The organism is Acinetobacter wuhouensis (genome assembly GCF_001696605.3).
In the GTDB taxonomy this organism is placed as follows: Bacteria; Pseudomonadota; Gammaproteobacteria; order Pseudomonadales; family Moraxellaceae; genus Acinetobacter; species Acinetobacter wuhouensis.
Window position 1 is genome coordinate 403,699 of record NZ_CP031716.1, and the last position, 461,373, is coordinate 865,071.

417 protein-coding genes, 12 tRNA genes, 6 rRNA genes and 4 pseudogenes (2 of these 439 cut by a window edge) are annotated in these 461,373 nt (G+C 38.4%); 244 read left to right on the forward strand and 195 right to left on the reverse strand.

The annotated features are described in order from the left end of the window. Both BEN71_RS02535 and BEN71_RS02540 read right to left on the reverse strand, forming a co-directional pair. Nucleotides 1-15, reverse strand: partial view of a hypothetical protein gene (locus BEN71_RS02535; RefSeq protein ID WP_068973776.1) — the beginning only. Its footprint begins 507 nt before the window's first position; the window shows 15 of its 522 coding nt (coding positions 1-15); the start codon lies at nt 13-15; the stop codon falls past the left edge of the window. 33 nt (nt 16-48) lie between these two features. Continuing rightward, the gene (locus tag BEN71_RS02540) at nt 49-825 is read right to left on the reverse strand and encodes a class I SAM-dependent methyltransferase (protein ID WP_068973775.1); all 777 of its coding nucleotides are present in this window, start codon (nt 823-825) and stop codon (nt 49-51) included. A 115-nt stretch (nt 826-940) separates the two neighbouring features. Here BEN71_RS02540 and BEN71_RS02545 point away from each other — a divergent pair, with 115 nt between their 5' ends. After that, entirely contained in the window at nt 941-2,203 is a 1,263-nt protein-coding gene (locus tag BEN71_RS02545) for a hypothetical protein (protein WP_068973918.1), read from the forward strand. A 23-nt stretch (nt 2,204-2,226) separates the two neighbouring features. Here the strand turns inward: BEN71_RS02545 and BEN71_RS02550 are convergent, their stop codons facing one another. Then, the gene (locus BEN71_RS02550) at nt 2,227-2,658 is read right to left on the reverse strand and encodes a hypothetical protein (protein WP_068973774.1); all 432 of its coding nucleotides are present in this window, start codon (nt 2,656-2,658) and stop codon (nt 2,227-2,229) included. Nucleotides 2,659-2,805: 147 nt separating this feature from the next. Beyond that, nucleotides 2,806-3,924: a fatty acid desaturase gene (locus BEN71_RS02555; RefSeq protein ID WP_068973773.1), complete on the reverse strand. Its 1,119-nt coding sequence runs from the start codon at nt 3,922-3,924 to the stop codon at nt 2,806-2,808. Nucleotides 3,925-4,006: 82 nt separating this feature from the next. Here BEN71_RS02555 and BEN71_RS02560 point away from each other — a divergent pair, with 82 nt between their 5' ends. Together BEN71_RS02560 and BEN71_RS02565 are read left to right on the forward strand one after the other, a co-directional pair. After that, complete coding sequence (locus tag BEN71_RS02560) at nt 4,007-4,705, forward strand: TetR/AcrR family transcriptional regulator (RefSeq protein ID WP_068973772.1); 699 nt, start codon at nt 4,007-4,009, stop codon at nt 4,703-4,705. Nucleotides 4,706-4,769: 64 nt separating this feature from the next. Then, on the forward strand, nt 4,770-5,723 hold the full coding sequence (locus tag BEN71_RS02565; protein WP_068973771.1) for a 2-hydroxyacid dehydrogenase: 954 nt from the start codon (nt 4,770-4,772) through the stop codon (nt 5,721-5,723). Between the two features lie 15 nt (nt 5,724-5,738). On the opposite strand, the gene BEN71_RS02570 is transcribed toward BEN71_RS02565, so the two are convergent. The 10 genes from BEN71_RS02570 to BEN71_RS02625 all read right to left on the reverse strand — a co-directional run bounded on the left by BEN71_RS02570 (nt 5,739) and on the right by BEN71_RS02625 (nt 16,125). Continuing rightward, nucleotides 5,739-6,404 carry a hypothetical protein gene (locus tag BEN71_RS02570; RefSeq protein ID WP_068973770.1) on the reverse strand — a complete coding sequence of 222 codons (666 nt, stop codon included), beginning with the start codon at nt 6,402-6,404 and terminating at the stop codon, nt 5,739-5,741. A gap of 194 nt (nt 6,405-6,598) precedes the next feature. Further along, nucleotides 6,599-7,306: a hypothetical protein gene (locus tag BEN71_RS02575; RefSeq protein ID WP_068973769.1), complete on the reverse strand. Its 708-nt coding sequence runs from the start codon at nt 7,304-7,306 to the stop codon at nt 6,599-6,601. Nucleotides 7,307-7,602: 296 nt separating this feature from the next. After that, nucleotides 7,603-7,986: a hypothetical protein gene (locus BEN71_RS02580; RefSeq protein ID WP_068973768.1), complete on the reverse strand. Its 384-nt coding sequence runs from the start codon at nt 7,984-7,986 to the stop codon at nt 7,603-7,605. Between the two features lie 756 nt (nt 7,987-8,742). Further along, the gene (locus BEN71_RS02590) at nt 8,743-9,141 is read right to left on the reverse strand and encodes a hypothetical protein (protein ID WP_171404983.1); all 399 of its coding nucleotides are present in this window, start codon (nt 9,139-9,141) and stop codon (nt 8,743-8,745) included. An 8-nt stretch (nt 9,142-9,149) separates the two neighbouring features. Further along, nucleotides 9,150-9,743 (reverse strand): DUF6036 family nucleotidyltransferase, encoded by a 594-nt coding sequence (locus BEN71_RS02595; protein ID WP_068973765.1) that lies wholly within the window; start codon nt 9,741-9,743, stop codon nt 9,150-9,152. After that, nucleotides 9,743-11,812 (reverse strand): glycine--tRNA ligase subunit beta, encoded by a 2,070-nt coding sequence (gene glyS / locus BEN71_RS02600; RefSeq protein ID WP_068973764.1) that lies wholly within the window; start codon nt 11,810-11,812, stop codon nt 9,743-9,745. Before glyS ends, BEN71_RS02595 begins: the two co-directional genes overlap by 1 nt. After that, nucleotides 11,812-12,789 (reverse strand): glycine--tRNA ligase subunit alpha, encoded by a 978-nt coding sequence (glyQ, locus tag BEN71_RS02605; protein ID WP_068973763.1) that lies wholly within the window; start codon nt 12,787-12,789, stop codon nt 11,812-11,814. Before glyQ ends, glyS begins: the two co-directional genes overlap by 1 nt. A 549-nt stretch (nt 12,790-13,338) precedes the next feature. Beyond that, nucleotides 13,339-13,773 (reverse strand): hypothetical protein, encoded by a 435-nt coding sequence (locus BEN71_RS02615; RefSeq protein ID WP_068973761.1) that lies wholly within the window; start codon nt 13,771-13,773, stop codon nt 13,339-13,341. Between the two features lie 84 nt (nt 13,774-13,857). Continuing rightward, nucleotides 13,858-15,270 carry an SLC13 family permease gene (locus BEN71_RS02620; protein ID WP_068973760.1) on the reverse strand — a complete coding sequence of 471 codons (1,413 nt, stop codon included), beginning with the start codon at nt 15,268-15,270 and terminating at the stop codon, nt 13,858-13,860. A 96-nt stretch (nt 15,271-15,366) separates the two neighbouring features. Next, a complete protein-coding gene (locus BEN71_RS02625) occupies nt 15,367-16,125 on the reverse strand; it encodes a sulfite exporter TauE/SafE family protein (RefSeq protein WP_068973759.1) in 759 nt (252 codons plus the stop codon). A gap of 286 nt (nt 16,126-16,411) precedes the next feature. Here BEN71_RS02625 and BEN71_RS02630 point away from each other — a divergent pair, with 286 nt between their 5' ends. Next, nucleotides 16,412-17,515, forward strand: a complete 1,104-nt coding sequence (locus BEN71_RS02630; protein ID WP_068973758.1) for an HPP family protein — start codon at nt 16,412-16,414, stop codon at nt 17,513-17,515. An 86-nt stretch (nt 17,516-17,601) separates the two neighbouring features. Here BEN71_RS02630 and BEN71_RS02635 read toward each other — a convergent pair whose 3' ends face one another. Continuing rightward, on the reverse strand, nt 17,602-17,862 hold the full coding sequence (locus BEN71_RS02635; RefSeq protein WP_068973757.1) for a PspC domain-containing protein: 261 nt from the start codon (nt 17,860-17,862) through the stop codon (nt 17,602-17,604). Nucleotides 17,863-18,270: 408 nt separating this feature from the next. On the opposite strand from BEN71_RS02635, the gene BEN71_RS02640 reads away from it, so the two are divergent. Next, nucleotides 18,271-18,885, forward strand: coding sequence for a hypothetical protein (locus BEN71_RS02640; protein WP_227542647.1), 615 nt, complete (start codon nt 18,271-18,273; stop codon nt 18,883-18,885). Nucleotides 18,886-18,977: 92 nt separating this feature from the next. Here the strand turns inward: BEN71_RS02640 and BEN71_RS02645 are convergent. The 5 genes from BEN71_RS02645 to BEN71_RS02665 all read right to left on the reverse strand — a co-directional run bounded on the left by BEN71_RS02645 (nt 18,978) and on the right by BEN71_RS02665 (nt 25,413). Then, nucleotides 18,978-19,053 (reverse strand) — tRNA-Lys (locus BEN71_RS02645). A gap of 344 nt (nt 19,054-19,397) precedes the next feature. Beyond that, a tRNA-Lys gene (locus BEN71_RS02650) sits at nt 19,398-19,473 on the reverse strand. A 114-nt stretch (nt 19,474-19,587) separates the two neighbouring features. Next, nucleotides 19,588-19,663 (reverse strand) — tRNA-Lys (locus tag BEN71_RS02655). A gap of 214 nt (nt 19,664-19,877) precedes the next feature. Continuing rightward, on the reverse strand, nt 19,878-21,719 hold the full coding sequence (locus BEN71_RS02660; protein ID WP_068973755.1) for a long-chain-acyl-CoA synthetase: 1,842 nt from the start codon (nt 21,717-21,719) through the stop codon (nt 19,878-19,880). Between the two features lie 283 nt (nt 21,720-22,002). Beyond that, complete coding sequence (locus BEN71_RS02665; RefSeq protein WP_068973754.1) at nt 22,003-25,413, reverse strand: Rne/Rng family ribonuclease; 3,411 nt, start codon at nt 25,411-25,413, stop codon at nt 22,003-22,005. Between the two features lie 802 nt (nt 25,414-26,215). Between BEN71_RS02665 and BEN71_RS02670 the strand changes: the two genes are divergently transcribed. The 5 genes from BEN71_RS02670 (at nt 26,216) to dmpG (ending at nt 31,387) form a co-directional block, all read left to right on the forward strand. Then, the gene (locus BEN71_RS02670) at nt 26,216-27,166 is read left to right on the forward strand and encodes an RluA family pseudouridine synthase (protein ID WP_068973753.1); all 951 of its coding nucleotides are present in this window, start codon (nt 26,216-26,218) and stop codon (nt 27,164-27,166) included. A gap of 253 nt (nt 27,167-27,419) precedes the next feature. Next, nucleotides 27,420-28,088 carry an HAD-IA family hydrolase gene (locus tag BEN71_RS02675; RefSeq protein ID WP_068973752.1) on the forward strand — a complete coding sequence of 223 codons (669 nt, stop codon included), beginning with the start codon at nt 27,420-27,422 and terminating at the stop codon, nt 28,086-28,088. A 487-nt stretch (nt 28,089-28,575) separates the two neighbouring features. Next, entirely contained in the window at nt 28,576-29,385 is an 810-nt protein-coding gene (locus tag BEN71_RS02680) for a fumarylacetoacetate hydrolase family protein (protein WP_068973751.1), read from the forward strand. A gap of 71 nt (nt 29,386-29,456) precedes the next feature. Further along, the gene (locus tag BEN71_RS02685; RefSeq protein WP_068973750.1) at nt 29,457-30,356 is read left to right on the forward strand and encodes an acetaldehyde dehydrogenase (acetylating); all 900 of its coding nucleotides are present in this window, start codon (nt 29,457-29,459) and stop codon (nt 30,354-30,356) included. Nucleotides 30,357-30,367: 11 nt separating this feature from the next. Further along, entirely contained in the window at nt 30,368-31,387 is a 1,020-nt protein-coding gene (gene dmpG / locus BEN71_RS02690) for a 4-hydroxy-2-oxovalerate aldolase (RefSeq protein WP_068973749.1), read from the forward strand. 119 nt (nt 31,388-31,506) lie between these two features. Here dmpG and BEN71_RS02695 read toward each other — a convergent pair whose 3' ends face one another. Continuing rightward, complete coding sequence (locus BEN71_RS02695; RefSeq protein WP_068973748.1) at nt 31,507-32,691, reverse strand: porin; 1,185 nt, start codon at nt 32,689-32,691, stop codon at nt 31,507-31,509. Between the two features lie 141 nt (nt 32,692-32,832). Further along, entirely contained in the window at nt 32,833-34,173 is a 1,341-nt protein-coding gene (locus BEN71_RS02700; protein ID WP_068973747.1) for an amidohydrolase, read from the reverse strand. Between the two features lie 500 nt (nt 34,174-34,673). Between BEN71_RS02700 and BEN71_RS02705 the strand changes: the two genes are divergently transcribed. Beyond that, complete coding sequence (locus tag BEN71_RS02705; RefSeq protein WP_068973746.1) at nt 34,674-35,966, forward strand: OprD family outer membrane porin; 1,293 nt, start codon at nt 34,674-34,676, stop codon at nt 35,964-35,966. Nucleotides 35,967-36,403: 437 nt separating this feature from the next. Continuing rightward, nucleotides 36,404-37,261 (forward strand): alpha/beta fold hydrolase, encoded by an 858-nt coding sequence (locus tag BEN71_RS02710; RefSeq protein WP_068973745.1) that lies wholly within the window; start codon nt 36,404-36,406, stop codon nt 37,259-37,261. Nucleotides 37,262-37,357: 96 nt separating this feature from the next. On the opposite strand, the gene BEN71_RS02715 is transcribed toward BEN71_RS02710, so the two are convergent. The 4 genes from BEN71_RS02715 to hcaR all read right to left on the reverse strand — a co-directional run bounded on the left by BEN71_RS02715 (nt 37,358) and on the right by hcaR (nt 39,914). Then, nucleotides 37,358-37,621, reverse strand: coding sequence for a Txe/YoeB family addiction module toxin (locus tag BEN71_RS02715; RefSeq protein ID WP_068973744.1), 264 nt, complete (start codon nt 37,619-37,621; stop codon nt 37,358-37,360). Beyond that, complete coding sequence (locus BEN71_RS02720) at nt 37,605-37,868, reverse strand: type II toxin-antitoxin system Phd/YefM family antitoxin (protein WP_068973743.1); 264 nt, start codon at nt 37,866-37,868, stop codon at nt 37,605-37,607. The genes BEN71_RS02715 and BEN71_RS02720 overlap by 17 nt, the downstream gene beginning before the upstream one ends. Nucleotides 37,869-38,034: 166 nt before the next feature. Next, nucleotides 38,035-38,715, reverse strand: coding sequence for a DUF1345 domain-containing protein (locus tag BEN71_RS02725; protein ID WP_406565258.1), 681 nt, complete (start codon nt 38,713-38,715; stop codon nt 38,035-38,037). Nucleotides 38,716-39,008: 293 nt separating this feature from the next. Continuing rightward, nucleotides 39,009-39,914, reverse strand: coding sequence for a DNA-binding transcriptional regulator HcaR (gene hcaR / locus BEN71_RS02730; RefSeq protein WP_068973741.1), 906 nt, complete (start codon nt 39,912-39,914; stop codon nt 39,009-39,011). Nucleotides 39,915-40,196: 282 nt separating this feature from the next. Here hcaR and hcaE point away from each other — a divergent pair, with 282 nt between their 5' ends. The 6 genes from hcaE to hcaD all read left to right on the forward strand — a co-directional run bounded on the left by hcaE (nt 40,197) and on the right by hcaD (nt 45,630). Beyond that, complete coding sequence (gene hcaE, locus BEN71_RS02735; RefSeq protein WP_068973740.1) at nt 40,197-41,564, forward strand: 3-phenylpropionate/cinnamic acid dioxygenase subunit alpha; 1,368 nt, start codon at nt 40,197-40,199, stop codon at nt 41,562-41,564. Continuing rightward, complete coding sequence (hcaF, locus tag BEN71_RS02740; protein ID WP_068973739.1) at nt 41,561-42,079, forward strand: 3-phenylpropionate/cinnamic acid dioxygenase subunit beta; 519 nt, start codon at nt 41,561-41,563, stop codon at nt 42,077-42,079. Before hcaE ends, hcaF begins: the two co-directional genes overlap by 4 nt. Further along, complete coding sequence (gene hcaC, locus BEN71_RS02745; RefSeq protein ID WP_068973738.1) at nt 42,079-42,405, forward strand: 3-phenylpropionate/cinnamic acid dioxygenase ferredoxin subunit; 327 nt, start codon at nt 42,079-42,081, stop codon at nt 42,403-42,405. The genes hcaF and hcaC overlap by 1 nt, the downstream gene beginning before the upstream one ends. A gap of 2 nt (nt 42,406-42,407) precedes the next feature. Further along, nucleotides 42,408-43,223, forward strand: a complete 816-nt coding sequence (gene hcaB, locus BEN71_RS02750; RefSeq protein ID WP_068973737.1) for a 3-phenylpropionate-dihydrodiol/cinnamic acid-dihydrodiol dehydrogenase — start codon at nt 42,408-42,410, stop codon at nt 43,221-43,223. A gap of 180 nt (nt 43,224-43,403) precedes the next feature. Beyond that, the gene (locus BEN71_RS02755) at nt 43,404-44,366 is read left to right on the forward strand and encodes a 3-carboxyethylcatechol 2,3-dioxygenase (protein ID WP_068973736.1); all 963 of its coding nucleotides are present in this window, start codon (nt 43,404-43,406) and stop codon (nt 44,364-44,366) included. A 16-nt stretch (nt 44,367-44,382) separates the two neighbouring features. Further along, nucleotides 44,383-45,630, forward strand: coding sequence for a 3-phenylpropionate/cinnamic acid dioxygenase ferredoxin--NAD(+) reductase subunit (gene hcaD / locus BEN71_RS02760; protein WP_068973735.1), 1,248 nt, complete (start codon nt 44,383-44,385; stop codon nt 45,628-45,630). Between the two features lie 84 nt (nt 45,631-45,714). On the opposite strand, the gene BEN71_RS02765 is transcribed toward hcaD, so the two are convergent. Then, nucleotides 45,715-46,170, reverse strand: coding sequence for a GNAT family N-acetyltransferase (locus tag BEN71_RS02765; protein ID WP_068973734.1), 456 nt, complete (start codon nt 46,168-46,170; stop codon nt 45,715-45,717). A gap of 127 nt (nt 46,171-46,297) precedes the next feature. On the opposite strand from BEN71_RS02765, the gene BEN71_RS02770 reads away from it, so the two are divergent. From BEN71_RS02770 to BEN71_RS02785, 4 genes are all read left to right on the forward strand, one after another. Beyond that, entirely contained in the window at nt 46,298-47,236 is a 939-nt protein-coding gene (locus BEN71_RS02770) for a cation diffusion facilitator family transporter (protein ID WP_068973733.1), read from the forward strand. Nucleotides 47,237-47,238: 2 nt separating this feature from the next. Then, the gene (locus BEN71_RS02775) at nt 47,239-48,399 is read left to right on the forward strand and encodes an MBL fold metallo-hydrolase (RefSeq protein ID WP_086322672.1); all 1,161 of its coding nucleotides are present in this window, start codon (nt 47,239-47,241) and stop codon (nt 48,397-48,399) included. Nucleotides 48,400-48,425: 26 nt separating this feature from the next. Next, nucleotides 48,426-49,001: a hypothetical protein gene (locus BEN71_RS02780; protein ID WP_068973732.1), complete on the forward strand. Its 576-nt coding sequence runs from the start codon at nt 48,426-48,428 to the stop codon at nt 48,999-49,001. 75 nt (nt 49,002-49,076) lie between these two features. Then, nucleotides 49,077-49,727, forward strand: a complete 651-nt coding sequence (locus BEN71_RS02785; RefSeq protein ID WP_068973731.1) for a hypothetical protein — start codon at nt 49,077-49,079, stop codon at nt 49,725-49,727. On the opposite strand, the gene BEN71_RS02790 is transcribed toward BEN71_RS02785, so the two are convergent. Together BEN71_RS02790 and BEN71_RS02795 are read right to left on the reverse strand one after the other, a co-directional pair. Continuing rightward, nucleotides 49,717-50,121, reverse strand: a complete 405-nt coding sequence (locus tag BEN71_RS02790) for a DoxX-like family protein (protein ID WP_068973730.1) — start codon at nt 50,119-50,121, stop codon at nt 49,717-49,719. The two genes, BEN71_RS02785 and BEN71_RS02790, sit on opposite strands and share 11 nt — an antisense overlap. After that, the gene (locus BEN71_RS02795) at nt 50,114-50,590 is read right to left on the reverse strand and encodes a thiol-disulfide oxidoreductase DCC family protein (protein WP_068973729.1); all 477 of its coding nucleotides are present in this window, start codon (nt 50,588-50,590) and stop codon (nt 50,114-50,116) included. Before BEN71_RS02795 ends, BEN71_RS02790 begins: the two co-directional genes overlap by 8 nt. Before the next feature lie 340 nt (nt 50,591-50,930). On the opposite strand from BEN71_RS02795, the gene katG reads away from it, so the two are divergent. Together katG and BEN71_RS02805 are read left to right on the forward strand one after the other, a co-directional pair. Further along, nucleotides 50,931-53,120, forward strand: coding sequence for a catalase/peroxidase HPI (gene katG, locus BEN71_RS02800; RefSeq protein WP_068973728.1), 2,190 nt, complete (start codon nt 50,931-50,933; stop codon nt 53,118-53,120). Nucleotides 53,121-53,334: 214 nt separating this feature from the next. Then, a complete protein-coding gene (locus BEN71_RS02805) occupies nt 53,335-54,285 on the forward strand; it encodes a helix-turn-helix transcriptional regulator (protein WP_161553505.1) in 951 nt (316 codons plus the stop codon). Between the two features lie 27 nt (nt 54,286-54,312). Here the strand turns inward: BEN71_RS02805 and BEN71_RS02810 are convergent, their stop codons facing one another. Beyond that, a complete protein-coding gene (locus BEN71_RS02810; RefSeq protein WP_068973726.1) occupies nt 54,313-55,647 on the reverse strand; it encodes a hypothetical protein in 1,335 nt (444 codons plus the stop codon). A 123-nt stretch (nt 55,648-55,770) separates the two neighbouring features. Continuing rightward, a complete protein-coding gene (locus BEN71_RS02815) occupies nt 55,771-56,391 on the reverse strand; it encodes a TetR/AcrR family transcriptional regulator (protein ID WP_068973916.1) in 621 nt (206 codons plus the stop codon). Between the two features lie 80 nt (nt 56,392-56,471). On the opposite strand from BEN71_RS02815, the gene BEN71_RS02820 reads away from it, so the two are divergent. Then, the gene (locus tag BEN71_RS02820; RefSeq protein ID WP_068973725.1) at nt 56,472-58,160 is read left to right on the forward strand and encodes an acyl-CoA dehydrogenase family protein; all 1,689 of its coding nucleotides are present in this window, start codon (nt 56,472-56,474) and stop codon (nt 58,158-58,160) included. Between the two features lie 228 nt (nt 58,161-58,388). On the opposite strand, the gene BEN71_RS02825 is transcribed toward BEN71_RS02820, so the two are convergent. Beyond that, entirely contained in the window at nt 58,389-58,583 is a 195-nt protein-coding gene (locus BEN71_RS02825; RefSeq protein ID WP_068973724.1) for a hypothetical protein, read from the reverse strand. Between the two features lie 471 nt (nt 58,584-59,054). Between BEN71_RS02825 and BEN71_RS02830 the strand changes: the two genes are divergently transcribed. Together BEN71_RS02830 and BEN71_RS02835 are read left to right on the forward strand one after the other, a co-directional pair. Further along, a complete protein-coding gene (locus tag BEN71_RS02830; RefSeq protein ID WP_068973723.1) occupies nt 59,055-59,351 on the forward strand; it encodes a hypothetical protein in 297 nt (98 codons plus the stop codon). Nucleotides 59,352-59,486: 135 nt separating this feature from the next. Further along, nucleotides 59,487-59,675, forward strand: coding sequence for a DUF7230 family protein (locus BEN71_RS02835; protein ID WP_068973722.1), 189 nt, complete (start codon nt 59,487-59,489; stop codon nt 59,673-59,675). 52 nt (nt 59,676-59,727) lie between these two features. Here BEN71_RS02835 and ptsP read toward each other — a convergent pair whose 3' ends face one another. Further along, nucleotides 59,728-62,022, reverse strand: coding sequence for a phosphoenolpyruvate--protein phosphotransferase (ptsP, locus tag BEN71_RS02840; protein WP_068973721.1), 2,295 nt, complete (start codon nt 62,020-62,022; stop codon nt 59,728-59,730). Nucleotides 62,023-62,103: 81 nt separating this feature from the next. Further along, entirely contained in the window at nt 62,104-62,604 is a 501-nt protein-coding gene (locus tag BEN71_RS02845) for an RNA pyrophosphohydrolase (RefSeq protein WP_068973720.1), read from the reverse strand. A gap of 184 nt (nt 62,605-62,788) precedes the next feature. On the opposite strand from BEN71_RS02845, the gene BEN71_RS02850 reads away from it, so the two are divergent. After that, the gene (locus BEN71_RS02850; RefSeq protein WP_068973719.1) at nt 62,789-63,439 is read left to right on the forward strand and encodes an HAD family hydrolase; all 651 of its coding nucleotides are present in this window, start codon (nt 62,789-62,791) and stop codon (nt 63,437-63,439) included. Nucleotides 63,440-63,617: 178 nt separating this feature from the next. Continuing rightward, nucleotides 63,618-63,860 (forward strand): DUF2789 domain-containing protein, encoded by a 243-nt coding sequence (locus tag BEN71_RS02855; RefSeq protein WP_068973718.1) that lies wholly within the window; start codon nt 63,618-63,620, stop codon nt 63,858-63,860. A 112-nt stretch (nt 63,861-63,972) separates the two neighbouring features. Here BEN71_RS02855 and BEN71_RS02860 read toward each other — a convergent pair whose 3' ends face one another. Then, the gene (locus BEN71_RS02860; protein ID WP_068973717.1) at nt 63,973-64,830 is read right to left on the reverse strand and encodes a LysR family transcriptional regulator; all 858 of its coding nucleotides are present in this window, start codon (nt 64,828-64,830) and stop codon (nt 63,973-63,975) included. Nucleotides 64,831-65,340: 510 nt separating this feature from the next. Here BEN71_RS02860 and BEN71_RS02870 point away from each other — a divergent pair. Beyond that, a complete protein-coding gene (locus BEN71_RS02870) occupies nt 65,341-65,928 on the forward strand; it encodes a glycine-rich domain-containing protein (RefSeq protein WP_227542648.1) in 588 nt (195 codons plus the stop codon). A gap of 20 nt (nt 65,929-65,948) precedes the next feature. Here the strand turns inward: BEN71_RS02870 and BEN71_RS02875 are convergent, their stop codons facing one another. Next, on the reverse strand, nt 65,949-66,197 hold the full coding sequence (locus BEN71_RS02875) for a DUF2061 domain-containing protein (RefSeq protein ID WP_171404985.1): 249 nt from the start codon (nt 66,195-66,197) through the stop codon (nt 65,949-65,951). A gap of 235 nt (nt 66,198-66,432) precedes the next feature. Here BEN71_RS02875 and leuC point away from each other — a divergent pair, with 235 nt between their 5' ends. From leuC to leuB, 4 genes are all read left to right on the forward strand, one after another. Next, nucleotides 66,433-67,881 carry a 3-isopropylmalate dehydratase large subunit gene (leuC, locus tag BEN71_RS02880; protein ID WP_068973713.1) on the forward strand — a complete coding sequence of 483 codons (1,449 nt, stop codon included), beginning with the start codon at nt 66,433-66,435 and terminating at the stop codon, nt 67,879-67,881. 14 nt (nt 67,882-67,895) lie between these two features. Beyond that, nucleotides 67,896-68,546 carry a 3-isopropylmalate dehydratase small subunit gene (leuD, locus tag BEN71_RS02885; RefSeq protein WP_068973712.1) on the forward strand — a complete coding sequence of 217 codons (651 nt, stop codon included), beginning with the start codon at nt 67,896-67,898 and terminating at the stop codon, nt 68,544-68,546. A 124-nt stretch (nt 68,547-68,670) separates the two neighbouring features. Further along, entirely contained in the window at nt 68,671-69,243 is a 573-nt protein-coding gene (locus tag BEN71_RS02890; protein WP_068973711.1) for a hypothetical protein, read from the forward strand. 40 nt (nt 69,244-69,283) lie between these two features. After that, nucleotides 69,284-70,363, forward strand: a complete 1,080-nt coding sequence (gene leuB / locus BEN71_RS02895; RefSeq protein WP_068973710.1) for a 3-isopropylmalate dehydrogenase — start codon at nt 69,284-69,286, stop codon at nt 70,361-70,363. Between the two features lie 86 nt (nt 70,364-70,449). Here leuB and BEN71_RS02900 read toward each other — a convergent pair whose 3' ends face one another. After that, a complete protein-coding gene (locus BEN71_RS02900) occupies nt 70,450-70,857 on the reverse strand; it encodes a hypothetical protein (protein ID WP_068973709.1) in 408 nt (135 codons plus the stop codon). A gap of 160 nt (nt 70,858-71,017) precedes the next feature. Here BEN71_RS02900 and BEN71_RS02905 point away from each other — a divergent pair, with 160 nt between their 5' ends. Continuing rightward, nucleotides 71,018-71,386 (forward strand): lysozyme inhibitor LprI family protein, encoded by a 369-nt coding sequence (locus tag BEN71_RS02905; RefSeq protein WP_068973708.1) that lies wholly within the window; start codon nt 71,018-71,020, stop codon nt 71,384-71,386. 76 nt (nt 71,387-71,462) lie between these two features. On the opposite strand, the gene infA is transcribed toward BEN71_RS02905, so the two are convergent. Next, a complete protein-coding gene (infA, locus tag BEN71_RS02910; protein ID WP_004718087.1) occupies nt 71,463-71,684 on the reverse strand; it encodes a translation initiation factor IF-1 in 222 nt (73 codons plus the stop codon). A gap of 228 nt (nt 71,685-71,912) precedes the next feature. On the opposite strand from infA, the gene BEN71_RS02915 reads away from it, so the two are divergent. Next, nucleotides 71,913-72,923 carry an AraC family transcriptional regulator gene (locus BEN71_RS02915; RefSeq protein WP_068973707.1) on the forward strand — a complete coding sequence of 337 codons (1,011 nt, stop codon included), beginning with the start codon at nt 71,913-71,915 and terminating at the stop codon, nt 72,921-72,923. A 100-nt stretch (nt 72,924-73,023) separates the two neighbouring features. Here BEN71_RS02915 and truA read toward each other — a convergent pair whose 3' ends face one another. From truA to asd, 5 genes are all read right to left on the reverse strand, one after another. Then, nucleotides 73,024-73,821 carry a tRNA pseudouridine(38-40) synthase TruA gene (truA, locus tag BEN71_RS02920; RefSeq protein ID WP_068973706.1) on the reverse strand — a complete coding sequence of 266 codons (798 nt, stop codon included), beginning with the start codon at nt 73,819-73,821 and terminating at the stop codon, nt 73,024-73,026. An 8-nt stretch (nt 73,822-73,829) separates the two neighbouring features. Then, nucleotides 73,830-74,816, reverse strand: a complete 987-nt coding sequence (locus tag BEN71_RS02925) for an asparaginase domain-containing protein (protein WP_068973915.1) — start codon at nt 74,814-74,816, stop codon at nt 73,830-73,832. A gap of 79 nt (nt 74,817-74,895) precedes the next feature. Continuing rightward, a complete protein-coding gene (locus BEN71_RS02930; RefSeq protein WP_068973705.1) occupies nt 74,896-76,191 on the reverse strand; it encodes a hypothetical protein in 1,296 nt (431 codons plus the stop codon). Nucleotides 76,192-76,241: 50 nt separating this feature from the next. Beyond that, nucleotides 76,242-77,762: a type IV pilus assembly protein FimV gene (locus BEN71_RS02935; RefSeq protein ID WP_068973704.1), complete on the reverse strand. Its 1,521-nt coding sequence runs from the start codon at nt 77,760-77,762 to the stop codon at nt 76,242-76,244. A 161-nt stretch (nt 77,763-77,923) separates the two neighbouring features. Then, entirely contained in the window at nt 77,924-79,042 is a 1,119-nt protein-coding gene (asd, locus tag BEN71_RS02940; protein WP_068973703.1) for an aspartate-semialdehyde dehydrogenase, read from the reverse strand. 189 nt (nt 79,043-79,231) lie between these two features. Between asd and BEN71_RS02945 the strand changes: the two genes are divergently transcribed. Next, nucleotides 79,232-80,371 carry an endonuclease/exonuclease/phosphatase family protein gene (locus tag BEN71_RS02945; protein WP_068973702.1) on the forward strand — a complete coding sequence of 380 codons (1,140 nt, stop codon included), beginning with the start codon at nt 79,232-79,234 and terminating at the stop codon, nt 80,369-80,371. Nucleotides 80,372-80,682: 311 nt separating this feature from the next. Then, nucleotides 80,683-81,000: a hypothetical protein gene (locus tag BEN71_RS02955; RefSeq protein ID WP_068973701.1), complete on the forward strand. Its 318-nt coding sequence runs from the start codon at nt 80,683-80,685 to the stop codon at nt 80,998-81,000. A gap of 123 nt (nt 81,001-81,123) precedes the next feature. Here the strand turns inward: BEN71_RS02955 and BEN71_RS02960 are convergent, their stop codons facing one another. From BEN71_RS02960 to BEN71_RS02970, 3 genes are all read right to left on the reverse strand, one after another. Further along, nucleotides 81,124-81,645, reverse strand: a complete 522-nt coding sequence (locus BEN71_RS02960) for a hypothetical protein (RefSeq protein WP_152033027.1) — start codon at nt 81,643-81,645, stop codon at nt 81,124-81,126. Between the two features lie 66 nt (nt 81,646-81,711). Then, on the reverse strand, nt 81,712-82,272 hold the full coding sequence (locus tag BEN71_RS02965) for a hypothetical protein (RefSeq protein ID WP_068973699.1): 561 nt from the start codon (nt 82,270-82,272) through the stop codon (nt 81,712-81,714). A 189-nt stretch (nt 82,273-82,461) separates the two neighbouring features. Further along, on the reverse strand, nt 82,462-83,397 hold the full coding sequence (locus BEN71_RS02970; RefSeq protein ID WP_068973698.1) for an LpxL/LpxP family acyltransferase: 936 nt from the start codon (nt 83,395-83,397) through the stop codon (nt 82,462-82,464). Between the two features lie 113 nt (nt 83,398-83,510). Here BEN71_RS02970 and BEN71_RS02975 point away from each other — a divergent pair, with 113 nt between their 5' ends. Both BEN71_RS02975 and BEN71_RS02980 read left to right on the forward strand, forming a co-directional pair. Next, nucleotides 83,511-84,062, forward strand: a complete 552-nt coding sequence (locus BEN71_RS02975; protein WP_068973697.1) for an O-acetyl-ADP-ribose deacetylase — start codon at nt 83,511-83,513, stop codon at nt 84,060-84,062. Nucleotides 84,063-84,088: 26 nt separating this feature from the next. Next, nucleotides 84,089-85,066, forward strand: a complete 978-nt coding sequence (locus BEN71_RS02980; RefSeq protein WP_068973696.1) for an acyltransferase family protein — start codon at nt 84,089-84,091, stop codon at nt 85,064-85,066. Nucleotides 85,067-85,168: 102 nt separating this feature from the next. Here BEN71_RS02980 and BEN71_RS02985 read toward each other — a convergent pair whose 3' ends face one another. Next, entirely contained in the window at nt 85,169-87,079 is a 1,911-nt protein-coding gene (locus BEN71_RS02985) for an ATP-binding cassette domain-containing protein (RefSeq protein ID WP_068973695.1), read from the reverse strand. A 36-nt stretch (nt 87,080-87,115) separates the two neighbouring features. Here BEN71_RS02985 and BEN71_RS02990 point away from each other — a divergent pair, with 36 nt between their 5' ends. From BEN71_RS02990 to BEN71_RS03015, 6 genes and pseudogenes are all read left to right on the forward strand, one after another. Continuing rightward, a complete protein-coding gene (locus BEN71_RS02990) occupies nt 87,116-87,361 on the forward strand; it encodes a SlyX family protein (RefSeq protein WP_068973694.1) in 246 nt (81 codons plus the stop codon). Nucleotides 87,362-87,478: 117 nt separating this feature from the next. Next, nucleotides 87,479-88,507 (forward strand): hypothetical protein, encoded by a 1,029-nt coding sequence (locus BEN71_RS02995; RefSeq protein WP_068973914.1) that lies wholly within the window; start codon nt 87,479-87,481, stop codon nt 88,505-88,507. A 289-nt stretch (nt 88,508-88,796) separates the two neighbouring features. Next, the gene (locus tag BEN71_RS03000) at nt 88,797-89,246 is read left to right on the forward strand and encodes an ammonium transporter (protein ID WP_068973693.1); all 450 of its coding nucleotides are present in this window, start codon (nt 88,797-88,799) and stop codon (nt 89,244-89,246) included. A 27-nt stretch (nt 89,247-89,273) separates the two neighbouring features. After that, nucleotides 89,274-91,916, forward strand: coding sequence for a type I DNA topoisomerase (topA, locus tag BEN71_RS03005; protein WP_068973692.1), 2,643 nt, complete (start codon nt 89,274-89,276; stop codon nt 91,914-91,916). 187 nt (nt 91,917-92,103) lie between these two features. Continuing rightward, a pseudogene (locus BEN71_RS03010) lies at nt 92,104-92,862 on the forward strand (hypothetical protein). 130 nt (nt 92,863-92,992) lie between these two features. Then, nucleotides 92,993-93,556, forward strand: a complete 564-nt coding sequence (locus BEN71_RS03015; RefSeq protein ID WP_068973691.1) for an HdeD family acid-resistance protein — start codon at nt 92,993-92,995, stop codon at nt 93,554-93,556. Between the two features lie 107 nt (nt 93,557-93,663). On the opposite strand, the gene BEN71_RS03020 is transcribed toward BEN71_RS03015, so the two are convergent. Further along, complete coding sequence (locus BEN71_RS03020; RefSeq protein WP_068973690.1) at nt 93,664-94,113, reverse strand: carboxymuconolactone decarboxylase family protein; 450 nt, start codon at nt 94,111-94,113, stop codon at nt 93,664-93,666. Here BEN71_RS03020 and BEN71_RS03025 point away from each other — a divergent pair. From BEN71_RS03025 to BEN71_RS03040, 4 genes are all read left to right on the forward strand, one after another. Further along, nucleotides 94,112-94,390, forward strand: coding sequence for a hypothetical protein (locus BEN71_RS03025; RefSeq protein WP_086322670.1), 279 nt, complete (start codon nt 94,112-94,114; stop codon nt 94,388-94,390). The genes BEN71_RS03020 and BEN71_RS03025 overlap by 2 nt on opposite strands. A gap of 87 nt (nt 94,391-94,477) precedes the next feature. After that, the gene (locus BEN71_RS03030) at nt 94,478-95,623 is read left to right on the forward strand and encodes a glycerate kinase family protein (protein ID WP_068973689.1); all 1,146 of its coding nucleotides are present in this window, start codon (nt 94,478-94,480) and stop codon (nt 95,621-95,623) included. Nucleotides 95,624-95,642: 19 nt separating this feature from the next. Next, nucleotides 95,643-96,296: a hypothetical protein gene (locus BEN71_RS03035; protein ID WP_152033028.1), complete on the forward strand. Its 654-nt coding sequence runs from the start codon at nt 95,643-95,645 to the stop codon at nt 96,294-96,296. Between the two features lie 105 nt (nt 96,297-96,401). Then, nucleotides 96,402-98,393, forward strand: a complete 1,992-nt coding sequence (locus BEN71_RS03040) for an ATP-dependent helicase (RefSeq protein WP_068973687.1) — start codon at nt 96,402-96,404, stop codon at nt 98,391-98,393. A 49-nt stretch (nt 98,394-98,442) separates the two neighbouring features. Here the strand turns inward: BEN71_RS03040 and BEN71_RS03045 are convergent, their stop codons facing one another. Genes BEN71_RS03045 through BEN71_RS03065 form a run of 5 tightly spaced genes read right to left on the reverse strand, consistent with a single transcriptional unit; the run spans nt 98,443 to nt 102,483 of the window. Beyond that, nucleotides 98,443-100,473 (reverse strand): hypothetical protein, encoded by a 2,031-nt coding sequence (locus BEN71_RS03045; protein WP_068973686.1) that lies wholly within the window; start codon nt 100,471-100,473, stop codon nt 98,443-98,445. A gap of 13 nt (nt 100,474-100,486) precedes the next feature. Further along, nucleotides 100,487-101,164, reverse strand: coding sequence for a PilW family protein (locus tag BEN71_RS03050; RefSeq protein ID WP_068973685.1), 678 nt, complete (start codon nt 101,162-101,164; stop codon nt 100,487-100,489). Continuing rightward, nucleotides 101,161-101,586, reverse strand: coding sequence for a PulJ/GspJ family protein (locus BEN71_RS03055; RefSeq protein ID WP_068973684.1), 426 nt, complete (start codon nt 101,584-101,586; stop codon nt 101,161-101,163). The genes BEN71_RS03050 and BEN71_RS03055 overlap by 4 nt, the downstream gene beginning before the upstream one ends. Beyond that, nucleotides 101,564-102,055: a pilus assembly FimT family protein gene (locus BEN71_RS03060; RefSeq protein WP_068973683.1), complete on the reverse strand. Its 492-nt coding sequence runs from the start codon at nt 102,053-102,055 to the stop codon at nt 101,564-101,566. The genes BEN71_RS03055 and BEN71_RS03060 overlap by 23 nt, the downstream gene beginning before the upstream one ends. Then, entirely contained in the window at nt 102,049-102,483 is a 435-nt protein-coding gene (locus BEN71_RS03065) for a type IV pilin protein (RefSeq protein WP_068973682.1), read from the reverse strand. Before BEN71_RS03065 ends, BEN71_RS03060 begins: the two co-directional genes overlap by 7 nt. A gap of 314 nt (nt 102,484-102,797) precedes the next feature. Between BEN71_RS03065 and BEN71_RS03070 the strand changes: the two genes are divergently transcribed. The 3 genes from BEN71_RS03070 (at nt 102,798) to BEN71_RS03080 (ending at nt 104,147) form a co-directional block, all read left to right on the forward strand. Beyond that, complete coding sequence (locus BEN71_RS03070) at nt 102,798-103,049, forward strand: RNA recognition motif domain-containing protein (RefSeq protein ID WP_068973681.1); 252 nt, start codon at nt 102,798-102,800, stop codon at nt 103,047-103,049. Nucleotides 103,050-103,256: 207 nt separating this feature from the next. Continuing rightward, complete coding sequence (locus BEN71_RS03075; RefSeq protein WP_068973680.1) at nt 103,257-103,760, forward strand: DUF6586 family protein; 504 nt, start codon at nt 103,257-103,259, stop codon at nt 103,758-103,760. Between the two features lie 108 nt (nt 103,761-103,868). Next, on the forward strand, nt 103,869-104,147 hold the full coding sequence (locus tag BEN71_RS03080; RefSeq protein WP_068973679.1) for a hypothetical protein: 279 nt from the start codon (nt 103,869-103,871) through the stop codon (nt 104,145-104,147). A 69-nt stretch (nt 104,148-104,216) separates the two neighbouring features. Here BEN71_RS03080 and BEN71_RS03085 read toward each other — a convergent pair whose 3' ends face one another. From BEN71_RS03085 to BEN71_RS03100, 4 genes are all read right to left on the reverse strand, one after another. After that, nucleotides 104,217-105,935, reverse strand: a complete 1,719-nt coding sequence (locus tag BEN71_RS03085; protein ID WP_068973678.1) for a cation:proton antiporter — start codon at nt 105,933-105,935, stop codon at nt 104,217-104,219. Between the two features lie 183 nt (nt 105,936-106,118). Next, nucleotides 106,119-106,274 carry a 50S ribosomal protein L33 gene (gene rpmG / locus BEN71_RS03090; protein WP_004976146.1) on the reverse strand — a complete coding sequence of 52 codons (156 nt, stop codon included), beginning with the start codon at nt 106,272-106,274 and terminating at the stop codon, nt 106,119-106,121. Between the two features lie 12 nt (nt 106,275-106,286). Next, on the reverse strand, nt 106,287-106,523 hold the full coding sequence (rpmB, locus tag BEN71_RS03095) for a 50S ribosomal protein L28 (protein WP_000048256.1): 237 nt from the start codon (nt 106,521-106,523) through the stop codon (nt 106,287-106,289). A 165-nt stretch (nt 106,524-106,688) separates the two neighbouring features. After that, nucleotides 106,689-108,137: a coniferyl aldehyde dehydrogenase gene (locus tag BEN71_RS03100; protein ID WP_068973677.1), complete on the reverse strand. Its 1,449-nt coding sequence runs from the start codon at nt 108,135-108,137 to the stop codon at nt 106,689-106,691. 111 nt (nt 108,138-108,248) lie between these two features. Between BEN71_RS03100 and BEN71_RS03105 the strand changes: the two genes are divergently transcribed. The 5 genes from BEN71_RS03105 to BEN71_RS03125 all read left to right on the forward strand — a co-directional run bounded on the left by BEN71_RS03105 (nt 108,249) and on the right by BEN71_RS03125 (nt 112,019). Then, nucleotides 108,249-108,941: a TetR/AcrR family transcriptional regulator gene (locus BEN71_RS03105; protein ID WP_068973676.1), complete on the forward strand. Its 693-nt coding sequence runs from the start codon at nt 108,249-108,251 to the stop codon at nt 108,939-108,941. Nucleotides 108,942-109,028: 87 nt separating this feature from the next. Beyond that, on the forward strand, nt 109,029-109,895 hold the full coding sequence (gene purU, locus BEN71_RS03110; RefSeq protein ID WP_068973675.1) for a formyltetrahydrofolate deformylase: 867 nt from the start codon (nt 109,029-109,031) through the stop codon (nt 109,893-109,895). A gap of 236 nt (nt 109,896-110,131) precedes the next feature. Then, nucleotides 110,132-110,968 (forward strand): energy transducer TonB family protein, encoded by an 837-nt coding sequence (locus BEN71_RS03115; RefSeq protein ID WP_068973674.1) that lies wholly within the window; start codon nt 110,132-110,134, stop codon nt 110,966-110,968. A gap of 23 nt (nt 110,969-110,991) precedes the next feature. After that, nucleotides 110,992-111,615: a MotA/TolQ/ExbB proton channel family protein gene (locus BEN71_RS03120; protein ID WP_068973673.1), complete on the forward strand. Its 624-nt coding sequence runs from the start codon at nt 110,992-110,994 to the stop codon at nt 111,613-111,615. Further along, a complete protein-coding gene (locus tag BEN71_RS03125) occupies nt 111,615-112,019 on the forward strand; it encodes an ExbD/TolR family protein (RefSeq protein WP_068973672.1) in 405 nt (134 codons plus the stop codon). The genes BEN71_RS03120 and BEN71_RS03125 overlap by 1 nt, the downstream gene beginning before the upstream one ends. Nucleotides 112,020-112,102: 83 nt before the next feature. Here BEN71_RS03125 and msrA read toward each other — a convergent pair whose 3' ends face one another. Continuing rightward, the gene (gene msrA / locus BEN71_RS03130) at nt 112,103-112,624 is read right to left on the reverse strand and encodes a peptide-methionine (S)-S-oxide reductase MsrA (protein ID WP_068973671.1); all 522 of its coding nucleotides are present in this window, start codon (nt 112,622-112,624) and stop codon (nt 112,103-112,105) included. Between the two features lie 242 nt (nt 112,625-112,866). Continuing rightward, nucleotides 112,867-113,205, reverse strand: a complete 339-nt coding sequence (locus tag BEN71_RS03135; protein WP_068973670.1) for a TIGR01244 family sulfur transferase — start codon at nt 113,203-113,205, stop codon at nt 112,867-112,869. Nucleotides 113,206-113,330: 125 nt separating this feature from the next. Here BEN71_RS03135 and BEN71_RS03140 point away from each other — a divergent pair, with 125 nt between their 5' ends. The 3 genes from BEN71_RS03140 (at nt 113,331) to BEN71_RS03150 (ending at nt 115,115) form a co-directional block, all read left to right on the forward strand. Continuing rightward, nucleotides 113,331-114,227: an alpha/beta hydrolase gene (locus BEN71_RS03140; protein WP_068973669.1), complete on the forward strand. Its 897-nt coding sequence runs from the start codon at nt 113,331-113,333 to the stop codon at nt 114,225-114,227. Continuing rightward, nucleotides 114,228-114,659, forward strand: a complete 432-nt coding sequence (gene trxC / locus BEN71_RS03145; protein ID WP_068973668.1) for a thioredoxin TrxC — start codon at nt 114,228-114,230, stop codon at nt 114,657-114,659. 87 nt (nt 114,660-114,746) lie between these two features. Continuing rightward, nucleotides 114,747-115,115: an acyl-CoA thioesterase gene (locus BEN71_RS03150; RefSeq protein ID WP_406565271.1), complete on the forward strand. Its 369-nt coding sequence runs from the start codon at nt 114,747-114,749 to the stop codon at nt 115,113-115,115. A gap of 420 nt (nt 115,116-115,535) precedes the next feature. On the opposite strand, the gene BEN71_RS03155 is transcribed toward BEN71_RS03150, so the two are convergent. The 3 genes from BEN71_RS03155 to BEN71_RS03165 form a co-directional block, all read right to left on the reverse strand. Next, entirely contained in the window at nt 115,536-116,057 is a 522-nt protein-coding gene (locus BEN71_RS03155) for a nuclear transport factor 2 family protein (RefSeq protein WP_068973666.1), read from the reverse strand. Nucleotides 116,058-116,206: 149 nt separating this feature from the next. Beyond that, nucleotides 116,207-116,710 carry a DUF4442 domain-containing protein gene (locus BEN71_RS03160; RefSeq protein ID WP_068973665.1) on the reverse strand — a complete coding sequence of 168 codons (504 nt, stop codon included), beginning with the start codon at nt 116,708-116,710 and terminating at the stop codon, nt 116,207-116,209. Between the two features lie 28 nt (nt 116,711-116,738). Beyond that, nucleotides 116,739-117,227, reverse strand: coding sequence for a YajQ family cyclic di-GMP-binding protein (locus tag BEN71_RS03165; protein WP_068973664.1), 489 nt, complete (start codon nt 117,225-117,227; stop codon nt 116,739-116,741). Nucleotides 117,228-117,317: 90 nt separating this feature from the next. Between BEN71_RS03165 and BEN71_RS03170 the strand changes: the two genes are divergently transcribed. After that, nucleotides 117,318-117,632, forward strand: coding sequence for a rhodanese-like domain-containing protein (locus BEN71_RS03170; RefSeq protein ID WP_068973663.1), 315 nt, complete (start codon nt 117,318-117,320; stop codon nt 117,630-117,632). 44 nt (nt 117,633-117,676) lie between these two features. Here the strand turns inward: BEN71_RS03170 and mnmC are convergent, their stop codons facing one another. From mnmC to BEN71_RS03190, 4 genes are all read right to left on the reverse strand, one after another. Next, nucleotides 117,677-119,644, reverse strand: coding sequence for an FAD-dependent 5-carboxymethylaminomethyl-2-thiouridine(34) oxidoreductase MnmC (mnmC, locus tag BEN71_RS03175; protein WP_068973662.1), 1,968 nt, complete (start codon nt 119,642-119,644; stop codon nt 117,677-117,679). Nucleotides 119,645-119,705: 61 nt separating this feature from the next. Next, nucleotides 119,706-120,233, reverse strand: coding sequence for a hypothetical protein (locus BEN71_RS03180; RefSeq protein ID WP_068973661.1), 528 nt, complete (start codon nt 120,231-120,233; stop codon nt 119,706-119,708). A 4-nt stretch (nt 120,234-120,237) separates the two neighbouring features. Further along, nucleotides 120,238-120,540, reverse strand: a complete 303-nt coding sequence (locus BEN71_RS03185; RefSeq protein WP_068973660.1) for a YciI family protein — start codon at nt 120,538-120,540, stop codon at nt 120,238-120,240. A 26-nt stretch (nt 120,541-120,566) separates the two neighbouring features. Then, nucleotides 120,567-121,181, reverse strand: coding sequence for a septation protein IspZ (locus BEN71_RS03190; protein ID WP_068973659.1), 615 nt, complete (start codon nt 121,179-121,181; stop codon nt 120,567-120,569). A 45-nt stretch (nt 121,182-121,226) separates the two neighbouring features. Here BEN71_RS03190 and BEN71_RS03195 point away from each other — a divergent pair, with 45 nt between their 5' ends. Continuing rightward, a complete protein-coding gene (locus BEN71_RS03195; RefSeq protein ID WP_068973658.1) occupies nt 121,227-122,078 on the forward strand; it encodes a PHP domain-containing protein in 852 nt (283 codons plus the stop codon). Nucleotides 122,079-122,098: 20 nt separating this feature from the next. Here the strand turns inward: BEN71_RS03195 and BEN71_RS03200 are convergent, their stop codons facing one another. The 4 genes from BEN71_RS03200 to miaB form a co-directional block, all read right to left on the reverse strand. Then, nucleotides 122,099-122,524, reverse strand: coding sequence for a hypothetical protein (locus BEN71_RS03200; RefSeq protein ID WP_068973657.1), 426 nt, complete (start codon nt 122,522-122,524; stop codon nt 122,099-122,101). Between the two features lie 101 nt (nt 122,525-122,625). Next, nucleotides 122,626-123,111, reverse strand: coding sequence for an rRNA maturation RNase YbeY (gene ybeY / locus BEN71_RS03205; protein WP_068973656.1), 486 nt, complete (start codon nt 123,109-123,111; stop codon nt 122,626-122,628). Between the two features lie 21 nt (nt 123,112-123,132). Then, nucleotides 123,133-124,239, reverse strand: a complete 1,107-nt coding sequence (locus BEN71_RS03210; RefSeq protein ID WP_068973655.1) for a PhoH family protein — start codon at nt 124,237-124,239, stop codon at nt 123,133-123,135. A 38-nt stretch (nt 124,240-124,277) separates the two neighbouring features. After that, nucleotides 124,278-125,732 (reverse strand): tRNA (N6-isopentenyl adenosine(37)-C2)-methylthiotransferase MiaB, encoded by a 1,455-nt coding sequence (gene miaB / locus BEN71_RS03215; protein WP_068973654.1) that lies wholly within the window; start codon nt 125,730-125,732, stop codon nt 124,278-124,280. Nucleotides 125,733-125,997: 265 nt separating this feature from the next. On the opposite strand from miaB, the gene BEN71_RS03220 reads away from it, so the two are divergent. From BEN71_RS03220 to BEN71_RS03240, 5 genes are all read left to right on the forward strand, one after another. Then, complete coding sequence (locus BEN71_RS03220) at nt 125,998-127,971, forward strand: lytic transglycosylase domain-containing protein (RefSeq protein WP_068973653.1); 1,974 nt, start codon at nt 125,998-126,000, stop codon at nt 127,969-127,971. Between the two features lie 35 nt (nt 127,972-128,006). Next, entirely contained in the window at nt 128,007-128,666 is a 660-nt protein-coding gene (locus BEN71_RS03225; protein ID WP_068973652.1) for a ribonuclease T2 family protein, read from the forward strand. Between the two features lie 171 nt (nt 128,667-128,837). Further along, on the forward strand, nt 128,838-129,824 hold the full coding sequence (locus BEN71_RS03230; RefSeq protein ID WP_068973651.1) for a malate dehydrogenase: 987 nt from the start codon (nt 128,838-128,840) through the stop codon (nt 129,822-129,824). Nucleotides 129,825-130,026: 202 nt separating this feature from the next. Continuing rightward, entirely contained in the window at nt 130,027-130,263 is a 237-nt protein-coding gene (locus BEN71_RS03235) for a DUF2789 family protein (protein WP_068973650.1), read from the forward strand. A gap of 196 nt (nt 130,264-130,459) precedes the next feature. Further along, nucleotides 130,460-130,711 carry a DUF2789 family protein gene (locus BEN71_RS03240; RefSeq protein WP_068973649.1) on the forward strand — a complete coding sequence of 84 codons (252 nt, stop codon included), beginning with the start codon at nt 130,460-130,462 and terminating at the stop codon, nt 130,709-130,711. A gap of 116 nt (nt 130,712-130,827) precedes the next feature. On the opposite strand, the gene BEN71_RS03245 is transcribed toward BEN71_RS03240, so the two are convergent. Further along, entirely contained in the window at nt 130,828-131,355 is a 528-nt protein-coding gene (locus BEN71_RS03245; RefSeq protein WP_068973648.1) for a hypothetical protein, read from the reverse strand. A gap of 111 nt (nt 131,356-131,466) precedes the next feature. Next, nucleotides 131,467-132,069: a 2OG-Fe(II) oxygenase gene (locus tag BEN71_RS03250; RefSeq protein WP_068973647.1), complete on the reverse strand. Its 603-nt coding sequence runs from the start codon at nt 132,067-132,069 to the stop codon at nt 131,467-131,469. A 115-nt stretch (nt 132,070-132,184) separates the two neighbouring features. On the opposite strand from BEN71_RS03250, the gene BEN71_RS03255 reads away from it, so the two are divergent. The 8 genes from BEN71_RS03255 to rrf (BEN71_RS03295) all read left to right on the forward strand — a co-directional run bounded on the left by BEN71_RS03255 (nt 132,185) and on the right by rrf (BEN71_RS03295) (nt 141,047). Continuing rightward, nucleotides 132,185-133,042 carry a 23S rRNA (adenine(2030)-N(6))-methyltransferase RlmJ gene (locus BEN71_RS03255; protein WP_068973646.1) on the forward strand — a complete coding sequence of 286 codons (858 nt, stop codon included), beginning with the start codon at nt 132,185-132,187 and terminating at the stop codon, nt 133,040-133,042. 153 nt (nt 133,043-133,195) lie between these two features. Continuing rightward, nucleotides 133,196-134,023 (forward strand): CDP-diacylglycerol--serine O-phosphatidyltransferase, encoded by an 828-nt coding sequence (gene pssA / locus BEN71_RS03260; protein WP_068973645.1) that lies wholly within the window; start codon nt 133,196-133,198, stop codon nt 134,021-134,023. Nucleotides 134,024-134,069: 46 nt separating this feature from the next. Then, nucleotides 134,070-135,155 carry a DUF6670 family protein gene (locus tag BEN71_RS03265; RefSeq protein ID WP_068973644.1) on the forward strand — a complete coding sequence of 362 codons (1,086 nt, stop codon included), beginning with the start codon at nt 134,070-134,072 and terminating at the stop codon, nt 135,153-135,155. Nucleotides 135,156-135,590: 435 nt separating this feature from the next. Further along, nucleotides 135,591-137,129, forward strand: a 16S ribosomal RNA gene (locus BEN71_RS03275). A 59-nt stretch (nt 137,130-137,188) separates the two neighbouring features. Beyond that, a tRNA-Ile gene (locus BEN71_RS03280) sits at nt 137,189-137,265 on the forward strand. Between the two features lie 73 nt (nt 137,266-137,338). After that, nucleotides 137,339-137,414: transfer RNA gene (locus BEN71_RS03285), tRNA-Ala, on the forward strand. Nucleotides 137,415-137,844: 430 nt separating this feature from the next. Further along, nucleotides 137,845-140,736 (forward strand): 23S ribosomal RNA (locus BEN71_RS03290). 196 nt (nt 140,737-140,932) lie between these two features. Continuing rightward, nucleotides 140,933-141,047, forward strand: a 5S ribosomal RNA gene (gene rrf, locus BEN71_RS03295). Together the 16S, 23S and 5S rRNA genes with 2 tRNA genes alongside form the textbook arrangement of a ribosomal RNA operon. Nucleotides 141,048-141,190: 143 nt before the next feature. Here rrf (BEN71_RS03295) and BEN71_RS03300 read toward each other — a convergent pair. Beyond that, the gene (locus BEN71_RS03300; RefSeq protein ID WP_068975499.1) at nt 141,191-142,564 is read right to left on the reverse strand and encodes a dihydrolipoyl dehydrogenase; all 1,374 of its coding nucleotides are present in this window, start codon (nt 142,562-142,564) and stop codon (nt 141,191-141,193) included. Between the two features lie 140 nt (nt 142,565-142,704). Between BEN71_RS03300 and BEN71_RS03305 the strand changes: the two genes are divergently transcribed. Then, entirely contained in the window at nt 142,705-144,417 is a 1,713-nt protein-coding gene (locus tag BEN71_RS03305; protein ID WP_068975500.1) for a hypothetical protein, read from the forward strand. 311 nt (nt 144,418-144,728) lie between these two features. On the opposite strand, the gene BEN71_RS03310 is transcribed toward BEN71_RS03305, so the two are convergent. From BEN71_RS03310 to thyA, 4 genes are all read right to left on the reverse strand, one after another. Then, entirely contained in the window at nt 144,729-145,169 is a 441-nt protein-coding gene (locus tag BEN71_RS03310) for an META domain-containing protein (RefSeq protein ID WP_068975501.1), read from the reverse strand. A gap of 92 nt (nt 145,170-145,261) precedes the next feature. Then, on the reverse strand, nt 145,262-146,323 hold the full coding sequence (locus BEN71_RS03315) for an Lnb N-terminal periplasmic domain-containing protein (protein WP_068975502.1): 1,062 nt from the start codon (nt 146,321-146,323) through the stop codon (nt 145,262-145,264). A gap of 29 nt (nt 146,324-146,352) precedes the next feature. Further along, nucleotides 146,353-146,865, reverse strand: coding sequence for a dihydrofolate reductase (locus tag BEN71_RS03320; protein ID WP_068975503.1), 513 nt, complete (start codon nt 146,863-146,865; stop codon nt 146,353-146,355). A gap of 118 nt (nt 146,866-146,983) precedes the next feature. Beyond that, nucleotides 146,984-147,826, reverse strand: coding sequence for a thymidylate synthase (gene thyA / locus BEN71_RS03325; protein WP_068975504.1), 843 nt, complete (start codon nt 147,824-147,826; stop codon nt 146,984-146,986). Nucleotides 147,827-148,044: 218 nt separating this feature from the next. Between thyA and BEN71_RS03330 the strand changes: the two genes are divergently transcribed. Together BEN71_RS03330 and BEN71_RS03335 are read left to right on the forward strand one after the other, a co-directional pair. Continuing rightward, nucleotides 148,045-148,845 carry a YwqG family protein gene (locus BEN71_RS03330; protein WP_068975505.1) on the forward strand — a complete coding sequence of 267 codons (801 nt, stop codon included), beginning with the start codon at nt 148,045-148,047 and terminating at the stop codon, nt 148,843-148,845. Nucleotides 148,846-149,268: 423 nt separating this feature from the next. Next, nucleotides 149,269-149,508, forward strand: coding sequence for a hypothetical protein (locus BEN71_RS03335; RefSeq protein WP_068975506.1), 240 nt, complete (start codon nt 149,269-149,271; stop codon nt 149,506-149,508). A 17-nt stretch (nt 149,509-149,525) separates the two neighbouring features. On the opposite strand, the gene BEN71_RS03340 is transcribed toward BEN71_RS03335, so the two are convergent. Next, nucleotides 149,526-150,658 (reverse strand): IS3-like element ISAba14 family transposase gene (locus BEN71_RS03340; RefSeq protein WP_223155595.1). Its coding sequence is split into 2 segments (ribosomal slippage): nt 149,526-150,406 and nt 150,406-150,658, totalling 1,134 coding nucleotides; the frame shifts between segments, so codons are not numbered across the junction. Between the two features lie 112 nt (nt 150,659-150,770). On the opposite strand from BEN71_RS03340, the pseudogene BEN71_RS03345 reads away from it, so the two are divergent. Beyond that, nucleotides 150,771-151,079, forward strand: a pseudogene (locus BEN71_RS03345) (CHAP domain-containing protein); the annotation flags it as partial. A 530-nt stretch (nt 151,080-151,609) separates the two neighbouring features. On the opposite strand, the gene BEN71_RS03355 reads toward BEN71_RS03345, so the two are convergent. From BEN71_RS03355 to lgt, 3 genes are all read right to left on the reverse strand, one after another. Then, nucleotides 151,610-151,981 carry a hypothetical protein gene (locus tag BEN71_RS03355; protein WP_068973130.1) on the reverse strand — a complete coding sequence of 124 codons (372 nt, stop codon included), beginning with the start codon at nt 151,979-151,981 and terminating at the stop codon, nt 151,610-151,612. Then, nucleotides 151,981-152,379, reverse strand: coding sequence for a hypothetical protein (locus BEN71_RS03360; protein WP_068973046.1), 399 nt, complete (start codon nt 152,377-152,379; stop codon nt 151,981-151,983). The genes BEN71_RS03355 and BEN71_RS03360 overlap by 1 nt, the downstream gene beginning before the upstream one ends. Nucleotides 152,380-152,467: 88 nt before the next feature. Continuing rightward, nucleotides 152,468-153,286 carry a prolipoprotein diacylglyceryl transferase gene (lgt, locus tag BEN71_RS03365; protein ID WP_068973047.1) on the reverse strand — a complete coding sequence of 273 codons (819 nt, stop codon included), beginning with the start codon at nt 153,284-153,286 and terminating at the stop codon, nt 152,468-152,470. 95 nt (nt 153,287-153,381) lie between these two features. Between lgt and BEN71_RS03370 the strand changes: the two genes are divergently transcribed. Beyond that, complete coding sequence (locus tag BEN71_RS03370) at nt 153,382-154,164, forward strand: NRDE family protein (protein ID WP_068973048.1); 783 nt, start codon at nt 153,382-153,384, stop codon at nt 154,162-154,164. Between the two features lie 61 nt (nt 154,165-154,225). Here the strand turns inward: BEN71_RS03370 and BEN71_RS03375 are convergent, their stop codons facing one another. The 4 genes from BEN71_RS03375 to tatA form a co-directional block, all read right to left on the reverse strand. Further along, nucleotides 154,226-156,406, reverse strand: coding sequence for a PhoX family protein (locus tag BEN71_RS03375; protein WP_068973049.1), 2,181 nt, complete (start codon nt 156,404-156,406; stop codon nt 154,226-154,228). A 359-nt stretch (nt 156,407-156,765) separates the two neighbouring features. Beyond that, nucleotides 156,766-157,548 (reverse strand): twin-arginine translocase subunit TatC, encoded by a 783-nt coding sequence (gene tatC, locus BEN71_RS03380; RefSeq protein WP_068973050.1) that lies wholly within the window; start codon nt 157,546-157,548, stop codon nt 156,766-156,768. After that, nucleotides 157,545-158,000, reverse strand: coding sequence for a Sec-independent protein translocase protein TatB (gene tatB, locus BEN71_RS03385; protein WP_068973051.1), 456 nt, complete (start codon nt 157,998-158,000; stop codon nt 157,545-157,547). The genes tatC and tatB overlap by 4 nt, the downstream gene beginning before the upstream one ends. Nucleotides 158,001-158,017: 17 nt before the next feature. Further along, nucleotides 158,018-158,242, reverse strand: a complete 225-nt coding sequence (gene tatA / locus BEN71_RS03390; protein ID WP_068973052.1) for a Sec-independent protein translocase subunit TatA — start codon at nt 158,240-158,242, stop codon at nt 158,018-158,020. 173 nt (nt 158,243-158,415) lie between these two features. Here tatA and BEN71_RS03395 point away from each other — a divergent pair, with 173 nt between their 5' ends. Then, on the forward strand, nt 158,416-159,291 hold the full coding sequence (locus BEN71_RS03395) for an AEC family transporter (protein WP_068973053.1): 876 nt from the start codon (nt 158,416-158,418) through the stop codon (nt 159,289-159,291). A 474-nt stretch (nt 159,292-159,765) separates the two neighbouring features. On the opposite strand, the gene rdgB is transcribed toward BEN71_RS03395, so the two are convergent. From rdgB to BEN71_RS03450, 11 genes are all read right to left on the reverse strand, one after another. Then, nucleotides 159,766-160,392, reverse strand: coding sequence for an RdgB/HAM1 family non-canonical purine NTP pyrophosphatase (gene rdgB, locus BEN71_RS03400; protein WP_068973054.1), 627 nt, complete (start codon nt 160,390-160,392; stop codon nt 159,766-159,768). A gap of 185 nt (nt 160,393-160,577) precedes the next feature. Further along, the gene (locus BEN71_RS03405; RefSeq protein ID WP_068973055.1) at nt 160,578-161,747 is read right to left on the reverse strand and encodes a zinc-binding dehydrogenase; all 1,170 of its coding nucleotides are present in this window, start codon (nt 161,745-161,747) and stop codon (nt 160,578-160,580) included. A 224-nt stretch (nt 161,748-161,971) separates the two neighbouring features. After that, nucleotides 161,972-162,568, reverse strand: a complete 597-nt coding sequence (locus BEN71_RS03410) for a tetratricopeptide repeat protein (RefSeq protein WP_068973056.1) — start codon at nt 162,566-162,568, stop codon at nt 161,972-161,974. After that, nucleotides 162,565-163,158 carry a methionine biosynthesis protein MetW gene (metW, locus tag BEN71_RS03415; RefSeq protein ID WP_068973057.1) on the reverse strand — a complete coding sequence of 198 codons (594 nt, stop codon included), beginning with the start codon at nt 163,156-163,158 and terminating at the stop codon, nt 162,565-162,567. Before metW ends, BEN71_RS03410 begins: the two co-directional genes overlap by 4 nt. After that, nucleotides 163,158-164,318: a homoserine O-succinyltransferase MetX gene (gene metX, locus BEN71_RS03420; RefSeq protein ID WP_068973058.1), complete on the reverse strand. Its 1,161-nt coding sequence runs from the start codon at nt 164,316-164,318 to the stop codon at nt 163,158-163,160. The genes metW and metX overlap by 1 nt, the downstream gene beginning before the upstream one ends. A 399-nt stretch (nt 164,319-164,717) precedes the next feature. Then, a complete protein-coding gene (gene leuA, locus BEN71_RS03425; RefSeq protein ID WP_068973059.1) occupies nt 164,718-166,415 on the reverse strand; it encodes a 2-isopropylmalate synthase in 1,698 nt (565 codons plus the stop codon). A gap of 288 nt (nt 166,416-166,703) precedes the next feature. Further along, nucleotides 166,704-167,810 (reverse strand): alpha-hydroxy acid oxidase, encoded by a 1,107-nt coding sequence (locus BEN71_RS03430; protein ID WP_068973060.1) that lies wholly within the window; start codon nt 167,808-167,810, stop codon nt 166,704-166,706. A gap of 2 nt (nt 167,811-167,812) precedes the next feature. Then, a complete protein-coding gene (locus tag BEN71_RS03435; RefSeq protein ID WP_068973061.1) occupies nt 167,813-168,496 on the reverse strand; it encodes a Fe2+-dependent dioxygenase in 684 nt (227 codons plus the stop codon). Between the two features lie 116 nt (nt 168,497-168,612). Continuing rightward, on the reverse strand, nt 168,613-170,829 hold the full coding sequence (locus BEN71_RS03440; RefSeq protein ID WP_068973062.1) for a TonB-dependent siderophore receptor: 2,217 nt from the start codon (nt 170,827-170,829) through the stop codon (nt 168,613-168,615). A gap of 353 nt (nt 170,830-171,182) precedes the next feature. After that, the gene (locus BEN71_RS03445) at nt 171,183-173,495 is read right to left on the reverse strand and encodes a TonB-dependent receptor (RefSeq protein WP_068973063.1); all 2,313 of its coding nucleotides are present in this window, start codon (nt 173,493-173,495) and stop codon (nt 171,183-171,185) included. 406 nt (nt 173,496-173,901) lie between these two features. After that, nucleotides 173,902-176,079 (reverse strand): TonB-dependent receptor domain-containing protein, encoded by a 2,178-nt coding sequence (locus tag BEN71_RS03450; RefSeq protein WP_068973064.1) that lies wholly within the window; start codon nt 176,077-176,079, stop codon nt 173,902-173,904. Nucleotides 176,080-176,346: 267 nt separating this feature from the next. On the opposite strand from BEN71_RS03450, the gene tig reads away from it, so the two are divergent. From tig to BEN71_RS03470, 4 genes are all read left to right on the forward strand, one after another. Beyond that, nucleotides 176,347-177,678 (forward strand): trigger factor, encoded by a 1,332-nt coding sequence (gene tig, locus BEN71_RS03455; protein WP_068973065.1) that lies wholly within the window; start codon nt 176,347-176,349, stop codon nt 177,676-177,678. Nucleotides 177,679-177,865: 187 nt separating this feature from the next. Then, nucleotides 177,866-178,477 (forward strand): ATP-dependent Clp endopeptidase proteolytic subunit ClpP, encoded by a 612-nt coding sequence (gene clpP / locus BEN71_RS03460; protein ID WP_068973066.1) that lies wholly within the window; start codon nt 177,866-177,868, stop codon nt 178,475-178,477. Between the two features lie 36 nt (nt 178,478-178,513). Then, nucleotides 178,514-179,824: an ATP-dependent Clp protease ATP-binding subunit ClpX gene (gene clpX, locus BEN71_RS03465; RefSeq protein ID WP_068973067.1), complete on the forward strand. Its 1,311-nt coding sequence runs from the start codon at nt 178,514-178,516 to the stop codon at nt 179,822-179,824. Between the two features lie 181 nt (nt 179,825-180,005). After that, nucleotides 180,006-180,755: a DUF2846 domain-containing protein gene (locus BEN71_RS03470; RefSeq protein WP_068973068.1), complete on the forward strand. Its 750-nt coding sequence runs from the start codon at nt 180,006-180,008 to the stop codon at nt 180,753-180,755. Between the two features lie 45 nt (nt 180,756-180,800). Here the strand turns inward: BEN71_RS03470 and BEN71_RS03475 are convergent, their stop codons facing one another. The 3 genes from BEN71_RS03475 to BEN71_RS03485 all read right to left on the reverse strand — a co-directional run bounded on the left by BEN71_RS03475 (nt 180,801) and on the right by BEN71_RS03485 (nt 183,540). Continuing rightward, nucleotides 180,801-181,334 (reverse strand): DUF2059 domain-containing protein, encoded by a 534-nt coding sequence (locus BEN71_RS03475; protein ID WP_068973069.1) that lies wholly within the window; start codon nt 181,332-181,334, stop codon nt 180,801-180,803. Nucleotides 181,335-181,382: 48 nt separating this feature from the next. Then, nucleotides 181,383-181,931, reverse strand: coding sequence for a DUF2059 domain-containing protein (locus BEN71_RS03480; protein WP_068973070.1), 549 nt, complete (start codon nt 181,929-181,931; stop codon nt 181,383-181,385). An 82-nt stretch (nt 181,932-182,013) separates the two neighbouring features. Continuing rightward, nucleotides 182,014-183,540, reverse strand: a complete 1,527-nt coding sequence (locus BEN71_RS03485; RefSeq protein ID WP_068973071.1) for a fumarate hydratase — start codon at nt 183,538-183,540, stop codon at nt 182,014-182,016. 526 nt (nt 183,541-184,066) lie between these two features. On the opposite strand from BEN71_RS03485, the gene BEN71_RS03490 reads away from it, so the two are divergent. The 4 genes from BEN71_RS03490 (at nt 184,067) to BEN71_RS03505 (ending at nt 186,632) form a co-directional block, all read left to right on the forward strand. After that, nucleotides 184,067-184,699 carry a class I SAM-dependent DNA methyltransferase gene (locus tag BEN71_RS03490; protein ID WP_068973072.1) on the forward strand — a complete coding sequence of 211 codons (633 nt, stop codon included), beginning with the start codon at nt 184,067-184,069 and terminating at the stop codon, nt 184,697-184,699. Nucleotides 184,700-184,755: 56 nt separating this feature from the next. After that, on the forward strand, nt 184,756-185,403 hold the full coding sequence (locus BEN71_RS03495; protein WP_068973073.1) for a DUF6348 family protein: 648 nt from the start codon (nt 184,756-184,758) through the stop codon (nt 185,401-185,403). Between the two features lie 219 nt (nt 185,404-185,622). After that, nucleotides 185,623-186,231, forward strand: a complete 609-nt coding sequence (locus BEN71_RS03500) for a M17 family peptidase N-terminal domain-containing protein (RefSeq protein WP_068973074.1) — start codon at nt 185,623-185,625, stop codon at nt 186,229-186,231. 14 nt (nt 186,232-186,245) lie between these two features. After that, on the forward strand, nt 186,246-186,632 hold the full coding sequence (locus tag BEN71_RS03505) for a hypothetical protein (RefSeq protein WP_068973075.1): 387 nt from the start codon (nt 186,246-186,248) through the stop codon (nt 186,630-186,632). 347 nt (nt 186,633-186,979) lie between these two features. Here BEN71_RS03505 and BEN71_RS03510 read toward each other — a convergent pair whose 3' ends face one another. From BEN71_RS03510 to BEN71_RS03525, 4 genes are all read right to left on the reverse strand, one after another. Continuing rightward, on the reverse strand, nt 186,980-187,441 hold the full coding sequence (locus BEN71_RS03510; RefSeq protein ID WP_068973076.1) for a DUF2147 domain-containing protein: 462 nt from the start codon (nt 187,439-187,441) through the stop codon (nt 186,980-186,982). A 165-nt stretch (nt 187,442-187,606) separates the two neighbouring features. After that, nucleotides 187,607-189,745: a phosphate acetyltransferase gene (gene pta, locus BEN71_RS03515; RefSeq protein WP_068973077.1), complete on the reverse strand. Its 2,139-nt coding sequence runs from the start codon at nt 189,743-189,745 to the stop codon at nt 187,607-187,609. Between the two features lie 179 nt (nt 189,746-189,924). Further along, nucleotides 189,925-191,142 (reverse strand): acetate/propionate family kinase, encoded by a 1,218-nt coding sequence (locus BEN71_RS03520; RefSeq protein ID WP_068973078.1) that lies wholly within the window; start codon nt 191,140-191,142, stop codon nt 189,925-189,927. Nucleotides 191,143-191,490: 348 nt separating this feature from the next. Next, on the reverse strand, nt 191,491-192,756 hold the full coding sequence (locus BEN71_RS03525; RefSeq protein ID WP_068973079.1) for a glutamate-5-semialdehyde dehydrogenase: 1,266 nt from the start codon (nt 192,754-192,756) through the stop codon (nt 191,491-191,493). Between the two features lie 302 nt (nt 192,757-193,058). Here BEN71_RS03525 and BEN71_RS03530 point away from each other — a divergent pair, with 302 nt between their 5' ends. Continuing rightward, nucleotides 193,059-194,405 carry an alpha/beta fold hydrolase gene (locus BEN71_RS03530; protein ID WP_068973080.1) on the forward strand — a complete coding sequence of 449 codons (1,347 nt, stop codon included), beginning with the start codon at nt 193,059-193,061 and terminating at the stop codon, nt 194,403-194,405. A 75-nt stretch (nt 194,406-194,480) separates the two neighbouring features. Here the strand turns inward: BEN71_RS03530 and BEN71_RS03535 are convergent, their stop codons facing one another. Both BEN71_RS03535 and nagZ read right to left on the reverse strand, forming a co-directional pair. After that, the gene (locus BEN71_RS03535) at nt 194,481-195,323 is read right to left on the reverse strand and encodes a class I SAM-dependent methyltransferase (RefSeq protein WP_068973081.1); all 843 of its coding nucleotides are present in this window, start codon (nt 195,321-195,323) and stop codon (nt 194,481-194,483) included. A 149-nt stretch (nt 195,324-195,472) separates the two neighbouring features. After that, nucleotides 195,473-196,492 carry a beta-N-acetylhexosaminidase gene (nagZ, locus tag BEN71_RS03540; protein WP_068973082.1) on the reverse strand — a complete coding sequence of 340 codons (1,020 nt, stop codon included), beginning with the start codon at nt 196,490-196,492 and terminating at the stop codon, nt 195,473-195,475. 197 nt (nt 196,493-196,689) lie between these two features. On the opposite strand from nagZ, the gene BEN71_RS03545 reads away from it, so the two are divergent. The 8 genes from BEN71_RS03545 (at nt 196,690) to BEN71_RS03580 (ending at nt 207,936) form a co-directional block, all read left to right on the forward strand. Further along, on the forward strand, nt 196,690-198,873 hold the full coding sequence (locus BEN71_RS03545) for a carboxy terminal-processing peptidase (RefSeq protein ID WP_068973083.1): 2,184 nt from the start codon (nt 196,690-196,692) through the stop codon (nt 198,871-198,873). 212 nt (nt 198,874-199,085) lie between these two features. Then, nucleotides 199,086-201,161, forward strand: coding sequence for a bifunctional diguanylate cyclase/phosphodiesterase (locus BEN71_RS03550; RefSeq protein WP_068973084.1), 2,076 nt, complete (start codon nt 199,086-199,088; stop codon nt 201,159-201,161). A gap of 167 nt (nt 201,162-201,328) precedes the next feature. After that, nucleotides 201,329-202,921, forward strand: a complete 1,593-nt coding sequence (locus BEN71_RS03555) for a peptide chain release factor 3 (protein WP_068973085.1) — start codon at nt 201,329-201,331, stop codon at nt 202,919-202,921. Nucleotides 202,922-203,050: 129 nt separating this feature from the next. Next, nucleotides 203,051-203,845, forward strand: a complete 795-nt coding sequence (locus BEN71_RS03560; RefSeq protein WP_068973131.1) for a hypothetical protein — start codon at nt 203,051-203,053, stop codon at nt 203,843-203,845. Nucleotides 203,846-203,990: 145 nt separating this feature from the next. Further along, nucleotides 203,991-204,959, forward strand: coding sequence for an RsiV family protein (locus BEN71_RS03565; protein WP_068973086.1), 969 nt, complete (start codon nt 203,991-203,993; stop codon nt 204,957-204,959). Between the two features lie 11 nt (nt 204,960-204,970). After that, complete coding sequence (locus BEN71_RS03570) at nt 204,971-205,801, forward strand: TatD family hydrolase (RefSeq protein WP_068973087.1); 831 nt, start codon at nt 204,971-204,973, stop codon at nt 205,799-205,801. 386 nt (nt 205,802-206,187) lie between these two features. Continuing rightward, nucleotides 206,188-206,958: a tRNA threonylcarbamoyladenosine dehydratase gene (locus tag BEN71_RS03575; protein ID WP_068973088.1), complete on the forward strand. Its 771-nt coding sequence runs from the start codon at nt 206,188-206,190 to the stop codon at nt 206,956-206,958. Between the two features lie 42 nt (nt 206,959-207,000). Next, complete coding sequence (locus BEN71_RS03580; protein ID WP_068973089.1) at nt 207,001-207,936, forward strand: SEL1-like repeat protein; 936 nt, start codon at nt 207,001-207,003, stop codon at nt 207,934-207,936. Nucleotides 207,937-207,949: 13 nt separating this feature from the next. Here the strand turns inward: BEN71_RS03580 and dusA are convergent, their stop codons facing one another. The 6 genes from dusA to BEN71_RS03610 all read right to left on the reverse strand — a co-directional run bounded on the left by dusA (nt 207,950) and on the right by BEN71_RS03610 (nt 214,601). Next, on the reverse strand, nt 207,950-208,969 hold the full coding sequence (dusA, locus tag BEN71_RS03585) for a tRNA dihydrouridine(20/20a) synthase DusA (protein ID WP_068973090.1): 1,020 nt from the start codon (nt 208,967-208,969) through the stop codon (nt 207,950-207,952). 270 nt (nt 208,970-209,239) lie between these two features. Then, on the reverse strand, nt 209,240-209,719 hold the full coding sequence (locus BEN71_RS03590; RefSeq protein ID WP_068973091.1) for a Csu type fimbrial protein: 480 nt from the start codon (nt 209,717-209,719) through the stop codon (nt 209,240-209,242). Between the two features lie 189 nt (nt 209,720-209,908). After that, nucleotides 209,909-210,931, reverse strand: coding sequence for a Csu type fimbrial protein (locus BEN71_RS03595; protein ID WP_086322739.1), 1,023 nt, complete (start codon nt 210,929-210,931; stop codon nt 209,909-209,911). Beyond that, nucleotides 210,922-213,318 carry a fimbria/pilus outer membrane usher protein gene (locus BEN71_RS03600; RefSeq protein WP_068973092.1) on the reverse strand — a complete coding sequence of 799 codons (2,397 nt, stop codon included), beginning with the start codon at nt 213,316-213,318 and terminating at the stop codon, nt 210,922-210,924. Before BEN71_RS03600 ends, BEN71_RS03595 begins: the two co-directional genes overlap by 10 nt. An 8-nt stretch (nt 213,319-213,326) precedes the next feature. Then, on the reverse strand, nt 213,327-214,055 hold the full coding sequence (locus BEN71_RS03605) for a fimbrial biogenesis chaperone (protein WP_068973093.1): 729 nt from the start codon (nt 214,053-214,055) through the stop codon (nt 213,327-213,329). A 78-nt stretch (nt 214,056-214,133) separates the two neighbouring features. Next, on the reverse strand, nt 214,134-214,601 hold the full coding sequence (locus BEN71_RS03610) for a Csu type fimbrial protein (RefSeq protein ID WP_068973094.1): 468 nt from the start codon (nt 214,599-214,601) through the stop codon (nt 214,134-214,136). Nucleotides 214,602-215,456: 855 nt separating this feature from the next. Here BEN71_RS03610 and BEN71_RS03615 point away from each other — a divergent pair. Further along, nucleotides 215,457-216,101 carry a HEPN domain-containing protein gene (locus BEN71_RS03615; protein WP_068973133.1) on the forward strand — a complete coding sequence of 215 codons (645 nt, stop codon included), beginning with the start codon at nt 215,457-215,459 and terminating at the stop codon, nt 216,099-216,101. Nucleotides 216,102-216,145: 44 nt separating this feature from the next. Here BEN71_RS03615 and BEN71_RS03620 read toward each other — a convergent pair whose 3' ends face one another. After that, a complete protein-coding gene (locus tag BEN71_RS03620) occupies nt 216,146-217,345 on the reverse strand; it encodes an MFS transporter (protein WP_068973095.1) in 1,200 nt (399 codons plus the stop codon). A 37-nt stretch (nt 217,346-217,382) separates the two neighbouring features. After that, a complete protein-coding gene (locus tag BEN71_RS03625; RefSeq protein ID WP_068973096.1) occupies nt 217,383-217,829 on the reverse strand; it encodes a RidA family protein in 447 nt (148 codons plus the stop codon). 150 nt (nt 217,830-217,979) lie between these two features. Between BEN71_RS03625 and soxR the strand changes: the two genes are divergently transcribed. Then, the gene (gene soxR, locus BEN71_RS03630; protein ID WP_068973134.1) at nt 217,980-218,474 is read left to right on the forward strand and encodes a redox-sensitive transcriptional activator SoxR; all 495 of its coding nucleotides are present in this window, start codon (nt 217,980-217,982) and stop codon (nt 218,472-218,474) included. 8 nt (nt 218,475-218,482) lie between these two features. Here the strand turns inward: soxR and BEN71_RS03635 are convergent, their stop codons facing one another. Next, nucleotides 218,483-219,358, reverse strand: a complete 876-nt coding sequence (locus BEN71_RS03635) for an LD-carboxypeptidase (protein WP_068973097.1) — start codon at nt 219,356-219,358, stop codon at nt 218,483-218,485. A 76-nt stretch (nt 219,359-219,434) separates the two neighbouring features. After that, nucleotides 219,435-220,361, reverse strand: coding sequence for a DMT family transporter (locus BEN71_RS03640; protein WP_068973098.1), 927 nt, complete (start codon nt 220,359-220,361; stop codon nt 219,435-219,437). Nucleotides 220,362-221,290: 929 nt separating this feature from the next. Here BEN71_RS03640 and BEN71_RS03645 point away from each other — a divergent pair. The 4 genes from BEN71_RS03645 to BEN71_RS03660 all read left to right on the forward strand — a co-directional run bounded on the left by BEN71_RS03645 (nt 221,291) and on the right by BEN71_RS03660 (nt 225,043). Beyond that, complete coding sequence (locus BEN71_RS03645; protein ID WP_068973099.1) at nt 221,291-222,418, forward strand: Re/Si-specific NAD(P)(+) transhydrogenase subunit alpha; 1,128 nt, start codon at nt 221,291-221,293, stop codon at nt 222,416-222,418. Between the two features lie 11 nt (nt 222,419-222,429). Beyond that, nucleotides 222,430-222,750, forward strand: a complete 321-nt coding sequence (locus BEN71_RS03650; RefSeq protein ID WP_068973100.1) for a proton-translocating transhydrogenase family protein — start codon at nt 222,430-222,432, stop codon at nt 222,748-222,750. Between the two features lie 3 nt (nt 222,751-222,753). Beyond that, the gene (locus BEN71_RS03655) at nt 222,754-224,208 is read left to right on the forward strand and encodes an NAD(P)(+) transhydrogenase (Re/Si-specific) subunit beta (RefSeq protein WP_068973101.1); all 1,455 of its coding nucleotides are present in this window, start codon (nt 222,754-222,756) and stop codon (nt 224,206-224,208) included. A 136-nt stretch (nt 224,209-224,344) separates the two neighbouring features. Beyond that, nucleotides 224,345-225,043 (forward strand): XAC2610-related protein, encoded by a 699-nt coding sequence (locus BEN71_RS03660; protein ID WP_068973102.1) that lies wholly within the window; start codon nt 224,345-224,347, stop codon nt 225,041-225,043. A gap of 64 nt (nt 225,044-225,107) precedes the next feature. On the opposite strand, the gene secF is transcribed toward BEN71_RS03660, so the two are convergent. From secF to queA, 10 genes are all read right to left on the reverse strand, one after another. Further along, nucleotides 225,108-226,094 carry a protein translocase subunit SecF gene (secF, locus tag BEN71_RS03665; RefSeq protein WP_086322740.1) on the reverse strand — a complete coding sequence of 329 codons (987 nt, stop codon included), beginning with the start codon at nt 226,092-226,094 and terminating at the stop codon, nt 225,108-225,110. A gap of 8 nt (nt 226,095-226,102) precedes the next feature. Then, complete coding sequence (gene secD, locus BEN71_RS03670) at nt 226,103-228,004, reverse strand: protein translocase subunit SecD (RefSeq protein WP_068973104.1); 1,902 nt, start codon at nt 228,002-228,004, stop codon at nt 226,103-226,105. 54 nt (nt 228,005-228,058) lie between these two features. Beyond that, on the reverse strand, nt 228,059-228,388 hold the full coding sequence (yajC, locus tag BEN71_RS03675) for a preprotein translocase subunit YajC (protein ID WP_068973105.1): 330 nt from the start codon (nt 228,386-228,388) through the stop codon (nt 228,059-228,061). 134 nt (nt 228,389-228,522) lie between these two features. Further along, nucleotides 228,523-229,653 carry a tRNA guanosine(34) transglycosylase Tgt gene (gene tgt / locus BEN71_RS03680; RefSeq protein ID WP_068973106.1) on the reverse strand — a complete coding sequence of 377 codons (1,131 nt, stop codon included), beginning with the start codon at nt 229,651-229,653 and terminating at the stop codon, nt 228,523-228,525. A 341-nt stretch (nt 229,654-229,994) separates the two neighbouring features. After that, nucleotides 229,995-230,819 (reverse strand): hypothetical protein, encoded by an 825-nt coding sequence (locus tag BEN71_RS03685; protein ID WP_086322741.1) that lies wholly within the window; start codon nt 230,817-230,819, stop codon nt 229,995-229,997. A gap of 360 nt (nt 230,820-231,179) precedes the next feature. Beyond that, nucleotides 231,180-231,746, reverse strand: a complete 567-nt coding sequence (locus BEN71_RS03690; RefSeq protein ID WP_068973107.1) for a LemA family protein — start codon at nt 231,744-231,746, stop codon at nt 231,180-231,182. A gap of 50 nt (nt 231,747-231,796) precedes the next feature. Continuing rightward, nucleotides 231,797-232,822, reverse strand: a complete 1,026-nt coding sequence (locus tag BEN71_RS03695) for a hypothetical protein (RefSeq protein ID WP_068973108.1) — start codon at nt 232,820-232,822, stop codon at nt 231,797-231,799. A gap of 130 nt (nt 232,823-232,952) precedes the next feature. Beyond that, entirely contained in the window at nt 232,953-233,951 is a 999-nt protein-coding gene (locus BEN71_RS03700) for a hypothetical protein (protein WP_068973109.1), read from the reverse strand. A 90-nt stretch (nt 233,952-234,041) separates the two neighbouring features. Next, nucleotides 234,042-235,037 carry a hypothetical protein gene (locus tag BEN71_RS03705; RefSeq protein WP_068973110.1) on the reverse strand — a complete coding sequence of 332 codons (996 nt, stop codon included), beginning with the start codon at nt 235,035-235,037 and terminating at the stop codon, nt 234,042-234,044. Nucleotides 235,038-235,173: 136 nt separating this feature from the next. Beyond that, entirely contained in the window at nt 235,174-236,208 is a 1,035-nt protein-coding gene (queA, locus tag BEN71_RS03710) for a tRNA preQ1(34) S-adenosylmethionine ribosyltransferase-isomerase QueA (protein ID WP_068973136.1), read from the reverse strand. Nucleotides 236,209-236,392: 184 nt separating this feature from the next. Here queA and BEN71_RS03715 point away from each other — a divergent pair. Beyond that, nucleotides 236,393-236,479: transfer RNA gene (locus tag BEN71_RS03715), tRNA-Leu, on the forward strand. Between the two features lie 151 nt (nt 236,480-236,630). Then, nucleotides 236,631-237,884, forward strand: a complete 1,254-nt coding sequence (locus BEN71_RS03720; RefSeq protein ID WP_068973111.1) for a tyrosine-type recombinase/integrase — start codon at nt 236,631-236,633, stop codon at nt 237,882-237,884. Here the strand turns inward: BEN71_RS03720 and BEN71_RS03725 are convergent. Next, nucleotides 237,881-238,156, reverse strand: a complete 276-nt coding sequence (locus BEN71_RS03725) for a helix-turn-helix domain-containing protein (RefSeq protein ID WP_068973112.1) — start codon at nt 238,154-238,156, stop codon at nt 237,881-237,883. The genes BEN71_RS03720 and BEN71_RS03725 overlap by 4 nt on opposite strands. A 138-nt stretch (nt 238,157-238,294) precedes the next feature. Here BEN71_RS03725 and BEN71_RS03730 point away from each other — a divergent pair, with 138 nt between their 5' ends. The 4 genes from BEN71_RS03730 (at nt 238,295) to BEN71_RS03745 (ending at nt 243,635) form a co-directional block, all read left to right on the forward strand. Further along, the gene (locus BEN71_RS03730) at nt 238,295-239,299 is read left to right on the forward strand and encodes a hypothetical protein (protein WP_068973113.1); all 1,005 of its coding nucleotides are present in this window, start codon (nt 238,295-238,297) and stop codon (nt 239,297-239,299) included. A gap of 275 nt (nt 239,300-239,574) precedes the next feature. After that, a complete protein-coding gene (locus tag BEN71_RS03735; protein WP_068973114.1) occupies nt 239,575-241,989 on the forward strand; it encodes a hypothetical protein in 2,415 nt (804 codons plus the stop codon). Between the two features lie 385 nt (nt 241,990-242,374). Further along, the gene (locus tag BEN71_RS03740; protein ID WP_068973115.1) at nt 242,375-243,277 is read left to right on the forward strand and encodes a YagK/YfjJ domain-containing protein; all 903 of its coding nucleotides are present in this window, start codon (nt 242,375-242,377) and stop codon (nt 243,275-243,277) included. 91 nt (nt 243,278-243,368) lie between these two features. Continuing rightward, the gene (locus BEN71_RS03745; RefSeq protein WP_068973116.1) at nt 243,369-243,635 is read left to right on the forward strand and encodes a hypothetical protein; all 267 of its coding nucleotides are present in this window, start codon (nt 243,369-243,371) and stop codon (nt 243,633-243,635) included. A gap of 87 nt (nt 243,636-243,722) precedes the next feature. Here the strand turns inward: BEN71_RS03745 and BEN71_RS03750 are convergent, their stop codons facing one another. The 6 genes from BEN71_RS03750 to BEN71_RS03775 form a co-directional block, all read right to left on the reverse strand. Continuing rightward, entirely contained in the window at nt 243,723-244,262 is a 540-nt protein-coding gene (locus BEN71_RS03750) for a hypothetical protein (RefSeq protein WP_068973117.1), read from the reverse strand. A gap of 105 nt (nt 244,263-244,367) precedes the next feature. Then, a complete protein-coding gene (locus BEN71_RS03755; RefSeq protein ID WP_068973118.1) occupies nt 244,368-244,919 on the reverse strand; it encodes an Lcl C-terminal domain-containing protein in 552 nt (183 codons plus the stop codon). Nucleotides 244,920-244,952: 33 nt separating this feature from the next. Beyond that, complete coding sequence (locus BEN71_RS03760; RefSeq protein WP_068973119.1) at nt 244,953-245,177, reverse strand: hypothetical protein; 225 nt, start codon at nt 245,175-245,177, stop codon at nt 244,953-244,955. Further along, nucleotides 245,174-245,308: a hypothetical protein gene (locus BEN71_RS19420; RefSeq protein ID WP_264757106.1), complete on the reverse strand. Its 135-nt coding sequence runs from the start codon at nt 245,306-245,308 to the stop codon at nt 245,174-245,176. Before BEN71_RS19420 ends, BEN71_RS03760 begins: the two co-directional genes overlap by 4 nt. Before the next feature lie 3 nt (nt 245,309-245,311). Then, entirely contained in the window at nt 245,312-245,566 is a 255-nt protein-coding gene (locus BEN71_RS03765) for a hypothetical protein (RefSeq protein WP_068973120.1), read from the reverse strand. Between the two features lie 549 nt (nt 245,567-246,115). Next, nucleotides 246,116-247,123, reverse strand: a complete 1,008-nt coding sequence (locus BEN71_RS03775) for a hypothetical protein (protein WP_068973121.1) — start codon at nt 247,121-247,123, stop codon at nt 246,116-246,118. A gap of 113 nt (nt 247,124-247,236) precedes the next feature. Between BEN71_RS03775 and BEN71_RS03780 the strand changes: the two genes are divergently transcribed. From BEN71_RS03780 to BEN71_RS03810, 7 genes are all read left to right on the forward strand, one after another. Continuing rightward, a complete protein-coding gene (locus tag BEN71_RS03780) occupies nt 247,237-248,298 on the forward strand; it encodes a DUF932 domain-containing protein (protein ID WP_068973122.1) in 1,062 nt (353 codons plus the stop codon). Between the two features lie 131 nt (nt 248,299-248,429). After that, nucleotides 248,430-249,482: a YqaJ viral recombinase family nuclease gene (locus BEN71_RS03785; RefSeq protein WP_068973123.1), complete on the forward strand. Its 1,053-nt coding sequence runs from the start codon at nt 248,430-248,432 to the stop codon at nt 249,480-249,482. A 203-nt stretch (nt 249,483-249,685) separates the two neighbouring features. Then, nucleotides 249,686-250,669, forward strand: a complete 984-nt coding sequence (locus tag BEN71_RS03790; RefSeq protein WP_068973124.1) for a recombination directionality factor — start codon at nt 249,686-249,688, stop codon at nt 250,667-250,669. 145 nt (nt 250,670-250,814) lie between these two features. Beyond that, nucleotides 250,815-252,041, forward strand: coding sequence for an ABC-three component system protein (locus BEN71_RS03795; protein ID WP_068973125.1), 1,227 nt, complete (start codon nt 250,815-250,817; stop codon nt 252,039-252,041). Beyond that, nucleotides 252,034-252,714 (forward strand): ABC-three component system middle component 1, encoded by a 681-nt coding sequence (locus BEN71_RS03800; protein ID WP_068973126.1) that lies wholly within the window; start codon nt 252,034-252,036, stop codon nt 252,712-252,714. Before BEN71_RS03795 ends, BEN71_RS03800 begins: the two co-directional genes overlap by 8 nt. Continuing rightward, on the forward strand, nt 252,671-255,016 hold the full coding sequence (locus tag BEN71_RS03805) for an ATP-binding protein (protein ID WP_068973127.1): 2,346 nt from the start codon (nt 252,671-252,673) through the stop codon (nt 255,014-255,016). Before BEN71_RS03800 ends, BEN71_RS03805 begins: the two co-directional genes overlap by 44 nt. A gap of 129 nt (nt 255,017-255,145) precedes the next feature. After that, complete coding sequence (locus BEN71_RS03810) at nt 255,146-256,393, forward strand: site-specific DNA-methyltransferase (RefSeq protein WP_068973128.1); 1,248 nt, start codon at nt 255,146-255,148, stop codon at nt 256,391-256,393. Nucleotides 256,394-256,424: 31 nt separating this feature from the next. On the opposite strand, the gene BEN71_RS03815 is transcribed toward BEN71_RS03810, so the two are convergent. Then, a protein-coding gene (locus BEN71_RS03815; RefSeq protein WP_223155595.1) for an IS3-like element ISAba14 family transposase occupies nt 256,425-257,557 on the reverse strand; the annotation gives its coding sequence in 2 pieces (ribosomal slippage) (nt 256,425-257,305 and nt 257,305-257,557; 1,134 coding nt in all). Nucleotides 257,558-257,664: 107 nt separating this feature from the next. Between BEN71_RS03815 and BEN71_RS03820 the strand changes: the two genes are divergently transcribed. The 9 genes from BEN71_RS03820 to BEN71_RS03860 all read left to right on the forward strand — a co-directional run bounded on the left by BEN71_RS03820 (nt 257,665) and on the right by BEN71_RS03860 (nt 270,480). Further along, nucleotides 257,665-258,180 carry a hypothetical protein gene (locus BEN71_RS03820; RefSeq protein ID WP_227542649.1) on the forward strand — a complete coding sequence of 172 codons (516 nt, stop codon included), beginning with the start codon at nt 257,665-257,667 and terminating at the stop codon, nt 258,178-258,180. A gap of 3 nt (nt 258,181-258,183) precedes the next feature. Further along, a complete protein-coding gene (locus BEN71_RS03825) occupies nt 258,184-258,780 on the forward strand; it encodes a DEAD/DEAH box helicase family protein (RefSeq protein WP_068976128.1) in 597 nt (198 codons plus the stop codon). A gap of 35 nt (nt 258,781-258,815) precedes the next feature. After that, a protein-coding gene (locus BEN71_RS03830; protein WP_117276768.1) for an IS3 family transposase occupies nt 258,816-259,975 on the forward strand; the annotation gives its coding sequence in 2 pieces (ribosomal slippage) (nt 258,816-259,050 and nt 259,050-259,975; 1,161 coding nt in all). Between the two features lie 34 nt (nt 259,976-260,009). Then, entirely contained in the window at nt 260,010-262,112 is a 2,103-nt protein-coding gene (locus BEN71_RS03835) for a restriction endonuclease subunit R (protein WP_227542650.1), read from the forward strand. Between the two features lie 24 nt (nt 262,113-262,136). After that, the gene (locus BEN71_RS03840; RefSeq protein ID WP_068972845.1) at nt 262,137-263,645 is read left to right on the forward strand and encodes a DUF6035 family protein; all 1,509 of its coding nucleotides are present in this window, start codon (nt 262,137-262,139) and stop codon (nt 263,643-263,645) included. After that, a complete protein-coding gene (locus BEN71_RS03845; RefSeq protein WP_068972846.1) occupies nt 263,645-264,664 on the forward strand; it encodes a Fic family protein in 1,020 nt (339 codons plus the stop codon). The genes BEN71_RS03840 and BEN71_RS03845 overlap by 1 nt, the downstream gene beginning before the upstream one ends. A 683-nt stretch (nt 264,665-265,347) precedes the next feature. Then, nucleotides 265,348-266,625, forward strand: coding sequence for a sensor histidine kinase (locus BEN71_RS03850; protein WP_068972847.1), 1,278 nt, complete (start codon nt 265,348-265,350; stop codon nt 266,623-266,625). A 151-nt stretch (nt 266,626-266,776) separates the two neighbouring features. After that, entirely contained in the window at nt 266,777-269,527 is a 2,751-nt protein-coding gene (glnE, locus tag BEN71_RS03855; RefSeq protein ID WP_068972848.1) for a bifunctional [glutamate--ammonia ligase]-adenylyl-L-tyrosine phosphorylase/[glutamate--ammonia-ligase] adenylyltransferase, read from the forward strand. Between the two features lie 26 nt (nt 269,528-269,553). Beyond that, nucleotides 269,554-270,480, forward strand: a complete 927-nt coding sequence (locus tag BEN71_RS03860) for a branched-chain amino acid transaminase (protein ID WP_068972849.1) — start codon at nt 269,554-269,556, stop codon at nt 270,478-270,480. A 97-nt stretch (nt 270,481-270,577) separates the two neighbouring features. Here the strand turns inward: BEN71_RS03860 and BEN71_RS03865 are convergent, their stop codons facing one another. Further along, a complete protein-coding gene (locus BEN71_RS03865; protein ID WP_068972850.1) occupies nt 270,578-271,600 on the reverse strand; it encodes an NAD-dependent epimerase in 1,023 nt (340 codons plus the stop codon). After that, nucleotides 271,597-272,766: a nucleotide sugar dehydrogenase gene (locus BEN71_RS03870; RefSeq protein WP_068972851.1), complete on the reverse strand. Its 1,170-nt coding sequence runs from the start codon at nt 272,764-272,766 to the stop codon at nt 271,597-271,599. Before BEN71_RS03870 ends, BEN71_RS03865 begins: the two co-directional genes overlap by 4 nt. A gap of 213 nt (nt 272,767-272,979) precedes the next feature. Here BEN71_RS03870 and BEN71_RS03875 point away from each other — a divergent pair, with 213 nt between their 5' ends. The 3 genes from BEN71_RS03875 to BEN71_RS03885 are packed head-to-tail and all read left to right on the forward strand — an operon-like array spanning nt 272,980 to nt 275,540. Continuing rightward, nucleotides 272,980-273,747, forward strand: coding sequence for a glycosyltransferase (locus BEN71_RS03875; protein WP_068972852.1), 768 nt, complete (start codon nt 272,980-272,982; stop codon nt 273,745-273,747). Between the two features lie 38 nt (nt 273,748-273,785). Beyond that, nucleotides 273,786-274,769 (forward strand): Stealth CR1 domain-containing protein, encoded by a 984-nt coding sequence (locus BEN71_RS03880; RefSeq protein ID WP_068972853.1) that lies wholly within the window; start codon nt 273,786-273,788, stop codon nt 274,767-274,769. Nucleotides 274,770-274,781: 12 nt separating this feature from the next. Then, entirely contained in the window at nt 274,782-275,540 is a 759-nt protein-coding gene (locus tag BEN71_RS03885; RefSeq protein WP_068972854.1) for a glycosyltransferase family 25 protein, read from the forward strand. A gap of 17 nt (nt 275,541-275,557) precedes the next feature. On the opposite strand, the gene BEN71_RS03890 is transcribed toward BEN71_RS03885, so the two are convergent. Continuing rightward, nucleotides 275,558-276,769: a glycosyltransferase family protein gene (locus BEN71_RS03890; RefSeq protein ID WP_068972855.1), complete on the reverse strand. Its 1,212-nt coding sequence runs from the start codon at nt 276,767-276,769 to the stop codon at nt 275,558-275,560. A 161-nt stretch (nt 276,770-276,930) separates the two neighbouring features. On the opposite strand from BEN71_RS03890, the gene BEN71_RS03895 reads away from it, so the two are divergent. Continuing rightward, nucleotides 276,931-278,097: a capsular polysaccharide export protein, LipB/KpsS family gene (locus BEN71_RS03895; RefSeq protein ID WP_161553506.1), complete on the forward strand. Its 1,167-nt coding sequence runs from the start codon at nt 276,931-276,933 to the stop codon at nt 278,095-278,097. Nucleotides 278,098-278,176: 79 nt separating this feature from the next. On the opposite strand, the gene BEN71_RS03900 is transcribed toward BEN71_RS03895, so the two are convergent. The 5 genes from BEN71_RS03900 to BEN71_RS03920 all read right to left on the reverse strand — a co-directional run bounded on the left by BEN71_RS03900 (nt 278,177) and on the right by BEN71_RS03920 (nt 283,309). Then, complete coding sequence (locus tag BEN71_RS03900; RefSeq protein ID WP_068972857.1) at nt 278,177-279,085, reverse strand: VirK/YbjX family protein; 909 nt, start codon at nt 279,083-279,085, stop codon at nt 278,177-278,179. Between the two features lie 212 nt (nt 279,086-279,297). Further along, on the reverse strand, nt 279,298-280,170 hold the full coding sequence (locus BEN71_RS03905; RefSeq protein ID WP_068972858.1) for a lysophospholipid acyltransferase family protein: 873 nt from the start codon (nt 280,168-280,170) through the stop codon (nt 279,298-279,300). A gap of 12 nt (nt 280,171-280,182) precedes the next feature. Further along, nucleotides 280,183-280,410: a hypothetical protein gene (locus BEN71_RS03910; protein WP_068972859.1), complete on the reverse strand. Its 228-nt coding sequence runs from the start codon at nt 280,408-280,410 to the stop codon at nt 280,183-280,185. Between the two features lie 155 nt (nt 280,411-280,565). Continuing rightward, nucleotides 280,566-282,353, reverse strand: a complete 1,788-nt coding sequence (gene aspS, locus BEN71_RS03915) for an aspartate--tRNA ligase (protein ID WP_068972860.1) — start codon at nt 282,351-282,353, stop codon at nt 280,566-280,568. Nucleotides 282,354-282,538: 185 nt separating this feature from the next. Next, entirely contained in the window at nt 282,539-283,309 is a 771-nt protein-coding gene (locus tag BEN71_RS03920) for a DUF4184 family protein (RefSeq protein WP_068972933.1), read from the reverse strand. Nucleotides 283,310-283,443: 134 nt separating this feature from the next. Between BEN71_RS03920 and znuD the strand changes: the two genes are divergently transcribed. Both znuD and BEN71_RS03930 read left to right on the forward strand, forming a co-directional pair. Further along, nucleotides 283,444-285,579, forward strand: coding sequence for a zinc piracy TonB-dependent receptor ZnuD (znuD, locus tag BEN71_RS03925; RefSeq protein ID WP_068972861.1), 2,136 nt, complete (start codon nt 283,444-283,446; stop codon nt 285,577-285,579). Between the two features lie 84 nt (nt 285,580-285,663). After that, entirely contained in the window at nt 285,664-287,127 is a 1,464-nt protein-coding gene (locus BEN71_RS03930; RefSeq protein ID WP_068972862.1) for a phospholipase D family protein, read from the forward strand. Nucleotides 287,128-287,212: 85 nt separating this feature from the next. On the opposite strand, the gene BEN71_RS03935 is transcribed toward BEN71_RS03930, so the two are convergent. After that, nucleotides 287,213-287,671: a hypothetical protein gene (locus tag BEN71_RS03935; RefSeq protein ID WP_068972863.1), complete on the reverse strand. Its 459-nt coding sequence runs from the start codon at nt 287,669-287,671 to the stop codon at nt 287,213-287,215. 171 nt (nt 287,672-287,842) lie between these two features. On the opposite strand from BEN71_RS03935, the gene BEN71_RS03940 reads away from it, so the two are divergent. Then, nucleotides 287,843-288,364, forward strand: coding sequence for an RcnB family protein (locus BEN71_RS03940; RefSeq protein WP_068972864.1), 522 nt, complete (start codon nt 287,843-287,845; stop codon nt 288,362-288,364). Between the two features lie 85 nt (nt 288,365-288,449). On the opposite strand, the gene BEN71_RS03945 is transcribed toward BEN71_RS03940, so the two are convergent. The 6 genes from BEN71_RS03945 to BEN71_RS03970 form a co-directional block, all read right to left on the reverse strand. Then, a complete protein-coding gene (locus tag BEN71_RS03945) occupies nt 288,450-288,944 on the reverse strand; it encodes a phosphate-starvation-inducible protein PsiE (RefSeq protein ID WP_068972865.1) in 495 nt (164 codons plus the stop codon). Between the two features lie 187 nt (nt 288,945-289,131). Further along, nucleotides 289,132-289,803 (reverse strand): tetratricopeptide repeat protein, encoded by a 672-nt coding sequence (locus BEN71_RS03950; RefSeq protein ID WP_068972866.1) that lies wholly within the window; start codon nt 289,801-289,803, stop codon nt 289,132-289,134. Between the two features lie 203 nt (nt 289,804-290,006). Beyond that, nucleotides 290,007-291,788 (reverse strand): acyl-CoA dehydrogenase C-terminal domain-containing protein, encoded by a 1,782-nt coding sequence (locus tag BEN71_RS03955; protein WP_068972867.1) that lies wholly within the window; start codon nt 291,786-291,788, stop codon nt 290,007-290,009. Between the two features lie 192 nt (nt 291,789-291,980). Next, the gene (locus BEN71_RS03960) at nt 291,981-293,783 is read right to left on the reverse strand and encodes an acyl-CoA dehydrogenase C-terminal domain-containing protein (protein WP_068972868.1); all 1,803 of its coding nucleotides are present in this window, start codon (nt 293,781-293,783) and stop codon (nt 291,981-291,983) included. Nucleotides 293,784-294,236: 453 nt separating this feature from the next. Beyond that, the gene (locus BEN71_RS03965) at nt 294,237-295,883 is read right to left on the reverse strand and encodes an acyl-CoA synthetase (RefSeq protein ID WP_068972869.1); all 1,647 of its coding nucleotides are present in this window, start codon (nt 295,881-295,883) and stop codon (nt 294,237-294,239) included. Nucleotides 295,884-296,114: 231 nt separating this feature from the next. Further along, nucleotides 296,115-297,164 (reverse strand): AraC family transcriptional regulator, encoded by a 1,050-nt coding sequence (locus BEN71_RS03970; RefSeq protein WP_068972934.1) that lies wholly within the window; start codon nt 297,162-297,164, stop codon nt 296,115-296,117. 136 nt (nt 297,165-297,300) lie between these two features. On the opposite strand from BEN71_RS03970, the gene BEN71_RS03975 reads away from it, so the two are divergent. From BEN71_RS03975 to BEN71_RS04010, 8 genes are all read left to right on the forward strand, one after another. Further along, a complete protein-coding gene (locus BEN71_RS03975; protein ID WP_068972870.1) occupies nt 297,301-299,049 on the forward strand; it encodes a neutral/alkaline non-lysosomal ceramidase N-terminal domain-containing protein in 1,749 nt (582 codons plus the stop codon). A 12-nt stretch (nt 299,050-299,061) separates the two neighbouring features. Beyond that, nucleotides 299,062-300,366, forward strand: a complete 1,305-nt coding sequence (locus tag BEN71_RS03980) for a D-arabinono-1,4-lactone oxidase (protein ID WP_086322730.1) — start codon at nt 299,062-299,064, stop codon at nt 300,364-300,366. A 291-nt stretch (nt 300,367-300,657) separates the two neighbouring features. After that, nucleotides 300,658-301,818, forward strand: coding sequence for an alanine racemase (locus tag BEN71_RS03985; RefSeq protein WP_068972872.1), 1,161 nt, complete (start codon nt 300,658-300,660; stop codon nt 301,816-301,818). 429 nt (nt 301,819-302,247) lie between these two features. Beyond that, entirely contained in the window at nt 302,248-304,170 is a 1,923-nt protein-coding gene (thrS, locus tag BEN71_RS03990) for a threonine--tRNA ligase (protein ID WP_068972873.1), read from the forward strand. Nucleotides 304,171-304,175: 5 nt separating this feature from the next. Further along, on the forward strand, nt 304,176-304,727 hold the full coding sequence (gene infC, locus BEN71_RS03995) for a translation initiation factor IF-3 (protein WP_086322731.1): 552 nt from the start codon (nt 304,176-304,178) through the stop codon (nt 304,725-304,727). 291 nt (nt 304,728-305,018) lie between these two features. After that, entirely contained in the window at nt 305,019-305,636 is a 618-nt protein-coding gene (locus BEN71_RS04000; protein WP_068972874.1) for a glutathione S-transferase N-terminal domain-containing protein, read from the forward strand. 65 nt (nt 305,637-305,701) lie between these two features. Continuing rightward, the gene (locus tag BEN71_RS04005; RefSeq protein WP_068972875.1) at nt 305,702-305,986 is read left to right on the forward strand and encodes a hypothetical protein; all 285 of its coding nucleotides are present in this window, start codon (nt 305,702-305,704) and stop codon (nt 305,984-305,986) included. A gap of 29 nt (nt 305,987-306,015) precedes the next feature. Further along, complete coding sequence (locus BEN71_RS04010) at nt 306,016-306,441, forward strand: YqaA family protein (protein WP_068972876.1); 426 nt, start codon at nt 306,016-306,018, stop codon at nt 306,439-306,441. Here the strand turns inward: BEN71_RS04010 and BEN71_RS04015 are convergent. From BEN71_RS04015 to BEN71_RS04025, 3 genes are all read right to left on the reverse strand, one after another. Beyond that, nucleotides 306,438-307,160 carry an energy transducer TonB gene (locus tag BEN71_RS04015; RefSeq protein WP_068972877.1) on the reverse strand — a complete coding sequence of 241 codons (723 nt, stop codon included), beginning with the start codon at nt 307,158-307,160 and terminating at the stop codon, nt 306,438-306,440. The two genes, BEN71_RS04010 and BEN71_RS04015, sit on opposite strands and share 4 nt — an antisense overlap. A 102-nt stretch (nt 307,161-307,262) precedes the next feature. After that, a complete protein-coding gene (locus BEN71_RS04020; RefSeq protein WP_068972878.1) occupies nt 307,263-308,015 on the reverse strand; it encodes an energy transducer TonB in 753 nt (250 codons plus the stop codon). A gap of 125 nt (nt 308,016-308,140) precedes the next feature. Continuing rightward, nucleotides 308,141-309,400, reverse strand: a complete 1,260-nt coding sequence (locus tag BEN71_RS04025) for an MFS transporter (RefSeq protein ID WP_068972879.1) — start codon at nt 309,398-309,400, stop codon at nt 308,141-308,143. 224 nt (nt 309,401-309,624) lie between these two features. Here BEN71_RS04025 and rpmI point away from each other — a divergent pair, with 224 nt between their 5' ends. Further along, complete coding sequence (gene rpmI / locus BEN71_RS04030; protein WP_002054552.1) at nt 309,625-309,819, forward strand: 50S ribosomal protein L35; 195 nt, start codon at nt 309,625-309,627, stop codon at nt 309,817-309,819. 11 nt (nt 309,820-309,830) lie between these two features. Beyond that, nucleotides 309,831-310,190 (forward strand): 50S ribosomal protein L20, encoded by a 360-nt coding sequence (rplT, locus tag BEN71_RS04035; RefSeq protein WP_004723060.1) that lies wholly within the window; start codon nt 309,831-309,833, stop codon nt 310,188-310,190. Nucleotides 310,191-310,271: 81 nt separating this feature from the next. Here the strand turns inward: rplT and BEN71_RS04040 are convergent, their stop codons facing one another. Next, the gene (locus BEN71_RS04040) at nt 310,272-311,435 is read right to left on the reverse strand and encodes a hypothetical protein (RefSeq protein WP_068972880.1); all 1,164 of its coding nucleotides are present in this window, start codon (nt 311,433-311,435) and stop codon (nt 310,272-310,274) included. A gap of 53 nt (nt 311,436-311,488) precedes the next feature. Here BEN71_RS04040 and BEN71_RS04045 point away from each other — a divergent pair, with 53 nt between their 5' ends. The 4 genes from BEN71_RS04045 to BEN71_RS04060 all read left to right on the forward strand — a co-directional run bounded on the left by BEN71_RS04045 (nt 311,489) and on the right by BEN71_RS04060 (nt 313,245). Beyond that, on the forward strand, nt 311,489-311,869 hold the full coding sequence (locus BEN71_RS04045) for a hypothetical protein (protein WP_068972881.1): 381 nt from the start codon (nt 311,489-311,491) through the stop codon (nt 311,867-311,869). 112 nt (nt 311,870-311,981) lie between these two features. After that, a complete protein-coding gene (locus BEN71_RS04050; protein WP_068972882.1) occupies nt 311,982-312,188 on the forward strand; it encodes a hypothetical protein in 207 nt (68 codons plus the stop codon). Nucleotides 312,189-312,192: 4 nt separating this feature from the next. Beyond that, a complete protein-coding gene (locus BEN71_RS04055; protein ID WP_068972883.1) occupies nt 312,193-312,684 on the forward strand; it encodes a GNAT family N-acetyltransferase in 492 nt (163 codons plus the stop codon). Nucleotides 312,685-312,696: 12 nt separating this feature from the next. Continuing rightward, entirely contained in the window at nt 312,697-313,245 is a 549-nt protein-coding gene (locus tag BEN71_RS04060) for an NADAR family protein (RefSeq protein WP_068972884.1), read from the forward strand. Between the two features lie 34 nt (nt 313,246-313,279). Here the strand turns inward: BEN71_RS04060 and BEN71_RS04065 are convergent, their stop codons facing one another. Further along, nucleotides 313,280-314,311, reverse strand: a complete 1,032-nt coding sequence (locus BEN71_RS04065; protein WP_068972885.1) for a hypothetical protein — start codon at nt 314,309-314,311, stop codon at nt 313,280-313,282. 217 nt (nt 314,312-314,528) lie between these two features. Here BEN71_RS04065 and pheS point away from each other — a divergent pair, with 217 nt between their 5' ends. From pheS to BEN71_RS04080, 3 genes are all read left to right on the forward strand, one after another. Further along, entirely contained in the window at nt 314,529-315,509 is a 981-nt protein-coding gene (gene pheS / locus BEN71_RS04070; protein WP_068972886.1) for a phenylalanine--tRNA ligase subunit alpha, read from the forward strand. 131 nt (nt 315,510-315,640) lie between these two features. Beyond that, nucleotides 315,641-318,022 carry a phenylalanine--tRNA ligase subunit beta gene (gene pheT, locus BEN71_RS04075; RefSeq protein ID WP_068972887.1) on the forward strand — a complete coding sequence of 794 codons (2,382 nt, stop codon included), beginning with the start codon at nt 315,641-315,643 and terminating at the stop codon, nt 318,020-318,022. Continuing rightward, entirely contained in the window at nt 318,019-318,315 is a 297-nt protein-coding gene (locus BEN71_RS04080) for an integration host factor subunit alpha (RefSeq protein WP_004723042.1), read from the forward strand. Before pheT ends, BEN71_RS04080 begins: the two co-directional genes overlap by 4 nt. Before the next feature lie 412 nt (nt 318,316-318,727). Here BEN71_RS04080 and BEN71_RS04085 read toward each other — a convergent pair whose 3' ends face one another. The 3 genes from BEN71_RS04085 to trxA form a co-directional block, all read right to left on the reverse strand. After that, the gene (locus BEN71_RS04085) at nt 318,728-318,988 is read right to left on the reverse strand and encodes a hypothetical protein (RefSeq protein ID WP_068972888.1); all 261 of its coding nucleotides are present in this window, start codon (nt 318,986-318,988) and stop codon (nt 318,728-318,730) included. Between the two features lie 382 nt (nt 318,989-319,370). Then, nucleotides 319,371-320,639, reverse strand: coding sequence for a transcription termination factor Rho (rho, locus tag BEN71_RS04090; protein ID WP_068972889.1), 1,269 nt, complete (start codon nt 320,637-320,639; stop codon nt 319,371-319,373). 347 nt (nt 320,640-320,986) lie between these two features. Then, nucleotides 320,987-321,313: a thioredoxin gene (trxA, locus tag BEN71_RS04095; protein WP_068972890.1), complete on the reverse strand. Its 327-nt coding sequence runs from the start codon at nt 321,311-321,313 to the stop codon at nt 320,987-320,989. Between the two features lie 293 nt (nt 321,314-321,606). On the opposite strand from trxA, the gene ppx reads away from it, so the two are divergent. The 6 genes from ppx to BEN71_RS04125 all read left to right on the forward strand — a co-directional run bounded on the left by ppx (nt 321,607) and on the right by BEN71_RS04125 (nt 327,295). Beyond that, nucleotides 321,607-323,127 (forward strand): exopolyphosphatase, encoded by a 1,521-nt coding sequence (gene ppx, locus BEN71_RS04100; RefSeq protein ID WP_068972891.1) that lies wholly within the window; start codon nt 321,607-321,609, stop codon nt 323,125-323,127. A gap of 103 nt (nt 323,128-323,230) precedes the next feature. Next, entirely contained in the window at nt 323,231-324,055 is an 825-nt protein-coding gene (locus BEN71_RS04105) for an acetyl-CoA carboxylase carboxyltransferase subunit alpha (protein ID WP_068972892.1), read from the forward strand. Next, a complete protein-coding gene (tilS, locus tag BEN71_RS04110) occupies nt 323,992-325,344 on the forward strand; it encodes a tRNA lysidine(34) synthetase TilS (RefSeq protein ID WP_086322732.1) in 1,353 nt (450 codons plus the stop codon). The genes BEN71_RS04105 and tilS overlap by 64 nt, the downstream gene beginning before the upstream one ends. Before the next feature lie 24 nt (nt 325,345-325,368). Further along, nucleotides 325,369-326,199 carry a pyrroline-5-carboxylate reductase gene (gene proC, locus BEN71_RS04115; protein ID WP_068972894.1) on the forward strand — a complete coding sequence of 277 codons (831 nt, stop codon included), beginning with the start codon at nt 325,369-325,371 and terminating at the stop codon, nt 326,197-326,199. A gap of 51 nt (nt 326,200-326,250) precedes the next feature. After that, complete coding sequence (locus BEN71_RS04120) at nt 326,251-326,820, forward strand: YggT family protein (RefSeq protein ID WP_068972895.1); 570 nt, start codon at nt 326,251-326,253, stop codon at nt 326,818-326,820. A gap of 103 nt (nt 326,821-326,923) precedes the next feature. After that, nucleotides 326,924-327,295 carry a hypothetical protein gene (locus BEN71_RS04125; RefSeq protein WP_068972896.1) on the forward strand — a complete coding sequence of 124 codons (372 nt, stop codon included), beginning with the start codon at nt 326,924-326,926 and terminating at the stop codon, nt 327,293-327,295. A 129-nt stretch (nt 327,296-327,424) separates the two neighbouring features. Here the strand turns inward: BEN71_RS04125 and polA are convergent, their stop codons facing one another. After that, entirely contained in the window at nt 327,425-330,184 is a 2,760-nt protein-coding gene (polA, locus tag BEN71_RS04130) for a DNA polymerase I (protein WP_068972897.1), read from the reverse strand. 162 nt (nt 330,185-330,346) lie between these two features. On the opposite strand from polA, the gene BEN71_RS04135 reads away from it, so the two are divergent. Continuing rightward, a complete protein-coding gene (locus tag BEN71_RS04135; protein WP_068972898.1) occupies nt 330,347-333,070 on the forward strand; it encodes a DUF2339 domain-containing protein in 2,724 nt (907 codons plus the stop codon). A 70-nt stretch (nt 333,071-333,140) separates the two neighbouring features. On the opposite strand, the gene BEN71_RS04140 is transcribed toward BEN71_RS04135, so the two are convergent. Both BEN71_RS04140 and BEN71_RS04145 read right to left on the reverse strand, forming a co-directional pair. Continuing rightward, nucleotides 333,141-334,316 (reverse strand): thiolase family protein, encoded by a 1,176-nt coding sequence (locus tag BEN71_RS04140; RefSeq protein WP_068972899.1) that lies wholly within the window; start codon nt 334,314-334,316, stop codon nt 333,141-333,143. A 174-nt stretch (nt 334,317-334,490) separates the two neighbouring features. Then, on the reverse strand, nt 334,491-335,018 hold the full coding sequence (locus BEN71_RS04145) for a GspH/FimT family pseudopilin (RefSeq protein WP_068972900.1): 528 nt from the start codon (nt 335,016-335,018) through the stop codon (nt 334,491-334,493). A gap of 375 nt (nt 335,019-335,393) precedes the next feature. Between BEN71_RS04145 and omp38 the strand changes: the two genes are divergently transcribed. The 3 genes from omp38 to BEN71_RS04160 all read left to right on the forward strand — a co-directional run bounded on the left by omp38 (nt 335,394) and on the right by BEN71_RS04160 (nt 337,637). Further along, a complete protein-coding gene (gene omp38 / locus BEN71_RS04150; protein WP_068972901.1) occupies nt 335,394-336,425 on the forward strand; it encodes an outer membrane protein Omp38 in 1,032 nt (343 codons plus the stop codon). A 117-nt stretch (nt 336,426-336,542) separates the two neighbouring features. Continuing rightward, complete coding sequence (locus BEN71_RS04155; RefSeq protein ID WP_068972902.1) at nt 336,543-337,010, forward strand: OmpA family protein; 468 nt, start codon at nt 336,543-336,545, stop codon at nt 337,008-337,010. Between the two features lie 93 nt (nt 337,011-337,103). After that, entirely contained in the window at nt 337,104-337,637 is a 534-nt protein-coding gene (locus tag BEN71_RS04160; RefSeq protein ID WP_068972936.1) for a cysteine peptidase family C39 domain-containing protein, read from the forward strand. Nucleotides 337,638-337,749: 112 nt separating this feature from the next. On the opposite strand, the gene BEN71_RS04165 is transcribed toward BEN71_RS04160, so the two are convergent. The 4 genes from BEN71_RS04165 to BEN71_RS04180 all read right to left on the reverse strand — a co-directional run bounded on the left by BEN71_RS04165 (nt 337,750) and on the right by BEN71_RS04180 (nt 343,304). After that, nucleotides 337,750-338,955, reverse strand: a complete 1,206-nt coding sequence (locus tag BEN71_RS04165) for an RtcB family protein (protein ID WP_068972903.1) — start codon at nt 338,953-338,955, stop codon at nt 337,750-337,752. 369 nt (nt 338,956-339,324) lie between these two features. Beyond that, nucleotides 339,325-340,788, reverse strand: coding sequence for an amino acid permease (locus BEN71_RS04170; protein WP_068972904.1), 1,464 nt, complete (start codon nt 340,786-340,788; stop codon nt 339,325-339,327). Then, nucleotides 340,788-341,822, reverse strand: a complete 1,035-nt coding sequence (locus BEN71_RS04175) for a class I SAM-dependent methyltransferase (RefSeq protein WP_068972905.1) — start codon at nt 341,820-341,822, stop codon at nt 340,788-340,790. Before BEN71_RS04175 ends, BEN71_RS04170 begins: the two co-directional genes overlap by 1 nt. 108 nt (nt 341,823-341,930) lie before the next feature. Then, nucleotides 341,931-343,304, reverse strand: coding sequence for a uracil-xanthine permease family protein (locus BEN71_RS04180; RefSeq protein WP_068972906.1), 1,374 nt, complete (start codon nt 343,302-343,304; stop codon nt 341,931-341,933). Nucleotides 343,305-343,478: 174 nt separating this feature from the next. Between BEN71_RS04180 and typA the strand changes: the two genes are divergently transcribed. The 5 genes from typA to BEN71_RS04205 all read left to right on the forward strand — a co-directional run bounded on the left by typA (nt 343,479) and on the right by BEN71_RS04205 (nt 349,147). Next, on the forward strand, nt 343,479-345,314 hold the full coding sequence (typA, locus tag BEN71_RS04185; RefSeq protein WP_068972907.1) for a translational GTPase TypA: 1,836 nt from the start codon (nt 343,479-343,481) through the stop codon (nt 345,312-345,314). A 107-nt stretch (nt 345,315-345,421) separates the two neighbouring features. After that, nucleotides 345,422-346,870 (forward strand): DKNYY domain-containing protein, encoded by a 1,449-nt coding sequence (locus BEN71_RS04190; RefSeq protein ID WP_068972908.1) that lies wholly within the window; start codon nt 345,422-345,424, stop codon nt 346,868-346,870. A gap of 160 nt (nt 346,871-347,030) precedes the next feature. After that, on the forward strand, nt 347,031-347,462 hold the full coding sequence (gene mscL, locus BEN71_RS04195; protein WP_068972909.1) for a large conductance mechanosensitive channel protein MscL: 432 nt from the start codon (nt 347,031-347,033) through the stop codon (nt 347,460-347,462). A 142-nt stretch (nt 347,463-347,604) separates the two neighbouring features. After that, on the forward strand, nt 347,605-348,219 hold the full coding sequence (locus tag BEN71_RS04200) for a hypothetical protein (protein WP_227542651.1): 615 nt from the start codon (nt 347,605-347,607) through the stop codon (nt 348,217-348,219). A gap of 4 nt (nt 348,220-348,223) precedes the next feature. Further along, nucleotides 348,224-349,147 (forward strand): hypothetical protein, encoded by a 924-nt coding sequence (locus BEN71_RS04205; protein WP_227542652.1) that lies wholly within the window; start codon nt 348,224-348,226, stop codon nt 349,145-349,147. Here the strand turns inward: BEN71_RS04205 and BEN71_RS04210 are convergent. Next, nucleotides 349,144-349,428, reverse strand: a complete 285-nt coding sequence (locus BEN71_RS04210) for a peptidylprolyl isomerase (protein WP_068972910.1) — start codon at nt 349,426-349,428, stop codon at nt 349,144-349,146. The two genes, BEN71_RS04205 and BEN71_RS04210, sit on opposite strands and share 4 nt — an antisense overlap. Beyond that, nucleotides 349,425-350,279: a bifunctional DNA-formamidopyrimidine glycosylase/DNA-(apurinic or apyrimidinic site) lyase gene (mutM, locus tag BEN71_RS04215; RefSeq protein ID WP_068972911.1), complete on the reverse strand. Its 855-nt coding sequence runs from the start codon at nt 350,277-350,279 to the stop codon at nt 349,425-349,427. Before mutM ends, BEN71_RS04210 begins: the two co-directional genes overlap by 4 nt. A gap of 389 nt (nt 350,280-350,668) precedes the next feature. On the opposite strand from mutM, the gene BEN71_RS04220 reads away from it, so the two are divergent. The 4 genes from BEN71_RS04220 to BEN71_RS04235 all read left to right on the forward strand — a co-directional run bounded on the left by BEN71_RS04220 (nt 350,669) and on the right by BEN71_RS04235 (nt 356,368). Next, on the forward strand, nt 350,669-351,967 hold the full coding sequence (locus BEN71_RS04220; RefSeq protein ID WP_068972912.1) for a carbohydrate porin: 1,299 nt from the start codon (nt 350,669-350,671) through the stop codon (nt 351,965-351,967). A gap of 46 nt (nt 351,968-352,013) precedes the next feature. Then, entirely contained in the window at nt 352,014-354,149 is a 2,136-nt protein-coding gene (locus BEN71_RS04225; RefSeq protein WP_068972913.1) for a TonB-dependent receptor, read from the forward strand. A 39-nt stretch (nt 354,150-354,188) separates the two neighbouring features. Continuing rightward, on the forward strand, nt 354,189-355,322 hold the full coding sequence (locus tag BEN71_RS04230) for an NADH:flavin oxidoreductase/NADH oxidase (protein WP_068972914.1): 1,134 nt from the start codon (nt 354,189-354,191) through the stop codon (nt 355,320-355,322). A gap of 122 nt (nt 355,323-355,444) precedes the next feature. After that, the gene (locus BEN71_RS04235) at nt 355,445-356,368 is read left to right on the forward strand and encodes an AEC family transporter (protein ID WP_068972915.1); all 924 of its coding nucleotides are present in this window, start codon (nt 355,445-355,447) and stop codon (nt 356,366-356,368) included. Between the two features lie 260 nt (nt 356,369-356,628). On the opposite strand, the gene BEN71_RS04240 is transcribed toward BEN71_RS04235, so the two are convergent. The 5 genes from BEN71_RS04240 to BEN71_RS04260 form a co-directional block, all read right to left on the reverse strand. Then, nucleotides 356,629-357,441, reverse strand: coding sequence for a tetratricopeptide repeat protein (locus BEN71_RS04240; protein WP_068972916.1), 813 nt, complete (start codon nt 357,439-357,441; stop codon nt 356,629-356,631). Nucleotides 357,442-357,936: 495 nt separating this feature from the next. Continuing rightward, nucleotides 357,937-358,644 carry a DsbC family protein gene (locus tag BEN71_RS04245; protein WP_068972917.1) on the reverse strand — a complete coding sequence of 236 codons (708 nt, stop codon included), beginning with the start codon at nt 358,642-358,644 and terminating at the stop codon, nt 357,937-357,939. 139 nt (nt 358,645-358,783) lie between these two features. Further along, nucleotides 358,784-359,047 (reverse strand): hypothetical protein, encoded by a 264-nt coding sequence (locus BEN71_RS04250; RefSeq protein WP_068972918.1) that lies wholly within the window; start codon nt 359,045-359,047, stop codon nt 358,784-358,786. Between the two features lie 89 nt (nt 359,048-359,136). Further along, on the reverse strand, nt 359,137-359,754 hold the full coding sequence (locus tag BEN71_RS04255; RefSeq protein WP_068972919.1) for an L-threonylcarbamoyladenylate synthase: 618 nt from the start codon (nt 359,752-359,754) through the stop codon (nt 359,137-359,139). Nucleotides 359,755-359,840: 86 nt separating this feature from the next. Further along, the gene (locus tag BEN71_RS04260) at nt 359,841-360,503 is read right to left on the reverse strand and encodes an elongation factor P hydroxylase (protein ID WP_068972920.1); all 663 of its coding nucleotides are present in this window, start codon (nt 360,501-360,503) and stop codon (nt 359,841-359,843) included. A 97-nt stretch (nt 360,504-360,600) separates the two neighbouring features. Here BEN71_RS04260 and BEN71_RS04265 point away from each other — a divergent pair, with 97 nt between their 5' ends. The 6 genes from BEN71_RS04265 (at nt 360,601) to lysM (ending at nt 364,432) form a co-directional block, all read left to right on the forward strand. Beyond that, entirely contained in the window at nt 360,601-361,164 is a 564-nt protein-coding gene (locus tag BEN71_RS04265) for a YceD family protein (protein WP_068972921.1), read from the forward strand. 73 nt (nt 361,165-361,237) lie between these two features. Next, the gene (gene rpmF, locus BEN71_RS04270) at nt 361,238-361,423 is read left to right on the forward strand and encodes a 50S ribosomal protein L32 (protein ID WP_004723964.1); all 186 of its coding nucleotides are present in this window, start codon (nt 361,238-361,240) and stop codon (nt 361,421-361,423) included. Nucleotides 361,424-361,597: 174 nt separating this feature from the next. Continuing rightward, entirely contained in the window at nt 361,598-362,584 is a 987-nt protein-coding gene (gene fabD / locus BEN71_RS04275) for an ACP S-malonyltransferase (RefSeq protein ID WP_068972922.1), read from the forward strand. After that, the gene (fabG, locus tag BEN71_RS04280) at nt 362,581-363,327 is read left to right on the forward strand and encodes a 3-oxoacyl-ACP reductase FabG (RefSeq protein ID WP_068972923.1); all 747 of its coding nucleotides are present in this window, start codon (nt 362,581-362,583) and stop codon (nt 363,325-363,327) included. Before fabD ends, fabG begins: the two co-directional genes overlap by 4 nt. A gap of 86 nt (nt 363,328-363,413) precedes the next feature. Next, on the forward strand, nt 363,414-363,650 hold the full coding sequence (gene acpP / locus BEN71_RS04285; protein ID WP_004723957.1) for an acyl carrier protein: 237 nt from the start codon (nt 363,414-363,416) through the stop codon (nt 363,648-363,650). 308 nt (nt 363,651-363,958) lie between these two features. Then, nucleotides 363,959-364,432 (forward strand): peptidoglycan-binding protein LysM, encoded by a 474-nt coding sequence (gene lysM / locus BEN71_RS04290; protein WP_068972924.1) that lies wholly within the window; start codon nt 363,959-363,961, stop codon nt 364,430-364,432. A gap of 173 nt (nt 364,433-364,605) precedes the next feature. On the opposite strand, the gene BEN71_RS04295 is transcribed toward lysM, so the two are convergent. Then, nucleotides 364,606-365,244 carry a peroxiredoxin gene (locus BEN71_RS04295; protein WP_068972925.1) on the reverse strand — a complete coding sequence of 213 codons (639 nt, stop codon included), beginning with the start codon at nt 365,242-365,244 and terminating at the stop codon, nt 364,606-364,608. Nucleotides 365,245-365,586: 342 nt separating this feature from the next. Between BEN71_RS04295 and secA the strand changes: the two genes are divergently transcribed. From secA to BEN71_RS04335, 8 genes are all read left to right on the forward strand, one after another. Further along, nucleotides 365,587-368,298 (forward strand): preprotein translocase subunit SecA, encoded by a 2,712-nt coding sequence (gene secA / locus BEN71_RS04300; protein WP_068972926.1) that lies wholly within the window; start codon nt 365,587-365,589, stop codon nt 368,296-368,298. 159 nt (nt 368,299-368,457) lie between these two features. Beyond that, on the forward strand, nt 368,458-368,838 hold the full coding sequence (locus BEN71_RS04305; RefSeq protein WP_068972927.1) for a hypothetical protein: 381 nt from the start codon (nt 368,458-368,460) through the stop codon (nt 368,836-368,838). 199 nt (nt 368,839-369,037) lie between these two features. Beyond that, complete coding sequence (gene argJ / locus BEN71_RS04310) at nt 369,038-370,258, forward strand: bifunctional glutamate N-acetyltransferase/amino-acid acetyltransferase ArgJ (protein WP_068972928.1); 1,221 nt, start codon at nt 369,038-369,040, stop codon at nt 370,256-370,258. 165 nt (nt 370,259-370,423) lie between these two features. Beyond that, the gene (gene nadA / locus BEN71_RS04315) at nt 370,424-371,491 is read left to right on the forward strand and encodes a quinolinate synthase NadA (protein WP_068972929.1); all 1,068 of its coding nucleotides are present in this window, start codon (nt 370,424-370,426) and stop codon (nt 371,489-371,491) included. Between the two features lie 151 nt (nt 371,492-371,642). Beyond that, nucleotides 371,643-371,719 (forward strand) — tRNA-Pro (locus tag BEN71_RS04320). Between the two features lie 44 nt (nt 371,720-371,763). Further along, nucleotides 371,764-371,840 (forward strand) — tRNA-Arg (locus tag BEN71_RS04325). A 38-nt stretch (nt 371,841-371,878) separates the two neighbouring features. Beyond that, nucleotides 371,879-371,954: transfer RNA gene (locus tag BEN71_RS04330), tRNA-His, on the forward strand. Between the two features lie 22 nt (nt 371,955-371,976). Further along, nucleotides 371,977-372,053: transfer RNA gene (locus BEN71_RS04335), tRNA-Pro, on the forward strand. Between the two features lie 157 nt (nt 372,054-372,210). On the opposite strand, the gene BEN71_RS04340 is transcribed toward BEN71_RS04335, so the two are convergent. Genes BEN71_RS04340 through BEN71_RS04350 form a run of 3 tightly spaced genes read right to left on the reverse strand, consistent with a single transcriptional unit; the run spans nt 372,211 to nt 374,385 of the window. Next, nucleotides 372,211-372,690, reverse strand: coding sequence for an OmpA family protein (locus BEN71_RS04340; protein ID WP_068972930.1), 480 nt, complete (start codon nt 372,688-372,690; stop codon nt 372,211-372,213). Nucleotides 372,691-372,725: 35 nt separating this feature from the next. Continuing rightward, nucleotides 372,726-373,943: a sensor domain-containing diguanylate cyclase gene (locus BEN71_RS04345; RefSeq protein ID WP_068972931.1), complete on the reverse strand. Its 1,218-nt coding sequence runs from the start codon at nt 373,941-373,943 to the stop codon at nt 372,726-372,728. 4 nt (nt 373,944-373,947) lie between these two features. Further along, nucleotides 373,948-374,385 (reverse strand): YfiR family protein, encoded by a 438-nt coding sequence (locus tag BEN71_RS04350; RefSeq protein WP_227542653.1) that lies wholly within the window; start codon nt 374,383-374,385, stop codon nt 373,948-373,950. Between the two features lie 592 nt (nt 374,386-374,977). Here BEN71_RS04350 and BEN71_RS04360 point away from each other — a divergent pair. The 5 genes from BEN71_RS04360 (at nt 374,978) to rrf (BEN71_RS04380) (ending at nt 380,422) form a co-directional block, all read left to right on the forward strand. Beyond that, a 16S ribosomal RNA gene (locus BEN71_RS04360) occupies nt 374,978-376,516 on the forward strand. A gap of 59 nt (nt 376,517-376,575) precedes the next feature. Further along, nucleotides 376,576-376,652: transfer RNA gene (locus BEN71_RS04365), tRNA-Ile, on the forward strand. Nucleotides 376,653-376,713: 61 nt separating this feature from the next. Beyond that, a tRNA-Ala gene (locus BEN71_RS04370) sits at nt 376,714-376,789 on the forward strand. Nucleotides 376,790-377,219: 430 nt separating this feature from the next. Continuing rightward, nucleotides 377,220-380,111, forward strand: a 23S ribosomal RNA gene (locus BEN71_RS04375). Nucleotides 380,112-380,307: 196 nt separating this feature from the next. Next, a 5S ribosomal RNA gene (gene rrf, locus BEN71_RS04380) occupies nt 380,308-380,422 on the forward strand. 432 nt (nt 380,423-380,854) lie between these two features. Here the strand turns inward: rrf (BEN71_RS04380) and BEN71_RS04385 are convergent. Beyond that, nucleotides 380,855-381,840, reverse strand: a pseudogene (locus BEN71_RS04385) (IS3 family transposase). Between the two features lie 148 nt (nt 381,841-381,988). Here BEN71_RS04385 and BEN71_RS04390 point away from each other — a divergent pair. Both BEN71_RS04390 and BEN71_RS04395 read left to right on the forward strand, forming a co-directional pair. After that, complete coding sequence (locus tag BEN71_RS04390; RefSeq protein ID WP_068974066.1) at nt 381,989-383,101, forward strand: hypothetical protein; 1,113 nt, start codon at nt 381,989-381,991, stop codon at nt 383,099-383,101. Nucleotides 383,102-383,166: 65 nt separating this feature from the next. Further along, entirely contained in the window at nt 383,167-384,363 is a 1,197-nt protein-coding gene (locus tag BEN71_RS04395) for a hypothetical protein (protein WP_068974065.1), read from the forward strand. A 156-nt stretch (nt 384,364-384,519) separates the two neighbouring features. Here the strand turns inward: BEN71_RS04395 and BEN71_RS04400 are convergent, their stop codons facing one another. From BEN71_RS04400 to BEN71_RS04410, 4 genes are all read right to left on the reverse strand, one after another. Then, entirely contained in the window at nt 384,520-385,803 is a 1,284-nt protein-coding gene (locus BEN71_RS04400; protein WP_068974064.1) for a ribonucleotide-diphosphate reductase subunit beta, read from the reverse strand. A gap of 142 nt (nt 385,804-385,945) precedes the next feature. Beyond that, entirely contained in the window at nt 385,946-386,077 is a 132-nt protein-coding gene (locus BEN71_RS04405) for a preprotein translocase subunit YajC (RefSeq protein ID WP_086322764.1), read from the reverse strand. Nucleotides 386,078-386,130: 53 nt separating this feature from the next. After that, entirely contained in the window at nt 386,131-386,253 is a 123-nt protein-coding gene (locus BEN71_RS19425; RefSeq protein ID WP_257220019.1) for a hypothetical protein, read from the reverse strand. Nucleotides 386,254-386,517: 264 nt separating this feature from the next. Next, entirely contained in the window at nt 386,518-389,331 is a 2,814-nt protein-coding gene (locus BEN71_RS04410) for a ribonucleoside-diphosphate reductase subunit alpha (protein WP_068974063.1), read from the reverse strand. Between the two features lie 602 nt (nt 389,332-389,933). Between BEN71_RS04410 and bfmR the strand changes: the two genes are divergently transcribed. Together bfmR and bfmS are read left to right on the forward strand one after the other, a co-directional pair. Further along, on the forward strand, nt 389,934-390,647 hold the full coding sequence (bfmR, locus tag BEN71_RS04415; RefSeq protein WP_068974062.1) for a response regulator transcription factor BfmR: 714 nt from the start codon (nt 389,934-389,936) through the stop codon (nt 390,645-390,647). A 78-nt stretch (nt 390,648-390,725) separates the two neighbouring features. Beyond that, a complete protein-coding gene (bfmS, locus tag BEN71_RS04420; protein WP_068974061.1) occupies nt 390,726-392,375 on the forward strand; it encodes a sensor histidine kinase BfmS in 1,650 nt (549 codons plus the stop codon). Between the two features lie 97 nt (nt 392,376-392,472). Here the strand turns inward: bfmS and BEN71_RS04425 are convergent, their stop codons facing one another. Further along, a complete protein-coding gene (locus BEN71_RS04425; protein WP_068974060.1) occupies nt 392,473-392,823 on the reverse strand; it encodes a hypothetical protein in 351 nt (116 codons plus the stop codon). A 736-nt stretch (nt 392,824-393,559) separates the two neighbouring features. Between BEN71_RS04425 and BEN71_RS04430 the strand changes: the two genes are divergently transcribed. The 17 genes from BEN71_RS04430 to BEN71_RS04510 all read left to right on the forward strand — a co-directional run bounded on the left by BEN71_RS04430 (nt 393,560) and on the right by BEN71_RS04510 (nt 411,555). Next, nucleotides 393,560-394,108, forward strand: coding sequence for an NADH-quinone oxidoreductase subunit A (locus tag BEN71_RS04430; protein ID WP_068974059.1), 549 nt, complete (start codon nt 393,560-393,562; stop codon nt 394,106-394,108). 7 nt (nt 394,109-394,115) lie between these two features. Next, a complete protein-coding gene (locus BEN71_RS04435; protein ID WP_010115110.1) occupies nt 394,116-394,793 on the forward strand; it encodes a NuoB/complex I 20 kDa subunit family protein in 678 nt (225 codons plus the stop codon). Between the two features lie 86 nt (nt 394,794-394,879). Then, entirely contained in the window at nt 394,880-396,667 is a 1,788-nt protein-coding gene (gene nuoC / locus BEN71_RS04440) for an NADH-quinone oxidoreductase subunit C/D (RefSeq protein ID WP_068974058.1), read from the forward strand. Between the two features lie 12 nt (nt 396,668-396,679). Continuing rightward, nucleotides 396,680-397,189 carry an NADH-quinone oxidoreductase subunit NuoE gene (gene nuoE / locus BEN71_RS04445; protein WP_068974057.1) on the forward strand — a complete coding sequence of 170 codons (510 nt, stop codon included), beginning with the start codon at nt 396,680-396,682 and terminating at the stop codon, nt 397,187-397,189. Continuing rightward, complete coding sequence (gene nuoF, locus BEN71_RS04450) at nt 397,186-398,517, forward strand: NADH-quinone oxidoreductase subunit NuoF (protein ID WP_068974056.1); 1,332 nt, start codon at nt 397,186-397,188, stop codon at nt 398,515-398,517. Before nuoE ends, nuoF begins: the two co-directional genes overlap by 4 nt. A gap of 11 nt (nt 398,518-398,528) precedes the next feature. Beyond that, nucleotides 398,529-401,210, forward strand: coding sequence for an NADH-quinone oxidoreductase subunit NuoG (nuoG, locus tag BEN71_RS04455; protein WP_068974055.1), 2,682 nt, complete (start codon nt 398,529-398,531; stop codon nt 401,208-401,210). A gap of 2 nt (nt 401,211-401,212) precedes the next feature. Next, nucleotides 401,213-402,226 (forward strand): NADH-quinone oxidoreductase subunit NuoH, encoded by a 1,014-nt coding sequence (nuoH, locus tag BEN71_RS04460; RefSeq protein ID WP_068974054.1) that lies wholly within the window; start codon nt 401,213-401,215, stop codon nt 402,224-402,226. Nucleotides 402,227-402,244: 18 nt separating this feature from the next. Beyond that, a complete protein-coding gene (nuoI, locus tag BEN71_RS04465) occupies nt 402,245-402,787 on the forward strand; it encodes an NADH-quinone oxidoreductase subunit NuoI (RefSeq protein ID WP_068974053.1) in 543 nt (180 codons plus the stop codon). Continuing rightward, nucleotides 402,787-403,305 (forward strand): NADH-quinone oxidoreductase subunit J, encoded by a 519-nt coding sequence (nuoJ, locus tag BEN71_RS04470; RefSeq protein ID WP_171405010.1) that lies wholly within the window; start codon nt 402,787-402,789, stop codon nt 403,303-403,305. Before nuoI ends, nuoJ begins: the two co-directional genes overlap by 1 nt. Further along, entirely contained in the window at nt 403,305-403,613 is a 309-nt protein-coding gene (gene nuoK / locus BEN71_RS04475; protein WP_068974051.1) for an NADH-quinone oxidoreductase subunit NuoK, read from the forward strand. Before nuoJ ends, nuoK begins: the two co-directional genes overlap by 1 nt. Further along, nucleotides 403,610-405,499, forward strand: a complete 1,890-nt coding sequence (nuoL, locus tag BEN71_RS04480) for an NADH-quinone oxidoreductase subunit L (protein ID WP_068974050.1) — start codon at nt 403,610-403,612, stop codon at nt 405,497-405,499. The genes nuoK and nuoL overlap by 4 nt, the downstream gene beginning before the upstream one ends. 7 nt (nt 405,500-405,506) lie before the next feature. After that, complete coding sequence (gene nuoM / locus BEN71_RS04485; protein ID WP_171405011.1) at nt 405,507-407,111, forward strand: NADH-quinone oxidoreductase subunit M; 1,605 nt, start codon at nt 405,507-405,509, stop codon at nt 407,109-407,111. 2 nt (nt 407,112-407,113) lie between these two features. After that, complete coding sequence (gene nuoN / locus BEN71_RS04490) at nt 407,114-408,616, forward strand: NADH-quinone oxidoreductase subunit NuoN (protein WP_068974048.1); 1,503 nt, start codon at nt 407,114-407,116, stop codon at nt 408,614-408,616. Nucleotides 408,617-408,737: 121 nt separating this feature from the next. Beyond that, nucleotides 408,738-409,373, forward strand: coding sequence for a uracil phosphoribosyltransferase (gene upp, locus BEN71_RS04495; RefSeq protein WP_068974047.1), 636 nt, complete (start codon nt 408,738-408,740; stop codon nt 409,371-409,373). A gap of 68 nt (nt 409,374-409,441) precedes the next feature. Beyond that, nucleotides 409,442-410,593: a hypothetical protein gene (locus BEN71_RS04500; RefSeq protein ID WP_068974046.1), complete on the forward strand. Its 1,152-nt coding sequence runs from the start codon at nt 409,442-409,444 to the stop codon at nt 410,591-410,593. A 44-nt stretch (nt 410,594-410,637) separates the two neighbouring features. Further along, entirely contained in the window at nt 410,638-411,168 is a 531-nt protein-coding gene (locus BEN71_RS04505; RefSeq protein ID WP_152033029.1) for a hypothetical protein, read from the forward strand. 93 nt (nt 411,169-411,261) lie between these two features. Then, entirely contained in the window at nt 411,262-411,555 is a 294-nt protein-coding gene (locus BEN71_RS04510; protein ID WP_068974045.1) for a cold shock domain-containing protein, read from the forward strand. Nucleotides 411,556-411,638: 83 nt separating this feature from the next. Here the strand turns inward: BEN71_RS04510 and gigC are convergent, their stop codons facing one another. Then, on the reverse strand, nt 411,639-412,520 hold the full coding sequence (gigC, locus tag BEN71_RS04515; protein WP_068974044.1) for a LysR family transcriptional regulator GigC: 882 nt from the start codon (nt 412,518-412,520) through the stop codon (nt 411,639-411,641). An 82-nt stretch (nt 412,521-412,602) separates the two neighbouring features. On the opposite strand from gigC, the gene BEN71_RS04520 reads away from it, so the two are divergent. Beyond that, nucleotides 412,603-413,364, forward strand: a complete 762-nt coding sequence (locus BEN71_RS04520; protein ID WP_068974043.1) for a ferredoxin--NADP reductase — start codon at nt 412,603-412,605, stop codon at nt 413,362-413,364. Nucleotides 413,365-413,767: 403 nt separating this feature from the next. On the opposite strand, the gene BEN71_RS04530 is transcribed toward BEN71_RS04520, so the two are convergent. Continuing rightward, nucleotides 413,768-414,190, reverse strand: a complete 423-nt coding sequence (locus BEN71_RS04530; RefSeq protein WP_068974069.1) for a hypothetical protein — start codon at nt 414,188-414,190, stop codon at nt 413,768-413,770. A gap of 556 nt (nt 414,191-414,746) precedes the next feature. On the opposite strand from BEN71_RS04530, the gene BEN71_RS04535 reads away from it, so the two are divergent. The 3 genes from BEN71_RS04535 to BEN71_RS19175 all read left to right on the forward strand — a co-directional run bounded on the left by BEN71_RS04535 (nt 414,747) and on the right by BEN71_RS19175 (nt 416,938). After that, nucleotides 414,747-416,363 carry a mechanosensitive ion channel gene (locus BEN71_RS04535; RefSeq protein ID WP_068974041.1) on the forward strand — a complete coding sequence of 539 codons (1,617 nt, stop codon included), beginning with the start codon at nt 414,747-414,749 and terminating at the stop codon, nt 416,361-416,363. 82 nt (nt 416,364-416,445) lie between these two features. Beyond that, on the forward strand, nt 416,446-416,604 hold the full coding sequence (locus tag BEN71_RS19170; protein WP_162994950.1) for a hypothetical protein: 159 nt from the start codon (nt 416,446-416,448) through the stop codon (nt 416,602-416,604). 190 nt (nt 416,605-416,794) lie between these two features. Then, entirely contained in the window at nt 416,795-416,938 is a 144-nt protein-coding gene (locus BEN71_RS19175; protein ID WP_165383021.1) for a hypothetical protein, read from the forward strand. A gap of 13 nt (nt 416,939-416,951) precedes the next feature. Here the strand turns inward: BEN71_RS19175 and BEN71_RS04540 are convergent, their stop codons facing one another. The 5 genes from BEN71_RS04540 to BEN71_RS04560 all read right to left on the reverse strand — a co-directional run bounded on the left by BEN71_RS04540 (nt 416,952) and on the right by BEN71_RS04560 (nt 422,601). After that, nucleotides 416,952-418,151: a BaiN/RdsA family NAD(P)/FAD-dependent oxidoreductase gene (locus BEN71_RS04540; RefSeq protein WP_068974040.1), complete on the reverse strand. Its 1,200-nt coding sequence runs from the start codon at nt 418,149-418,151 to the stop codon at nt 416,952-416,954. Nucleotides 418,152-418,232: 81 nt separating this feature from the next. After that, nucleotides 418,233-419,096 carry a 1-aminocyclopropane-1-carboxylate deaminase/D-cysteine desulfhydrase gene (locus BEN71_RS04545; RefSeq protein WP_068974039.1) on the reverse strand — a complete coding sequence of 288 codons (864 nt, stop codon included), beginning with the start codon at nt 419,094-419,096 and terminating at the stop codon, nt 418,233-418,235. A gap of 103 nt (nt 419,097-419,199) precedes the next feature. Next, nucleotides 419,200-420,318 carry an HlyD family secretion protein gene (locus BEN71_RS04550; RefSeq protein WP_068974038.1) on the reverse strand — a complete coding sequence of 373 codons (1,119 nt, stop codon included), beginning with the start codon at nt 420,316-420,318 and terminating at the stop codon, nt 419,200-419,202. A gap of 74 nt (nt 420,319-420,392) precedes the next feature. Beyond that, a complete protein-coding gene (locus BEN71_RS04555) occupies nt 420,393-422,045 on the reverse strand; it encodes an MFS transporter (protein WP_068974037.1) in 1,653 nt (550 codons plus the stop codon). A 7-nt stretch (nt 422,046-422,052) separates the two neighbouring features. Then, on the reverse strand, nt 422,053-422,601 hold the full coding sequence (locus BEN71_RS04560) for a TetR/AcrR family transcriptional regulator (RefSeq protein WP_068974036.1): 549 nt from the start codon (nt 422,599-422,601) through the stop codon (nt 422,053-422,055). Nucleotides 422,602-422,871: 270 nt separating this feature from the next. Here BEN71_RS04560 and BEN71_RS04565 point away from each other — a divergent pair, with 270 nt between their 5' ends. The 3 genes from BEN71_RS04565 (at nt 422,872) to BEN71_RS04575 (ending at nt 424,470) form a co-directional block, all read left to right on the forward strand. Then, nucleotides 422,872-423,498: a D-Ala-D-Ala carboxypeptidase family metallohydrolase gene (locus BEN71_RS04565; RefSeq protein ID WP_068974035.1), complete on the forward strand. Its 627-nt coding sequence runs from the start codon at nt 422,872-422,874 to the stop codon at nt 423,496-423,498. 6 nt (nt 423,499-423,504) lie between these two features. Then, nucleotides 423,505-424,155, forward strand: a complete 651-nt coding sequence (locus BEN71_RS04570) for a hypothetical protein (protein ID WP_068974034.1) — start codon at nt 423,505-423,507, stop codon at nt 424,153-424,155. A gap of 135 nt (nt 424,156-424,290) precedes the next feature. Continuing rightward, on the forward strand, nt 424,291-424,470 hold the full coding sequence (locus tag BEN71_RS04575) for an NF038215 family lipoprotein (protein WP_068974033.1): 180 nt from the start codon (nt 424,291-424,293) through the stop codon (nt 424,468-424,470). A gap of 47 nt (nt 424,471-424,517) precedes the next feature. Here BEN71_RS04575 and BEN71_RS04580 read toward each other — a convergent pair whose 3' ends face one another. Beyond that, entirely contained in the window at nt 424,518-426,137 is a 1,620-nt protein-coding gene (locus BEN71_RS04580; RefSeq protein WP_068974032.1) for an oleate hydratase, read from the reverse strand. A gap of 438 nt (nt 426,138-426,575) precedes the next feature. Between BEN71_RS04580 and BEN71_RS04585 the strand changes: the two genes are divergently transcribed. Both BEN71_RS04585 and BEN71_RS04590 read left to right on the forward strand, forming a co-directional pair. After that, nucleotides 426,576-427,157: a LysE family translocator gene (locus BEN71_RS04585; RefSeq protein ID WP_171405012.1), complete on the forward strand. Its 582-nt coding sequence runs from the start codon at nt 426,576-426,578 to the stop codon at nt 427,155-427,157. A 59-nt stretch (nt 427,158-427,216) separates the two neighbouring features. Continuing rightward, on the forward strand, nt 427,217-427,699 hold the full coding sequence (locus tag BEN71_RS04590; protein WP_068974030.1) for a hypothetical protein: 483 nt from the start codon (nt 427,217-427,219) through the stop codon (nt 427,697-427,699). 46 nt (nt 427,700-427,745) lie between these two features. Here BEN71_RS04590 and BEN71_RS04595 read toward each other — a convergent pair whose 3' ends face one another. From BEN71_RS04595 to BEN71_RS04610, 4 genes are all read right to left on the reverse strand, one after another. Continuing rightward, nucleotides 427,746-428,489, reverse strand: a complete 744-nt coding sequence (locus BEN71_RS04595; protein WP_068974029.1) for an amino acid ABC transporter ATP-binding protein — start codon at nt 428,487-428,489, stop codon at nt 427,746-427,748. A 13-nt stretch (nt 428,490-428,502) separates the two neighbouring features. After that, nucleotides 428,503-429,180 (reverse strand): amino acid ABC transporter permease, encoded by a 678-nt coding sequence (locus tag BEN71_RS04600; protein ID WP_068974028.1) that lies wholly within the window; start codon nt 429,178-429,180, stop codon nt 428,503-428,505. A 2-nt stretch (nt 429,181-429,182) separates the two neighbouring features. Then, nucleotides 429,183-430,025 (reverse strand): amino acid ABC transporter permease, encoded by an 843-nt coding sequence (locus BEN71_RS04605; protein WP_068974027.1) that lies wholly within the window; start codon nt 430,023-430,025, stop codon nt 429,183-429,185. Nucleotides 430,026-430,117: 92 nt separating this feature from the next. Then, nucleotides 430,118-430,969, reverse strand: a complete 852-nt coding sequence (locus BEN71_RS04610) for an amino acid ABC transporter substrate-binding protein (RefSeq protein WP_406565272.1) — start codon at nt 430,967-430,969, stop codon at nt 430,118-430,120. 577 nt (nt 430,970-431,546) lie between these two features. On the opposite strand from BEN71_RS04610, the gene BEN71_RS04615 reads away from it, so the two are divergent. The 7 genes from BEN71_RS04615 (at nt 431,547) to hisC (ending at nt 438,783) form a co-directional block, all read left to right on the forward strand. Beyond that, on the forward strand, nt 431,547-432,998 hold the full coding sequence (locus tag BEN71_RS04615; protein ID WP_068974068.1) for an RNA polymerase factor sigma-54: 1,452 nt from the start codon (nt 431,547-431,549) through the stop codon (nt 432,996-432,998). A gap of 188 nt (nt 432,999-433,186) precedes the next feature. Then, complete coding sequence (hpf, locus tag BEN71_RS04620; protein ID WP_068974025.1) at nt 433,187-433,528, forward strand: ribosome hibernation-promoting factor, HPF/YfiA family; 342 nt, start codon at nt 433,187-433,189, stop codon at nt 433,526-433,528. Between the two features lie 140 nt (nt 433,529-433,668). Further along, nucleotides 433,669-433,920, forward strand: a complete 252-nt coding sequence (gene ibaG / locus BEN71_RS04625; protein ID WP_004830087.1) for a BolA family iron metabolism protein IbaG — start codon at nt 433,669-433,671, stop codon at nt 433,918-433,920. Nucleotides 433,921-433,926: 6 nt separating this feature from the next. Further along, nucleotides 433,927-435,192: a UDP-N-acetylglucosamine 1-carboxyvinyltransferase gene (gene murA / locus BEN71_RS04630; protein ID WP_068974024.1), complete on the forward strand. Its 1,266-nt coding sequence runs from the start codon at nt 433,927-433,929 to the stop codon at nt 435,190-435,192. Continuing rightward, on the forward strand, nt 435,192-435,887 hold the full coding sequence (hisG, locus tag BEN71_RS04635; RefSeq protein WP_068974023.1) for an ATP phosphoribosyltransferase: 696 nt from the start codon (nt 435,192-435,194) through the stop codon (nt 435,885-435,887). The genes murA and hisG overlap by 1 nt, the downstream gene beginning before the upstream one ends. Before the next feature lie 196 nt (nt 435,888-436,083). Further along, complete coding sequence (gene hisD, locus BEN71_RS04640; RefSeq protein WP_167443672.1) at nt 436,084-437,388, forward strand: histidinol dehydrogenase; 1,305 nt, start codon at nt 436,084-436,086, stop codon at nt 437,386-437,388. A 297-nt stretch (nt 437,389-437,685) separates the two neighbouring features. After that, complete coding sequence (hisC, locus tag BEN71_RS04645; protein ID WP_068974021.1) at nt 437,686-438,783, forward strand: histidinol-phosphate transaminase; 1,098 nt, start codon at nt 437,686-437,688, stop codon at nt 438,781-438,783. Between the two features lie 30 nt (nt 438,784-438,813). Here hisC and BEN71_RS04650 read toward each other — a convergent pair whose 3' ends face one another. Beyond that, nucleotides 438,814-440,175 (reverse strand): anthranilate synthase component I family protein, encoded by a 1,362-nt coding sequence (locus tag BEN71_RS04650; RefSeq protein ID WP_068974020.1) that lies wholly within the window; start codon nt 440,173-440,175, stop codon nt 438,814-438,816. Between the two features lie 260 nt (nt 440,176-440,435). Between BEN71_RS04650 and filA the strand changes: the two genes are divergently transcribed. From filA to filF, 6 genes are all read left to right on the forward strand, one after another. Further along, complete coding sequence (filA, locus tag BEN71_RS04655; protein ID WP_068974019.1) at nt 440,436-441,473, forward strand: putative pilus system protein FilA; 1,038 nt, start codon at nt 440,436-440,438, stop codon at nt 441,471-441,473. Between the two features lie 198 nt (nt 441,474-441,671). Further along, the gene (gene filB / locus BEN71_RS04660) at nt 441,672-442,505 is read left to right on the forward strand and encodes a putative pilus system C39 family peptidase FilB (RefSeq protein ID WP_068974018.1); all 834 of its coding nucleotides are present in this window, start codon (nt 441,672-441,674) and stop codon (nt 442,503-442,505) included. A gap of 52 nt (nt 442,506-442,557) precedes the next feature. Beyond that, on the forward strand, nt 442,558-443,841 hold the full coding sequence (gene filC, locus BEN71_RS04665) for a putative pilus system protein FilC (RefSeq protein WP_068974017.1): 1,284 nt from the start codon (nt 442,558-442,560) through the stop codon (nt 443,839-443,841). Between the two features lie 13 nt (nt 443,842-443,854). Then, nucleotides 443,855-445,519: a putative pilus system OmpP1/FadL family transporter FilD gene (gene filD / locus BEN71_RS04670; RefSeq protein WP_068974016.1), complete on the forward strand. Its 1,665-nt coding sequence runs from the start codon at nt 443,855-443,857 to the stop codon at nt 445,517-445,519. Further along, nucleotides 445,519-446,859, forward strand: coding sequence for a putative pilus assembly protein FilE (gene filE / locus BEN71_RS04675; RefSeq protein WP_068974015.1), 1,341 nt, complete (start codon nt 445,519-445,521; stop codon nt 446,857-446,859). The genes filD and filE overlap by 1 nt, the downstream gene beginning before the upstream one ends. Before the next feature lie 10 nt (nt 446,860-446,869). Continuing rightward, nucleotides 446,870-448,813, forward strand: a complete 1,944-nt coding sequence (gene filF / locus BEN71_RS04680) for a putative pilus system protein FilF (protein WP_068974014.1) — start codon at nt 446,870-446,872, stop codon at nt 448,811-448,813. 79 nt (nt 448,814-448,892) lie between these two features. Here the strand turns inward: filF and BEN71_RS04685 are convergent, their stop codons facing one another. Then, entirely contained in the window at nt 448,893-449,441 is a 549-nt protein-coding gene (locus BEN71_RS04685; protein ID WP_068974013.1) for an NUDIX hydrolase, read from the reverse strand. 127 nt (nt 449,442-449,568) lie between these two features. On the opposite strand from BEN71_RS04685, the gene BEN71_RS04690 reads away from it, so the two are divergent. From BEN71_RS04690 to BEN71_RS04745, 12 genes and pseudogenes are all read left to right on the forward strand, one after another. Next, nucleotides 449,569-450,183, forward strand: coding sequence for a CoA pyrophosphatase (locus BEN71_RS04690; RefSeq protein WP_068974012.1), 615 nt, complete (start codon nt 449,569-449,571; stop codon nt 450,181-450,183). Nucleotides 450,184-450,240: 57 nt separating this feature from the next. Next, on the forward strand, nt 450,241-450,774 hold the full coding sequence (locus BEN71_RS04695; protein ID WP_068974011.1) for a gamma carbonic anhydrase family protein: 534 nt from the start codon (nt 450,241-450,243) through the stop codon (nt 450,772-450,774). Between the two features lie 174 nt (nt 450,775-450,948). Beyond that, the gene (gene tsaB / locus BEN71_RS04700) at nt 450,949-451,614 is read left to right on the forward strand and encodes a tRNA (adenosine(37)-N6)-threonylcarbamoyltransferase complex dimerization subunit type 1 TsaB (RefSeq protein ID WP_068974010.1); all 666 of its coding nucleotides are present in this window, start codon (nt 450,949-450,951) and stop codon (nt 451,612-451,614) included. Between the two features lie 33 nt (nt 451,615-451,647). Then, the gene (locus BEN71_RS04705; protein WP_068974009.1) at nt 451,648-452,472 is read left to right on the forward strand and encodes an undecaprenyl-diphosphate phosphatase; all 825 of its coding nucleotides are present in this window, start codon (nt 451,648-451,650) and stop codon (nt 452,470-452,472) included. Beyond that, nucleotides 452,466-453,296, forward strand: coding sequence for a class I SAM-dependent methyltransferase (locus BEN71_RS04710; protein ID WP_068974008.1), 831 nt, complete (start codon nt 452,466-452,468; stop codon nt 453,294-453,296). Before BEN71_RS04705 ends, BEN71_RS04710 begins: the two co-directional genes overlap by 7 nt. Before the next feature lie 121 nt (nt 453,297-453,417). Beyond that, nucleotides 453,418-454,851, forward strand: a complete 1,434-nt coding sequence (locus BEN71_RS04715) for a C13 family peptidase (protein WP_068974007.1) — start codon at nt 453,418-453,420, stop codon at nt 454,849-454,851. A gap of 213 nt (nt 454,852-455,064) precedes the next feature. Further along, nucleotides 455,065-455,505, forward strand: a pseudogene (locus BEN71_RS04720) (alpha/beta hydrolase-fold protein); the annotation flags it as partial. Nucleotides 455,506-455,697: 192 nt separating this feature from the next. Next, the gene (fghA, locus tag BEN71_RS04725) at nt 455,698-456,528 is read left to right on the forward strand and encodes an S-formylglutathione hydrolase (protein WP_068974006.1); all 831 of its coding nucleotides are present in this window, start codon (nt 455,698-455,700) and stop codon (nt 456,526-456,528) included. A 47-nt stretch (nt 456,529-456,575) separates the two neighbouring features. Beyond that, nucleotides 456,576-456,995, forward strand: a complete 420-nt coding sequence (locus tag BEN71_RS04730; protein WP_068974005.1) for a DEAD/DEAH box helicase family protein — start codon at nt 456,576-456,578, stop codon at nt 456,993-456,995. A 53-nt stretch (nt 456,996-457,048) separates the two neighbouring features. Then, nucleotides 457,049-458,181, forward strand: a protein-coding gene (locus BEN71_RS04735; protein ID WP_223155595.1) for an IS3-like element ISAba14 family transposase whose coding sequence is annotated in 2 segments (ribosomal slippage) — nt 457,049-457,301 and nt 457,301-458,181 — 1,134 coding nt in all. Because the reading frame shifts where the segments join, the coding sequence is not laid out codon by codon here. 61 nt (nt 458,182-458,242) lie between these two features. After that, a complete protein-coding gene (locus tag BEN71_RS04740; protein ID WP_068972737.1) occupies nt 458,243-459,190 on the forward strand; it encodes a hypothetical protein in 948 nt (315 codons plus the stop codon). Nucleotides 459,191-459,225: 35 nt separating this feature from the next. Next, a protein-coding gene (locus BEN71_RS04745) for an IS3 family transposase (RefSeq protein WP_117276768.1) occupies nt 459,226-460,385 on the forward strand; the annotation gives its coding sequence in 2 pieces (ribosomal slippage) (nt 459,226-459,460 and nt 459,460-460,385; 1,161 coding nt in all). Here the strand turns inward: BEN71_RS04745 and BEN71_RS04750 are convergent. Further along, nucleotides 460,345-461,373, reverse strand: the 3' portion of a protein-coding gene (locus BEN71_RS04750) for a hypothetical protein (protein WP_068974880.1). 135 nt of this gene lie beyond the right edge of the window; 1,029 of the gene's 1,164 nt are visible here — the last part of the coding sequence; its start codon lies beyond the right edge, outside the window — the gene reads right to left on this strand; the stop codon is at nt 460,345-460,347. The two genes, BEN71_RS04745 and BEN71_RS04750, sit on opposite strands and share 41 nt — an antisense overlap.

Sequence of the window (461,373 nt, forward strand, 5' to 3'; positions counted from 1 at the left end):
CAAAGCGGTTTTCATATTGGCATCCTGAAATGATAAAATTAGGGTATCTTAATCTTGCTTTATAAAACTATAAACATAGGTTGTATAGGGAAAATCAATCTCATCTTCAGCACATTTGCCTGTATATTCAAACACTATTTGTTCGAATCGTTGTTTGAGTTTAAGTTGTTCCGCATCCGACATTGCAGCGATAAAACTGGTGGAAAGTAAACGTTTACTCACGACATTTTCCACTGTACCTGTTTGTAACTGGGTAAAGGTTTTGCTACTGACCAATTCAAATAGTGATTGATCCTCAAAGACCTGTTTCCATTGTCCACTGTGGTAACGAGGTGTGTCACCTTCCATGGTGGCGAGCAAATCTGCCAATGCTTTGACCCAATCGACATTTTCATCACGTTGATTCCAGACCAGTCCGAGATGCCCTTGTGGTTTTAAAATACGATGAATTTCAGTGAGGGTTTCAGTATTGGCAAACCAGTGAAATGCTTGAGCGCACAAAACAGCATCAACACTGTTACGATCTAGTGGAATTTGATCACTCTTGGCTTGAAGCGTTTGTACATCAGGATGTACTATTTTCAACTGTTCCAACATTTCTGTGACAGGTTCGACAGCTGTGACATTTGGTGTGGCTTGTTTTAGATAGGCTAAGAATTTTCCTGTGCCTGAACCTAGATCAATCGCAGTGGAATGAGGATTGAGTTTTAAGTCATCCTTTAACCAATCAACCACTGCTTGTGGATAATTTGGTCGTACTTGTTGATAAAGTTCAGCAGCAGAACTGAAACCTTTTTGAGCAGCAGGATGTAAGGAATGTGTCATATTTTGCGCTTTTTTATCTGACCAGACTCTATAAAATATGACACTTGAAGCAATGAATAGGCAAGTGCCAATTCATTTAATTTCAGCCAATGAGAGAGCTTTGCTCGGTGTGCGAATGGATAAGCAAATAATTTTTGAAGACGAACATATCAGAGCAATCTATTTACAAGGAAGTGCCGACACACTGGTTCTGTCTTTTGGGGACTTGATCACCCGTGCCAAGGGTACGTCGATCAATGCTGAAAAGTCTTTGATGAAATATGATTATGCTGTGGTAGGCATCATGCCGAAGCAAAAATCATGGTTTCCTGCTTCAAGCATGACAGCTTTGCTTGAGCACATTACGCCAATTTTAAAACAGTATAAAAATATCGTCGGTTATGGTGGTTCGATGGGGGGCTACGCTGCAATCAAATATGCGCGTGCTTTGCAAATGAATCGTGTGGTGGCGATGGTGCCACAGTATTCAATTGATCCAACAGAAGTTGAAGATAAACGCTATACCGACTTTTATGATCCTGAGCTAAATTCAGATATGCGTATTCAGGCGAAAGATATTGTTGCTGAGTGTGAATATATTATTGTCTATGATCCTTATTTCGAACATGACAAAGAGCATTATTTAAAAATAAAACCGTTAATTCCTCAGTTACATACTTTGCATTTGCCTTATACAGGACATGATGCGATTGCGGTGTTGGCAAACTCTGCATTACTACACGATTTTATTGAACGTCCTTATGATCAGACTTATTTTTATAAGCAGATTCGTGAGGTGAAGAAAAACAGTAAATTTTATTATCGTAGTGTGATTGCGCATTTACTCGGAACACATAACGAAGCTTTAGGGAAAATTTTAAAAGGTTCAGATATTCAATTAGACAGTGCTTTTTTTGATGCCAGTTTAAAGCAGACCATTACCCGTATTTTACTCACCAATAAACGTGTCGATGAGCAAGATCTACAAAAGTTAGGGATTCAGGTTAATTTTGCCTTTGAGGATAAATCTCAACTTAAAGATAGTTATGGCAATATTCTAGTGTTCAATGTGATTACACAAAAACTGGAAAGTTATGATCAGCAAGTGATTGATGTGAATGGTAAATACATTATTCCGCTACATGTTGAAAATAATGGATTGGCGCAGGTTGAGATTAAGAAACAAAACTATTTGATTTGTATGAATGACCGCCGTGTCACCAAGCTATTTAAACACGATGATGCTTTGTCTTTGGATATGAATCCAATCGTGATCAAAAAGACCACGGACTTTTATGTGCTGAGTTATAAAAACTTTTATATGAGTTGTGATATTCAAGGACAAGTCAGTTTTGATGATGAAAGTTTGAATGAGTTCTGTCACTTTAAGATTGCTTAAAGTGACATGTTTTAGCGTATTGTTTAGGTACATTGCTTGAGATAAGTGCTAGGAAATAATGACTTAAAATATTTATACCGTTTTAGCATTTCAGCATCAGTCAATGGATAAACTTCACTTGAACTTTGATAAATACCAGTAACAGCGCCTAAAGAACCTTCTTCCCCTTTCTTATAGCGATATTGGAAAGTCTTACGTGTTGCTTTATATAATGTTTGATTGTTAAAGTAATAATTGTAAATATGCTGTTGATTAGATAGGTAAAACTTAGCTTCGATTCGACAACCTTGTTCTATTCGAATGAGTTTGAAATAATTACCTTCATCAGTATGGATGTCCTCGTTATCTAAGTTATCAATAGATTGCAAAACTTTTTCACTTGCAGAAACATTTGTTGCACATACACAAAAGCAAAGTGTAAATATGGATAGTGGTTTGAGTATTTTAAAATTCATTTTTTATGGTGATTCGACTGTGGTGCTTAGATTTTATTCAATCTAATATAAAGCCAAACCAATCGATTTAAAATAAAAAAGAGAGCACATGCACGAGCCCTCATCAATCGGAAAGTTCCTTACTTTTTTATTTATTGTTGTTATTTCTCATGATTTTCCTGATTCAAATCTACGGTTAGCACGTTTGAATGTACCAAAGTCATTAAAACGCACGCCATTTTCTTTCATCACTGGGTAGCAGTCCTGTGCAATCGCTTGGCGGATATAGAACGGATCACGTACCACAAAGTGATGGATTGCATGTGTACCTGCAAAATTAAAACAGAAAGCTTGTAAAGGTTTCATGCGCCAATCTGTCCACACTTGGCATTGCTGAACGATATTGCCATCTTCAACATCACCGTAATAATGCATATTTGAGCTGGTGAAATGTAGACTCAGTGTTCTGAGGAAATTCGGTGCAGCAATACTGACGGCATAGAACTTGGTTGTCTTATCCGCCAATTTCCATAGTTTATTTTTAGGTTGCTTTATACCAACCGCTTTCATTGCCAGTTTTGCAACTGACATTAGTAAAAAACCATGCCATAAAGCATAGTGAATATGCCCCAAAGGCGTATAACCTGATGAAACTTTGGCTTTTAATTTTAATTTTTCAGTTTTTGTTAAGTTTTTCTGGGCATTAACATAGCGATTGGTGGTTTTCATCATGGTGATTGGGCGTAGATAAACCGCCAACATATTGTCACCAGTCATGATCAGACGTTTAAAGCCCCATTTGTCACCATTGTTAATACCACGTTCTTCAAGATCACTCTTTGTGCCAGATGACTTGTGATGATGCATATGAATATCACGACGAATCCACGGGCTGATGGTACTTGGACGGAACATATAGACCGCACCCATCATCAAATTATGCATATTTTTATTTTTACGGAAATACATTTGGTGAATCAGATCATGCTCAAGTTCATGCAAGATTGACATCCAAAATGCAGAAAGTGGAACTGCCACATACCAAGGCATTTTCCCTCTAGCGTATTGTGTTATATTGAAAATAATTCCAGTGACAGTTAGGGTTAAAATACCCAGACCAATTTGATCTTGGTGCTGAACTAACCACGGATGACGTTCACGTAATTGATCACCGACCTCTAAAATCCCTTTACGGATTTTTTGATTGCGTAATGCATCTTCTGGATCTGCAAAAAGTTTAATTTTGCTTTGTTTTGACATTTTTACATCGGAAAGGGGTAAATTCATTTCCGTTTTCCTCTATATTTTTTGTATGACTGCAAGGAAGATATAAAACCAACATTTGTTGGATTTTTAAAGAGATTAGCTGATGATCAAAATACCGTCAACATCTGTATTAAAAAAAGTGACGAAGAAAGTGAACAAGCCTAAACAAGAACGTTCACAAAAACGTATGGAAACGATGTTAGAAACAACTGAAAAATTGTTGTTATCCATTGGAATTGAAAAGATTTCTATTCCTGAAATTGCCAATGCTTCTGGCGTGCCACGCACCAGCATCTATCAATTTTTTCCGACGAAATACGATATTTTACGTCATATTGCACTGGCGCATTTGAATGATTTGGTCAAGCAATTGGGGCAAACTGCTGTACGAGTTCTGACTGAAAACCCGAAAGCCAGTATTGATGAATACGGACGATTATTGACTGAAAGTATGATTCGAGCGACGGCTAAATTTTTTAATGAATCTGAAATTGCCAGCTTATTGATTCTGAGTGGCCCATTTACACGACAGGCTTATTTGGAATATCAAATTGAATTGAAAAAGGTCAGTGAGGGCGTTCGTAAAGCGCTTGAAATGATTAAAGTGGATAATTATGTGCCACAACAGCCAGATACCTTAACCATCCTTATGGAGTTGATTTTTACTTGTATGAAACATGGTTACTATAATGAAAGTTATATTTCTGAAGCAATTATTCAAGAAGCCTATCGGATGGCAGTTGCCTATTTAACGGCATTAAAAAATAGATCTTTTAACTTTATTCCTACAACAGTTCAGTAGCTTGTGATAAAAACCTGATATATTTCATACTTGTAGTTTTGTATGTTTAGAACAAGGAATGTAAATGAAAGCTGTATTTTTAGATTATGAATCTTTAGATAAAAATGACTTGGATTTTAGTGGGCTAAAATCAGCTTTTGATGATCTTGAACTATATCCTGCGACAACCACAGATCAGGTGTTTGCACGGGTACAAAATGCTGATGTGATTATCACCAATAAAGTCGTTGTCGATGCGTCGATAATTGAACAATGTCAAAATCTTAAGCTGATCTTGATCTCTGCAACTGGAACAAATAATGTTGATTTATTCGCAGCGAAATCAAAGGGAGTCGTGGTCTGTAATTGTCAAGGTTATGGCACGTCTGCGGTAGCACAGCATACACTGACATTGATGTTAGCTTTAGCAACTTCATTATTAAAATATGATCGTGCAGTCAAACAAGGTGAATGGAACACATCGCCAATTTTCTGTTTACTTGATTTTCCTATTGTCGAACTCTCAGGGAAAACTTTGGGGATCATTGGCTACGGAGAATTGGGCAAAGCTGTTGCCAAGTTAGCAGAAGCATTTGGTATGAATGTCTTGGTCGGTGCTTTGCCGAATCGTCCGCAAAGTGAATCACGTATCCCATTTAAACAGTTGTTACCTCAAGTAGATTTTTTGAGTTTACACTGTCCATTGACCGATGAAACTCGAGATTTGATCGATCATCAAGCATTTGATTTGATGAAGCAATCAGCATTTCTGATCAATTGCGCAAGAGGTGGTATTGTCAATGAGCAGGCTTTAGCGGATGCTTTACGACAAGGAAAAATTGCAGGGGCAGCTACAGATGTGTTGTCTGTAGAACCGCCAAAGGATAGTAATATTCTACTTGCTGAGGATATTCCAAACTTAATTATCACACCACATAGTGCGTGGGGCAGTGTCGATGCACGTCAGCGGATTGTGAATCAAATGCTTGAAAATGTTGAAGCATTTAAACAAGGTAATCACACTCGCCAAGTGAATTGACGATTGATTTTCACCTTATCTCGGGACACCAGAATCATCATCTGTTGAATCTTTTGCACTGCTTGTACTCGAATTATTGGTTGTTGTATCACGCTCATTCGAAGCATTTGGTGTAGCATTATTTTCGATTGGCAAAGATTGCTTTTTAATCTCTGGTTCTTCTTGTGCATTTTGTACATTGTTTTGAGGAAGTGGAATTTGCTGAATCGGTTGTGTGCTGATCGGTGCTTCCTGAACAATCGGTGCAGTATAAGGCACAGTATTATTTTGACTTGGATTAACGGTTGTTGAAGATTGGCTTAAACTACCTGATTCAATCGGAATGTTATAACTGTTTTTTCCTGTGATTCTATCTTTGGTTTGTTCCACTTTTTTGACAGCAGTATCGATGCCTTGACGGGTATTGTCACGCGCAATAGTCGCCTGTTCAGTGGTATAGTTTTTGGTATTTTCAATCGTCGCATCAAATGACGGTTTAATTTTTTGAATGCCTTTTTCAGTCGCAGTGCCAACTTTTTCAGCTGTATTTTGCACGGCTTCACTGGTTTTATGTGCTAAAACTCTAAAAATATTCGGATTATCACCATAGGCTTGGTTTTGATTTGCGCTATCCGTTTGAGCATAGAGTGATGGTGCTGTGATTACAGCGATCATAAAACATGCACTTTTCATCATCTTCATTTCGTTGTTCATCCTTCACTGATGAGACTTAGCTATGAGCTAAATATATTGTTGTTATCATACTGTTTTATTTATATAAAATGTTTGGTAGTTAGAAAAAACCTACAGCAAAATACATAAGGATACATAGTTGCCAAAATGTTGAAATTAAAAAAAACTCACCGAAGTGAGTTTTTTCATGTGCCAAATATAGATTATTTAGTGCCTGCATTTGCATTGGCAGATACACCAACTTTAGCACTACCTACAGGGGTTTTGACTTGAGCATTGGTATTTACTTTCGCACCTGCTTGAGATGATTTAGGTGTGACTGCTTTTTTGGCTTTCTTCAATGTTTTCTTGGTGTTATCTTTTGCTTTTGAACCAAGTTCTTTGGTATTTTCCCAAGCGCCTTTGCTTGCTGTTTTGCCTTTTTCAACACCTGTTTCAACTTCGCTACCTACTTTGTTCGCAGCTTCTTTTGTACCTTCCCACGCATTGCCTGAAACTTCACGGGTTTTGTCTACGCCAGTTTCTACACCTGCGCCAACTTTACCTGCTGCATTTTTTGTACCTTGCCATGCATCTTTAGATACATCACGGGTTTTATCTACACCTTTTTCGATGCCTGTTCCTACTTTATCTGCTGTATTTTGGATGCCTTGACCTGCTGAATGGGTTGCGTCTTTTGTACCTTCCCAAGCATTTCCTGAGACTTCACGAGTTTTGTCTACGCCTTTTTCAATGCCTGCACCGACTTTATCCGCAGTGTTTTGGATGCCTTGACCGATGTTGTGCAGTAGACCACCTTGGGTATTTACATTGGCTTCTACTGATGCGTTTGCACCTACATTTGTATTGGCAAAAATAGAGCCACTTGCTAGAAGTGTGCTTACGAGTACTGTTGTTTTAAGCATTTTCATAATTCGTTTTATCCTGTGCTTGATTCTGTTTCAAGTTTTGAGTCATGCCCATCTTAATGTTAAAAATGGTTTTGAATAGCGCTTGAGATAAAACAGCAACAGCTTAGCTACAGAATTTTAACAATTATGTAAGATTTGTGAATAAGATTGAGCTGATTTAATTTTTTATGCCTTTGTTATTACAGATGTTTTAATTTTGGCTAATTTTTATTTTTTACAAAGCTAACTTTTGAAAATATTGTTCATCCTCGCTCTTTTGAATATTTTGAGGAGGATGAACGTATTGTTTTATGTGCTTATATGCACTTTTCTAGGTTTGCTGTTTTGAAATTCTTTTTCAGTAATTCAAAGTTTTTCACTTTTTCAGCATCGTTTGGATCAAATACAGTTTGTTTGTTTTCTACTTCGGCATCGATATTTGAAAATGCTGAAATGAGTTGATCACCTTTAAAGATCCAGTGTTCTGTGGCTTTGCCTGTTTCAAAGTTGCCTGTAAATTCGATCACGCAGTTGTCAGTTTGTTTGATCAGGCGAGCAAGGTTGTGTTTAGTACTTGGTTCAGCAGAGATGTTTTTGTGCTGTTCTAAGATGACAGGGGCGTTGGGATTTGTTGGTGTCGTTGAGCAAGCGGTGATTGAGGAAGCGATCAAAATAGTAGAGAAGATAGTTTTTGCATTCATTGCTTTTGGTCTTGGCTGAATCTAATGGATTGATTTTATACAATCCATTGAGAAGATTCAGGTTTATTTAGTTTTAGATTGTTACTTTTACTCTATTTTAAAAATCTAATTTGAAGTATTTATACTGAATTAATAAAAAATTATTGAGTAAAAAAAGTATAAAAAAGGAATACTTGCTAAAAATATGATTAAGATAGATTTACGATTTTTAAATTTAACTTTGTAGAGTATTGAAAAGTACACAGCAGTATAAAATAGTATTGTAGTAAGGATGATTCGTAAAATTAATTCATGACGTAGAAAGGAAGTATCTGCAATATATACCATTGCAATTGTACATAGTGTGCCATAAATACATCCAAGTAGAATTTTACCTATATAAATAGTTTCTTCATTACTTTCAGACTTAAGATTACTAAGACCAATTAGGGTTATTAACAATGAGGAGAATGCAAATAAAGCACAAATAAACAGATCTTCCACAACAGACATTTCTCGTTGTCTTGAAATATATGGTGCATATTCTTGCCATTGAATTGAAAAAATAACTGTAATGATATAAAAAATAATAAGATACAAATCATTTTTATAATACGTTGTTAAACTAGACATTATTTATTCTTAATATTAAAAAATCCTACTTATTTAAGCAGGTTTTTCATTTTATTTCAAACATTTAGCTTGGTGCTGAAACGGCGAAATATCCGCAACACTTATAAAGAAATCACGTAACTGCGCAAGGATACAAAAACATTTTTAAGTAAATGATTGCTGATGATGACGTGTTTGTAAGCTAAGTAATTGTGGCTTGAGATGATTTAAATCTTCATCCAAACCAAGTTTTTTAGCGAGAGGGTCAGTTGCAAAAGTATTCTGTAAAATATTTGAGGATGTGAATCGTTCAGATAAATTCGTTGAATAGGCTTTTAATTGAGTACGTCTAAACACAGAAGAACATGAATAACGACTAAATTTTTCCAATAAAAAAACTAATCGACGTGTTTCTAAAGCATTGAGTTTAGAAAAAGCAGTAGGTAAAAATTCTGAATATAGCAAAGCTTCAGCCACAGGTTTAACTTCTTCAAAAGTTGCAGAACTTAAAGAATGTGCAAGTAATTGTTGTAAAGCTATTTCAAACTCATGCTGATTCATCATCCTCTCACTTATTCAGATAGCTCAGATAACAACGAAATCATATAGCGAATATTCGATTCCAATTGTTCAGGAGTCGCATAATAATCTTTAGCATTATTCGCTGAAATTTTAAACTGATCAAGTGAAAATTTTTTGAGCTGAAATAGGATTCGAATATCTTCAATATCTCGATCAGACAGCCGTGCTAATTTTGAAATAGCCAGATCAAGCGCTGAAACCAAATAAACTTCTACAATATTTTCAATGATGAGAGGAATAGTGCGGTCAATATAATCAGGATCAATAGAAGCTAAAGCGGTGTTAAAACCACGATCAAATTCTAAATTCGTTTCTAAATTATTTTCATCAATATATTCGATATCATTTTGTTCAAGAAAAATGATGATGTCTTCTTTTTTTAATAAAGGAATTGCTTGAATTTCAGCATCTACATCATTGCTACCACGAGCATTGGTATGGATATGAAAAGCACAACCACCAAAAATATAAGCTTTTACAGCGCCATAAGGTAAATTTTGATGATTCGTAGAAATATAATTCTCAAGCTCATGAAAGAGCTTGAGAATCGCTTTACTCATTGGAGAATGAGTAAAGATTTCCATTAGTGCTGCAACACCGAAATATCCGCAACACTTGTAAACAAATCACGCAACTGTGCAAGGATACGCAAACGGTTTGCTTTCAACTCAGCATCTTCCGCCATGACCATAACACTGTCAAAGAAAGCGTCAATTGGTGCACGTAACGCAGCAAGTTTAGACAGCGCTTCGGTATAATCTTTTGCAGCCAAAAGCGGTTGAACCACAGGAAGCAATTTTTGAATCTCTGCATAAAGCGCTTTTTCTGCATCTTCAATCAATTTAGATTCAACGATTTCACCAGCCGGTGCAGCTTCTTTCGCCAAGATATTCGCAACACGTTTATTCGCAGCAGCAAGTGCAGCCGCTTCAGGCAAGTCACGGAAATGATTCACTGCATTGACACGCTTATCAAAATCTAAAGGAGATTTTGGAGAAAGCGCTTGAACGGCTTGAATTACATCAACCGCAACGCCTTGATCTTCGTATTTTGCACGGTAACGACCTTCAAGGAATGCAACAGCATCCGCCAAAGTCTTGTCATGATCTTTAATCACATCGCCATACGCAGTTAAAGCAAGCTTGATGAGTTCTTCAATCGAAACATCAAGATTGTTTTCAGTCACTAAACGTAAGATACCAATCGCAGAACGACGTAAAGCAAACGGGTCTTTCGAACCTGTCGGTGCTTGACCAATCCCGAAAATACCTGTGAGCGTGTCTAAACGGTCGGCAAGGGCAATGGTTGTACCAGTTTTAGTTTGTGGTAAAACATCACCTGCAAACTTAGGCAAATATTGCTCACCTAAAGCTTCCGCAACTTCGTCATTTTCACCTTCAATACGTGCGTAGTAAGTGCCCGCAATACCTTGAAGTTCTGGGAATTCACCCACGAGCTCAGATGTTAAGTCACATTTTGCAAGTAAAGCTGCTTTTTCAGCATCAGTAGGGTTTGCACCTGTGATTGCAGACAAAGCCACAGCCAATTTTGCAATACGTTCAGATTTATTCCAAAGCGTACCCAATTGAGCTTGGAACACCATATTGGCTAATTTTTCTTTACGAGATGCAAGCGGTTGCTTTTGATCCTGTAAGAAGAAGAATTCAGCATCAGACAAACGAGGACGTACAACTTTCTCATTCCCTTCAATGATTTGAGTCGGATCTTTAGACTCAATATTTGAAACAGTAATGAAGTAAGGTTGCAGTTTATTGTCCGCATTCACCAAACAGAAATACTTTTGGTTGTCTTGCATTGTTGTGATTAACGCTTCTTGCGGAACAGCAAGGAAACGTTCTTCAAAACTTGCACGAAGCGCAACAGGCCATTCAACCAATGCAGTCACTTCGTCACGAAGATCACTTGGTACAATCGCAATCGCATTCACTTCATCAGCAAGTGCTTTAACTTGTTGGTCAATGATCGCTTGGCGTTCTTCAAAAGACGCCACAACATGTGCTGCTTTTAGTTTTGCTAAATAGTCTTCTGCATTTGCCAATGTAATTGCTTCAGGCGCATGGAAACGATGACCATACGTCACATTACCTGCTTGATGATCCTGAATGGTTGCATCAACAACATCATTGTCTTTTAACAATACAACCCATTTTACAGGACGAACAAATTCAGTACGGCTTGCCGCTGAACGCATACGTTTTGCAATTGGAAGATTATCCAAAGCTGTTTGCAAAATTTGTGGCAATAAAACGTCAAGGCTTTGACCTTTCACATCTTTCAAATAACAAACTTTTTCAACTTTACCTGCTTGGAAAGTGGTTACTTGATCTACAGTGATGCCTTGACCACGCATAAAGCCTTCAAGTGCTTTAGTCGGGTTGCCTTCAGCATCAAAAGCCGCTTGTTTTGCAGGACCATCGAAACGTTTTTGTGTATCTGCTTGCGCACCATCAACATTGACAATTTTCAATGCTAAACGACGAGGAGCTGCATAAGCTTCGATAGACTCAAACGCTAAGCCTGCATCATTTAAGCCTTTTACAGTTTCAGCTTGTAATGCATCACGTAAAGTTTTTAAGCTTTTTGGTGGTAATTCTTCACAGCCAAGTTCGAATAAAACGGTATGTTTAGACATTACTTATTCTCCTCAGCTTTTGCTTCTGCTTCAACTTGTGCTTTTAACTGTGCCAATACTTCATCACGTAAGTGTGGTTCAGCCATAGGGAAACCAAGTTTTGCACGTGCTGCCACATAACTTTGTGCAATAGAGCGCGCCAAAGTACGAACACGTAAAATATAGCGTTGACGTTCAGTTACAGAAATTGCACCACGAGCATCGAGCAAGTTAAAGCTGTGTGATGCTTTGATGACTTGTTCGTATGCAGGAAGTGGAAGTTCAGCTTCCATTAAGCGAGTTGCTTCAGCTTCATAGAAATCAAACAATTCAAACATTTTTTCGACGTTGGCATATTCAAAGTTATAAGTCGATTGTTCAACTTCATTTTGATGGAATACATCGCCATAAGTCACAGTACCAAATTGACCTTTAGTCCAAACAAGATCGTAAACAGAATCTACACCTTGTAAGTACATTGCCAAACGTTCAAGACCGTAAGTGATTTCACCAGTCACTGGGTAGCATTCAACACCACCAACTTGTTGGAAGTAAGTGAACTGAGTCACTTCCATACCGTTTAACCAAACTTCCCAACCTAAGCCCCATGCACCAAGTGTTGGAGATTCCCAGTTGTCTTCAACAAAGCGAATATCGTGGACGAGTGTGTCGATGCCGATTGCTTTTAATGAATCTAAGTACAACTGTTGAATGTTGTCTGGGTTTGGCTTAAGTACCACTTGGAATTGGTAATAGTGCTGTAAACGGTTTGGGTTTTCACCATAACGACCATCTTTCGGGCGACGTGACGGTTGAACATATGCTGCGTTCCATGTTTCAGGTCCAAGCGCACGTAAGAATGTTGCAGTGTGGAATGTCCCTGCACCCATTTCCATATCGTAAGGTTGTAACACGACGCAACCTTGTTCAGCCCAGTAGTTTTGTAAGGCAAGAATTAAGCCTTGGAATGTATCAATATGCGATATGGCGCGACTCATGCAGCATCCACTATAAGTATTAGAAAAATTGGTTCTAAGTATAAGGATTTTGGGGGAGAGTGGCAAAGGCTCTGCTTAGTTTTTATCGTTTAATTTAAGATTTGAAAGTTTTAAAAAGTGAACAATGCTCAGGAAACTTATAATATTGAATAGGCTAAAAATATAGAGTGGAGGGAAGTAGGCTAAATCAGCATGTGTATTCGTATTATTGGCTAAAAAATCGTATACATAACATAGTACTGTGATTGTTGTAGCCATAAATGTGATTGCGAGGCTATTGAAAAAATTGTGTTTAATGAGTTTTAAACAAAGCCAATAAAAAATAGGGCAACAAATAAAAATGTAGATTGCAAGAAAAAGGCTGAAAAAGATGGATAAGCTGCCTAAGGCTTCTAAAATGTTATAGTCATAAAATAATCCCTTATAAAAATAAAGGAGAAAGGCTAAATAAGGAATTGGTGTTAGGAATAAAGCTGTGATCAGTTGATGCTTTGTGATTTGAATATTATTCATAGTGTTTTTGAGGTCTTTTATAAACATTCATAAATCTCAATATCTTGTTGTTTCATTTCTTTGTCTATTTTCTAATAAATATAAAATTCCCCAATAACAACATCCAACAAACATAGCTAAACAATAGAAAAACCAATCCGTAAAAAGTTTCCAAAACGGTGTGGGAAGTGTGCCTGTAAATAAAAGATAACCTATCATTGAAACAATAGCCCACATCAACCAAGAGCCAAAGATAATACTAAAGAACGTCAGTCGATTTTTACGAGAAAGTAATACCGATATTGCATAACTGATCGGGACTGTAACCACGCAGTACGAGAAATAAATTAGTAGCGTAACTCCTAAAACAGTCAAAATTGCTTGTAAGTTATATTCATGATTCATCACAATAAATAAACAAGCCAAGATGACCAATAAAGCGATCGGTGCTAAGAGAAGAGCTTTTAAAATATATTTTGGATGAAATTGCATAGAAGCATCCTTTATTTGATGCCCGTTGAATTAAAACTAGACATCCAAATGGATGTCTAGCGGTTATATATTTGTTTCTAAAGCTTATATAAAGAACCAATATACAAACAAAGAAACAATAAATATGCACAGAATATTCAGTACAAAACCAACTTTCATCATTTCACTTTGTTGAATATGTCCAGTACCAAATACAATAGCATTCGGTGGAGTTGCGACAGGAAGCATGAATGCACATGAAGCACCAATCCCGATTACAATAACCAAGATTTCTTTAGGCATCCCCATTTGATCTGCAATCGCTGCAAACACAGGAACCAATAGTGCGGCAGAAGCGGTATTACTGGTAAATTCGGTCAGGAAGATAATAAATGTTGCGACAACAAAAATAATTAGTAAAGGTGAAGCATGCCCAAAAGCATTCGCAAGCGTTTCACCCAATACCAAAGAGCTTCCTGAATCCTTTAAAACAGCACTTAAAGTTAATCCCCCACCAAAAAGGAACAATACGCCCCAGTCAGTGTTATCAGAAATTTGTTTCCATGTGGCAGTACCTAACACAACCACAAAACAAGCAGCGAGCACAGCAATCCAAGTATCAGGTTGGCTGATGTTAAAGATATCAGTTAATTTTTTACTAAAAATCCAAGCCAATGCAGTACATAAGAATAAAATCATGGTGGCAATACGCGTGCCAGTCCATGGAATATTTTCAGTTGAAAATTGAACTTTATGATTGAGTTTTGGACGTAGTACAAGATAAAGGCTAACCAGCATTGCAGGTAAAATGATCAGCATCATTGGTAAACCGATTTTCATCCATTCAGCAAAGTCATAACCTAAGGCTTTAGCTGCAATCGCATTCGGTGGTGAGCCAACTACGGTACCTAGCCCACCGATACTCGCTGAATAGGCAATCCCTAATAAAATAAAGACAAAAGTTTTACGTTCTTTTGCTGCATCCAAATGTGACAGTAAGCCCATTGCCAAAGGTAACATCATGGCTGCGGTTGCTGTATTGGAAATCCACATCGACAATACTGCTGTGACGATAAAGATCGCCAAAACAGAAATCCCTAGATGACCGCCAGATAATGAAATAATCCACATCGCAATCTTACGATCAAGTTTTTGGATATGTAGCGCTGTTGCGAGTGCAAAACCACCAAAAAATAGGAAAATAATCGGATCTGCAAATGTTGCTAAAGCCGCTTGAGTGGTAATCGGCACTATTTCACCAGCTTTCATCATTGGCATTGCAAATAAGACTGAAAGTACTGGAACTAATAAGGCAGTAATGGTGATGTGAATAGCTTCAGTGAGCCATAAAATTCCAATAAATGCGAGTAGTGCTAAACCTTTATTGGCATTTTCATCATAAGGTAAAACCTGAAAAAGGGTATACGCCAACACTGCTGCAATTAGAATAATGATCCAACCTTTTATCATGCCTTTTGGCATGACATTGGTGGGTGTTTGTAAATTGCTAGGATCCATAAGCAAAGCTCCTTAGGTTGTTTTCGTCCAAAAAAATCATTCGTTGAATTGTGAAAATAAATAATATTTAAAATATTAAGTTATTGTTTTATATTGCTAAAACAGTAAATACGCTTGCCAAAGTGCATTACAGCCCAATAAACTAAGTAAGACCAAAACAATTTTCTTAAACAATTTTTGGGAGATATGCTGCCGAATTTTGCTTCCAATCCATGCAAATAAAAGACAAATGACGCAAATCAATACTAATAGCTTATTTTGAACTTCATTAAAGGTCAAAATAACAGGATAGAGAATAATTAACTGAATCAGTTTACTGACAATAAAACTCAAATTGCTAATAATGACAACTTCATCTTTAGAATGTTCAGAACTAAGCAAGTACATCATTAAAAATGGAGCCATCGCATTGGTTGCACCACCTATAACGCCAGCAAATAGTCCAAAAATCAGCATATTGGTTGGTGTTGTTGCAATATGGAGGGGCGTTTTTCGAAGTTGATCGGCAATATAGAATAAAATTACACTGCCTAAAGCCAGTTTAAGGTATTGCTCTGGAATTTTTAATAGCAGATGGACACCAATATAACTCCCAATCACACTGCTGAGAATCAGCATCCAGTTTTTTTGAAGAATAAGGGTAATGCTTTTAATAAAACCTTGAGAATCATTGGTTTTAAGCATGAATATATTCAAAATAAGACAAGGGATTAGGACTAGGGCAACTGAGGTACTTAATGAATAGATTGAGGATAATGCTGCAGTACTGATCATGGGGAAACCCATGCCACTTAGTCCATGTAAGATGGCAGCAATACCGCAAAGTAAAAGTGCTATCACATCGGTTCTATTCATTATATTTCCATTGGATGCACTGCAAAATTGGAAAATAATGTTATACATTAGAGCACTTATTAAAGTCAAAAAAGCACGAAGTGGTTCACGTAAAAGTAATATGAAAGCTCATTCTCTTAGGATGCTTTATTTCTCATGGTTTGAAAAGAGAGGTGTTTTATTCTGAGTAATGGTGCCTATAAATGACCTGAGATATTATAAAAACCAATAAAGGTGTAATAGTAATATATCTTTTCCTAAGAAATTCGTACAATTGTATCTCTAAGTGTAATAGCAAAGGAACGACGTGTTTCATACCCAACTTGAATGGTTAAATACCTTAAAACCCAATTTTAAAGTTTTACCGCTAAAAGACCGATTGTTGTGTGGACTCGGCGCATTACTGGGCTTGGCAATATCTTCACTTATCAGTTGGTATGTACTCGGTGACTTTAACGCATGGTATATCGCACCAATGGGAGCTTCATCCGTATTGCTCTTTGCTGTACCTGCAAGTCCATTGGCACAACCGTGGAATATGGTGGTGGGGAATACAATTGCAGGGATTATTGGGGTAACTTGCGCACTATTTATTTCCAATCAAACAGAAGCATTTAGCATTGCAGTTGCTTTAGCAATCTTTCTGATGATGACTACAGATTCATTGCATCCACCAAGTGGTGCTGTTGCGATTACGGCTGTATTGGGAGGAGAGTCAGTTCACCAGCTGGGCTACAACTTTATTTTCTATCCTGTTTTATTAAATTCTGTTTTATTGCTGGTTGTGGCGATTATTTTCAACCGTTTGTTGGGGAAACAATACCCACAAGTTGCACAAGTCAATACACGTTCCAAAGACCCAACCCCGACACAGAAAGTCACTATTCAACCTCAAGATATTCAAGAGGTTTTAGAGCATCAAACTCAGCTTTTGGATATTAGTGAATACGATCTACAAAAAATCATTTTAGAAGCACAAGAAAAAGCCAATGCTCGAAATGTCAGTCAATATCTTTGCCAAGATATTATGACCAAAGATGTGATTAGTTTAGATGAGCAAGATGATATTCATAAAGCCTTAGATAAATTTAAAAAAGTGAATTTGATGAGTCTGCCTGTGATCAATTCACAACATGAATTGGTTGGAACATTGGCACTTTATGACGTCGTGGAGTGGTTTAAGCGTGCGGCAGATCCTCGTGCATCATGGGAGCATCTGGTTAAACAAATCATGAATCGCAAAGTGATCACTGCACAACCGCAACAACCCATTCAGGACTTAGTGCCTTATTTTGTTGAGCGATCATTTAACTATATTCCTGTGGTCGAACAGCAAAAACTGGTGGGGATCATTAGTCGTGCAGATATGATTGCTGTATTACAACAGCAGTTAAATCAATCTAAACTTTAATTGAGAATAAAAAAAAGCTACAGCAGTTTGGGGGAACTGGTGTAGCTTGAAAAAGGGAAACTATTTAAAATTTAAAACTGTTGAAATTAATGCGTTTTCTCTTCGTAAATGGTACGCGTAGGGCGTTGGTAGCTGTATGTGCTATCTAAGCGTAAATCTTGTTTTGGTATTAGCAACCAAAGAATTAAATAGACAAGAATCCCTGGAAAAGCCGCACTCATACATGAAACAACAACGAAGATAATTCGTAATAATGTCACATTCCAACCAAAACGTTCAGCAATACCGCCCATTACACCGGCGATCATATTGTGTCGGTTAGAACGATATAAACCAGAATTGGCCATTTAACTCTCCTTCAGTGATTTGTTATCAATCATTCTATAAATGAATCTTGATAATTTAATAATGGGACTTTTACTGAATTCTTCAAGTGAATCACACATTAATTTTGTTAATGCTATGTAACAATAAAGATTTATACCATCCAGAGTATTCTAAAAAACGAAGTAAATATAAGCATTATTCGGCGGAATAGATCAGTTTTTTATACTTTTGTAAAAAATAACCGCTTAAGATTTCGAGAAATGTGACAACACCCTAAAATATACAGATAAATATGAATATTTGATGTGTATCGCAGTTGTGCTTTGCCAAATGGGTAAATCTGTCGATTTAATTGTTGGGTTTTTTGATTTATGTATGTTGTATTCAATGGAATAAATTTTGTTCGAGTGATGACATTCAGTTGCTGTGTGGCACTTACTGCATGTGATTCCTCAACAACAAATAATAAACAAGATCGTTCGGGTTCAGCGAGTTCATCGAATGACGTGCTTAATCAGGGAGCGTTGACGCAACATGATGAAGTGCAGCATGGGAAAAAGCTCACTGAAGTGGCTGGGCAGGCGACTTTACCCACGGCTTCAGAAGTCAATGCTCTAGATCAACCTTCAGAAATGATGACTCCAAAAGCTCAGCAGCTTGTTGGGCGTTATCATGTGCAAATTAATTGTGAAGACCCATTTGCAATGTGTGATCAAGGCAATTCAGAATTTATTATCAATTTATTGCCAGATGGTACTGCACATAGAACCCTTGTTTATATGGGGAAAATGACTTATGAAAATAATGATATTAAGTCGAATCGATCTTATCAAAAAAATACATGGGCCTATGATGAAGCGAATCGAGAGATTATTGTGAATCGTATAGAAGGCATTCAATTTTATTATAAAGTAGATGCACACAAGAATTTAGTTATGGATTTAGATAAAATCTTGAACGGTACTGAAACAAATAAAGTGTATTTTCAACAAAATAATATAGCACCAACCAAAGCTTATGTATTGACACGATTTGATCAATAATAAGATAAAGCATTATTGTATTTAAAGTAAGAAAATTATTTTAGAACGAATGAGGCAGATGTGAATATCTGTTTTTATTGAGAATAAAAATATGGTGGGTTGTGTGGGGTTCGAACCCACGACCAATAGATTAAGAGTCTACTGCTCTACCAACTGAGCTAACAACCCTGAGTGAGGATGAGTGAAACAACGTTTCACCCGAACGCAAGAGAAAATCTATGATTTTCTATCGATATATTACAAAGCCCATTGTTTTGTATGAAAAGCTAAAGAGCTTTTTGCAAGACAAGCGAAGCGCGTAGTTTTGAATACTAGAGAATATTTGTTATCTAACATTTTGAATGTCAAATACTTGATCTAGTAAGACAAGAATAATACTTTGCAACATCGATGTAGCAAAATTTCGAGAATGGCGAAGCATCTGAAAGGAGATGTTTGGTCTTGGTCGGAACTTGCAGGTTTCGTTTCTATGGTTGTACTGAAGTCGTACAGAAAGAAGCCTTAAGAAAGAATGGTGGGTCGTCCGCGATTCGAACGCGGGACCAACGGATTAAAAGTCCGCTGCTCTACCAGCTGAGCTAACGACCCTGAGAAAATTTTAAAATAACATTTTAAAATTTTTGCAAGACAAGCGAAGCGCGTAGTCTTTGATGTTGGATAACTTGTGTCATCTAACTGCTTTCAGGAAAAGCTTAAACAAAATGGTGGGTCGTCCGCGATTCGAACGCGGGACCAACGGATTAAAAGTCCGCTGCTCTACCAGCTGAGCTAACGACCCTAAACAGATATTCAAAAGTATTGAATACGCAGTGTAAGAAACTAAAAAAGTTTTAAACACCACTTTGTTTGATGGTGCGTATTTTAGCAAGATATTGATAGAGCGCAAGTAAAAAATAAGAAAGTTTGCAACGTTCGGTTATAAATAACACAAATTAAATAAAAAAAGCCCTGAAAACAGGGCTTTTTGTTTGAATCGTCATATTTATATGAATTTAGAAACGGTATTGATACGCTTCAATATTGGCATAGATTTCAGAAGTGACATCGCAATAGGCATTGGCATTCGGTAATAAAACCAATAAACGATCAGAAGTTTTTGCAGGATCAAAGGCTTGTTCCTTCAATTTATTCTTCTGATATTTAAAAGTACCCGTCGTTTCAACCACTTCTTGAATGCGTAAGAACACGGGAACTGCATAAGCAGGGAGGTTCTTTTTGAAGTCTGAAACCATTTGGCTAAGATCTTGTTCTGTAAGTTCTTGTCCATCATGTAAGGTGATGGCTGCCATACCTGCACGACCATTGGTATTTGGAATTTCTACACCATAAACCACCGCTTCAGTGATTTTTGGATATTCACTGCAAATATTCTCAACTTCTGTGGTTGAGACATTTTCACCTTTCCAACGGAAGGTATCACCTAAACGATCGACGAATTGTGCATGACGGAAACCAATATCACGAACCAAATCACCTGTAATAAAGTACGAGTCGCCTTTTTTAAAGACGTCATTCATGATCACAGATTTATTCTTTTCAGGGTCTGTATAGCCATCAAAAGGAGAGCGTTTGGTAATTTTACCAATCAATAAGCCCACTTCACCCTTTTGAACTTTTGTGCAGAATCCTTTGTTATCACGAACGGCTTCATTCTTTTCTTTATCAAATTGAACGATTGCATAAGGTGTAGGAGAGAAACCAACCGTATTGTCAAAGTTAAAGATATTACTAAAACCGACATTACCTTCACTTGATGCATAAAGTTCAAGAATTTCTTGGATACCAAAACGCTCTTTGAATTTGCCCCAAATATTTGGACGCATACCATTACCAATCATCTTGGTCACACGATGTTTATGGTCATTTTCAGAGGCTGGTGCATCCATCAAGTAACGACAGAGTTCTCCGACATAGCCGATTGCAGAAGCATTAAATTTTTGTACATCTGTCCAAAATGCTGAGGTTGAGTATTTGCGACGAATTGCAAAGGCTGAACTCCCTGCGATTGCACCACACCAGCACACCACCATACCTGTTGCGTGATAAAGCGGTAGGGTACAGTACATTACATCATCTTCATTGAGATTAAGTACGTGACCGTATGTACCGTATGCCAGTGTCCAACGGCTGTTTGAGAAAATCACCGCTTTAGGTAAGCCTGTCGTTCCAGAAGTATAAATATAAAATAAGCCGTCTTTGCCTTTGACACTATGTGTCGTAGGCACATTAAATTTTGGAAATTGTTCTAAAACTTCAGCAAGGTTGATATAACCTTTTGGTGCTTTTCCTGCATCTTTTTGCGTTTCTTGATCTGCAAACCAGTGGAAATTTTCAGGTTGAATCGCTAAGTCTTGACGAATTTCATCGACGGCTACTCGACATTCTTCACCAACAACAATAGCAACGGGTTTTACAAGGTTAATGCTATGTGCCAGTACCTTACCAGTTTGCGATGTATTGACGAGCGCTGAAGTCACGCCGAGTTTAGCAAAGGCAATAATGGTCGCTAAGAGTTCAGGACGATTCTCAACCATTACTGTAACGGTATCGCCTTTTTTTATCCCAATTGAAAGATAAAAATGTGCAATTTGATTCGCCCAGTTATTGAGCTCTTTATAGCTGTAGCGTTGCTCTTCAAACAATAACGCATCACCATAAGGATTGTTCTTTGTTGCGCGTTCAAATGCAAGACCAAGACCAGCAGGCGAGTTCGGCGTTCTGATATAAGCTTGTTTCAGCCCGCTGAGTAGATTGGGAATTTTATTGATGAATTTTGGCAAGCGCTCTGCTACATCAGCAAAACCGATCAAATCGGTCTGTGTGGTTTGGCTCATATCAATCCTATTTATTTTTCGTCATCCGATACAATTTATTTGCTTCTAATTTGCAAACCATAATTATGCTTAATATTAGACCGAACACTAAGTATTTTCATGTTAAGCATAATATAAAGAATAAAAATAACTCTATACAGCTGTCTTTTTAATAGATTTGGTCTAGTGCAATCAACCTAATCTGACAAATGTATTTGTAATTTATTCAAAATAACAAAAAAACCTAGCCATCGAAATGACTAGGTTCTTTTTAAACAACAGCATTTGAGCAAATAATTACTAATTATTCAGTTGTTGGTGGTGTTGCTTTTTTGGGTGGACGACCACGTGGGCGACGTGGACGAGCAGGTTTTTCATCTGTCGCAACAGTCTCAGCTTGTTGCGTTGCTTCATCTTTCACAGTTTCAGCTGTTTCCAATGCAAGCGATTGCTGTGGTTTTTCAGCTTCGGCTTCTTTTGTTGTATCAACAACAGCATCAGTTTCTACTGAAACTTCAACTTTTGCTTCTTCAACCACTGGTGCAGCTTCTGTTTCTACTGCTTCAACTGGTGTGGTTGCTTCAGTCTCAGTTGCGATAGTTTCAGTTGTTGCTTCAGCTTGAACAGGTGCTGCTTCAATAACATCAGATTCAGCTGTTTTCACAACTTCAGCTTGATGCTCTTGCTTTGCTTGAGCAGCCGCTTGTTTGGCTAAACGACGACGTTCACGTGGATCATTGGCTACACGACGGTCATTTTCTGGCTTTGGTGGTGTTAGGTCTAACACTTCCGCAGGCTCGGCTTCAGGTGCAGCTTTAGTCACAGCAACATCACGTGTTACTGGTTGTTTAACCGCAGGTTCAGAAGTTTCTACAACAGTGAGCGTTGCAGCATATTCTTCTGTGAACTTCGCCAACGCACGGTTGAACGTTGGGATTAATCCAAACTGTTCAATCAATACAGCACAATCATCACCATAAACATGAGTAATCAAGCTACGTACAGTATACTGACCTAAGGTCGGTACTTGAGACGGATTAAGTTTTGGTGTGGCAGCTTTGGCTTGAGCGGCTTCACGTTGTTGACGGCGCTTTTGACGTGGGTCATTACTCGCACGTTGAACAGGTTGTTGAGCTTGAACTTCTACAACAGGTGCTTGCTCTACAGGTGTTGTATTTGCTACTGGTGTAGCAGTTGGTGCTTCAACGGCAACTTCAGCTTTAGCTTCACGACGATGCTTTTGTTGCTTCGCAGGTGCAGGTGCTTGTTGTGGTGGTGTTAATGCCACAATTTCACTTTGCGCTTGATCAATATTTACAACCAAAGCTGTAGTTAATTGCGCCTGCTGAGGTGCATCGACGAATTCAACTTTAGGTTGTTGATTTTGAGCCGCTTGTTGTGTTTCAACAGCAGGTGTATTCACTTGAGCAGGTTGTTGCTCACCATTAAACACGCTGTGGTCACGATGACGGTTTGGTCGTTGTGGACGCTGTTGTTGATTGCGGTCACGACGTGGAACAGCTTGTTCAGCATTATTGTTCGCATCTGCATGTTGTTCATGCTGAGGACGTTGTTGTTTTTGCTGACGACGTTGATCACGTTGTTCTTGGCGATTGTCCTGACGCTGCTCTTGGCGTTGTTCCTGACGAGTCACCTGAACAACTTCTTCAATCACCTGATGTTGATCATTTGATTGATCGCGTTGCTCTTTGTGCTTATTGCGATTTTTGTTTTTGTTGTTACGTTGAGGTTTGTCCTCACGTTCAACATGCTTTTCATACTCACGAGGTTCTTGCTTTTGAGCAGGCGCGTGTGAAAGATAAGCATTGGTTTCAGGTATAACACGTGCTTCAATCGTTGGTGCAGAAGGCGCTTGATTGACTTGACCAAATTGACCACGGCTTACCGCACCACCATTGACCATTTGTTCAATAGAAGCTGCTGCATTATTCGCAGTACGTGACTGATCTACAGTTGCTGCTTGTTTTTGAACAAACAAGTTTTCTAACCAAGCGCATGGGCTTGATGATGGTTGCGCAACTTGAGCTTGAACAGCTTGTTGTCTTTGCTGTTGCTGAGCTTGTGGTTGGCTTTGTTGTTTTTTGCCTTGCTTATTGTTTTGAGTTTGAACAGGTGCAGCAGTGTGCTGATGTGCTTGCTCTTCTTCTAAATGCCACTCAGATGACTCATAACCCAATTCTTTTTCGCTTGAACGAGTTGCTTCAGTACGTTCATAGCTTGTTGGCGCAAAGCCTTCAGGGTTATACGAAATTTCGTAATGTGGTGTTTCTAAATGTGGATGTGGCAATACAGTCACACGTACATTTGAGGTTTGTTCTAAGTAAACAAGACTGTGACGCTTTTCATTCAATAAGAATGCTGCAATCTCTACAGGCACTTCAACTTGAACTTCACCATGACGTTCTTTGAGTGCAATCTCTTCAACTTTACGCATGATTGAAAGAGAAAGCGAACGTAAGTCACGTACCATACCTGTGCCATGACAGCGCGGGCAGACATAACCAGTTGCTTCTTCAAGTGATGGACGCAAGCGTTGACGGCTCATTTCCATTAAACCAAAACGTGATAATTGACCAAATTGGATACGTGCACGATCGCTTTGCGTCGCTTCACGAAGTTTCGCTTCAACCATACGTTGGTTGCGTTCTTTGGTCATGTCGATAAAGTCGATCACGACTAAACCGCCAATATCACGTAAACGCAATTGACGAGAAATTTCTTCAGCTGCTTCTAAGTTAGTACTTAATGCTGTTTCTTCAACATCATGACCACGGGTAGATTTCGCAGAGTTAATATCAATAGAAACCAATGCTTCAGTTTGGTCGATGACAATAGAACCACCGGAAGGAAGTTTTACTTCACGTTCATAAGCAGTTTGGATTTGGCTTTCGATACCAAAATGAGCAAATAATGGTTCATTTAAAGTATAAGTTTTGAGTTTGTCGAGTTGGTTTGGCATTACCGCTTTAACAAAGTTATATGCTTCGTTATAGGCTTGCTCAGAATCAATTAAAATTTCTGCAACATCATCACGTAGATAATCACGAATCGCACGTGTCACTACACCTGCTTCTTGATGTACCAACATTGGTGATGGACCAGAATTTGCAGTCCCTTGGATTTGTGCCCAAAGGTCTAATAAATGTTGTAAGTCGAGTTGTAATTCTTCTTGTGAACGACCAATACCTGCGGTACGAACGATGACGCTCATCCCACGAGGGGTATTTAAAGACGCCAACATTTCTTTCAACTCTTCACGAACTGAACCTGAAATTTGACGACTGATACCGCCACCTTTAGGGTTGTTTGGCATAAGTACCAAATAACGACCTGCAAGTGAAATATAAGTAGAAAGGGCAGCACCTTTATTGCCACGTTCTTCTTTTTCAACTTGAACAAGAAGTTCTGTGCCTTCAGTGATCAATTCACGAATATTTGAAGTTTGGCGAGGGTCTGCTTTGTAATAAGTATTGGCAATTTCGCGCATCGACAAGAAGCCTTGACGACCTGCACCATATTCTACAAATACAGCTTCTAAAGAAGGCTCTACGCGAGTGACATGACCTTTATAAATATTGGCTTTCTTTTGCTCACGTGTACGATTTTCTAAGTCGAAATCGTAAAGACGGTGACCAGTGATGAGTGCAACGCGAACTTCTTCGGCATGTGTTGCATTGATCAACATACGTTTCATGGGTGTAACACCTAATAGTGATCCACACCAACAACTCGCTATTTATATAAATAAAGCGAACATCTAAAATATTGGATCAAGACTTAAACCAAAAACATCCAGTATGATTTAAGTTGCTGACTGAGTTGTGAGCTCAGGCGAGGGTTTGATACCTGTATTTCCGTATTGATGTTGCAATACTTTCTTTAATCTTTGCACAATTAAAGTTTTGAGGTTTTCACTGGCACTGAAAGTGGTGCATTGGATGACGGATTTGATCGTCTTTCACTGCGACATTGCTCGAAGATCATCTCAACTTTGGTGAGTGCGTCTTGATACGGAATTATCATCGTATCTTTACAAAATGTGCAGTTCCAATACCTCAGACACTTATGTCCTGAATAACACTCTAAAGCGACTTGGCTGATGTGTATCAGTTTATGTTTAAAAACCAAATGCTGGATAATGACCAGTTTGGCGACATATATTTTTAAACAAACCGATTTCTGTACTTTAAGTACAATTAAACGCAACAGTTTGTCTTTTTGCCGATATAATAAAGCCTTCGGCGTCGGCGTATTCTTTTGGGACCATTCCGAGCTTTGGGTGAATGCTTTATTCTGTCTGTGCTTTCAAAAAGTTTTTTGTTTCAAAAGTTTCTGAAATACAGATAATAAAGTTCACTTACGGTGGTATCCGTGCGCTGACTATAGCAAACCTTGCATCATCTGCCTATGGGCTATACGGTTATTTTGTATGAAATGTATAGTCTAAGTGATCAGTTTTTAATCAAAATTTCGTTTTATTAGGTCATCGTAACTGTATGAATTCTACGCAAGACTGGCAAAGTGTCACCTGGTTTGAAGTCGACGAACATCAGGAAGCTCAACGTATTGATAATTTTTTATTTTCACGTTTAAAAGGTGTGCCAAAAAGTCGCATCTATCGTTTGATTCGTGAGGGGCAAGTTCGTGTTAATAAAAAGCGCGTTAAAGCTGAAACCAAGCTCGCGATTGGCGATCAGATCCGTGTTGCACCGATTCGTTTTGAGCAAAAAGATGAGTCTGCTGTGCCTGTGTCAGATAAGGTGGCGCAAAGTTTATTAAGCCGTGTGGTCTATGAAGATGAAGGTTTAATGGTGGTCAATAAACCTTCAGGCATCGCAGTACATGGCGGTAGCGGTGTTGCTTATGGTTTGATTGAAGGGTTGCGTGCTGCAACAGGTAAAAAATATTTAGAATTGATTCACCGTATTGACCGTGATACGTCTGGTTTGGTGATGATTAGTAAAAAGCGTAGCGTACTGAAAACACTGCAAGACTTGTTGCGTGAACATAAAATTCGTAAGACTTATGCTGCAATTGCCAAAGGTCAAGTGAGTTTGGATGATCAATTGATTGATCAACCTTTATTGCGTTATGAATTGGCAAATGGCGAACGTCGTGTCCGTGTGTCAAAAGACGGTAAAGAATCTAAGACACAATGGAAAGTCGCTGAGCGTTTTATGCATGCAACGCTTGTACATGCTTCACCGCTGTCTGGACGCACGCATCAGATTCGTGTGCATGGTTTGAGTATTGGTCATCCACTCGTTGGGGATGATAAGTATGGACATGAAACTGAATATCGTGGACCTAATCCACGTCGTTTGTGTCTGCATGCGATGCGTTTGGAAATTCCAAGCTATCCTGTGATTGAAGCACCTTTGCCTGAAGATATGCAGAGTTTGGTGGCGCAGTTAAGATCGCAGAAAGCGGATAAGCCTGTTGTTTAATTAATAGCTTTTTACCTCTCCCGAACCCTCACTTGCACTTCGTTTTAAAGCAGTGCTTTAAAACTTGCTCAGGAGAGGGGATTTCAATTTTAAAATTGATAGTATTTGTCGAATAATGAAAGGTCCTCTCTCCTTTTTTTAAAGGAGAACTCTTTATCTTCCTGATGGGAAGGGATGTAAGAAAGAGTCAAATTTAGGCTTCACCTCTCCCTAACCCTCTCCTGAGAGGAGAGGGAACTTATTGGAAATAAACATGCAAAAACCTGTAGAACTGATTATTTTTGACTGGGACGGAACACTGTTTGATTCTGTCGGGCAGATTGTGGCGAGTTTATTGTTTGCTGCTGAGCAATTTGAGCAACCTTTAACACCTGAAGCTGCAAAAAGTATTATCGGTTTAGGTTTACCTGAAGTGGCTCAGGTTTTATTTCCAACTGTGCCTGAACTGCATACAGAAATTTTAAAATGCTATGGTGATCATTATGTGGAGCATTCCAAAGGTGATCAGTGGTTCGCTGGTGTTTCTGAAATGCTATATGATTTACATGCACAAAACATCAAATTGGCAGTGGCGACAGGTAAAAGCCGTAAAGGTTTAGATCGTGTGTTGGGGCAAACCAACAGTCATGAATTATTCACCGTGACCCGTGCAGCGAGTGAAACCAAGTCCAAACCTGATCCATTAATGTTGGCTGAAATTTTACAACACACAGGGATTCAGGCTGATCGTGCGATTATGGTCGGTGATACTTCTTATGATCTGGAAATGGCGAAAAACATTGCGATGCCACGTGTAGGCGTGAGTTATGGGGTACATCGGATTGAAGTTTTACAAAGCTTTAATCCATTAACGATTGCGAATGATGTCAGCGCTTTGCATGATTTTTTACTTCAACAGGTTCAGCTTAAAGACGTGGTTTAATCAATATCCATCGTCGCTTCATTCTCATAAAGAAAAGGGCAAAGTCATTCACTTTTGCCCTTTTTTCATATTTAAAAGATTGTATGGTTCTGTTATTTTTTGGCTGAAAAGCCATTTTCTGTTCATCGCTATATTAGCTTTTAGTCGTAGAACAAAGTTCCCTCAAAAATAACAACGACCTGAATTCTGAGTAGTTTACTGGTATTTCTAATTGATTTATAACGCTTGTTTATTCATCTAAAAATATGGATAAAGATTTATAGGTTCTAACTATTGTCATAAATAAAATAAGTATTGGCACAAAAACAGCAATTTACCGATGCTTAAACTGTTCATAAAAGTACACGTTTTAAAGAAAAATGGTGTTCAGATGCAGTAGAACTGCAGAGATTGATCTGATCATCCCAGCAAAATCTCTCATTGGGTAATGTCGAGATTCAGCCATCTAAAACGGTATTCAGTCCATTTTGCAGTTTAAGGAAACATGATGTCGAATTCTGCTGTTGTTCAAACAAGTGTTGAATCGGTTGCTTTGGCTTTAAGAGAAGCTGAATTATCAAAAACGGCGATTGCGCCTGTTCGTCCGCAACTTGGGGGTGAAAGTGCCGATGTAGATATCGCCTATGCCGTTCAGGAAGAAAATACTAAACGTGCGATCGCTGAGGGTCGTCGTTTAGTAGGGCGCAAAATTGGTTTGACTTCAATTGCCGTACAAAAGCAGTTAGGTGTTGATTCTCCTGATTTTGGAATGTTATTCGCTGATATGGCATTTGGTGATGGTGAAGCCATTCCTGCAGGTTTGCTCATTCAACCGAAAGTTGAAGCTGAAATTGCGTTAGTGATCAATAAAGATTTAACCCAGGAAAAACACACTTACGCAGACATTATCAGTGCGACTGAATATGCCTTGCCTGCGGTTGAAGTGGTCGATAGCCGTATCGAAAACTGGAAAATTTCACTGATTGATACTGTTGCTGATAATGCGTCTTCTGCGGCGTATGTACTCGGCTCTAAGCCTGTCAAACTTGAAAATCTTGACCTTGTAAATTGCAAAATGACCATGACGCGTAGTGGTGAAGTGGTTTCTCAAGGTGTGGGTAAAGCCTGTCTTTCAAATCCGCTCAATGCAGCCGTTTGGTTAGCAGATGAAATGGTACGTCGTGGTCGTCCACTTTTGGCAGGTGACATTATTTTGACTGGTGCATTGGGTCCAATGGTTGTGGCACATGCAGGTGATGAATTTGTTGTGGAAATTGAAGGTTTTGGTTCAGTGACTGCGGCTTTTGCGGCTGAATAAATCTGAATTTTACCAGGTCTTAAGTTTTACAACGCCTGCATTTTACAACGTAGCGTTAAGAGATATTGTTCATGAAAAAGATTAAATGTGCATTGATCGGTCCAGGGAATATTGGTACTGATTTACTTTATAAATTACAACGCAGTGAGTTTTTAGAACCTGTATGGATGGTAGGGATTGACCCAACATCTGAAGGTCTGGCACGTGCTGCAAAAATGGGCATTAAAACCACTGCTGAAGGTGTCGATGGTCTGCTTCCTCATGTGATTGCTGACGACATTAAAATTGCTTTTGATGCGACTTCTGCATACGTACATGCTGAAAACAGCCGTAAGCTCAACGAGCTTGGCGTACAGATGATTGACTTAACGCCTGCGGCGATTGGTCCATTCTGTGTACCACCTGTAAACCTTGAAGCTTTGCTTGAAGCAGGTGATTTGCCAAATGTAAACATGGTGACTTGTGGTGGTCAGGCAACCATTCCGATGGTGGCTGCGATTTCACGTGTACAGGCGGTTGAGTATGGTGAAATTATTGCCACTGTATCGACCAAATCAGTCGGTCCAGGTACACGTAAAAATATTGATGAATTTACCCGTACGACTGCGGGCGCGATTGAGCAGGTGGGCGGTGCAAAAGCGGGTAAAGCGATCATTATCATTAACCCAGCTGAGCCACCACTGATGATGCGTGACACAGTGCATTGCCTGGTGGAAGGCGAACCTGACCAGGCAGCAATCACTGAATCTGTGCATGCCATGATCAAGGAAGTTCAGAAATACGTACCAGGTTATAAACTGGTCAATGGTCCTGTATTTGATGGCAACCGTGTATCTATGTTCCTGGAAGTTGAAGGTCTGGGTGACTATTTACCCAAATATGCAGGCAACCTCGACATCATGACCGCAGCTGCTGCACGTACTGCAGAAATGTTTGCAGAACGTCTGATCGCTAACCAAGTAGAAGCATAAGGAGCATCTTCATGTCTAAGATTATTATTAATGATATGACTTTACGTGATGGTATGCACCCGATGCGCCATCAAACTACCCCTGAGCAAATGGTTGCGATTGCAATTGCACTCGATGATGCGGGTGTCCCGTTAATCGAAGTGACGCATGGTGATGGTTTAGGTGGTAACTCGGTTAACTACGGTTTTGCTGCTGCAACTGATGAAGAATACTTAAAAGCCGTTATTCCGAATTTAAAACAAGCTAAAGTATCAGCTTTACTGTTACCTGGAATCGGTACGGTTGACCATCTGAAAATGGCACATGATGTGGGTGTCGCAACGATTCGTGTGGCAACGCATTCAACTGAAGCCGATGTTTCTGAACAGCATATTACTGCTGCACGTAAACTTGGTATGGACACCGTGGGCTTCTTGATGATGGCACACATGGCTACTCCTGAGAAATTACTCGAAGAAGCACAGAAAATGGTGTCTTACGGTGCAAACTGTATTTACGTGACTGACTCAGCAGGTTATATGCTTCCACAGGATGTGACTGATCGTGTCGGTATCTTACGTGCTAATCTTGCTTCTGATATCGAAATCGGTTTCCACGGTCACCATAACTTAGGCATGGGCGTAGCGAACTCTGTGGCTGCAGTTGATGCAGGTGCAAAACGTGTCGATTTAGCATCTGCAGGTTTAGGTGCAGGTGCGGGTAATACACCACTTGAACTGTTTGTTGCTGTGGCGAACCGTATGCAGATGGAAACAGGTGTGGATCTGTTCAAAGTACAGGATATTGCTGAAGAGTTGATTGTACCGATGATGCAACAACCGATTCGTGCGGATCGTGATGCAGCGACTTTAGGTTATGCAGGCGTGTATTCTTCATTCCTGTTGTTTGCTAAACGTGCTGAAGCAAAATATGGTGTATCAGCTCGTGAAATTCTGCTTGAACTGGGTCGCCGTGGTACGGTGGGTGGTCAGGAAGATATGATCGAAGATCTTGCATTGACTATGTCTAAAGCTAAAGAGGCGAATGCTTAAAACGCTGATGAGCAATATTGTTTAAGAAAGAAAAAGTACAGGATTGATCCTGTACTTTTTTATGGATTGGAAAATTTAACACTAATTATCAGGTCAAGTACCAAATCAAGTCTTAACGATTAGAAAAAATATCCAATTGAAAAAGCAAACATTTTATTGGTGTCCTGATTGTCACCTTGAGCAAGTGAAGTGCTACTACCACCGACAGCAGGGTCATTTTTACTGATGATATATTCTGCTTGAACACCAATGTCTTTATAGAAGAAATATACACCCGCATTGATTCGTTCTGAATCTAGATATCCTTGTTGATCCTTATAGTATTTTCCATAAGACAGATAAGGCTTAATTTCAGGAACATTTTCAAAAGGTTGTTTAATTGAGTAATTGATTTCACTCAACATAAACTTTCCATCATTTGCAACTTGATAAGAGTAATCTCGAGCACCTAAGGTCGAATCATTTGGACGTAATGCATCTGCATTATCTACTTTTTGTTGCCCTGCGATAATCAACCACTGCCAGTTTTGATAATCCGTTGTTGCAAATGCATTCCAAGAGTCTCGTTTACCCGTTTCACCACTGATTCGATTGTCTAAGTCAGAGTGCAAATATGAAGCACCAACTTCAGTTTTAAAGTTTTTTTCTGAATCTATGTTAAATGTTTTGGCAAAGCGTGTAGCCCATATATTTTCTTCCTCAATATGTGTGCCATTTTCAATGTCATCCGCCTCCACATAACTCACACCATAACGGCTTGAATCTTTACTGACACCTTTAAAATTTCCACCATCTTTTGGATAAAATCCGAGTGTAAACGCATAATCATTTTGATTTAACTTGTACTTAACACCGACGTTTTCTACACCTTCAAAGCCCATTGATGAAAAGAGCGAACCATAGTTGGTATTCCCCCAATATCGACCAAAACCAAACTCAACATCTTGTTGTCCAGCTGAAATACGGCTATGTTCATTGAGTTTATAGCCAAGCCAAGCATCACGGACAAAGATCGCATCACATAAACGATCATATTGGTAGCAACGCGCTTCAAAAGAGGCAAGCCAATTGGGATTTTCATAATTTAACATCAGCTTGATATCAAGAAATTTGAATTGCCCATTGGTTGAGCCTTCACTCACATCATCGGCAAAATCTTTGTAAACATAAGCACCACGAACAGCACCTCCAATATTTAAGCCGCCTAAATCCGTTTTTGAATCACCAATATTGATTGTTCCTGCATATACAGAACTTGTAGCAATGAGTGTAGAAAGCGCAAGTAGAGTGAAAATTTTATTCATCTTAATAAGTCCTTTGTTAAGATGTTTTGAAATAAATTACCTAAAAATAGGCAAAGTTAATCCACTCAATTTCATTTTGAAATTGAGTGTTCATGCAGTTAATGAGCGAAAGTTAGATGTGAAAAGCTTTGAATAAAGAGCTTATTGTGCTTTCCATGAAGCTTGAACTTGCTTGGCAATAGATGGGTAATTCAAAATAAAACGGACATGTGTTTCTACCCCAGTTTTTAGGGTTGCATCATCGACAACAAATTCTGAACTATGGTTAGGTGCTGCTTTTGCCATATCTTGGTCAGCAGGTGTTGCGCCAAGGAAAACAAAAAGTGATGGCATTAATTTCCCATAATAGGCAAAGTCTTCGCTTGGACTCGCATTATTATCCAAGAGGTGTAATTGAGATTTGCCAACCGCAGTTTCGAGCGCTGGTGCTGTAAGTTCAGTCAAAGTTTTATCATTTGTGGTCACAGGTGCATAAGATGAAATGTCTACATTGGCTTTCACATTATTTGCTAGTGCCGTAAATTTCACCATTTCTGGGAGTTTTTTCAAAATATTCTGACGGATAGCTTCGTTATTTGTACGAATTGTTCCCGCCATTGAAACTTCTTCGGGAATAACATTGCTCACAGTTCCGCCAGAAATTTGTCCAACACTCACAACACCCATGCCTTTGGTTAGATCAGACTGGCGACTGATGAGTGTTTGTAAATTGGTAATCACCTGAGCAGAAGTCACGATTGGATCCGTTCCAGCCCATGGCATAGATGCATGAACTTGTTGACCTGTTAATTTAATGCGGAATTCATCTGCGCTATTTAAAATTGCACCACTTTTATAGAACAGGTTGCCAGTTGGCATGCCTGAAATCACATGAATGCCAAAAATAACTTCGGGTTTGTTCTGCTTAAAAGCACCATCAGCGATCATTTTACGAGAACCAATTTGGTCACCTTGGGTAAAATTATCAATGTCTGCTGCGCCTTCTTCAGCAGGTTGGAAAACAAAAACGACAGTACCCACAAGTTTATCCTTATTTTCAGCGAGAACTTTGGCAGCACTCAGTAACATTGCGGTATGTGTGTCATGTCCACAAGCATGCATCACTGATTCTTGCTTTCCTTGATAGAGCGCCTTAACTTTACTGGCAAAACTTAAACCAGTTTTTTCCTCAACAGGTAAGGCATCCATATCTGCGCGTAAAGCCATCACTGGTCCAGGTAAAGCACCTTTGAGAACACCGACTACCCCAGTTTTTGCATATCCAGTTTTAACTTCAATCCCGTATGATTTGAGTTCTTTTTGAACTAATTTAGAAGTATTAAACTCCATGTTGCCAAGTTCAGGATGTTGATGAATTTGATGGCGTAATTGAATGGTTTGAGGTTCTGTTTTAATGACAGCGTCTTTGACCCAATCCGCAGAACTGATTTGAGATAAAATCAATAAAGGTGTTGCAAGTAATGCTGCCTGAATTCTTTTCATAAGGTTTTACATCCTGTAAGTAGTTGTGAAAAGCGCAACTCAATTTACTGAGGTCTGCTTTTTGATTCAAATACTTTGTGGGTATAAAAATATGATATTTATGATGTGTTTAGCTTGTCGTTATTTCGATGTGAGGGTGGGCTGTAAAATAAATTGCTATAGAAAATTCCTTTGACTTAAACGCTATTTCTTATAAATAAAAAAATTAAAAATGCAAAATTAAAAATATTTTTAAACTTAAAAACGCTAAAAGATTTCATAATGTAATAATTATTCTGTTTATTCATTCAAAAAACCTATCATTTTACAATAATAAAATCCTAAACTGAAATAATGGTTAAAAAAGACTTATTGTTTAAATATATTAAAAATAAATTAAAAAAGATCATACTGCGACGAATGGTTAAAACATAGATAAAACTTAATACTGTGGTCTGATTTTATCAAAAACTAGAGTTCCGCATGATGTCCGCTTAGATTTTGTTTTATGGAAAGCAACGATGCGCCGTCAATCATTATGGATAGCAATGTGTACTGCAACAGCAGTTTTAGGGACAACGGCAACGCATGCAGTGTTTGTAGAAGACAGTCAAGTCCAACTCAAATTTCGCAACTTTTTCTTAGATCGTCAGCTCGATCAACCTGATAAAACTAAACCTCAAGATTTCGGCAGCTGGTCACAGGCAGTAACATTGGATGCTAAATCTGGTTATGCAGAACTTGGTCCTGTGCAAGTGGGTGTGGATGTTTTGGCACAATATGCTCTACGTTTAAGTGGAGATCGTGGTGATAATGACTATGTCATGCCATACGATTACAACAGCAAAGAGCAAGCCCGTGATAATGCAAAATTGGGTGCGACTTTAAAAGCGAAAATCAGCCAAACAGAACTGAAAGTGGGTGAAATTTTACCGATGTCACCTGTGGTGCATTTTGACCCATCACGCCAATTACTCACCACATTTGAAGGTGCTTGGTTAGAATCTAAAGACCTTAAAAATACCAAACTCACTTTGGGTTATTTAGATGGTGTGAATTCACGTTATGAAAATCAGGTGCATGATTTTGGACTGTGGCCCAATGAATTAAATACGGATAAAGGTAAAGTTCGTGAAGGCGATAGCGAAAATATGCTCATCGCAGGTGTGGACTATCAAGTCACACCTGAGTTGGCAGCAAGCTATTTCTATGCGGATGTAGATAATATTTACCGCCAAAATTATCTTGGTTTGGCTTTTAATAAAAAGCTTGATGGGCACAATAAAATCGCCACACATATCCGTTATTTCGATAACCAAGATTCAGGTGATGCGATTTATGGTGCAATTGATAACCAAGCACTTTCACTTCGTGGCGCGTGGATACATGACAACCATACGGTCGATGCAGGCTATCAACAGATTTTTGGTGATACGGGTAATGTGAATGCGATGTTCCCGACACTTTCAGGTTGGGTGCCACAGCCGTATTTGGTGAATTGGTCAGTGGCGAGCTTTATTCGTAAAGATGAGCGTTCTTGGAGTTTAGGTTATACCTATGATTTTAAAGATACGATTGCCAAAGGTTTGACTGTGACTGCACGTCATTATGATGGTTCAAATATTAAAAATAACAATGGTACACGTGGTAAGGAACAGGAAGATAATTTGATTGTAAATTATGTAATTCCTGAGGGTAAGCTTAAAGGTCTTGGTTTTCAATGGATGTATATCAATGTGAATTATGCCAATGTGCCAGGATTTGTGGATTTAACAGAGAATCGTATTGCGACGACGTATACCTATCGTTTTTAACTTAAATTTGTATGTAATTACTCGGAGGAGTCTTACATCAAAAGTTTTAATTTTAGGATAAGCCTTCGGCTCGACCTACTTTTCTTTCGGGAAAAGTAGGCAAAACCATTGTCATTCGCAAAACTCGACAGCAACCATCTTTTGACTGATTCTTCGCAAAAACATTAACTAATTTATGTAGTCCTGCCTCGAACAGTTGCGAATGACGGTTTCGCGTATCTATTTGTAGAATAGGATATAAATGTTATATTTTTCAAAATTTAATCGTTTTAAAACAATGGTTTAAATTATCGTTTTTTTGTAGTTTGTCATCGTTATTAAGTATCAATTTCACTCAAATTCACAGGTACTATGAAGCTGTAAATTAGTCAGTTTGAATCCATATTGATGCGTTTTCAAATGGATTCAACCCATAGATAGGCTGTAAAGGAATAGGTATGAGTACTGTACAAATCCCAGATTATAAAACTGATGCATTCTTCGGCTTAGAAGATAAATGGATTGAAACTGCTGAAGGCGAACTCACCCATTATCATGAAATAGGTGAGGGTACACCGATTCTGTTTTTACATGGTTCAGGTACAGGTGTTTCTGCAGCTGCAAACTGGTGGTTAAACTTGCCACAAATTGGTGAGCAAGCACGTTGTATCGCGATTGATACTATTGGTTATGGTCAAACTGTGGTAGCACCAAATACTGCTTATGGTATTCGTGCATGGGTTGATCATGCAGTACGTACTTTGGATGCTTTAGGCATTGAAAAAACTTGGTTGGTGGGTAACTCACTTGGTGGTTGGTTAGCTTTCCAATTGGCAATGGATTATCCAGATCGTGTACTCGGTATTGTATCTATGGGTACAGGTGGTGCAAAACAAACAGCAGCACTGAAAGCGCATGCAAATCCTGTATTGACAGAAGAAGGCATCAAAAAAACCTTGTCGATGTTTGTGGTAAACAAAGACTTGATTACAGATGAATTGGTGAAAGTACGTTTTGCTTCTGCGGCAAATGACTATGCATCAAATCGTTTAATGGATGTGGTTGGGGCACGTGATCGTGACCGTTTTGAATTTCCACTCGATTTTGACAAAATGAAAGACATTACCGTACCTGTACTGTTGATTCATGGTGTACAAGATGTGGTGATTCCAGTATCACGCTCATGGGATATTCTAAATACTGTACCACATGCCGATGCGCACATTTTCAGTCAGTGTGGTCACTGGTCACAAGTGGAAAAAGCTGAAGAATTTAATACGGTAATTAAAGATTATTTAACTGCACGTGGTGTGTAAATTTTCTATATCAAGGTAAACAAGAGGATGGCGAAAGCTGTCCTTTTTTAGCCCTTTGAGTAGAGTTGTAATGAAAGCATGGATTAGCTCATGCTTTTATTCATAGTGATAACGGCAGGAAATTACGGTGATTGCTGTATCTGTGACTTCATAGACCAGTCGATTCTTTTCATCTATACGTCTGCTCCACAATCCAGATAAATCACCGAGTAAAGCTTCAGGCTTCCCAATACCTTCAAAGGGTGTACGTTGACATTCTTTGATTAAAGTATTGATTCTTTTGAGCGTCTTTCTATCTTGGCTTTGCCAATAAATATAAGTTTCCCAAGCTGTAGGCGTGAAACTAGTCAGTCGTGTCATCTAAAAGTTCTCTTTCGACTGCTTTCGATGCGCGTAATTCAGCAATTGATTTTGCTAAATGGGCAGCATTACTTGGAGAAGATAACAGGTGTAATGTTTCCATAATGCTATTGTAATAATCTTGTCCCATGACAACGGCATGTTGTCCTTCTTTACGAGTAATTACAGCGACATCGGCATCATCTATCACTTTATCTAAAACAGTTTTTAGATTGTTACGTGCATCTGTATATGTAAATACGTGCATTTAAATACCTCGATCATCTATATGGGCGATGAATAAGTAATCTAAACCATCTACACGATGGAGTATAAAATAAATGTACAATATTCTGTACATGTTGTAAAGGTATAAGGTCGTGACGTCAAAGTAGCACTTATAATGGGAAGTAAATGAAAGAGTATTTTGTTGCTCAGCTCATAATAAAACTCGCAGCAACATTGATACAGATCGCCAAAATTGTGGTGTTAAATCCATACACCAAAAGGATATGTAAAATATTCAGTGTACGCATTGAACTTGAGGTTAAAGAAACATCAGCAGTTTGTGCAGAAGTGCCAATTACATAACTAAAATATATAAATTCTGGATAAGTGGGTTCAGGTGTTTTAGGAAAATCTAAGCCACCATCTTGATGTTTTGCGACTGCTAAATAAAAGTCATGCGCATAGTGAATCGCAAAAATGGTGTGCATAAATAACCATGCGAAAATGATGGTGACCATTGCTAAAATCAAATGCCCTAATTTGACCATATGATCATTTGGCAAATGTGTTAATTCAATAATAATCGCGATAAAACACATGATTAGGCTTAAAATGACTAAAAATAGGATGATCCATTTACTGGCATCTTGTTGCTGTGCTCGTTTTAAAATATGCGCTCGATTGGTTGTCCATAATGTTTTCATGGTCAAAATAAGATAGACAAAAATAGCAATATTCCAACTGAATAATAGATTTGTAGACCAATTCCAATTTGTTGAAAAAGCGATCATTACATAGAGTAGGGCTGTGATGATAAAGCTTATAAAAAAGTAAGGACGAGATTGCACTCCTGACTTGAAGCGGTGAAACGTATGTATTGTCCTCATCAACATCACCCAAACTTAAAATTGTTATGTTTTATGTATAAATATCTTAGCTGAATTTGTGGGAGGTGATTAGACTTAAGTTGTAGTCAATATCAAAGTTAATGAGAAAGACTGACAATACTGATGCGTATAAAAAAAGATGAAGTGTTTAGATTCATTTGTAAAAAATAAAAGCAGACTTATTCATTTATACTTATTGTTGGAAAGTGTGAATAGGTTCTCTGTGATTCAGCCACCATTATTTTAAAAATAAATAATGGTGCAAAAAGCAAGATGTATGAGGTGGTTAAAAATTAACGATCTGAGCGATTGATATCGAGATAAAATACCTTTGTTAAGAGTTCCATAAATTTTTGTACAGCGACAGAATCCATATTTTTACGGTAGCTGACATACAAATCTAAATACGGAAGCTCTACATCGAGTGGGCGAATGACCGTGTTGCTCATGGTGAGTGGTGCAATATAACCAGGTAGGATTGTGCAACCTAGCCCCATACCAATCGAGTTGATATTAAACAAAATATTATCGGCTTTTTGCACGATATTAAATTCAATATTATTCTGTTTGGCAAAGTCTAAAATAGCGTTGTGCAACGTACCTGATTGCTCTTCGGCAGGAATAATAAAATCAATACCATTCAATGCTTTAACAGGAATACGTTCATACTTCGCCAAAGGGTGATCTTTGGGTAAAATAAAAATCAAAGGCTCACGTAGGACAAACTTACTTTCAATTTCATCATTGTGAAAGTTATGTCGGGTAAAGCTGACATCCAATTCACCTTTCTTAATCGCACGCATTTGCTCAAGGTTGTTTAAGCTTAATAATTCGATTTTAAGATCAGGATTTTGTACCCTTAAATTAGGCAGTACATAAGGAAAAACCTTCATTTCTGCAACAGGAACGAAGCCTATACGAAGTAACTGTTGTTTGGCTTTGGAGACTTGGCGTGCCATGGCAACAGCCTTGTCCGCTTGTGCCAAAGTTAAGCGTGCTTGTTCTAGAAAAACAGCACCTTCTTCGGTCAGTTCAACTTTACGTTTAGTACGATTCAGTAGTCTGACACCGACATCTTCTTCTAGGTCTTTGATTTGCTGACTGAGAGAAGGTTGTGCGGTATAAAGTTTCAATGCTGCTTTACTGAAGTTGAGTTCTTCAGCCACAGTAATGAAGTATCTTAGATGTCGTAATTCCATATAACTCGTCCAAAGAGTAATCCAAAAAATGTCTTACTAATAAGCTGTGAGAGTATAATCTATAAACAACTATGGCGTGAAGATGATTATGCCATTTAGAAAATAAATGAAGTCTGCAAAAGCATTGCCATTCTAATATAGAAAATAACGCTGCTAATAATTCAAAAAAGGTATTAATTAAAACAAAATAAATATTTCCCTAAAACTCGTCTCAAAAGCGATGATTTGTGCAAAGTTGAGTCAATTTGTTTGTGACCCCACGTTTGTCGCAGGAGAGCTTTCATGAGTGGAAAAATTGATGTACGTGAAATCGACGCTTTGGTCGATGCACAAAATGGACGTATCTCGCCATCTATTTATACAGATCCAGATTTGTATGAGTTGGAATTAGAGCGAGTTTTCGGTCGTACTTGGTTATTCCTTTGCCATGAAAGCCAAATTCCAAAAGCAGGTGATTTTTTTAACACCTATATGGGTGAAGATCCAATCATTGTGGTGCGTCAAAAAGATGGCTCAATCAAAGCATTATTGAACCAATGCCGTCACCGTTCGATGCGTGTCAGTTTTGCAGACTGTGGTAATACCCGTGCATTCACCTGTCCATATCACGGTTGGTCATACGGTGTTGATGGTTCACTGAAAGATATTCCACTGGAAGATCGTGCATTTCCACAAGGTGCATGTAAAGAAAAATGGGGCTTGATCGAAGTTAACCGTGTCAAATCTTATAAGGGCTTAATTTTCGGTTGTTGGGATGAAAGCACACCTGATCTTGAAGAATACATGGGTGATATTGCTTGGTATTTGGATGGTGTATTAGACCGTCGTCCGGGTGGTACAGAAATCATCGGGGGTGTACATAAGTGGGAAATCGAGTGTAACTGGAAATTTGCAGCAGAACAGTTTGCATCTGACCAATACCATGCATTGTTCTCACATGCTTCTGCGATTCAAGTCTTAGGTGCAAAACCTGATGATGAAGGCTCTAAAAAATTAGGTGCTGCCCAAACCGCTCGTCCTGTTTGGGAAACAGCCAAAGATGCAATTCAATATGGTTCACGTGGTCATGGTTCAGGCTTTTTCTTTACAGAGAAACCTGATGCAAACGTCTGGGTGGATGGTGAAGTTGCCAACTATTTCCGTGAAACATTCGATGAAGTCAAAGAACGTTTGGGTGAAGTCCGTGCTTTACGTCTTGCAGGTCATAACACCATGTTCCCAACATTGTCATGGTTGAATGGTACGGCAACACTTCGTGTATGGCATCCACGTGGTCCAAACAAAACAGAAGTGTGGGCATTCTGTATCGCCGATGCAGAAGCATCACAAGAAGTGAAAGAAGCTTTTGAACGTTCTGCGACCCGTGCCTTTGGTCCTGCGGGTTTCTTGGAACAAGATGACTCTGAGAACTGGATTGAGATTCAAAAAGTACTTCGTGGTTATAAAGCACGTAAAAACCAACTCATTATGGAAATGGGTTTAGGTAATGAAAAAGTCCGTGAAGATGGTATTCCTGGGATTACCAACTACATTTTCTCTGAAACAGCCGCACGTGGTATGTATCGTCGTTGGGCAGATTTACTGATTCATGAAAAATGGGAAGACGTAGAGGCTGCGGCAGAAGCGTATGAGCAGGAGCTTGTGAAATGAGTTTAGTCAGCTTAGAACTTCAGCATCAGATCAGCCAATTTTTATATCGTGAAGCAAAATTACTCGATGACTGGAAATTCCGTGAATGGTTAGATGTCTTCGCAGAAGATATTTCTTATACGCTTCGCACCACACCAAATGCACAAACCCGTGACCGCCGTCGTTCTGTTGAGCCACCAACGACGTGGGTTTTTAATGACAATAAGCATTTGCTGGAACGCCGTGTTGCGCGTCTTGAAACAGGTATGGCTTGGGCGGAAGAACCTCCGTCACGTACCACGCACATGGTTTCAAACGTGATTGTTGAAGCGACCGAAGTTGATGGTGAATACGATGTTTACGTCACCTATTTACTTTACCGTACACAGAAAGAGAAAGATGTGACGATTTACTGCGGTAAACGTCATGACAAACTTCGCCAAGTTGAAGGCGGCTTAGGATGGCAGATTTTCAACCGTAAAATTACCCTAGACCAAGTGACTTACAACTCACACAACTTGAGCGTGTTCTTCTGATGAATAAAATTTTTGTTTGCCAAATTGATGAGTTAGATGAAGGCGAAGCACTGAAAGTTGAGTGTGGTGTAAATGGCATCGAAGCACTTGCTGTGTTTAATAACAACGGTGAATTCTTTGCCATGAATGACCGTTGTTCACATGGTAATGCCTCTATGTCTGAAGGTTATCTGGAAGATGATGGTACGGTGGAATGTCCATTACATTCTGCACGTTTTTGTCTAAAAACAGGTGAAGCATTGTGTCTACCTGCAACTGATCCAATCAAAACATTCCCTGTGATTGTGGAAGATGGTCAATTGTTTGTAGAAATGGCAGGAGAATAAGCATGGGTTGGCTACAAGGCGAAGTTGCACTGATTACTGGTGGTGGTTCAGGTTTAGGTTGGGCATTGGTTGAGCGTTTTATTGAAGAGGGTGCACAAGTTGCAGTGCTTCAGCGTTCTAAAGCCAAAGTGGATGCTTTAAATGAACATTTTGGTGGTCAAGTCTTAGCAATTGAGGGCGATGTAGCCAACTATGCAGACAATGTCCGTGCGGTAAATGCCACCGTTGAACGCTTTGGTAAACTTGATTGCTTCGTGGGTAATGCAGGAATTTGGGATCATTACGCAGATATCGTCAATACTTCAGGTGAACAACTTGAGAAAGCATTTGATGAAATTATGGGCATCAATACCAAGTCTTTAATCCTTGGAGCGAAAGCTGCACTTGATGCATTGATCGCTTCTGAAGGGGCTATCATATTTACTTTGTCTAATTCAGCCTTGTACTCAGCAGGCGGAGGCCCTGTATATACAGCGTCTAAGCATGCAGGGGTTGGAATTATGAAAGAATTGGCCTATGAGCTTGCGCCTAAAGTACGAGTGAATGCCGTTGCGCCCTCAGGTATGAATGTCAATATCAAAGGTGCGGCATCTTTAGGTCAGGAAAATGTAGGCTTATTGGATGCACGTGATCCTGAGAAAATTGCCCGTGGTATGCCATTGAACTTCCTCCCTGAACCTGAAGAAATGACTGGTTCATACGTACTGCTTGCATCTCGTCAAAACAATCGCCCACTGACAGGTGTATTGATCAATGCGGAATGTGGTTTAGGGATTCGTGGATTACGCCAACCACGTGCAGGTTTCTTTGATGAGTGATTGATTCACTTAACCATTCATAGATTAAATCCTCCCCTTGCGGAGCATGCTCCTCACCTTTTCCAAAGGAGGGAGTATCTCGAATTTAAATGGTTTTTATATTCGAAAGTTCCCCTCTTTTCAAAGAGGGGTTAGGGGAGATTAAGAAGTATAGCTATTACTTCTATTTCGGAGTCCAACATGCCTGTTAAGCTCATTTGTGCATCGCACAGTCCATTGATGGAGTTTGCATCACCGCAACAACAATACAAAGAACAAAAAGTGCGTGACACTTTTGCTCAACTTGCCAAAGTAGTTGAAGCATACAATCCGACTTTAATTATCACATTCGGTCCTGACCACTTTAATGGTTTCTTCTATGACTTGATGCCAAGTTTTTGCGTGGGGATTCGTGCTACAGCGGCAGGCGATTGGGACTATGGCAAAATTGACAATAAAATTGATGTACCTGAAGAAACAGCGATTGATTTAGTACGCCGTGTTTTAGATGAAGGTGTCGATGTTGCCTATTCATACCGTATGCAAGCCGATCATGGTGTAACACAGCCCTTACATTTTTTATGCGGTGGAAAACTAGATCGCTACCCAACCATTCCGATTTTTATCAATGGTGCTGCTGCACCGATGCCCACCACCAAACGTACAGTGGCTTTAGGTCGTGCAGTCGGTCAGTTTGTTAAATCATTGAACCTTGAAAATGAACGTGTTTTGATTTTAGGAACAGGTGGCTTATCACACGATCCACCAACACCACAAATGGGTTCAGTACAGCCTGAAGTGGAAGAATTCTTGATTTGTGGACGTAATCCAAGTGAAGAATCACGCAATACACGTCAGGGCAAAATCATTGCTGTAGGACAAAAATTGGCAGCAGGTGATACCTCTGTGGCTGTACCACTGAATCCTGAATGGGATCGTGCCTTACTTGAGACTTTTGCCAAAGCTGACTTTGCCACAATTGAAGCGATGACTGAAGCTGAAATCCGTAAAGATGGCGGACGTGGCGGTCAGGAAGTCCGTTCTTGGATGGCAGCCTTTGCTGCGATGCATGAAGTGGGTGAATACGACATGACCACACATTGCTACGAAGATATTAGTGAGTGGATTGCGGGCTTTGGCATCGTATCTGCTGAATTGAAATAAATAAAGGAAATCTCCCATGAGCCAAAATGAGACGAAAACCATTGTAATTGTTGGTGCAGGTCAAGCAGGTGCGAGCGCCATTTTAGAACTTCGTGCCAACAAATATGAAGGCAAGATCATTTTGGTGGGAGATGAAACACATCTACCATACGAACGTCCACCTTTGTCTAAAGATGTGATTTTAAAACCTGATGAAACCAAAATTGAGATTTTGTCAGAACAGAAATTAGCAGATTTGGGCGTTGAACATATTCGTGGCAATGGTGTGGTGAAAATCAACGCTGAGGCAAAAACAGTTGAACTTAAACATGGTGAAAGCATTGCCTTTGATAAGTTACTGCTTGCCACAGGTGGCGCAGCACGTCGTTTGCCAAACTTCGATGCATTAGGTAAACACGTATATACCTTACGTAACCTTGAAGATTCTCAAGCCCTTGTTCCTGTACTACAAGCTGGTCGTCGTATTGTTTTAATCGGTGGTGGCGTGATTGGTCTAGAACTTGCTTCTTCTGCACGTTTTAAAGATTGCCAAGTGACAGTCATTGAAATGGGCAACATGGTGATGGGACGTTCATCGCCACGGATCTTGAGTGAATTTCTTTTAGCGCAACAACGCCTTGCAGGTGTCGATGTACGTCTTGAAACCAAGATTGCGGATTGTCGTCTTGAGCAAAATCAGGATGGTGAAGAAGTAGTGATTACCATTGAAGGTGGTGAAGAACTTCGTGCAGATGCCGTCATTTACGGCATCGGGATTATCCCAAATGCACAGTTGGCTGTGGATGCAGGCTTGAACGTAGACTTTGCCATTCAGGTCAATGAAAACTGTCAAACATCACATCCTGATATTTATGCAGCAGGCGATGTGGCAACGCAATTACGTGGCAATGGTCAATATGGTCGTGTCGAAACTTGGGAAAATGCCAATTTACAAGCAGGAATTTTTGCGCGTCATGTGATGGGTGTTGAGCATCCAATGCCAAATCCTGCATGGTTCTGGACAGATCAACTGAATATTAATTATCAATTTGTCGGTGATATGGCAGCAGCTGAATGGCACATTCGTGGTGAAATGGATGCTGCTAAAGGTGCTGAATCATCATTCATCCTATTTGGTATAACGGATGGTGTGATTGTGGGCGGTATTACCGTCAATGCTGCTAAAGAGATGCGTCTTTTGAAAAAACTCATCAGCAAACAAGCTAATTTTGAAGCAGATAAGCATTTGGATATGAGCCAAGAACTACGTAAGTTAGTTAAATAATCTCGGTTTCTTGTCATTTTAAACCTGAGTGATTTTACTCAGGTTTTATACTCAGTTTTTTTATGTTCCGATTTTCAAATGAATTTAACAATGGTTTGGAAAACGTAGATGTAGAATAGGAAATGGTCGACCTTCTGAGTCTAATTCAGAACGCGCAATTTGTTTAAAACCATGTTTAAGATAGAAATTCAAAGCACGTTGATTTTGTTCATTGACATCAATTTCATGTGCTCCCAATTCAAAAGCTTTTTTGATCAGGATAGAACCAATGCCTTGGTCGAAAAACTGTGGATCGACAAATAACATTTCAACTTTCTGATATGCCAAACCCATAAATCCCGCGATTTTTCCATCTCGTTCCACATGAAACAATTGTACGTGATCAAAATAATGATGCTGAATGATCGACTCTTTAATTTGTACAATATGTTGTTCATTTAAAAAATCATGTGTCGCGCGAACAGAATCTTCCCAGATTTTTAAGAGTTGCGGATGATCTTTTGATGATGTGTCCAGAATATGGTTCAGGTCTATTTCCATAAAACATTCACTCAAGTGTGAAAAGAAACAAAAAATAAAGAAAAATCACATGTTGTTTCGCTAATATGAATGAATATCGGTATAAAAATCAAATCGATGTATTTGATGAAAAAAAACAGGACAATAAATGTCAGATTCTAACAAAATTGTTGTATATGCAGCACTTTTTGGTAATTTAGCCATCGCATTGGTTAAGTTTGTTGCAGCGTATATTACAAATAGTTCTGCAATGTTAAGTGAAGCTGTACATTCTGTTGTGGATACACTGAATGAAATATTGTTGCTATATGGTTTAAAGAAATCGCAACAAACTGCCGATTACCAACATCCATTTGGCTATGGTCGAGAGTTATACTTTTGGGCCTTTATTGTTGCTTTATTGGTTTTTGCTTTGGGCTCAGTGGTGTCTATCTTTCAAGGTATTCAACACATACGTCATCCTGAAGTGATTGAATCTCCAATGGTGAATTACGCCGTGTTAGGGTTCGCGATTCTTTGTGAAGGAACGTCTTGGTTTATTGCCCTAAAAACCTTTAAAAAGACCAAGGGTTCAATGGGATATTTCGAGGCATTTCGACGTAGTAAAGATCCGACGACATTTACCGTTTTATTTGAAGATTCAGCAGCATTGATTGGTTTATTGATTGCTTTGGTTGGAATTTTTTGTGCACATCAATTTAATTTACCTGTTTTAGATGGTGTGGCTTCGGTATTGATTGGTGTCGTTTTAGCCATTTCAGCTTTACTTTTGGCGAGAGAAACGAAAGGATTGTTGATGGGGGAAACAGCAGATCCCAAATTGCGACATAATGTGTTGCAGGTCGCGCAAGAAGATCAAGCTGTATATTCTGCCAATGGTGTACTGACAGAACAAATGGGAGCTCATCAAGTAATCGCTTCTTTAAGTTTAGAATTTAAAGATGGGCTTACTTCAGATGAGATTGAAACCTGCGTGAACAGAATTGAAGCAAAGATTAAGAGTATTCATCCTGAAATCGTGGCATTATTCGTGAAGCCACAAACTAAACAAGTTTGGCTTGAAAGAATGAAAGGGCGTTTAGAGTAATCATGTCGAAACAAGAGCCAATTGTCCGTTTTGAAGAAAAAACGAAACAAGATGAGACGATTTTAGATAAGAAGAACCATGAGAATAAGGTTCAATCTGCTGTAGTTCCATCTGAAAATGTTCAGCAATTACATTATCGAATTGATACTGAAAACTGTTTATCGCATACATGGGCGAAACCGTTATTTAAAGTGATTGGTTCGAATTATCACAATGGGGAACGTTTTTTTAATCAACAACGTCGACCTGAAGGGCGTAGTCGTTGGGATTTGATGAAATGGTTAGGCACACGTAAGTCTTATACATGGAATGTCGATTCAGCCAAAGAAGCCGCTGAATTCTATGCAACTAAACGAACATTACCGCAAAACCGTCCAGATGCTGATGACAATGATTGGCAAGTCTGGTTTGTTAGTCATGCAACGGTCTTGGTACAAATAGGACCGTACAACTTTTTAACCGATCCAGTTTGGGCAGATTACGTCAGTCCTAAACAAGGGCGAGGACCTAAACGGGTGATTCCATCGGGAATTGCCTTGGAACAACTTCCAGAGATTCATGCCGTTTTATTGAGTCATAATCACTATGATCACATGGATTTGGCATCTTTAAGATGGCTACACAATAAATTCGGTATGCCGATTTATACAGGTTTAGGCAATGGATCATATCTGCCTAAAGCATTTCATGTGATTGAAATGGACTGGTGGCAATCGGCTTTATTTAAAAATTTGAAAATTATTTATACCCCCGCACAACATGGTTCTGGTCGTGGCTTACGTGATCAGAATATTGCATTGTGGGGCGGTTTCTCCATTATTTCTGAACATGGTCATTTCTTCTTTGCGGGAGATACAGGCTATTCACCACATTTCAAAGAAATTCAAAAGCGTTTAGGAACACCACGCATTGCTTTGTTGCCGATCGGGGCGTATGAACCTAGAGCATTGATGCAATATATGCATATGAATCCGCAAGATGCTTTTCAAGCGCATTTGGATTTACAAGCCAAGCGTTCTTTGGCTATACATTACCGTACATTCCAACTGACCGATGAAGCACGTGATCAGCCTGAACAAGATTTGCAAAAAGCCATGAAACATTCGTCGAAAATGGTCAATCCGTTTTATTGTATCCGTGAAGGGCGTAAGTTAGTGGTCTAATATAAAAATGAACAAGGATGTTGAATATGAAAAAAATGAGTTTACGATTTTTGGTATTACCTTTTCTCATCTTGTCTTTTGATGTTGCTCATGCAAAATCAAAGCATGTAGACCATGATCAAACCGCTGATGCGGATCTAGTCGATTATGCTGGTGATAAGCCTGCTGATGTTGTTGATGCTGTTGCAGATCGACATGATGTTGTACCCAACTATGCTGCAAAGCCGATAGAAGAAAAATATAGCTTTGATGGTATGGAAGGTTCAAATGATTGGAGATTGATTTATCAGGATAAGCAAACACAATATTTTCAAAATGATTTGACTGTGAATGATGGGATTCAGTTGGTTGAGGCGTGGATTAAGAAGATTGAACCTACTAAGAAAACATCTGTGGTCAATTACTATCAGGTTCTATGTAAAGATCAGACCTTTAAAGTGCTTGAACAATACCAAAGTAAGGATGATCAAAATTATAAATTAGTGAAAAAAGTAGATTTATATCGTCAGACCCAAACCTTGAGCCAAGCCGGTGAGAAGTTGCCTGTGTTTAAAAGATTATGTAAGGAAAGAGAGGACTTTGCTAAAGCTTGGGGGCTTTAAAACGAGGCTTTGAGTAGGTAAAATGACGCTTTTTATTCAGTGAGATGTTGTTTAATCAATAAAAAGAGAAAAATAATGAAAATATTCAAACCTTTGATGTTGATTTTACTAATGCTTGGTACAGTTGCTGTACAGGCAAAACCTCTTAATATAAACCAACATCATTTTGAAATTAGAACTACGCAGGGTGAAACCGAAGAGGGGTTTGAACAAGACAATCTTGAATTATATCGTGGCGATAAAAAGCTGCTGACCCATACTCAACGTTTAAGTACGGGAGATTGCAGTATTCTCACCATAGAGTTAGGTGACTACGAGGTTAAAAATAATCAAGTCATTTTCTATAGTTATTGGGCGGCAGGGGATCGACAGGGTTTGTGGACATTTCCTTATGGCGTGCGTAAGCAGGTTTATTCAGTCGATTCAAAAGGGATGGTCAAATTAATCAGTGCTGTGGTTTATGTGGAGGATACTATTAGCAATCCATTGGAGACAAATCCAGATCAGGATTATCTACAGTTTTTAACAACACAACCAAAAACTCAAAAAGATAAATTTGCATTAAATAACTATATTCAGCAAATGCAAACACGTTATAAAGCGCGGTTTGTACATGGACAGGAACGTACACAACTTCTCAAAGAAGTGAAAAGTAAATTGGCTTCACAGATTGCAGTAGAAACAAAGGGTTGGAAAGAAGATTTCGGTCAAAATGTCAGGTTGTAACGTTTTGACTATGTTGAATATTGATCAGTTGAATCGCAACGACAGATAAAGTAGCCATCGCAACATTCATTGCAAAAGGGTTAAAGCCAGCAGTGAAATATTGTGGATAAATGACCGCAACTGTGACTACTAAACCAACTAAGCCAAAAATATTGAGATAATGAAGTAACTTAGATTGTCGAAATACTAAAAATAAACAGCCATAAATGATCTCGATCACACCTGAAAGTGTAATAAACAGCATCATGCTCGATTGATCAATCTCTAGAAATTCCCAAAACTTTCGTTCTTCTGCTGCTTTAAAGATAATTTTCGGCACGATACCTTGATAAATCCATAAGATCGCTAAGCTGATATTTATTGTGAGTAATGCCTTTTGAATAGACTTATCCATTAATGACATTTTCCAAAAAATGCTGTTTATTTTCAGCAGAAGGAAGGGTGCAATGCTGCATTTTTCCAAATAAGCGATAACGATTGAAAGCCACTCGGCGGTAGAGAAAATCTCGGAGCAATTTCGGCATGACATAACCGACTTTTAAACTTGAAAAAGGTTGCCCCAAGTCTTCGATCACTTTTAAAAATGCAGTAGATTCGGTGTACATTTGCCCATTTTTAATCACTAACATGGTGTCAAAATGGTCTGTTGGCATTTGATAAAATTTTAAAATGGCTTGTCCTAAATCAGACTGAACTGAGGCGAGTTTAAATCGAGCACCTATATCGTATTTGATCAGAAATTCTGTCCAAGCATTGCATAACACACAAATCGCATCAAATAACACAATGTCATGTTGTTGAATGATCTGTTCAATGCTGTCCTTAGTCAGGACAATATGATTTTCAGTGCTTATTTTTGACATTCACAGGCTCATTTTATTCAGCGCTTAAGCTCACTATAACTGAAATTATTGGGCGAAAAAACAGTCTGTATCGGTACATTTTTAAACCATCGGAATAATCGAAAAGTATGATGAAAATAATGAATCACCTAAACTTTGTAAGGAAATAGTCGAGAAAATGTTGCTAAATCGCTGAATTATTGTAAATCATTCAATTTTAAGATTTTAAATAGAAGAATCCGATTGTTTTTATTCGTTAAATTCACTTTAGCTTGTCATGAAAAACCGCTATGTTGGTGCTGTAGCAGAATTTTTAAACGGTTAAATTTTTAATCAAAATTGATGAATGAGGAAATTATACATGGATAACAATAAGCCAGCTTCAGGTTGCCCTTTCCATCAAGCCGGTGGGCAGACCAGTGTAGCCAGCACCAATAATGCAGATTGGTGGCCGAATGCGCTGAATCTCGATATTCTTTCTCAACATGACAAAAAAACCAATCCGATGGACCCAGATTTTGATTATGCCAAAGCATTTAAATCATTGGATTTGGAGGCAGTAAAACAAGACTTACGTGAACTGATTAATTCAAGCCAAGATTGGTGGCCATCGGACTATGGCAGCTATATTGGTATGTTCGTACGTACCGCATGGCACTTGGCAGGTTCGTATCGTAAACAAGATGGTCGTGGCGGTGCGAACACAGGTAACCAACGCTTTGCACCCTTAAACAGTTGGCCTGATAACGTCAATACTGATAAAGGTCGTCGTCTACTTTGGCCAATCAAACAGAAATATGGTAATAAAATCTCTTGGGGTGACTTGATCGTCCTCGCAGGAACAGTTGCTTATGATGTGGCAGGTTTAAAAACCTTTGGTTTCGGTGGTGGTCGTTTAGATATTTGGGCACCTGAAAAAGATATTTACTGGGGTGAAGAACGCCAATGGCTTGCACCGACCAAAGAACGTTATGCAAGTGATGCGGATCGTTCATCTTTAGAAAATCCACTTGCTGCGGTACAAATGGGCTTGATCTATGTCAACCCTGAAGGTGTTGATGGTGTCCAAGATCCACTGCGTACAGCACAAGACATGCGTGTTACTTTTGACCGTATGGGTATGGATGATGAAGAAACTGTTGCCCTCACTGTAGGTGGTCATACCGTGGGTAAAGCACATGGTAATGGTAAAGCTGAAAACCTCGGTGCAGATGTAGAAAGTGCAGATGTAGAATTCCAAGGTCTCGGTTGGCACAACTCAGAAGGTACAGGCAATGGCGCAAATACCATGGTCAGTGGTCTTGAAGGTGCTTGGACAATACATCCTGACAAATGGGACAATGAATTCCTGTATTTACTGTTCACGTATGAATGGGAAAAAACGCTCAGTCCTGCGGGTGCAAAACAATGGGAACCTGTGAACATCAAAGAGGAAGACAAACCTGTCGATGCACACAATCCAAATGTACGTCGTAATCCGATGATGACAGATGCCGATATGGCACTGAAATTTGACCCTGCGTACCGTAAAATTGCTGAAGATTTCTATCAAAATCCTGCCAAATTAGCTGATGTATTTGCCCGTGCTTGGTTCAAACTCACCCATCGTGATATGGGACCAAAAACTCGCTACTTGGGTGCAGATGTTCCAAATGAAGATTTAATTTGGCAAGATCCTATTCCAAAAGCAGATTACTCATTGTCTGATGTCGAAGTGACGAATTTAAAAGTAAAGCTACTGAACAGTGGTTTAACTTCTGCTGAATTGATCGCAACCGCTTGGGATAGCGCACGTACTTTCCGTGGTTCGGACTATCGTGGTGGTGCCAATGGTGCACGTATTTGCCTTGCACCGCAAAAAGACTGGGAAGGGAATGAATCTGCTCGTTTAGCTAAAGTTATTGCGAAACTTGAAGAAATTCAAGCGGGCTTAGTGAAGAAAGTCAGCATTGCAGATTTAATCGTACTCGGTGGTACAGCAGCGGTTGAGAAAGCAGCGCAAGATGCGGGTGTGAACATCAAAGTTCCATTCCTTGCAGGTCGTGGTGATGCGACTCAGGAACAAACAGATGCTTATTCTTTTGAAGATTTCGAGCCGAAAGCAGATGGTTTCCGTAACTTCTTAAAAGCAGATTATGTGGTTCAGCCTGAAGAAATGTTGCTTGATCGTGCACAATTGCTTGGTTTGACTGCACCTGAAATGACTGTTCTTGTCGGTGGTTTGCGTGTACTTGGCGCAAACTATGCGGACGATAAAGCAGGTGTGTTTACAGATAAAGTTGGTGTTCTCACTAATGATTTCTTCGTGAATCTAACGGATATGAACTTTAACTGGAAACCGACGGGTAAGAATTCATATAACATCGTTGAGCGTAAATCTGGCGATGTAAAATGGACTGCAAGCCGTGTGGATCTGGTATTTGGTTCTAACTCGATTCTTCGTTCTTATGCAGAAGTCTATGCGCAAGACGACAACAAAGAGAAGTTTGTCAAAGACTTCGTGGCGGCTTGGACGAAAGTTATGAATGCTGACCGCTTTGATGTGAAATAAGTCATTTAAGATGTAAGAAAACCGCCTGAGGGCGGTTTTTTTGTGGAACTGAACGGTTTATTGAAAAGTCTGACTTTGTACGATATTCAGATTATTATTGGAAATTAATCATCTCTATAAATAGTAAGAATGGATTTTTGCTATGGTCAAGGAATTTTTTAGTGTCCATAAGTATGTTGTTCAGAATAACAGAATGGGGTTTTATTCATGGGCAATGGAAAATGGTTATGCTCATATTTATGACTTAGTTTCAAAGGAATGGGTAAATTTAGACAATTACAACAATGATCGAGTTCCTTTAGAAATTGTCAGCCAAGAATATAACCAAATCGCAAGCTTCATTGATGAACCCAATTTAGGGCTTAAAGTTGTTCAAAATTATAATTTACAACGTTCTCCTTTTTATTATGTGATGAAATTTAGTCTAGAACCTATTTTATCGAGAAATATTGAATTACCTGAAATTTTAGTTTTAAGAATGGCAAGTCATTACTATGGCATGATGACTGAGGTTGTTGCTATGCATTGTGAGGAATACAATCACAAAATCGTGGTTGATTTTAACCCCAATCTTCCTGAGTTAGTGTCTAAACATCAGATAGAAGGCATGATGTTTGCTTTTTCCAGACTGGTGCATAATTTTATTGATAAGAGACCTATTGGTGTGCAATTTACACATCAGCAGGAAGTGGTCAATAGTAAGTTATATCATCAGACTTTTTACTGTCAGCCTACTTTTTCGCATGATATGAATAAGTTGATTTATCAAACTTCTGGGATCACACATGAAAGTGATTATCCATTATTAATTAACCCAATTATTCATGCGATAAAAATGCAGTTCCCCCAAATGCTTTTTAATGAAATGGTCAGAATTATCTTGCAGGTGACATTGGGGTTCATTTCACCAACACGTGAAAATATAGCCAGAACATTGAGTATGAGTATTCGGACTATGCAGCGTAGACTGAAAGAGGAGGGGATGAATTTTAATGATATTTTACTGGAAGTCAGAAAAAATAGAATTCACCATTATTTGAACTATTCTCAGCTTACATTGGATAAAATCAGTCTACTCTTGGGCTATAAAGCGACCAGCCAGTTTCATAAGGCATTTCGTTCATGGTTTGGGCTGACACCAAAAGAATATAGGGCAAAAATCTAAATTTTTCACCCTATATCAGCTTGAATTTTATGAAGGATTACATCCTAAAGCTTCAAACTCCTGTTTGGTATAATATTCAGCCTTAGGTAAATACTCTCCAAGTACCTGAGCTTCATCGCCTGGTTTTTGAGTGTTCTGAATGGCATTGTAAAAATTACCAGTAGGAAGCATATTGCGAATAATTAATCGCCCATCCGTTTTATGATCTTCACGCCCTTTTACAATAGAAAAACCATCACCCTGATCTGACCATTTCAGATAACCTACACCACATTCTTTAGTCGCATTTTTTGGACGATCTTCTGGCAGACTGGTCACAATGGTAAATTCACCTTTGGCATCGGTATCAATTTGTTCATCGAACAGGCAGGAAGTGACTTTCTGCGAGTAAAATTCATTCTGACAAATGGACCAGTATCTTAGCTGAGAGTTTTTAGTGTTAAAAATTTGTTCAGCATTATAGGTTTTCGGTACGGATGGAATTTTTCCTCGAATCACTACAATTGGTTTTATATTTCGGTCTACAAATGTCGATATATACTGGTTATCCAGATTGGCATAATAGCCCACGCTACGTACTGGGTCAGTATCGCAGACACCATAAAAATCACACTGTACGCTGTGTAACATACTATAAGAAGCCCGCCATACAGGAACTGGTTGCGCAGGGTTATTCAGTCGGGCTTTGGCATAGGTATCTGCTGAAAGGAGTGGAATACTGACGATTTCGTTAGATGCTTTAAGGGCAGAGCAGGCGGCTTCACCTGTAAGTACTTCACCTTGTCGGGTGGTTAGTTCGACCTGAGGAAGTTTGACACCTCCCATTAAGCTTTTACCTTTATCTGCAACATAAACACGATAAACCAATAAAGCAGGATTCCCTGATTTAGTCGCATCATAAATGGTATTTGCTGTACCTCCCATTTCAGGCGCTTCACCTGCTGTAATATTTAAGCTATAAGCTCGATTGGGATTATTTCTCGCATTACCATCGATAAAGGGGTTGATATTATTCTGATCGGGAATGATTTTACTATCGCTGATGGTATAAGCAGGGGTTGTATCTTCTCTATAGCTGTTAATGGACATATATCTTGCGTAAGGGAAATCTCCTTTTAATCTTAAATTTGCACCTTCGGGTAAGGTGTATTTTGCACTCCAGTAGGTACTTCCAGTGTCAGGAAATGCAAAGTTGGTTCTGGGATTGTCGATGACATAAGGACCTTGCCAGAAACAGTCACTTGTAGGTTCTGAAGTGGGTGGAGTGATTGAAACAGTCTGATTATTATCATTGTCTCCACAAGCACTGAGCCCTATAACAAGGAGACACACACTTGCCATCACATTAATTACCTTATACATATGTCCTCCTGACATTATTTATATTTGCACCTGTCATCTTAGGTGAAATAAAAAAATGGATAAGTCGTAATTCGGGACAGTTTTAAAGTCGGAGATTCCAAATATGATTATGGTAGTGTAAAACTATATCTCCATTAAACTTTTTATAAAACCAAGCACATCACTCTCCAAAGCATCCCACTCCCCAAACTCAGGCTCAATCAATAAAGTTTGAGAAATCACACCATAGCAAACCCGTTGCACATTTAAACTGATCCGATTCAATTGCTCATGATCCTGAATAAAAGGTATGAGAATGCTTTGCCACATTTGCACCATCATGTCATAACTTTTACGATAAATTTCAATACTCGAAATTTGCCGTTCTAACAAAAAAGTCTGCGCCCATAAAAACTGTTGTGCCTGAATTTCCTGTAACTGAAAATGAATGACTTGCTGTAAATATGCTGAAAAATCAAAATTTGTGGATAACTCGATCAGACTTTGTGCATAACTTTTTAAAGCTTCAGCATTACTTTTCACATGTTGATGAATAGTCAAAGCAATCAAATCTTCTTTCTTGGAAAAATACTCATAAAAAGTTCCCAAGCCGACACCTGCAACATCGGTGATTTCCCGAATGGTAATTTCACTGGCAGGGCGTTCATGCAAAAGCCGAACAAAACTTTCCATCAAGGCTTCTTGAGTGATACGAGCCCTTGATTGGCGAGGTTTACGACGCACATTGATTGCAGGCAAAACCATAAAAATAACCCGAACATCCATCCACAGATTTTCATCTATACTGAATGTAATTAGACAAAACAACAAGACAGGATTTCAGCATGAACACAGCACAACTTGGAACAACTACAGCATGGAAAACCCATGAGATCAGCAACCAATTTGATGAATTGCAAAACTATAATTTATTCAGCACTGATCAAGTCCTACAAGAAATATTACAACGCTATGGCAGTCAAGATCAGCAGACTTTAGCTGAGTTTGGAGAGATTGTCGGTTCAGCAGAATATTATCAATATGCAGACCTAGCCAATCGTCATACACCTGAATTACATAGTTTTGATGCACGTGGTCGCCGTAAAGATTTTCTGGAATTTCACCCTGCATGGCATAAATGGATGGGCTTGAATCGTCAGTTCCATACCCATGCTTATCCATTTAGTGATGCACAAAATCAGTCACAATCGACCTCAAAATGGGTGGATTGGGCAGCACGCTTCTTCTTAAGTGGACAGGTCGAATGTGGCAATTTATGTCCAAACTCAATGACTTTAGGTAGTATTCCACTGATTCAGAATGAACCTGAGCTTTGGGCAAAAATCGGTGAAAAATTACTGTCCAATGAATATGATGAACGTGACATTCCTATTGCTCAAAAAAAATCCATCTGGATGGGCATGGGCATGACGGAAAAGCAGGGCGGTTCAGATGTCCGTGCCAATGAAACTGTTGCAGTTCCTGTGGCGGAATCAGGTCGTGGCAAAGCCTATTTGCTGACAGGGCATAAATGGTTTTTCTCTGCGCCAATGTGTGATGCACATTTGGTGGTGGCGAAAACTGAACAAGATGGTTTGGCGTGTTTCTTTGTACCGCGTTGGCTGGAAGATGGCACGAAAAACAATATTCACGTGCAACGTCTAAAAGACAAAGTTGGCAATCGCAGTAACTCAAGTTCAGAAGTCGAATTTAAAAATGCGTGGGGCATTATGATCGGTGAGGCAGGGCGTGGTATTCCGACCATTATTGAAATGGCGAATTACACCCGTTTGACTTGCTCGGTGGGTTCAAGTGCGATGCTACGTCAGGCATTGGTGCAGTGCGTTGCCTATACCCGTCAGCGTAAAGCTTTCGGAAAGCATTTAGCTGAACAACCTTTAATGCAAGGGGTACTCGCGGATTTAGCATTGGAAACCGAAGCAGCAATGCAACTGAGTTTTCATCTCGCACATTGTTATGAGCAAGATGATGAAATGTCGTTGGCATGGAAACGCATCATGACCCCTGCATCTAAATTTTGGGTATGTAAACGTGCTGTGGAACTGACGGGCGAAATGATGGAAGTCTTCGGTGGTAATGGTTATGTGGACACAGGCATCATGGCTCGCATTTTTAAAGAAGCGCCTGTAAACACCATTTGGGAAGGTTCGGGCAATGTCATGTGTTTAGATGTATTACGTGCGATTCAACGTGATCGTGAGTCCATCGAAGTCCTGTTCCAATCATTCGCCAAAGTGGCTTCAAGTGATGCTGTTTTACAGAATGAATTGCAGTCTTTGTTTAAATTATTCAGCAGTTTACAAGCCGATGAAATGCAGTTTATGGCACGTAGTCTGGTGAGTCGTTTGGTGATTTTGGCACAAGCGATTTTACTGAAACAGTATGCACCTGATTTTGTCTCTGATGCATTTATCGCAACACGTTATAGTGAATTCCATGGACGGGTCGTGGGAATGGTGGATGCAAAAGCAGTGGATGTGGAACGACTGTTGCAAAGGGCTTTGGCGAGTTGAAATAATTTTTTAAATGCCCAAATCAGCGAAGGTCATCATGATGATGACCTTCATACGCTTAAATCAGGTTTGATTTGAAGCTGATACTTTTAACACGTAATTATTGAAAATTACTTTTGTTTTTTAAGCTTTTTTTGGAGCTTTTTCAATTTACCTTCGTGCTTTGAAATTTTGTCCAAACGCGCTTTGATTTGTTTCTTTAAAGATTTAACTTGCTTTGACATCATGTTACTCCTTTGTTTTGCTATCCGTTGGCTGATGCTTTTTGATAAAACTACGGATAAATTTTCTTAACTCACGTGCTGCACTGGTATCAAGACTTTCACACAATTGTAAAAACTCATCCCGTTCAGCACTGTTAATGCGAATTAAGAGCTGACCATCTTTTTTATTCACCTTTGTCTTTTTGGGTAATTCAGCCATCACGTATTTATCCCCAAAGGTGAAAATCAAAATGTATATACAATATATATACGTTTTAAAAATAAAGCAAATTTAACTTGTTGAAAATATTTGATTATTTTGTATTTTAATGAAACTTAATGTAAGACTGTGTTTTTTCAGGCTATAACTGATTGTTATCATGGTCTTTATTTTAAGCGGTGAAAATATTTGTTCTGTCATTCGACTATTCTGCTGAAAAAATAGTTTTATATAGGCTTTAAGGTGTTGTGAATATATCTATTCCCCTACATGATAGTGCGTTTATGAGGTCGGTAATTTTCAGACCTCCTAATAATAAGTGAGTTCAATATGAGTTGTAGAATAGAGCAATACCCAACAAAAATATACCTTCAAGATATTGAATTTAATGAAGATACTCGGTTTATAGATATTGAGAAGCATTTTCCGAAAAAATCATTTGTTTCAAATAGACCGTAGGGTGAGGTTACTGTGGATTATATTGATTACACTTTTTTTGAAAATGGAAGTGAAATCAATATTTCTGTCTATTTTGTAGATCATCAGATTGAGAAAGTGACCATCAGGATTCCTGCAATTAATGATGATTATGATCACACAGATGGTATGGATTTTTATCGACAAAGAGACCAACGTGAAAAAAAGTATCAAAAATGGTTGGATCGCGTGTTAATACAAAAAAATTCAGAAGTAGATCACTCTCGTATCATGGTCGGTTCTGATAAGAGTGAAAACACGTTTATTGTTATTGGTTGGGATGCTGAATAATGCCTGACAAATTTGCATGCTTTAAAATAGCGCTTGAAATAAAATCCGCTTGTATTCTATACAAAAAGGCGTAATATCAGCCTTGCACCGCATCACCAATTCTGCGGTGAACATACAGTCTAAAAGGTAAATAAAATGGCGAAGAAAAAAGCTGCGCCTGAAGTTGTAATTCACAACTTTGTGGCAAAACACATGAACGATTTTAACAAGAGCCAAACTTTTGTAGATCGAAAAAAGAATGCAAAACGAGGCTATGCAAAACACAAAAAAGGGGGATACTCAAATGATTATCTCCCTTTTTTAATGCTTCAAATTTGTGCTTAATACATTGAAATATTAACAATAAAAATATTTAACTTAAAAATAAACCTTCAAATTAAACATTCACCAAACGATTCGATTTCACCATATCTGCTAAACCATGATGACGGAAGAAGTATTCCATCCAACTTTTCACCATCAATGGGTTATTCATCGCCACGACTTCTTCCAAAAGCTTTTGAGCATCTGTCATCGATACATGGCAAATTGCTTTGCGCACACGAAGAATATTACTTGAACTCATCGACAGTGTATTGAAACCCATAGCCATAAGTAAAATTGCAGACAATGGATCCCCTGCCATTTCACCACAGATACTGATCGGTTTGTCATACTTATGACATTCCTGAACCAAACGCGTTAAGGCACGTAGTACAGAAGGGTGGAAGTGAGAATACACACTCGACACACGGGGGTTATTACGGTCAACTGCAAGTAAATATTGAATCAAGTCATTCGAACCGACTGAGAAGAAATCCACCAGTTCAGCAAACTCACCAATCTGTAAAAGCACACTCGGTACTTCGACCATGATGCCGATTTTAGGTTTGGTGATTTTAACTTGTTCCTCTTCCTGAACCGCCATCCAGTCACGTTCAAGCAGATAAAGTGCTTCTTCAACTTCACTGACACTGGTCACCATCGGCAGTAAAATATGCAGATTATTCAGACCGATACTGGCTTTGAGCATGGCACGAATTTGTGAAGAAAAAATCTCAGGATGATCGAGTGTGAAACGAATCCCACGCCATCCCAAAGCTGAGTTTTCTTCTTCAATTTGGAAATAAGGCAAGTCTTTATCTGCACCAATATCCAGGGTACGCATCACCACAGGCTTATTGGCAAAGTGACTGAGCTGTTGACGATAAATCGCACGTTGTTCTTCTTCACCTGGAAAGCGTTCACGGAGCATGAACGGAATTTCTGAACGATATAAGCCAACACCTTTGGCACCACGTTGTACACCACGAACCACATCAATCATTAAGCCTGTATTGACGTACAACTTGACCGCAACACCATCGGGCGTGATTGAATCTTTAGTTTCGTATTGCTTTAAATCTTTGGCAATTTGTTCTTCTTCTTTTTGAATCTCTTTATAACGAGTACGCAAACGCCGTGGTGGATTTACAAACACACGACCTTGATAAGCATCGACGATCATTTCAACATCATCGAGGGTATTTACAGGTAATTCAGTCACGCCAACGACTGTCGGAATACCGAGCGCACGCGCCACGATCACCATGTGTGAATTGGCAGCGCCTTCAGACGTGACAATGGCTGCAATTTTATCAACAGGTAATTCAACCAATGCTGCAGTACTGATTTCTTCACCGATTAAAATACTTTCAGACGTGATTTCTTTATGACTGGTATCGCCTTCTTGCAAAGCTGCTAAGATGCGTCGTCCAAGATCTTTTAAATCAGACACACGTTCACGTAAGTAGTCATCTTCCATTTGCGCAAACAATGCGACATGACGGTCGATGACATGCTTTACTGCACCTTGTGCCCAACTACCATCACGGATGATTTCTTTAATCTCACTCGGTAAAGCATTTTCATCTAACATGCGTAAGAACACGCTAAATAGCGCTCGTTCTTCAGCCATGAGTGAATCTTGCATTTTATCGTCGAGGGATTGGATCTCAGTGCGAACATCAGAAATTGCACGATCTAAAAGTTCAAGCTCTTCACTAATATCATCAGCATCACGATCTGGCACAGCCGCCAAATCCGCAGGTGGGTAGAGAATAATGGCGCGCCCTAAAGCAATACCACCTGCACCAGAAGAACCTTGGAAGGTTTTATAGTTAGATGAACTGCTTGGTTTACGGAAAACATCAATATTCCCGACAGCATGTGCATGTGCGATGACACCCGAAAGTTGCGCGCATAATGTGACGAGGAAGGATTCAGCGGCTTCACTGAAATCTTGAGATTCTTTATTTTGAACCACCATCACGCCCATCACTTTACGACGGTACATGACTGGAACACCAAGGAAAGAGTTATAGACTTCTTCCCCTGTTTCAGGGAAATAGGCAAAGCGCTCATGTTTAAAGGCATTGTCTAAGTTGACAATTTCTTCACGTTGACCGACTAAGCCGACCAAGCCTTCACCGAGTTGCAATGAAACATTGCCTACAGATTCTGGGTTTAAACCTTTAGTTGCCATCAACACATAACGTTGATTTCGTTCATCTAAAAGATAAATCGAGCATACATCGACATGCATTGCTTCAGAAACTTGGCTGACCATAATTTCTAAAGACTCATGCAAACTGACGGACGCATTGATTTCTTGCACAATGCGTCTTAGGGTGTCCAGTTGCATGTTCGACATGAAGGTATGCTCCTTATTTATGTTCGGTTTAACGCGATTTCATTTGCAATTATTTATAACAGCACTGTTTTGAAAAATCATTCAAATTTTTGAAGAAATTTCAGCACCATGCTGTGGCATCTGCATGCATAACTCCATCATCGCTTTACGATAAACATCACGTTTAAAATTCACCACTTGACCAAGCGGGTACCAGTAACTCACCCATTGCCATTGGTCAAATTCTGGCGGGTCAGACAAATTCAACTGAATATGTTTCGTTGAAGCTGTCAGTTTGAGTAAAAACCATTTCTGTTTTTGTCCAATACAAATCGGATCGGAATCCGAGCGAATGTATCGAAGCGGCAAACGATAATGCAACCAGTCATCTGTCTGGGCGATTATTTGGACGTGCTCGGGTAGGAGCCCAACTTCTTCTCGTAGTTCTCTATAAAGAGCTTGCTCAGGAGTTTCTCCAAACTGGATCCCCCCTTGAGGAAATTGCCATGCATTGTGACCAATGCGTTTTGCCCATAACACTTGTCCAATATCATTTGCCAAAATGATCCCGACGTTAGGTCGGAAACCTTCTGAGTCGATCATTTGGCTACCTAAAAATTGTTAATTTCATTTGACTTTATATATGGGGACACACACTCTTTTGTCCAACTCGATAAAGTCAAAGTAATAATGTTGTAAAATTGCTATGATCTTACCGAATTTCTATCGACTAGCGGTGATAGATTTACAATTTTTTTCTTAAATTTCAGTTTGAACGAGTATTTTCATGAAATTGGCGTTGTTTGACCTAGATCACACCTTATTAAATACCGACTCTGACCATTCTTGGGGCGAGTTTTTAGTCAATGAAGGCTTGGTTGATCCAGTCCATCACCGTGCCATGAATGACAAGTTCTATGAAGATTACAAAGCAGGGCAACTTGACCCGATTGCGTATAATGAATTTGTATTTGAATTTTTAACTCAGCATGACAATGAATACTTAACTGAACTACATCAGTTATTTATGCAAAAAGTGATTCGTCCGCAGATGCGCCCTAAAGGTTTTGCGGCGATTCAACGCCATAAAGATGCAGGACATGAATTGGTTGGGATTACTGCAACATCAGACTTTATTACTGCACCGATTTTTCGTGAATTTGGTATTACAGAAATCATTGCCACCAATGCTGAAGTCAAAGATGGTAAATACACAGGCAAAGTGACCAATATTCCATGTTATCAAAAAGGTAAATTGGCGCGTTTGGATCAATGGCTTGAGGGGCGTGATGTGACTGAGTCATGGGCTTATTCTGATTCAATCAATGACCGTTTCTTGTTGGAATATGCAGATCATGCTTTTGCGATTAATCCAGATGATCGTTTAGAAGCTTTGGCAAAAGAGCAGGCTTGGGAAATTCAAGATTGGTCGATTTGATTGATTGTGTTATTGATGAAGTAGATGAATGACAGCACTGAGGTGCTGTTTTTTATTTTCAAAATTTAAATTCTGAGATTTGTAATTATTTTTATAAATAAAGGTTTTGTGCTTCATTTTAAAAATAAAAATGCTATGTTGGTTTTAGAATTTTTTAGAAACTGCTGGAGAAAATAAAATGAGCCAAACACGTCCAAGAATGACTAATTTATTTGAACAACTGGGTTTGGATTCAAGTGAAGCGGGAATTGCAAAATTTATCGAAACCCATCAGTTAGATGCAGATACAACCATTGTCCAAGCCAATATCTGGTCAGAATCACAACGCCAATTTTTAGCTGAAAAGATTAAGTCAGATGGTGAGTGGGCACTTGTTGTAGATCAACTGAATGAGTCATTACATGAAGATTCAGTGAAATAAAATATTGAGATTCTGATGATTCAAAAACCGCATTTCTAGAGAAGTGCGGTTTTATTTGTATGGATGATATGCCGAGCAGTTTAAAGATTGCTCGGCTTTTAAGTATTTAAAATTACTTCATCATTTCAATCAGTTCTTGCACCGCACGTGATTGTGTACGCGCAGGGTGCCAGACCATGCCCAATTGACGATTCATTTCAAAAGGAATGCCGAGCTGATGTAAGTCTTGATTGAGCAAAGTCTTAGGTAAAACAGACCAGCCTAGCCCAATCGAAACCAACATGCGAATCGACTCAAGTGGGTTGTTGCTCATGGTGATTTTCGGTTTTAAGCCTTGCTTTTCAAATTCAGCCAAGGTGATTTGGCTAGTATAGGTTTGTGCTGCTGGAAGCAGACTTGGATATTCAATTAAGTCTTCTAATTTGAGATTCTTCTTTTGTGCAAGTGGATGAAATGGTGCAACCACAAAAACCAAAGGATCATTCCAAATGGTGATATAGCTGAGGCGTTCATCACCTTGCGGAGGTAAGGTTAAGAAAGCTAATTCTAAATCACCCGCAAGTACTTGTTCATGCGCCTGTTCCGAATCTACAAAATGCACATCCAATTTCACTTCAGGAAATTGTTGAACGTATTTTTTTAAATGCTGTGGTAAATGGTGTAGACCAATATGGTGACTGGTACCAATCTTTAATTTTCCACGGACTTCGCCTTGTTCATGGCTTAGTGTATGGTGAATGTCACCTAATTCATTTAACCAACTTTTAACTTTAGGCAATAGTGAATGAGCCGCATGCGTTGCTTGCACACCACGTCCCGCAGACTCAAAAAGTTTGACGCCAAAATACTCTTCTAAACTATGTATTCGTTTGGTCACAGCAGGTTGGGTAATAAACAGATGTTCTGCTGCCATGGAAATAGATCCTGTTTCCATTACTTTTACGAAAGCTTCAAAGGCTGCTAAATTCATTGTCTATCCATCCATAAAGAAATTTTATGCGTAATTTATTATTTAGAAATTTTAAGAATAAATCAAAGTAAATTTTAAGTTTTTTTCATTGATTGGTTTTACAGCTTGTTTTTAGAATTTATGAAAAGTTTATATACAAGTTTTTGCTATATGATTTGGTCTCATTTCATTTATAGTCAGTCTATAAAAAGAACAAAAGGAAAACTATTTGAATAGAACAGTTCTAAATCCACCAACAATGACATCGATTCATTATTTTAAACAGCTTTCAAGAAGCACTTATACTGCATCATGGCTGAGATTTTTTACCACACTTATTATTCTAAATAGCATAGGCTTTGGCTTGTTGTATTTTTTTAAGTGGTATATCCCTATCATTATTATGGAAGTTATTACATTGTTTTGGTTAAGAGCTAGATTCAATCGAATAACTAAAATGAAAGAATTAGAAAGTTTTCAAACCCTGATTATATCTGGACAGCATTTAGAAAAAGACATCCAAATATCAGTGTGACATCGTATAAACATATCGAGGATGGATTTAAAGATTATTTGGCATTACATATTTGGATCAAGCAAGCCTATGCGATGCCTTCTCATTCTGTGGATGCGTTATGGCATTTACTGATTGAGGAATATGATAGTTTTTATCGTGTCATGTGTGAAACTTTTTTAGGTTATCACTTAATTCACAAACCTCATGAGCAAGCTCCAACAGATTCACAGAAAATCAGTCAGCGACAACAACTGGCAAATACATGGCAGGCTGCATGTCATATACATGGATTAGATCCACAAAAAACGCATATTTTGCCACGAATATTTCAAGTCGATGCGCACATTCGTTGGGAACAGGGTTTGATTTGCAGTTTACCTTTTCTGATTGCATTGTATGCACAAATGAGTGCGACCTCGGCGATTCCCAATGATCAAGCCATGTCTTCTTGTTCATCAAATTCGACAACAGCATGCTCTTCAATGACTACTTTATGCACAAGTTCGGGGTCATCTCATGACTCAAATCATTCTTCTAATAGTTCAGATTCTTCGTCTTCTTGTAGCAGTTGCAGTAGTTGTGGAGGAGGCGGTGGTGATTGACACCTCCTCATTTATTTTGTTTAAGCGTTGACTTCAGTCGCTTGCGCCAACTTTTGATCTTTTTTATTCCAAATTTTCTCATGGAAGAAGAATGCGACAGCTTGTACAGTTGGCTCAACTAAACTTAAAGTGATAGCCATCCATAGATTTCCTGTAATAACATAAGCCACCATCATTGCGACAGTGATGTGCATGATGTAATAACTTAAGGTTTTTTTGAAAATTCGTTGATTGGTTTGAACAAAATTTTGAATACGTGCCATGATCATCACCACAAGATTAGAAGTTAATTAAATAATAATCATTATCATTTAAAATGTAAAAGAGAATTTTAAATTGGTGATGATTGGATTTGTGAATTAAGTTGATATTTAGAATATTTAAAAACACAAAGTGATTCCAAAAAGTTTTTAAATTAATAAAAATGATAAATTAGATTTATGTAAAAACACGGTTATAATCGACTTAATGAAAGAATTACCCAGTCCAGTGGAGCGCATCGACATGGCAGGCGAAAACCAAAAAGCAAAAACTGAAAATACAAAAACGTTGTATGACAAATTGTGGGATGACCACTTAGTAAAACAACGCGATGACGGCTCTGCATTGCTCTATATCGACCGTCACTTATTGCATGAAGTAACGTCTCCACAAGCTTTTGAAGGTTTGCAATTGGCAGGTCGTACACCTTGGCGTTTAAGTGCTAACGTAGCAACACCTGACCATAACGTTCCAACGTCGACCAAAGAGCGTTCAGAAGGGATTGCAGGGATCGAAGATGATACTTCACGTATCCAAGTACAAACTTTAGATGACAACTGTAAAACTTTTAATGTGGTTCAATTCGACATTAATGATGTACGTCAGGGTATTGCACATGTGGTTGGTCCTGAGCAAGGCTTAACTTTGCCAGGTATGACCGTGGTTTGTGGTGACTCACATACAGCAACACATGGTGCATTTGGTTGTTTGGCGCATGGGATCGGAACATCAGAAGTTGAACATGTATTGGCAACCCAATGCTTAGTTCAAAAGAAAATGAAAAACATGTTGGTACGTGTTGACGGTAAATTAGGTCAAGGCGTAACGCCAAAAGATGTGGTATTAGCCATTATCGGTAAAATCGGCACTGCTGGTGGTACAGGTCATGCGATTGAATTCGGTGGTCAAGTGTTCCGTGATATGTCGATCGAAGGTCGTATGACTGTGTGTAATATGGCAATCGAAGGTGGTGCTCGTGTGGGTATGGTGGCTGTTGATGACAAAACCATTGAATACGTAAAAGATCGTCCATACGCACCTAAAGGTGAACAGTGGGATGCTGCTGTGGCGTATTGGAATACTTTAGTTTCTGATGAAGGCGCACATTTCGATACAGTTGTGGTCTTACAAGGTGAAGAGATTGAACCGCAAGTGTCGTGGGGAACGTCTCCTGAAATGGTGATTCCTGTGTCACAAGCTGTTCCTACCTTGGAACAGGCGAAAGATGATGTACAGCGTAATGACTGGACACGTGCTTATCAGTACATGGGATTGAATGGCGGTCAGGCATTGGCAGATATTCAATTAGACCGCGTATTTATCGGTTCATGTACTAACTCACGTATTGAAGACATTCGTGCAGCAGCAGAAGTTGCGAAAGGCAAAAAAGTTGCTTCAACAATTAAGCAAGCGATGGTTGTTCCGGGTTCTGGTTTAGTTAAAGCACAAGCAGAAGCAGAAGGTTTGGATAAAATTTTGGTTGAAGCTGGTTTTGAATGGCGTGAACCAGGTTGTTCAATGTGTTTAGCCATGAATGCTGATAAATTACAGCCTGGTGAGCATTGTGCATCAACCTCTAACCGTAACTTTGAGGGTCGTCAGGGTAATGGCGGTCGTACACATTTGGTGAGTCCAGCCATGGCAGCTGCGGCGGCGATTGCAGGTCATTTTGTTGATGTGCGTACATTCTAATAGGAGCATGGATCATGAAAAAATATACCGTTGAACAAGGTATCGTTGCACCTTTAGACCGTGCCAATGTTGATACAGATTTAATTATTCCAAAACAGTTTTTGAAATCAATCAAACGTACAGGTTTTGGCGAAAACTTATTTGATGAATTGCGTTATTTGGATGAAGGCTTTTTAGGTCAGGACAATTCAAAACGTCCTAAAAATCCTGATTTCACCTTGAACCAACCACGTTATCAAGGTGCTTCTATCTTGATTTCACGTGCGAACTTCGGTTGTGGTTCAAGCCGTGAGCATGCGCCGTGGGCATTGGAAGAATACGGTTTCCGTACCGTGATTGCGCCAAGTTATGCCGACATTTTCTTCAATAACAGCTTTAAAAACGGCATGTTGCCGGTGATCTTGTCTGAAGAGATTGTGGATCAGTTATTTAAAGAATGTTTTGCCAATGAAGGCTATCAGTTGACTATTGATTTGGAAGCGCAAGAAGTACGCACACCAAATGGCGAAGCATTCAAATTTGAAGTGGATCCATTCCGTAAACATTGTTTATTGAATGGTTTGGATGATATTGGTTTAACTTTGCAAGCTGCGGATGATATTCGAGCTTATGAAGAAAAAACCAAAGCGGCTCGCCCTTGGGTTTTTGCTGAAATTCAAGGCTAAATTTTGAATTGAATTTTAAGTTATTGATAAACATTTATGCATAGCGTGAATGCCTAACTCTTGCTAACATGCGAAACATAACAAAAGATATGTTGATGTGGTGCGCAAGGGTTGGGACTGAATAATGACAAAGTTTTTAGGCAGTAGTGTTTTAATTGCAATATTGAGCCTGTTGTTAAGTGCGTGTCAGTCAAGTCAAATGATTGATAAGGTCAGAATCAACAAAGCTGGTTTGAAGCATCAAAGCCTAAATACTGTAACCGTTTATTGTTCAGGTGCAGAACATTGTGAATTTGCCAGATTAAATGATTTGATCATTACAGAAGAACATGGGCAGCGTGCGAATCGTAAGGCGATTAACAAAGGTTATTTGAAACTGACAGGTGAACCTTTAGATCGTAATGGTGTTTATCTGACGATTCCACCACAGCAATATGAAATGGTGATTCGGTTTTATCCCATTACCAAACAACATGCTGAAGTGTTCCATGTGATTCATGATTTTAAAGCGAATCAACAATATACATTCAAAATGTATCGCCAAAGAACACGTCAAGGTTCAGGCAGTTTGCTGAATGTTTCTGCGCCGACACCTTTGTGTGTCGATATGATTCAAGAAAAACGAACGATTCGCCGTTTCTGTCGCCCACATAATGCGGTGACAGGTGTGAGCGAATTTATTGAACAAAAGATTTAATCTCACATCAGCACTATGCTGAATACAAATGGAACTACAAATGTCTAAACAAATTTTGATTTTGGCAGGTGATGGTATCGGTCCAGAGATCGTTGCCGCTGCTGAAAAAGTACTTACACGTGTCAATGAAAAATTTAATTTAGGTTTGACGTGGGAACATGGTTTATTGGGTGGTGCTGCGATTGATGCACATGGTTCACCTTATCCAGAGGTAACTTCTGAACAAGCGAAAAAAGCGGATGCGATTCTTTTAGGTGCTGTCGGTGGTCCTAAATGGGATACGATTGAGCGTTCAATCCGCCCAGAACGTGGTTTATTGAAAATCCGTAGTGAATTAAATCTATTCGCAAACTTACGTCCTGCGATTCTTTATCCGCAATTGGCAGATGCTTCAAGTTTAAAGCCTGAGATTGTATCTGGTTTAGATATTTTGATCGTTCGTGAATTGACTGGTGGTATTTACTTCGGTCAACCACGTGGTATTCGTGAACTTGAAAACGGTGAAAAACAGGGTTATAACACCGACGTTTATGCCGAATCTGAAATCAAACGTATTGCTAAAGTTGCTTTTGAAATGGCAAATCTGCGCGGTGGAAAAGTCTGTTCAGTGGACAAAGCCAACGTTCTTGAAGTGACAGAGCTGTGGAAGCAGACAGTGACTGATCTGAAAGAAGCACAGTATCCAGATATCAACCTGTCACACATGTATGTAGACAATGCGGCAATGCAGCTGGTTCGTGCGCCAAAACAGTTTGACGTGATCGTGACAGGTAACCTGTTTGGTGACATCCTTTCTGATGAAGCGGCAATGCTGACCGGTTCAATCGGTATGTTGCCATCTGCATCTTTAGATGAAAACGGTAAAGGAATGTATGAGCCATGTCATGGTTCAGCACCGGATATTGCAGGTCAAAACGTGGCGAATCCACTTGCAACGATTCTTTCTGTTGCGATGATGCTTCGTTATACCTTCCGTGAAGAAACTGCGGCAAAAGCGATTGAAGATGCTGTAGGCAATGTTTTAGATCAAGGTTTACGTACAGGCGATATCATGTCTGAAGGCATGAGCAAAGTTGGTACGGTTGAAATGGGCGAAGCTGTTGTTGCAGCTATTGCTTAATTTTTAATGGTTCCAAAAAACGCAGCTTAGGGCTGCGTTTTTTATGGTTTAATTTTCAATTTTGCTTATTGTGCTATGGTTTAGGTTTAGCAAGCCCGACCACTATATTGTATAGACTCTGCAATATGTTGTTTAAGCTTAAATGTGACTGTGCAATTAAAATTAACATCATAATTTGGTGTAGCAGTTGTATCATAGCGAATCACAGGTGCTCCCATTGCATTTGACCCGACTGTCGCATTTCCTCCAGACACGGGGATGCTTAATGGTTGAAGAATGGTATAACTCAGCTCATCATCCGTGGTTTTTACAGTTTGGCTGACTTTATATCCTAATGCGCTGAAGTCTAAACTCTTTTGAATATCAGTACTATTTTGCCCAATAAACTGTTGCAGATAAGCATTTAAATCCGCAGGGCGCGTATCCAGACTTTGGCATCCAGTGATTAAACCGATACCGATGAGAGTGATCAGATAATGTAGAGGTAATTGCATGATGGTCACCTTTACGGAGTTTGATTAAAAAACATTGCTTTATTTATATAAAGTGTCATCTTAGTGTAATAAATAAGCAAAAAGTCTGTAGATGTTTACCAATCATATTAAAGACAATTGATTGATGAATTGTAAAAGAAATGTTCAAAGGATTTGAATCATGAAGAAGTTTGTACTGATTGGATGTAGTTATTTTCTGCTCTCTTTTTTGCCTGCAACAGGTTTTGCGCAGGTATGCGATGCTCAAAATCTAGAGTGTGGTAAAAAGCAATTTACAATATTACAGAATGAAGTAAAGCAGAAATACCAACAACTCAGAGCAAAATTAACAACGAATCAGAAAAAGAATTTACAGTATTCTCAATTGACTTGGATGAATCAGCGTGATGTGATTTGCGGGCGTGAGATTGATAAATCGAACGCAGTTGGCTGCCATTTAAATGCTTTGCAAACACGGAATACTTGGCTAGATACACAGATTTCAATGTGTAAAGAACAGACTTGCCAAACAATCGCTTTAGATCGTTGAGCATAGGATTGGGTACGAGAACGGAAGTTTGATAATGAAAAAGCCACTTAAATGTGGCTTTTGCTTACACTAAAACTTAGCGTGCGCGATAAGTAATGCGACCTTTTGTTAAATCATAAGGTGTCATTTCAACTTTTACATTATCGCCAGTTAAAATACGAATGTAATGTTTACGCATTTTACCAGAAATGTGAGCAATCACTTCGTGACCGTTTTCTAAACGCACACGGAACATAGTATTAGGAAGCGTTTCGGTGACAACGCCTTCGAACTCGATAAGTTCCTCTTTATTGGCCATAGCCTACCTGATGATCAAATTGGAAAGGCGCAAATTATAGGCAATTTTTTATAGAAAAACAAGATTATTCGGTATTTCAAGGTGGCAGATGACTTGAAAATAGGCGAACATATTGTTAAACAATTTCTACAAAAAAAAGCGGATAAATATTGTCAGTTTGGTCAATCGACGGTAATCTAAATCAAAGGTTTTAAGTATAAATGAATAACATACAAGGAAGGGCACTACGTGAGTCAGCTAACTGATGCTTCGGTTGTTTTACGATTAGGCTATCAAGCGATCCGTCGTGCAGGATTGCCGACAGAAGAAATATTATCAAAAGCAGGCGTAGCTTTGGGTCAAGTCGATCAGAATGCACGTACACCATTGAATGCACAGTTTGCATTTTGGGTGGCTGCTGAGGAAGTCAGCAATGATCCTGACATTGGATTGCACCTTGGTGAGCATTTGCCATTATACCGAGGGCAGGTCATCGAGCACCTATTCATTTCCAGTGAAAACTTTGGTGAAGGACTAAAGCGTGCATTAGCTTATCAGCGTCTGATCAGTGATGCTTTTCACGCTAAATTGATTGTTGATGATGAAGGGCGTTGTTATCTGACCAATGGTGAACAACCTTGGGGTGAAAATATTGTCAATCGTCATTTTTCAGAATGTGCTATTTCTGGAATTTTACGTTTTTTTAAGTTCATCACTGAGGGAAGATTTGAACCGATTTATATCGATTTTAATTTTACGCAAGGTGCATCTGATGGTGAGTATTATCGTGTGTATGGCTGCCCTGTGAGTTTGGGACAAAAAGAAACGCGCTTGTATTTTGATCCATCGATTCTTGATTATCCATTGTGGCAGGCTGAACCTGAACTATTGCAGTTACATGAGCAATTGGCGATTGAGAAGCTGCAAGAACTTGCACGTTATGATTTGGTTGGTGAGGTACGCCGTGCGATTGGTTCAACGCTTGAAAGCGGTGAAACGACGCTTGAAACGGTTGCAGCACAGCTCAGTATTACACCGCGTCGCTTACGTACTCAGCTTTCGGAAGCCAATACCAGTTTTCAACAGATTCTTTCGGACTATCGTTGTCGTCTTGCGAAGAAGTTATTGGCAAATACCAATGAGAGTGTGGAGCGGATTGTGTATCTAACAGGTTTCTCTGAGCCAAGTACATTCTATCGGGCATTTAAGCGTTGGACGAATGAGACGCCTGTGGAATATAGAAAACGTAAACAGCGTTAAATCTCTTTATTCTAGATACCCTCCCTTAATCCCTCCCACAGGGAGGGAGACTTTCATTGTGCATTTAATGCACAATGAAATACTCATTCTTCTTCAAATATTATTCAGGCATATTGAGCCAATGTGGCCCTAAAGGCATTTTCGGTAATTCAAACTGTTCTGGATAATCGGCATGGATGAAATAAAGCCCATCAGGTGGGGCTGTGATTCCTGCTGCTTTGCGATCTTCGGCAGCAAAAATTTCATCAATATGGTCAATTTCATACAAGCCTTGACCGACTTCAAGCAAGCACCCCATGATATTGCGTACCATATGATGTAAAAAACCATCGGCTTGAATATCCAGCACTAAATAATTGCCATGACGAATCAAACGGCAATGCTTCACATGACGCACAGGTTGATTGGACTGACAAGCTGCTGCACGGAAACTTTCAAAGTTATGTGTACCTTCAAATTTTTGTGCTGCTTCAATCATTTTGTCTATATCTAGAGGATAGTAGGCATGTGTGACTTGTTTATGTAGTAAGGCTGGACGATTTGCCGACTGATAAACGACATAGCGATAACGACGTGCTTTGGCTTTAAAACGGGCATGAAAGTCCATGTCCATTTCTTTAATCCACTGGATAGAAATATCCTTTGGTAATTGACTGTTTGAACCCATGAGCCAACCACGTATTGGGCGAATCGCATTAGTATCGAAATGTGCCACCATATTGGTCGCATGTACGCCTGCATCAGTACGTCCTGCACCATGTAGAATGATTGGTTCATCAGCAATCTTACTGAGCACTTTTTCCATGGTTTCTTGGATACTACGCACGCCAGCCTGTTGAGTCTGCCAACCTTTATACCGCATACCACAAAACTCAATACCAATTGCAAAGCGTTGCATAATTTCCTCTATTCAGGCTGATGGTCTAAATGATCATACCAATGATCGTGCCATTGTTCAGAAGTCGGGTATTGTAAATAAATTTTCAAAATTTTGGCATAAAGATCTGCCTGACTGAGTGCATCACTGACTAAAATTTTAGAATCTTGAATCCATTGACTGATCGCATAGCGTTGATCCATACCACCAAATGGCACTTGAGTAGACAAGATAATTTGGCAACCGTTATCTTGTAGTGACTTAAAATGTTGGATAATACGTTCATTTACAGCAAGATTTCCAACTCCATACGCTTGAATAATCAAGAAATGTGGTGCTTGTTGCATCAGTGCTTCAAGATTATTTTCGAATTGTTGTAATTCAGTTGGGGTCATCATCCAATTGAGAATATTTAAGGTCTTGGCTTTTTCAAGATGAGAAAGTTGAACATTCACAACATTTTGATTTGTTCTTAGGCTCTGATCTGCCTTTTGTCCTCTAAAAGCATCTAAGGCTGTGCTATGGGCTTTTAAAGCTGTTCGTGCATGGATAACTTGGTGGAAGAAAACCAGATAAACACCGACGGGGAGCTTTGTTACAGCATCTAAAGCAGTATTTAAATTATCCATCGCATCGGTAAATTCACGGGTATTATCTCCCTGAATATTCAGCAAGGGGTATTGACTACCTGTGAGCACAACATGGCATGAATCGCCTAAGAAGCGTGATAGGGTGGCACTTGCATAACTTAATGTATCTGTGCCATGAATTACCACAAAATGCTCGAAATTTTGTAATTGCAAGCTTTGAATCTGTTGAATCAGTTTGAGCCAATCCATAGCAGTACAGGCACTACTGTCTTTAATACCAGGTGCTTTAAAACATTCGATTTTAAGGTGAGGAGGGAGAACACGTTTAAGTTGAGGAATAAACTCTGTCTCTGGCATGGGTGCTAATGGTTCACCAATGCATCCAAAAGTTCCACCCATGTAAATTAGCGCAATTTTCTTATTCATGATTCTCTGGCTCGTAATTTTCCATATCCACAATAAAAAAGCAGCCATAAATGACTGCTTTATCTTAAATCAAATTGGTTTATGACGCGATTTGATTGAGTAAAGTTTGTGATTGTTGTCGTTGTTGAGGTGTATATGCTGTTTCATCTTGGGTGAGTAACTCTCGAGCAGAAGCATATGCACCTAAGTGAATATATTGTTGAGCAAGATCTAAGTTCAACTGGATTTCATTCACTTCTGCAAGTTCAGGGAATGATTTGACCAATGGATCATTTACTTCGGCTGATATAGCTACAGTCGCAGGGCCTGATGTATCTAAATTGAATGTAGGTGCAACAGGTACTTCTTGTTCAATAGTTTCAGTTTTTTGTTCTAGATCAAAGCTGAAACTCGGTTGAGTTTCGGTTTCACTTGGTGTGAGTTTGAATTCAGCCTCATGAGATGGCTTTAATTCTTCTAATACTGGTTCTTCAACAACAGGAGTGAGTGTAGCCTCTGCAAAATCAAGCTTAAACTCAGGCGCAATTTCAGTTGGCTTTTCAATTGATGGCTCTACCTGATTCGGTGTAAAGCTAAATTCGAGCGGTACCACTGTTTCAGCTTTAACTTCTTCTACAGGTTGCTTCGCTTCAAAAGCAGGTGCTGTAGTTGCGGTCTCCGCTGGTTCTTGCGTTGTAGGGGTTAGCGTAAACTCTAAGGGTTGAATCGGTTCAGGAGATTTTTCTGTTGCTGGTGCAGTGATTGTCGGAGCACTAAACTCAAGTGATTCAATCTTATTCTCAGTAGGTTCAGGTACAGGTTGTGCTGTTTCTGATACGGAATTAGTTTCAATTAGTGCATCAAAGGCAGTTGTATCTTTAGTTGCAGGTGCTGTTGAAACAAAAGCAATTGATTCAATTGGTTTTGTCGTTTGTGTTGTTTGGCGACGCTCTTCCGCTTGTATAACAATATCATCCAAGCCTAATGAACGAATATGCTTAATGAGTTGGTTGACTGCAAACTCATCTTTTTGAGCTAAATGAACATCGAGTAAATACAAATAAAGCTCATGCTGAGAGTTATCTTGGTTTAATGCTTGGTTTATTTTTGCTTCAGCAGATGAGTAGCTCTTATCTTTGATTAACTTTTCAATGCTTTGTTTAAGATCTACACTTAAAGATTTAGCTTCTTGCTTAACAACAATAGGAACTTCTACAACTGGGCTTTGTGTTCGTTGTGTTGTACGTGCAGTTCGGGCAACATTTTTCTTTGCTGATTTTTTATTGTTGGCTCTACTAGTACTCGTACTATTATTTTCTTTATTGGCATCTTCGCGTTTCTTTAAAACGATAGCGACAACCAAAAGTAGAACAAATGGAATCACATACAACAACATTTTATTTCCCCTTCATTGAGTACAATGAATTAATATCCTTTAATGCAACTCTAACTGTTTGGTTTGTTTGCACTTTTGTCTTTTAATTGCTGTTGCAATTGAGCTAATCGTGCATTTAATAATTGAATTCGTTGATTCTTTTGCTGTAAAGCTGAAGCAAGTTGAGTCACATTCTTCTGTAATTTAACTGTTTTTTCACGAGATGTCATAACTTTTGTAGAAAGTTCAGCATTTGTTTGATTTATCTGAGTATTTTTATTTGCAGAACCTTGTGCTGAATTTTGTTCATTGTCCGCAACTAAGCTCATTTCTGCCTGATCTAAGCGATATTTTGCAGCTCCTGACTGTTTTTGAGTAACAACTGGTGCCTGTGTTGGGGCTTTGTATTTTGTCGTTGGTCCTTGTTGGTAGCTTGCTGCTAAATTCAGAGCTGCTCCACGACGAATACGATTGACATCGCCTTGAATGAAAGCATTCTGATTATTCTCTTTGATTTGGCGCATCACATCAGGGATACTTTGATGGGTTTCTGCGGCTATACGTGACGCAATTGCCCATAGCGATTCATTTGCTTGGACAATATGCTGAGGATTTTGATTATTGCCTTGATTGGTCTCGACTTTTTTACTTTCGTTTTTCCTATTTTCATTTTTCTTGTTATCGCTTTTTTGAGCTTTATGAGTTTCAGGCTTTGCAGTCTGCGATTTGGCTTGCTGTGCTGGAGTTGTTTTTTGAGGTGATTGAGTCTCTATCGTTTGAACTGTATCTGTTTGAGTTTTTTCAGATTGAATTTGCTCTGGTGGACGAGGGGCTTGAGCAATAGCCGGTGTTGCTGTCTCTTTTTGTGTTTCTGTTTTGGCTACTTCATTTTTAATAGCCGAGTTATTGTTGACTGGCACTACTGTTGTAGTTTGTATCGTTGTTTCTATCTTTGAAGTTGGTGCACTTAAAGAAGGTGTGTTTAAAGTAGGTGGAGCAATAACGCTGATTGTGAGCGGGCGTTGAGCGTTGGTTATAGAGGATGTGTCAACTTGAGTATTTGCTGTTGACGGTGCTTGAGGCACATTGCTTTTATATTGAGTGCTCGTCGGTAAATTCAGTGCAATATCTTTTTCACTCACAATCACTTGAGGCATAAGCGGTTTTTCATTTGCCGCAGTTTTCAGCATAGGTGCTGGAACATTATTCCGACCACGAGTCAATGGTGTTTTAATCTGCTTTAAATGCGTTGCATTGCCTTCTTTGATTTTTACTAAAATATTGAGTTCTGAATCAATTAATGGGCGTGAGGAAGTAATGACAATAACACCACTGCCATCATTTGAACGGCGTGTGTAGAAGTTTAAATGCCCTGGAGTTTGCGTTGCCATACCAATATTTTGAATATCATCAGCACTTGCTAGACCTGCTTCGATTTTGTCACTCGGATTGGAATTGCTAAACTTCATTTCTGCATAAAGTAGTTCCCCAGCTCCTGATTGAACTTGAATCGGATCAATCGTGATCGCATTTACAGTTTGCGAAGTCATAATGGCTAAAATGGCAATTTTTAATTTGTTATATCCGGTCATCTCTGTCCATTGCTCTGACGAAGTACGCGCATTTAAATTATACAATATCTAAATGTAATCTAGATGCAAATTATTAACACAAGAGTTACATAAATATAGTTACATAAAAAAGCCGATCAAGATAGATCGGCTTTTTCAATGTTTAATACTTTTTTGTGAAATTACGCATTCTTATAATCGATTAAGATACGTAACATACGGCGTAAAGGTTCTGCAGCACCCCAAAGAAGTTGGTCACCAACAGTAAATGCACCTAAATATTCTTTACCCATGTTCAATTTGCGTAAACGACCTACAGGAACAGAAAGTGTGCCAGTTACTGCTACTGGTGTTAAATCCGTCATCGATGCTTCACGGGTATTTGGAACTACTTTAGCCCATTGATTAGACTGACGAATCATATCTTCGATTTCATCAAGCGGGACATCTTTTTTCAATTTCAATGTTAAAGCTTGAGAATGGCAACGCATTGCACCAATACGAACACAGTGACCATCAATTGGTACGATCTGTTGATTACCCAAAATCTTGTTGGTTTCAACTTGACCTTTCCATTCTTCTTTGGATTGACCGCTTTCGAGCTGTTTGTCGATATATGGAATCAATGAGCCTGCAAGTGGTACACCGAAGTTTGCAGAAGGGAAGCCTTCACCACGTTGTAAATCAGCAATTTTAGAGTCGATGTCTAAGATTGCAGAACGAGGATCGTCCAATAAATCTTTGGTATTGTTGTATAAATAACCCATGCCTGTGATGAGCTCACGCATGTTTTGCGCGCCAGCACCTGAAGCTGCTTGATAGGTCATCGCAGTCATCCATTCCACCAAGTTCTGTTGGAATAATGAACCCATACCCATCAACATCAATGAAACGGTACAGTTACCACCAACGAATGTTTTAGTGCCTTTGACTAAACCATCTTTGATGACATTCAAGTTCACTGGATCAAGTACGATAATCGCTTCATCATCCATACGTAATGTAGATGCAGCATCAATCCAATAACCGTTCCAACCTTCAGCTTTCAGCTTTGGAAAAACTTCAGACGTATAATCGCCACCTTGACAGGTAATAATGACATCCATTTGCTTCAGACTGGTAATGTCCGTCGCTTCCATAAGTGCTGGAGCAGTTTTACCACCAAAAGCAGGGGCTTCACCACCTGCGTTACTGGTAGAGAAATAGAATGGCTCAAAATGAGCAAAATCATTCTCTTCAACCATACGTTGCATAAGGACGGAACCAACCATCCCGCGCCAACCGACCAGACCTACTTTCATGTCACTTTGCCTCGGTGCGTTAATAAAAAATAAAAAGGGGGCTTGAGTGTATCAAAAGAGTGTGTAACTGCAATAGCGTACACAATGAAAACACAATTATATTGTGCAATATATCTTGTTTATGATACATGCAAAATTGATATTAATTTATGAATCATTCAAAAATTAAGAATATAAGAGTGACAAAATATGATTTGGATAGAAATATTGTCTGCAATCGTGATTTGGCTGAGTTTTTGGTCATTGATCCCACGTGATGAATGGTGGTTCAGGGGTGCAGATTTCCCACGCTTACAGATTTTGTTTGTCGGGATCATTGCTTTCTTTTTACTGCTGTTTTGGCAAGGAGAATGGGATTTAAAACGAGAAATTATTTTTGTGCTGTTGATTGCCGCTTTAGCATTTCAATTGAAAATGGTTTTGCCTTATACCTTTCTATGGAAAAAACAAGTTGCTCAAGTTCGATCTGAACAACTTGATTCGAGTAAACAGATTTCTGTGCTTGTTTCGAATGTACTCACGCCGAATGATCAATATCAACTTTTGATTGAGCACATCCAAAAGTTTCAACCTGATTTAGTGTTGACCTTAGAAACCGATCAAACGTGGCAAAATCATTTAAAAGTGATTGAGCAAGATTATCCCTATCGAGTTCCTGTGCCATTAGATAATTTGTATGGCATGCATTTGTATAGCAAATTAAAATTGGTGGATACCGATGTCAAATTCATTCTGAGTGATGAAATTCCTTCGATTCATACCACTGCGATTCTGCCATCAGGGCAAGCCGTTAAACTGTATTGTTTACACCCTAAACCACCGAGCCCAACGGAAGCCAAAGATTCAACTTTAAGAGATGCTGAATTACTGATTGTCGGTGACCAAATTAAAGATTTGGATGAAAGTTGTATCGTGATGGGGGATTTAAACGATGTGGCTTGGTCTCGGACGACACGGCTATTTCAACGGATTAGTGGCTTACTCGATCCACGAGTAGGGCGTAAATATGTCAATACTTTTCATGCAGATTATAAGTTTTTAAGATGGTCGCTCGATCATTTATTTCATAGTACAGACTTTGCTTTAGTGCAGATGCAACGATTGCCACATATTGGATCAGACCATTTCCCTATTTTTGTTACGCTGCAAACGGGTCGTGTTTTTGAGCAGATTCAAGAAGAACTGGAACAGTCGGATGCGGATGAGCAAGAGGCTCAGGACGCGATTCAAGAGGGCATCGAAAAAGCAGAGAAAGAAGAAAAAATTGTCACTGATGAAATTGCACAGGATTATAAATGTGAAAATAAATTGTCAGACAATAAAGGCTGAATTTGGTTGATTTTTGTAAGTTATTTCGTACAAGGATTGTGTCTCTAAACGGATGGTATGAAATCTGTATTCGCTTTAATCTTTAATCATCGACAAACGGAATGGGAAAGGAAATGTCCCGCTAAGGAAGACGAAGTCGATGGATGAATCATCATGGATTTGATGTTGGAATGGATAACCAAATAGAATAAAAATAATGATTGAAAGCACAACCTCATAGACCCGAGTTTTGCAGGACGCAGAACTCGGGTTAGCTTTATTTATGGTATATAATTTATCCGATTTAGAGTCGAAAATAAAAATGAGTGATTATGTATTTATCTAAATTTCAAGAATTCAAAATTTATATTGTCAATTTCACAGACTTAGCACGTGATGCACTGCATATTTACGCAGGTCTAGCTGTTTTCTTTATTGTTGCCCTGATACATAAGCGTCAATTGAAATCGACTTGGGCGATTATAACCGTTATTTGTGTCGCAGTAGGATGTGAACTTTTCGATGCTCGGGATGATTTGATTAATCATGGGTATTGGCGAGTAGGCGCAAGTATGCATGACATTATCAATACTTGTTTTTGGCCAGTTATGATTTGGCTTATGGCACGTTTTCGAGTCTGGAAAGGCTGATGTTTTCCATCATCCAAGCTTGAAAAGTATGAATGATTTAGATTGTGAAAGATTGAAAATGGTTTTTAAGGGGATCTAAATCAAGCCAGCGACATGAGTTTGAGTTTCATGTCGCAAATATTATCAAGGATATTGTTTATTTAAAGCATCTAATTCGGCTCTTGCCATTTCTCTCATGTTTTGTAATTGTTTAAAACGCTTTTTGTATCCTTCATCAGGAGCAGTAATATCAAAGTTAGATTTTTGAGTGAGTTTAGATAATCGTTCACTCAAAAAAACAGATTCAATCATTTGTCTTCGAATATTTTGCACTTCGGAACTTTTTAAATTAAGTTGCATCATTTTTTGTTGCATATCTTTTTGTAATTTATCAAATTCAATGAGGACTTGTTCAAATTTTTCAGGGTCCGTTGCTGTTATTATGAGCTGATTTGCTAATTCATTTGTCTTTGTATCAACTGATTTAATAATTGGATTTAATTGTGCTAAATCAGTTTTAATGTATTGAGGATTCGCTTGAGAAAGCTCTGATGCTTTGATTTCCCAATTGCCTGAAATTTGTTTTGTAGTCGTTTCAGTGCAGGATGACAATATTAAACTTATGCTTATAAAAAAGCAGTAGGCAATACGAGCTAGATTTTTCATATTTTTATTCAACTTTTTAATAGGGGCTTATGATTTGGTAGCCTTAATATCTTTGTAAATTTGTGATTAAGAATATTGCTGGTTTAAAGCATCTAATTCAGCACCTACTTTTTGTTGAATCGCAATGGTGCGCATACTGAGTTGTTTAAATTCCTCACTTGGTGCTTTCATATCAAAATTCGGCGCAGTTGAAAGTTCATATAATTTTTGGCTGGTAAGGAGGTTATCAATCATTTGAGTACGAATATTTTGTACTTCACTACTTTTTAATTGAAGTCCCATCAACTTTTGTTGAAATTCTTTTTGTATATCATTGGAATGGCTTAGAAGTTCTTTGAGTTTTTGTGGATCAGAAGCTGCTGATTGCGCTTGTTCTCTAAGTCGCAAGGCTTGAGAGTTGGACTGATTGGTGATTTGATTTAACTGTGCTAAATCTGACTTGATGTCCGTTGCATTTGCACTACTCAGTTCTGAAGCTTTAGCTTGCCAATTTCCTGTAGATGATGTTGAACTGCTTTCTTTTACTTGCTGATTTTGTTCTGTATTTGCTTTTTTATCTGCACAGCCAATGAGTAAGATGCTTGAACTCATCATTGATATAAAAAGAATTTTATTAAAAATATGCATAGTCTTATATTTCCTTCATGTTTTTAAGTTTTAGTGTTTTCTACGCTGACGATCTTAGCGAATTTTATGTTGTGACTACAGTACGCTTTTGTACGTTTGGAATGGACACTAATCCAAAAATAAAAAAGGAGATCTTAATGATCTCCTAATTTTGAATATAAATGCTTTCAACTCTAAACAATAATCAACTCAATAAATTTTGTCATAACCCTCAGGGCGTGTTTTAAAACGACGGTGGAACCACATATATTGAGTCGGTGCGATACGAAGCTGATTTTCAATGATTTTATTGACACGAATTGCATCAGTCAATTCATCCTCGCTCGGCATTGGTTCAACAGCAGGTTCAATCAATACATGATATTTTGGATTACGAATATCGCCATGACGATAAAAATACAGTGGAATCGCAACTGCTTTGGATATTTTCAATAAACGACGATGTGCAGTAACCGTTGCAGCCTCCACACCAAAAAAGGGTGCCATCACACCTTGTTTTAAACCGAAGTCTTGATCTGGACTGTACCAAATCGCATCCCCATCTTTAAGATGACGAATTAAACCACGCATATCATCATGATCAATTTGTGCTTTATAAATGGTTGCACGACAACGGTAGATTAGCATATCTAATAGAGGATTATTCTGAGGGCGATAAACCACGTCAGGCTCAAAGAATTGCGCACAAAGATAACCACCCGCATCCAACATGGTGCTGTGAGTACCTAAAAGCAACATGCCTTTGCCTTCTGCCTTAGCTTGGTGAATGTGTTCTAAACCTTCAATCGTTACACGATTTTTAAACCATTGTGGTGAATACCAAGCATTGAGTGTTTCAAATACACCCACCATTTGATCTACAAAAACTTGTTTAGAATTTTCTAAAACTTGTTCCGAAGACCATTCAGGAAAACACACTTCTAAATTACGAATGGTGGTTTCACGACGTGACTTCAGCCCATTAAATGCGAGATGACCAAGTAAAGTAGCTAAGCGATGTTGAATCGCCCATGGCAAAATTGCCAGAATCATTAAAAATACAATCGCGATCCAAATTCCCCAATATTTTGGATGCAAAAATGCCCAGTAAAACTTTCCAGACTCGTATTGATGCTTTTTACTCATAGCAGTTTTGTAAATATGGGGGTGATTGAAACTGAAAGAAGTGTAGCATGAAGCGGTTTAAAGTAGAAAATACTCAAAGTCAGAAAGAAAATTGAACGTGCTAGGGATGGGGAATGAAAATAATACGGTTAATTCAGGGTGATATTACCATTCAAAAGGTAGATGCAATTGTCAATGCTGCCAATACCTCGCTACTTGGCGGAGGTGGTGTGGATGGGGCAATTCATCGTAAAGGGGGCTCTGCTATTTTAGAAGACTGCCAAAAGATTCGTGCAAAGCAGGGCAGTTGTGCAGTTGGTGAAGCCGTCATCACTACAGCAGGTTTATTGCCCAGTAATTATGTAATCCACACGGTTGGACCCACTTGGCAAGACGGACAACATGGTGAGCAAGAATTACTTCAACACGCTTATTTAAATAGCTTAAAACTTGCAGAACAACATCAGCTGAAAACAATTGCCTTTCCTAATATTTCCACAGGGATTTATCATTTCCCAAAAGTCAGTGCTGCGAGTATTGTGATTAAAACCATTGTTGATTTTTTTAAATATGCTGAATCCGTCGAAGAAATAAATTTTGTTTGTTTTGATCTTGAAAACTTTAAAATTTATCGACAGTTACTGGCGGAAATTGATCAGAACCACTTTCAAGTTCTCGGTATATAATCCAATTTATTTAGACAGAAATCGCCATGAGAGATTCGTATTTAGACAGTTGTAAAGCAACGTTGATATTTCTCGTGGTTTTAGGACATTTCCTCGAACGAATGATAGGTTGGAAAGACCCAATCGCACATACTTTATTAGGCACAATTTATTTTATTCATATGCCTGCTTTTATTCTCGTTTCAGGCATTTTATTTAAAGATAAAAACTGGCTCAAAAATATTTTTTTCTTTGTATCTCTATATTTACCATTCCAATTTCTATTCCCAGCTTTTGATGCAATTTGGTCGGGGCAGTTCAAATTCAACTGGAATATTTTTGAAAGACCGTATTGGATTTTATGGTATTTGCAAGGCATGATGCTTTGGACATTACTGGCGCATCTGTTCATCAAAATTAAATTTCCAGTCATTATTTCACTTATTCTTGCGCTGTGTATAGGTTTAAGCCCTTGGAATAATTATCAATATTCAATCGGGCGAATTTTTACTTTCTTCCCATTTTTTATGATCGGTGTGGTTTACGGCAAGAGTATTCTACAAAAGATACAACAATTTAAATTCGCAACTGTTTTAGGTGGGCAGATTATTTTGGGTATTGTGAGTTATGTGTATTTCTCACAAATCAACCCATACTGGCTTTATGGAAGTTTGAACTATGCACAACTCAAGGTCAGTTCATGGGATGGTACGTGGATCAGAGCAAGTTTATTACTGACTTCGAGTCTTGGTATTTTTGCTATTTTTGCATGGGTTAAACTCTTAAATCCTCGGTTTATTCAACTTGGGAAAAATACTTTACCTGTTTATTTACTTCATGGTTTTGTGGTGATATTGATTGCTCGCTATTGGCAGTTAGATTTTAATATTTTTGTCGAGATTGGAATTTGTATAGTTTTATCTATTCTGACCTGTTGGATTTTACAACAGCAATTTTTTGATCAACTATTGAGAAAATTGTCGCTTTGGCTCATGAAGCCCATTGCTTGGTTGGGAATTAAGTAGCTATTTACAAAAGTATTTTTATGGATTGATTGATTAATTTAAAATGAGAAAGATAAAAACTCCGCGCGGTGGCGGAGTTTTATCTAAATTGGAAATGTAGAATTAACCTTTGGTCATTTCTTCTAGCTCTTCCCAACGCTCTAATTTTTCTAGCAACAAATCATCAATTTCAGCCAAACGCGTAGAAAGTTTCATGGCTTGTGCATTGTCAGAAACAAAGAGCGAACCATCTGCAAGTTTTGCATTGATCTCAGCTTGTTCTTTTTCCAAAGCTTCCATTTCAAGTGGAAGTTGTTCTAAAGCACGTTGATCTTTATAGCTTAATTTAACTTTCTTTGGTGCAGCTTGAACAGGTGCAGCAGCAGCTTCCGCTTTGGCAATCGCTTTTTTCACCGCACTTTTCTGGTCTACAGCCGTTTGGTCAGGACGTTGTTCTAGGTAATCTTGATAACCACCGATGTATTCGTCGATATTGCCTTTACCATCAAAGACCCAAGTTGATGTCACGACATTGTCCATAAAGGCACGGTCATGCGAGATGAGAAGCAATGTACCTTTATAACCACCGAGCATTTCTTCAAGCAACTCTAAAGTCACCATATCCAAATCATTGGTTGGCTCATCCATTACAATGAGGTTTGATGGTTTGAGTAGAAGTTTTGCTAAAAGAATACGGTTACGTTCACCGCCTGAAAGTGCTTTTACAGGTGTGCGTGCGCGCTCTGGTGAGAATAAAAAGTCTTGTAAATAGCTGTAGATATGACGACGGCTACCATTTACATCGACATGGTCAGAACCTTCTGAAACGTTATCTTTGACTGATTTTTCAAGATCAAGCGCATTACGTAATTGGTCAAAATAAGCCACTTCAAGTTGTGTACCAGTTTTAACTGTACCTTTATGCTCTTGCTCACCTAAAATCGCTTTAATCAGTGTGGTTTTACCGACACCATTATCACCGACTAAGCCAATACGGTCGCCACGAAGTACCAATGCTGAGAAATCTTTGATAATCGGTGCATTGTCGCCAAAAGTGACTTGAAGATTTTCAATCTCAAAGACTACTTTACCTGAACGATTGGCTTCTTGGGTTGCCATGCTCACTTTACCTTGTTGTGAGCGGCGTGCTTTCGATTCTTCACGTAAGGCTTTTAAGGCACGGACACGACCTTCATTACGGGTACGACGTGCTTTGATCCCTTGGCGAATCCAAACTTCTTCTTCCGCCAATTTTTTATCAAATAAAGCATTTTGTTTTTCTTCAGCTTCCATTTGCTGTGCTTTCAGATCAAGATAACGTGAATAGTTACCTTCATAGCTACGCAATTGCCCACGATCTAATTCGACAATACGCGTTGCAATACTATCTACAAATGCACGGTCATGCGAAATGAAAAGCAAAGTTAGATTATTTTGATCGAGTAAGAATTTTTCTAACCATTCAATACTTTCAACGTCCAAATGGTTGGTTGGTTCGTCGAGTAATAGCACATCAGGTTGAGTGAGTAAGGCACGTGCTAGTAAGACACGACGCTTACGACCACCAGATAAGTCCGCCAAATCCGCTTCAGGATCTAAGCCCATTTTACTGAGGATAGAGTTCACTTTGGTTTCGAGTGCCCAACCATCGAGTAAATCGAGCTTATGTTGTAAATTCCCCATGCGGTCACAGGCATCCATGTCACCGAGTACACATGCATCGCTCGCTTCATGGTATTCTTTCAATACTTGAGCAGCTTCACCAGCACCTTCGGCAACAATGTCAGCAACTTTGCCAGAGTCCATAGGAACATCTTGGGCAAGCATGGAAATGGTGATGCCGTTTTGTAGGGCAATTTCACCTTGATCAGGGAGTAAGCTTCCTTCAATTAGTTTGAGTAAAGTTGACTTACCTTCACCGTTACGACCAATCAAACAGACTCGTTCGCCACGTTCTAAATTGAAGTTTGCGCCGTCGAGTAGGGCAGGTCCACCAAACGCAAGTTGGACATCCCTTATAGTAATATAGGCCATACGGTTTCCTAAACATCCCACAGTGAGGACTAAAAAATGACTAAACAGAAAAATCTTGATGATCAGGCGTCATTTTCCGCACCCATAGAAGATTTGCAAGTCCGAATTGCATTTTTAGATGATTTAGTCGAACAATTAAATGATCAGGTTGCACAACAGAGCTTAGAAATTGCTGATTTAAAAAAACAAATGCAGTTGTTGTATCAACGTGTGGAATCTTCGGATTTGTCAGAAGGTATTGCAGCATTTGATCCGATGACCAATCGCCCTCCGCATTATTAATGATTCAGCTGTGTGAGGGCTATTCGGATAGGAGTCATTAGAAATTCATTTTTTATTTGACCTTTTGTCTAAACCTCGTTGTAATGCTTTCTTTTTCAAAATTGATCATTTTTTATGATGCACGATAAAGTTGTACTCCTTGACCTTGAAAATAATATGCCATCAGCAAAATTGCTGAGAAATATGGTCGAGCATTATCCAACTTTATACTTATTTAATTGTGCAGGTCAGTTTCAGTATTCACTTGAAGATTTAACTGAATTTTCAAGTTGGGTCGTGAGTGGTCAAGTGGTGATTCTTGAAACACCTGAAGCGATAGAGAAAGAATTTGAATATGCTGTGGTGACAGGTCAATTGATGGCTTTGGTTGAGCCTGAAACACATATTGATGTAATTTCAGCCATGCCAAGTTGTGACATGTTGTTGGATATGATACGTAGTTCAGATTTGCATTGTAGCTTGATTCAAGTTGAAGCCGAAACATCAGCAACTACGCTTGTATTGCCAAGCATACAAACAATCCAAGAAAAACCGTATTTACAGATGGTCAAAAAGTATTGTGACGCTTTGGGTAAAATGACAGGAAAGCCGAATACAGTTGAAAAACTTAGAAACTCTGTGGCTAATATTTTACAAATCGTTCCTGAAAAAGCACAGCATTTGGTAGGTATGTTGATCAATTTAAAAATAGTCAAACGTATCGATGAGCAAGTTGCCTACCGTAAAAAAGTATTGAAAGAATGGACTGAGTTGGAATTAGGTCATCCTGTTGTTGAAACAGAAACAAAGGATACTGCAACTCCATCACGAATGAAGCTAGAGAAAATAGATCAAATTTTAGAAAAATTACGTGGGGATTCTCAACAAGTGCTGACTGAGATTGATCAGCAAGATTCAGTTGAAGCAGTGCAAAAGGTCCTATTTAAAAACTTTGATAAAATTGATCCAGTACAAATTGAAGTGATTCAAAAGCTCAATGATTTAAAAACCAATAAACCCAAAGATATTTACGAATTACGTGATTTACTCGAACAGATGTTCCCTAAGTCAGATATTCGTTTATTGCTCAAAGAGTTGATTGAAAAGGGTTATATTTATTGGAATGGGCATGAAGTAGTGTATAGCCATGAGATGTATTTGAACTAAGTTTTGAAGGATGTAAATATTCGCAAAAACAGTCTAAGAAACGTCAAATATGCGAGATATATTTGAGTCCGTGTAATGGTTGCAGTTATGACTTAGCGTAATTTTGTATAAAACATTAGAACATGCTGAAATTTAAAAATGTACTGTTTTATATAAAATGTTCATAAATTCAAACAAATGATTATGCTTTTTATGGTTCATTTCCGACATCATGCAAATTATTTATCAGACAAACTTGCGTTTTATATTCAGCTTATGCAACTCTAATATAGGAATTAAAAGGTGAACTATGGAACACACTGGTCTTTGGGTTGCGCTCATTATTATTGTTTTTGTATTGGGCTCAATTTTTGGCTTACGCGTAAGCCCTAGAGAAAAAGCATTAGGCTTAATGCGAGAAAAAGCGAGAAAGATGGGATTGCACCCCCGTTTAGTGGCTGCGCCAGATTGGACTAAAGTTCCCATGGCAACTGAATCTCGTGCGAGTATGGTGGCTTATTATAGTGTATTGATTCCAGATGCTCGTTTGCCTTTAATGCGCTTTCGTGTCGAAGATCAAAAGCTTCAAGTGATTCAAGGCGATGAGAAATTTAAAGATTTTCCCATTGCATTAAAAGGGATTTATGCTATTGATATGCAGGCGAATTGTGTAGGGCTGTATTGGGATGAAGCATCTGACCTTAGAGCAACCCAACTTGAAGATATGAAAGCATATTTGCTGAAATTGGCTGAAATTTAACTTTAATAATAGGAACAGTGGTTTATTATGGCGAACGCTCCTCGATCTGCATCCAAAAGCACGGCAGCAACTTCTCCCGAAGCTGGAAAAAAACGTGCGCTCGTGATTGTGGAATCGCCTGCAAAAGCGAAAACGATTAATAAATATTTAGGCTCAGACTACATTGTAAAGTCGTCGGTAGGTCACGTTCGCGATTTGCCTACAGGTGGCTCAAGTAAAACAACAGAAAAAAAACCTGTTTCACGTGCCAAACTGACGGATGAACAAAAAGCTGAAAAAGCACAAACCGCTTTGGTCAACCGAATGGGTGTCGATCCTGAGCATGGTTGGAAAGCCAAGTATGAAGTGCTTCCAGGCAAAGAAAATGTAGTTGCTGAACTCAAAAAACTTGCTAAAGATGCAGATGCTATCTACCTCGCAACGGATTTGGACCGTGAAGGGGAAGCGATTGCTTGGCACTTAAGAGAAGTGATTGGTGGTGATGATTCACGTTACCATCGTGTAGTGTTTAACGAAATTACCAAAAATGCAATTCAAGAAGCATTTAAACAGCCAACACGCTTAGATATAGACCGTGTAAATGCACAACAAGCACGTCGTTTCTTAGACCGTGTTGTAGGCTTTATGGTATCGCCACTGCTTTGGGAAAAAATTGCCCGTGGCCTTTCAGCAGGGCGAGTACAGTCTGTTGCGGTCAAACTTGTGGTTGAGCGTGAACGTGAAATTCGTGCGTTTATTCCTGAAGAATATTGGCAAGTATTTGCAGATACCAAATCGAAAAAAGACGACATTCGCCTTGAAGCAGTGAAGCAAGGTGGTAAGACTTTAAAATTACAAAATAAAGCACAAACCGATGCATTATTGAAAATTTTAAATGATGCTGAATATAAGGTGTCAACACGTGAAGATAAACCGACCAAGGTCAATCCAAGTGCGCCATATATCACTTCGACTTTGCAACAGGCAGCGAGTACACGTCTCGGTTATTCTGTAAAGAAAACCATGATGCTTGCACAGCGTTTGTATGAAGCAGGTTTCATTACCTATATGCGTACCGACTCAACATTCTTGAGTGATGACGCAGTCAATATGGTGCGTAACCATATTGAAACAGAATTTGGTGCGAAATACTTACCTGCAAAGCCAAACCGTTATGGCAATAAAGCTGGCGCGCAAGAAGCCCATGAAGCAATCCGTCCATCGAATGTTTCATTCAAAGGCGATAGCTTGGCAGGTGTGGAGCGTGATGCACAACGCTTATATGACTTGATTTGGCGTCAATTTGTCGCATGCCAAATGACACCTGCGGAATATTTATCATCAACCATTCTTGTCGATGCCAATGGTGTAGAGCTTAAAGCCAAAGGTCGTACTTTAGTGTTTGATGGTTTTACCAAAGTTCGTGGTCAAAACAAATCGGATGATGATGTACTGCTTCCAGCAGTTAAAGTGGGTGAAGTACTTAAACTTGAGAAATTAGATCCATCACAACATTTTACTAAGCCACCTGCACGTTTTACCGAAGCATCATTGGTCAAAGAATTAGAGAAAAAAGGTATTGGTCGTCCTTCGACCTATGCTGCGATTATTTCGACCATTCAAGATCGTGGTTATGTGAAACTGGATAACCGTCGTCTTTATGCAGAAAAAATGGGCGAGATCGTCACCGACCGTTTAGATGAAAACTTCAATAACCTCATGAATTACGCATTTACTGCGGATTTAGAGGGGCAGTTGGATAAGGTTGCAGATGGTCAACGTAACTGGAAAGAGCTCTTAGACAGCTTCTATGGCGATTTTAAGCAACGTTTAACTACAGCTCAAGGCGAGAACGGCATGCGCCGTAATTTGCCTGTCGAAGTGGAAGCGGTTCACTGTAAAGAATGTGAACGTCCAATGCAGATTCGTACAGGAACAACAGGCGTATTCTTAGGGTGTTCAGGGTATAACTTGCCACCAAAAGAACGTTGCAAAGGCACACTGAATTTAACGCCTGTTGAATCACTTGCCGCTTTGTCAGATGATGATGGCGCTGAAACCGCAGATTTGATGTCGAAAAAACGTTGTCCTGTCTGTGGTACGGCAATGGACAGTTATGTGATCGACGGTGGTCGTAAATTACATATTTGTGGTAATAATCCTGACTGTAATGGTTATGAGCTTGAAGAAGGCGAGTTCAAAATCAAGGGTTATGATGGTCCAACCATTCCATGTGACAAATGTGATGGTGAAATGCAGTTAAAGACTGGTCGTTTCGGTCCTTATTTCGCATGTATGAGTTGTGACAATACCCGTAAAGTTCTGAAAAATGGTCAGCCTGCACCTCCACGTGTAGATCCAATCAAAATGGAACATTTACGTTCGACCAAACATGATGATTTCTTTGTACTTCGTGATGGTGCAGCAGGTTTATTCTTAGCGGCGAGTAAGTTCCCGAAAGTACGTGAAACACGTGCGCCAAAAGTTGCCGAATTACGTACTGTGGCAGATCAACTTGATCCGAAATATCAGTTTATATTGAAAGCACCAGATCAAGATCCAGAGGGTAACCCGACTTTAGTGAAATTCAGTCGTAAAAACCAAGCTCAGTATATTGGTTCTGAAACGCCTGAAGGTAAGCAAACCAAATGGTCGTTGGTTTATAACGATGGAAAATGGGTTGAGGCTTAAGCTTTAAACTATTTGAAAATATAAAAAATGCTCACTTTGGTGGGCATTTTTTATCTCACGTTGACATGTAAATATGTTTAATTATTAAGTAGGGTTTATATGGGAAATGAATACTAAGCAGTGATCTCAGCATCTATTGCACCATGATTATTGATACTTGATATCATCTTATTCAAAAGGGACTGAAATGTGGAAAAAAATTAGAGTTGCCCTATTACTCATCATTCTCTTGATCGTCGGTATGAATGCGTGGCGAGACATGAATCAAGATTGGACAAAACCAATCGTGGTGTTATTACATCCGATCAATGTTGATGGTCAACCTGTAACGGAACATTATATTCAACAAATCTCTATCGATGATTTGGATGAAATGCGAAACTATTTACAGCTTCAGTCCAAAGAATTTAGAGGGTAACCGATTTCATTTTATTTTCGATTGGGGCGTGAGCTAAAAACATTACCACCCAAACCACCTGAAACAAGTAGTGCTTTAGATGCAATTTTATGGAGTTTGAAATTCCGTTTCTATGCGTGGAAACAACATGAGGGCGGTGATGGCTCGCCATCTGTCACACTTTATTTAAATTATCATGATCCTAAATTGCAAAATAGCCTAAAACATTCAACTGCTTTAGAGCGTGGTCGTATTGGCATGGTAAATTTATTCGCCTCAAAAAAGCAAAGTTCAAGCAATAAAGTAGTTTTAGTTCATGAGCTTTTACATATCTTTGGGGCAAAAGATAAATATGATTTTGCGACTGGACAACCGATCAATCCAACGGGTTATGCAAATCCAGAACAAAAACCTCTATATCCGCAAAGTCGTGCAGAAATTATGGGTGGATATATTCCATTATCACCAATAAAGAGTAAAACACCTGATGGTCTAGAAGATACGATGATTAGTCGTTTAACTGCCCAAGAAATGGGATGGGTTAAATAAGAAGTATTCATGATGCTCAGAACTGTGGATAAGATAGAATCTATCCACATGTCAGATGCATATCTTATACAGACAAAAAATTGAATCGGATTAAAAATCAAATGAATCAATAACAACCAAGAGAACAAATATGCGTACTGTGGGAAATGATATAGTCCGTCATCAATTGCATGAAAATCGGAAATGGTATTTATTGTTGGGTGCGGTCTTGGTCATCTTTGGCTTGGTACTACTTGCCTCATTGGGTATGGCAACATTAACAGTTGTCGTCTTGTTTGGTGTCCTGATGATGATCGGTGGAGTGATTCATTTAATTGCTGCTTTTAAAATCTTTGATGGCGGCTTTCGTTGGCTTTGGGCATTGTTCGGAATACTGTATTTGATCGCTGGTTATTATGCGTTTAAATCTCCGATTACTACGGCTGTGGTGTTGACCAATCTACTAGCGATTGCTTTATTAATTGGCGGTTTTATTCGAGTTTTTAATGCCTTTATGTTGAAACCGATGTCAGGTTGGGGGTGGACATTATTTTCAGGTTTACTGACTTTGGCGACAGGTGCAATTATTTTAGCTTCGCCTGATGCTCCGTTTTGGGTTTTAGGATTATTTCTTGGTGTGGATATTTTATTTCAAGGAGTAAACTATCTGACTTTTGCTGCTGCAATTAAGCAGATACCACCAGCAAGTCATTGATTATTTTTTAAATGAATAAAATGCCCAATCAATAAATATGTTGGGCATTTTTGTTTTAGCTTTGAAAAATTTAAGTTTATTTAAAATTTAAGATTGTATTGTTTTGCTCAAGGCGCCACTTTATATTGACTTGAAATGGCAATACGATTCCACGTATTAATGACAATCGCAATCCATTCAATCGCCGTAATTTCGTCATCATTCAATACTTCTTTCGCGGTTGCATAGGCTTCATCAGGGAAATGCTGTTGTGCAATCAATGTGATTTCTTCAATCAAAATTAAGGCAGCACGTTCTTTATCTGAAAAATACTGACTTTCTCGCCACGCACTGATCAAAGCAATTCGATCTACAGACTCACCTGCCTTGATTGCATCTTGTGTATGCATACGTACACAAAAAGAACATTGATTAATTTGCGAAGCACGTAATTTTAACAGATGTGAGAAACCAAGATCTAAACCTGCTTGTTTCACTTTTTGCACGGATAAATTTTCAAGTTCAAGCACTGTTTTATACAGTTCAGGTGCGGTTTTACCGAGATTGACACGTGACATGGGATTTACACTTTCATTATTGGTTATACTTTATTTTATCGCTAAAATTTTCAAACACTGTTTAGATTTTATAAAAATGATGAATAAAGCTTATAAAATTTCATTTACGCTTACCGCGATTGGATCAGTTTTATATTTTATGATCAATGAGTTAAAAGCAGATGGAATTCAAATAGATTCAGGAATTGGCATTATCTTGGCAATAGTCGTAGCACTTTTGCTGTTCTTTATTCGGCTATATTTTCGCAGTGAGGATAAAAAAGTGAAACAAAAATAAGCAAATTATAAAAAGATATAAAATAAGCCAATTGATTGAAAAATCATGTTAATAATAGGCTTAGACCAACAACTTACATGATGGAACATGACGACTTTTATCCTTGCTCCCGATTCATTTAAAGAAAGTATGACAGCTGAACAAGCTTGCTTGGCTATGCAACGTGGTATTGAAAAAGTTATACCTGATGCAAACATCATTCATGTACCGATGGCAGATGGTGGAGAAGGAACAGTTGATGCTTTGGTTTCTGCACGAAATGGACGCAAAGTCTACATCGAAGTTTCAGGACCATTGATTCAGCAAAAAGTCCAAGCCTATTTCGGTCTGATTGAAAATGATCAAACGGCTGTGATCGAAATGGCACTTGCCAATGGTATTCACCTGATCGAAAAGTCACAACGTAATCCTTTATATACTTCAACTTTTGGCACAGGGGAAATGATTAAAGCTGCATTGGACTTGGGTGTATCGAAAATCATCATTGGACTAGGTGGTAGTGTCACCAATGATGCAGGTGCGGGTATGGCACAAGCGTTGGGTGCAAAGTTTTTAGATGAGCTTGGTCAATCCGTTGCCTTGGGCGGTGGTCAGCTTGATCAGATTCAAAGCATTGATCTTTCGGAATTGGATGCTCGTTTAAAACAGACTGAGATTATCATTGCAAGTGATGTGAATAATCCTTTGTGTGGTGAAAATGGTGCATCCTATATTTTTGCGCCACAGAAAGGTGCAAGCCCTGAAATGGTCAAAATCTTAGATCAAAACTTAAAGCATTTTGCTGATTTGGTTGAATCTACTTTAAACATTGAAAAACAGAATATTAACGGTGCAGGGGCAGCAGGTGGTTTGGGTTTTGGCTTGATGGCTTTTGCAGGTGCAAGTATTCGTTCTGGTGTGGAAATCATTATTGAAGAAACCCAACTTGCTGAAAAAATTGCTCAAGCAGATTATGTATTTACAGGTGAGGGGGGTATTGATTTTCAGACTAAGTTTGGCAAAACCCCATTTGGTGTGGTGCAAGTGGCAAAGCGTTTCAATAAGCCTGTGATTGCTTTTGCAGGCTATGTCGGTGAAGGCATTGAAGAGCTTTATGATGAAGGATTTACTGCTATTTTCGGCATTGTGGATGGTGCATGTGATCTGCAAACAGCTTTGAAAAATGGTGAGCAGAATTTGGAAAGAGCTTGTGAGAATATTGTCCGTTTAATTGTGCAAGAAAGAAAATATTGACGGTTCAAAGGTGACATTTGTGACTAATAAAAATGATTTAATAAATTTCTTAATGATGCACTATTTAAAACTGCAAGGTATTAATCAAGAGCATGTTGATCACTTTTTGGAACAAAATTATATCGATATTAGGTTGGATCATCAAAATTTTCTAATGAAATATGGAAATAGTTCATCATTGTTAACAAGTATGTTTGCTGATTGTACATTTGATCGGTTTAAAAACTATTACTCTTCTGTTCAGTTTCCATTTGATGAAATGCATGACGAAGAAAAACTTCCTCTAGGAACTACTTATTTTGGTCATGATTTCAATGATGAATTTTTATGTATAGATAATTTTACAGGGGAAATCTTTGTTTATGGATATCAGAAAAAATCACTGCCGGCTTATTATCATAATATTGAAAGTTTTCTGATTTATAGTTTTTTTTGGCATCAAGAAAACGAACAATATTTTGAAACTGTTGAAAAAGAAATTCGCATCCCAGAGCAGAATAAGTTTAAAAGTGATAATGAACATTATAGAGTACATGGTTTAAGCGGTCATAATTTTCAATGCTATCTAAATAAAAATATGATAATCATTGCTGATTTTGATAGCTGTTATTATAATTTATATAAGGGTGGTATTCTTAACAAATTGAATAACTTAATTAATTTAGGTCTATGAAAGAATCCTACGAATATGGAAGAGTACTTTCTATAATTAACCGAAACTGCCTTATTTCACGATAGCTCTGCTAAACTACCTTCATCCACAACACGATGAGTACCCATGAGTTTAGCCAACCTGATCAATGAATTAAACCCTCAACAAAAACAAGCTGCTACGACTGAAACAAAACACAGTTTAGTACTTGCAGGGGCAGGTTGTGGCAAAACCAAAACCATCGTGGCACGTGCAGCATATCTGATTGATCAAGGTGTGCCTGCCAATCAAATCCAAATCCTGACTTTTACCCGCCGTTCTGCGAGTGAAATCGTGGCACGTGTGGAACTCGCTTTGGGTGATCAAGCCAAAGGCTTACGTGCTTCGACATTTCATACCTTTTGCATGTACCTCTTGCGCCGTGTGCCAAAAGCCTTTGGATTAGAACAATTTTCAATTATTGATCGTGATGACCAATTGATGTTATTCCGTTTGATTCGTGGTAAAGATGATAAGAAAAATCCAAACGCATTGCCGAAGCCACAACAGCTTTGCGACCTCTATTCATTCGCGCGCAATACGCGTCAAAAACTCAGTTTGGCTTTAGAAAAACAACTGCCTGAATTTTTAGAATATAAAGATCAAATTGCTGAGATTATGAAAGAGTACGAAAGCCGAAAACGTACACGTTATTTTCTGGATTATGACGATATTTTGGCTGTGGTGGCTTCAGGTTTGGCGCAGTCTGAGGGCTTGACTGATTATGTAGCAGGGCTGTGTCAACACATGCTCGTGGATGAGATGCAAGACACCAATCCATTGCAATGGGCGATTTTAGAACCACTGAAAGACAAAACTTCATTGTTCTGTGTGGGGGATGATGCACAGTCGATTTATGGATTCCGTGGTGCGGACTTTGAAAATATTCACCATTTCAAAGATCGAGTGCCTGATGCAGAAATTTTCAAACTGGAAAAAAATTATCGTTCTACCCAAGAAATTTTAGACCTGTCTAATTGGTTACTTGATCAAAGCGAAATTCATTACGACAAAAAATTAGAAGCCTATCGCGGTGATGGCATTAAACCGAAAATGCACGTCTTTCCCAATGAGTTTGATGAAGCAAAATGGATTGCCATCGACATTAAAGAACGGCATTTGCTTGAAGCGGCTGCATGGAATGATCACATGGTCTTGGTACGTTCCGCTTTTGCGGCACGACATATCGAGGCGGCATTTATCCAAGCCAATGTGCCATATCGTTTTATTGGTGGAATGAAATTGCTTGAAACTGCACACGTTAAAGACTTGTTGAGTTTACTCCGTGTGATCGCCAATCCAATGGATGATATTGCGTGGATGCGCTTTTTAACCCTATGGAATGGTGTCGGTGATGTTGGCGCAAGTAAGCTTGCACAGCAACTTTTACTCGAATCCGACTTAGATAAACTATTTGAGAAATTAGAAAAATTTGGGCGGATTCCTGACAATACTCTGCTGATTATGAAGCAAATGTCAGTACTCAAAACTGAAGTAGAAGCTTGTGTCAAACTCGGTGTCGAAGCCATTCTCAATCAACTTGAAGAAAATTATGCCAAGAAAGATTGGCATAAACGGGTGGGTGATTTTGATCTTGTAAAACAACTTGCTTCTAAACATTCACAACTGAGTGAGTTTTTAGAGGAATATGTACTTGATCCTGTGTCTATTTCTGAAATTGAACGTCAGTCGCAAGATGATGTGGTAACTTTAATCACCATTCATTCCGCTAAAGGAACTGAACAAAAAGTCTGTTATGTGGCGAATGTCTCCGCAGGGCAATATCCACACGCACGTGCGCAAGGTGATTTTGACGAAGTGGAAGAAGAACGCCGTGTGCTCTATGTGGCGTTAACCCGTGCGCAAAATGAGTTGATATTAACCAAACAAAATTTAAGTTTTTGGGCGCATACTCAAACTGATGAAAAAGGTCGTAAGGTGGAAAGCTATTTTCTCAATGATTTAACTCGAAATTTATGCACCACTGAAACCCATTATCGTCAGCGTGAACAAACGGTAAAAAGTGCTTTGATCGAACGGAAGCGGATTAATTTAGATTTTGGCATTGATCTGGATTAAGCAAAAAAATGAGGAGATCGTTCTCCTCATTTTTTATTTTGATCAGTACTTAGATATAACGTGCCCAACGGATTTTTGCTTTTTCTGAAGAACCAGAGCTAGGAGCTTCCTCATCATCGCCATCACCGCCAGGGATTATGATGGTTGTATCATCTTGATCTTTACCATCAAAATCAATATTGGTAGATCCACCTAGAGAGGATTGTTTATCTGATGTATGAGCAGCAGCTAGAATAGAACCTTTGATATTAGTTGAACCACCTGTGATCAATTTATTACCAGCAATGATATTACCTTGGATGGTTGCAGAACCACCCAATGTAATATTGCCACCTAGATAATTCGCTTCACATGCTTCAAGTGATGATGAATTGCTACAAGAACCAGAAAGTAATGCAATATTACCAATACTGGCTGGAATAAGTTCAACTTTAGAGCGACATAAATTAGTTGGCATTTTAAAATAATTTGCAAGACATGTGGTATTCGCACCAGCATAGTTAGGAGCATCTAATGTTACACTTCCACCATAGTTAATATTGCCTGTTGCAATAATAGTATTACTATACTTACCTTGTGGGATGTTGATATTGCCTTTAAATAGTATAACTCCTGGTGCAATCGATGTGATTTCTTTTTGGTAATCTTCTAAACTCCAAGTTCCTGAAGCATATGAAATAATTTTTTTAAACCAAGTTAGGTTTTTATGTTGTAAATTAGTGACGCTTTCAGAAGTACAAGTGGGGTCGGTTTCTTTCTTATTAGAAGAGCTTTCCACAGTACGGCACAAAGCTCCCCACAAATTGCCATTTTTTGCTAGGAAATATTGACCGTCTTCAATACCTTCAACATGACGTACATATACTACAATTCTATTTTGGCTATCAACATCAAATACATAATTGGCTTGTTGTTCATAGACATGTGCATTGACTAATGGCTTACCTGTCATAGTTACAGTTGCAATAGCTCCAGTTGGAAAAGCGACTTTTGTTCCTGCTGTAAGAAACTTCATTTTTTCAGGTAAATTTGGACAATTTGTAAAGCCTACAGCAGAAAGACTTGAAAAATTATTCCAACTACCTCCTACACAACTAAAGGTTGCACCACTTTTAGCGCTATTTAACTCATTCCAAACATTGTATTTTATGTCTGAGTTTGCTAAAGCTTTTTGAATTGAACCATTGTTGACTGTAATTTTCTGACCTACAGTTGCAGTGTTAATGTTTGAATTGCCACTGACCAATAATGATGCTTTTGTATCAATGGTTTTGAATGTACTACTACTAGCAATCGTAACATCTTGATCTGCATAGATATCATCCGCTGACCATGAACCACCAGTTGTTACCTTGCCTTTTGCAGAAATTAGTTTGACTGAACCACTACCATTTAAGTTAACATTCCCATTCGTATAGATGTTTTCTAAGCCTTGAATACCTGCACCATTGATATTTACATCACCAATGACATTAAGTGTTTTAATGCCTGAGATAGAGTTTGCAGTAAAATTTCCTGCAACATTGATGACTGCACGCTCACTATCACCGTTGGATAAGTGAATTCCGCCTTGCGCAGTTAAATCGCCATAAAAGTTCATTGCTTCTGGAAATGAAGTACTTCCCCCAGGGTTGTCTTCCCCAGGTGTAGACGTCGCATCAGGACGAATCTCATAGACAATTTGAATCGTAGAAGAAGCTTCTGAACGTGTACTTAAGTTTTGTACTTGAGCAGAAACTTGATAAACCTCTGGTGAAGTGCTGGTTCGAGTTGCAGTAATATGATCGACTTTGAGTTCACGACCATCCTGAATTTTTAACTTTAAACTATTGTTGTTTAAACTCAGAATTGTCGCACCATCCAAGTTATTTAGATACTGTCGTAAAACCTCAACCCCTGTCCAAGCACCCGATTGAGCGTTGGTAAGTGCATGACTCGCAACTAAGCTTTTTTGTGAACTTTTTAAATAATAGGCTGTTCCAAGTACAGAACCGCCGAGTGCGAGCCCAACCAACAAAACAATTAAAACAGAGGCAAAACCTCTTTGTGATGAAGAAAAATTTAGTTTTTGAGTATTCATGACAAAGCCCCCATCAAACAGAAATATTGACTAAGCACACTGAAACTTCAACAGGGCTTAAATTAGCACTTTGTTGTGTACTTGTTTTAGAAGAAATTTTAATCACTACGTGTTGCGTAGATTCATCAAGTTTCCCTGCACCATAAGGCGTACATGCAGCATTTGTCTTTTGCCATATGATTTGAGCGGGGTTAGACTGATCTGATGAATAGTCTCGTAAGTTGGCAAGACTGCTTTGCACTTGCCATTTTAAAGCCGTTAAATTTGTTGTGGAATCACAAAGTGTACTGCCAGTAGTTATGCCACTGAGTAATACCAATTGCCGTTGAGTGTTATCTGCATTTTTAATGTCTGCCAAACCTTGACAAGTAACACCATCGTTACCTTGAAATCGCCACAAAACAGCATTGCTAATCGTTTGTGAGGCTGAATTTACTTGCGCAGTGATATTCACACTAGTTACTAAATGCGTTGTACCATCTAAGCCAAAGCCAGCATTTTGTAATAACATTTGTGCATTGGTTAAGCCCATTTGTAATTGGGTGTCATGATTTGCTGCAATGCGAGATTCTGTACCTGTTTTAACCACGACACGGTATGTGGTAAGCACGGCAATAATACAAATCATGGCAATGACTAACCCAACTAAAAGACTAATCAAAGTCACACCAGCTTGAGCATGCTTATTCATTGGAGTGATTCACCTACAGTCAGCTTACCACCCAATAGCGTACTATTTACTTCAAATTTAACAGGTTGTTGCTCTGAAATAGTACGATTAAGCGTCGTATTTGTTTCATTATTGATTGTGAAATCTACAGCATCACAACTGACATCAATATCTGTTGGTGTTTGTTCTTTGGGTAGCACGATATTTGGAACCTCAGTTCCATCGCACCATTTACTTTTTTGCGCAACGCTTGCATTTTGCAAACGTGCTTGTAATTCATTGATCACGATATACTGAAAATTGGTTTGCTGTTGGCTGGTTAATATTTTCCCCGTGCTATACGCAGCACCCATAATGACGATACTAGACAAAGCAATAGAAATTAAGGCTTCGACTAAGCCAACACCCTGTTGGTGCCTTTTAATTGAAGATGAGATTTTCATTTAAACTCCCATTGCGAATGCTAATATTTAAATGTGTTTTACAGTTTCCAGTAACTTCAGAAATAACTTGAGCAGAGCTATTTAAAGCAAAACAGTTAAAATTTGATGCGGTTACAGTATGTTTGATTTCAACTGAAGGGCTAAGAGCAGCACTAAATACAATAGGTGTGCTACAACTGGCTGATGCTGTAGAAGTCGCTTTTCTAACAGTTAATTCATTCGTATTTGCATCAAGACAGAGTTGAGTTGCGGGCAAAGCCTGAGCAGTCGCGTATTCATTACGAAGTGCTGTTGATTTTGCAATGTCTATTGCACTTTTAAAGGACATCACTGCTTTGTCTAACTCTGCTTGCTTCGACCATTGTGCTGTAAATGCGGAACCTGCCGTCACGAGGATTGCCAAAATAGTGATGGTGACCATCAGTTCAATCAGGCTAAAACCTCTTTGAAAAGATAGAGTTTTTACCATGTCACACCATTACAGCTAGTAGCTGTTCTAGCATTTTTTTCATTAATGCTTAGAACACACCCTTTTAAATTTGTCGAATTTTTAGCTGTAGCTGTGAGGGTGTAACTTTTGTGATCGGAAGTAGTCGTTGCTGAAAATTCGAAAAAGTCTTCTTTGGTTGGAGACCACTGCGCAAAGTCACTTTTTAATGTCGCTGTTGAAGTGTAGCTCGTACTCGGATAGCTTAAGTTACGTTGATAGAAATTTTCATAGACTAAACCGAGAGTGACTAGATCAGACTGTGCTGCTTTAATGTTAGAACGTTTGATATAATTCGTGTAGGTTGGCATCGCGATCGCAGCCAGAATCGCGATAATGACGACGGTAATCATCACTTCAATTAAAGTAAAACCGAGTTGAGAATTAGCACTTTTCCGATTAAGTAACATAATAACTTCTATCAAATTTAATCTATTTTTATTTTAACATAAGTTCCAAAATCGTGATTTTAAGCGGCTCTCTTATTAACATGCTAATGAGAATTAAGTTGCTATTTTGTAAGTGAAATGAGTCATGAAATATGATGAATGGTTATTATTTTTGGATGAGTGGATTTGAGTATTTACTCTAAATTTCTTCTGCAAAATATAGCCTTTAGAATGTGAAATATATTTTAAAAAACTGTTAATTTGTTTGGCAAGATTAATTTAGATTTTGGCATTGATCTGGATTAAACTATAGCGAAGATATTGTAGGTTTGATCATGAAAATTTTAGTACGTAACTTAGAGCGTTCAGTCACAGAAGCGGAATTGCTTGAATTGTTTAAACCTTTTGGTACGGTTGAGTCTGCTGTTGTGGTGATGGATGCAGAAACCAAGAAGTCGAAAGGCTTTGGCTTTGTGGAAATGCCAAATGGTCGTGAAGCGATTAAAGCGATCAAAGGTTTGAATACACTCAAAGTGAAAGGTGCTGGTATTCGTGTCAAAGCGGCAGAAGATAAGCCAAAAGCTTAATTGAGTATGGTGGCATAGAAAGGAGCATAGATTGCTCCTTTTTTTTATTGGATAATGGAAAGCTGAATTGGATAACTACATTGCTAAATAATTTTACAATGGGGCTTAGCTATTTTTAGTTTGAATTCATCAATAAATTATTGTGAATTTGTTCCAATAAAGATTAAGCTAAGTGTGTAATAAATGCCAAAATCCTAGGAAATAATCATGTCACGTGTAGCCCGCTTTCATGCAGACCGTACCAATCAAAAACTCTATTTTGCTCGCCTTTCTTGTATGCAAGCAGAGCAGAGTGAAAATGTACAACAAGCGCAGGCGCACCGTGAAGCAGCAGTTTTTCATCTGCATGGAGGAGTTTTAGCATTTCTACAAGAACTGGTGCGTTATTATCGTTTAAATGATCTTACTCCGACACTAAAATCAATTGAAGAAAATATGGCGGCAAAAGGGCAAGTTTCGCCAGAAGTTGTAGTGATGCAACAGCTTGCAAAAAGTGGTTTTATTGCGGAATTAAAAAGAGCTTATCGTCTGTGCCAATATGCACCTGAGCCAAGTGCACCTGAACCAGAAGATGAAACATCTTCAAATTTGATTATTAAAGTCACTCAAACACCACAAGCATGGTTGCCTGATACTAAAATTTTAAGAGAATGGCACCGAGATTTAACTCACCTCATTGATGGTTTTCGTAATGAAATGGTGGAATTCTGATTAAATTGATCAGATTGACTTGAAATTTTGTTTTGAATGACTATATAAAATGTTTACAAGATGCAAAATGCATTCAGTATTTTGCCCCATGTTGCGCATGGAGGGTTTATGTCTATTGAACAGTTAAAAGAGTTATTTGGGAATCAAGAAGCGATATTGGAGTTGGTACAACTCGAAGGTGGAGAGTTGGCACTTCGTAATGCAGGTTCTGAAAAAGAGCCATTAGTGACGATTCAGTTTAATGATGAAGTGAAAGCATTGTTAGGGGATCAAACACCTGCAATTGCACAACAAATGATTCAAGCAGCTTTGTTTGCATTGCTAGAGAAGCAGTCTGATGAGTGGCATGCAGAAGTTGTGGATGAACAACCGAAATTTATGAGTTAATTTTTTGAACTTATACACATTAAAAAACGCACTTTAAAGTGCGTTTTTTTATGCTTATTCAAAGAATCATCAATGTGTTGGTTGATGATGATGGGCAATTTGGATTTGATTCAAAATATGATTGCTCATATTTTTTGCCATTTCCTCTTTGGCATAATAGACGTCACCAATGTCATCTTTACGAATGACTTCGGCTTCTTCTTTATTCTCAGCACAAACAAGCACTTGAATCTGCGGATTAAGTAATTTTGCAGTATCGACAATTTTATGAATATCGACAATGTCCATCGGTGAAATGACCAATAGGCGAGCGTGTTGAATATGCGCTTGAATCAGTACACTCGGTTCAGTTGCACGACCAGAAACCGCAGCTATCCCTTTTTCACGTAGATTTTCAACAATTTCACGATTTTCCTCTGCAATAACAACTTTAATCCCGTCATCCATTAGGGTTTTGGTGATACGACGTCCAACTTCACCATGACCCACAATCACGACTTGATCACGTAAATAGTCTTGATCAACCTCATCAGGGAGCATGGCTAAAGGGTCACCACTACGTTCTAATAAACGCGCCAAATGTGAACGTTCACGAATCCAATTTTGTACAGGTTCAATCGCAGAGAATAAAAATGAGTTGAGCGTAATTGAAAATAAAGCACCTGCTAAGATTAAGTTCTGTGCTTCAGGTGTGAGTAAACCTAAAGATAAACCTAGAGTTGCTAGGATAAATGAGAACTCTCCAATCTGTGCCAAACTTGCACCCACTGTTAGTGCTGTATTAATTGGATAACGGAAGAACAATACTAACGCCATTGCTGCAATGGTTTTACCAATCATAATGATGGCAATAACAGCAAGGATATGAAGCGGTTGTTCCACAATGATACGCGGGTCGAACAGCATTCCGACAGAAACGAAGAATAAAATTGAGAAAATTTCACGCAACGGTAGCGTTTCTTCTTCTGCACGATGGCTAAAGTCTGATTCTTTGACGACCATTCCAGCAAAGAATGCACCAAGTGCCATAGAAACGCCAAAGATCGCGTATGAGCCGTATGCAATTGAAACTGCTGCTGCAACGACAGTCAGGGTAAAAAGCTCTCTAGAACCCAAACGAGCGACATACTGCATAATCATTGGAACGAGGCGTTTGCCAATAATCAGCATAAAAGCAATAAAGCCTGTGACTTTGAGTAGAGTAATCCCAAGCGTTAGCCAAATATTTTCATCTGCCGCATGCCCTTCAGGTGCATGACCACCCAATAAAACGGCTGTTGCTGGAAGCAGGACCAAGACCAAAACCATAGCAAGGTCTTCAACCAAGAGCCAGCCGACAGCAATTTTACCATTGACTGAGTCCAATAAACCTTTATCACCTAAGGCTTTAAGCAATACGACAGTACTTGCACAAGACAAGCTTAGACCAAATACCAGAGCTGAACCCCAACCCCAACCCCAAAAATGCGATACGATCATACCTAAACAGGTGGCGACTGTAATTTGTAGAATTGCACCAGGTAGAGCAATTTTTCGGACTTGCATTAGATCATTGAGAGAAAAATGCATGCCCACACCAAACATCAGGAACATCACACCGAGTTCTGCAAGTTGATTGGCAAGCGCAATATCTGCGACAACGCCAGGCGTGTTGGGGCTAATGATAATCCCTGCAATTAAATACCCGATCAAAGGAGGTAGACGTAACCGAGCAGCGATATAGCCAAAAATAAGGGCAATACCAAAACCAACTGCAAGTAAAATGATCAAATCTACATCATGAGGCACAAAATACTCCTTAAATATTGAGGAGAAATCATTCAAAAAATCATTTCTAGAAGAGTAACTTAGTTAAAAGTCATATTGGAAAAGCACAAAGAGTGCCAAATATGCCGATAATTTTACCAATTTGAAGAAAAAAAAGGCAAAAAAAACGACCCAAGTGGGTCGTATTTTTTCAGAAAACTAAAATTATTTAATTTTAGCTTCTTTGAAAACTACGTGTTGACGGATTTTTGGATCAAATTTTTTGATTTCCATTTTTTCCGGCATAGTACGTTTGTTCTTAGTAGTGGTATAGAAATAACCTGTACCAGCAGTAGAAACTAGGCGAATTTTATCACGCATGGTTCAGACTCCTTAGATCTTTTGACCTTGAGCACGTAGGTCAGCAACAACCTTTTCGATGCCCAATTTGTCGATAATACGCATACCTTTAGTGGTTAAACGAAGACGTACAAAACGTTTTTCGCTTTCTAACCAGAAACGGTGGTGATGCAGGTTCGGCTCGAACCGGCGTTTAGTTTTGTTGTTGGCGTGTGAGACGTTGTTACCAACGACTGGACGCTTGCCGGTAACTTGGCAAACCTTAGACATGGTGTAACTCCATTGATTTAGCCAACAGCAAATCTGTATGGCCAGTCAAAATAAAACGGATTGAATTCATTCAAGGGGCGTTTTATACCAAAATTCCGCTTAAAAGACAAGCGGAATTCGTCAAAACGCAACATGATCTATTGTGATAGATCATGCCTTGATCAGTTAGCGTAAGAAAGTTTTCTCTAAAATCTTATTTAGAGGTTTATCGTACGGCGGTAAGATGAATTTTAAGCTAAATAGCTTAGGAATAGACATCACTGAACGCTCATGCGACAAACCGAAGAATCCTTCAGGGCCATGATATTTGCCCATACCTGATGCACCAACGCCACCAAAAGGAAGATCGTCTTGTGCGACATGGGTAAGCACGGCATTTTGACCGAAATGCCCAGAATGGGTACGTTGCGAAACGTAATCTGCACGGGCATTGTCAAAGTCGAAATAGTATAAAGCAAGTGGACGTGGTCTGCCATTAATAAAGTCAATTACATCGTCTATTTGATCATATTCCATGATTGGAAGTACTGGACCAAAGATTTCATTTTTCATGATGTCCATGGTTGGTAGTACGCCAGACAGGAATGTAGGTGCGATTTTGCGGACTGAGCTTAGATCTTCATTTTTAGGATTAATTTCAATGATGTCTGCACCTTGTTGACGAGCATCTTCTAAATAACCTTGGATACGATTGTATTGTTTATCATTGATAATACTGGTGTAGTCTTGATTATCACGAATAGAAGGGTACATCGAAGTTGCAGCTTGTCTAAAGTTTTCAATGAATTCTTTGGTTTTTCCCTTAGGTAGGAACATATAGTCAGGTGCAACACAAGTTTGACCTGAGTTCCATAATTTACCAAAGGCAATACGTTCAGCCACCAGCTTTAAATCACTGGATGGATGTACGATTACAGGTGATTTTCCACCTAACTCAAGGATAACTGGAACTAAATTCTCAGCCGCAGCAGACATGACGGTTTTACCGACATTGGTTGAACCTGTAAAAATGATTTTATCAAATGCTAAGTGTGAGAATGCATCTGAAATTGCGCCACCACCATTGATCACAGCAACCAATTCTTGCGGAAATGCTTCAGACAAGGCATTTTCAAGCACATGACCAAAGTTTGCTGATGAGCTTGAAATTTTAAGCATGGCATGGTTGCCCGCTGCCAATGCACAAATTAAAGGGCCAACCGAAAGAATTAATGGATAATTCCATGGTGCAATAATCCCGATTACACCTAAAGGTTGGTACTGCACCCAAGCTTTTGCAGGTTGATGTAACATAGAAACATGGCGCTTAGATGGTTTCATCCAAGTACTTAAATGCTTGCTATAATATTTAATTTGCTCTAAACATGTGAGTAATTCTCCAATTTTGGTTTCGCTGATAGAGCGATTGCCATAATCTTGATTAATTGCATCTGCCAATTGATCTTGATATTTTACGAGAACCTTCTTTAAACGTGCTAAACGTTCAATACGTTCTTTCGCTGTTGGCACTGGATGACGTTGATAAGCAATTTTCTGTTGTTCAAGAATGTCATGCATGTGTTGAACTTCAGGTGAATAAGGCGTCATTGAATTTGTTTTTGTTTGACTGTTCATGGTAAGTACCATTTATGGATCGATTAATATAATATATTTTTTAGAGTAAATACTCTAAATAGTCAAGTCACTTTATGTTAGCAAGTGCTAACGGTTAAACATGGTAATAGGATGTCAAGTTCCAAAACTTTGAAAACGAAAGACCGAATTTTGCAGATTAGCCTGCAACTTTTTAATGAGCGTGGCGAGCGTTCGGTGACGACAAACCATATTGCGGCTGAGCTTGGGATCAGTCCTGGGAACTTGTATTACCATTTTCGGAATAAGCAAGAAATCATCAAGGAGTTGATGGAGCAGTACCAAAAAGAAACTTTGAACATGCTTTCATTACCCGATGACCGTGCAGTCAATGCAAATGACAAAATTCGTTATTTTCAAGTTTTGAGCAGTCAGCTATGGGAATATCGTTTTCTACATCGTGATGTATATCATTTGATTGAAAATAATGAAGATTTTAGAAAAATTTACCCACGTTTTGCAGGTAAAGTGATGCAACAAGGGCAGAAAATTTATCATGCCTTTGTGGAAGCAGGCTTGATGCAAATGACGCCTTCTGAAATCGAAGCATTAATCATCAATATTTGGATCGTCCTAACCAACTGGACGAACTTCTTATATATGTCGGGTCATCTCAGCGATTCAAACCATTTGGATGAAAAATGGATTTGGCAAGCTTTACGTCAAATGGTGTTCTTGGAAGGACCTTATTTGCGTGGTGAAAGTCGTGAGACTTATGAACGCTTACTCGAAAGTTTTGGTTCTTCTGAATTATTTGCCAGTTTATCTGCGACAAAGCACGATTGATGTTGAAACGAGATTGAAAGCTAGCGAAAAAGCGTTAGAATATTCGGCTGTTTTTAAAATTAATTTATATAAGTGATACCCATTAACATGAACATGACTACTGCCAACACAGCACGTCTGCTGATTACTTGTGAAGACAAGCCCGGCATCGTGCAAGCTGTATCGAGCTTTTTGTATCATCAAGGCGCGAACATCACTGCGCTTGATCAATACGCGACTGAAGCTCAGGGCGGGCGTTATTTCATGCGTGTTGAGTTTGAATTGGATCATTTACAAAGTCGTCGTGAAAGTTTACTTCAAACATTTGCGACGAATGTTGCTGAACGTTATGAAATGCAGTGGCGTTTGGCTTTGGTCAGTGATGTGAAAAAAGTCGGGATCTTGGTGTCGAAAGTTGACCATGCATTGCTTGAGCTATTGTGGCGTCATGCACGTGGTGGTTTGCCTTGCGAAATTACCAAAGTGGTTTCGAATCATCCTGATCTTAAAGAAGCCGTGGAAAATTTTGGTATTCCGTTTGAAGTTGTACCTGTAAATAAAGAAAATAAGCGTGAAGCTTATGCCAAAATTGATGAATTGATGCAGGGCAATGATTTACTCGTGCTTGCTCGTTATATGCAAATTCTAGATGAAGAATTTGTACAAAAATGGGAAATGAAGATTATCAATATTCATCATTCATTCTTGCCTGCATTTGTAGGTGCAAATCCATATAAACAAGCACATGAGAAAGGTGTGAAATTGATTGGTGCGACAGCGCATTATGTGACTGCTGATCTCGATCAAGGTCCAATCATTGAGCAAGATGTGGAACGTGTAAGTCATGATTTTACAGTCGATCAATTACGTGAATTAGGTCAAGATGTAGAGCGTAATGTATTGGCAAGAGCTGTGAAATGGCACTTAGAAGATCGTATTATTGTTGATGGTAATAAAACTGTGGTATTTCAATAATATGTGAATATTCATGAAATTCAGTTAAAAAAAAGGATGCTTTAGGCATCCTTTTTTTAATTTTTTATTTGGAAAAACGATTAAAAACAACCAAAAAAGTAGTTGCAAATGAAAACACTTCTCATTTATCATTGCGGTACTTTAATTGTTCTATCCGATGAGCTTCATCTATAAATTAATTTGATGATTTAAATTCAATGATTTTAGATGGCTTAATTTTAGGTATTTAGATTCTTATGAGTCAGTCTTCCACAGCACCACTTCAAACGCCACCACCGATGAAGAAAAAAGTTATCGCTGCAATTTTAGCAGTGATTGTCGGGCACACAGGTGTGTTGTGGGCTGTCAGTCATATGAAAGCTGCTGAATTACCTGAAATTAAAAAAGAACCGTTAAAAGTCAAATTTGTAAAAATTAAAGAAGATGTTCCTCCACCGCCACCACCTCCTGCTGAGCCAGTAAAGCCTAAAGTTAAACCAAAGCCAGTTGAGAAAAAGGTTGAGCCGAAACCGATTGTTAAACCGAAAATTATTGAACAGAAAAAACCTGTTGAAAATGATGATCGTGCAAGAAAGTTAGAGGAGCAACAGCGTAAAGATCTTCAAAAGCGTTTAGATGAAGAAAAACGTTTAGAAGATCAAAAGCGCCTTGATGAACAAAAACGTTTAGATGAACAAAAGCGTTTGGATCAACAGAAGCGTGAGCAAGAGGAACGTGATCGTCAAAAACGTGATCAAGAAGAACGTGAACGTGTGGCGAATCAAAATAAACCGCGTACAGTCAGTGAAGGGCAGGTTTCTTGGAGCCGTAGCCCTCGAATTGGAGCTGATCAGTTAGTTAAACTCATGTCTCCAGCAGATGGGACAAAAGTTGTAAATCTTGAAATTACCGCAGATGCAAATGGAAGTATTACCAATGTGCGTGTAATTCAATCAAGTGGCAATTCAAGTTTAGACAGTTACGTTGTAAGACAGACACAATCTGCAAAATTTAAAGCCTATAAAGAAAATGGGGTTGGTGTACCATTTAAAGTAAGACAGGATTTTGCGTTGTCTGTGTCCAAAGGTAGATGATTTTATAATTAGGAAATGTGCATATGAACTTTTCAGTTTATTGGCAACATGCTGATGCGATCAGTAAAACACTGTATTTCGTGTTATTGGCAATGTCTATTGCAACTTGGACTGTGTTCATTTTGCGTATTTTAGGCACACGCCAATTAAAACAAGTGGCGCAAGCACAACTTGCGCAAGCACTGCAATCATTAAAAGCAAAACTTGCTCCTTTGGGTTTTGATCAACGTAAAGCAGTTGCAGAACAAGCTTTGCTTCGTCAAATCAATGTGGAAAAAGCCAATGCTGAAAAAGGTGTTTCGGTTTTAGGTACGATTGCATCTCTTGCACCATTCGTTGGTTTATTCGGTACAGTGTGGGGGATTTTCCATGCACTTGTTGCAGTGGGTAAAAGTGGTCAAGCAGGTTTAGCGCAAGTGGCAACACCTGTAGGTGAAGCGCTGATCATGACAGGTCTCGGTCTTGCTGTGGCGATTCCTGCGGTACTAGCATATAACATTTGTGTGCGTTTTAACCGTACATTATCTAACGAATTGCAAGATCAAGCACATGGCTTATTGATTGATACCATGTTGCAGCAAGATTCTTCAACTCAAAAAGTTGAAGTTGAATCAAGTAATAAAGGTTTAGTTGGAGGTCAAGCTTAATGGCTTTTCAATTGGGAGAAGACAACGATTCTGGCATGAATGAGATGAATCTCATTCCGCTGATCGATATTATGTTGGTATTGATGATCATCTTTTTGGTGACAGCAACCGTTGCTAACCCATCGATACCATTAACATTACCAAAAACCACTGCTGAAATTCAGACACCACCACCTGAAGCGATTACGATTAGTATTAATCAACAAGGTGAAGTGGCTTGGAATGATCAAATCATTAGTTTAGATGAGTTATCGACTCGTTTTAATGAGGAAGGTCAAAAGCCTGTGAAGCCTGCTGTACAGCTTCGTGCAGACAAAGAGTCGCGCTATGACACGGTAGCACAAGTAATGTCACGTGCCAGTGAAGCCGGTCTAAATGATCTTGCTTTTATGAGTGATAACTAATAATTTAATTCAGTAAATATGTCTGAATAAAAAAACCTCCTAGATCATTTAGGAGGTTTTTTTGTGTTTATTCATAATGAAAATTAGTCTTTAAGTAAATCCTTAAACTGACTATGTAATTTTAAAAGTTTCGGCGGAATGGCAAAGTTACAGTAGCCTTGTGCAGGATTCTTCGCAAAATAGTTCTGATGATATTCTTCAGCAGGGTAGAAGGTTGGAACAGGGCTGAGTTCAGTCACGATATCTAAATTCTCAGCTTTTAGTTTTTCAATGAATTGTTCAGCTTCTAATTTTTGTTGTTCATCAAAATAGTAAATCACAGAACGGTATTGGGTTCCAATGTCATTGCCCTGACGATTCAAAGTGGTTGGATCATGAATGGCAAAGAACACTGTGAGTAATTGTTGATAATTGATTTGTTGTTCGTCAAAACTAATCAAAATGACTTCTGCATGGTTGGTATCTCCATTACAAATTGCTTCATAAGTTGGATTAGTCGTGTGTCCGCCTGCATAGCCACTAACGACTTGTGTGACGCCTTTGAGTTGTAAAAATACAGCTTCGGTACACCAGAAACAGCCACCGCCAAATAAAGCCTGTTGCATGAAAATATTCCTTTTATTGTGCAGTTATGCAATTCATTTATAAAATAATCATAACGTGAAATTGGCGCCTTTGTCATATCACTTTTTTAGAAAAACTATACAAGCTTAAACATGTCATTTAGGAATGATATTTCAAATGAATTGTGACTGAATTTGCGCGCTTAATGTAACGTGCATTAAGTCCTACGGATTCAAAGGCATTCTCTATGTGGAATGCCGATGATACTAAACATTATTTAGACTTATTCGTCGTCCAAAAGATCCATTTGTTTGGCAATTTGATACAGATTGTTTGAACGGTTGCCTGTACGACAGAACATCAATACAGGTTTAGGTAGTTCATTGTAGTGATTGGCAAAAGCTCTGACATCAATTTCAGTAATTTGACCTGCAACAACAGGTTGATAGACATAGTCTAAGCCCGCAGTACGTGCAGCTTCTTCGATTTGAGCACTGGTCGGTTGTTCTGGACCACCTTCCATATCTGGACGGTTATTGATCACAGATTTGAAGCCTTTTTCAAGTACTTGTTCAATATGTTCTGGACCTATTTGACCTGCAAAGCCAACATTTTCACTCATTTTGTCACTCCTATATTATTTCGGAACAGTTATGCTATATATAATAGCATTAAGCTGAAATGTGAGCTTAAACAACAAAAGATTTATAAAAGAATTATCTCAAAAGATAACGCAATGGAGTGTGTATGTACGCGTATACAGTTGAGCCACTGTATGTACCAATTGGGCAGGAAGTCATTGCTGCGGATTTTTACCGACCCAAGAATGTCAAAAAGCCTGCTGTGATTATCATGGCACATGGTTTTGCAGCCCTAAGGCAATTCAAATTGATTCCTTTTGCGCAGAAATTTGCTCAAGCAGGTTATGCCGTTGTGCTATTCGATTACCGGTTTTGGGGTGGAAGTACAGGTTTTCCGAGAGAAATCGTTTCTTTGAAAGATCAAATGGAGGACTGGAAAACGGTGGTGAATTATGTTGCCACACAAAAGAAAATCAATACTAAAAAAATGGTCCTTTGGGGAACCTCATTAAGTGCAGGTTATGTGCTTACACTTGCTAGTGAATTAAAAAATGTCCAAGCCATTATGGTGCAGGTGCCATTTGTAGATGGTGCTGAAACCGCAAAATTATTTCCGATTCAGCAATTGCCTAAAGCATTGAAAATATCCAGTCAGGATTATATGGGTGCAAAGGTTGGGATGCAGATCAGGACTTTGCCCGTGGTGCATCCTTTTGATTTGTCTTTTATTCCAACGAAAGACGGTTATAACGGTTATATGTCGATCGTCAACCCTGATTATTTCTGGAGTGGGGAAGTTCCAGCACGGGTATTTTTTAATTTAATCAGGTTTAGACCAATCCAAACAGTACGTAGCATCAATATTCCAGTGCTGTTTATTGCTGCGAAAAAAGACAGTTTTATTCCGATTGAATCCAGTCGAGAAACGGCAACCAATATTGCACCTTTTGTACAATATCATGAGTGGAATATGGCGCATTTTGATATTTATCATGGCAAATGGTTGGAAAAAGCAATTTTGACCCAATTAGAATTCTTACATCAACATATTGGAGTGAGCTAGATGATTATTGTATGCCCGTCATGTGGTGCGAAAAACCGTGTACCTGAAGATAAGTTAACTGCACAACCGACTTGTGGTCAATGTCATCAAAATCTCGTGCCATTGGCGCCAATTGAACTTAATGAGCAAAATTTTAGTAACTTTGTTAGCAATAGTGACTTACCGATTATTATTGATTTATGGGCTGACTGGTGTGGTCCTTGTAAAATGATGGCGCCACATTTTGCTGAGGTAGCAAAAACCAATCCGAATGTTGTTTTTGCAAAAATTGATACTGAGGCGAATCCGCGTTTAAGCAGTGCTTTCAATATTCGCAGTATTCCAACCCTAGTTTTAATGAATAAAACCACGGAAGTTGCTAGAATAAGTGGTGCGCTACGTGCTAACCAATTGCAAGAATGGTTAGATCAACAATTGAATGCCCTTAAATAATCGCTCATAAATTTTTATGAACTCGGAGTTATTGTGTCAGATTCTCATGTAAAACCGGAAGGTACACTATCTTTACAAACGATTGCTATGCCAGCAGATACAAACTGGAGTGGTGATGTTTTTGGTGGTTGGATCGTTTCACAAATGGATTTGGCAGGTGCAATTCATGCAGAGCGTTTTAGTAAGGGACGTTGTGCAACGATTTCAATTAATCAAATGACTTTTTTAGTGCCTGTAAAAGTAGGGGATGTGATTAGTTGTTATACCAAAATTTTGAAAGTCGGGAATACTTCAATTCAAATGCAAATTGAAGTTTGGGACAGCCATGACAGTTCTCGTGAAGCAAAACGTGTGACAGCAGGTGTATTTACTTTTGTTGCTGTTGATGTTACTGGGAATAAGCGTCAAATTCCTGAAGATGTGAAGCAGAAGTTTTTAAGTACTCAAAGTGCTTAATTGATTTGCTTAAGTAATTGATGTTACGCATTTGAAAAATAAAGTACTCATTGTTCAAATTATATTAATTCTCCTTGACGGAGTCTTACATCAATTATTTAGATTTAGGGATTAGCCTGCGGCTCGCCTTACTTTTCTTTCGGCAAATGAGAAGCGAAGCTTCGCAAGAAAACCACCTTGCGGAGCGTTGCTCCTCACCGCAGAACTCGTCAGCTTCCGTCAAAATATTGAATATATCTCAGAAACATTTATGGTCAGAAGTAGTCTTGCCTCAGACAAATGCGGATGACGTTATCGCGTATCCAATTTTATCGAGATGCAAAAGATGTTTTTATGTTACTGCGTAACATCAGTTAAGTAAGCTAAAAAATCCCAAACTGAGTTTGGGATTTTTTATTGGGAATTAAGAATAAAAAATCCTTAAAACATCGTGTTGGTATTTGCAGCTTGTTCAGGAACAGCTTGTTGTACATCCCAATGCTCAACAATTTTGCCATTTTTAACTCTAAAGATATCGACAATCGCCACACCACGATCTTGTACATTTTGAGTTGAATGTACATGTAAGAATACTAAGTCACCTTCAGCGACAGCACGTTTAATGACACTTTTTGCTTCAGGATTTTCTTTAAAATGTCCTGTGAAATAGTCAACAAAAGGTGCTTTACCATCTGGAACATGTGGATTGTGCTGAATATATTGATCGCCAATATAACGATCTGCATAGGCTTTGACTTGATGCTTTTGGAAAACACCTTCGTAGAAATCGACTACAATTTTCTTATTCTGCGTCGCTTGTTGATTGGCTGAAATTGCATTAAGCGTATTGTCCGTTACTGCTGCAACAGCTTTATTGGGATTTTGACTACATGCTGTAAGCAGTAAAAGTGGGCTAAGGATTAAACCTAATCCAATGATTTTCTTTGATTGAAAGGCTGACATGATTATTCTCAAGATGATGTTAGATTCCACACCATCTTGAAGCTTAACACTGAATGAAAATAGTGAATATTCGTCATTCATTTGCAGGGATTTAGTAATTTTTCAACTTACTTAAAAGTAAGTTTTATTTACATTTATTGGTTTTTCAGTTACTTGTTTTTGAGGTGTGATTTAGACACCCATGCCCAAAGCATTTCTGCTTCGATCGGTTGTTGTCCTGAATCATCCGTTACAACGACTGAAACTAGGGTTTCACCTTTTTCTGTTTCTTGCATCAGTTTACGTTGTTCATCAGTCAGTGTCGCAACAGCGGTTAAACCACCTTTCGATGGGCGTTTAAACTGAATTTGCATGCTTTTAATCAAAACAATACATGAGTCTGGAATATTCATTCCTGTGACAAAACCCGTTGCGGTTTCAGTGACTAATGCCATGGCACAGGCATGCACTTGCCCAATATGGTTTTGCACATTGCGGTTGTTTTCAATTCGTACTTCTACACGAGAAGGTGTGACTTCTACATAACGAAGTTTGGCTGTGCCAACCATAGGGACAACTCGACCAAAGGCTTTACTGAGAACAGTACTTTGGATTCCTTTCGGAAGTTTTGAAGTGGCTTTTACCAGTTTGGATAAGCGATTGGTCTGAGTCATATGTCACCCTGTAAACATCGTTAAAGACTTAGTCTTTAAAGTTATTGAATTGGAGTGGGACACCGAATTGTTGTTCTTTTAAAAATGCCATAACTTGCTGTAAAGTATCGCGCTTTTTATCAGTTACACGAATCTTGTCACCTTGGATAGAAGATTGCACTTTGATGCCACTTTCTTTAATGGCTTTATTAATTTTTTTTGCGGTATCTGAGTCAAGTCCATCTTTAAGTTTGATCACTTGAATGATGTTTTTCCCAGAAGCCGTCATTTTTTGTGGGTCTAAAGCTTGAATATCAATTTTACGTTTGAAAAAGTGATTTTCGAGCATGCTATAGACTTGCTCACATTGGAAATCGCTTTCCGTAGAAATTTTAATTTCCTTATTTTTTTCATTAATATCAATAGAAACATCTTGTCCACGGAAGTCAAAACGAGTCGCAATCTCTTTTTGCGTGTTTTGTACCGCGTGATTTACTTCAAAAATTTCCAATTCAGATACAATATCGAAAGAAGGCATAGTTAGACCTTTGCAAATAGAAAGAATATCTGAGATGCTAGGGATGTTTTCTTCATTTGCCAAGTGTTGTTTACATCAAAGGAGTGCGCAATGATCCGTAAAATCGAAATTACAACATTTGAGTTCCCAGAAAATGCAGTAATCTGGGATGTTCGTGACAATAAAGCGTTTGCTGAAAGCCATGTAAAAGGAGCTGTGAATCAGCCGATAGATGGTTTAACTGCAGATAGCTTGACTCAAGTGGGGTCGGATCAGTCAATTTACATTTTATGTGGCGGCGGCAGTAAAGCACCGCGTGCAGCTGAAAAACTAGAGGGTTTTGACAGTTCGCGTGATTATGTTGTTTTGATGGGAGGCACACGCGCAGCGCGTGATGCTGGTTTGCCATTGGAACAAGGTGCATAAAAAGAAGCGCCGAAAGGCGCTTTTTTATGGGTAACAATTTGGTATTATTCACTTGGTTTAAAATAAGGCTTCTTCGGTTTTACTTTCTTTTGAAAACGTTTAGGGCTGAGTTTTTGTAATAAATCATTTGGAATTGGGCAAGCTTCGCCTAAAACTAAAGAAGCTAAAACTTCACTACATAAGGGCGCAAATAAAAAACCTTTAGAACCTAGCCCAGAAAATGTATAGATTTCACGCTCTTCTTCGACTTTTCCAAGTAATGGAAAATAATCCAAACTTTGCGCACGCACCGAAGCACGACCTTGCCACTCATTCACATTTACTAGGTTTTCAGCATATTGTGGAAAAACACTGTGGATAAGATCATAGTTATGCACATGGTCTTCAACTAAGACTTCTGTATCATCACGATTTGGATAAAATGACGCGCCTAGAATGAGTTGTTGCTTATCCAATTGCATGCAATAACCACCATAGCTATAAGCATGTTGTTGATCTAAAGCATGATCTTGGTTATTCACCCAACTGACTTGTCCACGAATAGGTTTTAAGATTGGAAAATTTGCAAAGAATTTTTTACTTTCTTTGGCACAGCAGGCAATCACATGATCAAATGAGCCTAAAGCATCTTGTTGATGATTGAAAATTCGTAATTGATTATTTTCAAGTTGTTCAATTTTTTCAATTTCAGCATGTTGAAATTCAATTAACTCATTATCAAGGATTTGATCTTTGAGTTGATGTGGATAAATAGAGCCTGCTTGAGTCAGTTGTAAACTTGAAAAAGTACTTTGAATATCTAATTCATTTTCCGTCTGTGCTTTGAGTAGACCTTGCGGATATTGTTCGGCTAATGCCAATAATTCTTCAGGATTTTTTTGAGCCAATTGATTGACTGAAATAGGGCGAAAAGCTTTGAAATTTTGATAATGGTTTAACGCATGTTGCCATGCCAAAGTCATTAAATGCTCAGAACTTTGTTCAATTGGACTGAGTTTTGGATTGAGTAGGGCAAGTGGGTTACCAGATGCACCTGATAATGGCGCTGATTGGTCGTAAATGGTGACTTTATGCCCACGTTGAGCCAACGCCCATGCGCAACTCAACCCTGCGATTCCTGCGCCAATAATCGCAATTTGACGTTGTTTAGAATTATTCTGAATGTCAGTGTTATTTAAAGTTTTTTTTTGAGCCGTTTCTAAATCAGTGTGTTGATGATCATTTTGCGCATTTTCAGATTCAAGAGCGCTATTTTCATCAACATTTAAATTGACGACTTCTGGTACATTCCAAACAGCTTTGAGCATTTCTCGTTTATGTCCAAAACCACGTGGACGTGAAATAGATATACCATGTTGTTTTAAACCACGTTTAAGCACACCTGCAACACTAAACGATGCGAATGTAGTTCCAAGATCAGATAAACGCACAATATTATTTAAAACATTTTCTTCCCACATGTCGGGATTACAAGATGGGGCAAAACCATCTAAAAACCATGCATTCACAGGTGCTGTTTTGGGAATGATTGGGAAAACATCATGTGCATCGCCTAACCATAAATCAATGGAAAAGCGCTCTTTGGGAAAACTTAAGCGATGACAACCTGCAATAGCTAAAGGATATTGCTCAATCAGTTGATCTGCTAAGGGTTTGAGTTCAGCCCATACATTTAATGCACGGATTAAGTCATCCTTTGATAGTGGAAATTTTTCCACACTGATCGCATGTAAGTGGCTGTTATTATTCGGGCGGACTTGTTGCCAAAGTTGCCATAGTGCAAGAATATTTAAACCTGTACCAAAACCTGTTTCTCCCACGCTGAAATATTCAAAATCATTTAAAGCTGTAAGGCGTGTTTCAAGGTCATTACCATTCAAAAAAACATGTCGGGTTTCGAGTAGTCCATTGTCTTTGGAAAAATAGACATCACCAAATTGTTTAGAAATTGGAACTTCAATTCCATCAACACATTGCCAATCTAAGTCGGCTGTTTGAATGGCTTGTGACAACTTAAATTACCTTTTGAGCTTTGAGAGAAGTGAATAAATCAGAGGGGATGAAGTCAGTGGCTTACCACTGACGACGACGTTTAGTATAGATATAACTTGCGATTAAAAAGCCGAGTAGTACACCAACAGCAATGGTGGCTGCGCCGTATAGAAACATTTGCGCACTTTGTTCACTTTGTAAAACCTGAACTTGTACACCAAGATTGTCATTTTTCAATTGTAATTCTTGGTTTTGAGATAAAGCTTCTAAATTGGCTTTTTCAAGTTGTTGTAAACGTGTCGCTTGGTCTTTTACCAGTGCTTTCACATTGGCTTCTTGAGATGCTTTTTCTTTGGCAATCTGTTCAGCAGTTAAAGGCTTATTTTCTTGTGTCTGAGCTTGCGTTTGATTTGCATGCGCACCCGCTACCGCAGGGATAATACTCGGTTTTTGAGCGGCAACAGGTGGGTTCGCCTGAGGTGGAGGCGTTGCAGTCGTTGCTTGAGTTGTTTGTGGGCTGGTTTGATTTGGTTCAGCCCATGCAACAGCAGGTAAAAGTAGAGAAGTACTTAATGTTAGGCTCAATAAGCTTTGGACGACAACGCGCATTCTATTATCCCTTAGGCAATGCTTTATTGAATGGTTTAACATCAATATGGCTATAAATGCCTTCTTTTAGGAAAGGTTCTTCTTGTAGCCAAGCATCTAATTCTTCACGGCTATCAAAATCGAGAATCAAAGTGCTGCCATAAAAACCCGCTTGTGGGTTTTCACGATCTTTCGGCATCGCACCTGCAACAATTACACGACCTTCAGCATCTAACTTTTCTAAACGTGCTAAATGTTGAGGGCGAGTTGCAAGACGTTTTTCTACTGTACCTTCTTGATCAGTACAAGTAACTACAAATAATGGCATGATAATTCTCGATTTTTCTAAACACACTAGTCTTCAGATGACTTGAAGTGTTTCCGTAAAATAATAAACTGGATAATGATAAAGGAAAACATCACGATCATGTCACCAAATGCGGTAAATTCGCCCCAATATTTTCCATCAGCAAATAAAAATGCAAAGAAAATATGTAAGCAAGACATCACGATGAACATGGCAGCCCAAGCAAAGTTGAGATTTTTCCAACCTTTTTCGCTGAGGTTTAATACTGGACCAAACAATCGTTGAATCAATGGCTTTTTCTCTTTACCAAAATAAGGTGAAAGTAAGAAAGCACCAGCAAAGGCTAAGTTTAAAATGGCAGCTTTAAGGCGAATATAGAAGTCATCACTTAACATCAGTGTGATGCCACCAAAGATCACCGTCATAAACAGAACCAACCATTGTTGCTTGTCTAAACGGAATTTTTGGAATACAAATAAAGCACCATATACCACAAGCATGGAAATAATTAGACCTGTTGTAGCAACAAGAATATTATTGTTATTAACACCACCTGCTGAGCCGATCAGTTGCAATAATGGATGATCAGTATTTTTTGGATCAACCGTCTTATATAAATAAAAGAAAATTATGAGGGGCACAAAGTCTAAAAGTGCTTTCATGTTAAAGTATCTTAGCCAGTTCAGGTTGATGGGATAGTATAAAAGATGCAAGGCGTAGATTTACATACTCACAGTAATATTTCTGATGGAACCATGACACCGATGTTACTGGTTGAGGCGGCCATCGAGAAAGGCATTCATACACTTGCTCTTACGGACCACGATAGCATGGATGGCTTAATAGAAGCTGAACAATTTGCAAAAAATCAACCAATTCAAATCATTTCTGGTGTAGAGATCTCTAGCCAATGGTCTAGACCTGCAACTAAAAAGAGCTATGGTGTGCATATTGTTGCCCTGAACATGCAAAATCCTGAACCTTTGCAACGTCTTTTAGCTCAACAAAAGAAAATCCGCGCTGAACGTGCCAAGCAAATTTGTGATTTATTGATTCCTTTAATTCATCAAGATATTTATGCCGATGTGGTGGCAAAAGTAGATGGTGAGCCTGATCGTATTACCCGTACCCATATTGCCAAAACTTTGGTGGAAAAGGGCATTGTGCAACGCGCACAGTCGGCTTTTGACAAGTATATTAAAGAAGGCAAAAAAGCTTATGTGAAGTTTGATGGTTTGGGTTTAGAAGAAACCATTAAAGTTATTCATGAAAGTCAGGGTTTTGCTGTTTTGGCGCATCCGACTCGTTATGATTTATCCGCAACTAATGTGCGTTATTTGATTGAAATTTTTGCTCAATATGGTGGTGATGCAGTCGAGCTGCCACCTGCAATTGAACCTGCTTCGACACGTCAAATGGTCGATCGTATGATTGCTGAGTTTGGTTTAAAGGTTTCTGTGGGAAGTGATTTTCACGGGGATAATATGCCTTGGGTTAAGCTGGGTAATATTCCGCGAGTGAAAGAAGGGCAAGTGGGGATTTGGGAAAGTTTTCGGTAGATGTTGACACTTCTTATTTTTTAATGTGGTAATTCTATTTCATCAAATTCTGATTTTATATTGAGAGTATTAGTATTTTTATAAAGTACATTTTTTAGTATCAAATGTTGTAAAAATTTTGAATATATATTGGGTAATTGTTGAATATATAAGGGAGTCTTGGGTAAACATACCAGTTCGTAGTTATATGAAGATGAATAATCATAGACGAAGAATCCTCGCTCAGCGAATGCAATAAAGTCATCAGGGCGTGGTACAGAGACTTGTAAGGATGCTAGGCTCGTAATAGGGAGTTGTAGTATTTCTTTTTCGAGTTGTGCTAATTCGATAATCGTAGATTGAATGGTATTCAATGGAATAGCACCTTCACCCGCAGTTAAAAATACTCCGAGCATGCCATGTTGGTCTACTGCTATCCATACACAATCGACTCCTAGTGGATACATTTTATTTTTCCTTTTTTAGAAGATGATTTATTAATTTTAAATATCAGTTGCTGAACATAAGAAATCCCTCAATTTAGAGGAATTCATTTCTGATTAAACAATCAATCTTCTTTCACAGTATATGGATTCTCAAAACCTAATTTTTTCAAAATTTCGATTTCCAAAGCTTCCATTTCCTCAGCATCTTCTTCTGAAGTTTCATGATCATAACCCATCAAATGCAAGGTGCCATGAACCAGCATGTGAGTGAAGTGTTCAATCGGGGTTTTCTGTTGCTCAATCGCTTCTTGTAAAACTACTGGAATACAAATCACCAAATCCCCAATCGGGAATGTATCTAAAATTTGCGCCATTTCATCAGGTAAATCACTCGGAAAAGACAACACATTGGTTGGTTTGTCTTTTTTACGATATTCCAAATTCAATTTATGGCTTTCATCATTGTCCACACACGCAATTCCAACTTCACAATCACTTTGTGTGTCGATATGACGCAATGTGGTTTCAATGACTTTTTTCAAATAAGCACGTTTGAGCACCAATTCAGGTGCTTCAAACGATTGTTGTAACGATAGGTTGAGTTTCAAAACCAATCCTTCATGTCAAACTTAAGCATGATCTTGATCGGTCGCAGGCTCTTGATGTTGAGCATCAGCAGCCGAATCATTCTCAGCAATGAGTGCTTCTTGACGTGCTTTGCGTTCAGCACGTGCTTCAGCGGTTAAACGATGTTGCTCGCTGTCCCAACCCTCATAGGCTTCGACAATTTTTTGTACCAGCTGGTGACGAACGACATCACGAGAGTGGAAGCGAGTAATGTGAATTTCTTTGATTTTCTCAATGATTCGCAATGCATGCGCAAGCCCAGATTGCTGACCACGCGGTAAATCAACCTGAGTAATATCACCTGTAATCACGGCACGAGAACCAAAGCCTAAACGGGTTAAGAACATCTTCATTTGTTCAGGTGTGGTGTTTTGTGCTTCATCCAAAATCACGAAAGAATGATTCAGTGTACGACCACGCATATAGGCAAGTGGGGCAACTTCAATCACTTGACGCTCAATCAATTTTGCCACTTTTTCAAAACCCAGCATTTCATACAAGGCATCATAAAGTGGACGTAAGTACGGATCAATTTTTTGACTCAAATCACCCGGTAAAAATCCAAGTTTTTCACCTGCTTCAACAGCAGGGCGAACCAAGAGAATTCTTTGAATTTCATTACGTTCGAGCATATCTACAGCAGCTGCGACGGCAAGATAGGTTTTGCCTGTACCCGCAGGGCCGATCCCGAAAGAAATGTCACTTTGTAAAATACGTTGCACGTAGCGTTTTTGATTTGCACCACGTGGATTGATACGACCTTTACGGGTTTGTAGCCAAACATCGTTTAGCCCCGTATGTTCATTATCCGAAAGATCTTCTTGAATTTCTCGGTCAGTTTGACTGCCTTGAATGAGGAGGTGAATGGTATCTGCGCTGACTTGAGGTGTGAACTCAGCTTCAGCATGTAAGCGCTGCAATAAACTTTCAGCTCTCTCAACAGCTTCTATATCTCCATCGATATAAAAGCTGTCACCACGGTGAGAAATACTGACTTCTAAACGTTGTTCGATTTGTTTCAGATGACCGTTATAAGCACCCAACATGCTTTTTAAACGTTCAACTGAAATACCCGGAAAAGCTACTGTACGTCGAATCGCTGCAGTCAAGAGATATCCTTTTTATAAATAAAGTCTATACCCTTACATTACGCCACGTCAGGCTCAAGATTCAAGAGTTCTCCGTAAACTAAATTTAGGGTCTTAATCTCTGTAATCTCAATCTCTGCAAAGCGTCCGACCCAAGCGGCGTCACCTACAAATGTTACTAAACGTGTATTGTCCGCTGTTCCGACCAATAAATTCGGATCTTTATTGGAAACATTCTCGATCAAGACACGTTGAATCGTACCGAGCATCGCATCTGTTTTTTCAATACTGGATTGTTTTATCCATTGTTGAACTTTAGCCAAACGCTCTTTCTTCACATCTTCAGGTGTGCTGTCTAGTAATTCAGATGCTGGCGTGCCTGGACGTTTTGAATAGATGAAACTATAAGAATGATCGAAATCTAAATCTTGAATAAATTGATAAGTTTCGGCAAAGTTTTCATCTGTTTCACCAGGGAAACCAATGATGAAGTCTGAAGATAAATGCATATCTGGACGAACTTTACGAAGTTTTGCAATTTTTTCAATATAAACATCAATGGTGTGATTGCGTTTCATCGCTTGTAACACATCATTTGAACCGCTTTGTACAGGTAAATGAAGATGTGAAACCATTTGCGGTAAATCACGATAGCATTGAATTAAATCATCATTAAATTCAAGTGGATGTGATGTTGTATAGCGTAAGCGACCAATGCCTGGAATTTCTGCGACTAAACGAAGTAGGTCTGCAAAAGTACAGATTTCACCTTCAAAGGTTTCGCCACGGTAGCCATTGACGTTTTGACCCAGTAGGCTAATTTCACGTACACCTTTTTCAGCCAAACCAGCGATTTCAGCTAAAACGTCATCGAGAGGGCGAGAAACTTCTTCACCACGTGTATACGGAACAACACAGAATGAACAATATTTTGAACAACCTTCCATGATGGAAACAAAGGCTTTATAACCTTCAACACGTGGCTCAGGTAAGAAGTCGAATTTTTCAATATCTGGGAATGAAATATCCACCAGTTTGATTTTTTCTTTTTTCGGCTTCTCAATTTGTTCAACGTGTTGATCAAGCATTTGTGGTAAACGATGTAAAGTTTGTGGGCCAAAAACCATGTCCACATAAGGCGCACGTTTTTGAATGTTGTCACCTTCTTGAGAAGCAACACAACCACCGACACCGATCACTAAGTCTGGATTTTGTTCTTTTAGTTTGCGCCAGCGACCCAATTCAGAAAACACTTTTTCTTGTGCTTTTTCGCGAATTGAACAGGTATTCATCAGTAGAATATCTGCATCTTTAGGGTCGGTGGTCAGCACATAACCGTGTGAGTCGCCTAAAAGGTCTGCCATACGATGACTGTCATACTCATTCATCTGACACCCTTGTGTCTCGATATACAGTTTTTTGACTGCACCGTCGACAGGGGTGTGCTGTGGCTGGGTTACAGTGTTTTCTGAGGCAGCTTTGGCACCATTGGGGATGAAGGTTTGAACCGTCATGGAGGCGTTTATCCTATGAAAAAGGGAATTTGGAACGTTATATAGAACCTGATTTTATCAGACTCATAAAAAGCGCGCTATTTTACAGTATTTAAATCAAACTCAGGGAAATATTTACGTCTGGTGATTTTTTAGGTGAAAATATGGATGAAAAATAGAGAAAATTATTAATGGCGAATCATAAGGTTACATAACACAACAGTAGAAATGAATTAGAATAACTAAACTAGTCACAAATCAGTGCGTCAGTAAGTTAAGGCATGTCATGCAGGTTGAGAGAAAAACGGTGTTAAAGCAACAACTTAATCAGAATAAATTAAAAGCTTACCTTTTAGGAATAATCGCGTGTGCAGGTGTGCAGGTGACGCAAGCTGCTGAAGAAGATTTTAATAGTGCATTACGTAATGCCAATAGTCCAAGTGCATTGGAACAATATCGCTATAGCATGCAGAATGACGCACTCGGTTACTATCCAGAATATTGGTCACTAAATTCCAATCTCGCATTCCAACCTGCGTCAAATATTGTGAACTTTGCAAAACGCTATCCTCAATCTGCAATGGCTGAAAAATTAGCAGCAGATTATGTTGAGGAAAAAGTCAAACAAGCAGATTACGCAACGGCTCAACCTGTTTTGGCTTATGTGACCAATCCAGATCAAGCGGAACGCTGTGCGGTTGCCCAAGTTCGTGCTCGAACAGGTGATTCATTGGTTTTTGCTGAATTTAAAGATGTTTGGTTGACTACTAGTTCACAGCCTGAGTCGTGCAATGGTTTGGGACGAATGATGTTGTCTAGTCCGTTAATGACGACACAAGACCGTCAACAGCGTCTATATGCACAATTACGAGCAGGGCAGTCTGGACAAGCGATTGCAACGGCACAGAGCTTAGGGATTAACTTATCATTAAGCCAACTCAATCAAATCCAAGCCAGTCCACTGAATTATTTATGGTCAGCGCCAAAAACTAATGTTCAGGATTATGCTTATTTGGTGTATGCACTTGGACGTGCTGCAGATACTGATTTGACCAGTACTTTACAGTCTATGCCAAAACTGGTGCAGGACGTTCCTGCCGATGTACAGAAGTATTTGTATCGTACTGTGGGATATATCGGTGGTACAACGGTCATGAAAAATAACTTCAACCGTGAAGTGCTACAAAACTTTGATGCCAGTTATGGTGCGCCATTCAGTAGTGAAGAGTCAGAAGTGTATGCACGACAAGCCATTCGATTTGGGGCTTGGGAAAGTGTGATTCGCGCGATTGACAGTATGAGTGTGACGCAAAAGCAAGAAGACCGTTGGCAATATTGGTTGGCACGTGCTTCTGAGCAACGCAATGATGCTCAATCAAAAAAAGCAGCCAATGAAATTTATCAGCGTTTAGCCATGTCGGGTGATGACTATCATAATCTGTTGGCAAAAGATCACTTGGGGCAAAAATATAGTGCTAACCCTGCCAAAGAACAGCCATCAGCAGATGATCAGCAACGTTTAAATCAAGACATTCATTTCCGTCGTGCATTTGCCTTGCGTAATATTAATGCACCTGCGGCATATACAAATCGTGAATGGAATTGGGCTGTACGCCAAGCGTATTTAAAACACGATGACGGACTGCTTTTAGCGGCATCGAAACGTGCAACAGAGATGGGTTGGTACGACCGTGCGATTTACGCCGCTGAACGCACAGAGAAAAAACATAACTATAATTATCGCTATGCAACGCCACACCAAAGTTTAGTGGTCAGCCATAGTCGAAATGCGGGCATTGATCCAGCTTGGGCATATGGCTTAATGCGTCAGGAAAGTCGTTTTGTTACGGCAGCACGTTCTCATGTGGGTGCAGGTGGTTTGATGCAAATTATGCCAGGTACAGCAAAGTTGGTTGCTCGACAAATGGGGGAAACCTATAACCCAGCTGCATTAAGCGATGCGAATACCAATATTCGTTATGGCACATTCTATTTATCTATGATTCATGGGCAGTTGAGTAGCAATCCTGTTTTGGCAACCGCAGGTTATAATGCAGGACCAAACCGAGCTAAGCGTTGGCAGCCTGACTATCAAAATCTTTCAGCGGATCAATATACTGAATCGATTCCACTCAATGAAACACGTGACTACGTGAAGAATGTGATGACCAACGCAGCACATTACGGAATTTTACTTGGGCAAGGACCTCAAGCGATTGAAAGTCGTATGCCTATTATTCCAACTCGAGTATCACAGTAAAAATTGGATCAAGTCAGCGTTTTATTGGTAAGTAAATGAATTTGAGTATTTTGCGTAAATTGAAAAAATCTTGCATGGCATGGGTTTTAGGCTGTGCAGGATTCTTTTTGTTTAATGTGCCGTTACATGCTGCACCGCAAATACAAGGCTATGTGATGCAGGTTCAATTAACGCCTGCGGTTTGTGCATTAGACTCGACCAAACAAAAGCAACGTAAATGTTTAGAAGGTTATTCACTCACGATTACTGGGCTATTGCCTGAAACGACTGAGCGAAATTGTTCAACCAATAGTTCTGCGAGTTTGTCTCCATTACAGGCTAAAGTTGTTGCACGTGTCATGCCTGAAGAAAATGCACGTGTGCAATTGTGGCGCAGTGTGGGTGGTTGCGTACCGATGAATGCAGCACAATATTTTCGAACAGTGATTAATTTAGCAGATAAACTAAAAGTGCCGACAGAATTGACCAGTGCAGAAAATAAAAATGTGCAACATCATGCATTGAAGTCTCAGATTGTGCGTTTGAATCCAGGTATGAACAGTGAAAGTATCCGCTTTACCTGCCAAAGTTATGCGTCAAACCCAGTATTGACCGAGGTGCAAGTGTGTTATCGGGTCAATGGTCAGTATAAACAATGTTCAAACCATATCGTGTCAAATTGTCCGAATACATTCTCGATCAAAGGGACATATTAGGTCTTTCAACAGATTTTATTCATATTTCCTATCATACTTTTGTTGAAATTCATTCTCTTTTACATGCAAGTGTCAAAGGATTGGAGTACAATCTTTGCCGTTTATGATAATTCGATTAAAACGGATTCAACCGTTTAGTCACATTAACGATCCTCAATTGGAGATAATTACATGAAGCAAGCAGTTCGTGTTGCCGTTACTGGCGCTGCAGGTCAAATCGGTTACAGCTTATTATTCCGTATCGCTAGTGGTGAAATGCTTGGTAAAGACCAACCAGTTATCCTTCAATTATTAGAAGTTCCATTTGAAAAAGCTCAAGCTGCGCTTAAAGGCGTAATGATGGAATTAGACGACTGTGCATTCCCATTGTTAGAAGGCATGATCGGTACTGATGATCCTAAAGTTGCATTCAAAGATGCTGACTATGCACTTTTAGTTGGTTCACGTCCACGTGGTCCTGGTATGGAACGTGCTGAACTACTTAAAGTAAACGGTGAAATCTTCATCGGTCAAGGCCAAGCACTTAACGAAGTTGCGAGCCGTGACGTTAAAGTTCTTGTTGTAGGTAACCCTGCGAACACTAACGCTTATATCGCAATGAAATCTGCTCCAGATCTTCCAGCGAAAAACTTCACAGCAATGTTACGTCTTGACCACAACCGTGCGTTAACTCAACTTGCTCAAAAAGCGGGTGTTGCAGTTTCTGACATCGAAACGATGACTGTTTGGGGTAACCACTCTCCAACAATGTATGCTGACTACCGTTTTGCAACAGTAAACGGCGAAAGCTTAAAAGACAAAATCAACGATGCTGACTGGAATGCAAACGTATTCCTTCCAACTGTTGGTAAACGTGGTGCTGCAATCATCGAAGCACGTGGTTTATCTTCAGCTGCGTCTGCTGCAAATGCTGCAATCGATCACATGCGTGATTGGGCGCTTGGCACAAACGGCAAATGGGTAACTATGGGTATTCCTTCTGACGGTTCTTATGGTATCCCTGAAGGCGTAATGTTCGGTTTCCCTGTAACTTGTGAAAATGGCGAATACAAAATCGTTCAAGGTCTTGAAATCGACGAATTCAGCCGTGAACGTATCAACGTTACACTTGATGAGTTAGAAGGCGAACGTGCAGCAGTTGCTGACATGGTTAAATAATTGAATTTTTAAGATCACTGATCTTTTAGATTGAATTGAAGAAGCACTCCATTTTGGGGTGCTTTTTTATGGAAACTTATTGACAATATGATTAACAAACAATAACAAGAACAATGCAAGATTGAGCTGAATTTAGAATGAAAAACAGTTAGTTTTAAACCTATTATCGTACTTTTAACAATAAGGAATAGAGGGAAATAAAATGTTTGATGAACAACCGACACTCAAATTATTATTTGATCAGTTAGGATTGGATTCTGATCAGGCTTCAATCGATCAGTTTGTGGAAAGCCATCAATTATCAAAAGGCGTCATGATGCACGAAGCAGATTTCTGGAATGATTCACAGCGCGATTTTATAGCCAGCCACTGGCGTAAAGATGATGATTGGTCTTTGGTGATTGATGAGTTGAGTGAGTTATTGTCGCATAAACCATAGATTTTATTGAAAACGTGTTCTATATCAAATAATGATTGAAATTTAATCACAAATTGAAACAACAAAAAATAGCTGCGAGGCTATTTTTTTTATCTGAATTCTTATAAGTTAGTTGTATAAGTAAATACAATTTTTTTGATATAAATTTCACAATGATTAAATGACAGAGATTTAACCGAGGGAGGGCAGGAAGCTCATGAATAAACAACCATCTTTAGCCTTATTATTTTCTCAGCTCGGTTTGGCAAATAGTCCTGCTGCAATTGAGCTTTATGTCCGGACTCACCAATTAACCGCAAATCAAAATTTGCATGACGCACCATTCTGGAATAAATCACAGCGCGATTTTTTAATCAGTCATTTGGTTCAAGATGACGATTGGTCGATGTGGATTGATGAACTTAATCAACAATTACACATGGATGCTTATAAGTTACAAATGGCTTAAATTTTCCTTCCCCCAGAGCAACAAAAAAGATGGTCACTCAAGTTATTGAATGACCATCTTTTCTATATTAATTCAAATGTTGGTTTTAACTTTGTACAAGCCTGTGTAGGCTGAACTCAATGCAACTTATTTTGAACCATTTGCGTGAACCAAGTTTCATTACGTACAGGTTTTAAAGCAGGGTGTTGTCTTAACAAGACCAGATCAAAATCAGCTGTCGCCATATATTTTTTGAGCCAGTGTCGTGTCAATGACAATTCATTTTTGCTCACAGAAGCATAAGCAAGCATGAAATAAATATCCGCACTTTCATGTTGTGTCATAGGCTTTAAAATTTGCTGCGTGATCAATGCATAACGAACTTCTTTGGTCAGTTCAAAATAGATCATATAGGCTTTGGCTAAATGTAACGACAAATTCACATACAAAGACATTGGCATTTCTTCATATTCAACACGTGCGGTTTCGAGTAACACGATAGCTTCTTGAAGAAAATGAATTTGCTCTTGTTTGGAGTTGCTTTGTTCGACCAATTGTAAACGTAAGTCACCACGTTCAAGCGCCAACTCAGGAGTATTGCCTGACAAATACAATTGATCCGTTTCGCCAATACGTGAAATGATTTGTTTTGTATTATCAAACATGTGCTGAATCCTCTTAATTTCTACACTCTATTATGAGGTTGATTGGCTAAATTTAAAGTGAGATAAAATGCGATACAGCGTTGCATTTTTACCGTGTTGGCGCAAATCCAGTTACAACAAAGCATTATCACTTCTGAGCCATGCCGTGATCGACAGCCGTTGATGTTTTGCTTCTATGACTTCATGGAGTAGATCGCTTTGAAACATGGCTATACGATTAGGTTTTGGTTCAATGAAATGCCAAATGTTATTTTTATCTTGTAAATGTAGCTTGCCACCCCAGTCATCTTGCCATTGTTCATGTAAATAATACACGGCAGAAATCATTCTGCCATTTTTACCTTGTGGGTTATCACGATGTAAGGCATAAAACTCACCTGCGTTATAACAGGCAAAATGTGCTTCTACATCTTTGATCCCTAGATAAAAGGCACGATTTAAACTTTGCGAAAGTTGGAATAGAGCTTGAATATGCTGTTGTGCAATGGCTAAATTTTCATTAATCCATAGAATATGATCACTGCGAATATTACTCACAACACCATTTTGAATCGCTGCATCACGAAATTCATTTAAATGTGATGTACACTCTTTAACCAATTGATGTACGTATTCTAAAGAATAGGCATGATCAATAATGGTAAATCCATGTTGATCTAAATCATCAAGAATTTGATCAACATTCCAAGACTTTGGGACAAGAGAAGCTTCCATAAATGACCAAAAATAACCGAATAAAATAAGCTTGTTATTTTAGAACAAACGATGGGCAGTGAAGAAACATTTTTTCGTGTTAAAATATGCGTTGAACTCAGGAATTAATCGAAACATGAATTACCGTCACCATTTCCATGCAGGCAACTTTGCCGATGTCATGAAACATGTGTTATTGCTGCAACTTTTGACACGTCTCAATGCTAAAGACAAACCATATCGCTATATAGATACACATGGTGGTGCGGGTAAATATGACTTATCTACATCTGAGGCGCAAAAGTCAGGTGAGTTTTTAACAGGGATTCATCGCCTTGTTAAACTCGATGATTCAATTAAGCGTAATGCGCCTGAAGGCGTAAAACAATATCTTAAGATTGTTGAAGATATGCGTGCAGGTTCAGGCAAAGGTGCTTATCCTGGTTCGCCGTGGTTTGCTATTGAAGCGATGCGTGATATTGATAAAGCGACTATTTTTGAAATGCAACGTGATGTGTTTCAACAGCTCTATTTTAATATTCGTGATAAACGTGCGGGCTTACATGAGCGTGATGCTTATGAAGGTCTTTTAGGTGTAATTCCACCAAAAGAAAAACGTGGCTTGGTAATGATCGATCCACCGTACGAAGTTGAGCGTAAAGATTTTCCACAATTGGTTGAATTGATCGTGGCAGCCTATAAAAAATGGCCAACAGGTGTTTTTGCGATTTGGTACCCAATCAAAGACCGCGCGATGATTGAACGCTTTGAAAAGAAAATGTTTAAAACAGGTATTCGCCGTCAATTGGTCTGCGAAGTCTGCGTATGGCCTGATGACACGCCAGTAGGTTTAAATGGTTGTGGTCTGTTGGTGATTAATCCACCTTGGAAATTCTCTGAAGATGCAGATGAAGCATTGCAATGGTTATTCCCACATTTGCGTATGAGTGAAAATGGTGGGCATGCGGCAGTGCGTTGGTTAGTTGGAGAATAAAGCATTCTGTTGAACATGCCGTGGATGATGTGAATTACAATTTTAGACCAAATAAATGAAGTAATTCATGTCATTTTCACTTAAAAATGAATGTAGTAAATCAATTCGGTAGAATATCAACAGCTCGCTTAGAGCCATAGATAGGATTTTAAAATGACAAATATAAATAAACCAGAAAGTCCAAACTCTTCTCATCAAGACCCAGGATATGATGGCATCACATTTGAGGTTGAAGAAGAAGAGCATACGCATGAAGGGCAGAAGGTGAAACGTCGCGGAATCTATTTGTGGCCAAATTTAATTACCACTTCAGCATTGTTGTCGGGATTCTACTCGATTATTGCCAGTATGAATGGTGATTATACTCAGGCAATCTATGCGATTTTTATTGCTGCACTGCTTGATGGTTTGGATGGGCGAGTTGCACGTGCGATTGGTGCACAAAGTGCTTTTGGTGAGCAATTCGATTCGTTATCAGATTTATTGGCTTTTGGTGTTGCACCTGCGATCCTGATGTATAGTTGGAGTTTACATGATTTAGGTCGTATCGGATTGGCGGCCTGTTTTGTCTATACTGCATGTGCTGCATTCCGTTTAGCCCGTTTCAATGTGCAAATCGGTGTAGTCGATAAGCGTTATTTTATTGGTGTTGCTAGTCCCTTGGCTGCGGTTATGATTATTTCATTGGTTTGGGTAGGTCGAGATTTTCCTTATATTTTTGACCTAAAAGATATGACGATTCAATCAATTAATGCTGCGATTATTATTGCTGTAGGATTGTTGATGATTTCAAATATCAAATACTATTCATTTAAGACCGTAGACCGTAAACGAGTTCCTTTTTTTGTATTACCAATCGCTGTTTTTATCCTTGCTGCGATGACCTATAATATTCCTGTAGGTATTCTGGTGATTTCAGTTATCTATGCGATTTCTGGTTTTGTAACGACTTTTCTTGCACGTAAAAATACGGTTGCATAAGATGAGCTAAATAAAAATGAATAATTAAAATGGTGAGGAGCTTGATATGCGGTTGTTTCAAGATTTCTTAGATCAGTCTAGGCAACTGAATCAAGCTCAAAAACCTATAGAATTACAATATCATCCACCGAAAGATAAATATAAAATCATTCACCAAAAATTGGTCATTACAGATCTTCCTGCGCCATTACATTATTTCAACTTCTTTAGCTTTATGGGTCAGCCTAATAGCGCAGTTTTTTGCAACCAAAGTGAAGTTTCGACAAGCGCATTAGATACGGCAACAGTTTTGGTGAGCTCTAGTCCAAACATGGTTGGACAACTCAATTCATATTCAATAAAAAATGATTGTCAGTTTTCCAATGATGAAAATCATCAAGTGAATTTTGGGTTTGGACAAAAAGAAAAGCTATTTGGAAAATTCCCAAGTTTTGAAATTCAAAGACAAGATGATGAACTTAGTTTTAATTTAAAAGTGACTACCATGCCACTGGTTTCATATTTTAGTTATTTAAAATTTGGGTTTGCAGAGCATTGGTCTGTGCCAGCACATTGCGAGGGCACGATTCAATTTAAACAGGAAAAATATCAAATTCAACAAATGGGTGCTTTTGAATATTTGAGAATGGTGAACTTTCCTTATCTTCCACATGCTTTATATGTCTATCAAATTGTGCAACTCAGCGAAGACTTACAAATGATCTGTATGCATAGTCGTGATCAAATGAACAGTATTTTATATTCACGAATTTATTTACGTGATGCTCAGAATAATCAAATGACGATGCTAGATAAGAAAGCGCATTTTAATATTGACCGAGTCTTTCCTAAAGTTAAAACGCCAAACCAACAAGAAATGTACTTGCCACGTGAGTTTGGGTGGCAATATCAAGATGAAAATATTCAAATCAATCTAGAAGCGCAAAGTCGTGGCGATTATAAATTTGGTTTAGGTGCAGGCTATGTCGGTAGCTTTAGTTATCAACTTCAAATTAATGAAGACCTATATCAAGGCGAAAGTGGTTATTGTGAATACATCGATTGCCGACCTTTAAAGTGGCAAGAAATAGATAAAGAGAATAAAGCTTTTAATAAATCTGCAAACCCTGCCCTAATTATGCTTAAAAAATAGCAAAAAAAGCAGTTTTTGCAGAATAAATAAACAGACAGAACAGTTTTTTATAAAAAAAAGAAAAAGGGGGTTGCGTCTGACCTGAAATGCTGTAGAATGCACATCCATCGGCGGTGATGAAGATTAAAACTTCTGATAAAACAGTGACTTAGTTAAGATTGATTGGGTTGGGTTTTAGAGAGAAAGTTTAAAATAATTTGAATTACTAGTTGACTTTGAAGAGATTCGGAGTAATATAGCCGACCTAGCTTGATGCTGACGAAGCATTGAGAAGATCATTAAGAGAATATGAAGAACAACTTGTGTGGATTTTTACTGATTGATTGATCGAAATATTATCATTGATTGATTGGTTTAAATTACTCGAAGTTTATTTGAGAGAATTTGTCAGAAAATTGATGAGCCAGAATTGTGACCTTAAGTCACTAATGATTTTAACTGAAGAGTTTGATCATGGCTCAGATTGAACGCTGGCGGCAGGCTTAACACATGCAAGTCGAGCGGGGGGAGTTGCTTCGGTAACTGACCTAGCGGCGGACGGGTGAGTAATACTTAGGAATCTGCCTATTAGTGGGGGACAACGTTTCGAAAGGAACGCTAATACCGCATACGTCCTACGGGAGAAAGCAGGGGATCACTTGTGACCTTGCGCTAATAGATGAGCCTAAGTCGGATTAGCTAGTTGGTGGGGTAAAGGCCTACCAAGGCGACGATCTGTAGCGGGTCTGAGAGGATGATCCGCCACACTGGGACTGAGACACGGCCCAGACTCCTACGGGAGGCAGCAGTGGGGAATATTGGACAATGGGGGGAACCCTGATCCAGCCATGCCGCGTGTGTGAAGAAGGCCTTATGGTTGTAAAGCACTTTAAGCGAGGAGGAGGAGCTCTTGGTTAATACCCAAGATGCTTGGACGTTACTCGCAGAATAAGCACCGGCTAACTCTGTGCCAGCAGCCGCGGTAATACAGAGGGTGCGAGCGTTAATCGGATTTACTGGGCGTAAAGCGTGCGTAGGCGGCTTTTTAAGTCGGATGTGAAATCCCCGAGCTTAACTTGGGAATTGCATTCGATACTGGGAAGCTAGAGTATGGGAGAGGATGGTAGAATTCCAGGTGTAGCGGTGAAATGCGTAGAGATCTGGAGGAATACCGATGGCGAAGGCAGCCATCTGGCCTAATACTGACGCTGAGGTACGAAAGCATGGGGAGCAAACAGGATTAGATACCCTGGTAGTCCATGCCGTAAACGATGTCTACTAGCCGTTGGGGCCTTTGAGGCTTTAGTGGCGCAGCTAACGCGATAAGTAGACCGCCTGGGGAGTACGGTCGCAAGACTAAAACTCAAATGAATTGACGGGGGCCCGCACAAGCGGTGGAGCATGTGGTTTAATTCGATGCAACGCGAAGAACCTTACCTGGTCTTGACATAGTAGAAACTTTCCAGAGATGGATTGGTGCCTTCGGGAATCTACATACAGGTGCTGCATGGCTGTCGTCAGCTCGTGTCGTGAGATGTTGGGTTAAGTCCCGCAACGAGCGCAACCCTTTTCCTTATTTGCCAGCACTTCGGGTGGGAACTTTAAGGATACTGCCAGTGACAAACTGGAGGAAGGCGGGGACGACGTCAAGTCATCATGGCCCTTACGACCAGGGCTACACACGTGCTACAATGGTCGGTACAAAGGGTTGCTACACAGCGATGTGATGCTAATCTCAAAAAGCCGATCGTAGTCCGGATTGGAGTCTGCAACTCGACTCCATGAAGTCGGAATCGCTAGTAATCGCGGATCAGAATGCCGCGGTGAATACGTTCCCGGGCCTTGTACACACCGCCCGTCACACCATGGGAGTTTGTTGCACCAGAAGTAGGTAGTCTAACCGTAAGGAGGACGCTTACCACGGTGTGGCCGATGACTGGGGTGAAGTCGTAACAAGGTAGCCGTAGGGGAACCTGCGGCTGGATCACCTCCTTAACGAAAGATTGACGATTGGTAAGAATCCACAACAAGTTGTTCTTCATTGATGTATCTGAGGGTCTGTAGCTCAGTTGGTTAGAGCACACGCTTGATAAGCGTGGGGTCACAAGTTCAAGTCTTGTCAGACCCACCATTCTGACTAACGAAATATTTGAATGAGAGTTTAAATATAGAATACAGAAAATTAGATATATTGGTCTTAAGCTGGGGACTTAGCTTAGTTGGTAGAGCGCCTGCTTTGCACGCAGGAGGTCAGGAGTTCGACTCTCCTAGTCTCCACCAAATTTTAAGAATAGAAAAGCAACGCTTTTCCTTAAAATTTAAGCAAAAAGCTATGCTTTGCGCAGGCTTTAATCGAACGAAGTCCTAGATTATAGAAATTAATAAGAAGTCGGCGTATTATACGCGTCTTGTTAACTTCTGTGATTTATCACAGTTTACTACGCATCGACGAGATGGTAGTTAATCATTAACAGAATATATTTGAGTTGAAATAAATTGTTCATACTCATTTCAATTAAACATAAGAATATGACACGCAAGTGACATGTTTGAATGATTAAGAGAAATTGAGTTACTAGCGATTAAACTGAATCAAGCGTTTTGGTATATGAATTTAGATTGAAGCTGTACGGTGCTTAGGTGCACAGTACTTCAAACTGTAATGTTGATTGTTCTACTTGTAGGAACAAGCGACTGTTTGGGGTTGTATAGTCAAGTAATTAAGTGCATGTGGTGGATGCCTTGGCAGTCAGAGGCGATGAAAGACGTAATAGCCTGCGATAAGCTTCGGGGAGGCGGCAAATATCCTGTGATCCGGAGATTTCTGAATGGGGGAACCCACTTATCATAAGATAGGTATCGTAACATGAATACATAGTGTTACGAGGCAAACGAGGGGAAGTGAAACATCTCAGTACCCTTAGGAAAAGAAATCAATTGAGATTCCCTCAGTAGCGGCGAGCGAACGGGGATCAGCCCATTAAGTTATATGTGTTTTAGCGGAAAGCTCTGGGAAGTGCTACCGTAGAGGGTGATAGTCCCGTACACGAAAGGGCACATATAATGATGACGAGTAGGGCGAGGCACGTGAAACCTTGTCTGAATATGGGGGGACCATCCTCCAAGGCTAAATACTCCTGACTGACCGATAGTGAACCAGTACCGTGAGGGAAAGGCGAAAAGAACCCCTGTGAGGGGAGTGAAATAGATCCTGAAACCGCATGCATACAAGCAGTGGGAGCCGACTTGTTCGGTGACTGCGTACCTTTTGTATAATGGGTCAGCGACTTATATTCAGTAGCAAGGTTAACCGTATAGGGGAGCCGTAGAGAAATCGAGTCTTAATAGGGCGCATAGTTGCTGGGTATAGACCCGAAACCGGGTGATCTATCCATGAGCAGGTTGAAGGTTGGGTAACACTAACTGGAGGACCGAACCCACTGTCGTTGAAAAGCCAGGGGATGACTTGTGGATAGGGGTGAAAGGCTAATCAAACTCGGTGATAGCTGGTTCTCCCCGAAAGCTATTTAGGTAGCGCCTCGGACGAATACCATTGGGGGTAGAGCACTGTTTCGGCTAGGGGGTCATCCCGACTTACCAAACCGATGCAAACTCCGAATACCAATGAGTACTATCCGGGAGACAGACTGCGGGTGCTAACGTCCGTAGTCAAGAGGAAAACAATCCAGACCGCCAGCTAAGGTCCCAAAATCTATATTAAGTGGGAAACGATGTGGGAAGGCATAGACAGCTAGGAGGTTGGCTTAGAAGCAGCCACCCTTTAAAGAAAGCGTAATAGCTCACTAGTCGAGTCGGCCTGCGCGGAAGATGTAACGGGGCTAAAATATAGTACCGAAGCTGCGGATTTACACGTAAGTGTAAGTGGTAGGGGAGCGTTCTGTAAGCCGATGAAGGTGTGTTGAGAAGCATGCTGGAGGTATCAGAAGTGCGAATGCTGACGTGAGTAACGACAAAACGGGTGAAAAACCCGTTCGCTGAAAGACCAAGGGTTCCAGTCCAACGTTAATCGGGGCTGGGTGAGTCGACCCCTAAGGCGAGGCCGAGAGGCGTAGTCGATGGGAAATTGGTTAATATTCCAATACTTCTGTGTAATGCGATGAGAGGACGGAGAAGGTTAAGTCAGCCTGGCGTTGGTTGTCCAGGTGAAAGGTAGTAGGCATGCATCTTAGGCAAATCCGGGGTGCTCTATGCTGAGAACTGATAGCAAGCTAGTTTACTAGCGAAGTGGCTGATACCATACTTCCAAGAAAAGTCTCTAAGCTTCAGTTACACAGGAATCGTACCCGAAACCGACACAGGTGGTCAGGTCGAGTAGACCAAAGCGCTTGAGAGAACTCTGCTGAAGGAACTAGGCAAAATGGTACCGTAACTTCGGGAGAAGGTACGCTGTTGTTGGTGATGGAACTTGCTTCCTGAGCTGACGACAGCCACAGAAACCAGGCCCCTGCAACTGTTTATTAAAAACATAGCACTCTGCAAACACGAAAGTGGACGTATAGGGTGTGATGCCTGCCCGGTGCTGGAAGGTTAATTGATGGGGTTAGCGTAAGCGAAGCTCTTGATCGAAGCCCCAGTAAACGGCGGCCGTAACTATAACGGTCCTAAGGTAGCGAAATTCCTTGTCGGGTAAGTTCCGACCTGCACGAATGGCATAATGATGGGGGCGCTGTCTCCAGCAGAGGCTCAGTGAAATCGAAATCGCCGTGAAGATGCGGTGTACCCGCGGCTAGACGGAAAGACCCCGTGAACCTTTACTGCAGCTTGACATTGAACTTTGATCTTACTTGTGTAGGATAGGTGGGAGGCTTTGAAGTGGCGACGCTAGTTGCCATGGAGCCGTCCTTGAAATACCACCCTGGTAATATTGAGGTTCTAACTCTGTCCCGTTATCCGGGACGAGGACCATGTCTGGTGGGTAGTTTGACTGGGGCGGTCTCCTCCTAAAGAGTAACGGAGGAGTACGAAGGTGCGCTCAGCGTGGTCGGAAATCACGCGTAGAGTATAAAGGCAAAAGCGCGCTTAACTGCGAGACCCACAAGTCGAGCAGGTACGAAAGTAGGTCTTAGTGATCCGGTGGTTCTGTATGGAAGGGCCATCGCTCAACGGATAAAAGGTACTCTGGGGATAACAGGCTGATACCGCCCAAGAGTTCATATCGACGGCGGTGTTTGGCACCTCGATGTCGGCTCATCTCATCCTGGGGCTGAAGCAGGTCCCAAGGGTATGGCTGTTCGCCATTTAAAGAGGTACGCGAGCTGGGTTTAGAACGTCGTGAGACAGTTCGGTCCCTATCTACCGTGGGCGTTGGAAATTTGAGAGGATCTGCTCCTAGTACGAGAGGACCAGAGTGGACGAACCTCTGGTGTACCGGTTGTGACGCCAGTCGCATCGCCGGGTAGCTATGTTCGGAAGGGATAACCGCTGAAAGCATCTAAGCGGGAAGCCTACCTCAAGATAAGATTTCCCTAGGACTTTATGTCCTCTAAAGAGCCGTTGAAGACTACGACGTTGATAGGTTGGATGTGGAAGCATGGTGACATGTGAAGCTGACCAATACTAATTGCTCGTGAGGCTTGACTATACAACACCCAAACAGTTGTGTTGTATGCATCAATCGATTCAAAACCAAACAATCAGTAATGATTGACCTTGATTTAGTTCAAAAGCTAGATACAATTACCAACTCAAATTATCCTGTTAATAACTCATTTGACCAAAGCTAGGCACACACTGTAAATACAGTTAAATAAGACCAAGTGATTAATCATAAACAGTTTGCTGGCGACAATAGCAAGAGTGAACCACCTGATCCCTTCCCGAACTCAGAAGTGAAACCTCTTAGCGCTGATGGTAGTGTGGGGTTACCCATGTGAGAGTAAGTCATCGCCAGCTTTTAAATTTAAAACACCCTCAACTAGAAATGGTTGAGGGTGTTTTTTATTGGACGGAAAATATATGTGTAATTTTGGTATTTAGATAAAAAGAGCTTCTATTATTCAATAGACGCTCATAATCCACATTGATTTAACACTATATTATCGTAGTTGTCTTCTTGCATGTTTCAATGCAGTACGTAATCCTTCTTCTAGTGTTGGATGGTAAAAAGGTTTTTTTAGAATATCATCAATTGTTAATTCTTCACCGATTATCCAAGAGAGTAGATGTGCCATGTGTTCTGCTGATTCTACAAATAATTCAGCACCTAAAAGCTTTCTTGAATTTTTGTCTACATACACTTCTATCGCGCCTTTATTTTTTCCTAAAACCAAAGCACGCCCCTGTTTTTCATATGATACGAAGCCAGTTATAAACTCAATGTTTGATTTGGTTAGATTTGTATAACTTTGTCCCACAATTGCCATTTCCGGATTGCTAAACACAATACCTAAAGGTGTTAAAGTATTTAGATTGCTTACTTTAGGAAAGTTTAAGCAACTTGAGATAACCTCACGTCCTTCATTGGCGGCTTCATGTTGTAATGGTGTTTGAGTAAAAGCATCACCAATGATAAAGATCGGTAATGACGACAATTGCTTACTTTTTAGATCAATTGGAAGTTTTTTTAGGTCTGAAAAAGCAGGATCAATATTTTCTAAAGCTAAGCTGGGTAAATGTGTATTACGCCCAGTAGCATTTAAAATATAGTCTACATGGATGGATCTAGACTGATTATTCTCAGTAAAGTGAATTTCAACGCCTGCTTCTTTATTTTTAATTTGGCTAGGTAATACTTCAAATTTAATATTTAGTTCTTTTGTTAGTTCTATTTGCGCAATATTTTGTAGGGTTGGACTACTGAGCACACCGACTTTTTTGCTGCGTGCAAATATCGTGGTTTCAACACCTAAACGATGCATTGCTTGTGCTAATTCAATTGCAATAACACCACTACCAATGACTGCAATGGATTTTGGTAAAGTATTTAATTCAAATATTTCATCCGAAGTCATGAGCTTATCGCCAATTTCATTTTTCCAATTTTGGTCGTAGCTTGGTGTTGAGCCGACAGCGATAATAAATGATTTTGCTCGGTATTGTTCTCCATTTACTTCAATGGTATTCGGATTGATAAATTTAGCTTCACCTGAAATTTTATGTTCTGCATTCCAGCTTTCAACGTCTTTAAGTGTTGCTCGAGTAAAGCGATTACGCAAAGTTTGTACGTGTTCCATTACTTGGCTTGTATCTATTTCTGATTTTACGTTTAAAGCAATTTCTTGGGCATTTTGAATATCATGCATTCGATTGGCGGTGGAGATGAGCACTTTACTCGGCATACATCCTACACGTGCACAGGTTGTATCCCAAGGACCTTTATTGATAATAAGTACATTTTGAGTATGTTTAATTGCTTCTTTATAAGCACTTATGCCCGCTGTTCCTGCACCGATAATAATAATGTCGTACATATATTAACCTGATTTTAAACAATAAAAATTACATAAAAAAACATTTATAAATAGCATATTTACACCTGTAAATATCTATGGTTACATAGCAGGCAAATTATACAAATACAAATTTAAGGTTTCTTCAGTTGGGTAAAATTATGGATACTAGAAAATTTACTGGAAAGTTAAGTGCAATTGCTATTTCAATTTTGTTAGCGAGTTGTGGTGGGGGAGATGGTTATTATGGTAAAAGTGGTTCACCAGCTGGCGATGGTGATACAACAACAACTCCAAAACCTGTTGCAACAAATTATCACATCGTAATGAATTCATCTAAGCCAACACTTAATGTGATTGGAGATAAAGCGACGTTAACTGTTAAATTAGTCGATGTTAATGGTGGTGGAGTTTCAGCACAAAATGTGTCATTGGCAATTGAAGATACGCAAAATAATGGGATAACTATTGCCGGTACATCAACTAGTGTAACGGATGAGCTTGGAAATGCTGTATTTAACTTAGAATTAAATGGTGCAAATATAAAAAATATTGATGATTTGGTTGCTAAAGGTGTGAGACTGACTGCTCAGTTTGTAGACACATCTGAAAAAATTACCTCACAAACAATGTTATTGAATGTATCTAATTCTGTTAGTGGTGTTGAAGCTTTATTACATTTAAATCTAACAACCAATAAACCAACATTAGTTGTCACTGGTGACTCAGCACTTATTACAGTAAAAGCCGTAGATGAGAATGGTGGTGGTGTTAGTGGTCAGTCTATTTCACTCGCAGTGTTAGATACTAAGACCAACTTAGTCACTATTTCTGGTGCATCTGTTATCACAACGAATGATGAAGGTAATGCTACATTTACGATAGTCTTACCAAGCTCGAGTGGTAGTGTTGCTGATAATCTAATAAAAAATGGTATTACACTGAATGCATCTATTAAAGATAGTAACGGTGTTACTACTTTACAATCTACTAAGTTAAACGTTACTTCAGCTGTAGTAACGCAGCCAGTAGGAAATATCACGTTTGGTCGTTCAGGTGTGATCTCAAAGAATCCTGCGGAAACTTATTATACAGAGTCATTGTCTGCACATATCGTAGACATAGATGGTAAACCAATAGCAAATCAAACGGTAACGATGAGTATTGATTTTCTTCAAGCTTATGAAGGTGTATTTAAGCTAAAGCAAGAACTCGATAATATTCGACAAAATGATGTATTAACTTTAAAGACTAAGTCTGCTCAAGCTTCGGCAAAGTTACAACAAGCGAATAGTGAATTAGCTGATTTACAAAGCCAATTAGCTGATAGTAAATCAGAGTTAGATAAGCAAAAGGCAATAGATCCAGCAACAGCTGACTCTAAGGCTGCAATAATTACGCTTAATAATTTAATCGCTGATTTAAATGGTAAAATTTCAGTAAAAAAATCAGAGATAAATGCATTTCAAGCAACAGTTACAGCTCTACAAGCTGGAGTTGATGCTTTAACTGGTTTGGTGATAGCTCCTCGAACACCAGTCAAATGTGCAATTGCAGCGACAAAGCCTATTGCTACAGGTTTTGTTTCACCAGATGGCACGATTACTCCTACATTTACATACACTTCCGATTCTACTGGTAAATTTGATTTTAAAGTTAACTATTTGAGAAGTTATGCTGGTTGGCAAAGTGTTCAGCTAAATGCTGATGTGAAGGTGAGTGGTAGCTCTTTAAGATCTAGTATGAATTATGGTTTAGGTATCATGAAAGTAGATAGTGATTCAGATGCAGGACAACCTTTTGATGCCAGTCCATATGGAACGAATTGTCCATTTGTAAAACCTTGGCAAGGTATTATGGATGCATTTAAATAAAAAAAAACAGCGCCTCGGCGCTGTTTTTTTATTTCACAGATGTCCCCATACTGACACCTACAGTCGGTCTTACATTCATCGAACTACATGCTGAAAGAAGTAAACATGTGATTATGACAGTAGCTAAAATTTTCATAAAGACAGCCAAGTTTAAAAATAAAACCTTATTTTAAATTGGAATTATGGATGGGGTATGTATTAAAAGTATTGTTTCTATCTTGGATTGATGATGAAAAAATATTCATAAATTAAAAAGCAAAAGCCCGAATAATCGGACTTTTGCTTTTTAATTTTAAGAGGCGGTTTAGTGTTTATTGAATTTTGTACTCTAAAACACGATTTCCATGTTGATCCAGTAGTTTTAAGGTTTTGTTATAGACTTGATAACCTTTCACCCTATTCAATGCTTCAGTATATTGCCCTGCAAGTTGCATCGTATTTTGACAAAACATATTGGTCGCACCCAATTGCCCAAGCGTGATGTGCTGTCCTTTAATCGCATACTGTCCCATGAGACGATTACAACCATCTGAACCACTGACACGTAAGTCAGAACCAAACTGAATACTTGGGTTATTACGTGCATTTGGATCAGCTTTAAATTCAGTCGCACCAATATAAGTGAGTTCCCAATTTTTATTTTGTAATAAGGCTAAATTTTGAGCTTGTTGATCTGAATTAGGTGTAGTTGTACAAGCTGTTATCAATAAGCTTGCGGTCACAATTGAAGTTGAAATTAGGTTTTTTAACATAAACGATCTCTTTAATTTCAATAAATTTATCTACATAGAAAATAAATGAAATTTCTGGTCTGAGCAAATTTAAATATACAACTTGCGATTACTCATTTCTCTAAAGGTTGGGGTAAACCGAGACGAACGACTTTTGAAAAATTGGTACTGTTCTGATATTTAAAATGTGCATATCTCGCAGTTCTTGGGTTGATATGTGCATTTTTATACCATTCTTTCATTGACCATTGATGACTAAGCGCACCTAAATCATATAAATAATTTGGTAAATAACCTGAAGCAAATAAACGATAATCTGAAGGAAGTTTTTTAGGACTAATGGCTTGAATCATATCAAAAACCAAAGTTGTACAGTTACTTGTTAGCGTGTTGTACCATTTCGGATTTTGGGCTAAACCATCGGATTTTGATAAGTATTCTTCAAACAGTGCTTTGCTTTCTGCTTTGGGTAATTGAATGGGAAAGAAGTAGACTTGTTCACCACGAATATTACTACGAGTATAAACAATATCTTTTTCATCTGAGGCAATCAGACTCAACTCAAACTGTCGAAAAAAACCACCGATGGCAGAAAAGCTTTCAGTTTTCTCTTTGCGTATTTCTATTGAAAAAACCAAAGGCTTTTGATCCGAAAAATTAAAACTGACCAAGGTATGTGCGATTTGAGGTCCCATCCAATAGGAGGTAATGATATTGACTCCAGTGATGTGATCTAAATTAAATGTACGAGTATCCCATTGTTCATCATACTGTGTTTCTGAATGCCAGTTAAAATTACGGACATTGTGAATAGTGACCAAATTCCCTTGTTTTTCATAGCTAAAAATACGAGAGACTTCAGGACTCCATTGACGATCTTGTTTAGCAGGAATATTGAAATACCACAATAGACTGATCAGAAAAGCCGCTATGTAGATCAAAGTATCTGTTTTTCGGCTAAACAGATTTTTTGTAAAATAGATTCCTAGAATACTAAAAGCGAAAATAACCCAAAGCGCGATGATGATATAACTCACCACTTGCCCTAAAGGTTGTTGTATCCATATCGCTAAACAAAACCAGAGTGATGTCAGAACAATAAAAAGCCCAAAAAGGGAATGGAGCAAGCCCATTAAAATGGTATGCATTACTGATTTTCTATTTACACTGTTCATAACATGCTATTTTTATTTATTAAACAGCCCTATTTTCGGTAAGTTGCAAACTCAAATGCAATGGCAGTTTTGTCATCAATATGTGATTCAGTTGCGACTTTTTTAAATTCAGCAGGAATTTCTGGGTAATGTGCATCACCTTGCACATCCAGTTCAACATGAGTGAGTTCTAAACGATCAGCAATATTGATGGTTTGTTTGAAAATTTCACCACCACCGATGATAAAGATTGTATTTGGTTTTTCTGAGGCTAAAACATCAGGAATGGCTTGTTCTAGTGCTGATTCAATTGAGTCCGCAGTTTTTACACCTTCAAAAGCCCAGTTTAGATCACGGGTAATCACCCAGTTGACACGTTTCGGTAGAGCACGTCCCATCGATTCAAGGGTTTTACGTCCCATTACCACCACACCGCCTTGGGTGATTTCTTTAAAGTGTTTTAGGTCGGCTGAAATATGCCAAGGAAGATCGTTGCCTTTGCCGATACAATGTTGCTGATCCATTGCAACCACATGCACAATTTCAAAATTTTTAAATGTCATAATTAACTCGTTTTTAATCCCTCCCAACCTCCCTTTGTCAAAGGGAGGAGTTTAAGAGAGGAGAATATTTTTAAAGAGGGATTTAGGGGAATTCAATTAATGTGGTGTTATTTTAAAATTAAACCGCAACAGGAGCTTTAATCGCAGGATGCGATTCGTAACCGACAATTTCAATATCTTCAAATTTAAAATCGAAAATGTCTTTGATTTCAGGATTGAGTTTCAATTGACATAAAGGTAAGGGTTCACGGGTCAATTGTAATTGCGCTTGTTCAAAATGGTTGGCATATAAATGTGTATCACCACCAGTCCAAACGAAGTCGCCTACACCTAAGCCACACACTTGCGCGATCATGTGTGTGAGTAAGGCATAGCTTGCAATATTAAACGGCACACCTAAAAACACATCTGCACTGCGCTGATACAGTTGGCAAGATAATTTACCATCTTGAACGAAGAACTGGAACAAGGTATGGCAAGGTGGTAGTGCGACTTTACCTGCTTCATTTGGATTCCAACCAGATACGATTAAACGACGTGAGTTTGGATTGGTTTTGATTTCATTGACCAACCAACTGATTTGATCAAAGCCATCATTTTCAAACAAACCATCCTCTTTTTTAGTCGCACCAAAGTTACGCCATTGATGACCATAAACAGGTCCCAATTCACCTTCAGGGCGTCCAAAACGAGCCGTTTGTTCAGCAGTTGACCATTCATCCCAAATCGATACTTTATTGTCTTTTAAATACTGAACATTGGTATCACCTTTCAAGAACCATAACAGTTCAATCACGATTGAACGGAAATGCACTTTTTTGGTGGTGAGTAAAGGGAAGCCTTTAGATAAGTCAAAACGCATTTGATGACCAAATACAGAACGTGTACCTGTACCCGTACGATCACCTTTGTCACCGCCATTGTCTAGGATATGTTGTAAAAGGTCTAAATACGCTTTCATAAATGTTCCAAGTTGAGGAGAGTGGCTATCGACAAGACCAAAGGATAAGACAAGTCATGTCGCACAGCTACTGATCCGTAATATTTTTGAATAGCTAGAGAGTTTATACTAATCTCATGGTCTTTTTAACTATGATATTTTTTTAGTTTGTGACCTAACTTTAAAAAGCCGATTTAAATCGAATTTACAATCAAACCTAAGATGAAGAGAGATAACAAATGAGTATAGATTTGAATGAACTTCCTGCTTGCCTACAACCCTATAAGGAACAAATTGTAGCAACTCAAAAAGACAGTATTGAAATCAATCTATCTGCTGCTGATCAGTTAAGTCTTTGGCAAAGTAAAGTGGGTGGACATCCATATTTACCGATTGGGCAACAATACCCACAAAGTTTAGAGGGTGAAAATTTACAGTTGTTGGCACAGATTAATTTTGCTGAATTGCCTGAAAATGATCAGTATCCGAAGTCAGGAATCTTGCAATTTTTTATCAATCCAAATGATGATTTGTATGGTTTGGACTTCGATGATCAACAAAAACAAGATGGTTTTCGGGTTATTTTCTATGACACGGTTCAGCAAGATGATTCAGCATTGGTACAAGATTTTCCTGTATTGGGGGATGATGCCTATAGCCCAGTTTCAGGTCAATCCGCTGTGCAATTTGAAAAAGCGGTTAGCTATATTGATCTGAATAATTTTGATTTTGCGGAAAAAGTCACTGATCCTTATGATAAAGAGGATGATGAGAGTGAAGAGTTTTGTGATGAATATAGTGAAGTGATCTCTGCAAATGGTCATCGTCTCGGCGGTTATCCATTCTTCACTCAGTCTGATCCACGTGAATATAATGAGAATATTCAAGACTATGTCTTACTGTTGCAGATTGATACGGATGATACAGACGGTATAGAGATTATGTGGGGAGATTCTGGCGTAGGGAATTTCTTTATTCATCCAGATGACCTTAAAAAGCGTGATTTTTCCAAAGTGCTGTATAACTGGGATTGTTATTAATTCGCATTGTTGTAGCACATCCGCTATTGGTTGTTTGAGGGTAAGCTTATGAGAAATTCATAAGCTTTTTTATTTAAAAATAGAAATTTAGATGCGTTTTAAACTGAAATTAAAAATATAAATGTGACTTAATTGACAGTTTAATTGATTGATTAGATTCATGAAATATTTTACCAATACGACTTAAAATTCATTAATTGATTAAAAAGTAATCAATTAAAAATGTTTTGTATACTTTGTAAATTCAGTAGTTTCAGTGAGTTGGGGTATTTTAAATGAGATTTATTAACACTTACATATTTTTTTACATGTTTTAAGTCTACATTTTAAGGTTTGCTGATTAGTATTCATGGCTTGTGAATTGTTTTGTTGGTTTGAACAAGGCTGTTTGGATCAATTGAAAAGGGCTGTTGAGGACGCTACATGATTTATGACCATAATGTGAATATGAATGAATACGTGAATCCCACGGTAAATGTTCAGATTCGATCAGAAAACAATAATAAATTTAACCCAGAGCAATTTTTAAAAAATAAAGCATTTGAAAATTATAAAAATCAAAATGATGAGAACAATCAGTTTAAGTTTTTGGATATTTCAAAGTTTACTGAAAAGTTAGAGAGGTGGTCCCACTTGTTTGAACAACTAAAAGCGTATTTATAAGTGATATTCCGCTCTAGTTAAGCCACCTTGTTTTGTTGGGGTAGCTGATCATAGTAAAACTCATTTGGTGTCATTTTGTCTAGACTCGAATGAGGTCGTTTCAAATTATAAAACTCAAAATATGCACTTAATTGCTTTTTCGCATCTGTGACACTGCTATAAGCTTTGAGATACACCTCTTCATATTTAACGCTCCGCCATAATCGTTCAACCATCACATTATCTACCCATCGACCTTTACCATCCATACTGATTTGAATGCCATTTGATTTCAATACATCAATAAATGCATCACTGGTAAACTGGCTGCCTTGGTCTGTATTAAATATTTCAGGTCGACCATATTTTTCAATCGCTTCATTTAAAGCCGAAATACAAAAATCCACCTCCATACTAATCGATACCCTATGCGCAAGTACCTTGCGGCTATGCCAATCAATCACAGCACATAAATAAACAAAGCCTTTTGCCATAGGGATATACGTTATATCCGTAGACCACACTTGATTACTGCGCTGAATAGCCAACCCTTTGAGCAGATATGGATATTTACGGTGAGCTTGATTAGCCTGGCTTAAATTTGGTTTGCAATATAACGCCTGAATACCCATTTTCTTCATTAAAGTACGTGTATGACGTCGTCCTATATGATGTCCTTGACGATTCAACAAATCACGCATCATACGACTGCCTGCAAAAGGATATTGCATATGTAATTCATCAATACATCGCATCAGCTTCAGATCTGATGCACTCACAGGTTTTGGGCGATAGTAATAACAACCACGGGAGACTTTCAGCAGCTTAGCTTGCTTAGATACTGAAATCTGAAGTGAGTCGTCGATTAACTTTTGTGGTTGAAGCGGCCCAGTTTCTTCAACACACCTTCTAAAAAATCAATTTCTAATGCCTGCTCACCGATTTTTGCATGTAGTTTTTTTAGATCGATGGGTGGTTCTGTTGGAGCTTTTGATTGATCGAAAGCTTGCGAGGAAGCTGAGATCAATTGATTTTTCCAGTCAATAATTTGGTTTTGATGAACATCAAACTCAGCACTCAATTCAGCAAGTGTTTTTTCTGCTTTAATCGCAGCAAGTGCTACCTTAGCTTTAAAATCATTTGAATGATTTCTTCTTGGTCTACGTGCCATAAAATACTCCATATATTGATGTTTATAACATCATTTGAGGAGCAGAATATCACTTATAGGAGTTGTTCAAATTTACGGATCCATCTCTTTAGTGAGCATGTCTCGAAGCACTACAGCACATCGTTGTGCACGATATGTACGTATTGCACTTCAGTCAGCAGGGGCTCGTTTTACGGATCATCCAATTGCAGCATCAGATTGGGGTTCGACATTAACAGAGATTGGTTATAAGCAAATTCGTCCAGCCTTTGATAATCCACAAGAAGGCGATATCTACATCATTAACCGTACCAGTCGCCATCGTTATGGGCATATTGCTGGATTTACAGGCTCTCAGTGGGTGTCGGATTATAGACAGCGTAGCCATGATGTGTATAAAGATCCAAACGTGACTTATGAATATTACCGTTTACCAAGTTAATCGCTTTTATTTTAAAAATTTTATTTCAAATGTGCTGTTATAAATAGACTTCTTACATAATTACTTTGTTGTTTTAGAAAGTTATTTAATGTGATGTAAGACGTGTGTTTATCTAGTTTGATATATTGTGGTGTTCGTCGATATAAAAAGAAGTTATTCACTGAATAGCTTCTTTTTTTATTGAACAGTTTTTATTTACTGATGTTACGCAGTAACATTAAAACCAGATTTTTGGATCTCAATGGCAGTGGATACGCGTTAACGTCATCCGCAACGTGTTTGAGGCAGGACTGCACCAAATAAGTAATGTTTCTGCGATATATCAATCAAAAGATGGTGGTTGACGAGTTTTGCGGATGACAATGGTTTTGCCTACTTTTGTCGAAACAAAAGTAGGGCGAGCCGCAGGCTAATCCCTAAATCAAAACTTTTGATGTAAGACTCAATCAAGTAAGTTTAAGGCTGTTTAAAAAATATATTTCTTTTAAAGCGCATAACACCAGTTATTAAGCAGTAACTCTTGAAAATATTTACTCGAAACGCTTCGCTCGATTTTGATAAATAGACACAATAAATAAACCTAATGCACTAAAGCCGATCGCTTGTATGGCGGTAAAGAGTTTGTGTTGAGGTGCTAATAAACAGATCACTAAAATTACAGCAACAATAGGTGCAATAGAAAACAGAATTTTAAAGCCTTGTGCATAAAGATTATTTTCAGAAATTTTAAGGCTTTGTTGGTGTAATAAATGTGCTACAACACCAATCCCTAAGCAAATCATCGTGAGTGTTGTACTGAGTTTCTCAATGCCTGAGCAATAGTAAATCATGCCACAGATGACGATTGAACTGATCAGCTTTATTTCACGAGTACAGCGTTCAGAATACCAAAACTCCAACATCATTTTGACTCTGATTTTGTTTCTGGCGAAGTTGTGTTTTGGTGCAGTAATGATAAAGGTGAAAAAATACATACTGCTAATGCCATGAAAGCAATACCTTGTGCACCTGGAATCAGAATTTCACCATTGTTCATATTTTTAAAGACCAGTGCCAAAACCAAAGCCAATGGAATCCAAGTCAGTAAGCGATAAAAAATTCCTGTTGGATTTTTTGCAGCAAAGTGAATTTTGCAATAACGGCAAATCAAGAAAATAATCCCTGTTCCTGAAAAAAGTAAAATATTGTCCAATGTTAAAGGTTGGTAAAGATATAAACCAATGCTGACACATGCCAGTAAAACCAGAAAGGCTAATTTTTTTGCAACAGAAACGGTAGGATTAAACCAAAATTCAAGCATGGTGATATCTAACTATGGAGATGCTGATAATTTAACATAAAAAAGGTGAAGTCACTGCTTCACCTTGTATTGCTTCATGTTGCTTTTCTTAAGTATTTCTTTGTGGGCCCCAGTCAAAGATTTTCTTTTGATAAGCGTACCAAATCATCCATAAGCCAATCAGAATCATTGGGAATGATAGAATTTGTCCTTTGGTCATCCAGCCGAACAAGATATAGCCTTGATCTGCATCAGGTTCACGGAAGAATTCCATAAAGAAGCGTGCGCAACCATAGCCCATCAAGAACACAGCAGATACCGCGTAACGCGGACGAGGTTTAGCACTGTAGAACCATAAAATGATGAACAGTAACAAACCTTCACATAAAGCTTGATAGATTTGTGATGGGTGGCGTACGAGATGTAATGGATCAGTTGGGAAGATCATGCCTAAGGCAAAGTTAGGGTCAGTGACTTGGCGACCATACAGTTCGCCACCAATGAAGTTACCAATTCGCCCAAACATTAGACCTGTGGGTACACATGGGGCAATAAAGTCTAAAGTTTCAAACCATGTTTTTTTATACTTATGGCACCAGAGTAACATGGCAATCATCACACCGAGAAAACCGCCATGAAAACTCATGCCACCAGTCCAAACTTTAAAGAGCCAAATTGGATCTGCTAGGAATTTTCCAAACTCATAAAACAGTACATAACCGATACGACCACCAAGTACCACGCCTAATGCACCATAGAACACGAGATCAGAAACCATTTCAGAGTTCCAGTTGTCACGCTTTTTGGCACGATAAGTCGCGAGTCCCCACGCACAGAGAAATGCGAGAAGATACATCAGTCCATACCAATGAACTTTGAGTGGACCCAGTTCGAGTGCTACAGGGTCAATATTCGGGTAGGTCAGCATTCCTAATCCTTTGAAATTATATTTTGCACAGATTTTAGCTGAAACATATTAAAAATGTTGTACATTCAATGTGTAAAGTTCATGGAATGTGTTTTATGTGTATTGTGGCGTTGGCATGGCAAGTTTTAGATGATGTGCCCTTATGTTTAATTTCAAATCGCGATGAGTTTTATCACCGTCCAAGCTCTCAATTACATGCTTGGTCAGATTCTCCGATTATCGCAGGGCAAGACTTACAATCTGGTGGTACGTGGATGGGTGTGACACAACAAGGTCGCTGGGCAATTGTCACCAACTTCCGAGATGGTCAGGATAAACAGACCTATCCAACCACACGCGGTCAATTAATACAGGATTTTTTAGAGTCTGATCAAACCCCGATTCGCTTTGCGCAGGAACTTGAAACAAAACAGTGTGATTACGCAGGCTTTAATTTATTCGTTGGAGATCAACAACAAGCGGTCTATATGAGTAATCGTGGTGAAGCACCGCAAGTTTTAGCCAAAGGGGTATTTGTCGTTTCCAATGGTTTGATGACTGACGACTGGGAAAAGACCAAGCATTTACGTAAACGCTTTACCCAAGAATTTTTACCGATGATGCAATTATCAAGTATTCCTCAACAAGATCTTCAAAATGCTGTGTGGGATATTTTGGAAGATGAACGCAAAATCATTCCAGACTTATTACCCAACACTGGGATTAATACAGAGATGGAAGAATTATTGTCCTCAACCTTTATCCAAAGCCCGATTTATGGCACACGTTGCTCAAATTTTTTGAGGATTGGGCATTCCCAAATTGATTGGATCGAGAAGACACAACAAGGTGAATATTCTGGTGATTTAGTCAATATACAGCGCGATATTCAAAACTAAAAAATCCATACATGCCTAGACATGTATGGATTTGAAACAGTTTTTTAAAGTAAATGGGTCATTAACCCGCGATCACGCCACCATCTTTACGCGTAATGACGACAGTCGCTGAACGAGGACGAGCAGTTTTGTTGCTTGCATCTTTTTGCGATGCTGGCCAGTTACTATCTGGTTTGTCATAACCTTTCGAGTCTTCACCTGGGTGCTGAACATTGATGAAAATGGCTTTGTAATCTGGTGTCATGGTGACACCTGTGATTTCACATTGCTTAGGTCCTGTTAGGAAACGACGTAAGTTCTCATCGGTAATTTTCTTACCCACAATGGTTTCTTGACCCGCTGATGTTGTTGCTTTTGCACCATCACCAACGACACCAGGCAAGGCTGCGAGCATCATACAGTTAGTAGTATCTGTATATGCGCCGTCATCTGTTTGAATCCAAAGTACACCGCGTGGGTCAAACCACATACCATCTGGTGATGACAAGTCATTATTATCATTTAAGCCCGAAAGGTTAATGTTGCTCGCCATTTTTGCTTCTGCACCAAAGAGATAGATGTCCCAAGTGAAGCTTTCAGCAGTGGTTTTATTGTCTTTTTCATGGAAACGGATAATGTGACCATTCACATTGCCTTTACCACCTTCAGGATCGCTATAGTTACGTGGGTTTGCTGCATCAAGCGCGTGCGTTGTGCCACGGTTTGAGTTGTTGGTCAACGTCACATAGACTTCGCCATTTTCAGGGTTTACTGCAACCCATTCAGGACGATCCATTTTGGTTGCTTTAACTGCATCACCTGCCAAACGTGCAAATGTAGTGATCTCAGCTTGTGATTTGAAAGGGTATACAGCATTAGATTCATTCAAACCATTTTTACCATAAGCCAGTTCGATCCATTTGCCTGTACCATCGTTATTGAACTGAGCAACATAAAGTTTGCCTGAGTTCATATATTTGTCACCCGCTTTGTAACCGCCGTTGACATCTTTGGCATCCCATTTTGCATCAGATACAAATTTATAGATGTATTCTCCACGTGAGTCATCTCCCATGTAGAACGCAAGGTTTTCACCTTCAATTAAGCGGCTCGCACGGCAGTCTTCATGTGCAAAGCGGCCTAAAGAAGTACGTTTTACAGGATTTGAACGACTGTCAAATGGGTCAATTTCAACAATCCAACCAAAGGTATTGGCACTGTTGCGGAAGTCTTTGTCTGCTGTGTCCGCTGTAATTGATGAGTTCCAACGATCATAGAGGTCTTGGCGTTCTATTGTACCTACTGCTGTTTCCCAACCATAGCGTGAACTTGCACCATCTTTTAAACCATAGCGATTTAATGCCACGATCTCGGCAGGTGTACGTTTCGCATCATCACCTTTGTTACGCACGAAATAGCCAATGAAGTTTTCTTCAGTGGTTAAATATGTTCCCCAAGGTGTATAACCATTACCACAGTTATTATGTGTGCCACGGGTTTGTTTTGCAGTTGGTGAATACTGAGTTTTAACTAAGTCCGAACCTGCAACAACCCCTGCAAAATCCATCACTGTAGATGCTGTAATACGACGATTTAATAATGAGTTTTTAACGACTTCGACTTTCTGTGTTGAGCTATTTTTTTTCAACTCAATTACAGAAACACCATGAGCGTTCATTTCACGAATGACTTCATCTTCAGGGCGACGACCATCAACTTTGGTTGCACCCTTAGGGTGTAAGAATGTTTGGTTGATATATTCATGGTTCATGACCAATAAGCCACGTTCAGACGCTTTAGCATCATATTTCAATGATGAAGCATTGAGTCCGAAGTAGCTCATACCATCGTGACAGTCACCTGAGCGGAACTGGAAGCTCGGGCCTGATGGAACATTATTATCATCCCATTCTGCATAACTCGGGTTGATTGAGTCACCTAATGCATAGAGTACATTTGCTTCGTAGCCTTCTGGAACGGTGACAATATCATTCAAGTTTTTGGCTACAGGAGTGAATGTTAGTTTTTCAGGCTTTTTGATAGGGTCAATAGGTGTTGGTGGAGTGACATGACTAATCGTATCGTTATCGTCATTGCAACCTGTGAGACTCGATGCAAGAGCAAGTGCTGCTGCTCCACTTGCTGTTTTTGTGATTAAGCTACGACGTGAAATATGTTGCTCTAAAATGTCACGAAAATGAGTGTTATTCGAATTATTGTTATCTAACTCTTGATCTTCATGATATGGCGTGAGGTCTGTCATACGATTCCCTTTGGCTAAAGTGTTTGAAAAATAAATAATTTATGGGCTAGACCTTAACTGAGTTATATGTAAGCTTTCTTACTGTTATATTTAGATTTAATTAAATTTTAAGAATATTTTAAGTTTTTAATGATTTTTATTTAAAATTTAATTGCTTCTAATCGTTATAAATATCAATGTGATAGGGTTTGTTCTGTCATTAAGAAATGTTGAAGAGGTAAGGGAAATAGTCAAGAAATTAACATGAAATTAAACCATAGAATTGATTCAGTAAATATATTATCTAAAAAAAGCAGTGGCTTAAGACCCAAGCCACTGCTGAAACTTTAAAGTTGTAATTGATATTATTGTTAGGATATTTAAGCTTCGATTGGTTTGCCTTTTTCAATGATTTTGCCGAGTAATAAACCGATTTCAAACAACATCCACATCGGAACTGCGAGCATGATCATTGAAATTGCATCTGGTGGTGTAATAAACATTGATACGAAGAAACAGCCAACGACAATGAAACGACGTTTCTCTGCTAGGGTTTTAGTGCTCACTAAACCGATTAAAATAAGAACTAATGTAATAATCGGAATTTCAAAGGTCAAACCAAAGACCAAAAATAGTTTTAAACAAAAACTGAGGTAGCTATTAATATCAGTCATTGGTGCAACAGTTTCAGGCGAAACACTGATAAAAAAATGCAGTATAGAGGGGAGTGCAATAAAGTAAGCAAATGCAACGCCTGCGTAAAATAAGATAATACTGCCAAATAACAAAGGAAAAGCCAGATTTTTTTCTTTCTCGTACAGCGCAGGTTTGATGAATGCCCATAACTGATAAATGATAAAAGGCATTGCGATCATCAGTGCAATGAAAAAGTTTAACTTAAAAGGTGCCATGAATGTTGCTGTTACATCCGTGGCAATCATGGTTGAATTTGCAGGGAGTTGTTTTCTAAGTGGTTCTGATAAAGTAATGTAGGTTTTATTGGCGAAGGGTAATAAACAAAAAAATACCGCAATCAAGACACCGACGATTTTAAATAAATGCCTTCTCAATGCAACCAAATGCTGAGTAATCGGCATTGCTTCTAGTTGAGGGGTATCACTCGATGGATCCGTTTGTACTTGAGGTAATAAAGATTCGGTCATACAGCTACCTTAAGTTCAGGTGTATTTGTTTCTATTGGCACGATTCGAAGAGTTGGTTGGCTACAGTTTTGAAGTTCAAACCAGTTTTTTGATTGGTAAATCAATGGCATGGAAACATCTGTTTTATAGTAGTTTATTGACTTATTAAATGTTTTTGATTCTAAAGATGTTTCTTGTTCTGCCAAGATTTTTTGTTGTTGTAATTCTTGCATTTGAGCTTCCATTTTCTTTTCAAGCTCTTGAATGCGCTGCATCTCTTGTTGCATCTGCTCTCTAAACTCAGAAAGACGTAATTCACGATCAATGTCATTTTGAACATTGCTGATTGCACGTTTAAATTTGCTATACCACTTTGCAGCAAATCGTGCAGCTTCAGGGAGTTTCTCAGGACCAAGCACCAACAGGGCAATGATGCCGAAAACTAAAAGTTCTGAAAATCCTACATCTAACATGATCTACGCCTCACCGATTAGTGTTTTACCGTAGAGTTCACATCAGTATGAGTGGTTTGATGCTCAATCGTACGTGCTTCAGTTGCAGATGTGGTCGTTGCTTCATCTTCTTTGATTGATTTTTTAAAGTCTTTAACTGCACCACCAACATCTTTACCAAGGTTTTTGAGTTTAGATGTACCGAAAAGCAAAATCACCACAATAGCAAAAATCAGTACATGCCAAATTGATAAGCCAGCCATAGTTTTAACTCCTATTTTATTAACAGCTATAACAACAGTTCTGCATGACAAAAAGGTGACATTAATATTTCAATTTAAAGACAGGGGACTTCTGGTTAATTTTTCCAATTGCTTAAATGCATCAATTTTTAAAGTGGTACTATAGTCATGATTTGAGAATCAGGTGTAGGATCATGGCGTTGTTATTTCCAGTTTTATCATTTATGTGTGGTTTGATACTGGCAAGTAGCAAGTTTTCGGCAGAATTAAAGCCATTATTGTCCTTATTGCTGGCTCGAATTTTTATCCCGATTGTGATTATTTACAATATGGTGTTTTATAAATCGGGTAGCATCACTTTAATTTTATTTGCTTTTTTCTCATGCTTTATTCTGTTCTTTGTCTTTCTGCAACTGTCAAAAGATCGCTTGGCTTCATTGTGTTTTAGCTATACCAATATGGCGTGGTTGGGCTTTCCAATTGCGATCGCGATTTTTGGAACAGAACACAGTATGGCAATGATTCCACTCTATATCGGCGTATCTATTTTTGGTAATTCATGGGCTGTGACCTCGGTCAGTTCTGAACCGCAGCCAAAGTTATATTTATTAAAAAAAATGTTGCAATCTCCGCCTGTAATTGCCTTGATTCTTGCAGGTGTTTTACGCTGTTTTGATGTACAACATTTTCAAAATAACCTGATTGTTGAATGGATTTACACTTTGGCGAAATGGAGCATGAGTTTTGCAGGCATGTGTGTTTTGGGCATGTGGCTAAGAAAAACCAAAGTACATTGGGCGGACATACAAACCAGTGCCAAACTTGCTGTATTGAAAATGCTGTGTGGTTTGATTTTGTGTGGCATGGCTTATTTTCTACTCCCACTTCCGAATATCAATACCTATATTGGTGTGATGTTTTTATTATTTTGTTTGCCTCCAGCTGCTAATATTGTGGCGTTAGAAACACATTATCAAGGCACAGGTGTTTCAGCCAAATATATTGCTTCTGGAACGATTGTGAGTGTGGTGGTTTGTGTGATTTATGGCGTGGTGGTGCATTTATTGTAAATGACTTAAATAACTGATGTTACGCATTTAAACTATGTCTAAAACTGAAAATGTTCAATTTTTTACTATATATCAATATTCTTAAGCTAGTACAGCCCCATCTGCCTTGCAAAGTTTGAATTACTTTGTGCAGGCGATTGTTACTTTGAAGGATCAAAGTAACCAAAATCCTTTGTTGGACATGAGAAGCCAAGCTTCGCAAGATCTCCTGTCTTCGGAATATATTCCTTATGTCCAACGGCGACATCCCTGTCGCCTAACGCGATAGCACCACTGATTTGAAATCACAATCACAAGTACTTTTGCAATTTCATTGATGATAATCAGCCCTCATACATTAAAAATGTAGAACTGTCCCATAATCAACCTGTGTAACATCAGCTAAATGATATAAATTCTTTCTTATCATAGGTTTGAATTCACCCTTGCGGAACATGTCCCTCACCTTTGAAAAGGAGGGGGGCCTATAGGGACTTATTTTTCTAAACTTGCTTTAAATAATTGCATTGCTTGTCCACGATGGCTGATTTTATTCTTTTCATCTTTACTCATTTCAGCACTCGAAATGTTGAGTTCAGGTAACCAGAATAAAGGATCGTAACCAAAACCATTTTCACCACGGGCTTGTTCTAAAACTTCACCTTGCCAAATGCCTTGGAAAATTTGTGGTAATGGATCTTCGGCATGTTGTACCAAAGCCAATACACAAACGAACAAGCCTTGAATTGGTTGATCACTTTTACGTAAAGGTTTTAGGTTTTCCAGCAGTTTTGCATTATTTGCAGCATCATCACCGTGTTCACCTGCATAACGTGCGGAATAGATGCCAGGTGCGCCACCTAAAACAGGTACACAAATACCTGAGTCATCAGCAATCGCAGGTTTTCCTGAAATTTTAGAAGCATGACGTGCTTTGATAATGGCATTTTCAATAAAGCTTAAACCATCTTCAATTGCATCTTCGATATTGAGTTTTCCTTGAGGAATCACTTCAACAGGTAGTTTTAACTCAGCAAACATTTTTTCAAATTCAGCAATTTTACCTTTATTATTACTTGCGAGTACGAGTGTTCCTTGGGATAACCAATCTTGTGCAGACATTTCAATTGCTCTGAGTTTGAATCGTGAGGAGTAGTTTAACGGATTCTGAGTATAATTTGAAAAATAGAAATATTATCCTGATTGATGAAGATCAGTTTAGAAAGTTCATTTTCAAATCAAAAGCCATACTTGTTTTTAAATCGAATTGGTTTAAATAAAGTATGGCAGATTAGGGCTTCTTTAAATTATTTCATTGAAATATCAGAACCAGGTTTCTTTGGGTCAACCAGAATTTTTGCATGTAACTCAGGATCACGTAGTGCAGAAAAAGCATTAATCACGCCATCTAAACCCACGATGCCTGTAATCAGTGGTGAGCAATCAATTTTGCCTTCTGCAATCATATGTAAAGCGTCACGAAATTCTAAAGGCGTATAACCTAGTACAAATTGCATTTCGATTTCTTTATTAATCGCCAAAGCAGGCTCAATACGATCGCTTTGCATACAAACACCTACACCAATGATTTTTGAAAATAATGGTGCGCCGTCAATGATATGTTGCAAAATTCCAGGTACACCGACACATTCAAAAATCACTGCACGTTTTGGTAGTGCACCTAATTTATCTGCAACTCTCCAAGCATGCCACCATGGCATGCCTGTCGCCTGAATTTTATCGAAAATACCTAAACCATAATTGAGCGCATCGGCAGCATTACCCAATAAACCGAGTTCTTTCCAGTTTTCAAAAGGGGAGTTCTTTGCAGGGTCAATCACCACATCTGCACCACAACGTTCAGCCAGTTTACGACGATTGGCAGAGAAGTCACTGGCAATGACTTTTTTCACGCCTGCTGCTTTGAGCATTAAGATAATACCGAGCCCTACAGGACCACAACCAATAACAATTGCAGGCTCACTATTTTTGATTCGGCTACGTCGAACGGCATGCAAAGCAACCGCCATCGGTTCAGTCATGGCAGCACTGTCAGCATCTAAACCATTTGGTACTTCAAACATCAGACTAGATTGCGCTAATACTTGTTCCGCATAACCACCTGATGCATTTGGTGACAATCCCGTGGATTGATAGCCTAAATCATCGAACTGTAATAAAGGCATGGCACAGACGAGAGTATCTGTTTTGAACTTTTTGCGTGTCTTTGGTCCATAATCCATGATTTTTCCGCAAAATTCATGTCCCATGACAAATTTATCTGAGTTTTTAGCCAAGCCTTGAAAGCCAACTTTTGCAGCAAGATTATGCATATGGTCACAATTATGTTGCATGTGTAAATCACTGCCACAGATTCCACAACGGACGACTTCAAGTAGTACTTGTCCTTTGGAGGGCTTAAGTTCTGCGAGGTGTTCTATGGTTAATTCAGCATTTTGGCAGACAACTGATTTCATTCTAACTTCCGTATTTTTATTTAAATATTGAGTTCATCATTACAGTTCTTATTGTGTAAAAATATGGCTTTGATCTGAGTGTTCTACTCTAAAAATGCAAATGCTGAATTTTCAATGATTAGAGTGCGAAAAGAGATGTCGAAATATTTGTTGTAATTATTATCAGATATTCTAAAGAACAATAAAAAAGCACCTTGCGGTGCTTTCTATTTTTAAACTTGAACTTACTGCGCTTGAATCCATTGATCTGCACGTTGAGTTGCAGTACGGATTTGATCTTGCGTTAAGTTAGCAGCCAACGCTGTTTTCTTAGTTTGAGACATGTTAATGACTTTATTGTCTAACATACCGTCACGTGTTGAAAGCTCATACCACTGGTAAGCACCCATGTAGTTTTTCTTTTGCTCTTCCATCACCGCTAAGTTAAAGCTGGCACGATTATCGCCGTGGCTTGCCGCTTTTTCAAAGTATTGACGAGCAGAGGTTTCGCTTTTAGAAACACCTAGACCATCTGCGTACATACGACCCACATTCAATTGAGCCGATGAAATACCTTGATCAGCTGCAGCTTTAAACCAAGTAAAAGCTTGTTTTAAATCTTTAGAAACACCACCACTACCAGCTTGGTAATGTGCAGCTAAATAGAATTGAGCTGCAGGTTGTCCAGCTTTCGCTGCTTTTTGCAAAGAGTTAACATCCATGTGCGCATATTGCGCAGCCATTTGTGAAACAGATTGCTGTTGTTGTGGGACATAGTCCGCATGGGCTTGAATACTGAGCAGCCCAAAAAATAATGTACTGCCTAATAATAATTTTTTCATATAGCGCTCACTCGATAGATCGCGACTTCGCCAAACAAATTCGGTACAGCTTTGCTTAAAAAACTGCCTTGTTGGTTCCCATTTACAGCGAGTCGGTCAATAATTTGAATCTGATTTTCAGCACATAGGGCTTCAAAATCACGAAAGGTGCATAGGTGGATATTGGGTGTATTGTACCACATATACGGTAAGGCATCAGAAACAGGCATCATCCCTTTCAAAGCAAGGAATGAACGTGTTTTCCAATACGCAAAATTAGGAAACGTAATAATTGCTTGTTTCCCCACACGCACCATATCGCGCAGAAGCACATCGGGTGCATCTACAGCTTGCAAAGCCTGTGCCATGACCACATAGTCAAATGATTGGTCGGCAAAGCGTCCCAAACCGAGGTTTAAGTCTTGTTGGATAATATTTAACCCTTTGCTGACTGCAATTGCAATCTTTTCTTGATCAATTTCCAAACCGTAGGCCTGAATTTGGTGTTTTTTGCTCATTTGTGACAATAATTCACCATCACCACAACCTAAGTCGAGCACACTTGCACCAGGATTTATCCATTTTTCGGCAAGTTGTTGGTCAATACGCATTACACAGTCTCCTTAGGTGTTGAATTGAGGTGTTCAGTACCACCTAAAAATGCACGTAAGGATTTGACGTACAACGGAATAGGGAACAGGAATGAGTCATGTCCTTGTTCCGCATCAATATCTAAATAACTGACAGATTTATGATTGGTAATCAATCCATTGACAATCTCTTGTGAGCGTTGCGGACTGAAACGCCAATCTGTGGTAAATGAAATTACCATAAAACGGCATTTAGTATTAGACAATGCTTTGGTGAGTGACTGCTCATATTCACGAGAAGGATCGAAGTAGTCCAAGGCTTTGGTCATTATTAAATAAGTATTGGCATCAAAGTTACGGCTAAATTGTTCACCTTGATAGCGCAAATAACTTTCAACTTGGAATTCGACATCGAAACCATACATAAATTTGCCAGACTTTAAGTCACGACCAAATTTTTGTTTCATCGCTTCTTCAGACAAGTAGGTAATATGACCGACCATACGTGCCAAAATTAAACCACGTTTCGGATAACTATCATGTTCTAAATAGCGACCATTGTGAAAGTCCGGATCTGATAAAATCGACTGACGTGCCACTTCATTAAAGGCAATATTTTGCGCGGAAAGTTTTGGCGCAGAAGCAATAATCACACAATTTTTTAAACGGTCAGGATAATCAATTGACCATTGTAAAGCTTGCATACCGCCCAATGATCCACCAATGATCGAGTACCATACATCAATACCTAAACGATCAGACAACAAAGCTTGAGTCTTGACCCAGTCACGTACAGTCACGAGTGGAAAATCTGGTCCATAAGGACGATTTTCATTTTCAGGATTTGGAGAAGTTGGTCCTGTAGAACCGCTACAACCACCAATATTATTCAGTGCAACCACAAAGAATTTTGAGGTATCAATGGCTTTTCCTGGTCCGATGCAGGCATCCCACCAACCCGCTTTTTTATCATCTTCATGATGATAACCCGCAGCGTGATGATGCCCTGAAAGTGCATGACAAATCAAAATCGCATTGGATTTATCTGCATTCAGTTCGCCATACGTTTCCACCATGATTTCATAGCGTGGCAACATTCGACCACACTCAAGTTCTAAAGGTTCTTCAAATTCAAACTTTTGTGGGGTTACGATCCCCACCGAATCAGCTGGAAAAGACACAGGAAATGTTCGCCTTAAATTTTGAGAAAGAGGTAACTTGCATAAATCAATTTTTGATCGGAAAACGACTAGTTTTGATCATTTGAACTTGACTATCTTTCACAAAGAAAGTTCCCTCTCCTTTTAGGAGAGGGTAAGGGAGAGGTAATTATTTACCCTCATCTGAACCATCTCCAACGACCTCTTGCGCTTTAACAAAGCAATGCTTTATTGCGCTTAAGGAGAAAGAACTTTTATTCCTGATTTAATAGCACTTTAGCCTGTAAAGTTGTTCATTCTTTGATTCGTGAAAATACTCATTTCTAATGAATACATAAAAGAAAGGATACCACTAGAGGCATCCTTTCTAAAGTCTTTTAATTGATATGGCTTATATCGATCAGGCACATTCGCCTTGATTTATACGGCAGCAGCAATCACTTGGTCTGTGCTGAGTACACCTTGATCAATCAAGCGGTTGGTTGCTGCAATAATCGCTTCAATAGATGAGGTGACGATATTGTCATGAACCCCTGCACCGAATGCAGACTTACCTTTACCTTGAACTTGTAATTCGATCAATGCCAAAGCTTTTGCATGCGCACCTGAGCTGATACTACGTTCTTCATAATTCAAGACATCAATCGGCAATTGAAGTGCATTCAAGATCGCAGAGATTGGACCGTTACCTTCACCACGTAAATGCTGAGTTTCACCATTCACTTCAACATCAAGTTCAATCACTTGGTTGCCATTTTCATCCGACAAACGATAGTTTTTCGCTGAATAATGGGCATCTTTTGCCGCGACATAGGTATCTTTGAACAATGTCCAAATTTGCTGTGCAGTCACTTCCACACCTTCATCATCAGCCACTTGTTGAACCACTTGAGAGAATTCAACTTGTAAACGACGAGGTAACACCACGTTGTAGTTAGATTCCAACAAGTAAGCAATACCGCCTTTACCTGATTGTGAGTTGACACGAATCACCGCATCGTAGTCACGACCTAAATCACGTGGGTCGATTGGCAAGTAAGGCATATCCCACATTTCTTCGTTCTTTTGGAACTCGAAACCTTTTTTAATCGCATCTTGGTGTGAACCTGAGAATGCTGTGAAGACCAAATCACCTGCATACGGATGACGTGGATGTACAGGCAAGCCTGTGCATTCTTCAACAGTGGCAATGATTTCATTGATATTTGAGAAATCCAATTCACATGGCACACCTTGGGTATACATGTTCAAGGCAATCGCAGCAACGTCCACGTTACCTGTACGTTCACCATTCCCAAACACACAACCTTCAACACGGTCTGCACCTGCCATGATTGCCAATTCAGATGCAGCGATACCACAACCGCGGTCGTTATGACAGTGGACAGAAATGATCACACCATCACGACGTTGGATGTTGCGGTGCATCCATTCGATTTGGTCGGCATAGACATGCGGGCCTGAAACTTCAACCGTTGCAGGCAAGTTCAAAATCACTTTATTTTCAGGTGATGCTTCCCAAATTTCAGTCACAGCATCACACACATCTTTCGCAACTTCTAATTCAGTTGCAGTAAAGCATTCAGGGCTGTATTGGAAAATAAAATCTGTTTCAGGCTGTTTTGCTGCATATTCTTTGACTTTGGTTGCAGCATTGATTGCCAATTGTTTTGCACCTGCAACATCAACATTCAACACTTTCTGACGGAAGGTTGGCGAGTTTGAGTTGTAGATATGCACAATCGCGCGTTTTGCACCTTGTAAAGATTCAAAAGTACGTGCGATCAAATGATCACGTGCTTGAACCAAAACTTCGATATAAACATCATCAGGAATATGACCTTCTTCGATCAATTTACGCGTGAAATCAAAATCCACTTGTGATGCAGATGGAAAGCCAATTTCAATATGTTTAAAGCCGATTTTTACCAACATTTGGAACATTTTGAATTTTTGTTCAATGTTCATTGGTTCAAAAATCGCTTGGTTACCATCACGAAGATCCGTGCTCATCCAAATCGGCGCTTTATTAATTTCGTTGTTTGGCCATTGACGGTCAGGCAAGTCTACACGTTGGTACATGCGACGATATTTTTTACTTGGATCAGCCAACATCATGAGGTAACTCCTTGTGTAGTTCTTGTTGCTCGTTGCTTCGGTAAAGACAAGGGATAAATGCAACTTACTACATATATAGATTGTGTCTATCTGTTCAATTTACAAGTGTTTTTACAAAAAATGCTGTAAATTTAAATAAGCTTCATCGTGGGTAATACAACGCAGCTTATATACGGATGACTTGCAAATGGTTTAACTTGAGATTAATTCTAAAACAGTTATCTTGGAAATAATTTCCTTAATTTGCACAAAAAATATAAGTTGAGAGAAAAATTTCCTTTAAAAAGTCTAATCTTGAAAAATATATTCTTTATTAATTTCTTTCACGGTAGCTGTTCCCATTAAAGCCATGGTAATTTCAAATTCTTCCTTCAAGATTTTCAATACATGTGCCACACCTAAAGCCCCTGCGACGGACAAGCCGTAAATCGCAGGACGACCAATCAAGACCGCAGCAGCACCCATTGCCAAAGCTTTGAAAACATCAGTTCCACGACGGATACCGCCATCGAGTAATAATGGAAAATCAGCAGGGACAACAGCTTTGATTCTTTCTAAGGCTTTCAATGGTGAAATAGAAGTATCTAAAACACGCCCGCCGTGATTAGAAATGATTAAGCCTTGCACACCGATTTCTACTGCTTTTTTAGCATCAAGCGGATGTAGTACGCCTTTTAAAATCACAGGTAAATCTGTGTTTGCAATGATAAATTCGATGTCTGCCCATTTCGGTGCAATTTGCATTAAGCCATTAAATACAGGATGTTGATGCGCTTCTAATTCAGGTAGGGGAATATGTGCAGGTGTATGTGGATGTTGCATGCCTTCAGGTAGTTGGAAAAACACACGACGCTCACGATCACGAATGCCTGTATGTGGGGAATCCACTGTAATCACAATCGCTTTAAAATTTTGTTGCTCTGCAAGTCGAACCAAAGCCAATGATTTTTCCCGATCACCTTGCCAATACAGTTGAAACCATTTCAAAGGATTTTCTTGTTTTAAATGTCGCATGTCGGTATTGGTAAAGGTACTCAATACCATATTGCTTCCCAATACTTCAGCTGCCAAAGCGGTGGCTGCTTCTGCATCAGGATGGAACTGTTGTTGATGTCCAATCGGTGCAAGAAAAATCGGATGCTGAAATTTCTGTCCAAAGATTTCAATCTCGGTTGAACCTTGCGTTAGATCATTGAGCAATCTTGGAACGAGTTGAATGTTTTGAAACTGTTGTAAATTATTTCTGACACTCTGTTCATCCATTGCACCGCCTTGTAGATAGTGCCATACCATCTCTGACAAATGCTTTTGTGCTTGAATTTCATAATCCGCAATGGTTTGTAAATACGCAGGGATCTGTGTCAATGGTGCGAGGATTTGCTGTGCTTCAGCCATGTTTATAAATCTCCCCATTGACGAAGCAAATTATGATAATGGCTAGTCAAACTCACCACTTCTTCATTGTCACCTAACTGTTGGCGTAGTTTGATAATCGTCATATCTAGATTAAACAACATGGTGCGTTGCCAATCATCTTTGACCATGCTTTGCATCCATGTAAATGCCGCGATACGTTTTCCTGAAGTGACAGGTTCAACACGATGTAAACTGGTCGCAGGGTAGAGGATCGCATCACCTGCATCGAGTTTAACTTCATGACAACCATAGTTATCTTCGACGATCAGTTCACCACCTTCGTATTCTTCAGGATCAGATAAAAAAACAGTCATCGACACATCGGTACGAATCATTTGCCCTGTGAGTGATGAAAATTGCACTGCATTATCCACATGATTACCGTAGTTTCCACTGTCCTGATAGCAATTTAACATCGGTTGTAAAATGTGTTTAGGCAGTCCTGCTGATTGTACCAAAAGATTGTTTTTGAGCGCTTTTAAAACTTGAGTTGAGATCTCTTGGTAGACTTCGTGATGAACATCAACTTGTAAATTATTCTTAATCCGTTGAGCTTGTGAGCCTGCACTTAATTTGCCATTGAGCCAAAGTTTTTCATCTTGTAACTGTGCTCGAAACTCAGCGACTTGTTGTTTTGTTAATACTGCTGGAATATGTAACATCATTGGCTTGGATCACTCTTTGAAACAATATTTTGTACAAATAATAAAGTAGTACACTCGCTAAGAATGTACTACTTTTTGACATTCAACTAAATGTAAATTTAGGAGAATTTGAACTTTTAGAACTTGTAGTTTACCGATAATGCAGCAGAACGAGGTTGTCCAATAGAAACACGACTACCTCCATTATTCAGTGTATTGAGGTACTCTTTATCTGCAAGGTTATAGACGTTTAAGTTCACTGAGGCATTTTTAAAGCTATAACCTGCTAGAGCGTCAAAAACCACATAACCTGGAATAGAAGGCATTGCTGCTGGAGCTGTACTGTCGGTGATTACACGTTTTTGATCATCTACATATCGAGCACCTAGACCGATGTTAAACCCTTTGTATTTGTAAGTAGACCATAAACTTGCAGTCCATTCAGGTGACCAACGAACATTATCAGTTTTTGTCACTACTCCAGTTGTTGCATTGACACTGATTTGATCTTCTTGCTCAGTTTTCATGTGAGCAATACCCGCTGAGATGTTCCAAGCATCGGTTAGTTTACCTACAGCACTGAGTTCAACACCTTTAACGATAGTTTTACCTTCTTGCACAGATTCAAGGGTGATCGCATCTTGAGTAAATTGATTCTCATTGACAGTGTAATATGCCGCCGCATTGACCGCTAATTTGTCATTAAGCAAGTCCCACTTTGTGCCCACTTCATAGTTATGTGTTTCTTGCGGCTTCGCTGCTGAACTATTCGCTCCTGTTGCAGATAAGCTAAAGTTTGCACTGCCTGGAGGTGTCAATGATTTTGCATATGCAGCATAGACACTACTTTTTTCTGTTGGTTTAAACAGTGCGCCTAATTTCCAACTGACTAAAGTATCGTGAGCAGAAAAAGAACTGAGTACGTTGGTTGCGCTGAGTGAATCATAATCTGTGTCGTAATAATCAACACGAATGCCTGTGTTAAACTGTAAGCGGTTATCTAACATTTTTAAAGTATCAAATAAGAACACAGCCGCGGTATCCGTTTGACCATCATTTTTTGCACCTGTATGTGTAACTGGTGCAAATACGTCAGTTTTATAATTTGGTCTATAAAGATTTGCAGGCGTCGTCGTTGTACCTGTTGCAGCAGCCAGCGGTTTTGTGATTTGTTGCTCTTGTAAGAGTTCTAATCCAGCAACTACATTGTGTTCAATTGCCCCAGTTTTAACATTCCAGTTTAAGGTTGACTGGTTTGCTAAAATTTTATTGGTCTGATCTACCCCTTGTCTTGAACGTGTTAGTGTCCATTTTGAAGGATCTGTAGAATTGTTGCGATTGAGTGCACCAGTCCCTGTAAGTACTCGATCCATTTGGGTTTTGCCAAGGCGTGTTAAATTAGTAAACTTTAAATTGTTGGCTAAATCACTTTCGATTTTTGCACTCACTAAATTAGAGTCAATATCTTCATAATCATTTTTGCTACCATAATAATTTTCAAAATCTACTTTTGGTGCTGTCGCTAAAATAGAGTCTGCATTCCAGAAACCTTTATGCCCAACGGCAGGGATGCCACCATCTGGAATATTACGTTGACGCACATGTTGGGAATATAGATAGAAGCGTGTATCTGTATCTAAACCAAAGGCGATCGATGGTGCGATGGCATAGCTATTACTTTCTACGACATCACGACCTTCCACACCACCATCTTGTCCCATGACATTGAGGCGAACAGCAGTACTTCCATTAATGGCTTGGTTTAAGTCAGCTGATAAACGACCATTTTCTGCGGTGTTATAACGTGCTGAAACAGAACGGCTGTTAGTCAGAGAGGGGAGTTTGCTCACAAGATTAATATAACCTGATGCTGAACCACGACCTGTTTCAGAACCTGATGGACCTTTTACAACTTCGATCTGTTCTAAGTTGAATACATCACGGCTGATTGCACCTAAGTCACGGATACCATCAAGATAAGTAGAGGTCTGGGTTGAAAAACCACGCATTTGGAACGTATCACCAGCACTGGTATTCCCATTTTCACCAAGCTGTAAGGTAATTCCTGGTGTGTTGCGCAAAGCTTCGACTAAAGAAGTTGCACCTTGTTCTTGAATAATTGCTTTTGAAATAATCGAAACTGTTTGAGGTGTATCAACCAAAGGCTGTGTGTATTTTGCTGAACTTACTTTATCTACTTTATAAGGATTCTCTTCTGTCTTTTCAGCTTTAACATCTATCGTAGGTAGCTGAGAAACATCAGTTTGCGCAGCATGTACAAATAAAGGCAACGATGCAGCGATTGCAATAAATGATGCGGATTTATTGAGTTTACGGCTTTTAATTTGTGCCATGTTGGAATCCCTTAAAATAGATAATTCATGTTCATAAGCACTGCACAATAGTTCTGGAGAAAATTGTGCAGAGTTCATGAATACTTTGTTAAATAGTGTAACAATGGTGCGAATAATAATGAGAATACTTATCAATAACAATGGTGATTATTCTTATTTATATTTGGAAATTATGTTTGATTTTTAAGTTTTGATTTATTAAAACAATAATGAAAACGATGAAAGCATGTCTTTAACTATATGAATAATGAGATTTTTTTAATATTTGGTAAAATTTAACTACTTAAAGACAAGCATAAAAATAGCCCCTAGGAGTAGGGGCTATTTTATAGTTCGATCAGTGTATTGAAAACTTAGTATTTAAAGTTTAAAGATAATACTGCACTACGACCTTCAGCTTCTGTTGCATAATGTGAAGAATATGCTTTAGTGAAGTAGCGTTTGTCTGAAAGGTTGTTTAGGTTAAGTTGTAAATCAACATTTTTGTTTACGTTATAACGTGCCATAGCATCGTAACGGACATAACCTGGTACAAATTTAGTATTTGCAGCATTGCCATAGACTTTATCCATTGCAATAGCACCAACACCTAAATTTAACTGTGGAAGTACTTGGTAAGTCGTCCAAAGAGTAGCTGAGTTTTTAGCAACGTTTTGAACTTGGTTCCCTTCATTTGTTTCTTTTGGACCATCATCAACAAGTTCGCTATCTAAATAGGTATAACCAGCGCTTACAGCCCATTTTTCAGTGATATTGCCATTAGCACCAAGTTCAAGACCATCTACACGAGTTTCACCGATATTACGTGTAAATCCATCAGTAGTAACTGCTTTGGTATTTTCTTTTTCAGTACGGAAAATTGCAGCAGTTAAGTTTAGCTTATCATTTAGAACATCCCATTTTGTGCCAATTTCATAAGTTTTAACTTCTTCTGGCTTTAAATTGTTCATCGCACGAGCTTGTTCTTCTGTCGTGTTACGACCTGGCGCACCGATCCCTTCTGAGCCATCGCCACCATCTACACCGACAGGATTTGCAGAGGTAGCATAGCTGATATAAACAGAACCATTTTCGCGTGGTTTAAATGTTAAACCAGCTTGGTAATTGAAAAAGTCTGAGTCACTGTTCAGTTTAAGTTTGTCACCTACTTTAGCTGTAGGTTTTGCAGCTGTCACAGCACTGTTTAATGCGCCATAAGTCATGACCTGATCTGTTTCAAACTTATCCCAGCGAACACCAAGATCAAGGATCCATTGCGGGTTAAATTCAATGCTATCCAGGAAATATACAGAGGTGGATTTAGACTGGATGTTGTATTGGTCAGCGCCTTGAGTACTTAACGTTCCATTGAAACCATAGCGTTCAGGGTTATTGACATTAACACATCCAGGACCTGTAGATGTCACTGCTGAACCACAAGCATACGAAGTACCTGTAGCGTCCTTACCGTTGATAATATACTGGGTACGATCAGTTTCCTGGTCTGAATATTCAGCACCTAAGTTGAAGCTGTGTTTGAGTGCGCCTGTATTAAATTTACCTGTCAGAGCCAGCTGATCAGTAAATGTATCTGTATCAGCAATACGGGAGTTTGCACGTGCCCAGACATTGCCTGTTAATGCACCTGTAGCAGAGTAGAAGTTACCTTTAGAGTCATCAGGGTTTGTCCAGAGGTAATCATTTTTAGACTTGTTATATACTGCCGTATTAGTAAGTGTTAAATCATCAGTTAAATCATGTTCTAATTTGATCGTACCTACTTGATTTTCTTGTTTTTGGAAATCACGGTCTTTCCATCCATAATAGATGCCTTGTTTAACATCAATAGGTTTACCATTTCCGTTCAAACCAGCATTTGCATTGGTTGCTGCAAATGGATTGTTGTAAGGAATACCTGAATCAGGAGTATCGTCAGTTCTTAAGTAATAATAGCTTAACGTCGCACGAGTTGGTGTATCTAAACCAAAAGTAATACTTGGTGCAATACCTGCACGTTTGTATTCAGCGCCATCATCTTGACCTGCTTTTTCGTTATGGTGACCCATCACAGCAACACGTGCTGCAACGCCGTTACCAAAGTCTTTGTTACCATCTAAAGTAATACGTTGATAGTTATCTGTACCGCCTGCAACAGAACCTTCTAAAAAGTCACCTTTTTTAGCAACTTTAGAAATCATATTGATGCTACCACCTGAAGTACCAGCACCGCCCATAGCAGATGCAGAACCTTTGGTCACTTCAACTTGTTCTACAGCGAACATTTCACGGTTTTGTGAAGTTGAATTACGTACACCGTCAACATACATAGAGCTTTCAGAGTTATAACCGCGAATGAAAGGACGGTCACCATTTGGATTACCACCTTCACCTGCACCCAAAGTAATACCAGGAACGGTACGAAGTGCATCACTCAAAGTTGTAACCTGAGTATCCTCGATCAATTGTTTTGAGATCACAGAAACTGACTTAGGCGTATCTAGTAAAGGTGCAACAAATTTTTTATTTGCAGATTCATCTACTTTTAAACTTTGTTCAGCAGTCGCTTGTGCTTTAATTGTTGGAAGTTGTGTTGTTTCTTCTTGTGCGATCGCTGCTGTTGCAATAACAGAAAGAGAAGAGGCGATTGCGGTTGAAACAATCTTTTTGCGTGATTTGATAAAAGACATACGTGACTCACAAAGAGTAGTGTAAATTTGTATGCGAATAATAATGATTCTTGTTTTTTATTGCATCTGTTTTTTATTGAAATTGTCGATGGTTTTCTCATTAAAATTCGTCTAAATAAATTAAGGAAAAGATATTTTTAAAATAAAATATTGATATTTATTTAATTTTTTTCAAATTGAAATATTTCAAAATGTTAAAAAAAGGATGATTCATTGATGCTGTTTTATCATTAAGTAAGTTTGTTGAAGATTCAAACAGCTTTTTAAAATGAGGTTTGAGAGAATCTGGAACAATAAAAAATAAAATGGTTTTTTTGCTTTAAGTTATAGTTATTATTGCAAATAAATATAGCCCTGTATTAACAGGGCTATATTTAAAAAACAACTTGTTATTGATTATAGAGTCTTAAAAATCATAAGAAAGTGATAACCAGTAATTTCTACCTGGGAGGTAAGTACCAGACATACCAGAACCAATCACCATGTAATCATAATAAGAAGCAGGGTCACCATTAGCGTCTATATAACTACCATTCTTAGTAAAGTCTTTGTCTAACAAGTTATTTATAGCGCCTGTTACACGAATATTGTCAGAAATTGAATAATTTGCACCTAAATTAAATAAATTATAGCCTTTCAATTTATTTCCAGTCGCTTGATAAATGATGGCAGCATCACCAGAAGTTTGTTCTGTATTATAGCGTTTACGCTCAGACTTATATTCATGTTGTAACCAAAGGTCAAATGCATTGTTGATATGCCATGTTGATGTCATATTGAATGCATTTTTAGGCACATTACTTAAATATGAACCTTTGTTTTCCCCTTTAGTGATTTCAGACTCCATGTAAGTATAGGCAGCTTTAACATCCCATTCTGGAATAATGCTGTACTTCAAACTGAGTTCAACACCTTTAGTCTCTGCTTCATCTGCATTGATACTTTGGGAAAATGTATCTTGTGTGATGTGTGCACCATAGCTCACACAATTTGGTCTATTTGGTGTTGTAGTAAAGGAACAGTTTAATAGGTCTGGGCCATCTGTGATTAGATTCTTAATTTTATTAAAGAAAGCAGTGGTAGTTAGGTCTAAATTACCATTGTTATAGTTAAAGCCTAACTCATAGTTAATAGACTCTTCAGGTTTCAAATTTGGTGAACCAATTTGGAAATTTGCCCCTTGACCACTCACACCAATTACGCCGTCATGTAGTGCTTTTGGTGAGGGTGCTTTGTATCCTGTACTTACACCACCTTTTAGCGTCCACTCATCTGATGCATTCCATACAAAATACCCACGAGGACTAAATTGACCACCAAAACCTGAATGGTCTTCGTAGCGCCCACCGAAAGTAAATGCTAAGTTATCCATAAGATGCCATTCATCTTCTGCATAAAAAGAGTAGGAATCTTTGTCAAACTTAGCCCCCATACCTGCAAGATCATCGGCAACTTCTGCTTTTTTATATTCAGCACCAACTGTTAAGGTGTGATTAGCAATAGGTGCGATAATGTGAGTATCGGCAACAAGATCAGTATTTTTTAGGTGACGATCAGCACCTGCATATGCATTTTTAGCGAATGTACCTGTTGGTATTGTTCGACCTTTGGTTTCCGTTTCAGTCTGGCTAACATAAGAGTTCCATTTACCAAAAGCGTAGTTTCCTTCATGACCGAGTGAATATTGTTCTCGGTTAAATTCTAGCTCATCTTTATATCCACGGGCGCGACTAGCAGTATCTTGAGTTCCTAGACGATCTCCAGCATTACTATACGTTTGGCTTGATTGGAAACCATCAACCCAAAAATTATTCTGATCATTGAGTTTGAAATTAACCTTTCCACCGATATCGTAAACATCTGCTTCAGATGGGCGTGGATCACGTCCCGAAGTACTAGGAATACGCTCAGATTTTTGACGATCGAGGAAGCTACCACGTAACTGTAAACCTAAAACGTCATTAATTAATGGGCCATTCAGGACGAAGCTTGTTTTCCATGAGTCAGCTTCTTTATTATTTTCCATAACATTACCACTTAGAGTAACGTTACCACTCCACGTATCAGTCACTTTTTTTGTAATAATATTGATGACTCCACCCATAGCTTCTGAGCCATAGCGTGTAGCCATAGGGCCACGAATAACTTCAATACGTTCAATTGCTGCTAATGGCGGTAAAAAACCATTTGAAGATTCGCCAAATCCATTTGGTGTAACATCTGATGAAGTCGTTTGACGACGACCATCAATTAAAATAAGGCTATATTCATTGCCTAATCCACGCATTTTTATATTTAAACCTGATGTTTTACCAATACCATCTCGAATATCAATACCTGGAATATCTGAAAGTAAATCTGAAATGCTTGTTGCATTTTTCTTTTCAATATCATCCTTTGTCACAATACTAATACTTGCAGGCGCATTTTTAATATCTTGCTCAAATCCAGATGCAGTAACCACAATCGTAGAAAGTTGATGAGATGTCGTAGTGTTTTCAGGACTGGCTGTATTTGCAAATGCTGAACTTGCAGTAATGCTCAGGATCGCAAGTGCGAGTGGGCAGAGTGGGGATGTACTCATAAATAGAATTCCAAGTGGACGAGATAAATATATGAAAATAAATAAAATATAAAAAACAAGCAAATGATAATGATAAAGTTTATCGTTTGCAATAAGAAATATACAAAAATGAGTAATTATTCTAAAACATTGAAAAAAATAATAATGACTAGAAAGCTAAGAAAAAAAACGATAGTTTCGTTATCCTGTTTTGTATATCCTTTAATGTTGTCATATAATGTGGCACTTTTTAAAAAACTGTAATTACTAAATTCTATCGAGGAAGCCATGCAAGTAACTTCTGAAGCGGTTTCGGGCGTTGCCCGTCGTTTAAATGTATCTGTACCGACGAGCCGTGTGAACGCGCAATTTGAAGCTCGCTTAAAACGCACTGCTAAAACTGCGAAAATCAATGGTTTCCGTCCAGGTAAAGTGCCATTAGACGTTGTACGTCGCGAATATGGTGCGGGTATTTATCAAGAAGTAGTGAACGATGTAATTCGTGACACTGTTTTTGAAGCGATTCAACAAGAAAAAATCAACGCTGTTGGTATGCCGAATATCGACAAAGTTGAAAACAAAGATGATACTTTAGTTTATCAAGCAACTGTAGAAGTTTACCCTGAAGTTGAAGTTAAATTTGACGGTCTTGAAGTAACACGTAAATCATCTGAAGTGAATGACAAAGATGTAGACGTAATGCTTGAAAACCTTCAAAAGCAACGTGCTGAATGGACTGAAACTAAAGGCATGGCTAAAAAAGACATGCAAGTAACTTTCGATTTCGAAGGTACTGTTGATGGTGAGAAGTTTGAAGGCGGCGCTGCTGAAGACTTTAAACTTGTATTAGGTTCTGGTCGTATGATCCCTGGCTTCGAAGACGGTATCGTTGGTATGAAGAAAGGCGAAGAGAAAGTTATCGACGTAACTTTCCCAGAAGACTACCAAGCTGAAAACCTTGCAGGTAAAGCTGCTCAATTCAAAATCACTGTGAAGCTTGTTGAAAAACAAAAACTTCCTGAAATTGATGCTGAATTCTTAAAAATCTTTGGTTTAACTGAAGAAGAAGGCGTTGAAAAATTAAAAGCTGACGTTCGTAAAAACATGGAACGTGAAGTGAAAAACGGTCTTCGTAACCAAGTGAAAGGTGCAACTTTTGATGCGCTTGTTGCTGCGAACGAAGTTGAAGTTCCTGAGTCTATGTTAGCTCAAGAAATTGACCGTCAACGTCAACAAATGATTCAACAATTCACTCAACAGTTTGGTGCTCAAGGTGCAAAAGCATTTGACAGCAGCATGCTTCCAGATGAATTGTTCAAAGAGCAAGCTGAAAAATCAGTTAAACTTGGCATTTTAGTAAGCAAAGTATTAGCTGATGCTAAACTAGAAGTTGATCAAGCTCTAGTTGAAGCTTATATCGAAGATATGGCTTCTTCTTATGAAGATCCAACTGAAGTGATCGAATACTTCAAAAATGACAAACAACAACGTGCTCAAATCGAAGGCGTTGTGTTAGAAGATCAAGTGGTTGATCACATTCTTGCTGCTGCAAAAGTGACTGACGAAGCTGTAAGCTACCAAGATTTGTTAAAAGAACAACAAGCGCGTCAACAAGGCTAAGTTGTTTGATTTAAAAAAGGCGCTTCGGCGCCTTTTTTTATGAAGTTGTAAATAAATTATTCGATTCATTCACAATACTTATGCAAAAAATATCTGATATTTAGTTGGGAATATTTTGCATTTTCAGCAATTATCCCGCATATTGTGAACATGAGTGCAGTTACAAGAATTCAGGAATAAATAACATATGTATGTTCCATCAATTGAAAACGCTTTAGTGCCAATGGTCGTTGAACAATCTTCTCGTGGTGAGCGTTCTTTCGATATTTTTTCACGTCTTTTACGTGAGCGTGTGATTTTTTTAACAGGTGAAGTTGAAGACAACATGGCCAACCTTATCGTTGCGCAAATGTTGTTTTTAGAAGCTGAAAATCCTGATAAAGATATTCATTTATATATCAACTCACCAGGTGGTTCGGTGACTGCGGGTATGGCGATTTACGATACCATGCAATTCATTAAGCCAGATGTTGTGACGTATTGTATGGGTCAAGCAGCATCTATGGGTGCATTCTTATTGAATGCGGGTGCAAAAGGTAAGCGTTACTGTCTTGAAAATGCACGTGTTATGATTCACCAACCATTAGGTGGTTTCCGTGGTCAAGCATCTGATATTGAAATTCATGCACGTGAAATTTTATTTATCAAAGAACGTTTAAATCGTTTGATGGCTGAACACAGTGGTCAAGATTATGAGCGTGTTGCAAAAGATACAGATCGTGATAATTTCATGACAGCGCAACAAGCCAAAGAATATGGTTTAGTGGATCAGGTGTTAAGCAAACGCCCTCAAGACTAAACATTTAAAGATAAGATTTAAGAATTTGGAGTGAAAATGTCCGATCTTCCTCAAGGACAAAAGCATTGTTCATTTTGCGGTAAAACGCAGTCTGAAGTCGGTAAGCTGATTGCAGGCGAGGACGCGTATATTTGTAATGAATGCGTGGACGTATGCTTAGACTTAGTTCAAACAAGTCAGCAAGTGGAAACTGGTGATTGGGCATCACGTCCGTTACCAAAACCACATGAAATTCGTGCGGCTTTGGATCAGTATGTTATTGGTCAAGACACTGCGAAAAAAACATTGTCTGTGGCAGTGTATAACCATTACAAGCGCTTAAAAGTCACTCAATCTGCAAATAAACCTAAAGATGCAATTGAACTTGCGAAGAGTAATATTTTGCTGATTGGACCAACAGGTTCAGGTAAAACATTGCTTGCACAAACGCTTGCACGCTTGCTTGATGTGCCTTTTGCGATGGCAGATGCGACGACATTAACTGAAGCGGGTTATGTCGGTGAAGATGTTGAAAACATCATTCAAAAGCTGTTGCAAAAAGCGGATTATGATGTAGAAAAGGCACAAAAGGGCATTATCTACATTGATGAAATTGACAAGATTACGCGTAAATCTGAAAATCCATCAATCACTCGTGATGTGTCTGGTGAAGGTGTACAACAAGCATTGTTAAAAATGATTGAAGGTACAGTTGCATCAATTCCTCCTCAAGGCGGTCGTAAGCATCCACAGCAAGAGTTTATTCAAGTCGATACTTCGAATATTTTGTTTATTTGTGGTGGTGCTTTCGCAGGTTTAGAGAAAGTTGTTCAACAGCGCCAAGAAAAAGGCGGTATTGGTTTTACTGCTGCTGTGAAGAATAAAGATGATACCAAGAAAGTATCTGAATTGTTCCGTCAGGTTGAAGCGACTGACCTTGTTAAATTTGGTTTAATTCCAGAGTTTATTGGTCGTTTGCCCGTGATTGCGACACTTGAAGAACTTGATGAAGAAGCTTTAATGCAAATTTTGACTGAACCAAAAAATGCTTTAACGCGTCAATATCAGTATCTCTTCGAGATGGAAAATGTCGATCTTTTATTTGAAGATTCTGCATTGCGTGCGGTTGCGAAAAAGGCGCTTGAACGTAATACAGGTGCGCGTGGTCTACGTTCGATTCTGGAAAATGTATTGCTTGAAACCATGTATGACTTACCAAGCCGTACAGACGTGGGCACAGTTGTGATTAATGAAGCTGTGATCAATGATAAAGCAGAACCTGAGTTTAGAGCAGAACGTCAACCAAAGCAGGATGATGTTGAAGTTGAAAAAGTGGATTTAAAAGTACTTGATACAAAATCAGCTTAAATGCTGGTTTTGATTGAATTGACTTTGCAATTCATCTGAAACGTGTAATTAGCTTGACTATTTACACGTTTTTTTATTTTTAAAAAGTCATTGAAATGTTAAGCTGACTGTGGAAAATAGTGTTTATTCAAATTATTTTTATTAAATAACGAAAATAAAAAATACGCGGTGAGGGAAAATCATGCGTTACTTAGGTCTAATCATTTTGGTCAGTTGTGGGTTAACAGCTTGCCAAAGTCATAAAGCAATTGAACAGCAATCCACGAAAGTTGTATCAACTTTAAATCCGATTGATTTTAAAAAAGAAGATTCATTTGTTCATGAAAAACTGGATCAATATAAAGTAGGTGGTTTTTCAGTTGGCTCTTGGGTAAATCAAACCCCAGGACAATATTTTAAACTGGTTAAACCTCAAAGTGCTCAAGCTGCTGTGGTTTATTTTTATCGTGCAGATAGTAAATGGAATCGCCAGGAAATTATTCCCACAAACTTCTTTTTAAATGGAAAACGTATTCCAAGTTTGATTAGTAATCATTATTACTGGATTGAGCTTGCACCAGGGGATTATAAGTTAAGTCTGAGTCGCCCTCTGGCTGTTTTCCATTTCCAAAAGCCTAAAGTTGCCTATTTTACTGTTGAAGAGGGTGGGCAGTATTTTGTGAAATATGAAGAAGAAAAATTCCGTGGTGGTCCAAATGGTGAAGCAGGTTTATTGCGTGTTGGACCTTTGATGCAAATGCCAACTCGTCAAGGTTTAAAAGAAATAGCGATGACTCAACTTAAATCACCAGGCTTAAACTTTGTTGCTGAAGTGACTGCTGATGGGCGTGTGCTTAAACCGAAACAAGAAATTAAAGGTGAAGCATACAAAGTCAGTGATGATGTGCATTTGGCGACACCATTTAAATTATGGAACCCAATGACTTGGTGATGTGTTGAATATAAAAAAAGAGAGCGTAGCTCTCTTTTTTTATATTTATTTGTTCTCGGCAGCTTTTTTTAACGTATCTAGTTTTTTATTAATTTCCTTAAAATCAGCTGCTGTTGTCTGCATACTCGACATCAATTTTGTATTCATAAGTGCCATGGTTTCTTGAGCGACTTGTGGTGTTTTTTTCAGAATAGATTGCCCTACGGTACTCGAATAAAAGTCGATTTGTGCTTGAATTTCTTCTGCGCTGTAAACCTCTTTATAAATTTTTTGATAAAGTGGTTTCATTTGATCCCAAGACACGGTCTTCTGGCTTTGAGTATAAAGTTTATCGGAAAGTTCATTGGCAACGATTTGTTCTTGTGGACTGAGCTGATCTTTCTTTACCGTCATTTTGACAATTTGATATGCCTGTTGATCTAACTGAGGGCGGATTTTTTGTATGGTCTCTTGCAAAAGTGTATCAAGATTCATGACATTGAGAAGTTGTTGTATTTGTTGATCAGATGCAGGTGCTGCAAAAGTTAGATTTGCTGTCAGACATGAACCGATTAAAAAAAGCTGTGGCAATAATTTCATAAAATACCTGAGTGATTGAACGTCATCTTGATTGAATTTACAAAGGTCTTAAGGTTGAGTTGGGAGAATTGGTTTGAGTATGGCTTCCATTTTGGCTTTGAGTACTTTTTGGTTTTCAGGTTTGAGCATTTGTTTCTGAGAGAATAAGGTTGTTTCCTGTAATATCTCAGTCATTAAACTATTCGTTTTATTATTGATGGATTGTCCGAGTGGCGTGCTTAAAAAAGCAATGTTGGCTTGGACTTCTTCTTCAGTAAAAGTCTTTTTGAACAATGCTTTAAACATATTTGTAAATTCAGGATTGGTGACGAGATTTTGCTGTACTTCTGTATATAGCGCACTGATTTGTAAGACTGCATTTTGCTGTTCAATATTCAGTGTCTGAGCACCTGTAATTTGACGGACAAGGTCTTCAGCTTGCTCATCAAAGTAAGGTTGCATATCTCGAGTACTTTGTTTAAAAATTTCTGAGATATTAGAAAGTTGTATAAGTTTATCGACACTTTTATCGGTCGCAACTGTCGCAAAAGCCGTAGATTGAATTCCCCAGATGAAACATGTAAACAGCATTGGTGCTAAGATTCGTGTTATTTTCATTATTCAACTCAAAATAAAAAAGCACCCTAATCATAGGATGCTTTTTCATTAAGATACAAGTTGTATCTTTCTAAATCTCGGGTTAGTTCGCAGTAGCATCAACCACTGGAATTTTTCCAATTTTTGCTTGCCAGATTTTAGGTGCAATGGCGTGGATAGATGTACCATTGACATCCACAGCAACAGATACAGGCATGTCTTGTACTTTGAATTTGTAAATAGCTTCCATACCCAAGTCAGCAAATGCAACGACTTTAGCTTCACGGATTGCTTTAGATACAAGGTAAGCCGCACCACCTACAGCCATCAAATAAGTTGCTTTGTTGTCTTTGATTGCTTCAACCGCAGCAGGACCACGATCCGCTTTACCAATCATACCGAACATACCGGTTGCTTCTAAGACTTGGCGAGTGAACTTATCCATACGTGTTGCAGTCGTAGGACCAGCAGGACCAACAACTTCATCACCCACAGGATCTACTGGACCAACGTAGTAAATAAATTTACCTTTAAGGTCGACAGGAAGCTGTTCACCTTTATTCAACATATCAACCATACGTTTGTGCGCAGCGTCACGACCTGTATAGATTGTTCCGTTTAAAAGCAATGTATCACCTGGTTGCCAAGTGTTCATTTCTTCTTGAGTGATGTTGTCTAGGTCAACACGTTTAGATTGTGAAGAATCCCAAGTCACTTCAGGATAGTCAGAAAGTTTAGGTGCTTGAATGTGTGCAACGCCTGAACCATCTAATTGGAAATGAGCGTGACGAGTTGCAGCACAGTTCGGGATCATACCGACTGGTTTACCCGCAGCGTGGCAAGGGTAGTCTTTGATTTTAATATCAAGAACTGTGGTTAAACCACCAAGACCTTGCGCACCAATACCCAGCGCATTCACTTTTTCGAAGATTTCAATACGAAGTTCTTCAAGTTTGCTTTGTGGACCACGGCGAAGTAATTCGTCCATATCCAACTCTTCCATCAATGCTTCTTTAGCAAGCATCATGGCCTTTTCAGCAGTACCACCAATACCGATACCCAACATACCAGGCGGACACCAACCTGCACCCATTGTTGGAACAGTTTTAAGTACCCAATCCACGATTGAATCTGATGGGTTTAACATAGCAAGTTTAGATTTGTTTTCTGAACCGCCACCCTTAGCTGCAACAGTAATATCTACTTTGTTACCAGGAACAAGTTTGTGATAAATCACAGCAGGGGTGTTGTCTTTGGTATTCTTACGACCAAATGCAGGATCAGCAAGAACCGATGCACGTAGAATATTTGAATTTTCTAGGTAGCCTTGGCGTACACCTTCGTTAATCGCATCGTCTAAGCTCATGGTTAAATCAAATTTAACATCCATGCCCACTTCAACGAATACGTTCACAATACCAGTATCTTGACAGATTGGACGATGACCTTCTGCACACATACGTGAGTTAATTAAGATTTGTGCAATTGCATCCTTGGCAGCTTTGTTCTCTTCACGATCATAAGCACGGCTCATCGCTTGGATGAAGTCTTGTGGGTGATAGTAAGAAATGAACTGAAGCGCATCCTTGACCGATGTGATCAAGTCATCTTGCTTGATAATAGTTGTCATATCGAAAATCTCTTGAGCGGGCTGATAGCTAGCGGGCTAAATTATACGTGATAATCCAAGTTTTGTCGGCACTTTGCTTAAGATTTGGTCTAAAGTTTAATAAATTACATCAGGCAATTTTTTGTCATATTTCAGCGTGAAAATCGTGAATATCTGTCGTATAAAAGCGGGATTTTGAAATATTAATGATTTATTTTAGAAATAATTAATTTATAAGTATTTGAATATTAATAATTAATTTTATTAATATAGTAAATTTTCTAAATATGACATCATTGTCATATATTTGTCATAAAACTTTCACATAATAAGCCTGTCCAAAAATGAGTAATGAAATATGACAATTTCGAGTATCTTAATGGTTGTGGGCTTTAGCGTTTATATTGCAGCAACTTGGATGTACGGTCAGAAAGAAGATCAAGTCTAACGCTTTATCTTCTTTTTTATGTTTCAAAATTTTTAAATACAACAATAAATACTTTCCCGATTTATACTGATCATAAAAATTATTCCTCTGTTTTCGACTATGATAGATCAAACTTATCTTTCTGAAAATATTATTGAAATTTACAAAAAACATGGTCATGCATGGACTGAACTACGTGGAGAATATCTTTATGAGCAAGCATGGCTTGACCGATTTTTAGCTTTACTTCCGCAAAATTCTAATATTCTAGATTTAGGCTGCGGTTCAGGCAAACCAATTGCCCAATATTTGATTGAAAAAGGACATAAAGTTACAGGTGTAGATGCATCCGACTGTATGATCACAATGGCACAGCAGAATTTTTCATCACACTCTTTTTCCAATTTGCATTGGATAAACGCAGATATGCGAACTTTGGAATTAAAGCAAAAGTTTCAAGGGATGATTGCGTGGGATAGTTTTTTTCATCTCACACCAAATGATCAGCGTACGATGTTCCAGCAATTTACAAAATTTTCAGAACAGGGCACAGCTTTAATGTTCACAAGTGGTCCTGCGCATGGTGAAGCAGTTGGTGATCTGTTTGGTGATGCTTTGTATCATGCCAGTTTGTCACTAGAAGAATATCGTGAATTATTCCAAATTTACGGTTTCGAGGAGGTGTTGATGATCGCGGAAGATCAAGACTGCACAGGGCATACGGTGTGGTTGGTGAGGAAAATAAGAGATTGACCATCGTGACTTGGCACTGTTAAATGTGGAAAGTATTTCATTAAAAGAATAAATCAATGCACTCGATTCCAATTATTGAACCTATTCAGCAGTTATTTGAACAGCATAATATTCCCTACGCAATGGAACAGGATTGGTTGGTTCCATATCAGGATTTCACACAGTATCCAGCAATTCGAGCTTTATGGTTTCCTTACACGGTAAATGGCTGTTTACAGATTGAAGTGTTACATCATGATAGTGAGTTGATGATTGAGTGCTTTGCAGGGATTGGAGAAGACAATGATGCTATTACGGATGCTTTGCAAAATTTTTGCTTAAATTCATTTCATGTATTTGCTGTTGCATTTTGGGATTTACCACAAGGTGATCAGGTCACCATTGAACAATGGGAAATCCAAGGGGTAACTTATCAGGCTTATTTGGGTGCGATGGGAACACGTTTAATGAGTAATGATGAATTCCCTACTTTACCTGAAAATTGGTTCGATAGTTTTTCCTCCGAGATCCAGAAAGAATCAAACTTAGATACTTTGGCGTGGTTTCGATTATTCATCGGAAATAATCAGGGAGATTTGACGGTTGAAGTATTGAGGAATAATGATGTTTGTGAAGAAATACAAAAAGTGATGCGTGAATTAGATTGGATAACATTAGATGGGTATTATAGTATTCGTCATTTTATGATTTTAAAAGTACAGTAAGATAGATAAGATATAAGAATAAGTTAGGTTTGTCTTAAAAGACTTATGTTATCTTGATGTTAATCTATTTAGCAACGATTCAAGGCTCTCTAATTTTGGTTCTGCTAATCGATGCGGTCGTTCTTTTAATCAAAACACCACAAATTATCAGTATTTTTCAACGATTCTTTTTTGTTTAATTCGGCAAAATAACAATAATATCTCTGCCGAACATTGAATATGCTAAATACAAAACAGTTTCACATTGGTCAATACAAAAAATTAAATCTCAATATTGTCACTTGGGATGGTGTAACAGCAGAGGTGGATTTATCCTGCGGTTGTCTATTTGATCATGAAGTTGATCATGCGCCTATACAAGGTGGGCTTGAAGACTTAAACCAAACTTTAAATGACAAGCTTCTGCAAATTCGTCAGCAAAAACTATTTCAAGCCGTACGTTATGAAACCATACTCTTTGATCAGCCACAGCCGAATATTCAGTCTGAAAAAGTCTTGTTAATTGGTATGGGAAGTCCAGAAGATTGGAGCACAGCCGATACCGCAAAAGCAGTACAGATTGCATTTAGAACCGCACAACAATTGGGTTTGGAAAGTGTAGCTTTCGCACCGAGTATTTTAGATACAGGCATACAGATCAAAGCAGATTTGAGCTCTGTTTTAGTTCAGGCTTTGCTTGATGTTTATGATGCACATCTTCAATTGGAACAGTTGGGCTTAGTGAAGCCTTGCACTGTGCAAAATTGGTATTTTGATGCAGGTGATCATCAATTTGAAGAAAAGGCAAATAACTATATTCAAATATTTAAACAACTCACAACACAATAATAGAGAGATTAAATATGAGTGACATTCAGCAAAAACTTAAGTTAAGAGAATTGGAAATTGTCGATGAGCATGATCAACCACGGATTCGACTTAGTGTTGAACAAGGTTTAGCATCAGTTCAATTGTTGAATTTACAAGGCGAAGTTGGCGCTCGTATTGAATTAGATCAAGCCGGATTTTCCAAGATACAACTGGCTTCAATCGCAGAGCCTTTGCTAAATGTCAAACTTGAAATGGATCCCAAAGGCTCACACATCAAATTTGATCATCAGAATGGTGCTTCCAATTATTTGTTTTTAAATAATCAAGGTGCTTCAGGTTTGGTGATGTTAGATGCACAGCAACAGCGTAAGTTTGCTGCGACGGTGAGTGAACAAGGTGTTTTAAAGATTGATCAATAGCGTGGATATTGTGGACTGAAGTAAAGGATTGCCGTTGAATCAACGCCGAATGGTTGTGTAGCGTCGTAATATGTCTTTGTACGCTATGGCGTACATGAATTGAAGGCGTTGTCCAATATACAGCACATCTATATTTTTTTATCATGGGGACATAGAGAGCAGGATGCTCCGAAAATAAAAAGAAAATACAGAACAAGGAATGTGAGGTAAGACAGGAGTCATACCTAAGCATCAAATACGAAAAAAGCCCGACAGGATGTCGGGCTTTTTTTATGTTCAAATTTTACTGATGCGATGTACATTAAAATGAAGGGAGCTTTTAAGCTGTTTTAAAGCTTAGTTATTATTTAGTGAACATCCTGTAACTTGATCCAAAGCATAGAAGTCGTATGGTTTTGCGTGGTGCGACCTGTCATTTGCAGTTGTGTCTTTGAGTGATTCAACTGACCACTGATTTTATATTGGTAACCATTGTCAGGATTTGTCCACAGACCATGGCTAAAGTGACTGTTGTTTGTATTGGTACTAAGCCCTTGTAATACCTCCATACCGATAACAGGTTGGTTTTTAAGGCTTCCAGTACATTTTTGACAGGTTTTTAAATTTTTTGAAGCACCATGCAATTGAGTAATCACGGCACTGTACTGTTGCGTTTTGGAGTTTTTGCGAATCACAATGTCGGAAATATATGCGTCTGTGCGATGATCAATGACTTTCCATGTTCCAATCAGTGGATCGAAAGTATAAGAAAAAGCAGAGCTACTGAATAAGGCAAATGTGAATGCTGTAGATAAGGATTTAAAATTCATAAATAAAAAACAATCAAATAAAAACGTGAATATTATACTTGTTGTGATCGCTATTATTTTTTAAATATTTGATTTAATGTGTCTTTGTTGATTTTAATTTAAAAAAAAACCACCCAATTTTTCAATTGGATGGCTGAGTATCAACTTGAAAATCAGATGAAGTGATTAAGCTTCTTGTTGTGCAGATTGAATCGCAGTTAAGGCGATGGTGAATACAATATCATCCACCAAAGCACCACGAGACAAGTCATTGACTGGTTTATTCAAGCCTTGCAACATTGGTCCTACACTCACGACATTGGCAGAACGTTGTACCGCTTTATAAGTGGTGTTTCCTGTATTTAAATCAGGGAAGATAAATACATTGGCACGACCCGCAACTTTAGAATCAGGTGCTTTAGAACGACCAACACTTTCTACTGAAGCAGCATCGTACTGTAATGGACCATCGATCAATAAATCAGGGCGACGTTGTTTCGCAATCTCAGTGGCTTTCGCGACTTTCTCAACTTCTGCACCTGCGCCTGATGTTCCTGTTGAATAAGAAATCATGGCAATGCGTGGGTCGATACCAAACGCTTTTGCAGAATCTGCTGATTGAATTGCAATTTCAGCCAATTGTTCTGCATCTGGATCAGGGTTAATCGCACAGTCACCGTATACATATACTTCATCAGGCAATAGCATGAAGAATACAGAAGATACCAGTGAATAATCAGGTGCGGTTTTAATCAATTGGAACGCTGGGCGTACAGTATTCGCCGTCGTATGGACAGCACCAGAAACTAAGCCATCGACTTGATCGAGTGCCAACATCATCGTACCGAGTACAACCGTGTCTTGTAGTTGTTCACGTGCTTGCAACTCATTGATTTTGCCTTTACGTAATTCAACCATTTTGGTCACATAGTTTTCACGAATCAGATCAGGATCAATGATTTCTAAGTCAAATGGCAATTCGATATTACGTGCTTTAGCAACTTCAAGAACCGCTTCTGGTTTTGCCAATAAAACACATTGTGCAATTCCACGAGATTGACAAATCGCAGCTGCTTGGATGGTACGTGGTTCATCACCTTCAGGAAGTACAATACGTTTTTTCGCTGCAATTGATTTTTGTACCAATTCATGACGGAATGCAGAAGGTGATAAACGTGGTTTGTAATCACCATTGAGCATTTGAATCAGCCATTCTTGATTGATATGACTTGAAACAAAACGCGTCACTTGATCCGCACGATCGGTATCATCGACTGGGATTTCATTGCTTAAATTCGCCAATTGTTGTGCAGTTTCAAAAGTGCTTAATGGTGTATGTAAAATTGGTAAACCATTTTTAATTGCAGACTGACAGAAATCTAGTACCAATGAATTTGGTTCATGGTGCTCAGTCAAAACAAGACCAGCTAGTGGAATACCATTGCTAGTTGCAAGGCTACTTGCCAGTAATACATCAATACGGTCAGATGCGCTGATAATCAGCTCGCCTGCCGTGAATTTATGTAACTCATGTTCAATATTTGCGGCAATCAAACTGCTGTGTAAGACACGACGTGTTTTTGCTTTACCTTCATTGATCCAAGTGGCTTTGATCTGTTGTGCAAGGTCAGAAATACGTGGCACACTCAAAGTATCGCTAAATGGTACTAAACCAATGATTGGAAACTCAGTTGAGCCAATGTGGGCATGGGTTTTATGAATTTCATTTTTGAAATTATTGGTATCTGAAATTAAACGTAAATTCGGATCAATGGTGACAGGAATCTGTGCAGAATCCGCAGGTAAGCCACGCGTACGCATGAATAAAACACCTGCATTACGCGAAGATGATGCACCACCAAAGTTGCGTAGTTGCGCTTCAACTTTTTCAGCTGTTTGTTCTGGTTTAGTAATATCTGCATTGCTAACAAAAATAACTTTGGCATCTAAAGCTTGAGCCAATGATGCGTTTAAATCACTCGCAAAAGAATCACGTGCAGTAGGTACTAAACCTTCAACAATAATAATATTGTGTGACTTCGCGACTTGGCGTTGTAGGCTGACAGCTTCTTCAAGCAATTCATCAGTTTCACCATTGTTTAATTGCTGAGTCAGCTTCGCATAAGAAATAGGCTCAACTGTATCCAATTTTGAAATATGGCGATACAGTGCCGTGGTACGATCTGGATCGGTATTTAATTCTTGTGAAAATGGTTTTACAAAACCTGCTTTAACACCTTGGCATTCCAAAGCATATACTAAACCTAAACAAGCAGAGGTTAGACCTACGCCTTCTCCAGTTGGAACCAATAAAATCGTTTTCATAGACTATTTCTTTAATAAATAAAAAGCTGTTAATTTTTCAAAGGTTTGTGATGAAAAACTCCGTACAGGATTTGTCGGAGTTCTTCATTTATCTGTTGTGTTTGGGTAAAACCAGATTATTTTCAGTGATGGGATGATGATCAAATCATCCCTTCGACAGCTACAAGTGTTAGGACAGCTTAAGCTGTCGCAACATCAGATTCATGCTTTTTTGCAGCCTGTTGTACCTCATGTTCTACAACGCTTTCAGTTTCTTTAGCAATACGACCTTCTTCATCTGTAGGAACAACCCAGATTTGTGGACCAGTACCTGCATCAATACGACCTTCTGTACCACGTTTTAAACCATCATTGTGTTCTTTGCTGAGGTTGAAACCGAAGTGCGGTAAGTAGGCAATGGTTTTTTCACGGATATAAGCAGAGTTTTCACCAATACCACCCGTGAAGAATAAGCCGTCAATGCGTGGAAGACCACAACTTAAAGCTGCAAGTGATTTTGCTAAACGGTAGCAGAATACTTCAATGGCTAAAGTTGCATCCTCATTGCCTTGCTCAGACGCTTCAATCAAAGTACGCATGTCATTTGAAAGATCAGATAAACCTAATAGACCTGATTGGCTGTTGAGCATCTTATCAATTTTATAGATGTCCCAACCTAAGTTCGAAGCAAGGAAGCTGTGAATACTTGGATCTACATCACCACTACGAGTACCCATCACTACGCCCTCAAGCGGTGTTAAGCCCATAGACGTATCTACAGATTGACCATTCCAGATCGCGCAAGTTGAGCTACCATTACCTAAGTGTGCTGTTAACCAACCACCGTGTTTGTAGCTACCTGCAAGTTCAGAACCACGCTCAGATACATACGCGTGACTTGTACCGTGGAAGCCATAACGGCGTACATTGTGTTCTGTATATAAGAATTTTGGCAATGCATAACGGTATGCATGTGCAGGCATCGTTTGATGGAACGCAGTATCAAAAACAGCAACTTGAGGAAGTTCAGGGAACAAACGCATTGTTGCTTCGATACCCACCAAGTGAGCAGGATTGTGAAGTGGTGCAAGCGGTGTTGCTTCACGAATTTTGTCTACAATTTCAGGTGTTAATAATTCTGCTTTAGTCGAAGTACCGCCGTGTACAACACGGTGACCAATCGCTTTTGGTTTGTATTGAGACAGACGACCTAAGATCGTTTCCAATGCTTTTTCATGGTCAGCATGTGGAATAGAAAGTTCAAGCGGTTGATTACCCGCTGTGACGCCTTTGATACGTGCCTCAGCAGAGCCTAAGTTTTCTGCAAGACCAAAGATTCGATCTTCACGACGTTCAGAAACAAGCGCATATTTGATTGATGAAGATCCGCAGTTAATTACTAATACTGATGTAGACACGTTTTAATACCCGAAATTGTAATTTGAAAAAGTCATCCTGATTGATCTGATTACGCTTCTTTGCAGGGCAATTTAGATCAGTAGTGATGTTTTACCATGTGTAGTTTTTTTGTCCTAGATAGACTTTAGGTGATTAGACTTTTGGATGATCGACCTGAAATTGATTAATATTTAATATTTATCAGTTGATTGCTAAAAATTATCACTCATTTACACGCTTCGCTAGAGTCTTTATGTTTTTCTTGTAAGCAAAAGATTTTTTTGAATATTCACAAAAAAACAGATTGAAAATAAAAAACTCAGTACCTATTGAAATAAATACTGAGTTTATATTGCTAATTTATTGAATTATTGGCGAATTTGCCCATCACCTAAAACAATCCATTTTTGCGAGGTTAAGCCTTCTAGACCGACTGGACCACGTGCATGGATTTTATCAGTTGAAATACCGATCTCAGCACCTAAGCCATATTCAAAACCATCGGCAAAGCGGGTTGACGCATTGACCATCACTGAACTTGAATCCACACGTGTTAAGAATTGACGTGCTAGGCTAAAGTTTTCAGTAATAATCGCATCGGTATGGTGTGAACCATATTTGTTGATGTGTTCAATCGCTTCTTCAATTCCAGAAACAATTTTGACTGCCAAAATTGGACCTAAATATTCTTCATACCAATCTTCTTCACTGGCAGGCTTTACGGTATCACCTAAAAGTTTTTGTACTTTTAGGCAACCACGTAACTCCACTTGTTTTTCAGCATAGAGTTCAGCAATGCGCGGTAAAAATTCATCAGCAATTTTTTCATCCACAAGCAAACTTTCCATGGCATTACATACACCATAGCGATGCGTTTTGGCATTTAGTGCGATTGGCAAAGCTTTATGTAGGTCTGCTTGTGCTTCCACAAAGACATGACAATTACCATCCAAATGTTTAATCACTGGAATTGTTGCTTCATTGGTAATTCGTTCAATCAAGCCTTTACCACCACGCGGTACGATGACATCGACATATTCAGTCATGGTAATCAATTGACCGACAGCAGCACGATCAGGTGTATTGAGGACTTGCACGCAAGTCTCAGGTAAACCAGCCGCTTTTAAACCATGTTGAACTGCTTCAGCAATCGCTTGGTTAGAGTTCAATGCTTCAGAGCCACCACGTAAAATAATCGCATTTCCTGACTTGAGTGCAAGAGAGGCAGCTTCAAGGGTCACGTTCGGACGTGACTCATAAATCATGCCGACTACGCCTAAAGGCACACGCATTTTACCAATTTGAATGCCGGTAGGGCGGTAAGCCAAATCTGTGATTTCACCGATTGGGTCAACGAGGCTAATCACATCTTTTAAGCCTTGTAGCATCCCTTTAAAGCGTGTGGGGTTGAGTTCTAAGCGATCAAGTAGGGCACTATCCAAGTTGTTGTCACGACCTTTGGTCATGTCAATTTGGTTGGCAGCTAAAATTTGCGGTTCACTATTTTCTAAAGCAGTATAAATAGCAGATAAGGCATTATTTTTTGCAAGTGTAGTCGCACCAGCCAAAACACGAGAGGCTTGGCGAGCTTGTTGACCTACAGTTTGCATATACTGTTCGATGGAATCTTGCATAGCAGTTTATTTGATCACTTAGAAATTTCCCTTTGATAGTAGCAGTCTAAGCAATAGCAAGGAAGTATTTCTCTGAAATAAACTTGTTCTCAAGCTTACCTATTCATATTTTGCAAATCTTTTTACCATTTAAACAAGATAAGCGGTCAATTTAGCGATTGCGTATAAATCAGACATCTGTAAGAATGAAACAATAAGGACATTGATGTGATACAGAACTTATACGTATCACAAATTTGAAAGAATAATGTAGGTTATATTTCTTGCAGATTAAAAGAATAAAGCAGGGATGGAGGAAGGATATGAATTCCATTATCCAAATGGACACCGAAACGAACCAAACTTTAACAAGCTTTGGTTTTTTTGATATCTATCATAAAAACAGCTTTAAAGAACAGCCTCGAGAGACATGGATTGATGGCTGGAAAGTTGAATATATGGCAATCGCAGATCCTCGAACGATTCACAATACGCCTATTGTGATTGTCGGTGGGGCATTCCAAAATTTTAATTCCTATAAGTATTGTGTTGAGCAATTCTTTGAAAGTGGTCCAGTCATTCTCATTGATTTGCCTTCTATGGGTGCAAATCAACAAATTACCAATGTGGATACGGGGTTGTCTGCAGGTACATTGGCATTACCTGATCTTTCACAAATGTTAGGTCAATGGCTTGATATTGTGAATATTCAAAAAGTTGCTGTAGTCGGTATTTCCTTAGGTTCTGTAATTGCCTCATTCTTTGTAGATCAACGTCCAGAATTGGTAGAACGCATGATTCTGATGGGCGTGATGCAGGAAACCCGAAAAAGTTGGCGGATGCTACTTGAAGAATCTTTGATGTTGATGAAAGAACAACGCATGGATGAGTTTGGGCAAGCCGTCATTCTATATTTGGTCAATCATGCCAAAATGGATAAAACTCGTATGTCGCCAACAGCGAAAAGATTGTTCTTTAAGCAAATGGCAGAGTTTTCCAATACTGAACAAGAACGCTATGAAATTAACTGTAATCGCTTATTGCGTCTAAGTCATGTGCCTGCGCCACAAGTCAATACATTGGTGGCATGTGGTCAGTATGATAGTTTTACTTTGCCTCATGAAAATGCAAAATTTGCGATGCAATGCCCAGATATGCAGTTTGCGATGATTGCCAATGCAGATCATGTCCCACAATTGCAACGTCGTAAAGAAACCATGCATCTATTCACAACTTATCTACAAGGTAAATCGATTCAAGGTCTGGATGGCATTATTAACTTTACACGTGAGGAAATGCAAAACATTGAACGTCGTGGAGAAGCTCGTATCGCAGTACTTGAGCCACATCGTCAATTAACGCATCGACATTCCCATAAAGTTGTATCTGTTGAAGTCATGGATGTGAATTATTTTGGTTTACTGATGAAGCTTGATACGCAAAATGACTTGGATTTTGTCAATGCGCATACCCGTGATTTAGCTTTGAATTTAAGTGATGATGAAGGTGAGTTTGCGATTGAATGTTTGATTTTTGAAACTTCAGAGCAGGGTATTCGTGCCTTATTCAAACATGGTAGTTTTGAAAATGCAGATCGTTTGTTACGTTTTATTGCACGTCAAAGTCAAGGTCAAGAAACGTGTGAAGTGGAAGAGGAAGCTCTGGCTTAAGTGATGGTTGACTAAAGATTGTTGATGTAAAAAACCAGTCGAATGACTGGTTTTTTTATTGTGTATTGAGATTGGTTATAGACTCGCATCAATCATCCAGACCAAATCACCTAAATGTTCTTCAGGATCTAATCCCACTTTGTCTTTTTTGAAATAAAGGCTGGGTTGAATCACTTGAACTTTAGAAAAGCCTGCCTGTTGCATAAAATTGCGTACTTCTTCAGGAGTAACAAAGTGAAAGCTAAAGGCACTTCGTGACATGACTTTTAACAGCTTACTACTGCTCCAAATGACTTTGGCAAGTTTATTTTTCACTGGCTCAGGATAAAGATCAGTGAGGTAATGTAGTGATTGGAAGTCTTTGCCATAATATGCAATGGATTGAATGAGTTGTTGTAAAAGCTCTTTGGTAAAATAATTAATTAAGCCTTCACTGATCACCACCAATGGACGACTTGGATCGAAAACCTCAAACGCTTTTTGGAAGTCTTCAGTAAATAGATCGACTGAGAGTACTTCAGGGCTATTAGCATCAATTTGTTTGAGCGCTGTTTGTTTAGTATTTGCCATATCGGGCAAATCCAGTTCACGATAGTCAATCATTGGATAATGTTGTCTAAACCACCAGCCACGTGGTGAAAGCCCAGCTGCTATTTCTAGCACTTGTAAGTTAGGATGTTGCTCAATCAATTGGCGGAGATGATCGTCAAGCATGGTATGGCGTTCTTTGAGTGTAGTCCGCATGCTACCACCGACATATTTTTCGCCCCAGCTTTCGATGGGGTGCGCAATCATTGCCAAAGTTTTACCTTTGGAGGTTGCGAGTAGTGGGTGTGAAATCCCCATTTGATACCAGATATAGCCTGTGTAGTGAGCTGTAAATGAAATATGGCGATGCTTCGATAGCGCTTGAGTCATGGTTATCCTTAACTTTTCTTTTTTTAATTTAAAATTTACTTTACAGAGATTAAACGATAATCAAAAAGGAATATGAAAATTTAATTTATTCAATAATACCTTAAATCCTCCCCAACCCTCCTTTTTTAAAAGGAGGGAGCTTTATCTTTTTAAAGTGAATTCTTAAAATCTTCAATGACTTTTTTGACAGCCTGCCATTCATTTCCAAGATCGAGAGTTTCGCCAATGTTAATTTGTGGAATTTTCCCACGCATGCGCTCTAAACGCTCTTGATTCGGCATAGGTAAATTTTCGATACCACTTAGTGCTGTGCATGCTGATTCACGATTATTACATACCAAGCCCATATCACAACCAGCATCTAGAGCTGCACGAATACGAGCATCTGCACCACCTGCGACACAGGCTGCTTGCATGCTTAAATCATCAGAGAATAACACGCCATCAAACTTCAATTCTTGACGTAAGACTTTTTGAATCCAATACGGTGAAAAACCTGCTGGATTTGGATCGACTTTTTCATAGATCACATGCGCAGGCATCAGTGCATCTAACTGCGATTGTAGTTTGATAAAGCTTTGCATGTCATTATCGTAAATATCTTGATATTCACGAGTATCAACCGCTGCTGCAACATGCGAATCTGCTTTTACAGAACCATGACCAGGAAAATGTTTGCCTGTAGTCGCCATGCCCGCACGTTGCATACCTTTCATAAATGCACTTGCAAGTGGCACGATATCTTGTACATTCTTTGCAAAAGCACGATCACCAATCACATCACTAATATCATTGAGATCTAAAACGGGTGCAAAACTAAAATCAATACCGACAGCGAGGACTTCGATTGCCATGAGCCAACCGCATTGTTCAACCAGTTCTAGTGCTTTTTCAGGTTGGGTTAAGTAAAGTTCACCAAACTTACCCATAGCAGGAAGTAGTGTGAACCCATTTTTTAAGCGTTGTACGCGACCACCTTCTTGATCCACAGCGATCAGAATATCAGGTCGAATACGACGCATATGATCGGTTAAGGCACGGACTTGTGCAGGAGATTCTATATTTCTTGAAAATAAAATCATGCCACCGACTTGCGGAGCTTGTAATAGTTCAATATCTTCTTGAGTAAGTTCTGTGCCTGCAATATCAAGCATCAATGCGCCGATCATAGGAATCCACGGTTGTATTTATATAAACTTGGAAACAATACCCGATTTCTGCAATGATTTGCTACATTTACACCGTACAGATTATGATAAAACTACACAACATAAACAGATAAAGTTGTTTAAGATCTTGAAACTGTTGAGTTCAGATTGAAAAACGCTATAGAAATTGGGAAACCTCTAGGAAGTATTAAGAATTTATGAAACTTCAAAATCTCGTTTGCGCCATAGCACTTGTCACTGGTGGTTTATTTTTCACGCATACAATTAATCAAGCAGTGGCTGAAACCAATGCGACTAAAGTGTCTCAATCTATTCAGCCCTCACAAGAACAAGCCTTGGTGACTCGCCAGTTGGCTGCGCTTATTGACCGTCAACATTATTTGAATATGCGTTTGGATGCGAATACATCAAGTCGCATTCTAGATATGTATATCGACAGTCTTGATCCAGAGCACACCTTATTTTTAGCTTCAGAAGTTGAGCAGTATAAAAAAGAATATGGTGCCACTTTAGGTGCAAAATTAAAAGCAGGTGATTTAACGGGGCCATTTGCGATTCATGCACATTATCGTGCGAGATTAAAAGAATTTTATGAATTTGAATTGGCTGAACTGAAAAAAACACAAAATTTAAAGCAGTCTAATGAGTTTATTGATACTGATCGTGAAAAAGCAGCATTTTTTGGTAGTAAAGCCGAATTAGAAAATTACTGGCGTAAAATGTTAGTTTCTCAGTTGATCAATCTAACGATTTCTAAAGAAGAAGATCAAGCTAAACAGAAAGCACTCAAAGATGATCCAACTTTGGCGAATGGGCAAGATCTAACAGCATCTGAGGATTTGACCCCAGCTCAGACATTGACCAAGCGTTATACTCGTCAATTGGCACGTATCGGACGTACCAAAAGTGATGATGTGTTAGAGCGTATTCTTAATGCAATGACACTCACTTATGATCCGCATAGCAATTATTTCCCTCCTGTCGATGCAATGGAGTTAAATCGTCAAACAACCTTGCAACTTGAAGGGATTGGTGTGTCGATTCGTCCTGAACGTGGTAATGAGGATTACACCAAAATTGAAACCATTGTGGACGGTGGTCCTGCAAGTAAAACAGGACAAGTCAAATCAGGTGACCGAATCATAGGTGTTGCACAAGATGGCGAAGCAATGGTGGATGTCATTGGTTGGCCGAGTTCTGAAATTGTCGGTTTAATTCGTGGTAAGCGTGGCACCAAAGTTTCTGTGAAACTTCTTGGCGCAGGTGCAGCGATGAATCAAGCGCGTGTGGTGACGATTACTCGTGACATTATCCAAGAAGAAGACGCAGGCGTGCGTTCACGTACAGTTGAAGTGACACGTGATGGGAAAAATCATAAGTTTGGTGTTGTAGAAATTCCATCATTCTATTTGAACTATCGTGCGCGTCGTGCAGGAACTGAATATCGTTCAGTGGCGGAAGATACCAATAATGCATTGAAATCATTAGCAGCGCAGAATGTTGAAGGAATCATTGTTGATTTACGTAATAACCCTGGTGGCTCACTAGAAGAAGTTGCCAAAATGATTGGTCAGGTTGTCAAAGAAGGTCCAGTGGTTCAAATCCGTGATGGCAATGGTAATGTCAGTGTATTTGAAGATACCGATGGCGGTGCACAAACTTATGCAGGTCCAATGGCAGTCTTAGTGAATCTGGCATCTGCTTCAGCAAGCGAAATCTATTCTGCTGCATTACAAGATTATGATCGTGCAGTCATTCTTGGAAGTACAACCACAGGTAAGGGAACTGCACAAGTTCAATTGGATAGTTTGGCTTATGGTCAAGCAACTTTGACGCAACGTAAATTTTATCGAATTACGGGTGGAAGTACTCAAAATAAAGGCGTTATTCCCGATATCAAGTTAGTTGATATTTACGACGAAGAGTTTGGTGAACGTAAAGCCAAGAATGCATTGAAATGGGATACCATTCCAACCGCACCATTCAAGCGTGAAGGTTCGATTCAACCTTATGTGGCTCAACTCAGCGAAAAGTCGAAAATCCGTGTCAGTACTGACCCTCAGTTTCAATATTTGAGTACGCGGAAGACGATTGCTCAAGAAGCCAAAGATCAAAAGCAAATTTCTTTAGATATTGAAAAGCGTAAAGCGGACTTACTCGCACTTGAAGCAAAAACCTTGGCTGCTGAAAATAAGCGCCGTTCTGAAACAGGTTTAAAACCTTATTCGAATTGGGAAAGCTACCAAGCAAGCTTGGATGCTTTAGCAGAATCTCGAGCAAAAATGAAGGTGAATCAGCGTCCTGCATTACCTGAGGAGGAAACGTTTGTGAACGAAGCTGCCAATGTTTTGTTAGATTTAGCACATATCAATAAAAAATAACTAAACACTATTTTTAATTGAATTTAAAAAGTATATCTCGGATATACTTTTTTTTTATTCTGTTTAAAAAATAACTTGACCTTCAATAGGATAGTGATATTTTAAGGAGGACTAACGTTCTTTAAAAAATGTGAATATTATCGCAGTTATGCGTTGTAAGTATTGGAGTTTCCTAATTACAATAACAGGTTCATTACTGGAAGAAAATTTTTATGAGTTATATGAGTTATGATAGTAGTCTCGTAATTGGGTCTGCATGCGTTGCAGTATTCATTTGTTACGTGGCTATTTCATTGGAGCAACTCATATTTGTACCACGTACGCCTCGTGGGCGGAAAATAATATTATGCCTCAGTGGAATGGTCTTTGGATTTGCAATTTGGGCGATGCATTTCGTTGGGATGCTGGCTTGTCACTTGCCTGAAGGTTACTTTTTTGATCCAACCTTAACCGTTATTTCTTATGTAATCGCTGCATTTGCTTCCACCTTTGCAATTTGGTTAACGACTCGAGATACGTTGCCGATCACGCGCCTAGTCTTAGGTGCATTGTTGATGGGATTTGGGATCTCAGGCATGCACTATGTGGGTATGTTAGGGTTAAACCTACCAAACCAGCAGATTCATTATAATTTAATTATTGTTTTCTTCTCAGTTATGATCGCGATTAGTGGATCTGGTCTTTCTTTTTGGTTAGCTTTTAAATACAAGAATACCTTTAACCATAAAATGCTCTATAAATCTGCGGTGTCTATCATGATCGCATTGAGTATCGTGGGTATGCACTATACTGGTATGAGTGCTGCGACGATTTCTTCAATAGACGCAGGGCACTTCTCTGAGCATATTCATGAAGGGCAGGGTATTTTATTATTTACGATTCTTTTTGTGGCAAGTCTGGTGTTGGTTTCAGCTTTTTGTGTCGCCATTTTAGAACGACGATTAGAAGAGCGTAGTTTGCAACTCATTCAGGCAAATAAAGAACTTGAATATTTAGTCCTTCAAGACAATTTAACTAAACTTCCAAATCGTCTTTTTTTGGTTCAATACACAGATTCTTTATTTCTAGAACTTAAAGAATCTCCTCATAAAATTGCATTTTTATATATTGATTTAGATCGCTTTAAGTCTGTGAACGATGCTTTTGGTCATCATATTGGTGATGAGCTTTTAGTGAAATTAGCACAACGTTTATACCCTCTTTTGGAAGAGGGGCAGAAGTTGATTCGAATTGGTGGTGATGAGTTTCTGATGATTTTAGAAAATGCTAATCGTCCTCAAGTTGAACAATTGGCAGAGCTTTTTTTGAATAAAATTCAAGACAGTTTTCAAATCTCAGGTAAAGAAATTAATATTTCAGCCAGTATTGGCATCGTATTTTTTCCAGATCATGGACAAAATTTACAAGATCTTCTGATCAATGCTGATTCCGCAATGATGCAATCGAAAGAACAGGGGCGTAATACCTATAGTATTTATAACAACTCTTTAGATCAGCAACACCAAAGCCGAAGTCAATCTAAGTTGATTAATGACTTGTATAAAGCAGTAGAAGAACAACAATTTATTCTATTTTATCAACCTAAATTTACCTCTGAATATAAAATTTGTGGTGTTGAAGCATTAATTCGATGGAAGCATCCGACTTTAGGTTTACTCGCACCCAATATGTTCATTGATGGTGCTGAACAAACAGGGTTGATTATTCGGATGGGTTATTGGGCTTTAGAGCAGGCTTGTCAGCAAATTCAAGCATGGGAAGAAAAACAATTTCAATTCTGTCCAGTTGCTGTAAATCTTTCAGCGGTACAATTTGAACATAAGCATTTGATTGATACTTTAGAAAAATTGATTCAAAAATATAAGATCAAATGTGGTCATTTGATCATTGAAATTACTGAATCTACAGCCATGCATCATATTGACAGTAGTATTCGAACATTTGAAAAATTAAGAAATTTAGGAATTAGGTTGGCAATTGATGACTTCGGTACAGGGCATTCGAGTTTCTTATATTTAAAAGATTTGCCCGTAGATGAGCTGAAGATTGATCGTGAATTCATTCGTAATTTATGTGAAGGTTCGAAAGAAGAAATTATTTTAGAAAGTATTATTCATCTCGCGATTCGTCTAGGTCTTGTTGTAACTGCTGAAGGTGTTGAAACTGAACAACAAGCGGAAATTCTTAAGCGTTTAGGGTGTCAGCAATTGCAAGGCTATTTATTGGGAATGCCGTTGCCTGTAGAGCGATTTGAAGCAAATTATAATATTGAACATACGATTTCTTAACTTCAGCTTAGATTTCTACCCATGTAAAAGCACAGTCATAAAAGCACCGGCATAAAAACTACTATCAAGATTAGCTCGTAGCAGGATGGAATTCTGCTACAATATCGCCAATTTTATATTTGGGTCATTTTTGACCCTTGAACTGCATATTCGCAGTAGGTATTTGCATGAGCTTTCAAAATGAATTAGCGGCACAGGTCGCTCAACGCCGCACCTTTGCGATTATTTCGCATCCCGATGCGGGTAAGACCACCATGACAGAAAAATTACTGTTATGGGGACAAGCGATTCAGGTTGCTGGAATGGTTAAAAGTCGTAAAGCTGATCGTGCTGCGACTTCTGACTGGATGGAAATGGAAAAAGAACGTGGGATTTCGATCACTACGTCAGTCATGCAATTTCCATTCAAAGACAAAATGATTAACTTGCTCGATACTCCAGGGCATGAAGATTTCTCGGAAGATACTTACCGTACGCTAACAGCAGTTGACTCTGCTTTGATGGTGATTGATGGGGCAAAAGGTGTCGAAGACCGTACCATTAAACTCATGGAAGTGTGTCGTATGCGTGATACACCGATCATTTCATTCGTCAACAAAATGGACCGCGAAATTCGTGAGCCATTAGAATTGCTTGATGAAATTGAAAATGTATTAAAAATTAAATGTGTACCGCTGACATGGCCTTTAGGTACAGGTCTTGATTTTGCGGGCGTATACAATTTAATTGAAGAAAAATTCTACGTGTACAAAGCTGGCTTCGGTTCAACCATTACCGATATTGAAATTCGTGATGGTTATAAGTATGAAGATCTTCGTGAAAAAGTCGGTGAATTGGCGTGGGCTGCATTTGAAGAATCATTAGAATTGGTACAAATGGCGAATGAGCCATTAGACCGTGAAGAATTCTTAGCAGGTCGTCAAACCCCTGTATTGTTTGGTACGGCTTTGGGTAACTTTGGTGTAGACCATGTGTTAGATGCATTCAGTAACTATGCACCGCCACCTAAAGCACACCCAACCGAAGTGCGTACAGTTGAAGCAACAGAAGAAGGTTTCACTGGTTTTGTATTTAAAATTCAAGCCAATATGGATCCGAAACACCGTGACCGTATAGCCTTTATGCGTATTTGCTCAGGTAAATATGAAAAAGGCTTGAAAATGAAGCATGTGCGTATTGATAAAGATGTACGCATTAGTGATGCTTTGACATTCTTAGCAGGCGACCGTCAGCACCTTGAAGAAGCATGGCCGGGTGACATCATTGGTTTGCATAACCACGGTACCATTCAAATTGGTGATACATTCACATCAGGTGAAAAATTACAATTTACAGGGATTCCGCACTTTGCCCCTGAAATGTTCCGCCGTGTACGCTTAAAAGATCCTTTGAAATCTAAACAACTGCAAAAAGGTTTGAAAGAGCTTTCGGAAGAGGGTGCAACTCAGGTCTTTATGCCACAAATCAACAATGATTTGATTGTTGGTGCTGTGGGGGTGCTTCAGTTTGAAGTGGTTGCTTATCGTCTTAAAGAAGAATACAAAGTGGATTGTATTTATGAACCTGTAAACATTAACACTGTGCGCTGGGTTTCTTGTGATGATGAGAAAAAATTCAACGAATTTAAGAAAAAAGCCCATGATCAATTGTCTGTCGATGGTGGTGGTCATTTAACTTATCTTGCACCGAGTCGTGTGAATTTACAGCTTATGCAAGAACGCTATCCAGATATTCAATTCCGTGCGACACGTGAACACTAAGTGATTGCAATTTTATTGGCATAACTTATTTAAAAATGTAAAAACAGCTTCCTCGCGAAGCTGTTTTTGTATCAGAATATGATGTTTGGAATCAAAGGGATTGAGGCAGTGCAGTTTTCAAAAAAAGTAATGACCGTACTTTGTGTAAGCAGTTTGGCTTTGGTTGCCTGTGATTCAAAAAAAGAGCAGGATAAAAATGATCAAGGTGTTTTACAGTCAGAAAAAGAAAATGCCGATATTCTGCCTTATTTAAATATTCAAGAAGCTCAAGCCGACTATGCTTTACCATTCTGTGAAAAGAAAAACTGTATTGAAATTGATATTCAAACCATCAAAACACAAGATACGTGGTTAAACCAATGGATTGCCAATAATCAATCGCATGTGATTCAAGCACAGATTGACTCTAAGCAAAATATGACCTTGCAACAAGCGATCAATGCATTCGTGAAAAAATCAGATGCTTGGCAAGAGGAATTTCCAAAAAATAAAGCTTTTGAGTTACATATGCAAACGCGAATGGCTTCTCAGCGTAACCAGTATGTATTGCTTCAAGTATCTATCAATACATTACAAGCTGATGTCACTATAAAAGAGCGACAGTACTTTTTTGTGGCTGATCGAAAGCTCAAGAAAGGTTTAAGTATTTTAGATGTGATTTCACCGAATCAACAAAATCAGCTCAATACTTGGGTACAAGAAAAGTATGCTGAATGGTTGGCAAAACAAGATACAGATGTGAAAAAACATGCGCCTAAAAAACTCTATTGGGGACAAGCAGATTGGTTTTTTGATGGTGAAGGTGTGGGATTACATTATCGTGCCAATGAAATTGTAGAAGATGCAACTCAGTTGGATATTTATCTCAGTAAAGAACAAACACAGAAAATTTTAAAGCCAGAAGTCTTTCAAAAAATGTTCTAAAAATGACAGAAATGTGTTTGATATAGTTTGACTTTATGTAGCAAAAAAATGCCAATTAGATACAAATATTGATTGAGCATTTTAATAGAGAAGCATAGTCTAGTCTTAGATGGTAACTCAGAAACAAAGTGGATAGGTTGGTTAAATGTTGAATCAAAAAAGCACAATAGCACTTTCTATATTGGTGATCACTTTAGGGTTAACGGCTTGTCATAAACCTGATTCAAAGAAAGCAGATCCATCTATAGATCAAACAGCTGCATCACAAGTTCCTGATACATCATTGCAGTTACAAGGCGATACTGAAAAGTTAAAACTAGATACGCCTGAATGTGATGGGAAAAGTTGTCCAGAATTTTCAGTGGAGCGTCTGAAAACCAATCAAACTTTTGTTGATGAAATCATTGATCAAGCCATTCTTAAAAATTTAGATCAAATATTGGATATCGCTCAGTTGAGTAAAAATAAGAAAGTATCTGATCAGCAATCATCAACAGCGCAAACAGCAGCCAGTGAAATTCAAGAAAATAGTAATAAAACACCTGCACAACAATTACAAGAAAAAGTACAACCTTATGCCAATTCTTTTTTAGAGTTAGATAAAGAATTGAAAACACTAGGAGCAAGTAGTCAGATTAATGTGATGGTCAGCCCTAAAATATTAAATGCAGAAAAACCTTTAGCCACAGTAGTTCTCAATACCAGTAGCTATTTAGGCGGTGCACATGGTTCGTCTGTGCAACGTTATTATAACTTTGATTTAGTGACCAGAAAACAAGTTACATTGACACAAATTATTGAAAATAATCAAAAAGCTAAATTGGAACAGTTGGCGTATCAGGCATTTAAAACTTGGGTCGCTGATTCTAAACTCGCAGATAATATTGCAGAGTATGAGCAAGTGTGGAAATTTAAACTGTCTGATAATTTCTATTTAGGCAAACAGGGGCTGATTTTACAATATGGTGAATATGAGATAGGACCTTATGTGGTTGGTTTACCGCGTTTGACGATTCCGTATGATCAGTTAAAAGGTGTCTTGAAAACTCAATATTTTCCAGCCGAAATGCAAGTAGATCAACCAAGTGCATCTGCTCCAGTTGCACATAATTAAACGAAATTATAATGACCTTGTCTTTGTTTGATACGCATACTCATTTTGATGTCTCTGATTTTGATCAAGACAGAGAGTTGCTTGCGTATCAAGCCAAAGCAGTCGGTGTTGAGCATTTGGTGTTAATTGGCTTCCTACAAGAACGCTTTCAAGATTTAGTTCAGACTCATCATTTTCTGAATCAACTCAACAATGCACCACGAAGCCATCTTGCACCTGGTCTACATCCTTTTTATATTGAACAACATGATCAGAGTCATTTAGATGATTTAGAGCATATTTTAAAAACAGAACGATGCTGTGCAGTCGGTGAAATTGGATTAGATACTTTTTTAACACAACACAAACAAGCCGAGTTATTTCAAAAACAGCAAGATTTTTTTTCGGCTCAAATTGAGTTAGCACAGCAGTTTAACCTCCCCATTCTTTTACATATTCGAAAGTCACATGCAGATGTATTAGCCATGCTTAAGAAGCAACAATTTAAAAATGGTGGTATTGCACATGCCTTTAGTGGGGGAATTGAAGAAGCGAAAGCGTTTATTAAACTCGGTTTTAAAATAGGGGTGACAGGACAAATTACCAACCCCAATGCAAAAAAGTTAATCGGTGTGGTTCAAGCTATTGGAGTAGAGCATTTGGTTTTGGAAACGGATTGTCCTGATATGACACCGCTGTGTTGTCAGACTTCACATGAACATCGAACTCGTAATACCCCAGTAAATTTGCCTTATGTATTACAAGGTTTGGCAGCATGTTTACAGCTTGATGAATCACAATTGGCAGATCAACTCTGGAAAAATACACTGGATGTGTCGAATGAGTCATTATTGAGAGAGTAATTTTTGTATGTTCGGGCTTAAAATGACCAGATAGGAAATGAATCGTGTCAAAATCTTATTTTTTATTGAAAAGTCACATAAATTGGCATAATTTATATCAAAGCATCTATTTTATTTGATCAATATGATTTTCAATGAGCAAATCCATGTTTGTTGAATGAGAGCAAAGTTAATGAGTTCTCCAAGCCCTGCATTATTGTGGGGCTTTTTTTATGCTATTATGAGGATTCAAGTGATGAATATGATTTAACCCAAGCGTAAACTCTAAAAGCAATAAAATATCTTTAGCTTTTAAAGCATGGAAATCAGCTTTGTGGATTCAATTTACATTTTTAGTGTCTATTTTTGATAAAATAGTTTGGATTTTTAGAATTTAGATTTAAACCATGACTGAACTTCTCCACGATGATGAATATGACCGCCGTTTTGCAGGTGTAGCCAAAATTTATGGTGAAGAAGAATTTCAGCATTATGAAAAAAGTCATGTGATGGTGATTGGGATTGGCGGTGTGGGTTCGTGGGCGGTTGAAGCGCTGGCGCGTACAGGTATTGGCGAGTTAACTTTGGTGGATATGGATTCGATTGCGGCATCGAATATCAACCGTCAATTGCCTGCAATGACATCGACTTTAGGTCAGGAAAAAATTGAAGTGATGGCTGAACGCTGTCGTTCGATTAACCCAAGAATTAAAATCAATTTAGTCGATGATTATCTCAGCGCTGAAAATATCAAAGAAATTTTGGCAGAAAAACCAGATATTATTTTAGATTGCATTGATGATGTAAAAGCCAAATTGGCGTTAATGTTGCATTGTCGTTTTAATAAAATTCCTTTGATTGTTTCTGGTGGGGCAGGTGGGAAATTAGATCCGCTTAAAATCCGTGTTGCAGATTTATCCAAAACTGAACAAGATCCGATGTTGGCAAAATTGCGTACACAATTACGTGGTATGGGAATTTGTAAAAAGCCGAAAGACAAGTTTGGTATTACCTGCGTCTATTCGATTGATAATCCATTCTCTAGTGCTGATGTTTGTGCCAGTGCGGGCTTGCGTTGTGGTGGTTATGGTTCTGCTGTAGTGGTGACTTCAAGTTTTGCGATGGTTGCTGTAGCGGAAGTGTTGAAAAGGCTGGATAAGATAAAAGTAAAGCCTTAGACTTTATTTTCAATATGTATAAATCATTTAATTAGAAAAAATATGAAGTTTAAAATATTAGTACAAATTTCAATACTCGCTTTAATGCCAATTTTTGTGTATGCAGATAACAAGAACTGGCAAAAGTTAGAATCAGAGGCTAATCAAGGAAATGCTGATGCACAGGAGAAATTAGCTTTAAGATATATCAATGGTGATGATACTCCTAAAAACTTGGTGAAGGCATATGATTTATTAAAGAAATCGGCGGAACAGGGTAATGCATATGGAAAAATCGGGTTAGGGAAATTGTATTTATATGGTCAAGGAGTTAAACAGGATTTTTCAGCATCAAGAAAATACTTCAAAGAGGCTTTTGATATTTTAAATAGTCAAATAACAGAAAACAAAGGAGAGGTCTATTATAGTCTTGCACAGCTTTATTTAAATGGAAATGGAGTAAAGCAAGATGATACTAAAGCTGAGCAATGGTTTAGAAAAGCAGCTGAAAGATATCGTGAAGAAACTAATAATAAAAATGATGATTCGATGATGCACCTAGGTAATATGTATCTCAAAGGTTTAGGTGTCAAACAAGATACACAAAAAGCCTTATATTATTTTGAAATGGCAGCCCAAAATGGCAATGTGTTGGCTCAAATAAAGCTATCTTCGCTATACATGGACTTAGAACAATATCAATCTGCTATGAATTGGTTACTTCGAGCAGAAAAGCAAAATTCAACATATGCACAGTATTTAATAGGTACGTTATATGGATATGGATTAGGTGTTGAAAAAAATGAAGAATTAATGATTAGTTGGATAACAAAATCAGCAGAAAATGGGAATGAAAGAGCACAAATAGAATTAGGACGGATTTATTCTGAAGGCTTGTTTGGCACTGAAAAAAGTACGTTACAAGCAAGAAAATACTATTCTTTAGCATCTAAACAAAATAATTTAGAGGCTAAAGAATTACTAGATCAACTGAAATAGATAGTTTCTAGATTCACTCAAATTCATGTTGTTTTATATAATCCTCAGTCCGTTTCATGGCTTCTTTAATATTCATGATAGCATTTTCAATGTCAGCAAAAGTTTTGGCATTGCCACCGCTTAAAGCCTGACGCCATTTGCGAGCGCCTGGAAGGTTTTGGAATAGACCTAAAATATGACGGGTAATAATTGAAAGTGGCGCACCTTCTTCCATACGTTTTGCAATGTACGGAAGCATTTGATCGATAATTTCAAAACGATCAGGTAAGTCTAAATTCCACAACTGACCTAATTCAGCCAAAAGGTATGGATTATGATAAGCCTCACGACCAATCATCACGCCATCAACATGCTTTAAATGTTCCTGCGTTTCAGCAAAGGTTTTAATGCCGCCATTGATCTCAATCAATAAATTCGGACGTTCTTGCTTTAAACGATATACATCTTCATAACGCAAAGGTGGTACATCACGGTTTTCTTTTGGTGAAAGACCTTGGAGCAATGCAATACGAGCATGCACGATAAAATTATCACAACCTGTTTTTGCCACAGTATCAACGAAGTGCAACATTTCTTCATAGGACTGCATGTCATCAATACCGATACGATGTTTGACCGTAACAGGAATATCAACAGCATTACGCATTTCAGCAATACATTCTGCCACCAAATCAGGTTCAGCCATTAAACATGCACCAATTTTATTATTCTGTACACGATCACTTGGGCAGCCCACATTTAAATTGACTTCATCATAGCCCCAGTCTTGCGCCATCTTAGTACAGGTTGCAAGATCTTTAGGATTTGAGCCACCCAACTGTAGAACGATTGGATGTTCTTCATTGTTATAGTCTAAGTGACGATTTGCACCACCATAGATGATTGCACCTGTAGTCACCATTTCGGTATACAGAATGACATTAGGATTGAACAAACGTGCAAAGAATCGGTAATCTTTGGTTGTCCAATCCATCATTGGGGCAACACTGATGCGAGGCTTAGATTTAATTTCAGTGGTATCTAGAGTCGTCATAAAATTAAACCTTTAATCAAAGCCTTAAAACAGTTTTAAACGAAGAGAGGGAGAAAAAATAGGAGAAACTTCTCATGTAATCTATGCAAATATCAGCATAGATTTGAACAAAATTACATTATATAAATGCAGTATTCAATGAGGTTTGCAATAGTAGCATAAAACTGAAAATCATTACATTTTGATCATTTATTGATATTTAAAATATAGGACAATATCTTAAATGTTGAGTATTTAAGATATTGTGAAATAATAAATTAAAACAATGGATTAGTAACTTACAATCGCTGTAACTGTATCTGAATATGAGCCACTTGGAACATTAGTGTCTTGTTTAGCGACTTTCCCCCAAACTGGGATGTTTTGATTTGCTCCGATGCCCGTGTTGGTATAACTCTGGTTTGAATCAAAGCCCCAAACAATGCTTTGATTGGCATCTTGATAAAGAGTGTAAGGAATAACAGCACCAGATGTTGTTTGATTCAACATTTTACGATCACTTTTCAGGGCGATAGTATAAGGTGTTCCTTGCGTACAAGTAATATTTAAATTTCCTTGCGCTGAAAGAGTATCAGCAGAGCGATTGACTGTACCAAAATCGAGATTGGAAGCCCCTTGAGAAGAGATATTACAAGATTCTTTGATATGAACTTGTACTCTAAATTGTACTGAATTTTGGTTCCCCGCATAGATATATGCTGAAGCCCCGATCCCCGCGAGAGTGACAAATAAAAAAATAGGTAGTTTCATAAGATTTTATGTTTAAATTTCCAAAGTCATACGATGGGTTGAGCAAAGTAAGGCTTATTTATGTTTAGCCATGCTCTAAATATAAGATATTTAAAGCGAAGGCTTGATTCAATTCTATGGTAGATTCCTATGATTATCAATCAACACGAAATCATAAAAATTAGTTGATCTGAAACATGATTATTCCACCTAATAGGTCAGGGTGACAGTAACAGTATCAAGATAATCACCAGCAGGTACAGTTTTGTTTTGAATTGGAATTTTGCCGTAGATTTTAATCTGTTGAGTGCCGTTGTTCCCAACATCTTGAGCAATACTTTTGGCATCCCAAATTTGACTTAAACTGGCATCCTTATACAGTGCATAAGCAATATAATCAGTACCTTTGCGCATTCTTTTATTTGTCCCATCAAAGTTTAAACCATTGTCTAAACTGACTTTCCATGTCGTATTGATAGGGCAAGATAAAGAAATTGTGGTTGAGCTGGTTTTTTCTTGCAATAAATTGTCTGTTTGCCCAAAGTTTAAATCTGGAACTGATTGCAAATAACAACTATTTTCATAGTTTGCTGTAACCAATAAGTTATTGGTCGCTGTTTTATTTTGAGCAATAACATCTTGCGCAGATAGAACTTTATCTTCACTAGAGTTAGATAACAGCTTGAGTGGCATATTAAAGCTAGTATAACGTGTTGCTAGAACATTTTGCCCTGGATAAATAGAGCCATATAGCATAATGAATGTGTCTTTCTGATTTTCAGATGGACTCAAAGTCTGATTCACACAACGTAGAGAAGATGGGTTCGCTGTGGTGTCGATACGTTGCGTAAGTGCAGGATCATAAAACAAGTCATAGCTGAGATAAGAACTTGCGTTACCTGGACCAGTATTTGAGGAAATACGTCTACGGTTATTGGCTAAAGAAGGGTCTCCTTCTGGAATATACAAGCACATGGTCAGATTCACAGTTTTTGTATGACCATAGTGATTACATGTCACTTTGACTGAGGTGTTACTTCTACCTCCCGCAGTTGAAACTGTACCGAAATTAAGATCAGGTTGTGAAATCCAGCAAGAGGCTTTGTTATTTTCTGCAAGTGATTCCGTACTTAAAAACGATGCAGAAATCACCACGCTTAGGTATAAGCAGAGGGATACTAAGCTATAAGGTAGAAACTTAGAAGAAATACATGTCCTTATTTTTACAAACATTTCAAACTTCCTAAATCAATAAATCCTGAGATTTGTGTCAAGGTGGGTAATCTAACTTGGCAAATTTTTTGCTGATGTTCGATATAAATCGTTGCAGATTTAGGATTCTCTAAATAGACCATACCATCTCTTGCTACAATCGTTGTTTCAATATCATCGTCAGTCGGTAAGCGATCTTGATTCCAAACACGACTTCCTAGGCTGAGAACTTTTTGCTCTTGATCCACAGCATTGAGCTGTATTGACTGCATTTTATACACAGGAAATTCAACAAAAACACCGCTTTGACTATAAGGTACGGTATCTATTCGTGTTGTTTCAATTTTATAATCGATCGGAAGTGCAAGTGTATCAATAGATAAATTATTATGTTGATATGCATTCAGGTCATTAATGAGCAATACTCCTTTTTTATTGGTTTTGCCCATTTGTCTATTTTCAAGTTGTACGGGAATATTGGGTACGCCTTGTGTAGAAACAATCGCAAAAGAACCAAAAGATTGACGTTTAGCAAATAAATTATTTTCCATAAATAATAAGCTACCACGTCCTGAGAGCATTGAACTCGTATAGTTCTGCTGATTCATTTGATCATGTTGCAAACCAAATTCCCATTCACCAAAACGGTTATTTCTTTGCACTGTACCCTGAACAGTATAATCATTTGAATCTTTAATATTGGTATAGGCTTGCCAACCCCAATCCGCTTGATTTTGCGAGGCGGTACGACGTGCACTGGCAGAATATTGTTGACCATTCTCATTGTTCTGAGCATTGACAGTTGCTTGAGTTTGGCGATCAAAAGGAATATTGAGAGACAAGTAAAACGTGTTATTTTTATTGTTTAAGTCACGGGTCATACTCATGCTTAAGTATTTTTTTGAGGGGAAAATATAAGACCAGTTCAACATCAAAAACTTATTTTCAAATTGATTATAGTCTTGTTGTGCATAACTGGCACCAAATTGTCCATATTCAGTGTTTAACCCTAAAAAGGCACGATTGGACTCACGGGTATGGTTATAGCCTAGCGTGCTGGCAATATCATTATAATTTTCAGAAACTTGTTGATGGTCTAATGAAATATTGAAAAGATTATTACTCCACTGATAGCCTAAACTGTACAAATAACCGTTTTCTTGATTGAGATGACTATAGCTATAAGCGCCATTTAACAAGCCCCATGTTTGAGGTAAGCGATGAACAAAGCCGATGCCAGTCAATTGTAAATCTTGGGAAAACTCAGCATGGCTTTCAAGCGTTGTGTCTTGAGTGAGACCATAGCGATATGAACCATTAAAGAGTGGTTGATCATCATAGCTCCATGATTTCACTGCATAATCAAGTTTACTCATCCCCAGATTAATTTCCCAATCTGAAAATCCTTTTTGCAGCAGGTTACTTGTTCCAAACAGTGAAAAATTAACGACACGCTGTAAGCCATTAAGATCGGTAATGACCAATTGCGCTGTTCCTGCACCTGAAATGGTGGGAATGGTTTGAATATCAAAATTTCCAGGCAGAACCTGTGTGGTACTTTGTTGTATGCCATTGATTAATAAATCAACAGATGAGGGAAGCAACACTGAGCCTTTGAAGGACTCTAAAGGTGAGGTGCTTTGATAGGGTTGTAAGCTATAATTTTTTGCAATTTTTAAGCCTGAAATACGGGTCGAACGACTCCAGTTCAAGGCTTTTGACTGACTGTCACCGGTGATGAGCGAGATGGCTTTATTCTGAAAATCTTTTTGCCAATAGGTATCTAAGATTCTACTATTAAATGCAGAGCCAGCATGCTCATGATCTGTATAAACATGGTTGGCAGAAATACTAAATACACCACCACTTTCACCGCCGAAAAAACGTAATTCATTCCATAAGCTTTGAGTGAGTTGATCTTGATTGTACTGGCTGTGAACATCGTAATTCATTAGGATGCCAGGACGTATCTGCTGCTTATTGACGATAGCGGGTTCAACTGATTGTAGGCGTGTTACTTGCGCACTTTTTGTCAATAATTGCGCTGTTGCTGTTAAATGAATGCTTTGTGAGGCAGCATCATATTGATAACTTAAACCTTTAATTTGTGTTAATGCAATAAAATCAGATTCATTATTTTGATCAGGTAGATCAACATTAAGCGCCAAGTCTTTTAGGGTCGCTTTACTGATCAAAAGTTCATTATTACGTTGCGTAAAATGCCCCAAGATCGTTTTAGGTGATTGGTTTAAAATAGTATCTAGATATAGCTCTTGTTCAAAATCAGCTGTATCGGTAGCTGTTTGAAGTATTTCTGAATTTGCAAAAACAACAGGGCAATAGCTGATTACAAGACAATAGCCAAGTGATTTAAACAGGGAGTTATAGACAGCACTTGTCTTTTTCATACAAATAACTATTTGATGATTAAGATTTGAGTTTGCGCATCCGTATTGATTCTTGCTTCAAATTTTCCGTTTGGAAGCATATTTTTTTGGGCAGGAATATCCCAAGCCATGGTTTTATGTGCTAAAGCATATCCAAGTAAACCATTGACCAACGGTATTTTTTCACCATTTGGATTGATATAACTGAGTTGACTGAGACGGATATGACTATTGGCATTATTTTCCGCAGTCAGTTTGTGGTTGTTATAACTAAATTGGATTTGAGTTAAAGGTGTGATGTTATTTTTTGCACTAATATCTTGCTTAGATTCAAAGAAGACTGGAACAGAGTATTGTAAAAGCAACTGTAGACCAGCTTGATCTTCAGTTTTTTTCGCACTCGGTAACTCGTCAATAATCAAACGATAGCTCTGTTCTTGGCGGGGATCAAGTTGGGACGTTTTGATCACACGAATCAGTTGTCGTCCACCTGCTGGAATTTCAGTGACTGCGGGACTTGCAACAACTTGGCGTGTTGGATTTAACACATCTTTATTGTCATCTTGTGTCCATTCGAGCACACGAGTTTGCGCTCGAATAGCTTGTTCACTGGTATTGGTCAACCAAATTTCTTTTGCTGTTTCAGTCTGTTGAAACTTCAAAGAAATAGGAGATACTTGCAGGCTCGCAGCAGATACGACAGCCGAATAGAGCACCAATATATGGCTCAAAATCACAGTAAAAAATTTATTGAACATAAATTGATACCCTATTCATGATTAAACAATCAGTAATCAGTAATCAGTAATCAGTAATCAGTAATCAGTAATCAGTAATCAGTAAGTGACAGTTGCAGTTACTATATCTGAGTACTCACCCGCTTTTACGTTAGTCGTACTAGATAGTTTAGCGTATACCTCTAATTGTTGAGGCTTACCATTACCTTCTTGATAATTTAAGTTTTGCTCATCCCACGCTTGATCATAACCTGGATTTTTGAATAGGTTATAAGCGATCGTACTGTTTGCATCTGAGGCATTTGTCATTTTACCTGAGCCAGCTAAAGCCACTTGATATGGCGTGCCTACTGTACATAATACGCTTAGATTACCTTGAGCAGTTTTAGCTTCATTTGTTGAACGGTCAATATCTGCAAAATTTACGTTATTAGCACTCTTAATTTCGCATGATTCATTGACTTTAATCATGACATTGAATTGGCTTGTTAGAGGTGATGTAGCATGTGTAGGGAGAGATGCTAAAACAGAAGCCATCATAAGAGTAGATAAAATAACTTTACGCATAATAAGACTCCTGCGCGAATAGATACTATAGATTAGGTTGGCGATTATAGGCTTTTTTTTAATCATGTAAATAACTGGTTCTTATATTTATAAAAAGATTTGTTATTTTAAAATAATATACAGAGGTATTTAAAAATGATGAATTGTTTAAGTGCTTAATTTAATGAAAATAACTTTTTATTTATCATGATTTGATATTTTAATTGAAAATTCTTATGGTGAATTAAGTTTTTTTTGATTAAGACTCAGTGAAAATTTTTGTCCATAATGGCAAAAAAGTGTCATTTTATTACGGTTATTACCTAATTAAGCTATAGTTGTTCAATACTTATGAGGGATTAATGATAAGTATTAATATTTGTATTTCATGTTGAAAAAATGCTGGGATAACTTGAACTATAGTCTTATTGTTTAACTTAAATAAATAGAGTAAATATTCTAAAAAATGATATTTTTGTGATTATTTTATGTAACTGAGTTATTTTATTTAAGTTTTAATTTATATGTTTTTATATTTGGGTTTTTAGGTTGTTAATATGTTCTTTTATAATTATTGCGCTTATTAAGTCGGTTATAATGGTGTGAAAATTAATTTTATGAAATAAGCTTAATAAATATAATGATTTGCTTTGACCATTTTGCTTTGTATAAGTTTAAAAAAAACAATATCCATCAAAATGATTCGGTATTTTCCAAAGCGTTACGTTTTATATCAGCGTCGATTCAGAAATGGAAACTGGCTAAAAGGGCTAAATAGTATGTTAAAGGTGTGATAAAGAGCATATTTAAATTGCTTGAGAAATACGCATTTATTCAATAAGATAAATTTTTAAAAACAATATGTTGGGGGATGGCGTGCTTGTTTTAGAAGAAGTATATAAAAGTAAAAAGATCGAAAATTCAGAACAGTTTAATTTACGGATTCATCGTGGTTTGAGTTGGTTAAAAAAAGCGATTCAACTGGATGATGATCTGGATTTACAATTCATAAGTTTATGGGTCGGATTTAATGCTGTTTACGCACAAGATATGGCTTTTACTCAAGATCGACAGTCATTTAGACAATTTTTACATAAAGTCTGCCAGTTGGATCAAGGGCGGAAAATATATAATCTCATTTGGGAGAAATTTAGTTCATCGATCCGATTGTTAATCGAAAATCCGTATGTTTTTCAATCATTTTGGGATTTTCAAAACCAAAAAATCAGTCAGAAAGCTTGGAAAGAAGATTTTGATATAGAAAAAAAACGCGTGCATCAAGCCTTACAGAGTAAAGACACTGTGGACTTACTTTTCGTTATCTTTAATCGGTTGTACACGCTAAGAAACCAACTGATGCATGGCGGAGCAACTTATAAAAGCTCACTCAATCGAAAGCAATTACAAGATGCTTGTCATATTTTAGTGGCATTGTTGCCTGCTTTTATTCACATTCTTTTAGAACACTCGAAAGACTTAGATTTAGGGAAACCATTTTATCCTGTGGTACAAGTCTCTTGAGTGTTGATAAAAATGCTTTAATTTAAGTGATGCCTTGTAGTTGGTTAAATAGTTTGAATGTGATTGCTAGATTTGACATAGAGATGGTCTAGCAGTGCAAACAAAGCGGCACCACATACTAACAGCAATCCAACAACAGTGGTCATACTCCAACCACCGTGGTGCCATGCATAAACACCTAAAGCTGAACCACATGCGCCCCCTGTAAAGTATGCTGTCATGTAAATTGAATTAATCCGTGATTTGGCATCTGGGCGTAAACGGAAAATGATGTTCTGATTACTGCTATGAATGGTGGCAAGTCCTAAATTAATCAGCCCATAACCCAATATATAACTGATGAGATATGTCCCACCGAGGTATAGTAATCCCCAGCTGAGTAACATGATTGAAACACCAATCCAAGTCAGAATCGCTGTATGCCCGCGATCTGCAATTTTACCGATTTGAGCTGTAGATAAGGCACCAAATACACCAATAAGGGTCACGACACCGACCAGAACATCAGGTAATTTAAATGGTTCTGAAGTGAGTAGAACCGCAATAGTTGAAAATAGAATACTCATTGCGGCAAATGCAAAACCACCGATTACAGCACGATAAACAAGGCGACGTTCTTCCTTGAGTAAAACCGCCATGGATTGAAAAATTTTGCCATAACTCATTTTAAAAGTAGGTACATGTGGTAAACGACTTTTGAGTAAAAATGCGAGGAGTAGCATCAATCCTGCACTGACAAAGTAAATAAGTTTCCAGTTAAATAAGTTAGAGAGTAATCCAGCAAGACTGGTTGAAAGTAGTAAGCCAACCAATAGCCCACTCATTAAAAAGCCGACCACTTCCCCAGTTTTTTCAGGTTTTACTGCCATAGTTGCTAGGGGAATCAAGACTTGAGCTGCAACTGAGAACAACCCTGTAATAATCGTTCCGATCCATAACATTGGTAAATTTACCGCAAAAGCACAAAGCAATAAGCCAATCGCAGTGCAGAACATCAGCCAAGGAATGAATTTGATTTTATTGACAATATCACCCATCGGAACAATAAATAATAAACCGACTGCATAGGAAACTTGGGCAAATGTCACAGTGAGAGCCACTTGTGACTCAGGCATATTGAAGTATTGCTGAATGGAATGAATCAAGGGTTGGCAGTAATAGTTCGCTCCTGCGCATAAACCGCAGGCAATCGCCATTAGCCAAAGTAAAGCTTTGTTTTGGCTAATATCGAGTTGGGCATTCATAAAAACTTCCTAGATTGCAGTATGGTTTGAGGGGGGATTAAAGACAATAAGCAGTTGCTTCAATTTCGATCTGCATACTTTGTAAAGCAAGACACGGTACAGGAATAAGCGTGCAAGCAGGAAAGGCTTGATCTTTCCATAACTTTTGCATTTCTTGGATTAAAAATTGATGCTTTTTGGGGCTATGATCAACCACCAATATTCTTAAAACAGCAATATCGAATAATGATGCACCTACAGCATCGAGAGCATGTTGCACATTGAGAAAAGCTTGATGTACTTGCTGCGCAAAATCATTTGCTAGTTGACCGTGTTGGTTTTCACCACCTTGACCAGAAATATGCAAGATTCGTAGATAATGGCGTATTTCAGCCACATGACTATACGCAAATGCAGATGGATTATAAAGTGTATTTGGATTAACCATTTTGAATGGTTTGATACCTGAAGGCTGGTTTGGTAATGATGATTGCTTTGTATTCACACGGATACTCTTTAGACGAATTTAATATTTTGCTAGTATCAAAGCTCAGGTTAACTTGAGGTCAAGTCAAAATTGAAAAAATCTGACATTGAAAATGAAACTCTCTCAACAGGCTCCATGCCAGTACAGACAGTAGTGCAAAAGGATGTGATGGGTTTTGAGCATTCATCTGAAGAACAGCAAGTAGGACAATGGTTAACCATTGGGGAATTCGCTCAACGCAGTGCAGTCAGTGTTTCGGCAATCAGATTTTATGAAGAAAAAGATTTGATTTGGAGTACGCGTACGCAGGGGAATCAGCGACGCTATCCGCGGGCGATGTTGAGGCGCGTTGCGATTGTTAAAATCGCACAGCAGGTCGGGATTAGCTTACAACAAGTTCATGATGCATTTGCTGTATTGCCAAGGCATAAAGTTGCGAGTAAATCGGATTGGCAAGCCATGTCACAGCATTGGCAAATGCAACTTGATCAACAAATTATGAATTTACTCAAACTGCGACAACAGTTAGATCAATGCATTGGTTGCGGGTGTTTATCCCTAGATCAATGTCCACTGCGAAATCCTGATGATCAATTAGGAAAGGCATCCGCAGGTGCTCATTTTCAAGAGGTGCTGATGAACTTATTAAAAGCACCTGATTAGTAGCTAGTCTAGTAGATGACCAATTGGGAATCGATGATTTTCCCTTTTTTCCCAATCCAAAACGGACGATTCACTGCGCCGTGACCGAACCAATTACATTGGAATAGCGGAATTTTTAACGGATCAAGATGTTCTTTGACAATTTCGGCAATGGTCTGAGGCACATTTTTTTGTGGGCATTGATAAAAGTCCCCCAAAACTAATGCTTTTAAATTTGATGTATCAATACTTTGTAAAAGTTGAACCAAAGAACGCTCAATACGGTAGTAAGGTTCACCGACATCCTCAAGTAATAATACACTTGGTTGCTGAAGTTGAACGTGGCTTGCTGTACCTTGTAAGGTACATAGCACAGTCAGATTACCACCTAAAATATGGATATCTTCTAATGCCAAATCTTGAGTTGATTCATTGAGTGCGGAAAGGGGGTAGTGGCTAGGCTTGGTCTGATCAGCATTGAGCAGACTAATGGTTTTCATTGCATCATAAGAAATTGGACTCGCATCCAAATTCTTTACAGCAATTTCTTGGAAAACAGGTGCATGTAAAGATTGTCCACCATGCATAGCGACATAATTGAGTAAAGCTGTAGTGTCAGAATAACCAATGATCGGTTTGTTCAACATCCATTCATCTAAAAATGGCAATAACATGGCAGCACCAGTCCCTCCACGACCACACCAAATAGCATCTACATCTGCGTCAAGACAGGCTTGTTTTAGATCCGCAAGACGCTGTTCAACCGTCCCTGCTAAATAACGATATTGAGAAAATACATGTTCACCTAAACTCACTGTGTGACCTAAGCGTTCTAAATGTGTTTGCGCCAATTGGATATTTTCAACATCTACGCAAGCGCTTGGTGACACAATTCTAAAATGCATAATTTTCTCAAATTCCCCATATACTTTGCTACGAACTTAACGATTTATATAGAAAGCGCAAGAGTTGTATATAAAATTAATGCGCAAGTTTCTTTTTAGCTAATGTGATCATCATGACACCCATGATATTCAATAAGCAACCAAACCATTGTATCGCATTCATATGCTCGCCGAGTAACGCGACGGCTAAAATAATGGTGAGAATTGGACCGATAGAACCAATCATGGCAGATTGCGCAGCACCTAAACGTGAAATACTTTGTGCAACCAAAATGGTTGGCAGTACGGTGACTAATAGACCTAGAGCGATGCCATACCAGATGATTTCTACAGGAAGTTGGCTGAGTAACTGAATAGGTTGTGGTGTGGCAATCACAAAATGCATCAATGTACCGAAACAGGCAATACTGAGTGCTAAACCTGTGTAATTCCAAGAACCGAATTTTTGAATTAGCCGAGGTGTCATGAGTAGATAACTAGCAAAACTCACTGCACTGGCAAAGACCAGACTGACTCCAAGCCAAAAATTACCTTCATGTGGCACTGTGCTTTGCTCTTGCAGCATCACGATTACTGTACCGCCATAACTCAGTGCAATCGCAAGTATGGTTTTAAAATTCAACTTTTGCTTATAAATAAAGCTCGTGGCGATCACGGTGAGTGTTGGATAAAGAAATAAGATAATTCGTTCCAGTGAAGCACTGATATACATCAAGCCTGCAAAATCTAACCAACTCGAAAAATAATAACCAATTAACCCAGCAGCGATGAGCAGAAGCCAATCTTTACTTGAAATATCCTTATTGTGGTGACGATTGAACCAGCAGAGCAATAGAAAGAATGGCAATGCACTTGCCATACGGAGCGCCATCAGCACCGTGCCATCGACCAAAGGCGAGAGGGCATAGGCTTGTTTAATAAAAATAGCCTTAGTGCTAAATAAGAACGCGGCACTGAGAGCATACAGTGATCCGAGTTGGGTACTCGATAAGGAGAGTTTCATAAAATTGACTGCATTGATCATGCCGAGATTAGGCATGTATGTTGGTATAAACAGTATAGATGTAGCTTTGGTAAAGTTAAAATGCAAAAAAGCTATGAAATCGTGCAATAAAAGTGATCATTCAATACATTAATTGATTGAATTTTAACTTATTGGCAAATGAATAAAGATGGTTGAAAATAAAACTGTCTATAAATCAGGCGGAAACTGCCTTGTTAAGAGGATGGAAGTATCCATGAATTCACTATATGCACACTATTGGTGCATTATTAGGCAGTATAGAGAAATTTACTAGACTATTATTAATTGACAAAATGGCGAATGGAATAATTTTAAAATAATTTGTAAGCTCTTTAGACATAAGTCTGGGTAAATTTAAAAAAATGTTACAAGTACTTTTTTTTATTAATGAAATTAAAAAAAGGAATAAAAAACGACTTACATTTATGACAGGAAAAATGGTCTAAATAGCCAATTCAAGCTTAAAAAAAACTGTTATAAATTGTCAGAAATGTCAATTTTGTAATAAAACTTGGTGCTAAATCTATTGTTTTATGTGGGATTTAAACAGCGATGGCATTATCTATGAAATGCATCATCCTGCCATAAATGCCAATTAGAATAGTGGAAATAAGTAATAACACTCGGAACATTGGGTGAAAAAATCAACAACTTACAAGATTGGGAAATAAATTAACCGAGTGAAGGTGAAAATTGCACTGGATAAAAATACGAAAAATCGAATGTTGGGTATATCGTACAATTATATTTATGAATCATCAGTTCAAAATATGGTCATTTATTAAATAAATATTGGGTAGTATTTTATAAAAGTTCAATTAGAATCCAAAAATTCATAACAACGCATCTGGGGAAGCATCGTCGATCCACGATGTTGACTTTAAGAAAAATTAGCTTGAGGAACGCTCATGCAGATTGGAATTCCAAAGGAAACTGTCGGCGGTGAAAACCGCGTAGCTGCAACGCCAGAGACAGTTAAAAAGTTGATTAGCGCTGGTCACAGTATCGTCATCGAACGTGGCGCTGGTAAAAAAGCGGCTTATATTGACAGTGCTTACGAACAAGTAGGTGCAAAAATTACGGATGATGCCTATACGGGTAGTCAAATTATTTTGAAAGTTCGTGCCCCTGAGGGTGAAGAGATTCAAAAGCTGACAGCAGGTACAACTGTTGTGGCAATGTTTGACCCATACCGCAATCCAAATCTTGACCAATTTGCATCACAACAAGTGTCTGCATTTGCGTTAGAGCTTTTGCCACGTACACTTTCTCGTGCGCAAAATATGGACGTATTGTCTTCTCAAGCGAACCTTGCAGGTTATAAATCTGTACTTCTCGCTGCTGCAGAATACCAACGTATGTTCCCAATGCTAATGACGGCTGCAGGTACAGTGAAGCCAGCACGTATTGTGATCATGGGCGTGGGTGTCGCAGGTCTTCAAGCGATTGCGACTGCAAAACGTCTAGGTGCTGTTGTTGAAGCAACGGATTTACGTCCAACTGCACGTGACCAAGTAGAATCACTTGGTGGTAAGTGGTTAGACGTACCAATGTCTGATGAAGAAAAACAAAAAGCAGCTGATGCAGCGAAAAATGGTTATGGTTGGATGCCGGGTGAAGAATATATCCGTGATCAAGCGATTATCGTGGATAAGGCTGTATCAAATGCTGACATCGTGATTACGACAGCACTGTTACCAGGTCGTGACGCACCTCGCCTAATCAAAGCCGAAACTGTTGCCAAAATGAAACCAGGTTCAATCATCCTCGATATGGCGGTTGAAACAGGTGGTAACGTTGAAGGTTCTAAGAATGGTGAAAACGTTGTCACTGATAATGGTGTAACAATTCTTGGTATTCCAAATATTCCATCTACAGTATCGACAGAAGCATCGGCACTGTATGCACGTAACGTTTTCAATTTCGTAGAAACGTTGTTTGATAAAGAGAAAAACTTTGCCATCAACCAAGAAGACGAAATTCAAAAAGCACTTCTAGTAACTCATGGCGGTCAAGTACTGCTCAAGCGTGGTTAAGGAGAGTCATCATGGTTGAAACTATTACTATTTTCGTCTTAGCCATCTTTGTTGGTTACTACGTGGTTTGGGGTGTAACACCTGCATTACATACACCATTAATGGCAGTAACAAATGCATTGTCATCGATCATTATTGTGGGTGCGATGATTCAAACTGTCGGTATTCCTGGTGTTGTGGATGCTAATGTACAGTTCCAAGATATCAATGTTGTAAGTGTACTTGGTGCAGTTGCAGTATTCTTGGCAAGTATCAATATTTTTGGTGGTTTCGCAGTAACAGCGCGTATGCTTGAAATGTTTAAGCCAAAGCAAAAGAAAAAAGAGGGCTAATCCATGGAATTCATTAAAGAATATGCGGATTGGTTCTACTTAGTAGGCGCAGTCCTTTTTATCTTAACATTGCGTGGTCTTTCTGGCCCTAAAACTGCAATTCAAGGTAACCGCTACGGTATGATCGCAATGGCGATCGCTGTGATCACGACATTCTTCGTTGCGGATCATCCTGTGATTTGGATGATTGGTGGGGCAATGGTGCTTGGTGCAGTGGTTGGTATTGCACGTGCACGTACTGTTCCAATGACTCAAATGCCTGAAACTGTTGCATTGATGCACTCTTTGGTAGGTTTGGCTGCGGTTTTGATTGCGATTGCTGCGATTCTGCATAACAACCAATTAACTGCTCTATTTGCTGACAATGAATCAGCTTTGACAGCTGCTGGTGTTCAGCATGCACACATGAGCAAAGTTCACTTATTTGAATTGTTCGTGGGTTGTTTTGTTGGTGCGATCACGTTTACAGCATCTGTATTTGCTTATGGTAAATTGGCTGCAAAAAAATGGGCAAAAACAATTTCTGGTGCATGGGTTAAACCTGTACAAGCAATCATCTTCATTGCGATGTTAGCATGTGGTGTGTATTTCTTCACCACAGGCAATATGCAAGCTTTCTGGGCGATGACTGCACTTGCATTGGCATTCGGTTGGGTGTGGATTGCACCAGTTGGTGGCGGTGATATGCCAGTTGTAGTATCGCTCCTGAACTCATTCTCAGGTTGGGCTGCAGCAGGTATTGGTTTCACACTTGAAAACAACATGTTGATCGTTGCTGGTTCGCTTGTAGGTTCATCTGGTGCGATCTTGTCTTACATCATGTGTAAAGCAATGAACCGTTCGATCATCAACGTTTTGTTTGGTGGTGCAATGGGTGGTGCTGCAGTTGCTACTGCAGACAAAGGTGAACAAGTTCAACGTAACTACCGTTCAGGTTCTGCGGATGATGCTGGCTTCTTGATGTCAAATGCGGACAGCGTTGTGATCGTACCTGGTTATGGTATGGCGCAAGGTCGTGCTCAAAACGCAGTAAAAGAATTGTGTGAAATCTTAAAAGAACAAGGTGTAACCGTTCGTTTTGCGATTCACCCAGTTGCAGGTCGTATGCCTGGTCACATGAACGTACTTCTTGCTGAAGCAGATGTTGCTTATGAAGATATCTTGGAAATGGATGAGATTAACTCTGATTTCCCTGCAACAGATGTGGTACTGGTGATTGGTGCGAATGACGTTGTTAACCCTGCTGCTAAAGATGATCCTAGCTCACCAATTTATGGTATGCCGATTCTTGAAGCACACAAAGCACGTACGATTATGGTGATCAAACGTTCTATGGCAACAGGTTATGCAGGCCTAGACAACGACTTGTTCTACAATGAAAAAACAATGATGATTTTCGGTGATGCGAAGAAAGTTGTTGAAGATATGACTAAAGCAATTAATGGTGGCGGACACTAATCTTATTAGATTAATCCATCATCATCCCTCTGATTAAAAGAGGGAATTAAACCACCTTCGGGTGGTTTTTTATTTTCTGTCTGAGGGAAATACTTTCTGCTAAGATTATTTGCACGGTCATTTAAGAATAAAAATCATGAAAAAACCAACTCCTATATTGCATTGTCTTTCTGTGAGTATATTGATGTTTTTTGCTGAGTCAGCATACGCTCAACTCTTTGAAATTAAAAATGCTTCAAAGCTTTATGATGTAATGATTGACACTCAGTGTGAGCAGAATGAATGTGGTGGTGAGGCTGAAGTTAAATTATTAAGAAAAGGAAGTAATACAGTTTTTCAGACATTTCATACTGAGGAATTATCTTTATATTTAAGTAAACAGTTTAAACCAAGCATTCATAGCGAAATAATGAAAGATGAGCAAGGTATTTTATTTTTCGGTGATTTTAATTTTGATGGTACTGAAGATTTTGCCATTCAAAATGGCAATAATGGACCTTATGGCAGTCCTGTATATGACATTTATGTATTTAATCAAAGCAATAAAAAATTTGTATTGAGTCAAGAGCTAACGGCTTTAACTCAAGAAAATATAGGAATGTTTGAAGTTAATCATCAAAATAAGCGAATTAAAGTCATGACAAAAGATGGTTGTTGTTATCATATTTGGTCCGAATATGAGGTTATACCCAAGAAAGGCTTATTACTTGTTCGAGAATTTATTGAAGCAGTCGTGATTGCAGGAGATAAAGTTGAAGTCACAGATCGGAATTTGGTAAAAGGGAAGTGGAAAGAAAAAACAAAATATTATCCAGTTGATCAGTACTATAAATAGTCTTTCAAAAAATGTGCAATAAAAAAGCCCATCCAAAGATGAGCTATTTTATTAATACTGAATATTAGTGAGGAATATGTTCTTCATCTTCAAATTCAGGTTTTACTTGGACAATAAAGTCTTGACGGTTTAGACCACGCCATAATGCAAATGCAGTACCGATATAGATCGAAGAATATGTACCCACGAATACACCAATAAACATTGCAACCGAGAACCAGTGCAGACCATCACCACCGAGGAACATCATTGCAAGTACAACAAGTAATAATGTCATAGAGGTGTGAATCGTACGCTTTAAGGTTTCAGTTAATGCAATATTGACGATCTCTAATGGTGATGCACCACGAATCTTACGGAAGTTTTCACGGATACGGTCTGATACAACGATGTTATCGTTGAGTGAGAAGCCGATTAACGCTAAAACAGCAGCTAAAACAGTGAGGTCAAATGGCCACTGCATCATTGCAAAAATACCAATGGTCACGATAACGTCATGCAGCAATGAAAGTACAGCACCAACTGCCAGCTTAAATTCAAAGCGGATAGTCACGTAGATCAGCATGAGCAACATCGCAAGCGCTACAGCACCCGCAGAACGTAAATACAGCTCATTTCCCACTTGACCACCGACAGAGTCCACTTTATGAACGACAGCAGGGTTGTTGGGTAATTGAACCGCTTTGGTTAGTGAGTTACTTAAGTCTTCAACTTTTAGATCTTGCGCAGGCATACGTACGATCAAATCTTTGTTTGAGCCCAAAGTTTGCACCACAGCGTCTTTGAAACCTGCTTTGTCTAAAGTTTCAATCACATCATTTGGTTTCGCTGCATGTTGATAATTCAACTCAGCAGATACACCACCTGTAAAGTCTAAACCGAGATTCAAACCTTTGGTTGCAATAAAGAAGATACTTGCAATGGTCAAAAGAATAGAGATGATTGCCGCTGGTTTGGCAATCTTCATGAAATTAATTACACGCTCATCATCTGGACGACCATATTTTTTTGCAGGCGTATCTATTTTTGGTTGAGTCACATCAGTCATCATAGATCTCCTTATATGCTCAACTTCTTCAAGTTACGTTTTTTGCCATAAATCAATTGGACAATTGCACGTGTTACTGTAATCGCAGTAAACATCGAGCAGACAATACCAATCATGAGTGTTACAGCAAAGCCTTTAATCGGACCAGTACCAATCGCGAACAAGATAAACGCAACCAAGAATGTGGTTAAGTTGGAGTCGAGAATGGTGTTATATGCTCGATCATAACCAGCAATAATGGCTTGTTTGGGTGATGCACCCCAACGCATTTCTTCCCGTATTCGCTCACAGATCAAGACGTTGGCATCGACAGCCATACCAATGGTAATGACGATACCTGCGATACCTGGAAGGGTAAGCGAAGCACCGATCCAAGACATGATGGTGAGGAGCATTGCCAAGTTAATCACCAAGGCAACATCGGCGATTAAACCAAATAAACGGAAGAAAACAATCATCCAAATGGCAACAAGGAGGAAACCAACTTGAGTTGATAAAACACCTTTATCAATATTCTCTTGACCTAAACTCGGACCAACCACACGTTCTTCAACGAAGTACATCGGCGCAGCCAAAGCACCAGCACGAAGCATTAGCGCAAGTTCAGCCGCTTCTTGTGGAGAATCTAAGCCAGTGATACGGAATTGTGAACCAAGTACAGCTTGAATGTTTGCCGCATTGATCACCACAGATTCAGTATAAGGTGTACGAACTTCTGTCATCGCACCTGTTACAGGATCTGGAACAGAGCTAATTTTTTGTTTATTTTCAATAAACAAAACAGCCATACGCTTGCCCACAGCAGTACGTGTCGCATCAGACATCAACTTACCGCCAGCGGTATCTAAAGTAATATTTACTTCAGCACCACCAGTGTCTTGGCTAAAGCCACTTGATGCATTTTGAACGCGTTCACCTGTAAGAATACGGTTACGATTCAAAAGGAGTTCACGACCACTATCGAGTGATTCGTAAGCAAAAACTTCAGTTCCTGGTGGTAATGGCTGACCATTATATTTTCCAGAAAAACGGTCAATATATTGATCATTTAAATCAGAAACTAAGCGGAATTCTAAGTTTGCAGTACGACCTAAAACACGTTTTGCTTCAGCAGTATCTTGCACACCTGGAAGTTCAACGACAATACGGTTGCTGCCTTGGCTCTGTACTAGTGCTTCAGCAACACCTAACTCGTTAATACGGTTACGTAAAGTTGTTAAGTTTTGGTCAAGTGCGTAGGATTGAATTTCTTGCTTTGTTGCATCGTTATAAGTCAACTTCAGTGTTGAACCTGTATCAGTTGCTAAAGCTTGTTGCGTAAATTTATTGCCATCACGACGTAAGAAATCCATGACGGTTGCACGGTCATCGTTATTGGCAAACTGAATGGTAATCGTATTGTTATTTAATGACAGACTGTTAAATTTAAGCTTATTGTCACGAAACTCACGACGTAAATCGGTTGCAGAGGTTTCCATACGTTGTGCAATGGCTTTATCCATATCTACTTCAAGTAGGAAATGAACACCACCACGTAAGTCCAAACCAAGTTTCATTGGTTTAGCACCAATTTTTTGCAACCATTCAGGCGTCGTAGGTGCAAGGTTTAATGCAACGGTATAGTTTTCACCTAAGCCTTTGCTTAAAGCCTCTTTTGCTTTTAACTGAGCTTCAGACGTACTGAGACGGAGAAGGGCAGCATTATTCGTGAAGGTATTATCATGACTGCTAATATTGTCACTTTTTAAAATTTGCTCTGCTTTTTGTATCACCGACTGATCAATTACAGTACCAGCCTTGGCACCAGAAATTTGAACAGCAGGCTCATCAGGATACAAACTCGGCAGCGCGTATAATGTACTGATGACTAGTACAACTAGAATCAGTATATATTTCCATGCAGGGTAACGCATTCGCTTTCTTCTTAAAATGAAAAAGTCGTGCTAATTTGCACGACCGTTTTATGATTAAAGGTTATTTAATGTGCCTTCAGGCAGAACTGAAATGACACTCGCACGTTGAATTTTTACTTCATTTCCTTTATTCAATTCAACTACTGCAAAGTCACCTTCGATTTTTAGGATACGACCCATTAAACCACCTGCAAATACGATTTCGCTACCCACACCTAAGCTTTCAATTAAAGTGCGGTGTTCTTTTGCACGTTTTGCTTGAGGGCGCCAGATGAGGAAATAGAAGATTGCGATAAATACAGCAATCATCAATAAGTTTGCCATCATGCCTGGGCCTTGTGCAGGTGCTGCAGCAGCGTGAGCAGAAGAAATAAATAAGCTCATTTCAGTTTCCTAAAAGTTAAAAAATTCTACCATTTGCATGGTTTTTAAATTGAGTTGTTCTGCAATTTACCTTGTCTTGGGTTTCAGCGCAAATACTGTTGAATGAATATTCGATTCAACTTTATATTGGGGCATTAATCCTCAGGACAAGGTGGAACGTCTAAACCGCGACGTTGATAAAAATCCGCCACGTATTCATCAAATGTTCCATTATCCAAAGCATCACGAATATCTTGGGTAAAACGTTGGTAATAGCGTAAGTTATGGATTGTTCCCAACATTGAGCCGAGCATTTCGCCACATTTCTCTAAGTGGAATAAATATGCACGCGTAAAGTTGGTACAGGTATAACAGTCACAATGTGGGTCAAGTGGGCTTTGATCATGACGATATTGGCTATTACGAATACGCACTAATCCATCTGTAACAAAATAATGACCATTACGAGCATTACGTGTTGGCATTACGCAGTCGAACATATCCACACCACGACGAATCGCTTCCACGATGTCCTCTGGTTTACCTACACCCATCAAGTAACGAGGTTTATCTGCTGGCATTTTCGCAGGAAGGTAATCGAGTACTTTGATCATTTCCTCTTTAGGTTCACCAACCGATAAACCACCAATTGCAAAACCATCAAAATCAATTTCTTTTAAACCATTCAAAGATTCTTCACGGAGGTCTTCGTACATCCCACCTTGAATAATCCCAAATAAAGCATTTCTATTTTTTAACACATCATGGTGCTGGGTCTTACAACGTTTCGCCCAACGCAATGAAAGTTGAAGAGATTTTTGTGCTTCTTCATGCGTTGCTGGATAAGGCGTGCATTCATCAAAAATCATCACAATATCTGAGTTCAATGTATGTTGAATATCCATTGAAATTTCAGGTGATAAGAATACTTTTGAACCATCAATCGGAGAGCGGAAAGTAACACCTTCTTCTTTGATCTTACGCATTGCACCCAAGCTAAATACTTGGAAACCGCCTGAATCAGTCAGAATCGGTTTACCCCATTTCATAAACTCATGCAAACCGCCGTGTTCGCGGATCACATCTAAGCCTGGGCGCAAGTAAAGATGGAACGTATTCCCTAAAATAATCTGTGCTTTGATATCTTCAATATCACGTGGAAGCATACCTTTGACAGTACCGTAAGTCCCAACAGGCATGAACACAGGTGTTTCAATAACACCATGTTCTAAAGTTAAACGACCACGACGGGCACGCCCCGACTGACCTAATTTTTCAAACTTCATAGATGACCTAAAATCTGGCGAAAAGACAGTTCGCTGATTGATTGCTGCAAAAGGAGACTATTTTCCCTGATTTTAGGGTTGAATACCAGTTTTCTTCTTGATCATTTGTATTAAGTCAGTGATGGCAATGGTTTGAAATTTAACCAAAGCTGATTTTCTCAATGTAGATGAATTAGAGGTGCATGTCATTCAGAATGTGAATGGTGGTTTAAGGTCATTTTTTTTGAAGTAACATTTAACCTATAAAAATTGCCATACTTTATAAATCGACTGAGTACTTCATCTTCTTTTGAAATTCGCTACTATTTTATTTGAGCTGTGTTCACATTTTTATTGTGTACTTATACGGTATAAAAATAATTAATCCTATCGAGTATTTCAGCTTTGTCTAGTGCAAGGGTTGGATCATTCATCGCTGCAATATTTTTAACCAGATCTTGAATATGGGTGTGAAGATCTGAAAATTTAGGTTCAAGTGTTAGAAGATAGGCTTGATGTGCAACGCTTAGAGAATCATAAGGTTCAAAGAGATTTACAAGCTGTGCAAGGTTAATGAGCTCATCTTTGTCGATTTGTCTGAGCTTTATTGATTTGATGGCAGGGTTTTCTTTTGAAATACGTATATGTGCCATAAATTCAAAAAGTAACGAACTGGACGGATTGAGCTGTTGGGCTGTGTCTAAGATGATATTTTTTTGAATAGGTGAATGAATAAGGAATAGTATACGACTTAGATCTAAATTATAAATTTTAGTGATAAATGAGATCGCCTGTTGATAGATTGAGATGAGTGAATCTAATTGTGTAAGATGAACTTGATCTGGAAAAACATGTTCAAATAAGTGCGTGATGAGCTGATCAGGGTGTATTTCTACTGCATGTGCAGATGTTGAGCTAAATTGATGTGGTGAATTATTTTTTTGACGATACTTCCACTGATTAAATGACCATTTATCTTTCTCCAGTAGATATTGATATTTGTTTTCAGTTTCATCAAAAATACTTGTTTCAGTTGAGATAAGGAAAGATTGGATGATAAAGGATTCATCAACTTCAATGACAAAGGCATATATATTTTGCTTTTTATATCGATAATAGAAGGCTTGAAAAGCATCAATAATATTGGTCTTGATTTGTTGTTCTTGTTCAAGTAGTTGATTACTCATAATATCTCTTTTGTATTTTATTCGTTAATGTTTTATAACCAAAGCTTATATGAATTAGATAAGCTTTGTTGTTTATTACAACCATATTGATGCTGCAAATATAAAAAATATCTTGGTTATATTATTTAGATTTACTAAACAATATTCTAATTCTTTTTATCATGACATCAAGGTCTAAAGACATTGTATTGTTCACACGTAATTTAAAAATCAGCTTTAATTGAAATTTTTAATTATTTTATATCAGCTATACAATTGATTGCATTTTTATTTCAAGAAAAAGATAAAAAAGCCTTCTTTATATATAAGTGAGAAGGCTGTGTATCTTGTATTGATTTTTATTGTGCTCAATTCTGAAAATTAAAAATTCGGTTTGTAATCGAAGTTTTGCGTTACAACATTGTCCGAAAATGGGCGGATTGGTTGTTTTGCTAAAGTCATGGTGTTGATCATATTATTCGGGAAAATTTGGATAATATTATTAAACTCTTCCACATTGCGGTTAAAGATCGTGATCGCAGCACCGACATTTTCATTTTGTTCTTGGATGTCATCCATCATCTTGGCATAAAGTGTATCCGCTTTCAGTTCAGGATAGTTTTCCACCACTACATTTAAACTTTTCATCAAATCTTGGTTGAGCTTTTCCACATGTTGCAACTGTGAAACATCCGTATTTTTCAGATTCAAGTTTAAAATTTGTTGACGCAGTTCAGTGACTTTTTCAAGCGTTGATTTTTCAAATTGGGTGTATTGCGCCAAAGTCTGTTCTAAAGTTTCTAGTGTTTTTACTTTCTGGCGTTCAAAATTGGCAACTTCTGCCCACGCACGTTGGGTGGCATTGAAATAACGTACAATGTTATTTCTGACCATGATTGCCCAAATCGCAATAATGACAAAAATCCCAATAAATATGATTAGACCCATTCTGATTATTCCTTATGATTTATAAAACGGATAACGTCTGAAACTGAATTTTATGCGATTAAGTTTAACATGCACTGTTTGAATTTTTCATATTCAGGCATGGTTAAAGTGCGTAAATGTCCTCGAAGTGCGGAAATATCTTGAATTTTCTGCTTTCTTCGCATGATCCTAAACAAGTTTTGATCTCCGATATAGCACAGCATATTTTCTTCATAATGATAAACAACATCACCCGAATATTGTTGGAAAAAATCACTTAGTTTTAGTGTGATGCTTGGGCTGATGGTACGTGCCAATTGGTGTTGATCATAGCCAAAAATATGTAGGTTTTGATTGACCATGATGTCCGCAGTTTTCCATGTCTGTGTATAGGGCGGAATAAATTCATCATGCTTATTGCTGGCAGCGAAACCGAGTGCAGGCATTTGAAAGATAAACGCGCCCCATTGATCTTTGTGTAATTCAGTGATTTTCTGCTTTTCACCTTGCGTATTTGGGAGTGAAAACTCATCGACATAGTGGTAATGAAACAGCATGACATGATGTTCTTGCTCTCCATCAAACCAAGTTGTTGAGGCGAATCGTTCGATTTCGTTAGAGACATTGCCTTGTGAAAATAACGGAAAATTTTGTTTCAAACGACTCATTACGAGCATTGAATTGCTTGTTGCTGAAATATGATTTGGCGTTTTATTAAAATGTAGGTCATAACGTAACAGCATGATGCGTTGTTCAAGAAAATCAATCACTTCATCGATTGGATCGCTTTCCTCATAAATTAAATAAGCAACAAAGCAACACAGACATCCAGCCAAAAAGGTCAATGGATAGGGGAAGTAATGATGGATCACCCAACCAAAAATGATAATGCCGATCCCGCTGATAAAAAGAAAACGAGGAATGACATTGTAAAAAAATAGATCTTTACTTTCGCCCCACGGATGTAAGCCATCTAAAATATCTTGTGCAGACTGAGCTTGTTGTCCGATTTCCCACAGTCGCGCGATATTACGCATCACGTGTTGATTTTTTTTCGTTCGGATATGAAGCAATCGTTCAACTGTTTCTATGGGCATATCAGCAGGTCATTATTCAAAATTGAAGCAAGTTTAAAAGGTATTTTCCTTAATGAATTATGCGTTAATTTTTTGTTCGGAACAAAGTAAATTATTCATCATAAAGATTTTATTTGAGTCTAGCTTTGATTCATTGAGATTGAATTTCTTTTAAAATGGTGAACATGGATTGTCGCAGTTGCTCGTACTCAGGCATTGTTGTTGTTTCGAGTTGAGTGACGAGGTCATGTACTGTATCAATTCGATCAAATTCCATTTGTGCTTTTATAACATCCTTATTGAATAGCCAACATAGCGATGGGCGATCGGCTTGAATATAAAAATCACCCTTAAAATATTCCATAGCTTGATCAAGCATGAGCACATGTGTCGGTGTGAAAAATTTTGCCAATTGCATTTCATTGGTACCGCTCAGTTGATAATTGTCATCAAAACGAATATCACCACTTGACCATTTAGTCCCGAGTCGACAGACTCTTTTCTGCTTTGAAGCGATGCTGATGCCTTGTGTAGGAAAGTTTTCAAGGATAATGCCCCATAAGTCATAGTGACGATATTCTGTTTTACTATCCCCATCAGAATCTTTTGTTTCAACTTCATCGACATAGTGATAGTTAAACAACATATAGGGGTATTCAATATCATTTACTCGCCAAAGACCATAAATACAATTGCGAATCTCATTTTCATGGTCACCTAAATCAAATAGGGGAAAGTTATAAGGAGACTCAATGATTTGGTTTTCATCATTGTAATTAAAGTTAAGTTGATATTTTTCTTCGAGATTGCGCTGTTGTATATAGCCAATCATTTGATCTAAAGCTTTGGTTGAGGTTCTTTTGTAGAAGGCAAATGCAATGCTTAAAATAGTCGCGAGAAGAAAAATAGGATGAAAGGCAATCGCCAGTAAAACACAGCAAATTCCGATGCTGATAAATAGCCAAAAAGTATAGTTTTGAATGCTTAAACTTGGATCATCTTTCCAATTTTTTAACTGTTCGAGTTGTTGTGTAAAGCTTTGATTTGAGTTGAGTATATTATTAATTAAATTGATATTATTTTGAGTTTGACCATTATTTTCATGTTGTTGACCAAATGCATTTTGAATTTTTGTTATGAGATCATTCATCGGTATTCATTATTTTATCGAGATGCTATTTTGTGATTTTAACGACAAAATGTATTTAAAAGCAAAATATCGTTCTTATTCATTTCGCATTTACTGTAGTTCAGTGATTAACTTTTGCATGGTATTGGTGAGTTTTTCAAGGTTAGGCATTTGTATCAATTCTAATTGTTCTGCAAACTCAGTGACGGTTGATGGATAAAGTTGTTTGTTTTCACAATGGAAAATATTTTCTTCAAAGAGCCAGCATAAAGTCGATGTTTGCGGGTCGATATAAAAATCACCCTGATACGCTTTTAACGCAGTTTCTAGATGTAAGAGATTGGAGGGTTTAAAGAATTTAGCGAGCCAAATTTCAGAAAAACCGCTGAGTTGATAGCGCTGATCAAAATGAATATCGCCACTTGACCATTTGATTCCAAGACGACAATTTTTCTTTTGATTTGTTGAAATACTTACACCACGTGCAGGAAAGTTTTTGATCATAATTCCAAATAAATCAAAAGAATATGCTTTGCGTTCTAATGTACCTTTATCATTGAGCTTGGTCGTGGTTTTGAGATAATGGTAATTAAAAATCATGAATGGAAATGTCTGATCTTCAATGCACCATTGTCCATACATTTTATTTCTAACTGTATTTTGTTGATCGCCAAGTTCAAAAAGCGGAAAAGATTCAATTGGAAATACAGGATTGGTTTGGTCGACCTGATGTTTGCGCAGGTTGTATTTATTTTGAAGATAGAAATCTTGCATAGCATGGATAAGCTCACTATTCGGGTTAGAAAACTTAATATGTGGTATGCCTAATCCTAAAAGCAGTAGAGTTAAAATGAAAAAAGTGAAATGGATTGTGAATACAGGGATTAAACTCAGTAAGGCTAAACAGAAATAAGAGAAAAAAATTAAATTTTGGTATTGTAAATTTTGCTCACCTTGCCAGTATTTTAACCGAAATAGTAACTGATGATGATCTTCAACTTGGGGTAACAATTTATTGAGTTCTTCAAGATTAAGATCAACCACATGATTATGAGCAATTTGATTGTTATAGCTTTGTTTTAACCTGCTTAATATGTTGTTAGGCATACTTATTGTCTTTTAAATGAGTGAATTAAAGTTGTTGTTTTAAAGTGCGATAGTCAGGAGTTGATGAATGCAAGTTAAATTATCAGCTGACCTTTTAAAGAAAGGGAATTCGCCAAGACAAATTCCCTTCATATTTTTAATTCGCTTTTTCAATCAGCATTGCATCGCCATAACTAAAGAAACGGTATTTGCTTTCTACAGCATGTTGATAGGCATTGAGAATATTGTCACGACTCGACAAGGCTGAAACAAGCATGAGTAGGGTAGATTCTGGTAAATGGAAGTTAGTGATCAAACGATCGACTACACAAAATTCATAGCCTGGATAGATGAAAATTTGAGTATCTCCAGTCCAAGCACCAATTTTCCCACCGCATGCTTGCGCTGCGCTTTCTGTGGCACGTGTTGCAGTTGTACCAACAGCGATGACTTTATTGCCACGTGCTTTAGTTTCAGCAATCAATTGAGCAGCTTCTTCAGTGACTTCACACCATTCGCTGTGCATGATGTGATTTTCAATATTATCGGTACGAACAGGTAAGAATGTACCTGCACCGACATGTAAAGTCACAAAGGTTTTCTTCACACCTTTTTGTTCAAGTTTTTTTAGCAAGTCTTCATCAAAGTGTAGGCTTGCAGTTGGTGCGGCAACACTGGCTAGCTTTGTTGGATCATTAAAAACAGTTTGATAACGTTCAGTATCAACTGCTTCAGCTTCACGATTGAAATATGGTGGAATTGGAAGCTGACCATAAGCATCTAGCACTTGTAAAATCGGTTGTGAAAACTCAACGATGTATAAATTTTCATGACGACCTGTCACCGTCACTTTGACTTCATCTGAACCAATGAAAAGTTCAGCGCCTGCCTTCGGTGAGTTACTGGCTTTGATATGACAATGTGCAGTGGTTTGATCAAAAATACGTTCAACTAAAACTTCAATAGCACCACCAGAAGCTCGTTTGCCTTTTAAACGTGCTTTCATGACTTTGGTGTCATTTAACACCATCAAATCACCTTCTTGGAATAGATCTAAAATATCAGTGAAATGAAGATCTTGATATGTTCCATCGGCATTTAAATGGAGTAGGCGAGAAGCGCTACGTGTTTCAAGTGGATAGCGGGCAATAAGTTCGTCTGGGAGTTCAAAATTAAAATCGGTGAGTTGCATCATGGGGAGTAAAAACTGGTATGTGAGATTTAAAAACTGTAACTAGTATAGTCTTTTTTCAAAATAATCGCTGAAATTGGTGCTTTATAATCCAAAAAAACACGATATGTTTGTATTTTAAGCAAATGTGAAAACTTGTCGTTGACAAGAAAATGAAAAACGCTATTATAGCCACACAACCTCTCCCGAGGTGGTGAAATTGGTAGACGCGGTGGACTCAAAATCCACTGTCAGCGATGACGTGTCGGTTCGAGTCCGACCCTCGGGACCACTTATTAATCAATAAGTTATAATAAAATACATTCTCTTAAATCCTTCAAATTTTGTAGACTTTTCTAAAACTGTAGCTCTTTTGTAGACAGTTGCTAATATTTCCATATCTATTCTATTATCATCAAATGTTCTGAATTGTCAGTATTTTCATGGCTACCTATAAAATTACTAAATCTTTTGTTGATAAAGTTGAGTTTGAGCAAACTGGTCAGAAAATCTATCGTGATGCTTCATTGATTGGTTTTGCTCTTCGTGTAACTCAAAAATCTAAAACATATATTGCAGAGCGACGTAAAGAAGGTAAAAACTATCGTATCGCGATTGGTAAACATTTTGAAATAACAGCGACTGAGGCTAGAAGTAAAGCTGAGTCCATACTCACACAAATTGGTACTGGCGAAGATCCTCGTAAACCCCAAAAAATTAAAAAACAAGTTCCCATTTTAATAGTGGCTTATGAGGAATATATCAATGAACGTAGCTTAAAAGGTAAAACACTCATTTCTTATAATAAGCAGATTAAAAATTATCTTGCTGATTTTCAAGATATACGACTGAGTGAAATTACCCGTCAGGATATTGTTGTCAAATTTAAGGAAATCACTAAGGTTAGTCCAGCTCAAGCAAATGCATCTATGCGTTTGCTTCGTGCTATATATACATGGGCAGAATTTACTTATACCGATGAAAATGAGCAACCTTTGCTTAAGGATAATCCGATCAAGATCCTTACGGCAAAAAAGCTTTGGAATAATATTAAAGCAAAAACATCTTATTTAGAGGAAGATGAAGCTGGTAATTTCTTTAATGCTTTATTGAATTATCAGGATGAAACGCGTTGGCACAATAAACCATACGCAAACAATGCACGAGATTTATATCTACTGATTATGCTTACAGGCATTCGATTAGATGAGGGGCAATGTCTACAATGGGATCGAGATGTAGATATGAAAAAAGGGTTGTTAATTTTTCATGATCCAAAGAATGGCGATAACCATCAATTGCCTATGGGTGATTTTTTGTTTGAAATATTCAAATTAAGATATGCTCAAAAGAGTGGTGAATGGGTTTTTCCATCTCGTCAAAATGAAGGGCAACATATAACAAATATGAGAGCAGGATTGGTTGCTTTGAATCAAAATGCGGGAACAAATATTACGACACATGATTTAAGACGAACTTATGCAACCATTGCGAATAATCTGGACTATAGTGTCGCAACGATTAAAAGATTACTAAATCATCGTGACTCTTCCAGACAGAATGATGTGACGTTACGTTATATTCAAATGTCTACAAAGAAGCTAAAACAAGCAATGAATGATATTGAAAATCAAATCTTTGAGTACTCAGGTATTGTTTTTCAGGATGTTATTAAAAAAATTAAAGCCTCAACTTAAGAGGCTTTTCTTTGATATTGGCTGGTATTTTCATATTTCTGCTTAAAAAAATCTAGCACATCGGATTTTTGGTAAAGAATGGTTCTACCGATTTTTTTGAATTTTGGACCACCACCATTACATCTCCATTGCTGTAATAATGAAAGTGAAATTCCATAGTATATGGCAATGGTTTCTTGCTCAAATTCTGTTTGTTCTTTTGCATTTGAAAAGGCATTTCTTAATGCAAGTTTTTGTTCAAAAGGTATTTCTGAAATTTTTACTTTAGCCATAAATCCTCACTATTGTTTAATGTCATGTTTGATCAGATGTATTAAAGTTTAGGTGTGACTTAAATTAAAAAGAATGGGTCTAGGTCAGTAAAAAAATGCATATTGAATATTTTTTCTAACATATTGAATTTTATAGCTATGAAAAAACTGAAAATTGAAGATTTTAATCTATTCAGTGATGAACTGTATTTACAAGCAATCGTGTCTTTGCAATTGGATGAGTTTAAGAGAGATGGTCAGATGCTGGAGGAAGTTGGAAGTAGCAGGAACAATCAGAGTTTAGGCTTATCAGTCCAAGAAAAAGAACAATTATTAGAGATACTAGAGGGATTGGGGGAAGCAAATTGTAATATTGGGTTTTGGAAAAATGCGCCATGTTTTAAAGGTGATGAACCTATTGTTTTTAATAATGAATATACTGCAAGGAAAATCTTATTATTAATTAATCAGGTCGATTCGCTAATTGATAATTTTCAGAATTTAAGCGCAGATTTTCTCCAAAAAGAATATCGGTTAATGATTCAGACTCTTGTTGAAATGTTAACACCAATAAATCTCGTATCGTATTCGTTAATACACTTTCGGATATTGAGAAAAAGAATCCAAGGGCATGTGGCTGTGAATAAGCGTCATGAAGTTAAGCATAAGATTTTTTTTGATATTTTACTAAAGCGTGTCGAAAATAATGGTAAATGGAACAGTGTTAGTATAGCTGTTCAAGATGTAAAGGATGAAGTGCTTGAAAAGTTTGAGGAAATAGATAAGCAATATATTGAGAAACAAATAAAAGAGGTTGAAGAGCAAATTAATATTTTGATTATAAAAGAAAATGACCTTAAGCAGACTTTGGAGAGTATACAAGCAAGGAAGAACCTGAATATCCAAAGCAAAGTGATGGATGAAACTCTGAATGAAACTGAAGAAAGATTAAATGAATTAGATGAAGAATTACATCATTTGAAAATACAAATTACTAAATACATTGATGCAAAAAACGGGCGCTACCCCTTTACAGGTTTAGGGAGGGAGTTGCTATTCAATACAGATGATATTGAATCTTCACTAATAAACTGCCTCAGAAATAATAAAGAAATTAGAGATCAGGTGATTGTTGAGCGAGCGAATACTAAGTCGAAAGAGTAGCAATTTGCATATTTAAGCCATTCATAAAACATCATAATTATTTTACAAAAATCCGCTTTATAAAGCGGATTTTTTATGCATATTATTTTAAATAAATTTGGAATAGTAGTAATAAAGTATCATGAATAATAGCTATAAAAAAATGAACTTTTCATACTCTATATTGCTAAATTACTAGGTTTTACGTTATTAGATATGCTAAATATTAACGCTATTATAAATAGTAAAATTCGATTTAAAACAATATATATTAATATTTAATGGAGGTAATTTTTGTGGCTACACAACTATACATAGTGAGTCCTCAAGATGTATTCAGCTATCTAAAAACTTGCCTGTATACTGAATCAATAGTTGAGGTACGTAGGGCTGGTAAAGAAATACGAAGTGGTATTTTCTATGAAACAGTACGTATGATCGAAAAACTAGAAGAAGGCTTAGCAAAGATTGAAGACAATATCATTTCAAATCAGATCGCGTATGAAGATAGTGACGATGACGCAAAAGAAGTGATTATTCGTTTTCTAAATCAATTGCGCTTGGACAAAGAACTTATTGGGTATGCTGAAAAAGCGAATGCTAGATTTAGTATCCGAGTTAGCCTGTTTTTTAGAGTCGTTGCTGATGAGTTTCAAGTTTTCTATATTGATGGTGATGATTGGACGAAGTATGATCTTCCCCTTGAGCAAATTTTTGCATGTATTGCTAAGTATCGCTACGAATTAAAATCACGATATAAGATAAACAAGGATGAATTACTCGAGTGTAATCAGCGACATATTAGCTTTGTAAAAATATTTAATAAAATAATTAAAAGAGCGAAAAAAGTTTATGTTTTAAATTTAATGATTGAAATATCACCAAATTTTTTAATTGGTCAATCATTGTGGGATAAAAAAGCAGTAGAGGATGTATTAGATGCTTTGGGGTGGAGTTATAAGGAAATTGTTACGCAACTTTATGGATATGCTCATTTTGTCAATACATTCATGGGCGTTAATGAAAGCCTGAATTTTCATCTCGTGTTTATTTTAAAACATGATGTTGTTTTTGATTCTAAGGAGGTTGCTGAACAGATTAAGAGAATTCTTAATCAGCACTTGAATAAGCGGAATGATTATAACCCATTAAATAAATATGAAATAACAGTTAAAAACTTGAATGAGCGTATAAAGCACCAATTTAAACAAAGGGCTGTTACTGATGTATTGGGATGTAGACCCCAAAAAAAACTAGAAGATTTTAATTTTTGGTATTTATATTTATTTACATATTCAACGTTTTTCATTTCAACAGATCGGGAGAAATTCAAGTATACATCCTTTGATATTTATGACCTTGGGTATAAAATTTCAGGGTTGTTCTATGAAATTAAAAAGCCTGGTCCTGAATACAGACCTGCATATAGCAAAGAACCTATTAAAGAATCTAGTCTTATATCGCTGTATGGTGAGTTGGAAGGGGATAGAGCTTGGGCAAAAGCGCTTTATCGGCTAGATAATAAAAAAGAGTATTTGGGGCTTTGTCACATTTATGACGAGCAAAAACATTTTTTTCAGTTTGAGAGAAATTCAAGTGAACGTCTTAAGTATTTGGAATTGTTTATTCAATATTTAAAGCAGGAAAAAATTCCAGCAATAAGTAACATAGATAAGGAACTTGAACATATTATTCGGTTTCCTGAAAGGAATCTGTCATTAAGTGAAAAACTTGCTTTGATTGTATTGCTCGATCATGAGCTAAATCAGAGCAATAAAGATAATTTGGCTAAAATACTTAAATCTACACTTAGTCCTAATATTGAAGTGTTTTTGAAAGAATTTAAAAATGATCGAAATGTTAATAAATTATTGAGTTACGAAGTTTTTTCATTTGCTTTTTATAGACATTTACATAAATTCATCTGTGATTTTAAAAATAAATTACATGAATGTGATATTGCGATAGAGCAAGTAAAAAGGTCAGCCAAGAGAGAAAAAAATGATAAATCTATAAATCAGTATTTGCGCTACCAGTTTAAGCAGAATGTTGATGTTTATCGGTTCAAAATGACTTGCAAGATTGACATCCAAGAAATACCTGAGGCTTTACTGATAACAGTCTTTAGCGAGATATGGACAACATTCATAAAGGATGTGAAAAGAAAGCCCAATATTATTGGTCAACTTCTTGTAGCACATGTTGGGGTGTATGTCTCTTTGATAGAGCCTATCATAGACGTTACATTGATCTTTAACTCTGAAAATATTGGTGATTTAGAATTTAGTACACCTGATAAGATTAATGAGACTTGGAGAAATTATTTAACGGAAGAAACAAAATCCCAATTAATCCGTAAACTTCAAAAAAGAGAGATCAACATAAATCAGGCAGAAAACACGGTGGCAGTTGATTATGAAGGCTTACTCAATAATTTGATTCTCGAATCAACTGAAATACCTCTAGTTATGGAAAAGAGAAATCGTCAAGGTGATTACTCATTGTGTGATTATAAAGATAAAAAATATAAACTTAAGTTTATTAGATTGCTTGCAAAATATTATTCAAATTATAGCCTTATGAAACGAGGTTCGATAAAAGGAAGTGAAAAAAATTTGAATTTATTGCTTAAAGGACGATTAATTCAACCTATACAGCAGAATATTCCAAAGCGGATTAAACCCGTAATTGATGAGAGCGAAGATAGTTAAAAGTGACTTAATTCACGCTTCCATATCCTCTATAAAAATAATGAATTCTGTAAAGTTTTTACTATTTGCTATAGAAGTATAAATTATGAACAGGATGAGATAGCTTTGATCTAGTTCATTCTTAAAACAAGTAGGATATGTATATAATCTATTATTATCTAATCTATTATTGATAATTATCTATATCTAATATTAAATCATATCAATCATTTAAGGTACTAATCTACTTACTACGTTCACTTAACCCATAAAGTATTTAGATCAATCAATAACCTTCATCATCGAAGAAATGATGAAGGTATTTTTATTATAAAAATATCAAACCCTAAATTAAAAAAATACAGATCAGTCACTCCTATGTAATTTACTTACCTAGGACACAAACATGACTGAAGCACAAACATTACTTGCCATTGAAAACTTCATGAAACGAGTGATTAAACCAAATTATTATTGGCGTGATTTTGAAGAAGACTTTGATGAACTGCTCCATGATGCGGATGCAATCTATAATCCTCGCTACCAATACGCATCTTTGGTACAGGCTTACTTTGATTTATTGCCTGAGCGATTGAAATATAGAAAACGTAACCTATTTGATAGCTGTCATGAATTTGGAGAATACCAATTTGACCTTCAAGATCAACATGAAGATTCTATTCGTAGCTTGAGACAAAAAAACAAACGTAATCAAAAAAACTTAGAAAAGTATTTTTTAAAATTAATTCAATGCCATTGCAAGCTTTTGTTGGTAAGAGTTGATTTGCACTATTCCACAGATGTTTGTCCAAGCATAAAACAATTTGATCAAGATATTAAAAAGTTAGTTAAACGAATTCAGGACAAGGATACGATCTTTAATGGGCAGGTAGGGTATGCGTATAGGCTTGAACAAGGCGGAAAGAGTAGAGCTTACCACTGCCATTTACTGGTGATCTACAATGGCTCTAAACGTTATAGGGATAGTCATCTAGCACAAGAGATTGGGACACTATGGCAAGATAGAATAACCAGTGGTGACGGAGCATATTACATTTGTAATACTGCTAAGAATAAACGCGAATATCAGCAGGCAGGTAGGCTAGGTATAGGAATGATTGAACGAGGTGATGCTAGAGCGGAATATAATGCATTAATGGCGATAGGCTATTTGGCTACACCTGAAAAAGACAATCAGTACTTAAGAGGTAAGTTATCAGGTATGCGAGAGTTTGGGAAGGGACAGGTTAAGAAAGATCAGCGTAGACGTAGAAGTCGATCCCAAAAAATTATAGCGATACATCATTAACATGAAGATTGAATGTTCCTTTTCATCTTTGCATTCAAAACCATAGGCTTATCCATCGGTAAGCCTTTTTTCATTTTATCAGGTATATTCTATGATTCTTACATGCCCATACTGCAATTCTGAAAACGTTACACGTGAATCGACACAGGCAACCAGTAATAACAACTTGTCATCAATGGCGGGTGCAGGGATTGGCGCAAGCATCTCTAAACATTTGCCGACACCATTTTCACCACTGTTAGGTGGATTAGCAGGAGCGATGATTGGTGGTTTGATTGATAGCTTTGTACAGCCGTCACAACCAAAACAGACGGTTAGATATTTCCACTGTCACCATTGCCAACAGAATTTCCAGTAAGAATAATTGCCTAGGCGATTGTGATTGTTGAGGTGTTAAAAAATAAGGGAGTTAGTTCCCTTATTTTTTGGTTTAAATCCTTGTATTTTATAAACCGTAATTGCATCCTTCACTCGGTGTTGAATATTCTTCATCCCAACCCAATGAAAACACAGGGCGATTCATTGATGTAGCTTTGTTCTTTTTGACATATTCAGAACTCATTTGGACATTGAGATTGTGAAGACTTCCATCCATAACACGAAATGAATAGGTTGAATTATATTGAGTGTCTAGGATATCAAAACATCCTTCTTTAAGTTTTCCTATCGCTGTCTTCAATGTATCTTTACCAATGGTAATGGTTTGACCACGTGTTTTGATGGAGGTGGTAGATGGTTTGTTATTCATTTGAGATATACCAAACTTACTTAAGCCCCGTTGACCATAACTGGCACTAATTGAGTAATTCGGTTTTTCCCAATAACTATAAGTTGTATTCCCACTGGTTGGTTTGCCTAATTTGGCGATCAAGGTGGTTTGATTGTCTTTAGGGGTAATTTGCTTGCCTGCAAAAGTAATCACTGGTTCACTTGCAATCGTCAACGTAGATACAGCCAATAATGCGACACATAGAAGTTTTTTCATTTATTTTTTTCCTTGAATTTAGAGTGATATGTATAAGCTGTAGAACAAAAAAAGCTTCACACATCAAAGTATTCAGTTTATAAAAAGATCGGGTTGAGAGAATGACTATCTGCGTACCAAACGCATGGGGAGGTCACGTGTTAAATAACTTTTTTGTCCAAATGCCGTTTCGTATGCCCAATACCATTCCATCTTATCGTACTGAAAATACTTTAAATTTTGAGCTTCACGCTTATCTGGAACAAAGATGGTGCTACTTCTTAACGTATCCTTGGGGTCATAGCGTTCAGGGTTAGGTGGAAAAATCGTGGTGTTGATTGCGGGTTGCCAGCATTCGCTATCCAGTGATAGCAACTCATCAATGCTTGGTAAACGCCAGTTTGGTGCATATTGACTGATATATGACTTGGCACTTGAATTGGAGAAATCGAGTATTTCACCAGTACAAGCACGACCATTCCATTGTTCCCCAGCAAGACAGCGTTGCCAAATTAAACCTGTTTTCAGATCTTTGACTTCTCGCCCTGCGTTTAAAAGCTGATAACGGCTATTTGGGGTAATTGAAGGTTGTTTACTATCACACTCTTGAGCGAAAACAGAACTGCTCAAGAATAGACTGCTAAGTAATAAGGGCTGAACGATGTAGATTTTGATCATTTGAATTATCCAAAGGTTTTAAGTGAAAATGAATCATCTCGAACGCAGTGTTAATGCACCAATGAATAGCAAGATCAGAACTCCACCAATAAATTTACCCACTGATGGAAAAAGCATTGCTGGCCAAACTAAGCCTTGACCGATATTGAACATAAACGGCTTATAGCTATATTGCCCCCAAAAATGTTGATAGACTGCGAAGAAGAAACCAATGGTCAGATAGCCACCAATTAAAGCTGTTTTAATACTTGAATTCATTTTTTACCCCCACCTACAGCAAAGTTAACCAGTAACATAAATAGACCCAGTAAAATCATAAAACCAATAAAGGGTAAGCCTAGAAATGCTACGATGATGATGACAACGATAATGCCTGCAATGACACGCATGACTTATTCCCTCATACACTGAAGACTGCTTTGTACCATGTCGTTTTGGAAGGACTCGGTTTGGCTCAGGGTGTAGAGGTTATTTTTGAAACCATCTTCCCCATATTTGCCTTCAAGTTTTTTATAGACGCATTTACAGACAGAGCGTTCCATACCTGTAGACTGACATCCTCCGAGAAATTCTCGTTCAGCCTGACTGGCACAGCCCAGTATCATGAGTGAACAACCCATGATTAAAATAGATGTGTGAATTTTCATCATTACCCCTAATTTATTGTTTTTGCTTATTTAAGAGTTGATCATCTCAACGGTAGTTCGAATTAAAAAGACAAAGGTGTCCTATTCCAAGGACAAGTAAGTCTTAGATTGAATGTCTGTTGAATGAAAAACTAAGTGCTATGCCAAATGCAGGGCAACAAACTTATAGGGCTTTAGAGAAAAGAGTAAAGAAAGATAATGCTTAGTCATGGTAATGACTCCTTTGGGTATAAAGAAGTTTCACCAGATTACTGTCAAATAATGGTGGCGAAACGAAAAGGGGTTGACAGACTGATACCCAAAAAGATCAGCACACCCGAAGGTGTCCCCCTCCCGTTCCACCGCAGAGGGGGAGACGCAGGGTAGCCCACCAAAAAGTGAAACTTTTTAGCGTGCTTTGGGTAAACGGTCTGTCAAAACCGACTGACAATGTAGGTCAGCAGGCAAAGGATAATCTGACGGTAGGGCTTAGTCAATGCCACATTTCAAAAGTGGGAAGCACTTTTTGAAGAATGGAATTGTATTAAGTACCTAATTAATTTACATGAATTAAGATGAAATAATGATAGTTGATTTTTTATTAAGCTTAAATGTAAGCAACTTAATATTGAGTCGCTTTAACGTATCTTGTAGATCTTGAGCCAACTCTTGATCATAAGGTAGTACAAGAGTTCTTTGGCATTCATTGGATACGCCATGAACCATTAATTGACCTATAGCAGTATATATATTAGTACGGTTTGAGTTTGTTTTGACTTCATATACTTCAACAAGGTTATTATCAATGGCAACCCCTAGATCAATATACAAATTTTTCACCAAATGGCTTTTATCTGGAAGTGAATTTGCACTGCGCCATTTATAAACCGCATCGACAATTTCTCCATGCCTTGAAATATAATCAATTTCTTCTGAACGCTTTCCTTGGCGTTGCCCATGTGATTCTGAATAGAAATCAGAAAATTCTTTTTTCTTTTTTTGAAATTCTGGTGATGTTAATTCACCATCACGTACCGCTTGTTTGAAATTTGCAATATTGTTGATATAGAAGATAGCAGGTTGAGTAACGGCTATACCTTGAACAGGCATAACCACGATTCCTTCTTTAACATTACCTAATGAATCTAAAACTTCAATAGGTTGCTGATTACTCCATGCTAAAAATGCTTCTTTACCAACGCCTTCCGTTCCACCACCGACGCGACCTGAATGCATTAAATAGACGGAACCAGTTTCACTATCACGTGCAAAGAAGCCTGCAATTCTATCATTACGACCTTTATATACCGTATTAATCTCTACTGAAATATCTAGACTTGAACTATTACTAAGTAAACCAAACCAGTTTAAACGACGTGGATTAAGAACATCCTTTCCATTATGATCTGTTGACCAGAACCAATAAGTTCCATCAGATTGCACTTGTGCATCAAATACAGTACCACCAGGATAGCCAATATTTTTTTTAATTTCTTTTTTAAAATCACGGCGAATTGAACGCTCTAAATCCTGTTGTGCTTTATTAATTTCTTCTCTTGATTCGATGAGTGTAAACATAAAGTTAATCCATAGTCTTATTGTATAATGGTGAATAATAATCACAAAAAATCAAAATAATTTCAAATATATATTACCTAAGTGAATAATCAATTTCATTGGAGTAATTTAGTATGGCACATTTAATAGAACAAATGGCATACGTTGGGCAAACCCCTTGGCATGGCTTAGGCAACCAACTTTCTCAAAACCAACCGATTGAAGTATGGGCACAACAAGCAGGCATGGATTGGCGTATTGAATCCTCCGATGTCAGCTATATGGCACAAAACGAACGTGGGCAAAGCATTATCATGCCCTATGAAGAGCAACGGGTTTTATACCGCTCAGACACCCATGCACCATTATCAGTGGTCAGTCAACGCTACCAAGAAGTTCAACCCAAACAGATTCTTGAATTCTATCGAGATTTGACTGAACAATCAGGTTTTGAATTGGAAACCGCAGGCGTTCTTAAAGGTGGCAAGAAGTTCTGGGCATTGGCGAGAACAGGACAAACTTCCTCACTCAAAGGCAAAGATGTGAGTAATGGCTACATACTCTTAGCCACCGCTTGTGATGGTACACTCGCCACCACTGCACAATTCACTTCAATCCGTGTGGTGTGTAACAATACTTTAGCTATTGCACTGAAAGGACAAAACAGTAGTACAGGCGTAGTCAAAGTACCACATAGCACCAAATTTGATGCAGATAAGATCAAACAACAGCTTGGCATTTCAATTCGTGCATGGGATGAACACAGCTATGAAATGAAACAACTGAGTCAACGCAAAGTGACCCAACAAGAAGCAGCTGCTTACTTTGATGCTGTATTTAACAATACCAATCTTAGTCAAGCAGAACAGGATGAAGGCATCATTCAGTTTTATCGCAATGTAGCGAATCAAACTGAGTCCACTAAAACTGAACTAGCCAAAACAGACTCAAGCAAAGCTGAACCGAATGGACGAGCTATGTCGAAAGTCATGACCATGTTCAATGGACATGGAAGAGGGGCAGAACTCAGTTCAGCCAAAGACACAGCCTATGGCTTACTGTGTTCCATCACCGAGTTTGCTGATCATGAACGTCGTGCCATGAGTCAAGATCACCGTCTTGATTCAGCTTGGTTCGGTGCAGGGGCAGGCTTGAAACAACGTGGTTTAGAACAAGCATTAAGGATGATTGTTTAATAGCCTAAGTAGCCCAACTGATTCAATACCACATTTTAATATTTTAAATTAATTAAGCAAATCAAAGCTGTGTCTACGGACACAGCTTTTTTTATGCCCAAATTTTAAAAAAATACCAGAGGAATACTTATATGCAATCTATTACCCCGTTAACTCCATCCCCACATCTCAATCGTGCTACACAACCTTTTATTGCCCCGAAATTCTTTACCGCCAAACGCTTAGTGAATACAAAACATATGAGCCAAGCAGAATGGCTAGAGGTTCGAAGACAAGGTATAGGCAGTAGTGATTGTGCAGCAGCGTGTGGACTCAATCCCTATATGTCGATGCTAGAACTTTGGATGATCAAAACAGGACGCATCCAACAAAACATTGAAGATGAAAGTGAAGGACATGCACCCCTATATTGGGGCAAACGTCTTGAACCTCTAGTTGCTGAATACTACAGCATGCACACCAACAACAAAGTCCGTCGCATCAATGCTGTTCTACAACATCCCGAAGCTGACAAATACTTTATGTTGGCAAACTTAGATTACTCAGTAGTCGGAAGTGATGAAGTCCAAGTCTTAGAATGCAAAACCGCAGGGGAATACGGCGCAAAACTTTGGCGAGATGGTGTGCCTTTATACGTGCTGTGCCAAGTCCAACACCAATTGGCGGTGACAGGTAAGAAAGCAGCACATATCTGTGTACTGATCTGTGGGCATGAAACCCGAATCTTTAAAGTGACCCGTTCAGAATCGGTGATCCAACATATCATCAATGCCGAACGTTACTTCTGGGAATGTGTAGAAAATGATACCCCACCTGATGCAGATGCCAGTGAATCCGCAGGCAAAGCACTACAACTACTATATCCCGAGCATATCCCACTCAGTACCACTGACTTGTCCGAGGATGAACAAGCCAATCAACAGTTTGAACAATTGCTTCAAGCGCGTAACCAAATTGAAAAGCATCAACAAAACTTTGATCAGCTTAAACATCAACTACAAGCTAAGATGCAAAATGTAGAACGAGCAACATTCACCAATGGTTCGGTGACGTGGAAAAAGTCTAAGGACTCTATCAGCTTAGATAGCAAGGCATTACTCAAACAACACCCTGAATATCTCAGGCAATTTCCACACAACAAGCAAGGCTCACGACGTTTCAATATCTACAGCAACGATGATTGAAACAAAATTAGCCTAAGCAACATAGATCTTCAGCAAAACTCAAATGACAAAAACCGCTCCCCGCCCTCTACTAAAAAGCAGAGGGCAAAACGGTCGCGGTTTTCGTTGCTAAAAATTTATTTAATTGAATTATTCATTTATGGAACTGTATCTCGTTCATATAGGACGCAATTCTGTAAAAAAATAAATATGAGGAACATATCATGATCAAAGGTTTAGCAATTACACCGCCAATACTTGGACGAATCAGTATAGGGAAAATTGTCGAAAAGAACGGAAAACGACTCCCTGAGAAGGACGATCAATTCACCATCACCTCGCAAATCCAAAATAAGGACGGATGGGTAAAACACCCACTTGATGAACAACTTCGAGCGAATCAGCAACAAAATCAGCAACCAAGCCAAAACCAAAGTCAAAACCCAAAACTTCGTTCAATCCCAGTACGGATGATCTTTAATGATCCTGAACTGAACCTACGTGCCGAGTACACCTTATTCGACCGACAGACTGGACGACCTATATGTATTGGCAATGGTGAAACATGTCAACGCCTCACCAATCAAGGAGTAGAACAACATCCATGCCCATCACCTGATCTATGTCCTTTAGCAAAAGGAGGGAACTGTAAACCTTTCGGGCGATTGCATGTCAATTTAGATGAATCGGATGAACTCGGTACATTTATCTTTAGGACGACGGGCTTTAATAGTATTCGCACGCTATCAGCACGACTCAGTTACTACCATGCTGCATCGAATGGTTTACTTTCATGTCTGCCACTGCAATTGACGCTTCGAGGCAAATCCACGACACAAAGCTATCGTACCCCTGTGTACTACGTGGATTTAACTTTACGTGATGGATTTAATTTGCAACAGGCTATTCAGATGGCGCAAGAGATTGATCAGCAAAGTAAGCAGAGTGGTTTTAATCAAAGTGCTTTAGATCAGATGGCAAGACAAGGCTTTGCCAATGCACGGGCTGAGGTGAATGGTGAGGAGGGATTGGATTTAGTGGAGGAGTTTTACAGTGAAGAGAATTCAGATACTGAATCAAATTCTACTGAACAGTTTCAACTTGAAACTACGGCTAGAGACAAAAATAAGCCTAAGCTGAATCAAGGTGAGGGATTTGTACAGGATATTCAGCAGGGATTGCAGGGAAGTGTGAGGGCAGTGAATTAGATTATAGAAATTAAAGGACGTCTAGAGTTAATAAATTTAAAGAAGGGGGGAGCTTATGCTCCCAAATTTAACCTTTTTTTTTTGTTAAAATGAAATTTCATGTATATTAAGTACGAAGTAAAATTTATAAATAATAGGGTCTTATATGACTGAGGAACTGCCTGATAGTGCAATTTCATCTTGGGGAGGATTTGTCTATCAAGGTAAGATAGCACTTTATCATTCTATTAAGCTTTTATTGGATGAAAGCTTCGATGGAAAAGAAATCAAGAAATTTGCTTTACAGTTAGATAGTACTGATGACTTTGCCATTTATTCGGATGGTATTGCAATATCGGTTCATCAAGTTAAGGCTAAGGCATCCCCTTATAGATCAGCATTTGAAAAAGCACTAAATAAGTCATCAAAAATATGTATAGATTGTTGCCCTAATACAAAAAGATATTTCCATATCGCTAATGGAATTGATGATTCTAGTGATTATGAAAATGAGAAAAAAGCAATAGTTGAATTTTATAAATATGATGAAGAATCTTATTGTAAATTAGATCGAATTGAGGGGGCAATTAAAGAAAAAATAGAAGAATATTTGAATAAAAATTCTTTGGAAAACTCTTTGCAACTTGTAGAGCAGAAATATCATTATTTATCAGAAATGATTACTTCAAAAGTTATTGAAATTCATTCCTTGATCCATCAGGGAACAAGTCAGAATAGAGCGGCTTATGAAAATACAATTGAAAGTGATTTAATTTTAGAAATCTTAATTACAGACTTTAATTTAGTACAGGATCTTCCATATGAGATGAGAAGGTTGCGAAATCTTTTTGCTGATACTTTGGAAAATTATGTATGTGAGAGTAATGAATATTTTACAATACAACAAATAGGCTTATTTAATGAGGTTTTTAAGCATATTTATAAAATGGATGATGCTGAGTTAGAATATATAAAACAATCTATCCGCTTATCATCTTCTGATCAAATAAGGAGTGATGATGTAAGTACTTATGCTGAAATCATTACTGATATCTCAGCTAGTATTGTATTAGTTGATCTTCCTCATTATTCTAAAGAGTTAAAAAAATACTTACCTACAGCCTTGAAATTGCAAGATAGACGTGCTGAATCATTTAAAACTAAATTGATAGAACAACTTCGTAGTAATAATTTATTAGTAAAAATTTTATATGAGTACAATATTTTAATATCAGGTAGTGAAGTTCACAAAAATATTGAAATTAATGCTTATAATGACAATGTAACACGAATCACTATTGATGATATTGAGGTTGAAAATCATATATTAAAAGAGCTTCCAGTAAAAGTAATTTGTACCAATACAGCGCAAAGCGAGTTAAATAATGCTTAAAAAAATTATGCATGAAGCTGTGAAAGATTCAGGGTTTATTTTAGAAAAGTCTTCAGATAATACAAATTTTTTCATTAAAGAAAATGGTGGAGCTCAAAGGTACTTAATTGTACATGTCTTAGATCAGCTATTGTCTGTTGAAAGTATTCATGAGCTAATCAATGAATCTCTTCCAGATGAAATGCAAAAGCAACCTGCTTTTAAGAAAAATTGTGATTTAATTATTATTTACAAAGTTAATTTTTTAAATGATTTTAATGAAATTGAAGAACAAGTTTTAGAAATAGAAGAAAACCCTTTTTACTTCAAAAAATATTTTTTTTATTATTCAGATGCTGAAGAAAAACTACTTCTTGGAAAAAGTTATGAGGATTTTAAGAGTCAAATTAAGAAAATGGATGAGTTTGATGAGTACAAAAAAGATCCTCTAAAACCTTCATTCCATAGTTTGGTTACAAGATTGTTTATTAAATTTCCATTTCTAGAAATTCCAAAATTTAGTAAATCATTTCAAAATTTGTTTGATAGTGTAAGTGAAAAAGTAAGTGCTGAAAATTTAGTCAAAACCTATGATTTGATTGGAAAATATGAAGCAGATAGTATTGATGAAGTTATAGCGGAGTTATTAAGTGAAGAATTGGAAAATATCAAAGCTTCAGATTCAAGCATTTAAAGCATTTACAAATATAGAATTTGATTTCAATAAGTCTTCATTGATTACTTTAGAAGGTCCAAATGGGTATGGTAAAACATCTACTTTTGATGCTATTGAATTGTTATTTACAGGAAAAATATCTAGAATATCAGATCTTTATAAACTTGTGATGGTTGAGACAAAAAAGAAGTTCAAAGATAATCTATATTGGAACAAAAAAAGTGGTGAGGTTGATTTAAAAATTAAAGTAGAGTTGATGAATGATCATGATGATGAAAAACTGTTTTTTGTTAGAATGGGGTTTGTCAATGATTTAAAAGTCGAAATTAATAATAAAGCTAATAATTTTGATATTTTTAGTTTATATAAATTAGATGATTTTAACTCTGAACCTACTGAGAATAAGTTAGAAAATAATTTTTTTGAACAGTTTTTTGGTGAAAGTTTTTGTTCTAACTATTCAATGTTAAATTATTTACACCAAGGTCAAAGTCAATTTATTTTTTCGAAAAAAATCACTGATCGTAAGAAGGCTTTGGAAGAATTAATAAAAACAACCGAAATAAAGAAGCATATTGATGTTTGTAATAAGACCGAAATTAAACTAACGAAACTGGCTAAAGAAAAAAAGATAGAAATTGATGAGATAGATGCTAAGTTAAAAAATATCTTGGAAAAAAATATTTCTCAAAGTGAATATGATGTTACATATAAAAAAATATCTACACAAAGAACATCTCCTAAATGGGATGATGAAGAAATTTTTTTACAAGAGGCTGATGTAAATTATAATAACTTTATAAAAGAAATTGAGTTGTTAATAGAGTGTTGTAAAAGAAAAGAAGATATACGCATAAGAAATCAAAATTCGGCTATTGAAAAATTTATCATCGATAATGATAGTTCTTTGTTGTTGCTTGTATCTATAGGGAAGTATATAAGTAAGTTTGAAAATCTTCAATTAGTTAATAAAAAACTCTCAGAGATTGATCAAATTCTAATAATATTAGATAAGGATTTTAATGCTATTTCTCAAGAGGAAATAACAAAGTTAAGTTCTTTAGGGGTGGTTATTTCAGATAAACTTCAAGAAACTATTATTGAAAAAGATAATAAATTAGCATTACTCTCAGAAAGAAAAGTTAAGTTATTAGAACTCAATAAAATGCGAGAGGATTTGTTTGAAAAACATAAACAAAGTTTTGGTGAGGATAGCACTATATGCGCTTTATGTGGGGTAGATTGGGAAAGTGTAGAAAAACTTATTGAAAATATAAGGTTGATTTCAGAGTTATATGTAAAAGAAATTGGAAGTTCAACAGAAGATCTAAGTAAGGTTTATCTGATGATTTCTTCTGAGCTAAGTTTGATTAAAGAGCTATATATAAAAGAAAAAGATGCTTTTTTAAAAGATTTTAATATTAATTTGTTCACCAAATTAAATGTAAACCAAAACTTTTTTGAAACCTTGAATAGTTTGAGTTCTCGTCTTGAAAAAATGGCTATAAGTTATTCTTCTGAATATACAGATGATGATATTGAATTGAAAATTAGAAAAGATAAAATTATCTCTAATTTAAGAGATTTAAAAAAAATAGAAGGAGATGTTCTACCTATAGGATGGGAGGAGGCTATAAGTGTAACTTTTGAAAAGAATAAAGATTTTTATGATTTACTGGAAGATGATTTAAATCATAAGAAAAATTATGTAAATAAAAAGTTTAAAGAGTTTAAGGATTCTGAACTTCAGCAGACGAAAAAATTGTTAAAAGAAAAGAGTGACTTATATAATGCAAACTTAAATGCAAAAGCTAAAATAATTAGGTTGAAAAAAACACTAACTGAAACTGAACGTGATTACTCTTCAAGAATTATCGCTAATATTGAATTAATATTTCATATCTATAGTGGGCGCTTAATACAAAATTATCAACGTGGTCTAGGACTGTTTATAGACTATGCAGAAGGGCAGCAGATTCGCTTCTGTACTGCGGAAAGTTCTGATCATGATGCGACACTAGCAATGAGTTCTGGTCAATTGGCTGCATTGAGTCTAGCTTTTTTCTTATCATTAAATAGAGTTTATTCCGAGAACTCTTTAGTGTTAATTGATGATCCTGTGCAATCGTTAGATGAAATCAATATTGCCTCTTTAACTGACTTATTACGTTGTGAGTTAAAAGATAGACAGTTAATCATTTCCTCACACGAAGATGATATTTCTAGATATATGAGATATCGCTTCGAACGGGCTGGTTTATCTCAGGTATCGATTCATATGCAGAACCATAATACAGATAATGTAATTCAAAGAAACTAAAAAACTAAATTGAATAGTGTGTCAGAAGTTGTCGTACTCTTATCTGCTATGGAGTAAAAGTTTAGTGTTCTGTTGGTTGTAAATGGTAAGCTATGCCAATTGCTGAATTTGTAATTTTGGGATTATGTAATGCCTACTTTAAAGTGGATAGGAAAAGAAGCTGTTGAAAAGCATCATAAAGAAGTTCCTTATCGATTATTGGAACCTGTAGCCGAACTTTCATGTGGGAATGAACAGAGTGGTAATCTGTTGGTGCAAGGTGACAATCTCCATGCGTTAAAAGCACTACTACCACGTTATGCAGGAAAGGTAAAATGTATTTATATTGACCCCCCTTACAATACAGGTAATGAAAAATGGGCGTATAACGATAACGTAAATAGTCCAGAAATTCGTAAATGGTTAGGTGAGGTAGTAGGTAAAGAGGGTGAAACATTAGATAGACATGATCGGTGGTTATGTATGATGTACCCTCGACTATTATTATTAAGAAAATTATTGTCTGATGATGGGATTGTCTTTATCTCGATTGGTGATGATGAATTAGGTCATTTAATTTTAATGATGGATGAGATATTTGGTAAAAATAATCAAATAGCAAATTTTGTATGGAAAAGTAGAGCAAAACCTTCCAATACTGGCGAAGCAAAATTAAAGCCTCAAAATGATGCAGAGTACATTGTAGCTTACTGTAAAAAGAATAAACCTAAATTTAATTTAATAAATTCAGGAGTAGCTCGTAGCTATCCGCATACTGATATAGATGGAAATTATCGATTACAAACAATTCTGAAATCCAATCGGGGGGAAAATAAGCGTGAAACGATGCAGTTTTCTTTAGCTGGATATACCCCTCCTCCAACAAAACGATGGCAAGCAGGTTTTGATACAGTGAGTGATTTGTATAACAGAAATCGTATAACATTTCAGACTGGTGAGCCTATGTTGAAGTATTACGAACATGAAGAAGCTGAAGAATTTAAGCCTTTTTACTGCTTTGTAGGTACTTCAAATAGTGGAACAGCTGAAAGTGGAAAAAAAGTTCTAAACAATATATTAGGATTAGAGCACGGATTTGATACGGTTAAACCTACTAGCATAATAGAATATCTTTTAGAAAGAGTTTTAGGTAAGCAAGATATAGTTTTAGATAGCTTCGCAGGATCGGGTACAACAGCTCATGCTGTACTCAACCTGAATAAAAAAGATCAAGGTAATCGAAAATTTATTTTAATTGAAATGAATGAGGAGATTGCTAAATCTGTGACTATGCCTAGGATTAAGAAGGTGATTAATGGTTACCAGTACAAAGGTAAATCGAAAGATATTCTGTTTTCTCAGATGTTAAGAGGTGGTCCCACTTGTTTGAACAACTAAAAGCGTATTTATAAGTGATATTCCGCTCTAGTTAAGCCACCTTGTTTTGTTGGGGTAGCTGATCATAGTAAAACTCATTTGGTGTCATTTTGTCTAGACTCGAATGAGGTCGTTTCAAATTATAAAACTCAAAATATGCACTTAATTGCTTTTTCGCATCTGTGACACTGCTATAAGCTTTGAGATACACCTCTTCATATTTAACGCTCCGCCATAATCGTTCAACCATCACATTATCTACCCATCGACCTTTACCATCCATACTGATTTGAATGCCATTTGATTTCAATACATCAATAAATGCATCACTGGTAAACTGGCTGCCTTGGTCTGTATTAAATATTTCAGGTCGACCATATTTTTCAATCGCTTCATTTAAAGCCGAAATACAAAAATCCACCTCCATACTAATCGATACCCTATGCGCAAGTACCTTGCGGCTATGCCAATCAATCACAGCACATAAATAAACAAAGCCTTTTGCCATAGGGATATACGTTATATCCGTAGACCACACTTGATTACTGCGCTGAATAGCCAACCCTTTGAGCAGATATGGATATTTACGGTGAGCTTGATTAGCCTGGCTTAAATTTGGTTTGCAATATAACGCCTGAATACCCATTTTCTTCATTAAAGTACGTGTATGACGTCGTCCTATATGATGTCCTTGACGATTCAACAAATCACGCATCATACGACTGCCTGCAAAAGGATATTGCATATGTAATTCATCAATACATCGCATCAGCTTCAGATCTGATGCACTCACAGGTTTTGGGCGATAGTAATAACAACCACGGGAGACTTTCAGCAGCTTAGCTTGCTTAGATACTGAAATCTGAAGTGAGTCGTCGATTAACTTTTGTGGTTGAAGCGGCCCAGTTTCTTCAACACACCTTCTAAAAAATCAATTTCTAATGCCTGCTCACCGATTTTTGCATGTAGTTTTTTTAGATCGATGGGTGGTTCTGTTGGAGCTTTTGATTGATCGAAAGCTTGCGAGGAAGCTGAGATCAATTGATTTTTCCAGTCAATAATTTGGTTTTGATGAACATCAAACTCAGCACTCAATTCAGCAAGTGTTTTTTCTGCTTTAATCGCAGCAAGTGCTACCTTAGCTTTAAAATCATTTGAATGATTTCTTCTTGGTCTACGTGCCATAAAATACTCCATATATTGATGTTTATAACATCATTTGAGGAGCAGAATATCACTTATAGGAGTTGTTCAAATTTACGGATCCATCTCTGTTAAATTTTAAGTCATTATTGAAAGCAAATGAAATTTTAGAGAATGTTGAGAGTGTTAAAGAATTAAATAAAGAAAATTACAGTTCAATTAAAGTAGAGATGAACGAAAATTATTTGGAAGTTGTTGGCGAAACAACCATAGTAAACCATACAGAGGGTATTTATGGTAATTTCCAATTTTTTAAGCTTTCACAAGAACCTTTGTTTGATCCAAGTGGCTATATACGCGCAGATGTTTCATTCTCTCAATTAGCTGAATTTGTATGGTTTTCTGAAACAGGAACGGGTTATGTAGGAAAAGCAGACTCTCCTTTACTAGGGGTATTTGAAGGTCGTGCTATATATTTACTTTATAACGGAATCCTAAAAGACCTTACAGATCAAGGTGGAAACATTCTTACTATGCAAGTATATGATGTTCTTCCAAAGTTTGATGGAGCTAAAGTGATTTATGCAGCTGCCAATCGTTTAGGTATTAAAGCTAAACGCAAAAATATTATATTTAAACAAACACCTTATGCTTTAGAGGTTTAAGTCATGACTGCATATATTGCTAAAGAATATCAAGATCAAGTGTTAGAGAGTGTAAAAGCATATTTTCAAGCCTGTCATGAGTTTACAAATGCATCTACAGCATTTTATGTGACTACAGAGCGATTGTGGGATAAGGGGCAAACCTATAATTCATTAAGTAGCTTTGCTCCTGATATGCCATATTTTTGCTTACGTGTTCCAACTGGTGGAGGAAAGACATGGTTGGCAAGTAAAAGTGTCACATTAGTTAATAAGCATTTTTTAAAAGTTTCTCAAAGTGTCGTTTTATGGTTGGTGCCAAGCAAGACGATACGTGAACAAACTATTACTGCTTTAAAAAATAAACAGCATCCATATTCATCAGCATTACGTGAAGCAGGTGAAGTCACAGTCATGGATATTGAAGAAGCAAAAAGCATTACTCGTTCAACGCTTTTAACTTCAACAGTTGTTATTGTTGCTACACGCCAAGCTTTTCAAGTAGAAGAAGAAGAAAGTAGAAAAGTTTATCAAAATAATGGTGCGCTAATGCATCATTTTGAGCATCTAACAGAGGAACAAATGATCCTAGACAAAATAATGGACAGCACGTCCCTCTAAAGATAACGTAACTTTAATCTTTGGAGATTCAAGAAATGGCTAAACGTTTTAGTCCCGAATTTAAACAGCAAGCGATTGATTATGCACTTTCAAACTCACACGAGTCTGTAGCTGCAATCGCCCAGAAATTAGGTGTGGGTTATTCAACATTAGATAAATGGATTCGTGAAACCAATCCGGCAGGTTCAAGCAAACGTCAACTTTCACCAGAACAACAGCGGATCGTGGAATTAGAGAAAGAAGTCAAACAGCTCAAGGAAGCCAATGACATCTTAAAAAAAGCGCATGTGTACTTTCTAACAGATCATGCCAAGAAAAGTACACGGTAATTCAAGATCTAGATATGAATGAAGTCACCGTATCTTCTGCCTGTAAATACCTAGGTGTCAGCACTTCAGGCTATTATGCCTGGCGAAAACGTCAAGCCAATACGGCACAGAAATATAATGACTTAAAAGCCGTATATTGGCAGCATCATGCACGATTGGGTGCACCTTCATTAGTACATGACATGCATGATTTAGGTTACAACATGAGCGAACGTACTATTGGAAGGATGCTAAAAAAGCTTGGTTTACGTAGCAGGATTGCGCGTAAATACAAGCATACGACTGATTCAACCCATCGTTTGCCTACAGCACCCAACTTGTTGGATCGCCAATTTACAGTTACTCAGCCTAATAAAGTCTGGACAACAGACATTACCTATATCCGCACTAAAGAAGGTTGGTTGTATTTATGTGTGATGCTAGATTTATTTAGCCGTCGTATCGTGGGGTGGCAAACCAGCCATCGAATAGACCGCCAGTTGGTGTGTGATACGTTTAACTATGCAATGGCTCGTCAGGGTTATCCAACTGGTGTTATGGTTCATTCGGACCAAGGCTCACAGTACTGTAGTCGTGATTTTAGAGCGCTGTTACTGAAAAATGATTGTACTCAGAGTATGTCTAGACGTGGAAACTGTTGGGATAATGCAGTGACTGAAAGCTTCTTTCATACATTAAAAGGTCATGTGGTACATGGCAGTGTGTTTTCGACTCGAAAAGAGGCGAATGCGGTCTTGTTTGATTATATTGAGATTTATTACAATCGGGTCAGAAGGCATTCTGCAAACGGCTGGTTAAGTCCAGAAGCCTTTGAACAGAAATATTTCAAGAATTTAGAGGGATCGATTGTCCACGATACTGTCTAGGATCAAAAAGTCAGAATTATTAACAGAGGGGGAAGTGAGTGATCTAATAGTTCCAAATTCTTTAGCTAACGTTCTTAGATTACATCGCCCTTTTATTATTGTTGATGAAGCACATAATAGTCGTACTGAACTTGCTTTTGATATGTTAGCTCGTTTTAAGCCAAGTGGCATTATGGAGCTTACAGCAACACCAGATACAGTGAGAACTCCAACAAATGTTTTACATAGCGTCTCTGCTGCTGAATTAAAAGCAGAACAAATGATTAAATTGCCGATTGTTTTAGAAACAGAATCAAATTGGCAACAATGCTTAGCATATGCGATTCATAAAAGAGAGTCTTTAGAACATATAGCGTTAGAAGAACAGAGACAGGGTTTTGAATATCTGAGACCGATAGTACTTATTCAGGCTGAAGCAAAAAGTAAAGTTCGTGAAACATTGGATATTTATGCTGTACTTAATGAACTTGAAAATAATCAGAATATTCCAAGAGAGCAGATCGCTCTTGCCACAGGAGATGAGAAAGAACTTGAAAAAATTACAGCAAAATATCCTAAAGGAATTTTAGATAAGGCTTGTAAAATTAAGTATGTAATTACTCAAAAGGCTTTAGCTGAGGGTTGGGATTGTCCATTTGCTTATATTTTAGTGAGTATGGCTTCTGTGCAATCAAGTACAGCAGTAGAGCAATTATTAGGGCGTATTCTTAGACAGCCAAATGCATCACATAGACAGAGTGAACAGTTAAATCAATCTTATGCTTATGTTGTATCAAAAAGTTTTTCTGACACAGCTGAAGCTTTAAGAGATAGCCTAGTTGAAGGGGCTGGTTTTGATACTAAAGAAGCGGCCGAATTTGTTAAAGCAGGTACGGGTGAGCAAGCTCGTTTGGACTTTGGAAATTCTAAAATTATTGTGAAACCAATAACAATTCCGTTAACTGAAAAGCCAGATTTAAAGTCTGTTACACCTACGGTAAAAAAGAAAGTAGAATGGAATAATAAAACCAATGAATTGACGATTATTACCCCGTTGACTAAAGAAGAGACTGTGGAACTAACGAAAACTGTTTCACAACTAGAGTCAGTGCAGCAGATTGAGAAAGGGGCTGAGGTTAGCCGTCAATCTATCGAATATTTTCAGACACCTGCGGAATTGGGTAAAGAGTTTAAAGTCCCACTACTAGCATTATCGGTTCAGGGCGAGCTTCAATTATTTGATGATCCAGAAGCTCTTGAATATCCTTGGAATTTAACAACAGTAGATGCAAAAGTTTTGCATGATGATATTTCAATTTTAAATTCAGCTTATGCTTCAAATGATTTTGGAACTTTAGATATTGATGAGACTAAAGGTAAGGTAAAAGTTACTTTTCTTCCAAAACTTCAGAGAGATTTAGGTTTGGTGTATAAACCTGAAAATTGGGATGAAGTCAAATTAGCAACTTGGTTATGTAAGAATATCTTAGAAGAATCATTAACTCATGAGGCTAAACGAAATTTTGTTCTTGCGTGGCTAAATGATTTGTTAAGTAAAGATGATTTTGATTTGGCTCGAACAAATACTCAGAAATATATAATTCGTCAGTTGATTGAAAAAAGAATTAATATTTTACGAAAGGAAGCTGTTAATGATGCTTACCAAAATTTCTTATTTGGCAATGATGAGCTTCATAAAATAACAGTCTCAAACGAACAAGAATATCAGTTTAATTTCCATCCAAATATTTATGCACCTTCTCGCGATGATAATGGTGAATACGGATATTATGCATTTAACAAACATTACTATGGCCGTATTGGGGCTTTTGATAGTGGTGAAGAGTTTGCTTGTGCATGTTGGTTGGATCAGCAAGCAGTTAAAGGAAATATTGAGTTTTGGGTGAGAAACTTAGTTCGTAAAGAAGGCTGTTCTTTTTACTTGCAAAAGGGAAATGGTCGCTTCTATCCAGATTTTATATGTAAACTACCTAATGGAAAAATTTTAGTGGTTGAATATAAAGGGGCTGATAAGTGGGAAGCTGCTAAGGATGATCGCCAAATTGGAGAGCTATGGACTAATTTATCAGAAGGACAATGTAAATTTATTATGATTAAAGATAAGCGCTTCGATATGATTGAGAGCTTGTTAAGCTAATTTAAGTAATAGTTGGGAGAGTACATGAAGTTAATTCATATCATTGATGCCGATCAAAATATGTGGATTGATGTTGATGTATTCTTTCAACAATCTGAAATGGAACTTACACAATGGCGTAGTCAAATAAGGGAGCAATATAAAAGGGATAAAACCAAGCCTCATTTTACATGTGCTTGGTGTCAATCACCTGTAACCCTCGCTAGACGTACAGATCACATGCAGATCAACACTTCAGCAACATTCTTTTTCAGACATATTCCTGAGTTGGAAAATAACCCAAACTTCAAGTGTCCTGTAAAACATATTAAACAGCTATCAGAGCAAGAAAAAACTGCTTTAAAGTATCAAATTGCGAAAGAAACTCAACAACATAAACTATTAAAAGAGAATATTTACAAGAGCCTGCAAGTGGATGAATCCTTTAGTGATATTCATATTCAGCAAGTCCGTAAAAGTATAGATTTGAAGCAATGGCGGAGACCAGATGTATCCGCGTTTTACAAGAAGCAATTAGTTGTTTTTGAAGGACAACTTTCTACAACTTTTTTGAATGTAATCATTGATCGTAAGATTTTTTATCAAGATAACAATGCTTGCTTACTGTGGATTTTTAATCATTTTGAACCAACAGAAAAAGCGAAGAAGCAGTCAATGCAAGATATTTACTACAACAATAATGCAAATGCATTTGTAGTGAATGATTATACAGCCGCTCAATCAGTTAAAACAAAAGTTTTTACTTTAGAGTGTCATTATTTAAAGCCTGAAATACAGAATAATCAAATCATTAATCAGTGGAATACTGAGTTCGTCGAATTTCAAAACTTAGTCCAGAACGAAGCTACAAAGCAAATATACTTTTTTGATTATGAAGCTGAATATCGAAAGTTAAAGCAAAAATTAGGCTTACGACATAGTTATTTACAAGAGAGTAAGAATCAAAAAGATAAACTAAAAGTTCAGAAATATATCGAATCACTAGAACAGGATGATCTTGACACACAAGTTCCATCAAAAACTAAATCTGAATTATTGGTCGAGTTTACTAAACTATGGATAAAAACTCATTATCTTACCGACAATCAATTCAACTATGAGTGGTTTTCTATTCGTAAAGAGCTTGAGCTAATGGGAATTAGTACTCCTAAATATCTTTTACATGCGCCCTATAAAACAGTGGTTAACTCAATTTTAAGTGCAAAATTTGGCTATGCTGTAGGTAATAATATTAACGATATGACTAGTGTGGCTCATAACTTGATGGAACATCATCCAGCTTACATTAAGCATTTCATGCTTACTTTAAAAGTGACTGGAAAACCTAATTTATTGAATGAGAGAGATAGTTCGGGTAAATGGAAAGAACGATATAAGAAATATGTGCATCAGTCAGAAGATGCCAAAATTTATAAACATGATTTAAATCAATTTATTGAGTTTTTAGTACCTGAGTTTGAAGGACGCTTGATTTCTTGGGGTGAAAGTAGTGAGTCTTTTTCTAATGGACAATTTGGTGGAGTGAACCAATAATGAAATACCAACCGCCTTATACCATCACTTCCAAAATCATTCATCTGATTGCACAGATCAGTGAGAATATAGGGCGTTTAACTGTTTTAGAGGAAATCCAAGATAGTCTGAAACTACGCAAAGCTAATCGTATCCGAACCATTCAAGGTTCACTTGCGATTGAAGGGAACACTTTAAGTACCGAGCAGATCACGGCGATCCTTAATGGTAAGACAGTGATTGCACCTCCAAAAGATGTACAGGAAGTGCGTAATGCCATTAAAGCCTATGAAGCCTTTCAGCAGTGGAAACCAAGTCAAGAATCCGACTTACTACATGCACATCAAATTTTAATGACTGGCTTGATTGATGAAGTTGGTCAATATCGTCATGGTGGTGTCGGTGTGATGTCAGGCGATCGAGTGGTGCATATGGCTCCACCTGCAAACCAAATTAATCGACTGATGGCTGATTTACTTGATTGGTTGAATGACAATGACATACATCCCCTGATTCAAAGTTCGGTCTTCCACTATGAGTTTGAATTTATTCATCCATTCGCAGACGGCAATGGTCGAATGGGAAGATTATGGCAAACATTGATTTTAAGCAGATGGAATCCAATCTTTGCAAATATTCCTGTTGAGAGTCTGATCTATCAAAATCAAAAAGCCTATTATGAGGCATTACAAACAAGTACAGATCGTACTGACTCTGCACCATTTATCGAATTCATTTTACAGATGATTTTAGATGCAATTCTCAGTTCAAATGACACCGCTCAAGAGAGCGATCATGCTACCGCTCAAGCTGTCGTACATGCTCATAACGAAATGAGTGATCAAGTACAACGGTTAATTTCAGTGATGAAGCAAAATGACTACACTTTGGCTGAGTTAATGCAATTGGTAGGATTAACCCATCGAGCAACGTTCCAAAAGAATTATTTAAATCCTGCTATAGAAGCTGGCTTGATTGAGCGTACTATTCCAGATAAGCCGAAAAGCCCGAAGCAAAAGTATCATAAAGTTCAAAGATAATATTAGAACTGTTTAAATTTTTAAAAGTCTACAAAAAATTCTGTAGCTTTTCTGTAGACTGCTAGATTGTTTTATAGTGATCTGAATTGTTGTGGATTATCAGTAATAATTTAAATATATTCAATTAAAACAATATGATGTGTGGTTGTGTGTTGTGGTGTGTTTTGATATATTTGTAAAAGTCATGGAACTCAAAATCCACTGTCAGCGATGACGTGTCGGTTCGAGTCCGACCCTCGGGACCAGATGATCTGGAAAAGCCTCTAAGCATATTAAGACTTAGGGGCTTTTTTATTGCCTAATCAAAAGGTTGGTTACTTTGGATTCTGAACGGGAGCTATTATTGAAACTAAACATCCACATAAACTTTAGTTTTATTACGTTTTCGAGAGGTGTATATCTATATAGCCGTTCACAAGATGTCTAAATAATTTAATCAAATCATAAACAGATATAAAGTTATAACCTTTTGCAAATATTACAAAAAATGTGATTTTTATCGGAAATTAAAAACAGTTCATTTATTCGGTTAATAATCTGTTATATTGATTTATGTAAATAATTGTAATCGCTGTGGGATCATTCATTTTTTCATATTTCACTTTTTCAGTGCAAAAAATTAAAATATTTAAATCGAATGCTTAATAAAGTAATGCTGTACTGAAAGTGCAAATGAGGTAACCATGACTTTAAGCGTGTTAGAAGCTCAACAAGCAGATGAATTAAGCGCTTGTCGCCGATCTCTGATTTTAGGTGTATATAGTTCTGATAATAAAATCGAGCGTTATCTAAGAGTTGCTCGTGCAATCTTGAATGTTGAAAATGCAATATTTACCTTTCACAATGAACCATACGTTTGGATTGCGACAGAAGACAGTGATTTTAATGTTGCAATAATGTCAGATAAATCGAATCTTTCACATTATTTTGATCATAATTTAATTATGACTCGAACCCATAAGAATTATGAAAAACTCAGCTCATATACACAAGATGCTGGGGTCAAACATCAACGTTTATTGTGCTATGACTTTAAACTTGAAAGTGATGAATCTATTGCACATATTTATTTTTATGATGATGAGTCAAGAGACTTTAGTGCCAAACAACAAGCACTTTTAGAAGAACTTACATCAGGCTTGGTCACGATATTACAACGTAAATCTGAATCTCAAGATTATTTTGAACTCTACGAACAAGAACGTGCACTCAACTTCAGTAAAACTAAGTTTTTCCAAGTGATTGCGCATGATCTGCGTGCGCCATTTCACGGGTTGATAGGCTTTTCTGATGTACTTGCCAATGAGCGTCATACGCTTGATGAGGAAAGTATTCAAAACATTGCAGAGTATTTATATGATACTTTGCAGTCGACGTATTCATTACTAGAGAATTTATTAAATTGGGCGATGGCAGAAGGTGGACGTTTTGTTTATCACCCGATTAACTTCAAATTAAAAGAAGTCACAAAAATTATTTATGATGTTTTAAATCCTTTAGCCGTTAACAAGGATATTGAGTTAATTGTAAATGTTGCCGATGACCTGAGTGTATTTGCAGATATGAATATGCTGACATCTATTATTCAGAACTTAGTCTCCAATGCTTTAAAATTTACCCCAATTGATGGTTCAGGATGTGTTTCTATTTCCGCGAGACAGGTAGATCAAAATATAGAAATTAAGATTCATGATACAGGCTTGGGCATGACACAATCTCAAATAGACCATGTTTTTGAACCTGAAATTAAAGCAAGTCATAAAGGTACGATCGGTGAACAAGGAACGGGGCTTGGCTTAGTGCTGTGTAAACGTTTTGTTGATTTAAATCATGGGCAAATTTCTGTGACCTCTCAAAAAGGTATTGGTACAACATTTACTATGATGCTTCCTGCAACAAAGGCAAGATGTGAGCAAATGGTACTGCTTCAAACGGAAGTGCCTAAACTCACAGTTTCATAAACTGTTGATGAAATTTAAAGATCGTGAAATACAATAAATCTTTGGATGGGTATTTTTTAAACTGTGTATGATGGCGATGCCATAAATTTTCCCTAAAAGCCATGTAAACTGATATAAAAGAATAGATAAATTAGAAGTACAGGCTTTTTCAATGAACGCTGAACAATTGCAAAAAACATTACATGCAAGTCAGTATGCAGAACAAGTATTAGGTTTACATCAAATTGCATTGGAACAAGATTATGTAGTTGATGGATTTCAGAAATCGCTCAGTACTCAACAAATACAACAATTGGTTTATGACAATCTCTTAGATATTCAAGATGAAATGGCTTGGATGAAAGCTTTGCGCATTCTACGTGCCCGCTTGATGTTTCGTTGGATTTGGCAAGACGCCAATCAACTGACTGATGTGGTGACATTAACACGAGAACTGTCTGATTTTGCAGATGTTAGTATTGTTGCTGCAAAAGCATTTGCACTTCCTCCTCTCATTGCAAAACATGGTGAACCTATTGGTTATCATGGTGATGTTCAAGACCTTATTGTTATTGGTATGGGGAAATTGGGCGCACAAGAGCTTAATTTATCAAGTGATATTGATCTAATTTTCGCTTTTGATGAACAAGGTGAAACCAATGGTCGTAAATGTATCGATGTGCAACAGTTCTGCATTTTGTGGGGACAGAAGCTGATTTATCTACTGGATCATATTACTGCTGATGGTTTTGTATTCCGTGTCGATATGCGTTTACGTCCTTGGGGTGATGGTTCTGCACTCGCCATTAGTCATGTCGCTTTAGAAAAATATTTGAGCCAGCATGGACGTGAATGGGAGCGCTATGCTTGGATCAAGGCACGTATTATCACCAGTGGAAAAGATGGCGATGATTTACTGGAAATGACACGTCCGTTCGTGTTCCGTAAATATGTAGATTACACTGCTTTTGAAGCCATGCGTGAAATGAAAGCAATGATTGAGCGAGAAGTTGCTCGTCGAAATATTGCTGATGATATTAAGTTGGGTGCAGGTGGGATTCGTGAAGTTGAATTCATTGTCCAAGTTTTCCAACTGATTTACGGTGGCTCAAAATTAGAATTACAAGATCGTCAATGTCTGGTGAGTTTACGTCATTTAGGTGAGGTGGGGTTGCTTGATCATCAATCGGTATTAGACCTTGAGGACGCTTATCTATTCTTACGTCGTGTTGAACATGCGATTCAAGCACTTAATGATCAGCAAACACAGTCTTTACCGACTGAACCTGAACTGCGTCAAAGAATTACCGATACGCTTGGCTTTACAGATTGGGATGCTTTCTTAGAATTCCTAAACCAAAAACGTAGCAAAGTGACTTTCCAATTTGAACATTTGATCAAAGAAAAAGGTTTGGAATCTCCAACGGAAAGTTTTAGTCAGCTTGAAAGCCAGCTTAACGAGGTTCTGGATGATGACGCAAAAAATTTAATTCATGAGTTTTGGTATGGTCATGCGATTAAAAAACTACCTGCCAAAGCGGTTCAGCGTTTAAAAGAGTTTTGGCCACATTTGGTTGAGGCTGTTTTACAGTCAAATCATCCTCAAATGGCACTGACTCGGTTAATGCCTTTGGTTGAATCAGTAATGCGCCGTACGGTGTATTTGGTCATGTTGATTGAAAGCAAAGGTGCTTTACAACGCTTAGTGAAAATGGCAACGGTCAGCCCTTGGATTTGTGAAGAGCTCACTCATTATCCTGTACTTTTGGATGAATTTCTGTCGATGGATTTTGAATTGCCTAAGCGTAAGGATTTGGAAGATTCATTACGCCAGCAGTTATTGCGTATTGAAATTGACCAAGTTGAAGACCAAATGCGAGTCTTGCGTCTATTCAAAAAATCCAATGTACTCACCGTTGCAGCCAGTGATGTTTTGGCAGAAAGCCCACTGATGAAAGTTTCCGATGCTTTGACGGATATTGCAGAAGTATCGGTCATTGCAACATTAAACTTAGCCTATCAAATGGTTGCCAAACGTCATGGCTATCCTATAGATGCTGATGGCGTTCGTTGTTCGCTTGATCACATGGCTTTTGCTGTGGCAGGTTATGGCAAGTTGGGTGGAATAGAGCTGGGTTATGGTTCTGATTTAGATCTCGTTTTTCTTCACTATATGGATGAGCAGGCAGACACCGATGGGCAAAAGCCAATCAGTAGTTTTGAGTTTGCTATGCGTGTAGCACAGAAATTTATATCTTTGATGACCACGCAAACTTTGGATGGCCGTGTCTATGAAATTGATACGCGATTACGTCCGTCTGGTGAAGCCGGTTTATTGGTGACCAGTTTAAAGGCATTTGAACAATATCAGTTGAAAAGTGCGTGGTTGTGGGAGCATCAGGCGATTGTTCGCGCACGCTCTATTGCGGGTGAACAAAGTTTACGAAATAAGTTTGAAGAATTGCGCTGTAAAATATTAACCTTGCCACGAGAAGAAGAAACGGTTCGCCATGAAGTATTAAACATGCGCCAGAAAATGAAAGATCATCTTGGTTCATCAAAAGAACAGAAAAAAGATGGCATTTTTCATTTAAAACAGGACGCAGGTGGTATCGTTGACATCGAATTTATGGCACAGTATGTGGTGTTAGCCTGGAGTGGGACGAATCAAGATCTCGCCCATTATTCCGACAATGTACGAATCTTAGAAGACGCTGCTAAAGCCGGTTGCTTATCCAGTGACGACGTTTCAGCCTTGATTCAAGCTTATCTTAGTGAACGCGCCGAGAGCCATCGTTTAGCCCTTGCAAATCATAATATGCAAGTCAGTGCAGCCGATTGGCACGATACCAGAGAGGTCGTTTGCAAATTGTGGCAAAGATTAATTGATCCAACAGCGACATTCGCTTTGGAACGTGAATAATTGTATAAAAATTTGGAGTGTGCGCCATGAACTTGGCTGATCGTGATGGTTTTATTTGGCAAGATGGACAAATGGTGGATTGGCGTGAGGCTAAAGTCCACGTCTTAACTCATACGCTACATTATAGTATGGGTGTGTTTGAAGGTGTCCGCGCTTATGAAACTCCTAACGGTACTGCGATTTTCCGTCTCCAAGACCATACAAAACGTTTGTTAAATTCAGCGAAAATTTATCAAATGAAAGTTCCATTTGATCAGGCGACTCTTGAACAAGCTCAAATTGATGTTGTTCGTGAAAATAAATTGGCTTCTTGCTATTTACGCCCAATTATTTTCATTGGTTCGGAAAAATTAGGTATCGCTGCATCAGATAATACGATTCATGCGACTGTTGCTGCATGGAGTTGGGGTGCTTACCTTGGCGATGATGCAATGGCGAAGGGTATCCGTGTAAAAACTTCATCATTTACTCACCATCACCCTAACGTGACCATGTGTAAAGCAAAAGCTGCGGGTAACTATACTTTGTCTATTCTTGCACACCAAGAAGTGGCTCAAGCGGGTTATGACGAAGCAATGTTAATGGATCCACAAGGTTATGTATGCCAAGGCTCTGGCGAAAACGTATTCTTAGTGAAAGATGGTGCTTTACATACTCCTGATATTGCGGGCGGAGCGTTGGACGGTATTACACGTCAAACGATCATTACTATTGCAAAAGATTTGGGTATTGAAGTGGTTGAACGCCGTATTACACGTGATGAATTCTACATCGGTGATGAAGCATTCTTTACAGGTACTGCTGCTGAAGTAACGCCGATCCGTGAATATGATGACCGTGAAATTGGTTCTGGTGCGCGTGGTCCGATCACTGAAAAAATTCAAAAAGCATTCTTTGATGCTGTTCAGGGTAAAGACCCTAAATATGCACATTGGTTAACTTATGTAAAATAAGTGGCTGAATGCTAAAAAGGATTCCTGTCTTTATGGATAGGAATCCTTTTTTTATTTCAAGGTATTGATGCTAATAATTAACACCAATCGTCTCTATTTAGACTTTATAAAAATCACGATACCAGTCTACAAATTGTTGTACACCATCTTCAACTGACACTGAAGGTTTATAACCCACAGCATTTTGTAAAGCTGTACTGTCTGCCAAAGTATCTTGCACATCACCAGGTTGCAATGGAAGCAATTCTTTAATCGCTGAATGACCTGTTGATTGTTCAATCGCATTGATGAAATCAATCAATTTCACTGGGTTATTATTGCCAATATTGAAAATACGGAATGGTGCATAACTGGTTGATGGATCAGGATTGTTGCTGTCCCAATTTGGATTAGGTTGTGCAATTTGATCGCTGGTACGAATCACACCTTCAACAATATCTGAAATAAAAGTAAAGTCACGGCTATGATTGCCATGGTTATACACTTGAATGGTTTTACCTTCGATAATGTTTTTGGTGAATTTGAAAGGCGCCATGTCTGGGCGACCCCAAGGACCATAAACCGTAAAGAAGCGTAAGCCCGTTGTAGGTAATCCAAATAAGTGACTATAGCTATGCGCCATCAATTCATTGGCACGTTTTGTTGCGGCATAGAATTGAACAGGGTGATTGACACCATGTTTTTCACTAAATGGCATGGTGGTATTGGCACCATACACACTACTGGTACTTGCATAAGTCAAATGCGGAGTTTTGTTGTAGCGACAAGCTTCAATAATATTGGTGAATCCAATTAAGTTACTTTCTACATAAGCCAATGGATTTTCAAGTGAATAACGCACGCCTGCCTGAGCAGCCAAATGAATCACACGATCAAACTGATGATCTTTAAAACATTGATCCACAATCGCTTTCTCGGCAAGGTTCGCACGAATAAAGGTGAATGTTCCTTGAGTGTGTTGTGCAGTTTGCTCTAAAACTTCAAGGCGGGCTTCTTTTAATGCAGGATCATAATAATCATTCACTACATCAAAACCGACAACATCATCGCCACGTTCTAATAGCTTTTTCGCAACACTGAATCCAATAAAACCTGCGGCACCTGTGACAAGGACTTTCATTCATCTGCTCCGAAAATATCTCGTGTATACACTTTTTCTAATACATCACTTAAATCATCTGAAATACGATTGGCAATGATCACATCACTTTGTTGTTTAAACTGCTCTAAATCATTGACCACTTTAGACTTGAAGAATTCCTCTTCTTGCAAAGTCGGTTCGTAAACAATCACTTCAATGCCTTTGGCTTTGATGCGTTTCATCACACCTTGAATGGCTGAAGCTCGGAAGTTGTCCGAACCACTTTTCATAACCAAGCGATAAATCCCCACAGTATTTGGGTTTTTCGCGATGATAGAATCAGCAATAAAGTCTTTACGGGTACTGTTTGAATCGACAATTGCTTGAATCAAATTACTTGGTACATGGTTGTAATTTGCCAACAATTGTTTGGTGTCTTTAGGTAGACAGTACCCGCCATAGCCAAATGAAGGATTGTTATAGTGATTGCCAATACGTTGATCTAAACATACGCCATCAATAATTTGATGGGTATCTAAACCAAAGATTTGCGCATAAGTATCTAATTCATTGAAGTAAGCGACACGCATTGCCAAATAAGTATTGGCAAATAACTTAATTGCTTCAGCTTCAGTCGAATCTGTAAATAGAACAGGGCTATCTTTTTTAATTGCGCCCTCAATAAGTAAGTCTGCAAAGAGCTTGGCACGATCAGACTTTTCACCCACGATAATCCGAGATGGATATAAGTTGTCGTGTAATGCTTTACCTTCACGTAAAAATTCAGGTGAAAAGATAATATTCTCTGTTTTGAATTTTTCTTTTAAGCCTTTGGTGAATCCAACAGGAACGGTTGATTTAATAATCATCACTGCACTAGGATTGATCTCTAAAACTTGTTGCACCACACTTTCAACACTTTGGGTATTAAAGTAATTGGTTCGAGTATCATAATCGGTTGGTGTCGCAATAATCACAAAATCAGCATTCAGATAAGCTTCTTCAGGATTGGTTGTGGCTTTGAAGTTTAATTTTTTTTCTTTTAGAAACTCTGAAATATCAGCGTCTTGAATGGGTGATATTTTATTATTCAGTAGGTTGACTTTGTCTTGAATAATATCTATTGCAACAACTTCATGGTGTTGTGCAAAAATCATAGAGTTTGATAAGCCAACGTAACCTGTTCCAGCGACTGCTATTTTCATAAAAACCTAATCTAGAAAATGTGCTTGCAAAATGTATATCATGAATCAGCGAAACGATAAAAATGACTTATTCAAATCATAATTCAGCCGTTTAATGATAAAGACATCATAACATATTCTCATGAAACAAATTGTTCAGCTTATGCAATCGAATACAGTAACTTGGCGACGGTAATGGTATGATATGACATTGCTCAGGTGGAAGATTGGTGCATGCAGGTCAATGAATCAAATTTACAGTCGAATTTAGCTGAATCAGAACAAAATATTGTGCTGTGTATGAAGTGGGGCACCAAATATGGTGCTGATTATGTCAATCGACTCTACAATATGGTTAGGCGTCACACCACAGTCGATTTTCAAATGGTCTGTTTGACTGATCGCACAGAAGGCATCAATCCTGATGTGAAATGTTTTCCAATTCCTTCATTGGCACTTCCAGAGGGAAGCCCTGAACGTGGTTGGAATAAACTTTCAACTTTTGAGCCTGATTTATATGGTTTAAAAGGTAATTTATTATTTTTAGACCTAGATGTGGTCATTGTGGATAATATTGATGGATTCTTTACTCATCCTGGAGAATTCCTGATTATTCACGACTGGAAGCGACCTTGGCGTGTGACAGGGAACAGTTCAGTTTATCGTTTTAAAATCGGTGCTTTTCCTGAGATATTATCGTATTTTCGTGAAAATTTTGACGAAGTTAGTCATAAATTCCGTAATGAGCAAGAATATCTTTCTTGGTACGTAAATCAGCAGAAAAAACTGAGCTATTGGCCGAAAGAATGGTGTAAGAGTTATAAATATCATTGCCTACAAAAGATTCCATTGGCGTATTTTAAGCCACCTATAAAACCACGAGATGCAAAAATTATCATTTTCCATGGTGAAATCAATCCGCCTGATGCTGTTTCTGGTGGTGGTGGTAAATGGTATCGTCATGTATTGCCATCTGATTGGATTAAAGATGCTTGGCAATAATAAAGTAAAATGATTGACAAAATTTGAGTGTAAGTTAGATGCAAGAGTTGGATATTGTTATTGCTTGGGTAGATGGCAATGACGTTGAATTAAAGCGTAAACGTCATAAGTATTTGACTGGTGAAGATGCATCAGATGCAGTCAGTGATACCCGTTTTGCGAGCAATGATGAGATTTATTACAATATTGCGTCTATCTTGAAATATGTGCCATTTTGTCGCCGTATTCATATTGTCACAGACAATCAACAGCCCGAATTTTTAAATGAATTTGTTTCGCAAGGTTTGTGTGATGCGGATAAAATTCGTGTTGTAGACCATCGTGAAATTTTCTCAGGCTATGAGCAGTTCTTGCCGACGTTTAATACACGTTCAATTGAGAGCATGCTGTGGAATATCCAAGGGCTTTCCGATTATTTTATCTACCTAAATGATGACTTTTTCTTTAATTCGACAGCGCAAACTGAAGACTTTCTAGAAAGTGATAAAATTGTGACTTATGGACATTGGAAGAGTTGCTTTAGTTATAAGACCAAACTGAAATATCGTAAGTTTTTGAACAAACATTTTAATAAACCAATTCAACCAGGTCATGTAATCGGGCAGATGCTCGGTGCAGATATTTTAGGTTTCAAAGAGTTTTTTGAAATTCATCATTATCCTCACTGCGTAGATCGAAAAATTTTGAGTGAATATCTACTCAATCATCCTGATTTATTGGAAACTCAGATTAAGTATAAGTTTAGAAGCGTCGAACAGTTGAATCCGATTTCATTGATGAATCATTTGAAAATTCAAAAGGATGAAGCGGTTTTAAAGCCTGATTTAGAATTGGCTTATCTAAAAAATGCTGAGAGTATTGAAACTTTTGTTTCGGCTCTAAAGCAGAATGAGATTAAATATGGTTGTATCCAAAGTTTGGACCAACTCAATGCTCAAGATGCTGAAATTGTGCGAAATGCAATGATCGAAAAATTACGCGGTTATTTACCACAAGCTGTAATTTCTGCCAAAGTTTTATAATAGGAATTCTTCATGAAAGTTGAAACATATCTGATTAATTTAGATGGCAGTGATGAGCGTTTAAAAAATGCTTCAGAAATTTTGACAGCTCAAAATGTTAAGTTTGAAAGATTTCCTGCTGTAGATGGTCGTGGTAAGCCTTTGGAAGCCTTTGAAACTTATAATGATGATAAAGCAAAACAAGTCATGGGACGTAGCCTACTTAATGGTGAGATTGGCTGCTATTTGAGTCATGTTGGATGTATCCAAAAATTTTTAGCTACTGATGCGGATTATCTTGTTGTTTTAGAAGATGATATGAAGCTGGCAGATGATTATAAAAAAAGTATAGATGAGATCTTAGATTTTTTACAAAATAATCAAACATTTGAATGGAACTTAATTAATATTGGTCCTAAGAAAAAGAAAATTTGTAAAACGCTTAAAACCTTTGACGGACATGAATTATTGCAGGCCTATTATTTCCCAATTCGAACTATTGGACTTGTCTGGTCGCGTAAAGGTGCTCAGGAATTCATTGAAAGTGGATTAGAAATCTTTATGCCAATTGATAATTTTTTACAAGCTTGGCTGAGTGAGAGCAGCAAAGGTTTATCTGTTTGGGAACCCTTGGTTAGACCAAGTGGCTTTGAAAGTGTGATTGATGTAAACAGAAGTAATAAGAAGAAGAATACACTCTCATTCAGTGTAAAAAAACAAATCAGAACTTGGAAAACTCGTTTTATCGCGATGAATAATAAATTATTAAATAAAAATGGAAGTAAAATTTAATACTTCCATTTTTAGATTTATGCTTTAAATATTGCTTTAATCTTTTCAAAAAATCCTGTCGATATGGTCTGAGAGGATAGTGCAATTTTAGGGGTTTCGTGAGGAAACAAGTTGTTAAGCTGGGTATAAACATTATGATCTATATAATGTTTAGACTCGTCATAACTTACATTGTCTACACGTTGAGTTTTCCAATTGTAATTGATAGCTTTGAAATGCGCATAATAGACACCTTTCAAACTCTTTAAATTAGTTTTTCGAATAGAGTGTACTTTCCATTGAGTTTGATCATCTAATTTAGAAGGGTTTATGCACCATTTATTATCACTATGCTTGTCATCTTTACTTCTATAGGCATAATTAAAGAAACGAGTCTCTTTATTATCCCCTAATGGAATGGATTGAATCCAATAGCCTGGATAGAGTAGCCCTTTATGATCAGCGAGTAATTCGAAAATAGACGATCCATTTGGAGTAATGACTAACTCATCAATATCTGCATTAATTACACCAGCAGAATATTTTAAGAAGCGGTGTTTTGCATGTTCAAACATACCATATTGGCAAAAGTCGGAATCCCAAGGTGTTTTACCTTTGCCACTATAAATACCACCTTGTGGTCCATATTTAAAATTCCAAGGAACTAGATAAATATCAATATCTAATTCTTTTTCTTCGAGGTAGATTTTAAGCTCATCAAGTGAGTAATTATTTGAATTATTGTCATAAAATAAAACAGTATCTATATGATGATATTTCTTATAAAACAAAATCCAATCATAAATCCATTCAAATTTATTATTTTTGGATAGCGTAAAAAGAACTTTTTTACCTTTGAATTCATTTAGGAAATTATGATTAACTTGGGTGTGAATTGAAACATCTTCATATTCCCAAGTAAGCTCATGTGGTTGTGTTTCAATTTGAGTAATATGATTGCTTTGAGTGCGATCAAAATGAATAGTTTTAATATTTTGAGTATGATCTTGATCATCTAATAAGATTTTACCATTCTCAATAAATTTTTCTAAGCCGTACAGAGGTGGCCCAGATAAGACAACTTTACCTTCAGAATAAAAAGTATCGAAACTTAATGTCTTGTAATCAAACTTCTCTTGGTAATCATCTGGTTGTAAATGTGCTTCACGAGGAGCTGTACGATTGTATGGCTTGTTATCTGGAATAATACAAGGAGATATTTTAACAATTTCAATCGTATGTTGAGACATGGGTACACCATAAAATACATAATAAAATCAAAGCATTATTTTTTGCTCGAATTCTGGTACTAATTTAACACTAATAATTGTTTTAATAAAGTTAAAAATTTTTAAAACGGATGTGTGAAGATGTTAAAATCCTAGTAATTCAACTGGTTATGTTTTTTATCGTGGAAGCTAAGAAATTTATTTTTGAATACCCACAAGATTGGGTAAAAAAAGCAGATCATCATAATATGATTTTTTTGAATAATATTACGACTAGTTTAATTGAGTTGAATTTAGTGGTGAGTTTGCTTCCAGTGAGCTATCCGACCTATGGAATACCTCGTAATAATTCTTCGAATCCTTATTTATCGTTTCATAGTTATGAGAATCCATCAAATATCTGGTCCTATAAAGAGGCTCCTATAAAGGGGCTGTATTCTATAGATCCAAAGGGTTATGGTGGGTGGGCTGATATTGCTCAAAATTTAGATAAGTATAAGAGTGAAATTGAGAAAATTCAAAAACCAGATGATATTTTAGAGCCTTATATACAACAATTGAAAAAAGGTCTGTCTAAATATAAACAGTCAAAAGCCAAAGTGACTTTAGATGATGGTTTTATATTATTTGCACTTCAAGTTAGAACGGATAGTGTTGCAGATCACGCGTATTTAGATGTTGTTGGTGTTTTAAATGAAGTCTCTCTATTTGCTAAAAAATTTCAACAGAAAGTTGTGATTAAACTTCATCCTAAATGTGATTCTGAGTTATTAAAAGCGCAAGTTTTTAAATTATGTCAGGAAAATAAATGGCTCGAAGTTTCTAATAGTGATATCACTCAACTTATACAACTTAGTAAAAGTATTTTGGCTTGTAACTCAGGCGTGAGTTTAGAAGCGTTAATACTGAATAAAAAAGTGTATTGTTTTGGTCAAAGTGAATGGTCAGTTATTACTCATTGCATCACTCAAATAGATCAGATTGAACAAGTTTTTACTAACGATGAGCAGAATTACAGTTTGAATTTATTTCAGAAAAAATATTTAGCTTATTTATTATCGTGTTATTGGGTACGTTTTGATGATCAACAAGCAATAAAAAATAAATTGCAAAGAATCGTAGCAGAAAATGAATCCTTGAATCATTTAAATGTTGAAGAGGTAGCAAGTCTAAATCTGTTAGAGGCGCAAAAGCAGTATACAAAAAAAATGAAACGCATTAACTTGATAGAGCGCGACTTTGAATATCAAAATAAATTACTGAAAGATATAAGAACGAATCCTTTTTTTATGATTGTATACTTTTTTAAATTTAATTTTATAAAGCTCAAAAACAAAATAGGTCTTTGATAAATTTCTATAAAATTTAACTTAGAGTCGATATAGTATTTCTTATTTAAAAGTAAGCAATACTATATCTTTTTGGGTATTAACTAATTTTTTTTACCATTTCAAGTTGTTGATTTCCTTGTTCGGTTAATGCATCTAAAATTAACTGTCTCTTTCTATACTGACTTCTTTTCTTGGATACAATTTCAGATAAATCAATTTGACTGTTTAGTGGATTAAATACATAGTTATCTAAAGGGTCTAATGATCCACCAAATTCTAACCAAAACTCATCTAAATTGGTTTTTACACGATTTTGATCGCGTTTTTTACGACTATGTTGATAGAAATGATTTTGATTAGATACACCTACAATATGTTTAACTTCATAGAACTCACAAAGTGTAGATAAACTATGTAATAACAGTTGTTTAGGTCGTAAACCATATAATGATTTTGTTAAATGCTTAATCGTATCCAGATTAATTTTATCTTGTTTTCCTGCTTGTAACCCTCCAATAAAGAATGTTGGTTCTCCATTTAGAATAATATATGAGAAACTCAAAGCATATTGAACTTGTCCATCTAATTCTAGAAGAATACAACTTTCCCCCTCTCTACGATGTTTACCTTTAAAATGTAAATTAAGTGTTAAAAGCTGTGGATTTTCTCCTTCAATTTGATATTGAAGTAATGGGAGAGCTTTATTTTCACATAGTTCAGTGTTAACTTTTGAAAATAACCAATCATAATGATTGGTGAGGCTTAGTAGTTTTTGATTATTATCAAAGCTATTACTTAAATAAGCATTGTGAAATTTAAGATAAAAGTCAGCTTCATGTTCTGATCGCCATTGGATGATCTGTGGATCTGAATTTAGATATTTAACCCAATTTAAGTTATTATTCCAGTCTAATAAAAATCTTAAAATATATCTTGTATATTTTGAATAAGACGATTGAGTAATCACAAATGGGATTACTAGCCAATAATAAAATGGGTTAAGCATTGTCATTACCTTATATATACATCTATGCTGTATATAAATTAATTTACGTCAAGTCAGAATTTAGAAATGATATTTTAATGCAAGTTTCTAAATGTATATGATAGCTTAGTTTTGTAAGGATAATAAGCATGGTCTTAATTCTAGATTACACTTAGTTATTGGTACAACTATAAAGTAATTTTTATGTTCTTTCTTAAGCTAAGCTAAAAATATTACGATTTAGGTTTATACAAATTCTTCCCACCTTCTAACTTGCGAAAACGCTTATAAGCCCATAAATATTGTTCTGGTGCGATATTGATCATTCGTTCCATTTCTTTATTCAACGTATCGACAGAAAGCTGTAAATCTTTAGAGTTAATATCTTTAGATAATTCAGTGAAGTGTAGATCAAAGCCAGAGTAGTTTGGACGGCGAATACAGCTTAGTCCAACGACTGAGCATTGGGTTTTTGCTGCTAATTTAGAAAGTAGGGTGGAAGAAAAAGCTTTTTGCCCATAAAAATCTGAATAGATGCCACCAGAATCTTTTGGAATATGATCAGGTAAAATTGCTGAAAATCCACCTTGTTTTAAATGCTTAAATAAAGCGCGAACACCCGTATCATCTGTAGGAACAAGGGTTGCATTGAGTTGTTCTCTTGATTCTATCATGAACTTATCGAGATCTTTATTTTTACTCGGTTTATACATGATGACAGGTGCTGTATGCTGATTCACCCAAGCATTCATGATTTCCCAAGTCCCAAAATGAGGAACCACACCTAAAGTGCCATTGGGATTTTTTAAAGCTTCCAGAAAAATTTCAGCATTATGTACTTGTTTGATTTGTGACAAAGCAAATTCAGGAGATGAACCCCAAATTTTGATTGATTCCACATAAGTCATACATTGACTTTTTAAACTCGCCTTAACCAATTGAATTTTTTGCTGATCATTGAGTTCTGGATATGCCACATTGATATTTAATTCAGTCGTACGTCGTGCTGAAGAATGTGTAGTAAATAATATACTACCAGCACCACGTGCCAATGTCTGAAGTATTGGCATTGGTAGGCGCGAGAAATTTTTGAGTAAGTTATACATGTATGGCTTTAATTATCGAGCTTCATCACGATTGTCATTGCCTTTCACGACCAAATAAATCAAAGATGCCATAATGAGGAAACCACCACCAAAACAGCTTAAGCAGAATAATAAAATACGTTGATATTTATCTAAATCGAAAAGTTGATGGTTGAGGATATATAAGACAAAGCCCCATTGAATCAGAGAAAACGCAATAAGAATAATCGTATGACGACGAACATTGGGACGCATAGCCATGGGAGAATTACCTTGTCAAAGAACGAGCTTAGTATGCCATTTTTGAGAACGAATCTCAATTTAATATCAGCTTCGATGTATTTATCTACATATAACTTGTTTAAATCAATAAAAAAACCCTGCACGATGGCAGGGTCTTCACTGGTCTAAAAGAATTAAGCTTCTTTTGTTTCAGCTTTTGGTTTTTCACGTAAGCGAATACCCAAGTCACGCAATTGATTTGGCTCAACTGGTGCTGGCGCTTGTGTCAATGGACATTCAGCTGTTTTGGTTTTCGGGAATGCAATCACGTCACGGATTGAAGATGCACCTGTCATCAACATCACTAAACGGTCAAGACCGAATGCCAAACCACCATGTGGAGGCGCACCGAATTTCAATGCATTTAATAAGAAGCTGAATTTTTCTTCTGCTTCTTCTTCACCAATACCAAGCGCTTCAAAAATCGCTTTTTGCATTTCAAGGTTGAAGATACGCAGTGAACCACCGCCCACTTCCGTACCATTCAATACCATGTCATACGCAACTGAAAGTGCAGCGCCTGGATTGTTTTTCACTTCTTCAACACTTGATTTTGGCAGTGTGAATGGGTGGTGAACAGAAGTCCATTTGCCATCATCAGTTTCTTCGAACATTGGGAAATCAACAACCCAAAGCGGCGCCCACTCGCATGTTGCAAGTTTCATATCGTGACCAACTTTGATACGTAAAGCACCCATTGCATCGTTTACAACTTTGGCTTTATCTGCACCGAAGAATACGATGTCGCCATTTTCAGCACCAACACGTTTCAACAAATCAAGTACGATTGGCTCGATGAATTTAACGATTGGAGATTGAAGACCTTCAATGCCTTTTTCAAGTTCGTTGACTTTGATATAAGCCAAACCTTTCGCACCGTAGATACCAACGAATTTAGTATATTCGTCGATTTGGCTACGTGGAAGCGCACCTGCACCTGGTACACGAAGTGCAACGATACGACCTTTAGGATCTTTTGCAGGCCCTGCGAATACTTTGAATTCAACGTCTTGCATCATGTCTGCAACGTCAACCAATTTCAAAGGAATACGCATATCTGGTTTATCAGATGCATAATCACGCATCGCATCTGCATAAGTCATACGCGGGAATTTGTCGAACTCAACATTTAAAAGTTCTTTGAACATTTTAATGGTTAAAGTTTCCATCAAATCCATGATGTCATCGTCACTCATGAACGATGTTTCAACGTCGATTTGAGTAAATTCAGGCTGACGATCCGCACGTAAGTCTTCGTCACGGAAACATTTAGCGATTTGGTAATAACGGTCAATACCACCCACCATTAACAACTGTTTGAACAATTGTGGTGATTGTGGAAGTGCATAGAAGCTACCGTTAGATACACGACTTGGTACTAAATAGTCACGCGCACCTTCAGGTGTTGCACGTGTTAAAACAGGTGTTTCAACGTCTAAGAAACCATTTTCTTCGAAATAGTTACGAATTAAGTTGGTCAATTTAGAACGGAAGCGTAAACGGTCAATCATTTCAGGACGACGAATATCGAGGAAACGATATTTCAAACGTACTTCTTCAGAAATGTTGGCATTCTCATCATTCAATGGGAATGGAGGAGTTTCAGATGCAGCAAGAACTTCGATTTCTTTACCTAAAACTTCGATTTGACCACTCACCATATTGGCATTTTCTGTGCCTTCATAGCGACGACGTACACGACCAACGATTTTTAATACGAATTCTGAACGTGCTTTGTCTGCTGTTGCAAAAGCTTCAGGTGTATCTGGGTCGATTACAACTTGCACTAGACCATCACGGTCACGCATATCAAGGAAAATAACACCACCGTGGTCACGGCGACGATGAACCCAACCGCATAAGGTAACGGTTTGGTCAATTTGAGCTTCGGTTAAAGAACCGCAATAATGAGTTCGCATCATAGCGTTAGAAATCCAACTATATGGGTTAAGGAAGCGAGTACGTAAACAGCGCATCGCCTAAAAATGTAATGTGAGATTATGCCTCTTTGAGCAGTCAGTCACAAGGACTTCGACTAAAAACTAAGAGATTGCCTCATAAATTTAAGCTGATTTGAATAAAACTTTAGTGACAAAATCGGCAAAGTTTAAATCTCATCAAAATATTTACGATAGTTCAAAATACTAAACAAAAGACAACCTAGTGTAAAACACAGCATCGCACCTTGGGTAAAACCTTTGGCAAAGAACCCAATCCAATTATATAGGTCAGTCTGTTGTGGGATGAAACCTTGAGTTTTTGCGAAATATATATAATAAAAACAGCCACTAAATAATGAAATGAGAAATAAGAAAAAACCAAATACCTGAGTTTTATAAGTTGAGATATGATCCATTCGATATTTAAAAAAATAATGTATTCCCATCCATGCTAAAAAAGGTAGCGCAATAGCAGAACAGCCGATTTGCAAAACCTTGTGCATGGGATAGGTATGCTGAAAAAGTGTCACAGGTTGGGCTAAAAAAGTTTTAAATGCAAAGGTTCTAAAATCTAAGTGAGTTAGACCATCCCAAATAATATGTGTCGCTGTACCTATGATGATTGCCAAAATCATCCAGATAAAAAATTGAATGAAAGTTGTGATCGAGTTGATATTTAAGGGCTTATTTAAGCCCAAAAATTTAAAAAGAAATGGGCGATATAAGCCATACCATAAAAAACAGAATAATAAACCGACCAAAAGGTCAGGATAAATAATGCCTTTAAATTGATGATTCAAATGAATTTCTGTTTTAACCAACAGTCGATATAAATCAGGTGTCATTGTCCCAATCGCTATTGCTGCTATTGGCAGACGATTGCCTGAAAGTTTAGAAAGTGGTGGTGCTAAAACAGCATGAGAAAGGGTAAAAGGCATTGCTTTAAAAGGTTGAATGATCATTTTCATTTGATTCTAAACAAAATCTTTTAATGGGAATGTTTTTTATTGCAAAAAAATAGAAATGTTATAATATAACATTTATTAAGAATACTGAGCTTCGAGAGCATTCCATGTCTTTTTCAAAAAGTGTCCTGACACTTTCTATTACCGCTGTTTTTACTACATCTATCTGGGCAGATGATCAAACCAATTCTGCGCAAGTTAGTTCATTTCAAGCGCATACAGCACAGCAACCTCAACAATTAGAAACAATCAAAGTAACAGCACATCCTTTGGTTCGTTCAGACAAAGATTTTGGGGAGGTGGATGAGACTGTTTCACGTGAAAAATTGCAACAAGCAGGCACAACGATAGGCGAAGCTTTGAAAGATGAATTAGGTGTGTATTCTAATTCTTTTGGCTCAGGTTCAAGTCGTCCTGTGATTCGTGGGCAGGACGGCGCTCGGGTGAAAGTGACACAAAATGCAACAGAAAGTATGGATGTATCGAGTTTATCTCCCGATCATGCTGTTACTGTTGACCCTCAGCTGGCGCAGAAAGTTGAGGTGATTCGTGGGCCATCAACCTTGCTCTATGGTGCAGGTTCAGTCGGTGGTTTGGTGAATGTTGTAGATACTAAAATTCCAACAGTCATGCCTGAAAATAGTTACGAAGGTAATGTTGGCGTACGTTACAACTCAGGCAATGATGAAAAACTAGGACATGCAGGTGTAACACTCGGCTTGGGTTCAAATGTAGCTTTGCGTGTGGAAGGCTTAAAACGTGAAGCCAATGATTATATTACGCCAAATTATAGTGTGATCGAAGATCATGGTGATCATACTCACACTATAAAAGAACGTCGTGTAGGCAATACATTCTCTGAATCTGACAACGTCAATGTCGGTTTATCTTGGATTGGTGAACGTGGTTTTGCAGGTGTCTCTTATAGCAATCGCCAAGACAAATATGGTCTGCCAGGGCATAGTCATGAATATGAATCCTGTCATCCACATGGTGATCATTTACATTGTGGCGGACATGACGATCACGATCATTCGGATGAACATGAGCATTCTGCACATGATGAACACGATCACGATCATTCAGGTGCAGGGCCGTGGATTGATATGAAAACTGAGCGTTATGATTTTCGTTCTGAGCTGAATGAGCCATTTGCAGGTTTTAAAAAATTACGTGCACAGGCGAGCTATACCGATTATCAACATGATGAAATCGAAGGTAGTGAAGCCATGACGACTTTTGAAAGCAAAGCTTATGAAGGTCGTATTGAGCTAGTCCATAATCCAATTGCACAGTGGGAAGGTGTATGGGGTGTGCAAGCCAGCCAGCAAAAATTGGATATTTCAGGTGAAGAAGCGATTTTTGCTCCAAATAAAACTCAAAAATACAGTTTATTTGGCTTAGAACACCGTCAGTTTGGCGATGTGCATGTGGAGTTAGGCACACGCTTTGATCATCAAAAAATCGAGATTGACTCGAAGCAAAAAAATTATGATGGCAATGCGATTTCAGTATCGGGTGCAGCAAATTGGGAGTTTAAACCAGATTACACATTATCTCTGTCAGCTTCACATCAACAGCGTTTACCGACTGCGCAAGAGCTGTATTCAAATGGTGGACATTTCGCCACCAATACTTATGAACTGGGCAATGAGAATTTAGATAAAGAAAAATCTAATAATGTTGAGTTAGGGCTACATTATGAGGGTGATCAACTGAGTTATCACGTGCATGTGTATCATAATTGGTTCGATCACTATATTTATGCCAAAACTTTAGATCAGTATGAAAACTTTCGTTTGATTGAATATCGTCAAGCCGATGCGAAGTTTTATGGTACTGAAGCTGAGGTAGCTTATCAGTGGAATGATACTTATAACACCAGTTTATTTGGTGATTATGTGCGCGGTAAAATTGAAGATGAAAATGCACCACGAGTGCCTGCAGGTCGCTTAGGTACACGTGTTAAAGCGGATTTTGATGAGCATTGGTCTGGTTCTGCTGAATATTATCACGTGTTTAATCAAGATAAATTTGCAGCTTATGAGGCTGAAACGAAAGGCTATAATATGGTCAATGTGGGTGTTGCATATAAATATCCATTGTCAGGTAAGCAAGAAGCAAATGTATTTTTCAATGCCAATAACTTGCTTGATGAAACCGTTTATGAACACACCTCTTTCTTAGCGAATATTCCACAAATCGGACGTAATTTTGTGGTTGGTGTAAATTATAAGTTCTAAATTATTCGCATTCATTCACCAAATCATTATTGAAAAATAATGGGAAAAAACCTAGTCTGGCCTAAGTAGACTAGGTTTTTTCTTATGCGTATTTTTAATAAAATTCATGACAAGCTGAATTGGTCCAAGCGACGCTATTTCAGTATCATTTTGGGTGTATTGGCTTTAGGATATTTATCGTCCGCGATTTATCATACCTACAAACCTTTACCAGAGGGATTGAATTTTACAGGTCAACTTCGTCATGCCAAGGTCAAGTTTATTGCAGATGAAACGTATATCGATGCTCAAGAGCAACAACAACTTGATCAACGTATCTTTGATCAAGCTTTGCAATTGATTAAGCAAGCGAAAACCACCATTGTCGTCGATATGTTTTTATTTAACAGTGAGGTGGGTGAGTCTAAAATTCAGCAAAGAGCATTAACTCATCAATTGACGGAAGCTTTGATTAACCAAAAAATAGTTAATCCAAGCCTTGAGATTAAATTTATTACCGATCCAATTAACTCCGTGTATGGTGGCATTCAACCAGAACAATATCGCCAGTTACGTTTAGGCGGAATTGAAGTTATAGAAACCAATCTTGTACCGCTTCGTACATCTAATCCAACATGGTCTGGAATTTGGTATTTGTGTTGTCAAGATATAGGCAATAATCCTGAAAAAGGTTGGTTAAATAATCCTTTTGGTAAAGAAAAAATAACAGTACGAAGCTATTTAAATTTATTTAATTTCAAAGCCAATCACCGTAAAACGATTGTGGTCGACACGGATGATGGTTGGAAAACCTTAGTGACTTCGGCAAATCCGCATGATGGCAGTTCACGTCATTCCAATGTGGCGTTGATGGTTGATGGTGCAATTGCCACTGATCTTTTAAAAACAGAACAAGCTGTGGCACATATGTCAGGTGCTGATATGCCTTTTGTGATTTTAGGCAAACTACCTGAAGACCGAAATGATCCACAAGTTCAAGTACTCACAGAAAAAGCAATTTATGATGCAGTTGTGAAAATGTTAGATACGGCTAAAGCCAGTGATCAAATTGATTTAGCAATGTTTTATTTGTCGGAACGTAAGATTATTAAAGGTTTAATTGCTGCGAAAGAACGTGGTGTAAAATTGCGAGTTCTACTTGATCCGAATAAAGATGCATTTGGTCGTCAAAAGAATGGTATTCCCAACCGTCAGGTCGCATCTGAGTTACATGATGCTGGTGTTGATGTGCGTTGGTGTAATACCCAAGGTGAGCAATGCCATAGCAAAATGATTGTGAAACGTAATGCGCAATCTGCGGAAATGATTCTAGGTTCAGCGAATTTCACCGCACGTAATTTAAAAAATTATAATTTGGAAACTGATTTACGTGTTGTTGGTCAGCCACAGCAACAAGTTTTCATTGACGCAGATCAGTATTTTAATACAGCTTGGTCTAACTTAAATGGTCGAAATATGAGTGTAGATTACAGTAAATTTGCGGATGAATCTAAGTTCAAATATGGCGTCTATCGTTTTATGGAATGGAGTGGGTTGTCGACTTTTTAATATACGATTGAATCTCCCTAAATCCCTCTTTTCCAAAGAGGGACTTTTCTCACTTTTTTAAGGTGAGTGTTAGGGGAAGATATTTTTAATTTTTAGGTTCAGGATTCGGTGGAACCATTTTATCCAAATCTTTATCAGATACCTGATCCAATTCTTTGATATCGGTTTTAATTTTCCATTTCTCAAGATCATCGACAGGTTTCGGTAAACGTGCTTCTAGCCAATCGCAAACAACGTCAGGTGGGAAGTCAGCATGATTACATTGAATCACCCATGAAAGGAATTGTTTTGCATCACCATTCATATAAGGTGGTGGTGAAACAGGTAAAAATTGAGTCGGTAGGCGTTCATTTTTAGAAATGTAATTGAGCACATGTCCTAATTCTTGTACGGTCTGCCATGCTAAAGGATGTTCGATATTAATCTGAAATTTAAACCACCAAGCCGACTTTCCATCTGAACCATAGCTGTCAATAAAAGCCTCTTGCACACTCGGCACTTTACAGAAAAATTGATGTAAACGGTCAAAACTTAGTTCAGCCACAATTCAGCATCCATCAGAATAAAACGATATTTTATCAGATTCAGTTCAGAATAGACTCTGGATAGGCAATAATCATAGAAATGAGTTAAATTTTGTCTATAAATTATTCATTATTTGTCTTAGATTGTGGATTATGATTACAGTTAATGAGTCATCTACGTGGGGGTAGAAATGAAACAAATACTCAATTTTAGTTTATTTGCATTACTGCTTTCGGGTGCTTATACAACAACTTGGGCAGATGGAAAGGACTGGGGCAATTATCGAAGTGTAGAGCGCCATCAGCATCAATCCCCGACGAGAACCTATACTTATACCGATCAATATGGTCGTCCGATGTCTGAACAAGTCCCGATACGACCTCAGAATAATCGACCGTATCTAAACTATCCTAGTTATCCAAGCTACCCGCATTATCCTCATCAAAATTACCCAGATCATGGTTATCCAGATCGCCCTTATCCTGTTTATCCGCCACAAAATGGTGTAACGATTATTTATAACCATCAGTTTCCAACACAGACAACCTACTCTGGAAACAGTTATGGTTATGTCAATGGAAATGGGACGATTAAAAGTTCGCAATATACCTTGATTAGTGATTGGCGCCGTTATGGTTTGCCTGATCCACAAGTGGGGATGCATTGGGTCTATGAAAATGGACGTTATGTACAGATTCCAAATGATCGCTAGATAAATTGATATCAATCACTAAGATAATTGCCTCTCCTTGAGGAGAGGGTTAGGGTGAGGTGGATTTTTGTAAAACATTTGATTTTTAAGCCAATTCATCATCCTCAGGTTTTGGCGTTTTACCATAAGGCAGTGGTTGGTCTTGGTGCTTTTCCCGAATCACAGAAGGAAATTTCCAAGAGGCAAAACGTACAATTAAAATTGAAAAGGCTAAAATCAGAATTGAGCCTGTAATAATGAGCTGATCAATATCCGCTTTATGGTCATGTTGAATATCGGAAATAAGTAGGCGGGTCAGTGCGGTAATGGCGATATAAATCAGGAAACGGACAGGCATGTGATTGGTTTTAAAATAAATTCCGACCATTGCACCCAATTCTAAGTAAATGAATAACAATAAAATATCATCAATCGTAGCGTATTGTTTTACGGTTAAAATATCAATAATGGTATGCACTGCCGACCATGCGATCATACAGCCGATAATAAAAAGTGCTAAATAGTGAAAGGCTTCTACGGCGATATTGCCAAATTTATCGAGGAGTTTTTCAATTTTTTCAATACGTGGATCTTTATTCATCACATCCTCCATCTTCAAGGTTTTAAGTTATTTAAAACCATGCAAATTTCATGCACATGAAAGGAAAATGAATGTTCTTCGATTTAGAAATAATCATTTTTGATGTTATGTTATTTCTACTCTCGTAATTTGATGACAATAAAAATGTATTTACCAACCCACTTTAAACAAGAAGATTTAACTGAGCTTATTTATTCATTTGCATAGGCATGTTGATTTGCTCTAAATATTTATCTCGCCAAAAATTTGCTTTATCCAAATCTTTTTTCACACCTTGTCCTAAACGGTACATTTTTGATAATGAAGATAGGGCAAATGGATGATTTTGTTGCGCTGCTTTTGTATACCATGCTAAAGCTATTTCAATATTTTTAGGTATACCATCTCCTTTTGCGTAAATTTCACCCAATTTATATTGTGCATCACTTGATCCTTGATCCGCAGATTTTGTGTACCAATCAATAGCCTTTTTCTTATCTTGTTTTGTTCCAATTCCATTACAGTACATATCAGCCAATTGTACTTGGGTATATAGATCATTTTGTTCAGCGGCTTTTTTAAACCATTCAAATGCTTTAGGCGTATTTTGAGTGACGCCTTTTCCCTCAAGATAGTTTTTAGCCAATAGATATTGAGCCGTTACATGACCTTGTTGGGCTGCTTTTTCATACCATACTGATGCATCGCGATCATTATTTTGTTGTTGATAATGAAAACCCATAGAGAATTGCGCTAAGACATTTCCATGATCAGCTAAGTCTTGTATTTCAGCTAAACTTTTGAATTGTTGTTCTGCAAATAGAGAAGTGGACAGGGCACTGATTAGTGCTGATAAGCCTATAAACTTTCTAATTTTCATGACAAATATAATCCTTTTGAATGACATTATTGGTTTAAAGGTTTTTTATATTATCAGGATAATAGTGATGCCCCTTTGATTCAAGGAAGAATGTTTTGGCTTATGGCTCAGGAGGGTATTTGATATGACAGCAAAAAAACACCCCCAACTTTTACAAGTTGAGGGTATTTTCAAAGTCTAAAACTTATTTAAGAGTTCTGAACTTAAGCTTGATTGGTAAAGTAATCTTCGCTAAAGCTCATAATCACTTCTGCACCAGATTTAATCTTCGCAACGCGAGAACTTAATTCAGGCAATACACGCTGAATGAAGTAATGCGTCAATGCCAATTTGTCTTGGTAGAATTGACCTTCTTTGGCTTTTGCTGCTTTGGCAATACGAGCAAACATATACGTGAAGCTGAGTAAGCCCACAGCATGTAAGTAATCTACAGCAACAGCATTTGAGAAGTCCGCATTTTCTTGCGCACGTTCAATAATACGCTGAGTCACGACTTCAATTTCAGTGGCAACGTCTAACGTTGCGTCTTTGATGAAATTCAAGTCAGAGTCTAAATCATTGGCAAAATCACGGATTTCAGCGATGTATTCAGCAATGAATTCACCATTACATTTAATGGTTTTACGACCAATTAAATCTTGTGACTGAACGCCGTTGGTGCCTTCATAGATTTGTGCAATACGTAAATCACGTACACATTGCTCCATGCCCCATTCACGGATAAAGCCGTGACCACCGAAGACCATTTGTGCATCAATTGCAGCATTAAATGCTGTATCAGTTAAGTATGCTTTTGCAATTGGTGTGAGTAGTGCAACACGGTTATTGGCAGCAGCAACCGCTTCAGGATCTGTAGAGAATTTGGTGATGTCTAATTGTTGACCGACATAAACTGCAAATGCACGAGACGCTTCATTGTTTGCACGAGCATTAAGCAACATACGACGTACATCACCGTGTACTAGGATGCTATCCGCAGGTTTACTTGGTGATTGAACACCTTGCGCGCTACGACCTTGTAAACGATCTGTCGCATATTGTGCAGCATTTTGATATGCATATTCAGAAGCGCCTAGACCTTGGATACCCATAGACAAACGTTCATAGTTCATCATCACGAACATCGCTGCAAGACCGTGGTTTTCTTTACCTACAAGATAACCTTTGGCAGCATCAAAGTTCATCACACATGTTGCAGACGCTTTGATCCCCATTTTGTGTTCGATTGAACCCGGACCTGCGGTATTGCGTTCGCCTAAAGAGCCGTCAGCATTGACAATGAATTTTGGTACGATGAAGAGTGAAATACCGCGTGAACCCGCAGGTGCATCAGGTGTTTTCGCTAAAACAAGGTGAATGATGTTTTCAGAAAGGTCGTGATCACCACCTGTGATGAAGATTTTTGTACCTGTGATGTTGTACGTACCATCTGCATTTGGTTCAGCTTTAGTTTTGATAATGCCTAAATCTGTACCTGCATGAGGTTCAGTCAAACACATGGTACCTGACCATTCACCTGTATACATTTTCGGTAAATAGGTTTCTTTTTGCTCTTGAGATGCATAGCTGTTCAACGCCATCCCTGCACCCACAGAAAGAAGCGGGTAGAGCATGAATGATGGGTTGGTTGCAAATAGCATTTCGTCCGCAAGTACAGTCAGCATTTTTGGCATTGCCTGACCGCCCCATTCCTCATCTGCACCTAGACCAATCCAACCGCCTTCAGCATATTGTTTAAACGCTTCTTTGAAGCCTGCAGGTGTGGTCACTTTACCATTTTCATAATGCGCACCTTCTTCATCACCAGTACGGTTCAAAGGCAGAGTGACATTTTGGGCAAATTTCGCCATTTCTTCCAAAATTGCTTCAGCCGTTGCTGAATCAACATGAGCAAGTTTTTCATTTGATTGCCAGAATTGTTCTGCATTGAAAACATCATTCAAAATGAATTTCATATCTGCAAGTGGCGCATTATAAATTGGCATGTGGGTTCACCTGTTTATTGTTTGAATCTGTTAACTCAGATCAGTTTAAGCAACATTTGTGAATGTTGTTAGGGGACCTAAGTTGAATAGTGGTTATTTATAAAGAAAAAGGACGGTGAATGCTATGACCGTCCTTTCTCTATTTCTGCACTCTTGAGTACAGTTTTTTAGCTGACTGTTTAGACAGTCAAATTAGAATGCAAAGTCTTCAGCATCCAATGCCATCAATGGATCTAAGCCACCTGCGATCACGTCAACGTGTGAACGAACGCGTGGTAAGATTTTCTTGAAGTAGAATTGAGCTGTTTTGATTTTTGCATTGTAGAAACCAGTTTCAGTTGAACCTTCAGCCAATTTCTGTTGTGCAACAAGTGCCATACGTGCCCATAGGAATGCAAGCGTTACATAACCAGAGAAGTATAGGTAATCTACCGCAGCAGCACCAACTTCATCAGGGTTTTGCATTGCTTTCATGCCGATTTGCATGGTTAAGTCGCCCCATTCTTTATTCAGCGCAGCAAGTGGCTCAAGGAACTGAGCTAATTCAGCATTGTCTTTGTTTGCTTCGATGAATTTGTGGATGATCTTAGTGAAGTCTTTCAACATTGCACCTTGAGTACCCAAAACTTTACGACCTAACAAATCAAGTGCTTGGATTTCAGTTGTACCTTCGTATAAGCAAGAGATACGTGTATCACGTACGATTTGCTCCATACCATGCTCAGAAATAAAGCCGTGACCACCGAATACTTGTACGCCGTGTTTTGCAGATTCTGAACCCGTTTCAGTTAAGAATGCTTTTGCAATCGGTGTAAGTAGTGACAAGATGTTGTCAGCAAATTTACGTTCTTCTTCAGTTGCGCCTTGTTCAACAACGTCAGCGTATTGAGAAAGGAAGTAAACCAGTGCACGACCACCTTCAGCATACGCTTTTTGTGTCATCAACATGTTACGTACAGCAGGGTGTACGATGATTGGATCTGCTTCTTTTTCAGGTGCTTTAGGACCAGACAGTGAACGCATTGCCAAACGGTCTTTTGCATAAGCCAAAGCACCTTGGAATGAAGATTCAGAAGCAGTCAGACCTTGTACAGCAGTACCGATACGTGCAGTGTTCATAAATGTGAACATTGCATGTAAACCACGATTTTCAGGTCCAATCAAGAAACCTTTCGCGTTATCAAAGTTGATCACACACGTTGCATTACCATGGATACCCATTTTGTGTTCAATCGAACCACAACGTACGCCATTACGGTCTGCAATAGAACCATCAGCATTGACATTGAATTTAGGAACGATGAATAAAGAGATACCCTTGGTACCTTTAGGCGCACCAGGAAGACGAGCAAGAACGATGTGAACAATGTTCTCTGCCATATCGTGTTCACCAGCAGAGATAAAGATTTTCTCGCCAGAGATTGCAAAACTACCGTCTGCTTGTGGTTCAGCTTTAGAACGGATAATACCCAAGTCAGAACCTGCATGTGATTCTGTTAAGCACATGGTACCTGTCCATTCACCTGAAACAAGTTTTGGTAAATACGTTGCTTTTTGTTCAGCAGAACCGTGATGCTCAATGGTACGTACTGCACCATGAGAAAGACCAGGGTACATACCCCAAGCCCAGTTTGCAGAACCGACCATTTCAGAAATAGCGGTTGCTAAAGAACCTGGTAAGCCTTGACCGCCATGTTCTTCAGGTACAGAAAGAGAAGGGAAGCCAAGCTCTACATATTTGTCATAAGCCGCTTTAAAGCCCGTAGGTGTGGTTACAACGCCATCGTTCCAAGTACAACCTTCGCGGTCACCGATTTGGTTCAATGGAGATAATTCATTTTCACAGAAATCCGCGCCAGCTTCTAAATATTGATCAATCAATTCACGGCTTACGGTTTCTTGGAATGCAGGTAGTTTCGCGTAATGTTCTTCAGCATTTAATAATTCATGCAAAACGAAGTGCATATCACGTAAGGGCGCTTTGTATTGTGGCATATCGGGTTCCTCAATACTGGTTAAACCAGATTTATAATCTTGATAAATACAATGTGTCTTCACTGACACATATTTGTTCTAGTACATCGTGCAACATCTTATAGTGACGTACAAGTATTTCATGGTTATTTCTCTGTGACTGTAAAGTCAAAGAAAAATAGCTTGAAAGTTGTAAGTGCATTGAGTATAAACACTTTTCACTGAAAAATAAGGATACAAATTGTCAAAATCGTAAAAAGTTGTGTCTTGTGGGATTGATGCGTATATCGTTTAAATATCGTGGAATGTGTATTGAAAAGTAATTTAAATTGTTGCTGATTTGACGATTTTAAATCAGTTAGTGAAAGAGAAACGAAGATGGTGGGTCAGCTCTTAATCGCTAGAAGGAAAAATAGCTCAAAAAGAAAGGTGGCTTATGCCACCTCTCTTATTAATGAATGGGGATTATCCCGATTAATTAAACTCACCGACTGAACGCTCTTTCGCCCAATCACGTAGTACAAATTTCTGTAATTTACCTGTCGAGGTTTTTGGAATCTCACAAATCACCACATCTTTTGGCACTTTGAAGCGAGCTAAATGCTGTTTACAGAATTCAATCACATCTTCTGGTGTGGTTTCAGCTCCTTGTTTCAGTTCGATAAATGCACAAGGGACTTCTTGCCAACGAGGGTCTGGTTTTGCTACCACAGCCGCAGTCATGATCGCAGGGTGGGTATAAAGTACTTCTTCAACTTCAAGCGATGAAATATTCTCACCGCCTGAAATGATAATGTCTTTTGAACGATCCATGATTTTTGCATAACCATCAGGTTGACACACTGCCAAATCACCCGTATGGAACCAACCACCTTTAAAGGCTTCTTCAGTGGCTTGGGTATTTTTCAAATAACCTTTCATCACGATGTTGCCACGGAACATGATTTCGCCCATGGTCGTGCCATCATTCGGTACAGGCTGCATGGTTTCAGGGTCAAGGACACGCATCCCATCTTGTAATGGATAAGGTACACCTTGACGCGAATGAAGCTGTGCTTGTTCCTGAATCGACAACTCACTCCAACCTGCTTGTGATGCACACAGCGCAGAAGGACCATAAGTTTCAGTCAAACCATACACATGATTCACTTGCACACCAATATGATGCATTCCTTCAATGATCGCAGCAGGAGGAGCTGCACCTGCCACCATCACTTCAACACGATGATTAAATTTGATTTGTTTGTCTTTAGGTGTGTTAATCAACATCGACAAGACAATCGGTGCACCACAGAAGTAATCCACTTGGTACTGATCAATCAGTTTGAAAATAAGTTCAGGATCAATTTTACGCAAACAAATATTGGTACCACCATTGGCTGCAATCGTCCATGCAAAACACCAGCCATTGCAGTGGAATAGTGGCAAAGTCCATAAATACTTACAGCGTGGTGTCATTCCACAGGCAATGATATTACTCGCAGCATTGATGTACGCACCACGATGATGATAAACCACACCTTTCGGGTTGCCTGTCGTACCAGAAGTATAATTTAGACTGATCGCATCCCATTCATCTTGAGGCAAGTGCCATTCAAAGTTTTCATCGCCACCGTTGAGCCATTCTTCATATTCGATCTGACCAATACGTGCAGTCGTGTCATTGGCTTCATATTCAACATCTGCCACATCAATGATGTAAATCTCTTGTGGTACCAGTGCAACCGCTTCCTGCGCCATTGCTGCAAATTCTGGGTCAACCAAAAGTACTTTGGTTTCAGCATGTTCCAACATGAATGCAATAGTTTTTGCATCTAAACGCGTATTTAGTGTATTTAAAACGGCACCTGCCATTGGTACAGCAAAATGTGCTTCAACCATGGCTGGAGTATTCGGTAAAAGCACCGAAACTGTATCATTTTTTTGGATGCCTAGATTTTGTAATTGATGGGCAAATTGACGGCAACGGGTATAAGTTTCACGCCAAGTAATACGTCGTGCACCATGCACAATCGCATCTTGATGTGGATAAATATAAGCTGCGCGTTCTAAGTAACGTAGCGGAGATAATGCTACGAAATTGGCAGGTGTGCGTGGTAATTCATCGTATGCACTGACCATGTAAAGCTCCATCTGTATTTGTTTTATTTTCCATGCCTAAAAGATATGCATATCGTGAATTGAATGCATTTATTCTTTAGTCGAGTATTTATTCTAAATGTAAATGCATTTACATACTTAGAATTTATTGAAGAATAAGTTTTTTATTTAATTTATTGAAAATAAATCAAATAATATAATTTTTTTATTCGCGTAAATCTTGCTGCTATTTACATTTGGTTAAATAAAGCACTAAGAAACTGAACCCAAGAGTTTAGTTTTTTTGTACTCTGTAGGTGAATATCCTGTCCATTTTTTAAATGCACGGCGGAATTCACGCAACTCACTAAAGCCCAATTTGAAACTCACTTCACTGATGGATTGATTATCTTCGATCCATTGTTTGGCTTTCGTTTCTAAAACTTGTTGTCTGAGTAGTTGAAAATTTAGACCTTCATTAAGCAATAAACGGCGTAGATGGCGTTCACTGATATGAAAATGTTGAGCTGCTTGTTGCATGTCGAAACGATCAGGTAAGTGACTTTCAATAAGATGTTGTAACACATTGACCAAACTATGTTGATTCATTTGCTCAAACTGTTTTAAGGCTTGATCGCAGATTTGAATTGCCGATTGAAAATTGACAGGGCTATAAGTTTTAATGGCTCTTGCTAAAATTGCCGCATTAAATCGAATCAAGTTTCTATGGGCATTAAACAGGATTGGACAATTGAAAAACTTTTGGTAGTCATCTAAATAAACAGAATGATCATAACTTAATTCTAAGCGAACCAAATCATGATGATCCCCTAGCATCATGTTTAAACAGGTGATCATACTGGCAAAGGCTTCATCACAAAAAAAAGCGGTTAAATCCCCACAATGACTCCGCTCACTCAGTTCAATTTCGCAATAATCATTCACAATATTAAAAGAAATGTCTAAGACACTCCCTGAAATGGGGTGATAGTGCAGGGCGGTTTGCATGGCTTCTTCTACGGTTTTACAGGCTTGCATCGCGAAACCTAAAATTCCCATTGAAATTTGACCTTCGCTGCTGCCCAGTAAAACGCCTAAGTGCGGTTGCTGTGTTTGTTGAATTGCCTGAGAAATGACGCTACAAATTTCTGAAAACTCGACAAAACCATGTCCTTGGCGTATTTGTTCCAAGTCTAAACTTTGTGTTGAAAACCATTCCGCATAAGACCAGTGTTGTTGTTCTGCATAGTGGATCAAACTGGTCAAAATCATCGGTGGTATATAGTATTGAGAATTGGCAAATTCCTTTTGCTGTTCGCTCATGAAGTCCGATTCGCCCCCCATATTATTGTTGCTTTTACCCTCGTTGGTATCGCATATTTTTGATTAAGATTCAATCTACTTCTGATATTGTAAAAGATTTAATTACACTAAAGACGGAAAATAAAGGATTTTAATTATGTTTATGGTCGGCTGGGATAAGCAGGAAATACACATACAAGCACAAGGTTTTGCTATGTTCGGCTTTGGTTCCTGGACGCATCGTGCTTATGAAAAGCGCACCGCTTTATTTGCCAGAACATTTACGATTCGAGATTCTGTACAGACACAGCCTACGATAATGTGTTGTTTGGATTTTGGTTGTATTACCTATGCGATGCGCCAAGGTGTCGTGGACGTTTTAAAACAAAAATTAGCAGATAAGTTTGATGAACAAAAATTATTGATGATGGCAACGCATACGCATTCAGCACCAGGAGGCTGTGCCTATGAAGCACTTTATAATATGCCGACACCTGGGTTTGTACCTGAACATTTAAATGCTGTGATTGAAGCGGTTACGCAAAGTATTTTCAATGCGATGGATGCAGAACAGGAAACTGAGATTAGTTATCAAACTTGTCAGTTTTCAGATCAAATCCCCGTCGCTTGGAATCGTTCACTGCAAGCCTATAATCGCAATCCAGATGTCGTGCAAAGAGTTGAAACAGAAACCCATTTGGCGTTGAATCGTGAAATGCAATTACTCGGTTTTTACCGTCATAATGAGAAAAAAGAAAAACAGTTGCATGCTTTGATTTCTCTTTTTGGCGTGCATGCAACCTGTTTGGGCAATACTTTAAAAGCCCATGATGGAGACAATAAGGGCTATGCCTCTGCTTTAAGTGAGCAATATTTACAAGACCAAGGTGTTGAATATCCTGTCGCGATTTTTGCGCAAGCGACCGCAGGTGATGTATCGCCACATTTTCATGGTCCGAAGCAAGATAAGATTCGCAAACAAATTAAAGGCGAAAAAGAATATCAATATGCTGAACAAAATGGGCGTTATCAAAGTGAGTTGGCAATAAAAGCATTGAGTAACCATCATGCGTCAGTGACATGGTTGAAAGGCGATTTGGATGGTGTGCTCAGTTATGTGAATCTGAGTCAAATCGATGTACCTGCTGAGTTTAGCAATGGTGTTGAAAATGCTAAAACCAGTGTGGCATGCCATGGTGTAGGTTTTTTTCGCGGAACACCTATCGATGGTCAAGGCGCTGCAAAACCGATTACCCAAGTGATGTCTTTATTTTCAAAGCAAGTGCGTAAAAAACGCTTGGCGAATCCAAATGCGCCAGATTATTTAAAATACAAAGCACTTTATGATTCACAATTTCCAAAAGATATTGTATTGGAAAGCGCTGAAAATCGATTATTTGGTCAGAATATAGATATTTCACCAAGCATTATTGATCCTTTAATTGCGGAAATGAATCGGCAAGTCAAAGCCGGTGCGATTCAAGTCAGTCCATTGGTACCGAGTGTGATTCCACTGCAAATTTTAAAAATTGGTCAATTGGCATTGGTTTGCTGTCCAGGTGAAATCACCACAACAGCAGGGAATCGCTTGATTCAAACCGTAAGTCAGCAATTGGCAGGAAATTCTGCATTGGAAAAAACCTGTTTGGTGTCTTATTGCAATGACTATATGGGCTATATCACCACCAATGAAGAATATCAGCAACAAGCCTATGAGGGTGCACATACCTTATATGGGCAATGGACACATGCGGCGATTCAATTCAAGTTTCAACAACTTTCGCAGCAGTTAAATTTAGAGTCTTCGCAGCGTCAATATGATCAGACGACACGCCCCGCAGAGATTCCAAAACATGAATTAGAGAAAAGAACCAATCACGGCAATTTAAAAACAGCCGTACGCTAAAGGATGAGCGTTATGAATCAAGCATTGACTCAAAATAAAAATTCACTGACATGGAATAATTGGTCGGGTTATCAAAAGTCACAACCTACACAGATTCTCAAACCGCAAAATATTGATGAGTTAAAAAATATCGTACAAAACCATTCTAAAATTCGAGTGGTGGGCGCAGGGCATTCATTCACGCCATTGGTCTGCACCGATGCAACATTGTTGTCATTGGATCATATTGCAGGGGTAGAGCAAGTGAATTCTGCTTTGTCGCAAGCGAGTATTTGGTCAGGAACACGCTTATTTAACTTAGATCAGTATTTACAACCGATTCAGCAATCGTTGATGCAACAGGGTGATATTGATCAACAAAGTTTGGCGGGAGCTGTATCGACAGGAACACATGGTACGGGCACTGATTTGCATTGTATTTCAGCCTATGTTGAGGCGTTTGAATTACTCACTGCATCGGGCGAGATCTTGCGTTGTAATCGTCATGAAAATGTTGATATTTTCAATGCAGGGCGGGTATCACTTGGCACATTGGGGATTTTGACCAAAATCACCATGCAAAATAAACCACGTTATAAGCTCAAAGAACATGTGAAGCTCTGTGATGTGCAGGACTTTATACAAAATATTGCACAATGGAAAAATGAACATCGGCATATCGAATGTTTTGCTTTTTCACATGCGTCTAAGTTGATGTTGAAAACCTTGGATATTTCGGAAGAAGAAATTCAGCCACGTAAAAATACTTTTCCATCAGAAGATACATTATTGACGGTGTGTTGTGAGTTGACCAAGACATTTCCTTCATTAAATCCGAAATTGCAAAAGCTGTTGGGGGTATTTATTCAGCCGACAACTTTTGTAGATTGGTCGAGCAAGATATTTCCAACGCCACGCAATACCAAGTTCAATGAAATGGAATATCAAGTTCCTGTCGAGCTGGGCGTGGATTGTTTACAGGAAGTGCTTGCCAAGATGAAACAATCCAAACAGCAAACTTTTTTCCCAATAGAGTTTCGTTTTGTCAAAGGCGATGATATTTGGCTAAGTCCATTTTATCAGCGTGATTCGATTTCGATTTCGATACATCAATACATTAAGCAAGATCCACAATTGTTATTTAATGAAATTGAACCTATTTTACAGCGCTATCAAGGTCGTCCGCATTGGGGGAAAATGCACAGCATGACCACAGCGCAATTACGCGCTATGTATCCGATGTGGGATCAGTTTCAACAAATACGTGAGTACTTGGATCCTGAACGGAAATTTTTGAATCCGTATTTAGAAAAATTATTTTTGTCAGAATTGAGTTGATGGACTTTGAATGTACTATTGATGGAAAAGTAACATTAGACCTCCTGCAAAAGTTATTTTCGGCGAGATCTAAATCAATATTGAATGTTCCCTCTCCTTTCAGGAGAGGGTTAGGGAGAGGTTTTCTATTTAAAAGCCCCTCATCCTCTTGCGGAGTTACCTCCTCATCCCAAAGAGAGAAGGAACTTCCGATATTCTTTTGGATATGTTTTTAATCTAAAATTTGAACATTTTTTGACTTACGCAAGAGGTCTATTGGCATGACGTTTAAAATATAAAAAAGGGCAGGATATGAATCATTTTTTTGCACAACTCAATCAAGACTTGAAGCAGAGTGAATTGGCTTTGCCACGACTGATTGTAGATGCTCAAGCATTTGAACAAAACCTGCATTATGCAGAAAAGAAATTTCAGTATGCGCCACATGTGCAACCTCGTTTGGTGGTGAAGTCATTGGCATGTTTGGAACTACTGAAACAGATCAGTCAACGGCTGGCGACGCAACGCTTTATGGTGTTTCATTTGCCACAACTCTTGCCGATTTTGGAAACATTTTCAGATGCGGATGTTTTGCTTGGAAAGCCAATGCCTGTGTCGTTGTTGCAACATTTTTATCAGGAAAACCATCATTGGCAACATGCAAAAATTCAATGGTTGGTGGATACACAACAACGCCTTGAACAGTATTTAGACGTTGCTAAAAAGTTTGCGATCAAACTGAAAATAAGTATAGAAATTGATGTCGGTTTGCATCGTGGTGGTGTGTCATCAGAACAAGATTTGCGATCTATTTTAGCGTTCATTCAGACACATGCTGAATATTTAGAATTTGCAGGGTTGATGGGCTATGACGCACATGTAACAAAACTCCCATCGATCATTAAAAAAGCTGAAGATGCTTATGCAGAATCTCAGCAAATCTATCAAAACTATCAATTGCTGATTCAACAGCAATTTCCACAACTTTGGCATGATGGACTTTGCTTCAATGGTGGCGGAAGTCCAACTTTTGCGTTTCATGTGGAACAAAGTGTATGTAATGATTTGGCTTTTGGTTCGATGTTGCTGAAACCGAGTGATTTTGATTCTGAGAGTTTACAGGTTTTAAAATCCGCATTGTGGATCGCAACCCCTGTATTGAAAGTATTGCCTTATACGCAATTACCAGGATTAACGCTTTTAGATCGTCTACCACACCGAACTAAGGCTTTGTTTGTGTATGGTGGTTATTGGATGGCGGACTATGTCTATCCGCAAGGCATTCATCCACATGTACTGTATGGACGCAGTACCAATCAGGAAATGGTCAATGTGCCAAAACAGACGCAAATTGATGTCGATGATTTTGTTTTTTTAAGACCGACACAGAGTGAAGCGATTATTCCGCAATTTGCCAAACTTTGGTTTTATAAAAATCGGCAATTTGAAGCGTGCGAGACGTTTAGAGAGTAGTTTTTATATTTTCTCATAAAATTTCGAATTAATAGACCTCTTGCGAAAGTAATTTCCAAAGTGAATGAGCCAAAAATGGAGGTTCCCTCTCCTGCTAGGAGAGGGTTAGGGAGAGGTTTTTCTTTAAAAATCCCCTCATCCTCTTGCGGAGTTACCTCCTCATCCCAAAGGGAGAAGGAACTCCTGATACTTTTTAGATTAATATTTGGATTTAATGCTTGCTTATTTTTTGATTTACGCAAGAGGTTTAATAGAAGTGGATTGAACATAATTTTTTGACAAAGGTTTATAAAAGCCGATTTAAGGTGTAAAATTCGACACACTTTTATTCTGTTCCACCGATTTTATCTTTTGAGGGTTTCCCTCGATCATAATCTCGCGGTGATATGCTCTATTGTACGGGGCATCACTCCTTAAGGATTTTTAAATATGCCTATTATCACATTGCCAAATGGCGATCAAAAACAATTTGATCAAGCAGTTTCTGTGATGGAAGTTGCACAAAGTATTGGACCTGGACTGGCGAAAAATACGCTGGCAGGTAAAGTGAATGGTCGCTTAGTCGATGCAAGTGATTTAATTACCGAAGACGCAACACTGGAAATCATTACCCCTAAAAATCAGGAAGGTGTTGAAATCATTCGTCACTCATGTGCTCACCTTGTGGGACATGCGGTAAAACAACTTTTTCCTGAAGCTAAAATGGTGATTGGTCCTGTCATTGAAGATGGTTTCTATTACGACATTTTCAGTCAAAAACCATTTACACCTGAAGATATGGCTGCCATCGAAGCACGCATGAAAAAGCTGATTGATGAAGATTATGATGTCATCAAAAAAATGACACCACGTGCTGAAGTGATCAAATTGTTCACTGAGCGTGGCGAAGATTATAAGTTACGTTTAATTGAAGATATGCCTGATGAAACGCAAATGGGCTTGTACTATCATCAAGAATACGTAGATATGTGTCGTGGTCCACACGTACCGAATACTAAATTCTTAAAATCATTCAAACTGACTAAAATGTCAGGCGCTTACTGGCGTGGTGATGCGAAGAATGAACAGCTGCAACGTATTTATGGTACAGCTTGGGCAGATAAAAAAGAACTCGCTGCTTATATCAAACGTATTGAAGAAGCTGAAAAGCGTGATCACCGTAAAATCGGTAAAGCTTTAGACTTGTTCCATATGCAGGAAGAAGCACCAGGTATGGTGTTCTGGCATCCAAATGGTTGGACAATTTACCAAGTGCTTGAACAGTACATGCGTAAAATTCAACAAGACAATGGCTATGAAGAAATCCGTACTCCGCAAATTGTAGACTTTACACTTTGGGAGAAGTCAGGTCACGCAGCCAACTATGCAGACAATATGTTTACGACTCAGTCTGAGAGCCGGAACTATGCTGTAAAACCAATGAACTGCCCATGTCACGTACAAGTGTTTAACCAAGGCTTGAAGTCTTACCGTGATTTGCCAATTCGCTTGGCTGAGTTCGGTTCATGTCACCGTAACGAGCCATCAGGTTCTTTACACGGCATCATGCGTGTACGTGGCTTTACTCAAGATGATGCACATATTTTCTGTACCACTGAACAAATTGGTAAAGAAGTTGCAGATTTCATTAAGCTCACTTTAGATGTGTATAAAGATTTTGGCTTTGAAGAAGTACAAATGAAATTGTCTACACGTCCTGAAAAACGTGTCGGTGCAGATGAGCTTTGGGATGTTGCTGAAAAATCTTTGGCAGATGCTTTAGATGCGGCCGGTCTTGATTGGCAAGAACAGCCTGGTGAAGGCGCATTCTACGGTCCGAAGATTGAATTCTCATTGAAGGACTGTTTAGGTCGTATCTGGCAGTGTGGTACAATTCAGTGTGACTTTAACTTGCCGTTACGTTTAGATGCCTCTTATGTAACAGAAGATAACGATCGTGACCATCCTGTGATGTTGCATCGTGCAATTCTTGGCAGTTTCGAGCGTTTTATTGGTATACTTATTGAACACTACGCTGGCTTTATGCCACCATGGTTGGCGCCAATCCAAGCATGTGTCATGAATATTACAGATTCACAAGCGGAAGCATGTGAGTCAGTGGTCGCAAAACTCAAAGAAAATGGAATTCGAGCAATTTCAGACTTGAGAAATGAGAAAATCGGCTTTAAGATTCGTGAGCGTACATTAGAGCGTATTCCATACTTATTGGTACTTGGGGACCGAGAAGTGGAAGAAGGTACTGTAAACGTACGTACCCGTTCTGGAAAAAATTTAGGTACTATGTCAATTGATGCATTTGTTGACTTAGTGAAAGCAGCCGTTGCCGAACGCGGCCGGTACATTGTGGAGTAAGAAAGATTAAACAGCCTGACCGTAACCAACAACAAGGTGCTAAAAGCAATCGTCCTGCATTGAACGACGAGATTAAGGCAAAAGAAGTCCGTCTCGTTGCTGCAGATGGTGAACAGAAAGGTATCGTAACGCTTGCAGAAGCGTTGCGTGCTGCTGAAGACGCAGATCTTGACCTTGTTGAGATTGTGGCAAATGCAGAACCGCCTGTTTGTAAAATCATGGATTTCAACAAACATTTATTTGATCTGAAGCAAAAGCAAAAAGATGCAAAAAAGAAACAGCATCAAGTTCAGGTCAAAGAAATCAAGTTACGTCCTGGTACAGATGTTGGTGATTACAACGTTAAGTTGCGTGCTATTCTCAAGTTCCTTGAGGAAGGTAACAAAGTCAAAATTACTCTACGTTTCCGTGGTCGTGAAATGGCTCACCAACAGTTGGGTCTTGCTCAATTACAAAAAATTGAAGCAGATGTGGCTGAGTGTGGTGTTGTTGAACAAGCACCAAAAATGGAAGGTCGTCAAATGGGTATGTTACTTGGTCCAAAAAAGAAAAAGTAATCCCTTGTTGATCTTAAAAAAGCACTGCATTTGCAGTGCTTTTTTTATAGGTAGCGTTTTCAGATTTAATGGCGCTGTTTTTTTGGATAAATAAACTTTAATAGTGTCCTAATTCAAATATCAAAATATGATAATAAGGATTGTTTAATATAAGTTTATTGCTTTATTTTAGAATAAATTATGAAAATATCTTGATTGATGACATATTCGATTTAGCAAAATCATGTTATAAAAGTACAATACTAAAGTCATAAAATATAGAAAATACGCGAGAAAGCGGAAGGATGAAATATGATTGATCTGTATTATTGGGGAACACCCAATGGTCATAAAATTACCATCGCACTTGAAGAAATGGGTTTGGATTATCAAATTTTCCCGATCAATATTTTAGAAAATGATCAATTCCAACCTGATTTTTTACGCATATCCCCAAATAATAAAATTCCTGCAATTGTCGATCAAAATGGCCCAAATGGCGAAGCGATTTCAGTGTTTGAGTCTGGTGCGATTTTGCAATATTTAGGGCGTAAAACAGGCTTATATTATCCTGAAAATGAGCAAGAGCGTGTTGAGGTTGAACAATGGTTGATGTGGCAAATGGGCGGTTTTGGTCCAATGCTTGGACAGAATCATCATTTCAGTAAATTTGCCAAAGAACAGGTGCCTTATGCAATTGATCGTTATGTGACTGAAACAAAGCGTTTATATGGGGTTCTAAATCATCAATTGATCGGTCAGAAATATGTGGCAGGTGAGTATTCGATTGCAGATATGGCAATCTTACCTTGGGTGTTACGTCATGAATGGCAACAAATTGATTTAGATGATTATCCTTATGTGAAAGAATATGTTGAGCGTTTAACTGCACGTCCAGCCGTTCAACGTGCATTATCCATCAAAGTTTAAAATCAGAATATGCTAAACTGCTGAACCACCAAATCTGGTGGTTTTTTTAATGTTGGATATGAGCGATGAAAACATTCTTTTTAAATCTCACGTATATTTTAGAGAAGAATCCTAAAATTTATTGGTGCGTGATTATGGGGATCGCCCTATGTTCAGTGTTATATATCGTGGAAGTGGTGCATATTCAGAGCCTATTGCCCGATGTAAAAGTACAAGATACTTCAGCATTACGTGCGACGATTGATCCAATCGCGCAACGTTATTCTTGGGCACGTCTTGCAGTGATTATCGTGGCAATTATTGTTGCAAATATTCAATATTTTAAAACCAAAAAATCTTTAAATTTGTAAATTAAGCATCGCTTATTTTCTGAATTTTCATGGCTTATCTTTTACTTTTTTTATCTGCCTTTGGTGCAGCAACATTACTGCCTTTACAGTCTGAAGCGGTATTGGTTGGACTGTTGTTGCAAACGCAATATTCAGCTTATTTATTACTTATTGTTGCAACGATGGGTAATGTTTTAGGCTCGTGTGTGAATTGGTATTTAGGTTTGAGAATAGAGCGATTTAAAAATAAAAAATGGTTCCCAGTTTCTGAAAAAAATATGATAAAAGCGGAGAAAATTTACCAAAAATATGGTTTTTGGTCTTTGTTGCTGAGTTGGACGCCCGGGATAGGTGATCCAATCACACTCATTGCAGGTTTGATGAAAGAAAACTTTTGGCGCTTTCTATTCATCGTCACAATTGCAAAAGCAGGGCGCTATCTGTTTATTTATTGGGTTTACTTAGGTCTGATTTAAGGACATTTATTCAGGTCAAATACAATCTGATCTTGATGCGTCACTTTATAAAACTGCCACCATTTTTTATCAGAAGTGATTCTCGTTGTGGAGAGTGCTGAAATCACTTGTTGATCAAGATGATTTAAACCAGAGCTTTTATTGATTTTAATATTTGAAATTTGGTCTTTATTTGAAAGTTTAAAAGAAAAATGAATTTCTCTGCTTTCGCCTTTCAGTTCATCTTTGTGAATAAAAAACTTGGGCACTTCTTTATATTGAAAAGGCGTCTTATGTTTTAAAATCTGTTCGCCTAAAATTTTGGTTTCAAATAAATACACACAAGTATTTTGCTGTTTTACAGGTCTACATGATGCTGTTGGTTGTCCTGTGAAATTTAAAGCAAATGCTTGGCTCACAGTAAAAGTTTCGCCAGTGGGTCTAAAGCGAGATGTATATACCGTTTTTATAATCTTTTGATCGAGATGGTCAACCCCAGTACTTTCTAAAACTTTTACATCAGTCACTTTCCCTTGCGGATTTGCTGTGATCTGAAGATCAAGTTTACGGTTTTGATTTTCAAGGTCGCAGGGTTGGATACGAATGCGAGGTGCGATGCGCCATTGTGCTGAATCCCGTGTAAGTTCAGCCACTTGTTGGGCAGAAGATGTTTGCGCGACATCTGCAAGGATTGATTGGTTAAGTAAGAGTGCGGTACTGATTAAAAATATTTTTTTCATATCGTATAAAGTGTTTTATCGCAGTTTTAGTCGTTTAGTTGTAAAAACGAAAATAGTTAGACCAGTAGCTCAGTTATTTTTCACCAAGTTACTGAATTTATTTTATTGACAATCATTGGTTTTGAAATGAATTTCATCACTAAAAGTCGAAGGCTTATATGTCCATAAAGTTCGATATGAGCGTTTCACTTCAATTTTTGCATTTTCAACCGCTGTAAGTACTTGCTGATCTAAAGCATTGACACCAGAAAGTTTGGTCAATTTTGCTTGAGTCACATCACCCTGTTTATCCACTTTAAATTTGAATTTCACTACGCGATTTTTAAACTTCAATAACGATTCATCAAGTGCAAGTTGAGGTTGTTTTGTATAGCGGAATGCAACAGATTTGCCATTTTCCTGCTTGTTCCAATGATTTGAATGAAATGTATAGGTGCATTGTGCTGATGGCTTGTGGTCTGTTGCATTATTCATGGTTAAGGTGAATGTCTGATAACCCACCATTGCAACGGATTTACCATTCTTTATTGCAGGTTTAACTTTGGCAACTTCAACAGCATCAATAATTTTTTGATCAAGCTGGCGAATGCCTGTGCTTTCTTGAATTTCAGCATCAATCACTTTACCTGAATGATCTGCTTTGACGCGAATAATGGCTGAACGTTCTTGGTCTTTTAATTCATTACTTTGGTATTTAACTTGCGGGAACTTAAGCCATTGAATACGAGTAGTTAAATGTTGTAAATCATTTTGTTCTAATTGGTTACCTTGCACTTTAATGGTAGGTAATTTTTCAGCACTATAACTATATGTAGAAAGGCATAAGAGGCATGTTGTAAAAATAACTTTATTCATAGCTTTGGCAATTCATGCAAATTGAACTTGCATGTAAATAATTTAATTGTGCAAAGTATTTATCGAAATACCAAATCTCGCAATAGAAAATGTACCCGAAGGCACATTTTTCTCAGTTTTTAACTCTATTTCGATTGTTCTTGTCCTTTGGTAATGTCAACTTTGAATAAATCCTTGGTTTTAATCCAACTGATCATGACAACAGCCATGGTCATGCATCCACCAAAAACCGTTGCAGCGATGGTGCCTAGATATTTTGCAGCCAATCCCGATTCAAACGCACCGAGTTCATTACTGCTGGAAACAAACATGCCGTTGACCGCCGCAACACGACCACGCATATTTTCAGGTGGGTAAACTTGTAAAATAGTTTGACGAACCACAACTGAAATACTGTCGCATGCCCCAGTCATTGCCAAAGCAATCAATGAAAGCCACATACTGTTCGAGAATGCGAAGATGATGGTAAAAATCCCAAAGCCTGCAACAGCTAAAAGCATATTTCGCCATGCATGATGGGTCGGTGGAAACTTGGTCAGTGCAATCATTGTGATAAGCGCACCAATGGATGGCGCTGCACGTAAGTAGCCTAGACCTTCGGGACCAACTTTTAAAATATCTTCAGCAAAGATCGGCAGTAGGGCAATCACACCACCAAATAGCACGGAAACTAAATCCAATGAGATCGCCCAAAGGACAATTTTGGTTTTCCAAATAAAACGGAAACCTTCGCTTAAGCTGTCTTTTAAATTACTCTGTTCCATTTTTGGAAAGGTTCTTTTCTTTAAGCGTGCAATAAGACAAAAACAGACAAATAGAAGTACGGCTACAGATAAAAGACTGTTTTCACGTCCTAACCATGCCAACATGAAACCGCCGAGCATTGGACCAATAATGACGCCACTTTGCCATCCAATCGTAGTCCAAGTTGCACCATTGGCATATAACTCACGGGGAATTAAGAATGGTTTGAGAGAGGTTGCTGATGGATTATAAAAACCTCGAATCGTTCCTAAACCAAAAATCACCGCATAGATTCCCCATGACAAGGTATGAATACTGATTTGAGCATGATCAAAACTATGGAATAACCACCACAGTACGAGTGGTAATGGAACTGAGAAAAATAAACAAATTTTCATGATCGTTTGTTTATTAAACTTATCTGCGAAATATCCACCCCAAAGTGACAGAGCGATAAATGGAATGGCTTCAGCCAAACCAATTAGACCGAGGGTCAAAGGATCTTTGGTAATTTGATAAAGTGAATAAGCCACGATAATTTCTTGGATTAAAATTGCCAGTGTTAAGCAAAATTGATTGATGGTGACAATTGAGAAATCTCGATAGCGGAGCGCAGCAAAAGCATCCTGTGCAGGGTTCATAACTGTCCAGTTTTATCATGATGTGACGATTATAAAGATTTATAAGCCTTTTTAATTGTCATCATGCGTGAAATTAACATCGGAAATTACATTAAGGAAGTTAGAAATAGTCCGTAGTTTTGCTTTTGTTTTATACAGAGATGATTTAGAATATTGCCTCCCTTACCTGCAGGTCGTCTTCGCAATGGTGCGAACGTTCCGAACAGGTGTTTAAAGAGGTTGTTATGGCTAAGTTAAAAACTCGCCGTGGTGCAGCTAAGCGTTTCAAAGCGACTGCTAACGGTTTCAAGCGTAAACAAGCGTTCAAACGCCACATTTTGACCAAAAAATCTGCTAAACGTATTCGTCAATTGCGCGGTTGTGTCATGGTTCACGTAAGTGACATGAATTCAGTTCGTCGTATGTGCCCATACATCTAAGGAGATTATAAATGGCTCGTGTAAAACGTGGTGTACAGGCTCATCGCCGTCATAAAAAAATTCTTGCTCGTGCTAAAGGTTACTATGGCGCGCGTTCACGTGTTTATCGTGTAGCGTTCCAAGCGGTAATCAAAGCAGGTCAATACGCTTACCGTGACCGTCGTCAAAAGAAACGTCAATTCCGCGCTTTGTGGATTGCACGTATCAATGCTGGTGCTCGTCAAAATGGTTTGTCGTACAGCCGTATGATCGATGGCTTGAAAAAAGCTCAAGTGATCATCGACCGTCGCGTACTTGCTGACATCGCTATGCATGACTCAGTTGCATTTGCTGCTTTAGCTGAAAAAGCTAAAGGTGCATTGGCTGCTTAATCATCATTGATGATTTAAAAAAGACCGCTTTTAGCGGTCTTTTTTATTTTAAGAAAAATAATTCTAATGAGTTAAAAATAGCTATTCAGATTGTTCATTTGATTTAGGCAGTATTTTGTATAGTGCATATAAAAAAGCGATACCGAGTACAAAAATATTTCCCCAATGTACCGTAAAATATGCCAATGTCCATAAGGCGCAGTAACACCACAACATAAACCATAAAAACTTAATCATCCCAAACCATTTGAAACCAGAAGATACTTCATTTGATTCAGGTTTCTCAGGTTCAATATTTTCTAAATTTGATGTTGACGCATCGCGTGAATTTTCTATTGTTTTTGAGGTGGAAACAAAAGGCATGTTTGATTGTGTTTGTGCATCGAGGGTTGCATTTTGATAATGGTTAGCTGAATGTTTTAAGATAATAGGAAGAAATTTCTCTACAATATTTGAGGCTTGAGAAAATTCAACTTTTTCATTACTTGCCATGTGCCAATAATCTGCATATTCATTTTTAGCATGAGATTCATTATTAAAGCGATGACGCAGTGCAGCCGCATTGATAATTAAATTACTCACATAATTTCGTTTTAAATTATACGGTAATAGGGGAAATTGTTCCTCTTTTTGATAGAGATCACCTTCATAGCAATTACTTTCTGTCAGTGGAACGGGAAAAGAACCATAGCGCTTTGAGATTTCAAAATCATAGACTTCTTTTTGATATTCCGCATAAAAAGATTGCCATGAAAGAGGCTGTAAATCCGCTAAAATTTTGTCTGAAAAATCAGGTGATACATCCATCAATACATAGTTTTCTACGCTATCATGATAATTATTATAGTTAGACTGTAATGGAAATTGATTCGGATCATATTCTTGCCATAGTGGTTTTTCATCAACATGAATGAGCACTTTAAATATTTGATTTGGGAAATGACAGACAATGCAAAAATTGTATTCACCTACATTAAAATCAAAGATTTGAGAATCAGTACGTGGCTGTAATACATCAGATGCAAAGTGTAAACTAATTTTATAAAGCCCCTGTACTTTGAGATGATTGAGTAAATGTGAAGCAGAACCTGCCAGTAAAGTACCTTTTTCAAGATCACGCAAAATAGGAAAATGAGTAAAGAGTAGGGGATGGCGATCTAAAATTTCTGAATCCACTGCGCCAGTTAAAAATTCATTTCCATAACTGACCAAAGCCACTTGGCGATAAGCTCTTTCAAAATGCATGTATTTTCCTGTTATTATATTTTCTGATCGTCATATAGCATGTGTGAAAAAATATGAGAAAACAATACCATTTCCGCCAAGTGGGTGACGACACTTGTACTTGGGATGTACATCGCTTGGTTGAGTTAAGCCAAAACTTTCCAACAATTGAAATTCCTTTGACCGAAATTCGAGAATTGAATGAAAGTTATTGGTTTCCTGATACACATCCAACGACGCAAGAAATAATTGATCATATTCAATTGGTTCAAGATGCTGATTTAAAATATCCGATTATTGTCTGTGCAGAAGGGCGCGTAATGGATGGAATGCATCGTGTTGCTAAAGCTAAACTACAAGGACAATTGACCATTCAAGCAGTCAAATTTGAAGTTACGCCACAACCTGATTTTATTAATGTTGATGCAGATGACTTGAATTATGACGATGAATAAATAAAGACTTTGAAGCTAAATTACACAATATCAACATGAAATGATTGTCGAATTGAATTGCGCTCGCATACATTAAGACTGTCCCCCCAAATAAAAAGATAGGAAAAGAATAATGCGTGTAGAAATTGAAGGTGTACCACAAGGCGCAATTGAAGTTGAGTTACAACTCCTTCCAAGAATCGGAGAAACCATTAAAGTGATGTATGGAGCAGATGCGGAAGTGAAGGGGGAAGTGACTGGTTTACAACATTATATCAACCAACATGCCAATGATCATAAAGTGATTCTCACTATTCGCCCTATTATTTCACCAGAGTAAAATTGTGATTCGAATTGCAAATCAAAATGATGTGCAACAAATTGCCCAAGTTCATGTGCAGAGTTGGAAAGAAACTTATATTGGTATAATTCGTCAACACGTCATAGATGAGTTAAGTGTAGAACAACGGATTCAACTTTGGCAAAAATTAGTCATTGATCAGAATCATCGAATCTTTGTATATGAACACGAAGGTCAAATTTTGGGGTTTTTAGATGGTTATTTAAATCCAAATAACAATATTGCTGAAATTAAGGCATTTTATTTTCTAAAAGAAATTAAAGGGCAAGGTATTGGTCGTACAATGTTTGAACAATTCTATCAGCTTGCGAATTCTGCACATTATCAGCGATTGCAATTGGGTGTGATTAATCAAAATCCCAGCCGTTATTTCTATGAGAAAATGGGTGGAAAAATGATGGGTGAAGATGAAATTCCTGAATATGGAAAGGGAATTTCCGAAGTATTTTATCAATGGGAACTACATAAAGCATAGAGCAATATAAGCATGATAGATTCACAATTTTTAATAGACTTACAAGAACAGATCAGAAAGGGTCAGCGTTTTAAATATTTATGCTTTTGGGGGCATACAGCAAAGCAAAGAGGTGTTGTGGATAAGAGTTGTTTTAGTCAGTGGTTTCCTGCACATTTTGAAGTCGATGGGATCCAATATAAAACAGCAGAACATTATATGATGGCGCAAAAGGCTAAATTATTTGAAGATGATGAAATTTTTGAAAAAATTATTCAAGTAGATCATCCCAATGAAGCAAAAATGTTGGGTCGTAAAATTCAACAATATCAGGAAAATATTTGGTTAGAACACCGTTTTGATATTGTTGTAAAAGGCAATATTGCAAAGTTTTCACAACATCCTAATTTAAAAAGTTTTTTATTGGGCACACATGATCGAATTTTGGTTGAAGCATCACCTGTAGATAAAATTTGGGGAATTGGATTATCTGCTGATGATGAAAATGCTGAAAAACCATTGCAATGGAAAGGATTGAATTTATTGGGTTTTGCTTTAATGGAAGTGAGAAAGCAACTCTAAAGTCACTTTCTATTTGATTAACCCGGCTAAAAAATTACAAACCAAAATAATACGCGGCTAAGCAGATCAAAATCGTAATCACAATTAAAGCAAAAACACTGGTTTTCCCTGGTTTATGCTCACCACTTGGTTTGCTGCTAAAACTCTGACGTTGCTCCGTCTTTGTATTGAAATTGCTATTGTCAAAAGGCGATTCAACGACTTTGGGTGTTAATCGTGCTGTTTTATAGTGGTTTGCAATTTTGACAATAAACTTGGCTTTTAAATCTTCAACTTTTTGTAAAAAATGACGCAAATTCATCTGTTCTTCTGGACTGAGAATTTGTTCATTTTCATCATAAGGATGCTGTAGTTTTGTAGAAATAAAGCTTTCTAAAGCGTCAAAACGATAGAAAGTTTCATGTCCATAATCAGATTGGTAATCAGTTGGAAGTAATGAAAGTTTTACACTCGCATCATTTTCAACTTGATCATTATTTTCTAAGCCATAGTAAGGCAAATCTTTATTGAAGGGTTCAACAAAGCCTTGGGCATATTTGCTATCAAATAATTCATTATCTGTATAAATTTGAATATCATCCCAATTGGGTTGTACCAAATCCTGTTCGATGCGTTTCACCAATTTAGCGTTAAGATCAAATCGCCAAAAAACTTCTGTACGAATGTTAGGACGTTGAGCTAATGGTGCTTCGTAGTCATTGTCTGCACTGTACCATTCAGCCAGTTCTTTACCGAAGATCCAAGCCGTTTTCTTTTGCTTATCGTGGCTGACAATAAAATGTGGAATGGCTAAAAGCTCAACATTGGCATTTGGATTCTGTTCATCATTCAGCAAGCTTGAGCTATGTAAACTCAGACGATAGACGCCTTGTTTTTTTAAACCTTCCAGCCAAATTTGAAAATGTTGTGCTAACAAATGTTGCGTCATCAAATCACGAAAGCCAAAGGCATGCTGATTAAAAATGGCGTGATTAACCCAGCGAGAGAAGCCGATCTCTTGGGTTAAATATTCATTACCATAAGTCACAAGGGTAAGTTGTCGTTTCCAGATTTGATCGAGTGCCATTTGTTATAAATCTCAGTGACATTGAATCCATTTTATACTTTTTATAAATCAAAGTTCTAGCATTGCAACAGTATTCACACAGGGAAATTCACAATTTATTTGGAATAAGTGCTGTCTAATCGTATTTTTCATCAAGCGGAAACTTCATTCAACTGCATAAAAACTGTTAGAATATGCAGTTATATTATTTTTCTAAATTGTTGCTTTGAGAGTTACTATGTCACTGGAAGCCCTGACCACTGAAGCGCTCGCTGCGATTGCAGCAGCTCAAGACCTTGCTACACTCGATCAAGCTCGAGTGCAATTTACAGGGAAAAAAAGCCAGCTTGCGGAACAGTCGAAATCATTAGGTAAAATGGATGCGGAAGAGCGTAAAGTTTTTGGTGCGCAAATTCATGCCGTACGTGAAGCAATTACGACAGCACTCACTGAACGTCAAACTGAATTACAAAAAGCTGCATTAGAACAAAAACTTGCAAGCGAAACGATTGATATTACGTTGCCTGGGCGAGGGCAAACTGTTGGTAGTATCCATCCTGTGACTCAAGTTCAAGAACGTATTTGCCAATTCTTTACCAAAGCAGGCTTTACCGTTGCGACAGGTCCGGAAGTTGAAGATGATTATCACAACTTTGAAGCATTGAATATTCCAGGACACCATCCTGCACGTGCGATGCATGATACTTTCTATTTTGATGTAAACCATTTGTTGCGTACGCACACATCAGGTGTGCAAGTCCGTACCATGGAAAAGAATCAGCCACCGATTCGTATCGTGTGCCCAGGTCGTGTATATCGTTGTGATTCTGACCAAACCCATTCACCAATGTTCCATCAAATCGAAGGTTTATACGTTGCTGAAAATACCAGCTTTGCTGAATTAAAAGGCTTGTTGGTCAATCTCCTCAATGAATTCTTTGAAAAAGATTTGAAAGTCCGTTTCCGTCCATCTTATTTCCCATTCACAGAGCCAAGTGCAGAAGTGGATATTATGGATGAACGTGGTAAATGGTTGGAAGTTTTAGGTTGCGGTATGGTGCATCCAAATGTACTCCAAGCTGCGGGCATTGACCCTGAAAAATATAAAGGTTTTGCTTTTGGTTTAGGTGTAGAGCGTTTTGCGATGTTGCGTTATGGCATCAATGACTTGCGTATGTTCTATCAAAATGATGTGCGTTTCTTACGCCAATTTGCTTAACAAGTTTATACCTCTCCCTGACCTCTCCTGAAAGGAGAGGGGTTGTCCATTGTGATGAGATGACGGGTACTTTGCTTTTAAAAGTGGAGTGAGAGGGGATTAGAAATTTAGAAATTATAGGTTTTTACGAAATGAAAATTAGCGAAAATTGGCTACGCACGTGGGTAAATCCTGCAATTGATAGCGAAGCTTTATCTGACCAGCTGACTATGCTTGGTTTAGAAGTTGATGATTTAACACCAGCAGCAAAACCATTTACAGATGTAGTGGTTGGTGAGGTTCTTACTGTAGAGCAACATCCTGATGCAGATCGTTTACGTGTAACCACAGTCAATATTGGTTCGGGTGAACCATTGCAAATCGTTTGTGGTGCGCCAAATGTCCGTGCAGGGATGAAAGCACCTGTTGCAACGATTGGTGCAGTATTACCTGGTGATTTTAAAATCAAAAAGGGCAAACTTCGTGGCGTTGAGTCACAAGGAATGCTGTGCGGTGCTTCTGAAATTGATCTTGAAGATAAAATTGATGGTCTTTTAGAACTTCCAGATGATGCGCCTGTTGGTGTGAATATCCGTGAATATCTAAATCTTGATGATCATGTGATTGATATCAGTATCACGCCAAACCGTGGTGATTGTTTCAGTATCTGTGGGATTGCCCGTGAAATTGGTGTGATTAACCAGTTGCCTGTGACTGCACCTGAAATTCAAGAAGTTGCAGCGACAATTGCAGATCAAAAACAAGTTGTGATTACAACTGAAGGTTGCCCACGTTACTTAGGTCGTGTGATTAAAAACGTCAATACTAAAGCACCGACACCGGCATGGATGGAGCAAGCTTTAGCACGTTCAGGTATCCGTCAGCACAGTATTTTGGTGGATATTACCAACTATGTATTGATGGAGTTGGGTCAGCCCTTACATGCTTTTGATGGTGGCAAGGTACAGGGTTCAGTTCATGTACGCCAAGCGACTGCTGCTGAAAAACTTGTATTGTTAAATGAACAAGAAGTTGAATTGTCTGAAAATGTGATGGTGATTGCAGATGATGCCAAAGCCTTGGCAATTGCAGGCATTATGGGTGGTTTATCTTCTTCTGTGACTGATGAAACTACTGAGATTTTCTTGGAATCGGCATTCTTCGCTCCACTTGCGATTGCAGGTCGTGCGCGTAGTTTTGGTTTACATACCGATGCATCACAACGTTATGAACGTGGTGTGGATTTTGAATTACCAATGATTGCCATGCATCGTGCATCGCAATTGATCGCTGAACTTGCCGGTGGTGAATTTGGTCCGATTACTGTTGCTGAACAAACTGCGTTATTGCCAAAACGTGAAGCGATTGAATTGAATCAAGCGCAAGTGGATCAATTGCTTGGCTATAAAGTTGAATCAGATTTTATTACCGATGCTTTGCAGCGTTTAGGTTGTGAAGTAACCGTTAAAGCACAAGGTGAATGGACAGTTGTTCCGCCATCACATCGTTACGATATGGCAATTTATCAGGATTTGATTGAAGAAGTTGCGCGTATTCATGGCTATGACAATATTCAAATGAGCTTGCCAGTCATTGATGTGAGATTAGCAAAACATCAAGACCAGTTTGAATTACCACAATTACGCCAAACTTTGGTGGCTTTAGGCTACCAAGAAGCGATTAGCTTTAGCTTTGCAGATTTAAAACTTGAAAAGCAATTGAATTCACAAGTGAATCCTTTGGCATTGGCAAATCCAATCTCAAGCGATTTGGCAGTAATGCGTTCAACCTTGCTTTCAAGCCTGATACCTTGTGTTCAGTACAATATCAATCGTCAGCAAAGCCGTGTGCGTTTCTTCGAGCTTGGTTTACGTTTTGATTATCAAAATGCACAAAATATTGATGATCTTAAACAGATCCCTACTTTGGCGATGATCGCTGTGGGGGCTAAGCAAGCAGAATCTTGGCATGCTAAGCCTCAAGCGATGGATTTCTTTGATTTAAAAGGTGAAGTTGAAGAAGTTTTAGCCGCAGGTCGCGTCCAAGTTGAGTATGTACGTTCTGAACGTGAATGGCTACATCCTGGTCAATCTGCTGAAATTTTGGTGAATGGTCAATCGATTGGTTATTTAGGTCGTTTGCACCCATCTTTAGAAAATGCACTCGATTTGGGCACAACTTGGGTTGCTGAGCTCGATCAATCGGCTGTTTTGCAAACTTATGTATCTAATTTTACAGAATTATCACGATTTCCATCGGTTAGACGTGATATTGCTCTTGTAATTAGTGATAAGATTAATGTCAGTGAAATTCAGCAACTTATCGAAAAGACTGGTGGAGAGTTACTCGACTCAAATTGGTTATTCGATGTGTACACTGGGCAAGGGGTTGAACAAGGTAAGCGCTCATTGGCATTTGCATTGTTATGGCAACATCCAACTCGTACACTTGAAGATGCTGAAATTAAATCCGGTATGGATCATATTATTCAAGTGTTAGAAAGCACTTACCAAGCGACATTGAGGGCCTCATGACAGCATTAACAAAAGCAGAAATGGCTGATCATTTAAGTGAGCTTACGAGTTTAAATCGTCGTGAAGCGAAACAAATGGTTGAATTGTTCTTTGACGAAATTAGCCAAGCATTAATTGCAGGTGAACAAGTTAAACTTTCAGGTTTTGGTAACTTTGAACTACGTGACAAACGTCAACGTCCAGGTCGAAATCCAAAAACTGGAGAAGAAATTCCGATTTCAGCACGTCGAGTGGTAACGTTCCGTGCAGGTCAGAAATTCAGACAACGTGTAGGTACAGAACAAGAAGATTAATTTTCGATTCGTTATGTATAAATAAAAGCCCTGAGTATTTACTTGGGGCTTTTTTGTATGTGCGGAGCAAAGGTGAATATAATCGTTTTGAAGATCAGCCTATTTTCAAAAGTTGGTTTTGAATAGATAGAGATCAATAATGAATGTTCTCTTTCCTTATGGAGTGAGAATCAGTGTTTTGCAAGCGGGAGAAACTTCATTCTCTTGTGGAATTGTGCTCTTCATTTCAGAGCCATATATAGTTAATAGAAGTACACTTTGAATACATTTTAAATATATAGTTTGAGTGCTTTATGAATTAGCCAAGAAGTTTATTGCTGTGTGAGTAAACTAGAGTATAGAGATATTTTTTATAGACATAAAAAAAGAGAACCTAAGGTTCTCTTTTTTCTGATAATAATCTAAGTGATTATTATTGAGCAGCAGAAGCTGGAGCAGAAGCGTCAGCAGCAGCGGCAGTAGCTTCAGAAGCAGCGTCAGTAGCAACTGCAGCAGCGTCAGTAGCAGAAGCAGCAGCAGCGTCAACAGCAGCAGTAGCTTCAGAAGCAGCTTCTACAGCTTGAGAAGCAGCAGCAGTTGCGTCAGCAGCAGCTTCTTCAGTTTTTTTAGCACAACCAACGAAAGCTAAAGTAGTAGCAACTGCAGCAGCAATAGCGATTTTTTTGAATAACATGGCATCACTCTCATAAATTAAATTGAGACAAAAAACCCAAGTTAGCCTGTTTATTGCTTTTTGCATGAGCAGTCTAACTGGTATGCGAATATGCTATCACTGCGCATTTTGAATTGCTACTGTCTAAATTAAAAAAACTGTCAAAAATGATGCAAAAATGATGGTTTTTTAACAGATATTTACAATTGATTTTGAGTTTTAGATTGGTTTATTAAAGGGTAAATACTTAAAAAACATGGGGAAAACTATTTATTAATTTTAATTTTCAAACATTTGCAACTTTGTGTTAAATCAAAACGCTGCAATTGTATATTTATGTAAATAATGTCAACCAAATAAAAAGGCTATCGTTATAGATAGCCTTTTTATCATTTTCTTTAAATTAGTTTGCAGCTTTACGCTTCATTTGATCAAAGAAATCATCATTGGTTTTGGTTTCTTTCATGCGATCTAGCAAGAATTCCATTGCTGCAAGTTCATCCATAGGGTGAAGTAATTTACGTAAAATCCAGACTTTACGTAGGTTTTCTTCGCTCATGAGACGTTCTTCACGACGCGTACCTGATTTTTTGATGTTCATTGAAGGGAAGACGCGTTTTTCAGCAATACGGCGATCAAGTGTAATCTCTTGGTTACCTGTACCTTTGAATTCTTCGTAAATGACTTCATCCATTTTACTGCCTGTTTCAATTAAGGCAGTAGAGATAATGGTGAGTGAGCCACCTTCTTCAATGTTACGTGCAGCACCAAAGAAGCGTTTAGGGCGTTCTAATGCATGTGCATCTACACCACCAGTTAACACTTTACCAGATGAAGGAACAACAGTGTTGTACGCACGTGCTAAACGTGTGATTGAGTCGAGTAGTATCACAACGTCTTTTTTGTGCTCAACCAAGCGTTTAGCTTTTTCAATCACCATTTCAGCTACTTGTACGTGACGTGCAGGCGATTCGTCAAATGTAGAAGCAACAACTTCACCTCGAACTGTACGTTCCATTTCGGTTACTTCTTCAGGACGTTCGTCAATAAGAAGTACGATGAGGAAGCATTCTGGGTTGTTACGAACAATCGATTGCGCGATGTTTTGTAACAACATCGTTTTACCGGCTTTTGGTGGTGCAACAATGATTGAACGTTGACCTTTACCAATTGGCGCAATTAAATCGACTACACGTGCAGTTAAATCTTCAGAAGAACCATTACCCAATTCCATGACTAATTGCTCAGTTGGGAAAAGTGGTGTTAAGTTTTCAAATAAGATTTTATTACGTGAGTTTTCAGGTGTATCGTAGTTAATTTGGTTTACTTTTAATAATGCAAAGTAACGTTCACCTTCTTTCGGTGGGCGAATCGTACCTGTAATCGTATCACCTGTACGTAGGTTAAAACGACGAATTTGTGATGGGCTTACATAAATGTCATCAGGACCAGCAAGGTACGAACCCGCTGCTGAGCGGAGGAAGCCGAAGCCATCCGACAAAATCTCTAGAACACCATCACCAAAAATTTCTTCGCCATTCATTGCATGGCGTTTCAAGATGGCAAAAATGATGTCTTGCTTACGGTTACGCGCCATTCCTTCAAGGCCCATAAACTCAGCAATTTTAATGAGTTCGCCGATCGGTTTTTTCTTGAGTTCAGTTAAATTCATAGATGGTCAGATTGAATAAGGATGTGTGGAACACAGATAAAAGAGAAAAGAAGCAAAAGTCGTCCGCAGTGCAATCGTTGAGCTGAAAATGCATTTGAGCAAAAACAGACTCAGAAGCTATGTAGTTCTTTCGAGGAGAAATGTGTTAAACAATTTCTGTTGCCGAGCGGCGATCTTATGTGTTGTCTTTTAAGAAACAGGAAAAAGATAATCCTAATGTTCCTTGTGCATGAAATATAAGTGAGATCAATGTATTTGTCAAATTATAGTCAAAAAAATACGCTAGTTTTTCTAGCGTATTTTTGAATATTTTAAATTTTGCAGATCAGTACTGCAAAAATCTAAAATTAGATATTTTCATCAATGAATGAAGTCAATTTAGACTTTGGCACTGCACCGATTTGTTGCGCAACAACTTCACCGTTTTTGAACATTAATAATGCTGGGATATTACGGATGTTGTAGTTCACAGCAGTTTGTTCGCAAGCCGTTACATCAACCTTAACGATTTTAACTTTGCCTTCGTATTCATTAGAAAGTACTTCTAATACAGGTGCAATGGCTTTACATGGTGCACACCAACCTGCCCAGAAATCAACAATTACAGGAATGTCAGATTGAAGAACGTCAGCGTCAAAGTTTGCATCAGTTGTATTTACGATATTGCCAGACATGGATTTTGCTCCAAAAATATTTTAAAGATGAATCTATCTATGGATATAAGTATTACACAGTCATCTTTAACAATGTAGGGGAATGCGTAAATTTTCAGGCGAATTGATTAAATTGTCCAATTGATGCTCACGATATTTACAATCGGAACTTTGAAAAAAGGGTGGTTTCTGTAACACAATTGTCATATATGCTGAAAAAATAATGACTCGTCAAATTGTCTAAATAAATGGCTTTTAAATTGCGTGCATGTGAATTAATCTAGGCAACAATTCAGTATGAGTTTGTATAAATAATGTCTGATTTTTTGATTGATGAAGAATTACTTGCTGCCATTGATATGGGGTCAAACAGTTTCCACTTGGCAATCGCACGTGTGGATCATGGTGAAGTTAAGAAAGTTGCTTCTATGTCAGAAAAAGTTCAGCTTGCTGCTGGATTGGATGAAAATAAGAATTTAACTGAAGCTGCACAACAGCGTGGTTTAGCGTGTTTAGCACGTTTTGTCGGGCGTTTGAGTTCTGTACAACCGACCCGTCTTCGTATCGTCGCGACCAATGCTTTGCGTCAAGCTAAAAATGGTCACGAATTTATTCAAAAAGCTGCTGAAATTTTACCAAAACCGATTGAAATCATTGCAGGTCGTGAAGAAGCGCGTCTAATTTACTTAGGTGTTTCGCATACCATGGTCAATAGTGGTCGTCGTTTGGTGATTGATATTGGTGGTGGTTCGACTGAGCTGATTATTGGTGAAGAGTTTGAACCCATTCATACCGAATCTTTGCAAATGGGTTGCGTTGCATTTACCAAAGCCTATTTCCCAGAAGGCGATATTAATAGTAAAGCCTTTGATAAAGCCGTAGTGGCAGCACGAAAAGAATTGACCTCAATTGCCAATACTTATAAAGCTGCTGGTTGGGATACGGTTGTTGGTTCAAGTGGAACAATCAAGGCTTGTCGCCAAATCGCAGTCAATATGGGGTGGAGTGATGAACAAGAAAACTTGACCCGTGAAGGCTTAGAAAAATTAAAAGAAAAAATGCTGAAATTCAAACACATTTCAGATATGGAGTTTGAAGGTTTAAAAGAAGATCGTCGAGCTGTTTTACCAGCAGGTGTTGCGATTTTGTATGCTGTATTCGAAGTATTGAATATTGATAAATTGGTTTATTCCGATGGCGCATTGCGTGAAGGGGTTATGTACGATCTTCTAGGGCGTTTTCAACACGAAGATGTCCGTGATCGTAGCGTACAAGCCATGATGGGGCGCTATGGCGCAGACCAAAAACAAGCAGAACGTGTAGTCGAAACCGCACAGCATTTATTTGATGGTGTGGCTGTTGCACTGAATTTAAACAGTGATGATAGTGATTTATTGCGTCGTGCTGCGTATTTACATGAAATTGGTTTAGCAATAAGTCACAGTGGTTATCATAAACATAGTGCTTACTTATTACAGCATTCTGACATTCCTGGTTTTTCGCAAATCGATCAAAACCATTTGTCACATTTGGTCGCTCATCATCGTCGTAAATTACGTCCAGATGCCAAATTAGATGTGCTCAAGGTCGGTAGTCACAAGCTTGTCTACTTATGCTTATTGCTTCGTCTTGCCGTTTTACTGAATCACAGCCGTAGCGATGAGATGCTTCCTGCCATTGAATTGACGGTGGATAATGAGCAACAATGGCATCTCAGCGTTTCTGGTGATGCCAAACAATGGCCACTGCTGGTTGCAGATTTGCATGATGAGCAAGTGCAATTTAAGCATTGGGACATTGCATTGAATATTCAGTCGGAACAGTTTATCGATTAACTTCAGGTCGGGTGATGATTGTCTGAGATCAGTCATGCAATATCACCCGAACCTAAACTTCCGCAGGGTGAACCCTCGGTAAATTAGGGATAATACTCGACTTATGAAAAGTAAAGCTGCTCAATCTAAAGCTTGGAAAACGGTTCAAATTGCACGTCATCCTGAACGTCCGCAATTTTTGGATTATGTAGGCGAAATTTTTACAGAATTTGATACCTTGCATGGTGATCGTCTTTATGGTGATGACGGTGCAATGGTCGGTGGTTTAGCACGTTTTAATGGTCAACCTGTGATGGTGGTTGGTCAGCATCGTGGTCGTAGTACCCGTGAAAAATTACAACATAACTTTGGTATGTGTAATCCTGAAGGTTACCGTAAGTCACAGCGTTTGCTCGATATGGCAGAGCGTTTCAATCTACCTGTATTTACTTTTATTGACACAATGGGAGCTTACCCAGGTGTTGGTGCAGAAGAACGTGGTCAAGCAGAAGCGATTGCGACAAGCTTGGCTCAACTTTCTAGCTTAAAAGTTCCAGTTATTGCAACCGTTTTAGGTGAAGGTGGTTCAGGTGGCGCACTCGGTATCGGTGTGGCTGACCGTGTAGTAATGCTTTCACACAGTATTTACTCTGTGATTTCACCAGAAGGTTGTGCATCAATTCTTTGGAAAACAGCTGAAAAAGCAGAACAAGCCAGTGAAGCACTTGCATTAACCGCAGACAAACTTCAAAAAATCGGTATTGTTGAATACGTGGTAGATGAAGGTGAGGGCGCGCATTTACATCCATTAGAAGTTATGGAAAAACTCAAGGATGTGTTACAACAAGCGCTTGATGAATTACAGCCTTTAACTGCGGAAGAACGATGCGAAGCACGTTATCAACGTTTAATGAAGTTTGGCAGCGACAACTTAGGACTCGCTTCTTAAAACAGCATTCTCAATTTGCTGAAAATACGCAATTTCTGATCGGATGTAGTGGTGGCATGGACTCCATGCTATTGCTACATGTGATGTCTCAGCTTTTTCCTCATCAAATTCGTGCGATTTACGTCAATCATCAACTACAACAAGTCAGTGATGAATGGGCTGATTTTGTCGCTGAACAATGTACACAACTGAATATTCCTTATATTATTCAGCCTGTTCAAGTTGCTCAAGGTAATCTTGAAAATCAAGCACGCCAAGCGCGCTATGATGCATATCTACAACATTTAAAAGAAAATGAAGTTCTTGTTTTAGCTCACCATCAACAAGACCAAGCTGAAACGTTATTGTTACGTCTATTCTCAGGCGCTGGTGTTGCGGGTTTATCAGCAATGCAAGCCATTGATCAGCGTGATGATTTGACCATTTGGCGACCACTGTTAAATACGACGCGTGAGCAGATTTGCCAATGGGTTGAGCAATTACACATTTGCTATGTTGATGATCCTACGAACTTAGATACGCATCATGATCGTGCATGGTGTCGACATGAACTTTGGCATATTTTGCAAAGCCGTTATCCCAAAATGCAGCAGGCTTTGGCTCGAACCAGTTATTTGATGCAAGATGCGGATGAAATTCTCAATGAAGTTCTACAGCAAGATTTACAGTTGTGTGGAAATGCTGAACAGCTTGATTTAGAAAAACTACAACAATTGTCATTGGCCCGACAACGCCAGCTTTTATCAGCTTGGATGAAAGGGCAGGATACTTATCGCCCCGCATTTGAAATGGTGCAACGCCTACAAGATGAAGTGATTTATTCAAAAACAGATTCACAAGCGGCTTTACATTGGAATCAGTTTTATTATTTACGTTATCAAAATCAACTTTATCGGATTGCGCAAACACAATATTTAGCATCAAAATCTAAGCAATTGATTCCCATACAAGCGTTGCAATTACAGCTCCATCAACAGCTACAATTACCCGCTGGTAACTTTCAATTAGAACGTTCTAAAATAGGTTTAGCTTTTACATTGCTTGGAAAACAACTGACATTGAAAGCACGTCAAGGTGGAGAGAAAATTCATCTATACGGTCGGGTCGGTGCTTGGCCATTGAAAAAAGCCATTCAAGATGCGCATATTTTTCCTTGGAAGCGTCATACAATTCAAATATTAAGTGTAGATAATGTTATGCTTGGTGTGTTTACACCAAATGGTTTTTGGTTGGCGCAATCTGAATATTGTGAAGTCGACGGTTGGCAACCAAATTTAATCTCAGCGTAACAAAACTAAGGTCGAGTGTGATTCATGAGTGCAGTGTTAAATTGTAATATTACTTTTATTGGTGGTGGAAATATGGCTCAAGCCCTGATTGGTGGCTTGTTGAGTCGTGGTTTACCTGCAACACGTATTACAGTTTCAGACCCCGTTGAAAAAGTTCGTGAATTACTCAAAGAAAAAGATGTGCATGTGACTGATGATAATGTTGCAGCGATTAAAGATGCCGATATTGTTGTATTTGCTGTGAAACCGCAAGTTTTAGGCACAGTATTAAAACCATTAAACGGTTTATTTGCGAATAAATTGATTATTTCGATTGTGGCTGGTGCTGAAATTAAAACGATTTCAGACTTGACTGGCAATAATCGTATTGTCCGTGTGATGCCAAATACACCGGCTTTGGTGCAAACGGGTGCGCATGGTATGTATGCGAATGAAGAAGTTGAAACAAAAGATCGCGAGTTGGCGACACAAGTTTTGGCTTCAACAGGTTTAACCATTTGGGTAGGTTCAGAAGCGCAAATTGATGCTGTAACTGCGGTTTCTGGTTCAGGTCCTGCATATTTCTTCTATATGATGGAAAGTATGATTCGTGCAGGTAAGAATATGGGCTTGGATGAAAAGGTGGCAACGGCTTTAACCTTGCAAACAGCGCTAGGCGCTGCGCAAATGGCGATCACCAGTTCAAGTGCGCCGTCAGAGTTGCGTAAAAATGTGACCTCACCAAATGGTACGACTCAAGCCGCAATCGAAGTATTTGATCGCGCACAAATTTCACAGAATATTCAAACAGCTTTGGCTGCTGCGCAAAAACGTAGTCAGGAATTGGCTGTAGAGTTAAGTGACAGCATTAAATAATTTTTTAATCATCGTTTTAAGCATATATTGATTTTTTAGGAACGTTCCAATATGGGTGCAAATTCTGCGCAAATTTTTGGCATTATCATTAACGTAGCGATTTTGCTCGTATTCTTTCGTTTTTTAATGCAGTTGGCGATGGTCAGTCCATACAATCCAGTGGTTTTGTCGACGGTCAGAGCAACTAAAATTGTGGATATGTTTAGCCGAATTTTCCCAACTTTGGCGAAAGGTCGTGTAAATACTGCTGCTTTGGTTTTAGTCGTTGTTCTATATCTGCTGAAGATTTTTGGCATGATGTACTTGCAAGGTGCGATACCGAATAGCCCTGTGCATTTAATTATTTTGACTTTTGTGACGATGATTCAGGATTTGATTCGTTTCTGCCGTTATTTAATTTTTGCAACGATTATCTTAAGTTGGGTGGTGATGTTTACACAGTCACGTTCACCTTATATTGAAGTGATTCAAGAGCTTGCTGAACCATTATTGGCGCCATTTCGTCGTATTATGCCCAATATGGGGATGATTGATTTATCTCCGATCTTGGCATTCCTAGCACTCTATGTTGCTGAAATCCTGATGAATGAAGTCGCTAAGGTTTTATTGACTGGCTTGTAATAGATTGGTTGGAAAAGAAAGGACTCGAAGGAGTCCTTTTTTATTGCTTAGAATTGATGAAATGTATAGGTTGTTATGACTACTAAAATATTTATTTAAAAATATGAAACTTGAAACCAATAATTTAAATGCGGAATTCTATTTAGCTTCATTAGCTCTAGGTATTCTAGAAGCGATGAAGCAGGGAGTTGTACATCCTGAAATCGGGGTTTGGTCATTAGGACGATTACAATGTTCACAACAGTTTGAAAACTCTCCAGTGTTATCCAATGATCTCAAATATGTCATTGGATGTATGGACGAAATTACTACATGGGCTGAACTAGATCCACAAAATTGCTTTGGCAGACAACAGAAAATGATTGATGAGTTAAAATATAAATGTTTGAATATTTTATTAAATTTAGATTATGAAAGTATGGGTTTAAGAATGTTGTTATCAATGGATGATCATGATTTGGATATTGAAGATTGATTTTATTGGAGGTTATAGGAAAGAGAGATACTTGTAATACTTCTCTTTCCTTATAAGGTTGTAGCTCTTATTTTTAAAGATCACCTCTCCCTAACCCTCTCCTAAAAGGAGAGGGAACTTACTCCAGACTTAATGTGCCTCATCCCAGTTGTTGCCTTTACCAACTTCAACCACTAAAGGCACAGATAAAGTACATACTTTTTGCATCACGTCTTTAATTTGTTCAGCCAACTGATCTGCAATGGCTTCATCGACTTCAAACACCAATTCATCGTGTACTTGCAATAATAATTTAGCTTGATCATTCGGTAGGATTTTAGCCACTTCAATCATGGCCATTTTAATAATTTCAGCAGCAGAACCTTGGAGTGGTGCATTAATTGCCGCACGTTCAGCTCCTTTACGTACCATCATATTTCGTGCATCAATATCAGGTGTATATAAGCGACGACCTGTAATGGTTTCAACAAAGCCTTGTTCCAAAGCGACCTGACGCGTACGTTGCATATACTCATAAATGCCTGGATAGCGATGGAAATATTGCTTGATATAATCTTGCGATTCTTGACGTGTAAAACCAAGCTGACGAATCAAACCAAATTCTGACATACCATAAAGAAGACCGAAGTTGACTGCTTTAGCTTGACGACGTTGATCTGAAGTCACATCTTCCAGTGCTACACCCAAGACTTCTGAAGCTGTACGACGATGGACATCTTGACCATGCTTAAAGGCATCGACTAAGGCATCATCTTGAGAGAAATGTGCCATTAAACGCAGTTCAATTTGAGAATAATCGGCTGCGAGCAGTACACGTCCTTTTGGAGCAATAAAGGCTTTACGGATTTGACGGCCAATTTCCTCACGAACTGGAATATTCTGTAAGTTTGGATCAGTCGATGATAAACGCCCAGTCGCTGTTAATGCTTGGTGATAACTGGTATGCACACGATGAGTATCATTATTGGCTTGCTTTACTAAAGCTTCTGTATACGTGCTTTTGAGTTTGGTTAAGCCACGATATTCAATGATCAAAGCTGTAATTGGATGATCAATTTTTTCTAAAACAGCTTCCGAAGTACTGTATTGACCCGTTGCAGTTTTCTTACCACCTTTTAAGCCGAGTTTTTCAAATAATACTTCACCGACTTGTTTAGGTGAGGCAACATTGAATGATTCACCCGCAATTTCAATAATCTGATTTTCCAAATTTTGAATGGTTTCCGCAAAATCGACACTGAGTTGGTCTAAGAAAGTTAAATCTAGCTCAATCCCATTTTCTTCCATTGTCGTTAAAACACTGGCAACAGGCATTTCAATATTGTGCAAAATTCCGCTGAGTTCAGGAATTTCTTTCAGTTTGCGATCGAGAACTTCATAGAGGCGATAAGTGACATGGGCATCTTCAGCTGCATAATGTGCAGCCGTTTCAAGCTCAATTTGATTAAAGGTTTTTTGTTTTGCACCTTTACCTGCAACTTGTTCATAGGTTGTGGTCAAATGGCTAAGATAAACACGTGCCACATCATCCATACCATGACGTGTAGCTACAGCATTTAGTACATACGATGCCAACATCGTATCGAAATACCAACCTTGTAAATGGATGCCGTGATTCTCAAAAATATGTGCATCGTATTTTAAATGATGTCCAATTTTCTCAACTTTTGGATCTTCTAAAATAGGTTTGATTTGCTGAATGATGATTTCACGATTGAGTTGTTCAGGTGCACCTTCATAGTCATGCGCAAGCGGAACGTAATAAGCATCTTTAGCATCGAAAGCCACTGAAAAACCGACCATTTCAGCAACACGATAATCTAAACTTGTGGTTTCAGTATCAATTGCAAAACGCTTTTCAGTGCTTAAACGTTGGAATAATTTGTCCCAATCTGCTTGAGTCAAAACGGTATGGTAATTTGCCTCACCTAAACGGTCATCAACACTCGAACTGATTGCTTGATCTGGTGTTGCTTCTGATACTTGTTCAGTTTTGGCAATTTCTTTCGTGGTTTGTTTATAGACTGAACTGTTTGGATTATTCGGATGATCAAGTGATTGTAATTGGTTACGGAACTCAAGTTCAGTATAGAGATTACGAAGCTTTTCAACATCTGGATCAGCCAGTTTTAAATCGTCATAAGTCAGATTTAAATCTAAGTCGATGACAATACTTGCAAGTTGGTGATCGAGTGCAATCCCTTCAACATTGTCTTTAATATTTTGACCAATTTTGCCTTTGATATTGTTGACATTCTCTAAAATGCCACCAATTGAATCATATTCATTTAAAAGTTTTGCAGCCGTCTTTGCACCAACACCTGGCACACCACGAATACCATCAGAGGCATCGCCCATGAGGGTTAAATAATCAATAATTTGATCTGGACGCACGCCAAATTTTTCAATGACACCATCCACATCCATAGGTTTATCTTTAAAGCTGTCTTCCAAGGTCACTTTGTCAGTGACAAGTTGAGCCATGTCTTTGTCACCTGTTGAAATCAAAACTTGATGACCAGCGGCTTCGGCACGTTTAGCTAAAGTCCCGATAATATCATCAGCTTCAGCACCCGGAAGCATGTGTAAAGGAATGCCCAGCGCACGAATTAATGCATGTAAATACGGAATTTGCTGAGAGAGCTCGTCAGGCATACTTGGACGATCACCTTTATAAATCGGTGATAACTCATGACGGAAAGTTGGCTCAGCGGTATCAAAAATTACAGCCATGTGCGTTGGCTGAACGCGACGCATCAATTTTTGAATTGCAGAAATTGCCCCACGAATCGCATTGGTTTGTAATCCAGTTGATGTGGTTAAAGGTGGGAGTGCGTGAAAGGCACGAAATAAAAAGTATGACCCATCGACCAATACAAATGGTGGCATTGAAAATTTCCTAATCCAAATAACCGCTTTATTGTACGTGATTTTTCGCTATTGCGAAGCGACAACGGTCATCCTTGTGTTACTGAATATCTGATGAATACATGCAATGTCATCACATGACTGTTGTATCATCAAATGACTCAGGACAGAGAAAGAGCAAATATGCTGAAAGGGCAGAGTGAAATTCGCGTTATTTGGTTGATGATGCTGATGATTATTGCAGTGAGTGCATGGTTTTTTGATACAAAAATCGTGACCTATATCTGTGGCTTGGCATTTGTCATGAGTGTGATGCACTACGTGGATGCAATTCAAAATCCGATGCAAGAGATTGCTGCGCAAACTCGAATTCCTGTGCAGAATACCTCTAAAGTCCCGCTTTATATTTCTTCAATTGTTTCTGTCGTTGGATTAACTCTACATTTTAGTTGGTTGGTCGGTTTAGGTTTAACCGCTTGGATTTTCTTTTTTCTGCGATGGCTTAGACGTTTAGAGCGATATTTGACTCAAGTGCAAACACAATTACAGCGCTTACAGTCTTCAGCTGATTTACCATTTAAAACAGATAATCTAGCAAATCAATCTCTTCAACATGCTCAAATTGCTTCAGTAGATCGTTCGCCAACAGATAGCTTGATGACACAAGTTCGACAATGGATTTTTCAAGGCAATCCCGTGTTAAAAGTCGCCATCCTAGTTTTGGTGATCGGGACTGTGTTATTGCTGCGATTTGCAACGGAACATTGGCAACTGAGTCTGGCGGTTAAGCTCGCTATCGTTGCTTTGGTAAGTATTGGCATCACGGGATTAGGTTTTATTTTACAGAGTAAAAATCATAGTTTTGCTTTGGCATTGGAAGGGCTAGGCTTGGCAGGGCTTTTTCTGACTTTATTCTTTGCCTATTACAATCAAGTGATTCCTAATATTTTCATCGCAGGAATATGTTTTGCGGTCATCATGCTGGTGACTTTGGGATTAAGTCTAAAACAGCAAAGTATCGAATTGGCTTTAATGGCAATGCTGATTGCCTATGTTGCGCCTTTTACTTTACCTATTCGTAGTGCAACAGCAACCGAGCTAGTTGCCTATTATTTGGTGATTAATATTGCGATTGCGATATTGAGTACACTGCGACCTTGGAAATACCTGAATCAAATTGGTTTTTTAGTGACCGCTATTGTTGGCGGGGCTTATACTTTTTATCATGGTTATGCACAAGAAAAATCACGATTAACGCTTTTGGTTGTGGCACATATTGCAATCTTTGTCTGGCTTGGATTTCGCTTTAGTCAATTGATTGCGAAACAGGATCTAGAACAATTCAAATTGAAACCTAGCCTAGATATTGCGTTAATTTTCGGTGCACCAATCATCGGTTTTCTGTGCTTATATTTGATGTATTTTCATCAAGAATGGCATCTAGCCAGTTTTAGTTTGGCTTTTTCTATTGTTTTCACCATTATTTATCAACTTTCAAAACGGAATCAATCCATTCAGTTGATTTCTCAAAGCTATTTTAGTTTGGCTTTGATTTTCCTCGCTTTAATTCCACCAATTCTTTTGCATGGGCAATGGAGTGTTGTCGGTTGGGCAACTGAAGGTTTGTTGATATTTGCTTTTGCACTATATCAACAATCCAATATTAGCCGTTATATGGCTATGTCATTGCTGATCGTTGCAGGATGTTCGAGTCTGTATTATTTGGTTGAATTGGCAAATTTTCCAACCACCATGTATTGGTGCTTAAGTCTAAGTTATGTTGCTGTCGTAGTTTTAGCCAATAGTTGTGTTGAGTTTCAAAAGCAAATTAGTGCGATGACAACCTTATTTTTAAGTGTGTTAATGCTGTCTGCAACTGCGATGATGCTGTATTTATTATTGGATTATTTTGAAGGTGATCATCAATATATTTATAGTTTACTGGTTCTGAGTTTTGGCTATTTAGTCTTGAATGAAGTGTTATTAAAGCTTCAAGCCGCTTGGACATGGCTCATTCCTAAATGGATTGGTGTTATTCCTCTGTATGTTTTTGCGCTGATTCTCATTCTAGATATCAGCCAAAATGGTGTGTTAGTTTGGACAAATTCTGTAGAACGATGGGGCATGCTTGTTTCAGGGTTATTATTAACACGGATTTGGTTAAGACCTTTACGTGGAATTCGCCTTGAAAATGAATGGGTGAGTTTGGGCGTTTTAACCAGTCTTAATCTTGCCAGTTTAAGTTTGATTCCGAGTATGCCTTATATCAGTGTGGTGATTTTACCGTTACTATTCTGTGGATGGTGTTTCTTTCAAAAGAATGCTGAATGGGCGATGTTTTGGCAAACACGTAGCAGTTTAGCGTTGATGTTGCTGTGGATGGTTTGTTCGCAATTATTTTCGCAACAAGCATTTCAAGCCTATTTATTACCTATACTGAATCCATTCGATGCGGTGAGCATTGCAATATTGATCGGTTTTTTATGGATGCTAAATTTACAAGTCAAGCAACAATATCAACAAGGCATGGATCAAGGGATTTTGGCGGTACTTTCTGTACTTAGCGTGTTGTGGCTCAGCAGTTATATTTTACTGCGTGCTTTGCATGTGTATTTTGCGACACCGTATAACGATTTAAGTTTGTGGCAAGATGCAACATTACAACTGAGTTTAACTTTGCTGTGGGTCAGTTTGGCTTTTATTGCCATGAGTTATGCAACTCGAAAAGTTATTCGCCCTTTGTGGATTTTAGGTGGCAGTATTCTTGTCATTGTGACATTGAAATTGGTGTTATTTGATCTTTCTCATATAGGAACTTTAACACGTGTGATTTCTTTCTTGGGTGCTGGTTTTATTATGTTAATTATTGCTTATATTGCACCAATTCCAGAGCTAAAAGAAAATTAAGTCGTTGTGATAATAGATAAAACAAAAAAGCATCTAGAGGTCTAGATGCTTTTTTGATGGATTGAAAATATTAAAGAATTTCAATTGCAACCGCTGTTGCTTCACCACCACCGATACACAATGCCGCAATACCTTTTTTACCGCCTGTGCGTTTTAAAGCATGGATCAGAGTTAAAATAATGCGTGAGCCTGTTGAACCGACTGGGTGACCTAATGCACATGCGCCACCATTGATATTGACTTTTTCAGCATCTAGTTTGAATTCATCCATTGGACACATAGTCACCATAGCAAAAGCTTCATTGATTTCCCAAAGGTCAACGTCTTGAGCATCCCAACCCGTTTTATTTAACACTTTTTGGATTGCGCCAACAGGTGCGATGGTAAATTCAGAAGGATGTTGTGAATTTGATGCATAAGCGACAATTTTCGCCAAAGGATTTAAACCTTTTGATGCAGCATGTTCAGCAGAAGTTAGCACTAAAGCTGATGCACCGTCTGAAATTGAGCTGGCATTTGCTGCTGTAATTGTTCCATCTTTTGCAAAAGCAGGGCGTAAAGTTGGAATTTTTTCAATATTGGCATTAAACGGTTGTTCATCTTGGTCAACAACCACATCACCTTTACGACCAGAAATGGTTACAGGCACGATCTCATCTTTAAACCAACCTTCGGTAATGGCCTTTTGTGCACGTTGTAAAGAACGAATCGCAAAATCATCCATTTGTTGGCGGGTATAGCCTTTGTTATTAGCCATATCTTGAGCAAAAGAACCCATTAAGCGACCTGTTTCAGCATCTTCTAGACCATCAAAGAACATATGGTCTTTCACTTCGCCGTGACCCATACGGAAACCGCCACGTGCTTTTGGAAGTAAATAAGGTGCATTGGTCATGGATTCCATACCACCTGCAACAATCACTTCTGCCGAGCCAGCTTTGATCGCATCAGCAGCTTGCATCACTGCTTTCATACCAGAACCACATAATTTGTTAATGGTGACTGCACCGGTAGAATCAGGTAAACCCGCTTTACGCATGGCTTGACGCGCAGGACCCTGTTTTAAGCCTGCTGGAAGTACACAACCCATAATGACTTCTTGAACATCACTTGCTTGTAATCCAGAACGAGTAATGGCTTCTTTGATTGATGCAGCACCCAGTTCAGGGGCAGTTGCACTCGCAAGACTACCTTGAAAGCCACCCATTGCAGTACGTGCACCATTGACAATTACGATGTCAGTCATTGTTCTAAGCTCCAATTGATTATTCTGAGAATGTATCCAAACTTAAGCAGTATATAAAAATAAATTGGAGAATAAAGTCTATTCAGCCAAGAATAGTGGACTAAACAGGTCAGTTTTTTGAAAATTAATTACATTCAATTCACAAACACAGATCAATTAACAAACACAGATCAATTAACAGGCATAGCTCTCGACTCTTAATAACCCCGTTTTGGGAAGGGCGAATCGACGGTGTAATGAGGAAGCGTGCTGACTACAATAATAAAAACTTCCGAAAGAGCTACGCGGTAGTCCAGTATCTCCTTGAAAGGTTAATACTTTGGTACTTGTAACACCCCCATCCCAAGTCAGTGAACCATATTTAAGTTTTGTATCTACAACGCTATGGATTCTTTCATCTGGGTCTACTTGTTGATTGCTATTGAGGTCACTGAACATGATTATGCCTGTATTCCATTGATCATTGGCACATTGAGTTGCATTGGCAGATGAACAAATCACAATGATAGAATGGTAAGTGACAGCATTACTTTTTGCAGATTGGTTGAGGGTGTGAATGAGTGCTGTAATGTGATTTAACTCTTGTTTCGCTTTGAAATTTAAATATGAGGGAAATGCTAAAGTTGCAAGAATGGTTAGAATTGAAATAGTGACAATCAATTCTACAAGCGTGAAAGCTTGCTCTTTACAATAAGAATACATGTGTTAATCTTCGTTTAAGTATTGTTTTTTATTTGAAAAATAATAATTTTTCTTATAAATTTAAATGAATTGCGTATAGTGGAAAAAAAATATTACTATCGCTTTCTTTTGCTGTTAAAATACTAGCAAGTAAAAGATAAGCTATTCGCAGAAAAAAATTGAGTAAAAAGTTACCGAATTACAACGGAAATTGTAAGTAATTTTGTCAATAATTTACTTGATTAAAGTTATCAAGCACTTGGAAAAAGCCTCAAGTGTTTGTATGATTCAACGTGAGTAGCTTAAAAATAATACTGGGGTATTAAGTTTATCTCGGATAAGCCAAAAAATTTTAGGCTAAGCTTGAACAACAATTGTTATCTCTGGAGGATATCCATGAAATTGAGTCGTATCGCACTTGCTATGCTTGTTGCTGCTCCATTCGCTGCTGCTAATGCTGGCGTAACTGTTACACCTTTACTAGTTGGTTACACTTTCCAAGACTCTCAACACAATAACGGTGGTGATAAAGGTGAGTTAACTAACGGTCCTGAGCTACAAGACGATTTATTCGTTGGTGCTGCTTTAGGTGTTGAGCTTACTCCATGGTTAGGTTTTGAGGCTGAATATAACCAAGTTAAAGGTGATCTTGACGGTACTGGCGTAGCTGGTTCTGAATACAAACAAACTCAAATCAACGGTAACTTCTATGCTACTTCTGATTTGATCACTAAAAACTATGACAGCAAAATCAAGCCATACGTATTATTAGGTGCTGGTCACTATAAATACAAACTTGATGACATGTCTTACCACAACAACGAAGAAGGTACTTTAGGTAACGCTGGTGTTGGTGCTTTCTGGCGCTTAAACGATGCTTTATCTCTTCGTACAGAAGCTCGTGGTACTTATAACTTCGACGAAAAATTCTGGAACTATACTGCACTTGCAGGTCTTAACGTAGTTCTTGGTGGTCACTTGAAACCTGCTGCTCCTGTAGTAGAAGTTGCTCCAGTTGCTCCAGTTGTTCCAGCTCCAGTTGAACCAGCTCCTCAACCACAAGTTGAAGATCTACAAATGGAACTTCGCGTATTCTTTGATACAAACAAATCAAACATCAAAGATCAATACAAACCAGAAGTTGCTAAAGTAGCTGATGCATTATCTGCGTTCCCGAATGCGACTGCTCGTATCGAAGGTCACACAGATAACACTGGTCCACGTAAATTGAACGAACGTTTATCTTTAGCTCGTGCTAACTCTGTTAAATCAGCGCTAGTAAGCGAATATAATGTTGATGCTTCTCGTTTGACTACTCAAGGTTTTGCATGGGATCAACCGATCGCTGACAACAAAACTAAAGAAGGTCGTGCTATGAACCGTCGCGTATTCGCTACGATCACTGGTAGCCGTACTGTAACTAAATAATTTGTTATTTAGTTTAAAAAAAGCGACTCAATAGAGTCGCTTTTTTAATGGAAATATCTATAATTAAAATTATGCTAAATAATAATTGAATGTAAAATTAATAATTAAAGGTTAACAATGAAATTTATTATTCTCGGATTTATGCTATTGGGTCTAGTCGCTTGTACAACGGCAGATCCACTCATGCCAACAAACTCAATAACTGTTGCGATTCAAAAGCAACACCCTAAAGAGGTTAAGTCCTTAAAAAAAGGTGTGCGAATTTATTTCCAACCAAAATCAACAATGATCGATGAAGAGTATCAACCAGCTTTATCTGTTGCAGCACAGTTACTTCAAGCAAATAAGAATTTTGCCTTACAAATTGAGGGACATACTGATAGCTCTGGATCTTTGGCATCGAATAATAAAGTATCATTAAATCGTGCAAATCTTGTAAAAGACTATTTAATCAATGAATATAAAGTTAATCCTGAGCAGTTAATGATATTAGGCTCTGGGCCTACAAAACCGATTGCAGATAATAAAACAGCAGATGGTAAAGCGAAGAATAGACGAGTAGAGGTTATTTTAAAAATTAAATAATTGAAATTTAAAATAACAAGAGATATAGCCTCTCTATATAAAATGCTTTATCGCTTATAATTATGTTTCTTGGTTTTGAAACTATGTGGTGAAATAAGCGTGCAGCTACCTGATGAGTTATTAGATTTAGAAGCAAATTGCGGTATTTATGCGATCTGGATGATTTTTCATCATTATGGTGTAGATCTTCATATTCCAGATCTTGTGAAACTCTGTAAGCATAATGATCAAGATGGTACTTTTGGTATCTCACTTGCTGTTGCATTACAAAAGTTAGGTTTAGATGTTACTTTTTATAGTGATGAAGATTTGGTTCAGCATTCAACAGAAGTCGAGTTCTACCAAGAGGCTCAAGTGCTTGGAATCAGTGTTCAACAACCTTCTTGTAGTTATCAAGATATTCAGTACGCAGTTGAAAATGGTAATTTCGTGATTGTGTACTATGACACATTAGAAGGTGTTGGGTACCATTCATTGGTATATTCAATTGATGATGTCGAAATTAGTTTCTTTGATAGTTTCGAGCCTATGCCTAAAACTGTTTTTGAACAGCAACGTCAAGTTGAAGGAATTTGTCGTCAAGTGATCATCGTTGATGATCGAAAATTTTGCATGCGTGATGCGTAATTTATTCAATATGATGTAAATTGAGTTTTTTCTAGATCAGCTTAATTGATAAAAATATGATGAAAATGTATTTCAGCAAAGCGAACTCTGCTGAAATAGGTATTCTAGCTATTTATCCTTTGATACATAATACTTGTTTAAGTGTATGAACGACTTCAATTAAATCACTTTGATTTGCCATGACTTGATGAATATCTTTGTATGCACTCGGAATTTCATCCACAACGCCTTTGTCTTTACGACATTCAATACCTTCTGTTTGTGCAATCAAATCTTGCTGACTAAATAAATGCTTGGCTTTAGTTCGACTCATTTTTCTTCCTGCACCATGTGAGCATGAGCAGAATGAATCGGGATTGCCTTTGCCTTTAACAATAAAAGATTGTGCGCCCATTGAGCCAGGAATGATGCCATATTCATCAAGCCCTGCACGAATTGCCCCTTTACGTGTCACAAATACCTCTTCACCAAAGTGAATTTCTTTACGGACGTAATTATGGTGGCAATTAATTGCTTCTTTGTTCATTTGAAAACTTGGCAGTAATGGGCGAATTGCCTCTAAGATTAAACGCATCATTTCACGTCTATTCTCATAGGCATATTCTTGTGCCCATTCTACAGCTTCAAAATAATCATCAAAGTTATTTGAACCTTCGGCAAAGTAACTTAAATCTTTATCTGGCACATGCCCAAAACGGCTTTGGGCTTCTTTTTTGGCGCGTTCAATAAAGTAAGTCCCAATCACATTGCCTAAACCACGACTGCCTGAATGTAGCATGATCCAAACATCATCATTTTCATCTAAGCATAGTTCAATAAAGTGATTTCCACCACCTAAAGTACCAAGCTGTTTTTGCCAAGTTGAATCAAAGCTACGTAACATACGTTTCAGCGCAGGGTGCTTATCTGTAATCAATTTCAGCCTTTTGTCTAAAGGAGAAAGCGTAGAGGCCTTGGCTTTGAGTTGCTTATGCATTTCAAAACCAATGGGTACTTTTCTTTCAATCGCATTACGTAAGGCACTTAAATTATCAGGCAACTGTGATGCTTTTAAACTGATTCGTAGTGCATTCATGCCACAACCAATATCCACACCAACTGCAGCAGGGATAATGGCATTCTTGGTTGGAATGACACTACCTACAGTTGCACCCTTACCTAGATGTACATCAGGCATCACCGCAATATGCGAGTGAATAAATTGTAATTGCGACATTTTCCGAAGTTGCGTTAGGCTTTCTTCATCCACATCTTGTGTATAAATTTTTACTGGGACGCCATATTCTGCTTTGGCGTTCAAAATCATTTGTATTGCCATGATTTTCTCTTCTTGAATTTTTATTTTGTCCGCGCATATCAAACATAGAGGCATAAAAAAACCTAGCGAATGCTAGGCTTTATTACATTGTAATATTTTGCATTCGGACACAATTGTAAACAGTGCCCGTAAGTAGACATCTGCTTGTTTAGTTTTGTTTGTTCTCTGTAAATGGCATGATGTACTCCTTAAATCTGTGAATTCGATATTTGTAAGAATTCGGTATAGGGGAATTGAACTAATCTTATTCAATTTTCAGGTTATTCTATAAATAAAAAAAAGTTTGTCAATTTATTCTTTAAATTTTATTTTTCGGTAAGAATTAAAAAAAGCAGCCCTGAGGCTGCTTCATATTGATGAATAAAGAAATTATTCTTTTTCAATCTGCATTGGTTTTACATCCATTTCATCATATGCAACAAATTTTGATTTGAATTTCCATTTATAACCTAGCCAAATTGCAAGGAAGAGTGGAATACTGATATAGGTTGATAATACGCCCATCCAGTCACCTTTCATAAAGGCTTCATAGTTTTGACCTAAGACCACGATCGCACAGAGAATAAATGCAAACCATGGACCGAATGGGAAAAACTTAGCACGATAAGCAAGGTCTTCAAGTTTGTAGCCTTGAGCTAAATAACCTTTACGGAAGCGGTAATGTGAAATTGCAATCCCTAGCCACACGATGAATCCACACATCCCTGACATATTGAGCAACCATGTAAATACAACACTTTCACCAATAAATGTTGTTAAGAAACACAGTGCAGCAATTGCAGTTGTGGCATAAAGGGCATTCATTGGAACACCGCGAAGATCTAGTTTGGAGAATACTTTTGGTGCTTTCCCTTCACGTGCCATGTCAAACAGCATACGTGTTGAAGAATACATACCTGAGTTACCCGCAGACATAATCGCAGTTAAAATCACCGCATTCATTAAGCCCGCAGCAAAGGCTAAACCTGCTTTTTCATAGAGTAATGTGAATGGCGAAAGGGTAATATTACCGTCGCCTTCAGCAGCCAAAGCAAGGTTTGGATCTGTATATGCCACCAATGTACCGATGATGAAAATACACAAGATATAGAATAAAAGAATACGCCAGAAGATTTGCTTAATCGCAATCGGAATGGTCTTTTTCGGATCTTTAGATTCACCTGCTGCAACACCGACCATCTCAGTGCCTTGGAAAGAGAATCCAGCAATCATTGCCACACCAACTAAAGCTTGGAAACCACCTACAAAAGGAGCTTCACCAATCGTCCAGTTTTTGGTAATTGAATCTGTTGGATCAAGCATGATTTTACCGATCATGAACAGACCGATTGCAATAAAGAAGATAATCGCAATGACTTTGACCAGTGAAAATAAGAACTCACTTTCACCAAAACCTTTAACCGTTAAAGCATTGATAAAGAAAATGATGGCAAGGAACAGGGCACTCCACCAGAAGCCTGGAATGTCTGGAAACCAGAATTTCATGATGAACTGAACGGCAACCAATTCAAATGCAACCGTAATTGCCCAGTTATACCAATAGTTCCAGCCTAGTGCGAAACCAAAGCCTTCTTCTACATATTTATTACCATAAGTAAAAAATGCTCCAGAAGTTGGGTTGTGCGTAGCCAATTCACCAAGACTGGTCATCAAGAAATAAATCATGACACCAATTAACACATAGGCAAGTAATGCACCGCCTGGACCCGCTGTCGCAATGGTTTGACCTGAAGCAAGGAATAAACCTGTTCCGATTGAACCACCAATGGCGATCATATTTAAATGTCTTGCTCCAAGCTTTCGCTGAAGTTTTGGATGACCATTATCGCTCATCATGATTCCTTACTATTTTTTTGAGTATTGGCAAATAACACTTTAAAGCCTTGTTGATCTGCTTTAGTCTCACATCGACCAAAGCTTTGCTCAATCAGTAATGGGTAATTGAGGAAGCGGTTCGCCACAATCCACAACTCACCCCCCGATTTTAAATGTCGTCTTGCCGTTTTACATAAATTTTCGCTGGCATTGTAATCTGTTTGAATCCCCTGATGAAATGGGGGATTGCTGACGATTGCGTGCAAGAATAGCGGTGCATCTTCAATTCCAGTTACAGCTTTGACTTCAAGTTGCTCTAATGGCAACGCATTTTTTTCAAAAGTCATTTGCGTCGAAGCCAATGCAAATGCATCTACATCTAAAGCAAAGATACGGTTTTTAGGATTTAATTTGGATAAATATGCACTGATCACGCCTGCACCACAACCAAAATCAGCAATTTTACCTGAGCTAACCTGTTTTAAATAAGGCAATAATACTGCAGTACCGACATCTAAACGATTTTGACTGAAAACGCCTGGTAATGCGCAAATCGTCAATTCTCCAGCTGGTGTTTCCACTGGATAATGTTGAACCCATTCAGTAAGAGGTTTGGCAACGACAGTTTTATCAGTTGTTAGTTGCCACATTTGGCAATGGCGTGCGCTGTCTAACTTAATCGCTTGCCCAAACGGTTGTAATTGCTTGGAAGCACGTTCTACGCCGCCTTTTTTCTCTCCAACTAAAAAGATGGATGCACCAATCGGTAGGCGACTGACTAAATTATGCAAAATATAATTGAGTAATTCTTTTGATTTGGGAACAAAAACTACAGCTTGATCAAAGCTAGATTCTGGAAGATCTGTTCCAAAATGTACATCTGATTGTTGGTTTTGGAAGTATTGAAATTCATTAAAATTCCACGTCCAAACACTTGCTTCGATGTCATGAGCTAAATTTGAAAGTAGGTCATCCATTGGTGCATTGACCAATAACACGCGTCCAGAAAGGTAGTCATGCTGTCGAATGACAACTTCACTTCTCGGCTCCATATTCACCATCCATCATTAAATAAAAAAGTATGTTTATCTTCATTAAAATGAAGCTTAAACAAACCAAATGCCCAGACTAAGCTGGGCATTATACAAAGAATTGATTCGTTATTTTTTAGTTTCAGGTAAAACTAAATTTAAAATCAAGGCAGCAATACCACCAGTTGCAACACCAGAACTAAAAATGTTTTTCGGTAGTTCTGGTAAATGTTCTAAAATTTGAGGAACTTGCGCAACGCCTAAGCCTAGTGCTAAAGAAATTGCGATGATTAATAAAGCACGACGATCTAGCTGAATTCCCGATAAAATGTTAATACCAGACGCAGCAACAGCACCAAACATGACCATTACAGCACCACCAAGTACAGCTTGTGGCACAGCTTGGATCACACCTGCAACCGCAGGGAATAAGCCAAGGATGATGAGCATGATTGCGATCCAGATCCCGACATAACGGCTCGCAACACCAGTCAGTTGAATTACACCGTTATTTTGTGCAAAAACAGAACTTGGGAATGTATTGAAAATACCTGCAAGGAAAGAGTTTGCACCATTTACCAATACACCACCCTTAATACGTTGCATCCAAATTGGACCATCAACCGGTTGATTTGAAATTTTAGAGGTTGCGGTAACATCACCAATTGCTTCCAAAGAGGTCACAAGGTAAATGAAAGCCATTGGAATAAATAAGCTCCAAGAGAAGCTAAGACCAAAGTGCATAGGGGTAGGGATTTGAATCACAGGTGTATTTTCTAAACCTGCAAAATTTAAATGCCCCATATAGCCTGCCAGAATGTAACCAATCACCAATGCAATTAAGATCGCTGAACTTTTCAGCCATACGATTTTAAAGCGATTGAGCAAGATAATGATGGCTAATACGGTACATGACATGATTAAGTTGTCAGCACTGGCAAAGGTTTTATCTGACATGGCTTGATAACCACCGCCCATGCTGATGAGACCTTCTTTAATCAAAGTTAAACCGATGAGAAGTACAACAATACCTGTAACCAATGGTGTGATCAGTTTCTTTACCCAAGGTAAAATACGGGAAACACCCATTTCGATAAAAGAACCTGCAATGACGACACCAAAAATAGACGCCATGACAGCTTCTACAGGTGTGCCAGCTGCAACCATGGCAGAACCAATCCCGATGATAGGACCAATAAAGTTAAAACTTGTTCCTTGAACAATTAATAAACCAGCGCCAAATGGACCAACTTTTTTACATTGTAAGAATGTTGCAATCCCCGAAATCACCAAAGACATGGATAAAATCATGTTGGTGTCATGTGGAGACACTCCTAATGCCAAGCAAATTAATAAACCCGGCGTTACAATTGGAACAATGATTGCAAGCAAATGTTGCAGGGCTGCAAAAAAAGCGATAAGTGGTTTTGGACGATCATTTAAGCCATAAACAAGATCAATTTGACCCTGTTTTTGCTCGGGAGAGGTATGAATATCAGACATGACACAGAGAGAGAAAGCAGCAAGATGGCGCTATTCTAATCTGTTTACACACTATTACAAAACAAAAAGCCGACTGTTGTGAAAAAAACTTGTAACTGTCAATAAACTGTCACTACTAAAAGTTATATTTTTTCTGTATAATTTGCCCTCAAACTTTAGGCGTATCGAATTTACATGTCAGATATTAAAACTCTCCGTAACATTGCCATCATTGCGCACGTCGATCATGGTAAGACGACTCTTGTAGACAAACTTTTACAGCAATCTGGTGCTCTTGGTGATCGCGCGGGCGAGATTGAGCGTGTCATGGATTCGGGCGCTATTGAAAGCGAACGTGGTATTACCATTCTTGCAAAAAACACTGCAATCAAATGGTTAGACAAACGTACTGATACTGAATACCGTATTAACATCGTGGACACCCCAGGACACGCCGACTTTGGTGGTGAAGTGGAACGTGTAATGTCGATGGTTGACTGTGTATTGCTTCTTGTAGACTCACAAGAAGGTCCAATGCCACAAACTCGTTTCGTAACGCAAAAAGCGTTCGCACGTGGTTTGAAACCAATCGTGATCATTAACAAAGTCGACAAGCCAAGTGCGCGTCCAGACTGGGTTATTGATCAAGTATTTGATTTGTTTGATAACTTAGGTGGTACTGACGAACAGTTAGACTTCCCAGTTGTATATGCATCTGGTCTTCGTGGTGTGGCTGGTCCATCTCCAGAAGAACTTGCTGAAGACATGACACCATTGTTCCAAAAAATTGTTGATGTTGTTGAACCACCAGCAGTTGACGTTGATGGTCCATTCCAAATGCAAGTGTCTTCACTTGACTATAACAGCTTCGTAGGCGTTATCGGTGTTGGTCGTATCCAACGCGGTTCAGTGAAATTAAACACACCTGTAACTGTTATCGACAAAGACGGTAAAACACGTAACGGTCGTATCTTAAAAATCATGGGTTACCACGGTTTAGAACGTATCGACGTTGAAACTGCATCTGCTGGTGATATTGTTTGTGTAACTGGTATTGATGAACTTCATATCTCTGACACAATCTGTGATCCTAAAGCAGTTGAAGCGCTTCCAGCACTTTCTGTAGATGAACCTACAGTGTCTATGACTTTCCAAGTCAACAATTCACCATTTGCGGGTAAAGAAGGTAAATTCGTAACTTCACGTAACATCCGTGAACGTTTAGACCGCGAATTGATTCACAACGTAGCACTTCGTGTTGAGGATACTGACAGTCCAGACCGTTTCAAAGTTTCTGGTCGTGGTGAACTTCACCTTTCTGTATTGATCGAAAACATGCGTCGTGAAGGTTTCGAGATGGGCGTATCTCGTCCTCAAGTAATCTTGAAAGAAGTTGATGGCGAAAAACAAGAGCCATACGAAAACGTAACTTTTGACGTTGAAGAACAGCACCAGGGTTCTGTAATGGAACAAATGGGTCACCGTAAAGGTGAAATGACCAATATGGAAGTTGACGGCAAAGGTCGTATCCGTATTGAAGCAACTGTTCCTTCACGTGGTTTGATCGGTTTCCGTTCTGAATTCTTGACCATGACTTCTGGTACAGGGATCATGACTTCAAGCTTCTCTCACTATGGTCCTATGAAACAAGGTACTGTTGCGAAGCGTCAAAATGGTGTGTTGATTTCTATGGTTCAAGGTACTTGCCTTGGCTATGCATTGTTTACACTACAAGACCGTGGTCGTCTATTTGCTAAACCACAGTTAGAAGTTTATGAAGGTATGATCGTAGGTATTAACTCACGTTCAGACGACATGACTGTTAACCCAACTAAAGCAAAACAGTTAACAAACGTACGTGCTTCTGGTACTGATGATGCGTTGACTCTTGTTCCTGCAATCGAATACACGCTTGAACAAGCGCTTGAATTCATTGAAGATGATGAATTAGTTGAAGTAACACCTAAGTCAATTCGTATCCGTAAACGTTGGTTGACTGAAAACGAACGTAAACGTAACCGTAACGGCTAAGCCTTACCGTTAAGTTGAAGAAAACCGCCATTCATTGGCGGTTTTTTTATGGCTGAATATTTTGCTATAGTGGTTTTATAATAAATATGACGATATAGGTATGGCGTTTGAACAGTCATTTACCCACAGAAAAACAGCAAAAACTGAAACAGCTCATGGTGATATTCAGCATTTTACTGATCACCTTTGTATTTACTTTTTCAATCGCTAAACCCACTCGGGAACTGAGTAGTTTTGAACTTGATCAGCAGGGTCAGAAAATGGGCTCAGGTCCGACAGAGTTTAGAATTCATAATCAGCAGATCTATGTTGCTGTACCGAGTAATGGTCATTATGTCATTCCTGAGGCTGATTTAAAGACGATTCGCATGCTTTCGGATGACATCGCGACCAGACAGATAGCTGTGGATCAAAAGCATGTCTATTGTGGCAATATGATTCTAAATAATTTAAATCCGCAGACAGTTCGCTCGATTGGTGATGGTTATATTACCGATGGTAAGGTCAGTTATTATTGTTCGCAGATCACGGAACGTAATACTGAGTTGAATGTTGTGAAGGAGGTCTGGCAGATTTTGCTTCATCACACTGGAATAGGTTCAAAACCGCAAAATTACTGGTATCCACATTATCAACTGGAAGTGAGCAAATTTCCGTATCAATTAACTGTTCAGGGAACGGTCAGTAATGGGGAGAATACCTATTTCAGGGGAAAACTGGTTGAGCAGGCAAATGGTCATACTATGCGATATTTGCCATCTTATTCAGGTAGTTCTGAGCGATTAAGGGAGAGTAGTCACTACACCGCTGATGGAACACATGTTTATTATAAGAACCAGCGTGTGCCTGTTCAGGATCATCCTCAGTTAATGGTATTTGATTTTGGTGGTGGGATTGAGTCTGAATTTTTACATGATCCAGAAACACAGAATTTTTATTATCAGACATCGCCATTTTCACAAAAATATTCGCCTTATCTTCTGCTCAATAAAGATGATGAACATGCGCATGATCCATTATTTCTCAGTCAGCAGGGCATTTATTTTTATCATCGACAAGAACAGAAATTACAGCGTACAGGTGATAATCCATTCAGTCAAAAGATGACACAATTGGCTCCTGATGTTTTTCATAATGGACAGGATACCTATTATCTGGGACTGTACGATAAATACATCCGCAGTGGGCGGGGAACGAAACTCTGCTATCGTTCAACCGTACTTTATCGGTTGAAGAACGCACCTGTAAATCGTTGGCAGAAAATTGCTGAAGTGAAATATGGTGATGGCAGGTGGCGTGCCGCAACGATATGGAAAAATGGTGCGCAATATTATTATTTTGACGAATTTGGTCAGGGGCAGGGTTTTAAACAAGCGGTTTATCAGATCAAAGATGCGTATGCGCTCAGATTTATTTTAAACCCATCGCGATCTAGTGATGATATCCGTCAGTATGTACGTCGTGGGATCTTATTATCTCCACAGGCTGATCGCTTATTACAAGCCAAATATGACGAAAAATTCTGCTTAAGCTTATTTTGGTCGGAAAGTGAATAGGAAAAGAAGCCGTAATGTGAAAATAAAAGTGTTTTTAGGCATAAAATGTAAATAAATATTGGAATTTTTTAAAAACCAAGTAAATTAGCTAACTATATATATTAGAAATTAATGTATACTTCGTCACATAAAAATACGCACAAGGCGCGTGGAGATACAAATGGGTGTTATTGCTGAATTTAAAGAGTTTGCTGTCAAAGGCAATATGATGGATATGGCGATCGGTGTAATCATCGGTGGTGCATTTGGTAAAATTATTGATTCATTAGTAAAAGACATTATCATGCCACTAATCACTGTGATTACTGGTGGTGGTGTAGATTTCACACAAAAATTTTTCGTATTAGGTGCTAATCCAAACAATCTGACTTCTTTAGATGAATTGACTAAAGCAGGTGTAAACGTTTTAACTTATGGTAACTTTATTACTATTTTCTTAAACTTCCTGATTTTGGCTTGGGTCGTTTTCTTATTGGTTAAATTCTTGAATAAAATCCGTAAGCCTGCAGAAGAAGCGCCTGCAGCTACACCAGAAGATATTGAATTATTACGTGAAATTCGTGATCAATTAAAAAATCGCCCTCAGGGTTAATTGACTCAAAGCGGTTATTTTAGGTGGCTTATACTTAAAAATAATTCGAATTCAGTTGAATAAAACGGTGCAATCAAGTACCGTTTTTTTATGGAAAATTGAGTTAAGGATGATGAGTTTGATGAACAAAAGTATATGGATCATGACTGTAGTTATAAGTTTATATGCTTGTTCTGATCATTCGTCAGCCGATATTGAAAAATCAAAAAAAGAAGAACAAAAAACAGTTGAAACAGGCTTAACTTTTAAAGAGATGCCGAATGAAAATACCACCTACATTACGATTGAGACAGATACAATTGATGAAAATGATGCATTAATGTTGGCATTGCAGACTCGATTATTAAAAGCCAATTTTGAGTTTATTGAAAAAGACAGTGGTACATCATGGTCAGAAAATGACTGTAGTTTAAATAAAATTATTCAAGTCAAAGGACAAGGCATACGTTCTTATACTGCGGTGAGTAATGAAAAAGTAGGTGAAGATAGAAAGGTACGTCCAGACTTCGTGCTTTTGGTTTTTGGTTTTGAAAATGAACAAATTGCGGAGCAAAACTTTCAAATCATTGCATCTGCGGTGCATTCAGCCAATGGCTATTGTAATGGTAAGTCACCTGAAAATATTGTGAGAAATGGCAAGGAAGTTTTTTACTTCACAACACGCGCTGAAATGTTTAGACCTTATATTGATGAATATGCAAAATTTATTCATGATTTTAAAATTCAGAAAGAAAATTTAGAAAATAAGGCAATATAAATTGATGAAAATGCGTCTACCATTATTTACTTTTACATGCTTTTTACTGGCAGGTTGTCAGTCTAAAGCAAAAGTAGATGAAAGTTTTCTCAATGAATTTAGTCCATCTATTCGAGCTAAAGTACAATCATTATGTGAGGGCTATGATATAGATCACGAGAAAGAAGGTATATATTTTAGCAATCAAGCATTGGGCGTTTATACATTCATTGGTTTGAAGAATCATAATTTTGAAATTTTACGTTTTACAGATCGACGTTATCTTCCAAATTCAAAAGTAACGGATGTTTCTTCTCATTCTGGAGATTATATTCAAAATAAAAATTGGATTAATTTTAAAACAGAGCACGCGGAAAACTCAGCTCCTCAGCGAAGATCTTCAGATAATTTTGAGAAATTATATTATTTAAATAGCCCAACAGCATCGTTTTTAATTCAAGACATTGAGGATGTTGCTAATTCAATTTCATGGTCTAACACGATGGGGTTGGAGCAATCCTTTTTTAAGAGAATTCATTGTAATATCAAAGATTATAAGGCGTATAAAGGCGAGGAAGAGCTTGCACCAAATTTTAAGAATCTTCCTGATGAAATGAAAGCGCTGGTCTTAGAGCAGCCTTTACATTTGAAAGTAGAGTTTGCAGAAAATATTCGTAAACAACTAGCAGAAAATGATGATCCTGAAACAGCTGTGGAACAACAGATTAGAATTTCGACCCCAACGCTTCAAAAATTACATCAAAACCAACCCATCTGTATCATGCAAGGAAATGGAAAGGGTCTAAGTGGTTATATAGATCAATCAAAGACACCATTTACAACAGCATGGCTAAGTGTTTACCAATTTGAAGGTGAGTCGAATGCGCAGATCGCACAACAAGGCGATCTTATTTCTACCTCTCAAGCAGAATGTGAAAGCTTGGATTAAAAATCCATCCGAAATTTAATTTCGAGTAAGTGCCAACCGAACTGACTTTTAATTGGTCCATGCAATTCACACTCAGCTAATGTAAAAACTGCTTTATCAATCGGTGCCACCAATTGTCCTTTTTTAACATCACCGAGTTCACCACCTTTTTTAGCAGATGGACAAGTCGAGTGTTGTTTGGCAATTTTGGTAAAATCAGCACCTGCTTTAATTTTCTTTTTCAGTTGTTCACAGAGTTCTTTATCTTTCACTAAAATGTGACGAACGATAGCAGACTTCATGCTTTATTTCCTTTAGATACTTTCTTTGCGATCATTTTAACTTTTTTGAGTGGCTGACATTGTGGACAAAAAACACTGGCTCTTTGACCAAGCTTTAAGTTTTCCAAGGTGGTTTCGCAATTCACGCACATTTCACCTGCACGACCATAAGCCAAAAGAGTTTGTTGGAAATAACCATTTTCCCCCATAGCATTGCTGTAGTCTCTTAACGTTGAACCGCCCAAATCAATCGCTTGTTTTAAAATGCGTTTTACTTCGATGACGAGTTTTTTAATCTGATCGACACTTAGACTAGAAGCAGGTTGAGCAGGATGAATACCGAGGTTAAACAAGCTTTCAGTGGCATAAATATTGCCGACTCCCACGACGATATGGTTGTCCATAATCGCAACTTTTGCACCGACATTTTTATTTTTAAACTTTGAAGCAAGATATTCAGCATTAAAAGCATCACTTAGTGGTTCAGGACCAAGTGTATCAATCAGTTTGGTTCGGCTTTCTTGATTCAGCCAAATGATGCAACCAAAACGACGAGGATCGTGATAGCGTAGCTCACAGTCTTCAAATTGAATGATCAAATGATCATGCTTTCTCAGTTCATCCTCTGGATTACAGATTCTAAAGCTACCAGACATACCTAGATGCCATAGCATGGTGTGACGTTCAAACTCTGCCAAGATGTATTTTGAACGACGGCTCAGGCTGGTTAATTTTTGCCCTTGAAGTTGCTGAATATCTTCAGGAATTGGCCAACGTAAACGAGATTCGCGAACTTGTACCTGCATCACTTTTTGATCAAGTAGGGGCAGTAAGCTGGTTTTGGTGGTTTCAACTTCTGGTAATTCAGGCATTGCTCAGCATTTCTGATTGGGGAGTGGGCTATTGTAAGCAAGAATCACAGTGGGATAAAGCACAGTATTTACTTGTTGCCTTTTTCTACATTGGTCTAAGTGCAGATTTATTATTTAGAAATAAACATCTGTTATTTAAAACAAAGTTAACTTATAACGAGAAGTTATGAAACTAATAAAAATTATCTGATAGTTATATGTAAAAAAATGTGTAAATTTCTAGTGAACAATTTCTCTTTATTGACTTAAAAGGTCAATTAAGTAGAGGAATTTTGTTTTTTTATAAGTTGATTTTTCAATTAAATATTTGAAATTTAGGTCTTTGAAATTTCGAAGTTTTCATATTGATTAACTCACTATTTTTGTTTTGCTTCACACTAGGCTTTCCCATGAAAAAAATTGCGCATTCATTATTGGCAATCTCGATTTGTACCATGATGTCTTCGGTTTCATTTGCAGAAGATGCTTTTGATTTAAATGGCTCAACCATGACCGGTGACTGGGGTGGTACGCGTACTGAACTGGCTGATAAAGGGGTCAAGTTCGATGGTACGATTGCAATGGATAGCTCGTATCTTGCCGATGGTGGTTATGATGCACACCAGTCGCCAACATTTGCGACGCAATTTGGCTTAGGCACAACCTTAGATATGACAAAGCTCGCAGGCTGGAGCGGTGTGACGATTCGTGCATTGGTGACTGCGCGTCAAGGTGAAAGTACGTCTTTACGCGGGATTCAAGCACCTGATGCTCCACAGTGGGCAAATTCTCAAGCCAACTGGGGGCGTGGTAACTCTGGTAGCCGTTTGAGTGAATTGTATATTGATAAAAAATTTGATTCGGGTTGGGATGTCCGTTTGGGGCGTATGGGCTTAGGGACCGAATTTAATACCATGGCATGTGATTTCCAAGGCAATGCTTTTTGTGCAGCGCAAATGGGGAAATGGCAAGGCAAGCTTTGGTATAACACACCAGTTTCACAATGGGGCGGTCGTGTGAAATATCAGTTCAATCCTGAATTATTTGCCCAAGTGGGGGTATTTGAATATAACCCTGAAAATGCTTTGGAGCGTCAAGGGTGGAATCTTGATACAGATCATGCCGATGGTGTGAATATTCTGTCAGAAGTTGTATGGTCGCCAAAACAAGGGTTGAATAATCTTCCTGGTAGTTATCGCTTTGGTACGCTTTACAACACAGCAGATGATGCGAAAAATCAGTACGATATTGCTCATAAAGCAGGAACAAAAGGCGAAGATCGTAGCTATGGTGGATGGATTGCATTTGAACAGCAATTGACTTCGACGGGTGAGGGTAAACGCGGTTTACATAGCTTTGGTAATTTTACGTTGCACGATCGCACCACAACAGCTGTCAATGACTCACAACAGTTAGGGCTAAAATATTATGGATTATTAGAAGGTCGTTCCAATGATATTTTAGGTTTAGCGGTCAATCGTGTGCATTTAAACGATCGTTATGTCAGTTATGTGAATAATAACCGCCTTGGCACAAATTCAAGACAGTTAAATGAAGATGCAGAGTATAATATTGAGCTGAACTACTCATATTACCCAACCAAATGGTTCATGCTTCGCCCTTTGATACAGTATGTGGTGCATCCAGGTGCGACGAATCAAGTAGACAATGCCTTTGTTATTGGTTTGGGGTCTAAAGTTATTTTCTAAAATTATTATCTAGAGTTATTTTCTACAAGCTCCCGAGGAAACCGTTATGCAAAGTGTGAAATATTTAAATTTTAAAACAACACTACTTTGCTTAACGGCATGCATTGCACAAAATTTGTATGCTGAAGAGGAAACTCAGGTTTCCACTCAGCAATTACCCACCATAAAAGTCGAAGCAACACGAACAGATACCACGCTTATTGATACGCCTGCTTCTGTATTTCGTGTCGATGCTCCGATCAATCAGAATAATATTGATGTAAATTTGACAGAAGTTGTCAAAGGTATTCCAAGTTTACAAATTAATAATCGTGAAAATTACGCGCAAGATTTACAGATCTCTATGCGAGGTTTTGGCGCACGTTCAACTTTTGGCGTGCGTGGTATTCGTTTATATGTCGATGGTATCCCTGCGACCATGCCAGATGGTCAGGGTCAAACTTCCAACATTGACTTGGCGAGTCTTGATCACTTAGAGGTTTTATCTGGGCCATTTTCATCACTTTATGGAAACTCATCAGGTGGTACGATTTTAAGTACAACCCAAGAAGGACATGGAAAAGATTCAATCACTTTAAGTTATGCAGGCGGTAGCGATCAAAAAAATCACATTGGCTTAGTTTTACAAGGTGGTTCAAAAAATCAATATGAACCTACGTATGTCATTAGTTCATCCTATTTTGATACAGATGGTTATCGTGACCATAGTGCAGCACATAAAGTTTTGAATAATGCCAAACTCACTTGGAATTTGGATGATGGGTCTAAAATCAATTGGATTACAAATTACGTTAAAATTGGAGCGCAAGATCCAGGTGGTTTAACACGTGATCAATGGAAAGATGATCCTAAACAAGTTGTGAGTAATGTCTCGCTTTACAATGCACGTAAAGAAATTGAACAAGTGCAAACAGGTGTAACTTGGGATAAACCTTTGGATGATCATAATGATCTTTATGCAATGGTCTATGCTGGTCAACGTTCAGTGACACAATATCAATCGATTCCTAAAATAACTCAAACCAAAACGACAATACCGTATCAAGCAGGTGGTGTCATTGATTTTGATCGTAATTTCTATGGAGCAGATTTTCGTTGGACTGGAAAAGAATTATTACCACATACAACTTTTAGTTTAGGTTTAGCTGCCGATGGAATGACAGAAGATCGAACAGGTTATAATAATTTTTCAGGAGATCAACTAGGTGTAAAAGGTGATTTACGCCGTGATGAAGATAATACGCTTTGGAACTTAGATCCTTATTTACAGGCTTCATGGAATATTCTGCCATCTGTGAGTTTAGATGCAGGTCTGCGTTATAGTAATGTGCATTTTAAATCTGAAGACCACTACATCCAAGGTGCTAATGGAGATAATAGTGGTAAATCTGATTACGATAAATTGCTTCCTTCAGCTGCTTTGAGTTGGAAAATTATTCCAGAACTCATGGCTTATGCAAGTTATGCTAAAGGCTTTGAAACACCTACATTTACAGAAATGTCATATGCACCAACGGGGTTGAGTAGTGCAAATTCATTTGATTTAAAACCTGCAACAAGTGATACCTACGAAGTGGGATTAAAGTCTTCAAATCCTTTAGGTGATTTCACTTTGGCTGTATTTGATATACAAACGAAAAACGATATTGTTGCAGCAGAAAGTATTGAAGGGCGTGCAACATATCGAAATGCAGACAAGACGGAAAGAAAAGGCGCTGAATTAACATGGAATAAAAAGCTTTGGCGTGATCTGACTGCTCGAGCAAGCTATAGCTATCTTGATGCTAAATTTGACGCTGATATCCCTGCGATTGGTACTAGTGTAAGTGCAATTCCATCAGGAAATTATATTCCTGGTATTGCAAAAAATCAGGCATTTATGAGTTTAGCTTGGCAGCCTGAACAAGGTGTATATGGTGGAATCAATGCACGCTATTCTGACAAAATTTATATAAACGATATCAATTCAGATTCTGCGCCAAACTATACTGTGGTTGGTGCTAATATCGGATATGCAAGGGTTATACAGGATTGGAAGTTTAATACTTATGCTCGTGTAGATAACTTGTTTGACAAAAATTATGTTGGTTCGGTTATCGTAAATGAAGGTAATGGACGATATTTCGAACCTGCCCAAGGTCGTAATTTTAGTGCTGGTCTAAGTATAACTAAACAGTTCTAATTGAAGGCGACAAATTTTATAGCATATAAGGAAAGAGTGATGTCAGAAAATCAGCCTAAAAAACAGTCTAAGTTGTTTGAGCAAATCCAGTTCGGATCACTTTCTCTTTGCAATAAAATTATTATTGCACCGATGTGTCAATATTCTGCGACTGATCAAGGTGAAGTCACCTATTGGCATGAGCAACAATGGGCAAATTATGCTTTGTCTGGCGCAGGCTTATGTATTATTGAAGCCACTGCGGTGCAAGCGGAAGGGCGGATCAGTTATGCTGATGTGGGACTTTGGAATGATCAACAACGTGATCAAATCAAAACACTATTAAATAAAGTCAAAACACTTTCACCGATGCCTTTTGCGGTACAGCTTGCACATGCAGGGCGTAAAGCATCAACCGATAAACCTTGGTTGGGTAAAGGGCAAATTTCGCCTAATCATGAACATGGTTGGCAGACTGTTTCAGCAAGTCCTGTTGCTTTTAATACAACGGATATCGCACCGCATGAATTGTCAAAAACTGAAATAAATAAAATCATTCAAGATTTTGCATCCGCGGCAGTTCGCGCAGTAGACGCAGGATTTTCCTTAATAGAAATCCATGCGGCACATGGTTATTTATTGCATCAATTCATGTCACCATTGTCCAATCAGCGGACAGATGAATATGGAGGCTGTTTAGAAAATCGTATTAAATTAACGTTAGAAGTTTTTAAAGCCATACGAGATGCTGTGCCACAAGACTATCCAGTCGGTGTGCGTATTTCGGCAACAGATTGGATGGATCATGAAAATGGTTGGAATATTGAGTCGAGTATTGAACTTTCTAAAGCCTTAGCACAATTAGATGTTGCATATATTCACGTGTCTTCTGGTGGATTACATGCAAATCAAGACATCAAAATTGGGGCAAATTACCAAGTACCTTTTGCTGAACAAATTAAAAAGCAAGTGAATGTTCCAGTAATTGCTGTTGGGTTGATTACTGAAGCAGAACAAGCAGAACAGATTTTGCAAAGTGGGCAAGCAGATGCGATCGCACTGGCAAGAGCAATTTTATACGACCCGCGTTGGGCATGGCATGCGGCAGCAAAATTAGGTGTTCAAGTCGCCATTGCGCCACAATATTTACGCTGTCAGCCTCATGGATTAAGAGATTTATTTAAAGAATTTTAAATTGATATGCGCTCTGATTATTGCAAAGGAGTAAGTACTTATTCCTTTAAAGTATTTAAGTTTTGATTCATTCTATTTTAGGATAGAGTTTTATTGTGTTGATAAATTACAGGAAGCTTTAGATGATTTTTTCGGTAATTTTTCCTGTATTTTTCTTATTATTTCTTGGTTTTACTTCTGTCAAAATTGCATTGATTAGCAAAGAGCAAATTACGGCTTTAGGTGCTTTTGTTATCAAAATTGCTTTGCCTGCTTTATTGCTTCACGCGCTTTCTTCTAAAGATTTGCATGAGATTTGGTATCCCTCGTATTTCTTTACTTATATTGGCATCACGGCTTTATTATTTGGTTTGTCATTTTTTATTGGTCAAAAATTCTTTAAAAACTCGTTTACCCATGCTTCGGTTTATTCGTTGGGTGCTTCGATGTCCAATACAGGACTTTTAGGTGCGGCGATTTTAACCCTGCTCATGGGCAATGAAGCCATGGTTTATATTTCTTTGATCGTGATTATTGAAAGTGTATTCCTTGTTCCATTGATGCTGACACTTGCAGAAATAGGGCGACAACGGCAAGCCAATTTATTCTCAATTTTAAAAACGACATTCATTACTTTATTTAAAAATCCGCTCTTTTTATCAGTTCTGATTGGAATGAGTTGTGCCATTTTTAAAATCCAAATTCCACATCTAGTCGATCAAGTGTTTGCAATGATTGGTCAAACCGCATCACCATTGGCTTTATTCATTATTGGTGGGGGAATGGTTGGGTTGAGTATCCAATCTTTTAATTTGCAAACAGTCTATCTTGTCGTCTCTAAAAATATTTGTATGCCAATTTTGGTGTATTTAGGGCTGACTTATTTAACGGATTTAGAACAAAAAATGATTTATGCAGGAACATTGATTGCTGCACTGCCAATGCCGTCAATCTTTGGCATATTTGGGCAGGTTTATGGGGTTAATGAGAAAGCATTAACACCGTTAATGGTGAGTACGCTTTTGGGATTTGTTGTGGTAAGTGTTCTGATTGGTCTTTGGTGGTAGCGAAGATTGAGTTAAAAAAATACTCTCCGTAGAGATAATGCTGATCAGTTAAGCAAAATTATTGGAAAAATTTCTAAAATCTCCCCTCTTGCGTAGCCTAGCTACTCATCTTTAAGAAAGAGGGGAACTTCTTGTAACTAAAATAATTTTTAGTAATGAAGCCCCCTCCTTTGAAAAAGGAGGGTTGGGGAGGATTTAAAAAACCTTAACAGTCTGGCATTATTCCGTAGAGAGTATTTTTGAAAAGTGTATAAACTGATTTATTTTTTCGCAGGTGCTTTCGCTACTGGTTTCTTCCCTTGTTCAGCAATCAGCTTATTTACGATTTCTAAAGACTCTTTGGCCTTAGGTACATTACTCTTTGCAAGTTCTGAGAAGATTTTTTTCGCTTCAGGTAGATTTTGATCAATGATATTGCCATTCACCATCATATTACCTACAGCCATCAATGCAGGAATATAACCTTTTTTCGCTAAATTTTGGATTGCAGTAAGCCCTTGGTTAATGAGCGTTGCATTTTTCTTTTTTGCACCTTCGGTGATGTCATACAATGCTTTGGCATGAATGGCTGGAGCAAAGTCTTTTTTCAATAGTGGATCAAGCTTTTGTAAAGCTAGTTTGTCTGAGGCTGGTGTACCTTCTGAAAATAGTAGTACCGCCAATTCTACAGTTGCATCATCGAAACCTTGATTTGATGATTTTTCTAAGAATTCACGCATTTTTTTAGGATCTTTGGGCAAACCGAGTTGACCTACAGCATAACTTTGCGCGAGTACATAACTCGCTACTGGATAGCCTTTTGCTGATGAGTCTTGATAATATTTGAGGGCTTTTGCATCATTTTTTGCTGTGCCTTGTCCAGTTTGAGTGAGATAACCAAGGTTATATAAGGCTTGAGCATTTCCCGCTTTGCCAAGGCGATCTAACTCTTGAAAAGCAGCAGTGTAATTTTTCGCTTGGATCAATTCCTGTGCTTTGGCAAAAGCAGGATCTACATTTGATTGCGGTGCTTCTGCTGCAAACGCAGAAACACATGAAATGCTAAGTAATGTTGCTAAAAGAATTTTTTTCATTGTGACTATATACCTTGTTTTAATTTCAACACAATTCCATTTTTCGTGAGAGGATATCGTTGAAGACATATTTTATCTTAATTTGAAATTTGTAAATGTAAATATAGCAAATGTGTATGTTGATGTATTTATGTATAAATTGGGAATAAATACCAAGAAATTAAGGATTTTTAAAGATAATTAAGCGTAGAAATAAAGTTAACTACGCTTAGGGTCTGTTGACATTTCATAAATGGCTTGCGTTGTCGGCTAAAATAGAGCGAACGAGGCATGAAATGAAAAGAATGGTGGTTCCATTTTTAAATTTCATAACGAAGTTTGTGATAATTTTAGCCACAACCCTTCGGGACTAGTGTATTTTTTGCTGCTACTTCGTTATGAACTACTCACTTAGAATGACTAAGTTTCGTATTTCACGCCTAGTATCAGCTAAAAAATACACAAAGTCGCAAACATAGACGAATTGTCAACAGACCCTAATCAATCTGGCTTTTGTTATTTTATTGATTTTAAAAGTGATTCAATTTCTTCAGCATCTCGGACACCAGAGATACGTGAACCATCTTTTAAGAAAAAGGTTGGCGTACCATCTATCTCTAATTTTTTGGCGAGCGCAATATTTTTCTCGATTGGCGTATTACATACTTTTACCACAGATGGCTGTTTTTTATCAATTAAATAGTCTTGCCATGCTTGATATTGGTCTTTAGAACACCAAATTTGTTGAGCGATTTTTTCGGCATTTGGATGTAATGATTTAATTGGGTATAAGAATAAATAGATCGTCAGGTTATCTATATTTTTCAAGTCTTTTTCAAGATGTTGACAGTAAGGACAATCAGGATCGCTGAATAAGTAAATGACACGTTCACCTTTGCCTTTGACATGCTTAATTGCTTGATTGAGTGGTAAGGATTTTACATCAATCGCAGTTAAAGCACTTTGACGTTCTTCTGTCAGGTTCTTTTGTGCTTTGAGATCAATCAAATTCCCAACAAAGAAATATTTAGCATCTTGATTGGTATAGACAATACGTCCACCCATATAGACTTCATAAATATCTTTGATAGGCGTTGTATTTACCGATTTAGCTTCTATTTCAGGATATTGTGTCTTTAGATTTTGTTTGAGTGTTGAAATATCAGCATGGGCAGATGCTATAGAAAATATACTGATTGTGAGGAGGGAGAGCCATTGTTTCATTGGATTACACAGCAAATTAATTTTGTATGATCTTGCCTAATTTGCTGCATTATTCATATTGTTAAAGTGTAGAAATTTAAGAAAGAGAGAATTAAAAATAAGCCTTGCGAATGATAGAAATGCCGATTTGAAATTTAAGTTAAGCATCATTTAGCGCGTATTCAATAACTTTTAAACATTGATCTTGAAGACATACATTTTGAGTTTCATAGTCTTCAAAAAGTTCTTTAATGATAAAAATCTCTAAAAAATATTCATATTTTATGTTGTCACACATGATTGGCTGTGTATCTTCTTTTGTTGTTAATATGGCGTCTGATTCTAAAGCCCAAGGTTGTTCGACATAGAGTATGTCTTCATCAGAATACTCATGGATATTGAGTAAAACTGTAAATAGATTCATTTCAATACCATTAGATACTCAAAACACGACCAAGTGGTTTAAAGTGTACTTTGTCGTGTATGTTTTATTATAGATAGTGTGCGAAGTGCTTACTCAAAAGCGCTGACATCACCGACACCACGTCGAATAATTTCTGGATTAGCACCCGATAAATCAACAATACTTGTCGTTGTAAGCGTACCTAAACCACTATCAATGAACACATCAATACGCTTTTCTAAAAGTTGTTCAATATCATAAGGGTCATCCATTGGTGCGTCTTGCCCTGGAAGAATTAAGGTACTGGTCAATAACGGTTCGCCTAACTCTTTAAGCAACATTTGACAGACTGGATTACTAGGAACACGTAAACCAATGGTTTTTTTCTTCGGATGCATTAAGCGACGAGGTACTTCACTGGTCGCTGGTAAGATATAAGTCGTGACAGCAGGTGTATTGGCTTTCAGTAGACGATACATAGCATTGTCGACTTTGGCATACGTGGCAATATCAGATAAATCTGCACAAATAATCGCATATTGATGCTTTGCACCGAGGTCACGGATTTGTGCGATACGTTCCATCGCGCTTTTATTTCCAATCTGACAGCCAATCGCATAAGCTGCATCAGTTGGATAAACCACGACATCACCCGCGCGGATTCTTTCTACCGCTTGGCTGATTAAACGGGGTTGAGGATTGTCAGGATGTACTCTTAAATGCAACATAATGATTTCCCCCTTGATTTATTATGTATTCAATTATCACTTGAGTATAAGGTGTGTTGCAATCATTGTTTTGACTGTTTCATTCTTTAGTCTAATGCATCACGCTGAAATTCATCACTTTGTAATGTTTTGCCACCTCGTGTTACTGCGCAAATACAATCAATAAAATGTTTTGCATCGCGTGGAAGTTTAGCCTCACCACTTAAATACTTTTGTAGTTGTAGATAAACATTGTCTTTGAATGTTGAACCATCACCACCGTCACCAGTTAAATTATCCAGTGATACACGAAATTTACGTCCAAAGGCTTTGGAAAATAACCATTCAATCGCTTGAGGCTTAATTTCAACTTGTTCAAATAAAGCTTGTTGTTCCGCTGTACGACCATCTGGCGCATACCAATAACCTAGATCTGGTAGTAGGCGACGCTTATCTCCTGCAATGGTCCAATGGCTGATTTCATGTAACGCACTATTAAAAAAACCATGAGCAAATTGGATGCGCGCAGGGGACTCAGTTGTCGCTGGGAAATATTCTGGTTCAAACTCACCACGAACAAGCGTCACATTTAAGTGGGAAAACCAATCATTAAAGTGTAAGATAAGCCAATCGACCTGTTGAACTTCGGTCTGTAAATTTTCCCAAGCGAAGCGTTGCACTTGGGTGGTGTTTTGAGCAGAATTTGAAGCTAAATGTGTGTTGAACTGTAATGAAGTGGTGACTTCAGGTTGCGGCTGCAACTGATGCATGACTTGTATTACCCAAAAGATCTGTCTAAATAAGTACAAAATTGTATCTTAATCTTTGACAGAGTACCTATGAATTTGTAGAATTGCCGCCTTAATTATGTCAGCAAATACCTTTCCGGCACAGATTGAGCCGTTTAAATGGGCTGAACAAGGTTTTACATGGTCAGGTACACTGCCATTGTCTCGCTTTGTTCGTATTTCCCGTGAAGCTGTTGGATCAATTGATGATCAATTGATCACTATAGACTGTAAGCTATCAATGGATGCGTATCATCGTATCGTTTGGTTAGATGGTCATGTAGAGACAAAAGCACCTATGGAGTGTCAGCGTTGTCTGGATTCTGTAGAAATTCCTTTAGTTTCTGACTTCCATTTGGCTTTAATTGACGATGAGTCACTGATAGAGCGCTTGGATGAGGATGCTGATTTCATCGTACTAGGTGAAAGTGAAGCGACAACAAAGGGTGATTATGCAACTAATACCCCTGCAACTGTTGATTTACTTGCACTTTTAGAAGATGAATTATTATTGTTGATGCCTTTATCTCCCAAGCATGACGTTTGTGAGCATAAGCATCAACCAGCCGTTCAGGACATTGTCGAAGAAAAACGGGATAATCCGTTTGAAGTTTTGGCAAGTTTGAAGGGTAAACTTAACTAAATTTTGTGTTATAATCTTAGTTAAGACAACCGAATTTGTTCTGATCCATTTTTTCGATTTGTAAGGAGCCATCATGGCCGTTCAGCAAAACCGTAAAAGTCGCTCTCGCCGTGACATGCGCCGTTCACATGACGCTTTAACCGAGAATGCATTAACTGTAGACCAAACTACGGGTGAAACTCACCGTCGTCACCACGTGACTAAAGATGGTTTCTACCGTGGTCGTCAATTATTCGCTAAAGCAGCTGATGCTGAATAATTGGTGATGCATTAGGCGAAAGCTTAGTGAAAAATTGGGAGCGAAAGCTCCCTTTTTTTGTTTTGAGATTTTACAAAAGCATTTTTTTTGTTGTATTTCGCAATTAAATTAAATTTTTTTTTCTGTAAAATTGCCGCATCGGAAACGATCAAGATTACATAAAGGACTTTTTATATGTCTGCCAAACGACTCGAACAAGCAGCTCAAGCAACAAAAACTGCATTTTTGTTTCCAGGTCAAGGTTCACAGAAAGTAGGAATGCTCGCTGAACTTGCTGAACAGTTCAGTGGTGTAAAAGAAACTTTTGCAGAAGCTTCTGATGCGATTGGTTTTGATTTGTGGAACATTGCACAAAGCGGTGAGGGTTTAGACCAAACTGAAAATACTCAGCCAGTTTTATTGACTGCAAGTATAGCCTTATGGCGCGTATGGTTGGATTTGGGTGGTGTTGCACCAAAATACCTTGCAGGTCATTCATTGGGTGAATACAGCGCTTTAGTGGCTGCAAACTCAATGACTTTGGCAGATGCTGTGAAATTAGTGAATTTGCGTGGCAAATTGATGCAATCAGCAGTACCTCAAGGTCAGGGTGCAATGGCTGCGATCCTTGGTTTAGACGATGCAAAAGTATTAGAACTTTGCGAACAAGCCAATGTTCAAGGTCGTGGTTCTGTTGAGGCTGCAAACTACAATGCTCAAGGGCAAGTGGTTATTGCAGGTGACAAAACTTTAGTTGAAGCGGTGATGGCGACTGCGAAAGAGAATAGTGGTAAAGCGATTGCCTTACCAGTATCTGTCCCATCGCATTGTTCTTTGATGAAGCCTGCGGCTGAACAGTTTGCAGAAGCTTTGGAACAAACTGCCATTGAGCTACCAAGTATTCCTGTAATACAAAATGTCAACGCAGGAATCGCGACAGATGTTGCGCAATTACGTCAAGCATTGACTGCACAACTCTATCAATCTGTACAATGGACTCAAACAATGCAATTCCTTCAAGACCAAGGAATTCAATATGTTGCTGAATGTGGTCCAGGTAATGTATTGGCAAATCTTGCTAAACGCTTACCAAAAATCGAAAAAGCATTTCCACTGGATACGCAAAGTCGTATGGAAGATGCACTTAATGCCATTTTAGTGGCTGAAGGGAAAATTGCATGACTATAATCGAGAAACAGGAACGTAAAGTTGCATTAGTCACTGGTGCAAGTCGAGGGATTGGAGCTGCTATTGCTCAGCAACTCATTCAAGACGGTTTTTTTGTAGTAGGTACAGCAACTTCAGAAGCTGGAGCAGAAAAACTTTCGACTGCATTTGCTGAAAATGGTGCAGGTGCTGTATTAGATGTACGTGATGGTGCTGCAATTGATGCCTTGGTATCTGATATTGAACAAAAATATGGTTCAGTGTTGGTATTGGTGAACAATGCAGGCATTACCAAAGACAACTTATTGTTGCGTATGTCGGAAGATGATTGGGATGATATTCTCAATATTCACCTTAAAGCAGTGTTCCGTTTATCTAAGCGTGTATTGAAAGGTATGACCAAAGCGCGTTTTGGTCGCATTATCAATATCAGCTCTGTGGTGGCTCACTTTGCTAACCCAGGTCAAGCGAACTATTCTGCTGCTAAAGCAGGGATCGAAGCATTCAGTCGTAGCCTTGCAAAAGAAATGGGCAGTCGTCAGATTACTGTAAACAGCATCGCGCCTGGTTTTATTGCGACAGAAATGACTGAGCAGTTAAGCGAAGATATTCGTAAAAAAATGAGCGATCAAGTTGCGTTAAATCGTTTTGGTGAACCGCAAGATATTGCAAATGCAGTAAGTTTCTTGGCTTCTGACAAAGCTAGTTACATTACAGGCACAGTATTACACGTAAATGGTGGTTTATACATGGCGTAATGCGATGTATAAACTTTGAAAAAACTTAATATTCAATTAAACTATCAGGCAATTAAACGCCGCCACAAGCAATGAGGAGAATTCCTGTGAGCGATATCGAACAACGCATTAAACAAGCTGTTGCAGAACAACTAGGTATTAAAGCTGAAGAAATCAAAAACGAAGCATCTTTCATGGATGATTTGGGCGCTGACTCTTTAGATCTAGTAGAACTTGTTATGTCTTTCGAAAATGACTTCGACATCACGATTCCTGATGAAGATTCTAACGAAATCACAACTGTTCAATCTGCTATTGACTACGTAACTAAGAAACTTGGTTAATACGTTGATGGTGTAGCACTTCGGTGTTACATGAAAAGACCACCGTTTCGGTGGTTTTTTTATGTCTGAAATCATATTCAAATCAGAAAAAAGTTTAAAATCAAAAACATTGGTTACATATCGTTACCTTTCTGTCACCAATGACTACGCATTTCAGTATATTTTTTAGCTATAAAAATAGAGTTCTAAATTTTTATAAGGTTGCAGTGAAATATTCGGCGTTCAATTAAAAACGGTCGATGAAATATTCATAATTCAATGCAACATTCACAGTACAACAAGTTTTAATAAATAGACGGAGAATATAAATGGGTCTTTTTGATTTTGTTAAAGGCATTGGTAAAAAGAATACAGCACCAGCAGAGCCACAAGCTGCACCTGCGACACCAGCTGAACCATCTGCACAAGAGATTGCTAATAAATTATTAGGACATATTAAGTCTTTAGGTCTTCCTGTGACAGGGTTGTCTGTGAGTTATAACGGCGCAACAGATTTGGCGACAGTTTCTGGTCAAGTACAGACACAGGCGGATAAAGAGAAAATTATTCTTGCTGTAGGTAATATTGATCATGTTGCACAAGTGGATGATCAACTGACAGTGGCTACACCAGAACCTGAAAGTAAGTTCTATACTGTGAAATCAGGCGATAACTTATCTAAAATTTCAAAAGAGTTTTATGGTGATGCGAACCAGTACAACAAAATTTTTGAAGCAAACCGTCCATTGTTAAAAAATGCGGATGATATTTTCCCAGGACAAGTATTACGTATTCCTGCGTAATGGATTGTTGAATAAAAAAGACTCCTTGATGGGGTCTTTTTTTATGGCTATACATTTAGATTTTCTATGAAGTTTGGTGGGATAGCACTTGGTACATTTTTTTGAGCATAAAATAATAAAAAGACCACAACAAAGTTGTGATCTAGTGAATGTTGCTTGATACTTAAAATGTTTTATTTATTCGGCTGTGGCGTTAAACGTAAATAAGGTTTAACCACCGTATAGCCTTTTGGGAAGCGTTCTTTGAGTTCAGTCTCATCTTTGATGGATGGTACGATCACAACATCTTCACCTTGCTGCCAATTTGCAGGCGTTGCAACTTTATAGTTATCAGTAAGTTGCAAAGAATCGATTACACGTAAAATTTCATGGAAATTACGACCAGTAGATGCTGGATAGGTAATGATTAAGCGGACTTTTTTATTTGGATCAATGATCACCAATGAACGTACTGTGAGTGTTTCACTGGCATTTGGATGAATAAAATCATATAAGGTAGAAACTTTACGATCTTTGTCAGCCAAAATTGGAAAGTTGACAGTCGTTTCTTGCGTTTCATTGATGTCATTGATCCAACCTTTGTGCGACTCAACATCATCGACTGAAAGCGCAATCGCTTTTACCCCACGTTGTTCAAATTCATCTTTGAGTTTGGCGGTATAACCCAGTTCTGTTGTACATACTGGCGTATAGTCAGCAGGGTGTGAAAATAAAATACCCCAATGATCTCCTAAATAGTCATAGAATTTAATTGTGCCTTGGCTTGAGTCTTGTTCAAAGTCGGGTGCAATATCACCTAATCGTAAAGTCATTTTAAACCTCATATTCATTTAGAAATTGAAAAAATTGTTCGTTATTTAGCTCGTCCTAAATACTATTGCGTAGTTTTTTTATAATTAAAAATAGTGTTTTTTTATTTCTTTATGAAAAAAATAGCTATAAAAAAGTGCAGATGAAAAAAAATATAGAATTGAACGCGACCTCGCTGTAAATATCGGTTAAATTTGCTACATTAATGCGCCTTAGCTGATACGTGCTAGAACGGGTCGTCAGATTTTTTTGATAGGATTTGTGCAAAACCCTTGTACTTCAAATTTCTACCACCATAATATCGTCTGAGAAAAATTTATTTCACAAAGATTTAGAGAGTTTATATGTTGGCAAGTCTGATCGGGGGAATCTTCGGTACTAAAAACGAGCGCGAACTAAAACGTATGCGTAAAATTGTCGAAAAGATCAATGCGCTCGAGCCGACGATATCTGCACTCAGCGATGCAGACTTATCTGCAAAAACTGAAGAATTCAAAGAAAGATATAAGAAAGGCGAAAGTCTAGATAAATTAATGCCAGAAGCGTTTGCGGTGTGTCGTGAAGCTGCAAAACGTGTCATGGGAATGCGTCATTATGATGTACAGCTCATTGGTGGTATTACCTTGCACGAAGGTAAAATTGCAGAGATGCGTACAGGTGAAGGTAAAACCCTGATGGGTACTTTGGCTGTATATCTCAATGCAATCAGTGAACAAGGTGTTCATGTAATTACCGTCAATGATTATTTGGCACAGCGTGATGCTGAGTTAAACCGTCCTTTATATGAGTTTTTAGGTTTATCTGTCGGTGTGATTTATTCTATGCAATCACCGATTGAAAAAGCAGAAGCTTATCAATCAGATATTACATACGGAACCAACAACGAATTCGGTTTTGACTATCTACGTGACAACATGGTTTTCTCTATGGCAGAGAAAAAACAACGTGGTTTAGTTTATGCGATTATCGATGAGGTCGATTCGATTTTAATCGATGAAGCACGTACTCCATTGATCATTTCTGGTCAAAGTGATGATTCATCACAACTCTATGTGGCAATCAATAGCATTCCTCCGAAGCTACATGCTCAAAAAGAAGAAAAAGTCCCTGATGGCGGACATTTCTGGATTGATGAAAAGCAACGTCAAGTTGAAATGACTGAAGCGGGTTATGAAGCTGTAGAGCAAGAATTGATTCAAATGGGCTTGTTGGCTGAAGGCGAAAGTTTATATTCACCATCAAATTTAAACCTTGTACATCACGTTTCAGCGGCAATTCGTGCGCATTATTTATATCAACGTAATGTTCACTATATCGTGCATGATGGTGAAGTGATCATTGTCGATGAAAATACAGGTCGTACCATGCCTGGTCGTCGTTGGTCTGAAGGTTTGCACCAAGCGACTGAAGCAAAAGAAGGTTTAGAAGTTCAACCTGAAAACCAAACTTTAGCGACGACAACATTCCAAAACTATTTCCGTTTGTATAAAAAGCTTTCAGGTATGACAGGTACTGCTGATACTGAAGCGGCGGAAATGAAAGAAATTTATGGTTTGGATGTGGTACTGATTCCAACGCATCGCCCAATGATTCGTGTTGATCAAAACGATTTAATTTATTTAAACCGCAATGGTAAATACAACGCGATCATTGAAGAAATTCAAAAAATTCATGAAGCAGGTGTTGCACCAATTTTGATTGGTACGGCAACAATTGAAGCGTCTGAAATTCTTTCTGATAAATTGAAAGAAGCAGGCATTGCTCATGAGGTTTTGAACGCGAAACAACACGAACGTGAAGCCGATATTATTGCTCAAGCTGGTGCGCCACGTGCCGTAACCATTGCAACCAACATGGCCGGTCGTGGTACAGATATTCTGCTTGGTGGTAACTGGAAAGCGTTATTGGCGAAGATTGAAAACCACACAGCCGAAGACGAAGCTCGTCTTAAAGCTGAATGGGAACAAAATAATGAAATGGTGTTAAGTTCAGGTGGTTTACATATCATTGGTTCTGAGCGTCATGAATCACGCCGTATCGACAACCAGTTACGTGGTCGTTCTGGTCGTCAAGGTGACCCAGGTGTTTCACGTTTCTTCTTATCACTTGAAGATGACCTGATGCGTATTTTCGCAGGTGATCGCGTGGTTGGTATGATGCGCGCAATGGGCTTGCAAGAAAACGAAGCCATTGAACATAAAATGGTGTCACGTTCGATTGAAAATGCACAACGTAAAGTTGAAGCACGTAACTTCGATATTCGTAAAAACTTATTGAAATACGATGATGTAAATAATGAACAACGTAAGATTATTTACTCACAACGTGATGAAATTTTAGAAGAAAGTTCACTTCAAGATTATATTGAAGAAATGCACCGCGAAGTGGCAAAAGGCTTAATTGAAAACTATATTCCACCAGAGTCGATTCATGATCAATGGGATATTAATGGGCTTGAAAATGCATTGCGTGAAGACTTCGGTATAGATTTACCCGTTAACCAATGGTTGGAAGAAGATCGTCGTTTAGATGAAGAAGCTTTGGTTGAACGTATTTCTGATGAAATCGTAGCGCGTTATCGTGATCGTCGTACACAAATGGGCGATGAAACAGCAGTGACACTTGAACGTCATTTCATGTTGGGTTCATTGGATCGTCATTGGAAAGATCATTTGGCGGCAATGGACTATTTACGTCAAGGGATTCATTTACGTGGTTATGCGCAGAAGAACCCTGAGCAAGAATACAAAAAAGAAGCATTCAATTTATTCGTGAATATGTTGGGTGTGATCAAATCTGATGTCGTGACAGATATTTCACGTGTACATATTCCAACACCAGAAGAACTGGCTGAAATGGAAGCGCAACAGCAAGCTCAAGCAGAAGCAATGCGTTTGAACTTCGCACATGATGATATTGATGGTATCAGTGGTTCTGATGAAATTGTTGATGCAAAATTTGCAGAAACTGAAGCAGTACCAGTGCCAGAAAGTCGTAATGCACCATGTCCATGTGGCTCAGGTCTGAAATACAAACAGTGTCACGGCAAGATCTAAATTTTTTGATATTTTCAAAGATATTTTAGAAAGTGGGAAAAGCAGGACAAATGTTCTGCTTTTTTTACAAGATATTACAGTAGGTTAATTTTCATTGCAGTAAAAGCAATTAAATGGTATTAACTTGCACAATTGATTTGATTCACTGGAATGACGACAATGACAAAATTATTAAAACCTTTATTTATTGCAACGCTAGCTGTTCCTGCTTTAGCATTTGCTGATACGGCTCCACAAACAACCACTGTAGAAAAAGTTCAAGCGGCGACTGGTGCGGTTTCTGCACAAGCTGAAGTTAAAAATGATACAACAACAGTGATCAGCCCACGCACAGGCATTCGTTATACTTTAGGTAATACAGGAGGTCGTCCGATTATCCTGAAAACTGCAGCGATTGCAGCAGTTACACCTGCGACGATTAATCGTGTAGTTGCGACAAATCCAGCATTGTCAGCATCAAGTCAAGAAAAAGTAAAACAAGCTTTGATTGGTGTGGATGCAACAACAGCGGCAGCAGTTGCACCAGCTACAGCTCAGTAATGATTTCAATGCTGTGTCATTGAGAATAATTTTATGCTAAAAGCATGAAAAGCCAGTATATTTACTGGCTTTTTTAATTTTATATTTAAATCAATAAGAATTTCTTATCGTATAAATAAATAAGCATTTTAATAAGCTCGATTTTTATCGAGAATTCTAATAAGCTGTGTTTTCAAATTAATTCTGTGGACATTTAAAAATGGCTGTTGGTGACGTGTCTATGCCGCAAATGCATGCGGTAAAAGGTGTAAAAATTGGCTCTGCTGAGGCGTATGTACGTTACCCGAATCGACGAGATTTAGTGATTTTTGAATTTGCTCAAGGCACCAATGTTGCGGGTGTTTTTACCCAAAACGCATTTTGTGCCGCACCTGTGCATGTTTCTAAAAAGCATTTGCAAATGGGCAATCCACGCTATTTAGTCATTAACACAGGCAATGCCAATGCAGGTACAGGCAAGCTAGGCATGGAAAATGCTGAAGCGACTTGTTCTAAACTTGCTGAATTGGCAGGTGTACAAGCTTTTGAAGTTTTACCATTTTCAACAGGTGTGATTGGTGAGCAACTGCCAATCGAGCGTTTAACGCAAGGTTTACAACCTGCTTTAAGCACCTTAAATGAAAGTGCGTGGGCGGATGCTGCAACGGGCATTATGACCACTGATACCACCCCTAAAGGCGCTTCTGAGCAGTTTGAGCTAGATGGTGTGACTTATACCATGACGGGTATTTCCAAAGGCGCAGGTATGATCCGCCCGAATATGGCGACGATGTTGGGCTTTGTGGCAACGGATGCACCGATTTCACGTGAATTAACACAGTTAATGTTAAAAACAGCGGTAGAGCAGTCATTTAACCGTATTACCATTGATGGTGATACATCAACCAATGATTCATGTATTTTTGCCGCAACAGGGCTTGCAGGTGGTACAGAAATCCAATCTGTAGATGATGCTCGCTATGACGATGTCTTAGAAGTATTGGTACGTGTAATGAAGCGCTTGGCACAACTCATTGTTCGTGATGGTGAGGGTGCAACTAAATTTATGACTGTTGCTGTCGAAGGTGGTAATAATACCCAAGAGTGTTGTGATATCGCTTATAGTATTGCGCATTCGCCATTGGTTAAGACTGCATTTTTTGCATCTGATCCAAACTGGGGACGTATTCTTGCTGCGATTGGTTATGCGGGTGTCAAAGATTTAGATGTAGAGAAAATCCAAGTTTGGTTGGATGATGTGCAAATCTGTAAAGATGGTGGCGCTGCTGCGGACTATACCGAAGAAGCGGGTGCTAAAGTGATGGCGCAGACAGAAATTACTATTCGTGTGGATTTAGGGCGTGGACAGGCTAAAGACACGGTTTATACCTGCGACCTGTCATATGACTATGTCAAAATCAATGCAGACTATCGTTCTTAATTTTACATTTTAAAAACAGAGCCTCATTCGTGAGGCTTTTTTATAACGGTGTATTTTCACAAAAACATTTTTCGTGGTGAATTTGTGTGCGATAAAAAGTACAATCAATTCACAAATGTGTAGACGCTAGCAAGACGCCAGCGACAAGGAAAGAGAAGACCTCTTATGAATGATGCGAATAATTTAATTGCCAACGAAGCGAAGTCGATTGTGCAAGCGCATTTAGATCGTTTAGGTGAGCCAAAGGACAATCGTTTAAGTCCTGAGCTGAAACAGCAGAAATTTGAACAAATCAAAGCAGAATTACAAAAGCGTAATGCTGTATTGGTTGCACATTATTATTGTGATCCTGAAGTGCAAGAGCTTGCTGAGGCGACAGGTGGCTGTGTTTCGGATTCATTAGAAATGGCGCGTTTTGGGCGTGATCATGAGGCGTCGACACTGGTTGTTGCAGGTGTGAAATTTATGGGAGAAACATCGAAAATTCTTTCTCCTGAAAAAACAGTACTGATGCCAACTTTAGAAGCGACTTGCTCACTTGATCTTGGTTGCCCTGTAGATGAGTTTACTGCGTTCTGTGATGCACACCCTGATTATACAGTGGTGGTCTATGCCAATACGTCTGCTGCTGTTAAAGCACGAGCGGATTGGGTAGTCACATCAAGCTGTGCAGTTGAAATTGTTGAGCATCTGGATAGTTTGGGTGAAAAGATTATTTGGGCACCAGATCAACATCTTGGACGTTATATTCAAAAGAAAACTGGCGCAGATATGCTGCTTTGGGATGGTTCATGTATCGTACATGAAGAGTTCCGTGCTCGTGGCATTGAAAATATGCGTGCGTTATATCCAAATGCAGCAGTGTTGGTTCATCCAGAGTCGCCAGAGTCTGTGATTGATATTGCAGATGCAGTAGGGAGTACTTCACAGCTGATTAAAGCTGCACAAACACTTCCTCACGATACCTTAATCGTCGCGACAGACCGTGGCATTTTCTACAAGATGCAACAAGCTGTGCCGAATAAAACCTTAATTGAGGCGCCAACAGCTGGGGAAGGTGCAACATGCCGTTCTTGCGCACACTGCCCATGGATGGCGATGAATGAGCTAGATGGAATTTTGGACGTTTTGCAAAAGGGTGATCAAGAAATATTCGTAGATCCTGCATTGGCACTACGTGCTAAATTGCCTTTAGACCGCATGTTGAACTTCAGTGCACAATTAAAACGATAAAATTGTATAAAAAACATCTGAAATGCTTGATAAATATACATTTGACGTGTTTTTTTAACTTTTTTTCAATATAGGTGTTGACGTCTAAGGGCGTCACGCCTAGAATGCACACCGTACCGAACGACAAGTTTGATACAAAAGCTGAGATGAACGGAGCATAGCACAGCCTGGTAGTGCACCTGGTTTGGGACCAGGGGGTCGTAGGTTCGAATCCTACTGCTCCGACCAATTCTTCAAGGCAAGGTAATTTATGATATTTATATCATTGTTCTGCGCCTGTAGCTCAGTTGGATAGAGCATCCGCCTTCTAAGCGGATGGTCACAGGTTCGAATCCTGTCAGGCGCACCAAAGCTTGATATTATAGATCCTGAAAACTTAATGTGACGGTGGATGTAGCTCAGTTGGTAGAGCCCCGGATTGTGATTCCGGTTGTCGTGGGTTCGAGCCCCATCATTCACCCCAATTAATTAAGTTGTTTGTGAGACGGAGCATAGCACAGCCTGGTAGTGCACCTGGTTTGGGACCAGGGGGTCGTAGGTTCGAATCCTACTGCTCCGACCATTTAAGCTAACCCATGATGAAAAGCTTAAATAATAAATTATCCGCTTAAATGCGGTTTTTTTATGTCTGAAATTTGCGACTATAAAACTATAATTCAAAAAACTTTAGAATATAAAAAACCTCCGAAGAGGTCTTTTCAATGGAAATGATTTATTGGTTAAGGAACAATGATCACAGCTACACGTCTATTTTCTGCTTTATGTTCTTCTGTATCATTCGGTTTGATGGGTTGTTCAGCACCTTTACCTACGACTTGAATATTTTGTGGCTTAAATTTTTGCTCAATAAAAATATTAGAAACATTTTGTGCACGAACTTCAGACAATTTTAAATTATATTCAGCAGCACCGACATTATCGGTATGACCAACCACTTTAAGCTTATTGAGATTGTACTTGTTCAATTGATTGGCTAAGCGAATGATTTCAGTTTGATGTTCAGGTTTAATATTGGATTCATTAAAACCAAATAATAAACGCTCAGGTAATCCTAGACTCCAACCTTCTTCAGTCAGTACAAAGCCTTCTTTTTTCACAGCTTTGGCTTGTTTATAACTCAGTCCACCCAAATTCATACATCCAGTAAGTGCTAGGCAGAGTATTGCGAGTATAGAAAGTTGCATATTTTTAAACGTCATAAGAACCCCGAATATTGAAAATAGTAAATAAAAAATTAAGAATGATAAATAAACCAGTGATGCTGCAAAGATTTTGCTTTATACATCGCTTGATCTGCTTGAGAAATTAGATCCTCAGGACTCGAAGCTTGAGTTGAGATTGCAATGCCTAAGCTGAAACTAAAGGCAATTGGTTGACCCTTGTAGATTAAAGGTTCTTCACAACATTTGATTAGGTTTTCTGCAATCGAAATGAGGTGCTCAACTTTAGAAATTGAGCGCAAAATAATGGCGAATTCATCGCCTGCAAGTCGTGCAACAAAATCATTTTGACGAATATGGCGCTTAAGACGATTAGACATTTCCTTTAACACTTCGTCACCGACTAAATGTCCATATTGGTCATTAATTGCTTTGAAGTTGTTATTGTCAATAAAAACGAGCGCGAGATTCTGACGCTGATTTGGATCTTCAAATAAATTACATAATACTTGATAAAAATAACTGCGATTGGGTAGTTGGGTTAAATGGTCATGCTGTACTTGATGGGAGAGCGCATTATTCTCATTTTGTAAGTGTGTATGCCACGTTTGGATTTCATCTAATAGTTGATTGAATGTTCCATTGAGTTCTTGGAATTCTTTAATATCACTTTGAGGGAAGCGTAAATTATAGGCTTTTTGCTGTTTTAAAAGCTGTGCAATCTGAATTAAGGGTGAAAAAGATTCCATAATATGGCGATAGGTCAAATTGACCGACCACCAAACTGCAAAAATCATAAACAACATCCCAAATGCTAAGCCAATAAAAATTTTGATAATAAACATCAAAATCTCATTAGAGCTTCCATAAAGAATAACTTGACCAACCAATTGTCCTTGGTGTTGGACTTTTAACTTGATCGGTTCTTTTAAGAAAAATTGATCGAAAATCTTTTGAATATAAGAATAATGCTCGGCATTTTTTAAACTTTCAGCAACTTTATTGCCTTTCATGTCATACACTTCAATCAAGCGAACTGAATGTTGAAAGGTGTATTCATTAATAATTTGTGAAATTGTGATTTTATCTGAAAAGACCAGTGCGGGTTGCACACGTTCGGAAACAGTACGGCTGATCAATAGTAGATTCTGCTTTGCATAAGATTCAACGGTAAATACTGAAATAGTGACAAACGTTGAAGTGCATATAAATAAGGTAATCGCAAAGATCGTAAATTGGGACTTGCGAAATAAAGTTTGTAATGAGGTTGATTTAAATAAATTCAGAATCATGTTGTTATCCTGAATTCTTTGCGAGCAATAAAACTCGTGGATCAATATGTACTTTAGATTGAGCTAAGCTATCTAAATTCACTTTAAAAATAGTATTTCCTGACTTATTGGTAGAAAGGCAGAAAACACTCCCTATTTCACATTCGAGATTACTAGAGCTGAATGATAAAATTAACGGGTTGTGGGACTTATTTATTAGTAATTGTTCAGTTTGTGCAGAGGTGTTAGAAAAAAATACAGCATCACAATGTTGATTCTTCAATTCGGAAGAATGTATTGCACTGACATTAAACAGGGATTTATTGGGTTTTATGTAGCTGGAAAATTGGTTGGCATAAGTAGGGTTGTCAACAACACACAATTCAGGGTTTGGATTCTTTAATTTTGCATAACTTAAAATAGAAAGCGTCATTGTAAAAATATTATGTGACGAATCAGCCAAGGAGTAGTTGCTACAAAAGAGCAAAACCCCTAAACAGAAAGCTTTTCTATTTATTAAGTGGACCATATTCGAATTAATTTATTGGACATTAACTTACATTGAGTAGTTTAAAGAAAAAATACAAATATAAATAGCTTAAAATTTGAATAATTATGCTCTAAATCACGTTAAATTGGTTAAATAAAACACAGTTAATGAATTAAATTAAAAATAAATTCCAAAAGGGGTTGCACCCCATCAGAAATGCTGTAGAATGCACATCCATCGGCGGTGATGAAGATTAAAACTTCTGATAAAACAGTGACTTAGTTAAGATTGATTGGGTTGGGTTTTAGAGAGAAAGTTTAAAATAATTTGAATTACTGGTTGACTTTGAAGAGATTCGGAGTAATATAGCCGACCTAGCTTGATGCTGACGAAGCATTGAGAAGATCATTAAGAGAATATGAAGAACAACTTGTGTGGATTTTTACTGATTGATTGATCGAAATATTATCATTGATTGATTGGTTTAAATTACTCGAAGTTTATTTGAGAGAATTTGTCAGAAAATTGATGAGCCAGAATTGTGACCTTAAGTCACTAATGATTTTAACTGAAGAGTTTGATCATGGCTCAGATTGAACGCTGGCGGCAGGCTTAACACATGCAAGTCGAGCGGGGGGAGTTGCTTCGGTAACTGACCTAGCGGCGGACGGGTGAGTAATACTTAGGAATCTGCCTATTAGTGGGGGACAACGTTTCGAAAGGAACGCTAATACCGCATACGTCCTACGGGAGAAAGCAGGGGATCACTTGTGACCTTGCGCTAATAGATGAGCCTAAGTCGGATTAGCTAGTTGGTGGGGTAAAGGCCTACCAAGGCGACGATCTGTAGCGGGTCTGAGAGGATGATCCGCCACACTGGGACTGAGACACGGCCCAGACTCCTACGGGAGGCAGCAGTGGGGAATATTGGACAATGGGGGGAACCCTGATCCAGCCATGCCGCGTGTGTGAAGAAGGCCTTATGGTTGTAAAGCACTTTAAGCGAGGAGGAGGAGCTCTTGGTTAATACCCAAGATGCTTGGACGTTACTCGCAGAATAAGCACCGGCTAACTCTGTGCCAGCAGCCGCGGTAATACAGAGGGTGCGAGCGTTAATCGGATTTACTGGGCGTAAAGCGTGCGTAGGCGGCTTTTTAAGTCGGATGTGAAATCCCCGAGCTTAACTTGGGAATTGCATTCGATACTGGGAAGCTAGAGTATGGGAGAGGATGGTAGAATTCCAGGTGTAGCGGTGAAATGCGTAGAGATCTGGAGGAATACCGATGGCGAAGGCAGCCATCTGGCCTAATACTGACGCTGAGGTACGAAAGCATGGGGAGCAAACAGGATTAGATACCCTGGTAGTCCATGCCGTAAACGATGTCTACTAGCCGTTGGGGCCTTTGAGGCTTTAGTGGCGCAGCTAACGCGATAAGTAGACCGCCTGGGGAGTACGGTCGCAAGACTAAAACTCAAATGAATTGACGGGGGCCCGCACAAGCGGTGGAGCATGTGGTTTAATTCGATGCAACGCGAAGAACCTTACCTGGTCTTGACATAGTAGAAACTTTCCAGAGATGGATTGGTGCCTTCGGGAATCTACATACAGGTGCTGCATGGCTGTCGTCAGCTCGTGTCGTGAGATGTTGGGTTAAGTCCCGCAACGAGCGCAACCCTTTTCCTTATTTGCCAGCACTTCGGGTGGGAACTTTAAGGATACTGCCAGTGACAAACTGGAGGAAGGCGGGGACGACGTCAAGTCATCATGGCCCTTACGACCAGGGCTACACACGTGCTACAATGGTCGGTACAAAGGGTTGCTACACAGCGATGTGATGCTAATCTCAAAAAGCCGATCGTAGTCCGGATTGGAGTCTGCAACTCGACTCCATGAAGTCGGAATCGCTAGTAATCGCGGATCAGAATGCCGCGGTGAATACGTTCCCGGGCCTTGTACACACCGCCCGTCACACCATGGGAGTTTGTTGCACCAGAAGTAGGTAGTCTAACCGTAAGGAGGACGCTTACCACGGTGTGGCCGATGACTGGGGTGAAGTCGTAACAAGGTAGCCGTAGGGGAACCTGCGGCTGGATCACCTCCTTAACGAAAGATTGACGATTGGTAAGAATCCACAACAAGTTGTTCTTCATTGATGTATCTGAGGGTCTGTAGCTCAGTTGGTTAGAGCACACGCTTGATAAGCGTGGGGTCACAAGTTCAAGTCTTGTCAGACCCACCATTCTGACTAACGAAGCATGAAAATGCTGAATACAGAAAATTAGATATATTGGTCTTAAGCTGGGGACTTAGCTTAGTTGGTAGAGCGCCTGCTTTGCACGCAGGAGGTCAGGAGTTCGACTCTCCTAGTCTCCACCAAATTTTAAGAATAGAAAAGCAACGCTTTTCCTTAAAATTTAAGCAAAAAGCTATGCTTTGCGCAGGCTTTAATCGAACGAAGTCCTAGATTATAGAAATTAATAAGAAGTCGGCGTATTATACGCGTCTTGTTAACTTCTGTGATTTATCACAGTTTACTACGCATCGACGAGATGGTAGTTAATCATTAACAGAATATATTTGAGTTGAAATAAATTGTTCATACTCATTTCAATTAAACATAAGAATATGACACGCAAGTGACATGTTTGAATGATTAAGAGAAATTGAGTTACTAGCGATTAAACTGAATCAAGCGTTTTGGTATATGAATTTAGATTGAAGCTGTACGGTGCTTAGGTGCACAGTACTTCAAACTGTAATGTTGATTGTTCTACTTGTAGGAACAAGCGACTGTTTGGGGTTGTATAGTCAAGTAATTAAGTGCATGTGGTGGATGCCTTGGCAGTCAGAGGCGATGAAAGACGTAATAGCCTGCGATAAGCTTCGGGGAGGCGGCAAATATCCTGTGATCCGGAGATTTCTGAATGGGGGAACCCACTTATCATAAGATAGGTATCGTAACATGAATACATAGTGTTACGAGGCAAACGAGGGGAAGTGAAACATCTCAGTACCCTTAGGAAAAGAAATCAATTGAGATTCCCTCAGTAGCGGCGAGCGAACGGGGATCAGCCCATTAAGTTATATGTGTTTTAGCGGAAAGCTCTGGGAAGTGCTACCGTAGAGGGTGATAGTCCCGTACACGAAAGGGCACATATAATGATGACGAGTAGGGCGAGGCACGTGAAACCTTGTCTGAATATGGGGGGACCATCCTCCAAGGCTAAATACTCCTGACTGACCGATAGTGAACCAGTACCGTGAGGGAAAGGCGAAAAGAACCCCTGTGAGGGGAGTGAAATAGATCCTGAAACCGCATGCATACAAGCAGTGGGAGCCGACTTGTTCGGTGACTGCGTACCTTTTGTATAATGGGTCAGCGACTTATATTCAGTAGCAAGGTTAACCGTATAGGGGAGCCGTAGAGAAATCGAGTCTTAATAGGGCGCATAGTTGCTGGGTATAGACCCGAAACCGGGTGATCTATCCATGAGCAGGTTGAAGGTTGGGTAACACTAACTGGAGGACCGAACCCACTGTCGTTGAAAAGCCAGGGGATGACTTGTGGATAGGGGTGAAAGGCTAATCAAACTCGGTGATAGCTGGTTCTCCCCGAAAGCTATTTAGGTAGCGCCTCGGACGAATACCATTGGGGGTAGAGCACTGTTTCGGCTAGGGGGTCATCCCGACTTACCAAACCGATGCAAACTCCGAATACCAATGAGTACTATCCGGGAGACAGACTGCGGGTGCTAACGTCCGTAGTCAAGAGGAAAACAATCCAGACCGCCAGCTAAGGTCCCAAAATCTATATTAAGTGGGAAACGATGTGGGAAGGCATAGACAGCTAGGAGGTTGGCTTAGAAGCAGCCACCCTTTAAAGAAAGCGTAATAGCTCACTAGTCGAGTCGGCCTGCGCGGAAGATGTAACGGGGCTAAAATATAGTACCGAAGCTGCGGATTTACACGTAAGTGTAAGTGGTAGGGGAGCGTTCTGTAAGCCGATGAAGGTGTGTTGAGAAGCATGCTGGAGGTATCAGAAGTGCGAATGCTGACGTGAGTAACGACAAAACGGGTGAAAAACCCGTTCGCTGAAAGACCAAGGGTTCCAGTCCAACGTTAATCGGGGCTGGGTGAGTCGACCCCTAAGGCGAGGCCGAGAGGCGTAGTCGATGGGAAATTGGTTAATATTCCAATACTTCTGTGTAATGCGATGAGAGGACGGAGAAGGTTAAGTCAGCCTGGCGTTGGTTGTCCAGGTGAAAGGTAGTAGGCATGCATCTTAGGCAAATCCGGGGTGCTCTATGCTGAGAACTGATAGCAAGCTAGTTTACTAGCGAAGTGGCTGATACCATACTTCCAAGAAAAGTCTCTAAGCTTCAGTTACACAGGAATCGTACCCGAAACCGACACAGGTGGTCAGGTCGAGTAGACCAAAGCGCTTGAGAGAACTCTGCTGAAGGAACTAGGCAAAATGGTACCGTAACTTCGGGAGAAGGTACGCTGTTGTTGGTGATGGAACTTGCTTCCTGAGCTGACGACAGCCACAGAAACCAGGCCCCTGCAACTGTTTATTAAAAACATAGCACTCTGCAAACACGAAAGTGGACGTATAGGGTGTGATGCCTGCCCGGTGCTGGAAGGTTAATTGATGGGGTTAGCGTAAGCGAAGCTCTTGATCGAAGCCCCAGTAAACGGCGGCCGTAACTATAACGGTCCTAAGGTAGCGAAATTCCTTGTCGGGTAAGTTCCGACCTGCACGAATGGCATAATGATGGGGGCGCTGTCTCCAGCAGAGGCTCAGTGAAATCGAAATCGCCGTGAAGATGCGGTGTACCCGCGGCTAGACGGAAAGACCCCGTGAACCTTTACTGCAGCTTGACATTGAACTTTGATCTTACTTGTGTAGGATAGGTGGGAGGCTTTGAAGTGGCGACGCTAGTTGCCATGGAGCCGTCCTTGAAATACCACCCTGGTAATATTGAGGTTCTAACTCTGTCCCGTTATCCGGGACGAGGACCATGTCTGGTGGGTAGTTTGACTGGGGCGGTCTCCTCCTAAAGAGTAACGGAGGAGTACGAAGGTGCGCTCAGCGTGGTCGGAAATCACGCGTAGAGTATAAAGGCAAAAGCGCGCTTAACTGCGAGACCCACAAGTCGAGCAGGTACGAAAGTAGGTCTTAGTGATCCGGTGGTTCTGTATGGAAGGGCCATCGCTCAACGGATAAAAGGTACTCTGGGGATAACAGGCTGATACCGCCCAAGAGTTCATATCGACGGCGGTGTTTGGCACCTCGATGTCGGCTCATCTCATCCTGGGGCTGAAGCAGGTCCCAAGGGTATGGCTGTTCGCCATTTAAAGAGGTACGCGAGCTGGGTTTAGAACGTCGTGAGACAGTTCGGTCCCTATCTACCGTGGGCGTTGGAAATTTGAGAGGATCTGCTCCTAGTACGAGAGGACCAGAGTGGACGAACCTCTGGTGTACCGGTTGTGACGCCAGTCGCATCGCCGGGTAGCTATGTTCGGAAGGGATAACCGCTGAAAGCATCTAAGCGGGAAGCCTACCTCAAGATAAGATTTCCCTAGGACTTTATGTCCTCTAAAGAGCCGTTGAAGACTACGACGTTGATAGGTTGGATGTGGAAGCATGGTGACATGTGAAGCTGACCAATACTAATTGCTCGTGAGGCTTGACTATACAACACCCAAACAGTTGTGTTGTATGCATCAATCGATTCAAAACCAAACAATCAGCAATGATTGATCTTGATTTAGTTCAAAAGCTAGATACAATTACCAACTCAAATTATTCTGTTAATAACTCATTTGACCAAAGCTAGGCACACACTGTAAATACAGTTAAATAAGACCAAGTGATTAATCATAAACAGTTTGCTGGCGACAATAGCAAGAGTGAACCACCTGATCCCTTCCCGAACTCAGAAGTGAAACCTCTTAGCGCTGATGGTAGTGTGGGGTTACCCATGTGAGAGTAAGTCATCGCCAGCTTTTAAATTTAAACACCCCAATCTCTAGCGAGATCGGGGTGTTTTTTTATTGCCTGAAAATTAAAAGGATTTAAAATAATTAAAGATATAGTAAAACTGCCTAATTCCCCATACAAATGTGAAAAATAACTTGAAAAGAGTATCTATTGATTCAACTAACCATTCTCTCCGTTTCTTCCTCCCCTATTCATGCCCATATTTTTTAATGGGATTTAAATCTGGGCTATAAAGTGCCAAAGTATCTGATGTTTATATTGTGCTAATAAATCTTGGGTATCTTGTCGTTTATAAAATGTAGCATTATCCATAACAATTACTCAGTGCGCAGACAATTCAGTTATCAAAAAAATTTCTACCCAAAAATTGATAAATTGCACCAATTGCATAGGTCTGATGTGTGCTGAAATAACAGGAGACTTCCACTTGGGAGATTTTAGGCAGCCAACTTGTAAAAGTCCTCTGCCATTTGATTTGGTGTCTTAAAATCCAGTCCTTTCTGAATCCTTTGTTGATTATAAAATAGCTCTATGTATTTTATAATATCTGCTTTAGCATCTTCCCTTGTTTTGTAGTTGCGATGGTGAACCAACTCATTTTTGAGTATGCCCCAGAAGCTCTCAATAGGTGCATTATCGTAACAGTCTCCTTTTTTGCTCATTGAACCCTGAAATCCATATTTTTCAATCATATTACGATATTCATGACTGCAATATTGACTACCTCTGTCCGAATGAACAATTAAGCCTTGAGATGGCTTATGATTGCGAATCGCCATACTCAGTGCATTGCAAACGAGATCTGCTGTCATACGTTCACTTAAGCTATAGCCAACCACTTGTTTGCTACAAAGATCCTTTAAAGCAGCCAAATATAACCATCCTTCATTTGTCCAAATGTAGGTAATGTCACTTACCCATGCAACATTTGGAGCAGTTACTGCAAAGTTTTGCTCTAACAAATTATTGTAAACTGAACGATTATGATCGCTATTTATTGTCCTTTTAAAACGCTTATGACGCTTACAGTACAACTGATTTAGTTTTTTAATACAACGGACTGCATACTCACTGATTTGAATGCCTTGTGACTGTAGATACTTCGCTAGACGAACATAACCATAGCTTTCATGGGTTTCCTGATATGCTATTTTGACTAGGATTGTCTGCTGGTTTCTTAGAACAACTCTTTTACTCATGCCTCGTTTCAACCAGTCATAAAATCGCGAAACTGACACTTTTAACAGCTTTGCCATCATAGTAATTGGATATGTATCTTTATACTGTTTCATACAGGCGTACCTCACTGACTTTCCTTGGCAAAGTACGCTGCTGTTTCCGAAACATTGCCTTTATTTTCTTCAATTTGTTTTATTGCTTCAGCTTTAAATTCTGCTGTATAAATCTTTTGCTTTTTGCTCATGGTAAACTCCTGATAAGTACGTTTAGTTTACCAAGTTAAAGTCTCCACTTTTATCAGCACACATCAAATAGTTGTAGGTGTAGAAGCATTACCTCGTTCTCAAGTTGCTATATTTGAGAAATATTTTAAAAATGCAATTGACCGTATTGTGGCTTTATCTTCATCAAATCAAAGGCTATACCATGAGGATATTGAAGATGCTTTATTGAATATTGCTGAAGTGTTATGGAAAGAAAATTGTAGAACTTTAGAGTTTAGACAGGCTCGTAGAATTGCTAATGATATTGTTGATTGGGGGAGTAGTTTAATAAAAAGTCTTGAATCTGAAGGTGTTCTATTAAGATATAGATCGCAGAGTGGAAGGCAAGAGATTGGTTTTACTTATGATCTAATGGCGGGCTTTAAAATAGCTGAATACTTATTGAAAGGAGATTTTAATAGTTGGATAATGCAAAATAGTAATAAAATTCAGTATAACCAATCACATTCAAATACTTTAGCTTATGATGTTTTTAACTCATTGGTTGGCTTATATCCTAAATCTAATTCTAGAAAACAATTTTGGCAATTGTTGGATGGCGATTACAGGGAGCAGGCTCTTTTAAAAACTACGCAAGAGCAAGCGGCTCTTATCAATAGAGAAACAATAGAGCAATTTCAGACGTATTTATTATCCTCAGAAAAATTTGCTTCTAAAGCATTTGCAAAGCTGAAAACTACTCGTTCTGCATATGCCTATCCATTTGATGCAAATTTCTTAGATAAATCTTTAAGAAATATGAGCAATACATACCGTGATTTAACATGGTCTGAATGGATAAGAAAAAATTCTAGAGAACTTAAAAATGACCTAGAAGTCCTTGAAAAAAGATGGTCTGAAATACAAATTGGTTCTAATGAAAAAGGTCGAGCTATATGGCTCCAATGGTTATTAACAACTAACCATAGAGATTTAAGAGATCAAGCTACAAAAGTACTTTCTATATATGCGAAAAAAGATCCAAAAACATTTTTTGAGATGGCAATTAATTCATTAGATATTACGGATCCATATGTGCCTGAAAGAACTTTTGCTGCAGCGTATGGAGCTATTTTAAGTGCTGATTTTACTGATGGAAAAGAAATAAATAGTAATGTCTGTAATTTTGCGATACGAATAATTGAATCTTGTTTTTTGCCAAATGCCCGACACTTTACGACTCATACAATTTTGAGAGAATATTTCTTAGGTATTATTAATCATGCTTTAACTGTAGTGTAGATCAAAATTTTGTCAGTCAAGAATATTTAAATTATTGTCAAAAGCCTTATAAGCATTTACCAAACTTGTTTGAGAGTCTTCCTGATGTTAGTGAAGAGAGAATAATTGAAGTCAAGAAAGTAGCTCTTCGTATGGACTTTAATAATTACACTATTGGAAGGCTAACTACTAATAGAGCTAATTATGATGATTCACATCCTGATTATATTAAAACAAGAAAAACTATTTTAAAGAGAATGATTCAACTTGGATATGAGCCTGAGAAATTTCAAGAGATTGATAGAGATATAGGCTCGAGTTCTTATTATGATCGTGATGTAAAAATAGATAGATATGGGAAAAAATATAGTTGGATTGCTTTCTATGAAATGTATGGGTGGAAAGCTGATAGAGAGCTTTTAGATGATTGGCGTAGTAATGAAAGATGTAGCGATGTGAGCATCGATCCAACATTCCCTAACGTTACTAATTCTTGGAATCCAGCACTTACAGATATATTTACCGATGCTCCAAATGATATTGGTGAGTGGATTGTAAATGGGCCAATCCCGAATTATTTGGATTTATTAGAGACTCAGCAGTTTACCCAAACTGATAGTTGGATTTTACTGAATGGATTTCTGAAAGAGGGCTCGAAAGCGGATTATCGTGAAATATTTACATTCATGAGAGGTTTTTTTATTTCTAATGAACACATTTCCACAATAAGTGATTTTATTTTAAATGAAGATGATATTGGTGGTATTACTTTGCCACAAATTCCTGAAAACCATTACAAATACGCAGGTGAAATGGTTTTGGGAAATACATTTTTGAAACTGAATGGTAATGTAAGCAGTCGAATGAATTTTGATTCATGGGATGAATCTAGCTTTTTAATAGAAGTTCCTGTGCACTCTTATTCTTGGGAGTCTTATCATAGTACTTTAAATCAAGCTGGGGGAATAGATTTTCCAACCCCTGAACTATGCGAGAGACTAGGTTTAAAATATCATAATGGTGATCCAGACTTATATGATCCTGATGGGGTAGCATCTATTTTTAGAACCTTTAAATCTGATAATGATATTTTGCAAGGCAATTTATCATATTTAAGAAAAGATCTTTTTCAAAAATATCTTGCGGAAACTGAACAAACTTTTATGTGGGTATTGTCGGGGGAGAGGAGACAAAACTATAACGGTGGTGTAGAGGTATATGAATATTTCAGAACTAACCAATATCGGCATAACAAGTTTATATTTGGAAGAATGATCAAATAGTTAAATTAGATTAACTTATGTGATTAAAATTCAATTTGAATTAAAGGAAAAACCGCCATTAATGGCGGTTTCTCAATGACAACTTATGTGTCGCGCAATGACATTTTATGTGTCGCAAATGACAACTTATGTGTCGCGTGACGACGTAAAAAAGTATTACCAGCTTAACGCACCACCAGTCTGATAGTCTGTTACGCGCGTTTCAAAGAAATTCTTCTCTTTACGCAAGTCCATCATTTCAGACATCCATTGGAATGGGTTGTTCACACCTGCAAACTGTTCAGGTAAGCCCAACTGAGCCAAACGACGGTTTGCGATGAATTTCAAATATTCTTCCATCATCGCTGCATTCATACCCAATACACCACGTGGCATTGTGTCACGCGCATATTCGATCTCAAGCATCGTACCTTCAAGAATCATTTGAACGATTTCTTCTTGGAATTCAGCAGTCCACAAGTTTGGATTTTCGATCTTGATTTGGTTAATCATGTCGATACCAAAGTTCAAGTGCATAGACTCATCACGCAAGATGTATTGGAATTGCTCAGCAACACCGTTCATCTTGTTACGACGACCCATTGACAAGATTTGGCTGAAACCACAGTAGAAGAAGATCCCTTCAAGTACACAATAGAAAGCGATCAAGTTACGTAGTAAGATTTGATCGTTTTCAGGTGTACCAGTTTTGAAAGTAGGATCACTTAAAGACTGCGTATATTTCAAGCCCCAAGCTGCTTTACGCGCTACTGATGGAACTTCACGGTACATGTTGAAGACTTCGCCTTCATCCATACCTAAAGATTCGATGCAGTATTGGTAAGCATGTGTGTGAATCGCTTCTTCAAATGCTTGACGTAAAATGTACTGACGGCATTCTGGGTTAGTAATGTGACGGTAAATCGCAAGTACCAAGTTGTTTGCAACCAAAGAATCGGCAGTTGAGAAGAAACCTAAAGAACGCATCACAATAGTACGCTCATCTTCGGTTAAGCCATTTTCAGACTTCCAAAGTGCGATGTCATGGTTCATGTTGACTTCTTGTGGCATCCAGTGGTTTGCACATCCATCTAGGTATTTTTGCCAAGCCCATTCGTATTTGAATGGTACAAGTTGGTTCAAGTCAGCGCGACAGTTGATCATGGCTTTATCATCAACTTGTACACGTTGTGCACCCATTTCAAGCTCTTCTAAGCCAGGTGCAACATCCAATGTTTCTAAGGCTGCAGATGCTCTTGCCAAGGAATCGGTTGAATGTTTTGTGGTTCTTTGATTGGTTCCAGCGGGTTGTGCAGTTGCCAAATTCTGCGATGATTGCTGTGCATCAGATACCACTTGCGAATCAGTCGTTTTCTTCGGTTCGACGGGCGCAGGCTGGTGAGCTTGTGCAGCTTGTTTCGGTTCATCATCTTCGAAATCGTCCCAACTTAGGATAGACATGTTTGTTCTCTCTTCGTTGCTTTATATCTGTTATGGACATCTTACAAACGAAGATGTCACTACTATACGCTCATTCTGTGTAAGCAAAATTAAGTTTTGCCGATAGTTGTCTTAATCTTGTTCGAAAGAACAGATACCCACACTACTTATTTTGCTTACGCTTTTGTTGCTTACGAATGGCAAAGAATGCGTATGCCATTGGTATATAAAAAATTAAAAAGGCTAAGATCAGTGCGATTACGCCTAACTCGTAGTTATGACTTAAATGGAACATTTCTTAGTCCTAATTAATTTTTTGGAAGAGCCTTAAAGTAAGGCTCCTTTCAATCATTTTTTAGATGATTTAGTAGGCTTTACTGTTTCAATAACTGTGGTTTTGGGGTGCTTTTTTGCATATTCCAAAGTCACATATTGACCAGTGATAGCACTTCGAGCAGCTTTATTAGCCATGACTCATACCTCATTGATACAAACTTAAGATGACTCTTACTGGCTCGATAACTAATTCAATGATAGAATCACTCTCGCATTCACATATGCCAGCCTCGTTGTGACCATCTATGTATCACTTCGAGATTGTAAGCCTTCTAGTTAGTTTTGACGGACGCTAGAGGGCTTTTTTATTGCCTAAATTTGGAATCCCCCTAAATCCCCCTTTGTTAAGGGGGACTTTTCTCCCTCCTTGGAAAAAGGAGGGGCGGGGAGGATTAAAAATTACTGACAAGCTTCGCAATCAGGATTGTCGATTGAACATGCTTGAGGAACTGGCGCTGCATTTGCAAAACCATCTTCTTCAGCAGGTGCTGCAGGTTTAGTTTCAGCAACTGGAGCTGCAACAGTCGTTGGTTTAACTGCGTTCAATGCACCTGTATTGATTGTCGATTTCTCGGCAGAAGTCGCACCCAATGCACGGAGGTAATAAGTCGTTTTAAGACCACGTAACCAAGCCATCTTATAGGTGATGTCCAATTTCTTACCATTTGCACCAGAGATGTAAAGGTTAAGCGATTGCGCTTGGTCGATCCATTTTTGACGACGTGATGCAGCATCTACGATCCAACGAGTATCGACTTCAAATGCAGTGGCAAAGATTGCTTTTAATTCTTCAGGAATGCGGGCAATTTTTTGTACAGAACCTTCGAAGTGTTTCAAGTCATTGACCATCACAGAGTCCCAAAGACCACGATCTTTTAACGCACGTACTAAGTACGGGTTGATCACTGTGAATTCACCAGAAAGGTTAGATTTCACATAAAGGTTTTGGAATGTAGGCTCGATAGACTGAGAAACACCACAAATATTTGAAATAGTTGCAGTTGGTGCAATCGCCATCACGTTTGAGTTACGCATACCGTCTTTTTGAACTTTGGTACGTAAAGTATCCCAGTCCAAACGTTGTGTACGATCAACTTCGAACATACGTTCAGGACGTGATTTCGCCACGATTTCTAAAGAGTCGATTGGAAGAATACCTTGATCCCACAATGAACCTTTAAATGTTGAATAAACACCACGTTCAACAGCCAAGTTGCTTGACGTTTCAATCGCGTAGTAGCTGATCACTTCCATAGATTCATCAGCGAAGTCTACTGCTTCATCCGAACCATAACCCATGCCCAATTCATATAAAGCATCTTGGAAGCCCATGATACCCATACCGACTGGACGGTGTTTCAAGTTTGAATTACGTGCTTGTTCAACCGCATAGTAGTTAATGTCAATCACGTTATCGAGCATACGAACAGCAGTTTTCACTGTGCGAGCTAGTTTTTCACGATCTAACTTGCCACCTTGAACGTGTTGTACAAGGTTGATCGAACCTAAGTTACATACTGCGATTTCATCTTTATTGGTATTTAAAGTGATTTCTGTACATAAGTTAGAAGAATGAACTACGCCAACGTGTTGTTGTGGTGAACGTAAGTTACATACGTCTTTGAATGTGATCCAAGGATGACCCGTTTCAAACAACATTGACAACATTTTGCGCCATAAGTCTTTCGCACGGATTTTCTTATGCAGCATGTTTTGTTCTTTGGCAATGCCTTCGTAATACGCATAGCGTTCAGCGAATTCTGCACCTGTTAAATCATGAAGATCAGGTGTTTCTGATGGTGTGAATAATGTCCATTCAGCATCTTCAAATACACGTTGCATGAACAAATCTGGAACCCAGTTTGCCGTGTTCATGTCATGGGTACGACGACGGTCATCACCTGTGTTTTTACGAAGCTCTAGGAATTCTTCAATATCCAAGTGCCAAGTTTCTAAGTATGCACACACCGCACCTTTACGTTTACCACCTTGGTTTACCGCAACAGCAGTATCGTTGGCAACTTTAAGGAAAGGTACAACACCTTGAGATTTACCGTTTGTTCCTTTGATGTATGAGTTCAAAGCACGCACTGGCGTCCAGTCATTACCTAAACCGCCCGCCCATTTAGAAAGTAGGGCATTGTCACGCATTGCACCATAGATGTCATATAGATCATCTTGGATGGTGGTTAAATAACAGCTCGATAACTGAGGACGTAAAGTACCGGAGTTAAATAATGTCGGCGTAGATGCCATGTAGTCGAAGCTAGACAATAAGTCATAGAACTCGATTGCACGTTGTTCTTTATTATCTTCGTTTAACGCAAGACCCATCGAAACACGCATGAAGAACAATTGCGGAAGTTCGAAACGGATATCATTTGAATGAATGAAGTAACGGTCAAATAAAGTTTGTAGACCTAAGTAAGTAAATTGGTTTGAACGCTCAGGTTTGATCGCAGCCGCCAATTGTGCAAGGTCAAAGTTTAAAAGCTCTGGTGAAAGTAACTCTAACTCGATCCCTTTTTTCAAATAGGTTTCAAGTGCGTCATTTTCTAAAGTATCTGGCGCTAAACCTAAGAATTTAAGACCAGTCGCAACCAAGTCATCACGAAGTAAACGCGCAGTGACATAAGTATAGTTAGGTTCTTGCTCAATACGGGTACGTGTAGCCATCATCATGGTGGTTGAGATGTCTGACTGTTTTACACCGTTATATAAGTTTTTAACTGTTTCATCGACAATGGCTTGAACTTCAATGCCTTCTAAGCCTTCGCTGGCTTTTTGAATCGTGGCTTGAATTTTACCCAAATCAAGAGGCTGAAGCTGACCGTTCGCATCTGTGATTTGTAAGGTAGGGTGATGATGAGCACCTGTTTGTTTACGTGCTTCGGAACGTTGATCACGATAGATCACATAAGCACGTGCAACTTTTTGTTCACCTGTACGCATCAAAGCCAATTCAACTTGGTCTTGAATCTCTTCAATATGAATTGTTCCGCCAGATGGTAAACGACGATTAAAAGTATTCATCACCATCTCAGTGAGCTGAGTGATGCGATCGTGAATACGGCTTGAATCAGCACTTTGTTGACCTTCTACAGCCAAAAAAGCTTTACCAATTGCTACAGAAATTTTATCTGCATCAAAAGCGGCAACATCACCAGTGCGTTTAATCACTTGAAGTAGACCGGGGGTTGTAATGGCGTTCATTGTCAGCGTAGCTCCATTGTCTTCATTGTTATGTTTATGGACCATTTGAATCGGACATACTGAAAAGGATAGTTGTCACGATATTTGAGGACTAAAACACAATACTTAGTGGTTTAATTTAATTTAGAACACAAGATACGGGAATTTTATGTGCATATCAATATTGACATTTTAAGAATGTTTTATCCCTAAACAGTAAATTTTTATGCCTGTCTTTTTTCCTAAAAGAACCGTTTTTGTTATATGCCTTATATGACAAGGGCATAGCATAGCAAAGACTGCAAAGAGTGCTTATAGATAACTGTGTGGATAACTCAAAAAGCGATGAACTGATGAGACAGAATATGTACAATGAAATATTTTGTATAGAAAATCACGTCTATATTGATTGTTATAAAGAAAAATTTTTAATCAAAGTTTTAAAAATTCAAAAGTGTCGACAATTCAACAGTTAATAAAAATATTACAAATTGATACGCTCATGTATCAGTTTGGTGAATAGGGTCTTGTTTACAATGTAAACGTGTGTATATTGCAAATCATAGTGTGTTGAATCTACGAGATTTGTAGTAGTCACCCAATTAAATATAGGGGCAAATTAAATGAGCCAAGAAGAAAAGTTACCAAAAATTCTGATTGTTGAAGATGATGAGCGTCTCGCTCGTTTAACTCAAGAATATTTAATCCGTAATGGACTTGAAGTTGGGGTAGAACCAGATGGCAACCGTGCCATTCGTCGTATTATTGCAGAACAACCTGATTTAGTTGTTCTAGACGTGATGTTACCAGGTGCAGACGGCTTAACGGTATGCCGTGAAGTGCGTCCACATTATCATCAACCGATTTTAATGTTGACAGCTCGTACCGAAGATATGGATCAAGTGCTTGGTTTGGAAATGGGTGCAGATGACTATGTCGCTAAACCTGTTCAGCCACGTGTTTTACTTGCTCGTATTCGTGCTTTATTACGTCGTACAGATAAAGCGCCTGAAGATGAAGTTGCACAACGTATCGAGTTTGATGATCTTGTGATTGATAACGGTGGTCGTTCAGTTACCTTGAATAACGAATTGGTTGATTTTACCAGTGCTGAATATGACTTGCTCTGGTTACTTGCATCAAATGCGGGTCGTATCCTTTCTCGTGAAGATATTTTTGAACGCTTACGTGGTATCGAATACGACGGTCAAGACCGTTCAATTGATGTGCGTATTTCACGTATTCGTCCAAAAATTGGTGATGATCCCGAAAATCCAAAACGCATTAAAACCGTACGTAGTAAAGGTTATTTATTCGTAAAAGAAACAGGTTTATAAGCAATTCATTCTTTATCTAAGCTACTTATTTTTTATCCTTGTAATAAAGATAAGTAGCAAGCAAGAAGGTTAGTTTGCGTGTCTAAACACAGCATATTCTTACGTATCTACGCAGGATTGGTTATTCTTGTCGTTTTGGTAGCATTATTTGGATATTTATTGGTTCAAATTATTAACTACCAACGTGCACAAGAATACCGTGAGTCTTTGACTGATGGAATTTCCTATGTCATCAGTGAGGGTGTGGCACGCCAACAAACTGAGCAACAGCGCTTAGATTGGATTTCAGATGCATCAGATTTACTTGAACTTCCAATTTATTATTTAGATTCAGCAAAAGTAGATTTATCTCGTACAGAAGAAAAACGGATCTCTGAGCAAAAAGCAGTTGTACGCTATGATGCAGAACAGGGGATTGCCTATTTGGTGTTGGGAATTCGTAGTGATCCCAAACATTATCTTTATATCAAAGTAGATCAAATTGGTGAGCGCCAAATGAAAGCGCTTCCAGTATTTATTTTAGATTATCTGGTCTATTATCCAGGTCAAGAACAAGAATATCTCAAAAAAATTCAGCAACACTTTTCTTATAAAGTGGGTGTTGAAAAAATATCACAACTCAATTTAGATTCCGAACAAATCGGTCGATTGCGTTCAGATCAAAGTGTGATCTTATGGCGAGATAGTGCGACAGCGCGTGGGACAACGATTTCTATTGTTTCGCCCTTGCCAAACTCTCCAACTGATGTTCTGACCCTCGGTCCTGTCCCAATGTTTAATTGGATGCCTGTAAAACTTGCTGCGGGTATTACTTTATTGAGTATGTTTTTATTGTGCTTGGGCGTATACGGTTTGATTGTGCCAATGCAACGTAAATTACGTCAAGTCAATCAAGCTTTAGATGTGATGAAAACAGGGGATATGTCACAACGTGTACCTGTAGAAGGCTATGATGAAATGGCAAGCTTGGCATCTAGCTATAACAATATGTCTGATCATATTCAGCGTTTGATCGAAGCACAGCGTGAGCTAATGCGTGCAGTTTCACATGAATTACGTACACCAGTGGCGCGAATCCGTTTTGGTATGGAAATGCTTGCAGATGAAGAAGATCATGAGTATCGTCTACAACAGGTTGAAATGATTGATAAAGATATTGAGGCTTTAAATACCTTGATTGATGAGATCATGACTTATGCGAAATTGGAGCAGGGCACACCATCACTCGATTTTGAGCAGATTGTATTGGTTGAATTGTTGCAACAGGTTGCAGTAGAAACTGAGGCATTGAAAACGCAGAAAACGATTCATTTAAATCCTTTGTCATCAGATGTCATGGTTGAAGCGGAGCGTCGTTATCTACACCGTGTTGTACAAAATTTAGTGGGCAATGCTGTGCGTTATTGTGATCAGCAAATTAATATTAGTGGTGGAATTAATTATCAGACAAAAATGGCTTATGTCTGTGTAGAAGATGATGGTCCTGGTATTCCTGAAGAAGATCGTAAGCGTGTTTTTGAGGCTTTTGCACGTTTAGATGATAGTCGTACTCGTGCATCAGGTGGTTATGGGCTTGGGCTGTCTATTGTCAGTCGTATTGCTTATTGGTTCGGTGGAACGATTGAGGTTGATGAAAGCCCAGATTTGGGCGGTGCGCGTTTTACGATGTCATGGCCAATGGAGCGTTTTAAAAAGAAAAAAATCGGGACATTAAAAGACCAAGCTTAAATCATTATGCTGTCTCGTTCTAAAATAGATTGAGATAAAAAAGATTGAAATAAAAAGCCCAATCAAATTTGATCGGGCTTTTTTATGAATGTCATATTTATTCTTGGATACTGGCATCTGGCTCAATAATAGCTTTGCCATCTTTTAATGATTGCAATGCATCCGCATTGAAATCAATCAGCAAACTATTTTGTTCAGCGTCGATTTTATAACTGCTAATAATTTTTTGATCACCATTAATTGTGTCAATACGATATTCATCAGCAATATTTAAAATGCCTTCTAAATTGGTTGTTGTTGCAGCTAAGTCTTGACGAAAAATTTCATAAACATCACGTAAATCAAAAATGGCATTTTGTGCATCTTGGTGTTTCTTGACGTAGTTTTCGATATGACGAATCAGTAATTGTGCAAATAAAAAGTAATTTGGTTTACTTGAAAATTCCATATTGTTGTACCCCTGATTTATAGGTTTAAAAGGTCTTGGTTTGATGTTGTTAATTCTTAGCATACACATCAAATAGTGTTGGTGTGTATAAAGTTAATTAACAGATGTTATTCATTTGAAAAATAATTGAATAAGCTTGAATGCTTATCAGGTAGGTTAAAAGTAGGCATAAGTGAATCTAATTTTAAACATAAAAATGGGTTTAATTTTGCAGTAGTAGAAATTTGATAATTAACGAACATTGGATTGTTTGATTTTAATTTAAAATAATTATTTTCTCATAATGTGATATTTGTTTCCCGAAATAAGCAGGATGGAGTTTATTTTTTGGTGTAGAATGTAACAAAATATTAAATTATTGATCGTGGTTAAAATCATAAAATTGTCGGGAAAAATGATAAAAATAGTGTTGAACTCTGCTTTTTTATGGCTAGATAAATAAGTTAAATTGCTGATTAATCATTCTTAATTCATCGATTGGAATCAAGGTTCGGAAAAAATAATAATAATCAGGAAAGGGATTAGATAAAGCGATAAGTGAATGCTATATAGCGTACAATCATGAAAAATTATGTGTTTTGCCTAAAAAATCATCCGAAAGACTTAGAGCTATTAACTAGCAAGTGATGACATCAATCGGGTACAATTGACCAGATTTATTTTGTGTTTGGTGTATTTGCAAGGCCAATACATACATTCTTTGTTAAATAATAGGCCTGCCAGGAGTTATCCCCGCATGAGTGCCATTACTCCATACGATTGGGCAATTATAGCCTTCGTGATCGGCGTGACATTTTTATGTGTCTTTATGCTCACCGTTCCTTTACTCCTAGGGGGTAAATCATGGGGACGTGCGAAGCAAGAGCAATTTGAATCAGGTGTGGTTAGTGCTGGTGGAGCACGTATCCGCTTGTCTGCTAAGTTCTATCTTGTTGCTATCTTTTTCGTGGTATTTGACCTCGAAGCTCTCTATCTATATGCATGGGCAACCTCTGTCCGTGAAGTAGGTTGGGTTGGATTCACAACAGCGGCAATATTTATTTTGGTTTTACTTGTTGGTTTGATTTATGAAATGTCGACTGGTGCGTTGAATTGGGCACCTTCGGATCGTCGTAAAGCAGCTGGTATTAAAGCTAAAATTGGTTCTCCAAATATGGATCTTGCAGAAATTACTCGCTTCAATTCAATTGAAGAGTTGGTGGTTGATCCTACAGGAACAATTCCAGCTCAATCTTCTGGTCGTGTGAAAGATAAAACACCGGCTAAGTCTCTGAATAAGGAGTAACTCGGGAATGAAATATACTTTAACCCGTGCGAACCCTGAAGCTGAACAATATCCGCTTCAAGATCGTCAAATCGTGACGGATCCACTTGAAGAAGAAGTGAATAAAAATGTGTTTATGACTCGTTTAGAGGATGTAGCACATACAGCTGTAAACTGGGGCCGTAAAAACTCATTATGGCCTTTTAACTTTGGTACTTCATGCTGTTACGTGGAATATGCAACGACTTTAACAGGCGTGCATGATTTATCACGTTTCGGTGCCGAAGTTATTCGTGCTTCACCGCGTCAGGCGGATTTGATGATCGTTGCAGGGACGTGCTTTGTAAAAATGGCGCCTGTAATTCAGCGTTTGTACGAGCAAATGCTTGAGCCTAAATGGGTGATCTCAATGGGTGCATGTGCAAACTCTGGTGGTATGTACGACATTTATTCAGTTGTACAAGGTGTGGATAAAATTATCCCTGTTGACGTGTACGTTCCAGGTTGTCCACCACGTCCAGAAGCATTGATCCAAGCATTAATGTTATTGCAAGACCAAATTCAATTAGAGCGTCGTCCGCTTTCTGCGGTTATCGGTGATGATCTTAAGCCAGTGTATAAGCCAAAGATGATGCCAGAACGTGACCGTAAGAACGCTGAACGTATTGCAGTGAAAAACTTACGCTCTATGGATGAGATTGAGTAATTTTTTCTGATGAATGTTTGACATATTCAAAGAGTATGATCATCAGAAAATTTGACAGAATTTGTATTAAATAGGAAGCCAAGCCAATGGCTGAAACTGAAATTGCTATGCCAGAATCGACTCCTGTTGATTCCCGCCCAGCATTTGCGATTGTAGAAGATCTCAAAGCCAAATTTGGCGAGAACTTTTACGTGCAAACGACCTTTGAAGATTTTCCAACGGTCTGGGTTGAGCGTGCTCGTGTACAAGACGTTTTAATGTACTTACGTACAGTACCACGTCCTTATGTGATGCTGTTTGACTTATCAGCAGTAGATGAGCGTTTGCGTAATCACCGTGATGGTTTACCTGCATCTGACTTTACTGTGTTCTATCATTTGTTATCGCTTGAGCGTAACAGTGATATTCGTATCAAAGTCGCGTTGAATGAGAATGATATTAACATTCCAACCGCAACGAACATTTGGCCGAATGCCAACTGGTACGAACGCGAAGCTTACGATATGTTCGGGATCAATTTCGAAGGGCATCCAATGCTCCGTCGTATTTTGTTACCAACTTATTGGGAAGGTCACCCACTTCGTAAAGAATATTCTGCACGTGCGACTGAATACACGCCGTATATGCAAGACAAAGCCAAACAAGATTTCGAACAAGAACACCTTCGTTTCGTTCCAGAAGACTGGGGTCTAACCCGTGGAAATGACGATGAAGACTTCATGTTCTTGAACTTGGGTCCTAACCATCCATCTGCGCACGGTGCGTTCCGTGTGATCTTGCAGTTGGATGGTGAAGAAGTGAAAGACTGTGTGCCTGATATCGGTTATCACCACCGTGGTGTGGAAAAGATGGCTGAACGTCAAACTTGGCATTCTTTCATTCCATATACAGACCGTGTGGACTACCTCGGTGGTTGTGCGCAAAACATGCCTTATGTGATGGGCGTTGAGCAAATGGCAGGAATCACTGTTCCTGACCGTGCACAATGTATCCGTGTGATGATGTCTGAATTGTTCCGTATCAATAACCACTTGTTGTATATCGGTACAGCGATTCAGGATGCGGGTGGTATGACTCCTGTATTCTATATGTTCGCAGACCGTCAAAAAATCTATGACGCGATTGAAGCGATCACAGGTTTCCGTATGCACCCAGCGTGGTTCCGTATCGGCGGTACAGCACACGACCTTCCAAACAACTGGCAAAAACTGATTCGTGACATTCTCGAATGGATGCCAAAACGTTTGAAGGAATACCATACTGCGGCGCTTAAAAACTCAGTATTTGTTGGTCGTACACGTAATGTTGCGCAATACGATGCAAAATCTGCATTGGCTTGGGGTGTGACAGGTACAGGTCTACGTGCAACAGGTATTGATTTTGACGTTCGTAAATATCGTCCATACAGTGGCTACGAAAACTATGATTTCGAAGTGCCATTAGAGTATGAAGGCGATGCGTATGCACGTGTAATGGTTCACTATCGTGAAATCGAAGAATCATTGAAAATCGTCAAGCAGTGTTTGGATAATATGCCGTCTGGTCCATATAAAGCGGATCATCCTTTGGCAGTTCCACCACCAAAAGACAAGACTTTACAAGATATTGAAACTTTGATTACGCACTTCTTGAGCGTGTCATGGGGTCCTGTAATGCCAGCAGGCGAAGCGTCTGTGATGGCAGAAGTTGTGAAAGGTGCATCGAACTATTACTTGACTTCTGATAAGTCAACGATGAGTTACCGTACCCGTATTCGTACACCAACTTTCACGCATTTACAGCAAATTCCTTCCGTGATTAACGGCAGTCTTGTATCTGACTTGATCATTTATTTAGCGACGATTGATGTCGTTATGGCTGACGTGGATCGCTAAGGGGTACGCATTATGATGATTTTGACTGATAAAAAGCCACGTGTGAATGTTGAAGGGATTTTAACTGCTGAAGAAATCCATGAAATTGAACATCACATTGGTCATTATCCATACCCACGCGCAGCATCTTTGGATGCCTTGAAATGCGTACAACGCCGTAATGGTTGGGTGGATGATGCGCAGTTACATGCAATTGCTCAATTATTGACAATTACAACTGCGGATTTGGAAGGTGTTGCAACTTTCTATAACCGTATTTACCGTCAGCCTGTTGGTCGCCACGTGATTTTATTATGTGATTCGATTGCTTGTTTCTTGATGGGTGCGGAAACTTTAGCGGAAGCTTTCCAACGTGAATTGGGTATTCAATTTGGTCAAACGACAGCTGATGGTCGTTTTACTTTATTGCCGATCTGCTGTTTAGGGAATTGTGACAAAGGTCCAACCCTAATGATTGATGAAGATACTCACGGTTTGGTTGAAGTGACTTCTGTGAAACAGTTATTGGAGAAGTATGTATGAATACCGAACCAAAACCAATTTATGGCGAAGGAAATCCTGAAACTCACCCACTCACATGGCGTTTGAGCAAACAGGAATTCGTTCGCAGCGCGGACGATTACGAAGCACTTGAAGGTTATGCTGGCTTTAAAAAAGCATTGGGCATGAAACCTGCTGAAGTGTTAGATGTCATCAAAGCAGCGACTGTAAAAGGTCGTGGTGGTGCAGGTTTCCCAGCAGGGATTAAATGGTCATTGATGGCACCCAATGATGGTGGTCCTCGATACCTGATCTGTAATGCCGATGAAATGGAACCAGGTACATTCAAAGACCGTTTGTTGATGGAAAAACTTCCACATCAATTGATCGAAGGGATGTTGATTGCAGGTTATACCCTTGAAGCTACACAAGGCTATATCTTCATTCGTGGTGAATACATCGAAGCTGCTGGCTACTTAAATGAAGCTTTAGAGCAAATTCGTGCCAAAGGTTATTTGGGTGATAACATCCTTGATTCAGGATGGAGCTTTGATTTACACGTCCATACTGGCGCGGGTCGTTATATCTGTGGTGAAGAAACTGCATTGATTAACTCGCTTGAAGGTCGTCGTGCAAATCCACGTACTAAGCCACCGTTCCCGCAAGTTGCAGGTGCATGGGGTCGTCCTACGATTGTCAATAACGTAGAAACCTATAACAACTTACCAGCAATCATGTTACGTGGTGCTGAGTGGTATGTTGGTTTATCTCAAGGCAAATCGAAAGATCCCGGTACCAAGATTTTTGGCGCATCAGGTAAAGTGAAATTCCCTGGTCTTTGGGAATTACCATTCGGTACAACTGCACGTGAAGTCATCGAAGACTACGCAGGCGGTATGCGTGATGGTTTAAAACTAAAAGCTTGGTTACCAGGTGGTGCATCTACAGACTTCTTGGCAGCTGAACATATTGATTTGCCGATGGATGCTGAAAGCATCATGAAAGCAGGTTCACGTTTAGGTACATGTTTGCTTATGGTTGTGGATGAAACCCAATGTATGGTTTCTGCTACCCGTAACTTAGAAGAATTCTTTGCACGTGAATCATGTGGATTCTGTACACCATGCCGTGATGGTTTACCTTGGGCTGTAAAAGCACTAAAAGCAATTGAGAATGGCGAAGGGAAGATGGAAGACATTCAACATCTTCAAGAGCTTACTCGTAAGTTGTGGATTGGTAAAACATTCTGTGCTCATGCACCGGGTGCGATGGAACCATTGATGGGTGCGCTCAAATATTTCCGTAGCGAGTTTGAAGCTAAAGTGACAGATCGTCCTGTAGCGCAAGCAAGCAACGTAGAACAAGTTTAAGGAATTCGACTATGGCTACAATTCATGTCGATGGAAAATCGTATGAAGTCAATGGCTCGGAAAACTTGCTACAAGCATGTTTGAGTCTCGGCATCGACATCCCATATTTTTGTTGGCATCCAGCTTTAGGTTCTGTCGGTTCTTGCCGTCAATGTGCTGTGACTCAATATGCGAACCCTGAGGATACTCGTGGTCGTTTGGTCATGTCATGTATGACGCCTGCATCTGACAATACCTATATCTCGATTGAAGATAAAGAAGCAAAGGATTTCCGCGAATCTATCGTGGAATTCTTAATGACCAACCACCCACACGACTGTCCAGTCTGTGAAGAAGGTGGTCATTGTCATTTACAAGATATGACGGTGATGACACAACACGATCGTCGTCGCTATCGTTTTACCAAGCGTACACATCATAACCAAGAACTAGGTTCTTTCATTGCACATGAAATGAACCGTTGTATCGCGTGTTATCGTTGTGTTCGTTACTATAACGACTATGCGGGCGGTACAGATTTTGGTGTATATGCCAATGCATCACGTGTTTACTTCGGTCGTCCAGAATCAGGTACTTTAGAGTCTGAATTCTCAGGTAACTTGACTGAAGTATGTCCAACAGGTGTATTCACGGACAAAACTCACTCAGCACGTTATAACCGTAAATGGGACATGCAGTATGCGCCAAGCGTATGCCAAGGCTGCTCTTCAGGTTGTAATATCTCTCCGGGTGAGCGTTATGGTGAACTTCGTCGTGTAGAGAACCGCTTCAATGGTGAAGTGAACCAATACTTCCTTTGCGATAAAGGTCGTTTCGGTACAGGTTATGTAAACCGTGAAGATCGTCCACGTCAGCCACAATTCCGTAAAGGTGCTTCTGTAGAAACTGTTTCAGTTGATACAGCATTGGATACGGTGATTGCAAATGTTCAAGGCAAAAAAGTCTTGGGTATTGGTTCGCCACGTGCATCACTTGAATCTAACTACGCACTACGTGAGTTAGTTGGTCAAGAGAACTATTCAACAGGTCTTTCTCAGAAAGAACAAAATCTTGTTGAATTGGCTGCTTCAATCATGCAAACCGAAGGTGTTTATAACCCTGGTATGCGTGAAATTGAAAGCTATGATGCTGTGCTGATCTTAGGTGAAGACTTAACACAAACTGCACCACGTATGGCATTGTCTGTTCGCCAAGCTGCGAAAAACAAAGCAAAACAAATGGCTGCAGACCGTCGTACTCAAGATTGGTTAGCTGAACCAGTTAAACGTATTGGTCAGGATGAGAATTCTCCAATTTACATCTTGGCTGCAACTCAGACTCGTTTAGCCGATGTCGCTGCGGGTGAAGTTGTTGCATCTCCAAACGATATTGCACGTTTAGGTTTTGCAATTGCTGCGGGCGTGAAAGGCGAAGCGATTCTTGGTTTAGATGATGATGCGAAAGCATTTGCACAAACCATTGCGGATACGTTGAAAACTGCGAAAAAACCATTGGTTATCTCTGGTACAAGTTTACAAGACCCTGCAATCATGGAAGCTGCTGCACAAGTTGCGCAAAATCTTGATAATGCTGGCTTGACATTAACTGTGCCTGAAGTGAACTCAATGGGCTTGGCATTGTTTGGTGGTTTAAGCTTAGAACAAGCTTTTGCACAAGATTATGATTCAATCATTGTGGTTGAAAATGATTTGTTCCGCCGTTTACCTGCAACTCAAGTACAAGCTGCTTTTGCTAAAGCGCAAAGCGTGATTGTTCTTGACCATTCAGAAACTGAAACAGTGAAAGCTGCGAATGTTGTATTGTCTGCTGCAAGCTTTGCTGAAGGCGATGGTACTGTCGTTTCTCAAGAAGGTCGTGCGCAACGTTTCTACCAAGTTTATGATCCAAGTTACTACAAACCAGAACTTGCGATTAAAGAATCTTGGCGTTGGTTACATGCCATTGAAACTGGCGTGAAAGGCAAAGCGATTTCTTGGACATTGCTTGATGACGTAATCGAAAGCGTTGTTAAAAATGTACCTGTACTTGAAGCGATTCAAGATGTTGCACCAGATGCGGGCTACCGTGTTCATGGCTTGAAAATTGCACGTGAACCACGTCGTTATTCAGGTCGTACAGCGATTCGTGCGCCATTAAACGTACATGAGCCTAAACAACCTATCGATAAAGATTCTGCATTAACATTCTCTATGGAAGGTTATGTAGGGAATCAAACACCTGCAGCATTGGTACCATTTGCATGGGCACCAGGTTGGAACTCTCCACAATCTTGGAACAAATACCAAGACGAAGTGGGCGGTCACTTGAAAGGTGGTGATTCAGGCGTTCGTTTATTTGATCGTTTAGCAAAACGTCCTGCACGTAGCTATGTTGCACCAACAGCAGTTGTGGCAAACCCAGATAGCTTCCGTCTTGTACCAATGCATCACATTTTTGCTTCTGGTGAATTCACTGTGAAAACACCTGCGATGGAATCTCGTATTCCAACTGCTGCTTTTGCAGTGGGTGAGCAAGATGCTGCACGTTTAAATGTTCAAGATGGTCAAAACATCACAATTAAAGCAGGTGAAACTTCAATTAGTTTGCCAGTGCAAGTGATTGAATATTTACCTACAGGCTATATCGGTTATCCAATAGGCCAAGCACCTACAGTTTCACTCGCTGAACCTGTATCTGTAGCGGTAGGAGTGTAATCATGAATGAATCTTTACGCGCCCTACCGACATGGGCACAAGATTGGCCAATCGCGTATAGCGTGATTCAAGCCATTGTGATCTTGTTGGTTGTGGTTTTGCTTGCAGCATTGATGTCGTTCATTGAACGTCGTTTGCTGGGTTTATGGCAAGACCGTTACGGTCCGAACCGTGTAGGTCCGGGTGGTATGTTCCAGATTGTTGCCGACATGTTGAAAATCATGTTCAAAGAAGACTGGACACCAAAATTCGTAGATAAACTGACTTTCCGTTTAGCACCAGGTGTTGCGATGGCAACAGCAGTGCTTTCGTTCATGGTTATTCCTGTTTCACCTTACTTAGGTGTGGCAGACATGAGCATTGGCTTATTGTTCTTTATGGCAATGGCAGGGATCGCAGTGTATGCCGTGTTATTTGGTGGTTGGGCATCGAATAACAAATATGCATTACTCGGTGGTTTACGTTCTGCTGCACAAACCATTTCTTATGAAGTGTTCTTGGGTATTTCATTGATGGGTGTAGTCGCAATTGCAGGCTCATTCAACTTACGTGAAATCGTAGAAGCACAACGTGATGTATGGTTCGTGATTCCACAGTTTATTGGTTTCATGATCTTCGTGGTGGCTGGTGTTGCAGTTACGCATCGTCATCCATTTGACCAACCAGAAGCTGAACAAGAATTGGCTGAAGGTTACCACGTAGAATACGGTGGTATGAAATGGGGGATGTTCTTCGTTGCTGAATACGTCAACATCATCTTAATTTCTGCATTGATCGTGACTTTATTCTTTGGCGGTTGGTTAGCACCATTTAATTTAAACATTCCATTCATTCCAGATGCGTTCTGGTTCATTATCAAAACAGCATTCTTTGTGATGATGTTTGTCTTGGCGCGTGGTTCGTTAATGCGTCCGCGTTATGACCAAGTGATGAACTTTGGTTGGAAAGTGTGTTTACCACTTGCATTGGTTAACCTTTTGGTGACTGGTGCTGTGATTCTAATGAATCAAGCCTAGGACAGCAGGGAGTACAAAATGTATAAAATTCTAGCTGGCGTAGGAACTATTGTGCGTTCGTTGTGGATGGTGTTCAGCCATGCGACACGTAAACGTGACACAATTTTATATCCTGAAGTTCCAGCCGAACAAATCGTACCTCCGCGCTATCGTGGTCGTATCGTATTAACACGTGATCCAGATGGCGAAGAGCGCTGTGTTGCGTGTAACTTATGTGCTGTTGCATGTCCTGTTGGCTGTATCTCATTACAGAAAGCTGAAAAAGAAGATGGACGTTGGTATCCAGAATTTTTCCGCATCAACTTCTCACGCTGCATTTTCTGCGGTATGTGTGAAGAAGCATGTCCAACAACTGCAATCCAGTTAACACCTGATTTCGAATTAGGTGAATATGTACGTCAAGATCTTGTTTATGAGAAAGAAAACTTACTCATTTCTGGTCCAGGTAAATACCCAGACTACAATTTCTACCGTGTAACTGGTATGGCAATTGATGGTAAAGAAAAAGGTCAAGCGCAACGCGAAAGCGCACCTGTTGACGTACGGAGCTTATTACCATGATGTGGCCATTTTATTTAATGGCTCTCGTGGCCATCGTATCTACGGTTCGTGTTGTGACCAATGCGAATCCAGTACATGCATTATTAAGTTTGATCGTGTCTTTACTTGCTGTTGCAGGGATGTTCTTAACGATTGGTGCTCCATTTGCCGCAGCGCTTGAAATCATTGTCTATGCGGGTGCGATCATGGTGTTGTTCGTATTCGTCGTTATGATGCTGAATCTTGGTCAACATACTGTTGATCAAGAGCGCAAATGGTTGACTTCAGATGCTTGGGCTTATCCTGCACTTATGAGCTTCCTCGTGGGCTTATGTTTAGTGTGGATGTTGGGTTCAAGCTACACGACTGGTGGCGCAGTACTTGGTACTCAAGTTGTTGGGCCAAAAGCTGTTGGTCAATCGCTCTTTACCCACTATTTATTATTGGTTGAAGTTGCCGCGATGTTATTGCTTGCAGCACTTGTTGCGGCATACCACTTAGGCAAACGTGTACCAAGTGCAGAAGAGGATAAACAGTAATGGGCAACATTCCTTTAGAACATGGTTTAATCGTTGCAACCATCCTTTTTGCACTGGGTTTATACGGTGTAATGGTTCGTCGCAATATTTTATTTATGTTAATGAGCCTTGAGATCATGATGAATGCAGCAGCATTGGCATTCGTTGTGGCAGGAAGTGCATGGGCACAACCTGATGGTCAAATTATGTTTATTTTGATCCTTACTCTTGCTGCGGCAGAGGCTTGTATCGGTCTTGCGATCGTCCTTCAGTACTATCATCGCTTCCATCACTTGGATGTAGATGCTGCTAGTGAGATGCGCGGATGAGTTATTTATATTTAACGATTTTATTCCCGCTCATTGGTTTTATCCTTTTAGCGGCAGGGCGTAATAAACTTCCTGAAAATGTAGCAGCAATTATTGGCGCGGGTTCAGTTGGTCTTTCTGCATTATTTGCATTGATCGCGGGCATGGACTTTGTCAATACTGGTTCAGTTGCACAGACTCAACATCTTTGGACTTGGTTCAATGTGGGTGGTTTTGCGCCAGGTGTCAGCTTACATTTAGACGGCTTATCATTGTTAATGATGGGCATGATCACAGGTGTGGGTTTCTTAATTCACATTTTCGCTACGTGGTATATGCGTGGTGAAGAAGACTTCGCACGTTTCTTCTCATATTTCAACTTATTCGTTGCAAGCATGCTTGTGCTTGTATTGGGTGACAACTTAGCGTTGTTATTCTTAGGTTGGGAAGGCGTAGGTCTGTGTTCTTATCTATTGATTGGTTATTACTACCAAAATCCTGCAAATGGTTTTGCTGCACTTAAAGCTTTCACTGTAACACGTGTGGGTGATGTATTTTTACTGATCGCGTTGTTCTTGCTTTACCAACAATTTGGTACTTTACATATCGGTACGATTGTTGAAACAGCACCACAAGTTTTAGCACTTGATCATAATTTAGCGCTTTGGACTTCATTGATGTTGTTCTTGGGTGCTGCGGGTAAATCTGCACAAATCCCATTACAAACATGGTTGGCAGATGCGATGGCTGGTCCTACACCAGTATCAGCATTAATCCACGCTGCAACAATGGTAACAGCAGGTGTTTACTTGTGCTGCCGTATGTTCTCTGTGTTTGAAATGACACCAGAAGTAATGCAGTTCATCTCGATTACAGGTGCTGTAACATTATTGGTTGCTGGTTTTGCTGCATTGGTTCAAACCGACATCAAACGTATTCTTGCTTACTCAACTATGAGTCAGCTCGGTTATATGTTTATGGCTGTAGGTGCTGAAGCTTACCAAGCTGGTCTATTCCATATGCTTTCTCACGCATTCTTCAAGGCATTATTATTCTTGTCTTCTGGTGCGGTGATCTTGGCGTATCATCATGAACAAAACATCTTCAAAATGGGTGGTTTGCGTCATAAAAACAAATTCTTATTTGCGTGTTTCTTGATCGGTGGTGGTGCATTAGCTGCTATTCCATTTGCAACCATTGGCTTCTTCTCAAAAGATGCGATCTTGGGTGCTGTATGGGTTCAAGGTCAGTCAATTGCAACATTCGGTTGGTTGTATTGGGTCGGTGTAGCAGGTGCATTCTTAACTTCGATTTATACATTCCGTTTAATCTGGGTTGTATTCTTCGGTGAAGAAAAAACTCCTTATCACGAAATCAAAGGTGCAACTTACTGGTTACCTCTTGGTATTCTTGCAGTACTTTCAACAGGTTTAGCTTATTTCCTAAAAGCACCTGTGGAAAAAGCACTAACTGCTGCAAAAATTCCTGTATTTGAAGTGTCAGAAGCTTTAACACACGGTATGCATTCTGCTGAATATACCGCAGTGGGTATTGCACTTGTTGGTCTTGCTGTTGGTGTTGTGCTATTTGCTTTTGCTTATAAATCAGTTAAAGCATTCGCAGCAACAACTTTAGGCGCTGGTCTTGCCAATATCTGCCGTAATGCATTTGGTTTTGATTCTTTATACAACATTGTATTTGTTCAACCTTATTTATTGATTGCGAAAATTTTAGGTCGTGATCCAATTGATGGCTTGTGGCTTGTATTACCTGCGATTGTGAAAGGTGGTAACAAATTTACAAGTACCCGTCAAACAGGTTCATTACGTGAATATGCATCAAGTATGTCACTCGGTGTAGTGGTATTGCTGATGATCTTGATCGTGATTCAGGTAGTGGGGAAATAAGATGGAAATCACAAACAATTGGATTTTACCCGCACTGATTCTTGTACCTTTTATTGCAGGTTTTGCGTGTTGGTTAGTCGATAAACTTGATCAACATTTACCTCGTTATATCGCACTTGTGGGTATGCTCGTTACTTTGGGCTTGACTCTCATTTTGTGGCAACAAGGTGGATTTAGCTATGAGTTGGGACAAAAAGTCCCCGCTTGGGCTGCCGAATTTTATTTACCATGGATTAAAACTCTTGGTATTAATATTCATTTAGCTGTAGATGGTCTTTCACTTCTGATGGTTGGTTTGACTGCATTACTGGGTGTACTTGCAGTGGGCTGTTCATGGGGTGAAATTCAAAAGAATGTCGGTTTCTTCCACTTAAACCTTTTATGGTCTTTGGGTGGTGTAATCGGTGTTTTCCTTGCGATCGATATGTTCTTGTTCTTCTTCTTCTGGGAGATGATGCTGGTTCCGATCTACTTCTTGATCGCACTTTGGGGGCATAAAGGCGCAGATGGTAAATCACGTGTTTACGCAGCGACTAAGTTCTTCATCTATACGCAAGTTGCTGGTTTAATCATGCTCATCGGTATCCTAGGCTTAGTGGTCTACGGTTACATGATGACAGGCATGATCGGTTTTGATTACAACTATTTATTAGCTGTTGCCAATACTTTAGATCAACAAGCACCACACATTGCTTATGCATTGATGATCTGTTTGTTTATCGGTTTTGCGGTAAAACTTCCAGTTTTCCCATTACATGGTTGGTTACCAGATGCGCATGCGCAAGCACCTACAGCAGGTTCTGTAGACTTGGCAGGTATCTTGATTAAAACTGCGGCTTACGGTTTATTACGTTTTGTGATTCCGTTCTTCCCAGCAGCGTCTGCACAATTTGCTGATATTGCAATTATTCTTGGTTTAGTTGGTATTTTCTACGGCGCTTGGTGTGCTTTCCAACAAACAGATATGAAGCGTTTACTTGCGTATACATCTATTTCGCACATGGGCTTTGTATTACTCGCGCTTTATGCAGGTAATATCTTAACGTTCCAAGGCTTAATGATCATGATGTTAGCGCATGGTTTATCTTCTGCTGCATTGTTCATTATGTGTGGTCAAGTGTATGAGCGTTTACATACACGTGATTTACGTTTGATGGGTGGTATTCGTGGTCAATTCCAATATTTACCATTCTTCTTAATGTTCTTCGTATCAGCACTTGTAGGTATTCCTGGTCTAGGTAACTTTATTGGTGAATTCCTGATTCTTATGGGTTCATTTGCTAAGTTCCCTACATTTACTATCATTGCTGCGATTAGTTTAGTTTTTGCAGGTCTTTATGGTTTGATTTTGATCCATAAAGCATTATTTGGTACGCCAAATGAAGAGCAAAAACAGCATTATGCAAGCCCATTAAAAGACTTAAATGTTCGTGAAACAGTGATTTTATTGATTTGTGCATTCGGCCTAGTTTGGTTGGGTATTTACCCACAAAGCTTCCTTGATATTTCAAACTCAAGTATGGCGTGGATTGCAAATAGCTATATCCCTGTTCAAAATGTTGTAGATACAGTTCAACAAGTTGTATCTCAACAAAATGTGGAGATCCAATAGTCATGAATACCACTGTATCATTTTCGGATCTCATGCCTTTAGCACCAGTATTTATTGTTGCTTTAACGGCTGTTGTAGTGATGATTTTAACCGCGATCAAGCGTAATCATAATTTGATTGCGACTGCATCGGTGGTGGGTTTAAACCTTGCTGCAATTGATATTTTATTCATGATGTTTGGTGGGAGTTTTGCACCATCAAATGTCATGAATATGTTTATGGTTGATCCATTTACATTGTTTTACCAGCTTACAATTCTGATTGCAGCATTGGCTTGTTCTACATTGTCTCATGCGTATATTGAAACGTATAAAGATAACCGTGAAGAACTTTATATCTTGATGTTGGCTTCAGTTGCTGGTGCGATGTTAATGGTGGCAAGTGCTCACTATGCTTCGTTCTTTATTAGCTTAGAGTTAATGTCGATTCCTGTTTACGGTTTATTGGCTTATACGTATCAACGTGAAAAATCTTTGGAAGCGGGTATTAAATATCTCGTGCTTTCAGCAACTGCTTCTGCAATGTTATTGATGGGTATGGCATATATCTATGCTTATACAGGTTCATTAACATTCTACGAATCTTTCCAAGGGTTGTTCCAAGCGATTCAAACGGGTCATGCAGCAGTGATTATCGGACTTGGTCTGATCATCTTTGCCATTGGTTTCAAATTGTCTCTTGCTCCATTCCACAAATGGACACCAGATGTTTACCAAGGTGCGCCTGCGCCAATCGCGACTTTCTTAGCAACTGTTGCTAAGGTTGCAACCATTGGTTTAATGGTTCGTTATTTGCTTACTTCGGGTGCAATTTTAGTTCCTTCAATGATTACGATTTTGACTGTGATTGCAGTACTTTCGATCCTTGTAGGTAACTTCCTTGCAGTTCGTCAAGTGAACTTAAAACGTATCTTGGGTTATTCATCAATCGCACACTTCGGTTATTTATTGATTGCTTTAATCAGCATGACCTATGCAAGCCTTGGCAGTGTGAGCGTTTATGTGGTGACTTATACATTGACAACAATCGGTGCTTTTGGTGCGGTTGCGTTGATGTCTAGCCCATATAACAACGTTGATGAAGCTGAATCACTTGCGGATTACCGTGGTTTGTTCTGGCGTCGTCCTGTTCTTACTGCAACTTTGACTGTGATGATGTTATCTCTTGCAGGTATTCCATTAACAGCAGGTTTCATTGGTAAGTTCATGGTGGTGATGGCTGCTGTAACAACTCAACATTGGTTCCTTGCTGCAATGGTTGTTGTGGGTAGTGGTATTGGTTTGTACTATTACTTACGTGTCATGATCGTGATGTATATGACTCCACCAGAAAACCCACGTATCGACGCAGTTGATCATTGGGGACAAAAAGTGGGTGGTATCATGGTTCTTGGCGCTGCTGCATTAGTATTATTAATCGGTATTTACCCAGACCCAATCATCAATTTTGCATTGAAGTCTGAAATTTTATCTCCGTTGCACTTTTTAATGAGTCAACAACAGTAATCGCAAAAAACTATTGCGGTTAACAAAAAAAGCCCTCATTCATTGAGGGCTTTTCTTATCTCTTATATAAAAAACATTTATAATAGTGGAAATTTACTTTTATCCTTTTAGGTGTACTCCCGTGTCTATTCAAGAAATTCGTCATCCGCTTATTCGTCATAAATTAGGTTTATTACGTCGTGCTGATATAAGTACTAAGAATTTCCGTGAACTTGCCCAAGAAGTCACTATGCTTTTAACGTATGAAGCAACAAAGGATTTACCTGTATGTGACCATGAAATTGATGGTTGGAATGGTAAGGTGACTGTCGATCGTATTGCGGGTAAAAAAATTACGGTTGTACCTATTCTACGTGCAGGTATTGGCATGTTGGATGGTTTTTTAAATTTGATTCCAAGTGCTAAAGTGTCAGTGTTAGGTTTAGAGCGTGATGAAGAAACGCTTGAAGCACGTACTTACTATAAAAAATTAGTCCCAGATGTACAAAACCGTTTAGCCATGATTATTGATCCAATGTTGGCAACAGGTTCTTCGCTTGTTGCAGCAATCGATGTATTAAAAGCTAGCGGTTGTAAAGATATTCGTGTCATGGTGTTGGTTGCTGCACCTGAAGGGATTAAACGAGTCGAAGAAGCGCATCCTGATGTGACGATTTTTACAGCATCTATTGACCAAGGTTTAAATGCAAATGGCTATATCGTACCTGGTTTAGGAGATGCTGGAGACAAGATCTTTGGTAGTGTGCAAAAAGATTAAAAATTTAGTATGATCAAAGGAGGCTATGGGGAGCCTCCTTTTTTTATTATAAATTTAAAGAGAAAAAAATGTTTCGTAAGGGGATAGTTACATTTTTTGATGATGCGTTGGGTAAGGGATTCATCGAAATAAATACAGATCAACAGTCAGTTGGTTTTTTACTTGAAGATTTTTCAAATGCATCACTTTTGCCACAAGTAGGTGAGAGGGTTAAATGTGTTGTGTTAGAACAAGATGGAGAATTATTGGCAAAATTTATTGTTCGCCTAGATCATAAAAACCATAATGGTGATGCAAAAAAACAGCCTGTAGTTAATGCGATTAATGATGATCATTCGTTTGAGAATATTCAAACTGTTCGAAAGATGCTGAAGAAAAGAAGAATTAATCTTGAAAATGAAAATACAGCGATAGACTCTAAGTTAAATGAGATAAAACCAGTTGAACACATAGATGCTATTCAGCCTGATGAGCATATTCAGTTAGAAGATACACTCACACAGCGCGAAGTGATCTTAGATGACCTTGTTGAAGTTGAATTTAGTCAAGTTTCAGCAGAAGTTGAAAATACCCAAATATCTACTGAGGAAAATAACAAATCAGTTGATAATCAAATAGTTGAAATAGATGAAAATGAAGACCTTGAGAGAACGAGTTTAAAAGATTACAGCCCTGAAAGTATTGATCTGTCAGAAGTTCTAAATGAGCCAACTGCAACTAAAATTGCAGAAATTCAACCAATAGAAGTACAAACTCAGCCGAATGAAAATACATATGATCATGTAGACAATGAGCAATTAGAAAATGACCAAGTTGTATCAGCTGCTTGCGCTTCAACAGTCGCAGCTGAGATGGTTTTATCCGAACAAACTGATATTCAACAAAACCATCAATATTTAAGTAATCAGGTTGATCAACAGTTGCTTGAAAAAAATATGAACTTTAATTTTTTTCAAAGATTTATTCAAAAAATTAAAGTAAAATTTTTATATTCAAAAAGAAAGCAAGGCACCAAAGTGAAAATGGATAGTACACGTTTCCACTTAAATCCTTTGATTGTGGTGATGGGGACATTTGTATTACTGTGTTTGGGGAGTGTTAAATATGCTTATGAGCGTTATCAGCAGTATAAAGTTGAAACGGAATTGAAACTTCAACAATATGAAAAGCAGCAACAGGACGTGATCAAAAAACAAAAACAAGAAGCACATGCGAGATAAGTTTAAAGACTTAAGCGATGTGTTTCAGTTTTCATGAAAAGAGAATGTTTATGTTTTATTTGGGGCAAGTGATTGAATACCATGAAGACAAGGGCTATGGGCTCTTGTTGGATCAGGATTCAGCAGAAACAGTTAAATTCTTGATTGATGATTTTCCTCGGCAAGGTGGTCAGCCGAAAAAAGGGGAAACGGTAAAGTATATTGTCATCAATCATAAGGGCGTGATTAAAGCACATCAAATGGTACGTTTAGATGTAGCGATGAGTAATGAGCTGTTAAATAAAAAGGTTGATATTTCAAAGCAAAAAAATATTCTGAAAAAAGGTAAACACAATGGCAGTAAATTTGGCATTGTATCAGTCGTTATTTCGGTTATTTTTGTTGGGTTGATTTATTTTGTTTTCGCAGCTTGGGGACAATATAAAACGTATCAAAATGAGCAAAGTGCGAAGTTTGCCTTATTGGAGAGTCAGCAAAGGCAAATTGTAGAACAACAGCGTAAAGAAGTTGGGCATGTGAAATCAGTGCATTTTAGTGAAAAGTCTAAAGATGCACTAAATGAGAATGCTAAATAATACATTGTAATTTTAGTTTTTAAGCTCATATTTTTCATTCGAAAGGGAACAAGGCTATAATACGATGAGTAAATCAAGTAATGAGGCATTGTAATGAAATCTGAATATCAACAAGGGAAAATAAAGCAATACCATTCAGACAAAGGCTTTGGCTTTATTGGTGGGCTTGAGCAAGATATTTTCTTTCACATTTCAGATTTTCCTTTGGAAGAAGGTGAGCCTAAGCGCAATGAAAGAGTGAAATTTTTGGTGGTTGAAAACGGTGATAAAGTGAAAGCCGTTAAAATCGAACGTGTAGAAGACAATTCTGCAAAAGCAAAAAAGACCAAAGTAGTTAAACACAATAACGCGATTACCGATAGTTTATTGTCAAATTTTAGAAAGTAAGTTATTGATAAGTGAAATAAAAAAGCTCCATGTGGAGCTTTTTGCATTTGATTGAATAGGAAATATATATATCAGATTAACAATTATTTTTCTTCGCAAAACTTCATAAAAGCTTTTAAGCCAGGCCCCTGATATTTTTGGCGGTGAACTAGCATAAATAAAGGACGAGTCAGTTGCCAGAATGGTGTGTTTAAAATCACCAATTGACCTTTATCGATTAAAGGTTGGATGGCTAATTTAGAAATACATGACATGCCTAAACCACCAGCAACGATTTTAAGAATCGCTTCGTTATGTCCAAGTGTTAGACGGATATTAGCATCTTCTAAATCTTTCAATATTGCATTATCAAAGACTTCACGTGTTCCTGAACCTTCCTCACGTAAAATCCATTCTACATGTTGGAAATCAGATTGTCTGAGTTCACGGTGTAAATTGGCTAGAGGATGACTTGGTGCGCAACACACAGCCAGTTCATCATCACGCCAATGGATACATTGCAGTTGTGGTAGGAAACAAGAACCTTCAATTAATGCTAAATCAAGCTGAAATTGATTAACAGCTTCAATCATTTGACGGGTATTGCCTACTTGAAGTTGTAAATGCGCTTGAGGTTGTTCTTGTAAAAAATCAGCCATTAAATCAGGCATTAAGTAATCACTAATGGTCAGTGTTGCACCAATTCGAAGATCAATACTTTGTAATTCACCTTTGGCTGCTTGTTCAAAAGCTTCACAGCGCCCTAAAATTTCTAAAGCTTGAGGAAGCAAGAAGCGACCAAGATCGTTCAGTTGTAAGCGCTTTCCAAGACGATCAAATAAAGGCGCACCTAAGCCATCTTCTAAATCTGCCAAAGCCATACTTGCCGCACTTTGAGTCAGCCGAACAGCATCACTCGCTTTGGTCACGGTGCCTTCTTGAGCAACGGCAACGAAAACAGCCAATTGGCGTAAAGTCATTCTCATGCGTATAGCCTTAACATTTTAAATTTTCATAGAATTGGAGTCATGCTACCATGAGCACTATCATCCATGCCACGAAGAAATCATGTCAATTGAAAAATTTAGCGTAGAAAAGGTTTTGTCTGTTCATCGCTGGACCAATACCCTTTTCAGTTTCACCATGACTCGTCCTGCTCATTTTAAATTTACCGCTGGTCAGTTCGCCCGTATCGGCTTAAAAGTAGGTGATGAGTTGGTGGTGAGAGCCTATTCAGTTGTTTCCTCGCCATTTGATGAAACACTCGAGTTCTTTTCAATTGTTGTGCCAGATGGTGCATTTACTTCGAATCTACAGCATCTCCAAGTAGGTGATGAATTGTATTTAGAAAAAGTGCCATACGGTTTTTTAACTTTGGCTCGCTATCAATTACCGTTACCTAAAGATTTATGGCTTTTGGCAACAGGTACAGGTTTAGCACCGTTTATTTCTATGCTTCAAGACTTCGAAACTTGGTCTAAATATCAACATATCAACTTGGTTTATAGTGTAAGAACTGAGTCAGAACTCGCTTATGTCGAACGTATTCAAGAGATTGCTGAAACTTTTGGCGAAGGACATACAGGCTTTAAATTTATCCCCATTATTACTCGTGATCCAAATGCGACTTTGCATGATCGCTTACCGATTTTGATCGAAAATGGTGAGCTGGAAAAAGTGGCAGATCTTCAATTCAATATAGATACAACACATGTAATGTTATGTGGTAATCCACAAATGGTGGATGATACCAAAGCAGCGTTAAAAGCACGTGGTTTGGTCATGAATCGTCGTGGTGAAGGGAATATTGCAGTAGAAAACTATTGGTAATCCAAAATTGAATGTGGCATGTTAAGCGCTATCCATAAAATTATAATTGTAATAAATGAAAAAAATTGGTTTAGCGCTTCAGATTGCTTACGTAGTTGGACTATTCATCACTGTTGCGATGCTTTTGTATAATGAAATGACATGGAGTGCCGGCAGTTGGGGGAATTTAGGGAAAGCCTTAGTTTCCCTAGTTATCCTCATATATGCATCATTGTATACACTGATTTTATTGATCATTTCAATTTGCTTATGGGGATTCAATCGCAATAGCTTAGATAAAGATTTAACGACGCTCTATTGGGCAATGAAACTTTATGGGATCACTTTCGTTTTACAACTATTGTACTTGTTCTCAGTTGGAATAAAGCTTTAGGGATGTTTGTCGAGTGATTTAAAGCATGTATCAATGCACAAACATATCCATAAATTCACGTAACTCATGAATTGCTGTTTCAACATCCGTCGTTAACCAAGTCGGTTCAAATAAACCTGCATAATGTTCTAAGCGGTCAGCAGGTACAACCAAACGAATTGGACATTCTTCTTCGAGCAAACGCCAAGGAATAATTGGGACTTCATTATCCAAAAAAGTGACAACATCTCGAATATCAATGATCATGGCATTGATACATTCAGGAAATGGCATGACAGAAAGTTCATCTGTACGACGGCGAAAATATTCTAAGTCGCCCCATTTTAAAACATAGCTTGGCTTACTAAACTCAATAATTCCAACGAGATGTCCGTCTCTTGAAGTATGTAAAAAACATTGATGAGTGACGTCAGTGTCTAAGTCTAATGAGACACTTTGTCGTGGATAAGCCATATCGATCGTAGCCAAAAAATGGGGCATATAGTATAGCCCATTTCACTATCAAGTATTGCTTATCGCTAAAATTTACTTTTGTTTAAAATATTTTACACACAGCCGTTCAATTGCCTGATAGTATAAAAAATCATCAATATGATGGAGGTGGATGTTATGAGACACGATTTCAATAAACCATCTTATATAACCAGTCGTGAAGATATAGCACATAAGAATCGCTTACCTATTTACATGCTTATTCTTGTGGGGTTATTTCTTATTTCATTACTCGTTTATATGGCAGCCGACTGGCTTTAAATGGGTGAATTTTAAACGCCATTTAAAACTGAAAAATTATGTTAATAGTATGACAAAAACTCTAGCTTTTATGCTGGAGTTTTTTTGTGCCTTCTTGGCGCTTTTGTTGTATTTATGCAGTTAAAATTGAACATTAAATAATCAAATTATAAAGTGGTGTTGTTGTTTAAAAAATATTCAATTAAAACGCAAAAAAGATCTAAGGAATCATTCGCGAACTCAACATTTTATAAATCAATATTGTGAGGGAATAAAAATGGATGAAATTTTACAAGCACGCGGTCGGTTTGATGCCATGTATTATTGGGATCAATTCCATCCAATTTTAGCTGCTGTGGCTATTCTAATTGTTGGATGGATTATTGCATTGATTGTTGCTGCAGGCATAAAAAAGCTTTTGGAAAAAATAGGAACGAACCAAAAGTTATCATCAGCAACAGGACATCGGTCTAATATTGAAAGCATTCTTTCCAGAATCATTTTTTGGGTGGTGATGGTGATTGCGGTGATTGGGGCACTCAATGTTCTTAATCTGAGTAGTGTAAGTAGCCCGTTCAGTGCTATGATTCAACAATTCCTATTGTTTATTCCAACATTATTGGCTGCTGTCGCAATTGGTTTTGTCGGATGGATTGTCGCTAATCTGGTTAAAGTTGGTTTGAAAAAGGTATTAGACCGAACCCAATTAGATGAAAAATTGAGTTCTGATGTCGGTGTTAGTCCCATCAGCCAAAATTTAGCAGATATTGTCTATTGGTTGATTTTGTTACTGTTCCTACCAATCGTTTTGTCAATTTTAGGCTTGGAAGGTCTATTGCTTCCTGTTCAAAATATGTTGAATGAAGCAATTTCTTATCTACCAAATATTTTCATCGCTGGCGTGATTATTTTTGTGGGTTATATTCTTGCAAAAATTGTCCGAGGCATCGTTGAAGGGTTGATCAGTAGCTTAAATTTACAAACTCAAATCGAAAAAGTCGGACTATTTAAAAATTCTGAGCAGGGGCTTTCTCGGTTTTTAGGTTCTTTTGTCTTTGCAATCGTGATGATTACGGCATTGATCGTGGCATTCGAAGCATTGGGTATACAAGCGATTTCACAACCTGCAACGGCTATGCTCGGTGAAATTATGTATGCCATTCCACACATTATCGCTGCGGGTTTGATTCTAATTGTGGCATATGTTGTATCGCGATTTGTTGGGCGTTTAGTGGCAGAAGTGATTGCTGGCACAGGTGTTGATGACATTCCTAAAAAGCTAGATGTGCAACGTTTCTTAGGTGAAACCAAAGTTTCATGTGTTGTTGGCTATTTAATTGTATTTTTTACCATGTTATTTGCTGTTTCTGAAGCTGCGAATCGATTGGGCTTCGAACAAATTAGTGGTTTGATTTCGATGTTTATCCACTTTGGGGCAAATATCCTATTGGGTGCTGTTATTCTCGTGATCGGTTTTTGGCTCGCCAATATCGTTGCAAATGTGGTGCAACGAGGTGAATATAATAGCTCTCGGTGGTTGGGTAATTTAGTTCGAGTTTTAATCATGGGCTTAGTGATTGCCATGGGACTGCGTGCGATGGGGATTGCAGATTCGATCGTAAATCTTGCATTTGGTTTAACACTGGGTTCAGTTGCTGTTGCCTTTGCTTTGGCTTTTGGTTTAGGTGGTCGACAACCCGCAGAACGGGTCTTGAGCGATTTAATTGATCGGGCAAAGAAAGAGGCAAATCAGCCCAACCCATTGCGTCAAAATACTCATCCAGATACAAGTTCTGTGGATACTCAGCAAGTGACCTCAGATACACCTACAATTGAAAGTGAGTATAAATCGATTACAGAACCATTAAATAAGGATAAAGATGACCTGAATTAACATTTAAATTTGCTGTAATATCGATCAGGATTAAGTCTTGATCGATTTTTATTTTTAGGTCAAATGCGAAAGAGGAAAGATGATGTCTAAGAAAAAGCCAAATAATTTTATCGCACCAATTGTGATTGCTGGAATTACAGTTGGTTTTTTAGCGAGTGCTTATAAATTTGTTTTTGCAAAACCTAAAAATCAACAAAATCAAAAACAGGATCTAGAGCAAAAGAAAGATAGTGAATCGTGACGCTTTGCACGCTAGAACTATTTGTCCATATTAAATTTTGTTTATGAAGATTACATAATTGTTACACAAAAGTTTTTTGTAAAATAAAGCTAGACAGATAAATCTAAATTGGCTAAATTCAAAGCATAAATAATGTATTTTTTAATTAATTATTAGATTAATAAGTGAACTATTTTCAAAGGGAATTAAAATGAAAATCATCTATTTTGTGCAAAAAATGCTATCCAATAAATCAACCGCTTCAGATGCAATGGATCTTGCTATTCAACGTGTGACGCAGAGACAGCAGACCCAAAGTCAGCTTATTTTATTCAAAACCGATTACTTAGAATAAGTCAGAAACTCATCTAAACATATTCAGATGCGGCATGTGCAGACGCCCATGCCCATTGAAAATTAAACCCACCTAGATGTCCTGTAACATCCAAGATTTCTCCAATAAAAAATAAACCTTTCTGTTTTTTACTTTCCATTGTTTTTGATGAAACTTCAGTTGTATCAACACCACCCAAAGTCACCTCGGCAGTACGGTAACCTTCTGTTCCAGAGGGTTTTACTTCAAATTGATGCAATTTATGGGCAATATGTTCAAGTTTTTCATCACTGAGTTGAGCAATCGCAGTTTCAGCCCAATCTGCCCAAATTAAGTTTTGTAGTTCTAAAACAACGCTTTTAGGTAAATGCTCAATCAGCAATGTTCTGAGTAAAACTTTAGGTTGGCTTTGCTTCTTGGCTTTAAAGAATTCAAATAATTCCAGGCTCGGTAAGAAATTGATATTGAAGGCTTGCCCGACATTCCAATAATTCGATAATTGTAATGAGCTTGGGCCACTTAAACCGCGGTGGGTAAATAAAAGCGCTTCAGTAAAACGATTTAAATCATTGCTTAGTGTTGCTTCAACCGCATTACCACTTAAACGTGTAGTCACTTCTTTAAACTGATCTGAAAAAGTGAAAGGCACTAAACCTGCACGTGTCGGGTAGATGTGATGTCCAAATTGTTTGGCAATTTTATAACCAATATCTGAACCACCCAAAGTCGGAATCGATAAACCGCCCGATGCAATCACAACCGATTCGGCTTCAAAGTCACCTATATTGGTCGCAACTTGAAAATTCTGTTCGTCTATAGTTGTTACTGCTTTAACTTCACATGAGGTTTTGATATCGACCCGTTGGGTCTTTTCACATTCATTCAGCAACATGGCTAAAATTTCTTTGGCACCATTGAGTGTGAATAGTTGTCCATGCTTACGTTCTTCATATTCGATGCCATATTCGCAGACCATACCGATAAAGTCCCAGTTGGTATAACGCGTCAGTGCTGAAATGACAAAGTGTGGATTATGCGAGATGAAATTGTCAGGCTCGACATAGAGATTGGTGAAGTTACATTTTCCGCCACCAGACATGAGGATTTTTTTACCAATTTTATTGGCTTTTTCAACCACCAAAACTTTACGACCACGTGCAGCCGCTTTTGCTGCAAGCATTAAACCTGAAGCACCTGCACCGAGGACAATCACATCGTATTGGTTGGAAGACATAACACACTCATGGAAACTTTGAGCAGGGGATTATAGTCAAATTTAAATTAATTTTCAGGACTATTATTATCGACTTTAAAATCAAATACGTCCTTGCAAGCCACCTGAATGAATCACCAAGATTCGACTGTTTTTAGGAAAATAATCTTTTTGAATTAAATCAAATATCCCGAATAGCATTTTCCCTGTGTAAATATGCTCTAAAGGAATTTGGTATTGTTTTTCAAAATTTTCAATAAATTCGAGTAATTCATCATTGGTTTTTGCATAACCGCCACAACAGTAATCATCCAATATTTTCCAGTTCCGCTTATTGCTAAGTTGCGCAACGTCATCAGTGAGAAAATCGCCTTTCAATGCTGAAAATCCCAAAACTTTTTGATGCTTTGCACTTGCTTCAATCAGTCCTGTAATCGTTCCACCTGTCCCTACCGCACAACAAATCACATCATAATTTTTTAAATCATCTTCGGTCAGGATTTCGTGGCAACCTTGGATCGCAAGCTTATTGGTTCCACCCTCAGGAATGATATAGCTGTCAGAATAGTGTAGTTTTAATTCTTGTAGAAATTCATAGGTGTCTTTTAATCTATATTTTTCACGTGAAACAAATTGAAGTTGCATGCCAAATTGTTGCGCTGTGCTCAGGGTATGATTGAGTGCTTTATTCATCAGTTCTTCACCACGAATGATGCCGATACTGTCAAAACCAAAGCGATGTGCCGCGTATGCAGTTGCTGCAATATGATTGGAATATGCACCGCCAAAGGTGATAATTTTTTTATATCCTAATCTTTGTGCTTCTAAAAAGTTGTATTTAAGTTTGAAAAATTTATTGCCTGAAATTTGTGGATGAATTTGATCAAGGCGCTTAATGGTAATGTGTGTAGAAGAATCAACCTGTATGGTTTGATAGGGAATAGCTTGGGCGATTTGATCAAACATAGACAATATTGCTTATTGAAGTAAATCAAGATTGTTACATCTTACTCAAATCTGACGTTAAAATCAGATTTGAGTTTAGGTCTAATATGTTTAGGCAGTTTCACTATTTCGAATGGGTATCTACCGAAGTTACGACAGACATTCCTGGTCTTAAAAACTCAAGACCTTTTTGATTTGGATCAATGGCAATACGGACAGAAATCCGTTGCACCACTTTGGTAAAGTTTCCTGTGGTGTTATCCGGTTTTAGCACGCTAAATTCAGCACCAGCAGCAGGGGAGATTTGTTCAACATGCCCTGTAAATTTTTGATGTTTCATTGCATCCACAGTGAAAGAAGCCTTTTGACCAATTTTCATATCGGCAATTTGGGTTTCTTTAAAGTTAGCAATCACCCATGTTTGTTGTGGAATCAAGTACATAAGCTGTGTCCCCGCAGCGACATATTGCCCGATACGCGGTGTGACTTCACCCAATTGTCCATCCATTGGTGCAGTAATCACACTATAGTCTTTGGTCGTCACTGCTTGATCAAATTGTGCTTTGGCATTGGTGACTTGTGCCTTAAGTCCTGATTCTGCAACTTGTGCTGTTTTTAAGGCTTCTTGCGCAACCAAGACATCGGCTTCAGCTTGTTTGAGTAGTGCTAAATTATTCTTTGCATCTGCTGCGGCTTTATCTTGCTCAGTTTTAGAAACTGCACCACTATTTCCCAATTGTTGATAACGATTTAACTGAGCAACAGAAAGTTCATAAGTCGCTTTGGCTTGATCCACTTTGGCTTGGGCGGCCACAATATCGGCTTTACGCTGTTCAATCGCTTGGGTTTGATTTGCCAAAGTAGTATTGGCTTGATCTACACCTGATTCCGCTTGAGTAATTTTTTGATCATAAGTCGTTGTATCAATATGCATTAAGGCTTGACCTTTTTTAACATGATCAAAATCAGTCACCAATACATCTTTGATATAACCATTAATTTGAGAAGATAAAACCGTGGTTTTGCCTTTGACATAACTATTATCTGTAGACTCAATCGTGCTATCAAAAGGACCAATTTTCCAAGCTCGCATGATCACAGCGATACCGATCAATAAAACCAAGAACATCAGTACCAACGTACGTTTTGCCGTAGGGATTAGCTTACTTGATGGTGATGGCGTTGTTGGAGCATCATTTGTTGTAGGCACTTCTTTTTCAGTTGTATCTTGATCTTGTGACATAAAAATTCTCAAATCGTGTTAATGCATCATGTATTTTCATTCAGGTGTTCATTGATCAAATTTCATGTATCTAACTAACTACTATTTAGAATCTGTTGTTGTTTTCTTTGTTGATAGCGTGTCCATGTAATATTAAAACCACTCCATAGCAACAATAAGATGGCGAAGATTCCATTCATTGCGATCACATCATTGTAGGCACGAACTTGAGCTTCACGTGTGACCACCTGATTTAAATTACGATAGGCTTGGTTTTTTTCAAGTGCTTGATCTAATGTGTATTGGGCACTGGCTTGTTGATAGATTGCTAATCGTTGTGCCACGATCGGATCAGTAGGTTTTAAATCACTGATGATTTCCGTACGGTAGTTTTGAGTGCGTACTTGTTGATAACTTGAGAAAAAGGAATTTCCAATCAAACCACCAAAACTTTGTGTTGCTGAAAATAACACCACAAAAGTGACCATGTGTGAAGGCCCTTTTTGCAAAGCATTGACGATACCTGTGAGGAGTAGTGGGCCAATAAACATGCCACTGGCGAAACCAATGATAAATTGGCTGTAGTAAAAATTTTCAGGACGTACATCACTGGTCAAGTGATAGTCTAAAGTACATGCACAAAGAATAAGTGTTACTGCGCCTACAAGATGTAAAGTGACTCGTTCGCGTTTAAAGGTGAGTGCACTGAAAATTGTGCCTAAAGTAATTCCGATAAAAATCACTGCGTAGAGTGGTACAAACTGATCAGGGCCCATGCCCATTGTTTTTAAAAAATTAACCGCCGCATAACTTTGCTCCGACATGAGTAGGCGAATAGCAAATGCCCCGAAGATAAATTTTAGGGTACTGGCAGAGCCCAGCCAACGGGTAATGATTAGTGGATTGACACGATAATGTTCATAAGTCAGTCCAATAATAATTAAACTAAATCCTGCAATCAGTGCGTAACCTAACCATTTGGCTTCAGACCACCATAAAATCGGTCCTTGCGTTAGTACGATACAAAGCAATGCAAATCCTGGTGCGAGCAGAGCAAAGGTAAAGAAATCTTGCTTCTCAAAAACATCGATTCTTAAACTTCGTGGGAGTTTTACTGAAACCACCATAGCTAAGCAACATAAAGCCAAACCAAGTTCAAAGGTATATAAAACCACCCAATCATTGACATCGACAATGGCAGGGGAAATGATCCAAGCCAGTGGAATCCCGAGTTGTTGAAAACCAAGTGCTAAATACAAGCCACGTCCAAAATTGGCACGTTTAAAGGCTTGCATGATGTAATACATACCCAGAGAACTCAGTGGTGCTGCAACCAAACCACTAATGATTCGGACGATGAGTGCCATTTCAAAAGTATGTACAAAAATATGTAAGAACAACACGGCTATAAATAAGACCAATCCAATTTCTGAAAATAGTCGTAAACCATATTGCTGACGGGCTTTAAACAGAATCAAGTTGGAACTGATATTTGCCATCACATAAGCAGCAGGAATCCAAGCCGCTTCAGAGGGTGTAAGTGAATATTCACCTTGTATCAGCGGTAAATTTGCAGTGATAAAACCATTACTCAAGCTACCCGAAATTGCTACAAATACGCCAATAAAAAAATAAATCAGCTTTTTATAGGTTGGATGTGCAATAGCAGCAGGTGAACCAGGAAGCGTTGGACGTTCTTCAGGTGTCCAGTCTGGTGCTGGTTCGAGTAATCTTGGTGATTTATCCATGACTTAATTAAGCCTTGATGCCATCTACTAATAAATCTACAGCGCGTGTTGCAAGCTGGATTTGTTCCTCATCCGTCATACCTTGAAACGAAGCTCTAAGAATTCCTGTAATTAATGCATAATCTTTGGGGGTTAGATCTGGTCTACACACTTTATGGGCAATCGCTTGATCAATCAGTGGTTGTAAAATGGTGTCCCTTTTATGGTAAATATCGACTAAAACAGGATCATTTCGGTCGATTACACGCCAGTATTCCATTAAGGCGGTGAGATAAGGCAGATTATTGACATGATTTCGGATTAATCGAATTAAGCCATCGGGATAAGCTGAATACTCTTTTGCTCGCTCCTCCAAACGTTCTAAGGCTTGTTCCATCAAAGCAATGACCAGTTCTCTACGGTCTTGAAAATTACGATAAAAAGTCGCGCGACCAACACCAGCTTCATCAATAATCAGTTGTAAAGGTGCACGTATCCCTTGTTTTCTAAAGATATTAAGAGCAGCTTCGAGTAGATCTTCACGATTTTGCGCAGCTTGTAATTGGCGTTTAGACATGAGCGGAGAGGGATTGAATACTGTAGGTAATATTTAACGGACATTTTTGTCCGTTGTAAATGTTTTCCTATGTGGTTTTTTGTAAAGCGAATCTTAAAAATGGTTTTGTTTGTTTAAAATAGTCTGTGGAAGTCAGGTTATTCTTTTAACTTGTGCAATGAATTGATCTTATTTTTAAGATATTCCCTTTTTTAATAAAACAATAAGCGTGCTTTAATCGTGAAAAATATAACATTAAATATTCTCCAGATAATTCTGATCAGTAGCTTCATGTTTTTAACAGCATGTACAAAGCCTGAAAATAATAAGGCTAATCAACCACAGCAAAATAAATTGGATCAGCAGATCGAAGCGCAATTTAAGCTTTGGAAAGCTCAGCAGAATCCACAGTTATTATCAGAATATTATCAATTTATGTCGCAATATTTAAAACATCCACCGAGTTTAATGGAGCTGACTACAACGCGAAATTACATGCCTGAAAAGTGCTATTCCAAGCGTTTTGCAATTCCACCTAAAGCTTTTTGGAAAAATGTGGTCGGTAGTTTGCAATTGGTCGAAAAGTTAAATGGTAATGAGTATTTTAAAAGTTATAGCATCACTGCAATCTATCGTGATCCAGAGTTAAATAAGTGTGTCGGTGGTGCAGGAAAAAGTAAGCATTTAAATAATTATGCAGTAGATTTTTACATCTTAAATCCTAAAGAAAGTAATGCGGACGAACGTGAAAAACTGGTCAAAAAAATGTGTCAATTTTGGAAAATAGAAGGAAAAAATTTCAAAATGGGCTTAGGGATTTATGGAAATAATCGCTATCATATTGATACACAAGGTTATCGAACTTGGGGGAAAGATTTTAAATCTAAAAGTTCGCCGTGTCTGAAGGTTGATAAGTAGATTGATATGAAGAGTTTAAAGCAAGTAAAGCCACCTAAATTCCAAATTTTTATACCTTGTATCTTGTTGATTTTATCGAGTCATATACATGCAGAATATGATGATGAAGCTGATTTTAAAGATAAAGTCATCGGGCAGGTTGGACAAATTAAATTAAAACGTGAACATTGTAATCAGCAAAATTATTCATGTGATTATGTAGTTTATGATGCTAAAGGAAAGAAAAATACGTTGATTGAACAGTGGAGTAAGACGGCTGTTGTGTATCAATTTAGCCCTAAAGTCATGGGCTTTATGATCGGAGCGACAGGCAATGATCATAATTTGACAGTGATCAATGATCAAAATCAACAAAAAGATTATGGTAGCTTCTTAAGTATCAATGCGCGAAAGACGTGTTTTGTAACTTATGAACGTGATATTAAAAATATGCCTGATTCATTGGTATTTTATAGTATCCCTGACTTTAAAGTACGTTTAGTTTTGAATAAAAAAGTACCACAATTTAAAAAATTTAATGCGCTATCTAACGCAAATTTTGAGGACAATGGTGATTTCAGATTTGAATATACTTATCCTATTGAGAATGAATTAGGGATTCAAAATGTAATTGTTCAAAACCCATGTACAGCAAATTATCGAATTGTGATGGATTAAAGATGATTTCAAAACTTGATTGAATTAAGATATTTTATAAATATCTTGCAATAACTTGAAAATAATAAAAGCTGTTTTTTTATCCAAAAATGATATTCTAAAACTTAAAAATAAAACAATAAGTGAGGGTATGTGATGAAAAAGCTATCCATAGGTTTGAGTATTATTCTTGCAGTATGTCTTGTTGGATGTGAGAAAAAAGCACCAACACCGACAAAAACTGAAGTGCGTTCGATTTATATTGCGGGTGCACCTGTCTATGAAAAAGATTATCGACTAAGTGCGAGTGAGTATGTTGTGGAACCACAACATTGAGTTTAGATGCACTCAGAGCATTAAAATGCTCTGAGTGTTTGTAACGATCAATGGAAAACGCTTTCTAGTGCTTTTAGACCGACTTTAGGATCTAATAATCCATTATAAATTTCTGGTATTTCTCGAGTCACACCAAAATATTCATAAATTGCCATCATTGCACCACGGACTGAGTATTCCACTGTAAAGACAACGTCATCTTCAATTTCTACAAATTGACCTAAGAATGCAAAGTTTTGAGCACCTTGAGGAATAACTAGAGGACGATCACCTGGTTTGCGACATGCAAATAATGCAGAAGCATAAGGCATTATTGCAGTCGTCACAGTTGTTGTTGCCAACACATGATCTAAGATATCGTCAAAACCAAGCTGATGAATTAATTCAGTTAATATCTCCTGTCCAGTGGCTTGAGACATTGGTTTTTGAATATAGTCACCATTTTCATCAATTTGGAAACCATACCCCCAAAGAGTGAAGTGACTTTCTGGTAAGTCTGCAAAATGTGGCTGTGCAGGTACAACGACAGATAAATGCCAACCAGACTCAAACCAAGTCATAAGTGCGCCTGTACCCGGTTGATTTCCTGTATAGTCAATAATGCGATTGAGTAGGACATTATCTTGCATGGTGAGTGTAAAAGACTCCCATTTATGTTCATCTACATTGCCATAGAATGTCATTGGGCGACCAAAGTCTGGTGCTTTTTTCGCTAATGTTTCCCAAAGTGTCCAACCATGATCGAGGCGATCGCGGATGAGTTCTGGAACATCTTCATTACCACCATAACGAGAATCTGCAGTAATCGAACCCAAAGTGAAAATTGCAAGATCTTGTTCTTTCAGATCAATTTGCTCAGTTCCTTCAGGTAAATTGACATATAAACGTGTAGCACGACGTTGTTGATTTTCTGAGTCCATTTCAAAGTCTGCATCCGTTACATAATGTCCAAAACGTACATCAACACCTTGAGCAACAAGCCAGCGTTGTAAAGGCAAAATCATTGAATCATATTGGTTATATTTGGTTCTTTTAACACCTGCTAAGGTGTGGATACGGGGTAACTCTTGAATGAAGCGGAGAAAGTAGCGACGAAGTTCTGCAGCACTATGCCATTTTTGGAATGCAAATGTCGTACGCCACATGCGCCAAAAATTTGTGTTGAAGAAAGAGTCATCAAAAAACTCATCTATACGGCGACTTCCTATTTTTTCTTCTTTTGCAGCAAGTAAGCGTAGCATCTGAGCACGATTTAAAGTACTTAAACCCAGTTTAGATGCATCTAGGATCTGATGTTCTGCATCAATCAAACGAGCTTGGGCATGTGTTTTAACTTGTTCATTAAATTCTCGACATTCTTCACGCACTGAAATTTCTGGATTCTCTAAAGAGGGAATACTTGAAAATAAATCCCATAAACAGAGATACGTTTCATCTGTGAGCATTCGTCCCCCACGAGTCACCCATGCTTGTGTAGTATGGGGGGTATGACCGCCATCCATTGAACCACCTGAAATATCTAGCTCTTCCAAGATGTGGATATTTTGAGCAGGGACTTTAGCATCTCGAATGGCAAATGCAGCAGCCGCCATTCCTGCGATACCGCCACCGATAATCCAAAGATGTGCTTTGTTAGCATCGAGTAGATTGTGGTTATTTTTTTTCATATAGACCTCTAGATGTAAATTTACAGATTTTCAAATTTAAAGACATAATTTTATTATGGGATTTATATATGAAAAATCTATGAATTTGGAAGTTATTTTTTATGATAAAGATGCTTATTTTTATTGAATTTTAGGATGATTTATATATATTTATTTCGATTGAATTATTATTAAGGTATTGAAATATAATTTTTTATTGAGTTTTTGCTCTAAAAAATGATTTTGTAATGCAGTCTTGATAATATTACACAAGTGTCTTTTAAATGATACTTAAAAAGTATTATTAGATAGGGTTTAATCTATTTATTTAGAGAAATTTAAAAGCTTTTATACCGTGATTCAGTGTTGTGACGTAAAATAGTCTAACTTTGCTACTATATTTATTTGAGGTCTCTTTTGGAATCATTATTGGTTTTAGGTTCAATTGCCTTAGCGCTGATGTTAGGTGCAATTAGTCCTGGCCCTACATTTATTTATGTGGCAAAAAACTCAATTGCGATTTCACGTAAGCATGGTTTATTCACAGCTTTGGGTACAGGGACTGGTGCGGCTTTATTTGGTTTATTGGCAGTAATGGGGTTGCAAGCGATTCTTCTTGCTGTGCCATCTGCATATCTTGTTTTAAAAATTTGTGGTGGTCTGTATTTGCTTTGGCTTGCCTATAAAATTATTAAACATGCTAAAGAACCCATGGAGCAGGCGAGTGATTCAACGGCTGTCATGAGCTATAAACATGCTTATCGTTTGGGTTTAATCACTCAGTTGAGTAATCCTAAAATTGCGATTGTTTTAGCCAGTATTTTTACCGCATTATTACCAAAAGAAATTCCGACGTATTATTATTTTGTACTGCCTTTTTTATGTTTTTTTATTGATGCAGGTTGGTATTCCTTGGTTGCTGTTGCGCTTTCTGCGGAAAAACCACGCCGTGTATATTTAAAGTTTAAGAAAGTATTTGATCGTGTTGCAGGTGGAGTGATGACTTTGCTTGGTTTGAAATTGATTTTTGGGATGAAGTGATCACTACTATCAAAATAAAGTTAATCCTGAATAAATAATAGTCTTATAAGGATTATGGTATGAACCACTTAGAAACTTTGATTAGTGAATATTATGATTGGAAAGGTTATCTCATAAAAAGAAATTTGAGGGTTGGAAAATTAGCTGCTGGCGGTTGGGAAATGGAGCTAGATGTTATTGCTTTTAACCCTCTAGATCAGCATTTAGTCCATATTGAATCTTCAACTGATGCGCATTCTTGGGAAGTTAGGGAAAAACGATTTTCAAAAAAATTTACAGCAGGTGAAAAATATATATTTGACAGTGTTTTCCCATGGTTAGATCACAAGATAAGTATTGAGAAAATTGTTGTTTTGCCGTCACATCCATTAGGTCGAGATTATTTATGTGGAGCTAAAATTTTCTCAATAGATGAAATGATGTTTTTAATTAAGACAGAAGTTACAAAAGTTGGGAAAATTTCTAAATCAGCCATTCCTGAACAATATCCGTTATTAAGAACAATTCAGTTGCTGGTCAATGGTTATGTAAATCGAAAATAATCATAAATGAAAAGCTAGGGGCATAGTGCCCCTAGCTTTAGATATATCAATGCACAATCGAAATTTTTTCTAAGAAAAATTTAGTTCTTTCATGACGTTCATCAGGCTTATTGAAGAAGTCTGACGTTGAGCAGTCTTCTATAATTTTCCCTTGATCCATGAAAATCACACGACTAGATACTTTACGCGCAAAGCCCATTTCATGTGTTACACACATCATGGTCATACCTTCTTTAGCAAGTTGGCTCATTACCTCTAAAACTTCACCGACCATTTCAGGGTCAAGCGCAGAGGTTGGTTCATCAAACAACATACACACAGGATCCATACACAAGCCACGTGCAATCGCGACACGCTGTTGCTGACCTCCAGACAACTGACCAGGGAATTTATTCCTATGTGCAGCCAAACCAACACGATCTAAGTACTGCAAAGCTTTCTTTTCAGCATCAGCTTTAGAACGATTCAAAACCTTGATTTGCCCAATAGTTAAATTGTCCAAAACTGTCATGTGAGGGAACAATTCAAAGTGCTGGAACACCATCCCCACACGAGAACGGAACTTGGCTAAGTCAGTTTTAGGATCTTTTAACGGTGTTCCATCGACAATAATATTGCCCTCTTGAAACGGTTCTAAAGCATTGACCGTCTTAATTAATGTTGATTTTCCTGAACCAGATGGCCCGCACACCACGACAACTTCACCTTTCTCAATCGAGGTGGTGCAATCTGTGAGAACCTGAAAATCTCCATACCATTTTGAGATATGTTGTATGTCTATCATTGGCATATTGATTCTCCAATTATCGAATTATTGCTATTTTTTGATGTAAACGCTTCACAAGCCGAGAAAGCGCAAAGGAGATACAGAAGTAAACTATGGCTACGATGAGGTAGAACATTGCTTTTGTTTCAGCACCATAATTATTTGCTAATGTATTTGCCTGACCTAAGAAATCTGGTGCACTGATCACATAAACCAATGAAATATCTTGGAACAGTACGATAGATTGAGTCAGCAATACAGGTAACATATTTCTAAATGCCTGCGGTAACACGACATTGGACATGGTTTGTCCATAAGTGAAACCGAGTGCGTAACCCGCATTGACCTGACCTTTGGAGACAGACTGAATCCCTGAACGTACAATTTCTGAGAAAAAAGCGGCTTCAAAGATTGCAAAGGTGACAACAGTTGAGAACAACGGCCCCCAATAGGTATCCGACTGAAACTCAAAATATTTTGGCAATAAGAAATAGAAAATGAAGATGACTTGAATTAGTGGTACACCACGAAAGAAATCCACGTAAATTTTAGCAAAATTACTCGCTACAACATTATTTGAAAGTCTCATCATCGCCAAAGGCGTTCCGATCAGAATCCCACCAATAATGGATAAAATTGTCGCAATGGCTGTAAATTTAAGCCCTGATAGGAGTGCCTGCGTGACATTTGGATCTTGTAATAAACTGAATTCCATGACTATTTACCTCCCGAACCAAGACCAGGAACAGCCATACGCTTTTCAATCCAAGCCATAATCAATTTAATGGTGTAGGTAATGATTAGGTAGACTGGCGTGGAAAGAATCAGAATCACGATGTCTTGTGAAGTTTCTTCACGCATCGTTTTGGTATAAGCAAAGAAGTTCAAAACACTGAGCGCATAAAGCACCGCAGAGTTTTTGAAAATATTCATGGCTTCAGAAGTGAGTGTTGGCCAAACTATACGATAGGCAACAGGGAGAATCACATAACGATAACTTTGACTTTGAGTCAAACCAATGGCAAATGCAGCATTTTTTTGTCCACGAGATACAGTGTTAATCCCAGAACGAACTTGTTCAGCAATACGAGCTGCGGTGTATAGACCTAAGGCGAAAACTCCGACAACCGCAGGATTATCATTCAAGATATTTTGCCACCATCCACCAGCAACCATTTCACCACTACCCGTACTCATACTTAGTGGGAGAAGTTGTGGAAATACAAAAGCCCAAAAGAACAGTTGTACGATGAGTGGAATATTTCGGAATAATTCTACATAACATGTTCCAATAAAAGACAACGGTTTATTGGGTATTGTACGTAAAATTCCGATCAGCGATCCGAGCAGAAAAGCAATAAAAAAAGCAGCAATGGCAGTCCAAATCATTGTCCATACACCAGAACCGAGGAGTTGTAACCAAGTTGGTGCATCAGCAACAGGGGAGTAACTTTCACCACCAATCGCTTTACAGACAGATTCAGCCCATGCTGCTTTATCTAAGCTATATTCATTTGAGGGGAGACAATATGATGTCCAGTTAAGTGAGCCTACTGACATGTGTGCTCCTTGCATTTTTAATTTTAAAAAATTTATAGACCAGCATCTTATGGAGTTGCTAGTCTATAAACAGTTGTTTTTAGAGCAAGTTCTTAGTTGATACCAGCATCTGTAGGATTGGCTTTAAGTTTTAAATATGATGAGCTCATTGGCATATTTAAGTTGACATTTTTTGGTGCAATTGGAGATTGGAACCATTTTTTGTAAAGGGTTGCCATTTGACCATTTTTCCACATAGCGGTTACAACTTTATCCGCAACAGCCTTATATGCTGCATCACCTTTTGGAATCATGATGCCGTATGGTTCTGAAGAAAGCACAGGACCTACAATTTTAAAATCTTTAGGATTTGAAGACTTAGCAATCAAACCTGCAAGAATATTGTCATCCATTACAAATGCAGCAGCACGACCTGAAGCAACCATTGCAAAAGAGTCAGAGTGGTCTTTACCATAAACATTGTTTACGTTGATTTTCTCACCTTTCTCGCCCATTTTGATGTATTTGTCTGACGTAGTTCCCTGAGTCGTTACAACAGCTTTACCATTCAAATCGGCAATTGTTTTGATTGGGGCATTGGCTTTGACTGCCATGCGAACTTCTGTTGCATAATAGTTGGTCGAGAAACTGACTTGTTGTTGGCGCTGTACGGAGTTAGTGGTTGTACCACACTCCATATCAATATTCCCTGCTAACATTTCTGGAATACGGGTAGAAGATGTAACAGCTTTGTATTCCACCTTAAGATTTGGCATCTTCAGTGTTTTTTTCAATTCATTGGCAAAGTTATTACAAATATCGACTGCATATCCCATTGGCTTACCACCAACGACATAAGAAATTGGATCTGAAGATTCACGATAACCAATGATAACTTTTCCAGATTGTTTTATTTTAGCCAAAGTATCTGCTGCTTGAACCTGTGAAAAAGCACCGCCTGCCATGAGTATTCCGAGAGTTGTGGTGAGTACTTTTGCAGAAAGGGTTTTGTTAGATTGTTTCATTTGAGTTCTCCATTACAATTGTTTTTTGGCTGATTGATTGCTTCTTATTAAAATGAAGCACTTATCATGCCAAGCTTATTCCTTGAAAAATGATCCATCATATTTCTATATATTATTTTTATACTTACTATTCCAATAAGTAAAGGATAAAAATGATAATTTTTCGAACAATACAAATGTGATTCAAGTCACAGGTTGTTTGATATTTTATTTAAATATTTTGAAATAAATAGTGCCTTGCTCATTTATTTTTGCTTATAAATTTTGAATATGTATTTATATGGTTGATAGTTGTTGGTTCTGTTTTTAATTTTTGAATCATTGGCTTAGACCTTTTGAAACAGGAGCTTTTGATAGGGTTAAAATTTATCCCTAAATAATCAATAATTATATCGCGTCTATTGTGTTTTTTTACTGGTTGTCTTGTATTTCATGTGGTATAAAAAATAAATAGGCATGATTTTTGCTTTATTGAAAAACAAAATGATGTGAAATAAATAGTGTGGGAAGTATGGGTATGAAGTTATCGGTTGGATTAAAAGTTGCAAACTCTTTGTCGCTCACACCTCAATTGCAACAAGCCATTCGATTGCTACAATTATCAAGTCTTGAACTTGAACAAGAGATTCAAATCCAATTAGAAAGTAATCCTTTGCTTGAAAAAGTTGAGGAGGATACGCATGAAAGTTTGGAAAGTATTCAGCAAGAACAAAAAGAAACGGTAGAACTTTCAGATGCCTTGAATGCAGATCATTTACCTGATGAGTTACCTGTCGATACAGATTGGGATGATGTTTATACACACCAATCATCTGCGATGGAGCGTCCTGAATTTGAAGAACGTGAAGACAATCGTCATTCCGATGCCTCATTAAAAGAACATATGTTGGGGCAGGTGAATCTACTTCACTTTTCTCCAGTCGATAAGTTAATCGCCTATTGTATTGTCGATGCTTTAGATGAAAAGGGCTTTTTGGATGCAAGTATTGATGAAATCGTGAGTTCAGTACAACATCTACTTCAGCAAATGGATTATGACATCGAGGTTGAGGACGATGAGGTTTTAGTTGTTTTAAAGCATATTCAACGTCTTGAACCGATTGGTGTAGGTGCACGTAATCTAGCAGAATGTCTTTTTGTGCAAATTGAAGCTTTACCCGCGAGCACTTTATATCGTAAAGAAGCCTTATTATTACTGAAACATTATGAATTATTAGTGAGTAATGATTTAGCCAAATTGATTAAACAAACAGGGTTAAATGCAGACTTATTAAAGTCAGCCGTGATGTTGTTAAAAACGCTGAAACCTTATCCTGGTGCTGAGTTTGAGCAGAAAGAGTCTGATTATCAAATTCCAGATGTGGTGGTGTCTAAGAAAAATGGACATTGGCTTGTTCAGCTTAACCCAGACATTTTACCCAAGTTGAGAATTAACTCGTTTTATTCAGGCATGATTAAACGTGCAGATCAAAGTGAAGACAATCAATACTTGCGTAATCAAATGTTGGAAGCTAAAAACTTTATTAAAAGTGTCGATGAACGCCACAAAACTTTATTAAAAGTGGCGAGTTGTATTGTGCAACATCAACGTGAGTTTTTAGAAATTGGTGCGGAAGGGATGAAACCTTTGGTATTGCGCGATGTTGCAGAAGAAGTTGAACTGCATGAATCAACTGTTTCTCGTGTCACCACCAATAAGTTTTTACTGACCCCCCGTGGTTTGTTTGAGTTGAAATATTTCTTTTCCAGTCACGTCGGAACAACTTCAGGAGGCGAGGCTTCATCAACGGCAATTCGAGCGAAAATTAAGAAGTTGGTTGCTGAGGAAAATCCACGTAAACCATTGTCAGATAATACGATTGCAAATTTATTGAAAGAGGATGGAATCGATGTGGCACGACGCACGGTCGCAAAATATCGTGAATCGTTACATATTCCTTCATCATCAGACCGAAAAGTCTTGATCTAGTTTTTAAAGTGTGGCAATTCTATATGCTCATTATGACTAAATAATGAAAACCCGATGTTTTTTGGAGTAACTTAAATGATTGCATGATTTTGAGCATAGTACTGAGCACAGTTTTTCTCAGTGAATTCTGTCATGAAATCTTTTGGGTTATGACTTTCATATTCCTATAAAAGGAGAGGGATAAAGCTATGCAAATTACAATTCGTGGACACCATTTAAGTATTACCCCTGCAATAGAAGAAAATATTCGAGATAAATTTACCCAGATGACTAAGCATATTGATCAAGTCAATAGTATGCAGGTCAAACTCAGTAAAGATCATCAGCTTGATAAAAGATCAAAAAAGGGCAGTGCCAATCATATTGCTGAAGCAATTGTACGCTTGCCAGGTACGGAACTGTTTGCGCAAGCCAGTGCTGATGATATGTATAATGCGATTACCAAATTGACCGATAAGTTAAAAAGACAATTGGATAAGCATCGTAAAATGCAGTTGAATTTTGTACCTTTAGAAGTATTGACCACATAATTTTTCATGGTTTTAAAAGAGGTTGAAAAATACCTCTTTTTTTTATCGATAATTTTTGTATGAGTTAATGAATTATTTTACCAAGTTATAGTAAAATACTCGGTTTTTACACTGTCAGTCCTACAAATGAGGTCTAAGCAATGAATAGTGAACAGCTCACTGAAATTTTAAAAGCGGCTTTTCCTGATGCAGAAGTTGCTGTCAGTGGACAAGCAGGAAAATTTGACCTCCGTATTGTGGACGATCAATTTGAAGGTAAACGTCCTGTTCCTCGTCAACAAGCTGTTTATGCACCGCTCAATTCATATATCGCAAGCGGTGAAGTACATGCTGTGACTATTCGTGCAATGACTAAAGAAGAATGGCGCAAAGCCAGCATGTTTGGAGCTTAAGCGTCAATGGATAAATTTGTCATTCAAGGCGGTGCAAAAATCGAAGGTGAAGTTCGTATTTCAGGTGCGAAAAATGCAGCTTTACCTTTATTGGCAGCAATGATTCTTGCTGATACACCTATTACTCTAAAAAATGTCCCAAATCTAAAAGATGTCAGAACATTGGTTAAATTAATCAGTGGCTTAGGCATCACCATGACTTATGAAGGCGAAACTGTTACAGCAGATACGTCTACACTAGACAACCAGTTTGCGCCGTATGAATTAGTAAAAACCATGCGTGCATCTATTTTGGTGCTTGGTCCATTACTGGCGCGCTATGGTAGTGCAAAAGTATCACTTCCTGGTGGTTGTGCGATTGGTTCACGCCCTGTAGATCAGCATTTAAAAGCCTTAGAAGCTTTAGGTGCACATATTGAGGTCGAAAATGGCTATGTGATTGCCAGTGTCGATGGTCGCTTAAAAGGCGGTGAAGTTGTCTTTGATATGGTGACTGTAGGCGGTACAGAAAATATTCTGACCGCTGCGGTACTTGCAGATGGTGTAACCACAATCCGTAATGCAGCCCGCGAACCTGAAATCACCGATCTTGCACAAATGCTGATTAAGATGGGTGCGAAAATTGAAGGTTTGGACACGGATACACTTGTGGTGACTGGTGTTGAAAGTCTGCATGGTTGTGAATATTCTGTCGTTGCTGACCGTATTGAAACAGGTTCATATTTAGCGGCTGCGGCGATTACAGGCGGTAAAGTTAAAACCACGCATACTGATCCAAACCTGCTTGAAGCGGTATTGGATAAGTTTGAAGAAATGGGCGCAGAAGTGACCCGTGGTGATGATTGGATCGAATTGGATATGATGGGTAAACGCCCGAAAGCAGTCAGCTTCCAGACCTTGCCACATCCCGAATTCCCAACAGATATGCAAGCACAGTTGATGGCGGTAAATGCCATTGGTCGTGGTTTTGCAACAATTTCAGAAACGATTTTCGAAAATCGTTTTATGCATGTACCTGAATTAGCGCGTATGGGTGCAAATATTCAGGTTGAAGGTAATGATGCTGTAGTCACCGGTGTGGAAAAATTATCCGCAGCCCCAGTGATGGCAACTGACCTGCGTGCTTCATTCTCTTTGGTTCTAGCAGCTTTGGTTGCTGAGGGTGAAACCACCATTGATCGTATTTATCACATCGATCGTGGTTATGAAGATATTGAAGCAAAATTGCAGGGTCTAGGTGTCCAAATTAAGCGAGTGAGCGAGACAAGTTAATGAGCGATATGAGAAACGATGATCCAAACTTTGACGTAATGGGCAATTTTGATCATGGTTTAACTTTGGCATTGAGTAAAGGTCGTATTTTAAAAGAAACATTGCCTTTACTTGAAACTGCTGGAATTAACTTATTGGAAGATCCTGATAAATCTCGTAAGTTAATTTTCCCAACCACACATAAACAGGTACGTATCCTGATTTTACGTGCTTCTGATGTACCCACTTATGTTGAAAATGGTGCAGCGGATATTGGTGTAGCAGGTAAAGATGTATTGATGGAGCATGGCGCGCAAAACGTCTATGAGCCATTGGACTTAAAAATTGCCAACTGTAAGTTAATGACAGCAGGCAAAGTGGGAATGGAACGTCCAAAAGGTCGTTTAAAAATCGCCACTAAATATGTCAATTTAACCCGTCAATACTATGCAAGCTTAGGTGAGCAAGTTGATGTGATTAAACTTTACGGTTCAATGGAGCTTGCACCATTGGTCGGTTTAGGTGATTACATTGTCGATGTGGTGGATACAGGAAATACTTTGCGTGCCAATGGTTTAGAGCCTTTGGAAGAAATTTGCAAAGTGTCTTCACGTTTGATTGTGAATAAAGCCAGCTTTAAACGTAAGCAGACTTTGCTCAATCCAATTCTCGCACAGCTTGAAAAAGCCGTAGAAGAGCGTGAAGCGAAAAAGTAATTTGTAATAGAATGATTTTGAAATGAATGACCGCCCAAAAGGGCGGTTTTTTGTATTTAAATTTCAATATTTTTCGTACAGTGACGTAAATATAAGTTTGATCAAACTTTCCTATTAAACTTAATAAAATTGACCATGCGAACTTGCCCACAAGTCATTCAAAACAAGGTAAACTAAATCTTTCCTAAACAACCTTGTGGGTAAATTGATGCGACGTTTATCGACTCAAGAGCCAGACTTTAAACAAGTCTTTGCTGACTTATTGGCTTTTGAAACAGTGAGTGATCCTGAGCTTTTAAAAACCGTAGACCAAATTATTGCAGATGTACGCCAACATGGTGATGCACATGTACTAAAACTCACTCAACAGTTCGATCGACATCCAGCGCATCAATTTTCAGATTTAGAACTGTCACAAGAGCAATTGAAAGCAGCATTTGAAGGCTTAACGTCTGAAGTACGTGAAGCACTTGAAATGGCAGCCAATCGTGTGCGTGAATTTCACCAAGCACAGAAACAAGATGGTTGGACTTATGTTGATGCTTTGGGCAATACACTCGGTCAAAAAGTAACACCACTCGATCGTGTTGGGATTTATGTACCAGGTGGTTTGGCGTCTTATCCATCTTCTGTATTGATGAATGCTGTTCCTGCACATGTTGCGGGTGTGCAAGAAATTATCATGGTCGTTCCTGCGCCAAATGGTGATTTAAATCCATTGGTGCTTGCTGCTGCTTATCTTGCAGGTGTACATCGTGTATTTACGATTGGTGGTGCGCAAGCTGTTGCTGCATTGGCATACGGAACTGAAACTATTCCGCAAGTTGATAAAATCACGGGACCAGGCAATCGTTTCGTTGCTGCGGCAAAACGTGCAGTATTTGGTCAGGTTGGTATCGACATGATCGCAGGACCATCTGAGATTTTAGTCTATGCGGAAGGGCAGAATAATGCCAAATGGTTAGCAATGGATTTATTGTCACAAGCTGAACATGACACGGTTGCGCAAGCGGTATTTATCACACCTGATGAACAGTTGCTGAATGATGTTGCACAAGCCATTGAAGAACATTTGGAAGCATTGCCAAAAGCTGAAATTGCACGTACTTCGATTGCCAATCGTGGTGCATTGGTTTTGGTAAAAGATCGTGCTGAAGGTGCAGAACTTATTAACCAAGTTGCACCCGAACATCTCATGTTGTGTTTAGATGAAGCACAGGAAATGTCAGAAGATATTCGCCATGCAGGTGCAATCTTCATGGGACGTTATACACCTGAAGCGATTGGTGATTACTGTGCAGGTCCAAACCACGTATTACCAACATCGGGTACAGCACGTTTCTCGTCACCATTGGGTGTATATGACTTCCAAAAGCGTTCAAGTTTGATCATGTGTTCTGAGCAAGGGGTAAAACCACTTGCCAAAACTGCAGATATTTTAGCGCAACAAGAAAACTTGGATGCACATGCGAGATCTGCGAGATATCGTTATCAGTCATGAGATGAATAATCTCTAATTATATAAAACCTCTCCCTAACCCTCACTTGCGCTGAATTTTAAAGTTATACTTTAAAACACGCTCAGGAGAGGGGACTTTATGCTTCTGAAATGGAAATAGGTTAAAAACTATTAGGAGTATATTGGAAGATCCCTCTCTCTTTGGAATGAGTAGCGAGGCTACGCAAGAGGATGAGGGGAAATATTGAATTTGGTTTGGAAGATGACCTCTCCCAAACCCTCTCCTGGGAGGAGAGGGCTTACGTGATCGTAAGTTGAGTACATAAATGAGAAAATAAAATGCCAAACATCACCCCTGAACAAATGCGTTTTTGGAGTCCAGATGTACGTGAGTTAGAACCTTATGTACCAGGCGAACAACCGAAAATTCAAAATTTATTAAAGTTAAATACCAATGAAAACCCGTATCCACCATCGCCAAAAGTGGTCGCTGCGGTGCAAGCGGTATTGGAAAACTCAGCAGATGCATTGCGTCTATATCCTGACCCTGATGCGACTGCATTAAAACAAGCGATCGCCAAGCAACAACACGTTCCTGTAGAGCAAGTTTTTGTCGGAAATGGTTCGGATGAAGTTTTAGCACATATTTTTAAAGCTTTTTTTGTGCAAGATAAACCGATTCTATATCCTGATATTACCTACAGTTTTTATCCTGTTTATAGTCAGTTTTTTGGAATTTCAGCACAATCAAAAATTATTCCGTTGAATGATGATTTTGAAATCGTAGTAGATGATTATAAGCAACCGAATGGCGGGATTATCATCACCAATCCAAATGCACCAACCAGTATTGCATTAGGATTGTCTGCGATTGAAGAAGTATTGCAGGCTAATCCTGATTCAGTTGTGGTGATTGATGAAGCCTATGTGGATTTTGGTACAGAATCAGCAGTGAAATTGGTTGATAAATATGACAACTTAGTCGTATGTCAAACCACTTCGAAATCACGTTCTCTTGCAGGCTTACGTGTTGGATTTGCTATAGCACAGCCACATTTGATTGCTGCACTTGAAGCGGTGAAAAATAGTTTTAACTCTTTCCCGATTGATCGTTTTGCGATTGCAGCTGGTGTAGCATCTTTTGAGGATCAAGATTACTTTGAAGCACAATGCCAAAAAGTCATCAAATGTCGTGATACATTGATCTATGATTTGGAAGCTTTAGGTTTTAAAGTTTTACCATCAAAAGCCAATTTTGTTTTTGCGACATTGCCAAATCATGATGCAGGGGAATTGATGAAAGCCCTACGTGAAAAAGGCATTATTGTGCGTTATTTCAATAAGCCACGTATTAATCAGTTCTTGCGTATTACGGTTGGCACAGATGAACAAAATCAACGCCTTGTTGATACATTGAGAAATGATATTTTAAAATAATCAATATTTAAAATACATAAAAAGCGAATCTTAGGATTCGCTTTTTTCTTGAGTATTTTCAGGTTGATACCATGTATTGAGTAGGTCTAACATTGCTGAAACTTTATCAAAACATTCCTGATATTCAGCATCACAATCCGATGCAATGGTGATTCCGCCGCCTGCCCACAAAGACACATTGTCCTGATATTTTTGAATGGAACGAATCAGAATATTCCAGGAACCTGTACCATCAAAATTAAAATAGCCCATCGAACCACAATAAGCCCCTCGTGGCGCACCTTCGAGTTCCTCAATAATTTGCATGGCACGAATTTTCGGTGCACCTGTAATCGAACCGCCAGGAAGGGCAGACAGTAACATTTCAAATGGATTGACATCTTCTTTTAATATCGCTGTGACTTCACTGACCATGTGATGTACTTGATTAAAGGATTCAATATTAAAAAGTTTTGGCGTTTTGACTGAACCTGTTTCTGCATAAACACTGAGATCATTACGCAATAAATCCACGATCATGACGTTTTCCGCCTGATCTTTTTGTGAATGAGTCAGCGTGTTTTTTGATTGCTCATCTAACACAGGATCATCATAGCGTGGCATTGTGCCCTTGATCGGTTTGGTGGTGATTTTACGATTGGCTTCAAAGTCGATAAATAACTCGGGTGAACAGCTCAATAATTCAAAATCATCTATTTTTAAATAACCGGAATAAGGTGCATCGGTCAATTGCCAAAACTTTTCAGCAGTATCCAATAATGAGCCTTGCGCTGTGGTTGTAAATTCTTGCGTTAAATTAATTTGATAACAATCACCCGCTTTGATGTAGTTTTGTACTCGTTTAAATGCATGCTGATATTGCTGTTTTGTCCACGTTGCTGTGCAAGGCGCTTTTAAAGAGAAATTTGATTGTGAGTCTTGTGAGTTATTTAAAATATTTTGAATGAAGTGAAATAGTTTTACAGCGCAAGATTCTGTGCTGTAAAAATAAAAATGACCATTTTCAAGTTTAATGAATGTTTTATAAATACCGATATAAAAGTTGGGTTGATTTTTTAAATTAGAATCAATTTGTTGGTTGCTGGCATAATTGTAATCAATGAAACCAATATAACCGCCCTGAAAACTGTCACGTTGTTCAATACAATGTTGAGCGGAGAAGTTTAAAAAATCATTGAGCTGATTTTTTTTATTATCCAATTGATATTGGAATAAATTATTTCTTGAGTAGCAGAATTGTTGTTGTTTGATATAAATACAATAACTTTCAGGTAAAAATGAAATTACATTTTCACCTAAATTAGCTAAGTAGTTCACACCCGTTAATGTATTAAGTTTAAGGAGTAACTGCGAAACTTGATTTGATGGAAAATTTAATAACTTCCGAAACATAGGGATTGATAACCCGTAAATATAGTTGAAAAACTATAGTATTTTACCTGAAAAAACAAGTTAAAAAAGTGTTTACCGTTTATCGGTTTATTCTAAATTATGATAAACAGCAGTTGAACAAAAAGTAACATACAGTTAATTTAAAAGAGCAAAACGGACTGCTCAAGGATTGAAGTTTCTGTTGTCAAAAAAACAAAAACAACGGAAGGCTACGGAGAGTGGTTAAAAATGAAAAAAAATGCTCTTGGGAGAGTACAAACATGAAATTATTCACTAAACTCGCTTTGGTTTCTGCTGTAGCTGTAAGTTCGAATGCAATGGCTATGCAAGCAATGGATGATGCTGCACTTAGCTCTACAACTGGTCAAGATGGTATCTCTATCGGTATCGGTATTTCTAAAGTTGAAATTGCTAAATTACACGTTTTTGATGGTGATGGTTTAGGCTCAACTCAGGAATTATATACTAATTCAAAAGGTACTGTTGTGAAGGGTGCTGATGTTGGTGGTACTGGTACTACAGGTGCGATTACCATTAATAACCTTGTTGTTTCAGCACCAATGACAACAACAGAGGTTGATGATGGTACAGGTACAATGGTTTCTACACCGGTTCCTGATACAGCTCGTATGTTGGCGACTGGTCACTTAGCAGATGTGGTAATTGATACGGATGGTGGTAATGGTAGCCCATTCTTGAATATTGCTGCTGCAGTGTCAGGTTTGGATATTTCTTTAGGTAAAATTGAAGTAAATAATGCGACTGGTACATCTGGTGCTTATGTTGCAGGTGCTGCAAAGGCTGAAATCTTAAGTGGTTTAAGCTTGCAAACTGGTAAAATGACTGCAAATATCCAGTTAGGAAATACTCCGCAGGGTGCAATGATTAAACTTGATGGTACTATGGTTGGTGGTTTGGCAATTAATAATCTTGCTTTGAAAGACAGTTCTACTGCTGGTCAAGGTTATATTGCTTTGGGTAAAATTAAAATCAACGATGCAAAAGCAGATGGTACGACAGATGCTAATTTAGCTTTAGATACAGATATTGCGGTGAAACCAGAAGGTCTTGCAATTACAGCAATGAAAGGTGCTAATGGTACAAACATTTATGTACAAAAAATAATATTAGGTGGTGGTACTATTGCGTCTGGTAACACAGCATTCCAAGGTACTGGTGTTGGATCTGCTTCAATCGGTGATGTTGCGATTTCAGGCATGAAAGTTTGGAATGGTGCTGCAGGTCTAACTCCTGGTGCTGCTGTAAACGGTGCTGTAATTACAATCGCTGGTCACTAAGTTTTTGTAAAAAAAGCGCGTATATCACGCGCTTTTTTTTTACAAAAAATATGACAAAAGTTGTAAAAATATAAAATAAATGCTGTATTTTTAAATAAAAAGCGTTATCTTTGAAATATAGGGAAGAGTAGAGTGTTCACTCTAAAAATAAAATCAGCACTTTAGGCAAAATACTGCCGATACTTGATAGTTAAAATTATGTTAGAAATTACTTTAGGTTCGGCATTAATGTATTATTTTGCCAGCCACGAACTAGACGTGAAATCCAAGCCAAAAGATGCGATTTATTATACAGAGCTTGCGGATTCTCGAGAACAATCATTCGGACGTAATCATCGTGAGATGGTTCATGTCAAACCTGCCTTAGAAAACCAATTTCGTGGAATTGTTCGCCAAGCTTATGACTATAGTTGTGGGTCGGCAGCATTAACAACTTTGCTGAATGGTTATGTAGGTACCAATTTAACAGAACAACAAACCATGGAAGGTTTATTACGATTTGGGGAATACAATCGTATTATTGAACGACGAAGCTTTTCATTGCTTGATATGAAACGTTTTGTTGCTGCTATTGGTTATGAAAGTGGTGGATTTAAAGGTGAATTCACAGATTTGATTAATCAAAATCAACCGGTCATTGTACCGATCTCATATGCAGGATTTAAACATTTCGTTGTATTCAAAGCTTATAAAGATGGACGTGTGTATGTGGCAGATCCTGCATTAGGCAATATTAGTTTTGACCAAGAGCGTTTTAAGCAAATTTGGGAAAATAATACTTTATTTATAATCAATGCTCCGAAAAACCAACAAAATAATATGTTGGCATTGCAAGATGCAGATATGAGACATGTGGAAGATGCGACGATCAATCGTTATGCATTAGTAGAGGCACAATACTCAGCTGATTATACCAATAAGTTAGCAGACAAAGCGTCAACAATGCGTAAGGTGATTGACCAATCTACCACCTCTCCAACCTACAACCAGCCAATTACAACTTATATGAGACTCTATTATAAACGTAAGTAAAAGACGGATTAAAAATTAAATAATTGAATTAGTTTTTTGGGATAGGAATAATATGAATAATCAATGGATGAAAAGAACTTTACTTGCAGTGAGTATTCAATTTGCAATTGGAAGTTTATATGCTGCTGAGACGGCTCCGGCGGATATAGATGTCAGTCCAGAGGTTGCAACAGATCAAGCTGAAGCCGTAGCTACAGATTCAGCAGGTGCTGTTAGTGATGGCGCTGCGACAGAAGCTATTAAAGCTGAAGAAGCAACTCAAACTGAAGAGATCGCACCAGCTAAAGAAGAAGTAAAGATCAATAAGGATGAAACAAAATCCTTAGCTCCTAAGGCCGGTACTCAAGCTGCTGAAGCACTGCAAAAGCAAGAGGGTGATGCATCTCAAGAAACAAATTTACAAGAAGTTTTTACATCAAATGAGCGTCAATACTCTTTGATTAAAAAAGGTGAGATCTCAACTTTTTATGATTTAGATTATTCATATTATCGTGATAGTCAGATCAATAGTAGTATTCAGGATGGACAACTTTATCAATTACGTGTAGATGAAGATGCGAGTCATACTATAAGTAATACTTTTACCGCTCAGTATGGTGTGCGTGATAATTTAACATTTACTGCATCTGTCCCATTTATTGCAAAATCAGACAATTTAAAAGATACAACTGCAGCTGGCTTAGGTGATATTAGTTTAGGTGCACGTTGGGAACCGTTCCCATTAAAAGCAGGACGTTTACCGCTGATTTTATTTGGTAGCTTATCAACTAAAACAGGTGATAGTCCGTATGAAATCAATGCGGATAAAGATTTATCAACGGGTAAGGGATATTATTCAGTTGGTGTAGGTGCAAGTACTCGTAAATATATCGACCCAGTTGTATTGTTTGCTTCAGTTTCAGGAAATTACGGTTTAAAAGAAACAGATTTAAATCAAGTACGTGGTAATAGTGGTAATGCGAATGGTGAAGGCGGGGCACAAACTGGGGGGCAAATCTTAAAAGAGTTTGATCCTGGAATGACGGCTGGTTTTTCATTCGGTTTTGCATATTCATTTAACTATGATGTTTCTATGACCATGTCATATCAACAGTCATTCAATATGAATACGACATTTAAATATCAAAAACCTGGACAGACAGCACTAGATGAATACAAAGCAGCTTCGCAATCAAGTGGTATGTTTGCGATTGCGCTTGGTGTCCGTGTAAGCCCAGATACGATTGTCAATGGAACAGTTGGAATCGGTTTAACAGAAGATTCACCAGATATTTCATTGGGCCTATCATTCCCATTGGATATTTTAGGCTTTGGCAAGAAGAAAAAGCCAAACTAAGGGAGTATAAGGTATGAAAAACATACGTTTACGCCCATTAGTGACTGCTATTTTATTAACTGGGTGTTCACCTCAAGTATTTGCGCATTTAGGGCTTAACTTATCTGTCGATATACGTTCTTTAACGATGGGGAATGCGGTAACGGCAGATCCTCCAGGTATTAGTGCGATTCACTTTAACCCTGCAGGTTTGACCAAACTCAAAGGGCTACAAACTGATGTGCAAGGGATTATTGCGAACTTTGATATTCAAAAGGAATTTTCAGCACCTGTTGGTTATAACGTATTTGGTTATTCAGATGACCCTTTGATTTGTAATGATTCACCTTCAAATCCATCAAGCCTATGTACGGATTATAAAGATTCAGTCAGCGGTGATGTTGAATACGCAAGTTTGTATGTTCCAATTTTGAAAAAAGTTGTGGACTTGGGGCCTGGCTGGCCAGTAATGGCTCCCACAGCTGGTATTTCATATAACGCACCAGGTTCGAAACTCACTTATGCAACCGCTGCTTATGCTCCGATGGTTGCGGGCTTTGGTTCAGAAGACGGTAATCCTGGTAACTTCTTAGGGCAACAAGTTGCAATAGAACGTATCACTTATTTATCTCCATCGGTGGCTTATCAAGTCAGTGATCAGCTTTCTATTGGCGCTTCCATTGGTATGTCATATAACGCAATGGCATTGAAAACGGATTTGAGATTTCCAAACGAGATGATCGGTGTACTACGCATGATTGATGAATCTGTTTGTAATCCGTTCCGAAATAACTCCAATGCGATTACTGATTTATTGTTATTTGGTATTTGTAATGCTGATGAGGGAATGAACCCTTTTGGTCAATTTGGTAAAATGCAAGTATCAATGGAACAGAGTTTAAGTCCAAGTTATAACTTAGGTTTAATGTGGGAACCAACGGATGACTTTGGTTTTGGTATGGTTTATCAAAGCCCTGCAAAAATGCGTTTAAAAGGTAAATACTTTATAGACAATGCAAATGCACCGCGTGAATTGATCAAAGGATTAAACTCTTCTGCAACAGGTCAAATCTTAGCGGCGATTTTGGGTTTCCCCGGTTATGTTCCTCCGACAGAATCTGGTTTAATTTCAATGGATTTAGAATATCCTGCACATTTTCAAAGTGGGATAAAATATAAAATACTTCCTGATTTACAGATTAATTTTGATGTGGGCTGGACCGATTTTAAAGCTTGGGAAAAATTTAAATTTGATTTTGACCGACAAATTTCAGCTTTAAAAATCGCTAAGCTTTTATCGAATAATGTAACAGATACTTCTTTGTCTCTTCCTCTCGGATTCCAGTCACCATGGAGTTGGGGGGTTGGGGTTGAGTATTCAGCAAATGATCGTTTGAAATTACGTGCAGGCTATGAACCTCGTGCGAGTGCAATTCCTGATGATAAGCGCAATACTTTAGTACCAATTAACAATGCACAATTATTTGGTTTAGGGTTAGGGTATCGTTTTGATGAAGATACAGAAATAGATTTATCAGTCGCATTTTTACGTAGCCGAGATAATATTCCTGCGAATACCAGTAGTATGGCCAATAAAACAGGCGTAGATAATTTATTATTGAATCCATATGCAGGATTAAATGTATCAACAAATACCAAAGTAACTCTTTTAGGGATTAACTACAGAACGAGATGGTAATGCGTTTAAACGTTGAAAAAAATATTCTTGTTACTTCGTTGTGGTTAGCTTTAAGTTTAGCCACAGCGACCTCTTATGCTGATGGTTTTTATACAATTATTGGGCCTGATGGACATCCAATGATTGTTCAAAAAACTGAGCCAAAGAAAAAGCCAGAAGCAATTACTCAAAAGAATCCAAAGCTACAGGAAGATAATGAGTTACAACGTGTGGTAAAAAAAAATAACAATAACTTGGAGCAGCGATTGGATCAGAAAGTGAGGCAAACTCAAGTTTTTCATGAATCACATACAGATGTAAAAAAAGAAATAGATACAAAACAAATTGAAAAAGATACGCAGCCATTGCATGATTCAAGCAAAGTTCAGACTGAAGCACCGATTAAGCAAGAAGTAGCTGTTGAAGCAAAGAATAATCAAGTAGCATCTCAGTATGTTCAAAAAATAGTTCCATCTAAATCAATTTCAGAGCAAAAACTACAAAAAAATGTCACTGATAAAAAACAGCAACAATATCAGCAGGCCTTGCCCGAATCTGTGAAAAGTACTGAAATTACACCGAGTATTCAGAATAAGACTGTTGAAGTAAAAAACATTGAGCAACCGCGCATTCACGAAAAGAAAGATGTAATAGCAGTAACTGAAAACAAGAATTTTACAGAAATTGATGGTATTCAATATGTTAATAATGAATATTTAGAAGATCGTGAATTCAATTTAGAAGGTAAAAAACGCTTCTATATGACGCCAGAAGCAGGGGCTGTACATGGTCGTTATGAAACTGTCGAGCGACAAAAAGGTGTGAGTGCAAGCCTTTTGGATCGGATTAGAAATAAGTCAGAACCTCAAGAACATAAAGCTGTCGTACTTTCTACTCATTACTTTAGATTGCCAAAAGATGATGTTGTTAAAAATTTAGAACAAGCTTGCTTTACTGGAAAAAAAGTTGCAAAAGCTAAAAGCTTATCTATAAAAAATCAAGAACTTGGTCTTTGGCCAGTTGCACCGATCAAAGAACATTTTGCTTATGAAGTCGTAAAATTAGATAGTCAGGTACAAAATGTACTCTTGACATCTTATGCATCTTCTTCAAAAGTACAGACATATTATTGGCCTTTAGTTGTTTTTCTAGATCAACAAGGTTGTGTTATTGAAGGTGTTAGCGGCTTTAAAAATGAAGAATCAGATGACAACAATACACAATATGCAGCAATGGAAGGTATTTTAAGAAAGCCAGAAAATGCAACATATATGTTTTTAACACCATTATCCTCAGCTGTAGATGCGGACAATAAGCAGCTTACAAATCATGGACAAATTAAGCTGAGTGTAATTCAGTAAGGAATACGAGATGAACAATAAATTTTTAGCCCCTTTTTTGTTATCGGGTTTGACACTCGCATTAGTTGGATGTGGTGGTGAAAAAACAACGGTACATGAAGATCCTTATAAAGGTGTAGTAACCACTAGCAATGGTTGTGATGCGAATACAACTGATAAGTGTTCTGGTTTTTTTGTAGATTATCCTGTCGAAGGACTGAATTTCGATTGTAGCTCAGATAAAATTAACCATTTTATGACGGACGAAGAAGGCGGTTTGGCATCAGGTGGTTGTTTGGTTGGTGATAAAGTCAAATTCTATCTTCAAGGTGAGGATTCCAGCCGTAAGATAAGTTTAGGCGATGTCGATTTAGCAAAAATACGTCCATTAAAAGTAACAGGGCAACCTGCTACAATTGGTTTAATTGATATTGCAAGTGCGATGACAGGCAAAGATCCATTAACCATGACGATGGATGACAGTACGTATAAAGTTATGGTGGGCTTAGTACGTGTTTTCCAAGCGCTGGGTGTTAATCAAGAAGCGAATCAAGTTGGTGATATACAACCTTATGAACTGTTATCTAGTAAAAAGAATGATCTTAAACTATTAGCAGAAGATGTTAGTGTCACTGATTTTCTTGATGGTAGTTATGTTACGAAATTAAAGCCGTGGGTTGATGTTAGTATCATCAGTGAAGCAGAAGCTGAAAAAGTTGCTCAGAAATTAGTGAAGCAATCTTTAGTGAATATCTACGCAACAAACTTCCTGATTTTTAGTACCAATAGTGTTGATATACAAGGCTTTACAGGTAAGAGTGATTTAAATACTAAAAATGAATCTATTGCAAATATGTATTTAGTCACTGACCGCCAAGGCTATACCACTGGATATGCTATGCAGTGGGTGGGGATTCCTCAAAAAATTGAAGGTAGTGCTATTTCAGATTCATTGCTAAAATTTTTACTGATTAATCAAGTATCTCCACAAAAGCTTAATGTAAATGCACAGCAAGATTGGATTAGTCCATTAACCAAGAGAATAACGAAACCTTTAGTTTTCCAAGCCAATTCAAGTTCAACTGATAAGTTAGAGGTCTATCAAGGGAAGTTGATTAATGATACCAATGTGACGGGTACAGAATATATGTACAAGCAAGCAAGTGGATCAACGACTGGGCCGACAGATACGACAATCTATGGAAAATGGCGTCAAAATTTGAATGGAGATCAACTTTCAGGTGGTATCGACATCTATAAAACAAATCCAGCAAACTATTTAGACAAGAAAGTATTCCTTACTAAGAATACTGTGAAAACGGGTGATAAATATTATTTCCCATTGTATGCAAACCTTACTTTTACTTTCGATAATAAGGAAGTGAAGCCGAATTCACAAACTTTGGGTATTGTAATTGATGAAAATGGTGATGTTCGAACCAATTTGGGTGTTGCTGGAGCATTAAATTCAGACACTTGTAATGATGTAGATCCTACAACATATGTAGATCAAGGAACAGGTGTACAGCAATATCGTATAGGGACGACTGGTACTGCCTATATCAATGGAAGCGTTGAGAAGTCTATCACCATGCGTATGATTTTAGCGAATCCAGTTTTTGGTAGTCTTGATGGAGCATTAGTTGGTCTAAATGAATCTCTTGTCGTTTCACCAACACCTGTAAGCTCAGATACAGATTTAAGTAAAGTAGCTATTAGATCTGGTGGTATTCGTCTGAATCTTCAAAGGTTGATTAATGATCAGAATGTAAATGGTCTAAATATTACCAGTTGGAATGGAAATACAACGATTCCTGCTACGTGGATTAATTTGCAAGCTGTTTACCAGACTGTTTTTAATGGTGCAGATGCGAATAAAGATAAATTAACTGATGAGCAGAAAGAAATTGCTAAGCGTGTTTCTGGGGCTATAACTGTAAGTGTGCCGAAGTGTTATGCGATTAAAACGAAGTAATTAGACTTGAAAATAAATAAACCCTCAATAGAGGGTTTATTTATTACTACGATGGAAAGTCCATTAATAGGTAAAGTCATTAACCAGTATGATCTAAACGTGTACCTAAAGTTTCTAAATGCATTGGAAAGAGATTGTTTTTCCGATCTTCAAAATAATGTCTTAAGGTGCGTTCTACACTTGGAAAAGCCAAATCATTCCATGGGATTTCATGCTCTTCAAAAAGACGACTTTCAATGGTTTCATCACCCGCACCAAAGACACCATCTTTAATGGTTGTCTTAAATAGAACATAAATCTGACCAATACGAGGAATGTTATACATGCAATAAAGCTGCTCAATTTCCACTTCGGCTTCGGCTTCTTCGCGTGTTTCACGAGCAGCGCCTTGTTCCATGGTTTCAAACAATTCCATATAACCTGCTGGAAGTGTCCATAATCCATAACGAGGTTCAATTGCACGACGGCAAAGTAAGACTTTATTTTCCCAAACAGCCAACGCACCACAAATCACTTTTGGGTTGACGTAATGAATGGTACCGCAGTTTGTACAGACTTTACGGACTTTTTGATCACCTAAGGGAATTTTTTCTATAGTTGTATGACCACAAGCAGTACAAAAACTCATAAGCTTCATTGAAAAATATGTGATGGCTCAGCATAACTGAAAATTTCTACTTTCGCATCATTTATAGCCTTATCCATAAAATTTCATATATGATGGAGGAATAACAAAAAGGAGTGAGTGGTTGTCCATGCAGGATTATGAGTTAACGCAAATGTTGCAAAATCGTCTTCGTTTTGGCACAAAAACACATCCAGCCAAAGCAGCAGTACTTATTGCAATTACGCAAGAAGCTGATCCTAAAATATTGCTCACACGACGCTCTGCCTATTTGAACAATCATGCAGGAGAAGTATCTTTTCCAGGTGGAAAACGTGACCCAAATGATACCAGTAATATCGTGGTCGCTTTGCGCGAGGCATGGGAAGAAACAGCACTGAATCCCTTTGATGTCAAACTGATTGGCGATCTTCCGATGGAGCGTGCTAAAAGCGGTCTGACGGTAAAGCCGATCGTAGGTTTGATTCCACCCGATGTTCAGCTGATAGCTCAACCCTCAGAAATTGACCGAATTTTTTATGCACCGTTAAAAAAAATGATGGAATCACAGCCGATTCCTTATGAAGTTCGTCTTGCACATCAGTCTGTTTATTTTCCAAGCCTAAGAATAGAAAATGAAATCATTTGGGGTTTGACCGCACGAATTTTAATGGCGTTGTTTAAGTATGGTTTGGATTATCAAAAAAATTGGCCTTTTTTATTGAATTCACCGTCATTCAAATCAGAAATTTTAAATAAAAAATAAGATATGAGCTTGCAACACAAGCGCTCTAATACAACCGATGAAAGGAATGAATAGGTTATGATGTATAAATTTAAAGGTTATGCGCCAAAGGTTTTGCATGCTCCATTTGATGGATGGATTGCGGACAATGCGACAGTGATTGGGCAGGTTGAGCTAGGTCAGCAAGTCAGTGTTTGGTTTGGTGCTGTAGTGCGTGCTGATAACTCAAAAATTCATATCGGTAATTTTAGTAATGTACAAGAAAATGCAGTCTTGCATACGGATACAGGGATAGAACTGACAGTGGGTGACTATGTCACGATTGGGCATCAGGCGATGCTACATGGTTGCACGATTGGTGATAATAGTTTGATTGGGATCAATGCAGTTGTATTGAACAATGCTGTGATCGGAAAAAATTGTATTATTGGTGCAAATAGTTTGATTCCAGAAGGCAAAGTTATTCCTGATAATTCCTTAGTGGTAGGCTCACCAGGCAAAGTCATACGTACTTTGGATGAAAATGCCGAAGCCATGTTGAAAATGAGTGCTTTACATTATGCAGAACATTATAAGAACTTCGTAGATTTAGAAGAATTTACATTTGAGTGAATGTTGACTCAATGAATGCATTTAGATCTTTATTGAAAGCCAAGTATTGATACTTGGCTTTTATTATTTTAGCAAAATCTTGTAAATTTCTCTGATTGAGTTTATCTCTAAATCCTCGTTTTATTGAGATGAGTGGAGTATCATAACTGCATTTTTAATACATTAAGGTTGTGCATGAAATTGCTGGCGTTGGAAACTGCCAATGAGCAGTGTTCCGTTTCACTTGTTGATGAAACTCAAACACTTTATTTTCAACTCGATACGCGAGCAAAGGCACAAACTCAAACTATTCTGCCGATGATTGAGCAAGGTTTTGCTGAAAACCAAATTGAAAATTCACAATTAACCGCGATTGCATTTAGTCGTGGACCTGGTTCTTTCAGTGGTGTGCGAATCAATGCGGCAGTGACTCAAGCTTTGGCATGGGCAAATGATATTCCTGTGATACCCGTTTCAACCTTGCAAGCATTGGCGCAGGCGGCTTATCGTGATGCTCAATTGGTTGAAGTCACGGCTGTATTAGATGCACGTATGCATGAAGTGTATATCGCAAGTTTTAAGCTTGATCAAAATAACATTATGCAACTTGTAGATGAAGAAAAATTATTAGATTATCAGCAAGCTGCTGAGTACCAAAAATATACTTTAATTGGTTCTGGTTCAGCTTTAATTAAGGCTGATGCAATAGAGTTTCAAGGCATTACTGCAACTGCTGAAGATATTGCAACGATTGCTCGTCAAGATGCAATTGAAAAGCAATGGTTCAGCGCTGAACTCGCCTTACCTGTATATTTACGTGATAATGCATGGAAAAAAATTCCAGAACAAGGCAAACCATAATAGTTTTATAGCTTTAATATTTTAGGATTTAACATGGATCTTTTACTGCTTCTTAAAGCAGCCATCATGGGTATTGTTGAAGGTATTACTGAATTCTTACCTATTTCAAGTACAGGGCATTTAATTCTTGCCTCAGAATTAATGAACTTTTGGACCAAAGAAAAAAGTGATGTTTTTGTCATTGCGATTCAAATGGGCGCGATTGCAGCGGTTATTTATGAATACTGGGCAAAGCTTTGGGGAGCAGCCACTGGACTAGTTTCTGGTGAACCTAAAGGTCGTCATTTAGGGATTAGTTTAATCCTTGCGTCTATTCCAATCATGTTGGTGGGGCTAACATTTGGACAAGCGGTAAAAGCCTATTTGTTTAATGATATTTCCATTGCATTAGGGTTGATTATTGGTGGTTTAATTATTTGGTGGGTAGAGAAAAATCCGCCAAAAGTAAATGCTCAAGAAGTTGATAATATTTCCATTAAAGAAGCGATTTATATTGGTTTGATACAAGTTTTAGCACTTGTACCCGGTACATCACGCTCAGGTGCAACTATTATCGGTGCAATGATGCTAGGTGTTTCACGTAAAGCTGCAACAGAGTTTTCTTTCTTCCTTGGTATTCCTGTGATTGTCGGTGCAGGATTATTGGATTTATATCAAAGCTATCATGTTTTCCAAGGGACACAAGATTGGGTTGTTTTAGCTTTTGGTACATTGGTTTCTTTTGTTTCTGCTTTGATTCTGATTCGTGTTTTAGTGGCGTACGTGGCTAAACGTGATTTCATGGTGTTTGCTTGGTATCGCATCGCATCAGGTTTAATTATTTTATTGTTTGCATTAACAGGTTGGAAATTATGGTAAGCGAAATTCGCTTATTTACTGAAACCACATTTATTCAGAAAGCACAGTCTTATCAAACTGTGCTTTCTTTACGTGGGGTCGTTGTAAACATTGAAATCGTTGAAAAGTTAAATGCACGTTTTTTGAGATTAAATCCTGAGATGGCGCTGTGTGTCGATGATGCAGGGCTTAGTTTAAGTGCCAATGGCATGAAAATGCAGCCGGACTGGAAAGCTGAAATTCCGCGTTTAAAAAGAGCCAGTTTAAAATCTGAAATGATTGCACGTGCGTGTAATATTTCAGAAAAGCCTAGCTTAATTGATGCGACTGCGGGTCTTGGACATGACACATTATTGATGGCGCATTTGGGTGCAAATGTGACCTTGATTGAACGTCATCCTATTCTTTTTACCTTACTCGAAGATTCAAAAAAGCAAGCTGAATCAGATCCTTTTCTCAGTAAAGTGGTCAGTCGCATCCATTTGGTCTTTTCTGATTCAAATACTTACTTGCAACAACACATTGATGAGCATAAAACTGTCGATGTGGTCTATTTAGATCCGATGTTTCCGCAACGTGATCAGAACCAACAAGCCATAAAAAAACAAGCGCAAGTGAAAAAACAAATGCAATTGTTACATATGCTTTTACCCGAAGATGGCGAAATGGATTTAGGGGATCATCTTTTAGTCTTAGCTCAACAAATCGCCAAGCGAGTTGTGGTAAAACGTCCTAGATTAGCTATATTTTTAAATGATCAATCGACGGATCATCAATGGCTAGGTGATGCTTGTCGTTTTGATGCATATTTTAACAGCGCATTTGTTGACAAGATTGTTGAGTAATTTGGTAACTGTTTCAATAATAGTCGAATTATTGATATATAGTTAAATCAAGCATTGATAATTTTTTAGCCAAGCCTAAACTAGTTAGGCTGATTGAAGCCACCGCCTTAACAGAATCTTTATGATAGACCTCAAACCCTCAATTAACTTCTGGCATGATTTAAAAAGTAACCAACGTGCAGGATTGTGGTTATTTCTAGGGTCGCGAAAGTCTTTACAAATTGTTCGACCGTCTATTCTCCAGTTAATTTTTTGGGGACTGTTGGGTGGCTGTGCCAACACTTTATTCAGTTGGTTGGTCGCAGGGGATGGTGGTGTTTTCAACCGTCAAGGTTTGGTTAGCTATGCGCTGTGGCCGTTTATTGCATTGATTGTTGGGATCTTCTTATCTCAACGAACCAATAATCCGCGTTTGATGCTAGTACCAGCTTTGTTATGGTTAGTACTTGATACCCACATCATGCTGTTTCAATGTCTGATCCAATATCTCGGTGATCAAGACCTCTTACCCAATTTTCTTTATAGCTTTATTCCTATACTGTTTGTTGTCTTGTTTGTTTGGCAAAGCCTTGCTGTGGTTTGGGTTTTTGCACGTGAATTACAATGGCCGTGGTGGGAGCGTGCACTGATTCTTGTGGCGACATTCTTTACTTTATCTGTTTGGCAAGTTTCGATTAAAGAACAGCCGATTTGGAAAGTTGAAGAAGTTCCGCCAAGTATTACTGAAAACGCATTTTATGCCCAAGCGCCTTTACTCAATAAAGCTTTGGAACAAGTTCAATTTGGAGAATTTGCGCAAACCCATTGGTATTTCTTAGGTGTTGCAGGGGCAAGTTATCAAGATGTGTTTAAATTTGAAATTGATCGAATTAAAGAACAATTTGATACGCGTTTCGGTACTTTTGGGCGTTCTCTTGAATTGGTGAATAACCCTGAAAGTATTGATAAGACACCAATTGCATCTAAGACCAGTATTGATCTTGCCTTACGTCGTATTGGTCAGCAAATGAATCGTGAGAGTGATGTGTTATTTTTATATATGACATCACATGGTTTGCCGAATCGTTTTGAGTTAGAAAATGAACCGATTGATTTGGATGATGTTGATCCGAAATGGCTAAGAGATGCTTTAGACAAATCAGGCATTCGTTGGAAAGTGATCGTGATTTCTGCATGCTACTCAGGTAGTTTTGTATCCGCATTACAATCTCCAGATACCTTGATCATTACAGCATCAGCTGCAGATCGTGCATCATTTGGCTGTTCAAATGAAGCGGATTATACTTATTTTGGTCGAGCTTTCTTCGATCAAGCAATGCGCGAACAAAGTACTTTAAAAGGTGCATTCCAAGAAGCTTCTGAAACTGTAGCAAAATGGGAAAGTGCGCAAGGTTTTGATCCTTCAGAACCACAATGGGTGATTGGTAAAAATATGGAAATGATGTTGCCTCAGTTGGAACAGCGTCTATTTCCGCAACAAGGTGTTGTGACCACCGCTCAATCTCAAAATATAAAGTTAGACGCTCCGCAGAATCAGCTTGTGAAGGCACCATAATTTAAAATGTGTGCTGAAATGAAGATCACATTGATCAGAGAGCTTGCAGTCATTTTCGTTATGTTTTACTTATATCGAAATTTAACCTTTATCTTTTAATATCGATCTAAAGTTGTTATGCACTGTTGTCATGAAATTTAGATCTATGATCGTACTGAGAATAGATCATAGGATCATGATTGAAAAAAAATCTATTGAGGGAATAATCAAGACATGGAACTTTTGAGTAAAAATATCTGTTTTGACGGTGAACAACGTATTTACCAATTACAGTCCACTCATTTAAAAGGGCTTACTAAATTTTCAGCGTATATTCCGCCTCAAGCTTTAAAAGGGCAAAAATGCCCTGCATTATTTTATTTAGCAGGTTTAACCTGTACCGAAGAAACCTTTATTATCAAAGCACATGCGCAGCGTTTGGCTTCTCAATTGGGTCTGATTTTAATTGCACCAGATACTTCACCGCGTGGTGAAAATGTGGCTCAAGGTGATTCTTGGGACTTAGGACAAGGTGCAGGTTTTTATCTCAATGCAACACAAGCACCGTGGGCTGAACATTTCCAAATGGAAAGCTTTATCACCAATGAATTATATCCTTTAGTGATTAAAGCGCTTACTATTCAATCTGATGCGATTGGTATATTTGGGCATTCAAAACAATGTTTTTTTGAAAATATGGAAAATATTTTAGTTTGTTGATTTTTATAAGTTTTAATAACTAAGTTAAAAATTCCATAAAAAAATCCATATTTCAGCAGAATAGATCAAATTTTCTTATTAAAAATTCCATACTTTTTATATCCACGCTACTATATTCAGTAATTAAAATTATTGGAGTATTTATTCGTGGAAAGATTAGAAAGACATGCTTCATTTGGCGGTTGGCAGGAAGTATATAAGCACGAGTCGAAGGTATTGAAGTGTTCAATGAATTTTTCAATTTATATTCCACCACATGATAATAATGAAAAACTCCCTGTAATTTATTGGCTTTCAGGTCTTACATGTAATGAACAAAACTTTATTACAAAAGCAGGAGCACAAAAATATGCCTCTGAACATAAAGTGATTATTGTTGCGCCTGACACGAGTCCAAGAGGTGAGGGGGTACCAGATGATGAAAATTACGATCTAGGTCAAGGCGCAGGCTTTTACTTGAACGCAACTCAACAGCCGTGGTTAGAAAATTATAGAATGTATGACTATATTCTCCATGAATTAAGAACCTTAATAGATAATAGTTTCCCGACAAATAAAGTTCAAAGCATTATGGGGCATAGTGCCGGTGGACATGGGGCATTAGTCATAGGGTTAAGAAATTCTGAGATCTATAAGAGTATTTCTGCTTTCTCTCCAATTGTTGCACCTTCTCAAGTTCCTTGGGGTCAAAAGGCATTTACTGCTTATCTTGGTACTGATCAGGCTTTATGGTCTGACTATGATGCTGTCGAGCTAATCAAATCCAGTTCCGTGAAGATGCCTATTTTAGTTGATCAAGGTAGTGAAGATGCTTTCCTAAAAGAACAGTTGAAGCCTGAAATCTTAGCAAATGTCTGTAGAGAAAAAGACTATCCAGTTACTTTAAACATGAGAGATGGATATGATCATAGTTATTATTTTATAGCTAGTTTTATTGAAGATCATATTAAATTTCATGTAAATAACATTAATCAATAATTAATTTTAAATAATTTAATTTTTAGTAGAAGATAAAGAGGGCGGGGATGATCGATTTTTCAGCATTAGATAATGATTTTTCACAAAAAGAAATTATAGATCCAATTGAAATTTTTAGGGAAATGCCGAAACCTCTTGGATTTAATGATCTATATAGTAGTCAGGCAGATGTACTTAGGGATTGGTTCTTTAAACGAGAGAATAAAGATAATATTCTTAAACTCCACACTGGAGGAGGTAAAACTCTAGTTGGTTTACTGATTGCAAAATCAATTTTAAATGAGTCTAAAAAACCTGTAGTATATTTATGTGTTAACAATCAATTGGTTGAGCAAACATTGGAAAAGGCTCGGATGATGAATTTTCCTGTATGCGAGTATATTAAAGGAGCACCTCTATCTAGAGATTTTCTAAATTCTAAATCAATAATGGAGAGATGGATCCGTAAATTTGAACAACTCCTATAAGTGATATTCTGCTCCTCAAATGATGTTATAAACATCAATATATGGAGTATTTTATGGCACGTAGACCAAGAAGAAATCATTCAAATGATTTTAAAGCTAAGGTAGCACTTGCTGCGATTAAAGCAGAAAAAACACTTGCTGAATTGAGTGCTGAGTTTGATGTTCATCAAAACCAAATTATTGACTGGAAAAATCAATTGATCTCAGCTTCCTCGCAAGCTTTCGATCAATCAAAAGCTCCAACAGAACCACCCATCGATCTAAAAAAACTACATGCAAAAATCGGTGAGCAGGCATTAGAAATTGATTTTTTAGAAGGTGTGTTGAAGAAACTGGGCCGCTTCAACCACAAAAGTTAATCGACGACTCACTTCAGATTTCAGTATCTAAGCAAGCTAAGCTGCTGAAAGTCTCCCGTGGTTGTTATTACTATCGCCCAAAACCTGTGAGTGCATCAGATCTGAAGCTGATGCGATGTATTGATGAATTACATATGCAATATCCTTTTGCAGGCAGTCGTATGATGCGTGATTTGTTGAATCGTCAAGGACATCATATAGGACGACGTCATACACGTACTTTAATGAAGAAAATGGGTATTCAGGCGTTATATTGCAAACCAAATTTAAGCCAGGCTAATCAAGCTCACCGTAAATATCCATATCTGCTCAAAGGGTTGGCTATTCAGCGCAGTAATCAAGTGTGGTCTACGGATATAACGTATATCCCTATGGCAAAAGGCTTTGTTTATTTATGTGCTGTGATTGATTGGCATAGCCGCAAGGTACTTGCGCATAGGGTATCGATTAGTATGGAGGTGGATTTTTGTATTTCGGCTTTAAATGAAGCGATTGAAAAATATGGTCGACCTGAAATATTTAATACAGACCAAGGCAGCCAGTTTACCAGTGATGCATTTATTGATGTATTGAAATCAAATGGCATTCAAATCAGTATGGATGGTAAAGGTCGATGGGTAGATAATGTGATGGTTGAACGATTATGGCGGAGCGTTAAATATGAAGAGGTGTATCTCAAAGCTTATAGCAGTGTCACAGATGCGAAAAAGCAATTAAGTGCATATTTTGAGTTTTATAATTTGAAACGACCTCATTCGAGTCTAGACAAAATGACACCAAATGAGTTTTACTATGATCAGCTACCCCAACAAAACAAGGTGGCTTAACTAGAGCGGAATATCACTTATAAATACGCTTTTAGTTGTTCAAACAAGTGGGACCACCTCTATGGTATGTAATTATAATTGTTTGTTTAATGGTAAAAGTAAGTTTGGTGTTAAAGGTGTAACTCGTGATTTTGTTAATTTGGGAGGGATAATACTTGATGATGCGCACAGTGCTTTTTCTATCATAAGAGATGTATATACTTTAAGTATTGATAAAATCAAAAATAATGAACTATATATTAAATTTGTAGAGCTATTTTATAATGCTTTTGAAAAGATAGATAAAATAGTGACATTCGAAGAGATGGTGTCAGGTCAAGATACATCAAATGTACTGGAAATACCTTACTGGGATTGGCTTGATAAATATACTCTTTTAGTATCTGATTTGAGTAAAAATTTCTCAAATGAATTTGCATGGAGCTTAATTAGGGATAATTTAAAGTATTGCCACGTACTTATAAGCCATAATGCGATTACAATTACACCTATTTTACCAATATTAGAAAGTTTTCCATCTTTTAGTGAATGTTCTAGAAGAGTTTTTATGTCTGCTACAATTGCAGATGATAGTGAACTTATAAGAAGTTTTGATGTAAGCAAGCAATCTATTGAATCAGTCATTAAAAATAGATCTTTAGCTGGTATTGGGGAAAGAATGATTTTCATGCCAGATGAAATTCTACCAGAAACGATAAATCGACTTTTTAGTAAAGCCCAGACTAGAAAAGTCGGTTGTTTAGTTTTAACACCATCTGATGTAAAAGCTGAAAAATGGAGTGACTATGGTTATGTTCTTAATAAAGATAATATCAATCAAGGTATAGAGGCACTAATTAAGAGGGAGGCAGATAAACCAATCATATTATCAAATAGATATGACGGTATTGATCTAGCTGGTGATTCTTGTAGATTACTTATTTTAGATGGATTACCTATTGGAACCTCCTCTTATGAAATTTTCAGAAGCATGATCCTAGACAAAATAATGGACAGCACGTCCCTCTAAAGATAACGTAACTTTAATCTTTGGAGATTCAAGAAATGGCTAAACGTTTTAGTCCCGAATTTAAACAGCAAGCGATTGATTATGCACTTTCAAACTCACACGAGTCTGTAGCTGCAATCGCCCAGAAATTAGGTGTGGGTTATTCAACATTAGATAAATGGATTCGTGAAACCAATCCGGCAGGTTCAAGCAAACGTCAACTTTCACCAGAACAACAGCGGATCGTGGAATTAGAGAAAGAAGTCAAACAGCTCAAGGAAGCCAATGACATCTTAAAAAAAGCGCATGTGTACTTTCTAACAGATCATGCCAAGAAAAGTACACGGTAATTCAAGATCTAGATATGAATGAAGTCACCGTATCTTCTGCCTGTAAATACCTAGGTGTCAGCACTTCAGGCTATTATGCCTGGCGAAAACGTCAAGCCAATACGGCACAGAAATATAATGACTTAAAAGCCGTATATTGGCAGCATCATGCACGATTGGGTGCACCTTCATTAGTACATGACATGCATGATTTAGGTTACAACATGAGCGAACGTACTATTGGAAGGATGCTAAAAAAGCTTGGTTTACGTAGCAGGATTGCGCGTAAATACAAGCATACGACTGATTCAACCCATCGTTTGCCTACAGCACCCAACTTGTTGGATCGCCAATTTACAGTTACTCAGCCTAATAAAGTCTGGACAACAGACATTACCTATATCCGCACTAAAGAAGGTTGGTTGTATTTATGTGTGATGCTAGATTTATTTAGCCGTCGTATCGTGGGGTGGCAAACCAGCCATCGAATAGACCGCCAGTTGGTGTGTGATACGTTTAACTATGCAATGGCTCGTCAGGGTTATCCAACTGGTGTTATGGTTCATTCGGACCAAGGCTCACAGTACTGTAGTCGTGATTTTAGAGCGCTGTTACTGAAAAATGATTGTACTCAGAGTATGTCTAGACGTGGAAACTGTTGGGATAATGCAGTGACTGAAAGCTTCTTTCATACATTAAAAGGTCATGTGGTACATGGCAGTGTGTTTTCGACTCGAAAAGAGGCGAATGCGGTCTTGTTTGATTATATTGAGATTTATTACAATCGGGTCAGAAGGCATTCTGCAAACGGCTGGTTAAGTCCAGAAGCCTTTGAACAGAAATATTTCAAGAATTTAGAGGGATCGATTGTCCACGATACTGTCTAGGATCAATCAATTTAGTCAGTGCTTGTCTGGCTGCATTACCTCTATGTATTGAAGACTTTATTTCTTTTGAAAATAATTGAAGATTACGATCCTCAATTTCTTTGATGGATGTGTAGTATGGGTTTCCATGTTTAGTAAGAAAGACGTAATTTTCATCTTTAACTTTATAAAGGCTCTGTGATGCTCTTTTCTTCCAAGATTCAGAGCTTAAATATTGATCTATATCTTTGATTAACCATGCTGGTACTTTTAAATTGTGTTCATAGCCACCCTTAGTATCAATAATTGATTTTCCGCCTATTCGAATGCTGTAGGTATCATCAGTACTATTCAGCATTTGTTTAGTAAGTAACTCTTTTATATGAAATGCTCTTAACGTACAGATAGTTTGTAATCTTGCCCCAGTGTATAGAGCTATATAGCAAATAAGTTGAAAATCTCTAGAAGCATATTGTTCTAAATATTGAAGAAAAATTTGCTGTTCAATCGTAGAAAGTGGGTGAAGTCTTCCACCATCGATAATTTCATTTCCATATCGAGGATTTGGACTATGCCGAATTTTCAGATTTGAACTATTCACCTGTTTTGTATAAATTTCACCTGAAGAAGTAATGCATGACACATAGGTTTTAATTTTTTCATATGGTCGATTCTTTAATTCATCAGGGGTAAATACATTTTCTGCAATTAAGAAATCATAAAAACGTAAAATTCTATTCATCCGTTGACGAGCAGTGCTTGGTGAAATTAAACCAAGTCTTATCCTTTGCAAAAGTGATGTATGGAATAGATAAGTCACTCTTTTTTCAGGCTTAGGAGGGAGGTGCAAGATATCTAATTCATTTTCCTCTAAGAATCTTAAAAAATCTATTAAGTCTGATGCAACAGACTCTAATAGAGCAGTGCTTTTTTTCTCATCGATGAGTAAGTGATTGAAATAATTTGAAGATAGATGCCATACAGTATTGTCACTTTTGATCAATGATGG

Coding starts and splice junctions, on each gene's coding strand:
- BEN71_RS02540 (WP_068973775.1), bottom strand. CDS start 825: ATGACACATTCCTTACATCCTGCTGCTCAAAAAGGTTTCAGTTCTGCT.
- BEN71_RS02545 (WP_068973918.1), top strand. CDS start 941: ATGGATAAGCAAATAATTTTTGAAGACGAACATATCAGAGCAATCTAT.
- BEN71_RS02550 (WP_068973774.1), bottom strand. CDS start 2,658: ATGAATTTTAAAATACTCAAACCACTATCCATATTTACACTTTGCTTT.
- BEN71_RS02555 (WP_068973773.1), bottom strand. CDS start 3,924: ATGAATTTACCCCTTTCCGATGTAAAAATGTCAAAACAAAGCAAAATT.
- BEN71_RS02560 (WP_068973772.1), top strand. CDS start 4,007: ATGATCAAAATACCGTCAACATCTGTATTAAAAAAAGTGACGAAGAAA.
- BEN71_RS02565 (WP_068973771.1), top strand. CDS start 4,770: ATGAAAGCTGTATTTTTAGATTATGAATCTTTAGATAAAAATGACTTG.
- BEN71_RS02570 (WP_068973770.1), bottom strand. CDS start 6,404: ATGAAGATGATGAAAAGTGCATGTTTTATGATCGCTGTAATCACAGCA.
- BEN71_RS02575 (WP_068973769.1), bottom strand. CDS start 7,306: ATGAAAATGCTTAAAACAACAGTACTCGTAAGCACACTTCTAGCAAGT.
- BEN71_RS02580 (WP_068973768.1), bottom strand. CDS start 7,986: ATGAATGCAAAAACTATCTTCTCTACTATTTTGATCGCTTCCTCAATC.
- BEN71_RS02590 (WP_171404983.1), bottom strand. CDS start 9,141: ATGATGAATCAGCATGAGTTTGAAATAGCTTTACAACAATTACTTGCA.
- BEN71_RS02595 (WP_068973765.1), bottom strand. CDS start 9,743: ATGGAAATCTTTACTCATTCTCCAATGAGTAAAGCGATTCTCAAGCTC.
- glyS (WP_068973764.1), bottom strand. CDS start 11,812: ATGTCTAAACATACCGTTTTATTCGAACTTGGCTGTGAAGAATTACCA.
- glyQ (WP_068973763.1), bottom strand. CDS start 12,789: ATGAGTCGCGCCATATCGCATATTGATACATTCCAAGGCTTAATTCTT.
- BEN71_RS02615 (WP_068973761.1), bottom strand. CDS start 13,773: ATGCAATTTCATCCAAAATATATTTTAAAAGCTCTTCTCTTAGCACCG.
- BEN71_RS02620 (WP_068973760.1), bottom strand. CDS start 15,270: ATGGATCCTAGCAATTTACAAACACCCACCAATGTCATGCCAAAAGGC.
- BEN71_RS02625 (WP_068973759.1), bottom strand. CDS start 16,125: ATGAATAGAACCGATGTGATAGCACTTTTACTTTGCGGTATTGCTGCC.
- BEN71_RS02635 (WP_068973757.1), bottom strand. CDS start 17,862: ATGGCCAATTCTGGTTTATATCGTTCTAACCGACACAATATGATCGCC.
- BEN71_RS02660 (WP_068973755.1), bottom strand. CDS start 21,719: ATGAGCCAAACCACACAGACCGATTTGATCGGTTTTGCTGATGTAGCA.
- BEN71_RS02665 (WP_068973754.1), bottom strand. CDS start 25,413: ATGAAACGTATGTTGATCAATGCAACACATGCCGAAGAAGTTCGCGTT.
- BEN71_RS02670 (WP_068973753.1), top strand. CDS start 26,216: ATGAATTCTACGCAAGACTGGCAAAGTGTCACCTGGTTTGAAGTCGAC.
- BEN71_RS02675 (WP_068973752.1), top strand. CDS start 27,420: ATGCAAAAACCTGTAGAACTGATTATTTTTGACTGGGACGGAACACTG.
- BEN71_RS02680 (WP_068973751.1), top strand. CDS start 28,576: ATGTCGAATTCTGCTGTTGTTCAAACAAGTGTTGAATCGGTTGCTTTG.
- BEN71_RS02685 (WP_068973750.1), top strand. CDS start 29,457: ATGAAAAAGATTAAATGTGCATTGATCGGTCCAGGGAATATTGGTACT.
- dmpG (WP_068973749.1), top strand. CDS start 30,368: ATGTCTAAGATTATTATTAATGATATGACTTTACGTGATGGTATGCAC.
- BEN71_RS02695 (WP_068973748.1), bottom strand. CDS start 32,691: ATGAATAAAATTTTCACTCTACTTGCGCTTTCTACACTCATTGCTACA.
- BEN71_RS02700 (WP_068973747.1), bottom strand. CDS start 34,173: ATGAAAAGAATTCAGGCAGCATTACTTGCAACACCTTTATTGATTTTA.
- BEN71_RS02705 (WP_068973746.1), top strand. CDS start 34,674: ATGCGCCGTCAATCATTATGGATAGCAATGTGTACTGCAACAGCAGTT.
- BEN71_RS02710 (WP_068973745.1), top strand. CDS start 36,404: ATGAGTACTGTACAAATCCCAGATTATAAAACTGATGCATTCTTCGGC.
- BEN71_RS02715 (WP_068973744.1), bottom strand. CDS start 37,621: ATGACACGACTGACTAGTTTCACGCCTACAGCTTGGGAAACTTATATT.
- BEN71_RS02720 (WP_068973743.1), bottom strand. CDS start 37,868: ATGCACGTATTTACATATACAGATGCACGTAACAATCTAAAAACTGTT.
- BEN71_RS02725 (WP_406565258.1), bottom strand. CDS start 38,715: ATGAGGACAATACATACGTTTCACCGCTTCAAGTCAGGAGTGCAATCT.
- hcaR (WP_068973741.1), bottom strand. CDS start 39,914: ATGGAATTACGACATCTAAGATACTTCATTACTGTGGCTGAAGAACTC.
- hcaE (WP_068973740.1), top strand. CDS start 40,197: ATGAGTGGAAAAATTGATGTACGTGAAATCGACGCTTTGGTCGATGCA.
- hcaF (WP_068973739.1), top strand. CDS start 41,561: ATGAGTTTAGTCAGCTTAGAACTTCAGCATCAGATCAGCCAATTTTTA.
- hcaC (WP_068973738.1), top strand. CDS start 42,079: ATGAATAAAATTTTTGTTTGCCAAATTGATGAGTTAGATGAAGGCGAA.
- hcaB (WP_068973737.1), top strand. CDS start 42,408: ATGGGTTGGCTACAAGGCGAAGTTGCACTGATTACTGGTGGTGGTTCA.
- BEN71_RS02755 (WP_068973736.1), top strand. CDS start 43,404: ATGCCTGTTAAGCTCATTTGTGCATCGCACAGTCCATTGATGGAGTTT.
- hcaD (WP_068973735.1), top strand. CDS start 44,383: ATGAGCCAAAATGAGACGAAAACCATTGTAATTGTTGGTGCAGGTCAA.
- BEN71_RS02765 (WP_068973734.1), bottom strand. CDS start 46,170: ATGGAAATAGACCTGAACCATATTCTGGACACATCATCAAAAGATCAT.
- BEN71_RS02770 (WP_068973733.1), top strand. CDS start 46,298: ATGTCAGATTCTAACAAAATTGTTGTATATGCAGCACTTTTTGGTAAT.
- BEN71_RS02775 (WP_086322672.1), top strand. CDS start 47,239: ATGTCGAAACAAGAGCCAATTGTCCGTTTTGAAGAAAAAACGAAACAA.
- BEN71_RS02780 (WP_068973732.1), top strand. CDS start 48,426: ATGAAAAAAATGAGTTTACGATTTTTGGTATTACCTTTTCTCATCTTG.
- BEN71_RS02785 (WP_068973731.1), top strand. CDS start 49,077: ATGAAAATATTCAAACCTTTGATGTTGATTTTACTAATGCTTGGTACA.
- BEN71_RS02790 (WP_068973730.1), bottom strand. CDS start 50,121: ATGGATAAGTCTATTCAAAAGGCATTACTCACAATAAATATCAGCTTA.
- BEN71_RS02795 (WP_068973729.1), bottom strand. CDS start 50,590: ATGTCAAAAATAAGCACTGAAAATCATATTGTCCTGACTAAGGACAGC.
- katG (WP_068973728.1), top strand. CDS start 50,931: ATGGATAACAATAAGCCAGCTTCAGGTTGCCCTTTCCATCAAGCCGGT.
- BEN71_RS02805 (WP_161553505.1), top strand. CDS start 53,335: ATGGAAAATGGTTATGCTCATATTTATGACTTAGTTTCAAAGGAATGG.
- BEN71_RS02810 (WP_068973726.1), bottom strand. CDS start 55,647: ATGTATAAGGTAATTAATGTGATGGCAAGTGTGTGTCTCCTTGTTATA.
- BEN71_RS02815 (WP_068973916.1), bottom strand. CDS start 56,391: ATGGTTTTGCCTGCAATCAATGTGCGTCGTAAACCTCGCCAATCAAGG.
- BEN71_RS02820 (WP_068973725.1), top strand. CDS start 56,472: ATGAACACAGCACAACTTGGAACAACTACAGCATGGAAAACCCATGAG.
- BEN71_RS02825 (WP_068973724.1), bottom strand. CDS start 58,583: ATGGCTGAATTACCCAAAAAGACAAAGGTGAATAAAAAAGATGGTCAG.
- BEN71_RS02835 (WP_068973722.1), top strand. CDS start 59,487: ATGGCGAAGAAAAAAGCTGCGCCTGAAGTTGTAATTCACAACTTTGTG.
- ptsP (WP_068973721.1), bottom strand. CDS start 62,022: ATGTCGAACATGCAACTGGACACCCTAAGACGCATTGTGCAAGAAATC.
- BEN71_RS02845 (WP_068973720.1), bottom strand. CDS start 62,604: ATGATCGACTCAGAAGGTTTCCGACCTAACGTCGGGATCATTTTGGCA.
- BEN71_RS02850 (WP_068973719.1), top strand. CDS start 62,789: ATGAAATTGGCGTTGTTTGACCTAGATCACACCTTATTAAATACCGAC.
- BEN71_RS02855 (WP_068973718.1), top strand. CDS start 63,618: ATGAGCCAAACACGTCCAAGAATGACTAATTTATTTGAACAACTGGGT.
- BEN71_RS02860 (WP_068973717.1), bottom strand. CDS start 64,830: ATGAATTTAGCAGCCTTTGAAGCTTTCGTAAAAGTAATGGAAACAGGA.
- BEN71_RS02875 (WP_171404985.1), bottom strand. CDS start 66,197: ATGATCATGGCACGTATTCAAAATTTTGTTCAAACCAATCAACGAATT.
- leuC (WP_068973713.1), top strand. CDS start 66,433: ATGGCAGGCGAAAACCAAAAAGCAAAAACTGAAAATACAAAAACGTTG.
- leuD (WP_068973712.1), top strand. CDS start 67,896: ATGAAAAAATATACCGTTGAACAAGGTATCGTTGCACCTTTAGACCGT.
- BEN71_RS02890 (WP_068973711.1), top strand. CDS start 68,671: ATGACAAAGTTTTTAGGCAGTAGTGTTTTAATTGCAATATTGAGCCTG.
- leuB (WP_068973710.1), top strand. CDS start 69,284: ATGTCTAAACAAATTTTGATTTTGGCAGGTGATGGTATCGGTCCAGAG.
- BEN71_RS02900 (WP_068973709.1), bottom strand. CDS start 70,857: ATGCAATTACCTCTACATTATCTGATCACTCTCATCGGTATCGGTTTA.
- BEN71_RS02905 (WP_068973708.1), top strand. CDS start 71,018: ATGAAGAAGTTTGTACTGATTGGATGTAGTTATTTTCTGCTCTCTTTT.
- infA (WP_004718087.1), bottom strand. CDS start 71,684: ATGGCCAATAAAGAGGAACTTATCGAGTTCGAAGGCGTTGTCACCGAA.
- truA (WP_068973706.1), bottom strand. CDS start 73,821: ATGCAACGCTTTGCAATTGGTATTGAGTTTTGTGGTATGCGGTATAAA.
- BEN71_RS02925 (WP_068973915.1), bottom strand. CDS start 74,816: ATGAATAAGAAAATTGCGCTAATTTACATGGGTGGAACTTTTGGATGC.
- BEN71_RS02930 (WP_068973705.1), bottom strand. CDS start 76,191: ATGTTGTTGTATGTGATTCCATTTGTTCTACTTTTGGTTGTCGCTATC.
- BEN71_RS02935 (WP_068973704.1), bottom strand. CDS start 77,762: ATGACCGGATATAACAAATTAAAAATTGCCATTTTAGCCATTATGACT.
- asd (WP_068973703.1), bottom strand. CDS start 79,042: ATGAAAGTAGGTCTGGTCGGTTGGCGCGGGATGGTTGGTTCCGTCCTT.
- BEN71_RS02945 (WP_068973702.1), top strand. CDS start 79,232: ATGATTTGGATAGAAATATTGTCTGCAATCGTGATTTGGCTGAGTTTT.
- BEN71_RS02955 (WP_068973701.1), top strand. CDS start 80,683: ATGTATTTATCTAAATTTCAAGAATTCAAAATTTATATTGTCAATTTC.
- BEN71_RS02960 (WP_152033027.1), bottom strand. CDS start 81,645: ATGAAAAATCTAGCTCGTATTGCCTACTGCTTTTTTATAAGCATAAGT.
- BEN71_RS02965 (WP_068973699.1), bottom strand. CDS start 82,272: ATGCATATTTTTAATAAAATTCTTTTTATATCAATGATGAGTTCAAGC.
- BEN71_RS02970 (WP_068973698.1), bottom strand. CDS start 83,397: ATGAGTAAAAAGCATCAATACGAGTCTGGAAAGTTTTACTGGGCATTT.
- BEN71_RS02975 (WP_068973697.1), top strand. CDS start 83,511: ATGAAAATAATACGGTTAATTCAGGGTGATATTACCATTCAAAAGGTA.
- BEN71_RS02980 (WP_068973696.1), top strand. CDS start 84,089: ATGAGAGATTCGTATTTAGACAGTTGTAAAGCAACGTTGATATTTCTC.
- BEN71_RS02985 (WP_068973695.1), bottom strand. CDS start 87,079: ATGGCCTATATTACTATAAGGGATGTCCAACTTGCGTTTGGTGGACCT.
- BEN71_RS02990 (WP_068973694.1), top strand. CDS start 87,116: ATGACTAAACAGAAAAATCTTGATGATCAGGCGTCATTTTCCGCACCC.
- BEN71_RS02995 (WP_068973914.1), top strand. CDS start 87,479: ATGCACGATAAAGTTGTACTCCTTGACCTTGAAAATAATATGCCATCA.
- BEN71_RS03000 (WP_068973693.1), top strand. CDS start 88,797: ATGGAACACACTGGTCTTTGGGTTGCGCTCATTATTATTGTTTTTGTA.
- topA (WP_068973692.1), top strand. CDS start 89,274: ATGGCGAACGCTCCTCGATCTGCATCCAAAAGCACGGCAGCAACTTCT.
- BEN71_RS03015 (WP_068973691.1), top strand. CDS start 92,993: ATGCGTACTGTGGGAAATGATATAGTCCGTCATCAATTGCATGAAAAT.
- BEN71_RS03025 (WP_086322670.1), top strand. CDS start 94,112: ATGGGATTTACACTTTCATTATTGGTTATACTTTATTTTATCGCTAAA.
- BEN71_RS03020 (WP_068973690.1), bottom strand. CDS start 94,113: ATGTCACGTGTCAATCTCGGTAAAACCGCACCTGAACTGTATAAAACA.
- BEN71_RS03030 (WP_068973689.1), top strand. CDS start 94,478: ATGACGACTTTTATCCTTGCTCCCGATTCATTTAAAGAAAGTATGACA.
- BEN71_RS03040 (WP_068973687.1), top strand. CDS start 96,402: ATGAGTTTAGCCAACCTGATCAATGAATTAAACCCTCAACAAAAACAA.
- BEN71_RS03045 (WP_068973686.1), bottom strand. CDS start 100,473: ATGAATACTCAAAAACTAAATTTTTCTTCATCACAAAGAGGTTTTGCC.
- BEN71_RS03050 (WP_068973685.1), bottom strand. CDS start 101,164: ATGAATAAGCATGCTCAAGCTGGTGTGACTTTGATTAGTCTTTTAGTT.
- BEN71_RS03055 (WP_068973684.1), bottom strand. CDS start 101,586: ATGAAAATCTCATCTTCAATTAAAAGGCACCAACAGGGTGTTGGCTTA.
- BEN71_RS03060 (WP_068973683.1), bottom strand. CDS start 102,055: ATGGTAAAAACTCTATCTTTTCAAAGAGGTTTTAGCCTGATTGAACTG.
- BEN71_RS03065 (WP_068973682.1), bottom strand. CDS start 102,483: ATGTTACTTAATCGGAAAAGTGCTAATTCTCAACTCGGTTTTACTTTA.
- BEN71_RS03070 (WP_068973681.1), top strand. CDS start 102,798: ATGAAAATTTTAGTACGTAACTTAGAGCGTTCAGTCACAGAAGCGGAA.
- BEN71_RS03075 (WP_068973680.1), top strand. CDS start 103,257: ATGTCACGTGTAGCCCGCTTTCATGCAGACCGTACCAATCAAAAACTC.
- BEN71_RS03080 (WP_068973679.1), top strand. CDS start 103,869: ATGTCTATTGAACAGTTAAAAGAGTTATTTGGGAATCAAGAAGCGATA.
- rpmG (WP_004976146.1), bottom strand. CDS start 106,274: ATGCGTGATAAAATTCGCCTAGTTTCTACTGCTGGTACAGGTTATTTC.
- rpmB (WP_000048256.1), bottom strand. CDS start 106,523: ATGTCTAAGGTTTGCCAAGTTACCGGCAAGCGTCCAGTCGTTGGTAAC.
- BEN71_RS03100 (WP_068973677.1), bottom strand. CDS start 108,137: ATGAACAGTCAAACAAAAACAAATTCAATGACGCCTTATTCACCTGAA.
- BEN71_RS03105 (WP_068973676.1), top strand. CDS start 108,249: ATGTCAAGTTCCAAAACTTTGAAAACGAAAGACCGAATTTTGCAGATT.
- purU (WP_068973675.1), top strand. CDS start 109,029: ATGAACATGACTACTGCCAACACAGCACGTCTGCTGATTACTTGTGAA.
- BEN71_RS03115 (WP_068973674.1), top strand. CDS start 110,132: ATGAGTCAGTCTTCCACAGCACCACTTCAAACGCCACCACCGATGAAG.
- BEN71_RS03120 (WP_068973673.1), top strand. CDS start 110,992: ATGAACTTTTCAGTTTATTGGCAACATGCTGATGCGATCAGTAAAACA.
- BEN71_RS03125 (WP_068973672.1), top strand. CDS start 111,615: ATGGCTTTTCAATTGGGAGAAGACAACGATTCTGGCATGAATGAGATG.
- msrA (WP_068973671.1), bottom strand. CDS start 112,624: ATGCAACAGGCTTTATTTGGCGGTGGCTGTTTCTGGTGTACCGAAGCT.
- BEN71_RS03135 (WP_068973670.1), bottom strand. CDS start 113,205: ATGAGTGAAAATGTTGGCTTTGCAGGTCAAATAGGTCCAGAACATATT.
- BEN71_RS03140 (WP_068973669.1), top strand. CDS start 113,331: ATGTACGCGTATACAGTTGAGCCACTGTATGTACCAATTGGGCAGGAA.
- trxC (WP_068973668.1), top strand. CDS start 114,228: ATGATTATTGTATGCCCGTCATGTGGTGCGAAAAACCGTGTACCTGAA.
- BEN71_RS03150 (WP_406565271.1), top strand. CDS start 114,747: ATGCCAGCAGATACAAACTGGAGTGGTGATGTTTTTGGTGGTTGGATC.
- BEN71_RS03155 (WP_068973666.1), bottom strand. CDS start 116,057: ATGTCAGCCTTTCAATCAAAGAAAATCATTGGATTAGGTTTAATCCTT.
- BEN71_RS03160 (WP_068973665.1), bottom strand. CDS start 116,710: ATGACTCAGACCAATCGCTTATCCAAACTGGTAAAAGCCACTTCAAAA.
- BEN71_RS03165 (WP_068973664.1), bottom strand. CDS start 117,227: ATGCCTTCTTTCGATATTGTATCTGAATTGGAAATTTTTGAAGTAAAT.
- BEN71_RS03170 (WP_068973663.1), top strand. CDS start 117,318: ATGATCCGTAAAATCGAAATTACAACATTTGAGTTCCCAGAAAATGCA.
- BEN71_RS03180 (WP_068973661.1), bottom strand. CDS start 120,233: ATGCGCGTTGTCGTCCAAAGCTTATTGAGCCTAACATTAAGTACTTCT.
- BEN71_RS03185 (WP_068973660.1), bottom strand. CDS start 120,540: ATGCCATTATTTGTAGTTACTTGTACTGATCAAGAAGGTACAGTAGAA.
- BEN71_RS03190 (WP_068973659.1), bottom strand. CDS start 121,181: ATGAAAGCACTTTTAGACTTTGTGCCCCTCATAATTTTCTTTTATTTA.
- BEN71_RS03195 (WP_068973658.1), top strand. CDS start 121,227: ATGCAAGGCGTAGATTTACATACTCACAGTAATATTTCTGATGGAACC.
- BEN71_RS03200 (WP_068973657.1), bottom strand. CDS start 122,524: ATGTATCCACTAGGAGTCGATTGTGTATGGATAGCAGTAGACCAACAT.
- miaB (WP_068973654.1), bottom strand. CDS start 125,732: ATGACGGTTCAAACCTTCATCCCCAATGGTGCCAAAGCTGCCTCAGAA.
- BEN71_RS03220 (WP_068973653.1), top strand. CDS start 125,998: ATGCAGGTTGAGAGAAAAACGGTGTTAAAGCAACAACTTAATCAGAAT.
- BEN71_RS03225 (WP_068973652.1), top strand. CDS start 128,007: ATGAATTTGAGTATTTTGCGTAAATTGAAAAAATCTTGCATGGCATGG.
- BEN71_RS03230 (WP_068973651.1), top strand. CDS start 128,838: ATGAAGCAAGCAGTTCGTGTTGCCGTTACTGGCGCTGCAGGTCAAATC.
- BEN71_RS03235 (WP_068973650.1), top strand. CDS start 130,027: ATGTTTGATGAACAACCGACACTCAAATTATTATTTGATCAGTTAGGA.
- BEN71_RS03240 (WP_068973649.1), top strand. CDS start 130,460: ATGAATAAACAACCATCTTTAGCCTTATTATTTTCTCAGCTCGGTTTG.
- BEN71_RS03245 (WP_068973648.1), bottom strand. CDS start 131,355: ATGTTTGATAATACAAAACAAATCATTTCACGTATTGGCGAAACGGAT.
- BEN71_RS03250 (WP_068973647.1), bottom strand. CDS start 132,069: ATGGAAGCTTCTCTTGTCCCAAAGTCTTGGAATGTTGATCAAATTCTT.
- BEN71_RS03255 (WP_068973646.1), top strand. CDS start 132,185: ATGAATTACCGTCACCATTTCCATGCAGGCAACTTTGCCGATGTCATG.
- pssA (WP_068973645.1), top strand. CDS start 133,196: ATGACAAATATAAATAAACCAGAAAGTCCAAACTCTTCTCATCAAGAC.
- BEN71_RS03265 (WP_068973644.1), top strand. CDS start 134,070: ATGCGGTTGTTTCAAGATTTCTTAGATCAGTCTAGGCAACTGAATCAA.
- BEN71_RS03300 (WP_068975499.1), bottom strand. CDS start 142,564: ATGTACGACATTATTATTATCGGTGCAGGAACAGCGGGCATAAGTGCT.
- BEN71_RS03305 (WP_068975500.1), top strand. CDS start 142,705: ATGGATACTAGAAAATTTACTGGAAAGTTAAGTGCAATTGCTATTTCA.
- BEN71_RS03310 (WP_068975501.1), bottom strand. CDS start 145,169: ATGTTAAAAAACCTAATTTCAACTTCAATTGTGACCGCAAGCTTATTG.
- BEN71_RS03315 (WP_068975502.1), bottom strand. CDS start 146,323: ATGAACAGTGTAAATAGAAAATCAGTAATGCATACCATTTTAATGGGC.
- BEN71_RS03320 (WP_068975503.1), bottom strand. CDS start 146,865: ATGACATTTAAAAATTTTGAAATTGTGCATGTGGTTGCAATGGATCAG.
- thyA (WP_068975504.1), bottom strand. CDS start 147,826: ATGAAAGCGTATTTAGACCTTTTACAACATATCCTAGACAATGGCGGT.
- BEN71_RS03330 (WP_068975505.1), top strand. CDS start 148,045: ATGAGTATAGATTTGAATGAACTTCCTGCTTGCCTACAACCCTATAAG.
- BEN71_RS03335 (WP_068975506.1), top strand. CDS start 149,269: ATGATTTATGACCATAATGTGAATATGAATGAATACGTGAATCCCACG.
- BEN71_RS03355 (WP_068973130.1), bottom strand. CDS start 151,981: ATGTTGGAGTTTTGGTATTCTGAACGCTGTACTCGTGAAATAAAGCTG.
- BEN71_RS03360 (WP_068973046.1), bottom strand. CDS start 152,379: ATGCTTGAATTTTGGTTTAATCCTACCGTTTCTGTTGCAAAAAAATTA.
- lgt (WP_068973047.1), bottom strand. CDS start 153,286: ATGCTGACCTACCCGAATATTGACCCTGTAGCACTCGAACTGGGTCCA.
- BEN71_RS03370 (WP_068973048.1), top strand. CDS start 153,382: ATGTGTATTGTGGCGTTGGCATGGCAAGTTTTAGATGATGTGCCCTTA.
- BEN71_RS03375 (WP_068973049.1), bottom strand. CDS start 156,406: ATGACAGACCTCACGCCATATCATGAAGATCAAGAGTTAGATAACAAT.
- tatC (WP_068973050.1), bottom strand. CDS start 157,548: ATGACCGAATCTTTATTACCTCAAGTACAAACGGATCCATCGAGTGAT.
- tatB (WP_068973051.1), bottom strand. CDS start 158,000: ATGTTAGATGTAGGATTTTCAGAACTTTTAGTTTTCGGCATCATTGCC.
- tatA (WP_068973052.1), bottom strand. CDS start 158,242: ATGGCTGGCTTATCAATTTGGCATGTACTGATTTTTGCTATTGTGGTG.
- BEN71_RS03395 (WP_068973053.1), top strand. CDS start 158,416: ATGGCGTTGTTATTTCCAGTTTTATCATTTATGTGTGGTTTGATACTG.
- rdgB (WP_068973054.1), bottom strand. CDS start 160,392: ATGTCTGCACAAGATTGGTTATCCCAAGGAACACTCGTACTCGCAAGT.
- BEN71_RS03405 (WP_068973055.1), bottom strand. CDS start 161,747: ATGAAATCAGTTGTCTGCCAAAATGCTGAATTAACCATAGAACACCTC.
- BEN71_RS03410 (WP_068973056.1), bottom strand. CDS start 162,568: ATGAAAAAATTATTATTAGGCAGTACATTATTTTTTGGGCTGCTCAGT.
- metW (WP_068973057.1), bottom strand. CDS start 163,158: ATGCGTATTGACCAACAACTTGCCGAAAAATGGATAAATCCTGGTGCA.
- leuA (WP_068973059.1), bottom strand. CDS start 166,415: ATGATGTTGGCTGATCCAAGTAAAAAATATCGTCGCATGTACCAACGT.
- BEN71_RS03430 (WP_068973060.1), bottom strand. CDS start 167,810: ATGGCTGAAGCACAGCAAATCCTCGCACCATTGACACAGATCCCTGCG.
- BEN71_RS03435 (WP_068973061.1), bottom strand. CDS start 168,496: ATGATGTTACATATTCCAGCAGTATTAACAAAACAACAAGTCGCTGAG.
- BEN71_RS03440 (WP_068973062.1), bottom strand. CDS start 170,829: ATGGCACAAATTAAAAGCCGTAAACTCAATAAATCCGCATCATTTATT.
- BEN71_RS03445 (WP_068973063.1), bottom strand. CDS start 173,495: ATGTCTTTTATCAAATCACGCAAAAAGATTGTTTCAACCGCAATCGCC.
- BEN71_RS03450 (WP_068973064.1), bottom strand. CDS start 176,079: ATGAGTACATCCCCACTCTGCCCACTCGCACTTGCGATCCTGAGCATT.
- tig (WP_068973065.1), top strand. CDS start 176,347: ATGCAAGTAACTTCTGAAGCGGTTTCGGGCGTTGCCCGTCGTTTAAAT.
- clpP (WP_068973066.1), top strand. CDS start 177,866: ATGTATGTTCCATCAATTGAAAACGCTTTAGTGCCAATGGTCGTTGAA.
- clpX (WP_068973067.1), top strand. CDS start 178,514: ATGTCCGATCTTCCTCAAGGACAAAAGCATTGTTCATTTTGCGGTAAA.
- BEN71_RS03470 (WP_068973068.1), top strand. CDS start 180,006: ATGCGTTACTTAGGTCTAATCATTTTGGTCAGTTGTGGGTTAACAGCT.
- BEN71_RS03475 (WP_068973069.1), bottom strand. CDS start 181,334: ATGAAATTATTGCCACAGCTTTTTTTAATCGGTTCATGTCTGACAGCA.
- BEN71_RS03480 (WP_068973070.1), bottom strand. CDS start 181,931: ATGAAAATAACACGAATCTTAGCACCAATGCTGTTTACATGTTTCATC.
- BEN71_RS03485 (WP_068973071.1), bottom strand. CDS start 183,540: ATGACAACTATTATCAAGCAAGATGACTTGATCACATCGGTCAAGGAT.
- BEN71_RS03490 (WP_068973072.1), top strand. CDS start 184,067: ATGATAGATCAAACTTATCTTTCTGAAAATATTATTGAAATTTACAAA.
- BEN71_RS03495 (WP_068973073.1), top strand. CDS start 184,756: ATGCACTCGATTCCAATTATTGAACCTATTCAGCAGTTATTTGAACAG.
- BEN71_RS03500 (WP_068973074.1), top strand. CDS start 185,623: ATGCTAAATACAAAACAGTTTCACATTGGTCAATACAAAAAATTAAAT.
- BEN71_RS03505 (WP_068973075.1), top strand. CDS start 186,246: ATGAGTGACATTCAGCAAAAACTTAAGTTAAGAGAATTGGAAATTGTC.
- BEN71_RS03510 (WP_068973076.1), bottom strand. CDS start 187,441: ATGAATTTTAAATCCTTATCTACAGCATTCACATTTGCCTTATTCAGT.
- pta (WP_068973077.1), bottom strand. CDS start 189,745: ATGAAAACGATTTTATTGGTTCCAACTGGAGAAGGCGTAGGTCTAACC.
- BEN71_RS03525 (WP_068973079.1), bottom strand. CDS start 192,756: ATGCAAGATTCCATCGAACAGTATATGCAAACTGTAGGTCAACAAGCT.
- BEN71_RS03530 (WP_068973080.1), top strand. CDS start 193,059: ATGAATTCCATTATCCAAATGGACACCGAAACGAACCAAACTTTAACA.
- BEN71_RS03535 (WP_068973081.1), bottom strand. CDS start 195,323: ATGACTCAAGCGCTATCGAAGCATCGCCATATTTCATTTACAGCTCAC.
- nagZ (WP_068973082.1), bottom strand. CDS start 196,492: ATGATCGGCGCATTGATGCTTGATATTGCAGGCACAGAACTTACTCAA.
- BEN71_RS03545 (WP_068973083.1), top strand. CDS start 196,690: ATGAAACTTCAAAATCTCGTTTGCGCCATAGCACTTGTCACTGGTGGT.
- BEN71_RS03550 (WP_068973084.1), top strand. CDS start 199,086: ATGAGTTATATGAGTTATGATAGTAGTCTCGTAATTGGGTCTGCATGC.
- BEN71_RS03555 (WP_068973085.1), top strand. CDS start 201,329: ATGAGCTTTCAAAATGAATTAGCGGCACAGGTCGCTCAACGCCGCACC.
- BEN71_RS03560 (WP_068973131.1), top strand. CDS start 203,051: ATGACCGTACTTTGTGTAAGCAGTTTGGCTTTGGTTGCCTGTGATTCA.
- BEN71_RS03565 (WP_068973086.1), top strand. CDS start 203,991: ATGTTGAATCAAAAAAGCACAATAGCACTTTCTATATTGGTGATCACT.
- BEN71_RS03570 (WP_068973087.1), top strand. CDS start 204,971: ATGACCTTGTCTTTGTTTGATACGCATACTCATTTTGATGTCTCTGAT.
- BEN71_RS03575 (WP_068973088.1), top strand. CDS start 206,188: ATGACTGAACTTCTCCACGATGATGAATATGACCGCCGTTTTGCAGGT.
- BEN71_RS03580 (WP_068973089.1), top strand. CDS start 207,001: ATGAAGTTTAAAATATTAGTACAAATTTCAATACTCGCTTTAATGCCA.
- dusA (WP_068973090.1), bottom strand. CDS start 208,969: ATGACGACTCTAGATACCACTGAAATTAAATCTAAGCCTCGCATCAGT.
- BEN71_RS03590 (WP_068973091.1), bottom strand. CDS start 209,719: ATGAAACTACCTATTTTTTTATTTGTCACTCTCGCGGGGATCGGGGCT.
- BEN71_RS03595 (WP_086322739.1), bottom strand. CDS start 210,931: ATGTTTGTAAAAATAAGGACATGTATTTCTTCTAAGTTTCTACCTTAT.
- BEN71_RS03600 (WP_068973092.1), bottom strand. CDS start 213,318: ATGAAAAAGACAAGTGCTGTCTATAACTCCCTGTTTAAATCACTTGGC.
- BEN71_RS03605 (WP_068973093.1), bottom strand. CDS start 214,055: ATGTTCAATAAATTTTTTACTGTGATTTTGAGCCATATATTGGTGCTC.
- BEN71_RS03610 (WP_068973094.1), bottom strand. CDS start 214,601: ATGCGTAAAGTTATTTTATCTACTCTTATGATGGCTTCTGTTTTAGCA.
- BEN71_RS03620 (WP_068973095.1), bottom strand. CDS start 217,345: ATGAATGCCCAACTCGATATTAGCCAAAACAAAGCTTTACTTTGGCTA.
- soxR (WP_068973134.1), top strand. CDS start 217,980: ATGGGTTTTGAGCATTCATCTGAAGAACAGCAAGTAGGACAATGGTTA.
- BEN71_RS03635 (WP_068973097.1), bottom strand. CDS start 219,358: ATGCATTTTAGAATTGTGTCACCAAGCGCTTGCGTAGATGTTGAAAAT.
- BEN71_RS03640 (WP_068973098.1), bottom strand. CDS start 220,361: ATGAAACTCTCCTTATCGAGTACCCAACTCGGATCACTGTATGCTCTC.
- BEN71_RS03645 (WP_068973099.1), top strand. CDS start 221,291: ATGCAGATTGGAATTCCAAAGGAAACTGTCGGCGGTGAAAACCGCGTA.
- BEN71_RS03650 (WP_068973100.1), top strand. CDS start 222,430: ATGGTTGAAACTATTACTATTTTCGTCTTAGCCATCTTTGTTGGTTAC.
- BEN71_RS03655 (WP_068973101.1), top strand. CDS start 222,754: ATGGAATTCATTAAAGAATATGCGGATTGGTTCTACTTAGTAGGCGCA.
- BEN71_RS03660 (WP_068973102.1), top strand. CDS start 224,345: ATGAAAAAACCAACTCCTATATTGCATTGTCTTTCTGTGAGTATATTG.
- secF (WP_086322740.1), bottom strand. CDS start 226,094: ATGATGACTGATGTGACTCAACCAAAAATAGATACGCCTGCAAAAAAA.
- secD (WP_068973104.1), bottom strand. CDS start 228,004: ATGCGTTACCCTGCATGGAAATATATACTGATTCTAGTTGTACTAGTC.
- yajC (WP_068973105.1), bottom strand. CDS start 228,388: ATGAGCTTATTTATTTCTTCTGCTCACGCTGCTGCAGCACCTGCACAA.
- tgt (WP_068973106.1), bottom strand. CDS start 229,653: ATGAAGTTTGAAAAATTAGGTCAGTCGGGGCGTGCCCGTCGTGGTCGT.
- BEN71_RS03685 (WP_086322741.1), bottom strand. CDS start 230,819: ATGAGTAATCAACTACTTGAACAAGAACAACAAATCAAGACCAATATT.
- BEN71_RS03690 (WP_068973107.1), bottom strand. CDS start 231,746: ATGGGTCTAATCATATTTATTGGGATTTTTGTCATTATTGCGATTTGG.
- BEN71_RS03695 (WP_068973108.1), bottom strand. CDS start 232,822: ATGCCCATAGAAACAGTTGAACGATTGCTTCATATCCGAACGAAAAAA.
- BEN71_RS03700 (WP_068973109.1), bottom strand. CDS start 233,951: ATGAATGATCTCATAACAAAAATTCAAAATGCATTTGGTCAACAACAT.
- BEN71_RS03705 (WP_068973110.1), bottom strand. CDS start 235,037: ATGCCTAACAACATATTAAGCAGGTTAAAACAAAGCTATAACAATCAA.
- queA (WP_068973136.1), bottom strand. CDS start 236,208: ATGCAACTCACCGATTTTAATTTTGAACTCCCAGACGAACTTATTGCC.
- BEN71_RS03720 (WP_068973111.1), top strand. CDS start 236,631: ATGGCTACCTATAAAATTACTAAATCTTTTGTTGATAAAGTTGAGTTT.
- BEN71_RS03725 (WP_068973112.1), bottom strand. CDS start 238,156: ATGGCTAAAGTAAAAATTTCAGAAATACCTTTTGAACAAAAACTTGCA.
- BEN71_RS03730 (WP_068973113.1), top strand. CDS start 238,295: ATGAAAAAACTGAAAATTGAAGATTTTAATCTATTCAGTGATGAACTG.
- BEN71_RS03740 (WP_068973115.1), top strand. CDS start 242,375: ATGACTGAAGCACAAACATTACTTGCCATTGAAAACTTCATGAAACGA.
- BEN71_RS03745 (WP_068973116.1), top strand. CDS start 243,369: ATGATTCTTACATGCCCATACTGCAATTCTGAAAACGTTACACGTGAA.
- BEN71_RS03750 (WP_068973117.1), bottom strand. CDS start 244,262: ATGAAAAAACTTCTATGTGTCGCATTATTGGCTGTATCTACGTTGACG.
- BEN71_RS03755 (WP_068973118.1), bottom strand. CDS start 244,919: ATGATCAAAATCTACATCGTTCAGCCCTTATTACTTAGCAGTCTATTC.
- BEN71_RS03760 (WP_068973119.1), bottom strand. CDS start 245,177: ATGAATTCAAGTATTAAAACAGCTTTAATTGGTGGCTATCTGACCATT.
- BEN71_RS19420 (WP_264757106.1), bottom strand. CDS start 245,308: ATGCGTGTCATTGCAGGCATTATCGTTGTCATCATCATCGTAGCATTT.
- BEN71_RS03765 (WP_068973120.1), bottom strand. CDS start 245,566: ATGAAAATTCACACATCTATTTTAATCATGGGTTGTTCACTCATGATA.
- BEN71_RS03775 (WP_068973121.1), bottom strand. CDS start 247,123: ATGTTTACACTCATCGAATCAAGAGAAGAAATTAATAAAGCACAACAG.
- BEN71_RS03780 (WP_068973122.1), top strand. CDS start 247,237: ATGGCACATTTAATAGAACAAATGGCATACGTTGGGCAAACCCCTTGG.
- BEN71_RS03785 (WP_068973123.1), top strand. CDS start 248,430: ATGCAATCTATTACCCCGTTAACTCCATCCCCACATCTCAATCGTGCT.
- BEN71_RS03790 (WP_068973124.1), top strand. CDS start 249,686: ATGATCAAAGGTTTAGCAATTACACCGCCAATACTTGGACGAATCAGT.
- BEN71_RS03795 (WP_068973125.1), top strand. CDS start 250,815: ATGACTGAGGAACTGCCTGATAGTGCAATTTCATCTTGGGGAGGATTT.
- BEN71_RS03800 (WP_068973126.1), top strand. CDS start 252,034: ATGCTTAAAAAAATTATGCATGAAGCTGTGAAAGATTCAGGGTTTATT.
- BEN71_RS03810 (WP_068973128.1), top strand. CDS start 255,146: ATGCCTACTTTAAAGTGGATAGGAAAAGAAGCTGTTGAAAAGCATCAT.
- BEN71_RS03825 (WP_068976128.1), top strand. CDS start 258,184: ATGACTGCATATATTGCTAAAGAATATCAAGATCAAGTGTTAGAGAGT.
- BEN71_RS03840 (WP_068972845.1), top strand. CDS start 262,137: ATGAAGTTAATTCATATCATTGATGCCGATCAAAATATGTGGATTGAT.
- BEN71_RS03845 (WP_068972846.1), top strand. CDS start 263,645: ATGAAATACCAACCGCCTTATACCATCACTTCCAAAATCATTCATCTG.
- BEN71_RS03850 (WP_068972847.1), top strand. CDS start 265,348: ATGACTTTAAGCGTGTTAGAAGCTCAACAAGCAGATGAATTAAGCGCT.
- glnE (WP_068972848.1), top strand. CDS start 266,777: ATGAACGCTGAACAATTGCAAAAAACATTACATGCAAGTCAGTATGCA.
- BEN71_RS03860 (WP_068972849.1), top strand. CDS start 269,554: ATGAACTTGGCTGATCGTGATGGTTTTATTTGGCAAGATGGACAAATG.
- BEN71_RS03865 (WP_068972850.1), bottom strand. CDS start 271,600: ATGAAAGTCCTTGTCACAGGTGCCGCAGGTTTTATTGGATTCAGTGTT.
- BEN71_RS03870 (WP_068972851.1), bottom strand. CDS start 272,766: ATGAAAATAGCAGTCGCTGGAACAGGTTACGTTGGCTTATCAAACTCT.
- BEN71_RS03875 (WP_068972852.1), top strand. CDS start 272,980: ATGCAGGTCAATGAATCAAATTTACAGTCGAATTTAGCTGAATCAGAA.
- BEN71_RS03880 (WP_068972853.1), top strand. CDS start 273,786: ATGCAAGAGTTGGATATTGTTATTGCTTGGGTAGATGGCAATGACGTT.
- BEN71_RS03885 (WP_068972854.1), top strand. CDS start 274,782: ATGAAAGTTGAAACATATCTGATTAATTTAGATGGCAGTGATGAGCGT.
- BEN71_RS03890 (WP_068972855.1), bottom strand. CDS start 276,769: ATGTCTCAACATACGATTGAAATTGTTAAAATATCTCCTTGTATTATT.
- BEN71_RS03900 (WP_068972857.1), bottom strand. CDS start 279,085: ATGCTTAACCCATTTTATTATTGGCTAGTAATCCCATTTGTGATTACT.
- BEN71_RS03905 (WP_068972858.1), bottom strand. CDS start 280,170: ATGTATAACTTACTCAAAAATTTCTCGCGCCTACCAATGCCAATACTT.
- BEN71_RS03910 (WP_068972859.1), bottom strand. CDS start 280,410: ATGGCTATGCGTCCCAATGTTCGTCGTCATACGATTATTCTTATTGCG.
- aspS (WP_068972860.1), bottom strand. CDS start 282,353: ATGATGCGAACTCATTATTGCGGTTCTTTAACCGAAGCTCAAATTGAC.
- BEN71_RS03920 (WP_068972933.1), bottom strand. CDS start 283,309: ATGCCTTTTACCCTTTCTCATGCTGTTTTAGCACCACCACTTTCTAAA.
- znuD (WP_068972861.1), top strand. CDS start 283,444: ATGTCTTTTTCAAAAAGTGTCCTGACACTTTCTATTACCGCTGTTTTT.
- BEN71_RS03930 (WP_068972862.1), top strand. CDS start 285,664: ATGCGTATTTTTAATAAAATTCATGACAAGCTGAATTGGTCCAAGCGA.
- BEN71_RS03940 (WP_068972864.1), top strand. CDS start 287,843: ATGAAACAAATACTCAATTTTAGTTTATTTGCATTACTGCTTTCGGGT.
- BEN71_RS03945 (WP_068972865.1), bottom strand. CDS start 288,944: ATGAATAAAGATCCACGTATTGAAAAAATTGAAAAACTCCTCGATAAA.
- BEN71_RS03950 (WP_068972866.1), bottom strand. CDS start 289,803: ATGAAAATTAGAAAGTTTATAGGCTTATCAGCACTAATCAGTGCCCTG.
- BEN71_RS03955 (WP_068972867.1), bottom strand. CDS start 291,788: ATGCCAATTTATAATGCGCCACTTGCAGATATGAAATTCATTTTGAAT.
- BEN71_RS03960 (WP_068972868.1), bottom strand. CDS start 293,783: ATGCCACAATACAAAGCGCCCTTACGTGATATGCACTTCGTTTTGCAT.
- BEN71_RS03965 (WP_068972869.1), bottom strand. CDS start 295,883: ATGGTCAGTGCATACGATGAATTACCACGCACACCTGCCAATTTCGTA.
- BEN71_RS03970 (WP_068972934.1), bottom strand. CDS start 297,164: ATGAGCGAACAGCAAAAGGAATTTGCCAATTCTCAATACTATATACCA.
- BEN71_RS03975 (WP_068972870.1), top strand. CDS start 297,301: ATGTTTATGGTCGGCTGGGATAAGCAGGAAATACACATACAAGCACAA.
- BEN71_RS03980 (WP_086322730.1), top strand. CDS start 299,062: ATGAATCAAGCATTGACTCAAAATAAAAATTCACTGACATGGAATAAT.
- BEN71_RS03985 (WP_068972872.1), top strand. CDS start 300,658: ATGAATCATTTTTTTGCACAACTCAATCAAGACTTGAAGCAGAGTGAA.
- thrS (WP_068972873.1), top strand. CDS start 302,248: ATGCCTATTATCACATTGCCAAATGGCGATCAAAAACAATTTGATCAA.
- BEN71_RS04000 (WP_068972874.1), top strand. CDS start 305,019: ATGATTGATCTGTATTATTGGGGAACACCCAATGGTCATAAAATTACC.
- BEN71_RS04005 (WP_068972875.1), top strand. CDS start 305,702: ATGAAAACATTCTTTTTAAATCTCACGTATATTTTAGAGAAGAATCCT.
- BEN71_RS04010 (WP_068972876.1), top strand. CDS start 306,016: ATGGCTTATCTTTTACTTTTTTTATCTGCCTTTGGTGCAGCAACATTA.
- BEN71_RS04015 (WP_068972877.1), bottom strand. CDS start 307,160: ATGAAAAAAATATTTTTAATCAGTACCGCACTCTTACTTAACCAATCA.
- BEN71_RS04020 (WP_068972878.1), bottom strand. CDS start 308,015: ATGAATAAAGTTATTTTTACAACATGCCTCTTATGCCTTTCTACATAT.
- BEN71_RS04025 (WP_068972879.1), bottom strand. CDS start 309,400: ATGAACCCTGCACAGGATGCTTTTGCTGCGCTCCGCTATCGAGATTTC.
- rpmI (WP_002054552.1), top strand. CDS start 309,625: ATGGCTAAGTTAAAAACTCGCCGTGGTGCAGCTAAGCGTTTCAAAGCG.
- rplT (WP_004723060.1), top strand. CDS start 309,831: ATGGCTCGTGTAAAACGTGGTGTACAGGCTCATCGCCGTCATAAAAAA.
- BEN71_RS04040 (WP_068972880.1), bottom strand. CDS start 311,435: ATGCATTTTGAAAGAGCTTATCGCCAAGTGGCTTTGGTCAGTTATGGA.
- BEN71_RS04045 (WP_068972881.1), top strand. CDS start 311,489: ATGAGAAAACAATACCATTTCCGCCAAGTGGGTGACGACACTTGTACT.
- BEN71_RS04050 (WP_068972882.1), top strand. CDS start 311,982: ATGCGTGTAGAAATTGAAGGTGTACCACAAGGCGCAATTGAAGTTGAG.
- BEN71_RS04060 (WP_068972884.1), top strand. CDS start 312,697: ATGATAGATTCACAATTTTTAATAGACTTACAAGAACAGATCAGAAAG.
- BEN71_RS04065 (WP_068972885.1), bottom strand. CDS start 314,311: ATGGCACTCGATCAAATCTGGAAACGACAACTTACCCTTGTGACTTAT.
- pheS (WP_068972886.1), top strand. CDS start 314,529: ATGTCACTGGAAGCCCTGACCACTGAAGCGCTCGCTGCGATTGCAGCA.
- pheT (WP_068972887.1), top strand. CDS start 315,641: ATGAAAATTAGCGAAAATTGGCTACGCACGTGGGTAAATCCTGCAATT.
- BEN71_RS04080 (WP_004723042.1), top strand. CDS start 318,019: ATGACAGCATTAACAAAAGCAGAAATGGCTGATCATTTAAGTGAGCTT.
- BEN71_RS04085 (WP_068972888.1), bottom strand. CDS start 318,988: ATGTTATTCAAAAAAATCGCTATTGCTGCTGCAGTTGCTACTACTTTA.
- rho (WP_068972889.1), bottom strand. CDS start 320,639: ATGAATTTAACTGAACTCAAGAAAAAACCGATCGGCGAACTCATTAAA.
- trxA (WP_068972890.1), bottom strand. CDS start 321,313: ATGTCTGGCAATATCGTAAATACAACTGATGCAAACTTTGACGCTGAC.
- ppx (WP_068972891.1), top strand. CDS start 321,607: ATGTCTGATTTTTTGATTGATGAAGAATTACTTGCTGCCATTGATATG.
- BEN71_RS04105 (WP_068972892.1), top strand. CDS start 323,231: ATGAAAAGTAAAGCTGCTCAATCTAAAGCTTGGAAAACGGTTCAAATT.
- tilS (WP_086322732.1), top strand. CDS start 323,992: ATGCGAAGCACGTTATCAACGTTTAATGAAGTTTGGCAGCGACAACTT.
- proC (WP_068972894.1), top strand. CDS start 325,369: ATGAGTGCAGTGTTAAATTGTAATATTACTTTTATTGGTGGTGGAAAT.
- BEN71_RS04120 (WP_068972895.1), top strand. CDS start 326,251: ATGGGTGCAAATTCTGCGCAAATTTTTGGCATTATCATTAACGTAGCG.
- BEN71_RS04125 (WP_068972896.1), top strand. CDS start 326,924: ATGAAACTTGAAACCAATAATTTAAATGCGGAATTCTATTTAGCTTCA.
- polA (WP_068972897.1), bottom strand. CDS start 330,184: ATGCCACCATTTGTATTGGTCGATGGGTCATACTTTTTATTTCGTGCC.
- BEN71_RS04135 (WP_068972898.1), top strand. CDS start 330,347: ATGCTGAAAGGGCAGAGTGAAATTCGCGTTATTTGGTTGATGATGCTG.
- BEN71_RS04140 (WP_068972899.1), bottom strand. CDS start 334,316: ATGACTGACATCGTAATTGTCAATGGTGCACGTACTGCAATGGGTGGC.
- BEN71_RS04145 (WP_068972900.1), bottom strand. CDS start 335,018: ATGTATTCTTATTGTAAAGAGCAAGCTTTCACGCTTGTAGAATTGATT.
- omp38 (WP_068972901.1), top strand. CDS start 335,394: ATGAAATTGAGTCGTATCGCACTTGCTATGCTTGTTGCTGCTCCATTC.
- BEN71_RS04155 (WP_068972902.1), top strand. CDS start 336,543: ATGAAATTTATTATTCTCGGATTTATGCTATTGGGTCTAGTCGCTTGT.
- BEN71_RS04165 (WP_068972903.1), bottom strand. CDS start 338,955: ATGGCAATACAAATGATTTTGAACGCCAAAGCAGAATATGGCGTCCCA.
- BEN71_RS04170 (WP_068972904.1), bottom strand. CDS start 340,788: ATGAGCGATAATGGTCATCCAAAACTTCAGCGAAAGCTTGGAGCAAGA.
- BEN71_RS04175 (WP_068972905.1), bottom strand. CDS start 341,822: ATGGAGCCGAGAAGTGAAGTTGTCATTCGACAGCATGACTACCTTTCT.
- BEN71_RS04180 (WP_068972906.1), bottom strand. CDS start 343,304: ATGTCTGATATTCATACCTCTCCCGAGCAAAAACAGGGTCAAATTGAT.
- typA (WP_068972907.1), top strand. CDS start 343,479: ATGTCAGATATTAAAACTCTCCGTAACATTGCCATCATTGCGCACGTC.
- mscL (WP_068972909.1), top strand. CDS start 347,031: ATGGGTGTTATTGCTGAATTTAAAGAGTTTGCTGTCAAAGGCAATATG.
- BEN71_RS04200 (WP_227542651.1), top strand. CDS start 347,605: ATGACTGTAGTTATAAGTTTATATGCTTGTTCTGATCATTCGTCAGCC.
- BEN71_RS04205 (WP_227542652.1), top strand. CDS start 348,224: ATGAAAATGCGTCTACCATTATTTACTTTTACATGCTTTTTACTGGCA.
- BEN71_RS04210 (WP_068972910.1), bottom strand. CDS start 349,428: ATGAAGTCTGCTATCGTTCGTCACATTTTAGTGAAAGATAAAGAACTC.
- mutM (WP_068972911.1), bottom strand. CDS start 350,279: ATGCCTGAATTACCAGAAGTTGAAACCACCAAAACCAGCTTACTGCCC.
- BEN71_RS04220 (WP_068972912.1), top strand. CDS start 350,669: ATGAAAAAAATTGCGCATTCATTATTGGCAATCTCGATTTGTACCATG.
- BEN71_RS04225 (WP_068972913.1), top strand. CDS start 352,014: ATGCAAAGTGTGAAATATTTAAATTTTAAAACAACACTACTTTGCTTA.
- BEN71_RS04230 (WP_068972914.1), top strand. CDS start 354,189: ATGTCAGAAAATCAGCCTAAAAAACAGTCTAAGTTGTTTGAGCAAATC.
- BEN71_RS04235 (WP_068972915.1), top strand. CDS start 355,445: ATGATTTTTTCGGTAATTTTTCCTGTATTTTTCTTATTATTTCTTGGT.
- BEN71_RS04240 (WP_068972916.1), bottom strand. CDS start 357,441: ATGAAAAAAATTCTTTTAGCAACATTACTTAGCATTTCATGTGTTTCT.
- BEN71_RS04245 (WP_068972917.1), bottom strand. CDS start 358,644: ATGAAACAATGGCTCTCCCTCCTCACAATCAGTATATTTTCTATAGCA.
- BEN71_RS04250 (WP_068972918.1), bottom strand. CDS start 359,047: ATGAATCTATTTACAGTTTTACTCAATATCCATGAGTATTCTGATGAA.
- BEN71_RS04255 (WP_068972919.1), bottom strand. CDS start 359,754: ATGTTGCATTTAAGAGTACATCCTGACAATCCTCAACCCCGTTTAATC.
- BEN71_RS04260 (WP_068972920.1), bottom strand. CDS start 360,503: ATGCATCAGTTGCAGCCGCAACCTGAAGTCACCACTTCATTACAGTTC.
- BEN71_RS04265 (WP_068972921.1), top strand. CDS start 360,601: ATGTCAGCAAATACCTTTCCGGCACAGATTGAGCCGTTTAAATGGGCT.
- rpmF (WP_004723964.1), top strand. CDS start 361,238: ATGGCCGTTCAGCAAAACCGTAAAAGTCGCTCTCGCCGTGACATGCGC.
- fabD (WP_068972922.1), top strand. CDS start 361,598: ATGTCTGCCAAACGACTCGAACAAGCAGCTCAAGCAACAAAAACTGCA.
- fabG (WP_068972923.1), top strand. CDS start 362,581: ATGACTATAATCGAGAAACAGGAACGTAAAGTTGCATTAGTCACTGGT.
- lysM (WP_068972924.1), top strand. CDS start 363,959: ATGGGTCTTTTTGATTTTGTTAAAGGCATTGGTAAAAAGAATACAGCA.
- BEN71_RS04295 (WP_068972925.1), bottom strand. CDS start 365,244: ATGACTTTACGATTAGGTGATATTGCACCCGACTTTGAACAAGACTCA.
- secA (WP_068972926.1), top strand. CDS start 365,587: ATGTTGGCAAGTCTGATCGGGGGAATCTTCGGTACTAAAAACGAGCGC.
- BEN71_RS04305 (WP_068972927.1), top strand. CDS start 368,458: ATGACAAAATTATTAAAACCTTTATTTATTGCAACGCTAGCTGTTCCT.
- argJ (WP_068972928.1), top strand. CDS start 369,038: ATGGCTGTTGGTGACGTGTCTATGCCGCAAATGCATGCGGTAAAAGGT.
- nadA (WP_068972929.1), top strand. CDS start 370,424: ATGAATGATGCGAATAATTTAATTGCCAACGAAGCGAAGTCGATTGTG.
- BEN71_RS04340 (WP_068972930.1), bottom strand. CDS start 372,690: ATGACGTTTAAAAATATGCAACTTTCTATACTCGCAATACTCTGCCTA.
- BEN71_RS04345 (WP_068972931.1), bottom strand. CDS start 373,943: ATGATTCTGAATTTATTTAAATCAACCTCATTACAAACTTTATTTCGC.
- BEN71_RS04400 (WP_068974064.1), bottom strand. CDS start 385,803: ATGTCTATCCTAAGTTGGGACGATTTCGAAGATGATGAACCGAAACAA.
- BEN71_RS04405 (WP_086322764.1), bottom strand. CDS start 386,077: ATGTTCCATTTAAGTCATAACTACGAGTTAGGCGTAATCGCACTGATC.
- BEN71_RS19425 (WP_257220019.1), bottom strand. CDS start 386,253: ATGGCTAATAAAGCTGCTCGAAGTGCTATCACTGGTCAATATGTGACT.
- BEN71_RS04410 (WP_068974063.1), bottom strand. CDS start 389,331: ATGAACGCCATTACAACCCCCGGTCTACTTCAAGTGATTAAACGCACT.
- bfmR (WP_068974062.1), top strand. CDS start 389,934: ATGAGCCAAGAAGAAAAGTTACCAAAAATTCTGATTGTTGAAGATGAT.
- BEN71_RS04425 (WP_068974060.1), bottom strand. CDS start 392,823: ATGGAATTTTCAAGTAAACCAAATTACTTTTTATTTGCACAATTACTG.
- BEN71_RS04430 (WP_068974059.1), top strand. CDS start 393,560: ATGAGTGCCATTACTCCATACGATTGGGCAATTATAGCCTTCGTGATC.
- BEN71_RS04435 (WP_010115110.1), top strand. CDS start 394,116: ATGAAATATACTTTAACCCGTGCGAACCCTGAAGCTGAACAATATCCG.
- nuoC (WP_068974058.1), top strand. CDS start 394,880: ATGGCTGAAACTGAAATTGCTATGCCAGAATCGACTCCTGTTGATTCC.
- nuoE (WP_068974057.1), top strand. CDS start 396,680: ATGATGATTTTGACTGATAAAAAGCCACGTGTGAATGTTGAAGGGATT.
- nuoF (WP_068974056.1), top strand. CDS start 397,186: ATGAATACCGAACCAAAACCAATTTATGGCGAAGGAAATCCTGAAACT.
- nuoG (WP_068974055.1), top strand. CDS start 398,529: ATGGCTACAATTCATGTCGATGGAAAATCGTATGAAGTCAATGGCTCG.
- nuoH (WP_068974054.1), top strand. CDS start 401,213: ATGAATGAATCTTTACGCGCCCTACCGACATGGGCACAAGATTGGCCA.
- nuoI (WP_068974053.1), top strand. CDS start 402,245: ATGTATAAAATTCTAGCTGGCGTAGGAACTATTGTGCGTTCGTTGTGG.
- nuoJ (WP_171405010.1), top strand. CDS start 402,787: ATGTGGCCATTTTATTTAATGGCTCTCGTGGCCATCGTATCTACGGTT.
- nuoK (WP_068974051.1), top strand. CDS start 403,305: ATGGGCAACATTCCTTTAGAACATGGTTTAATCGTTGCAACCATCCTT.
- nuoL (WP_068974050.1), top strand. CDS start 403,610: ATGAGTTATTTATATTTAACGATTTTATTCCCGCTCATTGGTTTTATC.
- nuoN (WP_068974048.1), top strand. CDS start 407,114: ATGAATACCACTGTATCATTTTCGGATCTCATGCCTTTAGCACCAGTA.
- BEN71_RS04500 (WP_068974046.1), top strand. CDS start 409,442: ATGTTTCGTAAGGGGATAGTTACATTTTTTGATGATGCGTTGGGTAAG.
- BEN71_RS04505 (WP_152033029.1), top strand. CDS start 410,638: ATGTTTATGTTTTATTTGGGGCAAGTGATTGAATACCATGAAGACAAG.
- BEN71_RS04510 (WP_068974045.1), top strand. CDS start 411,262: ATGAAATCTGAATATCAACAAGGGAAAATAAAGCAATACCATTCAGAC.
- gigC (WP_068974044.1), bottom strand. CDS start 412,520: ATGAGAATGACTTTACGCCAATTGGCTGTTTTCGTTGCCGTTGCTCAA.
- BEN71_RS04520 (WP_068974043.1), top strand. CDS start 412,603: ATGTCAATTGAAAAATTTAGCGTAGAAAAGGTTTTGTCTGTTCATCGC.
- BEN71_RS04530 (WP_068974069.1), bottom strand. CDS start 414,190: ATGGCTTATCCACGACAAAGTGTCTCATTAGACTTAGACACTGACGTC.
- BEN71_RS04535 (WP_068974041.1), top strand. CDS start 414,747: ATGGATGAAATTTTACAAGCACGCGGTCGGTTTGATGCCATGTATTAT.
- BEN71_RS19170 (WP_162994950.1), top strand. CDS start 416,446: ATGTCTAAGAAAAAGCCAAATAATTTTATCGCACCAATTGTGATTGCT.
- BEN71_RS19175 (WP_165383021.1), top strand. CDS start 416,795: ATGAAAATCATCTATTTTGTGCAAAAAATGCTATCCAATAAATCAACC.
- BEN71_RS04540 (WP_068974040.1), bottom strand. CDS start 418,151: ATGTCTTCCAACCAATACGATGTGATTGTCCTCGGTGCAGGTGCTTCA.
- BEN71_RS04545 (WP_068974039.1), bottom strand. CDS start 419,096: ATGTTTGATCAAATCGCCCAAGCTATTCCCTATCAAACCATACAGGTT.
- BEN71_RS04550 (WP_068974038.1), bottom strand. CDS start 420,318: ATGTCACAAGATCAAGATACAACTGAAAAAGAAGTGCCTACAACAAAT.
- BEN71_RS04555 (WP_068974037.1), bottom strand. CDS start 422,045: ATGGATAAATCACCAAGATTACTCGAACCAGCACCAGACTGGACACCT.
- BEN71_RS04560 (WP_068974036.1), bottom strand. CDS start 422,601: ATGTCTAAACGCCAATTACAAGCTGCGCAAAATCGTGAAGATCTACTC.
- BEN71_RS04565 (WP_068974035.1), top strand. CDS start 422,872: ATGTTTTTAACAGCATGTACAAAGCCTGAAAATAATAAGGCTAATCAA.
- BEN71_RS04570 (WP_068974034.1), top strand. CDS start 423,505: ATGAAGAGTTTAAAGCAAGTAAAGCCACCTAAATTCCAAATTTTTATA.
- BEN71_RS04575 (WP_068974033.1), top strand. CDS start 424,291: ATGAAAAAGCTATCCATAGGTTTGAGTATTATTCTTGCAGTATGTCTT.
- BEN71_RS04580 (WP_068974032.1), bottom strand. CDS start 426,137: ATGAAAAAAAATAACCACAATCTACTCGATGCTAACAAAGCACATCTT.
- BEN71_RS04585 (WP_171405012.1), top strand. CDS start 426,576: ATGTTAGGTGCAATTAGTCCTGGCCCTACATTTATTTATGTGGCAAAA.
- BEN71_RS04590 (WP_068974030.1), top strand. CDS start 427,217: ATGAACCACTTAGAAACTTTGATTAGTGAATATTATGATTGGAAAGGT.
- BEN71_RS04595 (WP_068974029.1), bottom strand. CDS start 428,489: ATGCCAATGATAGACATACAACATATCTCAAAATGGTATGGAGATTTT.
- BEN71_RS04600 (WP_068974028.1), bottom strand. CDS start 429,180: ATGGAATTCAGTTTATTACAAGATCCAAATGTCACGCAGGCACTCCTA.
- BEN71_RS04605 (WP_068974027.1), bottom strand. CDS start 430,025: ATGTCAGTAGGCTCACTTAACTGGACATCATATTGTCTCCCCTCAAAT.
- BEN71_RS04610 (WP_406565272.1), bottom strand. CDS start 430,969: ATGGCAGGCGGTGCTTTTTCACAGGTTCAAGCAGCAGATACTTTGGCT.
- BEN71_RS04615 (WP_068974068.1), top strand. CDS start 431,547: ATGAAGTTATCGGTTGGATTAAAAGTTGCAAACTCTTTGTCGCTCACA.
- hpf (WP_068974025.1), top strand. CDS start 433,187: ATGCAAATTACAATTCGTGGACACCATTTAAGTATTACCCCTGCAATA.
- ibaG (WP_004830087.1), top strand. CDS start 433,669: ATGAATAGTGAACAGCTCACTGAAATTTTAAAAGCGGCTTTTCCTGAT.
- murA (WP_068974024.1), top strand. CDS start 433,927: ATGGATAAATTTGTCATTCAAGGCGGTGCAAAAATCGAAGGTGAAGTT.
- hisG (WP_068974023.1), top strand. CDS start 435,192: ATGAGCGATATGAGAAACGATGATCCAAACTTTGACGTAATGGGCAAT.
- hisC (WP_068974021.1), top strand. CDS start 437,686: ATGCCAAACATCACCCCTGAACAAATGCGTTTTTGGAGTCCAGATGTA.
- BEN71_RS04650 (WP_068974020.1), bottom strand. CDS start 440,175: ATGTTTCGGAAGTTATTAAATTTTCCATCAAATCAAGTTTCGCAGTTA.
- filA (WP_068974019.1), top strand. CDS start 440,436: ATGAAATTATTCACTAAACTCGCTTTGGTTTCTGCTGTAGCTGTAAGT.
- filB (WP_068974018.1), top strand. CDS start 441,672: ATGTTAGAAATTACTTTAGGTTCGGCATTAATGTATTATTTTGCCAGC.
- filC (WP_068974017.1), top strand. CDS start 442,558: ATGAATAATCAATGGATGAAAAGAACTTTACTTGCAGTGAGTATTCAA.
- filD (WP_068974016.1), top strand. CDS start 443,855: ATGAAAAACATACGTTTACGCCCATTAGTGACTGCTATTTTATTAACT.
- filE (WP_068974015.1), top strand. CDS start 445,519: ATGCGTTTAAACGTTGAAAAAAATATTCTTGTTACTTCGTTGTGGTTA.
- filF (WP_068974014.1), top strand. CDS start 446,870: ATGAACAATAAATTTTTAGCCCCTTTTTTGTTATCGGGTTTGACACTC.
- BEN71_RS04685 (WP_068974013.1), bottom strand. CDS start 449,441: ATGAGTTTTTGTACTGCTTGTGGTCATACAACTATAGAAAAAATTCCC.
- BEN71_RS04690 (WP_068974012.1), top strand. CDS start 449,569: ATGCAGGATTATGAGTTAACGCAAATGTTGCAAAATCGTCTTCGTTTT.
- BEN71_RS04695 (WP_068974011.1), top strand. CDS start 450,241: ATGATGTATAAATTTAAAGGTTATGCGCCAAAGGTTTTGCATGCTCCA.
- tsaB (WP_068974010.1), top strand. CDS start 450,949: ATGAAATTGCTGGCGTTGGAAACTGCCAATGAGCAGTGTTCCGTTTCA.
- BEN71_RS04705 (WP_068974009.1), top strand. CDS start 451,648: ATGGATCTTTTACTGCTTCTTAAAGCAGCCATCATGGGTATTGTTGAA.
- BEN71_RS04710 (WP_068974008.1), top strand. CDS start 452,466: ATGGTAAGCGAAATTCGCTTATTTACTGAAACCACATTTATTCAGAAA.
- BEN71_RS04715 (WP_068974007.1), top strand. CDS start 453,418: ATGATAGACCTCAAACCCTCAATTAACTTCTGGCATGATTTAAAAAGT.
- BEN71_RS04730 (WP_068974005.1), top strand. CDS start 456,576: ATGATCGATTTTTCAGCATTAGATAATGATTTTTCACAAAAAGAAATT.
- BEN71_RS04740 (WP_068972737.1), top strand. CDS start 458,243: ATGGTATGTAATTATAATTGTTTGTTTAATGGTAAAAGTAAGTTTGGT.